418 protein-coding genes, 2 tRNA genes, 1 other RNA gene and 3 pseudogenes are annotated in these 450,075 nt (G+C 65.4%); 225 read left to right on the top strand and 199 right to left on the bottom strand.

Annotated elements, in window-relative coordinates; translation table 11 throughout:
• Positions 1-254: 254 nt before the first annotated feature.
• The 7 genes from glmS to GJV37_RS19635 form a co-directional block, all read right to left on the bottom strand.
• Positions 255-2,090 carry a glutamine--fructose-6-phosphate transaminase (isomerizing) gene (glmS, locus tag GJV37_RS19665; RefSeq protein ID WP_193452868.1) on the bottom strand — a complete coding sequence of 612 codons (1,836 nt, stop codon included), beginning with the start codon at positions 2,088-2,090 and terminating at the stop codon, positions 255-257.
• 12 nt (positions 2,091-2,102) lie between these two features.
• Positions 2,103-2,873: a DeoR/GlpR family DNA-binding transcription regulator gene (locus GJV37_RS19660; protein WP_024766810.1), complete on the bottom strand. Its 771-nt coding sequence runs from the start codon at positions 2,871-2,873 to the stop codon at positions 2,103-2,105.
• 180 nt (positions 2,874-3,053) lie between these two features.
• Entirely contained in the window at positions 3,054-5,054 is a 2,001-nt protein-coding gene (locus tag GJV37_RS19655) for a diguanylate cyclase (RefSeq protein ID WP_170858083.1), read from the bottom strand.
• Positions 5,051-5,923: an endonuclease/exonuclease/phosphatase family protein gene (locus GJV37_RS19650; RefSeq protein ID WP_038803481.1), complete on the bottom strand. Its 873-nt coding sequence runs from the start codon at positions 5,921-5,923 to the stop codon at positions 5,051-5,053. The genes GJV37_RS19655 and GJV37_RS19650 overlap by 4 nt, the downstream gene beginning before the upstream one ends.
• 12 nt (positions 5,924-5,935) lie before the next feature.
• Positions 5,936-6,577 (bottom strand): thiol:disulfide interchange protein DsbA/DsbL, encoded by a 642-nt coding sequence (locus GJV37_RS19645; RefSeq protein WP_024766808.1) that lies wholly within the window; start codon positions 6,575-6,577, stop codon positions 5,936-5,938.
• A 179-nt stretch (positions 6,578-6,756) separates the two neighbouring features.
• Positions 6,757-7,362, bottom strand: a complete 606-nt coding sequence (locus GJV37_RS19640; protein WP_017521245.1) for a c-type cytochrome — start codon at positions 7,360-7,362, stop codon at positions 6,757-6,759.
• Between the two features lie 47 nt (positions 7,363-7,409).
• Entirely contained in the window at positions 7,410-7,700 is a 291-nt protein-coding gene (locus GJV37_RS19635) for a c-type cytochrome (protein ID WP_170858082.1), read from the bottom strand.
• A 180-nt stretch (positions 7,701-7,880) separates the two neighbouring features.
• Here GJV37_RS19635 and yihA point away from each other — a divergent pair, with 180 nt between their 5' ends.
• Positions 7,881-8,543, top strand: coding sequence for a ribosome biogenesis GTP-binding protein YihA/YsxC (yihA, locus tag GJV37_RS19630; protein ID WP_037014250.1), 663 nt, complete (start codon positions 7,881-7,883; stop codon positions 8,541-8,543).
• A gap of 278 nt (positions 8,544-8,821) precedes the next feature.
• Here yihA and polA read toward each other — a convergent pair whose 3' ends face one another.
• Complete coding sequence (gene polA / locus GJV37_RS19625; RefSeq protein ID WP_170858081.1) at positions 8,822-11,572, bottom strand: DNA polymerase I; 2,751 nt, start codon at positions 11,570-11,572, stop codon at positions 8,822-8,824.
• A 74-nt stretch (positions 11,573-11,646) separates the two neighbouring features.
• On the opposite strand from polA, the gene GJV37_RS19620 reads away from it, so the two are divergent.
• Complete coding sequence (locus GJV37_RS19620) at positions 11,647-11,934, top strand: DUF2782 domain-containing protein (RefSeq protein WP_024766803.1); 288 nt, start codon at positions 11,647-11,649, stop codon at positions 11,932-11,934.
• Between the two features lie 34 nt (positions 11,935-11,968).
• A complete protein-coding gene (locus GJV37_RS19615) occupies positions 11,969-12,919 on the top strand; it encodes a homoserine kinase (RefSeq protein ID WP_170858080.1) in 951 nt (316 codons plus the stop codon).
• A gap of 283 nt (positions 12,920-13,202) precedes the next feature.
• On the opposite strand, the gene GJV37_RS19610 is transcribed toward GJV37_RS19615, so the two are convergent.
• The 8 genes from GJV37_RS19610 to GJV37_RS19575 all read right to left on the bottom strand — a co-directional run bounded on the left by GJV37_RS19610 (position 13,203) and on the right by GJV37_RS19575 (position 23,745).
• A complete protein-coding gene (locus GJV37_RS19610) occupies positions 13,203-13,889 on the bottom strand; it encodes a TSCPD domain-containing protein (protein ID WP_038803760.1) in 687 nt (228 codons plus the stop codon).
• Positions 13,890-13,906: 17 nt separating this feature from the next.
• Positions 13,907-16,054 (bottom strand): adenosylcobalamin-dependent ribonucleoside-diphosphate reductase, encoded by a 2,148-nt coding sequence (locus GJV37_RS19605; RefSeq protein WP_170858079.1) that lies wholly within the window; start codon positions 16,052-16,054, stop codon positions 13,907-13,909.
• Between the two features lie 458 nt (positions 16,055-16,512).
• Complete coding sequence (locus GJV37_RS19600) at positions 16,513-18,042, bottom strand: APC family permease (RefSeq protein WP_038803759.1); 1,530 nt, start codon at positions 18,040-18,042, stop codon at positions 16,513-16,515.
• Between the two features lie 107 nt (positions 18,043-18,149).
• Positions 18,150-19,166 (bottom strand): heme-dependent oxidative N-demethylase family protein, encoded by a 1,017-nt coding sequence (locus tag GJV37_RS19595; protein ID WP_024767255.1) that lies wholly within the window; start codon positions 19,164-19,166, stop codon positions 18,150-18,152.
• A gap of 14 nt (positions 19,167-19,180) precedes the next feature.
• Entirely contained in the window at positions 19,181-20,149 is a 969-nt protein-coding gene (locus GJV37_RS19590) for a PDR/VanB family oxidoreductase (RefSeq protein ID WP_170858077.1), read from the bottom strand.
• On the bottom strand, positions 20,146-20,745 hold the full coding sequence (locus tag GJV37_RS19585) for a dimethylamine monooxygenase subunit DmmA family protein (protein ID WP_024767257.1): 600 nt from the start codon (positions 20,743-20,745) through the stop codon (positions 20,146-20,148). The genes GJV37_RS19590 and GJV37_RS19585 overlap by 4 nt, the downstream gene beginning before the upstream one ends.
• A gap of 431 nt (positions 20,746-21,176) precedes the next feature.
• Positions 21,177-22,613, bottom strand: coding sequence for a sigma-54 interaction domain-containing protein (locus GJV37_RS19580; protein ID WP_054909494.1), 1,437 nt, complete (start codon positions 22,611-22,613; stop codon positions 21,177-21,179).
• Positions 22,614-22,623: 10 nt separating this feature from the next.
• Positions 22,624-23,745, bottom strand: coding sequence for a PAS domain-containing protein (locus GJV37_RS19575; RefSeq protein ID WP_024767258.1), 1,122 nt, complete (start codon positions 23,743-23,745; stop codon positions 22,624-22,626).
• Positions 23,746-24,101: 356 nt separating this feature from the next.
• Here GJV37_RS19575 and GJV37_RS19570 point away from each other — a divergent pair, with 356 nt between their 5' ends.
• Positions 24,102-24,464 carry a PilZ domain-containing protein gene (locus GJV37_RS19570; RefSeq protein ID WP_024767259.1) on the top strand — a complete coding sequence of 121 codons (363 nt, stop codon included), beginning with the start codon at positions 24,102-24,104 and terminating at the stop codon, positions 24,462-24,464.
• Between the two features lie 225 nt (positions 24,465-24,689).
• On the opposite strand, the gene GJV37_RS19565 is transcribed toward GJV37_RS19570, so the two are convergent.
• The 7 genes from GJV37_RS19565 to GJV37_RS19535 are packed head-to-tail and all read right to left on the bottom strand — an operon-like array spanning position 24,690 to position 30,989.
• On the bottom strand, positions 24,690-26,786 hold the full coding sequence (locus GJV37_RS19565; RefSeq protein ID WP_170858075.1) for a flagellar biosynthesis protein FlhA: 2,097 nt from the start codon (positions 26,784-26,786) through the stop codon (positions 24,690-24,692).
• Between the two features lie 2 nt (positions 26,787-26,788).
• A complete protein-coding gene (flhB, locus tag GJV37_RS19560) occupies positions 26,789-27,922 on the bottom strand; it encodes a flagellar biosynthesis protein FlhB (RefSeq protein ID WP_170858074.1) in 1,134 nt (377 codons plus the stop codon).
• A complete protein-coding gene (fliR, locus tag GJV37_RS19555; RefSeq protein ID WP_170858073.1) occupies positions 27,915-28,715 on the bottom strand; it encodes a flagellar biosynthetic protein FliR in 801 nt (266 codons plus the stop codon). Before fliR ends, flhB begins: the two co-directional genes overlap by 8 nt.
• Positions 28,716-28,719: 4 nt before the next feature.
• A complete protein-coding gene (locus GJV37_RS19550) occupies positions 28,720-28,992 on the bottom strand; it encodes a flagellar biosynthetic protein FliQ (RefSeq protein WP_045213351.1) in 273 nt (90 codons plus the stop codon).
• A 19-nt stretch (positions 28,993-29,011) separates the two neighbouring features.
• Positions 29,012-29,782, bottom strand: a complete 771-nt coding sequence (gene fliP, locus GJV37_RS19545) for a flagellar type III secretion system pore protein FliP (RefSeq protein ID WP_037018093.1) — start codon at positions 29,780-29,782, stop codon at positions 29,012-29,014.
• The gene (locus GJV37_RS19540; RefSeq protein WP_024767369.1) at positions 29,782-30,153 is read right to left on the bottom strand and encodes a FliM/FliN family flagellar motor switch protein; all 372 of its coding nucleotides are present in this window, start codon (positions 30,151-30,153) and stop codon (positions 29,782-29,784) included. Before GJV37_RS19540 ends, fliP begins: the two co-directional genes overlap by 1 nt.
• A complete protein-coding gene (locus GJV37_RS19535) occupies positions 30,150-30,989 on the bottom strand; it encodes a FliM/FliN family flagellar motor switch protein (protein ID WP_065086103.1) in 840 nt (279 codons plus the stop codon). The genes GJV37_RS19540 and GJV37_RS19535 overlap by 4 nt, the downstream gene beginning before the upstream one ends.
• A 472-nt stretch (positions 30,990-31,461) precedes the next feature.
• Between GJV37_RS19535 and GJV37_RS19530 the strand changes: the two genes are divergently transcribed.
• The 17 genes from GJV37_RS19530 (at position 31,462) to GJV37_RS19450 (ending at position 46,100) form a co-directional block, all read left to right on the top strand.
• On the top strand, positions 31,462-32,841 hold the full coding sequence (locus GJV37_RS19530; RefSeq protein ID WP_193452940.1) for a sigma-54 dependent transcriptional regulator: 1,380 nt from the start codon (positions 31,462-31,464) through the stop codon (positions 32,839-32,841).
• 25 nt (positions 32,842-32,866) lie between these two features.
• Complete coding sequence (gene fliE, locus GJV37_RS19525) at positions 32,867-33,214, top strand: flagellar hook-basal body complex protein FliE (protein ID WP_024766274.1); 348 nt, start codon at positions 32,867-32,869, stop codon at positions 33,212-33,214.
• A 9-nt stretch (positions 33,215-33,223) separates the two neighbouring features.
• Complete coding sequence (fliF, locus tag GJV37_RS19520) at positions 33,224-34,915, top strand: flagellar basal-body MS-ring/collar protein FliF (RefSeq protein ID WP_193452867.1); 1,692 nt, start codon at positions 33,224-33,226, stop codon at positions 34,913-34,915.
• Positions 34,893-35,933: a FliG C-terminal domain-containing protein gene (locus GJV37_RS19515; RefSeq protein WP_024766276.1), complete on the top strand. Its 1,041-nt coding sequence runs from the start codon at positions 34,893-34,895 to the stop codon at positions 35,931-35,933. Before fliF ends, GJV37_RS19515 begins: the two co-directional genes overlap by 23 nt.
• A gap of 6 nt (positions 35,934-35,939) precedes the next feature.
• Entirely contained in the window at positions 35,940-36,638 is a 699-nt protein-coding gene (fliH, locus tag GJV37_RS19510) for a flagellar assembly protein FliH (RefSeq protein ID WP_024766277.1), read from the top strand.
• A 1-nt stretch (position 36,639) separates the two neighbouring features.
• A complete protein-coding gene (gene fliI, locus GJV37_RS19505; RefSeq protein WP_037014115.1) occupies positions 36,640-37,971 on the top strand; it encodes a flagellar protein export ATPase FliI in 1,332 nt (443 codons plus the stop codon).
• A complete protein-coding gene (locus GJV37_RS19500) occupies positions 37,971-38,393 on the top strand; it encodes a flagellar FliJ family protein (RefSeq protein WP_054909504.1) in 423 nt (140 codons plus the stop codon). Before fliI ends, GJV37_RS19500 begins: the two co-directional genes overlap by 1 nt.
• A 139-nt stretch (positions 38,394-38,532) precedes the next feature.
• Positions 38,533-38,817: a flagellar biosynthesis anti-sigma factor FlgM gene (gene flgM / locus GJV37_RS19495; protein ID WP_024766280.1), complete on the top strand. Its 285-nt coding sequence runs from the start codon at positions 38,533-38,535 to the stop codon at positions 38,815-38,817.
• Positions 38,814-39,254: a flagellar protein FlgN gene (gene flgN, locus GJV37_RS19490; RefSeq protein ID WP_037014101.1), complete on the top strand. Its 441-nt coding sequence runs from the start codon at positions 38,814-38,816 to the stop codon at positions 39,252-39,254. Before flgM ends, flgN begins: the two co-directional genes overlap by 4 nt.
• A gap of 430 nt (positions 39,255-39,684) precedes the next feature.
• Positions 39,685-41,034 carry a flagellar filament capping protein FliD gene (gene fliD / locus GJV37_RS19485; RefSeq protein WP_193452866.1) on the top strand — a complete coding sequence of 450 codons (1,350 nt, stop codon included), beginning with the start codon at positions 39,685-39,687 and terminating at the stop codon, positions 41,032-41,034.
• A complete protein-coding gene (gene fliS, locus GJV37_RS19480) occupies positions 41,031-41,429 on the top strand; it encodes a flagellar export chaperone FliS (RefSeq protein ID WP_024766283.1) in 399 nt (132 codons plus the stop codon). Before fliD ends, fliS begins: the two co-directional genes overlap by 4 nt.
• Positions 41,413-41,730 (top strand): hypothetical protein, encoded by a 318-nt coding sequence (locus GJV37_RS19475; RefSeq protein ID WP_024766284.1) that lies wholly within the window; start codon positions 41,413-41,415, stop codon positions 41,728-41,730. The genes fliS and GJV37_RS19475 overlap by 17 nt, the downstream gene beginning before the upstream one ends.
• Before the next feature lie 3 nt (positions 41,731-41,733).
• On the top strand, positions 41,734-42,888 hold the full coding sequence (locus GJV37_RS19470) for a flagellar hook-length control protein FliK (protein ID WP_193452865.1): 1,155 nt from the start codon (positions 41,734-41,736) through the stop codon (positions 42,886-42,888).
• Between the two features lie 44 nt (positions 42,889-42,932).
• A complete protein-coding gene (locus GJV37_RS19465) occupies positions 42,933-43,418 on the top strand; it encodes a flagellar basal body-associated FliL family protein (protein WP_024766286.1) in 486 nt (161 codons plus the stop codon).
• A 6-nt stretch (positions 43,419-43,424) separates the two neighbouring features.
• Positions 43,425-44,186 (top strand): FliA/WhiG family RNA polymerase sigma factor, encoded by a 762-nt coding sequence (locus GJV37_RS19460; RefSeq protein WP_024766287.1) that lies wholly within the window; start codon positions 43,425-43,427, stop codon positions 44,184-44,186.
• Positions 44,187-44,199: 13 nt separating this feature from the next.
• A complete protein-coding gene (gene motA, locus GJV37_RS19455; protein ID WP_024766288.1) occupies positions 44,200-45,072 on the top strand; it encodes a flagellar motor stator protein MotA in 873 nt (290 codons plus the stop codon).
• Positions 45,069-46,100: an OmpA family protein gene (locus GJV37_RS19450; RefSeq protein WP_193452864.1), complete on the top strand. Its 1,032-nt coding sequence runs from the start codon at positions 45,069-45,071 to the stop codon at positions 46,098-46,100. Before motA ends, GJV37_RS19450 begins: the two co-directional genes overlap by 4 nt.
• A 5-nt stretch (positions 46,101-46,105) precedes the next feature.
• On the opposite strand, the gene GJV37_RS19445 is transcribed toward GJV37_RS19450, so the two are convergent.
• The 3 genes from GJV37_RS19445 to lafA all read right to left on the bottom strand — a co-directional run bounded on the left by GJV37_RS19445 (position 46,106) and on the right by lafA (position 48,595).
• On the bottom strand, positions 46,106-46,594 hold the full coding sequence (locus GJV37_RS19445) for a hypothetical protein (RefSeq protein ID WP_089285788.1): 489 nt from the start codon (positions 46,592-46,594) through the stop codon (positions 46,106-46,108).
• Positions 46,582-47,421, bottom strand: a complete 840-nt coding sequence (locus tag GJV37_RS19440; protein WP_246228385.1) for a winged helix-turn-helix domain-containing protein — start codon at positions 47,419-47,421, stop codon at positions 46,582-46,584. Before GJV37_RS19440 ends, GJV37_RS19445 begins: the two co-directional genes overlap by 13 nt.
• 289 nt (positions 47,422-47,710) lie before the next feature.
• Positions 47,711-48,595, bottom strand: coding sequence for a lateral flagellin LafA (lafA, locus tag GJV37_RS19435; protein WP_024766291.1), 885 nt, complete (start codon positions 48,593-48,595; stop codon positions 47,711-47,713).
• Between the two features lie 306 nt (positions 48,596-48,901).
• On the opposite strand from lafA, the gene GJV37_RS19430 reads away from it, so the two are divergent.
• The 6 genes from GJV37_RS19430 to GJV37_RS19405 all read left to right on the top strand — a co-directional run bounded on the left by GJV37_RS19430 (position 48,902) and on the right by GJV37_RS19405 (position 54,708).
• Positions 48,902-49,522: a CDP-alcohol phosphatidyltransferase family protein gene (locus GJV37_RS19430; protein WP_037017143.1), complete on the top strand. Its 621-nt coding sequence runs from the start codon at positions 48,902-48,904 to the stop codon at positions 49,520-49,522.
• A 65-nt stretch (positions 49,523-49,587) separates the two neighbouring features.
• Positions 49,588-51,345 (top strand): bifunctional alpha/beta hydrolase/class I SAM-dependent methyltransferase, encoded by a 1,758-nt coding sequence (locus GJV37_RS19425; RefSeq protein WP_193452862.1) that lies wholly within the window; start codon positions 49,588-49,590, stop codon positions 51,343-51,345.
• Positions 51,346-51,356: 11 nt separating this feature from the next.
• Positions 51,357-52,697: a phosphatase PAP2/dual specificity phosphatase family protein gene (locus tag GJV37_RS19420; RefSeq protein ID WP_193452939.1), complete on the top strand. Its 1,341-nt coding sequence runs from the start codon at positions 51,357-51,359 to the stop codon at positions 52,695-52,697.
• Positions 52,687-53,133 carry a hypothetical protein gene (locus GJV37_RS19415; protein WP_024766295.1) on the top strand — a complete coding sequence of 149 codons (447 nt, stop codon included), beginning with the start codon at positions 52,687-52,689 and terminating at the stop codon, positions 53,131-53,133. Before GJV37_RS19420 ends, GJV37_RS19415 begins: the two co-directional genes overlap by 11 nt.
• A gap of 14 nt (positions 53,134-53,147) precedes the next feature.
• On the top strand, positions 53,148-53,777 hold the full coding sequence (locus tag GJV37_RS19410; RefSeq protein ID WP_024766296.1) for a lysophospholipid acyltransferase family protein: 630 nt from the start codon (positions 53,148-53,150) through the stop codon (positions 53,775-53,777).
• 1 nt (position 53,778) lies between these two features.
• Positions 53,779-54,708 carry a phosphatidate cytidylyltransferase gene (locus tag GJV37_RS19405; protein WP_024766297.1) on the top strand — a complete coding sequence of 310 codons (930 nt, stop codon included), beginning with the start codon at positions 53,779-53,781 and terminating at the stop codon, positions 54,706-54,708.
• 162 nt (positions 54,709-54,870) lie between these two features.
• Here GJV37_RS19405 and flgA read toward each other — a convergent pair whose 3' ends face one another.
• Positions 54,871-55,692 (bottom strand): flagellar basal body P-ring formation chaperone FlgA, encoded by an 822-nt coding sequence (gene flgA / locus GJV37_RS19400; protein WP_193452861.1) that lies wholly within the window; start codon positions 55,690-55,692, stop codon positions 54,871-54,873.
• Positions 55,693-55,743: 51 nt separating this feature from the next.
• Here flgA and flgB point away from each other — a divergent pair, with 51 nt between their 5' ends.
• From flgB to GJV37_RS19340, 12 genes are all read left to right on the top strand, one after another.
• Complete coding sequence (gene flgB / locus GJV37_RS19395) at positions 55,744-56,109, top strand: flagellar basal body rod protein FlgB (RefSeq protein ID WP_170858062.1); 366 nt, start codon at positions 55,744-55,746, stop codon at positions 56,107-56,109.
• 4 nt (positions 56,110-56,113) lie between these two features.
• Positions 56,114-56,542 carry a flagellar basal body rod protein FlgC gene (gene flgC / locus GJV37_RS19390; protein ID WP_024766301.1) on the top strand — a complete coding sequence of 143 codons (429 nt, stop codon included), beginning with the start codon at positions 56,114-56,116 and terminating at the stop codon, positions 56,540-56,542.
• Positions 56,542-57,213, top strand: a complete 672-nt coding sequence (locus GJV37_RS19385) for a flagellar hook capping FlgD N-terminal domain-containing protein (RefSeq protein ID WP_024766302.1) — start codon at positions 56,542-56,544, stop codon at positions 57,211-57,213. Before flgC ends, GJV37_RS19385 begins: the two co-directional genes overlap by 1 nt.
• A gap of 35 nt (positions 57,214-57,248) precedes the next feature.
• Positions 57,249-58,436 (top strand): flagellar hook protein FlgE, encoded by a 1,188-nt coding sequence (flgE, locus tag GJV37_RS19380; RefSeq protein ID WP_065086308.1) that lies wholly within the window; start codon positions 57,249-57,251, stop codon positions 58,434-58,436.
• A 9-nt stretch (positions 58,437-58,445) separates the two neighbouring features.
• Positions 58,446-59,174, top strand: coding sequence for a flagellar basal body rod protein FlgF (locus GJV37_RS19375; RefSeq protein ID WP_193452860.1), 729 nt, complete (start codon positions 58,446-58,448; stop codon positions 59,172-59,174).
• 27 nt (positions 59,175-59,201) lie between these two features.
• Positions 59,202-59,987, top strand: coding sequence for a flagellar basal-body rod protein FlgG (gene flgG / locus GJV37_RS19370; protein ID WP_024766305.1), 786 nt, complete (start codon positions 59,202-59,204; stop codon positions 59,985-59,987).
• 2 nt (positions 59,988-59,989) lie between these two features.
• Complete coding sequence (gene flgH, locus GJV37_RS19365) at positions 59,990-60,652, top strand: flagellar basal body L-ring protein FlgH (protein ID WP_037016153.1); 663 nt, start codon at positions 59,990-59,992, stop codon at positions 60,650-60,652.
• Positions 60,653-60,691: 39 nt separating this feature from the next.
• Positions 60,692-61,771: a flagellar basal body P-ring protein FlgI gene (locus GJV37_RS19360; protein ID WP_141678554.1), complete on the top strand. Its 1,080-nt coding sequence runs from the start codon at positions 60,692-60,694 to the stop codon at positions 61,769-61,771.
• Complete coding sequence (locus GJV37_RS19355; protein WP_193452859.1) at positions 61,771-62,811, top strand: lytic transglycosylase domain-containing protein; 1,041 nt, start codon at positions 61,771-61,773, stop codon at positions 62,809-62,811. The genes GJV37_RS19360 and GJV37_RS19355 overlap by 1 nt, the downstream gene beginning before the upstream one ends.
• The gene (gene flgK, locus GJV37_RS19350; RefSeq protein ID WP_193452858.1) at positions 62,808-64,175 is read left to right on the top strand and encodes a flagellar hook-associated protein FlgK; all 1,368 of its coding nucleotides are present in this window, start codon (positions 62,808-62,810) and stop codon (positions 64,173-64,175) included. The genes GJV37_RS19355 and flgK overlap by 4 nt, the downstream gene beginning before the upstream one ends.
• 167 nt (positions 64,176-64,342) lie before the next feature.
• On the top strand, positions 64,343-65,257 hold the full coding sequence (gene flgL / locus GJV37_RS19345) for a flagellar hook-associated protein FlgL (RefSeq protein ID WP_193452857.1): 915 nt from the start codon (positions 64,343-64,345) through the stop codon (positions 65,255-65,257).
• A gap of 142 nt (positions 65,258-65,399) precedes the next feature.
• Positions 65,400-66,446: a hypothetical protein gene (locus GJV37_RS19340; protein WP_193452856.1), complete on the top strand. Its 1,047-nt coding sequence runs from the start codon at positions 65,400-65,402 to the stop codon at positions 66,444-66,446.
• Between the two features lie 266 nt (positions 66,447-66,712).
• Here GJV37_RS19340 and mdtI read toward each other — a convergent pair whose 3' ends face one another.
• Positions 66,713-67,042: a multidrug/spermidine efflux SMR transporter subunit MdtI gene (mdtI, locus tag GJV37_RS19335; RefSeq protein ID WP_169889144.1), complete on the bottom strand. Its 330-nt coding sequence runs from the start codon at positions 67,040-67,042 to the stop codon at positions 66,713-66,715.
• Positions 67,036-67,395, bottom strand: coding sequence for a multidrug/spermidine efflux SMR transporter subunit MdtJ (locus GJV37_RS19330; RefSeq protein WP_024766312.1), 360 nt, complete (start codon positions 67,393-67,395; stop codon positions 67,036-67,038). The genes mdtI and GJV37_RS19330 overlap by 7 nt, the downstream gene beginning before the upstream one ends.
• 472 nt (positions 67,396-67,867) lie before the next feature.
• Here GJV37_RS19330 and GJV37_RS19325 point away from each other — a divergent pair, with 472 nt between their 5' ends.
• Positions 67,868-69,505, top strand: coding sequence for a SulP family inorganic anion transporter (locus GJV37_RS19325; protein WP_169889142.1), 1,638 nt, complete (start codon positions 67,868-67,870; stop codon positions 69,503-69,505).
• 263 nt (positions 69,506-69,768) lie between these two features.
• Here GJV37_RS19325 and GJV37_RS19320 read toward each other — a convergent pair whose 3' ends face one another.
• From GJV37_RS19320 to GJV37_RS19290, 7 genes are all read right to left on the bottom strand, one after another.
• A complete protein-coding gene (locus GJV37_RS19320) occupies positions 69,769-70,563 on the bottom strand; it encodes an ABC transporter ATP-binding protein (protein WP_065086300.1) in 795 nt (264 codons plus the stop codon).
• 25 nt (positions 70,564-70,588) lie between these two features.
• The gene (locus GJV37_RS19315; RefSeq protein WP_037014639.1) at positions 70,589-71,350 is read right to left on the bottom strand and encodes an ABC transporter permease; all 762 of its coding nucleotides are present in this window, start codon (positions 71,348-71,350) and stop codon (positions 70,589-70,591) included.
• A complete protein-coding gene (locus GJV37_RS19310) occupies positions 71,347-72,108 on the bottom strand; it encodes an ABC transporter permease (protein WP_024766372.1) in 762 nt (253 codons plus the stop codon). Before GJV37_RS19310 ends, GJV37_RS19315 begins: the two co-directional genes overlap by 4 nt.
• On the bottom strand, positions 72,109-73,323 hold the full coding sequence (locus tag GJV37_RS19305) for an MFS transporter (protein ID WP_193452855.1): 1,215 nt from the start codon (positions 73,321-73,323) through the stop codon (positions 72,109-72,111).
• Complete coding sequence (locus GJV37_RS19300; protein WP_024766374.1) at positions 73,310-74,365, bottom strand: ABC transporter substrate-binding protein; 1,056 nt, start codon at positions 74,363-74,365, stop codon at positions 73,310-73,312. Before GJV37_RS19300 ends, GJV37_RS19305 begins: the two co-directional genes overlap by 14 nt.
• Positions 74,366-74,451: 86 nt before the next feature.
• A complete protein-coding gene (locus tag GJV37_RS19295; protein ID WP_193452854.1) occupies positions 74,452-75,507 on the bottom strand; it encodes an ABC transporter substrate-binding protein in 1,056 nt (351 codons plus the stop codon).
• Positions 75,508-75,524: 17 nt separating this feature from the next.
• Positions 75,525-76,679: an LLM class flavin-dependent oxidoreductase gene (locus GJV37_RS19290; protein ID WP_024766376.1), complete on the bottom strand. Its 1,155-nt coding sequence runs from the start codon at positions 76,677-76,679 to the stop codon at positions 75,525-75,527.
• A 339-nt stretch (positions 76,680-77,018) separates the two neighbouring features.
• Here GJV37_RS19290 and GJV37_RS19285 point away from each other — a divergent pair, with 339 nt between their 5' ends.
• On the top strand, positions 77,019-77,750 hold the full coding sequence (locus GJV37_RS19285) for a class II aldolase/adducin family protein (protein ID WP_065086296.1): 732 nt from the start codon (positions 77,019-77,021) through the stop codon (positions 77,748-77,750).
• A gap of 251 nt (positions 77,751-78,001) precedes the next feature.
• Here GJV37_RS19285 and GJV37_RS19280 read toward each other — a convergent pair whose 3' ends face one another.
• From GJV37_RS19280 to GJV37_RS19255, 6 genes are all read right to left on the bottom strand, one after another.
• Positions 78,002-79,192 (bottom strand): MFS transporter, encoded by a 1,191-nt coding sequence (locus tag GJV37_RS19280; protein WP_193452853.1) that lies wholly within the window; start codon positions 79,190-79,192, stop codon positions 78,002-78,004.
• A gap of 228 nt (positions 79,193-79,420) precedes the next feature.
• Positions 79,421-80,830 carry an aldehyde dehydrogenase family protein gene (locus GJV37_RS19275; protein ID WP_193452852.1) on the bottom strand — a complete coding sequence of 470 codons (1,410 nt, stop codon included), beginning with the start codon at positions 80,828-80,830 and terminating at the stop codon, positions 79,421-79,423.
• Between the two features lie 10 nt (positions 80,831-80,840).
• Positions 80,841-82,436 (bottom strand): GMC family oxidoreductase, encoded by a 1,596-nt coding sequence (locus GJV37_RS19270; protein WP_193452851.1) that lies wholly within the window; start codon positions 82,434-82,436, stop codon positions 80,841-80,843.
• Positions 82,437-82,482: 46 nt separating this feature from the next.
• Positions 82,483-84,645, bottom strand: coding sequence for a TonB-dependent receptor family protein (locus GJV37_RS19265; protein ID WP_246228402.1), 2,163 nt, complete (start codon positions 84,643-84,645; stop codon positions 82,483-82,485).
• Between the two features lie 359 nt (positions 84,646-85,004).
• Positions 85,005-86,078, bottom strand: a complete 1,074-nt coding sequence (locus GJV37_RS19260) for an ABC transporter substrate-binding protein (protein ID WP_193452849.1) — start codon at positions 86,076-86,078, stop codon at positions 85,005-85,007.
• Between the two features lie 14 nt (positions 86,079-86,092).
• Entirely contained in the window at positions 86,093-88,309 is a 2,217-nt protein-coding gene (locus tag GJV37_RS19255; RefSeq protein ID WP_024766383.1) for a TonB-dependent receptor, read from the bottom strand.
• Between the two features lie 354 nt (positions 88,310-88,663).
• On the opposite strand from GJV37_RS19255, the gene GJV37_RS19250 reads away from it, so the two are divergent.
• A complete protein-coding gene (locus tag GJV37_RS19250; protein WP_170858053.1) occupies positions 88,664-89,401 on the top strand; it encodes a metallophosphoesterase in 738 nt (245 codons plus the stop codon).
• 15 nt (positions 89,402-89,416) lie between these two features.
• Here the strand turns inward: GJV37_RS19250 and GJV37_RS19245 are convergent, their stop codons facing one another.
• Positions 89,417-89,851: a CBS domain-containing protein gene (locus tag GJV37_RS19245; RefSeq protein ID WP_024766385.1), complete on the bottom strand. Its 435-nt coding sequence runs from the start codon at positions 89,849-89,851 to the stop codon at positions 89,417-89,419.
• Between the two features lie 176 nt (positions 89,852-90,027).
• On the opposite strand from GJV37_RS19245, the gene GJV37_RS19240 reads away from it, so the two are divergent.
• Both GJV37_RS19240 and GJV37_RS19235 read left to right on the top strand, forming a co-directional pair.
• A complete protein-coding gene (locus GJV37_RS19240) occupies positions 90,028-90,210 on the top strand; it encodes a hypothetical protein (RefSeq protein ID WP_024766386.1) in 183 nt (60 codons plus the stop codon).
• Between the two features lie 77 nt (positions 90,211-90,287).
• Positions 90,288-91,001 (top strand): hypothetical protein, encoded by a 714-nt coding sequence (locus GJV37_RS19235; protein WP_169889132.1) that lies wholly within the window; start codon positions 90,288-90,290, stop codon positions 90,999-91,001.
• Positions 91,002-91,036: 35 nt separating this feature from the next.
• On the opposite strand, the gene GJV37_RS19230 is transcribed toward GJV37_RS19235, so the two are convergent.
• The 11 genes from GJV37_RS19230 to GJV37_RS19180 form a co-directional block, all read right to left on the bottom strand.
• Complete coding sequence (locus GJV37_RS19230; RefSeq protein WP_024766388.1) at positions 91,037-91,630, bottom strand: transglycosylase SLT domain-containing protein; 594 nt, start codon at positions 91,628-91,630, stop codon at positions 91,037-91,039.
• A 357-nt stretch (positions 91,631-91,987) separates the two neighbouring features.
• Positions 91,988-92,383, bottom strand: coding sequence for a hypothetical protein (locus GJV37_RS19225; protein WP_193452848.1), 396 nt, complete (start codon positions 92,381-92,383; stop codon positions 91,988-91,990).
• Between the two features lie 460 nt (positions 92,384-92,843).
• Complete coding sequence (locus GJV37_RS19220) at positions 92,844-93,116, bottom strand: hypothetical protein (RefSeq protein ID WP_193452847.1); 273 nt, start codon at positions 93,114-93,116, stop codon at positions 92,844-92,846.
• 53 nt (positions 93,117-93,169) lie between these two features.
• Entirely contained in the window at positions 93,170-94,003 is an 834-nt protein-coding gene (locus tag GJV37_RS19215) for a hypothetical protein (protein ID WP_193452846.1), read from the bottom strand.
• Positions 94,004-94,094: 91 nt separating this feature from the next.
• The gene (locus GJV37_RS19210; protein WP_193452845.1) at positions 94,095-96,968 is read right to left on the bottom strand and encodes a DUF927 domain-containing protein; all 2,874 of its coding nucleotides are present in this window, start codon (positions 96,966-96,968) and stop codon (positions 94,095-94,097) included.
• On the bottom strand, positions 96,965-97,237 hold the full coding sequence (locus GJV37_RS19205) for a DUF3077 domain-containing protein (RefSeq protein ID WP_052267956.1): 273 nt from the start codon (positions 97,235-97,237) through the stop codon (positions 96,965-96,967). The genes GJV37_RS19210 and GJV37_RS19205 overlap by 4 nt, the downstream gene beginning before the upstream one ends.
• Complete coding sequence (locus GJV37_RS19200) at positions 97,234-97,668, bottom strand: hypothetical protein (RefSeq protein WP_193452844.1); 435 nt, start codon at positions 97,666-97,668, stop codon at positions 97,234-97,236. Before GJV37_RS19200 ends, GJV37_RS19205 begins: the two co-directional genes overlap by 4 nt.
• Positions 97,665-97,829, bottom strand: a complete 165-nt coding sequence (locus GJV37_RS19195) for a hypothetical protein (RefSeq protein ID WP_193452843.1) — start codon at positions 97,827-97,829, stop codon at positions 97,665-97,667. The genes GJV37_RS19200 and GJV37_RS19195 overlap by 4 nt, the downstream gene beginning before the upstream one ends.
• A 396-nt stretch (positions 97,830-98,225) precedes the next feature.
• On the bottom strand, positions 98,226-98,564 hold the full coding sequence (locus GJV37_RS19190; RefSeq protein WP_193452842.1) for a hypothetical protein: 339 nt from the start codon (positions 98,562-98,564) through the stop codon (positions 98,226-98,228).
• Complete coding sequence (locus GJV37_RS19185) at positions 98,561-98,830, bottom strand: helix-turn-helix transcriptional regulator (protein WP_193452841.1); 270 nt, start codon at positions 98,828-98,830, stop codon at positions 98,561-98,563. Before GJV37_RS19185 ends, GJV37_RS19190 begins: the two co-directional genes overlap by 4 nt.
• A 10-nt stretch (positions 98,831-98,840) precedes the next feature.
• Entirely contained in the window at positions 98,841-99,074 is a 234-nt protein-coding gene (locus GJV37_RS19180; RefSeq protein WP_193452840.1) for a helix-turn-helix domain-containing protein, read from the bottom strand.
• A gap of 340 nt (positions 99,075-99,414) precedes the next feature.
• Between GJV37_RS19180 and avs3a the strand changes: the two genes are divergently transcribed.
• A complete protein-coding gene (gene avs3a / locus GJV37_RS19175) occupies positions 99,415-105,672 on the top strand; it encodes an AVAST type 3 anti-phage nuclease/ATPase Avs3a (RefSeq protein WP_193452839.1) in 6,258 nt (2,085 codons plus the stop codon).
• Positions 105,563-106,327, top strand: a complete 765-nt coding sequence (gene avs3b, locus GJV37_RS19170; RefSeq protein ID WP_343044071.1) for an AVAST type 3 anti-phage protein Avs3b — start codon at positions 105,563-105,565, stop codon at positions 106,325-106,327. Before avs3a ends, avs3b begins: the two co-directional genes overlap by 110 nt.
• Before the next feature lie 112 nt (positions 106,328-106,439).
• Here the strand turns inward: avs3b and GJV37_RS19165 are convergent, their stop codons facing one another.
• From GJV37_RS19165 to GJV37_RS19150, 4 genes are all read right to left on the bottom strand, one after another.
• A complete protein-coding gene (locus GJV37_RS19165) occupies positions 106,440-107,522 on the bottom strand; it encodes a hypothetical protein (protein WP_223121868.1) in 1,083 nt (360 codons plus the stop codon).
• 340 nt (positions 107,523-107,862) lie between these two features.
• Positions 107,863-108,618 (bottom strand): hypothetical protein, encoded by a 756-nt coding sequence (locus GJV37_RS19160; protein WP_193452836.1) that lies wholly within the window; start codon positions 108,616-108,618, stop codon positions 107,863-107,865.
• 281 nt (positions 108,619-108,899) lie between these two features.
• A complete protein-coding gene (locus GJV37_RS19155) occupies positions 108,900-110,135 on the bottom strand; it encodes a tyrosine-type recombinase/integrase (RefSeq protein WP_193452835.1) in 1,236 nt (411 codons plus the stop codon).
• 166 nt (positions 110,136-110,301) lie between these two features.
• Positions 110,302-110,378 (bottom strand) — tRNA-Arg (locus tag GJV37_RS19150).
• Between the two features lie 656 nt (positions 110,379-111,034).
• On the opposite strand from GJV37_RS19150, the gene gabD reads away from it, so the two are divergent.
• The 3 genes from gabD (at position 111,035) to GJV37_RS19135 (ending at position 115,416) form a co-directional block, all read left to right on the top strand.
• Positions 111,035-112,486 carry an NADP-dependent succinate-semialdehyde dehydrogenase gene (gabD, locus tag GJV37_RS19145; RefSeq protein ID WP_024766389.1) on the top strand — a complete coding sequence of 484 codons (1,452 nt, stop codon included), beginning with the start codon at positions 111,035-111,037 and terminating at the stop codon, positions 112,484-112,486.
• A 202-nt stretch (positions 112,487-112,688) separates the two neighbouring features.
• Positions 112,689-113,969 carry a 4-aminobutyrate--2-oxoglutarate transaminase gene (gabT, locus tag GJV37_RS19140; RefSeq protein WP_169889131.1) on the top strand — a complete coding sequence of 427 codons (1,281 nt, stop codon included), beginning with the start codon at positions 112,689-112,691 and terminating at the stop codon, positions 113,967-113,969.
• A gap of 250 nt (positions 113,970-114,219) precedes the next feature.
• Entirely contained in the window at positions 114,220-115,416 is a 1,197-nt protein-coding gene (locus tag GJV37_RS19135) for an HDOD domain-containing protein (protein ID WP_065086193.1), read from the top strand.
• A gap of 54 nt (positions 115,417-115,470) precedes the next feature.
• On the opposite strand, the gene argH is transcribed toward GJV37_RS19135, so the two are convergent.
• Positions 115,471-116,865: an argininosuccinate lyase gene (argH, locus tag GJV37_RS19130; RefSeq protein WP_037014656.1), complete on the bottom strand. Its 1,395-nt coding sequence runs from the start codon at positions 116,863-116,865 to the stop codon at positions 115,471-115,473.
• 233 nt (positions 116,866-117,098) lie between these two features.
• Between argH and GJV37_RS19125 the strand changes: the two genes are divergently transcribed.
• From GJV37_RS19125 to GJV37_RS19100, 6 genes are all read left to right on the top strand, one after another.
• Positions 117,099-118,169 (top strand): sensor histidine kinase, encoded by a 1,071-nt coding sequence (locus GJV37_RS19125; RefSeq protein WP_169889128.1) that lies wholly within the window; start codon positions 117,099-117,101, stop codon positions 118,167-118,169.
• Positions 118,170-118,173: 4 nt separating this feature from the next.
• The gene (gene algR, locus GJV37_RS19120) at positions 118,174-118,920 is read left to right on the top strand and encodes an alginate biosynthesis regulator AlgR (protein ID WP_024766394.1); all 747 of its coding nucleotides are present in this window, start codon (positions 118,174-118,176) and stop codon (positions 118,918-118,920) included.
• Between the two features lie 113 nt (positions 118,921-119,033).
• A complete protein-coding gene (gene hemC, locus GJV37_RS19115) occupies positions 119,034-119,972 on the top strand; it encodes a hydroxymethylbilane synthase (protein ID WP_084358393.1) in 939 nt (312 codons plus the stop codon).
• Complete coding sequence (locus GJV37_RS19110) at positions 119,969-120,727, top strand: uroporphyrinogen-III synthase (RefSeq protein WP_037014658.1); 759 nt, start codon at positions 119,969-119,971, stop codon at positions 120,725-120,727. The genes hemC and GJV37_RS19110 overlap by 4 nt, the downstream gene beginning before the upstream one ends.
• Positions 120,728-120,754: 27 nt before the next feature.
• Positions 120,755-121,867 (top strand): uroporphyrinogen-III C-methyltransferase, encoded by a 1,113-nt coding sequence (locus GJV37_RS19105; RefSeq protein WP_193452834.1) that lies wholly within the window; start codon positions 120,755-120,757, stop codon positions 121,865-121,867.
• The gene (locus tag GJV37_RS19100; protein ID WP_065086197.1) at positions 121,864-123,096 is read left to right on the top strand and encodes a heme biosynthesis HemY N-terminal domain-containing protein; all 1,233 of its coding nucleotides are present in this window, start codon (positions 121,864-121,866) and stop codon (positions 123,094-123,096) included. The genes GJV37_RS19105 and GJV37_RS19100 overlap by 4 nt, the downstream gene beginning before the upstream one ends.
• 48 nt (positions 123,097-123,144) lie before the next feature.
• Here GJV37_RS19100 and GJV37_RS19095 read toward each other — a convergent pair whose 3' ends face one another.
• Positions 123,145-124,230 carry a PQQ-dependent sugar dehydrogenase gene (locus GJV37_RS19095; protein ID WP_193452833.1) on the bottom strand — a complete coding sequence of 362 codons (1,086 nt, stop codon included), beginning with the start codon at positions 124,228-124,230 and terminating at the stop codon, positions 123,145-123,147.
• Between the two features lie 116 nt (positions 124,231-124,346).
• Here GJV37_RS19095 and GJV37_RS19090 point away from each other — a divergent pair, with 116 nt between their 5' ends.
• From GJV37_RS19090 to GJV37_RS19080, 3 genes are all read left to right on the top strand, one after another.
• Complete coding sequence (locus GJV37_RS19090) at positions 124,347-124,832, top strand: disulfide bond formation protein B (protein ID WP_065086199.1); 486 nt, start codon at positions 124,347-124,349, stop codon at positions 124,830-124,832.
• Between the two features lie 257 nt (positions 124,833-125,089).
• Entirely contained in the window at positions 125,090-125,557 is a 468-nt protein-coding gene (locus GJV37_RS19085; RefSeq protein WP_024766399.1) for an Rsd/AlgQ family anti-sigma factor, read from the top strand.
• A 678-nt stretch (positions 125,558-126,235) separates the two neighbouring features.
• A complete protein-coding gene (locus GJV37_RS19080) occupies positions 126,236-127,333 on the top strand; it encodes an AlgP family protein (protein ID WP_170858048.1) in 1,098 nt (365 codons plus the stop codon).
• A gap of 3 nt (positions 127,334-127,336) precedes the next feature.
• Here GJV37_RS19080 and GJV37_RS19075 read toward each other — a convergent pair whose 3' ends face one another.
• Positions 127,337-127,801, bottom strand: coding sequence for a TIGR02444 family protein (locus GJV37_RS19075; RefSeq protein ID WP_170858047.1), 465 nt, complete (start codon positions 127,799-127,801; stop codon positions 127,337-127,339).
• A gap of 47 nt (positions 127,802-127,848) precedes the next feature.
• Here GJV37_RS19075 and GJV37_RS19070 point away from each other — a divergent pair, with 47 nt between their 5' ends.
• From GJV37_RS19070 to GJV37_RS19045, 6 genes are all read left to right on the top strand, one after another.
• Positions 127,849-129,759 carry an ATP-binding cassette domain-containing protein gene (locus tag GJV37_RS19070; protein WP_024765770.1) on the top strand — a complete coding sequence of 637 codons (1,911 nt, stop codon included), beginning with the start codon at positions 127,849-127,851 and terminating at the stop codon, positions 129,757-129,759.
• Positions 129,759-130,322 carry a mechanosensitive ion channel family protein gene (locus tag GJV37_RS19065; RefSeq protein ID WP_024765769.1) on the top strand — a complete coding sequence of 188 codons (564 nt, stop codon included), beginning with the start codon at positions 129,759-129,761 and terminating at the stop codon, positions 130,320-130,322. Before GJV37_RS19070 ends, GJV37_RS19065 begins: the two co-directional genes overlap by 1 nt.
• 15 nt (positions 130,323-130,337) lie before the next feature.
• Complete coding sequence (locus GJV37_RS19060) at positions 130,338-131,096, top strand: TerC family protein (protein WP_170858046.1); 759 nt, start codon at positions 130,338-130,340, stop codon at positions 131,094-131,096.
• Between the two features lie 187 nt (positions 131,097-131,283).
• Positions 131,284-131,913: a LysE family transporter gene (locus tag GJV37_RS19055; RefSeq protein ID WP_024765767.1), complete on the top strand. Its 630-nt coding sequence runs from the start codon at positions 131,284-131,286 to the stop codon at positions 131,911-131,913.
• A gap of 139 nt (positions 131,914-132,052) precedes the next feature.
• Positions 132,053-133,957, top strand: coding sequence for a cytochrome c/FTR1 family iron permease (locus GJV37_RS19050; protein ID WP_024765766.1), 1,905 nt, complete (start codon positions 132,053-132,055; stop codon positions 133,955-133,957).
• A 74-nt stretch (positions 133,958-134,031) separates the two neighbouring features.
• A complete protein-coding gene (locus GJV37_RS19045) occupies positions 134,032-134,502 on the top strand; it encodes a YaiI/YqxD family protein (RefSeq protein ID WP_037013429.1) in 471 nt (156 codons plus the stop codon).
• Positions 134,503-134,582: 80 nt separating this feature from the next.
• Here GJV37_RS19045 and elbB read toward each other — a convergent pair whose 3' ends face one another.
• The gene (gene elbB / locus GJV37_RS19040) at positions 134,583-135,233 is read right to left on the bottom strand and encodes an isoprenoid biosynthesis glyoxalase ElbB (protein ID WP_024765765.1); all 651 of its coding nucleotides are present in this window, start codon (positions 135,231-135,233) and stop codon (positions 134,583-134,585) included.
• A gap of 127 nt (positions 135,234-135,360) precedes the next feature.
• On the opposite strand from elbB, the gene GJV37_RS19035 reads away from it, so the two are divergent.
• A complete protein-coding gene (locus GJV37_RS19035) occupies positions 135,361-136,599 on the top strand; it encodes a sterol desaturase family protein (protein WP_170858045.1) in 1,239 nt (412 codons plus the stop codon).
• On the opposite strand, the gene GJV37_RS19030 is transcribed toward GJV37_RS19035, so the two are convergent.
• Positions 136,600-137,160, bottom strand: a complete 561-nt coding sequence (locus GJV37_RS19030; RefSeq protein ID WP_024765764.1) for a DedA family protein — start codon at positions 137,158-137,160, stop codon at positions 136,600-136,602.
• A 233-nt stretch (positions 137,161-137,393) separates the two neighbouring features.
• Between GJV37_RS19030 and hemB the strand changes: the two genes are divergently transcribed.
• Both hemB and ppk1 read left to right on the top strand, forming a co-directional pair.
• Positions 137,394-138,413 (top strand): porphobilinogen synthase, encoded by a 1,020-nt coding sequence (gene hemB, locus GJV37_RS19025; RefSeq protein ID WP_065086205.1) that lies wholly within the window; start codon positions 137,394-137,396, stop codon positions 138,411-138,413.
• A 20-nt stretch (positions 138,414-138,433) separates the two neighbouring features.
• Positions 138,434-140,638 (top strand): polyphosphate kinase 1, encoded by a 2,205-nt coding sequence (ppk1, locus tag GJV37_RS19020; RefSeq protein WP_038803486.1) that lies wholly within the window; start codon positions 138,434-138,436, stop codon positions 140,636-140,638.
• A gap of 149 nt (positions 140,639-140,787) precedes the next feature.
• Here the strand turns inward: ppk1 and ppx are convergent, their stop codons facing one another.
• On the bottom strand, positions 140,788-142,290 hold the full coding sequence (ppx, locus tag GJV37_RS19015) for an exopolyphosphatase (protein WP_024765763.1): 1,503 nt from the start codon (positions 142,288-142,290) through the stop codon (positions 140,788-140,790).
• Between the two features lie 190 nt (positions 142,291-142,480).
• On the opposite strand from ppx, the gene trxA reads away from it, so the two are divergent.
• The 4 genes from trxA to GJV37_RS18995 all read left to right on the top strand — a co-directional run bounded on the left by trxA (position 142,481) and on the right by GJV37_RS18995 (position 146,916).
• Positions 142,481-142,807: a thioredoxin TrxA gene (trxA, locus tag GJV37_RS19010; protein WP_015475045.1), complete on the top strand. Its 327-nt coding sequence runs from the start codon at positions 142,481-142,483 to the stop codon at positions 142,805-142,807.
• Positions 142,808-143,045: 238 nt separating this feature from the next.
• The gene (gene rho, locus GJV37_RS19005; RefSeq protein ID WP_015475046.1) at positions 143,046-144,308 is read left to right on the top strand and encodes a transcription termination factor Rho; all 1,263 of its coding nucleotides are present in this window, start codon (positions 143,046-143,048) and stop codon (positions 144,306-144,308) included.
• A 105-nt stretch (positions 144,309-144,413) separates the two neighbouring features.
• The gene (ubiD, locus tag GJV37_RS19000) at positions 144,414-145,880 is read left to right on the top strand and encodes a 4-hydroxy-3-polyprenylbenzoate decarboxylase (protein WP_024765762.1); all 1,467 of its coding nucleotides are present in this window, start codon (positions 144,414-144,416) and stop codon (positions 145,878-145,880) included.
• A 67-nt stretch (positions 145,881-145,947) separates the two neighbouring features.
• Positions 145,948-146,916, top strand: coding sequence for a CDP-6-deoxy-delta-3,4-glucoseen reductase (locus GJV37_RS18995; protein ID WP_170858044.1), 969 nt, complete (start codon positions 145,948-145,950; stop codon positions 146,914-146,916).
• A gap of 141 nt (positions 146,917-147,057) precedes the next feature.
• Here the strand turns inward: GJV37_RS18995 and GJV37_RS18990 are convergent, their stop codons facing one another.
• The gene (locus GJV37_RS18990; RefSeq protein WP_084358386.1) at positions 147,058-147,978 is read right to left on the bottom strand and encodes a LysR substrate-binding domain-containing protein; all 921 of its coding nucleotides are present in this window, start codon (positions 147,976-147,978) and stop codon (positions 147,058-147,060) included.
• 249 nt (positions 147,979-148,227) lie between these two features.
• On the opposite strand from GJV37_RS18990, the gene GJV37_RS18985 reads away from it, so the two are divergent.
• The 7 genes from GJV37_RS18985 (at position 148,228) to GJV37_RS18955 (ending at position 156,795) form a co-directional block, all read left to right on the top strand.
• On the top strand, positions 148,228-149,346 hold the full coding sequence (locus tag GJV37_RS18985; protein ID WP_065086208.1) for an ABC transporter ATP-binding protein: 1,119 nt from the start codon (positions 148,228-148,230) through the stop codon (positions 149,344-149,346).
• 12 nt (positions 149,347-149,358) lie between these two features.
• On the top strand, positions 149,359-150,285 hold the full coding sequence (locus tag GJV37_RS18980; protein ID WP_024765758.1) for an ABC transporter permease: 927 nt from the start codon (positions 149,359-149,361) through the stop codon (positions 150,283-150,285).
• Positions 150,285-151,091: an ABC transporter permease gene (locus tag GJV37_RS18975; RefSeq protein ID WP_024765757.1), complete on the top strand. Its 807-nt coding sequence runs from the start codon at positions 150,285-150,287 to the stop codon at positions 151,089-151,091. Before GJV37_RS18980 ends, GJV37_RS18975 begins: the two co-directional genes overlap by 1 nt.
• A 164-nt stretch (positions 151,092-151,255) precedes the next feature.
• Complete coding sequence (locus GJV37_RS18970; protein WP_024765756.1) at positions 151,256-152,290, top strand: ABC transporter substrate-binding protein; 1,035 nt, start codon at positions 151,256-151,258, stop codon at positions 152,288-152,290.
• 167 nt (positions 152,291-152,457) lie between these two features.
• Positions 152,458-153,918 (top strand): amidase, encoded by a 1,461-nt coding sequence (locus tag GJV37_RS18965; protein WP_024765755.1) that lies wholly within the window; start codon positions 152,458-152,460, stop codon positions 153,916-153,918.
• Positions 153,919-153,942: 24 nt separating this feature from the next.
• Positions 153,943-155,262 carry a malonyl-CoA decarboxylase gene (locus GJV37_RS18960; protein ID WP_037013436.1) on the top strand — a complete coding sequence of 440 codons (1,320 nt, stop codon included), beginning with the start codon at positions 153,943-153,945 and terminating at the stop codon, positions 155,260-155,262.
• Between the two features lie 9 nt (positions 155,263-155,271).
• Complete coding sequence (locus tag GJV37_RS18955) at positions 155,272-156,795, top strand: malonate--CoA ligase (RefSeq protein WP_170858043.1); 1,524 nt, start codon at positions 155,272-155,274, stop codon at positions 156,793-156,795.
• A 124-nt stretch (positions 156,796-156,919) separates the two neighbouring features.
• Here GJV37_RS18955 and GJV37_RS18950 read toward each other — a convergent pair whose 3' ends face one another.
• Entirely contained in the window at positions 156,920-157,897 is a 978-nt protein-coding gene (locus tag GJV37_RS18950; protein WP_024765752.1) for an NADPH:quinone oxidoreductase family protein, read from the bottom strand.
• Positions 157,898-158,056: 159 nt separating this feature from the next.
• Here GJV37_RS18950 and GJV37_RS18945 point away from each other — a divergent pair, with 159 nt between their 5' ends.
• The 4 genes from GJV37_RS18945 (at position 158,057) to GJV37_RS18930 (ending at position 163,629) form a co-directional block, all read left to right on the top strand.
• Complete coding sequence (locus GJV37_RS18945) at positions 158,057-158,470, top strand: flagellar basal body-associated protein FliL (protein WP_037013440.1); 414 nt, start codon at positions 158,057-158,059, stop codon at positions 158,468-158,470.
• A 228-nt stretch (positions 158,471-158,698) separates the two neighbouring features.
• Positions 158,699-159,772 (top strand): HlyD family secretion protein, encoded by a 1,074-nt coding sequence (locus GJV37_RS18940; protein ID WP_193452832.1) that lies wholly within the window; start codon positions 158,699-158,701, stop codon positions 159,770-159,772.
• Positions 159,769-162,501: a ribosome-associated ATPase/putative transporter RbbA gene (gene rbbA, locus GJV37_RS18935; protein WP_193452831.1), complete on the top strand. Its 2,733-nt coding sequence runs from the start codon at positions 159,769-159,771 to the stop codon at positions 162,499-162,501. The genes GJV37_RS18940 and rbbA overlap by 4 nt, the downstream gene beginning before the upstream one ends.
• 3 nt (positions 162,502-162,504) lie before the next feature.
• Positions 162,505-163,629 (top strand): ABC transporter permease, encoded by a 1,125-nt coding sequence (locus tag GJV37_RS18930; RefSeq protein ID WP_193452830.1) that lies wholly within the window; start codon positions 162,505-162,507, stop codon positions 163,627-163,629.
• 83 nt (positions 163,630-163,712) lie between these two features.
• Here the strand turns inward: GJV37_RS18930 and GJV37_RS18925 are convergent, their stop codons facing one another.
• Positions 163,713-165,605, bottom strand: a complete 1,893-nt coding sequence (locus GJV37_RS18925; RefSeq protein WP_193452829.1) for a sensor domain-containing diguanylate cyclase — start codon at positions 165,603-165,605, stop codon at positions 163,713-163,715.
• A 44-nt stretch (positions 165,606-165,649) separates the two neighbouring features.
• Positions 165,650-166,111, bottom strand: a complete 462-nt coding sequence (locus GJV37_RS18920) for an EVE domain-containing protein (RefSeq protein ID WP_037013444.1) — start codon at positions 166,109-166,111, stop codon at positions 165,650-165,652.
• Between the two features lie 308 nt (positions 166,112-166,419).
• Here GJV37_RS18920 and GJV37_RS29680 point away from each other — a divergent pair, with 308 nt between their 5' ends.
• Positions 166,420-166,554 carry a hypothetical protein gene (locus tag GJV37_RS29680; protein ID WP_128082560.1) on the top strand — a complete coding sequence of 45 codons (135 nt, stop codon included), beginning with the start codon at positions 166,420-166,422 and terminating at the stop codon, positions 166,552-166,554.
• Between the two features lie 24 nt (positions 166,555-166,578).
• Here the strand turns inward: GJV37_RS29680 and GJV37_RS18915 are convergent, their stop codons facing one another.
• The 4 genes from GJV37_RS18915 to GJV37_RS18900 all read right to left on the bottom strand — a co-directional run bounded on the left by GJV37_RS18915 (position 166,579) and on the right by GJV37_RS18900 (position 167,964).
• Complete coding sequence (locus GJV37_RS18915; protein ID WP_193452828.1) at positions 166,579-167,208, bottom strand: 5-formyltetrahydrofolate cyclo-ligase; 630 nt, start codon at positions 167,206-167,208, stop codon at positions 166,579-166,581.
• Positions 167,209-167,217: 9 nt separating this feature from the next.
• Positions 167,218-167,396, bottom strand: a non-coding RNA gene (gene ssrS / locus GJV37_RS18910) — 6S RNA.
• A gap of 32 nt (positions 167,397-167,428) precedes the next feature.
• Complete coding sequence (locus GJV37_RS18905) at positions 167,429-167,758, bottom strand: cell division protein ZapA (protein ID WP_024765744.1); 330 nt, start codon at positions 167,756-167,758, stop codon at positions 167,429-167,431.
• Complete coding sequence (locus tag GJV37_RS18900) at positions 167,755-167,964, bottom strand: TIGR02449 family protein (RefSeq protein ID WP_017521390.1); 210 nt, start codon at positions 167,962-167,964, stop codon at positions 167,755-167,757. The genes GJV37_RS18905 and GJV37_RS18900 overlap by 4 nt, the downstream gene beginning before the upstream one ends.
• Before the next feature lie 182 nt (positions 167,965-168,146).
• Between GJV37_RS18900 and GJV37_RS18895 the strand changes: the two genes are divergently transcribed.
• From GJV37_RS18895 to GJV37_RS18870, 6 genes are all read left to right on the top strand, one after another.
• Positions 168,147-168,701, top strand: coding sequence for a UPF0149 family protein (locus tag GJV37_RS18895; RefSeq protein ID WP_024765743.1), 555 nt, complete (start codon positions 168,147-168,149; stop codon positions 168,699-168,701).
• Positions 168,702-168,709: 8 nt separating this feature from the next.
• Positions 168,710-170,044, top strand: coding sequence for a Xaa-Pro aminopeptidase (pepP, locus tag GJV37_RS18890; protein WP_170858040.1), 1,335 nt, complete (start codon positions 168,710-168,712; stop codon positions 170,042-170,044).
• 1 nt (position 170,045) lies between these two features.
• Positions 170,046-171,230, top strand: coding sequence for a 2-octaprenyl-6-methoxyphenyl hydroxylase (gene ubiH, locus GJV37_RS18885; protein ID WP_170858039.1), 1,185 nt, complete (start codon positions 170,046-170,048; stop codon positions 171,228-171,230).
• A 4-nt stretch (positions 171,231-171,234) separates the two neighbouring features.
• Positions 171,235-171,717 (top strand): DUF4442 domain-containing protein, encoded by a 483-nt coding sequence (locus GJV37_RS18880; RefSeq protein WP_170858038.1) that lies wholly within the window; start codon positions 171,235-171,237, stop codon positions 171,715-171,717.
• 50 nt (positions 171,718-171,767) lie between these two features.
• Positions 171,768-172,985 (top strand): 2-octaprenyl-3-methyl-6-methoxy-1,4-benzoquinol hydroxylase, encoded by a 1,218-nt coding sequence (locus GJV37_RS18875; protein ID WP_065086217.1) that lies wholly within the window; start codon positions 171,768-171,770, stop codon positions 172,983-172,985.
• A gap of 281 nt (positions 172,986-173,266) precedes the next feature.
• Entirely contained in the window at positions 173,267-174,268 is a 1,002-nt protein-coding gene (locus tag GJV37_RS18870) for an extracellular solute-binding protein (protein WP_024765739.1), read from the top strand.
• Between the two features lie 16 nt (positions 174,269-174,284).
• On the opposite strand, the gene GJV37_RS18865 is transcribed toward GJV37_RS18870, so the two are convergent.
• Positions 174,285-174,527 (bottom strand): hypothetical protein, encoded by a 243-nt coding sequence (locus GJV37_RS18865; protein ID WP_143514252.1) that lies wholly within the window; start codon positions 174,525-174,527, stop codon positions 174,285-174,287.
• A 272-nt stretch (positions 174,528-174,799) separates the two neighbouring features.
• Between GJV37_RS18865 and GJV37_RS18860 the strand changes: the two genes are divergently transcribed.
• The 4 genes from GJV37_RS18860 (at position 174,800) to gcvP (ending at position 181,008) form a co-directional block, all read left to right on the top strand.
• On the top strand, positions 174,800-176,419 hold the full coding sequence (locus GJV37_RS18860; RefSeq protein WP_170858037.1) for an ABC transporter permease: 1,620 nt from the start codon (positions 174,800-174,802) through the stop codon (positions 176,417-176,419).
• A gap of 112 nt (positions 176,420-176,531) precedes the next feature.
• Positions 176,532-177,614 (top strand): glycine cleavage system aminomethyltransferase GcvT, encoded by a 1,083-nt coding sequence (gcvT, locus tag GJV37_RS18855; RefSeq protein WP_170858036.1) that lies wholly within the window; start codon positions 176,532-176,534, stop codon positions 177,612-177,614.
• 52 nt (positions 177,615-177,666) lie between these two features.
• Positions 177,667-178,056, top strand: coding sequence for a glycine cleavage system protein GcvH (gene gcvH / locus GJV37_RS18850; RefSeq protein WP_170858035.1), 390 nt, complete (start codon positions 177,667-177,669; stop codon positions 178,054-178,056).
• 75 nt (positions 178,057-178,131) lie between these two features.
• Positions 178,132-181,008, top strand: coding sequence for an aminomethyl-transferring glycine dehydrogenase (gene gcvP, locus GJV37_RS18845; protein WP_193452827.1), 2,877 nt, complete (start codon positions 178,132-178,134; stop codon positions 181,006-181,008).
• Between the two features lie 97 nt (positions 181,009-181,105).
• On the opposite strand, the gene GJV37_RS18840 is transcribed toward gcvP, so the two are convergent.
• The 7 genes from GJV37_RS18840 to GJV37_RS18810 all read right to left on the bottom strand — a co-directional run bounded on the left by GJV37_RS18840 (position 181,106) and on the right by GJV37_RS18810 (position 188,138).
• Positions 181,106-181,327, bottom strand: a complete 222-nt coding sequence (locus GJV37_RS18840) for a hypothetical protein (RefSeq protein WP_024765734.1) — start codon at positions 181,325-181,327, stop codon at positions 181,106-181,108.
• 95 nt (positions 181,328-181,422) lie between these two features.
• Entirely contained in the window at positions 181,423-181,749 is a 327-nt protein-coding gene (locus GJV37_RS18835) for a DUF2388 domain-containing protein (RefSeq protein ID WP_024765733.1), read from the bottom strand.
• Positions 181,750-181,860: 111 nt separating this feature from the next.
• Positions 181,861-182,178 carry a DUF2388 domain-containing protein gene (locus GJV37_RS18830; protein ID WP_024765732.1) on the bottom strand — a complete coding sequence of 106 codons (318 nt, stop codon included), beginning with the start codon at positions 182,176-182,178 and terminating at the stop codon, positions 181,861-181,863.
• 74 nt (positions 182,179-182,252) lie between these two features.
• Positions 182,253-184,640 carry a tetratricopeptide repeat protein gene (locus GJV37_RS18825; RefSeq protein WP_193452826.1) on the bottom strand — a complete coding sequence of 796 codons (2,388 nt, stop codon included), beginning with the start codon at positions 184,638-184,640 and terminating at the stop codon, positions 182,253-182,255.
• 122 nt (positions 184,641-184,762) lie between these two features.
• Positions 184,763-186,043 carry a cytochrome c gene (locus GJV37_RS18820; protein WP_170858031.1) on the bottom strand — a complete coding sequence of 427 codons (1,281 nt, stop codon included), beginning with the start codon at positions 186,041-186,043 and terminating at the stop codon, positions 184,763-184,765.
• The gene (locus GJV37_RS18815) at positions 186,040-187,629 is read right to left on the bottom strand and encodes a GMC family oxidoreductase (protein ID WP_193452825.1); all 1,590 of its coding nucleotides are present in this window, start codon (positions 187,627-187,629) and stop codon (positions 186,040-186,042) included. Before GJV37_RS18815 ends, GJV37_RS18820 begins: the two co-directional genes overlap by 4 nt.
• A 2-nt stretch (positions 187,630-187,631) precedes the next feature.
• Complete coding sequence (locus tag GJV37_RS18810) at positions 187,632-188,138, bottom strand: sugar dehydrogenase complex small subunit (protein WP_037016395.1); 507 nt, start codon at positions 188,136-188,138, stop codon at positions 187,632-187,634.
• Between the two features lie 208 nt (positions 188,139-188,346).
• Here GJV37_RS18810 and GJV37_RS18805 point away from each other — a divergent pair, with 208 nt between their 5' ends.
• The 3 genes from GJV37_RS18805 to GJV37_RS18795 all read left to right on the top strand — a co-directional run bounded on the left by GJV37_RS18805 (position 188,347) and on the right by GJV37_RS18795 (position 191,049).
• Positions 188,347-189,141: a thymidylate synthase gene (locus GJV37_RS18805; RefSeq protein ID WP_169889085.1), complete on the top strand. Its 795-nt coding sequence runs from the start codon at positions 188,347-188,349 to the stop codon at positions 189,139-189,141.
• A gap of 308 nt (positions 189,142-189,449) precedes the next feature.
• The gene (locus tag GJV37_RS18800; RefSeq protein ID WP_193452824.1) at positions 189,450-190,607 is read left to right on the top strand and encodes an iron-containing alcohol dehydrogenase; all 1,158 of its coding nucleotides are present in this window, start codon (positions 189,450-189,452) and stop codon (positions 190,605-190,607) included.
• Positions 190,608-190,614: 7 nt separating this feature from the next.
• Positions 190,615-191,049: an acyl-CoA thioesterase gene (locus tag GJV37_RS18795; RefSeq protein ID WP_037016398.1), complete on the top strand. Its 435-nt coding sequence runs from the start codon at positions 190,615-190,617 to the stop codon at positions 191,047-191,049.
• Between the two features lie 97 nt (positions 191,050-191,146).
• Here the strand turns inward: GJV37_RS18795 and GJV37_RS18790 are convergent, their stop codons facing one another.
• Positions 191,147-191,512: a hypothetical protein gene (locus GJV37_RS18790; RefSeq protein ID WP_193452823.1), complete on the bottom strand. Its 366-nt coding sequence runs from the start codon at positions 191,510-191,512 to the stop codon at positions 191,147-191,149.
• A 275-nt stretch (positions 191,513-191,787) separates the two neighbouring features.
• Between GJV37_RS18790 and GJV37_RS18785 the strand changes: the two genes are divergently transcribed.
• A complete protein-coding gene (locus GJV37_RS18785) occupies positions 191,788-192,327 on the top strand; it encodes a DUF2087 domain-containing protein (protein ID WP_024767395.1) in 540 nt (179 codons plus the stop codon).
• 59 nt (positions 192,328-192,386) lie between these two features.
• On the opposite strand, the gene GJV37_RS18780 is transcribed toward GJV37_RS18785, so the two are convergent.
• From GJV37_RS18780 to GJV37_RS18760, 5 genes are all read right to left on the bottom strand, one after another.
• A complete protein-coding gene (locus GJV37_RS18780) occupies positions 192,387-192,827 on the bottom strand; it encodes a glycine zipper domain-containing protein (RefSeq protein WP_193452822.1) in 441 nt (146 codons plus the stop codon).
• 122 nt (positions 192,828-192,949) lie between these two features.
• Positions 192,950-193,456, bottom strand: a complete 507-nt coding sequence (locus GJV37_RS18775) for a hypothetical protein (protein ID WP_038803491.1) — start codon at positions 193,454-193,456, stop codon at positions 192,950-192,952.
• Positions 193,457-193,887: 431 nt separating this feature from the next.
• A complete protein-coding gene (locus GJV37_RS18770; RefSeq protein WP_193452821.1) occupies positions 193,888-196,209 on the bottom strand; it encodes an FdhF/YdeP family oxidoreductase in 2,322 nt (773 codons plus the stop codon).
• A gap of 14 nt (positions 196,210-196,223) precedes the next feature.
• Positions 196,224-197,060, bottom strand: coding sequence for a formate dehydrogenase accessory sulfurtransferase FdhD (gene fdhD, locus GJV37_RS18765; protein ID WP_170858026.1), 837 nt, complete (start codon positions 197,058-197,060; stop codon positions 196,224-196,226).
• A 93-nt stretch (positions 197,061-197,153) separates the two neighbouring features.
• On the bottom strand, positions 197,154-198,053 hold the full coding sequence (locus GJV37_RS18760; RefSeq protein ID WP_193452820.1) for a LysR family transcriptional regulator: 900 nt from the start codon (positions 198,051-198,053) through the stop codon (positions 197,154-197,156).
• A gap of 148 nt (positions 198,054-198,201) precedes the next feature.
• On the opposite strand from GJV37_RS18760, the gene lysM reads away from it, so the two are divergent.
• The gene (gene lysM, locus GJV37_RS18755) at positions 198,202-198,639 is read left to right on the top strand and encodes a peptidoglycan-binding protein LysM (RefSeq protein ID WP_037018714.1); all 438 of its coding nucleotides are present in this window, start codon (positions 198,202-198,204) and stop codon (positions 198,637-198,639) included.
• A 46-nt stretch (positions 198,640-198,685) separates the two neighbouring features.
• Here the strand turns inward: lysM and yrfG are convergent, their stop codons facing one another.
• Positions 198,686-199,348 carry a GMP/IMP nucleotidase gene (yrfG, locus tag GJV37_RS18750; protein ID WP_024767009.1) on the bottom strand — a complete coding sequence of 221 codons (663 nt, stop codon included), beginning with the start codon at positions 199,346-199,348 and terminating at the stop codon, positions 198,686-198,688.
• 126 nt (positions 199,349-199,474) lie between these two features.
• Here yrfG and nudE point away from each other — a divergent pair, with 126 nt between their 5' ends.
• The 6 genes from nudE to GJV37_RS18720 all read left to right on the top strand — a co-directional run bounded on the left by nudE (position 199,475) and on the right by GJV37_RS18720 (position 204,722).
• Positions 199,475-200,041: an ADP compounds hydrolase NudE gene (nudE, locus tag GJV37_RS18745; protein WP_037015903.1), complete on the top strand. Its 567-nt coding sequence runs from the start codon at positions 199,475-199,477 to the stop codon at positions 200,039-200,041.
• Positions 200,041-200,859 (top strand): 3'(2'),5'-bisphosphate nucleotidase CysQ, encoded by an 819-nt coding sequence (gene cysQ, locus GJV37_RS18740; protein ID WP_141678545.1) that lies wholly within the window; start codon positions 200,041-200,043, stop codon positions 200,857-200,859. The genes nudE and cysQ overlap by 1 nt, the downstream gene beginning before the upstream one ends.
• Before the next feature lie 33 nt (positions 200,860-200,892).
• Positions 200,893-201,705 carry a bifunctional DNA-formamidopyrimidine glycosylase/DNA-(apurinic or apyrimidinic site) lyase gene (gene mutM, locus GJV37_RS18735; RefSeq protein WP_054907793.1) on the top strand — a complete coding sequence of 271 codons (813 nt, stop codon included), beginning with the start codon at positions 200,893-200,895 and terminating at the stop codon, positions 201,703-201,705.
• Positions 201,706-201,800: 95 nt separating this feature from the next.
• The gene (locus GJV37_RS18730) at positions 201,801-202,379 is read left to right on the top strand and encodes a lysophospholipid acyltransferase family protein (RefSeq protein ID WP_170858025.1); all 579 of its coding nucleotides are present in this window, start codon (positions 201,801-201,803) and stop codon (positions 202,377-202,379) included.
• Positions 202,380-202,462: 83 nt separating this feature from the next.
• Positions 202,463-202,801 carry a multidrug transporter gene (locus tag GJV37_RS18725; RefSeq protein WP_170858024.1) on the top strand — a complete coding sequence of 113 codons (339 nt, stop codon included), beginning with the start codon at positions 202,463-202,465 and terminating at the stop codon, positions 202,799-202,801.
• 73 nt (positions 202,802-202,874) lie between these two features.
• Positions 202,875-204,722, top strand: coding sequence for a Na/Pi cotransporter family protein (locus tag GJV37_RS18720; RefSeq protein ID WP_037007758.1), 1,848 nt, complete (start codon positions 202,875-202,877; stop codon positions 204,720-204,722).
• Between the two features lie 11 nt (positions 204,723-204,733).
• Here GJV37_RS18720 and GJV37_RS18715 read toward each other — a convergent pair whose 3' ends face one another.
• The 6 genes from GJV37_RS18715 to GJV37_RS18690 all read right to left on the bottom strand — a co-directional run bounded on the left by GJV37_RS18715 (position 204,734) and on the right by GJV37_RS18690 (position 211,311).
• Positions 204,734-206,437, bottom strand: coding sequence for a gamma-glutamyltransferase family protein (locus GJV37_RS18715; protein ID WP_169889072.1), 1,704 nt, complete (start codon positions 206,435-206,437; stop codon positions 204,734-204,736).
• Between the two features lie 123 nt (positions 206,438-206,560).
• Positions 206,561-206,812, bottom strand: coding sequence for a YfhL family 4Fe-4S dicluster ferredoxin (locus tag GJV37_RS18710; protein WP_024767002.1), 252 nt, complete (start codon positions 206,810-206,812; stop codon positions 206,561-206,563).
• Between the two features lie 134 nt (positions 206,813-206,946).
• Positions 206,947-207,426: a pantetheine-phosphate adenylyltransferase gene (gene coaD / locus GJV37_RS18705; protein WP_024767001.1), complete on the bottom strand. Its 480-nt coding sequence runs from the start codon at positions 207,424-207,426 to the stop codon at positions 206,947-206,949.
• Positions 207,427-207,670: 244 nt separating this feature from the next.
• Positions 207,671-209,260: a GMC family oxidoreductase gene (locus GJV37_RS18700; protein WP_170858023.1), complete on the bottom strand. Its 1,590-nt coding sequence runs from the start codon at positions 209,258-209,260 to the stop codon at positions 207,671-207,673.
• Positions 209,261-209,299: 39 nt separating this feature from the next.
• Positions 209,300-209,845, bottom strand: a complete 546-nt coding sequence (locus tag GJV37_RS18695) for a hypothetical protein (protein WP_024766999.1) — start codon at positions 209,843-209,845, stop codon at positions 209,300-209,302.
• A 35-nt stretch (positions 209,846-209,880) separates the two neighbouring features.
• A complete protein-coding gene (locus GJV37_RS18690; RefSeq protein WP_170858022.1) occupies positions 209,881-211,311 on the bottom strand; it encodes a coniferyl aldehyde dehydrogenase in 1,431 nt (476 codons plus the stop codon).
• A 266-nt stretch (positions 211,312-211,577) separates the two neighbouring features.
• Here GJV37_RS18690 and GJV37_RS18685 point away from each other — a divergent pair, with 266 nt between their 5' ends.
• Positions 211,578-212,231: a TetR/AcrR family transcriptional regulator gene (locus GJV37_RS18685; RefSeq protein WP_024767431.1), complete on the top strand. Its 654-nt coding sequence runs from the start codon at positions 211,578-211,580 to the stop codon at positions 212,229-212,231.
• Between the two features lie 7 nt (positions 212,232-212,238).
• On the opposite strand, the gene GJV37_RS18680 is transcribed toward GJV37_RS18685, so the two are convergent.
• Together GJV37_RS18680 and GJV37_RS18675 are read right to left on the bottom strand one after the other, a co-directional pair.
• Entirely contained in the window at positions 212,239-212,655 is a 417-nt protein-coding gene (locus GJV37_RS18680) for a GNAT family N-acetyltransferase (protein WP_170858021.1), read from the bottom strand.
• 82 nt (positions 212,656-212,737) lie between these two features.
• Positions 212,738-213,733 (bottom strand): hydrolase, encoded by a 996-nt coding sequence (locus GJV37_RS18675; protein ID WP_170858244.1) that lies wholly within the window; start codon positions 213,731-213,733, stop codon positions 212,738-212,740.
• A gap of 107 nt (positions 213,734-213,840) precedes the next feature.
• Here GJV37_RS18675 and GJV37_RS18670 point away from each other — a divergent pair, with 107 nt between their 5' ends.
• Positions 213,841-214,194, top strand: coding sequence for a hypothetical protein (locus GJV37_RS18670; protein ID WP_024767428.1), 354 nt, complete (start codon positions 213,841-213,843; stop codon positions 214,192-214,194).
• Positions 214,195-214,199: 5 nt separating this feature from the next.
• Here the strand turns inward: GJV37_RS18670 and rsmD are convergent, their stop codons facing one another.
• Genes rsmD through GJV37_RS18655 form a run of 3 tightly spaced genes read right to left on the bottom strand, consistent with a single transcriptional unit; the run spans position 214,200 to position 217,688 of the window.
• Positions 214,200-214,808 carry a 16S rRNA (guanine(966)-N(2))-methyltransferase RsmD gene (gene rsmD / locus GJV37_RS18665; RefSeq protein ID WP_065086234.1) on the bottom strand — a complete coding sequence of 203 codons (609 nt, stop codon included), beginning with the start codon at positions 214,806-214,808 and terminating at the stop codon, positions 214,200-214,202.
• Positions 214,808-216,325, bottom strand: a complete 1,518-nt coding sequence (locus GJV37_RS18660) for a M16 family metallopeptidase (protein WP_170858020.1) — start codon at positions 216,323-216,325, stop codon at positions 214,808-214,810. The genes rsmD and GJV37_RS18660 overlap by 1 nt, the downstream gene beginning before the upstream one ends.
• Positions 216,318-217,688: a M16 family metallopeptidase gene (locus tag GJV37_RS18655; RefSeq protein ID WP_170858019.1), complete on the bottom strand. Its 1,371-nt coding sequence runs from the start codon at positions 217,686-217,688 to the stop codon at positions 216,318-216,320. Before GJV37_RS18655 ends, GJV37_RS18660 begins: the two co-directional genes overlap by 8 nt.
• Positions 217,689-217,879: 191 nt before the next feature.
• Between GJV37_RS18655 and ftsY the strand changes: the two genes are divergently transcribed.
• The 5 genes from ftsY to GJV37_RS18630 all read left to right on the top strand — a co-directional run bounded on the left by ftsY (position 217,880) and on the right by GJV37_RS18630 (position 222,664).
• On the top strand, positions 217,880-219,310 hold the full coding sequence (ftsY, locus tag GJV37_RS18650; RefSeq protein ID WP_170858018.1) for a signal recognition particle-docking protein FtsY: 1,431 nt from the start codon (positions 217,880-217,882) through the stop codon (positions 219,308-219,310).
• Positions 219,307-219,978, top strand: a complete 672-nt coding sequence (gene ftsE, locus GJV37_RS18645; protein ID WP_024766775.1) for a cell division ATP-binding protein FtsE — start codon at positions 219,307-219,309, stop codon at positions 219,976-219,978. The genes ftsY and ftsE overlap by 4 nt, the downstream gene beginning before the upstream one ends.
• Complete coding sequence (gene ftsX, locus GJV37_RS18640) at positions 219,978-220,988, top strand: permease-like cell division protein FtsX (protein ID WP_024766774.1); 1,011 nt, start codon at positions 219,978-219,980, stop codon at positions 220,986-220,988. The genes ftsE and ftsX overlap by 1 nt, the downstream gene beginning before the upstream one ends.
• Before the next feature lie 109 nt (positions 220,989-221,097).
• A complete protein-coding gene (gene rpoH / locus GJV37_RS18635) occupies positions 221,098-221,952 on the top strand; it encodes an RNA polymerase sigma factor RpoH (RefSeq protein ID WP_024766773.1) in 855 nt (284 codons plus the stop codon).
• Between the two features lie 94 nt (positions 221,953-222,046).
• Complete coding sequence (locus GJV37_RS18630; protein ID WP_170858017.1) at positions 222,047-222,664, top strand: hypothetical protein; 618 nt, start codon at positions 222,047-222,049, stop codon at positions 222,662-222,664.
• Here the strand turns inward: GJV37_RS18630 and mtgA are convergent.
• Positions 222,661-223,384, bottom strand: a pseudogene (mtgA, locus tag GJV37_RS18625) (monofunctional biosynthetic peptidoglycan transglycosylase). The gene GJV37_RS18630 and the pseudogene mtgA overlap by 4 nt on opposite strands.
• A gap of 32 nt (positions 223,385-223,416) precedes the next feature.
• Here mtgA and GJV37_RS18620 point away from each other — a divergent pair.
• From GJV37_RS18620 to GJV37_RS18600, 5 genes are all read left to right on the top strand, one after another.
• Complete coding sequence (locus tag GJV37_RS18620) at positions 223,417-223,785, top strand: DUF423 domain-containing protein (RefSeq protein WP_024766771.1); 369 nt, start codon at positions 223,417-223,419, stop codon at positions 223,783-223,785.
• A gap of 100 nt (positions 223,786-223,885) precedes the next feature.
• Complete coding sequence (gene thiS, locus GJV37_RS18615) at positions 223,886-224,086, top strand: sulfur carrier protein ThiS (RefSeq protein WP_024766770.1); 201 nt, start codon at positions 223,886-223,888, stop codon at positions 224,084-224,086.
• 60 nt (positions 224,087-224,146) lie between these two features.
• On the top strand, positions 224,147-224,953 hold the full coding sequence (locus GJV37_RS18610) for a thiazole synthase (RefSeq protein ID WP_065086238.1): 807 nt from the start codon (positions 224,147-224,149) through the stop codon (positions 224,951-224,953).
• 263 nt (positions 224,954-225,216) lie between these two features.
• Positions 225,217-225,888, top strand: coding sequence for a tRNA (guanosine(46)-N7)-methyltransferase TrmB (gene trmB / locus GJV37_RS18605; RefSeq protein ID WP_217284487.1), 672 nt, complete (start codon positions 225,217-225,219; stop codon positions 225,886-225,888).
• Positions 225,889-226,059: 171 nt separating this feature from the next.
• On the top strand, positions 226,060-227,406 hold the full coding sequence (locus GJV37_RS18600; RefSeq protein ID WP_193452819.1) for a DUF1329 domain-containing protein: 1,347 nt from the start codon (positions 226,060-226,062) through the stop codon (positions 227,404-227,406).
• 174 nt (positions 227,407-227,580) lie between these two features.
• Here GJV37_RS18600 and GJV37_RS18595 read toward each other — a convergent pair whose 3' ends face one another.
• The 13 genes from GJV37_RS18595 to GJV37_RS18535 all read right to left on the bottom strand — a co-directional run bounded on the left by GJV37_RS18595 (position 227,581) and on the right by GJV37_RS18535 (position 237,498).
• Entirely contained in the window at positions 227,581-227,835 is a 255-nt protein-coding gene (locus GJV37_RS18595; protein WP_017520105.1) for a hypothetical protein, read from the bottom strand.
• Positions 227,836-227,877: 42 nt separating this feature from the next.
• Positions 227,878-228,201, bottom strand: coding sequence for a DUF3392 domain-containing protein (locus GJV37_RS18590; RefSeq protein ID WP_017520106.1), 324 nt, complete (start codon positions 228,199-228,201; stop codon positions 227,878-227,880).
• An 84-nt stretch (positions 228,202-228,285) separates the two neighbouring features.
• A complete protein-coding gene (gene hemW / locus GJV37_RS18585; protein WP_193452818.1) occupies positions 228,286-229,440 on the bottom strand; it encodes a radical SAM family heme chaperone HemW in 1,155 nt (384 codons plus the stop codon).
• Positions 229,441-229,468: 28 nt separating this feature from the next.
• The gene (locus GJV37_RS18580) at positions 229,469-229,957 is read right to left on the bottom strand and encodes a DUF3916 domain-containing protein (protein WP_226045839.1); all 489 of its coding nucleotides are present in this window, start codon (positions 229,955-229,957) and stop codon (positions 229,469-229,471) included.
• A 54-nt stretch (positions 229,958-230,011) separates the two neighbouring features.
• Complete coding sequence (gene rdgB, locus GJV37_RS18575; RefSeq protein ID WP_037013514.1) at positions 230,012-230,605, bottom strand: RdgB/HAM1 family non-canonical purine NTP pyrophosphatase; 594 nt, start codon at positions 230,603-230,605, stop codon at positions 230,012-230,014.
• Entirely contained in the window at positions 230,602-231,024 is a 423-nt protein-coding gene (locus tag GJV37_RS18570; RefSeq protein WP_193452817.1) for a DUF4426 domain-containing protein, read from the bottom strand. Before GJV37_RS18570 ends, rdgB begins: the two co-directional genes overlap by 4 nt.
• Before the next feature lie 34 nt (positions 231,025-231,058).
• Positions 231,059-231,679: a methionine biosynthesis protein MetW gene (gene metW / locus GJV37_RS18565; protein ID WP_024766763.1), complete on the bottom strand. Its 621-nt coding sequence runs from the start codon at positions 231,677-231,679 to the stop codon at positions 231,059-231,061.
• A gap of 10 nt (positions 231,680-231,689) precedes the next feature.
• A complete protein-coding gene (metX, locus tag GJV37_RS18560) occupies positions 231,690-232,829 on the bottom strand; it encodes a homoserine O-succinyltransferase MetX (RefSeq protein ID WP_038803496.1) in 1,140 nt (379 codons plus the stop codon).
• 97 nt (positions 232,830-232,926) lie between these two features.
• Entirely contained in the window at positions 232,927-234,894 is a 1,968-nt protein-coding gene (locus GJV37_RS18555; RefSeq protein WP_170858012.1) for a dynamin-like GTPase family protein, read from the bottom strand.
• Between the two features lie 118 nt (positions 234,895-235,012).
• Complete coding sequence (locus GJV37_RS18550) at positions 235,013-235,303, bottom strand: DUF167 domain-containing protein (RefSeq protein ID WP_170858011.1); 291 nt, start codon at positions 235,301-235,303, stop codon at positions 235,013-235,015.
• Positions 235,304-235,353: 50 nt separating this feature from the next.
• Positions 235,354-235,947 (bottom strand): YggT family protein, encoded by a 594-nt coding sequence (locus GJV37_RS18545; RefSeq protein ID WP_024766761.1) that lies wholly within the window; start codon positions 235,945-235,947, stop codon positions 235,354-235,356.
• Between the two features lie 13 nt (positions 235,948-235,960).
• A complete protein-coding gene (gene proC, locus GJV37_RS18540) occupies positions 235,961-236,791 on the bottom strand; it encodes a pyrroline-5-carboxylate reductase (RefSeq protein WP_193452816.1) in 831 nt (276 codons plus the stop codon).
• Positions 236,792-236,808: 17 nt separating this feature from the next.
• Positions 236,809-237,498: a YggS family pyridoxal phosphate-dependent enzyme gene (locus tag GJV37_RS18535; RefSeq protein WP_170858009.1), complete on the bottom strand. Its 690-nt coding sequence runs from the start codon at positions 237,496-237,498 to the stop codon at positions 236,809-236,811.
• 73 nt (positions 237,499-237,571) lie between these two features.
• Here GJV37_RS18535 and pilT point away from each other — a divergent pair, with 73 nt between their 5' ends.
• From pilT to GJV37_RS18510, 5 genes are all read left to right on the top strand, one after another.
• On the top strand, positions 237,572-238,606 hold the full coding sequence (gene pilT, locus GJV37_RS18530; RefSeq protein ID WP_024766758.1) for a type IV pilus twitching motility protein PilT: 1,035 nt from the start codon (positions 237,572-237,574) through the stop codon (positions 238,604-238,606).
• 104 nt (positions 238,607-238,710) lie between these two features.
• On the top strand, positions 238,711-239,856 hold the full coding sequence (pilU, locus tag GJV37_RS18525; RefSeq protein WP_170858008.1) for a type IV pilus ATPase PilU: 1,146 nt from the start codon (positions 238,711-238,713) through the stop codon (positions 239,854-239,856).
• Between the two features lie 74 nt (positions 239,857-239,930).
• Entirely contained in the window at positions 239,931-240,335 is a 405-nt protein-coding gene (locus GJV37_RS18520) for an NINE protein (RefSeq protein ID WP_024766756.1), read from the top strand.
• Between the two features lie 224 nt (positions 240,336-240,559).
• Positions 240,560-241,933, top strand: coding sequence for a pyridoxal-phosphate dependent enzyme (locus tag GJV37_RS18515; RefSeq protein ID WP_170858007.1), 1,374 nt, complete (start codon positions 240,560-240,562; stop codon positions 241,931-241,933).
• Positions 241,930-243,099, top strand: a complete 1,170-nt coding sequence (locus tag GJV37_RS18510; RefSeq protein ID WP_170858006.1) for a trans-sulfuration enzyme family protein — start codon at positions 241,930-241,932, stop codon at positions 243,097-243,099. The genes GJV37_RS18515 and GJV37_RS18510 overlap by 4 nt, the downstream gene beginning before the upstream one ends.
• Before the next feature lie 236 nt (positions 243,100-243,335).
• Here the strand turns inward: GJV37_RS18510 and GJV37_RS18505 are convergent, their stop codons facing one another.
• The 7 genes from GJV37_RS18505 to gshB form a co-directional block, all read right to left on the bottom strand.
• Complete coding sequence (locus tag GJV37_RS18505) at positions 243,336-244,607, bottom strand: dihydroorotase (protein WP_024766242.1); 1,272 nt, start codon at positions 244,605-244,607, stop codon at positions 243,336-243,338.
• Positions 244,604-245,608: an aspartate carbamoyltransferase catalytic subunit gene (locus GJV37_RS18500; protein ID WP_037013504.1), complete on the bottom strand. Its 1,005-nt coding sequence runs from the start codon at positions 245,606-245,608 to the stop codon at positions 244,604-244,606. Before GJV37_RS18500 ends, GJV37_RS18505 begins: the two co-directional genes overlap by 4 nt.
• 45 nt (positions 245,609-245,653) lie before the next feature.
• Positions 245,654-246,166: a bifunctional pyr operon transcriptional regulator/uracil phosphoribosyltransferase PyrR gene (pyrR, locus tag GJV37_RS18495; protein ID WP_024766241.1), complete on the bottom strand. Its 513-nt coding sequence runs from the start codon at positions 246,164-246,166 to the stop codon at positions 245,654-245,656.
• A gap of 118 nt (positions 246,167-246,284) precedes the next feature.
• The gene (ruvX, locus tag GJV37_RS18490; protein WP_089285805.1) at positions 246,285-246,722 is read right to left on the bottom strand and encodes a Holliday junction resolvase RuvX; all 438 of its coding nucleotides are present in this window, start codon (positions 246,720-246,722) and stop codon (positions 246,285-246,287) included.
• Entirely contained in the window at positions 246,719-247,288 is a 570-nt protein-coding gene (locus GJV37_RS18485; RefSeq protein WP_024766240.1) for a YqgE/AlgH family protein, read from the bottom strand. The genes ruvX and GJV37_RS18485 overlap by 4 nt, the downstream gene beginning before the upstream one ends.
• Before the next feature lie 75 nt (positions 247,289-247,363).
• The gene (locus GJV37_RS18480; RefSeq protein WP_024766239.1) at positions 247,364-248,257 is read right to left on the bottom strand and encodes an energy transducer TonB; all 894 of its coding nucleotides are present in this window, start codon (positions 248,255-248,257) and stop codon (positions 247,364-247,366) included.
• 56 nt (positions 248,258-248,313) lie between these two features.
• Entirely contained in the window at positions 248,314-249,276 is a 963-nt protein-coding gene (gshB, locus tag GJV37_RS18475; protein WP_193452815.1) for a glutathione synthase, read from the bottom strand.
• Positions 249,277-249,558: 282 nt separating this feature from the next.
• Between gshB and pilG the strand changes: the two genes are divergently transcribed.
• The 10 genes from pilG to GJV37_RS18425 all read left to right on the top strand — a co-directional run bounded on the left by pilG (position 249,559) and on the right by GJV37_RS18425 (position 265,499).
• A complete protein-coding gene (gene pilG / locus GJV37_RS18470; RefSeq protein WP_015475142.1) occupies positions 249,559-249,966 on the top strand; it encodes a twitching motility response regulator PilG in 408 nt (135 codons plus the stop codon).
• Between the two features lie 46 nt (positions 249,967-250,012).
• Positions 250,013-250,378 carry a twitching motility response regulator PilH gene (pilH, locus tag GJV37_RS18465; RefSeq protein WP_024766237.1) on the top strand — a complete coding sequence of 122 codons (366 nt, stop codon included), beginning with the start codon at positions 250,013-250,015 and terminating at the stop codon, positions 250,376-250,378.
• Positions 250,379-250,432: 54 nt separating this feature from the next.
• Complete coding sequence (locus tag GJV37_RS18460; protein ID WP_017520132.1) at positions 250,433-250,969, top strand: chemotaxis protein CheW; 537 nt, start codon at positions 250,433-250,435, stop codon at positions 250,967-250,969.
• Positions 250,970-251,052: 83 nt separating this feature from the next.
• Positions 251,053-253,101, top strand: a complete 2,049-nt coding sequence (locus tag GJV37_RS18455; RefSeq protein ID WP_024766236.1) for a methyl-accepting chemotaxis protein — start codon at positions 251,053-251,055, stop codon at positions 253,099-253,101.
• Between the two features lie 62 nt (positions 253,102-253,163).
• Positions 253,164-254,027 (top strand): CheR family methyltransferase, encoded by an 864-nt coding sequence (locus GJV37_RS18450; protein WP_170858243.1) that lies wholly within the window; start codon positions 253,164-253,166, stop codon positions 254,025-254,027.
• A gap of 24 nt (positions 254,028-254,051) precedes the next feature.
• Positions 254,052-262,481: an Hpt domain-containing protein gene (locus GJV37_RS18445; protein ID WP_170858005.1), complete on the top strand. Its 8,430-nt coding sequence runs from the start codon at positions 254,052-254,054 to the stop codon at positions 262,479-262,481.
• Positions 262,474-263,508 (top strand): chemotaxis protein CheB, encoded by a 1,035-nt coding sequence (locus GJV37_RS18440; protein ID WP_054907836.1) that lies wholly within the window; start codon positions 262,474-262,476, stop codon positions 263,506-263,508. Before GJV37_RS18445 ends, GJV37_RS18440 begins: the two co-directional genes overlap by 8 nt.
• Before the next feature lie 11 nt (positions 263,509-263,519).
• The gene (locus GJV37_RS18435; RefSeq protein ID WP_024766232.1) at positions 263,520-264,005 is read left to right on the top strand and encodes a chemotaxis protein CheW; all 486 of its coding nucleotides are present in this window, start codon (positions 263,520-263,522) and stop codon (positions 264,003-264,005) included.
• A gap of 7 nt (positions 264,006-264,012) precedes the next feature.
• Entirely contained in the window at positions 264,013-264,813 is an 801-nt protein-coding gene (locus GJV37_RS18430) for an AraC family transcriptional regulator (protein WP_170858004.1), read from the top strand.
• A 74-nt stretch (positions 264,814-264,887) separates the two neighbouring features.
• Positions 264,888-265,499, top strand: coding sequence for a LysE family translocator (locus tag GJV37_RS18425; protein ID WP_024766230.1), 612 nt, complete (start codon positions 264,888-264,890; stop codon positions 265,497-265,499).
• Positions 265,500-265,662: 163 nt separating this feature from the next.
• On the opposite strand, the gene GJV37_RS18420 is transcribed toward GJV37_RS18425, so the two are convergent.
• Entirely contained in the window at positions 265,663-266,382 is a 720-nt protein-coding gene (locus GJV37_RS18420; protein WP_024766229.1) for a 16S rRNA (uracil(1498)-N(3))-methyltransferase, read from the bottom strand.
• Positions 266,383-266,461: 79 nt separating this feature from the next.
• On the bottom strand, positions 266,462-267,865 hold the full coding sequence (locus GJV37_RS18415) for an adenosylmethionine--8-amino-7-oxononanoate transaminase (RefSeq protein ID WP_170858003.1): 1,404 nt from the start codon (positions 267,863-267,865) through the stop codon (positions 266,462-266,464).
• 191 nt (positions 267,866-268,056) lie between these two features.
• Here GJV37_RS18415 and GJV37_RS18410 point away from each other — a divergent pair, with 191 nt between their 5' ends.
• From GJV37_RS18410 to GJV37_RS18400, 3 genes are all read left to right on the top strand, one after another.
• Positions 268,057-269,544, top strand: coding sequence for a flavin monoamine oxidase family protein (locus GJV37_RS18410; protein WP_024766227.1), 1,488 nt, complete (start codon positions 268,057-268,059; stop codon positions 269,542-269,544).
• 176 nt (positions 269,545-269,720) lie between these two features.
• Positions 269,721-270,275, top strand: coding sequence for a cytochrome b (locus GJV37_RS18405; protein WP_037013760.1), 555 nt, complete (start codon positions 269,721-269,723; stop codon positions 270,273-270,275).
• Between the two features lie 28 nt (positions 270,276-270,303).
• The gene (locus GJV37_RS18400) at positions 270,304-270,879 is read left to right on the top strand and encodes a YceI family protein (RefSeq protein ID WP_017520144.1); all 576 of its coding nucleotides are present in this window, start codon (positions 270,304-270,306) and stop codon (positions 270,877-270,879) included.
• A gap of 51 nt (positions 270,880-270,930) precedes the next feature.
• Here GJV37_RS18400 and GJV37_RS18395 read toward each other — a convergent pair whose 3' ends face one another.
• Positions 270,931-271,365 carry a MarR family winged helix-turn-helix transcriptional regulator gene (locus tag GJV37_RS18395; protein ID WP_037013774.1) on the bottom strand — a complete coding sequence of 145 codons (435 nt, stop codon included), beginning with the start codon at positions 271,363-271,365 and terminating at the stop codon, positions 270,931-270,933.
• Between the two features lie 270 nt (positions 271,366-271,635).
• Here GJV37_RS18395 and mexA point away from each other — a divergent pair, with 270 nt between their 5' ends.
• From mexA to GJV37_RS18380, 3 genes are read left to right on the top strand one after another with little or no spacing between them, the layout of a single operon-like run.
• Positions 271,636-272,793 (top strand): multidrug efflux RND transporter periplasmic adaptor subunit MexA, encoded by a 1,158-nt coding sequence (gene mexA / locus GJV37_RS18390; protein WP_193452814.1) that lies wholly within the window; start codon positions 271,636-271,638, stop codon positions 272,791-272,793.
• A 15-nt stretch (positions 272,794-272,808) separates the two neighbouring features.
• Entirely contained in the window at positions 272,809-275,952 is a 3,144-nt protein-coding gene (locus GJV37_RS18385) for an efflux RND transporter permease subunit (RefSeq protein ID WP_084358355.1), read from the top strand.
• A 1-nt stretch (position 275,953) separates the two neighbouring features.
• On the top strand, positions 275,954-277,423 hold the full coding sequence (locus GJV37_RS18380) for an AdeC/AdeK/OprM family multidrug efflux complex outer membrane factor (RefSeq protein WP_084358354.1): 1,470 nt from the start codon (positions 275,954-275,956) through the stop codon (positions 277,421-277,423).
• Between the two features lie 158 nt (positions 277,424-277,581).
• Here the strand turns inward: GJV37_RS18380 and GJV37_RS18375 are convergent, their stop codons facing one another.
• From GJV37_RS18375 to ubiE, 14 genes and pseudogenes are all read right to left on the bottom strand, one after another.
• Entirely contained in the window at positions 277,582-278,010 is a 429-nt protein-coding gene (locus GJV37_RS18375) for a UPF0158 family protein (protein WP_024766223.1), read from the bottom strand.
• Between the two features lie 94 nt (positions 278,011-278,104).
• Complete coding sequence (locus tag GJV37_RS29850) at positions 278,105-278,968, bottom strand: methyl-accepting chemotaxis protein (RefSeq protein ID WP_414602898.1); 864 nt, start codon at positions 278,966-278,968, stop codon at positions 278,105-278,107.
• A pseudogene (locus tag GJV37_RS29845) lies at positions 278,963-280,060 on the bottom strand (methyl-accepting chemotaxis protein); the annotation flags it as partial. The gene GJV37_RS29850 and the pseudogene GJV37_RS29845, both read right to left, overlap by 6 nt.
• A 464-nt stretch (positions 280,061-280,524) precedes the next feature.
• Positions 280,525-281,229 (bottom strand): methyl-accepting chemotaxis protein, encoded by a 705-nt coding sequence (locus GJV37_RS29840; RefSeq protein WP_414602897.1) that lies wholly within the window; start codon positions 281,227-281,229, stop codon positions 280,525-280,527.
• Positions 281,230-281,445: 216 nt separating this feature from the next.
• Positions 281,446-282,438, bottom strand: a pseudogene (locus GJV37_RS29835) (methyl-accepting chemotaxis protein); the annotation flags it as partial.
• Positions 282,439-282,624: 186 nt separating this feature from the next.
• A complete protein-coding gene (locus GJV37_RS18360) occupies positions 282,625-283,332 on the bottom strand; it encodes a 16S rRNA (uracil(1498)-N(3))-methyltransferase (RefSeq protein WP_169889965.1) in 708 nt (235 codons plus the stop codon).
• Positions 283,329-284,126: a twin-arginine translocase subunit TatC gene (tatC, locus tag GJV37_RS18355; protein ID WP_024766219.1), complete on the bottom strand. Its 798-nt coding sequence runs from the start codon at positions 284,124-284,126 to the stop codon at positions 283,329-283,331. The genes GJV37_RS18360 and tatC overlap by 4 nt, the downstream gene beginning before the upstream one ends.
• Positions 284,123-284,635 (bottom strand): Sec-independent protein translocase protein TatB, encoded by a 513-nt coding sequence (gene tatB, locus GJV37_RS18350; RefSeq protein WP_037018266.1) that lies wholly within the window; start codon positions 284,633-284,635, stop codon positions 284,123-284,125. Before tatB ends, tatC begins: the two co-directional genes overlap by 4 nt.
• 3 nt (positions 284,636-284,638) lie before the next feature.
• Entirely contained in the window at positions 284,639-284,887 is a 249-nt protein-coding gene (locus tag GJV37_RS18345) for a twin-arginine translocase TatA/TatE family subunit (RefSeq protein ID WP_024766217.1), read from the bottom strand.
• Positions 284,888-284,911: 24 nt separating this feature from the next.
• Complete coding sequence (locus GJV37_RS18340) at positions 284,912-285,250, bottom strand: phosphoribosyl-ATP diphosphatase (protein ID WP_065086256.1); 339 nt, start codon at positions 285,248-285,250, stop codon at positions 284,912-284,914.
• Entirely contained in the window at positions 285,240-285,653 is a 414-nt protein-coding gene (gene hisI, locus GJV37_RS18335) for a phosphoribosyl-AMP cyclohydrolase (protein ID WP_024766215.1), read from the bottom strand. Before hisI ends, GJV37_RS18340 begins: the two co-directional genes overlap by 11 nt.
• A gap of 83 nt (positions 285,654-285,736) precedes the next feature.
• Complete coding sequence (ubiB, locus tag GJV37_RS18330) at positions 285,737-287,347, bottom strand: ubiquinone biosynthesis regulatory protein kinase UbiB (protein WP_170857999.1); 1,611 nt, start codon at positions 287,345-287,347, stop codon at positions 285,737-285,739.
• Positions 287,344-287,970, bottom strand: coding sequence for a ubiquinone biosynthesis accessory factor UbiJ (locus GJV37_RS18325; RefSeq protein ID WP_240967190.1), 627 nt, complete (start codon positions 287,968-287,970; stop codon positions 287,344-287,346). The genes ubiB and GJV37_RS18325 overlap by 4 nt, the downstream gene beginning before the upstream one ends.
• Complete coding sequence (ubiE, locus tag GJV37_RS18320; RefSeq protein ID WP_170857997.1) at positions 287,967-288,749, bottom strand: bifunctional demethylmenaquinone methyltransferase/2-methoxy-6-polyprenyl-1,4-benzoquinol methylase UbiE; 783 nt, start codon at positions 288,747-288,749, stop codon at positions 287,967-287,969. The genes GJV37_RS18325 and ubiE overlap by 4 nt, the downstream gene beginning before the upstream one ends.
• Positions 288,750-288,899: 150 nt before the next feature.
• Here ubiE and GJV37_RS18315 point away from each other — a divergent pair, with 150 nt between their 5' ends.
• The 3 genes from GJV37_RS18315 to GJV37_RS18305 all read left to right on the top strand — a co-directional run bounded on the left by GJV37_RS18315 (position 288,900) and on the right by GJV37_RS18305 (position 290,680).
• Complete coding sequence (locus tag GJV37_RS18315; RefSeq protein WP_170857996.1) at positions 288,900-289,175, top strand: polyhydroxyalkanoic acid system family protein; 276 nt, start codon at positions 288,900-288,902, stop codon at positions 289,173-289,175.
• A gap of 169 nt (positions 289,176-289,344) precedes the next feature.
• Positions 289,345-289,755 carry a phasin family protein gene (locus GJV37_RS18310; protein WP_024767450.1) on the top strand — a complete coding sequence of 137 codons (411 nt, stop codon included), beginning with the start codon at positions 289,345-289,347 and terminating at the stop codon, positions 289,753-289,755.
• 10 nt (positions 289,756-289,765) lie between these two features.
• Positions 289,766-290,680: a phasin family protein gene (locus tag GJV37_RS18305; protein ID WP_170857995.1), complete on the top strand. Its 915-nt coding sequence runs from the start codon at positions 289,766-289,768 to the stop codon at positions 290,678-290,680.
• Positions 290,681-290,758: 78 nt separating this feature from the next.
• Here GJV37_RS18305 and GJV37_RS18300 read toward each other — a convergent pair whose 3' ends face one another.
• The 10 genes from GJV37_RS18300 to GJV37_RS18255 all read right to left on the bottom strand — a co-directional run bounded on the left by GJV37_RS18300 (position 290,759) and on the right by GJV37_RS18255 (position 304,301).
• Positions 290,759-291,373, bottom strand: a complete 615-nt coding sequence (locus GJV37_RS18300; protein WP_024766499.1) for a TetR/AcrR family transcriptional regulator — start codon at positions 291,371-291,373, stop codon at positions 290,759-290,761.
• Positions 291,374-291,552: 179 nt separating this feature from the next.
• Positions 291,553-293,235 carry a class II poly(R)-hydroxyalkanoic acid synthase gene (gene phaC / locus GJV37_RS18295; protein ID WP_084358349.1) on the bottom strand — a complete coding sequence of 561 codons (1,683 nt, stop codon included), beginning with the start codon at positions 293,233-293,235 and terminating at the stop codon, positions 291,553-291,555.
• A 331-nt stretch (positions 293,236-293,566) separates the two neighbouring features.
• Positions 293,567-294,571 carry a poly(3-hydroxyalkanoate) depolymerase gene (gene phaZ / locus GJV37_RS18290; protein ID WP_226045854.1) on the bottom strand — a complete coding sequence of 335 codons (1,005 nt, stop codon included), beginning with the start codon at positions 294,569-294,571 and terminating at the stop codon, positions 293,567-293,569.
• Complete coding sequence (gene phaC, locus GJV37_RS18285) at positions 294,568-296,247, bottom strand: class II poly(R)-hydroxyalkanoic acid synthase (RefSeq protein ID WP_065086261.1); 1,680 nt, start codon at positions 296,245-296,247, stop codon at positions 294,568-294,570. Before phaC (GJV37_RS18285) ends, phaZ begins: the two co-directional genes overlap by 4 nt.
• 513 nt (positions 296,248-296,760) lie before the next feature.
• Positions 296,761-297,132 (bottom strand): gamma-butyrobetaine hydroxylase family protein, encoded by a 372-nt coding sequence (locus GJV37_RS18280; RefSeq protein WP_024766503.1) that lies wholly within the window; start codon positions 297,130-297,132, stop codon positions 296,761-296,763.
• 93 nt (positions 297,133-297,225) lie between these two features.
• On the bottom strand, positions 297,226-298,566 hold the full coding sequence (gene hslU, locus GJV37_RS18275) for an ATP-dependent protease ATPase subunit HslU (protein WP_084358347.1): 1,341 nt from the start codon (positions 298,564-298,566) through the stop codon (positions 297,226-297,228).
• Positions 298,567-298,595: 29 nt separating this feature from the next.
• Positions 298,596-299,132 carry an ATP-dependent protease subunit HslV gene (gene hslV, locus GJV37_RS18270; protein WP_037013407.1) on the bottom strand — a complete coding sequence of 179 codons (537 nt, stop codon included), beginning with the start codon at positions 299,130-299,132 and terminating at the stop codon, positions 298,596-298,598.
• Between the two features lie 134 nt (positions 299,133-299,266).
• Positions 299,267-300,088, bottom strand: a complete 822-nt coding sequence (locus GJV37_RS18265; protein ID WP_170857993.1) for an SPOR domain-containing protein — start codon at positions 300,086-300,088, stop codon at positions 299,267-299,269.
• A gap of 6 nt (positions 300,089-300,094) precedes the next feature.
• Positions 300,095-301,834 (bottom strand): arginine--tRNA ligase, encoded by a 1,740-nt coding sequence (gene argS / locus GJV37_RS18260; protein WP_037013402.1) that lies wholly within the window; start codon positions 301,832-301,834, stop codon positions 300,095-300,097.
• Positions 301,835-302,039: 205 nt separating this feature from the next.
• Entirely contained in the window at positions 302,040-304,301 is a 2,262-nt protein-coding gene (locus tag GJV37_RS18255; RefSeq protein ID WP_170857991.1) for a primosomal protein N', read from the bottom strand.
• A gap of 175 nt (positions 304,302-304,476) precedes the next feature.
• On the opposite strand from GJV37_RS18255, the gene rpmE reads away from it, so the two are divergent.
• From rpmE to GJV37_RS18225, 6 genes are all read left to right on the top strand, one after another.
• Entirely contained in the window at positions 304,477-304,692 is a 216-nt protein-coding gene (rpmE, locus tag GJV37_RS18250; protein ID WP_024766509.1) for a 50S ribosomal protein L31, read from the top strand.
• A 24-nt stretch (positions 304,693-304,716) separates the two neighbouring features.
• The gene (locus GJV37_RS18245) at positions 304,717-305,520 is read left to right on the top strand and encodes a thermonuclease family protein (protein WP_170857990.1); all 804 of its coding nucleotides are present in this window, start codon (positions 304,717-304,719) and stop codon (positions 305,518-305,520) included.
• Complete coding sequence (locus tag GJV37_RS18240) at positions 305,517-306,968, top strand: M48 family metalloprotease (RefSeq protein ID WP_170857989.1); 1,452 nt, start codon at positions 305,517-305,519, stop codon at positions 306,966-306,968. The genes GJV37_RS18245 and GJV37_RS18240 overlap by 4 nt, the downstream gene beginning before the upstream one ends.
• Positions 306,969-307,071: 103 nt before the next feature.
• Positions 307,072-308,340, top strand: coding sequence for a malic enzyme-like NAD(P)-binding protein (locus GJV37_RS18235; RefSeq protein ID WP_024766512.1), 1,269 nt, complete (start codon positions 307,072-307,074; stop codon positions 308,338-308,340).
• 180 nt (positions 308,341-308,520) lie between these two features.
• On the top strand, positions 308,521-309,294 hold the full coding sequence (locus GJV37_RS18230; RefSeq protein ID WP_037007577.1) for a phosphatase PAP2 family protein: 774 nt from the start codon (positions 308,521-308,523) through the stop codon (positions 309,292-309,294).
• Between the two features lie 64 nt (positions 309,295-309,358).
• On the top strand, positions 309,359-310,093 hold the full coding sequence (locus tag GJV37_RS18225) for a substrate-binding periplasmic protein (protein WP_170857988.1): 735 nt from the start codon (positions 309,359-309,361) through the stop codon (positions 310,091-310,093).
• Between the two features lie 119 nt (positions 310,094-310,212).
• On the opposite strand, the gene yccS is transcribed toward GJV37_RS18225, so the two are convergent.
• Together yccS and dbpA are read right to left on the bottom strand one after the other, a co-directional pair.
• Complete coding sequence (gene yccS / locus GJV37_RS18220) at positions 310,213-312,408, bottom strand: YccS family putative transporter (protein ID WP_193452812.1); 2,196 nt, start codon at positions 312,406-312,408, stop codon at positions 310,213-310,215.
• A 203-nt stretch (positions 312,409-312,611) separates the two neighbouring features.
• Positions 312,612-313,988 (bottom strand): ATP-dependent RNA helicase DbpA, encoded by a 1,377-nt coding sequence (gene dbpA, locus GJV37_RS18215; protein ID WP_193452811.1) that lies wholly within the window; start codon positions 313,986-313,988, stop codon positions 312,612-312,614.
• 320 nt (positions 313,989-314,308) lie between these two features.
• On the opposite strand from dbpA, the gene GJV37_RS18210 reads away from it, so the two are divergent.
• Together GJV37_RS18210 and rloA3 are read left to right on the top strand one after the other, a co-directional pair.
• Positions 314,309-314,518, top strand: coding sequence for a cold-shock protein (locus GJV37_RS18210; RefSeq protein WP_017520182.1), 210 nt, complete (start codon positions 314,309-314,311; stop codon positions 314,516-314,518).
• Positions 314,519-314,630: 112 nt separating this feature from the next.
• Positions 314,631-315,140 carry a retropepsin-like aspartic peptidase RloA3 gene (rloA3, locus tag GJV37_RS18205; protein WP_170857986.1) on the top strand — a complete coding sequence of 170 codons (510 nt, stop codon included), beginning with the start codon at positions 314,631-314,633 and terminating at the stop codon, positions 315,138-315,140.
• Here the strand turns inward: rloA3 and mdtD are convergent, their stop codons facing one another.
• Complete coding sequence (mdtD, locus tag GJV37_RS18200; protein ID WP_024766518.1) at positions 315,141-316,577, bottom strand: multidrug transporter subunit MdtD; 1,437 nt, start codon at positions 316,575-316,577, stop codon at positions 315,141-315,143.
• A gap of 294 nt (positions 316,578-316,871) precedes the next feature.
• On the opposite strand from mdtD, the gene GJV37_RS18195 reads away from it, so the two are divergent.
• Both GJV37_RS18195 and GJV37_RS18190 read left to right on the top strand, forming a co-directional pair.
• Positions 316,872-317,414, top strand: coding sequence for a DUF2780 domain-containing protein (locus GJV37_RS18195; protein WP_024766519.1), 543 nt, complete (start codon positions 316,872-316,874; stop codon positions 317,412-317,414).
• A 97-nt stretch (positions 317,415-317,511) separates the two neighbouring features.
• Positions 317,512-318,066 (top strand): DUF2780 domain-containing protein, encoded by a 555-nt coding sequence (locus GJV37_RS18190; protein WP_054907974.1) that lies wholly within the window; start codon positions 317,512-317,514, stop codon positions 318,064-318,066.
• Between the two features lie 6 nt (positions 318,067-318,072).
• On the opposite strand, the gene GJV37_RS18185 is transcribed toward GJV37_RS18190, so the two are convergent.
• Positions 318,073-318,957, bottom strand: a complete 885-nt coding sequence (locus GJV37_RS18185; RefSeq protein ID WP_065086271.1) for an acyltransferase — start codon at positions 318,955-318,957, stop codon at positions 318,073-318,075.
• A 124-nt stretch (positions 318,958-319,081) separates the two neighbouring features.
• Here GJV37_RS18185 and GJV37_RS18180 point away from each other — a divergent pair, with 124 nt between their 5' ends.
• From GJV37_RS18180 to GJV37_RS18150, 7 genes are all read left to right on the top strand, one after another.
• On the top strand, positions 319,082-320,335 hold the full coding sequence (locus GJV37_RS18180) for a cyclic di-GMP phosphodiesterase (RefSeq protein ID WP_170857985.1): 1,254 nt from the start codon (positions 319,082-319,084) through the stop codon (positions 320,333-320,335).
• A 74-nt stretch (positions 320,336-320,409) separates the two neighbouring features.
• The gene (gene rloA2 / locus GJV37_RS18175) at positions 320,410-320,931 is read left to right on the top strand and encodes a retropepsin-like aspartic peptidase RloA2 (RefSeq protein ID WP_065086273.1); all 522 of its coding nucleotides are present in this window, start codon (positions 320,410-320,412) and stop codon (positions 320,929-320,931) included.
• Between the two features lie 65 nt (positions 320,932-320,996).
• Positions 320,997-321,686: a two-component system response regulator CreB gene (gene creB, locus GJV37_RS18170; RefSeq protein ID WP_170857984.1), complete on the top strand. Its 690-nt coding sequence runs from the start codon at positions 320,997-320,999 to the stop codon at positions 321,684-321,686.
• Positions 321,686-323,101, top strand: coding sequence for a two-component system sensor histidine kinase CreC (gene creC / locus GJV37_RS18165; RefSeq protein WP_065086274.1), 1,416 nt, complete (start codon positions 321,686-321,688; stop codon positions 323,099-323,101). Before creB ends, creC begins: the two co-directional genes overlap by 1 nt.
• Positions 323,102-323,289: 188 nt before the next feature.
• Positions 323,290-324,732: a cell envelope integrity protein CreD gene (gene creD, locus GJV37_RS18160; RefSeq protein ID WP_170857983.1), complete on the top strand. Its 1,443-nt coding sequence runs from the start codon at positions 323,290-323,292 to the stop codon at positions 324,730-324,732.
• Between the two features lie 11 nt (positions 324,733-324,743).
• Positions 324,744-325,052, top strand: coding sequence for a hypothetical protein (locus GJV37_RS18155; protein ID WP_024766526.1), 309 nt, complete (start codon positions 324,744-324,746; stop codon positions 325,050-325,052).
• A complete protein-coding gene (locus GJV37_RS18150) occupies positions 325,049-325,321 on the top strand; it encodes an ABC transporter substrate-binding protein (RefSeq protein WP_065084720.1) in 273 nt (90 codons plus the stop codon). The genes GJV37_RS18155 and GJV37_RS18150 overlap by 4 nt, the downstream gene beginning before the upstream one ends.
• 32 nt (positions 325,322-325,353) lie before the next feature.
• Here the strand turns inward: GJV37_RS18150 and GJV37_RS18145 are convergent, their stop codons facing one another.
• Both GJV37_RS18145 and GJV37_RS18140 read right to left on the bottom strand, forming a co-directional pair.
• Positions 325,354-325,977: a glutathione S-transferase gene (locus GJV37_RS18145; protein WP_065084721.1), complete on the bottom strand. Its 624-nt coding sequence runs from the start codon at positions 325,975-325,977 to the stop codon at positions 325,354-325,356.
• 19 nt (positions 325,978-325,996) lie between these two features.
• Entirely contained in the window at positions 325,997-326,947 is a 951-nt protein-coding gene (locus tag GJV37_RS18140) for a Vgb family protein (RefSeq protein WP_169889991.1), read from the bottom strand.
• 80 nt (positions 326,948-327,027) lie between these two features.
• Here GJV37_RS18140 and GJV37_RS18135 point away from each other — a divergent pair, with 80 nt between their 5' ends.
• Positions 327,028-327,885, top strand: a complete 858-nt coding sequence (locus GJV37_RS18135; RefSeq protein WP_024763648.1) for a protein phosphatase 2C domain-containing protein — start codon at positions 327,028-327,030, stop codon at positions 327,883-327,885.
• Positions 327,886-328,069: 184 nt separating this feature from the next.
• Here GJV37_RS18135 and GJV37_RS18130 read toward each other — a convergent pair whose 3' ends face one another.
• The 3 genes from GJV37_RS18130 to GJV37_RS18120 all read right to left on the bottom strand — a co-directional run bounded on the left by GJV37_RS18130 (position 328,070) and on the right by GJV37_RS18120 (position 332,132).
• A complete protein-coding gene (locus GJV37_RS18130) occupies positions 328,070-330,478 on the bottom strand; it encodes a TonB-dependent siderophore receptor (protein WP_170857982.1) in 2,409 nt (802 codons plus the stop codon).
• Positions 330,479-330,669: 191 nt separating this feature from the next.
• A complete protein-coding gene (locus tag GJV37_RS18125) occupies positions 330,670-331,632 on the bottom strand; it encodes a FecR domain-containing protein (protein ID WP_170857981.1) in 963 nt (320 codons plus the stop codon).
• Positions 331,629-332,132 carry an RNA polymerase sigma factor gene (locus GJV37_RS18120; RefSeq protein WP_376784844.1) on the bottom strand — a complete coding sequence of 168 codons (504 nt, stop codon included), beginning with the start codon at positions 332,130-332,132 and terminating at the stop codon, positions 331,629-331,631. Before GJV37_RS18120 ends, GJV37_RS18125 begins: the two co-directional genes overlap by 4 nt.
• Before the next feature lie 178 nt (positions 332,133-332,310).
• On the opposite strand from GJV37_RS18120, the gene GJV37_RS18115 reads away from it, so the two are divergent.
• Positions 332,311-333,063 (top strand): glutathione S-transferase family protein, encoded by a 753-nt coding sequence (locus GJV37_RS18115; protein ID WP_193452810.1) that lies wholly within the window; start codon positions 332,311-332,313, stop codon positions 333,061-333,063.
• On the opposite strand, the gene GJV37_RS18110 is transcribed toward GJV37_RS18115, so the two are convergent.
• A complete protein-coding gene (locus tag GJV37_RS18110; protein WP_193452809.1) occupies positions 333,064-333,939 on the bottom strand; it encodes a LysR family transcriptional regulator in 876 nt (291 codons plus the stop codon).
• Between the two features lie 97 nt (positions 333,940-334,036).
• Between GJV37_RS18110 and pcaD the strand changes: the two genes are divergently transcribed.
• Positions 334,037-334,834 (top strand): 3-oxoadipate enol-lactonase, encoded by a 798-nt coding sequence (gene pcaD, locus GJV37_RS18105; protein ID WP_193452808.1) that lies wholly within the window; start codon positions 334,037-334,039, stop codon positions 334,832-334,834.
• 45 nt (positions 334,835-334,879) lie between these two features.
• Here pcaD and GJV37_RS18100 read toward each other — a convergent pair whose 3' ends face one another.
• The gene (locus tag GJV37_RS18100; RefSeq protein ID WP_193452807.1) at positions 334,880-336,409 is read right to left on the bottom strand and encodes an NCS1 family nucleobase:cation symporter-1; all 1,530 of its coding nucleotides are present in this window, start codon (positions 336,407-336,409) and stop codon (positions 334,880-334,882) included.
• A 444-nt stretch (positions 336,410-336,853) separates the two neighbouring features.
• Complete coding sequence (locus tag GJV37_RS18095; RefSeq protein WP_037015769.1) at positions 336,854-339,031, bottom strand: malate synthase G; 2,178 nt, start codon at positions 339,029-339,031, stop codon at positions 336,854-336,856.
• 294 nt (positions 339,032-339,325) lie between these two features.
• On the opposite strand from GJV37_RS18095, the gene GJV37_RS18090 reads away from it, so the two are divergent.
• Positions 339,326-339,775, top strand: a complete 450-nt coding sequence (locus GJV37_RS18090) for a GNAT family N-acetyltransferase (protein ID WP_193452806.1) — start codon at positions 339,326-339,328, stop codon at positions 339,773-339,775.
• Between the two features lie 19 nt (positions 339,776-339,794).
• Positions 339,795-340,313 (top strand): glycine cleavage system transcriptional repressor, encoded by a 519-nt coding sequence (locus tag GJV37_RS18085; protein WP_193452805.1) that lies wholly within the window; start codon positions 339,795-339,797, stop codon positions 340,311-340,313.
• A gap of 647 nt (positions 340,314-340,960) precedes the next feature.
• Here the strand turns inward: GJV37_RS18085 and rarD are convergent.
• The 6 genes from rarD to GJV37_RS18055 form a co-directional block, all read right to left on the bottom strand.
• Entirely contained in the window at positions 340,961-341,848 is an 888-nt protein-coding gene (gene rarD, locus GJV37_RS18080) for an EamA family transporter RarD (RefSeq protein ID WP_037015766.1), read from the bottom strand.
• 234 nt (positions 341,849-342,082) lie between these two features.
• Positions 342,083-343,057 (bottom strand): serine/threonine protein kinase, encoded by a 975-nt coding sequence (locus tag GJV37_RS18075; protein WP_037015763.1) that lies wholly within the window; start codon positions 343,055-343,057, stop codon positions 342,083-342,085.
• Positions 343,058-343,125: 68 nt separating this feature from the next.
• Entirely contained in the window at positions 343,126-343,497 is a 372-nt protein-coding gene (locus GJV37_RS18070; protein ID WP_024763636.1) for a substrate-binding domain-containing protein, read from the bottom strand.
• Between the two features lie 120 nt (positions 343,498-343,617).
• Positions 343,618-344,382: a TOBE domain-containing protein gene (locus tag GJV37_RS18065; protein ID WP_038803504.1), complete on the bottom strand. Its 765-nt coding sequence runs from the start codon at positions 344,380-344,382 to the stop codon at positions 343,618-343,620.
• A gap of 93 nt (positions 344,383-344,475) precedes the next feature.
• Positions 344,476-345,198 carry a ComFC family protein gene (locus GJV37_RS18060; protein WP_170857976.1) on the bottom strand — a complete coding sequence of 241 codons (723 nt, stop codon included), beginning with the start codon at positions 345,196-345,198 and terminating at the stop codon, positions 344,476-344,478.
• Between the two features lie 24 nt (positions 345,199-345,222).
• Positions 345,223-345,516: a hypothetical protein gene (locus tag GJV37_RS18055; protein WP_024763634.1), complete on the bottom strand. Its 294-nt coding sequence runs from the start codon at positions 345,514-345,516 to the stop codon at positions 345,223-345,225.
• Between the two features lie 244 nt (positions 345,517-345,760).
• On the opposite strand from GJV37_RS18055, the gene bioB reads away from it, so the two are divergent.
• The 10 genes from bioB to GJV37_RS18005 all read left to right on the top strand — a co-directional run bounded on the left by bioB (position 345,761) and on the right by GJV37_RS18005 (position 358,275).
• Positions 345,761-346,819: a biotin synthase BioB gene (gene bioB / locus GJV37_RS18050; protein WP_054907998.1), complete on the top strand. Its 1,059-nt coding sequence runs from the start codon at positions 345,761-345,763 to the stop codon at positions 346,817-346,819.
• 84 nt (positions 346,820-346,903) lie between these two features.
• Complete coding sequence (gene bioF, locus GJV37_RS18045; RefSeq protein WP_170857975.1) at positions 346,904-348,109, top strand: 8-amino-7-oxononanoate synthase; 1,206 nt, start codon at positions 346,904-346,906, stop codon at positions 348,107-348,109.
• Positions 348,102-348,827 carry an alpha/beta fold hydrolase gene (locus tag GJV37_RS18040; protein ID WP_193452804.1) on the top strand — a complete coding sequence of 242 codons (726 nt, stop codon included), beginning with the start codon at positions 348,102-348,104 and terminating at the stop codon, positions 348,825-348,827. Before bioF ends, GJV37_RS18040 begins: the two co-directional genes overlap by 8 nt.
• Complete coding sequence (gene bioC, locus GJV37_RS18035) at positions 348,820-349,626, top strand: malonyl-ACP O-methyltransferase BioC (protein ID WP_084359368.1); 807 nt, start codon at positions 348,820-348,822, stop codon at positions 349,624-349,626. The genes GJV37_RS18040 and bioC overlap by 8 nt, the downstream gene beginning before the upstream one ends.
• Positions 349,627-349,738: 112 nt before the next feature.
• Positions 349,739-350,422 (top strand): dethiobiotin synthase, encoded by a 684-nt coding sequence (gene bioD / locus GJV37_RS18030; protein ID WP_084359370.1) that lies wholly within the window; start codon positions 349,739-349,741, stop codon positions 350,420-350,422.
• A gap of 73 nt (positions 350,423-350,495) precedes the next feature.
• A complete protein-coding gene (locus GJV37_RS18025) occupies positions 350,496-350,726 on the top strand; it encodes a hypothetical protein (protein ID WP_084359372.1) in 231 nt (76 codons plus the stop codon).
• Between the two features lie 310 nt (positions 350,727-351,036).
• Positions 351,037-352,842, top strand: coding sequence for a phenylacyl-CoA dehydrogenase (locus tag GJV37_RS18020; RefSeq protein ID WP_065085689.1), 1,806 nt, complete (start codon positions 351,037-351,039; stop codon positions 352,840-352,842).
• Positions 352,843-353,007: 165 nt separating this feature from the next.
• A complete protein-coding gene (locus tag GJV37_RS18015; RefSeq protein ID WP_170857972.1) occupies positions 353,008-354,288 on the top strand; it encodes a GGDEF domain-containing protein in 1,281 nt (426 codons plus the stop codon).
• A gap of 118 nt (positions 354,289-354,406) precedes the next feature.
• Positions 354,407-356,203, top strand: coding sequence for an acyl-CoA dehydrogenase C-terminal domain-containing protein (locus GJV37_RS18010; protein WP_170857971.1), 1,797 nt, complete (start codon positions 354,407-354,409; stop codon positions 356,201-356,203).
• A 293-nt stretch (positions 356,204-356,496) separates the two neighbouring features.
• Positions 356,497-358,275: an acyl-CoA dehydrogenase C-terminal domain-containing protein gene (locus tag GJV37_RS18005; RefSeq protein WP_084359380.1), complete on the top strand. Its 1,779-nt coding sequence runs from the start codon at positions 356,497-356,499 to the stop codon at positions 358,273-358,275.
• Positions 358,276-358,704: 429 nt separating this feature from the next.
• On the opposite strand, the gene GJV37_RS18000 is transcribed toward GJV37_RS18005, so the two are convergent.
• Positions 358,705-359,583 (bottom strand): LysR family transcriptional regulator, encoded by an 879-nt coding sequence (locus tag GJV37_RS18000; protein ID WP_024763624.1) that lies wholly within the window; start codon positions 359,581-359,583, stop codon positions 358,705-358,707.
• A gap of 100 nt (positions 359,584-359,683) precedes the next feature.
• On the opposite strand from GJV37_RS18000, the gene GJV37_RS17995 reads away from it, so the two are divergent.
• A complete protein-coding gene (locus GJV37_RS17995) occupies positions 359,684-360,391 on the top strand; it encodes an MOSC domain-containing protein (RefSeq protein WP_170857970.1) in 708 nt (235 codons plus the stop codon).
• 205 nt (positions 360,392-360,596) lie between these two features.
• Positions 360,597-362,570 carry a PhoX family protein gene (locus GJV37_RS17990; RefSeq protein WP_170857969.1) on the top strand — a complete coding sequence of 658 codons (1,974 nt, stop codon included), beginning with the start codon at positions 360,597-360,599 and terminating at the stop codon, positions 362,568-362,570.
• Positions 362,571-362,634: 64 nt separating this feature from the next.
• Here the strand turns inward: GJV37_RS17990 and fnr are convergent, their stop codons facing one another.
• Positions 362,635-363,336 carry a fumarate/nitrate reduction transcriptional regulator Fnr gene (fnr, locus tag GJV37_RS17985; RefSeq protein WP_089285795.1) on the bottom strand — a complete coding sequence of 234 codons (702 nt, stop codon included), beginning with the start codon at positions 363,334-363,336 and terminating at the stop codon, positions 362,635-362,637.
• A gap of 287 nt (positions 363,337-363,623) precedes the next feature.
• Here fnr and GJV37_RS17980 point away from each other — a divergent pair, with 287 nt between their 5' ends.
• From GJV37_RS17980 to GJV37_RS17960, 5 genes are all read left to right on the top strand, one after another.
• The gene (locus tag GJV37_RS17980; protein ID WP_170857968.1) at positions 363,624-364,382 is read left to right on the top strand and encodes a COG4705 family protein; all 759 of its coding nucleotides are present in this window, start codon (positions 363,624-363,626) and stop codon (positions 364,380-364,382) included.
• A gap of 107 nt (positions 364,383-364,489) precedes the next feature.
• Positions 364,490-365,779: an NAD(P)/FAD-dependent oxidoreductase gene (locus GJV37_RS17975; protein ID WP_170857967.1), complete on the top strand. Its 1,290-nt coding sequence runs from the start codon at positions 364,490-364,492 to the stop codon at positions 365,777-365,779.
• A 13-nt stretch (positions 365,780-365,792) separates the two neighbouring features.
• Positions 365,793-366,344: a helix-turn-helix domain-containing protein gene (locus GJV37_RS17970; protein WP_037010973.1), complete on the top strand. Its 552-nt coding sequence runs from the start codon at positions 365,793-365,795 to the stop codon at positions 366,342-366,344.
• Between the two features lie 176 nt (positions 366,345-366,520).
• Entirely contained in the window at positions 366,521-367,870 is a 1,350-nt protein-coding gene (locus GJV37_RS17965) for a glutamine synthetase family protein (RefSeq protein ID WP_037010975.1), read from the top strand.
• A gap of 337 nt (positions 367,871-368,207) precedes the next feature.
• Positions 368,208-368,366, top strand: a complete 159-nt coding sequence (locus tag GJV37_RS17960) for a YqaE/Pmp3 family membrane protein (RefSeq protein ID WP_003084988.1) — start codon at positions 368,208-368,210, stop codon at positions 368,364-368,366.
• Here the strand turns inward: GJV37_RS17960 and GJV37_RS17955 are convergent.
• From GJV37_RS17955 to rpsU, 8 genes are all read right to left on the bottom strand, one after another.
• On the bottom strand, positions 368,363-369,931 hold the full coding sequence (locus tag GJV37_RS17955; RefSeq protein ID WP_193452803.1) for a methyl-accepting chemotaxis protein: 1,569 nt from the start codon (positions 369,929-369,931) through the stop codon (positions 368,363-368,365). The two genes, GJV37_RS17960 and GJV37_RS17955, sit on opposite strands and share 4 nt — an antisense overlap.
• Positions 369,928-372,108: a putative bifunctional diguanylate cyclase/phosphodiesterase gene (locus GJV37_RS17950; RefSeq protein ID WP_170857965.1), complete on the bottom strand. Its 2,181-nt coding sequence runs from the start codon at positions 372,106-372,108 to the stop codon at positions 369,928-369,930. The genes GJV37_RS17955 and GJV37_RS17950 overlap by 4 nt, the downstream gene beginning before the upstream one ends.
• 165 nt (positions 372,109-372,273) lie before the next feature.
• Entirely contained in the window at positions 372,274-372,597 is a 324-nt protein-coding gene (locus GJV37_RS17945; RefSeq protein ID WP_024763617.1) for a hypothetical protein, read from the bottom strand.
• 192 nt (positions 372,598-372,789) lie between these two features.
• Positions 372,790-372,866 (bottom strand) — tRNA-Ile (locus tag GJV37_RS17940).
• A 16-nt stretch (positions 372,867-372,882) separates the two neighbouring features.
• Positions 372,883-376,617, bottom strand: a complete 3,735-nt coding sequence (locus tag GJV37_RS17935; protein WP_065085698.1) for a bifunctional diguanylate cyclase/phosphodiesterase — start codon at positions 376,615-376,617, stop codon at positions 372,883-372,885.
• A 105-nt stretch (positions 376,618-376,722) separates the two neighbouring features.
• On the bottom strand, positions 376,723-378,576 hold the full coding sequence (gene rpoD, locus GJV37_RS17930) for an RNA polymerase sigma factor RpoD (RefSeq protein ID WP_024763616.1): 1,854 nt from the start codon (positions 378,574-378,576) through the stop codon (positions 376,723-376,725).
• Positions 378,577-378,654: 78 nt separating this feature from the next.
• Positions 378,655-380,676 (bottom strand): DNA primase, encoded by a 2,022-nt coding sequence (gene dnaG, locus GJV37_RS17925; RefSeq protein ID WP_024763615.1) that lies wholly within the window; start codon positions 380,674-380,676, stop codon positions 378,655-378,657.
• Between the two features lie 200 nt (positions 380,677-380,876).
• Complete coding sequence (gene rpsU / locus GJV37_RS17920; protein WP_003085057.1) at positions 380,877-381,092, bottom strand: 30S ribosomal protein S21; 216 nt, start codon at positions 381,090-381,092, stop codon at positions 380,877-380,879.
• Between the two features lie 200 nt (positions 381,093-381,292).
• Between rpsU and tsaD the strand changes: the two genes are divergently transcribed.
• Complete coding sequence (tsaD, locus tag GJV37_RS17915; protein ID WP_024763614.1) at positions 381,293-382,318, top strand: tRNA (adenosine(37)-N6)-threonylcarbamoyltransferase complex transferase subunit TsaD; 1,026 nt, start codon at positions 381,293-381,295, stop codon at positions 382,316-382,318.
• A gap of 94 nt (positions 382,319-382,412) precedes the next feature.
• Here the strand turns inward: tsaD and plsY are convergent, their stop codons facing one another.
• Positions 382,413-382,982, bottom strand: a complete 570-nt coding sequence (gene plsY / locus GJV37_RS17910) for a glycerol-3-phosphate 1-O-acyltransferase PlsY (protein ID WP_024763613.1) — start codon at positions 382,980-382,982, stop codon at positions 382,413-382,415.
• A gap of 80 nt (positions 382,983-383,062) precedes the next feature.
• On the opposite strand from plsY, the gene folB reads away from it, so the two are divergent.
• Together folB and folK are read left to right on the top strand one after the other, a co-directional pair.
• Positions 383,063-383,416 (top strand): dihydroneopterin aldolase, encoded by a 354-nt coding sequence (gene folB, locus GJV37_RS17905; RefSeq protein WP_015475255.1) that lies wholly within the window; start codon positions 383,063-383,065, stop codon positions 383,414-383,416.
• Positions 383,407-383,943: a 2-amino-4-hydroxy-6-hydroxymethyldihydropteridine diphosphokinase gene (gene folK / locus GJV37_RS17900; protein ID WP_065085699.1), complete on the top strand. Its 537-nt coding sequence runs from the start codon at positions 383,407-383,409 to the stop codon at positions 383,941-383,943. The genes folB and folK overlap by 10 nt, the downstream gene beginning before the upstream one ends.
• A 116-nt stretch (positions 383,944-384,059) precedes the next feature.
• Here the strand turns inward: folK and GJV37_RS17895 are convergent, their stop codons facing one another.
• The 12 genes from GJV37_RS17895 to GJV37_RS17840 all read right to left on the bottom strand — a co-directional run bounded on the left by GJV37_RS17895 (position 384,060) and on the right by GJV37_RS17840 (position 398,831).
• Positions 384,060-385,289, bottom strand: coding sequence for a multifunctional CCA addition/repair protein (locus tag GJV37_RS17895; RefSeq protein ID WP_065085700.1), 1,230 nt, complete (start codon positions 385,287-385,289; stop codon positions 384,060-384,062).
• 167 nt (positions 385,290-385,456) lie between these two features.
• Entirely contained in the window at positions 385,457-385,966 is a 510-nt protein-coding gene (locus GJV37_RS17890) for a DUF4136 domain-containing protein (RefSeq protein WP_065085721.1), read from the bottom strand.
• A gap of 58 nt (positions 385,967-386,024) precedes the next feature.
• Positions 386,025-387,578, bottom strand: coding sequence for a SpoVR family protein (locus GJV37_RS17885; protein WP_024763609.1), 1,554 nt, complete (start codon positions 387,576-387,578; stop codon positions 386,025-386,027).
• On the bottom strand, positions 387,575-388,846 hold the full coding sequence (locus GJV37_RS17880; protein WP_024763608.1) for a YeaH/YhbH family protein: 1,272 nt from the start codon (positions 388,844-388,846) through the stop codon (positions 387,575-387,577). Before GJV37_RS17880 ends, GJV37_RS17885 begins: the two co-directional genes overlap by 4 nt.
• A gap of 102 nt (positions 388,847-388,948) precedes the next feature.
• Entirely contained in the window at positions 388,949-390,871 is a 1,923-nt protein-coding gene (locus GJV37_RS17875) for a PrkA family serine protein kinase (protein ID WP_038803509.1), read from the bottom strand.
• Positions 390,872-391,158: 287 nt separating this feature from the next.
• On the bottom strand, positions 391,159-391,488 hold the full coding sequence (glpE, locus tag GJV37_RS17870; protein ID WP_024763607.1) for a thiosulfate sulfurtransferase GlpE: 330 nt from the start codon (positions 391,486-391,488) through the stop codon (positions 391,159-391,161).
• 43 nt (positions 391,489-391,531) lie between these two features.
• Complete coding sequence (locus GJV37_RS17865; protein ID WP_170857964.1) at positions 391,532-392,356, bottom strand: symmetrical bis(5'-nucleosyl)-tetraphosphatase; 825 nt, start codon at positions 392,354-392,356, stop codon at positions 391,532-391,534.
• The gene (gene apaG / locus GJV37_RS17860) at positions 392,356-392,736 is read right to left on the bottom strand and encodes a Co2+/Mg2+ efflux protein ApaG (protein ID WP_169890086.1); all 381 of its coding nucleotides are present in this window, start codon (positions 392,734-392,736) and stop codon (positions 392,356-392,358) included. The genes GJV37_RS17865 and apaG overlap by 1 nt, the downstream gene beginning before the upstream one ends.
• On the bottom strand, positions 392,733-393,560 hold the full coding sequence (gene rsmA / locus GJV37_RS17855; RefSeq protein WP_170857963.1) for a 16S rRNA (adenine(1518)-N(6)/adenine(1519)-N(6))-dimethyltransferase RsmA: 828 nt from the start codon (positions 393,558-393,560) through the stop codon (positions 392,733-392,735). Before rsmA ends, apaG begins: the two co-directional genes overlap by 4 nt.
• A gap of 116 nt (positions 393,561-393,676) precedes the next feature.
• Entirely contained in the window at positions 393,677-394,678 is a 1,002-nt protein-coding gene (gene pdxA / locus GJV37_RS17850; protein WP_170857962.1) for a 4-hydroxythreonine-4-phosphate dehydrogenase PdxA, read from the bottom strand.
• 111 nt (positions 394,679-394,789) lie between these two features.
• Complete coding sequence (locus GJV37_RS17845; RefSeq protein WP_089285796.1) at positions 394,790-396,082, bottom strand: peptidylprolyl isomerase; 1,293 nt, start codon at positions 396,080-396,082, stop codon at positions 394,790-394,792.
• Complete coding sequence (locus GJV37_RS17840) at positions 396,063-398,831, bottom strand: LPS-assembly protein LptD (RefSeq protein WP_193452802.1); 2,769 nt, start codon at positions 398,829-398,831, stop codon at positions 396,063-396,065. Before GJV37_RS17840 ends, GJV37_RS17845 begins: the two co-directional genes overlap by 20 nt.
• A 129-nt stretch (positions 398,832-398,960) precedes the next feature.
• On the opposite strand from GJV37_RS17840, the gene GJV37_RS17835 reads away from it, so the two are divergent.
• Genes GJV37_RS17835 through GJV37_RS17825 form a run of 3 tightly spaced genes read left to right on the top strand, consistent with a single transcriptional unit; the run spans position 398,961 to position 401,420 of the window.
• Positions 398,961-399,983: an aminoglycoside phosphotransferase family protein gene (locus GJV37_RS17835; protein ID WP_193452801.1), complete on the top strand. Its 1,023-nt coding sequence runs from the start codon at positions 398,961-398,963 to the stop codon at positions 399,981-399,983.
• Positions 399,980-400,654: an N-acetylmuramate alpha-1-phosphate uridylyltransferase MurU gene (gene murU / locus GJV37_RS17830; protein ID WP_193452800.1), complete on the top strand. Its 675-nt coding sequence runs from the start codon at positions 399,980-399,982 to the stop codon at positions 400,652-400,654. The genes GJV37_RS17835 and murU overlap by 4 nt, the downstream gene beginning before the upstream one ends.
• 1 nt (position 400,655) lies before the next feature.
• Positions 400,656-401,420 (top strand): DnaJ domain-containing protein, encoded by a 765-nt coding sequence (locus GJV37_RS17825; RefSeq protein ID WP_037012847.1) that lies wholly within the window; start codon positions 400,656-400,658, stop codon positions 401,418-401,420.
• A 1-nt stretch (position 401,421) separates the two neighbouring features.
• On the opposite strand, the gene GJV37_RS17820 is transcribed toward GJV37_RS17825, so the two are convergent.
• Positions 401,422-402,474, bottom strand: a complete 1,053-nt coding sequence (locus GJV37_RS17820; RefSeq protein ID WP_193452799.1) for an alpha/beta hydrolase family protein — start codon at positions 402,472-402,474, stop codon at positions 401,422-401,424.
• A gap of 167 nt (positions 402,475-402,641) precedes the next feature.
• Here GJV37_RS17820 and GJV37_RS17815 point away from each other — a divergent pair, with 167 nt between their 5' ends.
• From GJV37_RS17815 to trpE, 10 genes are all read left to right on the top strand, one after another.
• Positions 402,642-405,053 carry a PAS domain-containing sensor histidine kinase gene (locus GJV37_RS17815; protein WP_193452798.1) on the top strand — a complete coding sequence of 804 codons (2,412 nt, stop codon included), beginning with the start codon at positions 402,642-402,644 and terminating at the stop codon, positions 405,051-405,053.
• Positions 405,054-405,122: 69 nt separating this feature from the next.
• Positions 405,123-405,752, top strand: a complete 630-nt coding sequence (locus GJV37_RS17810) for a response regulator (protein WP_024763597.1) — start codon at positions 405,123-405,125, stop codon at positions 405,750-405,752.
• Positions 405,753-405,916: 164 nt separating this feature from the next.
• A complete protein-coding gene (locus tag GJV37_RS17805; RefSeq protein WP_024763596.1) occupies positions 405,917-406,954 on the top strand; it encodes an ABC transporter substrate-binding protein in 1,038 nt (345 codons plus the stop codon).
• Between the two features lie 180 nt (positions 406,955-407,134).
• Positions 407,135-408,244 carry an ABC transporter ATP-binding protein gene (locus tag GJV37_RS17800; protein ID WP_024763595.1) on the top strand — a complete coding sequence of 370 codons (1,110 nt, stop codon included), beginning with the start codon at positions 407,135-407,137 and terminating at the stop codon, positions 408,242-408,244.
• Between the two features lie 68 nt (positions 408,245-408,312).
• Entirely contained in the window at positions 408,313-409,362 is a 1,050-nt protein-coding gene (locus tag GJV37_RS17795) for an ABC transporter substrate-binding protein (RefSeq protein WP_193452797.1), read from the top strand.
• 229 nt (positions 409,363-409,591) lie between these two features.
• On the top strand, positions 409,592-410,839 hold the full coding sequence (locus GJV37_RS17790; protein WP_024763593.1) for an ABC transporter permease: 1,248 nt from the start codon (positions 409,592-409,594) through the stop codon (positions 410,837-410,839).
• Positions 410,840-410,852: 13 nt separating this feature from the next.
• Entirely contained in the window at positions 410,853-411,680 is an 828-nt protein-coding gene (locus tag GJV37_RS17785) for an ABC transporter permease (RefSeq protein ID WP_024763592.1), read from the top strand.
• A 191-nt stretch (positions 411,681-411,871) separates the two neighbouring features.
• On the top strand, positions 411,872-412,546 hold the full coding sequence (rpe, locus tag GJV37_RS17780; RefSeq protein ID WP_038803512.1) for a ribulose-phosphate 3-epimerase: 675 nt from the start codon (positions 411,872-411,874) through the stop codon (positions 412,544-412,546).
• A complete protein-coding gene (locus GJV37_RS17775) occupies positions 412,546-413,364 on the top strand; it encodes a phosphoglycolate phosphatase (RefSeq protein ID WP_038803513.1) in 819 nt (272 codons plus the stop codon). Before rpe ends, GJV37_RS17775 begins: the two co-directional genes overlap by 1 nt.
• A 213-nt stretch (positions 413,365-413,577) precedes the next feature.
• Positions 413,578-415,071: an anthranilate synthase component I gene (gene trpE, locus GJV37_RS17770; RefSeq protein ID WP_038803514.1), complete on the top strand. Its 1,494-nt coding sequence runs from the start codon at positions 413,578-413,580 to the stop codon at positions 415,069-415,071.
• 173 nt (positions 415,072-415,244) lie between these two features.
• Here trpE and GJV37_RS17765 read toward each other — a convergent pair whose 3' ends face one another.
• Both GJV37_RS17765 and GJV37_RS17760 read right to left on the bottom strand, forming a co-directional pair.
• Positions 415,245-415,571, bottom strand: coding sequence for a pyocin activator PrtN family protein (locus tag GJV37_RS17765; RefSeq protein WP_170857959.1), 327 nt, complete (start codon positions 415,569-415,571; stop codon positions 415,245-415,247).
• Between the two features lie 121 nt (positions 415,572-415,692).
• The gene (locus GJV37_RS17760) at positions 415,693-416,463 is read right to left on the bottom strand and encodes an XRE family transcriptional regulator (protein ID WP_054908045.1); all 771 of its coding nucleotides are present in this window, start codon (positions 416,461-416,463) and stop codon (positions 415,693-415,695) included.
• 412 nt (positions 416,464-416,875) lie between these two features.
• Here GJV37_RS17760 and GJV37_RS17755 point away from each other — a divergent pair, with 412 nt between their 5' ends.
• The 24 genes from GJV37_RS17755 to trpC all read left to right on the top strand — a co-directional run bounded on the left by GJV37_RS17755 (position 416,876) and on the right by trpC (position 435,004).
• Positions 416,876-417,085: a TraR/DksA C4-type zinc finger protein gene (locus GJV37_RS17755; protein WP_024763589.1), complete on the top strand. Its 210-nt coding sequence runs from the start codon at positions 416,876-416,878 to the stop codon at positions 417,083-417,085.
• A 19-nt stretch (positions 417,086-417,104) separates the two neighbouring features.
• Positions 417,105-417,464, top strand: coding sequence for a PA0613 family protein (locus GJV37_RS17750; protein WP_024763588.1), 360 nt, complete (start codon positions 417,105-417,107; stop codon positions 417,462-417,464).
• Positions 417,465-417,545: 81 nt separating this feature from the next.
• On the top strand, positions 417,546-418,019 hold the full coding sequence (locus tag GJV37_RS17745; RefSeq protein WP_024763587.1) for a GNAT family N-acetyltransferase: 474 nt from the start codon (positions 417,546-417,548) through the stop codon (positions 418,017-418,019).
• Between the two features lie 315 nt (positions 418,020-418,334).
• Positions 418,335-418,679 carry a phage holin family protein gene (locus GJV37_RS17740; RefSeq protein WP_024763586.1) on the top strand — a complete coding sequence of 115 codons (345 nt, stop codon included), beginning with the start codon at positions 418,335-418,337 and terminating at the stop codon, positions 418,677-418,679.
• A 17-nt stretch (positions 418,680-418,696) separates the two neighbouring features.
• A complete protein-coding gene (locus GJV37_RS17735) occupies positions 418,697-419,227 on the top strand; it encodes a hypothetical protein (protein WP_024763585.1) in 531 nt (176 codons plus the stop codon).
• Positions 419,224-419,787, top strand: a complete 564-nt coding sequence (locus GJV37_RS17730) for a phage baseplate assembly protein V (RefSeq protein ID WP_024763584.1) — start codon at positions 419,224-419,226, stop codon at positions 419,785-419,787. Before GJV37_RS17735 ends, GJV37_RS17730 begins: the two co-directional genes overlap by 4 nt.
• A 109-nt stretch (positions 419,788-419,896) precedes the next feature.
• Complete coding sequence (locus GJV37_RS17725; RefSeq protein WP_024763583.1) at positions 419,897-420,223, top strand: GPW/gp25 family protein; 327 nt, start codon at positions 419,897-419,899, stop codon at positions 420,221-420,223.
• A complete protein-coding gene (locus GJV37_RS17720; protein ID WP_170857958.1) occupies positions 420,220-421,110 on the top strand; it encodes a baseplate assembly protein in 891 nt (296 codons plus the stop codon). Before GJV37_RS17725 ends, GJV37_RS17720 begins: the two co-directional genes overlap by 4 nt.
• Complete coding sequence (locus GJV37_RS17715) at positions 421,103-421,717, top strand: phage tail protein I (protein WP_170857957.1); 615 nt, start codon at positions 421,103-421,105, stop codon at positions 421,715-421,717. Before GJV37_RS17720 ends, GJV37_RS17715 begins: the two co-directional genes overlap by 8 nt.
• A complete protein-coding gene (locus GJV37_RS29560; RefSeq protein WP_246228381.1) occupies positions 421,708-424,050 on the top strand; it encodes a phage tail-collar fiber domain-containing protein in 2,343 nt (780 codons plus the stop codon). The genes GJV37_RS17715 and GJV37_RS29560 overlap by 10 nt, the downstream gene beginning before the upstream one ends.
• Positions 424,051-424,058: 8 nt before the next feature.
• The gene (locus GJV37_RS17705) at positions 424,059-424,580 is read left to right on the top strand and encodes a DUF4376 domain-containing protein (RefSeq protein WP_205896297.1); all 522 of its coding nucleotides are present in this window, start codon (positions 424,059-424,061) and stop codon (positions 424,578-424,580) included.
• 93 nt (positions 424,581-424,673) lie between these two features.
• Positions 424,674-425,834 carry a phage tail sheath subtilisin-like domain-containing protein gene (locus GJV37_RS17700; RefSeq protein ID WP_193452796.1) on the top strand — a complete coding sequence of 387 codons (1,161 nt, stop codon included), beginning with the start codon at positions 424,674-424,676 and terminating at the stop codon, positions 425,832-425,834.
• Between the two features lie 12 nt (positions 425,835-425,846).
• Complete coding sequence (locus GJV37_RS17695) at positions 425,847-426,350, top strand: phage major tail tube protein (protein WP_169890118.1); 504 nt, start codon at positions 425,847-425,849, stop codon at positions 426,348-426,350.
• A gap of 11 nt (positions 426,351-426,361) precedes the next feature.
• The gene (locus GJV37_RS17690) at positions 426,362-426,703 is read left to right on the top strand and encodes a phage tail assembly protein (RefSeq protein ID WP_024763577.1); all 342 of its coding nucleotides are present in this window, start codon (positions 426,362-426,364) and stop codon (positions 426,701-426,703) included.
• Between the two features lie 155 nt (positions 426,704-426,858).
• Complete coding sequence (locus GJV37_RS17685; protein WP_193452795.1) at positions 426,859-428,814, top strand: glycine zipper domain-containing protein; 1,956 nt, start codon at positions 426,859-426,861, stop codon at positions 428,812-428,814.
• 9 nt (positions 428,815-428,823) lie between these two features.
• Positions 428,824-429,729, top strand: coding sequence for a phage tail protein (locus GJV37_RS17680; protein ID WP_084359410.1), 906 nt, complete (start codon positions 428,824-428,826; stop codon positions 429,727-429,729).
• Positions 429,701-429,910, top strand: a complete 210-nt coding sequence (locus GJV37_RS17675) for a tail protein X (RefSeq protein ID WP_193452794.1) — start codon at positions 429,701-429,703, stop codon at positions 429,908-429,910. The genes GJV37_RS17680 and GJV37_RS17675 overlap by 29 nt, the downstream gene beginning before the upstream one ends.
• Before the next feature lie 64 nt (positions 429,911-429,974).
• Entirely contained in the window at positions 429,975-430,979 is a 1,005-nt protein-coding gene (locus tag GJV37_RS17670) for a phage late control D family protein (RefSeq protein ID WP_170857953.1), read from the top strand.
• A 1-nt stretch (position 430,980) separates the two neighbouring features.
• A complete protein-coding gene (locus GJV37_RS17665; protein ID WP_169890125.1) occupies positions 430,981-431,610 on the top strand; it encodes a glycoside hydrolase family 19 protein in 630 nt (209 codons plus the stop codon).
• Positions 431,607-431,963 (top strand): hypothetical protein, encoded by a 357-nt coding sequence (locus tag GJV37_RS17660; RefSeq protein ID WP_084359417.1) that lies wholly within the window; start codon positions 431,607-431,609, stop codon positions 431,961-431,963. Before GJV37_RS17665 ends, GJV37_RS17660 begins: the two co-directional genes overlap by 4 nt.
• Positions 431,960-432,211 (top strand): hypothetical protein, encoded by a 252-nt coding sequence (locus GJV37_RS17655; RefSeq protein WP_084359419.1) that lies wholly within the window; start codon positions 431,960-431,962, stop codon positions 432,209-432,211. Before GJV37_RS17660 ends, GJV37_RS17655 begins: the two co-directional genes overlap by 4 nt.
• 317 nt (positions 432,212-432,528) lie before the next feature.
• Positions 432,529-433,125 carry an aminodeoxychorismate/anthranilate synthase component II gene (locus GJV37_RS17650; protein WP_065085713.1) on the top strand — a complete coding sequence of 199 codons (597 nt, stop codon included), beginning with the start codon at positions 432,529-432,531 and terminating at the stop codon, positions 433,123-433,125.
• Positions 433,122-434,171, top strand: coding sequence for an anthranilate phosphoribosyltransferase (trpD, locus tag GJV37_RS17645; protein ID WP_054908057.1), 1,050 nt, complete (start codon positions 433,122-433,124; stop codon positions 434,169-434,171). Before GJV37_RS17650 ends, trpD begins: the two co-directional genes overlap by 4 nt.
• Positions 434,168-435,004, top strand: a complete 837-nt coding sequence (gene trpC / locus GJV37_RS17640; RefSeq protein WP_024763567.1) for an indole-3-glycerol phosphate synthase TrpC — start codon at positions 434,168-434,170, stop codon at positions 435,002-435,004. Before trpD ends, trpC begins: the two co-directional genes overlap by 4 nt.
• Positions 435,005-435,072: 68 nt before the next feature.
• Here trpC and crp read toward each other — a convergent pair whose 3' ends face one another.
• Positions 435,073-435,720 (bottom strand): cAMP-activated global transcriptional regulator CRP, encoded by a 648-nt coding sequence (crp, locus tag GJV37_RS17635; protein WP_024763566.1) that lies wholly within the window; start codon positions 435,718-435,720, stop codon positions 435,073-435,075.
• A gap of 374 nt (positions 435,721-436,094) precedes the next feature.
• Between crp and GJV37_RS17630 the strand changes: the two genes are divergently transcribed.
• Together GJV37_RS17630 and speD are read left to right on the top strand one after the other, a co-directional pair.
• Positions 436,095-436,517, top strand: coding sequence for an OsmC family protein (locus GJV37_RS17630; RefSeq protein ID WP_015475289.1), 423 nt, complete (start codon positions 436,095-436,097; stop codon positions 436,515-436,517).
• Positions 436,518-436,740: 223 nt separating this feature from the next.
• Complete coding sequence (speD, locus tag GJV37_RS17625) at positions 436,741-437,535, top strand: adenosylmethionine decarboxylase (RefSeq protein ID WP_024763565.1); 795 nt, start codon at positions 436,741-436,743, stop codon at positions 437,533-437,535.
• 178 nt (positions 437,536-437,713) lie between these two features.
• Here the strand turns inward: speD and coq7 are convergent, their stop codons facing one another.
• Together coq7 and GJV37_RS17615 are read right to left on the bottom strand one after the other, a co-directional pair.
• Positions 437,714-438,361: a 2-polyprenyl-3-methyl-6-methoxy-1,4-benzoquinone monooxygenase gene (coq7, locus tag GJV37_RS17620; protein ID WP_024763564.1), complete on the bottom strand. Its 648-nt coding sequence runs from the start codon at positions 438,359-438,361 to the stop codon at positions 437,714-437,716.
• Positions 438,362-438,463: 102 nt separating this feature from the next.
• Entirely contained in the window at positions 438,464-438,802 is a 339-nt protein-coding gene (locus tag GJV37_RS17615; RefSeq protein ID WP_024763563.1) for a histidine triad nucleotide-binding protein, read from the bottom strand.
• Positions 438,803-438,895: 93 nt separating this feature from the next.
• On the opposite strand from GJV37_RS17615, the gene GJV37_RS17610 reads away from it, so the two are divergent.
• Complete coding sequence (locus tag GJV37_RS17610; RefSeq protein ID WP_170857948.1) at positions 438,896-440,377, top strand: AAA family ATPase; 1,482 nt, start codon at positions 438,896-438,898, stop codon at positions 440,375-440,377.
• A 6-nt stretch (positions 440,378-440,383) separates the two neighbouring features.
• Here the strand turns inward: GJV37_RS17610 and GJV37_RS17605 are convergent, their stop codons facing one another.
• The 4 genes from GJV37_RS17605 to hemJ all read right to left on the bottom strand — a co-directional run bounded on the left by GJV37_RS17605 (position 440,384) and on the right by hemJ (position 443,844).
• On the bottom strand, positions 440,384-441,172 hold the full coding sequence (locus tag GJV37_RS17605; RefSeq protein WP_084359427.1) for an SDR family NAD(P)-dependent oxidoreductase: 789 nt from the start codon (positions 441,170-441,172) through the stop codon (positions 440,384-440,386).
• 55 nt (positions 441,173-441,227) lie between these two features.
• Positions 441,228-442,325: a DUF805 domain-containing protein gene (locus GJV37_RS17600; RefSeq protein ID WP_065085716.1), complete on the bottom strand. Its 1,098-nt coding sequence runs from the start codon at positions 442,323-442,325 to the stop codon at positions 441,228-441,230.
• Between the two features lie 105 nt (positions 442,326-442,430).
• The gene (locus GJV37_RS17595) at positions 442,431-443,399 is read right to left on the bottom strand and encodes an NAD(P)H-dependent flavin oxidoreductase (RefSeq protein ID WP_024763559.1); all 969 of its coding nucleotides are present in this window, start codon (positions 443,397-443,399) and stop codon (positions 442,431-442,433) included.
• Positions 443,400-443,418: 19 nt separating this feature from the next.
• Positions 443,419-443,844: a protoporphyrinogen oxidase HemJ gene (hemJ, locus tag GJV37_RS17590; RefSeq protein ID WP_065085717.1), complete on the bottom strand. Its 426-nt coding sequence runs from the start codon at positions 443,842-443,844 to the stop codon at positions 443,419-443,421.
• A 259-nt stretch (positions 443,845-444,103) separates the two neighbouring features.
• Between hemJ and argC the strand changes: the two genes are divergently transcribed.
• Positions 444,104-445,138, top strand: coding sequence for an N-acetyl-gamma-glutamyl-phosphate reductase (gene argC / locus GJV37_RS17585; RefSeq protein WP_045212607.1), 1,035 nt, complete (start codon positions 444,104-444,106; stop codon positions 445,136-445,138).
• 135 nt (positions 445,139-445,273) lie between these two features.
• A complete protein-coding gene (gene erpA / locus GJV37_RS17580; RefSeq protein WP_024763556.1) occupies positions 445,274-445,624 on the top strand; it encodes an iron-sulfur cluster insertion protein ErpA in 351 nt (116 codons plus the stop codon).
• Positions 445,625-445,680: 56 nt separating this feature from the next.
• Here the strand turns inward: erpA and GJV37_RS17575 are convergent, their stop codons facing one another.
• Positions 445,681-446,772, bottom strand: coding sequence for an anhydro-N-acetylmuramic acid kinase (locus tag GJV37_RS17575; protein WP_170857947.1), 1,092 nt, complete (start codon positions 446,770-446,772; stop codon positions 445,681-445,683).
• Between the two features lie 3 nt (positions 446,773-446,775).
• On the bottom strand, positions 446,776-448,221 hold the full coding sequence (locus GJV37_RS17570; protein ID WP_065085719.1) for a peptidoglycan DD-metalloendopeptidase family protein: 1,446 nt from the start codon (positions 448,219-448,221) through the stop codon (positions 446,776-446,778).
• Between the two features lie 182 nt (positions 448,222-448,403).
• Here GJV37_RS17570 and tyrS point away from each other — a divergent pair, with 182 nt between their 5' ends.
• Positions 448,404-449,603, top strand: coding sequence for a tyrosine--tRNA ligase (tyrS, locus tag GJV37_RS17565; RefSeq protein ID WP_024763553.1), 1,200 nt, complete (start codon positions 448,404-448,406; stop codon positions 449,601-449,603).
• Positions 449,604-450,075 lie beyond the last annotated feature (472 nt).

The raw sequence follows: 450,075 nt of genomic DNA, 5'->3' as shown, positions 1-450,075 counted from the left end.
CCGCTCCCCACCCTGCGGGAGACTTGTCAGGTACCCCTCGCAGGGCCGGAGCCCGACCTTGTCCACAAGACAAGGTCGATTTCCATTCCCCTCGTGTAGCGGCTCAAGCCGCCTGGCCTCGGTGCCCCGTCCACACCCCCGGACGTGCAGGCACCGGGGGAATGTTGATCTTCCCCCACACTCCCTTCTCGAATTCCAGCACCCTGAAACGAAAAAAGGCCCCCGAAGGGACCTTTCTCCTGGCGCCTGCGCGCTTATTCCACCGTCACGGATTTGGCCAGGTTGCGCGGCTGGTCGACGTCGGTGCCCTTGAGCACGGCGACGTAGTAGGACAGCAACTGTAGCGGCACTGTGTAGAGGATCGGTGCCAGGCAGTCGTGGATCGCCGGCATGCCCACCACGTGGGTACCCTCGCCGTCGCTGATGCCGCTGCCACCTTCGGCAAAGACCACCAGCTCACCGCCGCGGGCGCGCACTTCCTGCAGGTTGGATTTGAGCTTCTCCAGCAGCTCGTTGTTCGGCGCCACGGTCACCACCGGCATGTCGGCGTCCACCAGGGCCAGGGGGCCGTGCTTCAGCTCGCCGGCCGGGTAGGCCTCCGCGTGGATGTAGGAGATCTCCTTGAGCTTCAGCGCGCCTTCCATTGCCACCGGGTACTGGGCGCCACGACCGAGGAACAGCGTGTGGTGCTTCTCGGCGAACAGCTCACTGATCTTCTCCACCACCTTCTCCATGGACAGGGCTTCTTCCAGATGGGTCGGCAGGCGGCGCAGCTCGTTCACCAGCTCGGCCTCGACGCCGTCGTTCAGGCGCTTCTGCACCTGGCCGATGCCGAGGGTCAGCAGCAGCAGGGCGACCAGTTGGGTAGTGAAGGCCTTGGTGGAGGCGACGCCGATTTCCGGGCCAGCATTGGTCAGCAGGGTCATGTCCGACTCGCGCACCAGCGAGCTGGTGGCGACGTTGCAGATCGCCAGGCTTGCGAGGAAGCCCAGCTCCTTGGCATAGCGCAGCGCGGCCAGGGTATCGGCCGTTTCGCCGGACTGGGAGATGGTGACGAACAGGGAGTCCGGGTGCACCGCGACCTTGCGGTAGCGGAATTCGCTGGCCACTTCGACCTGGCAGGGAATGCCGGTCAGGCTTTCCAGCCAGTAACGGGCGACCATACCGGCGTGATAGCTGGTGCCGCAGGCGACGATCTGTACGGTGCGCACCTTGGCCAGCAGCTCGCGGGCCTGCGGGCCGAAGTTGTCCACCAGCACCTGCCCACTGCCCAGGCGGCCTTCCAGGGTGCGCTGCACCACGGCCGGCTGCTCGTGGATTTCCTTGAGCATGAAGTGGCGGTAGCCGCCCTTGTCGGCCGCCTCGGCGCCCTCGTGGTAGCGCACTTCCTCGCGCTGCACCGGGTTGCCGTTCACATCCCACAGCTGCAGGCCGTCGCGACGAATCTCGGCGATATCGCCCTCTTCCAGGTAGATGAAGCGGTCGGTCACCTGACGCAGCGCCAGCTGGTCGGAGGCGAGGAAGTTCTCGCCGTGGCCCAGGCCCACCACCAGCGGGCTGCCGCTGCGGGCGGCCAGGATGCGGTCCGGCTGTTTGCTGCTGATCACCGCCAGGCCGTAGGCGCCGTGCAGTTCCTTGACGACGGCCTTGAGCGCGACGGTCAGGTCACCCAGCTCGCCCAGGCGCAGGTGCAACAGGTGGGCGATGACCTCGGTGTCGGTCTGCGAGGTGAACTCGTAGCCACGCGCCTTGAGCATTTCGCGCAGGGGCTCGAAGTTCTCGATGATGCCGTTGTGCACCACGGCCACTTCACCACGGGAGAAGTGCGGGTGGGCGTTGGCCTCGGTCGGCGCGCCGTGGGTGGCCCAGCGAACGTGGGCGATCCCCAAACGACCGAGCAGCGGCTGCTCTTCGAGGGCCTGCTCAAGGCTGGAAACCTTGCCTGCGCGACGGCGGCGGTCCAGCGCACCGTCAGCCTGGATCACCGCCACGCCGGCGCTGTCGTAGCCACGGTATTCCAGGCGCTTGAGGCCTTCGACGAGGATCGGGGTGATATTGCGCTCGGCGATGGCGCCGACGATTCCACACATGGTTTGGTCTCCTTAGTCTTCGCAGCGCGCGCGGATCACTTTCACCCCGCGCGCCTGGATCAGTTCGAACGCTTCATCGCTCAGGCGTTCGTCGGTAATCAGGGTCTGGACGCTGCTCCAGGGCAGCTCCAGGTTGGGAATACGCCGGCCCAGCTTGTCGGCCTCGGCCATGACGATCACCTCGCGGGCGACCTCGGCCATGACCCGGCTCAGGCCCAGCAGTTCGTTGAAGGTCGTGGTGCCGCGCTCGATGTCCAGCCCGGTAGCGCCGATGAACAGCTGATCGAAATCGTAGGAGCGCAACACCTGTTCGGCCACCTGGCCCTGGAACGATTCGGAATGCGGGTCCCAGGTGCCGCCGGTCATCAGCAGCACCGGTTCGCGCTCCAGCTCGCGCAGGGCATTGGCCACGCTCAGGGAGTTGGTCATCACCACCAGGCCGGGCTTGCGGCCCAGTTCCGGGATCAGCGCGGCCGTCGTGCTGCCACTGTCGATGATGATCCGCGCGTGCTCGCGGATGCAGGCGGCTGCTGCCCGGCCGATGGCCTGCTTGTAGCGCGACAGCGGCTGGCTCGGCTCGGCGATCAGCTCATGGGGCATCGGCACCGCGCCGCCGTAGCGGCGCAGCAGCAGGCCGTTGCCTTCCAGGGCGGCCAGGTCCTTGCGGATGGTCACCTCGGAGGTGGCGAAGCGGCGCGCGAGGTCGTCCACGCTGACCTCGCCCTGGTCGGCGAGCAGCGCCAGGATGTCGTGGCGGCGTTGGGGGGTATTGCGTTTCGACATGAACGATTAAGTTTCGATTCGAAAGATAAGTGTGCGAATCAAAACCTATGTTGTTTCGTTCGTCAAGATTTTCTGGCACGAACGGAAGCGATCTTCTGTAGGAGCGAGCCCCGTTCGCGATACTCACCGGCGGTGCCGGGGTTCGCGAGCAAGCTCGCTCCTGCAGGAAACGCAGTGTGCTCAGTCGACTTCGAGACGGTTACGCCCGCCGCGCTTGGCACGGTACAGCGCCTGGTCGGCTCGCTCGAATACCGTTTCGGCGCGCTCGCCTTCGCGGAAGGCCGTGAGGCCCGCCGAGCAGGTGATGCTCAATCGTTCCCCCTTGAAGTGGAACGGGCAGGCTTCGATGGCGCCGCGCAGCACGTCGAGCAGTTGCTGTCCGCCTTCCAGCGGCGTGGCGGGCAGCAGCACGACGAACTCCTCGCCGCCGAAGCGGGCGATGAAGTCGGTCTTGCGCACGCGCTTGGCCAGTTCGTTGGCGATGATCTTCAGCACCTTGTCGCCGGCGAGGTGGCCGAAGTCGTCGTTGATCCGCTTGAAATGATCGACGTCCAGCACCGCCAGCAGCAGGTCGCCGCCGTAGCGCTGCCAGCGCGCCACTTCCAGGTCCAACCGCTCGGTGAGCGCGGCGCGGTTTGGCAGGCCGGTCAGGGCGTCGGTCATGGCCTTCTGGCGCTGGTCCTCGATGTTCGCCTGGAAGGTGCGGGCCTCCTCTTCCATGCTGGCGACACGGGTCACCAGTGACTGGATGCGCTCGCTTACTTCGCGCTCACGGACCTCGCGCTCCTCGCGGAAGCGGTCCATGGTGCCGACCAGGCCTTGCAGGCGTGACTCGACATGGCGCTTGAGACCCTCCAGGTCAGTGGCCTCCAGCACGCTTTCCTGCAGCCCGCTGACCTGCTCGCGCAGGCTATCGTCCAGATCGCGGGCGCTGGAGCTGGAGCCGCTGTGGTTCTCCTGGACGGCCTGCAGGCCGTCGAGGAAAGCCCCCAGGCGTTCGTTGAGCTGGTGCAGGTAGCCTTCGAACTCGTGCTGGCCGCTGTCGTTGAGCGAGAGTACGAGGACGCCCAGGTCATCCAGCACCGGCACCAGTTCGTACCAGTTGAGGCTGCCGTGGATCCGCGAACGCAGCGCCTCGGCCTGGACCTGCTGGGCGGCCGGCAGGTGCATCTCGTCCAGCAGGCGTAGCAGGCTCGCCTCGATATGCGGCGCCACCGCGCTGTAGCCGGGCTCCGGACGAGGCGGCAAGGCGTAGGGGTCATTGGCCTGGCGCGCGTCTTCGGGCGTGCCGAACAACCCCGGCGGTACCGGCAGGCTGTCGAGCAGGCTGGAATCATCGTGGCGGGCTGACTCTACTGCAGTCGGCCTGTCGATGACCTGCGCAGCGGCGGCAGGCTCCGATCGCACGACCGGCGAAGGCGCGGCGGCAGGTTCCGGCGTTACCACCCGGGGAGCCATTTCGACTTGCGCCACGACGTGCTCGGCCGCCGTTGCAACGACGGCCGCCTCGGCAGATGCAGGTGCAGGTGCAGGTGCAGCAGATGGAATTTCGTTGGCCGGTGGAAGATCCACCGCCGCTTCCGTCACCGGCGTTCTGTCTGCAGGGGTGGCTGGTGTGCTGGATGCCGAGTTCGGCTCCTCCACCTCATCGCCGTCACGGCTGCCGAACAGCCGCTGCAGGAAACCGGGGCGCTGCTCCCCGCCACCGTTGCCGAAATGATCCAGCACCTGCCGCTGCAGCCGGCTCAGCTCGCTGAGCAGCGCCGGCAACTCGCGGGAGGAGCTGCCACGGCTGGGAATGTCCTTGGACAGGCGCTTGAGCGGCTTGCGCACGTCACCCGGCATGTCCAGGGACAGCAGTTGCTGCGACAGCTGGCTGAGCGCAGCGACGTTCTGCTCGATGCGCTGCTGGCGGCGCTGCTCGGAGTCGAGCACGGCCTTTTCCAGCTGCGGGATCAGGCGCGACAGGCCGGCGTCCATGTCGTCGCGGCGCAGCACTTCGCGCAGCTCCTTCATGCAGGCGTCCACCGCCTTGTCGCTGCCTTCGGCCGCCAGGCTGCTGCGCACCAGGCCGCGACGCAGCAGGTCGAGGCGAGCATCCCAACGGCGCTCGAGCTTCTCCTGCTGTTCGAGGTTATCCAGGTATTTCTGTTTCCAGCGTTGGTCGTCGTCGCGACTCATTCAGGGGCCTCGCCGCGCAAGGCGAGCGACGAGGACGAACGCAGAGCATCCGGCAGGCGGATTTCCACGGCCACGGGCAGGTGGTCGGAAATCGGGTGCGGGAGGACACTGACGCGTTCCAGCGCCAGCTCGGAACTGAGCAGGATGTGGTCCAGGCAGCGCTGCGGACGCCAGCTGGGGAAGGTGGCCTCGACCTGCGGGGCGATGAGCTGGAGGTCGCGCAATGGCGAGCTTTCCAGCAGGTCGGTGGCATGGGTGTTCATGTCGCCCATCAGCACGTGGTGGCGATAGTCCTGCAGCAACTCGCGGATATAGGCGAGCTGGCGGGTGCGGGTCCGCGCGCCGAGAGCCAGGTGCATCATCACCACGGCCAGCGCGTCCTTGCCTTCGCCGAAACGCATGAGTATCGCGCCGCGGCCGGGCGGGCCGGGCAGCGGGTGGTCTTCCAGCGCAGTGGGCTGCAGGCGGCTGAGCAGGCCGTTGCTGTGCTGGGCGATGCGCCCGAGATTGCGGTTGAGCTGCTGGTACCAGTAGGGGAAGGCACCGAGCTGTGCCAGGTGCTCGACCTGGTTGATGTTGCCGGAACGGATGCTGCCGCCGTCGGCTTCCTGCAGGGCGACCACGTCGTAGTCGGAGAGCAGTTCGCCGATGCGCTGCAGGTTGGTAGCGCGACCGGCGGCCGGCAGCAGGTGCTGCCAGCCGCGGGTCAGGTAGTGACGGTACCTTTCGGTACTGATGCCGACCTGGATGTTGAAGCTGAGCAGGCGCAGCCGGCCGTCGTCGGGGAGGCCGGCGGAAGTCCCCTGGGCCGTATTCACCCGAGGGACGCAGGCTCCCGCGACACGCTCACGAGTCCGCCGGCGCAGCATCGTCATCGGCCCTTACTGAGCGGCCTTGGCGCTGGCGCGTTCCTTGGCGATCAGCTGGTCCGCCAGCTGCAGCGCCTCGTCCGGGCCACCGGCCGAGCCGATGTCGAAGCGGTATTTGCCATTGACCACCAGGGTCGGCACGCCGCTGATCTGATAGGCCATCGCCAGTTTCTTGGCTTTCTCGATCTGGCCCTTGATGGCGAACGAGTTGTAGGTGCTGAGGAACTTGTCCTTGTCCACGCCCTGCTCGGCGACGAAGTCAGCCATTTCTTCCGGAGTGGTCAGGGCCTTGGGATTGTTGTGCAGCTTCTCGAAGATGGCGTGGTGCACCTTCTTCTCCACACCCATGGATTCCAGGGTCAGGAACAGTTGGCCGTGGATGTTCCACAGGCCGCCGAACATGGCCGGGATACGCACGAAGTGAACGTCGGCCGGCAGCTTCTCGACCCACGGGTTGATGGTCGGTTCGAACGCATAGCAGTGCGGGCAGCCGTACCAGAACAGCTCCACCACCTCGATCTTGCCGGGCTGGGAGACCGGGACGGCCTGGTTCAGCTCGGTGTAGTTCTTGCCCGCTTCGAAGTCGGCGGCGTTCGCGTTGACGGCGAACAGGCCGGCGAAGGCAAGAGCGGCGGTGAAAATCAGGTTACGCATGGTTCACTCCTTGGCTGAGCGGAACCGCCGCGCTGCCGCGCGGCGGGGTGAAGCGGTTTGACCGGAAGGGCCAGACACGGTTCCAGCATTGTAGTGGCGGAGGATGCAAAAAAGGGTGGCCGAGGCCACCCTTTTTTTCGAAGCAGTTTTTCGATCCGGCGTTGAAGCCGGACGGCTGCTTAGTGCAGACCTTCGATGTAGCTGGAGATCGCAGCGATGTCCTTGTTGGACAGTTTGGCGGCGATGCTGCGCATGATCATGGCGTCGCCGTCGTTGGTGCGCTCGCCTTCGCGGAAGGCGGTCAGCTGCTTGGCGGTGTAGGCCGCGTGCTGGCCACCCAGGTGCGGGAAGCCGGCTTCGGCGTTGCCCTGGCCAGCCGGGTTGTGGCAACCGGTGCAGGCCGGCATGCCTTCGGCGAGCTTGCCGCCGCGGAACAGGGCTTCACCCTGGGCGACCAGCTTGGGATCGGCGGCGCCGACGCTGCCGTTCTGGCTGGAGAAGTAGGCGGCGATGTCGGCCAGGTCCTGATCGCTCAGGTTGGTCAGCAAGCCGGTCATTTCCAGCACGGTGCGCTTGCCGTCCTTGATGTCGTGCATCTGCTTGAGCAGGTAACGCTCACCCTGCCCGGCCAGTTTCGGGAAGTTGGGCGCCATGCTGTTGCCATCGGCGCCGTGGCAGGCACCACAGACAGCAGCTTTCGCCTGACCGGCCTTGGCATCGCCAGCGGCGTGCGCCACACCGACAAGACCCAGGGTCAACAGCAGACTCACGATCAATTTGTTCATCAGCTAATCCAATAACGGCTAAGGGTGAAAGAGTAAGGCCTGAGAAGTTACTTCGACATCCACTGGATAATTGTCTGGTAATCCTCGGCGCTGCAGTCGGTGCACAGGCCGCGAGGCGGCATCGCGTTGAAACCGTTGGTCACATGTTGCACCAGCGTGTCCATGCCCTTGTCCAGGCGCGGCTTCCAAGCGGTGGCGTCGCCCTTCTTCGGCGCCATTGGCAACTGACCATTGTGGCAGGCGCCACAGGCTCTGTTGAAAACGGCTTCCGGATCCTGGGCCGCCAGGGCGCTGGACGTCAGCGCTGCAACGATGGCTGCGAACAGCAGTTTCTTCATGATTATCCTCATCGCAGGGAACATCCGCGTTCTTGATTGCGCGGACTCCAACGTTCCCGTGTGGCTCGACCCTGGGGGATAAAGCGCACACAAAATCCGCGGCATTATATACTTCAGATGCCCAAACGGAAACGAAACCGCCCCCCGCGACACCGCGTCGCACCCGCCGCGAAGTTACCCATGTCCTCGAATAACGCTACGAAAAACCCGATTCTCGGCCTCTGCCAACAGGCCACTTTCCTCATTTCCGCCGCCAAGGTGAACCAGTGCCCGGAAGACTCCGGCCTGGAAGTCGCCTTCGCCGGCCGCTCCAACGCGGGCAAGTCCAGCGCGTTGAATGCGCTGACCCACGCGAACCTGGCGCGCACCTCCAAGACCCCCGGCCGCACCCAGTTGCTGAACTTCTTCCGCCTGGATGACCAGCGCCGCCTGGTCGACCTGCCCGGCTACGGCTACGCCAAGGTGCCGATTCCGCTGAAGCTGCACTGGCAGCAGCACCTGGAAGCTTATCTCTCCAGCCGCAATGCGCTAGCCGGCGTGGTGCTGATGATGGATATCCGTCATCCGCTGACCGATTTCGACCGCCTGATGCTCGACTGGGCCCAGGCCAGCCAGCTGCCGATCCACGTGCTGCTGACCAAGGCCGACAAGCTGGCCTACGGCGCGGCGAAGAACGCGTTGCTCAAGACCCGCAAGGAAATCCTCGACGGCTGGGGTGATGTCGCGACCCTGCAACTGTTCTCGGCGCCCAAGCGCCAGGGTGTGGAAGAGGCGCAATTGGTCCTGGCCGGCTGGCTGGGGCTGCTGGATGAGGGAGAAGAGGAGGCCGGCGAGCAGGCCTGAGGCCGAATCGCAGGCAAAAAAAACCCCGAGCTTCGTATGGGGAGGGGGAAGTTCGGGGTTTAAGTCCGGACCGCTAGGGCGGGGTCCAGTAATCTGCCAACACTAAACACTGCAAAGGAGCATCGAAGGGCTTCACCAGCCATTCACGAGTTCTGACTCAGCTCTTTGTGGGAAAGTTCAGCAGGTCACAAAAGATTTTTTCCGGCAGGCCCGAAAGCGCTCGGCAAATCGAGCCGGAAAGCCCGGCTGGCGTGCTTTCCGACCGCTCGTCCAGCCGATCAGTGGGCCTCGTCCCAGTTCGCTCCCACACCTGCTTCGACGACCAGCGGTACGTCCAGTTCCGCCGCACCACTCATAAGTGGCCGAATGCCATCTCGAACCTGGTCGACCAGGTCCTCGCGCACTTCCAGCACCAGTTCGTCGTGAACCTGAAGGATGACGCGGGCATCGATGGCGCTTTCCTGCAGCCAGTTATCCACAGCCACCATGGCGCGTTTCATGATGTCCGCCGCCGTGCCCTGCATCGGCGCGTTGATCGCGGTGCGCTCGGCGGCCTTGCGCATGGCGCCGTTCTTCGAGGCGATTTCCGGCAGGTACAGGCGACGGCCGAACAGGGTCTCGACGAAGCCCTGCTCGGCGGCCTGGGCGCGGGTACGCTCCATATAGGCCAGCACGCCCGGATAGCGAGCGAAATAGCGGTCGATGTAGGCCTGGGCTTCCTTGCGTTCGACGCCGATCTGCTTGGCCAGGCCGAAGGCGCTCATGCCGTAGATCAGGCCGAAGTTGATCGCCTTGGCGCTGCGGCGCTGGTCGGAGGTCACGTCATCCAGCGGCACGCCGAAGACTTCGGCGGCGGTGGCGCGGTGCACGTCGCGGTCGTGGCGGAAGGCGTCCAGCAGGCCCTCGTCCTTGGCCAGGTGGGCCATGATGCGCAGTTCGATCTGCGAATAGTCCGCCGCCAGCAGCTTGTAGCCCTGGGGCGCGACGAAGGCCTGGCGGATGCGCCGGCCCTCGGCGGTTCGAATCGGGATGTTCTGCAGGTTCGGGTCGCTGGAGGACAGCCGGCCGGTGGCCGCCACCGCCTGGTGGTAACTGGTGTGGATGCGCCCGGTGCGCGGGTTGATCTGGTCTGGCAGCTTGTCGGTATAGGTGCTCTTGAGCTTGCTCAGGGAGCGGTACTGCATGATCACCTTGGGCAGTTCGTAATCCTGCTCGGCCAGTTCCGCGAGGACGTTCTCGGCGGTGGACGGCTGGCCGGTGGCGGTCTTCGACAGAACCGGCAGGCCGAGCTTTTCATAAAGGATGGCGCCCAGCTGCTTGGGCGAGCCGAGGTTGAACTCTTCGCCTGCCAGGTCGAAGGACTGGCGCTGCAGCTCGACCATCTTCTCTCCCAGCTCGACGCTCTGCTTGCCCAGCAGGTTGGCATCGACCAGCGCGCCGTTGCGCTCGATACGCGCCAGCACCGGCACCAGCGGCATCTCGATCTCGGTCAGGACCTTGGCCAGCGAGGGGATGGCCTCCAGCTTCTGCCACAGGGTCTGGTGCAGGCGCAGGGTGACGTCGGCGTCTTCCGCGGCGTAGGGGCCGGCCTGTTCCAGGGCGATCTGGTCGAAGGTCAGCTGCTTGGCGCCCTTGCCGGCGATGTCCTCGAAGCGGATGGTGCTGTGGCCGAGGTACTTCAGCGCCAGGCTGTCCATATCGTGACGGGTCGCGGTGGAGTCCAGCACGTAGGATTCGAGCATGGTGTCGAAGGCGATGCCCTGCACGGCGATGGGCGTCGAGGCGTTGGCCAGGACGTTCATGTCGTACTTGGCGTGCTGGCCGACCTTGCGCTTCTTCGGATCCTCCAGCAGCGGCTTGAGCGCCTTGAGCACGTCATCGCGGTCCAGCTGGGCCGGCACCCCCATGTAGCTGTGCGCCAGCGGTACGTAGGCGGCTTCACCCTCCGTGACCGCGAAGGACACGCCCACCACCTGCGCCTGCTGCGGGTCGAGGCTGGTGGTCTCGGTGTCGAAGGCGATCAGGTCGGCAGCTTCCAGCTTCTTCAGCCAGGCATCGAACTGGCTCTGCTCCAGGACAGTCTCGTAACGCTTCTCCGCCGTCGCAGCCGGGGCCTCTTCCAGCGCCAGTTGCGGACTTCCGGCCTTGGCCGCCTGGCGCTGCAGGTCATCCAGCCCGGTCTTGAACTCCAGGGTACGGTACAGCTCGGTCAGCGCCTCACGGTCCGGCTCGCCGGGGTGAAGGGCATCGATCTCGATGTTCAGTTCGACATCGCACTTGATGGTCGCGAGCTTGTAGGACAGGTAGGCCATGTCCTTGTGCTCTTCGAGCTTGGCTGGCAGGCCCTTGGCGCCGCGGATCGGCAGCTCGGGCACCTTGTTCAGGCTGGCGTAGAGCACATCCAGGCCGCCACCCACGCCGGTGAGCAGGCCGAGGGCGGTCTTTTCGCCGACGCCGGGCACGCCGGGAATGTTGTCGACCTTGTCGCCCATCAGCGCCAGGTAATCGATGATCAGCTCAGGACCGACACCGAATTTCTCCTTCACGCCATCCACGTCGAGCACGCTACCGGTCATGGTGTTGACCAGCGTAATGTGCCCGTCGACCAGCTGCGCCATGTCCTTGTCGCCGGTGGAGATCACCACCGCCCGACCGCCAGCCGCGCTCTGCCGGGCGAGGGTGCCGATCACGTCATCCGCTTCCACGCCTTCCACGCAGAGCAGGGGCAGGCCGAGGGCGCGTACCGTGGCGTGCAACGGCTCCACCTGCACCCGCAGGTCGTCCGGCATCGACGGGCGGTTGGCCTTGTATTCGGCGAACATCTCGTCGCGGAAGGTTCCGCCCTTGGCATCGAAGACCACCGCGAAAGGGCTGTCCGGGTACTGCTTGCGCAGGCTCTTGAGCATGTTCAGCACGCCCTTCACCGCACCCGTGGGCATGCCGGTGGAGGTCATCAGCGGCGGCAGGGCATGGAAGGCGCGATACAGGTAGGACGAGCCGTCCACGAGGACGAGGGGTGCTTGGCTCATGAGGGGAATCAACCTTTTCAGAAGGGCTCGGGCTAAAATGTCCGTAGCCAATTCGACAAAGGGACAAGGTTATCATGCGTACGTTGAACCGCCTGTTGCTCGCCGCTCTACTGGGTCTTGGCGCGACTTCCGTCATGGCGGCGGACGATGCCCCGACGCCGGAACCGGATGTGACCATCCGCCAGGAGGGCGACAAGACCATCCAGGAATACCGCGTGAACGGCTTCCTCTACGCCATCAAGGTCGTGCCCAAGCACGGCAAGCCGTACTTCCTGGTACGCCAGGACGGCAGCGACGGCAACTTCATCCGCTCGGACCAGCCCGACAAGCTGATTCCGCAGTGGCAGATCTTCAGCTGGTAAACCCTCCCCACCACGACGCTCCAGAGGATTGAGCATGTCGGTATTCACGCCTCTGGAACGTCCGGTTCTCGAAGACTTCCTCGCTCCTTACGGCCTCGGCCGCCTGCGCGACTTTCGTGGAATCGCGGAAGGATCGGAGAACAGCAACTTCTTCGTCAGCCTGGAACAGGGCGAATTCGTCCTGACCCTGGTGGAGCGCGGCCCGGTGCAGGAGATGCCGTTCTTCATCGAACTGCTCGACGTGCTGCATGAAGCCGACCTGCCGGTGCCCTATGCACTGCGCACGAAGGACGGCGAAGCCCTGCGCCAGCTCGAAGGCAAACCGGCGCTGCTGCAACCGCGCCTGGCCGGCCGCCACGAACGCTCGCCGAACAACCATCACTGCCAGGAGGTCGGCGACTTGCTGGCCCGCCTGCACCTGGCAACCCGCGAGCGGATCATCGAGCGCCCCAGCGACCGTGGCCTGAGCTGGATGCTGCACGAGGGCGAGGCGATGCAGTCGCACCTTTGCGGCAGCGCCGCGACCCTGCTGGGCGATGCGCTGGAAGAGATTGCCCGCCTGCTCGCCGAACAACCGACGCTGCCGCGCGCCAACCTGCACGCCGACCTGTTCCGCGACAACGTGCTGTTCGATGGCCCGCACCTGGCGGGGGTGATTGACTTCTACAACGCCAGCTCCGGCTGGATGCTTTACGACCTGGCGATCACCGTGAACGACTGGTGTTCCAACGACGACGGCGCCCTTGACGGTCCGCGCGCTCGCGCGCTGCTGGCAGCCTACGCGGCGAAGCGGCCGTTCACTGCGCTGGAAGCCGAGTTGTGGCCGGAGATGCTGCGCGTGGCGTGTGTGCGCTTCTGGCTGTCGCGGCTGATTGCCGCCGAGGCATTCGCCGGGCAGGACGTGCTGATTCACGACCCGAGCGAGTTCGAGCGACGCCTGGTGCAACGGCAGAAGGTGGCTATTCATTTGCCATTTGCGCTGTAAACGCTCCGACGGCTCGCTCCTACAAAAGAACAACCCGGCGTGAATCGGGTGGCGTAAAGATCTAACTCGTAGCTGGCATCCCTGCCGTTGTTCCTCTGCTCAAGGTCAGCCCCGGCCCGGCCATTCATGGCCGGTCGTTCGCCGGGCGACGAGTGCGGGCGTCGTAAAGATCTAATTCGGAGCTGGCATCCTTGCCGTTGCTCCTCTGCTCGAGTTCAACCCCAGCCTGGCTATCCATGGCCAGGCGTTCGCCGGCGCGACGTATACGTCGCGTCGCTCCGTCTCACCCACACTTCGAATGCCCGCAGTTCAGGCAGGTGGCGCAGCCGTCCATCTGCACCACCGCCATGGTGTTGCACTTGCCGCAAAGCTGAGCGCCGGCGGGGAAGCCTTCGCCGGGTTCGGCCTTGTTAGTGCCTTGGGCGGCTTCGTAGGCGGCGCGCTTTTCGGCGAGGTACAGGCGCTGTTCCTCGTCCAGCTGCGGGCCTTCCATCAGGCCGATGGCAACCATGTGGCGCTCGATGACCGCGCCGATTTCGGCGACGATCGACGGCATATAGATGCCGCCGCGCTTCAGGTAGCCGCCGCGTGGGTCGAACACTGCTTTCATTTCTTCGACCAGGAAGGTGCAGTCGCCGCCCTTGCGGAACACCGCGGACATGATCCGGGTGAGCGCGACGATCCACTGGAAGTGGTCCATGTTCTTCGAGTTGATGAAGATCTCGAAGGGCCGGCGCTGCTCATACGGCGTATCCGGGTTGAGCACCACGTCGTTGATGGTCACGTACAGCGCGTGCTCGAACAGCGGTGACTTGATCTTGTAAGTGGCGCCCACCAGCAGCTCGGGGCGCTGCAGGGTTTCGTCCATCTTCACCACGGCGGCGGCCGCGGCGGCTTCCACACGGGCCTTTTCCTCGGCCACGTCCACCACCTGGAAGCCTTTGATCTTCTGGTTGATCTTGACGCTCATAGCATTCTCCAGGGGTATCAGTACTTGCCGTAATAGCCTTCTTTCAGGGCGTCGAAGAGGTTGGCGGCGGTATGGATCTCACCGTCGTACTCCACTTCCTCGTTGCCCTTGAGCTCCACCACGCTGCCATCTTCCAGCTCGAAGCGGTACACCGTCTTCTCCAGGTCCGACTCCTTGACCAGCACGCCCTGGAAGGCCGCCGGGTTGAAGCGGAAGGTGGTGCAGCCCTTCAGGCCCTGGCGCCAGGCATAGAGGTAGATGTCCTTGAAGTCTTCGAACGGATAGTCGGTGGGGACGTTGGCGGTCTTGGAGATCGACGAATCGATCCACTTCTGCGCGGCGGCCTGGATGTCCACGTGCTGCTGCGGGGTGATGTCGTCGGCGGTGATGAAGTAGTCCGGCAGGCGGTGCTTCTCCTCCTCCGCGCCCGGCACGGCGTGGTGGTCGATCTGGTCGCGGTAGGCCAGCAGCTCGTAGCTGAAGACCGAGATCTTCTCCTTGGTCTTGCGGCCCGGGCGGATCACATTGCGCGAGTAATGGTGCGCAAAGCTCGGCTCGATACCGTTGGAGGCATTGTTGGCGAGGCTCAGGCTGATGGTGCCGGTGGGCGCGATGGAGCTGTGGTGGGTGAAGCGCGCACCGTGCTGGGCCAGTTCCTCGATCAGCTGCGGCGCATGCTCGGCGACACGCTGCATGTAGCGCGAGTACTTGGCGTGGAGCACGCGTCCTGCGACCTTGTCGCCGACCTTGAAGCCATCGGCCTTCATTTCCGGCCGCTTGCGCAGCATCTCGGCGGTGACTTCGTATTCCTTGACCAGCGCCGGCGCCGGGCCTTTCTCGCGGGACAACTCCAGCGCCACTTCCCAGCCGACCAGGGCCATCTCGCGCGCCACTTCCTCGGTGAACACGCAGGCTTCCGGGCTGCCGTAGCGCAGCTTGAGCAGGGTCAGCGCCGAGCCCAGGCCGAGGAAGCCCATGCCGTGGCGACGCTTGCCGAGGATTTCCGCACGTTGCTGTTCCAACGGCAGGCCGTTGATCTCCACCACGTTGTCGAGCATGCGGGTGAAGACGCGGACCACTTCGCGGTAGCGCTCCCAGTCAAAGCGTGCGTTGCCGCCGAAGGCATCAACCACGAAGGTGGTCAGGTTCACCGAGCCCAGCAGGCAGGAGCCGTAGGGCGGCAGCGGCTGCTCGCCGCACGGATTGGTGGCGCGGATCGCCTCGCACCACCAATTGTTGTTCATCTCGTTGACCCGGTCGATGAGGATGAAGCCGGGCTCGGCGTAGTCGTAGGTGGACACCATGATCATGTCCCACAGGTGCCGCGCCTTGACCCGGCCGTAGACCTTGCACGCCACGCGGCCGTCGTCGCCGACCAGGTAGTTGTCGTGCACCGGCCAGTCGCGCCAGACGACTTCGTCCGGGTCCTTGAGGTCGACTTCGTCGCGCTCCTTCTCGTGGATCGGGAAGATCAGCGGCCAGTCCTCGTCGTTCTCCACCGCCGCCATGAAGCCGTCGGTGATCAGCAGGCTGAGGTTGAACTGGCGCAGGCGGCCGTCTTCACGCTTGGCGCGGATGAACTCGCGTACATCCGGATGGCTGACGTCGAAGGTGCCCATCTGCGCGCCGCGGCGGCCGCCGGCGGAGCTGACGGTGAAGCACATCTTGTCGTAGATATCCATGAAAGACAGTGGCCCGCTGGTGTGCGCGCCTGCACCGGAAACATAGGCGCCACGCGGGCGCAGGGTGCTGAATTCGTAGCCGATGCCGCAGCCGGCCTTCAGGGTCAGGCCGGCCTCGTGGACCTTCTCCAGGATGTCGTCCATGGAGTCGCGGATGATTCCGGACACGGTGCAGTTGATGGTCGAGGTGGCCGGCTTGTGTCCCTGGGCGCCGGCGTTGGAGATGATCCGCCCGGCAGGGATCGCGCCATTGCGCAATGCCCAGAGGAAGCGCTCGTACCAGTGCTCGCGCAGGGCCTTGTTCGCCTCGACGTCGGCCAGGGCGCGGGCGACCCGCTGCCAGGTCTCGTCGACGCTGCCGTCGATGGGTTTCCCGCTCTTGTGCTTGAGGCGGTACTTGCTGTCCCAGATGTCCTGCGAGGCAGGTTGCAGGGCGAGAACTCCTTGGTCGGCGCCACGGGGGCGCGCATCGGTCTTGGCCATCCGAGAAATAACCTCCTGTCGGTTGGGTGGCAGGCGCAAAGGAGCGCGAGTAGACCCAATATGTAGACACAGAAGACTGACCGGTATCAATATCTTGTGCCTGGCTCGCACCATTACACACGATAGACGGTTGATCGGAAGACGCTGAAAAAGATGCACGAAAGCGACGATTGGCGGGGCGTCGGCCGCAAATCACGTGGGGAAATTTCAGGCAGGATGGTGCGACGATCAGGCGCGGCGAAGACGCAGCACAGCATCATCGGTTCCGAGCTGGCCGGAGGAACAGCCCGGACGGAGTCCGCTCCTGCAAAAGTGTTTTACCTCGCCCATAAAAAAACGGACCGACCATCGCGGGGATGGTGGTCCGTTGCGCAAACGCGGGGGAGCGTCACCGGGGAAAGGGGGCGCTCCAGACGCAGCCCCTCAGGCGTATGGCCCGAATTGCGTCAACGTTGCGATCAAGCCGGTTCGGTCAGCGCGCCCGCAGCGCGCACGGATGGTTGGCGGCGGGAAATCCGGTGGGCGTCGCCCGCTGGCGCAGTGCCCTTGTCGTAGGGCTTGGCCAGCAGCATGTAGAGCAGGCCGGCGCCGAGCACGATCACCGTGGTGAGGATCATCGAGTAGTTCATGTACCAGGGCGCGTCCGGGGTGCGCGGCCAGACCATGTTGGTGATCGCCGCCACGCCATAGATCAGCGCAGCGACGTTCACCGGCACGCCCCACTTGCCCAGGGTGAACTGGCCACCCGGTGCCCAGCCCTTGGCGCGGGCGAGCAGCGCGGCGACGACGATCAGCTGGAACGCGATGTAGATGCCGATCGCGGCGAAGCCGACGATGGTGGCCACGGCGTCGGCCATGAACAGGCCCAGGCAGACGATTGCGGCCGGCATCACGCCCGCCACCATCAGCGCGACCGCCGGTACGTGGTTGCTGTTGAGCTTCGACAGGGCCTTGCTGCCGACGATCATCTCGTCGCGGGCATAGGCGAACAGCAGGCGGCTGGCGGCGGCCTGCAGGCTCAGCACGCAGGAGACGAACGACACCATCACCACCGCCATCACCAGCTTCGAACCCACCGGGCCGAAGGCGTTGGCGAGGATGGTGGTCACCGGATCGGTGTCTTCGCCGTTGATCACGCGCTGGATATCCGGCACCGAGAGGATCAGCGCCAGGCAGGCGAACATCGCCGCTGCACCACCGATATAGATGGTCATGCGCATGGTCTTGGGAATCATCCTGCCGGGGTTCGGGGTTTCCTCCGCGACGTCACCGCAGGCCTCGAAGCCGTAGTACTGGAACAGGCCCGCCAGCGACGCGGCGAGGAAGGCCGGCCAGTAGCTGCCGTCGACCTTGATGTCGAAGGTGTTGAACAGCACGCTGAAGTCGTTGTGGCGCTCGAAGATCAGCAGGTAGCCGCCCACCAGCAGCGCACCGCCCAGCTCGCAGATGAAGCCGAACATGGCGACGCGGGCGAGCAGCTTGGTGCCGGACAGGTTGAGCACGGTGGACAGGGCGATCAGGCCGAGGGCGATGCCGATGGCGGCGTTGCCGTGCATGTCGAAACCGAGCATGGCGGCCATGTACGGGCTGGCACCCACGGCGATGCCGGCAATGGAGGTACACAACGCCCAGGCATACACCCAGCCGACCATCCACGCCCAGCGCTTGCCCACCAGGCGACGGGCCCAGGGGTAGACGCCCCCGGAGATGGGGAATTGCGAGACCACTTCGCAGAACACCAGGCACACCAGCAACTGGCCCAGGCCGATCAGCAGGTAGGTCCAGAACATCGGCGGACCACCGGCGGCCAGGCACAGGCCGAACAGGGTGTAGACGCCCACCACGGGTGACAGATAGGTGAAGCCCAGGGAGAAGTTCTCCCACAGGCCCATGCTGCGTTCGAAGTTGGAGCTGTAGCCGAGGGCAGCGAGCTGCTCGGCGTCTTGATCGGTAACGCCAGCGGCACGCTTGGCAGGGGACCCACTCATCGTTGTTTCCTCTCAGGGGTTGATGGGCAGAAGGCAATCGGCCGGCGGGCCTCACGACGCCCGCCGGTTCCCTTTTCGGGGTTGTAGTTGTGTGTGCTGCGCGACCGTTATTGGCCGTCGTCGAACTGCGAGAGCCACTCCACCGCCTGCTGGTGGTAGCGGGTGAAGCCCTTGTAGTCGACCAGTTCCTGGTTGAGGGACTTGAGCACGCGGTGCATGCGCTTGGCCCACGCCGGGTTGGTGGCGATGTCTTCCAGGCTCAGCAGGTAGGTGCGGATCGGGAACACGATGGCATTGCTGCGCGGCAGACGGTGCAGCGGCTGCAGCTCGATGCGCAAGTAGACCTTTTTCCCGGCGTTCTCGGCGGTCACCGTGGTGCGGTCCGGCGCCCACTGGGGCAGGGACTCGGCGGACACGTCCAGGCGCGGGTTGACGGTCAGCGACCAGTTCAGGCGGCGCACCGGGTGGCCGTTGCGCAGACGCAGGAGGAACTTCAACGCGCGGTCGAGCATGCCGGTTTCCTTCACCAGCGGCACCGGGCCGTGGAACTCGTGCCAGGCCATGCCCAGGTTGAAGCGCAGCGAGTAGTCGGCGCGCTGGGTGGCGATGCCCGCGCCCCAGTACAGGGTGCCGTCGCGTTCTTCCTGCAATACCCAGTCGCCCTGGGCCTGGCGGGTGACGTACTCCATCGGCTCGTAGGGCAGGGTCGCCGGATCACCGAAGGTGAAGGTGTCGTCGATGTTCAGCAGCTTGTTGGTCCAGTGCCAGCGGGTGCCGTCCTTCTCCAGGGAGAAGTACTCCGGGTAGTCCTTGGCATAGGACTCCATGATCAGCTCGAGCAGGTCCCACTGCGCCTCCATCATGTGCGGCGCGGAGACGTAGTGCATGCCCGGGTCCTTCTCCAGGGTGATCGCACGGTCGCGGCACTCGCTGATGTAGTGCTCGTCGATGTCGAACACCGCGCGGAAGGCATCGTTGCCCACGCTGACGTGCGGCTCCAGGTTCATCGAGTACATGTACTCGTCGTCCGGGAAGGGCCAGGGCGCGCGGTCGATGCAGGCCTGGCTGTTGGCGTAGGTGTAATCGTCGCGGTAGGTTTCGTCGGGGCGGAATTGGATGGTCATGGTCGTTCTCCGGCTCAGCAGTCGATGACCAGCCGCGAGCACTTGGCACGCGACACGCAGGGCATGATTTTCTTGTTGGCGGCCTTGTCCTCGTCGGACAGCCAGTCGTCGGTGTGGAGGATTTCGCCCTCCAGTTCGAGGACGTTGGTCTCGCACATGCCGCAGGCGCCGCCGCGGCACAGGTACGGGATGTCGTGGCCGGCAGCCTCGGCGGCCTCCAGCAGGCTCTGGTCGGGCGACACGTCGATGGTCGCGCCGCTGCGCGCCAGGGTCACCTGGAACGCCTCGCCGACGCTGCCCTGTTCGAGGAAGCGCTCGAAGTGGATGTGGCTGTCGGTCCAGCCATGGGCGTGGGCGGCATCGATGGTTGCCTGGATCATGCCCTCGGGGCCGCAGACGTAGACGTCGCTGCCCAGTGGCCGGTCGGCCAGCACCGCCGAAATGTCCAGGCGCTCGCCTCGCTCGTCGCGGTACAGACGCACGGCGTCGCCGTATTCCTGCAGCAGTTCTTCACCCAGGCGCGCGTGGGCGTCGCCGCGCACCGCCAGGTGCACTTCGAAGGGCGTGCCGCGCAGGCGCAGCTCGGCCAGTTGCGAGCACACCGGGGTGATGCCCACGCCGCCGGCGATGAACAGGTGCAGGCGCGCGTGCTTGCTCAGCGGGAACAGGTTCACCGGGCGGAGGATTTCCAGCTCGTCGCCTTCCTTCACCACGTCGTGCATGTGCTTCGAGCCGCCACGGCCTTCTTCCACGCGGCGCACGGCGATCTGGTAGGCGCTGGCGTCGTAGGGCGAACTCATCAGCGAGTAGGCGTTGCGGTAGGTGCCGGCCGCGTGGGGCATCAGCACCACGACGTTGCTGCCGCCGGAGAATGGGGTCAGGTGCGCGCCGTCGGTGGAGGCCAGGGTGAAGCGCTTGATCTCCGGGGTCACCTGCTCGATACGGGTGACGCGGACATTCAGGGTTCCGTTGGACTGGCTCATGTGTCGAGCTCCTCGGCTTCCGGCAGTTCGCCGGGGACTTCGGCGTCAGCCTTCACGGCCTGGAAGGCGGCGAGGCGGCGGGAGTAGTGGTCGCGGACCACCAGGGTGCGGGCGCAATGCGGGCAGTCGAAGACGCGCTGGGTGACGTTCTCGGTGTAGCCGTCGCAATGCACGCACCAGACGCGACGGACGAAGGAGCCGGCGTGCTCGCGCAGCACTTCGTCCTTGTTCAGGTTGATCGCGTCGGCGGCCTGCATGGCGGTGCCGATGAAGCTCTCGGAGCCGGCCAGGTACAGGCGGGTGCCCATGCGCGACTGGCCCAGCAGGGCGTGCAGGTCATCGACCAGCGCGCGGTTGCTCGGGTAGATCGAAAGCTCGACGTCAGTGATGTCGCGCAGGGCGGCGAGGTGATCCTGGCCGGAGAAGGATTCGCTGGAATACAGCACGCGGATGGGCGCGGTGCGCGGCATTTCGGCGAGCAGACGGAGCATGGCGCTGCCGCCGCTGCCCTGGCCGGCGATGATGTGGTGGTTGCCGCCGGCGAGCGGGCGCAACTGGTCGTAGACCGGCCGGCTCTTGATACCTGTGATGAGCATTATTCTTGTGCCTCCAGAACTGCCGGCTCTCTCGGTCAGGAGCGCCAGCGCGATTCGAGGACCCGCGCACGGTCACGGGTCGGAGATACACAGAGCACAGGCTGTGCCAAATAGTTAAGTAATTGAAATTTAAAGGAAAAGTAAAAATACGAGATCAGAGGTGTAAGCAGAAATGACAACGGCTGTAGGCAGGGATGCAGCGGTGGATTGTCGCAGGGGCATTTGTGCTGGATGCGTAAAAGCCGCGTGACCGGGTAGTCCCGCGGATGCATGGATGGTGGGCTTTTGCAGGAGAGAAGGGAGCGCTTAGTCCTTGTTCGCGAACCTTGTCGTACCTCGGTGCCTGCGGCTGCCCTCACCCCAGCCCTCTCCCTCTGGGAGAGGGCTGGGGTGAGGGGCTTTGGGACAAGGCGCGCTATGTCAGGCGGCGCTCAGTCGTCCCGCTGCAACTTGCGGATCAGCGTGCCGACGTCGATGCCCAGGTGGATCGCCGCCTTGCGCTTGCTACCGCACAGGCGCACCGCGCGCAGGATGACCTGGCGTTCGTAGCGCTGCACCTGGGCCTTGAGCGGCTGGTCGTCGATGGCCGCAGCCGGTTCGTCGAGCGCGACGGGGCTGCCGGCCGGCGGTGCGCCGAGCAGCTCCGGCGGCAGGTGCAGTTCATCGGCGACATCGTCGGCCAGTACCGCCAGGCGTTCGAAGATGTTCACCAGCTCACGGATGTTGCCGGGGTAGTCATAGCCCAGCAGGCGTTCGCGGCATGCCGAGGACAACCGCAGCGGCGGCTGGCGGTCGCGGTTGATCCGCGCCAGGAGGATGTCCATCAGCACCGGCAGGTCGTCGCGGTGGGCGCGCAGCGGCGGGATTTCCACCGGCAGCACGGCCAGGCGGTAGTAGAGGTCGGCGCGGAATTCGCCGGCCGCGACCTGGGCGCGCAGGTCCTTGTTGGTGGCGGCGATCACCTGCACCTGGACCTGCTTCGACAGCGGTGAACCCACCGGCTGGATGGTGCCGTCTTCCAGGAACTTGAGCAGCTTGGCCTGTACCTGCAGCGGGATCTCGCCGATCTCGTCGAGGAACAGCGTGCCGCCCGAGGCGCTCTCGATATAGCCGCGCTTGCCCGACTGCAATGCGCCGGTGAAGGCGCCGCGCTCGTAGCCGAACATCTCCGACTCGAACAGCGTCTCGGGGATGCTCGCGCAGTTCACGTCGATGAAGGGCCGGTCGCCCCAGCCGGCGGCGCGGTGGATGTGCCGGGCGATGGCGGTCTTGCCGACGCCGGGCTCGCCGAGCAGCAGCAGGCGCGCGCGGCGGCGGAAGGCGCGAACGCCCATGTCGGCGATGGAGGAGAGCAGCGGCGACATGTGCAGCGCATTGTCCTGCGGGTCGCCCAGGCCCTGCAGGTCCGTGGTCGAGGCGCGCCCGGAGGGGCTGCGCAGGCTGCCGGCGGTGCCCGGCTCGTATTCGCGCTGGATCAGCAGGTTGTAGGGCTTCTCGTAGGCACCGGTGGGCACGGCCTGGGCGCGGGTGAGGAACACCCGGCCATCGCGGGAGCGGGTCAGTGCACTCTTGCCGCCACGGCGCAGAGCCTGCTGGAAATCGTCGAACTGCAGCGCCGAGCGCTGGAAGAAGTCCACGTCGGGCAGGCCCAGTACATCGACGCGGGTGACGCGGTTGACCCGCTCCGCCGCCAGGTTGATGAAGCGCACCCGCGAGTCGCCGTCGCAGACGATCAGCGCCTCGCTGAAGCTGTCGAGCAGGGCATGCAACGCCGGCGTCTCCAGCAGCGCGGAGAGCATCTCCCCGGACGCGCTGACCGAGGAGCGCATGCCCATCCGTAGCGGCGCGAAGAAGCCTTCTTCGCTCATGCTTCTTTGCTCATGGATGTAGCTCCGTCGCCTTGTTCGCCAAGCGCAGCACGAAGACGCGCCAGGCCACGCCCTCGCGGATGAGGATGCGCGAGCAGTGGCTGTTGAAGGACTGGTAGTTGCCGAACTGGTCCGGCAGGTCGAGCACCTGCCAGGTGCGTTCGGGCAGCGGCATGCGGTTCAGTGTCGAGGCCAGGCCGGCGGCGCGGGTGATGCCGAAGGTCTGCTCGAAGGCCGCGTTGCGCCATTGCGGCTGGGCCGCCTCGTCGATCACCAGCACCGCGTCGGGCACCGCGTCGAACACCCGGCGCAGTGCTTCGATACGCTGCTCGGCGTCGTGCTGCATGCGTAGCTCCTGGCTGACGTCGCGCAGGCTGCCCCACATGCGCAGCAGGCGGCCGTTGTGGATGCTGGCGCGCACGTCGTTCTCCACGTAGGCCGGCGAGCCGTCATGACGGCGGTCCACCGACAGCGCGCCATCGACGTGGAATTCCGCCTCGATCAGGCGCCGCACGAACTCCTCGTTGGCTGGGCTGCGCGGCCAGTACAGGCGCACCGGCTGTTCGCTGAAATCGACGTCGGCGGGCATCTCGTAGATGTTGGCCATGGCGCGGTTGCACATGCGCCAGTAGGAGCGGTTCTCGAACACCTGGCGGACGATCTCGTCGGGCGTCTCGCGCACGTCCACCGACTCGGCGAACTCGATGCACCAGTAGGCCACTCGCGCGCTGAAGAGCATCTGGCTCATCACTTCGTTGGCGCTCTGCAGCTCGCCCAGGCGACGACTGACCGGCCCCAGCGGCATCTTCACCAGGTGCAGGCGCGCCGGCTCGCCGTCGCGCCATTGCAGCACGCCGCTGGCGAGCACCGGCAGCAGGCCGCCGCTGTGGCGGATCAGGGTCAACTCGAGGTCCTGCACGCGCTCATCGGCCGGCGGGTTGGCAAACAGCTGCATCAGCGCGTTCAGCGAGTCGGCGGTGTAGATCAGTTCGGCACCCTGGCCGTCCAGCGAGCCAGGCGGGTACCCGAGCTGGTCGGTCTGCTCGGCGGAGACTTCGATGAAGCGTCCCTGGGACGTCAGGCTGTCGGACAGCAACAGGCCTCTGTCCAGCAGCAGTTTTAGCGGGTCAATTTCTCCCTCCAAGGCAGATCTCCAATGCAGATTCCCAACACGACGGTGCGGCCACTCGGCGGCCCGCAGGGAGAGCAAGGCATGTTGCATGCCAGCCTGAAACGCCCGTGCGCCGCGGGGGTGCTGAAGGGGTGTGTGCAAAATCGCAGCACTCCATGCAAGCGTGCAGCGCAGTTTGCAGAATATCCGTTGCATTGCTGCAGCGGCGCGCGCGGCGATGGAAGGCGAGTGGGATCTGCCGCAAATACTGGCCAGTTGATAGCTTTTGAGTTCGTTTGAGCAACTGGCGCTGCTAGGATGCGCGCGCGTTTTTCTTCCCCGTCCGTCCCAGAGCCCGATCCCTACAAGAGGCCAGCATGCGCAAGCACCGTCGATTGACCTTCCGCCACATCGGCCAGATCAACGTGACCAACCGCCTGAGCGGCGATGCCATGGGGACGGTACTCGATGTCTCGATGGGCGGGTTGCGGCTGGTGACGGAGGAACCGCTGGCGCCGGGCAGTTGCTACGACATGCGCCTGGAGATTCCGGTACGTGAGGATCACACCCGTTCGGTGGATATCACTGCGATCTGCCAGTGGTCGAAGAAGGATGCCAAGAACGCGCGCTTCGAGCAGGGGTTCAAGCTGGATCGGCCGAGTGCGGCGTTTACCGAGCTGGTGACGTCGATGTCGGTGAGCTTCAACCGCAGTCTGTTGGGGCGGGCGCGGTTATCGTGATGGATCTTCGGGAGGGGTAGTTCGGCGCTCGGGCGGGCCCTCACCCCAGCCCTCTCCCAGGGGAAGAGGGGGCCGATCGGTGTGTTGTGGCTATTCCGGAGTCAGTCGGCGAGCGTGGAAATATCAGCCCGCTGCAGACAGTCCCCTCTCCCATTGGGAGAGGGTTAGGGTGAGGGGGAGACCCCGCGGCGAACGCTCGAAAAGCACCCGCTCCGCCAGAGCCCATCACCCCAGCGTCCCCAGTATCTGCACCCCCACCCGCTCCGGAATCTCGTTCTGCGACAGCACATGCAGCCCCGGGCTGAACACCCGCGCATAACGCGCCAGCAGCGGCCGCAGTTGCGGCATCACGGTGAGGATCGGCGGGTGGCCTTCCTTGCGCAGTTTTTCCTTCACCACCGGCATGCTGTGCTGCAGCTGGTTGAGCAGGCTGGGTTCCACTGGAATGTTGTCCAGGCTCACCGGGCCGGCCTGCTGGGCGATGCTCAGGGCGCCGAGCAGGGTGTTTTCCAGGGCGTTCTCCAGGACGAACACGGTCAGCTCCGGGCGGTCGCCGGCGATCAACGAAACGATGCTGCGGCGCAGCGCGTAGCGTACGTCGGAGGCCAGCAGCACCGGGTCCTTGGTGGTCTCGCTGCCTTCGAGCAGGGCGCTGGCGATGGTGACGATGTCCTTGAGCGGCACTTCTTCCTGCAGCAGCTGGCGGAACACCCGGTGCTGCTGTGAATAAGTGAGCTGCGCCTTCAGCGATTCGGCGAGCTTGGGCGCCTGCAGGGTCAGGCGCTGCATCAGGTGTTCGACGTCGTCGTGCTTGAAGATGTCCGGCAGGTGCTCGCGCACCACCTTGTTCAGGTGCGTGGCGACCACGCTGGCGCAGTCGATCACCTGGTAGCCCAGGTTCAGCGCTCGGGATTTGTCGGCCGGGAGAATCCACACCACCTGCATGCGGTACGCCGGGTCGACGCCGAGGATGCCGTCGATCTCGCCGTACAGCTCCGGCGAGGGAATCGCCATCAGCCGGTCGGCGTGGATTTCCGCACCGTCGATGCGCTCGCCGTTGATGTGGATGGCGTACTGCGAGGCCTTCAGGCGCAGGCTGTCGCGAATCTGCACTTCCGGCAGGAGGAAGCCGAGGTTCTCCGAGAGCGTCTGGCGCACGCCGCGAATCCGCTGCGGCAGCGGCGCGCCGCTGGCCTCGTTGACCAGACTGACCAGCTTGTAGCCCAGCGAGATCGACAGCCGCTCCACCAGCGGAATGTCTTCCCAGGCCAGTTGCTGCGCCTTTTCCTGGTCCATCGCGTGCGTCAGCGCCTGGGTCTGCTCCAGCGTCTGCGCCTCGATGGGCGGGCCGGCCAGCGACAGCCGCCAGGCGATGAACGCCACCAGCGCGGCGAAGGCGAAGAAGGCGGTGTGCGGCATGCCCGGCACCAGGCCGAGCACCACGAGGATGCCGGCGACGGTGTACAGCAGCGATGGCGAGGCGAGCATCTGCCGGCGCACCAGGCTGGTGATTTCCGCGGACTCGTTGACCCGCGTGACGATGATCGCCGCGGCGGTGGACAGCAGCAGCGCCGGGATCTGCGCCACCAGGCCGTCGCCGATGGTCAGCAGGGCGTAGCGCTGGAAGGCCGCGCCGGCCGGCAGGTCGTAGACGAACACGCCGATGGCCAGGCCGCCGAACAGGTTGATCAGCAGGATCAGGATGCCGGCGATGGCGTCGCCACGGACGAACTTCGAGGCGCCGTCCATCGCGCCGTAGAAGTCGGCTTCCTTGGCCACTTCCGAGCGGCGGCGCTTGGCTTCGTTCTGGTCGATCAGGCCGGCGTTGAGGTCGGCGTCGATGGCCATCTGCTTGCCGGGCAGGGCGTCCAGGGTGAAGCGCGCGGTGACCTCGGAGATGCGCTCGCCGCCCTTGGTGATGACCATGAAGTTGATGATCATCAGGATCACGAAGACGATCAGGCCGACGATGAAGTTGCCGCCGATCACCACGTGGCCGAAGGCCTCGATCACCTTGCCCGCCGCGCCCGTGCCGGTGTGGCCGTCGAGCAGCACCACGCGGGTGGAGGCGACGTTGAGGGTCAGGCGCAGCAGCGTGGTGACCAGGATCACCGTGGGCAGCAGCGAGAAGTCCAGCGGGCTCTTCGACGACACGCTGACCAGCAGCACCAGGATGGCGACCACTATGTTGAAGGTGAACAGGGCGTCCAGCACCAGCGGCGGCAGCGGCAGGATGATCATCGAGAGGATCGACAGGATGATCAGCGGGATGCCGATGCGGCCGCTCTGGAAGGTCGGCAATAGTGACTGCAGTAGGCGCATGGTCAGACTCTGTTCAGCAGTTCTTCGGGAATGGGGACGTTCTGGATCAGCTCCGGGCGTTCACGGCGACCGGAGCGCCAGGCCTTGAGCTGGAGGATGTAGGTGAGTACGTGGGCGACGGCCTTGTACAGCTGCGCAGGAATCTGCTGGTTCACCTGGGTGGTGGCGTAGATCGCACGGGCCAGCGGCGGCAGTTCGAGCACTTCCAGGTCGTGGGCCTTGGCCATCTTGCGGATGTACAGCGCGGTCTCGTCGAGGCCCTTGGCGACCACGTAGGGCGCCTGGGCCTTCTTCGGGTCGTAGCGCAGCGCCACGGCGAAGTGCACCGGGTTGACGATCACCACGTCGGCGGTCTTGATCGTCTTGCTGATCTGCCGGTGCACCAGCTGGCGCTGCAACTGGCGGATGCGCGCCTTCACTTCCGGGCGGCCTTCCTGGTTCTTGTGCTCTTCCTTGCGCTCCTGCTTGGTCATGCGCAGCTTCTTCTTGAAGAAGAAGTACTGGATCGGGATGTCGATGACCGAGAACAGGATGAACACCACCAGCAGTGACAGCGTGATGTCGTAGAAGGTGCTGAAAGCCGTGGCAATGGCACCGCGTACATCGCCGCGTTGCAAGGCAAGCAGGCCGGGCAGGGCGCCGTGCAGCTGGTAGAGGGCGACGGCGATCAGCACGGCGATCTTCAGCAGCGACTTGGCCAGCTCGGTCCAGTTCTGCAGCGAGAAGATGCGTCCGAGACCGGTAATGGGATTGAGCTTGGACAGCTTGGGCATGAAGTTCTTGCTGGAGAAGATCCAGCCGCCGGGGATCATCGAGAACAGCACCACCAGCAGCGGTGTGACCAGCAGCGGCAGCAGCGTGGTGATGAACAGCACCAGGTGGTGGCCGAGCACCAGCGGCAGATCGTCGAGGCCGATCTCGCTGTTCCTCAGGTCGATGAAGGACAGCGCGAAGCCCTGCTTCAGGCCGTCGTAGAAATGCTCCACGCAGAACTTCAGGGCGATCAGCGTGGCCAGCAGCGAGAGCGTGGTGGAGAGGTCCTTGGAGCGGCTGACCTGGCCGTCCTCGCGACTCTTCCTGAGCTTCTGCTGGGAGGCCTCTTCGGTCTTTTCCTGGGCGCTGTGCTGCTCAGCCATGGCGCCCCTCGCGGAAGATCACGCCGATGGCGTCGAGCAGTTGGCGGGTGAGCTTCAGGTAGTTCTCGGGGATGTCCGGCAGGGTCAGCCAGATGCACGCAAGGCCCGCCAGGATCGCCATGGGAAAGCCCAGGGAGAACAGGTTCAGCGCCGGCGAGATGCGGTTGAGCAGGCCGAAGCAGAACTGCACCAGGGTCATGCAGAACACCACCGGCAGGGTGATCAGCACCGCGGCGGCGAACACCCAGGCCAGGCTGCCGGCCACCGACTCGAGCCCCAGGTAATGCAGGCCGCTGCCCACCGGCCAGTAGACGAAGCTCTGGTAGAGGATGCTCACCACCAGCAGGTGGCCGTCGATGGATAGGAACAGGAAGACCAGCAGGATGAAGTACAGCTGGTAGAGGATCGAGGACGACGACACGCCGTTCATGGGGTCGTTGTACACCGCCATGCTCAGGCCGAGCTGGGTGGAAATCACGTCGCCCACCAGGGTGAACACGGTGAACACCAGCATCAGCGAAAGCCCCAGCATCAGGCCGAAGGCGATCTGCTCCAGCGCTACCAGCAGGCCCTGGGCGGACAGCGGATCGATGGCCGGCGGGCGCGGCAGCGCGGCACCGAGGGCGACGGTCAGCGCCAGGCCGAGGAGAATGCGCAGGCGCATGGGGATCGCCTTGTGGCTGAAGATCGGCGCCAGGGCGAACACCGCCATGATCCGGCAGAAGGGCCACCACCAGGCCTGCAGGAGTTGCAGGGTGTCGAACGCCTGCAGGATGGATGCACCTTGCTGCATGGCATCAGCCGACCAGGCGGCCTGCCTGGTGGAACGACTCGATGAACAGTTCGGAGAGGGTGCGCAGGATCCAGTGCCCGGCGAACACCAGCATCCCCAGGGTGATCAGCAGGCGCGGCAGGAAGCTGAGCATCTGTTCGTTGATCTGCGTGGCGGCCTGGAAAATGCTGACCAGCAGACCGCCGATCAGGCTCGGCACGATCAGCACGCAGACGATCAGCGCGGTGATGTGCACGGCGTTGGAAACGATGTCGACGGCGCTTTCCGGGGTGAGCATGGCGTTCTCCGAAAGGCCGCTAGAACGGCTGCACGCTGCTGGTCAACGTGCCCATCATCAGGGCCCAGCCGTCCACCAGCACAAAGATCATCAGCTTGAACGGCAGCGAGATCATCATTGGCGAGAGCATCATCATGCCCATCGCCATCAGCACGCTGGCCACCACCAGGTCGATCACCAGGAACGGGATGAAGATCATGAAGCCCAGCTGGAACGCGGTCTTCAGCTCGCTGAGCACGAAGGACGGCAGCAGCAGGGAGAAGTCCAGGTCCTGCAGTTTCTCCGGCAGGGTTTCGCCGGCCAGCGAGACCATGGTTTCCAGCGAGGTGCGGTTGGTCTGCGCGAGCATGAAGCGGCTCAGCGTCTGCTTGGCGCGACCGAGGCCGTCTTCCAGGCTGATCTGGTCGGCCTCGAAGGGCTGGTAGGCATTGGCGTAGATGTCCTGCCACACCGGGCGCATCACCAGCAGCGTCATGATCAGCGCGATGCCCACCAGCACGTTGTTCGGCGGGCTCTGCTGCAGGCCGATGGCCTGGCGGAGGATCGCCAGCACGATGACGAAGCGGGTGAAGCAGGTCATCAGCATCAGCATCGCCGGGAGGAAGCCTAGCAGGGTCATGACGATGAGGATCTGCAGCTTGACGCTGAAGGCCTGGCCGTCCGCCGTGTCGTGCAGGTTGAACAGCGTGACCTCGCCGCCGGCTGCCTGCGCGTAGAGCGGGCAGAGTGCGGCGATGAGCAGGCCCAGCGTGGCCAGCGATCTGCCTGTCAGGGAGCGGCGCCGCATCATCAGGCAGTCAGGGCGTCGAGGCTGGCGCCGCACAGTTCGAGCACGCGCAGGCCGTAGTTGCCGTTCATCACCACCACTTCGGCCTTGGCGAACAGCGCGCCGTTGACCTTCACGTCCAGCGGCTCGCCGGCGAGCTTGTCGAGGATGATCACGCTGTTGGCGTCCACATCCATCAGCTCCTTCAGGGAAATCTCCACCGAGGCGACTTCCAGGGTGACGTTCACCGGAATCTTGCCGAAGAAGCTCAGGTCCTGTTGCGGCAGCGAAGCGCGCACGGGCTCGGCGGGAATGTCGGCGGCATCCTGGGTCAGGTCGAGGTCGCCATCGTTGATCAGCGACTCGAACTCGGAGTCGGAGAGAGAACCGGTCATGGGTTTTTCACGCTTTCCAGGGAGGAGAGGAAGAGGGTGCCGTCGTCTTCGAAGATGGCGCCGCGGAACAGCTTCTGCTGGTTCACGCGGACCTCGACGCGGTCCAGCGGGCGGATCGTCAGCACATCGCCAGGCTCCAGGCCGAGCACCTGCGAGAGCGGCATCCTGGCGGCGGCGACCACACAATCCAGGCGCAGCGGCAGGTGCTTGATGTGCTCGACCGGGTTGCCGGTCACTCGCGGCGGTGGCGGGCCGGCGAGGCGGCGGGTCAGTTCGTCCGCCAGCGGATTGTCCAGGTAGAGGTAGAGCGAGGAGCGTTCGCCAGTCAGGTGGCTGACGTAGCTGAACTCGGCCACGTACTCCCACTGCACCTCTTCGTAGGTGGGATCGATCTGCTGCAGGCGGCCCACCGACTCGCCCATCAGCAGGGCGCGGCCGAACAGGTCGACCACGTCCAGGCCGAGGCGGTCGAGCATGCGTTGCTCGGAGCTGCTGATCGGCGGCGTGTCGCGATTGGCGACCAGGGTGCCGCCGTAGTAACACTCGATGACTTCGGTCAGCAGGGCGCGGTCCATGGCGAAACCGAACTTGCCCAGGGGCGAATCGAAGAGGCATTCCAGTTCACGGGGAAGTTCCTCGTGAATGCGCAGGTTATCCAGTTCGAGATTGATTCGATAATGCCGCAGGAAATAGTCGCTGATGATCCGCGGATACTTTCCGGAGATCTCTTTGATGTACTGCGGAATCTTGTGATAATGCCGGCCGAGTTTCTGCGGTTTCAGTCGGATCAGACTGTCGGCGGGCACGCCATGGTGGACTTTTGATTTGCCAGTCATGCTCAGCGTCGTACTTCCAGGTTCGATCTGCCATCTGCCCAAGGACACGGGAAGTGTCGTGACCGCCGGGGTCGGCTGATCGTTGCTCGCGGCATGCTCTGTCTGCCAGGGCCTGAAATTGCTGCATCACAGGCTGCTGACGTGGCGCAATGATAGCGATCTGAGGTCGCCCGATTAAATCAATAGATATCAAATGCTGTTTTTGACGGAACTTTTTGTCTATTGATCTTAATTAATCGGCGGGGAGCTATGGCGTAGTGCTGGCACTTGTTAGTGTGGGTGGGTTAGTTACAGGTTGCAGTAACTTCATGTGTGACGAAGTTGTTGCAATGCCACCCGTGAGATAGCCATTTCGTTAAAAGGTTTCGCAGTCGCCGAGAATTTGATCGGCAGACGCTGGCGATTGACCAACGAAAGGTTTTTCGAACGCACTAGCGAATGGAAAGTTGCGGTGAACAGTGTAAGCCAGTCGATCGATCAATTATGTGAAACGCTGCTCGTAGAGCGGCCAGCGCAGAAAAAAGTTGCGATCATCGGGCCGTCCTCGGACGCCGCTCACGCCCTCCTTTTGCAGACGCTGCTGGCCGAAGGCTGCCGTGTCGAACGCTTCTCCGGCTTCGCCGAACTGGCCCGTGCGCGCAGCGACGCTGCGCTGCTGTTCATCCTCGCCGGTGCCTTCCCCGCTCCCGACCTCTATGCGCAGGTTGGCGCGCTGCTCAGCGATGGCCGCGAGCGCGACGTGGTGCCCATCGTCGGTTATGAAGAGCAGGACAAGGCCGCCACCCTGCTCGACCTCGGTTGCGTCGACTACCTGCTGTCACCCTTTGGCGCCGGCCAGCTGGCCGCGCTGCTGCGTCGCCAGGAAGCCTCCAGCGCCGCCCAGGAACTGTTCGTCTCGCGCTCCCAGGCCGGCCGCCGCCTGCTGGCGATGGCGCAACGCGTAGCGCAGACCCGCGCGCCGATCCTGATCACCGGCGAGACCGGCACCGGCAAGGAACTGCTGGCCCGCTACATACACGGCATCGCCAACCCGGCCGCGCCCTTCATCGCAGTTAACTGCGCGGCGATCCCCGAGGCGATGCTCGAATCCATCCTCTTCGGCCACGAACGCGGCGCCTTCACCGGCGCGGTGAATGCCCAGCCGGGCAAGTTCGAACTGGCCAACGGCGGCACCCTGCTGCTGGACGAGATCGGCGAACTGCCGCTGGCCCTGCAGGCCAAGCTGCTGCGCGTACTGCAGGAGCAGCGCGTGGAGCGCCTGGGCGGGCGCCGCGAGATCGAACTGGACGTGCGCATCATCGCCGCCACCAACCGCGACCTGCAGGCCGAGGTCAACGAAGGGCGCTTCCGCGCCGACCTGATGTTCCGCCTCGACGTGTTGCCCCTGCACATCTCGCCCCTGCGCGAGCGCAAGGAAGACGTGCTGCCGCTGGCGCGGCGCTTCATCCGCCAGTACGCCCCGCAGGACGCCGAGCACGACCTGCTCACCGAGTCCGCCAGCCGCGCGCTGTTGCAGCACGACTGGCCGGGCAACGTGCGCGAGCTGGAGAACACCCTGCAACGCGCCCTGGTGCTGCGCAACGGCCTGTTCATCCAGCCCCGCGACCTCGGCCTGGCCGCGCCGGAAGCGCCCATGGCCAGCGTTGCCGCGGTGATCCCGCTGGCGGCCGAGGGTGGCCGCGCCGCGCTGCGCGCCAGCGGCAAGCTCGCCGAGTACCAGCACGTGATCGACACCATCCGCCGTTTCGGCGGGCACAAGACCAAGGCCGCCGAGAGCCTGGGCATGACCACCCGCGCACTGCGCTACCGGCTCAACGCGATGCGTGAGCAGGGCGTGCAGGTGCACTTCTGATTTCGTCTTCCGGGGGAGACCTTCCATGAGTTCGATCATGCAGGTGCAGCAGGACATGCTGGACCGGATGAACCGCTACGCCGACCTGGCCAGCGGGCCAGCCGTGCGGCCCGCCGCGCAGTTCGCCACGCAACTCGACGAGAGTGCGCCGGTACAGGGCATCGGCGCCAGCTTCGAGCAGGCGCTGCGCTCGGTGGATGCCGAGCAGCACCAGTCCAGCGCCGCCATGGCTGCGGTGGACAGCGGCCGGAGCGACGACCTGGTCGGCGCCATGATCCAGAGCCAGAAGGCCAGCGTGTCGTTCTCCGCGCTGCTGCAGGTGCGCAACAAGCTCACCGGCGCCTTCGACGAAATCATCCGCATGCCGCTGTAAGGACTGACAGTGCTGCAGAAACTCAAAGGGCGCCTGCCGCTCGACAAACTCAAGCTCGACCCGCGCCTGGGGCTGCTCGGCATTGCCCTGGGCGCCGCGCTGCTGGCCGCCGCCGTGGTCTTCTACCTGTGGCGCGACCAGGGGGCTTATCGCCCGCTGTACGGCGCCGGCGAAGCCTACCCGGCCGCCGACGTGATGCAGGTGCTCGACGCCGAAGCCTTCGACTATCGCCTGCACCCGCAGAGCGGCCAGGTGCTGGTGCGCGAGGAAGACCTGGCCCGCGCGCGCATGCTGCTGGCGGCCAAGGGCGTGAAGGTATCGGTGCCGGCCGGCTACGAGCTGTTCGACAAGGACGAGCCGCTGGGCACCAGCCATTTCCTCCAGGATGTGCGCCTCAAGCGCAGCCTGGAAGGCGAGCTGGCGCGGACCATCATGGGCCTGAAGGGCATCGAGCAGGCGCGTGTGCATGTGGCCCGCGAGGACAGCAATTCCTTCGTCGTGGGCCGTCGCGATCCGGCCAAGGCCTCGGTGCTGCTGCAACTCGCGCCCGGCCAGCGGTTGAGCCCGGAGCAGGTCGGCGCCATCGTCAACCTGGTGGCCGGCAGCGTGCCGCAGCTCAAGCCCGAGGACGTCAGCGTGGTGGACCAGAACGGCGTGCTGCTGTCGCGCGGCATCAACGGTGCTGGCGGCCCGTCGCAGAACTGGCAGGCGGTGGACGAGTACCAGCGCAAGGCGGTGGGCAATGTCGAGGAAGTGCTGGCGCCGGTGCTGGGCCTGGGCAATTACCGCATCAGCGTTTCCGCCGACATCGACTTCAGCCAGAAGGAAGAAACCCTGCAGGCATACGGCGAGGCGCCGCGCCTGCGCAGTGAATCGCTGCGCAACGAGACCACCCTCGACCAGTTGGCCCTCGGCGTACCCGGCTCGCTGAGCAACCGTCCGCCGGAGCCGCCGCCGCAGGCGCAGCAGGGCCAGGCGCAGAACGCCAACGCCCCGGCCGGCAACGGCAAGGTCGCCGGCACCGACAACAAGGCCGCGACCTCGACCCGCAACGAGACCACCCGGCAGAACGATTTCGACCAGAGCGTCACCCACATCAAGTACCCGGCCTTTGCCCTGCGCCAGCAGAGCGTGGCGGTGGTGATCAACGCCAGCACGGCGCCCGAAGGCGGCTGGACCGACAAGGCCCGCGCCGACCTGGAGGCCATGGTGAAGAGCGCCGTGGGCTTCAACGCCCAGCGCGGCGACCTGATCACCGTCAGCGTGTTCCCGTTCGCCGCCACCGCGGTGGAAGAGTCCGCGGCGAGCTGGTGGGAAAGCAGCGCCCTGCAATCCCTGGTGCGTTACAGCGTGCTTGGCCTGATCGCGCTGCTGTTCCTGCTGTTCGGCGTGCGCCCGGCAGTGCGCAGCCTGACCCAGCGCGCGCAGCCGGCGGCTACCGCCGCGCTACCCGAAGGCGCCGGCGACTACCCGCTGGCCCTGGATGCCGAGCGCCGCCTGGCGCTTTCCAACGAAACCGTCGGCGGGCTCAACGTCCTCGGCGAGCTGAACCCGCTCTCGGAGATCCGCCTGCCGGCGCCGGGGTCGGGGCTGGAACACCAGATCGAGCATCTGCAGATGCTGGCGAAGAACGACCCGGAACGGGTCTCGGAAGTGATCAAGCACTGGATTGGCCGCAATGACCGACACGAGCCTGCCTGAAGAACCGAAAAAGCGCGGCCCGCAGATGCGCGCCGTGAGCTCGCTGGAACAGGCGGCGATCCTCATGCTGAGCATGGGTGACGAAGCCTCCGCGGGCATCCTGCGCAATTTCAGCCGCGAGGAGATTGTCAGCATCAGCCAGGCAATGGCGCGGCTGTCCAACGTCAAGCAGAACACCGTCTCCGACGTCATCGGGCGCTTCTTCGACGACTACAAGCTGCAGTCCAGCATCAAGGGCGCGTCGCGCTCCTACCTCGCCGGCATGCTCGGCAAGGCGCTGGGCAGCGACATCACGCGCAACCTGCTGGACAGCATCTACGGCGAGGAAATCCGCGCCAAGATGGCGCGCATGGAGTGGATCGACCCCAAGCAGTTCGCCGCGCTGATCGCCAAGGAACACGCGCAGATGCAGGCGGTGTTCCTCGCCTTCCTGCCGCCGGGCATGGCCACCGACGTGCTCGAAGCCATGCCGGCCGAGCGCCAGGACGAGCTGCTGTTCCGCATCGCCAACCTCAGCGAAGTGAACAGCGACGTCATCGCCGAGCTGGAGCAGCTGATCGACCGCAGCCTGCGCGTGCTCTCCACCCAGGGTTCGCAGGTGCGCGGGGTCAAGCAGGCGGCGGACATCATGAACCGCTTCAAGGGCGACCGGAACCAGATGTTCGAGCTGCTGCGCGCCCACAACGACAGCCTGGTCGGCAGGATCGAGGATGAGATGTACGACTTCTTCATCCTCTCCCGGCAGAACCAGGAAGTGCTGCAGACCCTGCTGGAAGTCATCCCGCTGGACGAGTGGGTGGTCGCGTTGAAAGGCGCCGAACCCGAGCTGGTGCGCGCCATCCAGGGCGCCATGCCGAAGCGCCAGATGCAGCAGATGGAATCGATCAACCGCCGCCAGGGCCCGGTGCCGCTGAGCCGCGTGGAGCAGGTGCGCAAGGAGATCATGGGCGTTGTGCGCGATCTCGCCGCCGAGGGCGACCTGCAGGTGCAGCTGTTCCGCGAGCAGACGGTGGAGTAACCGCGCATGGCGATCAAAGTCATCAAGGCCGACAGCCGCGCCTGGCGCCCGTACCGCTTCCCGCCGCGCTGCGCGACCGCCAGCGCCGACAACCACGGCTGGGACAGCGACCCGGCCGCGCGCCAGCGCGCCATCTCCGAAGGCTTCCAGGAAGGCCTGGAGAAGGGCTACCAGGACGGCGTCGGCGAAGGCCGCGAGGCAGGCCTGCGCGAAGGCTTCGAAGCCGGTCGCCAGGACGGCCTGCGCAAGGGCCGCGAGGAAGGTCGAGCCGCTGGCCGGCAAGTGTTCGACGAAGCCAGTGCGCCATTGCAGGCCGCCGTCGCGGCCTTCACCGACTATCACCAGGCCTTCCAGCACGCGCGGCAGAAAGAGCTGCTGGAGTTGGTGCAGAAAGTCGCCAGGCAGGTCATCCGCGTCGAACTCACGCTCAATCCCACGCAGTTGCTGACGCTGGCCGAGGAAGCCCTCGCCGCCATGCCGGGCGAGCAGGGCGAGGTGCAGATCCTGCTCAACCCGGAAGAGTGCGCGCGCATCCGCGAGCTGAACCCCGAGCGCGCCGCCAGGTGGCGCCTGGTGCCGGACGAGCGCCTGGCGCTGGGCGAGTGCCGTGTGGTCACCGCCCAGGCGGAAGCCGATATCGGTTGCCAGCAGCGCCTGGACAGCTGCATGGAAGCGCTGAGCGCGCACCTGCAGGACGAAGACTGACGTGGCCCTGGGCGACGGCTTCAAGCTGGAGGAAGCGCTGCGCTCGCTGGATTCGGTCCAGCTGGCGCGGGTCAGCGGTCGCCTGGTGCGGGTCTCCGGCCTGCTGCTGGAAAGCCTCGGCTGCCGGCGCATGACCGGCCAGCGCTGCTACGTGGAAGTCGCCGACGGCGAGCGCCTGGAGGCGCAGGTGGTCGGCTTCAACCGTGACATCACCTACCTCATGCCCTTCAAGAAGCCCGTCGGCCTGACCTCCGGCTCGCGGGTCTTCCCGGCGCCGGACGAAGCCGTGCTGCATATCGATCATTCCTGGCTGGGGCGCGTGGTCAACGGCCTTGGCGAGCCTCTGGACGGCCTCGGCAAGCTTGCTGGCCGACATCCCCTGCCCACCGAGCTGCCGCAGGTGAACCCGCTGCGCCGGCGCCCGGTGTCCGAGCCACTGGACGTTGGCGTGCGCGCCATCAACGGTCTGCTGACCCTGGGCAAGGGCCAGCGCGTCGGCCTGTTCGCCGGCAGCGGCGTGGGCAAGAGCGTGCTGCTGGGCATGATCACCCGGCAGACCAAGGCCGATGTGGTGGTCGTCGGGCTGATCGGCGAGCGCGGCCGCGAGGTGCAGGAGTTCATCCTGCACTCCCTCGGCCCGGAAGGCTTGCAGAAGGCCGTGGTGGTGGTGGCGCCGGCCAATGAATCGCCACTGATGCGCCTGAAGGCCACCGAGCTGTGCCACAGCATCGCCGCCTACTTCCGCGACCAGGGCAAGGACGTGCTGCTGCTGGTGGATTCGCTGACCCGCTACGCCATGGCCCAGCGCGAGATCGCCCTGGCCCTGGGCGAGCCGCCGGCGACCAAGGGCTACCCGCCGTCGGTGTTCGGCATGCTCCCGGAACTGGTGGAGAGCGCCGGCAACGGCGAAGGCGAGATGGGCAGCCTGAGCGCCATCTACACCGTGCTGGCGGAGGGCGACGACCACCAGGACCCGATCGTCGACTGCGCCCGCGCCATCCTCGACGGGCACATCGTGCTCTCGCGGCGCCTGGCGGATGTCGGGCATTACCCGGCCATCGACATCGGTGCCTCGGTCAGCCGCTGCATGAGCCAGGTGGCGGACCCGGTGCATCTCTCTGCAGCGCGCCAGTTCAAGGAATTCAGTGGCACCTATGAGCGCATCAAGGAGTTGATCCCGCTGGGCGGCTACACGCCAGGAATGGACGTGAAGACCGACCGCGCGGTTCAGCTGGCACCGATGCTGGAGCGCTACCTGAGGCAGGAAACGGCGGACGGCGCCGAGCTCGGCAACAGCGTCGCCACCCTGCAAAGCATCGTCGGTAGCCGCTGATGAAGGCGCAGATCGATATGCTCGGGCGCCTCGCCGACGTGCGCGGCGGCAAGGTCCGCGAGCTGCTGGGCCGGGTGAATTACCAGCAGACGCTGTGCCAGCGCTACCGCAACAACATCACCGGGCTCGACCGCCTGTGCGGCTTCAGTGTCGCCACCAGCACGCCGTTGCAGCGGCACAACCAGCAGCAGTACAAGGTGACGCTGCACAAGATGCTGCAGCTGCAGCGCCGCGAGCTGGAGGTCGCCGAGCAGGCCCTGGCGCGCATCCAGGCCGAGTTGCTGGCCGCGATGCGCAGCGAGAAGGTGCTGACCCAGGTGATCGAGGCCAAGGTCGGCCAGTGGCAGGCGCAGCTTGCGCAGCAGGAACAGAAAATCCAGGATGGCCTCGCCGCGCAGTCCTGGTGGCGTGCCAGGGCTTGAGTCTGGCCTGCGGACATGGCGCATAACCCGTTCCGCGTTATGCGCCGGCCGTTTGGCGAACTCTGAACGCGGCATTTAAGTTTTCCTTCGGGGCGGTCGCCCTCTGAGGGAAAGCCCCAGAAATACTCGGATACCGACCATGGAAATCACCCGGCAACTGACCAGCGTCGCGCTGGCCACCAGCGAGTCCGCCAAGAGCGCACGCAGCGAGCGCGCCGCTCCCGTGGCAGAGGCCGGCGCCAGCGCGCCGGTCAGCGATTCACTGCGCCTGGACGAGATGCAGGAAACCCTGCGCGCCATGCCTGACGTGGACCAGGACCGGGTTGCCGAAATCCGCCGCGCCCTGATGAATGGCGACCTGGCCAACGACACCCGCCTGCTCGCCACCAGCATTCTTTCCTACCATCGCGGCAGCGACGCATGACCCAGCGCGCGCGGTTGCTGCAGGTGATCGAGCAGGACATCCAGCAGGATGGCCGCGATTGCCTGGCGCTGCGCGAGCGCCTGCAGGAGCTGTATCGCCACCTGCTGGCGCGGGACAGTGCGCAGATCGAAGCGCTGAATCCCGATATCCAGGCGCTGCTCGATGCCGTCGCCGGCCGTGCGCAGCGCCGTAGCCGCGTGCTGCGCGCCTTCCAGCTGCCGATGGATGCTGAAGGCATGCGTACGCTGCTGTCCAGCTACCAGCCGCCGCGCCGCGAGGAGCTCCAGCAGGAGTGGCAGCAGCTGGGCCAGCTCACCGCCCAGTGCAAGCGCCTCAACGAGCGCAACGGCAAGCTGCTGGCGATGCACCACGACATTCTCAGCCAACTGATGGGCGATCCGCGCGAGCAGCCGGTGTATTCGCGGCAGTTGTACTGACCGAATTCGTAGGAGCGGACTCCTGTGCCTCTGTGCAGCGCACAAAGCCCCTCACCCTAGCCCTCTCCCGCAAGCGGGAGAGGGGACCGTACGGCATCAAGCGGAACTCCGTGCCTCTCGGCCACGCCGATCGGCTCCCTCTCCCTTCAGGGAGAGGGTGGGGGAGAGGGCAGCCCCCGCGCAGGATTCCCTCGAAAAACAACCTGCCGAAATGGCTTAACGAATCCCTCCCCACGGTCGCCCTTCCTCTGCATCAGGGCGCGCGCCCGGTAGGCGGAAATGCCGCTTCCCGCTGCGCGCCAAACCACGCCGGGCGGAAGTTCGCCTTCTCCCCGGAAAGCCTGCAAAGCCTTGAACGGCGGGCCTTACGGCATTGGCATCGTAATTGCTCCTGACCTTATGCAGAGGGGGCACAAAGAGGTGGATTCAGATGGCGACCATAGATTCCGATTACGTCAAAAGCATGGCTCAGCAGCTGGCCACGTACGAAGTGCAGAACGGCCTGAACAAGGCTGATCGCAACAAGTCGTCGTACCAGTCCCAGCTGACCGCGGTGACTTCCCTGGAGTCGGCGCTCAAGACCTTCTCCTCGGCAGTGAAGAGCCTGCAGGGCGTGACCGGCAGCAACACCAGCATGCTGGTCAACAGCGCCACCACCAGCAAGGACGGCTACCTGAGCGCCAAGGTGGACAAGAACGCCGTGCCCGGCAGCTACGACTTCTTCGTCGAGCAGCTCGCCACCAGCCACCAGCTGTCGTTCTCCGGCCTGCAGGCCGTCGACATCGATACCCAGGGCACCCTGACCCTCAGCCAGAACGGCAAGTCGTTCGACATCGACCTGAGCAAGATCGACACCGACGGCGACGGCGCCAACTCGCTGGACGAACTGGCCGCCGCAATCAACAAGGCCACCGACAATACCGGCGTCAAGGCCACCCTGGTGCGCAGCAACGGCCAGGTCTCGCTGGTGCTGGGCGCAGAGAAGTCCGGTGCGGCGAATGCCATCAGCCTGTCGCTGAGCGGCACCGACAGCGCCAACAGCGCTTTCGAGAACGCCATCGGTAACCCGCAGGAGCTGTCCAAGGCCCAGGACGCCCGCGTCCGCCTGGGTGGCGAGAACGGCATGCTGCTGACCAACGCCAGCAACACCTTCGACAACATCATCGATGGTGTCAGCGCAACCTTCACCCAGGCGCAGAAGTCCGGCGAACAGCCGATCCGCCTGACCGTCGCCCAGGACCAGAGCGAAACCAAGAAGAAGGTGCAGACCTTCATCGACGCCTTCAACGCCCTGGCCAGCACCATCGACAGCCTGACCGCCGCCGGCGACCAGAACGGCAACGCCCGCGGCGCCCTGGCCGGCGACTCCAGCGTGCGTGCCATCGAGAACGCGCTGAACCAGATGGTCCGTACCAGCTTCGGCGGCGCCAACCTGATCACCCTGGGCATCAGCGCCGACCGCAGCGGCAAGCTGACCCTCGACGCCACTCGTTTCGAGAAAGCCATCGCCAGCGAACCCGAGGCCCTGGACAAGCTGTTCATGGGCAAGGGCAACCTGCTCGACAGCCTGGACAAGGGTGTCGCCGTCTACACCAACAGCACCAATGGCGTCATGAAGAACCGCAAGGACGCCCTGAACAACAGCCTGCGCCGCGTCAACGATGACTACGACAACCTGCAGAAGCAGTACGACACCTACTACGCACGCTACCTCAAGCAATACACCTCGATGATGCAGACCATGCAGTCGATGGACCAGACCAGCGGGATGTTCGGATGACCGTCTACGGCATGAACGAAAGCTACGACAGCTACCGGATGATCGACCTGGAATCCAAGGCCGCCTCGTCCTCGCCCTACGAACTGGTGCTGGTGCTGTTCGACGGCCTGCTCGACGAACTGGCCCGCGCCCGCGGGCATATCGAGCACAAGCGCTACCAGCAGAAGGGCCGCTCCCTGGAGAAGTGCCTGAACATCCTCAACGGCCTCAACGGCGCACTCGACTACGAGAACGGCGGCGAGACCGTGCAGGGCCTGGCGCGCCTGTATGACTACTGCATCTACCGGCTCTCCGACGTCAGTGTGTCGCTGGAAGTCGCCGGGATCGATGAGGTCGTGCGCCTGCTGGGCATCCTGCGTGAAGGCTGGGAGGGCGTGAGTGCCGCCCGTGGATGATCGCCGGCGCCTGCTCGAGCTGTACGAACGGCTCGGCGCGGCGCTGCAGCGCAAGGACTGGAAAGCCATGGGGCAGGTCGACCTGGCGATCCGCGCGCAACTGGTGGCGATGTCATCGCAGACCGGGCTGGCCGCCGACGTGCTGCTGGCCAAGAAGCACCTGAAACGTCTGCACGAGCAGGCGTCGCAGGCCTGTGCCGAAGAGTGCGAGCGCCTGCGCCGCCTGCTGCTCTCGCACCTGGAATACGCCGAGGGTCGCTCGGCGTACATGCAGGTGGATACGTACCAGGAGGGTCGATAGACCGTGATCCAGTTGCCGACCCAAGCACTGCCGACCACCGACCGTGCTACACGCCCGGTGGCCGAGGCGCGTTCGCAGGACTCGCGCCGCGACGGCGCCGACACTGCTGCTGTGGCGGGATTCCGCGCGCAGCCGCCGGCGCAGTCGAACGCCGGCGAGCGAACCATCAGCGTGCAGTCGTTCCTCGCCCAGTTCGATACCGCGCAGGCCGAGGAGCCGGTGCAGCAAGCCGAGGCTGCGCTGCCGCCGGAGGCGTTGCCCGTCGATACCCGCGACGACGATACGCAGGGCCGGGCAAGCGAAGAAGCATCGCCCTCCGGCGCGGAAAAATGGCTCGCCGGCATGCTTGGCCAGGCTGGGCTGGTGGTGCAGGCGCGGGATAACCCGGCGGTCCGGACCCACGCCCAGGTGGCCGGTTTCGCCACCCAGGCGGTGGATGGCCAGGCGCAGCCGGCGCCCGCCGCAGTGAAGCCCGAAGACGTGCTGCTGCCGCCCGCCGACCTGCCCGAAGAGCCGGCCGTACCCACGCAGCCGGCACCGCGCGAGGCGACCCAGAGCCAGGCGCAGACGTTGCTGCAACAGCACCTGGCTGCTGCCGCACAGACCCCTGACTCCGCCGTACCGACGTTGCCCGCCGGCGCGCTCGACGCGCGTCTTCCGGTGACCGACAGCAGCACGCCCGCCTCGTCTACTGCACCGGCGTCGCCGCTGTTCGACAAGCCGCTGCACCTCAAGGGCAGCAACGAGGCCCACTGGGGCGAGCAGATGGTCAGCGCCCTGCGCGACAACGTCGAGCTGCAACTCGGCCAGCGCGTGCAGAACGCCACGATCCGCCTTGATCCGCCAGAGCTGGGCGCCATGGAAATCCTCGTGCGCCATGAGGCCGGGCAGCTCAACGTGCAGATTTCCGCGTCCAGCGGCGACGTCGTGCGCCTGCTGCAGAACACCAGTGAGCGCCTGCGCCAGGAACTGGTCGGGCAGAACTTCCTGCAGGTCAACGTGCAGGTTTCGTCCGATTCGCAGTCCGGCCAGCAGGGCCAGCAGAACCGCCAGCGCTTCGCCGAAGAACCGCTCACGGTCGCCGCCAACCCGCGTGATGCGCAGGTGGGCGAGCGCTCCGCGCCGCGTGGCGACAGCGACGTACTGATTACCGTGTAGGCCGCCCGCGGCCCGCACCCCTACAGGATTTTTCGAGAAACCCCATGTCCACGCCGCGTCTCGTTCTACTGATGCTCATCGTGAATATCGCCGTCGTGCTGGGCGGCGTGTTCGTCAATTACAAGATGATCAAGTCCGCCAGCCTCGCCCCGGCCGCCGCCGCTTCCGACAAGGAGGCAGCCAAGGAAGATGCAACGGAGGAGGAGCAGGAGAGCGCCGAATACCTCTTCGTGCCGGTGGAGAAGATCATCGTCAGCTCCCGCGGCGAAGACCGCGAGCACTACTTCGTGATCGACCTGGTGCTGCAGGCCAGGGCCGAGCAGGAGCGCAAGAAGCTGGAGAGCGTCGCGCCCATGGTGCGCAGCTCGGTGGTCGCCAACCTGACGCCGGAGAAGTTCGAAGTGCTGCGCGCCATGCCCATCGGCGAGGTGCAGACGCGCCTGGAGAAGGCGGTGATCGACGACTTCGCCGCGCGCAAGGTGGTGGTGCCCTTCGAGCACGTGCTGCTCAGCAAGATGATCGTCCAGTAGGCCGCCATGCACGCCCTTCGCGATCCTGCTCACGGCTATGCCAGTGGCGTCGGCGGCTACGACAGCCCCGAGGGCGGCCATGCGCGCCTGTCGCCGGCGGCCGAGCAGCGCTGGATGATGCAGTACCTGCCACTGGTGCGGCGCATCGTCAGCCAGCTGTCGCTGCAGGCCAACCAGGTGCTGGACCGCGAGGACATGGAGCAGATCGGCCTGATGGGCCTGCTCGAAGGCCTGCGTCGCTACGGCGAGCCGGACGAGCAGTTCGGCCGCTTCGCCGCGCTGCGCATCCGCGGCGCCATTCTCGACGAACTGCGCCGCCAGGACTGGCGCCCCCGGCAGGTGCGGCAGCAGGCGCACAAGGTGCGCGATGCGATCCGCGCGCTGGCGCGCCAACTCGGCCGCGTGCCGAGCGACGAGGAAGTGCTCGCCGCCACCGGCCTCGACGAGGCGGGCTACCAGGATTACCTGCGCGCCGAGTCCTCCGAGGCCATCGAGAGCTTCGACGCGTTGCTGCAGAGCGGCCACGACGGCGTGCAGGCCAGCGGCGATGCGCTGGAAGAGCGCGTGCTCAAGGAACGCCTGCTGGCCCAGGCGCTGGAGCGCCTGAATGAGCGCGAGCGGCTGATCCTCAATCTGTATTACCAGCACGAACTGAACCTCAAGGAAATCGCCCTGGTGCTGGAGCTGACCGATGCGCGCATCTGCCAGCTGATGAAGCAGGCGATCGGCAAGTGCAGCCGTTTCCTCAACACCCCCGACACTCCCTGAAGAATCCCAAACCATGCAGAAAATCATCGGCGCCCTGATCATCATCGCCTGCGTGCTCGGCGGCTACGCCATGGCCCACGGCGAATTGCGCGCGCTCTGGCAGCCGGCGGAGATGATCATCATCCTCGGCGCGGGCCTGGGCACCCTGGTCGTCGCCAACCCCCGCGAAGTGCTGCTGGAGATGTGCTCGCAGATCAAGGGCGTGTTCGTCTTCAAGCGCCGCGGCGAGGAATTCCAGCGCCAGCTGCTGATGCTGCTTTACGAGCTGCTGGAGATGGTCGACGTCGGCGGCCTGAAGGTGCTCGATGCGCACATCGAGGAGCCGGACCAGAGCGAGCTGTTCGCCCGCTACCCGCTGATCCTCCAGGAAAAGAACCTGATGGCGTTCATCGCCGACAACTTCCGCCTGATGGCCATGGGCAAGATCAGCGCCCACGAGCTGGAAGGTTTCCTCGAACAGGAACTGGACGCCATGGAGCACGCCCTGCTGCAGCCGTCCAAGTCGCTGCACAAGGTCGGCGAGGCGATGCCCGGCTTCGGCATTCTCGCGGCGATCCTGGGGATCATCATCACCATGGGCAACATCGGCGGCTCGGTGGCCGAGATCGGCGCCCACGTGGCCGCCGCTCTCGTGGGCACGTTCTTCGGCATCTTCGTCTGCTACTGCCTGATGGACCCGCTGTCCAACGCCATGGCGCAGCGGGTGAAGACCGAGCTCTCGGCGCTTGAATGCGTGCGCACCACCCTGGTCGCCCATGTCGCCGGCAAGCCCACGCTGCTGGCGGTGGACGCCGGCCGCAAGCTGATCGAGCAGGACGTCAAACCGGCCTTCAAGCAGCTGGAGACCTGGGTCACCCGCTTCGAGGAAGAGCGGGACGCAGCATGAAGAAACGTGCCGACAAGCACAGCGAAGTCATCATCAAGCGCCGCAGCAAGAAGGGCCACGATGACGAGCACGGCGGCGCCTGGAAGGTCGCCTTTGCCGACTTCACCCTGGCGATGATGGCGCTGTTCATGGTGCTGTGGATCGTTCACCCGCAGACCGAGCCGCAACCGGTGGCGGTGGGCGACCAGGATGCCAACCCGGTGGTGGATGGCGGCGCCGGCGTGTTCGATGGTGCCAGCCGCACGCCCGTCGAACTCGACGGCATGCCGCAACCGATCAAGACGCCGGAGAAACCGGCGCCGCAACTCGCCCTGGACGCCGGCAAGCAGGGCAAGGCCGGCGAGCAGGCGAAGGACGCCAGCACGCAGCAGGATGGCCGCCAGTACGACAGCAACGAGGACCTGCGCGAGCTGGCCGAGCTGATCCGCGAGGTGTCCGGCAAGGTCGATGCGCTGGCCAACATCGAGGTGACGGTGGTGCCGCAGGGGCTGCGCATCCTGATCAAGGACGACCAGCAGCGCTTCATGTTCGCCCGTGGCCAGGCGACCCTCGATCCGCATTTCCAGACGCTGCTCGGTGCGCTGTCCGGCGTGCTGTCCAAGGTGCAGAACAAGTTGATCCTCAGCGGCCACACCGATGCGGTGCAGTACCGCCGGCCCGATGGCTACAACAACTGGAACCTCTCCGGCGACCGCGCCTTGCGCGCGCGCAACGTGATGGTCGACAGCGGCCTGCCTGCCGCGCATGTGCTGCAGGTGGCGGCCCAGGCTGACGTCATGCCGCTACGCCCGGAGGACCCGGAGAGCGGCGCCAACCGGCGCATCGAGATCCTCCTGCTGACCCACAGGGCGGAGAGCCTCTACCGGGAAATCTTCGGCGAGAGTTACGCACAGGTGCATTACTCGGCCTCCGGCGCGAAGCTGGTCGAGCCGCAGCCAGCACAACCGGAGAAGATCGAGGCGCCGGCTTCTGCGGCCGTCGAGGCGTCGACACCCGCGGCAGCGGCCAAGCCGGCGTTGCAGTTGTGAGCGGGTCAGCGATCGCGGGGGTGACGCGGACAGAATACCTGGCGCGTTTCCACGCCGTAGAGGCATTCGCCCAGGGGTTCGAGGGTGATGCGTGCGCCGCGCTGGCGCCCGTAGAGCAGGTTGAAGATCAGTTCGCTGTCCAGGCCGCTGTCGGCCTGCAGGTTGCTGATGCTGTTCTCTTCCACCTGCAACTGGTAGCGCCCGCCCAGGTCGCTGCCGACGTTGCCCGAGACCTCGAGGATGTTGGCGTCCTGCTGGATCATCGAGTAGAAGCGCCCTTCGTGGAACATGGTGGTCTGGGCGATTTCCAGCACCTTGCCGCTGCCCAGCAGCACCTGCCCGGAGGACGCGTAGCGGCCGTCGATAGCCGAGGTGCTGCGCGCGTGCTTCCACAGCATGCCCAGCGCCAGCGCCAGGCAGGCGACGCCGAACAGCGAGATCACCAGGCAGCGGCGCGCCACGCCGGCCTGGCGGCGTAGGTTCAGTTCAGGCACTTGCGCAACTGCTCCTGGGGAATCCGGGCGACCTGGCTCTCGTGGATCAGCAACCAGTTGGAGTGGCCTTCGGGTTGCACGCAGACCAGTTCGTAGAAGCCCGAGGTCATGTGCAGCATGAGGCCGATGGGGCGGGTGGCGAGGTCGGCCAGTTGGTGCGCCAGCGGCCGGGTGTTGCGGATCAGGCGTTGCAGGTCCTGTTCGTTGTCTTCGACGTAGGTGATCTGCAGCGAGCCCAGGTTCTGTTCGGTGGTGAGGACCGGGCTGCGCAACTGGGTGTAGTAGAAGGCGCCGCAGAGGACCAGCAGGCCGAGGATGCAGAGGCTGGCCGCGGCGAATTTCAGGCGCCGTAGATTCGGCGCTCGCGGCGCGGCTGCGGGGCTCCTCAGCGGAATCACTTCCGGCGTGGCATCGACCACTTCTGCTTCCACTTCCGGCTCGCTCGCCTGGCCCACCAGATACTGCGGGTTGAACATGTAGCCGCGGCGCGGCAGCGTCTGGATGATCTGCCGCTGCTTCTCGTCCGCCAGCACCTGGCGCAGGGTGTAGATCTGCTGGTTGAGGCTGCCCTGGCCGACGACGCGGTCGGACCAGGCGTGGGTCAGCAGCTCGTCGCGTGCGACCACGTCTCCGGGGCTTTGCAACAGGCGTTCGAGTACCCGGCTGCCGGAGAAACCCAGGTCGATCCGCTCCACCTGGCCGTCACGGTCGAGGTCGAGTTGATAGAGCGCGGGATAGAACTGCGCGATGCAATCGGAACGGCCAGTCCGGAGCTTCAGGCAGGCGATCGGCCGTCCGTCCGGTAGCGGTGAAATGAGTGTGTTCATCGAGCCCTTGCCAGCCGCGCTCTTGACGGTCGCGGGGAAACTCCATTTGTCCATGGAGGCAGAGGCATTATTTTGACGTCAGAAAAATGTGGGTGCAAGTTCTGAATTTTGCACACTCGTGCTTGCAATTTTCACACGAGTCTCGAAACCGCTGGCGCAGGCGGGTTGCGCCGCGACCGCACGTCGTAACACCGCTTGTCAGCGTACCCGCAGACAGCAGAGCGCCCCGCCGAGGCGGGGCGCTGCAGAATCAGGGCGCGCGAGGCGGGGACCTCGCGCTGGCCGGGCCTTAGCCCAGCAGGCCCATGATCATGCTGGGCATCTGGCCAGCTTGCTTGAGCATGGAGATGCCGGACTGCATGAGCATGGAGTTCTTGCTCATGTTGGCGCTTTCGACGGCGAAGTCGGCGTCCATGATGCGGCCCTTGGACAGGTCGGTGTTGTCCTTCATGTTTGCCAGGTTATTGGAGGTGTGCTGCAGGCGGTTGATGTTTGCACCGAACTGCGCGCGCAGGGTGCCGATGGCGTCCAGGGCTTTGCCGGCGTTGTCGATGGCGGTGTTGGCGTCGGTGATGGTTTCCAGCTCGGTGCCGGCAGCCGGGGAGGCGCCGAACTGCTTGGTCAGTGCGGTGAAGGCATCGGTCACGCCCTTGAGCTGGGTGCTGACATCGACGTCCAGAGTCTCGGCCTTGTCGGCACCGATCTGGAAGGTTACGCCGCCTGCGGTGGAGCCGAACTTGCCGGCAGCCGCGTCGACGCTGAACAGGGCGTCACCGGCGAACTTGGTGTTGGCGATGATGTTGGTCAGCTCCTTGCCCAGTTCGTTGAACTCGGCGGACAGCGCCTTGCCGTCGTCGGTGGAGTTGGTGCCGTTCGCCGCCTGGGTAGCCAGGTCCTTCATACGCTGGGTGATGTCGGTCAGCTCGCTGAACGCGCCGTCGGCGGTCTGCATCAGGGAGATGGCGTCGCTGGTGTTGCGCATGGCCACGTCCATGCCGCGGGACTGGGCGTTCAGGCGGGTGGCGATCTGCAGGCCGGCGGCGTCGTCGGCAGCGGAGTTGATCCGCAGGCCGGTACCCAGGCGCTGCTGGTTGGTGGCCAGCAGGCTGTTGGTCTTGCCCAGGTTGGTCTGGGTGATCAGGGAGGAATAGTTGGTTTGAATCGACAAGGCCATGGTGGACTTCCTGTATGAGCTGAATGAAGCCGGCGTTGTGCCTGCTGAAGGGGTAAGGCGACAGCTCGCGGGGAAGGATTAAGGGTGTTGGAAAATTTTTTGGCGCGGGGATTCCGACGCTACCGGCAGTCACGCTGCCGACATCGTCGTACACGGTCATGTGTCCTTTTGCCAGGGATCGATCATCTATCTTGTTGAGACATGTCTGACAGCCCCGACGCCGAGGTGCAGCTAAGCTCCCCAGGTCCACAAGGCTGTGGATAGTTCGTGTGAACCGCTCAGTGCGAACCCCGAGAAAGGAACCTCATGATCTCCGTCTACCAGCTCAAGTCCCGTTTCCAGAACCTGCTTCGCCCCCAGGTCACCCGTCTCCACGAGCGCGGCGTCACCGCCAACCAGGTGACGCTGGCCGCCTGCGGCCTGTCGCTGCTGGTGGCGCTCAGCGTCGCGCTGCTCGCCAGCCACGCCTGGATATTCCTGCTGATCCCCCTGTGGATGTTCCTGCGCATGGCGCTCAACGCCATGGACGGCATGCTCGCCCGCGAATTCGGCCAGCAGTCGAAGCTGGGCGCCTACCTCAACGAACTGACCGACGTGATCGCCGACAGCGCGCTGTACCTGCCGTTCGCCCTGCTGCCGGGCGTGACCCCGGCGCTGGTGGTGCTGGTGGTGCTGCTGGCGATGATCAGCGAATACGCCGGGGTGCTGGGCGTGATGGTCGGCGCCTCGCGGCGTTATGACGGGCCGATGGGCAAGAGCGACCGCGCACTGTGCTTCGGCGTCTTCGGTGCAGGCGTGGCCAGTGGACTGCTGCCGCTGTCCTGGCTCGACCCGCTGCTGGTGCTGCTGGCGCTGCTGCTGGTGCTGACTATCGTCAACCGGGTGCGCCAGGGGCTGGCTGAACAGAAGGAACAACAGGCCGGCTGAACAAGGGCCTGCCGTGTCAGGAAGGGGACAGGACTGTCCCGCAAGCCATCGAAACAGAGGAAGTTATGCGCGAGTCTTCGAATCACCATTTCATCACCCACGACGGCGTCGAGCTGTTCTATCGCCACTGGCCGGCGGTGCCCGCCAACGATGAGCCGCGCCGCGCGGTCGTGCTGTTCCACCGGGGCCACGAACACTCCGGCCGCATCGGCCACCTGGCCGACGAGCTCGACCTGCCCGGCTTCGATGTTTTCGCCTGGGACGCCCGCGGCCATGGCCAGTCGCCCGGTGCGCGCGGCGACAGCCCGAGCTTCGGCACCAGCGTGCGCGACGTGCAGACCTTCGTCGAGCACATCGCCTCGACCTACGGCATCGCCATCAGCGATATGGCCGTGGTGGCGCAGAGTGTCGGCGCGGTGCTCGCGTCCACCTGGGTCCACGACTACGCCCCGCCGATCCGCAGCCTGGTGCTCGCTTCGCCGGCGTTCAAGGTCAAGCTCTACGTGCCCTTCGCCCGGCCGGGCCTGAAACTGGCTAGGGCGTGGCGCGGCAACTTCTTCGTCAACAGCTACGTGAAGGCGAAATTCCTCACCCACGATCCCGAGCGGATCGCCTCCTATGACAGCGACCCGCTGATCGCCAAGGCGATCTCGGTGAACGTGCTGCTGGGCCTCTACGAAGCGGCTGATCGGGTGGTCGCCGACGCCCAGGCGATCCAGGTGCCAACCCAGCTGCTGATCTCCGGTTCGGACTTCGTGGTGCACCGCAAGCCGCAGCAACGTTTCTTCGACAACCTCGGCACGGCGCGCAAGGAACTGCACATCCTGCCCGGCTTCTTCCATGACACCCTCGGCGAGCTGAACCGCGAGCAGGCGGTGACCCGTGCCCGGCGCTTCATTCTCGAATGCTTTGCCCGCGCGCCGGAGCGCCCGGACCTGCGCGACGCCGATCGCTTCGGCTACACCTGCGCCGAAGCAGAAGCCCTGGCGACCCCACTGCCCAGCTGGTCGATCCGCGACCTCTACTGGCGCGCGACCCGCGCCAACATGCGCCTCGGCCGGTTGCTGTCGGACGGCATCAACCTCGGTTTCCAGACCGGCTTCGATTCCGGCAGCACGCTGGATTACGTCTACCGCAACCAGCCCGCCGGCGCGGGGCCCGTGGGGCGGATGATCGACCGCACCTACCTGGAGTCCGCCGGCTGGCGCGGCATCCGCCAGCGCAAGGTGCACATCGAGGAACTGCTGCGCCTGGCCATGGCCAGCCTGCGCGAGCAGGGCCGCGAGGTGCGCATCCTCGATATCGCCGCGGGCCACGGACGCTACATTCTCGAAGCGCTGCAGGGCGTCGAGCCGCTGCCGGAAAGCGTGCTGCTGCGCGACTACAGCGAACTGAACGTGCGCGAAGGCTCTGCGCTGATCGAGCGCCTGGGGTTGAAGGAGCGTGCGCGCTTCGTCCAGGGCGATGCCTTCGATGGCGCTGACCTGGCCGCTGTAGAGCCGAAACCGAGCCTGGCGGTGGTGTCCGGTCTCTACGAGCTGTTCGCCGACAACGCCATGGTCAGCGGCTCGCTGGCCGGCCTTGGCGAAGCGGTGGAGGAGGGCGGTTACCTGATCTACACCGGCCAGCCCTGGCACCCGCAGCTGGAGCTGATCGCCCGCGCCCTGACCAGCCACCGCGCGGGGCAGGCGTGGGTGATGCGCCGCCGCACGCAACTGGAGATGGACCAACTGGTCGAGGCGGCGGGCTTCCGCAAGCTGGCCCAGCGCATCGACGAGGACGGCATCTTCACCGTGTCGCTGGCGCGCCGGGAGCTCCGTTGATGGGTGCAGCGATGCCGCCGCGCGACCCCGGCGTGTTTCGCCGGGCGGTGATCTGGCTGCTGTGCCTCGCGCCGTTCTTCTTCGCCAGCTACGGCTTCGCCAACTGGGTGACGGGGCAGCGCGAGACGGTCGGCGTGCTGGTGTTCGACTGGGAACGCGGCATGTCGCTGTGGCCATGGACGATCATTCCGTACTGGTCGATCGACCTGCTCTACGGCTTGTCCTTCCTGCTGCCACGCACCCGCCGCGAACTGGACAGCCACGGCTTGCGGCTGCTCACGGCGCAGGTGATCGCGGTCAGCTGTTTCCTGCTGTTCCCGCTGCGCTTCAGCTTCGAGCGCCCGGCGCTGGACGGCCTGTTCGGCTGGCTGTTCGATGTGCTGATGGGCTTCGACAAGCCGTTCAACCAGGCGCCCTCGCTGCATATCGCGTTGCTGGTGGTGCTCTGGGCGGCCTACGGGCGCTACGCCAGCGGAGTCTGGCGCTGGCTGCTGCATGGCTGGTTCGCGCTCATCGGGCTGTCGGTACTGACCACCTGGCAGCACCACTTCATCGATGTGCCGACGGGTGCCCTGGCCGGTTTCTTCTGCCTCTGGCTGTGGCCGCGGGAAGGGCGTTCGCCGCTGGCCGCCTGGACGCTGAGCAGCGATCCGCGACGACTTCGACTAGCCGTCTTCTACGCCATCGGCGCGGCGCTTGGCGGGATGCTGGCCCTGAGCGGAGGTGGCATCTGGCTCTGGTTGTGCTGGCCGGCGGTATCGCTGGCGCTGGTTGCGCTGTGCTACCTGGGCATCGGCGCGGAGGGCTACCAGAAGCGCGCGGAGGGCCGCCACTCGCTGGCTGTCTGTTGGCTGCTGGCGCCTTATCGGCTGGCCGCCTGGATCAATTCCCGCGCCTGGACACGCCAGCACCCGCAGCCCGATGAGGTACTGCCCGGGCTCTGGCTGGGCCGCCTGCCCGGCGCGGCGGAGCGCAAGGCGCGGCCCGAGCTGGGAGTGCTCGACCTGTGCGCGGAGCTTCCCTGCACTGCGCATGACGATCGTTACGCGAGCCTGCCGTTGCTCGACCTGATTGCGCCCAGCGTCGATCAGTGTCGACTGGGCGCCGCCTTGATCGACGAACTTCGCGCGCGTGGCCCGTTGCTGGTCTGCTGCGCCCTGGGTTATTCGCGCAGTGCGACGGTCCTGGCCGCGTGGCTGCTGTTATCCGGCCAGGCGGCCACGGTCGAGGACGCGGTGGCGCAGATTCGCCGCGCGCGTCCACGCATCGTGCTCAAGGCCGAACAACTGGCGGTGCTGGCGCAGGTCGCCGGTCAGCCGCAACTATCACGGGAGGTGAGTCATGTCGGTTGATCCGGGCCTGATCCTGGTGGCCAGCCTGCTGCGCCGCGGCAGCAGTCTCAATGGGTTGTCTTCGGCGCTGACGGTGCTCGCACTGGCGCTGGGCTTCTACGGCGCGCTGATGGCCAGCGCCACGCTGGCGTTCAGCCTGAGCATGGCGCTGCTGGTGCTGCTCGGCCTGGTGCAGAAGTTCTACGCCATGCGTGTGGCGCTGGACGCCGATCTGTTCGAGGCCATGGCCAACGCCGGAGAGGCGCTGCCGGAGAAAACCCGGCAACTGGACGACGCCCTGGCCACCCATGTCGGTGTGCCCGCGGAAATGTCCGGCCGCACCTGGAGCGAGCGCAGCCGTGGCGCACTGAAACTCCTGCGTCGGCAGGTGATGCTGTGTGCGGTGCAGTGGCTGGTTGCGCTGCTGTGCCTGATCGCCCTGACTTTCCAATCCTGAGGAACGCCCCCGCAATGCTGGAACGACTGTTCGCCTACGCCATCATCGCCGGTGCCCGCGCGGTGACCGGCCTGCGCAGCCTGTGGATCGGCACCACGCCGATCCCGGCGCAGCGCATCTACTACGCCAACCACAGCAGCCACGGCGACTTCGTGCTGCTCTGGGCCTCGCTGCCGCCCGAACTGCGCGCGCGTACGCGCCCGGTCGCCGGGATGGACTACTGGGGCAAGGGCGGCCTGCGTGGCTTCATCATCAACCGCGTGTTCCACGGCGTGCTGATCGACCGCACGCGCGGCGCAGAAGGCGGCAATCCGCTGGAGCCGGTGGAGCAGGCACTGGCCGACGGCGACTCGCTGATCCTCTTTCCCGAGGGCACGCGCAACCTCGACGAGGAGGTGCGCCTGTTGCCCTTCAAGAGCGGCATCTATCACCTGTCCAAGGCGCATCCGCAGGTCGAGCTGGTGCCGGTATGGCTGGACAACCTCAGCCGCGTGATGCCCAAGGGCCGCGCACTGCCGTTGCCGCTGCTGTGTACCCTGAGCTTCGGTGCGCCGCTGGCGGTGCAGGAGGGCGAGGCCAAGGACGCCTTCCTCGAACGCGCCCGCGAGGCGCTGCTGAAACTCGCCGCGCCGGAGGGTCGCTGAGATGAACCAGACCTGGCTGCTGTTCGCCGGTATCGGCGGCATCCTCGTTCTCGCCTCGCTGGTCGGCGCGGTGCTGCGCTGGCGCGCGCCGGCGGGACCGCACGCGGTGATCGACAACCTCAACGCGCGGATCAATGCCTGGTGGGTGATGGTCGCGGTGATCGGCTGCGCCTTCGCCCTCGGTTACTGGGCGGTGATCCTGCTGTTCTATGGCGTGTCGTTCTACGCCCTGCGCGAGTTCCTCACGCTGATGCCGACCCGGCGCAGCGACTACCCGGCGCTGGTCGCGGCCTTCTACTTCGTGCTGCCGATGCAGTACCTGCTGATCGGCATCCAGTGGTACGGACTGTTCTCCATCTTCATTCCGGTCTACGTGTTCCTGCTGCTGCCGATCCTCGCTTCGCTGGGCGGCGACTCCAAGCACTTCCTCGAACGCGCCTCGAAGGTGCAGTGGGCGCTGATGCTGGCGGTGTTCTGCATCTCCTACGTGCCGGCGCTGCTGACCCTGAACATCGAGGGTTACGAGGGCCGCAACCTGCTGCTGATCGCCTTCCTGGTGATCGTCGTGCAGTTGTCGGACGTGCTGCAGTACGTCTGCGGCAAGCTCTTCGGCAAGCGCAAGATCGCCCCCAACCTGTCGCCGTCCAAGACCCTGGAAGGCTTCGTCGGAGGCGTGGCGCTGGCCACGCTGATCGGTGGCGCGCTGTGGTGGATCACCCCGTTCGCCTTCTGGCAGGCGTTGCTGATCGCGCTGATGATCAACATCCTCGGCTTCTTCGGCGGGCTGGTGATGTCGGCGATCAAGCGCGACCGCGGGGTGAAGGACTGGGGGCACATGATCGAAGGCCACGGCGGCATGCTCGACCGCCTGGATTCGGTGTGCTTCGCCGCGCCGGTGTTCTTCCACTTCGTGCGGTATTGGTGGACCTGAGGCGGGTATTACCTTCGTAGGACCGTAGGACGCATAACCTGGAACAGGTTATCCGCCAGCGACTCTGCGGGGATAACGCTGGCGCGTTATGCGCCCTACGGTCTGCCGTGCGGTTAGCCACCGTCACGCAGGGCTCATCCAACGTAAAACGGTCCGCGGCACTCAGAAGATGCTACTCACCTCTCCCGAGGCCAGCACCTTCGCGTCGATGACCTTCTGGCTGCGCAGGTTCTTCACCCGGATCACTTCGTCCTGCTTGCCGTTGGCCAGCGCCTCGCCGGCGGCGCTGGCCTGGATGCCGTCCTGGCTGGCGACGATCTTCACCTGCTGGCCGCGGCGCACCAGCAGCGCGCCGTCGAGCAGCGCCGGGCTCAGCGGCTGCTCGGCGCGGATGCGCCGGCGAGCGGTCTTGCCGGCGACCTCATCGATGCGGGTGAAGTAGCCCCGCGCGCTCTTGCCGATCTCCAGCGGTGCCAGTTTCAGCTGCCCCCGCTCCAGCGTCTGGCCGCGCTCGATCTCGCCGCTGGCGACCACGGCCGGCAGGAACACCGCGGGCTGGCTGGTGAAGTAGAGCGGCCAGCCGGGCTGCCCCGCGCAATCGGCCTCCAGCCGGCGCCGGGCGGTGGCCGAGGCGGGTGCTTCGCTCTCGCGCAATTGCGGCTCGCTCGGGCAGGCCGGCAGCTTGGCCAGGCTGTTGGGCAGGTTGTTGGCGACCCTGAAGGTCATGCCGTTCCAGCCCTGTTTTTTCGCTTCGCTCTTCAGTTCGCTGGCGATCAGTCGCTGTGCGGCGGCGTCGAGTTGCGCGCGGGCATCCTGCGCTTGCGCAAGAGCGGGAAGGAGGACGAGGAAGCAGGCGGAAAGCGCTTTTCCGCATCCCCCGCTGTGGCGCGCGAAAAGCGGAAACGACGCGTTGCGCCCGCGTTTTTGGGTTTCAATAAACGCCTTGTAAATCAACGACATGAAGCGACCTTCAGGGGTCGGCATGCTTTGTGCTAAATGGCCACGCACGCCGAACGATGAGAATGGGTTGCGGGAATGAGTATACGGTTTGACGAGACCCTGGGTCTCCACGAGAGAGCCCTCTCGCTGCACATGCAGCGCAGCGAAATCCTGGCCTCCAACCTGGCCAACGAAGACACCCCTGGCTTCAAGGCGCGGGACATCGACTTCGCCGCCGAGATGCAGCGCCAGGACAATCCTTCGGCCCTGCTGGCCAGCGCCGGCCCGCAATCGTTGGAGCTGAAGTACCGCATTCCCAACCAGCCTTCTCAGGACGGCAACAGCGTCGAACTGGCCACCGAGCAGGCGGAGTTCTCGCGCAACGCGATGGATTTCCAGACCAGCCTGACCTTCCTGACCCTGAAATTCCGCGGTCTCAAACAGGCCATCGAGGGACGCTGACGCCATGGCATTCGATTCCATCTACCGCATCGCCGGCTCGTCGATGAACGCGCAGACCGTGCGCCTGAACACCGTGGCCAGCAACCTGGCCAACGCCGACTCCGCGGCCGCCAGGCCCGACGACGTGTACCAGGCGCGCAAGCCGATGTTCGCCGCCGTCTACGACAACGACCAGCTCACCCGCAGCGCCGGCATGGGCGGCGCCCACGTGCAGGTGCTCGACGTAGTCACCTCCGGCCGCGCCCCGCAGCGCCGCTACGAGCCGGGCAGCCCGCTGGCCGACGCCACCGGCTACGTCTACTACCCCGACGTCAACGAGATCGAAGAGATGACCGACATGATGTCCGCCACCCGCAGCTTCGAGACCGGTGTGGAAGTGCTCAACCGGGTGAAGAGCATGCAGTCCAGCCTGCTGAAACTGGGAGACGCCTGATGAGCACGGTGAACAACGACACCAGCGGTACCAGCACCAACGGCACGTCGTCCGGCACGCCCAAGCAGGCGGTGAATCTCGGCGAGATGGGCGACATGGAGAACAGCTTCATCACCCTGCTGGTCGCCCAGGTGCAGTACCAGGACCCGACCAAGCCGGTGGACAGCACCGAGTTCATCAACCAGTACTCGGCCATGGCGCAGGTGAAGAGCATGCAGAACATGACCACCCTGCAGCAGAACAACCTGGTGCTGATGGACAACCTGCAGACCCTCACCGCCGCCGGCCTGGTCGGCCAGGAAGTGAAGGTCAGCGCCGACAGCCTGCAACTGGACGGCGACAAGGTCAGCGGTCAGATCAACCTGGAACACGCCTCGGCCACCACCGTGCTGCAACTCACCGATGCCAACGGCGTGCGCACCGACATCACCCTCGGCCCGCAGGAGCCGGGCGCCGTGCCTTTCACCGTGGACCCCGAAGCGCTCGGCCTGAAGCCGGGCAAGTACAGCCTCGCAGTGAAGACTGAGAGCGGCGAGACGCCGGGCATCGAAGTGTCCGGGTTGGTCCATAACGTCCGCGTCAGCGCCGACGGCCCGGTCCTGGAAGTCGCGGGCGCCGGTTCCGTGCCCTTCTACAAGATCGTCGAATTCAGTCAGGGCCAGGCCGCCTGAGCGCCTGTTCCCCCCACTTAGGATGAGCTAACGCCATGAGCTTCAACATCGCCCTGACCGGCCTGAACGCGGTGACCCAGCAGCTGGACACCATCAGCAACAACATCGCCAACTCCGGCACCGTCGGCTTCAAGTCCTCGCGCACCGAGTTCGGCAGCGTCTACGCCGACACCAAGGGCATGGGCGTGGAAGTCACCGGCACCACCCAGAGCATCAGCCAGGGCGGCTCGCTGGTGTCGACCAACCGCAACCTCGACCTGGCCATCTCCGGCGGCGGCTTCTTCGTCGTCAAGAGCGGCAACGGCGACACCCAGTACACCCGCGCCGGGGTGTTCAGCCAGGACAATGCCAACTACCTGATCAACGCCACCGGCCAGCGCCTGCAGGGCTACCCGACCGACGCGGCCGGCAACCTGCTGGTGGGCACCGTGTCCGACCTGCAGGTGAAGACCGCCAACCTGCCGGCCAAGGCCACCGACAAGCTGGAGTTCGTCGCCAACCTCGACTCCAACGAGAAGGTGCCGACCGTCGCGCCGTTCGACCCGCAGAACGTGGCGACCTACAACTCCACCTACACCAGCAAGATCTACGACTCGCAGGGCAAGGAACACACCCTGACCCAGTACTTCGTGCTGACCGGCAGCAACACCTGGGACGCGCACTACGCAGTGGATGGCAATGCCGTCGGCGCCACCCAGTCGCTGACCTTCGCCCCGGACGGCTCGCTGTCCGCGCCGATCGCCGCGGTGCCGGTGAGCTTCAACCTGCCGGGCGTCAACCCGATGAACATCGCCCTCGACTACACCGGCACCAGCCAGTACGGCTCGGACTTCGTCGTCACCACCAACCGCACCACCGGCTACGCGGCCGGCGAGCAGACCGGCATCGCGGTGGAGAACGACGGCAAGGTCTACGTCAACTACAGCAACGGCCAGCGCATGCTGCAGGGCCAGGTCGCGTTGGCCAACTTCGTCAACAGCGGCGGCCTGCAGAACCAGAGCGGCACCGCCTGGACCGAGACCTCCGCCTCCGGCGCCCCGCTGATCGGCGTGCCCGGCATCGGCCAGTTCGGCTCGCTCTCGGCCGGCAACCTGGAAGGCTCCAACGTCGACATCACCCAGCAACTGGTGGGCCTGATGGAAGGCCAGCGCAACTACCAGGCGAACACCAAGGTGATGACCACCGACAAGGAACTCACCCAAGTGCTGTTCTCGGCCATCTAAGGAAATCCCATGGATCGTCTCGGCTACACCGCGATGACGGCGGCCAGCCGCAGCATGTCTGCGCTGGACATCCGCGCCAACAACCTGGCCAACGTCAACACCCCCGGCTTTCGCGCCGACCTGGAGCACGCCACCGCCGTGGACGTGAGCGGCGCCGGCTACGACAGCCGCCACCTGGCGCGCATCGAGAGCAGCGGCGTCGACATGAGCGCCGGGACCCTGATGGCCACCGGGCGCGACCTCGACGTCGCCATCCAGGGCCAGGGCCTGCTCGCCGTGCAGAGCGGCAACGGCGAGGCGTACACGCGCCAGGGCAACCTGGAGATCGACGCCGACCGCCAGCTGATGATCAACGGCCGCGCCGTGCTCGGCGAGGGCGGCCCGATCACCCTGCCGGAGTACGACGCCATCGCCATCGGCAGCGACGGCACCATCTCGGTGATGCCGCGCGGCGATTTCATGATGACCGACGTCGAGCGCCTCAAATTGGTGGACGCACCGGCCGCGTCGCTGGTGAAGAACGCCCAGGGCCTGCTGGTCAGCAAGGACGGCCAGAACGTCGCCGCCAGCGACGACGTGCGCCTGGTCTCCGGGCACCTGGAGCAGAGCAACGTCTCGGCCATCGACCAACTGGTGGGCACCATGAGCCTGAACCGGCGGTTCGAGACCCAGGTGAAGATGATGAAGGCCGCCTCGGATCTCGCCGAGGCCGGCGACCGCATGATCCGTGGCGGCTAACGCGCGGCGCGCAGACAGGAGCACAACATGAGTTCGGCACTTTGGGTCAGCAAGACCGGCCTGGCGGCACAGGACACCGCGATGTCCACCGTGGCCAACAACCTGGCCAACGTCAACACCGTCGGCTTCAAGAGCGACCGCGCGGTGTTCGAGGACCTGTTCTACCAGGTGCAGCTGCAACCCGGCGCCCAGGCTGACCAGGTCAACACCGTGCCGTCCGGCATCCAGCTGGGCAGCGGCGTGCGCGTCGTCGGCACGCAGAAGGTGTTCACCGAAGGCAGCATGCAGACCACCGGGCAACCGATGGACCTGGCCATCGTCGGCAGCGGCTTCTTCCAGGTCGAGGCGCCCAACGGCGACACCTACTACACCGAGAACGGCCAGCTGCAGCTGAACAACGAAGGCATGGTGGTCAACGCCCAGGGCCTGCCGCTGACGCCGAACATCGAAGTGCCGGCCGGCGCCAGCCGCTTCACCGTCGGCAGCGACGGCATCGTCACCGCCATTCTTCCCGGCGAGACGCTGCCTACCGAGCTGGGCCAGATCACCCTCGTCAGCTTCACCAACCCGGCCGGTCTGGAAGCCCTCGGTGGCAACCTCTACAAGGAAACCGCCGCCAGCGGCGAGCCGCAGGAAGGCACGCCGGGCGAGGAGGGGCTGGGCACGCTCAAGCAGGGCGTACTGGAAGGCTCCAACGTGCAGGTGGTGGAAGCGATGGTGAACATGATCGCCATCCAGCGCGCCTACGAGGCCAACGCCAAGGTGCTCGACGCCGCGTCGGGCATGCAGCAGTTCCTCAACCAGACGGTCTGACCATGACGCGCCTTGCCCTGCTGCTCGCCCTGGCGCTGCTCGCCGGCTGCCAGAGCTTCAACGAGATGCTGCCGGACGAGGATTCCTCGCTCTACCAGCCGCCGGAGCTGGACTACAGCCTGCCGCCCACCACCAGCGGCGGGCTGTTCCGCTCCGGCTACGGCGGCTCGCTGCTGCGCGACAAGCGCGCCATCGGCGTCGGCGACATCGTCACCGTGGTACTCAGCGAGTCCACCCAGTCGAGCAAGAGCGCGGGCACCAGCTTCGGCAAGAAATCCAGCCTGGACGTGCCGGTGCCGACCATCCTGACCAAGGAGTACGGCGGCCTGGAAACCTCCGCCACGGCCAACCGCGATTTCAATGGCTCGGCGAAAAGCTCGCAGCAGAACACCCTCACCGGCTCCATCGCGGTGACCGTGCACAAGGTGCTGCCCGGCGGCGTGCTGCTGGTGAAGGGCGAGAAATCGCTGCGCCTGAACCAGGGCGACGAGTTCATCCGCCTCACCGGCCTGGTGCGCCTGGACGACATCAACCGCGCCAACCAGGTGTCTTCGCAGAACGTCGCCAACGCCAAGATTTCCTACGCCGGGCGCGGCGTGCTCAACGACAGCAACTCGGCCGGCTGGCTGACACGCTTCTTCACCCATCCGCTGTTCCCGATGTAAGCAGGCGAGCACTCCATGCGTAGAAATCTTTCCCGCCTGATGGCGCTGCTCTGCCTGTTCTGGCAGGCCGAGGCGCTGGCCATCCCGCTGCTCGACCTGGTCGACATCGAGGGCGTGCGCGAGAACCAGCTGATCGGCTACGGCCTGGTGGTTGGCCTGGACGGCACCGGCGACAAGAACCAGGTGAAGTTCACCAACCAGTCGGTGGCCAACATGCTCAAGCAGTTCGGCGTGAACCTGCCGCCGAACGTCGACCCGAAACTGAAGAACGTCGCCGCCGTGAGCGTCACCGCCAGCGTGCCGCCGTCCTACAGCGCCGGGCAGACCATCGACGTCACCGTGTCCTCGCTGGGCGACGCCAAGAGCCTGCGCGGCGGCCTGCTGCTGATGACGCCGCTGCAGGGTGTCGATGGCGAAGTCTATGCGCTGGCCCAGGGCAATCTCGTGGTTGGCGGTCTGCACGCGCAGGGGCAGAGCGGCTCCAGCGTGTCGATCAACAGCGCCAACAGCGGCCTGATCCCCAACGGCGCGACCATCGAGCGGATGATTCCCAGCGACTTCACCCAGCGCCCGGACGTGATGCTCAGCGTGCGCAAGCCCAGTTTCCAGACCGCCACCCAGGTGATGAACGCGGTGAACGAGCGCTTCGGTTCCGGCACCGCCACTGCGCTGGACGGCACCAGGGTGTCGGTGCGCGCGCCGGTCAGCAGCGCCCAGCGCACCAGCTTCATGGCCATGCTCGAAGGCATGGAGGTGCAGGAAGGCCGCACCCGGCCCAAGGTCGTCTTCAACAGCCGCACCGGCACCGTGGTGGTGGGCCAGGGCGTGCGCGTGAAGGCCGCCGCCGTGGCCCATGGCACGCTCACCGTGACCATCAGCGAGAACCCCCAGGTCAGCCAGCCGGGGCCCTTCTCCAACGGCACCACGGCGGTCACGCCGCAGTCGGACGTGTCGGTCAGCCAGGACAAGAAGCCGATGTTCAAGTGGCCTGAAGGCACCAGCCTGGAAAGCATCATCAACACGGTGAACAGCCTGGGCGCGACGCCGGACGACGTGATGAGCATCCTCCAGGCGCTGGAGCAGGCCGGCGCCCTGAACGCCGAGCTGGTGGTCATCTGATGAGCATCACCTCGCTCAACCGTCCCATCGTGCCGACCGGCCAGCCCGGCGAGTCGCCCGAGGCGATCCGCCGCGAGCAGCTGCAGGCCGCCTCCGAGCAGTTCGAGGCGATGTTCCTGCAACAGATCCTCAAGCAGATGCGCAAGGCTGGCGACGTGCTCTCCGCCGGCAGCCCGCTGCGCAGCCGCGACCTCGATACGATGCGCGATTTCTACGACGAGGCGCTGGCCGAGCACCTGGCCTCGCGCAAGCAGACCGGCATCGCCGACCTGCTGGTGCGCCAGCTTTCCGCCGAGCCGACCGAGAGCGCCGAGCCCGTCGCGCTTGCCGATGGCGGCGAGGCGCTGCGCCGGCCTTCGGTGTCCAGCCGCAACCCGCTGGTGGATACCTGGCAGCGCGGGGTGGACCGTCTCGCCCACGCCTGGCAGCAGGGCAGCGCCGGTTTCCGCACGCTGGTGGACAGCGTGATCGGCCAGGAGTCCGGCGGCGACGCTGCCGCCGTCTCGCCCAAGGGCGCGCGCGGCCTGATGCAGCTGATGCCCGACACCGCCCGCGAAGTCGCCGGCGAACTCGGCCTGCCCTACGACGAGCAGCGCCTGACCAGCGACCCCGCCTACAACAAGGCGCTGGGCAGCGCCTACCTGGGCAAGATGCTCGACCGCTACGACGGCCAGCACGTGCTCGCCCTGGCCGCCTACAACGCCGGCCCCGGCAAGGTGGACGAGTGGCTGAAGAGCAACGGCGACCCGCGCAGCGGGCAGATCGGCATGGCCGACTGGGTGCGCAGCATTCCCTACGACGAAACCCGCGACTACACCCTCGGCGTACTCCGCCGTGTGCGTGAGGCCCAGGCGCCGGCGCGTATCCCCGGCAGCGGCCTGTCGCCGGAGAGCGGCCTGAAGCACGCGCCGCAGGAAGGATTTAAGCGCCACGCCGATTCCGTCGCCTATCAGGGGCAACAGCCTGAATTTGTTTCCCGACCGGCCTCGGCAGCGTTCGCCCAGCCGATCCGCATCGAGTCGAAGGAGAGTGCGTCTTGAGTATGTTGAGCCAGATCGGCTACAGCGGCCTGCGTGCGGCGCAGATTGCCCTGGCCACCTCCGGGCAGAACGTGGCCAACGCCAACACCCCCGGCTTCAGCCGGCTGAGCCCGATCCTTGCCTCGCTGGCCGGTGAAGGCGGCCTGAACGTCGGCGGCGGCGTGGTGGTGACCAGCATCCGCCGCATGGCCAACGACTTCCAGAACCAGCAGCTGTGGCGCGCCACCACCGAGCAGAGCTACTACGACAGCGGCCAGCAGTACCTGTCCGCGCTGGAAGGACTGATGGGCGGCGAGGGTTCGAGCATCAGCGTCGGCCTCGACAACTTCTTCGCGGCGCTCAGCGAGGCCACCGCCACGCCCGGCTCGGTTGCCCTGCGCCAGCAGATCATCAACGAGACCAAGAACCTCGCCCAGCGCTTCAACGGCCTGTCCGGCAACATCGACAGCCAGCTGCGCGCCCTGCAGGAACAGCGCGGCGCCATGGTCGGGGAGATCAACGGGCTGACCGCCAACCTGGCGGCGCTGAACAAGCAGATCGTCGAGGTCGGCTCCTCCGGCGGCGACACCACCGCGCTGCGCGACCACCGCGAGAGCCTCGTGGCGGATCTGTCCAAGTACGCCTCGATCCGCGTCAACGAAGTGGCCGACGGCTCGCTCACCGTGTCGCTCGCCAATGGCCAGCCACTGGTGGCCGGCAACTCCGCCGGCCAGCTGGCGATCAGCCGCACCGCCAGCGGCGAGCAGGAAATCGCCCTGACCTTCGCCGGCACCAGTTTCCCGCTGGCCCAGGACGGCATGGGCGGCTCACTCGGCGCCTTGTACGACACCGAGTACGACTCGCTGCGCCCGAACCAGACCGCCCTGCACGAGATGGCCGGCCAGTTCGCGCAGATGGTGAACGACACCCTGGCGGGCGGCTTCGACCTCGACGGCAACCCCGGCCAGGCGCTGCTGACCTACAACGCCGGCAGCACCACGGCGATGCTCTCGCTCAACGATCTCAAGCCCGAGCAGCTGGCGCTGTCCGACACCGCTGGCGAGTCCGGCAACAACGTCAACCTGCTCAAGCTGCTCGACCTCAAGGGCCAGAGCATCACCCTCTCCGGCAGCCAGGTGACGCTCAACGATGCCTTCGCCGGGCTGCTCGGCAAGGTCGCCAGCGCCAGCCGGCAGAACCAGGCCGACCAGAAGACCGCCACCACCGTGGCGGCCCAGGCGCAAGCCAGCCGCGATAGCGTCAGCGCGGTCAGCCTGGATGAAGAGGCGGTCAACCTGATCACCTACCAGCAGGCCTACCAGGCCAACATGAAAGTCATCAGCACCGCCAAGGAGCTGTTCGACTCGATGCTCGCGGCCTTCTAAGACCTTTTTACGATCTCGCGAGCTAGAGCAGAACAAGGCAAAAACAGGCTAAAAAAGCGGAGTTTACGCGGTGTAAATGAGCATTTTTTAGCCTGTTGTTAACGCAGTTATGTCGACGCGCAGCAGGTCGTAAACAGGTCTTAAGGGCCTTTGTGAAGGAAAGCAGTATGCGCATTACCAACGCACAGATCACCGCGCTGATGGGCGGCTCGATGAACAGCAACTCGGCGGCCCTGGGCAAGCTGATGCAGCAGATGTCCAGCGGCCAGCGCATCCTCCAGCCGTCCGACGACCCCATCGCCAGCGTGCGCATGCTGCGCATCCAGCGCGAGGAGGCGAGCCTGGCGCAGTACCGCACCAACATCGGCAACGTCTCGGGCAACCTGTCGACCCAGGAAACCAATCTGCAGGCCACCTCCGACGCGATGCTCAACGTGCGCGACCTGCTGCTCTGGGCGGCCAACGGTTCCAACACCGGCGGCGACCTCAACGCCATGGCCGGCGAGCTGGAGAATATCGAGAAGACCATCGTCAGCTTCGTCAACGTGCGCGACGAAGAGGGCCGCTACCTGTTCTCCGGCACGCTCAGCGACACCGCCGCCGCGACCTACGAACCGCTGACCGATACCTATGTCGCCACCGGCAACGACAAGTCGCGCCAGGCGGCCGTGGCCAACGGTGTACAGGTGGAAGAGAACGTCACCGCGCTGGGCGTGTTCGGCAGCAACATGGACTTCCTCAACCAGCTGCACGCCACGGTGAAGATGCTCAAGGACCCGGCGCTGGATGTCACCGACCCGGCGGTGCACGTGCAGATCACCGCGACCATCGACAGCCTCGACAGCGCCCACGACGGCGTGCTCGGCGCCATCACCGAGCTGGGCGGCCGGCAGAACACCCTGACCATGCTCAACTCGAGCAACGAGGAAGTCTCGCTGGTGAACCAGAAGATCAACGGCGAACTGTCGCAGCTGGACTATGCCGGCGCGAGCATCGACCTGAACACCTACCAGCTGGCCCTGCAGGCGACACAGAAGACCTACCTGAAGCTCAACGACCTGTCGCTGTTCAGCCGCCTGTAGTTTTCTTCGTAGGGGAGCCGGGCCGCACCGCAAGGAGGTCTGGACGCCAATCGGCGGCGCAGCGTCCGGTTCCCCTACTTTTTATCCCGCTTCCGCCCGGCCCACAGTGCCGGGCGGAAGCACATCCGGTGCAGAGGTCACCATGAAGGTCATCAAGCAACTGCCGGCCGCGGCCGTCTTCGATCCCAGCGCCCGCCGCGACGTCATCCTGCCCTCCACGGGGGAGCGGCAGAACGCCCTGCGCAAAGGCGAGGAAAAAGGCGAGAACGCCGCGCAGATGGCGCGCGGCGCGCAGAAGAGCGGCAGCTTCAACCTGCAGCTCAACCAGCAGTTGTCGTCCATGCAGTCCGCCGACAGCTACCTGGGCGACCTGCAGGACCGCCTCGGCGGCCTCAAGCTCAACCTCAGCCGCGAACTCAGCGCGCCGCAATCCCAGGACCGCGAAGGCGTGCGCCAGGCTACCCGGCAGGTCAACGAGCTGCTGGAGCAGCGCGCCCAGCGCTCGGACGGCAGCCTCGACGCCAACTTCCGCCTGCGCCTCAACGAACCGGTGCGCAGCCGTTTCAGCCTGGAGGGGCTGGAATCGGTGGATGCGATCCAGCGTTCCGGCAAGGAAACCCTGCTGTTCAGTGCTGGCCGCCAACTCGCCGAACCGGCGGCGGTGGTCCTGGACGATGGCATGAGCACGGAACAGGTGCTGCGCCGCTTCAACGCGACACTCGGCCAGGCCGGCATCCGCGCCGAACTCGATAGCGACGGCGCGCTGAAATTCTCCGCGCCCGAGGCCGACTGGCAACAGCTCAAGGGCCAGTTGGCGGTGCAGGGCGAGGGCAAGCTGTTCGCCAAGGGCAAGAACACCCGGCTGAAAAGCCAGGAAGAAGGGCTGCTGGCATTTCCCACCGAGATCAGGACCGATGCCTTCCGTGAGCAGCGCCAGTTGCTCGATTCGGTGGTTTCGGCGCTGGATCGTATCGGCGGCCTGCGCGATCAGTTGCGCCACCGCCAGGACGACATCCGCGACTTCCTCGACCGCCATGCCAGCGAGGATGAGCGCGAATGGGCGCACACCTTCGCCGCTTCCATGCTCGACCGCATGGGGCGTAGCGCTACGCATTACAGCGCGGTGGCGCAGACAGTGGTGGCTCAGGCGAATCTCAGTCGCTTCGCGGTGGTGAGCCTGCTGGCGTGATTCGCGTGGGTCTTTCGTAGGGCGGATAACGCGCCATCGTTATCCGCCGCGAACATGCCGGCGGATAACCTGTTCCAGGTTATGCGCCCTGCGATCCTGATACGCCGGCGCAAGGGCTGTTCGCGCGCAAGCTCGCTCCTACAAGGGGCATCCACTCCGTCAGGATTTCTTTAGGAGCGAGCTTGCTCGCGAACCGCACGGCACCTTCCTCAAGACAACAAAAAAGGCGGAGCCCAGCTCCGCCTTTTTCATTTCACATTCGATGATCACGCCAGCTTCAGCAAGCCCATGCCCAGCACCAGCATCGCCAGGCCGACCCAGCCGCGCCAGACCAGGCGCTGGCCGAACAGGGCCCAACCCATGGCGACGGTGGCGAGAATGCCGAAGCCGCCCCAGATGGCATAGGCCACCGACAGTTCGATGCCGCGTACCGCCTGCGCCAGCGCGGTGAACGCGCCCAGTACGCAGAGGATCGAGGCCGCGCCGATCACGCGCTTGCGGAAGCCGTCGGAGTACTTCAGCAGCAGGTTGGCAATCACTTCCAGGACGATGGCCAGGCCCAGCCAGGCCATCGGAATCAGGTCATGGTTCAGCATGTCACCACCTCCAGGTTCTTCTCACGCGGGGTGGTGCGGGTGCCGGATTTCACCAGCAGGATACCGGCGATCATCACGGCCAGGCCCAGGGCCTTGTCCAGGCTCAGGTGCTCGCCGAGGAAGAAGGCGCTGACCAGGGTGATCAGTACGATGCCGATGCCTTCCCACAGGGCGTAGGCCACGCCGACCGGCACATGCTTGATGGCCAGCGACAGGAAGTAGTACGACAGGCCGATCATCACGTACATCAGCAGCAGACCCGCGACCGGGTACAGCGCATGGGTGAATTTCATCGAGGTGGTGCCAACGACTTCAAAGCCGATGGCGGCAAACAGATAGATCCAGGAACGCATGGTGGAGCCCTCCCACGGGCAGCCGCGCGCAGTCTCGCTAAGAGCATCCTTGCGGCGGTTTCGGTTCGGGTTTCGTGGCGCCGACTCGGGCGGCAATCACCTATGAGTGTTTGCCGCGCTTGGCACCACCAACAGGTAGCAGCCGAAGGGAGGAGCTAGAGGTCGCCGGTCCAGTGGCGCTCGCGCGACACCAGGCGGGAAGTGGGGAGAGGTAGAGCCTTGATGTTCAACATAATGAACATATTGTGCCAAATTTCAGGTCGCCTGGCAAATCGACGGCCTCTATTCCGCGGTGAAACGCCCATGTTCCGGCATTTCAAAAGCCTGTTGGAAGCAGCGCGCCGTCAGGCTTGTGCAATATTTTGTTCACCTTGTTTTGCCTGCGACAGCGCGCCACAGTCATGACCTGCGCCAGGCCGTTTTCCGCTCCGGCCTGTTAGCATCCAGCATCGATATTCCGTCGGAGACTGTGATGATCGCCCTGCGAGAAGCCTGGAAGGCCGGACTCTTCGGCCGTGAGCATTGGACGCGCAACCTGGTGGCGGGCGTCATCGTCGGGGTGGTCGCCCTGCCGCTGGCCATGGCCTTCGCTATCGCCAGCGGGGTGAAGCCGGAGCAAGGTATCTACACGGCGATCTTCGCCGGCGCCCTGGTCTCGCTGCTGGGCGGCAGCCGGGTGCAGATCGCCGGGCCGACCGGCGCCTTCATCGTCATCCTCGCCGGGGTCACCGCCAAGTACGGCGTCGACGGCCTGCAGATCGCGACGCTGATGGCCGGCGCGATCCTCGTGCTGCTGGGCGTCAGTCGCCTGGGCAGCATCATCCGCTTCATCCCCGCGCCGGTGATCGTCGGCTTCACCGCCGGTATCGGCGTGATCATCTGGGTCGGCCAGTGGAAGGATTTCTTCGGCTTGCCTGCGGTGACCGGCGAACACTTCCACCAGAAGCTCTGGCACCTGATCCAGGCCCTGCCGCAACTGCACATCGCGACGACCCTGTTGGCGCTGCTGAGCCTGGCTCTGGTGCTGTTCACCCCGCGCATCGCCGCGTTGCGCCGGGTGCCCGGCCCGCTGGTGGCGATGGTGGTGGTGACGGCGATCCAGTCGCTGTTCCATTTCGACGGCGTGGCCACCATCGGCAGCGCCTTCGGTGGCATTCCCCAGGGCCTGCCCAGCTTCAGCCTGCCGGAAGTGACGCTGCCGCGCGTGCTCGAGCTGATCGGCCCGGCTTTCGCCATCGCCATGCTCGGCGCCATCGAATCGTTGCTCTCGGCGGTGGTTGCCGACGGCATGGCCGGCACCCGCCACGACTCCAACCAGGAGCTGATCGGCCAGGGCATCGCCAACCTGGTTACCCCGCTGTTCGGCGGCATCGCTGCCACCGGCGCCATCGCGCGCACCGCGACCAACATCCGCAACGGCGGCAACAGCCCGCTGGCCGGGATCACCCATGCGGCCACGCTGGTGCTGATCCTGCTGTTCCTCGCGCCGCTGGCCTCGAATATCCCGCTCTGCGCGCTGGCGGCGATCCTCTTCGTGGTGGCCTGGAACATGAGCGAGGCACGGCATTTCCTGTTCATGCTCAAGCGCGCGCCGCGCGCGGACGTGGCCATCCTGCTGGTGACCTTCCTGCTCACGGTGTTCAGCGACCTGGTGATCGCGGTGAACATCGGCGTGATCCTCGCCATGCTGCATTTCCTGCGGCGCATGGCGTCCTCGGTGGAAGTCCACGCCGACGACGGCCCCGAGCTGGACGTGGAGCTGCGCGGCCGTGGCCTTGGCGACCTGCCGCCGGGGGTGCTGGTGTACAGCATCGAGGGGCCGCTGTTCTTCGGCGCGGCGGAGACCTTCGAGCGCGCGCTGGCCAAGACCCATACCGACCCGAAGGTGCTGATCATCCGCCTGCGCCATGTGCCGTTCATGGACATCACCGGCCTGCAGACCCTGCAGGAAGTGATCGAGCAGCTGCAGCGCCGTGGTATCGAAGTGCGGCTGTGCGAAGCCAATGCGCGGGTGCTGGGCAAGCTGCGCAAGGCCGGGGTGCTGGAGGAGATTGGCACCGGGTATCACCCGGATTTCCCGGCGGCGTTGGCGGTGGGTGTGGATCAGTAACGGGAGGATTGGGTGCGTTGGTTTGGCACCCTCTCCCCAGCCCTCTCCCTGAAGGGAGAGGGAGCAGATCGGCGTTACCGGCGTGCTCGGAGTTTCGCTTGAAGCCGAACAGTCCCCTCTCCCTTCGGAGCGGGGCGCGCAGCCAGGGTTAGGGAGAGGGCAAGCCATCGCTGCGAGCTGACAGATCGCGTAGGAGCGGACTCCGTCCGCGAATCCGGCGCGATGCGGACCGATCGCGGACGGAGTCCGCTCCTACCCAACGATCAGCCCTGCATCAGCTCCGCCAACAGTTCCTCCTTGAGCTTCGTCAGCACCGGCTCCCCTCGCTCGCGCGGATGCGGCAGGTCGACCCGCACCTCATGGCGAATCCGCCCCGGCCGCGCGTCCATCACTACCACCCGGTCGCCCAGGTACAGCGCTTCCTCCACATCATGAGTAACCATGATCATGGTGCTGCGCTGCTGCACCCAGATGCGTTGCAGTTCGTGTTGCAGGCGCACGCGGGTGAGGGCGTCGAGGGCGCCGAAGGGTTCGTCGAGCAGCAGCACCTTGGGTTGGGTGATCAGCGCGCGGGCGATGGCCGCGCGTTGCGCCATGCCGCCGGAAAGCTGGTGCGGATAGGCCTGCTCGAAGCCGGTCAGGCCGACCAGCTCCAGGTGCTCGGCGACCCGCTCGCGCTTTTCGGCGCGGCCGAGCTTCTGGTTCTTCAGCGCCAGGGCGACGTTGTCTTCCACGGTCTTCCAGGGGAACAGCCGGTGGTCCTGGAACACGATGCCGCGCTCCAGGCTGGTGCCGGCAACGGCCTTCCCGTCGAGCAGGATGCGCCCGCTGTAGTCGTTCTCCAGCCCGACGATCAGCCGCAGCAGCGAGGATTTGCCGCAGCCGCTGGCGCCGACGATGCTGACGAACTCGCCGGGGCGCACGGTGAGGTCGATGTTCTCCAGCACCGGCAGGCTGCGGCCATCGATGGAATAGGCCTTGCTCAGGCCCTGGATGGCCAGCGCGCCCGATTGCGCCTGCTGGGCAGGAAGGATGGCGGGGTCAAGGATCGCGTTCATGATCGAGGCACTCATGGCAATAGGGTCAGCGCAGGTTGCGCCAGCGCAGCAGGTGGCGGCTGAGGCGGGCGAACAGCTGGTTCATGGCGTAGCCGAGCAGGCCGATGCTGAGCACGCCGATCACCACGATCTCCATGCGCGAGCCGGTCTCGGCGTTCATCATCAGGTTGCCCAGGCCCATGCCGGTGGAGAGGAACAGCTCGCAACCCACCGAGCTGACCCAGGCGAAGGCCAGCGCGTGCAGTACGCCGTTGCTCAGGCTGGGCAGCGCGCCGGGCAGCAGCACTTCGCGGAACTGCTGCCAGGGGCCGAAGGCATACAGTCGGCCGACCTCGCGGTAGCGCTTTTCCACGTCGCGGAAGCCCTCGAAGGCGTTCAGCGTCATCGGGTAGAACGCGGCGAGGCTGACGATCAGCACCTTGGACGGCTCGCCACTGCCGAACCACAGGGCGATCAGCGGGATCAGGCCGAGGATCGGCACCTGGCGGATCGTGTGGTACAGCGGTGCGAACAGCCGCTCCACGGGGCGCGACAAGGCCATCCCGGCGCCCAGTGCGAACCCGGCGAGCGCGCCGATCAGCAGGCCGAGGCAGGTGCGTTGCAGGCTGGCGGCGACACTCAGCCACAGCTCGCCGGTGCGGATCAGCTCGGCAAAACCGGCGCCGATGCGCTCCAGCGGCACGAAGGCATAGGCGGCGCTGGCGCCCTGTTGCGATTGCCAGTGCCAGGCGGCGATCAGCAGCGCCGGCAGCACCAGGCCACGCAGTGATTTGAGCGTGCGGGTCATGGCGTCGGTCTCCAGCGCAGCAGGTGCCTCTCCAGCAGGCGGAAGGCGAAATCGAGCATGAAGCCGATGGCGCCGGTGACGATCACCCCGACCATCACGATGTCGATGCGCAGCATCTGCCGGCTCAGCTCGATCATCTGCCCCAGGCCGCTGTCGGCGGCGAGCAGCTCGGCGGCCACCAGTACCATCCAGGCGCGGCTCAGGCTGATGCGCAGGCCGGTGACGATGGGTGGCGCGGCGGCGGGGAAGGCGACGTCGCGCAGCAGGCTCCACAGCGGCAGGCGGTACACGCTGGCGACCTCGAAGTAGCCGCGCGGGATGCCCTTCACCCCCTCGCTGGCGGCCAGCGCCACGGGGAAGAAGGCGGCCTTGGTGACGATCAGGATCTTGAAGGTTTCTTCCACGCCGAAGAACAGGATGAACATCGGGATCAGCGCGATCGACGGCACCTGGCGCAGCGTGTGGAACAACGGTGCGCAGTAGGCTTCAACGGTTTTCGACAGCGCCATGGCGGTGCCGAAGACCAGGCCGCCCAGCGCGCCGATGGTGAAGCCGATGGCCAGGCGCGACAGGCTGTTGACCACGTGCTCGCGCAGCTCGCCGCTGGCCAGCAGGTCCTTGAAGCTGGCCCAGACTTCCGCCGGCGGCACCAGCAGTTGCGGGGGGAACCAGCCCGCGCGCGCGGCCATGAACCAGGCGAGCAGCAGGAGCAGCGGCGAGACAAACCAGCTCAGGCGATCCAGGGTACGCGTGGCCATTCAGCCCTCCTGCCCGAGCAGCGGCTCGGTGGTTTGCCGGCGCAGCTTGCGTTGCCAGCAGAACAGCGCAGCCAGCAGCACCAGGGGAATCCAGCAGAGGAACAGGTTGCCCAGCCCGACGAAGTGGCTGATCGCCCCGCCCAGCAGCGCGCCGGAAAAGCTGCCGGACATCGAGGCGAGGTTGAACAGGCCGGAAATCTTGCTCTTGTCCATGGCGTGCTCGCCCAACTGGGCCATGTTCACCAGGTGGATGAGCGCCGCCGCGGCGCTGAGCAGCACGCCGCCCAGGGCCAGCAGCCAATAGTTGTGCGCGCTGCCGAGCAGCAGCAGGGCGAGCAGTGCCGCACTGAGGCTGCCGATGTAGGCAAGGCGCCGGCCGCTGCGCTCGATCAGGTAGCCGAAGCCGAACAGGCCGAGCACCGAGGCCAGGCCCTGGATCATCACCAGGCTCACGGCCTGGCCTTGCGAGAGACCAGCGACGTCCATCGCCAGCAGCAGGATGAAGGTGCCGAACAGCGCGCTGGTGGCGGCGCTGAGCAGTTCGATCAGGCAGCTCTCGGCGATCTCGACATTGGCCAGCATGGCGCCGACCTGTTGCAGCAAGCCGCCGGTGGCGGCCGCGACGGGCACGTCTTCGCTGGGGGCTTCGCCTTCCCAGAAGCCGAGGCTGTAGAAGGCCATCAGGCCGAAGCACAGGCCGATGGCGGCGAAGCCCCAGCTGAAGCTCGTCGAGCCGCTCAGCCAGTTGCCCAGCAGCGGGCCGAGCAGGCCCATGCCCAGGGTCAGCGAACCGCGGTACCAGCCGGCCTTGTCGTTGCCGATGCGCTTGAGCTGGCGCAGGAAGGCACTGTTCATGGCGACGATGCGGAACGGGATGCACAGGCCGATCAGCAGGCGCGCGAAGGCCAGCCACAGCCAGCCGCCGAACAGCGGAATGGCCAGGTTCAGCAGCATCGGCCCGAGGCTGGCGAGGAAGTACACCCGGCGCGCACCGAAGCGTGCGATGACGAAGCCGGCCGGCAGGGTGAGGATCACCATGCCGAGGGCTTCCATCGCCGAGATGATGCCGATCTGCATGGCGTTGGCGCCGATGCTGATGGCGTAGAGCGTGGTGACGATCTTCGCCATGCCGATGGTCGCGCCGCTGAAGGCCGCCAGCAGCATGAAGTTGAGCAGGAAGGCCCCGGGTTTCCCATGCGGGTCAGATGGCGACATCGATCTTCCCCAGCAGGGCTTCCAGCGGGCGCGGGTCGATCCAGTCGTCCACGGAGAAGTCGCGGGCGATGAAATCCCAGCGTTGCAGGAAGCCGGTGAGATCGCGCAGCGAGTTGATCGAGCGCTCGGCGAGGTTGGTCTGCAGGCGCAGGTGGGCGTCCTCGCCATAGGCGCTGGCCACCCAGAATTCGCTGGTGTTCAGCTCGCGAGCGAGGAAGCGGCGGGTCTCCTCCGGGTGCGCCCAGGCCCATTGTTCGGCGCGCAGGATGGTGTCGAGCACCCGCACGGCGGCGTCGAAATGCTCGTCCAGCAACCGTTGGTCGACGGTCAGGGTGCGTGGCGTGCCGATGTTCGAGCGTACCAGCGGCTCGGGGTGCGAGCCGACATCCAGCACCACGTGCAGGCCGAACTCATGGGCCAGCTGCAGGCCATGCGCACCCTTGAGGAAGATGGCATCGATGTCGCCGCGCAGCAGGCCGATCAGCTCGTTGTTGCGCTGCACCACACGGTTGCCCTTGAGCGCCACCTGGGCGCCGAACACATGGCGCACCGGGTCGTCGCTGTAGGTGCCGCCGTAGGGGTAGTCCACCAGCTCGACGTCGCGCACTTCCAGGCCTTCCAGACGCAGGGCGTTTTCCAGGCCGCGCAGGGACTGGGCACGGGTGAAGTCGATCTGCACGTTGGCCCACTTCGGCAGGCCGAAGCGCCGGTGGCGCAGGTCGCGGATGCTGCGCACGCCGCTGTCCGGCGCGCTGACGATGAGCTGCACCTCGTCGCTCCACGACAGCCCGATCACCCGCGTGCTCGCGCCGCTGGCGCGAGCCCAGATGGCCGGGATGTTGCCGCCCTGGCGTACCGAGTAGGGCAGGTGGTGATCGAAATGCGCCTCGCGCACCTCACGCTCGGAGGATTCGCGCAGCGACTGGATGCGTGTGCCGAACGGGCGGAAGGCCTGGGCCAGACGCCCGGATTCGACGGCGATGCCGAGCCCCGTGGGAACGGGGCTGTGGGTGTACCAGAGGGTTTCCAGCGGTGTGCTCATGGGTGTCCGTCGGGGTAAGAAAGCCCCCGCGCCGTCGCGCGGGGGCCCAGGTCGAGAAACAGAGGGAGTCGCCCTCGTGACGTTGATCAGCCGGTCTTCTGTGCCAGGCGACTGCGCAGGGCTTCGAGCGGGCGAGGGTCGATCCACGCGCGCACGTCGACGCTTGCCGGGATGAAGTTCCAGCGTTGCAGGAAGTCGGTGAAGTCCTGCAGGGCGAGGATCGAGCCTTCGTCCAGGTTGGTGCGCAGGCGCAGGTGGGCGTCCTCGCCGTAGGCGGTGGCGACCCAGAATTCGCTGCTGTTGGTTTCTCGCGCCAGGTAGCGGCGGGTGTCATCCGGGTGCTGGTGGGCCCAGTCCTCGGCGCGCAGCACCGAGGCGAGGATCGCGGTGGCGGCGTCGGGGTGTTGCTCCAGCAGGTTGAGGTCGACGCTCAGGGTGCGCGGCGTGCCGTTGTTGGAGCGGATCAGCGGCTCCGGATGCGCGCCGGTGTCGATCACCGTGTGCAGGCCGAACTGCTGTGCCAGCTGCACGGCATGGGCGCCCTTGAGGAAGATCGCGTCGACTTCGCCACGCAGCAGGCCGACCAGTTCCGGGTTCTGGCTGCGCCGACGGCTGCCGCCATGGCCGGTGATGCCGACGATGTTGCTCGGCGCCTCGTCGCTGAAGGTGCCCTTCAGGCCGAAGTCCACCAGCTCCAGGTCACGCACTTCCAGGCCTTCCAGGCGCAAGGCGTTTTCCAGGCCGCGGATCGCCTGGGCGCGGGTGAAGTCGATCTGCGCGCCGCTCCAGTCGGGCAGGCCGAAGCGCCGGCCCTTGAGGTCGCGCACGGTACGGATGCCGCTCTCGGCGGTGGTCAGGATCAGCTGCGCTTCATCGGCCCAGGACAGGCCGATCACTCGGGTCTCGCGGCCGCTGGCGCGGGCCCAGATGGCCGGGATGTTGCCGCCATGGCGTACCGAGTTCTGCAGCGTGTGGTCGAAGTGCGACTCTCGCACTGCCTGGTCGGCGGACTCGCGCAGCGACTTGATCTGCGTGCCCTGCTCGGCAAGGGCTTCTTCCAGCCAGCCTTTCTGCACGGCGATGCCAAGGCCGGTGGGCACCGGGCAACGGGTGTACCAGAGGGTATCGAGGGGACGGGACATGTGCAGCTCCTTGTGGGTCAGGCGCGGGCCTTGAGTTCGTGGACGTCGGCCCGTTTGCCCTGCACCAGCGGCAGCACTTCCTGGCCGATGCGCAGGGCTTCTTCGAGGTGCGGATTGCCGGCGAGGATGAAGGTGGAGAAACCGGCGTCGCGGTATTCGGCGAGACGCTCGGCGACGTTCTCGTGGCTGCCCACCAGGCCGATGGTCGGCCCCGGCTTGGCCTTGCCGAAGCCGGCCCAGAGGTTGGGGCCCAGGATCAGGTCGTCGAAGCGCTCGACGTTCTGGTGGTAGGCGGTCTGCCGCGCGGCGCCGACGGAATCCGAGCCGGTGGCGAAGTTCTTGATGAAGGCGCTGGTGCGCGCGTCGATGCGCTCGTACTGGCGGCGCAGCTCGCTCCAGGCGGCCTCTTCGGTTTCGCGGGCGAACAGGTCGATGCGGATGCCGAAGCGGATTTCGCGGCCCTGCTTGTCGGCCAGCTCGCGCACGCGCTCCAGGTGCGGCTTGAGCTTGTCGATGGGTTCGGCCCAGTTCAGGTAGACGTCGGCGTGCTTCGCCGCGACGTCCAGTGCCGGGTCGGAGAAACCGGAGAAGTACACGCCCGGTTTGCGCACGTTGCGCAGCGCGATGGGCAGTGATCCGTTCTCCAGCTGGTAGATATCGCCCTGGTAGGAGAACTGCTCGTTCTTCCACAGGCCGTCGATGATGTCGAGGAACTCGCCGGTGCGCTGGTAGCGCTTGTCGTGCTCGAGGAAGTCGCCATTGGCGCGCTGGCTGGCGGGGTTGCCGCCGGTGATGATGTTCCACTCCAGGCGGTCGCGGGACAGGTGCTGGAGGATCGCGGCCTGCTGCGCAGCGTAGGCCGGCAAGGTCCAGGCGGCCTGGAAGGCAATGAGGAACTTGATCCGGCGGGTCTCGCGGGCCAGCGCGGCGGCAGCGATCCACGGCTCCGGTCCGGTGGGCAACAGCGCCCCTTCGAAGCCGGCGATCTCGGCGGCCTTGGCGACCTGGGCGATGTAGTCGATGTAGGTGAAACCGTCCGGTTCGCCGTTGGGCAGGCGGCCCGGGGCGATGTTGCCGGGGCGATCGATGTGGCTGCCGCGGTTGTTCTTGTCCGAGGCGAGATAGGGACCGTCGCTGCCCAGCGGCAGTCGCCAGAAGAATTCGGTGCTCATGGCCTTGCTCCTTTACGTTGCGGGGGCAGCGTCGTGCTGCTCGTGCAAGGTCTTCAGCAAGGGCTGTGCCCAAAGGCTGCAGGCCAGGCAGGGCGAGGCTTTCAGGGTGGTGTGCTGCTACGGCAGCAGGGCGTTTGTCTGTACAGCAGCAGTGGGTCAGCAGGGGATGCTGGGGGGGCAGCAATTTCGCCCGCTCAGCCGTGGCTAGTGTGCTGGTGTGATCGAATTTATTTCTTAACTACCTGATTAATATTGATATTTTTAAGTGGCACAAGTCCTGCTCAGTCTCTGCAACACCGCCACGCGGTTCATCCATCCCCGACTGCCAGGAGGCATTCCATGTCCACTCTCGATCCGCAACTCGCCAGCCAGCTCGAACAGGTCCGCCGCGACTTCGCCAAGGCCTTCCGCGTGCTCAAGGAGAGCCGCACCCTCACCGCCACCAACACCTACCAGGCCTATGTGCGCGTGCCGGACAGCGATCAGGTGATCGCCGTCCACGCGCCGACCCCCTGGGCCGACGACCAGGAAATCCGCGCGGTGGTTGCGACCTATGACGGCGAAGTGATCCTCGACGAAAGCATCCCCGGCGCGACTCCGCTCAGTGGCCGTGGTGCTGGTGGCAACGGCAAACGCTATGCGGCGATCTTTCAGGCACGCCCGGAAATCAATGTGGTGATCCACGTCCACACGCCGTACCTCGGCGGCTGGGCCAGCGCCCATCGCGTGCTGCCGATCCGCTACGCCGCTTCCCAGCGTGTGACCCTGGCCCGCGAGCTGCCGATCTACATCGACCGCCGCCAGCCCGAACCACTGTTCATCCTCGACCGTATCGCCGAGAACCCGCACACCCCGGCCATCCTCGAAGCCAACGGCGGCGCGACCTTCTGGAGCGACGACCTGATCAAGGCGTCCAAGCTGATCCTGCTGATCGAGGAAGGCGCCTACTTCCAGGGCCTCGCCGAAGGCCTCGGCGGCTCCCAGGAATTCGGCCCCGGCGTGCTGGAGCAGCAATGGAAAATGACCGGCCTCTGGGAGCAGCGCCAGAAGCTGCTGGGCGCGGCGGCCTGAGTATTCGCCTGAACTGAAAAAGCCCTCTTGCGAGGGCTTTTCTTTTGGCCTGGATTCTTCCGGGTGCTGCGCGCATTGCGCGTCTTTTGTAGGAGCGAGCTCACATTCGCGGCTTTCCGGCGCGCCTTTGTAGGATGGCGTGGAGCGAAGCGATACCCATCGCGTTCGCCCGACCATGGCTGGTGGGTATCGCAAGCTCCACCCATCCTACGGAAAGCGCGAGAGGAAGCGTCCTGTCGATGTCGATTCGGTCAGGCGGCTACCGGCGGTTCCGCAGGGCGCCAACGCAGCCCCAGCGGGAGCAGGAACAGCGGCAGCAGGCTGGCGACGATCAGGACGGCGAAGAACGGCAGGCGCGAGGGCAGGCTGAACAGCGGGAACAGCAGCACCGGGCCGAGGAACATCGACAGGTACAGCGCCTGCTCGGCCACGCCGCCGGCTCCCATCACGTCGCCGCCACGGCTCATGCGCGGGATGCTGGTGAACACCCAGGCGACGACGAAGCTGCCAACGAAGCCCTGGACGATCTTCGCCACGATGGCGGTGGATGCCGCGATGCCGGGGATGAACACCAGCACCTCCAGGACCACCCCGATCAACGCGCCGCCGACCACGGCCAGCGGGCCGAAGAAGCGCAGGTTGAGCACGAAGCCGGCGAGCAGCCCGGCCAGCACGCTGGAGAGGATGCCGATGGTGGAGATCACGCCGATGGTCGACGGCGCAACGCCCAGGCTGTGGATGAAATAGTCGGGGGTGATGGTCACCAGGCCCAGCGCCACGGTCAGCGGTGCGCCCACGGCCAGCGCAAGGCGCAGCACGGACGGGTCGGCGTAGAGGCGGAAGGTCTGGCGCAGGGAGTGGCGCTCGCTGCGGGTCGCCAGGTTCACCGATGGCAGCAGCGGCGTCGCCAGCAGCAGGACCAGCAACACCAGCGCGTGGCCGCTGAAGGCGTTGCGCCATTCGCCATGCTGGCCGCCGACATAGGGTGCCACGGCGAAGATGGCGATGGCGCCGCCCAGGGGCGAGGCTACCGACCAGAACGCCAGCGCGGTGGTGCGGCGATGGCCTTCGGTGGTGTGCACCAGCAGGGCGAGTGCGGCGAGCACCACGCTGATGTAGCCGGCGCCTTCGATGACACGCAGGGTGATCAGCGTGGTGAAATCTTCAGTGCGGCTCGCCAGGTAGCTGCACGCCGCCGCCAGCAACAGGCCGAAGACGATGGCACGGCGTTCGCCGACCCGCGCCACGATCCAGTTGACCAGCGGCGAGGCGAGGGCGGCGACCACCGCCACCGCCGACACGACCCAGCTGGCCCGCGAGGGGCTGATCGAGAAGGCGTTGGCGATGTCGGCGACCAGCAGGATGGTCTTGCCGTGGCACGCCGCGATGATCACGGCGAAGGCCAGGGTGAGCAGGATCGAGGGCCAGCTTCCGGCACGCATCGGGGAATCCTCTTTGAGAGTTGGGTTGGAATGGCTGTCTGTTTTCCGGTAAAGCCTGTGCCGGCGCTTTCCCCCTCACCCCAGCCCTCTCCCTCAAGGAGAGGGGGCAGTCCGCGCCGGCTGATGCGGTGGTTCCATCCGGCGCCGAACGGTGCCCTTTCCCGCTTGAGGAGCGGGGCGCGTAGCCAGGGGCAGGGTGAGGAGGCTTTGATCTGGATAAGCCGCGCCTCAGCGCCGCGAAACGTTGAGCACCTGCAGCTCGCTGAAGGCCTCGTAACCGCGTTGCCCGCCTTCGTAGCCGAGCCCGCTCCACTTGTGCCCGCCCTTGGGCGCGCCGGGCTGGATGTGGCCGTGCTGGTTGACCCAGGCCAGGCCCGCCTCCAGCCGCCCAGCGATGGCTTCGCCGCGCGCCAGGTCGCGGGTCCACACCGAGGCGCCGAGCCCGTAGCGGCTGGCGTTGGCCTGGGTAATGGCGTCCTCTTCGTTGCGGAAGGAGATCACCGGCAACACCGGGCCGAACTGTTCCTCGTCCACCAGCGCGACGCCGGCCGCCACGCCGCTGACCAGGGTCGGCGGGTAGAAGTAGCCGGGACCGTCGGGCCGCGTGCCGCCGCTGCGGATGCGCGCTCCGTGAGCCTTGGCGTCTTCCATCAGGGCGATGACCCGTTCCAGTTGCTGTGCGTTGGTCAGCGGCCCCAGTTCCGTCTGCGGGTCGAGCCCATGACCGAGGCGGGTGCGCTGGGCGCGCTCGGCGAGTTTCGCCAGTAGGGGCTCGAAGAGGCTGTCATGCACGTACAGGCGCTTGATCGCAAAGCACACCTGGCCGCTGTTCCAGAAGGCGCCCCAGAACAGCGGTTCGACGATGGCGTCGAGGTCGGCGTCTTCCAGTACCAGCGCGGCGTCGTTGCCGCCCAGTTCCAGGGTAAGACGCTTGAGGTCGTCCCCCGCGCCGGCATACAGGCGCTTTCCGGTGGCGACGCTGCCGGTGAAGGTCACGTGGCGCACTCGCGGATGACGTACCAGGTGTTCGCCAACCTCGCCCGCACCGGCAACCACGTTGAACACGCCAGCGGGGAACACATCGCCCAGCAGTCGCGCCAGCAGCAGGGTAGACAGCGGCGTGTGCTCCGAGGGCTTGGCCACCACGGTGTTGCCGGCGTGCAGGGCAGGCGCGATCTTCAATACCAGCAGGATCAGCGGGACGTTCCACGGGGTGATCGCGGCGACCACCCCCAGCGGTTTGCGGGTGATGCGCACCAGGCGCTCGCCGTCGTCGCGCAACTGGGTGTCGGCGGGTAGCTCCAGCTGCGCGTGGTGCTCGAAAGTGGCGGCGACGCCAGCCACTTCCTCCAGGGTCGAGCGCAGTGGGCGACCCTGTTCGCGGGTGATCAGCTCGGCCAGCGCCTGGGCATTCTCGCGTACTCGTTCGGCGGCTCGGGCCAGGCTCTGGCGGCGGACGTCGAGATCGGTGGCCCAGGCCGGGAAGGCGCGGTGTGCGGCATCCACCGCCGCGTCGACCTGCTCCAGGCTGGCGCGGGCGGCTTCGCCAACGATTTCTTCGCTGGCCGGGTCGATCACCCGGTCGTAGTGCTCGGCCGCCTGCAGGCGACCATCGATCAGCAGTTCATAGCGTGACATGGCGAGTTCCTCAGGCACCGCCCAGGATGGCGTCGGCGATTTTCTCGGCGAGCATCAGGGTCGGCAGGTTGGTGTTGGCGGTGGGGATCACCGGGATGATCGAGGCGTCGGCGACACGCAGGCCTTGCACGCCATGGACGCGACCGGCGCTGTCGACCACGGCCTGCGGGTCATCGGCGGTGCCGATGCGGCAGGTACCGCTGGGGTGCCAGACGCCGCCTATGTGCTGCCGCAGGTAGGCTTCCAGCGCCGTGTCGTCGGCCAGCAGGGTTTCCAGCTTCGGCCCGCCCGGTTGCGGCACGGCGAAGGGGGTAAGCGCCAATTGCAGTTCGTAGCGCGCCAGGACCGGGTGCTTGAACAGGCGCTGGATGGTGCGCAGCGCCACACGTGCGCGTTGCAGATCGCGAGGGTCGGAGAGCAGGTTGAAATCGACGTGCGGCGGGCTTGCCGGGTCGCGATCGCGCAAGGTCAGGCGGCCACTGGAGCTGGGTTTGTTGATCCAGAACAGCGCGTGGGCCACGCCGCGCTCGGCGTCCGCGCCGATGGCCAGGTAGAGGTCCGAGGGCGTGTCCGGATCGACGCCCGAGGACACCCGGATACCCAGTTGATGCGAGGTGCCGGGCCGTGCCAGCACGGCGTCCGAGCGGGCGGCATCGCCCAGGGTGGCGAGGGTGCCCAGCGAGCTGTGCTCCCACAGGTTGCCGCCGACGCCGGGGCGGTCGGCGATCACCTCGATGCCCAGCTCCTGCAACTGGCTGGCCGGGCCGATGCCGCTACGCAGCAGGAAGGCCGGCGATTGCAGCGCTCCGGCGGCGAGGATGACTTCGCCAGCCCCCACGGTGACGTGCTCACCGTTACGTTGCAGTTCGACGCCGGTGATGCGCGTGCCCTCGCGTTGCAGGCCGAGTACCTGGCTGTCGGTCCACAGCGTCAGGTTGGGCCGTGCGCGCACTGCTTCATCGAGGTAGCCGCGGGCGGCGGACACGCGCTGGCCATGCTCCAGGTTTACCGCGGGGGCGAAGTAGCCGTCGTCGAACACGCCGTTCTGGTCGCCGATGTCGCGCAGGCCTTCGGCTTGCAGCGCCGAGACCACGGAGCGGGTGAAGGGCGTCCAGTCGCGGGTGGAGACGCGGCTGATCGGGATCGGCCCGTCATGCCCGTGCAGCGGGCCGGCGTAGTCGGTGTCGCGTTCGAGCTTGCGGAAGTACGGCAGCACGTCGTCCCAGCCCCAGCCTTCGGCACCCAGCGCTGCCCACTGGTCGTAGTCGCGCGGCAGACCGCGGTTGGCCACCAGCACGTTGACGCTGGAGCCGCCGCCGAGCACGCGGGCCTGCTCGAGATAGCGCTCGGGGCGCTCGATGCCTTCGGGCTGCGCACCGTGGCGGACGCTCAGGTCCGGCCAGAAATAGCGATCGCGCAGTTCCAGGCGCAGGCGGAAGGGGTTGTGGCCGTCGAGGATTTCCGCCGGCGTGGCGTGGGGTGGGGTGTCCGGGCCGGCTTCGATGAGCAGGACGTGGCGTTGCGGGTCGGCGCTGAGGCGGCTGGCAAGCACGCTGCCGGCGCTGCCGCCGCCGACGATGATGTGGTCGTAGCGAGGAGTGGTCATGTCGCCTCCCGGCCCGGCGCTCCCGCACCGGGCGCGTGCAGGGTGATCAGAAGCCGACGGAGATGCCGGCGACCAGAGCGCGCGGTGCGCCCTTGTAGTACTTCGGCGCGCCGTAGAAGTCGCCGTCGGCCGGGTCGGCGGAGACCGTCCCCGAGTTCACGCCCGACAGGTAGTGCTTGTCGAAGACGTTGTTGAGGTTGAGCGTCAGGGTGGTTTCCTTCAGCGCGCTGCCCAGGTCCTTGAGGCGGTAGCCCAGGTTGGCGTCGAACACGGTGTAGCCGCCGATCTTCTCGTTGTTCGCCAGGTCGCCGTAGAAGCTGCCGGTGTGGCGGCCAAGGAAGTTGGCGTAGAAGGTCTGGTTGTCGTAGCCGATGCCGGCGCTGAACAGGTTGCGCGGGGTGTCGTAGAGCTGGTTGCCCTGGGTGTCGAGGCTGGCGCCGCCGGCGCTGTAGTCGTCGTCCTGGGTGGAACGCAGGTAGGTCCAGGAGGCGAAGTAGTTGAAGTTCGCCGGCAGCAGGCCGTTGAGCGACAGCTCCAGGCCCTTGGTGGTGACGTCGCCGGCGTTGAAGTAGGAGGTGACGCCGGAGACTTCCTCGAACGCCGCCTGGCGATCCTTGAACTTGTCGTAGAACAGTGCGGCGCTGAGCAGTACGTCGTCGGTGCTGTAGCGCCAGCCGATCTCCTGGTTCCAGGTGACTTCCGGTTTCTGCTTGTCGCCGCCATTGGCCTGGCCGTAGACCGAGGCGACCGCCGGAGTGCGCATGTTCGAGGTGGTGTTGTAGTAGAGCTGCTGCTGCGGGTCGAGCTGGTAGCTCAGGCTCAGGCTGGGCAGGAAGCGGTTGTAGTCGGCGCTGTCGTTGAAGCCGCTTAGGCGATCGTCGCCCTTGTTCTGCGTGTGCTGCCAGGCCAGGCCGCCGGTGAGGACGAGCTGCGAGGTGATGTCCCAGGTGTCCTGCACCCAGAGCTTCTGCGTGGTGATCTCGTTGCGCTGGTCGGTGAAGTAGATGGCATTGCCATTGCCGTCACGCAGCTTGTGGCTGCCGTCGATGCCGGCGGGTTTACCGTTACCCTTGATCTCGACCACCGGGAACTGGTTGCGCGCGTGGGTGTAGTCGGTCCACAGGCCCAGTTGCAGGGTGTGATCGTCGTTGACCAGGAAGTCCAGGGTGTTGGTGGAGCCGATGCGGTACTGCGTCGGGTAGACGCTCAGCGCGCCGGTCACCAGGGGATCGATGCGGTCGCCGTCGCCGTTGAGATCGGCGTTGACCTTGTTCTCATTGACCGGCACCACAGCCACGGCGGCGGTGCCGTCGGTGACGCGGACGAAGTACGGGTCGACCTTCAGCTGGACCTTGTCGGAGAGGTTGAACAGGCCATTGAGCGCATACGTCTGGATCTTGAAGTCCGCGCGCGAGGCCGCCGCGCTCTGGCCCGGCACGGTGACGTCGGGCACGCCGTTGGTGCCGTTGCCCTTGGTGGGGTAGATGTCGCGCGGGTAGCCCTGGTCGTACTTGTTGGCGCGGTACTCGGCGAGCGTCGGGTGGTTGTAGCTGTTGGTGCGCATCAGGAAGCTGGAGAAGATGCCGTTGATGCGGTTGCCGTCCCACTCGTACTGCAGGTTGCCTTCGTAACGGTTGGAGGACAGCTCGCCGCCGCTGTTGTCCCACAGGTCGGCGGTGGTGCGCGAGGCCGAGAGCCAGGCGGAGAAGCCGTTCACCTCGCCGGTATTGACCCGCGCGAAGGTGCGGAACAGGCTGTCGCTGCCGACGTTCTGCTTCACCAGCAAACCGCTTTCCCTGGTCGGCGCGACGGACTTGATCAGCACGCTGCCGCCACTGGCGGTAAGGGTCGGGGCGTTGATCGAGGAGGAGCCGTAAAGCACCGACACCGACTCGTAGTTTTCCGGGTCGCCCATGAAATCGGCGTGGGGCGTGAGGAACTGCGGGTCGTTGAGCGGGATGCCGTCGCGGACGAAACCGATCTGGTCCTGGGAGAAGCCGCGGATGTTCAATCCGCCTTCGGTGATGCCGCTGTTGTCACCGCCGCTGACGTGCACGCCGGGCAGGTATTTGAGGGCGCCGGTGACGGCGCTGTCGAGGCCGACGAACTTTTCCAGCTGGGATTTGGTGAGGGTGCCCTTGGAGACTGGGGCGACTTCCTTGCGGGCATCGCCGACCTGGGTTTCCTGGCTTTGTCCCTGGACGGTCACGGTACTCAATGTGACGTCTTCCGGGGATTTCGAGTTATCGGAAAGTGCAACTTCCGCGTTTAATAAAAGAGCGCTGGATAATGTTATGGCCAGCGGTTTGAAACGTAACTCTCTTGCATGTTTCATGGCGGTCGCTCGGGGATTTAAATACGTTGTGAGCAATCTTGAGCAAGCTCTGTGCCATGCGTTTTAGAGGGGTTAAAGCCAGTTTCTGGGTGTTTTTCTGCTGTTGCTGCAGCAACTGCGTATAACGTGGTGCTGGAGCAACTACTTGTTATGAACAGTTGTTCCTGGAAGTTTTCGAAAAACAATAAGGCCCCGATAACGGGGCCTTATTGTTTGGAGTGGCTTCAGGAATATCAGGGCTGGCTGGCGACGGTTTTTGCCTGGTCTTTCCAGAATCCCTCGAGCTGCTGATTCTTCAAACCCTGCTCGACGAACTTCGGTTCCAGCAGGTCATCCACCTTCACCTCGTTGCGGATCAGTTTTGCCTTGAGGCTATAGGCGATGCCGTCGGTGTAATGCTGGCGCAAGGCGTCGTCGTACAGTGGCGAGAAATGCGCGGGCCAGGGTTCGCCGGAGACCTCGCGCTGCAGCACGCTCAGCGGCACGCCGGAGCGCGACTGCGCTTCCTGGTAGGCCGCCTGGTTGGCGTCCTGGGAGACCCACCAGGCAGCTTTCAGGTAGGCGTCCACCACCAGTTGGGTGAGGTCGGGATGATCCTTGACGAAGTCCCGTGCGCCCCAGACTTCGGCGCGCATCTTCCAGTCGGCCGGGGCCTCCTTGCTCGACCAGATGATGTGGCCGACCTGCTTGTCTTCCAGCAGGAAGGCATCGCTGAGGGTGAAGAAGGCATCCACCCGCCCGGCGCTCAGCGCGGCGGCGCCAGCCTGCGGGTTGAGGTTGAAGATGCGGAAGTCCTCGAAGCCCAGGTGGTTGGCCTCCAGCAGCTTGGCGAACGACAGCTCCCACGGCCGGCCCCGGTGCAGGGCGATGCGCTTGCCTTTGAGGTCGGCGATGGATTTCGCGGTGGAGCCCGGCGGCACCACGAGGTAGACGTTGTTGCCGATGCCGCCGGGGACGATCAGTTGGGTTCGTACGCCCGAGGCGTTGGCGATGATCGACGGCAGGTCGCCATAGAAGGCGAAGTCGATGCGCTTGTTGGCAAACTCTTCGTTGACGAAGGTACCCACCGAGCCGGTGGTCGCGGGCACCCACTCGAGCTTGATGTTGCGCTGGGCCAGTTGCTGTTCCAGCCACTTGTCGCGGTCGATGACGGCGGCCGGGCCGTTGAAGGTGATTTGCCCGGCGTTGGCGTAGGCCACGGTGGCGATGCGCAGGGTAGTGGGCTGCTCGACGGCCAGGGCGTAGCCTGCGAGCAGCACGGTGGCGGCCGGCAGCAGCCGGCGCAGCGCGCGATGCAGAAGGTTCATGGTCTTGTCCTCACTCAGAAGTCGGTGGTGACCGAGACGCCAAAGGTGCGCGGATCACCGAACATGACTGCGGCGGTCTGGTAGCCGGTGGGCAGGGTGTGGTTGCGGTACTCCTTGTCGGTGAGGTTGTTCACGTAGGCGGTGACGCGGGTGGTCTCGCCTGGCAGTTCGTAGGTCACCCGCGCGTTGCCCAGGGTGTAGCCACCGGTGCGCATGTTCTGGCTCTGGTCGTTGGTGAAGAAGTACTGGCGGCTGCGGGTGTTCCAGTCGGTGCCCAGTACCACCGCGCCGCCGACGTTGAGCGGGATGCGGTAGTCGGCGCCGATGACTGCAGAAACGTTCGGTGCGCGGACGAAGTGGTTGCCGGAGTAATCGTTCGGGCCGGAGGTGTAGTCGGTGAACTCGGTGTGCAGCAGGCCCAGGCCGAAGTTGACGTGCAGGTTCTGCACCGGGATGGCTTCGAGCTCGAACTCGGCGCCGTAGGCCTCGCCCTGGGCGCCGTTGGCCAGGCGCGAGACGGTCTGGTTGTTCACCGCGGTGACGATGTTGAGCTGGATGTCCTTGTAGTCGTAGTAGAAGACGCTGGCGTTGGCGTTCAGGCGGCCGTCGAACCATTCCGACTTCAAGCCCAGCTCGTAGGAGGTGAGGTATTCCGGATCGACCTTGGCCACGGTGGCCTGGCTGGTGACGCCAGCGTTGTAGCCGCCGGAACGGAAGCCACGGGCATAGCGGAAGTAGGCGCGGGCGTTGTCGGAGATCCGGTATTCCGGCGTCAGGTCCCAGCTGTAGTCGCTCCAGGTGTTGCTCTCGTCCTGGGTGGCGTTGACGATCAGCGGCGAGTCGACGTTGCCCGGCTGCCACCAGTGGCCATCGCCGAAGCTCGCCGCGCCGCGGTTGACCAGGCGCTCGAGGTCGATGTCCTTGGTTTCACGGGTCCAGCGCAGGCCGGCGGTGAGGCTGAAGTCGTCGGTGAAGTTGTAGGTGGTGCTGCCGAAGATGGCGTAGCTCTCGGTCTTCTGGTCGTAGCTGACGTTGTTGTAGTAACTGGGCACGTAGACGTTGGGCAGCGCCGCGTTGGCGTTCTTCGACTCCAGGTCCTCGTTGAAGTAGTGGAAGCCCAGCACCCAGTTCAGCCGGTCGCTGCGCGGCGAGGCCAGGCGCAGTTCCTGCGACCATTGCTGGCTGTCGGCATAGCTGTAGCTGCGCTGCAGTTCCAGCGGGGTGTTGTCGCTGTCGGTCCAGCCGTCGCGGGTGAAGTGTTCGAAGGCGGTGATGGAGGTCAGCTCCAGCTCGCCCAGCTGCCAGACGAGATTGAGGTTGCTGCCGGCCTGGTCGATTTCGGCCTGGTACTTGGCGTTGAAGTTGGCCTTGCCCAGTTTCGGGTCGATGGAGTAGCCGAACTGGTTGGTGCCGTCCGGACGGGTGCCGTAGCTCACGGTGTTGTAGCTGGCGGTGTCGTGGTAGTGGCGGGCGTGGACGTTGAGGTTGGCGTCGAGGTTGTCATTGACCCGCGCGGCCAGTTGCAGGCGCACGGCGTCGTCTTCCAGCGCACCCTGGTCGTTGCCGTCGTTCTTGTTCTCGGTGTAGCCGTCGCGGCCCTGGTGATGGAAGGACACACGGCCGGCCAGCTTGTCGTCCACCAGCGCATCGCTCACCGCACCTTCGACGATGCGGTTGGCGTAATTGCCCATGTCGACCTTGAAGTAGCCCTCGGGGCTGAAGGTCGGCTTGCGCGAGATGAAGTTGATCGCGCCGCCGGTGGTGTTCTTGCCCCACAGCGTGCCCTGCGGGCCGCGCAGCACTTCCACGCGTTCCTGGTCGAACAGCGGGAAACCGGTGGCGCTGATGTTGGCGATGTAGACGTCGTCGACGTAGATGCCGATCGGACTCACCGTGTTAGCGCCCTGGTCGCCGGTGCCCAGGCCGCGAATCCACCAGCGCGGGCGGCCGTGGCCGTCGGTGGTGCCGGCGGAGGCGTTGGGGGTATAGCGGGTGACTTCGTTGGCCGATTGCAGGGACGAATCGCGGATCTTTTCGCCGCTCAGCACGGTGATCGGCGCCGGCACTTCCTGTACCGACTCCTCGCGTTTCTGTGCAGTCACCACCACCTTGCCGAGGGTCGTTGCGGCGCCGCTGTCTTCTTTGTTCTGCGTATCGCCGTCGGCAGCCTGCACGGTGATGCTGGCGAGGCTCGCCAGGATGGCGAGGGAAAGGGTATTGCGTTTGAACATGGTGTCCCCAGGAGGGCGGCGAAAGGACGGCTGGCTCTGTGGTGCTCGGTCGTCGCCGCAAGGCATGAAGCTGTTATTGCGTTGCTCTTGTGCTGGCTCACGCGTGATGAAGGCCGGAAGGCTGCTGGGGACATCGCAACATCCGTACCGCTTTCTGATTGAATATTAAGGTACTGATATATAAGTATTTTTATAGATCGTTGCGGCGGCTGTGCTGCTGTGGCAGCAGTGCATGCTGGGCCGCCGCTGCCTGGGCAACAGCGAGTCAGCAGGCGCTTGAGGCTTTCGTCGAACGATATCGGGAACGCCATTTGCAGCTGATAAGCTGGTCTCTCGAAAGCCCTGGAGTTGGTAATGAACACGCATTTGCCGGAGCAGCCTCTGCAACGCTTCCCGCGTAACCAGCTGGGGCGCGATTTCGTGGTGGGGGATGTGCACGGCCATTTCGAACTGCTGCAGCGTTTGCTCGACCGGGTCGGATTCGATTCATCCGCCGACCGCCTGTTTGCCGCCGGCGACCTGGTGGACCGCGGTCCCTATTCGCCGCAGGTGCTCGACTGGCTGGCCAAGCCCTGGTTCGCCTCGGTACGCGGCAACCACGAACAACTGGTGATCGACGTGGTGCTGGCTGGCGAGGACCGCGACCTGCATTTCCGTAACGGTGGCGCCTGGCTGTACAAGCTCACGCCGGTGACCCGCGAGCGCATCGCCCGGCGTCTGTTGCAATTGCCACTGGTGATCGAGGTCGAGCTGGACGAAGGCCAGCGTATCGGCATCGTCCACGCGGAGGCGCCGGTTTCGCCGGCCTTCCCGGATTGGAGCAGCGGCGTTGCCGCGCTGGCCGGCGAACTGGGCGACAGCGCCCGGCGCAACGCCGTTGGCCTGGCAATGTGGGCGCGTACGCGGATCGAGAAAGAGGACGCGACTGCCATCGCCGGGCTGGAGCGCCTGTACGTCGGCCATACCGCGCAAAGTGCCGTGCGCTCGCTGGGCAACACCCACTACATCGACACGGGCAGCGGCTATACCGACGGGTGCCTGAGCATCGTCGACATGCGCAGTGGTGACGTGGAAACGGCGGCCGCACGCTGAGCGACCGCCGGGCGATCACTCGCCGCGGATGTACTGTTCCAGTTGCTGGATCAGCTCGGCCTGTTCCGCGATGGCGGCCTTCACCAGGTCGCCGATGGACAGCAGCCCGAGCAGTTCGCCGTTCTCGACCACCGGCAGGTGGCGCAGGTGGCGCTCGGTCATGATGCCCATGCACTTGTCGACGTTCAGGTGGGTGTCCACGGTGATCACCGGCGCGGTCATTACTGCGCTGATCGGCGTGTCTTCCGAGTTGCGCCCCTTGAGTGCCAGGCGGCGGGCGTAGTCGCGCTCGCTGAAGAAGCCGACCAGCTGGTTGGCCTCCACCACCGGCAGGCCGCCGAGGTTCTTCTCCGCCATCAGGCGCAACGCGTCGACCACCATCGCGTCCGGGGCGATGGTGTAAACCTGCTGGTCCGCCTTGGCGTTCAACAGCTGAGCCACAGTCTTCATTCCTACCCCCTGTTCGTCGTTCACGGCGCGATGCCCGTGGTTCATAGAGAATCGTGGACGAATCGCGATCCGGCAAGGCCGCAAAGCGGCGTCCGCCGTCACGACAGCGTCATCCGCCCGCGACGCGACTTATACTGTGATTCCCTTCCCCGTTTCCCCCCCACGAAAGACCGGCCATGACTGACGACGATCTCGACCTCCACGAGCCCGAACACGACCATCTTCTGGACCTCGACGACGACCTCGACGGCCTGCTGGAGGAGGACGCGGCGTTCTTCGAGGATCAGCCCGACGATCATGAGGACGGCGACGAGGAAGCGGACGAGTATCAGTCGGGCCTGGATGACGAGGACTGGTAGAGGACCGACCTCCGGACGATATCCGGGCGTCATGATTGGCTGGCAGAATGCCGGCCAGACAATAAAGAGAAAGCACCATGCGCTACGTCACGCTCGCCCTGGCCGTCTCCCTGCTCTGCGGATGTTCCTCGGACGTCCGCCGGGATGACCGCACCGCGCCCATCTCCCTCTATCGAGACACCCGCCATGTGATGGTGGTGAATTTCCAGCCCGACGCCACGGTAGCGGCCAACCCGCGCTGGGGAGCGCTGAAAGCCAGTTGGCGCGAGGCGCTGCGTGACGAGGCGGATTCGGCGGACTACCAGCTCACCGAGCAGGATGGCGAACCGCGCGCCACCGATACCCTGTCCACCCTGGTGGTGATCGAAGTGGGCGCCGGTCATAGCGCGAACAACCGCACGAGCAGCGACGGTGAGGAGTGGATCACCTCCACCGTGCGTTATCACGATGGCCTGACCGGCCAGTTGCTCGCCTCGCGGCGCTACGAAAGCAAAGCCGATGGTGATCTGTTCCGTTCCATGAGTTCGTCCGAAGTCGGCGCCGTGTCCGAGCAGATAGTCGAAGAGATCACCGGAGCCCTGCTGGTCGCCCGCCCGTCGCGCAGCCTGCCTGCCCGCACGCCGGCGCAGCCGCCGGAGGCCGTGCCGCAGCCGGTTTCGCCCACCGCGGCGGAAACGGTCGCCCATGTCTCCCAGCCATTGACCAAGGAGCAGCGCCTGATGGAGCTGCAGCGGCGCAACCTGCCATACGAGGAATACCGCGACGAATATCAGCGGATCATGGGGCGCTGAGCGCCCCTGCACCGTCGCGCGAACATTCGGGGTTGCTAGAACCAGCCGCTGTTCGACAGTTCCTGTTCACAGCTCTTGTACTGGGCGCCGTATAGCGAGGCGCGAGCCTGGACCTTCTGTGACGTCGCCTTCAGCCAGGGCTTCGCGTCATAGCTGCGCTGGCGATAGCCGCCCCAGCCCTCGTGGTAGTTCAGGTACTGGGCATAGGCGTCCCACTTGGAGACCCGGTTCACGCTGTAGGTCTTGTTCATGTACCAGCCCATGAAGTCCAGCGCATCGGCGAAGTCGTCGCGGTCGGCGCCCCAGCCTCCCGCTTCCTTCTTGTAGTCAGCCCAGGTCTCGTCCTTGGCCTGGGCGTAGCCGTAGGCGGAACTGACCCGGCCCCAGGGAATGAAGCCGAGGAAGTAATAGCGCGGTGGCAGGGCGTCGTGCCTGAAGGAAGACTCCTGGTACATCATCGCCATCGGCACCTGGATCGTCCCGCCCCAGCGCTTCTGCACCTTCAGCGCCGCTTCGTGCCATTTCGGCTTTTCGCGAAAGATCTCGCAGAGGTTCTCGGGGTGCGCCGGAGGTTGGGTGGCGCACCCGGAAAGGGCCAGGAGGAGGGCTGGCAGCAGAAGCCGGAGCATGGGGCGGTTTGTCCTTTTCGCGCGCGATGGCGCAAGGCTTATACAACCTTGGGTGGTGAAGAGGAATCGTCGGGCGCCGAGGATAACCCTCGCCTCCGGGCCTGCCGGGATGCCCGGTTCGCACAGTGGGGCGCCGGCAAGCGGCGCAGGGCTTTACAGGCAGAAACGAAAAAGCCCGCTAAGAGCGGGCCTTTCAGGCGGTTTCGCAGATTGCCGGAGGCAACTCGAAACAAGGCAGATGGCGCCCAGGCGAGCCTCTAACCTGTTTTGTATGTGTATGATAAATAATGATTTTTCGATCATTATTTTCTTGGGTGTACATGCAGGTGTACACAGTGCTGGCTACTGCTCAATGAATCAACTGTCCTTCAGACCCTCTGTGCCAGTCTGCATACTGCGCAGCAACGCATCGCTTTTGGCAGTCCAGATCTTTGGAGCGGCATACCCCACGACGAATGACAGCGCCCAAACTTTCGCGAATGTCGCAGCTGTCTCATGAAGGGTGCCTACGAAGTAAAGACCAAACACGAATCCAAGAATTGCACCGAGCAAGAAGCGCATGGTCAGCCACGCTCCGCGAGCTCTCCGGAGCTCCTCCGACGCGAAATAGGTAATACCTTCCTGTCTAGGGGGGCCGTTAGGGTTAATTGTGGCCACTATCGCTTGAGCCAGGCTGCCGAAAAAACCGCCGATAGTGCAGGCAACCAACAACGCGAAGTCGTAGCCGGTGAAGCCTATAACGTTGAGGTCCATTCTCATCTAATCCTTATGGCCGCTATCGCCGCTAGGCTAGCTGATGTCAGCCATCCAGCGTGAGGCTAAGGGCATCGGTTGCCAAACCGATGGACCCAGTTAACCAGTTAACTAACTATCAGAGCCTACCACTAGCGCTAGGACGGGGTTCGAATCACCCTTATGGCCTCCGTCATGTCAGGGGCCCCCGGCTATCATCGCCAAGGCCACGGGGGGAGCACCTTCTCGCTGATGGCACACATGCACCAGGGGGCGGGGGTGAAGTTGGGTTCTTCGTTTTTCCCGGTGTAATTTGTGTAGTTCGTGTAATCGATCCTCTGCGCGCCTAGTGCCGCAAGGGTTTCGCCTGACTACACACTAGATAAAGCTCGCTTACACAAGCGGTAATTAGATCCGAATGTGTAGCCAACTGAAATAAGAATGCCGCTGGCGGGGATACGCCAGCGGCAAAGCAAACGAGTTACTCCGACCAGGCTTTGTATTTGTCAGCAAGCTCCAACTTGGCCACTTCCTCCATCGCCCACCCCTCAAAGATTTCCATCTGCTGGGAGTCTACTGGTCGGTCGGTTAACTGATTAACCACCTGGTACACCCGGCCGGCGTAGTGGGCCGCCAGCACTCGACAGGCCCACTCCGCGCGCTCCTTGATGGAGAAGGGGCGCACTACCCCATGGTCTTCACTCAGGGCCGTCATACACACTGCAGCCCAGACAACCGCATGGCCGTTCTGCATGGCGAATCCATTGCGTAGGCGCTTCGCTATTCCGGCCCGGTAATCACCGGCCACTATGCGGCGCCCCTAGCAGTCCGCAGCAGACTCTCGAAGTCAACCTGTCCGGCGCCAGGTGCGAAGCGAGGGATTTTTACTTGGGTCAGGGGATGGCGAGTATCCAGCTCTGCGAGCTTGACGCCGACCCTGGCGAGTTCGTCCGCAAGCCTATCCCACTCAGCCCCATGCTTTGCTCGCTGCCCCGCCTTGACCCTCGCTCGCGCCCCTGCGAGGTCTTGCTCTGCCTGCTCAGATTCCTGACGGAGCGCCTCACCCTCTGCCACCAGGGCCGCCAGTAGGCTGACATTGTTTGCGGCGGCTTGGCTGGCATGTTGGCCGGCTTCCCGGGCGCCTTGCATTGCCGATTGCGCTGCCGCCGCAGCCTGGGTGTCTCCATCGGCAGTGGCCCTGGCGAGAGCTTGCACAGCGTTTTGCAGCCCTTGACTTGCCGTATCCTCGGCGGTCTGTTGCTCCTGCTCGATTTGTTCTACGTGCTTCCGCACACGATGGCTGCTGTCGCTCAGTCGGCTGCACTTCTGTTCACATTCCACAACCAGCTTCTGCGCGGCGGCAATCTCTGCATCAGCGTTGACAACCCGGTCCGCGTGAGCGAGCCATTGGTCCAGCCATTCGAGTCGTCGCTCAAGCATCGCAAGCTCGGATGCGGCCTCCATGCGAGCGGCCTCTGCCACTCGCTTCTCGACAGTGGAGACAACATTACCGAGATGGTTGTGTGTGATTGGTGCATCTTTTTCGGCCCGCTCCAGCCCGGGCAGTTGCTCGCGCAGTTTCTCCATTCGGGTCACTACGCTAGCTCTTTCTGCCTGACGATCTTTCATCTGTTGTTTCATGTGGTGTACTCCTAAATGTATGGATTCGAACGGTTTGCGGGCTGGCCAGGCCCGATAGGCGCCGGCACCCCCAGCCGCTATGCGGCTCTCCTTAGGCCGCAGCGGTGAAGAGCGCGGCGTTGTCCACCACATAGGCCCGAGTGCTACCCATCCCAGGGAGCGTTACGACCTGCGCGGCGCGCGAATCCATTCCCTGCAGAAGGATTCCCTTGGCCTGGAGCACCCGATTGACGGTGCGGAGGTTCATCCCCTTGAACACTTCGTCCTTCCACGCGATTGCCAGGAAGTAGTAAGTAACCCGGGTGTACTCACCGCCCGCTTCGCCATGTGTAACGGTCCGTCGAAACCCGAGCCGGTCAGCCGTGCGAGGCGCGTGGTCATCTACTTTGGCCGCGAAACCCTCCCAGCGTGTGAACCGGCTTTCACCGAAGCGCTCCACCATCAGCCGGAGGCGCTCAACGATTGCCGCACCCTCTAGGTTTCCAGCGCCGCCGCGTTCATCCATCCAGGCGGATAGGCAGGCTCTGGCCGCTGTGGTGGCGGTTCCTGGGGGCCAGCCCGTTACGTCCATCGCAGTGGCCAGTTCGCCGGCTGCGGCGGCCAGGGCGAAGCGCGCAGCAGCGCGTTGTGCCTGACCGCTGGCCTCGCTGGGGAGGGCATCGCTTACGAACCTATCCACCGTGCTGCGCACTACCGCGATGTAGCCACGGAGTTTCCCTGGCTCACACAGGGCCTGCAGGAAGGCCAGGGCAGGGGTTCCGTAGTACTTCCCCACCCTTGCCTTGAGGGCATCGGACAGCGCGGCCGCATCCTCGAAACCGTGGAGAACCTCGAACAAGCCCAGGCCTTTGCCTGCATCCGCAGGGATGGCGAGCATCCGCACTTCCATTCCTGCCTTGAGTTCCTTGTGTGCCTCCGCCATGTGCTGCGCGAGCGTCTTCTCACCCGTGGAGAGAAAGAGCAGGCGCCATTCCTGCACCTGCTTTCCCGCTTGGCCGCGATCATTGGCCCGCGCCTTGCCAGTGCCATTGCCGAGCATGTACACCGTTTCGCCAATGATTCGCCCATCGCACATGCCGATTTCATCAAGCACCAGCAGCCCGTCCGAGTGAGCAGCTGCGATGGACTCCAGCGCGTTGTCCGTGGATCGCCAGGACCGGACCAAGCGCGGCCCCCCGTACACTGAGGCGGCCACTTGCAGGTGTGTGGTTTTGCCCCCGGAGCTATCGCCGTAGAGGTGGAACCCTCCCGACTCCGCGCCCAACAACTGGAGCAGGGGCCCCGCGAAAGCTACGCACACGACAAACGCCAGTCGGTTGTTGTCCACGCACAGAGCGCCTATCTGGCGCTGCCATTGCTCCAAGGTACCGGCTTGGCCGATGGGTGGTAGCTGCGCCCCTGCTTCGTAGAAGTGCAGGTGCTCACCGCTCTGGCCAATCTGCCGATCCGGCAGCAGAAAGGCATCGCCATGCCAGCCCAGGCGTGTCACCAGGCGCGCCCGCTCCTGACTCTCATACCCTTGCAGGTAGCCTTGCAGGTCGTTGCGAGCATTACGTGCCGTGCGGACCGGAGCGAGCCGTAGACCCATATCTACCAGTGGTCCGAGCACCTCCTTTCCGAAGTCGCCTGCCATCGCCCGAGCAGGGATATTCAGCCGCTTGCGGTCGCCGTCCGGGTCATCGAACTCAACCAGTAGACCCCAGCTCTGGCCCTTGTCGTCCCGCGTTCTGGCCATGATTTCCAGGCGGGAGCACACGGGCCGCGCCTCCCCATCCTCGCCCATGTAGAACACTCCGTCCGCAGTCACTCGGAATCCGGCCGGAGCCGGGGCCGACTTTTCTGCTGGCGGGCTCTTGGGCTTGCTCACCTTCGCTTGAGTAGCTGCGGCGGGTGCTGCCGTAGCGGGCGTGAAGAGTTCGCCCGTGCTCTCCAGGGCGGCCAGGTGCGCGGCTGTCCAGCCCTTGGCAATGGCGTCCGCAGCGTCGTCACCCTCCGCCCACTCACCGCCCTGGGTGAAGGTCGCCACCCCGGCATCGAGGCGGGGGCGCTGGCTGAGCGCCGCCATCGCAACAGTCCGCACGGAGGCGGCGCCGAGCTGCCGCAGGTGCTCGGCCAGGGCCTTCATGCAGCTGAGGCCCGGAGTGTCGTTGTCGGGCCAGCACAGCACATGGCGCCCAGCCAGCGGCGAGAAGTCGGCCTTCTTCCACGAGTTTGTCCCGTTCGGCCAGCAGGTGGAGACGTAGCCGGGCAACAGCACAGCGGCGGCGTCCGCCGCTTTCTCGCCCTCGCAGAGCACAACCGGGGCATCTGTGCGACCGGCCAATTGCTCCAGGTGCAGCAGCGGGCGTGGTTCGCCCAGGCCTTGCCAGCGCCATTGGCGGGCGCCACCTTGGTCCGTACACCAGGTCAACGGGGCAAAGACTTTGCGGCGCGCCCCGCCCTCGTCCGGCGCCAGGTCGAAGCGGTAGAGCACCATCAAGGGCTGACCCTGCTGGTCTTTGTAGACCCACACCGCGGATGGCGTACCGTGTTGCCTGTGCTTGGTGGGCACCTTCTGCATTGCGTCGGCGGGCACCGGCTGGACAGGAGTCCACTCCGGTGGCTTGGCTCTGGCGGGCTCGGCCGGCGCCGCCCCACTACTGGCAGTGATGCTCAGGAAATCAGCCAGCTTGTTGCACGCATCCACCTGGCTGCAGCCTTCCACGTACTGCACCAAGTCAATCAGGTCGCCGCCCTTGTCGCCCGTGGCGAAATCGGCCCAGGTGCCTTTTACAAGATTCACCTTGAGCGATCCGGCGTGCTTGTCCGTACGGGTCGGGTTGGGGGCGGTGTACTCCTTGTTGCCGTCGACGCGCTTGCCACCCGGAAGCCAGCGAGCGAGAACTCGCTCGATTGCCTGCAGGGCAGCGCGCTTAACCTCGGCGAAGGTCGGGTGCCTGGGCTTTTCGTTGCGAGGCTTCGTCATTGGCTTTGCCCCGCTTTGAGCAACCCTTCGGTAGCGGAGTCAACCAGGGCCTTGGCCATGTCCGCCAGATAGTGGGCCGCATACGCCTCCGACGTATCCCCCCCTTCTTCGCCGATAGTTCCGCTCAGGCCGCTGATTGTGGCCAGGAAGCAGGAGGCCAGCTCCAGGGCTGCGACGGCCGAGAGCCCTGGATTGACCGAGAACATCGGCGCCCCGTCGGTGGAGAAGCAGCCAACTCGCTTGGTGATGGCTCGATTGCGGAGGCTCATTGCGCACCCCCTTGGGAGTGGGCGAGCGACACGGCGTCCTTTGCATCACACAATGCTTCGTGGATATGAGCGATGGACCTTTGCTGCACGCCCGGTGCCACACCGTTCACGGGGGCGCTCATCAATAGACACACCAGCACCTGCGCCCGCTCCAGAGCCAGGGTGGCGTCGTCGTAAGCGTCACCACCCGAGCGGCCACCAGTTGCCGAAACGGTTGGGGATTTCAGCCGCGATCCGAAGTCCTCAACGGCTACATCCAGAACGTTGTCCCACTCATCTGCCATGCCCTTTCCGATCAGCGCCAGGGCGGCGGCATCATCGCAGCCCAGCTTACTGATGGCTGCGAACAGGTCACGGAGCCGACCCATGACACACCGCGCGGCGCAGAGCTGATCGGTGGCATCGCGCATATCTTGGAGGGTGATGCTCATTGCGCACCCCCGACTATCTCCAGGCTGCGGGCCTGGGCCATGTGGTGGTTGTAGCGAGCGAGGCGGGTAGTCAGGCTGGAGTTTGCGCGGAGGGCAGCCAAGGCCATTGCCTTGTGTGCGGCGGCGCGTGCGGACGGATTGAGGGCGTGCGAGTGCTTCATGGGTGGAACTCCATTTTTCAACGATGGAGCTGCCACGAATCGCCGCGACGCGATGGGAGGTGGCAGCCGTGCGCAGGTTCGCGGACCGGGGAAAATGGAGAACCCGGCACACCCGAAGGTGTCCCACGCACGGCCACCACCATAGAGCGGCATTGCAGGCACAAAAAAAGCGCCAGCAATGGTCTTTGGGGCGCTTGTGCGCCATTTTCAAATTCGGGCCGCGACGCCCGGCCACGGGATTTACCGTGACGGCCGCAGCGTAGCGCGCCGGCCGGCGCGGTGCAAGCAGTCCGGCTTGCGGGTAATTGGAGTGGGGCATAGACTGGCCTCTCAGTTCGTTGGTCGCGGGCTGAACGAGTTCGAACGCCTCCGGTTGCAGCCGGGGGCGTTTTCGTTTCAGTGCAAGGTGTCGGGGCGATGGAGTTGCAACCAGGCGAGGTGCTGGCCACGCCTGGAGTTGTCGTGCATCTGCTGTAGGGCGGCCGGATTGGCCAGCAGGTTGGGGACAAGTTGCACCGCGTCCCGGACAACTACGTCCGCTGGCGGCTCAACCGCGAGCAGCACCCACTCCGAGGTGGGCCAGAGCAGAAGCAGAACGTGGGCCCCTTCGGCGATAGCACGATCACGGAGCGCCCGGAGCTGCTTGCGTCCTTGCACCGCAGGGGACGGCAGGAGTGCGGCGGCATCGTCGTCCATCGCATCGAGGGCGTTGTGCGGCAGGAATATCGGCGTCATGCGGCATTCCTCCCGCGAGCTGCGATTCGTGCGCGCACCCAGTCTTGAACTTCGCTCAATACCCAGGCCACAGGGGCGCCTCGGGCGTTGCTGTCGCTGAGTTTCACTGGCAGCGGGAAACCGCTTTCCTTCTGCTGCATCAGCTTGTAGATGGTCGGCCGCGCCAAGCCGACGATGGCGACCACCTGGGCGATACGAATGAGCGTCGCCGTAGGATCGGTCGGCAACTGGCCGAGGGTAGGGGATTGCTGTTTCTTCTGGCTCATTGGCACCCCCTCACTGACCGCTGGCCAAGATGCGGCGGCTTTCGAGCCAGGCCGCAACGTCTTGACGGCGGTAGCGCACCCGGGTGCCGACCTTCACGTAGGGCAGGGGGTTGCGGCGGGAGCTGCGCCAAGCGGCGAGCGTGCGGTGGGAGAGGCCGAGTGCCGCCGCCACCTGATCGGGAGTGAGAAGGTCTGTGGGGCTGAGTGGAAGCTCCCCTGCGGAGTGTTGTGCTTGCGTAGTCATATAGCGTTACCCGTGGTCGTGGATGGACACGGCGCTAACGCTATGGCACGGCTCGATGGCCGCCGATCTTCGCTTTACTTTTTCATTTAGTTAACAGGCGGGTTAACTGCTCACGCACTTCCATTCGACTGGTCCAATCGTTTTTGGATCTAGCGCATCACTTTGGGATTGCCCTATGTTGTTGAGCTACCCTCGCAGTGAGTTGACAAACATGGCGCGCACTTTATGAGACTCAGATCCCTACGTGAGATCACTTGTTGCTGTGGTGTGGCGCACTAAATCTAGACGGGCTCGTCATTAAGACGAGGTAGGCAGTACATGCGACTTGGTATCACGGAAGATGGATATTTTTGACGTTGGCCCCAGCCGAGATGGCGACCAGTTTCATTACTCACGCGCCTCCCGCCTTTGCCTGGAGCTTCTTGAAGCCGGCTCTGACCTCATGGTCGTGTCTGTTGAAGGCATTTCCAGGAAAGACTCCGTTAGTGATGGCATCGAGTCCGTTGATCTCGCACTCTACTATGGCAGCACCAGCCTGCCGACGGCGCGACTCGTACGATATCGCCAGCTCAAACATTCGACGCTCCACGCCAACAGGGAATGGACTGCGAGTGGTCTACGCAAAACACTCAAGGACTTTGCGCTCCGCTTTACGGCGTTAGTGGGCCAATTCGGTGTAGAGGATGTTTGCGCGCGCTTTGCATTTGAGTTCGAAACCAACCGTCCCCTCTCGCCCCGCGTAGAGCAAGCGCTGTCGGATCTAAAACAGGGCAAGCAAGGGCGCGAAGCGCGCTACATCAGTCGCGTGACGGGATTAGCGGCTGCCGACCTCCAGGCGTTTGCCTCTCTTTTTCGGCCGTTCACACGTGTAGAGGGGTTTCTTGAGCAACGCGCGTTACTCAACCGTGACCTGCGGGCCTACCTACCGGACAATGACAAGGATGCTGCGCTTGCGCTGCGCGAGCTTGTGGCGCGCAAAGCTACGAGTGAATTCAAGACTAATCGCGAGATCCGGCGTGAAGACGTCCTAGATACGATCGGCGTCCGTCTGGATGACCTGTTCCCTGCGGCAAATGTTCTGGAGTCGCCTTCCGTCGTTGTGCCGCGCTCCCAACTGCCAAATCTGCTCAAGGTAATCACCGAATCTTCGACTGCAGTAATCGTGTCTGCGGATGGCGGCTATGGTAAATCCATCGTTGCGACCCAGATCGGCCCGGCCCTGCCTGGCAGTGCAACGTTCGTATACGACTGCTTTGGCAACGGCGGGTACCGAAGCATTACAGGCCTGCGACATCGCGCCAAGGACGGATTAGTCCAACTGGCTAACGAGATGGCTGCCCAGGGCCTGTGCCATCCGCTGATCCCTACGCCTAAAGCCGACGCCGCCGCATATGTCCATGCTTTCCTCGCCCGTGTGGAGCAAGCCAGCGCCGCCATACGCGGCCGCGGCGCCGATGCATACCTCGTACTGGTAGTGGACGCAGCAGACAACGCGGAGATGGCGGCCAAAGAATTTCACGACCCGCCCAGCTTCCCACGTTTGCTGCTAGCCGAATCCTTTCCCGACAATGTTCGCCTAGTGCTTACTGCGCGTCCTCATCGCGTCGACATGCTCCATCCGTCACCGGAAGTGGTCCGCTTTGATCTTGATGGATTCACCGAGACAGAGACCGGGGATCTACTGAAGTCCCGTTTTCCGAAAGCGGGGCACGTAGACATCCTGGAATTTCAACGCCTGACCTCGCGTAATCCGCGCGTGCAGCGCGCCGCTCTGGATCTAGATCCGTCAGCGACACTGGCAACCGTCCTGCGCAGCCTCGGTCCGTCGCCTCGCACGGTTGACGACACCATTGGCGATCTATTGGAGCAGGCTGTACGGCAAGTCCGGCATGTGGCGGCGACGGTCGAACGACCCCAGATCGACAGTATCTGTGCAGCGCTTGCCACGTTACGCCCGTTTGTGCCGATTAGGATCATCGCGCTGACAGCAGGCGTCGACGATGGTTTAGTCCGAAGCTTTATCCACGACCTTGGCCGGCCGTTGCTCCTTCGGGACGACTCCGTCCAATTCAGGGACGAGCCCACGGAGACTTGGTTTCAGAAACATTTCAGACCCGAACAGGAAGAGCTTGAAGTATTTGTCCGCCGCTTGAAGCCACTTGCACGGTCGAGCAGCTACGCCGCGGCAGCGCTACCCGCGCTGATGCTAAGCACTGATCGCTTGGATGAGCTGGTTCAACTTGCGCTGGATGACGAGGCATTACCCGAAAACGACGAGATAGCTCGGCGCGACGTCGAGCTACAGCGGCTGGAGTTTGCGACGCGAGCTGCACTTCGGGCCCGCCGGTATGTGGATGGCGCCAAGCTTGCCTTGAAGGCAGGCGGGCGCGTGGCTGCCGATGATCGGCAACAGACGCTACTGAGCAGTAATGTGGATCTCGCTTCACGGTTTCTGAGCGCAGATCAGCTTCTGGAGCAGGTTTCTAGACGTCAGATTGTCGGCGGTAACTGGACTGGCTCAGAACATGCGTATGAGGCGGCGCTGCTTTCGGGACGGGAAGGATTGGAGGGCGAAGCTCGCTCCCGGTTGCGTATTGCCTATGACTGGCTAAATCATTGGGTGCGCAACCGGCAGGAGGGAGATCGCCGAGCCTCGGTTCAAGACAAGGATATTGTCGAGCTACAGTGGGCGGAGCTGAATGTCCATGGTCCGACCTCCTGTGCCGCCCAGCTGAGGCGATGGAGCCCGCGAGAGCTCTCTTATCGTGTTGGGAGAACGCTTGCAAAGCGCCTGGTCGACGCTGCACGGTGGGCGGATGCCGACGCCCTGGCTATGGCGGCGGGCAACGACATCGGACTGGTTCTCGCAGTCGCTGATGAACTTCGGTCGGTAGAGCGACATGTACCTAAGGCCGCCGCCATACGAACCATGCGCTTGCTCCTGCATCCGCGAGTGAAACTCAAGGCTCCGAGCGACTGGCGAGGTGAGGGCACGCGAATTGGGGTGGTCGTGTCAATGATTGACACGGCGCGGCACTACCGCCTGGCGTCCAAGCGAGCACTAGCTGGCCTCTTACGTCGCTACCTGCCTAAAGTCGCTCCCCCAACTCTAGACTCTGAACATCTTAGCGAAGATCGATTTGCATACTTGCGGGCGTATGCACTGCTGGCAGCGCTTCTGGGCAAGCCTCTAACGCTCGAATTTATCTATGGCGCAAAGCGAAGCCCCCGCAGGAAACCGAGGGGCGAGAATCGGTTCGGCGGTCGGGGGTTTGCGATCCTCAAAGCGTTGCTGCCGTGGCATGAGTTAAGCGTGAATGTCCGCTCCGGATCGATGTCCAGGGATGACTTCGAGGGTGCATTAGCTGCAGCGCTGGAGAATTGGACGCGCAATCGGCGAGACGTTTATCAGGACTGGTCTGCAACGGCAGATGGGGTTGCTCGGCTATGGTCCGAATGCATCGTGTTGTTGGGCGGGGATGAAGCGCATTGGGCTCGGCTGACGCAGTGGCAGGATGACCTGCGGATTCCCTTGTTCATTCCTAGCATGGCGGACATCGCGCGCCGAGCGGCACTGACGGAGGCCCCACCACATGTCGTCCTTTTCTTTGCTCACAAGGCTCGCACCCGGATAGGAGAGGAAGCCGAGCTCGCTGAATCCATGGCCGACAGTTTCGTCCTCCTTGCTCGATCGGTATTGGGGGCCAGCGAGGATGAAGCACTGCAGTACTTCAATGAGGCGGTTCGCGTCGCCAGTAAGATCGGGCAAGAAAACCTCGAGCGATGGCATGCCCTGTTGCACCTAAGCGATGTCTGTGGCGTGGACAGGGCCGACAGCCCGCAACTCGCCTACCGATTCGCGCGTGCGGCTGAGCTGACACGATCTTATGTCGATCGCGACAAACACTTCGATTGGGAGCATACAGTCGAGGCTGTCGCCACTCTGTCGCCGAGCTTATCGCCGGCGATAATGAGTCGGTGGCGAGATCGTCGATTCGGCGAGCCTGAGCGCTTTTTCCCCAAGCTCGTCGATTTCCTTTGCAAACGAGGCGACCTTGATGCCCGGGATGCTGCAGCACTAGTCTGCTTTGATGGTTACTGGGAATGGCCGGACCTGATTGCGGCCGCGCTTGATGCGTCCGATAGCGGGGCTGAGAAGGACAGGGTGCTGCTGCACACTTACCGGTACCTCCGGTTTTCCGGGATGTCCAGACGGTCTCTGAAAGAGGTCGCCGATGTGGTCCAGGAGAGGGGGCTAAACGCTCAGTCTTTTCGAGAGCTAGAAGAGCGAGCCAGTCAGCCTGAATCAGAGGTTGCCTCGCGCAAAGTGTCGCTAAGGAGTGGGCACGACTCGAGCCCGGATTGGGCCGCGGTGTTCGCAGGTATCGACATCTGCAGCGTGGCAGGCCTTCTTGAGTGCCAAGAACGAATGCCGGATGGTCGCTTCGGGCGATGGCGGGAGAAGTGGATCGGCGAAGCTGTGGTTCGAGTTCCCGCTGGGAAAGAACGCGCTTTCGTCGAGAGCCTTCACGCAATCGACGACTGGAGTCCCTATGCCGTCCGAGGGTTTCTGGAGCAGATCCCACCAAGCTGGGCTGGTCGACTGGCGGCGCGGCAATCTTTGGCATGGTTCGTTCGTCGCATGGCCCGCGACCATGCGACGTCACTCAGCATCAATCGTCACTATCAGCATTTGTCCTACGACCTGGTCTTTGAGAAGTCGGGTGTGACGCGCCAAGAATTACTGCGGTGCGCGCTGGAGGCGATTGCCGAGACGAGTCTGCCGAGCAGTTCCCACGACTTGTTCCAACTGGTCGCTGTTCTTGCTCAATTCCTGGGCCCCGAGGAAGCGCGATTAGTGTTGGACTATGGCCTGGAGCAGCTGGAGGCGGCGCTCGGCGGCGAGCAGGGGGGAGAACCCTGGAGCCCGCGCTTGGCGCGTGCCAACGGCTGTCGCGAGAGTATCGCAGGCTACATATGGGCCGCTCTCGGAGCTGTTGATTCGCGATGCCGATGGCAGGCGGCCCATGCGGTCCGGGCACTCTGCCAGTTGGGGCGCGATGCCATGCTGTCAGACATCCTCGCGCTCGCTAGCGGTGGCGATTCGTCAGCCTTTACCGACGCTAGCTTCCACTTCTATCGAATGCACGCGATACAGTGGTTGTTGATTGCGCTTGATCGCGCCTCGCGTGAAAGCGCGGATGCGGTATCAAGCCACGCCCCCTGGTTGAAGTCATTGGCATCGCGTCAGAACTGTCATGTGATCTTCCGCGCTATTGCGGCCCGCGCTTTATTGGCCTTGGCCGACAGGGGACAAGTGGAAATAGACCCGGCAGCAAGGGGTGAATTAATCCAGATCAATGCGTCCAGGCTACCAACGCAGCTATCCGCCTACCATGCCCGACCGCACCGCGATCTGCCTGGTTCGGGCGACTCGAGCGATTTCGCCTTCGATTACGACTTTTCCAGCACTTGGATCAAATCACTGGCGCGGTGTTTTGGAATATCCCCAGGGGAGATCGAGGCACTCGCGTGCCGGGTTATCCGTGAGGACTGGGGGCTTCAGGAGAATGGTCATTATGATCGCGATGCTCGTGCTCAGGCCGGCCAATTCAAGGAGTATGTAGGGCGCCGTGGCAGCAAACTGGGCGGCCAAGACACCCTCTCGATCTATCTTTCCTACCATGCAGTGATGGAGGCCGCGGGGCGTCTACTTGAAACTCATCCGCTCTATAAGGACCCCGACAGTTCCTGGGAAACTTTTTCCCATTGGCTCGAGCGCACTGCCGCGCTCGACTCGAAAGGCGACTGGATTGCAGACCACAGGCAAATGCCGCCGTTGGATGTCGTCAAGTTTCCAAAAATACGGAAAAAGGAATCTTGGCCTGTTCCGATCGCAGAAAAGTACGCATTTTCACGTCTCGGGGTTCGCTTAGGCGCGATAGTAGTGGCGGGTCGATGGACGCAATTCAAGGGGCGCAATAGCGAAACCTTCCGAGTGACGAGTGCGCTTGTATCGCGGGCCCGCGCCGGCGCGCTGTCTCGAGCCTTGGCTACGACTCGAAATCCCTACGACTATGCACTGCCCGAATTCCAAGACTCACACGAAATCCATCACGGCGACTTCCTTTTAGAAGGCTGGGTGCAGGAGTGTGGTTCGGAGTCCGGTGCTTATTCTGATGATCCATGGACTGGAGGATTGGCCGGACGTTTTCCGGATATCGCCGAGCCATTGGCGGCTGAACTGGGAGTTACCCGGAATGACGCCTCCGATAAGTGGTACCAGGATGACGGAGCTTGCGTAGCTTGGGTCGAGCGGTGGAGCGAAGAAGTCGACGAGGACCGGGGGAGAGCGCCAAGCGGAGAACGTTTAGTAGTCGACAAGAAGTTCCTTCAGAGGATGCTCGGTCGACTGGAGCGAACATTGATCCTTGAAGTGACTTGTCGTCGCGACGTGGTGCTATCCAACTACGAAAGCAGGAGTGAAAATGCCGAAGAAGAGCGATCCACGCACATCGTTACGATCGAAAAAGCAGGCCCCCCCCGCCTTGTCAGCCGCAATGTGCGCACTCGGAGAAAAGCTCGTCGCCGAACTTAAGCTAGTTGAGTCGACAGATACGCTTGCACGGTGGATGGCGCATTACGTTGCGGAGCTGATGATGAGCGCCGAGCACGCTCCTCTGCATAAGCGTGATGAGGCGCAGCATGTATGCGCGCGCGCAATCCTAGAGCTATGGGCACAGGCACAAGCTTTCCCTGCTAAGAGAACGGCTTTCGAGTCCATTGATCGGATAATCGAGACCATGGACTCTCTTCATCCTGAGGGTGGACCGTATTACCGCAACAATCTCTGGCGCGCCCTCGATGCACGTGCCAAAGACGGAGACAGTGAAGTTGAAGAGCTTCTGGCTACCGCCCTAGGTATCGATGGCATGGCTCGCAATCTCATTCACCACGTCCTCGCACATGCTGCCCGCGCTGCGGGCCGAGACAGCGCTGAATGGCTAGAACTGGCTCAGAACCTAGACGAAGAGGACCCCCTCACTGCGCTACGGATCAGGATAGCGAGGGCGGGGGTAGCCGAGACAGAGCTCAATAATCATCGTATCGATCAGCTAGAAAAGCGCATCACGCAGCTCAAGCATTTTTCCGCTGCGACTCAAGCGCTTCAGATGAGTCTTGATGAGTCATTGGCGGCCGCGAAAGCCCAAGTCCACGCGCTTGGTGATGAGAGCAAGAGACCTAGCATTTAATTTGCGCCCGTCTGCGGAAGGATTGGCTTTGACTGTTCATATCGTCGGTGTCGGCGGCTTCTCAAGATGAGAAGTCTCTGCCGTCCATAGCGTCCTCGTATGTAGCGCAGAGTTACGTCGGCTCGGAGAGCTGGATGTCGTTGAGCATGTTCGCAAGCTTTTCGAATGCATTTCGGAGTGCAAATAGCAGTGCGTCGTACATCGCATATAGGTCGGCTCCGTCTGACAGCTTTAAACGTTGCTTCACGAAACGCAACTTCTGCTCCTTGCCCTCATGCGATGTCAAGTGTGAGTAGGCAACACGGAGATCGTAGAGAACAAATAGCGGACTCATTGTCTCGGCTATGTCCTCTCCGGAGGTCGCGGTCTCTAGTAGTTTCTGCAATCGCTTTAGGCTGCCAAGCTTCGATGCATCCTGCCCAAGTGTGCTCAGTATCTTCTCAAGTGCTTTGTTGTCGAACGACTCAAGGTAAACTTTATTCAGAGCATCCGCCACATTCCGACGTTCGACCTCCGTATCTACGACAGGTCGCCGAATGGAAATTGCCAGATCTAGGACCTCTTTTTCCAAATGGGCAAGCTTCTGCCCAAAACGACTAAAGCAGGCCTCTAAAAGCCTAGAGCGCTGCTCAAAAAGTTGATCCTCTAGGGTTCGATCGGTGAATTTGCATTCGATTTGACCGTCGTAGAATTCAGAGCCGATGGAATGGTCTGATTGTACGTTTTCTGAGCGTAGATAGAACTGCTCGCTCTCCGGCAACTGTGCGATGTCCCCCAACCACATGACTAAGCGGCCGTGGCGATTTATCCCAAAGGGGATACGAAAGTCATCGCCCTGCCAGATTGATCCGTATGTGCTTGAGGCAAATGTCACTCGATACGAAGGATGTACGTCATATTTCAATAGGACCTCCTTTTTGAAGAATACAGGGGTTAGAAATCCTTCATCGAATTCGCGCCACAAGCCGGGTATATAAATATAGTCGTCACTGTCGTATTGGAAAGGAACTTTCGTAAATCCATAATTCTTGTTGGTCTTTTGACGTTTAACTTTGACGCAATTAGAACTTTTCTCAATAGCTTGCTTGTGCAGGTCGATCAGCGCGAATCTAGATCTGCTTGGTAAGTAAAGAGATCCGCACTCAGGACATTTAAGCATGGGGAGGCCGCTTACAGAGAAGCGAACGCCGGACACGTCCTCGTTGAAGTCCTCGAAAGTAAGGTCCAAATGAGCCGAGCAAGCACCGCAATAAATTTGCTGTAAATGTCCAGGTGGGGGGAAGAGATCAACTATATTCATAGTTTTACTATCACCAAGCATATAAATTAAGGAGCGAAAAGCGTAGTCCCGGGAGTGCCGGCTAGGCTCGGCATCAGAGCGAGCCTGTCGTCTTGAGGGGTTGGCTCAGATCATTATCTACTGACTATCTCTGCCAACCATGTTGGCCTTGTGCAATAGGGTCGTCGGCCGAATTAAAGAACACTACCGGTCAGGTCGAATACAAAAGGGCGCCAATGCAAGGCTCCCCCCCGCGTCAGTCGTTGAGTCCAAGGCCTAGCCGACAAAGTATTGCCCCCATCGCAGGCTTCGAAATGGCCTGGCCGGTTTCACGTTTCTGCCATGCCCGAAGTTTGCTGTTTAGATTGTGCAGACGAGTTCCTGAGCGGATCAGCTCCAGGGCCTTTGCCCGGATCGCTGCATCTCTAGGGCCACTGCCGTCCCGTCCGCGGCGGGCGAATCCTCCCCGAATGCCATCTGCTTTAGCCGTGGCTTGCTTCGCTCCATCACGCGCGCTTTCTCCCAACTCCTCGCAAGCCTGCAAGGCATTTTCCGGAACATCCAAGGAAACTGCCGCTGCCGGAAGGCATTCAGCAATGGTCTCTAGGTGCAGGCTGAACATCTCTAGGGACGATAGTTCGTCCTCTTGATCGACCTCCAGAACGGAAGCTAGAGCGCCCAAGGCCCGCAAACCGCAACCCAGCGCGAAGGCCATGATGGTCTCCATATCTGTAGCAGACGGGACTTTGCTGAACTGCCTGAGCTTGTTAGGCAGGACTCGCTCAGAGTAGCCATCGATCAACTGGAAGATAGCGTCGTTGTGGTCATAGGCAGCGCTCGCCAGTGCCGGGCCAGCCTCGCCCGATAGCCAGGGGCGAATCGAACCGAGCAGGGCCAGCACGGCGTCCACCTGATCTGCGTAACGAGGGAAGCGGGGCAGCGACTCTAGTCTGGCCCTGATGACTTCAATCGGCGTCCCGATAGGATTGATCGACTGGGTATCCAGCAGCATTCCATTTTCCATAGTTGCCCCTTGCCCCTGGATTGGCCCGGCGTAGATCGCGGGCAATTGCGCGGAATTCAGCTGTATAGAGCGGCCAACAGGGAGGGGCGAGCGCTTTCGGCTCATCTCATGAGTCACTACACAAACTGGCGAAAAACACCTTTGTGTTATGGCTCTTTCCATTTGTGTGGCCTTCCTGCAGGCCTAGTGGCACTAGGTCGGGCAAGGGCTCAATTACACAAGTTACTCAAATTACACCGGCTTCTTTAGGGTATCGAATATGCCATGCCCTAGCCGGCTATGCCGAAATTGCCCTGCACCACGTTATCCCGCTCTAGTTCATCCAGGTGGTCGGCGTACCACTGCATCATGGTCCTGCGCTGCTCAATGTAGATTGCCTTGTTGTAGACGCCGGCTACCCCGTCCTCGACGTGAGATAGCTGAGCCTCCACATGTTCCTTGGCGAATCCACGTTCTCGGAGTGTGGTTGCGGCGATGTGCCGGAATCCGTGGCCAGTTTGTCTGCCTTCATACCCCATGCGCCGAAGCGCCATATTGAACGCCATGTTACTGCGGGGCTTGGTGCGGTCGTTGCGTCCCGGGAAGAGCAGAGGGTAAGCGCCTGTCATGACCTGGAGTTGTTCCAGGGCGGCGAGGGCCTGGCGTGACAGCGGAACAGTATGAGGCCGGCGCTTCTTCATGCGATCTGCAGGGATATGCCAGAGGCCAGAATCTATGTCGAACTCTTCCCAGCGGGCTTCGCGCAGTTCGCTGGGGCGTACTCCGGTGAGCATTAGTAGGCGCAGGCCAAGCCGAACATCGTGGGCATGCGGGTAGGCAGCGACGGCCCGCAGGAGGGAGGGAAGTTCCTGGGCGCTGACGTGGGCGTAGTTCTCTGCAGGCTTGCTCTGCAGGAAGCGGCTCAGGCCGTCCAACGGGTTGTGGACGGCGCGACCGGTGACGCGGGCCAGATCATAGATTTCCTTACAGGATCGGCGTACCCGCCCCATCTGCTCGATGATGCCCTTCTGCTCCATGCCCTTGAAGAACTCCATCCACTCGATGGGCAGTATCTCGGTATACAGACGCTTGCCAAAAACAGGAAAGGCATGCAGCTCCAAGGCTCCGACGGTGCGTTTGGCGGTGTTCTCCGCCCAGCCAGGTAGACGGATCGCGATCCACTCCCGGGCCAGTGCTTCGAAGGTGCTGTTGGCTGCCTTCAGCTCAGAAACCTTGCGGGCGTGCTTGGTAGCGAGGGGGCTTTTCCCGTCCGCAGCATCAGCGCGCAGTTCTGTAGCCTTCTGCCTCGCAACCGATCCGCTGACTTCGGGATAGCTGCCCAGGCCGAGCCAGGACCATTTCCCGTCCGGTTTCTTGTAACGGAAGTTCCAGGACTTCTGCCCGTTGGGTTTTACTCGGAAGTACAGGCCGTTGCCGTCCAGCTCCCTGTAAGGGGTGCTCTCAGATTCCAGGCTGGCCAGGGTTGTGTCTGCTAGGGGGCGCCGCTTGATCTCGCTCCGTTTCATCCTTGTACACCGCTGGTTCGAATTTTCTTCAGGTGTACACGCTGGTGTACACGGCGGTCAAGGCTGGAGGGAGATAAGAAGAGACAGGTAGAAACAAGAAAGCCCGCACAGGGCGGGCTTTTCAGGGTGTTTCATAGACTGTCGGAGACAGCGCGAAACAGGTAGATGGCGCACCAGGCGGGATTCGAACCCACGACCCCTGCCTTCGGAGGGCAGTACTCTATCCAGCTGAGCTACTGGTGCGTATGCCGCGGCTGGCGCGGCAGGCGGCAATCATACGCATCTCCTTCGCGGGCGTCCAATGCGGGTACGCTCGTTCATGATATCGAACGAAAACAGCCGCTTGTCGGTAGAGGTACCTCGAAAACCCGCTTCAATCTGATACCTTCGTTGGTTTTGTCGAACGAGCTATTGCCCTTTGCAGTCGGGGGCCCTAGGATTCGTTTGAGATTTCAAACGCCTCCCCATCACAACAACAGGAGACCGGAGCATTGGCATCGCACCAGCCGGCCATCAGCCTGCGGGATGACAGTCTTCCGTTGCACCCACCGCATGTCCCTTGTGGCAGGTCTCCGTGCGGCTTCCGTCGATCAGCGTACCGGAAGGTTGTAGGGCAGTCGTACTCCTGGGCCGAGCCTGGGAACCTGTGCGTGAACGAGTTCAACCAGACCGGGCAATGACCCCGGCCTGCGTTTTTTCGTGTCCGCATGCCGAGCGAACTAAGAGCCGTTCGCCTGGCGTCGCCCCGTTCGCAGGGCGACATTCGCATCTGGCGGCGATAATGCTCGGCCGGGGCGAATGAACGGCAGAGACTGCGGTCTCTCCTATCCAGACAACAAGGCAGGCGGGACTCCAGGTAGACCCGCCGTCCACAGGCTTTCCTCGAAAGGAGACAGGTCATGCAACTCAATGATCCCAAGCTGTTCCGCCAACAGGCTTACATTGACGGTTCCTGGGTCGATGCCGACAACGGCAAGACCATCAGCGTGAACAACCCGGCCACCAACGAGATCATCGGCACCGTGCCGAAGATGGGTGCCGACGAAACCCGTCGCGCCATCGAAGCCGCCGACAAGGCCCTGCCGGCCTGGCGTGCGCTGACCGCCAAGGAGCGCGCCAACAAGCTGCGCAAGTGGTTCGACCTGATGATCGCCAACCAGGACGACCTGGCTCGCCTGATGACCATCGAGCAGGGCAAGCCGCTGGCTGAAGCCAAGGGCGAAATCGCCTACGCCGCCTCCTTCCTCGAGTGGTTCGGCGAAGAAGCCAAGCGCATCTACGGCGACACCATTCCGGGTCACCAGCCCGACAAGCGCATCATCGTGATCAAGCAGCCGATCGGTGTGACCGCGGCCATCACCCCGTGGAACTTCCCGTCGGCGATGATCACCCGTAAAGCCGGCCCGGCCCTGGCCGCTGGCTGCACCATGGTGCTCAAGCCTGCTTCGCAGACTCCGTACTCCGCCCTGGCCCTGGCCGAGCTGGCCGAGCGCGCCGGCATTCCAAAAGGCGTGTTCAGCGTGGTTACCGGCAGCGCCGGCGAAGTCGGCGGCGAGCTGACCAGCAACCCGATCGTGCGCAAGCTGACCTTCACCGGTTCCACCGAGATCGGCCGCCAGCTGATGGCCGAATGCGCCAAGGACATCAAGAAAGTGTCCCTGGAACTGGGCGGCAACGCTCCGTTCATCGTGTTCGACGATGCCGACCTGGACGCCGCCGTCGAAGGCGCGCTGATCTCCAAGTACCGCAACAACGGCCAGACCTGCGTCTGTGCCAACCGCCTGTACGTACAGGACGGCGTGTACGACGCCTTCGTCGAGAAGCTGAAGGTCGCCGTGGCCAAGCTGAACATCGGCAACGGCCTGGAGCAGGGCGTCACCACCGGCCCGCTGATTGATTCCAAGGCTGTTGCCAAGGTCGAAGAGCACATTGCCGACGCCGTTTCCAAGGGCGCCAAAGTCCTCACTGGCGGCAAGCCGCACAGCCTGGGCGGCACCTTCTTCGAGCCGACCATCCTGGTCGACGTACCGAAGTCCGCTCTGGTCTCCAAGGACGAAACCTTCGGCCCGCTGGCGCCGGTGTTCCGCTTCAAGGACGAGGCAGAAGTCATCGCCATGTCCAACGACACCGAGTTCGGCCTGGCTTCGTACTTCTACGCCCGCGACCTGGCCCGCGTATTCCGCGTTGCCGAGCAGCTGGAATACGGCATGGTGGGTATCAACACCGGCCTCATCTCCAACGAAGTGGCGCCGTTCGGCGGCATCAAGGCATCCGGCCTGGGCCGCGAAGGTTCGAAGTACGGCATCGAGGACTACCTCGAAGTCAAATACCTCTGCCTCGGCGGTATCTGAACCGTTTTTTCCGTGGGCGCGAGGTGGCAGGCAAGAGCTGACAGCCACCTTCGCGTCGGCGTTTTCCGGTGGTAGCACCGGACAACCCGTCTGGCGGGCCGCAAGTTCCACGACAGTCGATCATCGTATGCTGTCGCGTGAGGCTTCTCCCCCGCTTTCATCCTTTGATCCGGTCGCCCGATGAGCGGCCACTGAGGAAGCTATGAGCAAAACCAACGAATCCCTGCTGCAACGTCGTCAGGCCGCCGTACCGCGCGGTGTAGGCCAGATCCACCCGGTCGTCGCCGAGCGCGCCGAGAACTCCACCGTGTGGGACGTCGAAGGTCGTGAATACATCGACTTCGCCGGCGGCATTGCCGTACTGAACACCGGTCACCTGCACCCGAAAGTGATCGCTGCCGTTCAGGAGCAACTGACCAAGCTGTCCCACACCTGCTTCCAGGTGCTGGCGTACGAGCCCTACATCGAGCTGGCCGAAGAAATCGCCAAGCGCGTTCCGGGCAACTTCCCGAAGAAGACCCTGCTGGTCACCTCCGGCTCCGAAGCCGTTGAGAACGCCGTCAAGATCGCCCGTGCCGCCACCGGCCGCGCTGGCGTGATCGCCTTCACCGGTGCCTACCACGGCCGTACCATGATGACCCTGGGCCTGACCGGCAAGGTCGTTCCGTACTCCGCGGGCATGGGCCTGATGCCGGGCGGCATCTTCCGCGCCCTGGCTCCGTGCGAACTGCACGGCGTGAGCGAAGACGAGTCGATCGCCAGCATCGAGCGCATCTTCAAGAACGACGCTCAGCCGCGCGACATCGCTGCCATCATCATCGAGCCGGTTCAGGGCGAGGGTGGCTTCTACGTCAACTCCAAGGCCTTCATGCAGCGCCTGCGCGCCCTGTGCGACGAGCACGGCATCCTGCTGATCGCTGACGAAGTGCAGACCGGCGCTGGCCGTACCGGCACCTTCTTCGCCACCGAGCAACTGGGCATCGTCCCGGACCTGACCACCTTCGCCAAATCCGTTGGCGGCGGCTTCCCGATCTCCGGCGTTGCTGGCAAGGCCGAGATCATGGACGCCATCGCTCCGGGCGGCCTGGGCGGCACCTACGCCGGTAGCCCGATCGCTTGCGCCGCGGCCCTGGCCGTGCTGAAAGTGTTCGACGAAGAGAAGCTGCTGGACCGTTCGCAAGCCGTTGGCGAGCGCCTGAAGACTGGCCTGCGCGACATCCAGGCCAAGCACAAGGTGATCGGCGACGTTCGTGGCCTGGGTTCGATGATCGCCATCGAACTGTTCGAAGGCGGCGATCACAACAAGCCGGCCGCTGAACTGGTCAGCAAGATCGTGGTTCGTGCCCGTGAGAAAGGTCTGATCCTGCTCTCCTGCGGTACCTACTACAACGTGATCCGCTTCCTGATGCCCGTCACCATCCCGGACGCGCAGCTGGACAAAGGCCTGGCCATCCTGGCCGAGTGCTTCGAAGAACTGGCCTGAGCTTCATCGCCCTAGCCGTTCAGGAGAAAGGCCCGCGCAAGCGGGCCTTTCTTTTTGTGCGCTTTTTTTTGTGAGAATTGTCCTCCGAAGTTGATGGCGCGCATGGGAAGCCTGAGGGCTTTGGACTACGCTGCGCAGTATCCGTAGGCCGCTGGCCGGCGGCATCCGAAGGACCGGGCACTCGGCAGGGAAGGCTCTGGATCGGTTGTTTCCGCCCGCGAAGGCATTCGTCCCGAACGAGGTGTGATCCATGAGCGTTTCTCCCGGCGTGCTGGTGGCTGCCAGCGATCCCTGGAGCCGCGAGCTGCTCGGCCAGCTGGTGCTGAGCGTGCGCTGCGATGCGAACGTCGAATTCTGCGAAGACGGTGACACGGCCATCGAGGCCTGTCGCCGCCATCCCTTCGCCTTGATCCTGGCCGAGCGCGAGCTGCCCGGCAGCGACGGGCTGGAGCTGCTGCGTCATGTGCGCTTGCGCCGCCGCGGGCCGGTTGCCCAGCCTTTCATCCTGATCAGCTCCAAGGCCGATGCCGCCAGTGTGCGTGCTGCCTTGCCGTTGGCGCCTACGGCCTACCTGGTCAAACCTTTCAACGCCGAGAACCTGCGCGAGCGGCTGCGCTCGCTGCTGCTGGCGCCGGGCGAGAATGTCGTCTGCGAGCTGCCCACGCTGGAGCAGAGCCTGTCGCTGGGGCGCTTCCTGCAAACCGAACGCGACGCCACCGAGGGCGCTCCGCTGATGGGCGAGGTCGGTGCAGCGGTGAATCGCTGCATGGAAGCCAGTGACATCAACCTGGAAATGCTCGAACAGGAGTTCGGCCATGATCCGCAGATCACCGCGTGCCTGATCTCTGCCGCCAACAGCGCTGCACGGCATGTCGGCATGCCCTGCCAGACGCTGATGCAGGCACTGTCGCGCCTGGGTGTGGCGCAGGCGTTGAACCTGATGCTGGCGGTCGCGTTGCAGCGCGCCGCGACACTGGCCGACCCGTTGCTGAAAGAGCGCGCCGAGCGCTTCTGGGAGCTGTCGCGGCACACTGCCGATGGCGCCTTCGCCCTGGCCGAGTCCCTGGGGGCCGATGCCGACCGCTGCTTCACCGCCGGGCTGTTGCATTGCCTGGGGGACCTCGCGCTGCTGCGCAGCCTGCAGGATTGGCACAGCGCCGGTGGCGCGCTGAGCGAGGCGGAGGTGGAGAAGTCTCTGAAGGAGCACGGCGCGAGCTTTGGCTCCGCCCTGCGCACCCGCTGGCGCCTGCCATTGGAACTGCGCAACCTGATCGCCGCGGCCTACGCCATCGACAACGGCGTGTTCAGCCGCGAGGCGCTGATCGTCAACCTGGCTTCCAGCGCAGCGCGCTTGCCAGAGGATGAATTGCCGACGCTGACCGAACACAAGGCGGCGCGGATGTTGCGGCTGACGCCGGCGCAGCTGGGCTTTCTAGGCAGAAGCTGAAACGAAAAAGGCCGCGTCGATTGGCGCGGCCTTTGCTTCTGGCGAGTAGCGCGATCAGCGCGAAGCCAGCAGTTCCTTGCCGCGCACGACAGCGGCGCGGACCTGGTTCGGCGCGGTGCCGCCAATGTGATCGCGGGCATTCACCGAACCTTCCAGGGTCAGCACGGCGAACACGTCGTCGTCGATCTGGTCACTGAACTGGCGCAGCTCGTCCAGGCTCATCTCGGCGAGGTCCTTGCCGCTGTCCACGCCGTATTTCACGGCGTGGCCGACGATCTCGTGGCAGTCACGGAACGGCAGGCCGCGGCGTACCAGGTAGTCGGCGAGGTCGGTGGCGGTGGAGAAGCCACGGCGGGCCGCTTCACGCATGATCTCGCGCTTGGGCTTGATCGCCGGAACCATGTCGGCGAAGGCGCGCAGGCTGTCGCGCAGAGTGTCGGCAGCGTCGAACAGCGGCTCCTTGTCTTCCTGGTTGTCCTTGTTGTACGCCAGCGGCTGGCCCTTCATCAGGGTCAGCAGGCCGGCAAGGTGGCCGAACACGCGGCCGGATTTGCCGCGCACCAGCTCCGGTACGTCCGGGTTCTTCTTCTGCGGCATGATCGAGGAGCCGGTGCAGAAGCGGTCGGGCAGGTCGATGAACTGGAACTGGGCACTGGTCCAGAGCACCAGTTCTTCGGAGAAGCGCGACAGGTGCATCATCGCCACAGCAGCGGCGGCGCAGAACTCGATGGCGAAGTCACGGTCGGACACGCCGTCCAGCGAGTTGCCGGAGATCGCTTCGAATCCCAGCAGTTCGCAGGTGATGGTCCGGTCGATCGGGTAGGTGGTGCCGGCCAGCGCGGCGCTGCCCAGGGGCATGCGGTTGGCGCGCTTGCGGCAGTCCACCAGGCGCTCGTAGTCGCGGCTGAGCATTTCGAACCAGGCCAGCAGGTGGTGGCCAAAGGTCACCGGCTGCGCGGTCTGCAGGTGGGTGAAGCCGGGCATGATGGTGTCCGCTTCGGCGTCTGCAAGGCCCAGCAGGCCCTGCTGCAGGCGGGTGATTTCGGCGAGGATCAGGTCGATCTCGTCGCGCAGCCACAGGCGGATGTCGGTGGCCACCTGGTCGTTGCGCGAACGGCCGGTGTGCAGTTTCTTGCCGGTGATGCCGATGCGGTCGGTCAGGCGCGCTTCGATGTTCATGTGCACGTCTTCCAGGTCGACGCGCCAGTCGAAGGTGCCGGCCTCGATTTCGCTCTGGATCTGCTTGAGGCCATCGATGATGGTGTCGCGCTCGGCGTCGGTCAGCACGCCGACCTTGGCGAGCATGGTGGCGTGGGCCATGGAGCCCATGATGTCGTGGCGGTAGAGGCGCTTGTCGAAGTCGACGGAAGCGGTGAAGCGGGCGACAAAGGCATCGACGGGTTCGCTGAAGCGGCCGCCCCAGGACTGGTTGGTCTTCTCTACGCTCATGAATCTCTCTCGCTGAAACGGGCAGGCGCGGCGCGCGGCCTGCATGAAGGGCAAAGTGCGACGATAATAGCAGGCTGAGGGACAAAACCGGCGGCGCTTTGGCGGGTTGCGGCAGGCTAGCGGCGGCGAATCGCCGCGGGGTCGGTCGCCGATCCTTGCGCTGGCCGACAATTCCAGGCTTTTGGTCGCATGCGGTGCTTGCCGCCGTGCAGGCGCTTACGGAAACTGCGTCGATGCCCAGACTGACGAAGACCGGCGACCAGCCGGCGCCCAACGAAGACTTCTTCATCCCCGAACTCTGTCAGCCCGAAGCGCTGTTCAGCCTCGTGCTGCTCGCCGAGCTGCTGGTACTCGTGCTGGTGCTCGCCGAGCCGATGACCCCCAGCTTCAACTGGGCGCGCCTGGCGCTGTCCTCGCTGTTCGTGCAGTGGATCGTGCTGCTCTCGGCCGGCCTGCTGTGCCAGTTGCGCCCGTTGATGGCGCGCTGGCCGGCGTGGTTCTCCGGGTTGCTCAGCTGCGCCCTGGTGGTCCTGCTGACGCTGGGCTGCACGGCGGTGGCGGATTATTTCTCCCTCGGCGGACCCATGTCGCGCACCGGCGAAGTCAACCTCTACCTGCGCCACGCGTTGATTGCGCTCATCATGTCCACGCTCTTGCTACGCTACTTTTATCTCCAGAGCCAGTGGCGGCGGCAGGAACAGGCCGAACTGCGGGCGCGGATCGAGTCGCTGCAGGCGCGCATCCGTCCGCACTTCCTGTTCAACAGCCTGAACAGCATCGCCAGCCTGATCGAGATCGATCCGGGCAAGGCCGAGCTGGCGGTGCTGAATCTTTCGGATCTTTTTCGCGCCAGCCTGGCCAAACCTGGAACATTAATTTCATGGGGAGAGGAACTTGAGCTGGCCAGACGCTATCTTTCCATTGAGCAGTTCCGTCTTGGCGACCGGCTGCAAATGGACTGGCAGGTGAGCGGTGTGCCCGACGGCGTGCCGATTCCCCAGCTGACGCTGCAGCCATTGCTCGAGAACTCATTGATTTATGGCATCCAGCCGCGCATCGAAGGCGGGCTGGTGAAAGTTGAGGCGGACTACCGTGACGGTGTGTTCCAGCTCTGCGTGAGCAACCCGTACGACGAATCGACCGAGACGCTGCCCACGAAGGGGACCAAGCAGGCCCTGCAAAATATTGCAGCGCGACTTGCGGCACTTTTCGGGCCAAAAGCTAGTCTCAGCGTCGAGCGCCGTGACGGACGGCACTTCACCTGTCTACGCTATCCATGTGCGCGTCTCATGCAGGAAGCCTGATCTTATGAATGTCCTGATCGTCGATGACGAACCCCTGGCGCGAGAGCGCCTGGCCCGGCTGGTGGGGCAACTGGACGGCTATCGTGTCCTCGAGCCCTCCGCCAGCAACGGTGAAGAAGCGCTGACGCTGATCGACAGCCTGAAGCCGGATATTGTCCTGCTGGATATCCGCATGCCCGGCCTGGACGGGCTTCAGGTCGCCGCCAAGCTGTGCGAGCGCGAAGCCCCGCCGGCGGTGATCTTCTGCACCGCCCATGATGAATTCGCCTTGGAGGCGTTCCAGGTCAGTGCGGTCGGCTACCTGGTCAAGCCGGTCCGCAGCGAGGACCTGGCCGAGGCCCTGAAGAAGGCCTCGCGGCCCAATCGCGTGCAATTGGCGGCGCTGACCAAGCCCCCGGCGGCCGGCGGCCCCGGCCCGCGCAGCCATATCAGCGCGCGGACCCGCAAGGGCATCGAGCTGATTCCGCTGGAAGACGTGATCTTCTTCATTGCCGACCACAAGTACGTGACCCTGCGCCACGCTGGCGGCGAAGTGCTGCTGGACGAGCCGCTGAAAGCCTTGGAAGACGAGTTCGGTGATCGCTTCGTGCGCATCCACCGCAACGCGCTGGTTTCCCGCGAACGTATCGAGCGCCTGCAGCGCACCCCGCTGGGGCACTTCCAGCTGTACCTGAAAGGACTCAACGGCGATGCGCTGACTGTCAGCCGCCGTCATGTCGCCGGTGTCCGGCGGCTCATGCACAACCTGTAGCGACACAGTGCCGCAGCGCCTGAAGCCCGGGGGGCGGCCCCCGGGCTTTTCGTTTGCGTGAGCTGTTATCATGCGGGCACTTTCTTGCACGCTTCCTTTGCCTGGAAATGCCCATGTCTCGCGAAATCCGTATCGCCACGCGCCAGAGCGCCCTGGCACTCTGGCAGGCCGAATACGTCAAGGCCCGCCTGGAGCAGGCCCACCCCGGCCTGACCGTGACCCTCCTGCCGATGACCAGCCGCGGCGACAAGCTGCTGGATGCGCCACTGGCGAAAATCGGTGGCAAGGGCCTGTTCGTCAAGGAGCTGGAAACCGCCCTGCTGGAGAACGACGCGGACATCGCCGTGCACTCCATGAAGGACGTGCCGATGGATTTCCCCGAAGGCCTGGGCCTGTACTGCATCTGCGAACGTGAAGACCCGCGCGACGCCTTCGTCTCCAACACCTATGCCAGCCTCGACGACCTGCCCGCCGGCAGCGTGGTCGGCACCTCCAGCCTGCGCCGCCAGGCCCAACTGCTGGCCAGCCGCCCGGACCTGCAGATCCGCTTCCTGCGCGGCAACGTCAATACCCGACTGGCCAAGCTCGATGCCGGCGAATACGACGCCATCATCCTTGCCGCCGCCGGTCTGATCCGCCTCGGTTTCGAAGACCGCATCCGCTCCTCCATCAGCGTCGAAGCCAGCCTGCCGGCCGGCGGCCAGGGTGCGGTGGGCATCGAGTGCCGCGCTGCCGACGCGGAAATACACGCCCTGCTGCAGCCGCTGCATCACCGCGAGACGGCCTTGCGCGTCACTGCCGAGCGCGCGCTGAACAAGCGCCTGAACGGTGGTTGCCAGGTGCCTATCGCCTGCTACGCCATCCTCGAAGGCGAGCAACTGTGGCTGCGCGGCCTGGTCGGCCAGCCCGACGGCAGCCAGTTGCTGCGCGCCGAAGCTCGCGCCCCGCTGGCCGAAGCCGAAACCCTCGGCGTGAAGGTCGCGGAAGACCTGCTGGGCCAGGGCGCCGAGGAAATCCTCACCGCAGTCTACGGCGAGGCCGGTCACCCGTGAGCCGCTGGCGGCTGCTGCTGACCCGTCCCGAAGAGGACTGCGCGGCACTCGCCGCGACCCTCGCCGAGTACGGTATCCACGGCGACTGCCTGCCCTTGCTGACGATCACGCCTCGCGAAGAGACACCCGCCGAACGCAGCCTGATCCTTGACCTGGACCGCTACTGCGCGGTTATCGTGGTCAGCAAGCCCGCGGCGCGCCTGGGCCTGGAGCGGCTCGACCGCTACTGGCCGCAACCGCCGCTGACCCAGCGCTGGTTTACCGTGGGCGCGGCCACGGCGGCTATCCTGGAAGACTACGGTCTGGATGTGGTCTGCCCGCAGGGCGGTGACGACAGTGAAGCCCTGCTGGCCCTGCCAGCGTTCGAGCAGGCCCTGCAGGTGCATGATCCGAAGGTATTGATCATGCGCGGCGAGAGTGGCCGAGAATTTCTTGCCGAGCGCCTGCGCGGCCAAGGCGTGGCGGTGGACTATCTGGAACTCTACCGGCGCGAAATGCCGTGCTACCCCGAAGGCGAATTGCTGCGGCGAATTCAGCGGGAGCGTTTGAATGCCATCGCGGTCAGTAGTGGGCAGGGGCTGGAACATCTGCAGCTGCTCGCCGCACAGGATTGGCCGCAGGTGAGTGCGATGCCGTTGTTCGTGCCCAGCCCGCGTGTGGCTGAGCAGGCGCGGGAGATGGGGGCGCAGCGAGTGATCGATTGTCGGGGCGCCAGCGCTGTGGCACTGATGGAGGCGCTGAGAAGCGCCGAATAGAATAATTTCTGAGCGAAGGATGGATCTGTGAGCGAAGCCGTCACTCCCCAAGAGACTTCACCAACATCGCCCAGTCCGGCCCCCGCGCCGGCCCCGCGCAAGGGTGGCACGGGTATCGCGCTGCTGGCCCTGCTGGTCGGCGCCGCTGGCCTCGTCGCAGGCGGCTGGGGCATCTGGCAGGTCCAGCAGCTCAAAGGCGCCGAGCAGCAGCGCGCTGCGCAACTGGAAGATGCCCGCGCCCAGGCGCAGGGTGTGCAGAGTGCCAACGCGGACTTGAGCAAGCGCCTGGACACCCTGCCCAACGCCGATGAGCTGGAAGCCCGTCGCCGCCTGGTGGTGGAGCTGCAGGGCGACCAGCAGCAGTTGGCCAAGCAGGTCAAGCAGGTGCTGGGGCAAAGCCGCCAGCAGTGGCGACTGGCCGAATCGGAGCACCTGTTGCGTCTGGCCGCGCTGCGCCTCTCCGCGCTGCAGGACATCGACAGCGCGACCGAACTGGTCCAGGGCGCGGACGACATTCTTCGCGTGAACAATGATCCGGGGGCCTTCGCCGCTCGTGCGCAACTGGCCAAGAGCCTCGAATCGCTGCGCGCCCTGCCGCGCCCGGATCGCACCGGGCTGTTCCTGCAACTGGGCGCGCTGCGTGACCAGGCTGCCCAGCTGCAACCACTGAACCCGGCGTTCAAGCCCTCCGAGGGCGGCACCGGCCCGAGCACCGCCTGGGGTGATGGCAGCAGCACCTGGGACCAGTGGTGGGAACGCATCTCTCGCTATGTGCGCATCGATTTCAACGCCGGCCAGGACATCCGCCCGCTGCTCTCCGGCCAGCAACTGGACCGTGTGCGCCTGGCTCTGAGCCTCGCCCTGGAACAGGCGCAGTGGGCCGCTTTGAATGGCAAGCAGGACGTCTACGAGCAGGCACTGAAGCAGGCCAAGCAGATCGTCGGCGACTTCTTCAACGCGGACCTCGCCGACAGCCGTGCGCTGATTGCGCGCCTGGATGAGCTCAGCGGCCAGGCCGTCACCGTGCAGACGCCGGACCTCGGCCCGGCCCTGAGTTCGCTGCAGGCCTACCTGTCGCGCCGCGAAAGCGCGGTGCAGCAGCAGGAGGCGGTGGCGCCGGACGCGGGGACCCAGCCATGAGCCGCGTCTATGTCCTGATCCTCGCTGTGGTCCTGGCGGCCACCTTGGTCGGGTTGGCTATCGCCGAGCAGTCGGGTTACGTGCTGATCGCCTACAAGAGCTTCCGCTACGAATCCAGCCTGTGGACCTTCCTCGCGCTGCTGGTGGTGCTCTGGGTGATCTATCTCGCCGTGCGCCTGGTACTGCGCTTGCTGGGCGTGTCCGGGCGGGTGGTGAATCCCTGGTCGCGCTTCAATCGCCGCCGCCGCTCGCAGCTGGCCGAGGAGCATGGCCAGCGTGATCTCGCTGAAGGCCACTGGGCGCAGGCGCTGCGTCACCTGCGTCGTGCCGCGGAGCTGAGCGATCGCCCACTGCCGCATTACCTGGGCGCCGCCCGCGCGGCCAACGAGCTGGGCAAGACCGAAGAATGCGACGAATTGCTGGACCGCGCGCAGGAGCGCGAGCCCGGCACCGAGCTCGCCGTGGGCTTGACCCGCGCGCAGCTGCTGATCAACCGGGGCGATTTCGCCCGCGCCCGCGTGGTGCTGGACAAGCTGCACCAGGATCACCCGCGTCACCCGACTGTGCTGCGCCTGCTCCAGCAGTTGTACGTCAGCCTCCACGAGTGGCAGGCGCTGTGCGTGTTGCTGCCCGAGCTGCGCAAGGAGCGCGTGCTGCAGAACGCCGAGTTGGCCGATCTGGAGCGCCGTACCTGGATGGCCGCGCTGGGGGAGGCGGGCGAGCAGGGCGTTGGCCAGGGCGAAGGCAGCCTGCAGCCGCTGACCCAGCGCTGGCAGAACGTGCCGACCAACCTTCGTGCGCAACCGCCACTGGTGGCCGCATACGCCGATCAGTTGCTGCGCCTGGGGGCGCCGGAAGAGGCCGAGGAAGTACTGCGCAAGGCGCTCAAGGAGGGCTACGACAGCCGTCTGGTGCACCTCTATGGCCGTGCCCGTGGCCGTGATGGTGCCCACCAGCTGAAGACCGCCGAAGGCTGGCTGAAGCAGCACGGCGACGATCCGGAGCTGCTGCTCACCCTTGGTCGCCTCTGCCTGCAGAACAAACTGTGGGGCAAGGCGCGCGAATACCTGGAAGCCAGCCTGGACCGCCAGCGCAGCGCGGAAACCTGCGCCGAACTGGCGCGCCTGTTGGCGCAGCTTGGTGAAGTAGAGCGCAGCAACCAGCTGTTCCAGGAAGGCCTGGGTTTGCTGGCCCCGCCGACTTCGTCGGCGCTGGCGGTGCGTGCCTGATCCCGCCGCCTGCGGTGAAAACGGCGCCCGAGGGCGCCGTTTTCGTTTTCAGGGGTTGCCGTAGCGAATGCGGTATATCGCGCCATTCTGATCGTCGCTGACCAGCAGCGAGCCGTCCGGCGCTACCAAGACGTCCGCCGGCCGCCCGTGCACCTCGCCGTCCTTGTCGAGCCATCCTTCGGCGAAGACGCCCTGGCGCTTCAGCGTGCCGTCTTCGTTGAGTTCGACCCGCGCCACGCGGTAGCCGATCTTCTGCGTGCGGTTCCACGAGCCGTGTTCGGCGATGAACAGGTTGTTGCGGTACTCGGCCGGGAACTGTTCGCCGGTGTAGAAACGCAGCCCCAGCGCGGCCACGTGCGGGCCGAGTCTGGCCACTGGCGGGGTGAAGGCGGAGCAGGGTTTCCTGCCTTCCTCCGGGTCGGCGATGTCGCCCTGGTGACAGTCGGGATAGCCGAAATCCTCGCCCATCGTGCTGACCTTGTTCAACTCGTCGTCGGGCTTGTCATCGCCCAGCAGGTCGCGCCCATTGTCGGTGAACCACAGCTGCTTCGTCTGCGGGTGCCAGGTGAAACCGACGGTGTTGCGAATGCCGTAGGCGACCACCTCCCGCGCGCTGCCATCGGCGTTCATGCGTTGCAGGTTGGCGTACTGCTCGCGATCCGGGCGGCAGATGTTGCACGGCGCACCGACCGGCACATAGAGCTTGTCGTCCGGGCCGAAGGCGATGAACTTCCAGCCGTGCGCAGTCTCTTTCGGAAACTGTGCGCGCAGCTCCTCAGCCTTTGGGGGAGCATCGAGATGTGCCTCGATATCGCGCAGCACGACGATGCGGCTGAGCGAGGACACGTACAGGTCGCCCTTATGGAAGGTCACGCCTACGGGCATCTGCAGGCCATCGGCGAGCACCTTCACCTGGCCGTCGGGCTTCACCGCGTAGATCCTGTCGGAGGAGCGACTGCCCACGAACAGCGTGCCCTTGTCGCCCCAGGCCATGGCGCGCGCGCCGGGAACCTGGTCGGTCAGCAGGCTGATATGGAAGCCCTCAGGCAAGCGGATGTGGCTGAGGTCTGTGGCGGCGATGGCTGGAACTGTTGTCAGGGAAAGCAGCGAGCAAAGCAGGAAATGACGACGCATGGCATGGATTCCCGGATGAGTGCCACGGCCAGTCTAGACACTTGCCTTGAACTGATCGCGGTGTTTCCTCTACCGTAGCGGCCTTTCCTGCAACAGCGCTTTTCAGCGGAGCCGCCATGAATCTGGCCAGCCCTCGGTCCCTGTTCTTCCTCGCTTTCCTCGCTTGCGTCGCCATGCTCGGCACGGGCTTCTACCTGCAATACATGATCGGGCTGGAGCCCTGCCCGCTGTGCATTCTGCAGCGCATCTTCTTTGCCGGCTGCGGGTTGTTCTCGCTGATCGCCGCGCTGCATGGCCGTGCTCCGCGGCTGTACTCGGTGCTGATCCTGCTCTGCGCCCTGGGTGGCGCCGGCACCGCAGGCCGTCAGGTCTGGCTGCAGACTCTGCCGCCGGACCAGTTGCCGTCCTGCCTGCCGCCGCTGGAATACATGATGGAGAGCATGCCCTACGCCGACATCATCTGGACCATGTTCCACGGTTCGGCCGACTGCGCCGAAGTCTCCTGGACCCTGCTCGGCATGAGCATCCCGGAGTGGAGCCTGCTGGCCTTCATCGGCTTCGCCCTGTTCGCCATCGTGCAGTTCTTCCGCCGCCGCGGCTGAGCGTCGCATCTCAAATCGCCATGGCCTGCGCCGCATCGGCGCAGGCCAGAGGCGTCGGGGCCTGTCGATTAAACGCTCGTATGAATTTTCCCGTTACCGGTGTCTTGAAGGCGATAACGGGGGGGCATACTCTGGATTTCCACTCCGTCGGAAAGCCGCCGCCGAACAAGCTTCACACATCGCGGATGTCGAGATTCGACAGAATATTGTCCCGGGGCGGACCTTGCCGGGACGGCGAAAAGGGAAGTGAGGACAACATGCTCGAGAGCTGCCGTAATGCCCAGGAACGTTGGGGAGGCGTACACCAGCTGATCGACCGCTGGTTGCGGGATCGACATGAGTTGGTCCGGGCATTCGATTCCCTGGACGGTGTCCAGGCGCCGAAGACCAACGCCGAGAATCTCCAGAACTTCTGTCAGCTCCTGCTCGACTACGTGTCGGCGGGCCACTTCGAAGTCTACGAACAGCTGATGAACGAGGCGCAGGCCTTCGGCGATACGCGGGGCCTGGAACTGGCCAAGCAGATCTACCCGCGCCTGGAAACCATCACCGCCAACGCGCTGAACTTCAATGATCGTTGCGACAATGGCGACTGCCGCGAAGGCACCTGTCTGACCAGCGAACTGAAGAGTCTGCGCCAGCAACTGCACGAACGCTTCGAACTGGAAGACTGCCTGATCGAAGTACTGCACAACGCCCACGAGCAGAAAGCCGTCCTGGCCTGAGCGAAGGGAAGTCCGACAACGGCGCGAGTGCTTCAGGCACTGGCGCCGTTTTCGTTTGGGTGATGGGCTCGCGCGGCTCCGGGCAATCGCGAACGGAGCTGCTTCCATGCGGTGCTTGTCTCTCCTGCAAGGGCGGTTTCTGCCAGCGATGTTCTCGAGCTTCAGGCTGTGATTCGGAGTGCGCGCACCTCAACGAAAACTCCTGCCGTCCGGCGGCTCCCGAAGAGGGTGATGCATGGTTTTTTTGGGGTGAAGTCGACGCTCGCGCTGGCTGGTTTCCGCCGGCGTACAAGGAGGGAGCGAACACCGATTCGCTGCTTCACGCGCGATCATCTGGCGCTGCATCGTGGCAGGTGATGCGACTTTTCGAGCGAGCCTGGCTGTCTTCTGCGTGGTAGCGTGGGAGCCTCTGCAATGGGCTTTTGCAGCGTGTGCAGAAAATATTTTTTCTGCACTCAAGCTCAAGCGCCATGCGGCTTTGCGCGCAGCGAAGCACGCACTCCAGGGAACCAAGTGTAAGTTGCAGCGTCACTGGGTGAGTGAGAAAACGCGCCTTCGCGCACTGCTGAAAACCTCTGAAGCCGATGCCCGCTGCGGCCTGCAGCACAATCGGGACATTGGCGAGAGGCCATCAGCGGGGCTAGTATGGGCGCAACCACGTCCGCCAGGAGGCACGTCATGTCGGCCAACAAGAAACCCGTCACCACTCCGTTGCATCTGCTGCACCAGTTGTCCAACAGTCTGATCGAACACCTCGAAGGTGCCTGCAAGCAGGCGCTGGTCGATTCCGAAAAGCTGCTCGCCAAGCTCGAGAAACAACGCGGCAAGGCACAGGAGAAGCTGCACAAGGCTCGCGCCAAACTGCAGGACGCGACCAAGGCCGGCAAGGCGAAGGCGCAGGCGAAAGCCAAGTCGACCATCGCCGATATCGATGGCGCCCTGGATGTCCTGAAGACCCGTCAGACCGAAACCCGTGCCTACATCGCCAATCTCAAGCGTGATGTGCAGGAGAGCCTGAAGCTCGCCCAGGGCGTGACCAAGGTGAAGGAAGCTGCTGGCAAGTCCCTCGCTACCCGCAAGCCGGTCGCTGCCGCTGCCAAGCCGGTTGCCAAGGCCGCCGCAAGACCAGCCGCTAAAACCGCTGCCAAGCCCGCCGCCAAGCCTGCCGTGAAAGCTGCTGCGAAACCTGCTGCCAAGGTTGCCGCTGCCAAGCCTGTTGCTGCCAAAGCCGCTGCCAAGCCTGCTGCGAAACCCGCCGCCAAGCCTGCCGCTAAAACCGCTGCCAAACCGGCTGCGAAAACTGCCGCTGCAAAACCCGCTGCTGCCAAGCCGGCTGCCAAAGCTGCCGCGAAGCCAGCCGCCAAGCCTGCTGCGAAAGCTGTCGCCAAGCCGGCAGCCAAACCCGCTGCTAAACCTGCCGCTGCGGCGAAGCCTGCAGCCAAACCCGCCGCGAAACCGGCCGCCAAGCCCGCTGCGAAAGCCGCTGCCAAACCAGCCGCAAAGCCCGCCGCGAAAGCCGCTGCCAAGCCTGCCGCCGCTGCCAAGCCCGCCGCGAAATCGGCTGCCAAACCCGCGGTGAAGGCCGCTGCCAAGCCTGCCGCAAAACCGGCCGCCAAGCCTGCTGCGCCCAAGCCCGCCACCGCTGCCAAACCGGCCGCTCCGGCTGCTCCGAGCGCACCGGCTGCCCAGCCGAGCACTCCGGCCGCTGCTCCGGTTTCCAGCGCTACTGCGGCGCCGGCGACTCCGGCCAGCAGCACCTCCTCCAGCGCTTCCTGAGGCTCAGGAGAGGCTCGCCGCGATGCGCAGGGTTTCCTGCGCATCGCGGCGCAAGCCGCCCGCTTCACCGACCGCAGCTTCCAGCCAGTACACCAGTTCCTGCGCTTCACCTCGTGGCCAACCCCTTGCCACCGCCTCCAGTCTTCCCAGCAGCACCTTTTCCGCTTCCAGTTCGACCTGCTTGATCCGCTCCCGCAGCGGCGCCAGCCCAGCATCCTGCTTCGCCGGATCGCGCCAGCGCTGACGCAGCGAACGCAGCGGCACTATCACTTCCTCGCGCCACTCCCGCGCAGCACATTCCAGCGCGCTCATCCGCGATGGCGAGAAGGTCACGCCAGTGCTTCCCAGCCAGGCCGAAGCGAGCAGCAGGCAGACATCCGCACCGCCTTCCTGCAGGGCCAGGCAAGCCGGCTCAACCCCAGGGCAGGCGTAGAGTTTCAGCGCATACGACCAGACATCATCAGACATAGAGCACCCACAGCGATTGCCAGGCGAAGCTGATAAACTCCGCCGCCATGATTCGACTACAAAATCTTACGCTACAGCGTGGCCCCCAGCGCTTGCTGGAAGGTGCCGAACTCACCCTGCACGCCGGACAGAAAGTCGGCCTGATCGGCGCCAACGGCGCCGGCAAGTCGAGCCTGTTCGCCCTGCTGCGCGGCCAGCTCGGCCAGGACGCCGGCGACTGCTACCTGCCTGCGGACTGGCGCATCGCGCATATGCGCCAGGAGGTCGATACCCTCGACCGCCTCGCCGTCGACTACGTGCTCGACGGCGACGTGCACCTGCGCAAGATCCAGGCGGATCTGGCCGCGGCGGAAGACGCCCACGACGGTACTGCCCTGGCGCGCCTGCACAGCGAACTGGACAGCGCTGACGGATACACCGCAGACGCCCGCGCGCGCAAGCTGCTGGCCGGCCTGGGCTTCACGCCCGAGCAGATGGACCGCCGCGTCGGCGACTTCTCCGGTGGCTGGCGGATGCGCCTGAACCTGGCGCAGGCGCTGATGTGCCCGTCCGAACTGCTGCTGCTCGACGAACCGACCAACCACCTGGACCTCGACGCCATCCTCTGGCTGGAAGAGTGGCTCAAGGGCTATCCGGGCACGTTGCTGCTGATCTCCCACGACCGCGATTTCCTCGATGCCGTGGTGGACAACATCGCCCACCTCGAACAGCGCAAGCTGACCCTTTACCGCGGCGGCTACTCGGCCTTCGAGCGTACCCGCGCCGAACGCCTTGCCCAGCAGCAACAGGCGTATGAGAAGCAGCAGGCGCAGCGCGCGCACATGGAAAAGTACATTGCCCGCTTCCGCGCCCAGGCCACCAAGGCTCGCCAGGCGCAGAGCCGGATCAAGGCGCTGGAACGCCTGGAAGAGCTGGCGCCGGCCCACGTCGATTCGCCGTTCGACTTCGCCTTCCGCGAGTCCGACAAGATCTCCAGCCCGCTGCTCAACCTCTCCGAGGCCCGCCTGGGCTACGGCGACAAGACCGTGCTGGAGAAGGTCAAGCTGCAACTGGTGCCCGGCGCGCGCATCGGCCTGCTCGGCCCCAACGGCGCTGGCAAGTCCACGCTGATCAAGACCCTCTCCGGCGACCTGTCGCTGCTGTCCGGCGAGCTCGCCCGTGGCGAGAACCTCGCCATCGGCTACTTCGCCCAGCATCAGCTCGACTCGCTGGACCCCAAGGCCAGCCCGCTGCTGCACCTGGCGCGCATCGCGCCGGCCGAGCGTGAGCAGACCCTGCGCGACTTCCTCGGTGGCTTCGATTTCCGCGGCGAGCGTTGCGACGAACCGGTGCTGAACTTCTCCGGTGGCGAGAAGGCGCGCCTGGCGCTGGCGCTGATCGCCTGGCAGAAGCCCAACCTGCTGCTGCTCGATGAACCGACCAACCACCTCGACCTGGAAATGCGCCTGGCGCTGACCCTGGCGCTGCAGGAGTTCTCCGGCGCCGTGGTGGTGGTGTCGCACGATCGTCACCTGCTCAAGAGCACCACCGATGAGTTCCTGCTGGTGGCCGACGGGCGCATCCGCGAGTTCGATGGCGACCTCGACGATTACGCGCGCTGGCTGGTGGACTTCCGCGCCCGCCAGACGCCGTCCTCACCCGCGGCTCCCGCCGGCGACAAGACCGACAAGCGCGCTCAGCGCCAGGCGGCCGCTGCGCTGCGCCAGCAACTCGCCCCGCACAAGCGCGAAGCCGACAAGCTGGAAAAAGAGCTGGGCAAGGTCCACGAGCAGCTCGCCGAACTGGAGGAGCGCCTGGGCGACAGCGCCCTCTACGAAGCTGCGCGCAAGGACGAACTGCGTGACCTGCTGGCCCGCCAGGCAACTCTAAAGACCCGCGAAAGCGAGCTGGAAGAATCCTGGCTGATGGCCCTGGAAACCCTCGAAGAACTGCAGCGCCAGCTCGAGGCCAGTGAGTGATGGGTGACGTGAACCTGCTGGTGGCGTGGAGCGAACCACTGCTGCGTGGCGGGCAGATCATCCTCATCCTGCTGCTGGCCTGGGTGGTGCAGCGCATCGTGACGCGCGCCATCAGCCGCCTCGGCGAGCGCTATCCGATGCCGCCGGAACTGCTGCTGCCCCTGCGCGGCGGCCTGCGCTGGCTGATCATGGGCTCGGCGGTAATGCTGGTGCTGGAGCGCCTGGGTGTGTCTGCGGACGTGCTGTGGGCTGCGCTGACCGGCTTTGCGGCCGTCGCCGCCGTGGCCTTCTTCGCCATCTGGAGCGTGCTCTCCAACCTGTTCTGCGCCCTGATGATCTTCACCATGGGGCCCTTCCGCCTGGGCGACCGCGTGGAAGTCATCGAGTCCGCCGACAAGCCCGGTGTGAAAGGCCGGGTGGTGGCAATCAACCTGCTCTACACCACGCTGGAAGAAGTTGCCGAGGACGGCGTGCCCGGCGCACTGCTGCAAGTACCGAACAATCTGTTCTTCCAGAAGGCCATTCGCCGTTGGCGCGGGCCGAACTTTCCCACCACCCCCTGACGGACGTCTCCCACTATGGAATGGCTCACAAGCCCTGAGATCTGGGTTGCCTTTCTGACCCTGACTGCCCTGGAAATCGTACTGGGCATCGATAACATCATCTTCATCTCGATCCTGGTCGGCCGCCTGCCGCCCGAGCAGCAACCCAAGGCGCGCTTCTTTGGCCTGGCCCTGGCGATGGGCACGCGGATCCTGCTGCTGCTCTCGATCACCTGGGTGATGCGCCTCACCGCGGACCTGTTCACCGTGTTCGACCACGGCATTTCCGGGCGCGACCTGATCCTGTTCTTCGGCGGCCTGTTCCTGTTGTTCAAGAGCACCATGGAAATCTTCCACAGCCTCGAAGGCGCGGAGGAGGGCGGCCAGCAGGGCGGCAAGTCCCGCGGCTTCATGGGCATCATCATCCAGATCGCGATCATCGACATCGTCTTCTCCCTGGACTCGGTGATCACCGCCGTGGGTCTGGTGCAGCACGTGCCGGTGATGGTTGCGGCCATCGTCATCTCGGTGGGTGTGATGATGCTGTCGGCCGGCACCATCAGTGCCTTCATCGAGAAGCACCCGTCGCTGAAGATGCTGGCGCTGTCGTTCCTCATCGTGGTCGGCACCGTGCTGATCGCCGAAGCCTTCGAGATCCACGTGCCCAAGGGCTATGTGTACTTCGCCATGGCCTTCTCGCTGGCGGTGGAGGCGATCAACATCCGCCTGCGCGGCGCCCTGGCGCGCAAGCGTGGCGAGGAGCCGGTGAAGCTGCGCAGGGACATCCCGAGCTGATCGCTCGATTCGGATGAAGAAAGCCCGGCCTCGTGCCGGGCTTTTTTCTGGCTCTTTGCCGGAGCCAGCTCGCATCTTCAGGGCTCCCTCGACCTTCGTCGGCAACGCTGGGCGGCGCAGCCTGACTGAGGCACACTGGGCCTCCGTAACAAGTTATTGCGCCTGCCTGGGCGCCGTGAGGTCCGCAATGCTCGCCAGTACCTGGTTCGCCTTCTTCATCGCCTGCTGGGTGATCAGCCTGTCGCCCGGCGCTGGGGCCATCGCCTCGATGTCCTGTGGGCTGCAATACGGCTTCTGGCGCGGCTACTGGAATGCCCTGGGCCTGCAGATCGGCCTCGCCCTGCAGATCGCCATCGTCGCCGCAGGCGTCGGCGCGCTGCTCTCGGCTTCGGCGGTGGCCTTCAGCGCGATCAAGTGGTTCGGTGTGGTCTACCTGGTCTATCTCGCCTATCGCCAGTGGACCGCTGCCCCGCAGGTGATGGCGGCGAGCGGCGAGCGCCCTATCGGCCGGCCGCTGACCCTGGTGCTACGCGGCTTTCTGGTCAACGCCAGCAACCCCAAGGCGGTGATCTTCATGCTCGCGGTACTGCCGCAGTTCGTCGACCCGCACCAGCCGATGGCGATCCAGTACGTGATCATGGGGGCGACCATGATCACCGTGGACCTGATCGTCATGGCCGGCTACACCGGCCTGGCCGCCCGTGTGTTGCGCGCCCTGCGTTCGCAGCGTCAGCAGAAGATCATGAATCGAACTTTCGCGACTCTGTTCGTGGGCGCCGCCGCGCTGCTCGCCACGGTCCGCCGCGCCCCGGTCTGAGGGCGTTTGCGCGGATTTCGACGGCGTCCCGAAGTGGCCGTGGGGCCACTGTGGATGTAACTGTGCGAGACATTGTCCTTGCATAGACGGAAACCTGAGGTGACAATTTAATCTCTTTCATTCTCATTTAACTTCCCGTATGCGCCCCTCCAAACTTTTCGTCTGGCTATTGCCGCTGGCCGGCATCTTCAGCCTTGGAGCTCAAGCCGACACGGTTGTCGACCCTGCTCAAGCCCTTCACCTGCTCAGCTACCTCGCCGCTGACTACCCCGCCACCGTGACCGACGGCAAGGTGATCAACGACAGCGAATACAAGGAGCAGCTCGAGTTCGTCGGCAATCTCCACTCGCTGATCCTGACCCTGCCGGCGCGCCCCGAGCGTGCGGACCTGGAAAAAGACGCCGCCAGCCTCAAGCAGGCCATCGAGCAGCGCCAGCCGGGCAGGCAGGTGGCCCAGCAGGCTCGCCACCTGGAGGTGCGTGTCGCCGATATCTACCAGGTGGTGCAGACTCCCGCGATCACCCCGGATCCGGCCCGTGGCGCCGAGGTCTACGCTCAGCAGTGCTCGATCTGCCACGGTGACGCCGGCAAGGGTGACGGACCTGCAGGCATCGGCCTGGAGCCGCCGCCGGCCAACCTGACCGACCGCGCGCGCCTTGACCAGCTCAGCCTTTACGACCTGCGCAATGTCATTGGCCTGGGCGTTGCCGGCACCGACATGCCGGCCTTCGCCGACCAGCTCGACGAGCGTCAGCGCTGGGACCTTGCCTCCTATGTGGCCAGCCTCAGTGCCGGTCAGGCCAAGCCCGACCCGGCCCACGCCTACCCGCTGGCAACCCTGTCGACCCAGACGCCTGCCGATGTCGCCGAACATGACGGCGAAGCTGCGGCCGAGAGCTTCCGTGCCCTGCGTGCGCACCCGCCGCTGGAGCATCGTGGCCCGGCGCAGCAGATCGACTACACCACCGCGACCCTGGACAAGAGCTTCGCTGTGTACCGCTCCGGCGATCACGACCAGGCTTACGACCTGTCCGTCGCCGCGTACCTGGAGGGCTTCGAGCTGGTGGAGTCCTCGCTGGACAACGTCGACGCCGATTTGCGCAAGGCGACCGAGAAGCAGCTGATGGCCTACCGTCAGGCCCTGCGTGACGGCTTGCCGGAAACCGCAGTTGCCCAGCAGCTGGAACTGGCCAAGGCCAAGCTGGCGGACGCCGCCAAGGCCCTGAGCGGCGACTCGCTGAGCTTCTCCATCAGCTTCATCTCCGCCCTGCTGATCCTTCTGCGCGAAGGCGTGGAGGCGATCCTTGTGCTGGCGGCCATCCTCGCCTTCCTGCGCAATACCGGGCAGGAGAAGGCTGTGCGTGGCGTGCACATCGGCTGGGGCCTGGCCTTCGTCGCCGGCTTCGCCACCTGGGCGGTGGCGGCCTACGTCATCGACATCGGCGGCGCCCAGCGCGAGCTGATGGAGGGCTTTACCTCGCTGTTCGCCTGCGTGATGGTCCTCTGGCTCGGCGTGTGGATGCACGACCGCCGCCACGCCGCCGCCTGGCAGGACTACATCCGCAGCAGCCTGGTGGGTGGCGGGGGCCGCTTCGGCTTCGCCGTGCTGGCCTTCTTCTCGGTCTACCGCGAACTGTTCGAAGTCATCCTGTTCTACGAGACGCTCTGGCTGCAGGCAGGTCCTGCCGGCCACAACGCGGTGATCGCCGGTGCGGGCACCGCGGTGGTGATCCTGATCGCCATTGCCTTCGTGATCCTGCGTGGCTCGGCGAAGCTGCCGCTGAAGCTGTTCTTCACCGTCAACGCCGCGCTGCTCTGCGCCCTGTCGGTGGTCTTCGCCGGCCACGGCGTGGTCGCCCTGCAGGAAGCCGGCGTGATCGGCACCCGCCCGGTGCCCTTCTTCGACTTCGACTGGCTCGGCATCAAGGCCGACGCCTACTCGCTGTCGGCCCAGGCCGTGGCGCTGCTGGCGGTGGCCGTGCTCTACGGACGCAGCTACTTCTCCGAACGGCGCAAGGCCGCTGCGGTCGCCGCGTCGTCCTGAGGCAATAGCCAAGCGATACACGACGGCCAGTGCGATACTGGCCGTCGTGCTTTTCGAAGGAAGGTTTTCCCCCGATGCGTATCTGGATCGATGCCGACGCCTGCCCGCGCGCGGCCAAGGAGCTGGTGGCGAAGTTCGCCTTGAAGCGCAAGCTGGATGTGGTGATGGTCGCCGGCCAGCCCGTGGCCAAGCCGCCATTCGCCTGCGTCAGCCTGATTGTCGTGCCCAGCGGGATGGACGCCGCCGACGATTACCTGGTGGAACAGGCCGAGCCGGGCGACCTGGTGATCTGCAGCGACGTGCCGCTGGCTGACCGGCTGGTGAAGAAGGGCGTCGATGCGCTGGACCCGCGCGGCCGCGAATTCGACGAGAAGAACATGGGCGAGCGCCTGGCGGTGCGCAACCTGTTCACCGACCTGCGCGAGCAGGGGCAGGTCGGAGGAGGGCAAGCACCCTACGGCGACAAGGATCGCCAGGCCTTCGCCAACAGCCTGGATCGGCTGCTGACGCGGCTGATGCGCGAGGAGCAGAGCCGCAAGGCCTGACACGAAAACGCCCGGCACTGCCGGGCGTTTTCGTTTTCACCGAGGATGGGCAGGGCGTAGGGAACTCTATGTCTACAGGTTCACGCCAGCTCCAGCACCCGATCGACCGCCTTGTTGATGCCGCTGGCGGCTTCGGCGATGGATTGCGCGAGCATGTAGGCAGGAGTGGTGACCAGCTTGTGGTCCTTGTCCTCGACTATGTCTTCCACGGCGCAGTCGATGTGCTTGGCACCCATGCTGGTCAGTGCCTGGGCCGTACCCTCGTCGGTACCGATGGTACATTCCACGCCTTCGCCATAGATACGCGCGGCCAGGGCCGGGGCGATGCAGAGCAGGCCGACCGGCTTCTTCGCCGCGGCGAAGGCCTTGGCCAGGGCCAGCACGTCCGGCTGCACTTCGCACTGGTCGCCCTTGAAGGCGAAGTCGCTGAGGTTCTTCGCCGCGCCGAAGCCGCCGGGCACGATCAGCGCGTCGAAGTCCTCGACCTTGGCTTCACGCACATCCTTCACCTCGCCGCGGGCGATCCGTGCGGACTCCACCAGCACATTGCGGCTCTCGGCCATTTCCTCTCCGGTGAGGTGGTTCAGCACATGGTGCTGGGCGATGTTCGGGGCGAAGCACTGCACCTTGGCGCCGCGCTGGGAGAGGCGCAGCAGGGTGATCACGCTTTCATGGATTTCCGCGCCGTCGTAGACGCCACAACCGGAAAGGATAACGGCAACTTTCTTCATGGACTGCTCCTGTTCGAGGGGGTCGGGGCTGTCGCGATATGCCGCCCGGACTGTCGCCGACGGCCGTGGCCGGCGGCGGGCAAGGGACTAGGATCCTTCCTCATAAGCATAACGATTCGGTCGTGCCATGAACTACATCCTCTTCGCCGTGCCCTTCTTTTTCCTGCTGATTGCGATCGAACTGCTCGCCGACCGCTGGCGCGGCCTGCGCACCTATCGCCTGAGCGACGCGCTGAACAGCCTCAGCGCGGGGGTCCTGTCGACCACCAGCGGCCTGCTGACCAAGGGGCTGGCGTTGGTGACCTACACCATCGCCTGGCAGCACCTCGCGCTGTTCGAGCTGTCGGCTAAGAGCCTGTGGGTCTGGGCGTTCGCCTTCGTCTTCTACGACTTCTGCTACTACTGGAACCACCGCCTCGGCCATGAGCGCAACGTGCTCTGGGCCGCGCATTCGGTGCACCACCAGAGCGAGGATTACAACCTCTCCACCGCGCTGCGGCAGACCAGCACCGGCTTCATCTTCGGCTGGATCTTCTACCTGCCAATGGCCATCGCCGGGGTGCCGCCGCTGGTGTTCCTCACTGTCGGCGCACTGAACCTGCTCTATCAGTTCTGGGTTCATACCCGGCACATTCCCAAGCTGGGCTGGTTCGAATGGATATTCATCACTCCCTCCAACCATCGCGTGCACCACGCGCAGAACCCTGTCTATATGGATCGCAACTACGGGGGCGTGTTCATTCTCTGGGACCGCCTGTTCGGCACCTTCCAGGAAGAGCTGGACGAAGAGCCGGTGGTGTTCGGCGTGACCGTCCCCCTGGCCAGCTGGAACCCGCTGTGGGCCAACCTGCAGGTCTATGCGCACCTGTGGAACGATGCGCGCCGTGCCGGCAGCCTGTGGGACAAGCTGCGCATCTGGTTCATGCGCACCGGCTGGCGCCCCGCGGACGTCGCCCAGCGCTATCCCATGGCCAAGCCTGACCTGGCGGCCTTCCGCAAGTTCGAGGTGCCGCTGACGCGCGGCCGGCAGTGGTACGCCGGTCTGCAGTTCGCCATCTACGTGGTAATCGGCACCTGGTTGCTGGGCGTCGGGGAGGGCTGGCAAGTGCTGCCGCTGGTGATTGGCTGGGCCTGGATGGCTTTCGGTCTCTACGCCATCGGATGCTGGCTGGAGAACCGCGCCTGGGCGCTGCGCCTGGAACTGCTGCGATTGGCGCTGAACGTACCGGCAGTGGCGGCGCTGGTACTGTGGGGAGGCATTGGGTTGCCGCAGTGGGCGCCCTGGGCGCTGGCGGTCTACTCGCTGCTCAGCCTGATCGGGCTGCTCGGCCTGCGGCGCGCCGAGCGCCTGCCGCAGGCGGCCTGATCAGTCCGCCTTGGAAGCCTTGAAGCGGCGGCGCAGCCAGAACAGCAGGCCGATCACTACCAGGCCGCCGAGAACCATCAGTTCGTACTTCTTGATGTTGCCCAACACGCCTTCGAGCACGCTGCCGAAGTAGAAGGCAGCGCTGCCCAGCACGGTGGCCCAGACGATGGCGCCGATGCCGTTGAGCAGCAGGTAGCGCGCCGGCGGGTAGCCGGATAGGCCGATGGCCACCGGCATCACGGTGCGCAGACCGTAGACGAAGCGGAAGCTCAGCACCCACAGGTCGGGATGCTTGCGTACGTGCTCCAGCGCCTTGTCGCCCATCTTCTGCCAGCTTGGTTTGCGCGCCAGCAGCTTGCGACCGTGGCGACGACCGAGGAAATACCAGAGCTGGTCGCCCGCGTAACTGCCGAAGAACGCCACCGCTATCACGTACTCCAGCTGCATGTAGCCGCGGAATGCCAGGAAGCCGGCCAGGACCAGAATGGTCTCACCCTCGAAGAACGTGCCGAGAAACAGCGCGAAGTAGCCGAAATCCTGCAGGAATTGTTGGAGCATTATCGAGGCAACGCAGCGAAATGAACGCGAAGCCTAACCCGGTTGTCGCCCGCAGGGAAGGTATCCCGGTCCGCACAACTGACTTGGAACAAGTCTGTGCCGGTGCAGAGCGGCGGCATGCCGCTGCGGCAGGATGCCGCGACCAAGGGTCACTGTTACCGGTTGTTACCAATCGGTCATAATTCAGGGCTATAACTGTCAGACTGTGCCTGCTGCATCAGGCCCTGGAGTACGCCGTGAGCTTCATTCCCGCCGATCGTGCCTTCCCCTTCACTCGTCTGCGTCGCAATCGTCGTGACGATTTTTCCCGCCGTCTGGTGCGCGAAAACGTCCTGACCACCAACGACCTGATCCTTCCGGTGTTCGTCCTCGACGGCAAGAACCAACGGGAAGCGGTACCTTCGATGCCGGGTGTGGAGCGCATGTCCATCGACCTGCTGCTCAAGGAAGCCGAAGAGCTGGTAGAGCTGGGCATCCCGGCCCTGGCGTTGTTCCCGGTGACCCCGCTGGAGAAGAAATCCCTCGACGGCGCCGAGGCCTTCAACCCCGATGGCATCGCCCAGCGCGCCACGCGCGCCCTGCGCGAGCGCTTCCCCGAGCTGGGCATCATCACCGACGTGGCGCTGGACCCGTTCACCAGCCACGGCCAGGACGGCATCCTTGACGAAGACGGCTACGTCCTGAACGACATTTCCGTTGATGTGCTGGTCAAGCAGGCGCTTTCCCACGCCGAGGCCGGCGCCCAGGTCGTGGCTCCGTCGGACATGATGGACGGCCGCATCGGCGCCATCCGCGAGGCCCTGGAGTCCACCGGCCACATCAACACCCGCATCATGGCCTACTCGGCCAAGTACGCCAGCGCCTACTACGGCCCGTTCCGCGATGCCGTCGGCTCCGCCGCCAACCTGGGCAAGGGCAACAAGGCCACCTACCAGATGGACCCGGCCAACAGCGACGAAGCGCTGCACGAGATCTACGCTGACCTCGCCGAAGGCGCCGACATGATCATGGTCAAGCCGGGCATGCCCTATCTCGACATCGTTCGCCGCGCCAAGGACGAATTCCGCGCGCCGACCTTTGTCTATCAGGTCAGTGGCGAATACGCGATGCACATGGCCGCGATCAACAACGGCTGGCTCAGCGAGGCGGTGATCCTCGAATCGCTGCTGGCCTTCAAACGCGCGGGCGCAGATGGCATCCTGACCTACTTCGCCAAGCGCGCGGCACAACAATTGAAAATGAAAAGCGGGGGCTGACCCCGTCGATGAGACGAGCGATGAATACCGAAGGCATTAGCGAAACCGAAGTTATCGAAGCTGACACCACTGCTGAAGTCACCGAAGTCGTCGTAACGGAGGCGGTGGAGGCGCCGGCATCGCCCGTCGAACCGGCGGTGCCGGCGATCAACGTGGACGACAGTGCCCTCTACATTCATCGCGAGCTCTCGCAGCTGCAGTTCAATATCCGCGTGCTGGAACAGGCGCTGGATGAGTCCTACCCGCTGCTGGAACGCCTGAAGTTCCTGCTGATCTTCTCCAGCAACCTCGACGAATTCTTCGAGATCCGCGTCGCCGGCCTGAAGAAGCAGATCACCTTCGCCCGCGAACAAGCCGGCGCCGACGGCCTGCTGCCGCACCAGGCGCTGGCGCGCATCAGCGAACAGGTGCACGAGCAGGTTGCCCGCCAGTACAGCATCCTCAACGACATCCTGTTGCCGGAACTGGCCAAGCACGACATCCGCTTCATCCGCCGCCGCTACTGGACGCCGAAGATCAAGGCCTGGGTCCGTCGCTTCTTCCGTGACGAGATAGCGCCCATCGTCACCCCGATCGGCCTCGACCCGACCCACCCGTTCCCGCTGCTGGTGAACAAGAGCCTGAACTTCATGGTCGAGCTCGAAGGCCTGGACGCCTTCGGTCGCGACTCGGGCCTGGCAATCATTCCTGCGCCGCGCTCGCTGCCGCGGATCATCCGCCTGCCGGAAGAGGTCGCAGGGCCGGGTGACAACTACGTGTTCCTGTCGTCGATGATCCACGCCCACGCCGACGACCTGTTCCACGGCATGAAGGTGAAGGGCTGCTACCAGTTCCGCCTGACCCGTAACGCCGACCTCTCGGTGGACGCCGAGGATGTCGAGGACCTGGCCCGCGCGCTGCGCGGCGAGCTGTTCTCGCGCCGCTACGGCGACGCCGTGCGCCTGGAGGTGGTGGATACCTGCCCGGTGCCCCTGTCCAATTACCTGCTCAAGCAGTTCGGCCTGTCCGAGACCGAGCTGTACCGCGTCAGCGGGCCGGTCAACCTGACGCGCCTGTTCAGCGTCACCGGCCTGGCCAGCCACCCGGAGCTGCAGTCGCCGCCGTTCACCCCGACTATCCCCAAGCTGCTGCAGAAGAAGGAAAACCTGTTCAACGTCCTGGGCAAGCTCGACGTGCTGCTGATGCACCCGTTCGAGTCCTTCACCCCGGTGGTCGACCTGCTGCGCCAGGCTGCCAAGGACCCCAGCGTGCTGGCGATCAAGCAGACGCTGTACCGCTCCGGTGCCAACTCCGAGATCGTCGACGCGCTGGTGGAAGCCGCGCGCAACGGCAAGGAGGTGACCGTGGTGATCGAGTTGCGGGCGCGCTTCGATGAGGAGTCCAACCTGCAACTGGCCAGCCGGCTGCAGCAGGCCGGTGCGGTAGTGATCTACGGTGTGGTCGGTTTCAAGACCCACGCCAAGATGATGCTGATCCTGCGTCGCGAGGACGGCGAGCTGCGCCGCTACGCGCACCTGGGCACCGGCAACTACCACGCCGGCAACGCCCGCCTGTACACCGACTACAGCCTGCTGACCGCCGACGTGGCGCTCTGCGAGGACCTGCACAAGCTGTTCAACCAGCTGATCGGCATGGGCAAGACCCTGCGCATGAAGAAGCTCCTGCACGCGCCCTTCACCCTGAAGAAGAACCTGCTGGAGATGATCAACCGCGAGGCCGCCCAGGCTGCCGAGGGCAAGCCGGCGCACATCATGGCCAAGGTCAACTCGCTGACCGACGCCAAGGTCATCCGTGCGCTGTACAAGGCCAGCCAGGCCGGCGTGAAGATCGACCTGGTAGTGCGCGGCATGTGCTGTCTGCGTCCGGGCGTGCCGGGGGTGTCGCACAACATCCAGGTGCGCTCGATCATCGGCCGCTTCCTGGAACACAGCCGGATCTACTACTTCCTCAACGGCGGCGAGGAGAAGCTCTATCTCTCCAGCGCCGACTGGATGGAGCGTAACCTCGACATGCGCGTGGAGACCTGCTTCCCGGTGGAAGGCAAGAAACTCGTGCTGCGGGTGAAGAAGGAGCTGGAATCCTACCTGAGCGACAACACCCAGGCCTGGGTGCTGCAGTCCGACGGCAGCTACGTGCGGCAGAGCCCCAGCGGTAACCAGAACGCCCGCAACGCCCAGGCGACGCTGCTGGAGCGCCTGTGCACGCCGGTGATCAGCGTTCGCTGATCTCTCCAGTGATATCGAAAGCCCTGCTTCGGCAGGGCTTTTTCTTGGGCTTTTCATAGGAGCAGGCTCGCTCCTGAAGGTCAGGGTGACGCTGGAAATGAAAAGGCCCCGGCGTTTGCGCGCCGGGGCCTTTGCCTGTGGCGGGGCACTCAGCTCACGCTGAGTGAATAACCCACGCGCTTGAGCCATTCGGCTTCCTGCTCGAAGTCCGCCTGGGTCAGCGGGTTGGCCGCCAGCCAGCCGTCCGGGAAGCGGATGTCCAGCGACTTGCCGGACGCCTTCAGGGCCACCGCCGGCATTTCCTGGGTGCCACGAATGTGGTGGAAGAGGATGGCGAAGCGCAGCACGATGCACAGGCGGATCAGCTTGTCGCCCTCGTCGCCCAGCTCGTTGAACTTGTCCACCGGGATGTTGCGGCGGTGGCCGCGCACCAGCAGCGCCAGGGTCAGCTGGTCCAAGCGCGAGAAGCCGGCCAGGTCCGAGTGCTCCAGCAGGTAGGCGCCGTGCTTGTGGTAGTGGTAGTGGGCGATGTCCAGGCCCAGCTCGTGCACGCGCGCCGCCCACATCAGCAGTTCGCGGTGGCCTTCGTCGTTCAGGTTCCAGGCCTTGGCCACCTGGTCCAGCGATTCCAGCGCCTTGGCTTCGACGCGAGCGGCCTGTTCCGGATCGACGTGGTAGCGTTCCATGAGGGCGCCGATGGTGCGTTCGCGGACGTCCTCGTGGTGGTGGCGGCCCAGCAGGTCATAGAGCACGCCCTCGCGCAGGGCGCCTTCGGAATGGGTCATGCGCGTCAGCTCGAGGGCGTCGAACAGCGCCTCGAGGATCGCCATGCCGGCCGGGAAGATCGGCCGGCGGTCCGGCTTGATGCCGTCGATGTCGAGCTTCTCGACCTCGCCCAGCTTGAACATCTTGCGCTTGAGCCAGGCCAGGCCTTCGGGGTTGATCTCGCCGTTGCCGTGGCCGCCGGCCTGGATCGCCAGGCAGATGGCGCGGATGGTGCCGGAGGCGCCGACCGCCTCGTCCCATCCCAGGCGGCGCAGGCTGTTCTCGATGCTCATCAGCTCCAGGCGCGCCGAAGTATAGGCCTGGGCATAGCGCGCCGGGGTGATCTTTCCGTCCTTGAAATAGCGCTGGGTGAAGCTCACGCAGCCCATCTGCAGGCTTTCGCGCAATTGCGATTCGAACTGCTGGCCAATGATGAATTCGGTGCTGCCGCCACCGATATCGACCACCAGGCGCTTGCCGGGGTTGTCCTGCAACGTGTGCGAGACGCCCAGGTAGATGAGGCGTGCCTCTTCGCGGCCGGAGATGACTTCCACCGGGTGGCCGAGGATCTGATCAGCAACGCGGATGAACTCGGCGCGGTTGCGCGCTTCGCGCAGGGCGTTGGTGCCCACGACGCGCACCGAGCCTGGCGGCATGCCGTTGATGAACTGCGCGAACTGCTTCAGGCAGTCGTAGCCGCGCTGCATGGAGTCGGCGGTGAGCAGGCGGTCATCGCCTATGCCGGCGGCCAACTGGACCTTCTCGCCTAGGCGCTCAAGAATGCGGATCTCGCCGTGATCGGCCTTCGCCAGGACCATGTGGAAACTGTTCGAGCCAAGGTCAATGGCCGCGATCATCGGGAAGGTCTTGGCAGGGGTATGGGGCATGGGGTGAGGTCCGGGTAAATACGGAAGACATCCTGCCATTTTAGGCGGGGAGTGCCAATGAAGGGGTTGTCACCGATCAGAAGTCGCCGCGACAGCGATAGATACACTCAATCGGCTGCGCCTTTCGGTGCGGGCCGAGGCGGGATATGATGGCGGACACTTTTTCGCATCCGATTGACGGAGAGAATACATGAGCGAACATATCGTCAATGTTACCGATGCCAGCTTCGAGCAGGACGTACTGAAGTCCGACGGTCCCGTGCTGGTCGACTACTGGGCCGAATGGTGCGGCCCGTGCAAGATGATTGCTCCGGTACTCGACGAGATCGCCAAGGACTATCAGGGCAAGCTGAAAGTCTGCAAGCTGAACATCGACGAGAACCAGGACACCCCGCCGAAGTATGGCGTGCGTGGCATCCCGACCCTGATGCTGTTCAAGGGTGGCAACGTTGAAGCCACCAAGGTCGGCGCGCTGTCCAAGTCGCAGCTGGCGGCCTTCCTCGACAGCAACATCTAAGGTCGAGAATGTGTGAAAAGCCCTGCCATCGAGCAGGGCTTTTTTCTTTTTGCCCCTAGACGCTCTGAAACTCGGGTGTTAAATTCGGGCCACAACGAGTTTTTCGTTGTCCCCTGCAAGCCGTCGCCGACGCACTTCCTATTCGAATTCCAAGCGATCCTGTCCGTCATCTACGGCGCGGCTCTTCAAGCATCACGCTTGTTCCCTTTTCCCCTTTCAGCGTATTTACGTCCCTTCTATGAATCTGACCGAACTCAAGCAAAAGCCGATTGCCGAATTGCTGGAAATGTCCGATGCCATGGGCCTGGAAAACATGGCTCGTTCGCGCAAGCAGGACATCATCTTCGCGCTGCTGAAGAAGCACGCGAAAAGCGGCGAGGAAATCTCCGGTGACGGCGTGCTGGAGATTCTCCAGGATGGCTTCGGCTTCCTGCGCTCCGCCGATTCCTCGTACCTGGCCGGCCCGGACGACATCTACGTCTCGCCCAGCCAGATCCGTCGCTTCAACCTGCGCACGGGCGACACCATCATCGGCAAGATTCGTCCGCCGAAGGAAGGCGAGCGTTACTTCGCCCTGCTGAAAGTCGACTCGATCAACTTCGATCGTCCGGAGAACGCGAAGAACAAGATTCTCTTCGAGAACCTGACGCCGCTGTTCCCGACCAAGCGCCTGACCATGGAAGCCGGCAACGGCTCCACCGAGGATCTCACCGGCCGTGTGATCGACCTCTGCTCGCCGATCGGCAAGGGCCAGCGCGGCCTGATCGTCGCCCCGCCGAAAGCGGGCAAGACCATCATGCTGCAGAACATCGCCTCGAACATCACCCGCAACAACCCCGAGTGCCACCTGATCGTCCTGCTGATCGACGAGCGCCCGGAAGAAGTGACCGAGATGCAGCGCACCGTGCGCGGCGAAGTGGTCGCCTCCACCTTCGACGAACCGCCGACCCGCCACGTTCAGGTCGCCGAGATGGTGATCGAGAAGGCCAAGCGCCTGGTCGAGCACAAGAAGGACGTGATCATCCTGCTAGACTCCATCACCCGTCTGGCCCGCGCCTACAACACCGTGATCCCCAGCTCCGGCAAGGTGCTCACCGGTGGTGTCGACGCCCACGCCCTGGAAAAGCCCAAGCGCTTCTTCGGCGCCGCGCGCAACATCGAGGAAGGCGGTTCGCTGACCATCCTCGCCACCGCGCTGATCGAAACCGGCTCGAAGATGGACGAAGTGATCTACGAGGAATTCAAGGGGACCGGTAACTCGGAACTCATCCTCGACCGTCGCATCTCGGAAAAGCGCGTGTTCCCGGCAATCAACATCAATCGCTCCGGCACCCGTCGCGAAGAGCTGCTCACCGGTGAGGAAGAGCTGCAGCGCATGTGGATCCTGCGCAAGATCCTCCACCCGATGGACGAGATCGCCGCCGTGGAATTCCTGCTGGACAAGCTGCGCCAGACGAAGACCAACGACGAGTTCTTCGATTCGATGAAGCGCAGCAAGTAAGCGCCTCTCGAACCACGCAAGGCCGGGGAAACCCGGCCTTCGTGTTTCTGCAAGGCGCTGATAGGCGGTAGACTGTCGCATCATCCTGCCGCCATCGAGACCCTCATGCAGTATCGCGACCTGCGCGAGTTCATCGCTGCCCTGGAGCAGCGCGGACAGCTCAAGCGCATCCAGGCGCCGGTATCCCCGGTGCTGGAAATGACCGAGGTGTGCGACCGCACCCTGCGCGCCAAGGGCCCGGCCCTGCTGTTCGAAAAGCCCACCGGCTATGACATCCCCGTACTCGGCAACCTGTTCGGCACGCCCGAGCGCGTCGCCTTAGGGATGGGCGCCGAGGACGTCTCCGAACTGCGCGAGATCGGCAAGCTGCTGGCCTTCCTCAAGGAGCCCGAGCCGCCCAAGGGGCTGAAGGACGCCTGGTCCAAGCTGCCGATCTTCAAGAAGGTCATCAACATGGCGCCCAAGGTCCTCAAGGACGCGCCGTGCCAGGAAGTGATCGAAGAGGGCGACGACGTCGACCTGTCGAAACTGCCGGTGCAAACGTGCTGGCCCGGCGACGTGGCGCCGCTGATCACCTGGGGCCTGACCGTCACCCGCGGGCCGAACAAGGAGCGGCAGAACCTGGGCATCTACCGCCAGCAGGTGATCGGCCGCAACAAGGTCATCATGCGCTGGCTCAGCCACCGTGGCGGCGCACTGGACTTCCGCGAGTGGTGCCAGAAGCATCCCGGCCAGCCCTATCCGGTGGCCGTGGCCCTGGGCGCGGACCCGGCGACCATCCTCGGCGCCGTGACGCCGGTGCCGGATAACCTCTCCGAATATGCTTTCGCCGGCCTGTTGCGCGGGCACAAGACCGAGCTGGTCAAGTGCATCGGCAACGACCTGCAGGTGCCGGCCAGCGCCGAGATCGTCCTCGAAGGGGTGATCCATCCCGGCGAGATGGCCGATGAAGGCCCCTACGGCGACCACACCGGCTACTACAACGAAGTGGACCGCTTCCCGGTGTTCACCGTCGAGCGCATCACCCGCCGGCAGAAACCGATCTACCACAGCACCTACACTGGCCGCCCGCCGGACGAGCCGGCGATCCTCGGTGTGGCGCTGAACGAAGTCTTCGTGCCGATCCTGCAGAAGCAGTTCCCCGAGATCACCGACTTCTACCTGCCGCCCGAAGGCTGCTCCTACCGCATGGCGGTGGTGACCATGAAGAAGCAATACCCCGGCCACGCCAAGCGCGTGATGCTGGGTGTCTGGTCGTTCCTGCGACAGTTCATGTACACCAAGTTCGTTATCGTCACCGACGACGACATCAACGCCCGCGACTGGAACGACGTGATCTGGGCCATCACCACGCGCATGGATCCCAAGCGCGACACGGTGATGATCGACAACACGCCGATCGACTACCTGGACTTCGCTTCGCCGATCTCGGGTCTCGGCTCGAAGATGGGCCTGGACGCCACCCACAAGTGGCCGGGCGAGACCAGTCGCGAGTGGGGTCGGGTGATCGAGAAGGACCCGGCGGTGACCCGCCGCGTCGACGAAATCTGGGCGAGCCTGGGCATCGACTGACGGGCCGTCGAACACCAAGGGCGGCCATGCGCCAGAGGCCGTCCGCCTAGAAGAACGAGAACAGCGCTTGAAAGTGACCTTGCAACCCTCCGGTGCTCAGCTCGAGCTGAAACCCGGGGAACGTATCCTCGACGGTGCGCGGCGCCAGGGCTACGACTGCCCGCAGAGCTGCCGCAACGGCAACTGCCATATCTGCGCGGCGCTGCTGGTGGAAGGCCGTGTATGCCAGGATGGCGAGGTGCGCGACCACGGCGAACTCTTCACCTGCCTGGCCGAACCGCTGGAAGATTGCGTGCTGCACTGGGATGGCGTGCTGGCGCCTGGCGAGCTGCCGGTGCGCAAACTCTCCTGCCAGGTGACGCTCTGCGAGCCAGTGGGCGGTGATGTTTGGCGTGTGCGCCTGCGCGCCCCGGCCGGCAAGCCGCCGCGCTACCACGCTGGGCAGTACCTGCTGATCGAGCGCGACGGCAGCGACCCGGCGGCTTTCTCGCTGGCCTCCGCGCCGCAGGAAGGGCGTGACCTGGAACTGCACATCCTGGCCCGCGAGAACAGCGCCATCGACCTGCTGACCCAGTTGCAGCGCGACCGCTTCGCCCGCGTGCAGATGCCCTTCGGCGACGCGCACCTCGCCGACCTGCCGGACGGCCCGCTGGTGCTGATCGCCGCCGGCACCGGCATGGCGCAGATGCACAGCCTGATCGAGTTCTGCCGCGCCGCCGGCTTTGCCCATCCGGTGCACCTGTACTGGGGCGTGCGCCGCCCGGAAGACTTCTACGAGCTGCCGCACTGGGAGCAGTGGAAAAGCGTGCCCAACCTGCACCTGCACAAGATCGTCAGCGACCTTTGTGGTTGGCAGGGGCGCTGCGGCCTGTTGCACGAAGCGGTGTGCGAGGACTTCGCCGAGCTGGCCGGCCTGCGCGTCTACGCCAGCGGCTCGCCGGCGATGGTCTATGGCACGTTGGATGCGCTGGTGGCGGCGGGCATGGACCCGCATCAAATGCGCGCCGACGTCTTCGCCTACGCCCCGCGGGGCTGATTCGACCGCCTGGCGCCGTTGGAGCGCCTCGCCGTACTAAGTCGCACTGTCTGCGGCGCTCCGCCTAGCCATGCAGCCGACTCAGCCCCGCGGCCCCGGTGGAATACTCCCCTGCAGTTTCGTGGCGAGTTGTGTGTCCGGCTATTCAGTCGAATCAGTCATGTGGGCCGCGGGTGGCGAGAACTCTTCTTGCAGCGCCGCACGAATCCAGTCCTCGAACCAGGCGACGTCGGCGCTTACCGCGCCGGTGGGCAGCAGCAACTGGTAGCTTTCCAGCGGCACTTCCTCGGGCAGCGGCCGCACCAGTGTGCCGGCGGCCAACTGGTGCTTTACCAGTACCAGGTTGGCCAGGGCGATACCGTGGCCGGCCTCGGCCATGGACAGCGCGTGGTCGTTGCTGACGTAAAGCACGTCGGAGTTCACCCGCAGGTCGAGGCCGATGGTGGACAACCAGAGGTTCCACCATTCGCCGTCGTCGACATGGATCAGCTTGTGCTGCGCCAGCTCGTGCACGCTGCTCAGCGGGCCGTGTTCCTCGAGATAGGCAGGCGAACACACCGGGAACACCGCCGGCCGCACCAGCGTGCTGTGGCACTGCGGATAGACGCCGGGAAGCCCGTAGACAATCCCCAGATCGGCGCTTTTACCGTCCACTTCGCTGAAAGTCGGGTTCGGCTCCACCGCCACCTTCAGACCGGGGCGCTGCTGCCGCAGGGTCTCCAGGCGAGGCATCAGCCAGCGCTTGGCGAAGGCCGGCACCACAAGGATCTTCAGCCAGCGCGCGGTGCCGCCGGGGGCCAGTTCATGGCCGGCATCGGCGATCTGCTGCAGGGCTGTGGATATCTTTGCGTAGTAGCGTTGCCCGGCGGACGTCAGGCTGACTCCGCGCGGGGTGCGCTCGAACAACTGCACGCCCAGCCAATCCTCCAGCAGCTTGACGTGTCGGCCGATGGCCGGCTGTGTCACATGCAGGTCTTTCGAGGCGGCGACGTAGCTGCCCAGGCGTGCGGCGGCCTCGAAGGCGCGGACGGCATTGAGCGGCGGAAGACGCTGGATGGACATGGCTGGACCTCGAAGGCGGGCTGAGCTGTTAAATTTCAGCTGTTAAATTATTTAATATCGAATGTAAGAAAATTGAGCTTTTCGCTCAACCACCTTTCTTCGAATATCCGCTCCAGCAGCATCACCACAATATCGAGCCGAACCCACGGCCAGCGCTGCATCCAGCGTTTACTCCAGCCCTGCCAGAACAACTACAAGATCCCCCGAACGCCAGCGTGCGGCGGACGGGAAGGATGCGGAGGTTTCACCATGAATGCCCTGCACAGCCTGCAGACGGCGGCGGTTTCGATCCGCTCCGTGCGCAAGGTCTACGGCGATCCGGCCAGCGGTCCCGTCGCGCTCAAATGCGTCGACCTGGACATCCGCGACAACGAATTCTTCACCCTGCTCGGCCCTTCGGGCTGCGGCAAGACCACCCTGCTGCGGATGATCGCCGGCTTCGAATTCCCCACCGCCGGGGAAATCCAGCTGTACGGCGAGAACATCGCCGACCGCCCGCCGTTCGAGCGCCCGGTCAACACCGTCTTCCAGCACTACGCACTGTTCCCGCACATGACCATCGCCGAGAACCTCGCCTTCGGCCTGGAATCCCACCCGATGGGCCAGCGCATGAGCAAGGTGCAGGTCGCCGAGCGTGTCCGCGAGATGCTCGCCCTGGTGCAGATGGAACGCTTCGCCCAGCGCAAGCCGACCCAGCTTTCCGGCGGCCAGCAGCAACGCGTCGCCCTGGCCCGCGCTTTGGCACCGCATCCCAAGGTGCTGCTGCTCGACGAGCCGCTTTCCGCCCTCGACCTCAAGCTGCGCCAGGCCATGCGTGAAGAGCTCAAGGCGATCCAGGCCAAGACTGGCATCACCTTCATCTTCGTCACCCACGACCAGGAAGAAGCGCTGACCATGTCCGACCGCATCGCCGTGCTCTCCGAGGGCGAAGTGCAGCAGGTCGGCCGCCCGGACGACATCTACGAGCATCCGCGCAACCGCTTCGTCGCCGATTTCATCGGCGAGACCAACTTCCTCCCGGCCCGCGTCGAGAACTTCGACGGCGACCGCGCTTACTACCGCATCGGCGGTGAGCAGTTGATCGAGGCCGGCTCCCGCGAGGGCCTGAAGGTCGGCGCCGAGGTCACCCTGTCGATCCGCCCCGAGCGCCTGCAACTGGTGGCCGAGGACACGTCGTCCGCCGCGCCCTGCACCGTCGTCCAGCAGATCTACCTGGGCACCGACCTGCAGTACCAGGTCGAGCTCAAGGACGGCAGCAAGCTGACCGTCCGTGCGCCCAACAGCGCCGGCCAGCGTCAGCGCCTGGTGGCTGGGCAGCGTGCCGGCCTGCTGTTCGAAAAAGGCAGTGCCAGCGTCCTGATGGACTGAGCGGAGGTGAGCATGAACCGGTTATCCGCAACCTGCGGCAATGCGCTGGAGCGGCGCCAGGCGCTGCGCAGCTTCCTTGGCGTGTCGCCCGCGCTGGTGTCCATCGGCCTGTTCCTGATCGTGCCGATCTTCATCGTCGTCGGTTACTCGCTGATGCAGGCCAACCCCTACGGTGGGGTGAACCCGCACTTCAGCGTCGACGCCTACGTCTCGCTGCTGTTCGAGCGCCAGCTCGACGACAGCCTGGCCTTCGCCGACTCGTACATGGTGATCGCCCTGCGTTCCATCGGTATCGCCGCGGCGACCACTGTCATCACCCTGCTGGTCGGCTTCCCGGTGGCGGTGTGGCTGGCCATGCAGCCGGCGCACCGTCGCGGCCTGCTGATCTTCCTGATCACTGTGCCGTTCTGGGCCAACCTGCTGATCCGCACCTACGCCTGGATCCTGCTGCTGCGCGGCACCGGCGTGGTCAACGGCACGCTGATGAGCCTGGGGGTGATCAACCAGCCGCTGAACCTGCTCTACACCGACGGCGCCGTGCTGCTGGGCCTGGTCTACACCTACGCGCCCTTCGTCGTGCTGCCGATCTACGCCACCCTCGAGAAGATGGACATGCGCCTGCTCGAAGCGGCCCAGGACCTTTACGCCGGGCGTATCCGCACCCTGCGCAAGGTGGTCCTGCCGATCGCTCGGCCGGGGATTCTCGCCGGCGCCATCCTCACCTTCGTGCCCTGCCTGGGCGCAATGATCGCCCCCGAGCTGCTCGGCGGCGGCACCAAGATGATGCTCGGCAACCTGATCTTCCGGCAGTTCAGCGACTCGCGGAACTGGCCCTTCGGCGCGGCGCTGTCGCTGGTGCTGATGGCCGCGGTGATGCTGGTGCTGATGTTCTACGCGATGCGCGCCGAGCGCCTGCGTATCGCTCGGGGAGGTGAATGATGCTCTCGCTGCTGACCAAGCGCCGTCTGGGCGTACAGGACTTCCGTGGCTTCGGCGTCCTGAGTTTCCTGTTCTATCTCTACCTCTACGCGCCCATCGTGGTGCTGGTGGTGCTGTCGTTCAACGCCAACCAGTCCGCCACCGTGTGGACCGGCTTCAGCCTCGACTGGTACCGCGCCGCGTTCGCCAACCAGGCGCTGCGCCAGGCCGCCGGCAACAGCCTGCTGATCGCCGTGTGCGCCAGCGTGATCGCCACGGCGATCGCCACGCTGGCTGCGCTGGGCACCTCGCGCGGGGCCAAGTTCAAGGGCCTGCGCCTGTCCATGGGAGCGATCATGCTGCCGCTGGTGCTGCCCGAGATCGTGGTCGGCGTCGCCACCCTGGCGCTGTTCTCCACCCTCGGCCTGTCGCTGGGCTACGGCAACCTGATCATCGCCCACACGGTGTTCTGCATCCCGTTCGCCTACTTGCCGATCCGTGCCCGCCTCAACGACATGGACCTGTCCCTGGAGCAGGCCGCCGCCGATCTCTACGCCGGGCCCTGGCGGACCTTCCGCAAGGTCACCTTGCCGCTGCTGATGCCGGGGATCTTCTCCGGGGTGATGCTGGCCTTCATCGTCTCGCTGGATAACTTCGTGATCTCGATGATGGTCTCCCAGGCCGGCACCACCACCTTGCCGATCTTCATCTTCGGCCTGCTGCGCATGGGCGTGACGCCCGATGTGAACGCGGTGTCGACCCTGATCCTCGGCGTTTCCGTGCTGTTCGTAACCCTGTCCTTCCTGCTTGGCAAGAAGAAAGCCTGAGAGCCCGCCCAATGCCTGTCCGAGCTTGCCCATGCGTCGTTGGAAACAGCCTCGAAATGCTCATTTACAGCCGTAAACTGCGCTTTCTCACCTGTTCCCGCCTCGTCTGGGCATCGCTCGACCAGCCCTTGAACGGACTCTCCGCCCACATACCGGAGTAGAAGATGAGCAAACTGATCGCTGCTGTAGGGGCCACGCTGACGCTGGCCATGGCCGTCCACGCACAAGCCGCCGAGCAACTGAACGTGGTGAGCTGGAGTGGCTATTTTACCCCGCAGATCCTGGAGAAGTTCGAGAAGGAAACCGGCATCAAGGTGACCGTGGATTCCTACGACTCCAACGAAACCCTGCTGGCCAAGCTCAAACAGGGCGGCGCCGGCTACGACGTGGCGATTCCCTCCCACGCCTTCGTACCGATCCTGATCCAGGAAAAACTGCTGGAGCGCTTCGACCCGGCCGGCCAGCCGTACTACGCCAACGTCGAGGACAACCTGAAGAAGCCCGCCTGGGACCCGGAAGGCGCCTACGCCGTGCCCTTCATCTGGGGCACCACCAGCGTGGTGCTGGACAGCGCGAAATACAGCGGCCCAGCCGACAGCTACTCGGTGCTGTTCACCCCGCCGAAGGAGCTGCAGGGCAAGATCAACATGTTCGACTCGGCCAGCGAAGTCATCGATACCGCCAGCCTCTACCTGGGCATCCCGCTGTGCAGCGAGGACCCCAAGCAGATGCAGCAGGTGCTGACCCTGCTGAAGACCCAGAAGCCCTTCGTGAAGACCTACAGCTCCAAGGCCGGCTCGATCCGCGAGAACCTGGCCTCGGGCGAAGTCGACATGTCGATGTTCTGGGGCGGCTCGTCGATGCGTGCGCGTGAGATGAAATCCAGCCTGAAGTACCTCTACCCGAAAGAGGGCGTGATGGCCTGGGTGGACAACCTGGTGATCCCGGCCGGCGCAAAGCACCCGGAGAACGCGAAGAAATTCATCGCTTTCCTCAGCCAGCCGGAAAACTCGGCGATGACCCAGAACTTCCTCAAGCACCAGAGCCCGATCAAGGGCGTGGAACCCTTCCTCGATGCCAGCCTCAAGGATGCGCCGGAACTGCACATCCCCGAGGGCACCAAGGTGGTGTTCAGCAAGACCTGCGGCGAAGGCGCGATCCGCCTGGCCGACCGCATCTGGACCAACCTGATGCGCTGATCCCGCCAGACGGGAATACGGCACAGCGATGCACGCGTGCGCCAGCTCGGCGCAGCGGCATCGCTCGGCCTGAAGAACGCAACAAGCCTCGCCTGCCGGCGGGGTTGCTGAACCCGACATAGGCTTCCCATCTACCGGAAGCTCCCGATGAAAGAAGGCCGCGCTCCATGAGCCAGTACAAGCACAACAACGAACTCGTCCAGCTCCAGGCCCATGAACTGGCCCAGCGCATCCGCCTGCGCCAGGTGTCCTGCCGCGAGGTCATGCAGGCGCACCTGGCGCAGATCGAGCGCTATAACCCGGCGGTCAACGCCATCGTCAGCCTGCAGCCCGAAGAGCAGCTGCTCGCCGAAGCCGACCAGCGCGACGCCGAGCTAGCCCGCGGCGAATACCGTGGCTGGATGCATGGCCTGCCCCATGCGGTGAAGGACCTCTCGCTGACCCAGGGCATCCGCACCACCCTCGGCTCGCCGCTGTTCCGCGACTACGTGCCCGAGCGCGACGGCATCATGGTCGAGCGCATCCGCGCGGCCGGCGCCGTGCTGATTGGCAAGACCAACACCCCGGAATTCGGCCTCGGCTCGCACAGCTACAACCCGATCTTCGGCGCGACCGGCTGCGCCTACGCGCCCGACCGCACCGCCGGCGGCAGCAGCGGTGGCGCGGCGGCCGCGCTGGCGCTACAGATGGTCCCGGTGGCCGATGGCAGCGACATGATGGGTTCGCTGCGCAACCCGGCGGCGTTCAACAACATCGTCGGCTTCCGTCCGTCCCAGGGCCGCGTGCCCTTCGACGACAGCGCCGACCTGTTCATCGACCAGCTCGGCTACGAAGGCCCGATGGGCCGCAGCGTGCGTGACGTGGCGCTGCTGCTGTCGGTGCAGGCCGGCGGCGATGCCCGTGCCCCGCTGTCCATTGCCGAGAGTGGCGAGCAGTTCGCCGGCAGGCTGGAGCGCGACTTCAAGGGTGCGCGCCTGGGCTGGCTGGGCGATCTGGGCGGCCACCTGCCGATGGAGCGGGGTGTGCTGGAGCTGTGTCGCAAATCCTTCGCCGACTTCGAAGCCATTGGCTGCCACATCGAAGACACTGCCATGGGCTTCTCCGCCGAGCGTCTTTGGGACACCTGGCGCACCCTGCGTCACTGGATGGTCGCCGGCTCCCTCGGTGCGGCCTATACCGATCCTGCCAAGCGCGAACTGCTCAAGCCCGAGGCCATCTGGGAAGTGGAGAACGGCCTGAAGCTGTCCGCCATGGACGTGTTCCGCGCCTCCGCCGCGCGCAGCGACTGGTACCGCGCCATCAGCCAGCTGTTCGAGCGCTACGACTACCTGCTGCTGCCCAGCGCGCAACTGTTCCCGTTCGACAAGAGCTGGGACTGGCCGAAGGAAGTCGCCGGCAAGGCCATGGACACCTACCACCGCTGGATGGAGGTGGTGATTCCGGCCACCCTGTCCGGATGCCCGGTGGCCAACGTGCCGGTAGGCTTCAATGAACTGGGCTTGCCCATGGGCATCCAGATCATCGGCAAGCACCAGGCCGATATGGCCGTGCTGCAACTGGCCCACGCCTACGAGCAGGCTTCGCGCTGGTACCAGCGCTGCCCGCCGCCGATGCTGAAAGGCGACTGATTTATCCACAAGCGAGGGGGACGCATGAACATCAGCTTCTTCCAGGAACTGCTGCAGAGCATCAGCGAGCGCGGCCGGCAATTGCTGGAGTCGCGCGAGCCGGCGCCGGGCAATGCCCAGGCGCTGGCGCAGGCCTGCCGCAAACTGATCTCCGGCCACGGCGAGGCTTCTGGCGTGGCGCTGGCGCGGCAGGTGCTGTGCGCCTACCGCGACTGTCCGGAGGAGCAGCAGAAGGCTTTCTTCGACACGCTGCTCATGGACTTCGCGCCGCCTCATGACACGCTGGCCGAAGCCTGCCAGCGCTATCTCGACGATCCTTCGTCGGCCAACACCACCCAGCTGTTCGAGGCCAGCGAACCACCGCGCCAGGAACTGTTCCGCCGCCTCAACCAGGCGCCGGGCGGCACCGCCGAGCTGATCGCCATGCGCCGCCGGTTGCTGGGGGAACTCAAGGGTAAACCCGAGTTGGCGGCCGTGGACCACGACCTGCAACACCTGCTGGCGTCCTGGTTCAACCGCGGCTTCCTGGTGCTGCGGCGCATCGACTGGTCGACCCCGGCGTCGATCCTGGAAAAGATCATCAAGTACGAGGCCGTCCACGCCATCAAGGACTGGGACGACCTGCGCAGCCGCCTGCAGCCGGCCGACCGCCGCTGCTTCGCCTTCTTCCACCCGGCGCTGGCGGAAGAACCGCTGATCTTCGTCGAGGTGGCGCTGACCCGCGCGATGCCGGGCGCGATTGCAGACATTCTCGAGCCGGCGACAGACGTTCAGCCGGCAGAGGAACCCGATACGGCGGTGTTCTATTCCATCAGCAACTGCCAGGACGGCCTGCGCGGCATTTCCTTCGGCAACTTCCTGATCAAACAGGTGGTGGAGGAGCTGGCGCGGGAGATTCCCGGCCTGCGCCAGTACGTCACCCTGTCGCCGGTACCCGGCTTCCGTCGCTGGCTCGACGGCCTGGGCGACGACCCGCAACTGGGCGCGGCCGCCGCCGACCTGCTCAAGGCGCTCAAGCCCGACGCGCCGCCACCGCCGCGCACCGAGCAGCCGCTGCTGGCGCTGGCCGCCGAATATTTCCTGCACGCCAAGAATGGCGCCGGGCTGCCGCTGGACCCGGTGGCGCGCTTCCACCTCGGCAACGGTGCCCGCCTGGAGCGTCTGAACTGGCGTGGCGACCTCTCCGCCAGCGGCCTGCGCCAGGCAGCCGGGCTGATGGTCAATTACCGCTACGAACTGCGCCAGATCGAAAAGAACCACGAAGCCTACGCCAACCAGGGCGCGGTCGCGGCCTCACCCGAGGTGCGCAAGCTCGCGACGCTGTCGGCGAAAACAAAACGCTAGGACCTCACCATGAACCAGAGTCTTTTCGCCGAAGTCGGCAAACACCTGCCCAGCGACCTGTCCAAGCCGTTCATCCGCACCCCATTGGGTGGCGGCTACAGCTATGCCGACATGCTGCGCAGCACTTCGCAGTTCGCCCATGCGCTGGTGGAACTCGGCGTTCAGCCGGGCGACCGCGTGGCCGTGCAGGTCGACAAGAGCCCCGAGACGGTGATGCTCTACCTCGCCGTACTGCGCGTCGGCGCGGTCTACCTGCCGCTCAACAGCGGCTACACCGGCGACGAGCTGCGCTACTTCCTCGACGACGCCGAGCCTTCGCTGTTCGTCTGCGCGCCGGCCTTTGAAGCCCAGGCCCGTGAACTGGCCGAAGCCAGCGGTGTGGCTCGTGTGGCGACCCTGGGCGACCAGGTCGACGGCTCGCTGATGGACGCCGTGCGTGGCAGGCCGGGGCGCTTCGTTGACGTGCCGCGCGCCTCCAGCGACCTCGCCGCGATCCTCTATACCTCCGGCACCACCGGGCGTTCCAAGGGGGCGATGATCAGCCACGGCAACCTCGTCTCCAACGCCCGCGCACTGGTGGATGCCTGGCAGATTACCGGCGAGGACTGGCTGCTCCATGCCCTGCCGATCTTCCATATCCACGGCCTCTTTGTGGCGTGCAACAGCCTGCTGATGGCGGGCGGTTCGATGCTCTTCCTCAGCAAGTTCGACGCCGCGCAGATGCTCCGCCTGCTGCCCCAGGTGAACCTGCTGATGGGGGTGCCGACTTTCTACACCCGCCTGCTCGACCAGCCCGGCCTGACCCGCGAGGCGGTGGCGCACATGCGCCTGTTCATTTCCGGCTCCGCGCCGCTCACCGCCGAGACCCACAAGGCGTTCTCCGAGCGCACCGGCATGGCGATCCTCGAGCGCTACGGCATGACCGAGACGGGCATGAACACCTCCAACCCGCTGGATGGCGAGCGCATCGCCGGCACCGTCGGCTTCCCGCTGCCGGGCGTCGAGCTGCGCATCACCGATCCTTCGCAGTCCGAGCCGACCCCGCTGCCCCAGGGTGAACCGGGGATGATCGAGGTGCGTGGGCCTAACGTGTTCCAGGGCTACTGGCGCATGCCGGCGAAGACCGCCGAGGAGCTGCGCGCAGACGGCTACTTCATGACCGGCGATATCGGTTTCATCGACGACAAGGGCTACGTGCAGATCGTCGGCCGCAACAAGGACATGATCATCAGCGGCGGCTTCAACGTTTATCCCAAGGAGCTGGAGGAAATCCTCGACACCCTGCCGGGCGTGGTCGAGTCGGCGGTGATCGGCGTGCCGCACCCGGACTTCGGCGAGGGCGTCACCGCCGTACTGGTGGCCACCCAGGGCCAGGCGCCGAGCGAGGCCCAGGTACTCGCCGCGCTGGATGGCAAGCTGGCGCGCTTCAAGCAGCCCAAGCGGGTGATGGTGGTCGATGCGCTGCCGCGCAATGTGATGGGCAAGGTGCAGAAGAACGTACTGCGCGAGCAGTTCAAGGCGCTGTATTCCTGAACCCGGAGTCTCCCTGTAGGAGCGTGCCATGCGCGCGATCGCGGGCGCAGCCCGCTCCTACAGGTTTTGCTCCGACGTGAAAAAGCCCCGCTGATGCGGGGCTTTTTCATGTCGCGGGCAGCGATCAGCGAACGGTCACCACCACCTTGCCCACGGCCTTGCGCTGGCCCAGGTGATTGATGGCATCGGCAGCCTTGTCCAGCGGGTAGGTCTGCGACACCAGCGGCTTGATCCTGCCTTCGGCGAACCAGGCGAACAGCTGCTGGAAGTTCGCCGCGTTGTCCTGCGGCTGGCGCTGGGCGAAGGAGCCCCAGAACACGCCGACCAGGGACGCGCCTTTGAGCAGGGTAAGGTTGGCCGGCAGCGACGGAATGGTGCCGCTGGCGAAGCCGACCACCAGCATGCGGCCGTTCCAGGCGATGGAGCGGAAGGCTTCCTCGAACAGGTCGCCGCCGACCGGGTCGTAGATCACGTCCACGCCCTGGCCGCCGGTGATTTCCTTGAGCTTGTCCTTCAGGCCGCCTTCGCTGTAGTTGATCAGCACGTCGGCACCGGCGGCCTTGGCCACTTCCAGCTTGGCTTCGCTGCTGGCGGCGGCGATCACCTTGGCGCCCATCGCCTTGCCGATTTCCACGGCAGCCAGGCCCACGCCACCGGAGGCGCCGAGCACCAGCAGGGTCTCGCCCGGCTGCAGGTTGGCGCGTTGCTTGAGTGCGTGCATGGAGGTGCCGTAGGTCATGCCGAAGGCAGCGGCGCTGGCGAAGTCCATGCCGTCGGGGATCGGCATCACGCTGTAGCCGGGCACCGCGACTTCCTCGGCAAAGCTGCCCCAGCCGGTCAGCGCCATCACGCGGTCGCCGGGCTTCACATGGGTGACTTTCTCGCCGACCGCGCCGACTACGCCGGCAGCCTCGCCACCCGGGGAGAACGGGAAGGGCGGTTTGAACTGGTATTTGCCCTCGATGATCAGCGTATCGGGGAAGTTAACCCCGGCGGCATGCACCTGCAGCAGGACTTCGTTCTTCTTCGGCTCGGGGCTGGCGATGTCTTCCAGCACCAGGGTTTCGGCGGGGCCGAAGGCTTTGCACAGCACGGCTTTCATTCGAAGTACTCCGTTGGCGGGTTCTTGTTTCCGAGTGGGGCAGTGTAGGAGTGCAGTGGCAGGGGGCAAATCACCATGGTCTGGGCTTATGCCCCGATATAGCTTGGGCGGCGGCGCGACTGTGGCTATCCTTTGCCCATCGAATCCGGAGACATCGCCTTGAGAGCTTTCCTCGCCCTGTTGCTGGTCCTTTCCTTCAGCCCCTTCGTCATCGCCTCCGAGTCCGAAGAGGCCAAGCCGGAAGACGCCAACAAGCCGGTCTTCGTCGACCTGACGCCGGCCCTGGTGGGTAACTACGGCAGCGGCCCGCGGCTGAAGTACTTCAAGGCCGACATCGCCCTGAAGGTCATCGGCAAGGAAGCGTCGGAGAAGGTCGAGCACCACGAGCCGCTGATCCGCAACCAACTGGTGATGCTGTTTGCCCAGCAAACGGATGAATCCCTCGGCAGCGTCGACGGCAAGGAAAAACTGCGTCAGGAAGCGTTGAAACAGGTGCAGACCGTGCTGCAGCAGGAAGAGGGCAAGCCACTGGTCGACGACCTGCTGTTCAACAATCTGATCGTCCAGCCCTGAGCGCTTCCAGGGGCGTCTGCATGAGCGCAACTCATCTGCGCACCGCAGGCGCTTCCGCTTTCCGGCTGCGGCCACTCGCCGCAATGCCGGTCTGAAAGTCCCGCCGTGCAAGGCGCATAGGAAATTTCCTCTGCGTGCCTGACCTGAATCAAACCCCATTTGCCGCCGGTCGCCGAACATCCCCTCATGATTCGCTCGAATTCGAGCGCCTGGACAAGGGGAAATCGGATGACAGGAAACGCAAAAAGCTGGCGCACCCGCGGTCTCGCGGTGCTGGTGGCGGCCGTGCTCGCCGCGCTGGCCTGGCAGACGTTCAAGCCGACCGGGCTGGGCCAAGGTTTTGCCAGCGGCAACGGGCGCATCGAGGCCACCGAGGTGGACGTCGCGACCAAGCTCGCCGGGCGGGTGGCGGAAATCCTCGTGGACGAAGGCGACTTCGTGAAGACCGGTCAGGTCGTCGCGCGCATGGATACCCAGGTGCTCAAGGCTCAGCTGGCACAAGCCGAGGCCGAGGTGCGGCGGGCGCAGAACGCCAAGCTCACCGCCGAGTCCCTGGTGGCCCAGCGGCACAGCGAGAAGGCCACCGCCGAAGCCATGGTCGCCCAGCGCCAGGCCGAGCTCACCGCTGCGCAGAAGCGCTTCACCCGCACCGAGCAGCTGGTCAAGCGCAACGCCCTGCCGCAACAGCAACTCGACGATGACCGCGCTGCCCTGCAGAGCTCCCAGGCGGCGCTGGCCGCTTCGCGCTCCCAGGTCATCTCGGCTCAGGCCAGCATCGCTGCTGCCAGCTCCCAGGTAATCGAGGCGCAGTCGGCCATCGAGGCCGCCACTGCGAGCACCGTGCGCCTGCAGGCCGACATCGACGACAGCGACCTCAAGGCCCCGCGCAACGGCCGCGTGCAGTACCGCGTGGCGCAGCCGGGCGAGGTCCTGCCGGCCGGCGGCAAGCTGCTCAACATGGTCGACCTGGCCGATGTCTACATGACCTTCTTCCTGCCGTCCGGCCAGGCCGGCAAGGTCGAGCTGGGACAGGAAGTGCACCTGGTGATCGATGCGGTGCCGGAGTACGTGATCCCGGCCAAGGTGTCCTACGTCGCCAGCGTCGCGCAGTTCACGCCCAAGACCGTGGAGACTGCCAACGAGCGCGAGAAGCTGATGTTCCGCGTCAAGGCGCGCCTCGATCCGGGCCTGCTGGAGAAGTACATCACCTACGTGAAGACCGGCGTGCCGGGCATGGCCTATATGCGCCTCGACCCGCAGGTGGAATGGCCGGCTGACCTGCAGATCAAGGTCCCGCAATGAGCGGCGCCGGCTGCGTGGCGCATCTCACCGGCGTCTCGCTGCGCTACGGCGAGACCCGCGCGGTGGACGACGTCAGCCTGGCAATCCCGGCCAACCGCATGGTCGGCCTGATCGGCCCGGATGGCGTCGGCAAGTCCAGCCTGCTGGCGCTGCTGGCCGGCGCGCGGAAGATGCAGGACGGCGAGATCCAGGTGCTCGGCGGCGACATGCGCGATGTGCGCCATCGCCGCGCCGTGTGCCCGCGCATCGCCTACATGCCGCAAGGCCTGGGCAAGAACCTCTACCCGACGCTCTCGGTGTTCGAGAACGTCGATTTCTTCGGTCGCCTGTTCGGCCACGACAAGGCCGAGCGCGAGCGGCGCATCGCCGATCTGTTGCAGAGCACCGGGCTGGCGCCTTTCGCCGAGCGGCCGGCGGGCAAGCTGTCCGGTGGCATGAAGCAGAAGCTCGGGCTGTGCTGCGCGCTGATCCATGACCCCGACCTGCTGATCCTCGACGAACCCACCACCGGTGTCGACCCGCTGTCGCGCAACCAGTTCTGGGAATTGATCGGGCGTATCCGCGCCGGTCGCGAAGGCATGAGCGTGCTGGTGGCCACCGCCTACATGGAGGAGGCCGAGCGCTTCGACTGGCTGGTGGCGATGGACGAGGGCAAGGTGCTCGCCACCGGGACGCCCGCCGAATTGCGCGAGCAGACATCGACGCAGAACCTCGAGGAGGCGTTCATTGCGCTGCTGCCCGAGAGCAAGCGAGCCGGCCACCACAAGCTGGTGATTCCCCCGCGTCCGCAGAATGACGGTGCAGCGCAGATCGCCATCGAAGCCGAGGGGCTGACCTGTCGCTTCGGCGATTTCGTCGCGGTGGACCATGTGAGCTTCCGCATCGAGCGCGGGGAAATCTTCGGCTTCCTCGGTTCCAACGGCTGTGGCAAGTCCACCACCATGAAGATGCTTACCGGCCTGTTGCCGGCCAGCGAAGGCACCTGCGCGCTGTTCGGCCAGCCGGTCAACGCCAACGATATGGAGACTCGCCGCCGTGTGGGCTACATGTCCCAGGCGTTCTCGCTGTACGCCGAGCTGACGGTGCTGCAGAACCTCGAACTGCACGCGAAACTCTTCCACCTTCCGGCCGACGAGATCGGTCCGCGCGTCGAGGAAATGCTCCAGCGCTTCGACCTCGGCAAGGTCCGCAACGAACTGCCCGACAGCCTGCCGCTGGGCATCCGCCAGCGCCTGTCGCTGGCCGTGGCGGTGATCCACAAGCCGGAAATCCTGATCCTCGACGAGCCCACCTCGGGTGTCGACCCGGTGGCCCGCGACGGCTTCTGGGAGCTGATGGTGGAGCTGTCGCGCAACGATGGCGTGACCATCTTCATTTCCACCCACTTCATGAACGAGGCCGAGCGCTGCGACCGCATCTCGCTGATGCACGCCGGCAAGGTGCTCGACAGCGACACCCCGCAGGGATTGATCGACAAGCGCGGCCTGCCCACGTTGGAGGCTACCTTCATCGCTTATCTGGAAGAAGCCGCCGGCAGCGCGCCAGTGCCGGAAACGGCACCTGCTTCAGAGCCGACCACTGAATCCACGCGCTACAAGGGTAGCGATCGGTTCAGTTGGCTGCGCCTGTTCAGCTATGCGCGGCGCGAGGCCATGGAGCTGCGCCGTGACCCGATCCGCCTGACCCTGGCGCTGGTCGGCACGGCGCTGCTGATGTTCATCATCGGCTATGGCATCAACATGGACGTCGAGGACCTGACCTACGCCGTGCTCGACCGCGACCAGACCACCACCAGCCAGGCCTACGCGCTGAACATCGCCGGCTCGCGCTACTTCATCGAGAAGCAGGCGATCCAGGACCCGGACGACCTGGAGCGGCGCTTGCGCAGCGGCGACATCAGCCTGGCGGTGGAGATCCCGCCGAACTTCGGCCGCGACCTCAAGCGTGGCGCCGACCCGGCCATCGGCGTGTGGATCGACGGTGCCATGCCGACCCGCGCCAACACTGTGCTCGGCTACGTGCAGGGGCTGCATGCCAGTTACCTCGCCGACAGGCAAAAAGGCAACGCTGCTTCTACCGGTGCGGCGGCCAGCACCGAGGTGCGCTACCGCTACAACCCGGACGTGGAGAGCCTGAAAGCCATGGTGCCGGCGGTGATCCCGCTGCTGCTGATCATGATCCCGGCGATGCTCACCGCCCTGGGCGTGGTGCGCGAGAAGGAGCTGGGCTCGATCACCAACCTCTACGTCACGCCGGTCACGCGGCTGGAGTTCCTGCTGGGCAAGCAGCTGCCCTACATCGGCATGGGCATGATCAACTTCGTGCTGATGCTGGCGATGGCCGTGCTGCTGTTCCAGGTGCCGCTCAAGGGCAGCTTCCTCGCACTGCTGGTCGGCGCGTTCCTCTACGTGGTGACCAGCACGGGGCTGGGGCTGCTGCTTTCGACCTTCATGAAGAGTCAGATCGCCGCGGTATTCGGTACGGCCATCGCCACCATGATCCCGGCGATCCAGTTCTCCGGGCTGATCCACCCGGTGTCGTCGCTGGAAGGCGCGGCGGCCTTCGTTGGCCAGCTCTACCCGACCTCGCACTTCCTCGTCATCAGCCGGGGGGCCTTCTCCAAGGCACTGGGCTTCCCCGATCTGTGGGTCTACTACCTGCCGCTGGCAGCGATGATCGTGGTGCTGACGCTACTCAGCGTGGCCTGCCTGAAGAAGCAGGAGGACTGAGCCATGAAGAAGCTGTCGAACATCTTCAATCTCGGTATCAAGGAATTCCGCAGCCTGGGCCGCGACTACGCGATGCTGATCCTGATCGCCTGGGCCTTCACCCTGGGCGTCTACAGCTCCGCGACCGGCGTACCGGAAACCTTGCACCACGCGCCCATCGCCATCGTCGACGAGGACCAGTCGCAGCTCTCCTCGCGCATCGTCAACGCCTTCCAGCCGCCCTATTTCCGTGTCCCGCAAATGATTGGCCACGCGGAGATGGACCGGGGCATGGACGTCGGCCTGTACACCTTCACCCTGGACATCCCGCCGGACTTCCAGCGTGACGTGCTGGCCGGGCGGCAGCCGGCGATCCAGGTCAACGTCGATGCGACGCAGACCGGCCAGGCCTTCTCCGGCGCCGGCTACATCCAGAACATCGTCGGTACCGAGGTGCGCGAATTCGTCAGCCGCTACCGCGCCGAGGCGGCGATGCCGGCGGAGCTGGCGGTGCGCATGGAGTTCAACCCGAACCTGACCCAGGCCTGGTTTGGCGCGGTGATGGAGGTGATCAACCAGATCACCATGCTGTCGATCATCCTCACCGGCGCGGCATTGATCCGCGAGCGCGAGCACGGCACGGTGGAGCACCTGCTGGTCATGCCGCTGACCGCCTTCGAGATCATGATGGCCAAGGTCTGGTCCATGGGCACCGTGGTGCTGGTGGCGGCGGCGATTTCGCTGCAACTGGTGGTGCGCGGGTGGCTGGATGTGCCGATCAGCGGTTCGGTGGGGTTGTTCCTGCTGGGCGCGGCGCTGCACCTGTTCGCCACCACGTCCATGGGCATCTTCCTCGGCACCGTGGCTCGCTCGATGCCGCAGCTGGGGCTGCTGGTGATCCTCACCCTGATGCCGTTGCAGATCCTCTCCGGCGGCACCACGCCACGCGAGAGCATGCCGGAGCTGGTGCAAACCATCATGCTGGCGGCGCCGACCACGCACTTCGTCAGTCTGGCCCAGGCGATTCTTTATCGTGGGGCCGACCTGTCCATCGTCTGGCCACAGCTGCTGGCCATCGTCGGTATCGGCGCGGCGTTCTTCGCGGGCGCCTTGTGGCGCTTCCGCCGGACCATCGGGCAGATGGCCTGACGGAGTCACAGAGCCGGCTTTCTCTGTAGCGGCTGGTCTCCCTCAGGGAGAGGCAGCCGTACGCTACGGCTGATGCAAAGGGGTCATCCTGCGCCGAACGGTCCCCTCTCCCTGAGCGAGAGGGGCAGGGCGAGGGGCTCTTCCAGCGGCCAAACGCACGTCTGATTCCGCCCCTTGTGCTTGGCCGCATACAACGCCTGGTCGGCCTGCGCGATCAACTGGTCCGGCTCGGTGTCCTGCCCCGGCGTGGCGATGGCCAGGCCGATACTCATCGTCAGTCGCCCCAGCTCTGCGGCGGGGTGTGCGATGCCCATCTCGGCGACCCGCCGATGAATGCGCGCAGCGACGTGGCTGGCGCCTTCCAGGCCGGTGTCGGTAAGAATGATGACGAACTCCTCGCCGCCGTAACGGCAGGCCACGTCGCCCTCGCGCTGCAAACATTCCTGCAGGCAACTGGCGAGGCGCCGCAATGCGTCGTCGCCGGCCAGGTGGCCGAGGCAGTCGTTGAAGCGCTTGAAGTGGTCAACGTCGAGCATCAGCACCGCCAGCGGCGCATCGGCCCGGCGCAGGCGGCGCCATTCGCTCTGCAACTGACGGTCGAAGTAGCGGCGGTTGTACAACCCGGTCAGCCCGTCCTGCTGCGACAGCTTCTGCAACTGTGCCTCGAGCTGCAGGCGCTCGCTGTTATCGCGAGCCACGGCGATCAGGTAGTCGCGGTCGCCCTGGTGGATCAGCTGGGTATTGATCTCCGCCGGCTGCAGGCTGCCGTCGCGGCGCTGCATCTCGCGCTGGAAGATCATCGACAGATTCAGTCGGTGTGCCTGCTGTACCAGCTGGATCCAGGCGTCGAAACCGGGGATCAGCCGTTCGGGGTCATCGCGCAGCAGGTGGCGGAACTCATCGGCGCTGTAGCCCAGAGCATTGTAGGTAGCGCGGTTCATGTGCAGCAGCTCGCGGTGCTGCAGATCGAAGATGAATAACGCGTCGCGACTGGAGTCGGTGAGGTCCAGCGCCAGCTGCAGGCGTTCGCGGCTCTCGTGCAGGGTGGCCTCGACGGACTGGCGCTGTTCCGCCTCCTGGTTGAGCAGCTGGTTGCTGGCGCTCAGGGCGGTGGCGCGGCGGGCGTTCTCTCGTGCGAGGAACAGCGCTGCCACCAGCAGGAGGCTGATCGCGACGCCGCCGCCAAAAACCACCAGCGGCAACGGCGAGGACAGTGACCTGACCAGTTGCGCCGTCGGGCTGAGTTCCAGTTCGAAGCTGCGGTTGTTGAGCAGGCGCAGCGGTACGCGCAGGGTCTGCTCGGCATCGCTGTCGGGCTGCTCGCGCACGTAGAGCGGGCGGCCATGCTCCAGCAGACGGACGGAAAAAAGCTGGTTGTCGAGTTGTTGCAGCAGGTTGTCCATGAGGTTGCCGACGCGAAATACACCCTGCATGAACCCGTCGAATTGCAGCTCATTGTCCGCGCCACGGATGAATACCGGCGTATACAGTACGAAGCCGCGGCCGCCCTGGAGCAGCTCCACGCTGTCGCTCAGGCGCGGCTTGCCGCTGTTGCGGGCAGCGATGGCGGTGTCGTAGTTGGGGTGACGGTCGGTGAGGTGGAAGCCCAGCGCCGCCTCGTTGCCTTGCAAGGGTTCCAGCCAGCGGATGCGCAGGTCCGGCCCTGACCACTGGATCGACTGGTAGCCCGGGAAGCTGCGCACGTAGAAGCGTGCATCCAACTCCCATTCGGCACGGGGCATGCGGCCGTGGTGGGTCCACAGTTGGGCAAGCAGGTCCAGGCCTTGGACCTGCTCGTGAAGGTTGGCTTCCAGCTGGTGCGCCAGGCTGCGCCCCTGGTAGACCAGGCGCTCCTGCACGCGTTGGCGTTCGCTGCTCGCCAACTCCTTGCCCAGCCAGGCGCTGGCGAGCAGGAGCACGCAGAGCAGACCGCCAAGCCCGAGATAGGTAGCGAGAGAGGACTGAAGGCGGCGCATACGGCGAATTCCGGGGGCTTCAGTAACCTAATAGCACAATGCCTCTACTTGCGCGCCAGGCCGACGACGATCGCCCACTGTTCGGCGGTGACCGGCATCACCGACAGGCGGCTGCCCTTCTGCACCAGGGGCATTTCTTCCAGTCCCGCCTGGGCTTTCAGGGTGCCCAGTGGCAAGACCGACGCGAAGGCCTCGACAAAGCCTACGTCGCGAGCTGTCCACGGATTCTTCTGCTCGCTGGCCTTGGGGTCGTGGTAGTGGCTTTTCGGGTCCAGTGCGGTCGGGTCCGGGTAGGCCTCGCCTTGAATCTCAGCAATGCCGGCAATGCCCGGCTCCGGGCAACTGGAGTGGTAGAAGAAGAACAGATCGCCCGGCTGCATGCTGCGCATGAAGTTGCGTGCCTGGTAGTTGCGCACGCCGTCCCAGCGCGCGGACTTCAGGCGCTGGAGGTCGTGGATCGAAAGTTCGTCGGGCTCGGATTTCATCAGCCAGTAAGCGCGTGCCATCCGCGAGGGTCTCCTTGTGCGTGGCGGGTCGTGATCGCTTTTTATTAAAGATAGGTGTTTCCCTGCGACAAGCTGCCGGCTCGCCGGAAACAAAATGTAGGAAGAATATGTAGGAATATCGGCATGAACATTGCCTGAAAGTGCCGGGAGTTTCGGGGGTGGCCGATCCTCCGACGACCGGTTGGCGCCAGAATTGCGAGACGCCCTGCATTGTCGGAAAATGCCGCCGTTTTTAGCTTGGCCTGCCGGACGGACCAAAAACCACCGCCGGCTGTCATGAACAATTGCCTGGAAGGGGGAGGCAATCGATGAAGCGCAAGCCTGATCTTTTGTGGGTGTTGGTAATACTTTTCGGTCTGGGTGTCGTCACGACCGGTTACACCCAGAGCCTGTGGGAACAACGCCAGGGCAACGCCCCGGTGCAGGTCACCCAGCAGCCCTGATTCGCCGGGGCGCTATCGAGACGGCTATCGCAAGGACCGCGATGCCGTAGCGAGACGGCCATACCAGCCGCCATCCGTCACAATGCCCATCAGCGGCACATCCCAGCTCGCCAGCTCCAGCTTATCGACCTTCTGGCATTCATGCGCCAGGCCCAAAAGCGTCGGTTTCTGCCAATTTTTGCGCATTCCCAGGTAGGCCAGGGTCCGGTCGTAGAACCCCTTGCCCATGCCCAGCCGGCCGCCCTGGGGATCGAAGCCCACCAGTGGCAGCAACAGCAGGTCCAGCGCCCAGGCCGGGCGTTGGCGCCGACGGTCGGCCTGCGGTTCGGCGATGTCGAAGCGATTGCGTACCCAGCGCTCACCAATGCCGACCTGCTGGAAGGTCATGTGCGTGCGTGGCCAGTCCGAGAGCACTGGCAGGTAGGTCGCCTTGCCACGCTGCTGCGCAGCCTTCATCAGGGGACGCGGGTCGATCTCGCCGTCAGCCGGCAGATACAACGCAATGTGCTTGGCCCGGCGAAACAGCGGATGTTGCGCAAGCTGGCGGTACAGGGCCTGGGCGGCGACGCGTTGCTGGAGGGGCGTGAGTGCGCGTCTGACCTGGCGCAGCTGGCGGCGCAGGGCAGGGCGGGAAAGACCATCAGAATGGATCATGGAAGGGTAAAGCTCCCCGGACATGCCGCTGTCGGGTTAGCCCTTGAACCCGAGAGTTCAAGGTGGTGGTTGCAGTAGGCTTTAAGGCTTTCCGTCGTGCGGACATGCACACCAGCCCAACTGGCAACCCCCGTTGTTGCAATTATCGGCTCAGGGACATCACCGACTGGCCAACACACCAGGGAGCGAGACGGATTATACCCCAAGGAAATTTCCGGGGTCAGACTTCACCCTGCTCTTTATCGGTGGTAAGGGGTTCGGTCGTCAGTGCACGATCCACGCGTTCGAGCAGTTCACGCACGCGCTCGCGGGTGGAACCGCTGTCCTGCTCGACGCGCTCCTGCTTGTGCAGCAGGTCGTGGGTGATGTTCAGGGCGGCCATCACCGCGACGCGGTCGGCACCGATCACCTTGCCGCTGGAGCGGATCTCGCGCATCTTGCTGTCCAGATAGCGCGCGGCGCTTTCCAGGTTGACGCGCTCGTCCGGAGGGCAGGCGATGCAGTACTCCTTGTCGAGGATTTGGACGTTCAGGGTATTCGACTGGCTCATGAGTCCTGCTCCAGGGCTTTAAGACGCAAAATCATCGCTTCGACCTTCTGCCGAGCCAAATCGTTCTTCTCGATCAGATGGGCGCGTTCTTCCCGCCAGCTTTTCTCGTTCGCCCGCAGCAGCCGGTTCTCGGCCTTGAGCTGTTCCAGGCGCTGGAGCAGCAGGTCGAACTTGGCGATCAGCGCGTGCAGGTCGGCGTCTTCCATGGGCTCTCGCTTGGGAGTTGCTTAAGTAATCGAGAACTATATAGGACTGCCGTGGGGGTGGGTCAACGCACGGCGGCCCGACGAGTCGTCACATGGTCTTGCGGTGTGCGCCGGTGCTAGGATAACGGACCCTATTCTATGCGCGGCGCCTGATGGCGCCTAGCCGTCACCCGGGTTCGATCATGTCCACTTCCAGCTCCGCCTACACCGCTTTCGCCGCCCTGCTTGCCGAGGCTGCCCTGCCCATTTCCCCTGCCGAACTGCACGGCCACCTGCTCGGTCGCGTCTGCGCCGGCAGTGGCTTCGACCAGGCAGAATGGCTGCAGGCCGCCAGCGACCTGCTCGGCGGCGAGCCGGGCGAACGCCTGAGCGCGGCCCTCGGCGGCCTGCTGGGCATGGTCCAGCAGGACTTCAGCCAGGGCGAGATGGCCGTGGTGCTGATGCTGCCCAACGACGACGCGCCGCTGGCCGAGCGCGCCGTGGCCCTGGGCCAGTGGTGCCAGGGCTTCCTCGCCGGCTTCGGCCTGGCGCTGCGTGCCCCCAGCCTGTCGGACGAAGCCGACGAAGTGCTGCAGGACATCGCCGCCATCGCCCAGGTCGGCGGCCAGCTGGAAGAATCCGAAGATGGCGAGGCCGACTACATGGAAGTGCAGGAATACCTGCGCGTGGCCCCGCTGCTGCTGTTCTCCGAATTCGGCAAGGTGCCGGCACCGGCCGAGAAACCCTCCCTGCATTGAGGTCGCGCATGATCCGTATCGCCAAGTCGGAATACGCCCGTCGTCGCAAGGCGCTGATGGCGCAGATGGAACCCAACAGCATCGCCATTCTCCCGGCGGCGCCGATGTACATCCGCAATCGCGACGTCGAGCACGTCTACCGACAGGACAGCGACTTCCAGTACCTCACCGGCTTCCCCGAGCCGGAAGCGGTGCTGGCGCTGATTCCCGGTCGCGAGCACGGCGAGTACGTGCTGTTCTGCCGCGAGCGCGATCCGGAGCGTGAACTCTGGGATGGCCTGCGCGCCGGCCAGGACGGTGCCATCGGCACCTTCGGCGCCGACGATGCCTTCCCCATCGGCGATATCGACGACATCCTGCCGGGCCTGATCGAAGGCCGCGACCGCGTGTATTACGCGCTGGGCGCCAACCAGGAGTTCGACCGTCGTCTGATGGACTGGATCAACGTGATCCGCTCCAAGGCGCGCCAGGGTGCGCAGCCGCCGAACGAGTTCGTCGCCCTCGACCACCTGCTGCACGACCAGCGCCTGTACAAGAGCGCCGGTGAGGTGAAGGTGATGCGCTACGCCGCGGAAGTCTCCGCCGGCGCCCATATCCGCGCCATGCAGGCCTGCCGTCCGGGACTTTACGAGTACCACCTGGAAGCCGAGCTGGAATACGCCTTCCGCCTGGGCGGCGCGAAGATGCCGGCCTACGGCTCCATCGTCGCCGCCGGCCGCAACGCCTGCATCCTGCATTACCGGGAGAACGACGCACAGATCAAGGATGGCGACCTGATCCTGATCGACGCCGGGTGCGAGATCGACTGCTACGCCAGCGACATCACCCGCACCTTCCCCGCCAGCGGCGTGTTCAGTCCCGAACAGAAGGCCATCTATCAGCTGGTGCTGGACGCGAACATGGCCGCGTTCGACTACATCGCCCCCGGCCGCCACTGGAACGAAGCCCACGAGGCCACCGTGCGGGTCATCACCGCCGGACTGGTGGAACTGGGCCTGCTCAAGGGCGACGTCGACGAACTGATCGAGCGCGAAGCCTACAAGGTCTTCTACATGCACCGTGCCGGCCACTGGCTGGGCATGGACGTGCACGACGTCGGCGAATACCGCGTCGGCGGCGAATGGCGCGTGCTCGAACCGGGCATGGCGATGACCGTCGAACCGGGTATCTACATCGCCCCGGACAACACCGACGTACCGAAGAAGTGGCGCGGCATCGGCGTGCGCATCGAGGACGACGTGGTGGTGACCAAGACCGGCTGCGAAGTGCTGACCAACGGCGTGCCGAAAACCGTTGCCGAGATCGAAGCGCTGATGGCCGAAGCCAAGGCCCAGGCCGCCTGACATGCAACGTACGCAACTGGCCATCATCGGTGGCGGACTCGTCGGCGCGAGCCTCGCGCTGATTCTCCAGGCCGGCGCCCGCGCGCGCGGCTGGCAGATCGTGCTGGTCGAGCCCTTCGCCCCTGGCGACGCCTACCAGCCGAGCTATGACGCGCGCTCCTCGGCGCTGTCCTTCGGCAGCCGGCAGATCTACGAGCGCCTGGGGCTCTGGCAGCAGATCGCTCAGCGTGCCGAGCCCATCACCCAGATCCATGTGTCCGACCGCGGCCGCTTCGGCGCCGCGCGCCTGACCGCGGTGGAAGAGGGCGTTCCGGCGCTGGGCTACGTGGTCGAGAACGCCTGGCTCGGCCAATGCCTGTGGCATGCGCTGGACCCGGAAGTGGTGAGCTGGCGCTGCCCGGCCGAAGTACGCCGGATGGACGCCCTGGGCGATGGCTACCGCCTGACCCTGGACGACGACTCGCAGCTGGATTGCGACCTCGCCGTGCTGGCCGATGGCGGCCGCTCCGGCCTGCGCGAGCAACTGGGCATCAACGTGCGTTCCTCGTCCTATGGGCAGACCGCGCTGATCGCCAACGTCAGCCCGTCCGAGGCCCATCGCGGCCAAGCCTTCGAACGCTTCACCGAAAACGGCCCGCTGGCCCTGCTGCCGCTGCCGGAAAACCGCTGCGCGCTGGTCTGGACCCGCAATGGCCGTGACGCCGAGCGCCTGCGCGAGCTACCCGACGCGGCCTTTCTCGCCGAATTGCAGGACGCCTTCGGCTACCGCCTGGGCACCCTGCACCAGGTTGGCGTGCGCCATGGCTACCCGCTGAGCCTGACCGAGGCCGACGAACAGATTCGCCCGCACCTCGTGGTGCTGGGCAACGCTGCCCACAGCCTGCATCCCATTGCCGGGCAGGGTTTCAACCTGTCGCTGCGCGATGCCAAGGCACTGGGCGACCGCCTGCTGCAGGAAGACGCTGCGCCGGGCGATTTCTCCGTACTGCAGCGTTACCTGGACGGCCAGCGTCTCGACCAGCAGATGACCGTCGGCTTCTCCGACCGCGTCACCCGCCTGTTCTCCAACGACCAGCCGTTGCTGGCCACCGGCCGCAACATCGGCCTGCTCGGCCTTGACCTGCTGCCGCCGGCCAAACGCTGGTTCGCCCGCCAGGCCATGGGCCTGGGCGCCCGGCCGGTCTGATTCGATGGATTCTCGCAAAAGCGCCCGCCGCGCCCGTCTGCTGCGTTTCGGCCTGAATCTCTACCCGCCCTATCTCGGCGCTGGCGTGCGGGTGCGCCATATCAGCGCGGACTTTCGCGAGGTGCGGGTGAAGATGGGCCTGAACCTGTTCAATCGCAATTACGTTGGAACCCAGTTCGGCGGCAGCCTGTACAGCATGACTGACCCCTTCTTCATGCTGATGCTGATGGAGAACCTGGGGCGCGAGTACATCGTCTGGGACAAGGCTGCCAACATCGAATTCGTCAGCCCCGGCAAGGGGCCGGTGTACGCCGAGTTCCGCATCGACCAGAACCTGCTCGACGAAATCCGCGCGCAGACCGCTGGGGGTGAGAAGTACCTGCCGCGCCTGCATGCTGAAGTGCGTGACGGCGAAGGCACCCTGGTGGCGCGGGTGCAGAAGACCCTCTACGTCCGGCTCAAGCCGCGCGCGCGGCAGGCCGCTTGAATTTCGATGCCCGTGCCCTTGCTGCGCGGGCCGCTGAAGAAGGAACGCACATGCACGCGGATCTGGTAATCGTCGGGGCGGGAATGGTCGGCAGTGCGCTGGCCCTGGCCCTGGAAGGCAGTGGGCTGGATATCCTGCTGCTGGACGGCTCGCCGCTGAGCGTCGCGCCGTTCGACCGCGAAGCGCCCTTCGAGCCGCGCGTCAGTGCGCTGTCCGAGGCCAGCCGGCGGATTCTCCAGCGCCTGCACGCCTGGGACGGCATCGCCGCGCGCCGCGCCGAACCTTACCGCGAGATGCAGGTGTGGGACGGCTCCGGCACCGGGCAGATCCACTTCAGCGCCGCCAGCGTACATGCCGAGATGCTTGGCCATATCGTCGAGAACCGCGTGGTGCAGGACGCCCTGCTGGAGCGCCTGCACGAGTCCGCACTCGGCTTGCTGCCTAACGCGCGCCTGGAGCAATTGCGCCATTCCGGCGACGACTGGCTGCTGACCCTCGCCGATGGCCGCGAGATCCGCACGCCGCTGGTGGTCGCCGCCGACGGCGCGAATTCCGCCGTGCGCCGCCTGGCCGGCTGCGCCACCCGCGAGTGGGATTACCTGCATCACGCCATCGTTACCAGCGTACGTTGCGAGAAGCCGCACGAGGCCACCGCCTGGCAGCGCTTCACCGACGACGGCCCGCTGGCCTTCCTGCCGCTGGCGAAGGAGGGCGACGCGCACTGGTGTTCGATTGTCTGGTCGACTACCCCCGAGCAAGCCGAGAAGCTCATGGCGCTGGACGACGACGGCTTCTGCAAGGCGCTCGGGCTCGCCTTCGAGCACCGCCTGGGCGCCATCGAACACGCCGATCGCCGGCTGTGCATCCCGCTGCGCCAGCGCCACGCGAAACGCTATGTGGAGCCGGGGCTGGCGCTGATCGGCGATGCCGCGCACACCATCCACCCGCTCGCCGGGCAGGGCGTGAACCTGGGCTTCCTGGATGCCGCGGTGCTCGCCGAGGTGATCGAGCATGCCCACGCCCGTGGCGAGAACATCGCCGAGGAACGCGTGCTGAGCCGCTTCGAACGTCGTCGCATGCCGCACAACCTGGCCATGATGGCGGCGATGGAAGGCTTCCAGCGCCTGTTCCAGGCCGACCCGCTGGCGGTACGCTGGCTGCGCAACGCCGGGTTGCGGCTGGTGGACAAGCACCATGAGGCGAAAGGTGTGTTTGTGCGGCAGGCGCTGGGGCTGTCGGGGGATTTGCCGGGCTTGGCGCGGGTTTAATCACGGCGACCTGCGGTCCCCCTCTCCCGGAGGGAGAGGGGACTGATCGGCGTGCGCTGATCGTTCAGAGATCGCCGGCTGACTCCGTGATATTCAGATACGCCGAACGGCTCCCTCTCCCTTTGGGAGAGGGCTGGGGTGAGGGGCTCTTGCCTTGCGCCCCGATCGCCCCGCGACCCCAAACCACACCCTCCCGAAACACCCCGACACAAACGCGCCCCTCAGTAGCAAATGAGGTTCCTTATCATTTGCGGGATTTCTTCTCCGCAAAGGACACGCTCATGCTCGCGCGCAAAGGTCTTATCGCCACCCTCCTGCTGGCTGCCCTCGGTAGCACCGCCCAGGCCGCCGACGAAGTGGTGGTCTATTCCTCGCGCATCGACGAGCTGATCAAACCGGTGTTCGACGCCTATACCGAAAAGACCGGGGTGAAGATCAAGTTCATCACCGACAAGGAAGCGCCACTGATGGCGCGGATCAAGGCCGAAGGCGCCAACACCCCGGCCGACCTGCTGCTCACCGTGGATGCCGGCAACCTCTGGCAGGCCGAGAAGATGGGCATCCTGCAGCCCTTCGATTCGCCGACCCTGGACGCGAACATCCCGCCGCAGTACCGCTCCGGCACCGACAGCTGGACCGGCCTGTCGCTGCGCGCACGGACCATCGCCTATTCGACCCAGCGGGTGAAGCCCGAGGAACTGTCGACCTATGAGGAACTGGCTGATGCGAAATGGGAAGGCCGCCTGTGCCTGCGGACCGCGAAGAAGGTCTACAACCAGTCGCTGACCGCCACCCTGATCGAGACCCATGGCGCCGAGAAGACTGAGGAAATCCTCAAGGGCTGGGTGAACAACCTGGCTACCGATGTGTTCTCCGACGATAACGCGCTGCTGCAGGCCATCGCCGCTGGCCAGTGCGACGTCGGCATCGTCAACACCTACTACTACGGGCGCATGCACAAGGACAACCCGCAGCTGCCGGTGAAGCTGTTCTGGCCGAACCAGGGTGACCGGGGCGTGCACGTCAACCTGTCGGGCATCGGCCTGACCAAGTACGCGCCGCACCCGGAAGAAGCCAAGAAGCTGGTGGAATGGATGACCGGCGCGGAAGCCCAGTCGCTGTTCGCCGGCATCAACCAGGAGTTCCCGGCCAACCCGAAGGTCGCGCCGTCGCAGGAAGTGGCCGCCTGGGGTGAGTTCAAGGCCGACAGCATTCCGGTGGAGATCGCCGGCAAGCGCCAGGCCGAAGCGATCAAGCTGATGGACCGCGCCGGCTGGAACTGATGGAAGCGCTGGCGCCTTACTGGCTGTCGGCGTCGCCCTTGTGATCCACTGAAAGCGCCTTGCCGTTCTCCGCCAGCAGGCAGATGAACTGGCCGTCCGACTGGTCGCCGCGGCGCAGTTGGGCGGTCAGGCGCTTGCTGGCGTGCTGCCCGTCCACCTCGCCGTCGTAGGCCTCTTCGCGGATCGACGAGGGCTCCACCCAGGTCTGCTGCCAGCGCTCCTGTACTTGCGGATTCTCGGCCAGGAGCGTCATTGCCATTTGCAGGCAGGCCTCCATGGGAGTGGGCTCGTCGGCCTGAACGGCGCCGCACAGTGTCAGAAGCAGCAGTCCGCAGAGAGAGCGAGGGGAGGACATGGGCTTTTTCCTTGGCAGGTTGGAATGGCAAAGTGGCGGATTCGACCGCACTAGCTTGAGCTTTATCCCTGTCGCATGAGGATCAGGCGAATTCGATACCAATGAGGGAAGTTTCCGTCAGTTCTTCGGTGACATTTCCTGCGAACACCGGCTGATCTCCTGGAATAACGCAACGCATGCGCACCCACCGCTGGACCTCCATCACCTTTGTCGTCGCCGCCCTGGTTTTGCTGCCCATCAGCGTCCTGCTGCTGAGCTGGGCGGAAATCGACCGCGAAATCTGGTCGCACCTGTGGGAAACCCAGATGACGCGCCTGCTGGGCAATACCCTGGTGCTGGTGGCCGGTGTAGGCGTGGGCGTGACCGTGCTCGGCGTCAGCCTTGCCTGGCTCACCAGTCTCTGCGAATTCCCCGGCCGACGCTGGCTGGACTGGGCGCTGATGCTGCCCTTCGCGGTGCCGGCCTATGTGCTGGCGTTCGTCTTCGTCGGCCTGCTGGATTTCTCCGGCCCCGTGCAGACGCTGCTGCGCGAGTGGTTCGGCAGCGGCCTGCGGCTGCCGCGCGTGCGCTCCACCGGCGGCGTGATCACCGTGCTGGTGTTGGTCTTCTACCCCTACGTCTATCTGCTCGCGCGCACCGCCTTCCTCGCCCAGGGGCGCGGCCTGACGGAGGCGGCGCGGGTGCTTGGCCTGTCGCCCCTGGCCGCCTTCTGGCGCGTCGCCCTGCCCATGGCGCGGCCGGCCATCGGCGCCGGGCTGGCGCTGGCGATCATGGAAACCCTGGCGGATTTCGGTACCGTGTCGGTGTTCAACTTCGACACCTTCACCACCGCCGTCTACAAGACCTGGTACGGCTTCTACAGCCTCTCCAGCGCCACCCAGCTGGCCAGCCTGCTGTTGCTGTTCGTGATGCTGGTGCTGCTGGGCGAGCGCTACAGCCGCGGCCGCAGCGGTGTGCCCAACGAGCGCCCGCGTGGTGCGGCGCTGTATCGGCTGCGTGGCTGGAAGGCCCTCGCCGCCAGCGCCTGGTGCCTGCTGGTATTCGCCTGCGCCTTCGTCATCCCGGTGCTGCAACTGGTGGTGTGGGTCTGGCAGAAAGGGCGTTTCGACCTCGACGAGCGCTACTGGGGGTTGATCCTCCACAGCCTGTACCTGGGTGGTTTCGCTGCACTGATCACGGTGGCCGTCGCGCTGTTGCTGGCCTTCGCCCGGCGGCTGTCGCCAACGCCCGCGGTGCGCTCGGCAATCGGCATCTCCAATCTGGGCTATGCGCTGCCCGGCTCGGTGCTGGCGGTGGCGATCATGCTGGCGTTCAGCTGGCTGGATAACCATGCGGTAATTCCGCTGTCCAGCGCCCTGGGCGGCGCCGGCAAGCCCTTGCTGTTGGGCAGCCTCGGGGCGCTGCTGGTCGCCTACCTGATCCGTTTCATGGCCGTGGCCTACAGCCCGCTGGAAGGTGCGCTGGCGCGAATTCGACCGTCATTGCCGGAAGCCTCCCGCAGCCTGGGCGTCGGCGGAACGGGGTTGTTCTTCCGCGTCTATCTGCCGCTACTGGTGCCGGGAGCTTTGAGCGCCGCGCTGCTGGTGTTCGTCGACGTGCTCAAGGAAATGCCCGCGACCCTGCTGATGCGTCCGTTCGGCTGGGACACCCTGGCCGTGCGCGTCTTCGAGATGACCAGCGAAGGCGAGTGGGCGCGCGCTGCGCTGCCGGCGCTGACGCTGGTGCTGGTGGGACTGTTCCCGGTGATCGGGCTGATCCGTCGCTCGGCGCGACCGACCGGTTCTGTGCGGCCCTGAGAATCGGCCGTCGGACAAGCTGTCCAGAGTCCGGTCATGCGACTACAATGCGCGCGTTTCGTGCGGGCCGTACTCGCGCTCCGCACCCGCCTCGCCCGGAAGGAGAACACCCATGGGACAGCGCACGCCGCTCTATGATTTGCACGTCGCCCTCGGCGCCAAGATCGTCGATTTCGGCGGTTGGGACATGCCGTTGCACTACGGTTCGCAAGTCGAAGAGCACCACCAGGTACGTCGCGATTGCGGCGTGTTCGACGTTTCCCACATGACCGTGGTCGACGTCACCGGTCCGCAGGCCAAGGAATACCTGCAGCGACTCCTGGCCAACGATGTCGAACGACTGCAGGTTCCGGGCAAGGCGCTGTACAGCGGCATGCTCAACGAGCGTGGCGGCGTGGTCGACGACCTGATCGTCTACCTCGGCGTGTACGGCTACCGCGTGGTGGTCAACGCCTCGACCCGCGACAAGGACATGGCCTGGATGCAGGCGCATACCGAGGGCTTCGACGTCACCCTGACCGAACGTCCCGATCTCGCGATGCTGGCCGTCCAGGGCCCCAACGCCCGCGAGAAGACTGCCGAGCTGGTCACTCCCGCCCGCGCCGCGCTGATCCGCGAGCTCAAGCCCTTCCAGGGCAAGGCCGACGGTGACTGGTTCATCGCCCGCACCGGCTACACCGGCGAGGACGGCCTGGAAATCATGCTGCCGGCCCTTGAAGCGCCGGGCTTCCTGAATGACCTGGTCGGTGCCGGTATTTCCCCGGCGGGCCTGGGCGCGCGCGATACCCTGCGCCTGGAAGCCGGGATGAACCTCTACGGCCAGGACATGGACGAAGACGTCACCCCGCTGGCCGCCAACATGGGCTGGACCATCGCCTGGGAACCCGCTGGCCGCGACTTCATCGGCCGCAAGGCCCTGGAAGTGCAGAAAGCCGCCGGCGATGCGCCCAAGCTGGTCGGCCTGGTGCTGGAAGAGCGCGGCGTGCTGCGCGCCCACCAGGTGGTCCGCGTCGCCGGCGTCGGCGAAGGCGAGATCACCAGCGGCAGCTTCTCCCCGACGCTCGGCAAATCCATCGCCCTGGCCCGTGTGCCGGCGGCCACCGGCGATCGCGCCGAGGTGGAGATCCGTGGTAAGTGGTACCCGGTTCGCGTCGTTCAGCCGAATTTCGTGCGTCATGGCAAAGCCCTGATCTAAATTGCATAGGGCGGCATTGCCGCCCGTCGCCCAGTCCTCGAGGAACAACAAGATGAGCAATATCCCCGCCGACCTGCGTTACGCCGCCAGCCACGAGTGGGCGCGCCTGGAAGCCGACGGTACCGTCACCGTGGGCATCTCCGACCACGCCCAGGAAGCCCTGGGCGACGTGGTCTTCGTCGAACTGCCGGAAGTGGGCAAGACCCTCGCCGCCGGCCAGGAATCCGGTGTGGTCGAGTCGGTGAAGGCCGCCTCGGACATCTACGCCCCGGTAAGCGGTGAAGTCATCGCCGTCAACGACGTGCTGGCCGACACCCCCGAAGAAGTGAACAACGATCCGTACGGTTCCTGGTTCTTCAAGCTCAAGCCGAGCAACCCGGGCGAGCTGGACAAGCTGCTCGACGCCGCCGGCTACCGCGCTGCCAGCGACGCCGACGCGTAAGACACTGCTGTACACACAGGCCTCGATTCGTCGGGGCCTGTTCTTTTCAGGGAACGCCCTTTCGAGACCGTGGCCATGTCGAACACCCCTTCGCTTTCCCAGCTGCACCAGCCTGATGCCTTCCTCGCCCGCCACCTGGGCCCCGATGCCGCCGAGCAGCAAGCCATGCTCGACACCCTGGGCCTGAACAACCGCGACGACCTGATCGTGCAGACGGTCCCGCCGGCCATCCGCCTGAACCGGCCGCTGGACCTGCCGACCGCCCTCGACGAGCAGGGTGCACTGGCCAAGCTGAAGGGCTACGCGCTGAAGAACGAGCTGTGGACCAGCCTGATCGGCACCGGCTACTACGGCACCCTGACGCCGACCGTGATCCTGCGCAACGTGCTGGAGAACCCGGGCTGGTACACCGCCTACACCCCGTACCAGCCGGAGATCGCCCAGGGCCGTCTCGAATCCCTGCTGAACTTCCAGCAGATGACCATCGACCTCACCGGCCTCGATCTCGCCAGCGCCTCGCTGCTGGACGAAGCCACCGCCGCCGCCGAGGCCATGGCGCTGGCCAAGCGCGTGGCCAAGGCGAAGAGCAACCTGTTCTTCGTCGACAGCCACTGCCACCCGCAGACCATCTCCGTGGTGCAGACCCGCGCCGAAGCCTTCGGCTTCGACGTGGTGGTCGACGAGGTGGACAACCTCGGTCAGCACCCGGTGTTCGGCGCGCTGCTGCAGTACCCGGATACCCGTGGCGAGGTGCGTGACCTGCGCCCGCTGATCGACGCGCTGCACGCCCAGCAGGCGATCGCCTGCGTCGCCAGCGACCTGCTCGCGCTGCTGCTGCTCACCCCGCCGGGCGAGCTGGGTGCCGACGTGGTCCTGGGCAGCGCCCAGCGCTTCGGCGTGCCGATGGGCTACGGCGGCCCGCACGCAGCCTTCTTCGCCTGCCGCGACGAGTACAAGCGCGCCATGCCGGGCCGGATCATCGGCGTGTCCAAGGACGCCCGTGGCAACACCGCGCTGCGCATGGCGTTGCAGACCCGCGAACAGCACATCCGCCGCGAGAAGGCCAACTCCAACGTCTGCACCTCGCAGGTGCTGTTGGCCAACATCGCCAGCCTGTACGCCGTGTACCACGGCCCGCAGGGCCTCAAGCGCATCGCCCAGCGCGTGCACCGCCTGACTTCCGTGCTGGCCGCCGGCCTCGCTGCCAAGGGCCTGAAGCCGGTCAATCAGCACTTCTTCGATACCCTGACCTTCGATGTCGGCGCGCAGCAGCAGGCCATCGTCGAGCGCGCCCGCGCCGCCCGCGTGAACCTGCGGATCGTCGGCGAGGACCGCCTGGGCGTGAGCCTGGACGAAACCACCAGCGCCGAGACCCTCGCCAGCCTGTTCGATATCTTCCTGGGTGCCGGCCATGGCCTGGATGTGGCGCAGCTCGACGCCGGCCAGGTCGCTGACGGCATTCCCGCCGCGCTGCAACGCAGCAGCGACTACCTGACCCACCCCGTCTTCAACCGCCACCACAGCGAAACCGAGATGCTGCGCTACCTGCGCCAGCTCGAGGGCAAGGACCTGGCGCTGAACCAGGCGATGATCCCGCTGGGCTCCTGCACCATGAAGCTCAACGCCACCAGCGAGATGATCCCGATCACCTGGCCGGAATTCGCCACGCTGCACCCCTTCGTGCCACGCGAGCAAGCCGAGGGCTACCGCCTGATGATCGAGGAGCTGGAAAGCTGGCTCTGCGCGATCACCGGCTTCGACGCCATCTGCATGCAGCCCAACTCCGGCGCCCAGGGCGAGTACGCCGGCCTGCTGGCGATCCGCAAGTACCATGAAAGCCGTGGCGATGCGCACCGCAATATCTGCCTGATCCCGTCCTCGGCCCACGGCACCAACCCGGCCTCGGCGATCATGGCGAGCATGCGCGTGGTCATCGTCGAGTGCGACAAGGGCGGCAACGTCGACATGGAGGACCTCAAGCGCAAGGCGGCCGAAGCCGGCGAGCAGCTGTCCTGCCTGATGATCACCTACCCGTCCACCCACGGGGTGTACGAGGAAGGCATCCGCGAAATCTGCGAGGTCATCCACGGCCACGGCGGCCAGGTCTACATGGACGGCGCCAACCTCAACGCCCAGGTCGGCCTGGCGCGTCCGGCGGACATCGGTGCCGACGTGTCGCACATGAACCTGCACAAGACCTTCTGCATTCCCCACGGTGGTGGCGGCCCGGGCATGGGCCCGATCGGCGTGAAGAAGCACCTCGCGCCCTTTGTCGCCAACCACCCGGTGATCCGCATCGAAGGCCCGAACCCGCTCAACGGCGCGGTCAGCGCCGCGCCCTGGGGCAGCGCCAGCATCCTGCCGATCAGCTGGATGTACATCGCCATGATGGGCCCGCAACTGGCCGACGCCACCGAGGTGGCGATCCTCAACGCCAACTACCTGGCCCAGCAGCTCGATGGCGCCTTCCCGGTGCTCTACCGTGGCCGCAACGAGCGCGTTGCCCACGAGTGCATCCTCGACCTGCGTCCGCTCAAGGCGCAGACCGGGATCAGCGAGGAGGACGTGGCCAAGCGCCTGATGGACTACGGCTTCCACGCCCCGACCATGTCCTTCCCGGTGCCGGGCACGCTGATGATCGAGCCTACCGAGAGCGAGTCCAAGCACGAGCTGGACCGCTTCATCGAGGCAATGCTGTCGATCCGCGCGGAGATCGCCAAGGTCGAGACCGGCGAATGGCCGGCCGAAGCCAACCCGCTCAAGGGCGCGCCGCACACCCTGGCGGATGTGACCGGGCTGTGGGATCGCCCCTACCAGATCGCCGAAGCGGTGACCCCCACCGAGCACACCCGTGCCTTCAAGTACTGGCCGGCAGTGAACCGCGTGGACAACGTCTACGGCGACCGCAACCTGTTCTGCGCCTGCGTGCCGGTGGACGATTACCGCGAATGAGCGGTGCGTTGAATTGAAAAAGCCGCCTTCGGGCGGCTTTCTTGTTTTTCGTACGGGTTCGTTCCGGCGTGGGAGCGAACCGGGCCGGCAGAGGGCCTCAGGGCTTCAGCTGCAACCGGCCGATCAGGCGGATCAGCAGCGCAAACAGCACGATCATCAGCACATTGCTGAGCATGCCGATCAGGTTGTAGACGGCGGACGGCAGCAGCGAATAGATCTCCAGGCCGACCACGCTGAGCAGGCGGCTGAGCAGCCAGAAGCCTTCACTGACGATCAGCAGGATCAGGGTGATCTTCAGCGGCTGGATGGGATCGTTCATGGGACACTCCGTGTCGGAATTGGAGTGTCAGTAGAACACAGCCGCGCCCCGCCGGCTTGGCCCGCGGCGAGCGCCACGGGCCGCGCCGGTGGGTATCACTGGGCGGGTGCGTCATCTCGGCGGACGAGGATGGCGTTGGCCAGTTCCATGTCGCTGCGGTCCTGAAGCGCGGCGTCGTCGCTGCGCAGGCGGGTGAGGGCCGCCTCCAGGTACGGGCCGCGGATCGCACCATCACTGGCGACGAACGCGCTCGCATCGTCCTGGGCGGCGACGATCAGCTTGTCGTGCTTGAAGGTCAGGTAGGTCGACGCGGTTGTGGCGCCGGATGAGATGACGTCGCGCCAGAAGTCGCCGTCGGCCATGGCCGAGGCAACGGGCAGGGCGAGCAGGGCAAAGGCAGTGGCCAGTTTCGCGGTACGCATCGGTTCCACCTCCGGAAGGTCCGTGTACAGGTGAGAGGCGCAGCGGCTGGTGGGAGTTCCAAGATTATCCGCGCGAGGTGCGCGAGCGGTTGCCCGCGCGCCTCGCGTGGGTCAGCGCTGGGCGGCCAGGATTGCCGAGGCCAGCTCCGCGTCGCTGGCTTGCGCCAGGGCCGGGTCGGCACTGCGCATCTGCTGCAGCGTGGCTTCCAGGTAGGGGCCGCGGATGGCGCCATCGGTGGCGATGAAGCTGGCGGCGTCGTCCTGGGCCGGGCCGATCAGCTTGTGATCGTCACGGCTGGTCAGGTAGCTCGAGGCGGTGGTGGCGCCGGAGGTGAGGACGCCGCGCCAGAAGCTGCGGTCCTCGGCCATGGCCGAGGCGAGGGGGAGAAGGGTAAGGGCTACGACGACAGGGGCGAAACGGCGACGCATGGTGTCTCCTTGGATGATTGCGCGCCAATCAGAGCCTTGGAAGTTTCAGCGGTTCCGGCCTGTCGTCGGAATTTTCACTCTCGTTTTAGCGCCGGATCGTCCGGATTCTGCTGCTCCAGTTCCGCGGTGAACTGCTGCACCTTCTGGAATTGCCCGGTTTCGCGCAGGTAGTCGATCAGCGCCAGGCGCGCCGTCCGGTTGGCAGGGTGGCGCTGCAGCAGTTGTTCCAGCTCGTGGCAGGCGCCGTCGCTGTCGCCGGTGTCATGCAGGGCGATGGCCAGGACGAAGCGGAACTGGTCGTCGTCCGGGCTCAGGCGCACCGCTTCGCGCAGTTCCTTGAGCGCCTGCGTACGTTGCCCCTGGCGCACCAGGCCGAGGCCATTGACGTGGTGCAGCAGGCCGGAAGCGGGGAACAGGCGCAAGCCTTCATCCAGCGCTTGCCTGGCTTCGGCTGCCCGGCCATTGCCCTCCAGCCACTGGATCAGCGTGACCCGCGCGGGCAGGAAGTCGGGGTTGCGCTGAATGGCGGCGCGCAGCGCCGGCTCCACCTGATCGCCCCGATCGGTCTGCTGGTAGAGCATGGCGAGGTTGAGATTGGCCTCGGCACGCTCGGCGAGGTCGTGCTGGACCTGTTCGTACTCTTCGAGACCCTTGCCCAGGGCCGCTCCGATGCTGGCGCGAACCGGTGGCGGGAGCTGGGCCAGTTGCCAGGCCGCGGCGATGCGTACGGCGCGGATCGGGTCATTGAGCAACGGCGCCAGCAGCATGGCCTGCTGTGGGGCGCCCGCGAGGGCCGGCAGAGCCTCGATGGCGGCGTTGCGTACCAGCGGGTAGGCGTCCTTCAGGCCCAGGGCCACCAGCTCCAGCGAACGCTGGCTGGGGTAGCTGGGCAGTTCGGCAAGCAGGGTCGCCCGGCGGATCGCCGGCAGGTCGGTCGTCGCCAGCAGCAGGTGCAGCGCGCGGGAGGCGCCGGGCTTGCCGTTGCGCGCCTTCCACAGGGTGTCGTCATAGCGCGGCGCTGGGTTGCTGGAGGCATTGGGTTTGGCCGGCAGCTCGCTGGAGAACCACTCGCGGAACTTCGCGCCGAGCTGCTTGCTGGGCATGTCGCGGTGGCAGGCCTGGCAGGCATCCGGCGCGCCGATGCGACGGGCATGGGCGGGGTCCGGCAGGGTGAAACCATGGTCGTGGCGGTAGTCATTGACCATGTAGTAACGCCCCGGCATGTGGCAGGCGGTGCATTGCGCGCCCGGTGTACCGGGTTGGTGATGTGTGTGCTCGGGCGAGTCGTAGTTCTTCGCCTGCAGGCCCTTGCCGTCGATCTGCGGACGCACCGGCTTGCCCGCCGTGTTGTGGCATTGCAGGCAGACGCCATTGCCCGGTGCCTTCAGCTCGCCGCTGTGGGGGTTGTGGCAATCGGTGCACTGGACCCCTTTGGCGAACATCTTGCTCTGGGTGAAGGAACCCCATTCGAAGACTTCGTCCTTGATCTTGCCGTCGATCTCGTACAGCTCGCGGGTCAGCGTGCTGGGCAGGTAGTCGTCCATGAAGCGATGCTTGTTCTGGAAGCCGTCGGCCAGCGGTGCGCGACGCGCGTGGCAGCGTGCGCAGGTCTCGACGATGGTCGCCTGGCTGGCGTTCTGCAGCGGCACTTCGAACCCCTTGTCCGCGCTGCGGTCGGGCTTGCGCGCCCATTCAAGGTGCCGGGATGCCGGGCCATGGCAGGCCTGGCAGCCGACGCCGAGGCTGTTCCAGTGGCTGGCGAAGCTGTCGGTGGTGGCGGTGTAATTGCGCTTGAAACCGGTGGTATGGCATTCGATGCACATGAAGTTGGCGTTCTGCGCCGGGCGGGTCCAGTGCAGCTCGTCCTTGTGGTCGATACCCTGGCCGGGCATCAGCTGGAACCACTGGTGCTTGCGGCTATCCCAGGCCACGCCGAGGGCTTGCAGGCGACCGCCCGGATACTCGAGGAGATACTGCTGCAGCGGTTCGAAGCCGAAGGTGTAGGCCACCTTGAAGTCCGCCGGCTTGCCGTCGGCGCCGGGAGTATTGACCCAGTACTCGCCTTCCCTGCGGAAAAAGCGAGTGGTCTCGGTCTCGCCCTTGAAGGTGACGTTGGCGAAGTCCCCCAGCACATTGCCCTCGGCAGCTGGCTTCATCGCCTGCTGGTGGTGGGAACCCTGCCAGCTCTTGAACTGTGCCTGGTGGCAGCCCTGGCATTGCACTTCGTCGACCATTGTCGTGGTGGGTGCCGGTGGAACTGCCAATGGCGCGGGAGTCGATGCCGGGGCTTTGGCGGGCGCACTGGCAGACACCGGCAGCGCCGGGTTGCTGTTCTGCACCCACCACCACAGACCGAGGGTGGCAACCAGCAGCAGGCCGGCACAGGCGGCCAGCAGCCATCCACGATAGGGTTTGCGCGGCGGGCTCTCCGGGCGTGGAGCAGGCTTCTTCGGCTTGGGCATTCGACTTCCATTGTTCTGCAGGACAACTCCACGAATCGGCGCAGCTTCGACGAGGGGCTGCCGGCCTGTCAACGCTAATCAGGCCGGCCCGTGATCCCTTCTGTGCAGGGCGCCAGCCCCGCTCAAGGCTGGCGGATTTCGGCGACCCGCGCGCTGTCGATCTTTACCTCCGGATTGCCGAACTGTGCCGTGAGATAGTTCACCAGCGTGGCGATCTGTTCGTCATTGAGCGTGCCGGCGAAGCCCGGCATGAACATCTCCTCGTCGCCTACCTTGCGGTGCACGCCGCCCAGTACCACCTGCACCAGGTTGTCCGGCTGCAGGGCGCCCACGGCGCTGTTCTTCAGCAGCATCGGGTAGTAGCCGTCCTTCACCCCTTCGCCGCTCCAGGAGTGGCAGCTGGCGCAATTGCCCAGGTACAGGCGCGCACCATCGTCATGCTTTTGTGCGGCGAAGTCCTGGCCGCGCAAGGTGACCACATCGTCCGCCGGCTCGCCCCAGGCAAAGCGTGCCTTGCGTTCGCCATCGCTGACCTCCGGCACGCTGCGCAGGTAGCTGGCGATGGCCAGCAGGTCGGCGTCGGTCATGTACTGGAAACTGTGCTGCACCGCCTCGGCCATGGGTCCGGCCGCCTGCGCCTTGCCCGGTACGCGGCCGGTCTTCAGGTACTGGGCGATCTCCGCGTCGCTCCAGCCGCCGATGCCGCTGTGGGTGTCGGGGGTGATGTTGAAGGCATACCAGCCACCCAGCGCGGCGCCGGAGAGGAAGCCGGTAGTGCGTTCGTCCACGGCCTTCTCCTGGAAGGCCATGCCGCGCGGCGTGTGGCAGGTGCCGCAATGCGCCAGGCCCTGGACCAGGTAGCCGCCGCGGTTCCAGGCCGGGCTCTGCTTCGGGTTGGGCTGGTAGACCGAATCCTGGTGAAACAGCAGGTTCCAGATCGCCAGCGGCCAGCGCATGTTCAGCGGCCAGGCGATATCGGAATCCTGGTTGGGCTGCGCGACGGCCTGCACGCCGCCTTCGAGGAACCAGGCGTAGAGCGCCTTCATATCCTCGTCGGTGATCTTCGCGTAGGCGGTGTAGGGCATTGCCGGGTAGAGGCGGGTGCCGCCCTTGGCCACGCCGTCGCGCAGGGCGCGGGCGAAGTCGTCGTAGCTGTAGCTGCCGATGCCGGTCTTCGGGTCGGGGGTGATATTGGTGGAATACACCGCGCCCAGCGGCGTGGCCAGTGGCAGGCCGCCGGCGAAGGGCTTGCCGCCCGGCGCGGTGTGGCAGGCTGCGCAGTCGCCGGCGCGGGCCAGGTATTCGCCGCGCTGCAGCAGCTCCTGCGGGGCGGGATCGAGGGCCTTGGCGGCGTGCGAGGCCAGGGGAGCGGCGAGCAGGGCAAGCAGGATCAGACGCTTCATGCCTTGGCCTCCCGCTTCAGCTGTTCGGCCAGGCGCAGGGCCAGGGCGGCGATGGTCAGGGTGCAGTTCACCGAGCCGACGGTGGGCATCACGCCACTGCTGGCGATGAACAGGTTGGGATGATCGTGGCAGCGGCAGTGGGCATCCACCACCGAATCCTTCGGGTCGTCACCCATCAGCACGGTGCCGGTGATGTGGTTGTTGTTGGCGAAGCTGTCGTCGAACTTCACCTCCTCGCCACCCAGCAGCTTGGCAGCGTGGGCGTAGACCTCGCGGGTGTGCACCGCGCTCTTGCGCACGTACTCGTCCATGGCATAGGTGAATTCGGGCTTGGGGATGCCGGCGGCGTCGCGCTCGGTGGCGCTGGGGACGATGCGGTTCTCCGGGTGCGGGAGGATTTCGTGGAAGCTGTCGAAGCGCACGAAGCGCGCGGCGCGGTCGCGGATCTTCGCTTCCAGGTCGTGGCCCAGCAGCAGCGGCCCGTGGCGGATCAGTTCGGCGGCCACCTGGTCGGTGCGCGAGAGGTTGGACAGGTGGATCTTCTTCGACGCGTACTCGCTGCGGAACGCGCCGTCGCGGAAGCCCACCATGGAGGTCATTTCCTGCGGCCCGCGGCCCGGCCAGAGTTTCTCATCGGCATAGAACTGCACGGCGGTGCCGGGATGGTCCATCAGGTTGCGGCCGACCATGTCGGAGCTGTTGCCGACGTCGGACATCAGCATCAGCTTGGGCGTCTCGATGCCATTGGCAGCGAGGATGAAAGTGTCGCCCTCGACGCGCACCTCGTTGCCTTGCGGGTCCCTGTACAGCGCCGCGACTATCTTGCCGCCGTCGCCCTTTTCCAGCTTGAACACCACGGCGTTCTCGATCAGCCGGGCGCCGGCGGCCTCGGCCTTCTCGACGTGGACGATGCCGTTATACATCGCGCCGATGGGGCAGATGGGCATGCAGTTGTTGTTGCCGCAGCAGGTCGGCCGGCCATCGTAGGGCCGGCTGTTGCGCGCCACCGGCTCGGTGACCACGCGGTAGCCGTTGGCGTTGAGCAGGGTCTTGATGCGCTGCTCGTTCCACGACAACGGCAACGGCGGCATCGGGTAGGGCTGGCTGCGCGGCGAATCGAGCTCTTCGTCACCCGGTCCCCAGACGCCCAGTTCCTCTTCGGCGCGCTGGTACCAGGGCTCCAGTTCGGCGTACTCGATGGGCCAGTCGCGGCCCACGCCGTAGAGGCTGAGCAGCTTGAAATCATTGGGCAGGAAGCGCCAGGCCGACGCCGCCCAGTGCCAGGTGGTCCCGCCCACGGCGCGAATGTACTGCACGTCGTAGGGGTGTTCGCCTTTCTGGATCAGGTAATGGTTGTCCGGCTTGAACTGCGGATGCGGCGCGTACGGGCTGGACGGGTAGGGCGCCTGGTTGTCGGACTTGTCCGCCTGGTTGCGGAAGCGCTCGACGATCTCCCAGCGCCCCATGCGCGGGCCGGCTTCGAGGATCAGCACATCCTTGCCGGCCAGCGCCAGCTGATGGGCGACCAGCGCGCCGGCGACGCCGGAGCCGACCACCACGAAATCGGCGCGTTGCGTAGCGGCCATGCTCAGGCCCCCCGCTCGGTCGGTTGCGCCGCCCAGAAGCCGGGCTTGTTCGGGCAATAGCTGCGGATCACCAGCACGTCGTCCACGGCGCGGAACATCAGCGCCTGTTCGTAGGTGACCACCGTGGCGCTGGTGTCATCGCCGATCTGGCCCAGGTACCAGCCGCCGAGAATCTGCCGGGCCAGCCACTGCTGGCGCTCGGTCCAGGTGGCCGGCGCGTCGCCCAGGCGATCCAGCAGTTCCGCGAGACTCTGCCGCAGCGCCGTGTCGCGCTGGGCCAGGACGCCGAACAGGCGTTCGCCGATGCGCGGGTCGAGGTTGCTGCGGCCGGTCAGGCGCTGGGACAGGGTCATGAACTCGTCCAGCTCCGTCGCTGCCTGGGGCGTCAGCGCGGCCCAGGTGCGTGCGGCCGGGCTGAGCAGTACACCGCCCAGAGCGGCACTGGCGCACGCCACTGCCAGCAGGCGACGGCGCGAAAAAGGAAAGGCGGGCAGCTGTGCCTCGGACATGTCGACCTCTCTTGCAACAGACGAACGGTTGGGGAGCGCGGTCTGGCGCCGCTTGAATCGGGTGTTGGTCGGCCAGGGTGGCGAGACCGGGCCCAGGCCCTTAGTATTGCCGCTTGTTCAGATTCTGCCGGGCGAATCGTTCTGCCGGCGGCCCACCCCGGAGCCGCGCCGCAGAGCCGCACCGACCGGCTTTTGGGTGACCTTCGCGATGAAACAGTACCTCGACCTCATGCGCCACGTGCGCGAACACGGCACCTTCAAGAGCGACCGCACCGGCACCGGCACCTACAGTGTGTTCGGCCACCAGATGCGCTTCGACCTCGCCGAAGGCTTCCCGCTGGTGACCACCAAGAAGTGCCACCTCAAATCGATCGTCCATGAACTGCTGTGGTTCCTCAAAGGTTCGACCAACATCGCCTACCTGAAGGAAAACGGCGTCTCGATCTGGGACGAATGGGCCGACGAGAACGGCGACCTCGGCCCGGTCTACGGCTACCAGTGGCGCTCCTGGCCGGCCCCGGACGGCCGCCATATCGACCAGATCGCCAACCTGATGGAGATGCTGAAGAAGAACCCGGACTCGCGCCGGCTGATCGTCTCCGCGTGGAACCCCGCGCTGATCGACGAAATGGCCCTGCCGCCGTGCCACGCGCTGTTCCAGTTCTATGTCGCCGACGGCAAGCTCAGCTGCCAGCTGTACCAGCGCTCGGCCGACATCTTCCTCGGCGTGCCCTTCAACATCGCCAGCTACGCGCTGCTGACCCTGATGGTCGCGCAGGTCGCGGGCCTGCAGCCGGGCGAGTTCATCTGGACCGGCGGCGACTGCCACCTGTACGCCAACCACCTGGAGCAGACCGACCTGCAGTTGACCCGCCAGCCGCTGCCGCTGCCCACCATGAAGATCAACCCCGAGGTGAAGGACCTGTTCGACTTCCGCTTCGAGGACTTCGAACTGGTTGGCTACCAAGCCCACCCGCACATCAAGGCGCCGGTCGCTGTCTGACCTGCCCTCGATGAAGAAGAGGCCGGCGCAATGCCGGCCTTTTTCGTTTCTGCGAGGCTGATCCCGTGGGAGCGGGCTCCGTCCGCGATGTGCTACCGGCCTGCTCGGAGCCACCGGAAATCGATCGCGGATGAATTTACTCCCATGTTCCCTGCGCGCCGTGGCTTCCCATTCATCTGGTGAATGATCGTTTCGCCTGGCGGTACAGGGTTTCAGGGTTATGTGTTGCGTTGCTATGCTCCCCGGGCTGGCCACTGAGCGGTGGCCTACGGATTTTCCGCACTACAACGACAAGACCGGGGAGCGTCATGCAGCCTTTCAGCTTCGCCACCACCGCGCAGATCCTCTGCGAGAGTGGCTCCGCCACCCGCCTGGGTGAACTCTGCCGCGAGCGCGGCGCCCAGCGCGTGCTCATCGTCACCGATCCCGGCATCACCCGCCTGAACATGCTCGACGGCGTGCTGCCCGGCTTCGCCAAGGCTGGCGTGGCGGTGGACGTCTTCGATCAGGTGGTGGCCGACCCGCCGGAAAGCGTCGTGCTGGCAGCCGCCGAGCAGGCTCGCAAGATGGCTGCGCAACTGGTGGTCGGCTATGGCGGCGGCAGCTCGATGGACGTCGCCAAGCTGGTGGCGCTGCTGGCGCATCCGTCGGCATCCCAGGGTCTGAAGGACATCTTCGGCGTTGGCAACGCTCGCGGCCCACGCCTGCCGCTGATCCAGGTGCCGACCACCGCGGGTACCGGTTCGGAAGTGACACCCATCGCCATCGTCACCACCGGCGAGACCACCAAGATGGGCGTGGTCAGCCCGCACCTGCTGCCGGACCTGGCCGTGCTCGACGCCGACCTCACCCTCGGCCTGCCGCCGGCGGTCACCGCCGCCACCGGCATCGACGCCATGGTGCACGCCATCGAGGCCTACACCAGCAAGCTGAAGAAGAACCCGCTGTCCGACCTGCTGGCGCGCGAAGCGCTGCGCCTGCTGGCGCTGAACCTCGACGAAGCCGTGCACAACGGCGGCAACCGCGAGGCGCGCCAGGCCATGCTGCTGGGCGCCTGCCTGGCCGGCCAGGCCTTCGCCAACGCCCCGGTGGCCGCCGTGCACGCGCTGGCCTATCCGCTGGGCGGGCACTTCCACATTCCCCACGGCCTGAGCAATGCGCTGGTGCTGCCCGAGGTGATCCGCTTCAATGCGCCCAATGCCGCACCGCTCTACGCCGAGCTCGCGCCCCTGCTGCTGGGCGAGCGCCTGCGCAGCGATGCCGACCGCACCGAGCAGTTCATCGCCGAGCTGGCCGACCTCAGCCCGCGCAGCGGCCTGCCGTCGCGCCTGCGCGATGCCGGCGTACCGGAGGCCAGCCTGCCGCGCCTGGCCGCCGATGCGATGTTGCAGCAGCGCCTGCTGGTGAATAATCCCCGCGAAGTCAGCGAGAGCGACGCGCTGGCCATCTACCGAGCCGCCTTCTGAGAACCCGATGAGCGAACAGCACCCCAGCCGCACCGACTACGCGCACTTCCAGCCGATCACCACCCGCTGGCACGACAACGATATCTACGGCCACGTGAACAACGTGACCTACTACGGCTTCTTCGACACAGCGGTGAACACCTACCTGATCGAGCGCGGTGGCCTGGATATCCACGGCGGCGAGGTGGTGGGCTTCGTGGTCAGCTCCAGCTGTGATTATTTCGCGCCGGTGGCCTTCCCCGAGCGCATCGAGGTCGGCCTGCGGGTCGGCAAGCTGGGCAACAGCTCGGTGCAGTACGAACTGGCGATCTTCCGCGAGGGCGAGGACCTGGCCTGCGCGGCGGGCAAGTTCGTGCATGTGTTCGTCGACCGCGCGAGCAACCGGCCGGTATCGATTCCTCCTGCGTTGCGGGAGGCGATGGAGGTGCTGGTACGCGTTTGACGGGCTCTTTGCGGGAGCGAGCCTGCTCGCGAACACGTCGCGCATCGGCGATGCCAGCAATTCCGTTCGCAAGCAAGCTCGCTCCTGCGACGATTACCTACCACCCCATCGGATAATGCTCGATCCGGCACGGCCGGCTGTTGCCGTCGCCCTTGCAGATGCCGTCCAGGTACTGGTAGCGCATCCACACCCGCTGTCCTGGCGCTGGCCAGTGCTTACGCGGGATCATGCTTTGCCAGTCGGCGCTTTCCGGCTCGAAGGCGATCAGCGCGCCCCGATTCGGGCAATCCGCGCCGGCGGCCCGTGGCTTGACCGACTCCACGCGGCCTTCCAGGCCCCGCACGGGCAGTTTGAGCGCCCCGATGATCTCCACTTCCATCTGGCAGACCTGCCAGTCCCCGGCGTACGCGGTCTGCACGGCGCCAAGCGACAGCAGCAGACCGGCAGCAGCAAGCGCTTTCACGAATGACTCCTTGTGGCCAGTGATCCCTTCCCGACAAGCCTATACGAGGCTGGCCGGATGACATGGGGCTTGTCCCGGGTGGCGCGCCCGGCCTATGCTGGCCGCCGGTCGGCAGTTCACCCAGGCGTCGCCGCCTCCGTATGGAGAGCGCTAAACCTGCCACGCGGTTCCCCGCACCTTTGACGATCCGACACACTTTCCCAGTGCCGCATCGGAAGCCGGCGACCCCCGATCACCTCCTGCACGAGGTCTTGGCACGCAACGAGGATTGCACTGTGTCCAGGCAACGCTTGCCCTACCACGCCCCCGATATGTCGGTGCTGGCGAAATTCCTGACGCGACAATTGGACGAATCGCCCGAACGTCCCGGTCATGTGGAGATGCTCAACCTGCTGGCCCGCGCGGTTGGCTTCCGCAACTACCAGGCGCTGCGCGCCAGCCACCAGGCTGAGGCGCGCTTGGCCCGCGAAATAGAGCCCGAAGCCGTGGTGGATTTTCGCCGCGTCGAGCAGTGGCGGCGCTACTTCGATGAGGCCGGCTGCCTGCAGCGCTGGCCGAAGAAACACAGCCACCGTGAGGCCTGCCTCTGGGTGCTGTGGTCGCGCTTGCCGGCGCGGCAAACGTGGAGTGAAAAGGACATCAACGGCCGCCTGCGTGCTCAGGAACGCCTGGGTGACCACCTGCTGCTTCGGCGCGCCCTGGTCGATGGCGGATGGCTGCAGCGCACCGACGATGGCGGTGAATACCGTCGCGTTGAGCGCCGACCGCCAGCTGAGCTGAGTGCGCTGTTGTCCTGCTTGCCCGCCTGCGCCTAATCGGTCGGTCATGAACAAAAAAGCCCGCCAATCGGCGGGCTTTTTCACACGGGCATCGGTCAGTCGTCGTGATGCTTGTGTTTGTGCTTGTAGTGGCCTTTGCCCTTGTGGCGGTCGCTCTTGTGACCACTGCTGTGGTGGTCATCGTTGTCGTCGGCCAGGTGGTTGCCCAGCGCGCCGCCCGCCGCGCCGCCCAGGCCCGCGCCAATGGCGCCACCGGTGGAGCCACCGACCCTGTTGCCGATGACCGAGCCGCCTGCCGCACCCAGGCCGCCGCCAATGGCTGCCTCGGTCTTGTTGCCATTCTTGGCACCCATCGCGCCGCCAGCTGCACCGCCTACGCCAGCACCGATGGCCGCGCCGGTGGAGCCACCCAGGGCGCCGCCCACCACGTTGCCCAGTGCGCCCCCGACACCGCCGCCAATGGCGGATTTGGTGTCGTCGGCGACGGCGTGGCTGGCCAGCAGGGCCAGTGCCAGAACAGAAAGAGTCTTACGCATGTTGCGAACCTGAAAGTAGAAAAGGAATGGGGAAATTGTCCCGCATAGAAAACAGCCGGGCAATGAGGCCCGGCTGTCAGTCGTCGTTTCCGTGGACTGATCGCGGTTAGCTATGCCGCGGATCAATCCCAGTCGCGATGGTGCTTGTGTTTGTGCTTGTACCAGCCGCGGTGACGACCGTTATCGTGCCAGTGGCGGTCGTAGCGACGATCGTCATAGCGCGCATGGCGGTAGCCGCGGCGACCATCGTAGTCGTCGTCATCGTCGCGGTTGCTGTCGGCGTAGTGGTTACCCAGTGCGCCACCGGCGCCACCACCCAGGGCCGCGCCGATCAGGCCGCCCGTGGTGCCGCCCATCTTGTTGCCCAGCACCTGGCCGCCCGCGGCGCCCAGGCCACCGCCGATGGCGGCTTCTGTCTTGTTGCCATGGCGTGCGCCCATGGCGCCGCCTGCTGCACCGCCAAGGCCACCACCAATGGCGGCGCCGGTGCTGCCGCCGACCGCCTGGCCGACCGCAGTGCCCAATACCCCGCCCAGGGCGCCACCGACGCCGGCACGTGTGTCGCCGTCCGCGAAGGCGGTGCCACCAACCAGCGCAAGAGACAACAGGAGCATCGAGGAGTACTTCATAGAGAGGATCTCTCTGTGGGGATGTTGGGGGTGATCCTCGGTTTGGGCGAAGGCTCTGGCAAGGGGGTTCCGACGAGTAACACGACTTTCATCAAATAATGCAAGTATTTGATTTTAGGTCAGAACTTTTTCGATTTTGGGCGGTCTGAGCGTTATTCCAGGGTTTCGCTTTTGATGTGTCTTTATCACAGAATGCCATTGAAATGATGGCTTTTCACGGAAAGCGTCCTTTTCCCTCCGAGTTTACCCTTCGGCCTTTTCCTACTTGATGCGCGTCTAGCGGATTTTTCGCAAGACGAGGCAAGGGTGCGTCCGAGAAAAGCTTCGCGAGCAAGCTCGCTCCTACTAAAGAGCAGCGGCTTTTCTGTAGGAGCTGGCTTGTTCGCGAACGGCGGTTGGATGGCGCTCCGGTGGGAGCGCCGTGAAGGGCATCACGCGATGCGCTGGCTCGGTCGCGCTTTCTCGAAGCGGATGGCGACGAACTTGGAGGTTGGCGTGTGGCTGCCGACACCGTGGCTGTCCAGCGGCACCAGCGGGTTGGTCTCCGGGTAGTACGCCGCCGCCTGGCCGGAGGGAATGTCGTAGGCCAGCAGGGTGAAGCCGCTGACGCGGCGGTCCACGCCATCGGACCAGAGTGACACCATGTCCACTTTCTCGCCCGGCTCGAAGCCCAGGCGGCGGATGTCTGCCTCGTTGGCGAACACTACCTCGCGATGGCCGCGCACGCCGCGGTAGCGGTCGTCCAGGCCATAGATGGTGGTGTTGTACTGGTCGTGGGAGCGCAGCGTCTGCAGGATCAGGTGGGGCTCCTGGCCGGTCTCGCGGATCTTCGTGTGGACCAGGTCCGCTGGCAGCGGGTGGTGGTGGAAGTTGGCCTTGCCGCTGGCGGTGTTCCAGCGCCGCGAGCCCGCCGAGTTGCCCAGGTGGAAGCCGCCGGGGTTGGCCACGCGGCGATTGAAGTCGTTGAAGCCGGGGATGGTGTCGGCGATCAGGTCGCGGATGCGGTCGTAGTTGGCGATCATCGCGTCCCAGTCCACCGGGTGGTTGCCCAGGGTGTCCTTGGCGATGCCGGCGATGATGGCCGGCTCCGAGCGCATCTCTTTTGACGACGGCTCCAGCTGCCCGAAGGATGCGTGGATCATGCTGAAGGAGTCTTCCACGGTCACTGCCTGCGGGCCTTCAGCCTGACGGTCGATGTCGGTGCGCCCCAGGCACGGCAGGATCAGCGCGTCGCCGCCCACGGTGAGGTGGCTGCGGTTGAGCTTGGTGCTGATCTGCACGGTCAGCGCGCAATTGCGCAAGGATTGATGAGTGCGCGGGCTGTCCGGGGTCGCCTGGGCGAAGTTGCCGCCCAGGCCGATGAAGACCCTGGCCCGCCCGTCGAGCATGGCGTTGATAGCCTCGACGGTGTTGTGGCCGTTCGCACGCGGCACCTTGAACTGGAAGCGCCGTTCGATGGCATCGAGCAGAGCGGCAGGCGGTCGGTCGTTGATGCCCATGGTGCGGTCGCCCTGCACATTGCTGTGGCCGCGTACCGGGCACAGGCCGGCGCCTGGGCGGCCGACATTGCCGCGCAACAGTTGCAGGCTGACCAGTTCCTGGATGGTGGGCACCGAGTGATGGTGCTGGGTGATGCCCATGGCCCAGCAGACGATCACTCGCTCGGCGCGGCGGTACATGATCGCCGCCTGCTCGATTTCATCGAGGCTCAGCCCCGACTGCTGGACGATGTGCTCCCAACTGGTGTCGTCCACCACGGCCAGGTAGGCATCGACGCCCTGGGTATGCTCGGCGATGAAGGCGTGGTCGAACACTGCCGGCTCGCCCTTGGCCTGGGCTTCGCGTTCCCATTGCAGGAGGAACTTGGCGATGCCGCGCACGGCGGCCATGTCGCCACCCAGTGCCGGGCGGAAGAAGGCCGTGTTCAGCGGCTCGGAGCCATTGGTGAGCATTTCCAGCGCGTGCTGCGGGTGCTGGAAGCGCTCCAGGCCGCGCTCCTTGAGCGGGTTGAAGGCGACCACCTGGGCGCCGCGCTTCACCGCCTCGCGCAGCGGTTCGAGCATGCGCGGGTGGTTGGTGCCGGGGTTCTGGCCGAAGACGAAGATCGCATCGGCGTGCTCGAAGTCATCGAAGGTCACGGTGCCCTTGCCGATGCCGACGCTCTGGCCCAGGGCTACGCCGCTGGCCTCGTGGCACATGTTCGAGCAGTCGGGGAAGTTGTTGGTGCCGAAGGCGCGGACGAACAGCTGGTAGAGGAAGGCCGCCTCGTTGCTGGCCCGACCGGAGGTGTAGAACTCGGCCTGGTCGGGGCTTTCCAGCGCATTCAGGTGCCGGGCGATCAGGGCGAAGGCGTCGTCCCAGGCGATTGGCTGGTAGCGGTCGGTGGTGGGGTCGTAGCGCATCGGCTCGGTCAGGCGGCCCTGGTATTCGAGCCAGTAGTCGCTCTGCTCGCGCAGCGAAGTAACGCTGTGACGGGCGAAGAAGGCTGGGTCCACGCGGCGCTTGGTGGCCTCCCAGTTCACTGCCTTGGCGCCGTTCTCGCAGAACTTCACCCGCCCGTCTTCGGGGGAGTCGCCCCAGGCGCAGCCAGGGCAGTCGAAGCCACCGTTCTGGTTGGTCTTGAGCAGGGCGCGCAGGTTCTTGAACGGCTGTTTGCTGTCCAGCCAGAAGCGCGTGACGCTGATCAGCGCGCCCCAGCCGGCGGCGGCGCCCTTGTAGGGTTGGTAGCGGGGATTTTCTTGCTGCAGGCTCATGGAATCTCTTTCGTTCAGGCGGCTGGTGGCGCCGGGCTGTAGACCCGGGGCGGGCTGCGATGGGGCAGGTGGATCAGGTTCAGGTTGTGCTCGCGGGCCCACTGCACGGTGAGCGAGGTGGGAGCGGACAGGCTGACCAGGGTGGGGAGCCCGGCGCGCACGGCCTTGTGGATAAGTTCCAGGCTGCAGCGGCTGGTCACCACGGCGAAGCCGCCGGCCAGCTCCAGGCGCTGGCGCTTGAGCGCGCCGACCAGTTTGTCGAGGGCGTTGTGGCGGCCGATATCCTCGCGGCACAGGCGAATCTCGCCGGCGGCATCGACGAACAGCGCCGCATGCAGAGCGCCGCTGCGCCTGCCGATCTCCTGCACGGCATTGACCCGCTCGCGCAGGTGGTCGAAATGGACGGCGGGTGGCAGGGGAGCGCGCGGCAATACCGGCAGGCCGGGCAGCGCCTGGTCCAGGGCCTCGACGCCGCACAGGCCGCAGCCGGTGTTGCCGGCCAGTTGCCGGCGCTGGTCCTTGAGGGCCCAGAAGGCGCGATTGCTGACCTGCACCTCGGCGGTAATGGCCTCGCCATGTGCCGTCAGGCTCACGTCATAGATGTCGTCGATGGACTCGATGAGGCCGGCACCGAGGCTGAAACCGTGGACGAAGTCTTCCAGGTCGTTCGGCGAGACCATCATCACGGCCTGGCTGAGGCCGTTGTAGGCAATGGCCAGGGCGGTTTCCCCGGCCAATGCGGCGCGGCCGCCGGCTCCTTGCGGGGTGAGTTCGACGTAGCTGTAGCCGTCGGCAGGCACGGCGGCATCCCGGACCGCGGCGCTGGCCGGGCGGGTGATCAGGCAAGGCATGGGCTGAGCCCTGTGGTTCTAGTAATGCAACCAGCCTATGCCGATGCCGGGGCAGCGTCTAATGGCTGCTGTCGATGTTGTGATAGATGCGGTTTATCGGTCGGGCGAGTCGCTGCCCAGCAGGACCGTCGCTTCGCGGAAGCAGGCTTCGGCCAGCGCGGAGCGTGGTTCGCTGCGGCGCAGGATCAGCCCGAGTGGCGACAGGGTGCGCGCGTCGTCGATCGGGGTCAGCACGAAGTGCTCACCCTGGGCGTCCAGCCCGCTGCCCAGCGGCATGATCGCGCAGCACAGCCCGCGCTCGACGGCTTGCACCAACTGATGCACGGCGTCGGTTTCCAGGCGTGCCCGAGGCGCCAGGCCGCGGCTGCGGAAGCCGTGGTCGATGGACTGGCGGAAGTGCATGCCGGACGAGAGCAGGCCCAGCGGCAGCTCCGCCAGTGCGTCCCAGCTCAGGCTCGGACCGTCGATCTGGAAGTGCCGGCGGTCGTGCAGCAGGCCCATGCGGGTAGCGGCCAGTTCGAGGCTTTCGAAATGTTCGCGGTCGAGGCGGTCGAGGTACGACAGGCCAAGGTCCAGCTGGTTGCGGCCGAGGCCTTCGAGGATGTTCTCCGAACTCAGGGCGAACAGCTGGAAGCGCAGTTCCGGGTGGCGCTGGGCGAACAGCTCGATCAGCTGCATGGGGTCGAAGCCTGCCAGCGGCACCACGCCCAGGCGCAGGGTGCCGACCAGTTGGCCGCGGCAGGCCGCCGCTTCTGCGTAGAGCCCGTCATGCGCAGCCAGCAGGCTCCGGGCCCAGGCGAGTACGCGCTCGCCGGCCTCGGTGAAACCCTCGAAGCGCTGCCCACGGCGCACCAGTTCAAGGCCCAGTTCCTCCTCCAGGCTGCGTACCCGCATCGAGAGCGTTGGCTGAGTGACGTGGCAGCGTGCCGCCGCCTGGCCGAAGTGCCGCGTCTCGTCCAGTGCGCAGAGGAATTTCAGCTGCTTGATGTCCATCGGCGGGAAGGCTCCGGGGCGTTCTGTCGGGTTAAGGCGGGATTAGGAGTATTCCGTCAGGCACTGCGGAAGTCGGCGACTAGACTCCAGGGGCGCGCGGTCTGCCCAATGCCGGCCGCCTGTCACTGTAACCGTAGGGAGGTTGGAAATGGGCATTTTTGCGTTCGTGAAGGAAGCCGGCGAAAAGCTGTGGGAAAGCATCGTGGGCCAGGAGGCGCAGGCCGCCGAATCGCTCAAGGACCACATCGCCAAGGTGGGCCTGGGCAACCCGAACATCCAGGTCAGCGTCGAGGGCGACAAGGTGATCGCCACCGGTGAAGTGGCCAGCCAGGAAGAGAAGGAGAAGATCCTGCTGGCGCTGGGCAACGTCGCGGGCGTGTCGGGTGTGGAAGACCACATCACCGTCGCTACGCCGGCTGCCGAGGCGCGTTTCGTCACCGTGAAGAAGGGCGATACGCTCAGCGCCATCGCCAAGGCGGAGTACGGCAACGCCAACCTCTACAACAAGATTTTCGAGGCGAACAAGCCGATGCTCAGTCATCCGGACAAGATCTATCCCGGCCAGGTGCTGCGGATTCCGGAGTGATGTCCCCGAGCCCGGCCCAGTGCCGGGCTCGTTGTTTCTGCGCCCCTCACAAGCCTTCGAGCAGTGCCCGGTAGTCTTCCTGGGCAGCGAATTCCTCGGTGTCCTTCGGCCCCTGGCGGCTGTCGGGCTGGCGTACTGCAAGCAGATGGCCGATGCCGAAGGTCCGCGCCGCGCGCAGGATCGGCAGGCTGTCGTCGATGAAAAGGCTGCGCGCCGGGTCGAAGTCGACGTCCGCACGCAGTGCCTGCCAGAACTGCTGGTCTTCCTTGGGGAAGCCGTAGTCATGGGAGCTGATCAACCGATCGAGCCAGGGCGCCAGCTCCACTCGTTGCATCTTCAGCGACAGCGAATCGCGGTGCGCATTGGTGATCAGCACCGCGCGCCTGCCGTGCTCGCGCAGTTGCGCAAGGAAGAAATCGGCGTCCGGACGCAGTGCGATCAGGTGGGCGACCTCGCGCTTGAGGTCCATGATCGACAGCTTGAGCTCGCGGCTCCAGAAGTCCAGGCAATACCAGTTGAGCAGCCCGGCGTTGTCACGGAACAGCGGCAGCAGTTCGGCATCGGCCTGGGCGCGGCTGATGCCGTGGTGCTCGGCGTACCGTTGCGGCAGGTGTTCGAGCCAGAAGTGGTTGTCGAAATGCAGATCGAGCAGGGTGCCGTCCATGTCGAGCAGGACGGTATCGATCCGGTTCCAGGGCAGGCGTGGCATGCTGGGCTTTCGCAAAAGGGTGTCGCAATTGCGCCGCCGATGGACGGAATCGGCGCGATATCTGACACGGAGAATCGGAAAAGGCGGGTTATCATAGCCGACCCGGCCACCCCCAGGAGTCGCCCCATGCGTCAGAAACCCACGGTCCTCGCTCGAGAGATCGTTGCCAGAAGCCGGCTTTTCGCCGTCGAGGAGCTGCAGTTGCGCTTCTCCAATGGCGTCGAACGGACCTACGAGCGCCTGGTTGGCAAGGGGCAGGGCTACGGTGCTGTGATGGTGATCGCCATGCTCGACGGCGAGCACGCCGTGCTGGTGGAGGAGTACTGCGCCGGGGTCGACGAATACCAGCTTTCGTTGCCCAAGGGCCTGGTGGAGCCGGGTGAGGACATCCTCGACGCCGCCAACCGCGAGCTGAAGGAAGAAGCCGGTTACGGCGCCCGTCAGCTGGAATACATCACCGAGCTTTCCCTGTCGCCCGGCTACATGAGTCAGCGCATCCAGGTGGTGCTCGCCCGTGACCTCTACGAAGAATCGCTGCCCGGCGACGAACCCGAGCCCATGGGCGTGGACAGGATCAGCCTGCGCGAGCTCTCCAGCCTCGCGCAGAATGCCCAGTTCAGTGAAGGGCGTGCCCTGGCCGCGCTCTACCTGGTGCGCGACCTGCTGACCCAACGAGGGGAGTTCCAGCCGTGATGAATGCCTTCCTGCCTGCCGTGATCGACCTGGTGCACAAGGCGGGCGATGTGATCCTGCCGTTCTGGCAGGGCGACCTGGATGTCCAGAGCAAGTCCGACGAATCGCCGGTGACCGCCGCCGACCTGGCCGCCCACCGCCTGCTGGCCGACGGCCTGCGCGCGCTGGCGCCGGATGTGCCGGTGTTGTCCGAGGAGGATTGCGACATTCCCCTGGAGCAACGGGCCCAGTGGAGCCGCTGGTGGCTGGTGGACCCGCTGGACGGCACCAAGGAGTTCATTTCCGGCAGTGACGAATTCACCGTCAACGTCGCGCTCATCGAGCACGGGCGCGTGATCTTCGGCGTAGTCGGTATCCCCGCCAGCGGCCGCTGCTACTACGGTGGTACCGGCCTTGGCGCCTGGCGCGAAGAGCGTGGCGGCGAGCCCGAGGCCATCGAGGTACGCAGCAGCCCGGAAGATGTCTTTACCGTGGTGGCCAGCAAGCGCCATTCCAGCCCGCAGCAGGAAAGCCTGCTGTCCGGCCTCGCGCAGCGCTTTGGCGACCTGAACCTGGCCAACATCGGCAGTTCGCTGAAGTTCTGCCTGCTCGCCGAAGGCTCGGCGGACTGCTACCCGCGCCTGGCGCCAACCAGCCAGTGGGACACGGCAGCCGCCCAGGGTGTGCTGGAAGGCGCCGGCGGCGAGGTGCTGGATACCAAGGGCGAGCCTTTTACCTACGAGGCGCGGGAAGGTTTTCTCAACGAGTCCTTCCTGGCGCTGCCCAAGGCGGCCGAATGGCGCGACGATCTGATCCAGCTGGCCCGCGCGCTGGACTGAACCTACAGAAAAGCTCCTACGCAGTAGTGATCCATGCCCGAATTACCTGAAGTCGAAACCACCCGCCGGGGCATAGCGCCCCATCTCGAAGGCCAGCGCGTCAGCCGCGTGGTCGTCCGTGAGCGTCGTTTGCGCTGGCCGATTCCCGAGGACCTCGACGTACGTCTGTCCGGGCAGCGCATCGTGCAGGTGGAGCGGCGTGCCAAGTACCTCTTGCTCAATGCCGAAGTGGGCACGCTGATCAGCCACCTGGGTATGTCCGGCAGCCTGCGCCTGGTGGAGTGCGGCACGCCGGCAGCGCGCCACGAGCATGTGGATATCGAGCTGGAATCAGGCATGGCGCTGCGCTACACCGACCCGCGCCGCTTCGGTGCGCTGCTCTGGAGTCTGACGCCGCTGGAACATGAACTGCTGCGCCACCTGGGCCCGGAGCCGCTGACCGACGCCTTCGAAGGCGAGCGACTGTTCCAGCTGTCGCGCAACCGCAGCATGGCGGTGAAGCCCTTCATCATGGACAACGCTGTGGTGGTCGGGGTGGGCAACATCTACGCCACCGAGGCGCTGTTCGCCGCCGGCATCGACCCGCGCCGCGAGGCGGGGACCATCTCGCGGGCGCGCTACGTGAAGCTTGCCCAGGAGATCAAGCGAATCCTTGCCATTGCCATCGAGCGCGGCGGTACCACGCTGCGCGATTTCGTCGGCGGCGACGGCCAGCCCGGCTACTTCCAGCAGGAACTCTTCGCCTACGGGCGCGGTGGCGAACCCTGCAAGGTCTGCGGCTCGACCCTGCGCGAAGTGCGCCTCGGCCAGCGCGCCAGCGTCTACTGTCCGCGCTGCCAACGCTGAGGCCGCGGGGCTGCCGTTAAGCTGCCGCCCCGATCTGCCACTCCACCTTCTGCCATAACAACAATGGCCCCCGACGAAGGGGCTACAGGTGATTCATGTCCGGTAACTATCTGCCCCGCAACCCATTCGCCGAGGCACTCGGCCACAGTATGCTGCGCGTGGCCGGCTGGCGTATCGAAGGCGCGTTGCCGCCACTCGACAAGTTCGTGGTGATCGGCGCGCACCACACCTCCAACTGGGATTTCGTGTTGTTTCTCGCGGTCAAGTTCGTGCTGCGGCTGAACGCCCGCTGGTTCGGTAAGCACACCCTCTTCCGCGCGCCCTTCGGCGCACTGATGCGCCGCTGGGGCGGCATCCCGATCCAGCGCCATCTCAAGCTGAACACGGTGGACCAGGCAATCCAGGCCTTCCGCGACAACCGCGAGATGATGCTGATCCTCTCCCCGGAGGGTACGCGGCGGAAGGTCGAGCGCTGGAAAATGGGCTTCTACCACATCGCTCGCGGGGCGGACGTGCCCATTGTGCTGGCGGCGCTGGACTATCCCGGACGACGCATCGTCATCGGCGAGCCGTTCTGGCCCACGGGCGACGAGTCTGTCGACTTGCGCCGGATGCTGGCGTTCTACCGGCCGTTCGTGCCGAAAAAGCCTGAATACGCATTCTTCGGTGATTGAAGGCTGTCACGCGACAAGTCATGGAGCGCTGTTATAGTTATGGCAGTCTGCCTGCCCAACTACACAAAAAAGGACTTCCCTCCATGACTCTGTTCCGCACCGCCGCCACTGCAATGGCCCTGGTCTGTGCATTTTCGGTGTTGCCGGCTGTTGCTCAGGAAGAAGTGAGCAATGTCAGCGGCGATCCGACGTACGTCGTCGATGCTCCGCCGTTCTACTCGATGATGGGTGACCTGCTGATCGCTCGTCCGCTGCTGATCGCCGCCACCGTGGTGGGCACCGCTGCTTTCGTGGTGACCCTGCCATTCAGCGCGGCCGGCGGCAATATCAAGGAAGCTGGCCAGGCGCTGGTCGTCGATCCGGGCAAGGCCGCCTTCGTGCGCTGCCTGGGCTGCACCACCAGCGGCTACAAGAAAGACTGATCCGTCGTCCCGTTCCGGGGCGGCTTGGCCGCCTCGCCGGCCCGGCTTGCCGGGTGAGTCCTGTGGGTAGACCATGAACCTGAGCGGCCTGAAGAAGCACCTGCGTCCGCTGCTTCTGCTGCTGGTCGCTATAGTCCTGGGCTACACCTTCTGGTCCAGTGCCGGCCTGCTGCAGTTGGGAGCGGGCCTGGCGCTGTTCCTGTTCGGCATGCAGTGCCTGGAAGAAGGGCTGCGCGATCTTGCCGGCAGCCAACTCGAACGCTGGCTGGAAAAGAGCACCGCGACGCGTGGCAAGAGCCTGCTGTTCGGCCTCTTCGGCACCTTCCTGCTGCAATCCTCGACGTTGGTTTCGCTGCTCACCATCGCCTTCATCAGCACCGGGCTGATCCAGCTGGCGGGGGGAATCGCGATCCTGTTCGGCGCCAACCTGGGCGCCACCAGCGGTATCTGGCTGCTGGCACTGGCCGGGCAGAATCTCAGCCTGAGTCCGCTGGCGCTGCCATTGCTGGTGTTCGGCATCCTGCTGGGTTTCAACGGCGCCAAGAGCAAGGCCGCCGGGCGCATCCTGCTGGGGATCGCCTTCATCTTCCTGGGCATCGACCAGATCAAGGAAGGCTTCCAGAGCTTCGGCGATGCCATGGACATGAGCGAGCTGCGTGCCGAAGGCATGCTCGGCGCACTGCTGTTCGTGACCTTCGGCCTGCTCATCACCGTGGTCCTGCAATCCAGCCACGCCACGCTGATGCTGACCCTGGCAGCCCTGGCCGGCGGGCAACTGGAGCTGGGCCAGAGCCTGGCCATCGCCATCGGCTCGAACGTCGGCAGCAGCGTCACCACGGCCTTCGTCGGCTCCCTGGGCGGCAATCGCAGCGGGCAGCGGCTGGCGCTGGCCCATGTACTGTTCAATGTCGTGACCGGGGTGCTGGCCTTCCTGCTGTTGTCGCCCTTGACCTGGCTGGTGCACTGGCTGGTGACGCCGCTGGGCCTGGCGGACAACCCGATGATCCAGCTGGCGCTGTTCCATACGCTGTTCAACGGCATGGGCGTGGCGTTGTTCTGGCCGTTGCAGGGCGCGTTGGCCAATGCCCTGGTGCGCTGGTTGCCGGAAGTGGAGGAGCCGGCCGTGCTGATCACCGACATGGCGCCGGCCATGCCGAGCATCGAGCGCACCCATGCGCGCTACCTCAACGAGCGCGCGCTGGATTCCGCCGATGCCGCTGCCAGCGCGGTACTCCAGGAACTCCGACATCTCGGCCGGTTGAGTATCGAGGTGATCTGCCACGCGCTCTACCTGCCGGTGGACATGCTCAGCCAGCCGCGCATCGACGAGAACGAGCTGCGCGCGGCGCCCGACCGCCATGCGCTGGGCGCGGAAGTGCTCTACCAGCGCCATATCAAGGGAGTTTATGGCGATCTGCTGAGCTTCATGGGGCGCCTCGAAGTCCCTCTGGACGAGGAACACCAGCGCTTCTGGCTGTCCTGCCAGGTGGTGGCGCTACAGCTGGTGGATGCCGTGAAGGACGCCAAGCATCTGCAGAAGAACCTGGGGCAGGCTCTGCAGGGCGAGCCTTCGGTGCTGCGCGATACCTATGTCGAGCTGCGCCGGCATCTGATCGCGATGCTGCGGGAAGTACGTGCGCTGGGTTCGCTGATTGGCGGCGATCTACCGCAAGAGGCGCTGGCGGCACGCCTGCAGCTGCTCGACGAAAGCGCCGCCGAATTCGACGGTGCCTTCCGCCAGCGTCTGTTCGCTGCGGTGCGCCGGCACGAGCTGGATGGCCTGCAGATGAGCTCGCTGATGAACGACCTGGGCTACGTCAGCCGCATCATCCAGAGCCTGCGCAATGTGCTGCAACTGGGCACCGAGCATGGCCTGTTCGAGCCGGGCGAGGACGAAGCGCCCGGCCTCATCCTGCCCTGAGGAATTCCTGGTCAGCGCAGCGGTGCCGCCAGTTCGGTGGCCAGGCCGATGCCGCGCGGATCGCTGGCGGACTGCACCTCGCCGGACTTCTTGTTCCACAGCAGGACCTGCTGGTTGCCATAGGCGCGACCCACATCCTTGAGCGTGTAGCCACGGCGCTGCAGGTCGGCCGCTTCGGCAGCGCTGAAGGCGCGTGGTTCGTGCTCGATCACGTCCGGTAGGAACTGGTGGTGGTAGCGCGGCGAAGAGACCCAGCGCGGCACCGGCTTGCCGTCCAGGTAATCGAGCATCGCCAGCAACACCATGCTGGGAATCCGGCTGCCGCCGGGCGTGCCGAAGGCGGCCAGCTCGGTGGGGCTTTCGATGAAGCTCGGGCTCATGCTCGACAGCGGGCGCTTGCCGGCGGCCACCGCGTTGGCCTGGCTGCCGGCCAGCTGGTAGGCGTTGGCGCCGCTGACGTCGGTGGCGAAGTCGTCCATCTCGTCATTGAGCAGCACGCCGGTGCCGGGCACGGTGAAGGCTGCGCCGAAGGGCAGGTTGACCGACAGCGTGGCAGCAACGGCGTTGCCGTCGGCGTCCATTACCACGAAGTGGGTGGTGTGATCGCCCTCGCGCCAGGCGGGCGCGGGTGGCAGCGAAGAGCTGGGCGTGGCGCGTTGCGGATCGATGCCGGCGGCCAGGCGCTTCAGGTAATCCGGTGCGAGCAGTTGGTTGACCGGGTTGGCGACGCGGTCCGGGTCGCCCAGCAGGCCACGGTCGCGGTAGGCGCGGCGCAGGGCTTCGACGACGTAGTGGACGCGCTGCACGGGTTCGGCCTTCTGCCAGGGCAGCTGCTGCAGCATGCCCAGGCTCTGCGCGAGGGCGACGCCACCGGCGGAGGGCGGCGGGGCGCTGATCAGTTCCTTGCCGTCGGCCAGCGGGTAGCGCAGCGCCTGGCGCTCGACGGTGCGGTAGCTGGCGAGGTCCTCCAGGCTCCACACGCCACCGGCGGCGCGCACGCCTTCCACCAGCTTCTGCGCGGTCTCGCCTTCGTAGAAGCCGATGCGACCATAGCGCGCGAGTTTCTCCAGGGTGTTGGCCAGTTGCGGCTGGCGCATCAGGCTGTATTCCTCGGGCAGGTTGCCCTGGTCGAGGAAGATGCGCGCCGTCTCACGGTCCTGGCGCATCGCGTCGAGACGCCAGGAGGCGCGGTCGATGTAGACACGGTCGATGGACACGCCATCGGTGGCCAGGCGGATCGCCGGCACCAGGTTGTTCGCCAGGGTCTTGCGGCCGTAGCGGCTGGTGATGTCCGCCAGGGCGGCGGGCAGGCCGGGGATGCCGGCGGCCAGAGGGCCGTTGAGCGACAGCTGCGGATCGACCTTGCCGTTGCGCTCGTACATCCGCGCGTGAGCGGCCAGTGGCGCGCGCTCGCGGGCGTCGATGAAATGGTAGGTCGGCGGGCTGCCGGCCTTGCGCAGCAGGAAGAAACCGCCGCCGCCCAGGCCTGAGCCGTAGGGTTCGGCCACCGCCAGCGCGGCGGCGATGGCCACGGCGGCGTCGAAGGCGTTGCCGCCGTCGGCGAGTGTTTCAAGGCCCGCGACAGTGGCGGACGGATGCGCCGTGGCGACGCTGGCCTGGGCCGGGTGTTCCGCGGCGTGCAGCGCGAAGCTGAGCAGCAGCAGGCTGCAGAAGCCGAGCAGGGAGGCGCGGGAGCGGGAGTTCAACGAGGACATGGCATCTCACGAACCGCCGGCATTGCCGGCTGGAAAACCAAATGGGGCGAAGGTGGAGGATAGACAATCCACGGCGCCGCAGGTTTGTGAGAACTCAATGAAAAAGTGTCGAATCGCGCGAAGTCAGGCCTTGCCGGTGAGCTTCTTGTACTTCTCCATCAGCTCTTCCTTGCTCTCGACATGGGTTTCGTCGAGGGGAATGCAGTCGACCGGGCAGACCTGCTGGCACTGCGGCTCGTCATAGTGGCCGACGCATTCGGTGCACAGGTTCGGGTCGATGACGTAGATCTCCTCGCCCTGGGAGATCGCGGCATTGGGGCACTCGGGTTCGCAGACGTCGCAGTTGATGCAATCGTCAGTGATTTTCAGGGACATCGATACAACTCCAACCAGGGCGGCTGCCATGGCGATCGGTAGCAACAAGGATGAAATTGTGCCGTATCGGCGCGCGCAGTGCACGCAGTCAGGGAGTCTACTGACGGAAACCGCCATCCTTGGCGGCGTGCGGATCAGCGCTTGAAGCGCTCGGCCAGGGCGCTGGCCACCGCGGGATGGACGAATTTGGTGATGTCGCCGCCCAGGGCCGCGATCTCGCGCACCAGGGTGGAGGAGATGAAGGAGTACTTCTCCGACGGCGTGAGGAACATGCTTTCCAGGTCGGGTGCGAGCTGGCGGTTCATGTTGGCCAGCTGGAACTCGTACTCGAAATCCGACACCGCGCGCAGGCCGCGCAGCAGGATGTTCGCATTCTGCTCCTTGGCGAAATGCGCGAGCAGCGTGGAGAAGCCGACGACTTCTACATTGGGCAGGTGCGAGGTGACCTGGCGGGCCAGCTCGACGCGCTGTTCCAGCGGGAACAGGGGATTCTTCTTGGGGCTGGCGGCGACGGCAATGATCACCTGGTCGAACAGTCGCGAGGCGCGTTCGACCAGATCGGCATGGCCTTTGGTGATGGGGTCGAAGGTACCCGGGTACAACACTCGATTCATCGCGGCGTCCTGGTCGGCTCTTGTTGGCAGGCGGGTGCAATAGCGGGCGGATGGTAACGCAGCATGTCCGTGGGGCCAAGCGACCTTGGTAGTGCTTCCGTGAGCGGACTACCTGAGATTGGCGGCGAGAGACCCATGAGTCACGCACAAGCCCCGTGCCAGAGCCCGTGCGCGGATTTTTGCGCGGCAAGCCAGGTAGGAGCGAGCTAGCTCGCTCCTACGAAGAGCAATTGCGCAGGGAGCGTCAACCCAGCCGCTTGGCCAGGGCGTCGGCCAGTTGCGCGGTGAGGCCGTAGACCGAGAGCTGCGGGTTGGCGCCGATGCTGGTGGGGAACAGCGAGCCATCGTGGATCGACAGGTTCTCCAGCTGGTGGTGGCGGCCGAGGCTGTCGCACACCGACTGCTTCGGGTCCTCGCCCATGGCGCAGCCGCCCATCACGTGGGCACTGCCCAGGCGGGTGCGGTACAGCTCCAGGCTCAGGCTGTCGATCAGCTCGTGTGCTTCCCTGGCAGTCTTCACGTAGCCGGCGTCGGCGTGCAGCGGCAGCACGGCCTTGGCGCCGGCGGCAAACTGGATGTCGGCCATGGTGTGGAAGGCGCGGCGGATACCGTCCCAGGTGTAATCGGTCATCTGGTAGTCGAGCACCGGGGTATCGTCACCGCGCAGGCTGACGGAGCCCACTGCGCTGTCCGGATGGAAGCCGTCGCGCATCAGCGCGAGGATCACGTTGGTGTGCGGCAACTGCTCCATGCGCAGCGCATTGTCTTCGCCGAAGCGGCCGAGCAGGGTGGCGCTGAGCGCCGGTTGCAGCGGCGGTACTTCCAGCTTGTAGGACATGCGTCCGGTGGCGCCGTCGTCCCATTGGAAGTGGTCGGAATAGATCGACTGCGGTGCGCCGTAGAACGGGTTGATCACTTCGTCGAACAGGGCGGCGCTGAAGTTCACCGTGTGCAGGAAGGTGCGCTGGCCGACGCGGCCGTTCGGGTCCGGCGCCTTGGAGCGCAGGAGGATCGCCGGGGTATTGATGCCGCCGCCGGAGAGCACGTAGTGACGCGCCTTGATGGTGATCTTGCGGCCGGTGGGGGCGACGCAGCGCTCGTCCATGGCCGAGCATTCCAGGCCGCTGACCTTGTTGCCGTCGAGCAGCAGGCGGTCGGCGCGGGCGAGGAACAGCAGTTCGCCGCCTTTCTCCAGGGTGGCCGGAATGGTGGTGACCAGCATCGATTGCTTGGCATTGGTCGGGCAGCCCATGCCGCAGTAGCCGATGTTCCAGCAGCCACGGACGTTGCGCGGGATGACCTTCCAGTGCAGGCCGAGCTTCTCGCAGCCGTTGCGGATCACGTCGTTGTTGGCGTTGGGCGGCATGATCCAGGGCGCGACGCCCAGGCGCTGTTCCATCTTCTCGAACCAGGGCGCCATTTCGGCGACGCTGTGGCCCTTCACGCCGTGTTCCTTGGCCCAGTGTTCCAGGGTCGGCTCGGGGGTGCGGAAGCTGGAGGTCCAGTTGACCAGGGTGGTGCCGCCCACGGCGCGGCCCTGGAGAATGGTGATGGCGCCGTCCTTGCTCATCCGGCCGATGCCTTCCTGGTACAGGTTCGGGTAGGCGTCAGCTTCCTGCATCTTGAAGTCGCTGCTGGTCTTGAGCGGGCCTTCTTCCACCAGCAGCACCTTGTAGCCGGCGGCGCTGAGGGTTTCGGCAGTGGTGCCGCCGCCGGCGCCGGTGCCGACGATCACCACGTCGGCCTCCAGGGTCAGGTCCTTGTCCAGGCGCGAGCCGTTGTGGACTTTCCAGCCGCGGGCCAGGCCCTCGGCGAACAGATCGGGTACGGGCATCGGAAATCTCTCAGGCGAATTCTTGTTGTTCTGGCGAAATCAGATTTTCGGCGGGCCGGGATAGCCGCAGTGGCCCCAGGATTCCGGGCGGCTGTACCAGGCCATCATCACCAGTTGCAGTAGCGAGCTGTGGCCCATCTTCAGCAGGGAGATGAAGCTGTTCTGCCAGCGGTTCAGGAAGTTCTGCACATCCTGCGCGCTGGCGTTGTCCCAGCTGCCCCAGATGCCGGTGAGCGGCCCGCGGGTGATCGGCAGGGCGAGCACGTCGAACAGTTGCACGGTGAGCTTGAGCATTTCCGGGGAGAGGTGGTTCAGGCTGTTGTCCAGGCTCTGGAGGGTGCCTTTGACCGCCTCGGCCATGCGCTCGGCGGGCACGGCGCCGGCCAGCATCACCGGGATCAGCGCGCGCAGGAACGGCAGGTCGGAATCGCGCAGCACGGCAAAGCCATTGGCCGGAGTGCTGGCGGAGCAGCCGCTGAGGCTGGCGGTAACGCCCGCCGTGGCGAGGAAGGCCCCGCCCAGCAGGCCGATCTTGAGCACGCCGCGCCGGGAGAGTCCCGGCGCGCTCAGGGAGGTGTCTGTCATTCTTGTTTTTTCACCTGTGTCTTGGAGGGTGCCGGTCAGCGAATGAACAGCTTGTAGACCAGCTTCTGCAGCGATTTACCGTAGGGTGGGTAGATCACCCGCGCAGCGTTGAAGCGTGGCTTGCTGAATACGCCCTTGGCCTTGGAGAAGGTCAGGAAGCCTTCGTGGCCATGGTAGTGGCCCATGCCGGAGGGGCCGACGCCGCCGAAGGGCATGTCGTCCTGGGCGACGTGCAGCAGGGTATCGTTGAGGCACACGCCGCCGGAGTGGGTCTGCGCCAGTACGTGGTCCTGCTCGCGCTTGTCATAGCCGAAGAAATACAGGGCCAGCGGGCGATCGCGCTCGTTGACGTAGCTGAGCGCCTGGTCGAGGGTCTGGTAGGGGATCACCGGCAGCAGCGGGCCGAAGATCTCTTCCTGCATGATCTTCATCTCGTCGGTCACGTTCAGCACCAGCGCCTGCGGCAGGCGGCGGCCCTGGGCCTGCGGGAACAACGGGATGACGGTGGCGCCGCGGGCCTGGGCGTCGGCGAGGTAGCCGTTCAGGCGCGAAAGCTGGCGCTCGTTGATGATCGCGGTGTAGTCCGGGTTGTTTTCCAGTGTCGGGAAGAAGCCCTGGACCACCTGGCGGTAGCTCTCGACGAACTCGTCGATGCGGTTCTGCGGCACCAGCACGTAGTCCGGTGCCACGCAGGTCTGCCCGGCGTTGAGCGACTTGCCGAAGGCGATGCGCTCGGCGGCGTCCTTCATCGGCACGCTGGCCGAGACGATGGCCGGCGACTTGCCGCCCAGTTCCAGGGTCACCGGGGTGAGATTCTCGGCGGCGGCGCGCATCACGTGCTTGCCGACGCTGGTGGCACCGGTGAACAGCAGGTGGTCGAAAGGCAGCTTGGAGAAGGCGACGCCGACATCCACTTCGCCCTGCACCACGGCGACCAGGTCCTCGGGGAAGACCTTGGCCAGCAGATCCTTCAGCACGCGGGCGGATTCCGGGGTGGATTCGCTCATCTTGATCATCACCCGGTTGCCGGCGGCCAGCGCCCCGGTCAGCGGGCCGATGGCGAGGAACAGCGGGTAGTTCCACGGCACGATCACGCCCACTACGCCCAGCGGCTGGTAGATGACCTTGGCCGAGGCCGGCATGAACTGCATGCCCACGCTGCGGCGCGAGGGCTTCATCCACTTCCTCACGCGTTTGGTGGCGTAGTGCACGCCGTGCAGGCTGGGCAGCACTTCGGCAAGCAGGGTTTCGTCGGCGGAACGGTTGCTGAAGTCGGCGTTGATGGCGTCGATGATCGCCTTCTGCTCGGTCACCAGCAGGTTGGCGAGGCTCTTCAGCCACTGGATGCGCTGGCCGGCGTCCGGCATCGGGTTCGCGCGATAGGCCTGGCGCTGGCGTTCGAGAAGGGTTTCCAGCTGGCTGATCTGCTGCTGGGTCTGCTGCAGGTAGGCGATATCGGCAACCATGACGGGCTCCTGGGCGGAAGCGGGTGGGCAAGCTCTCCGGGGATTCACACAGGAATCTCGGATGCTTCGCGTTTTTATACTGTCGCTGGTTTTTTAGAGCAATTGCTCTAGAGTGTCAATCAGCATGCCGTTTTCGCGCCATCAGACCCAGCCAACGAAAAGTTGGGCGGGTCGCCTTGGGTGTTACGCGGTAGCAATCGGTGTACCTTTGGCGTCCACCGCACCGGGCAAAACGACCCTGCAATCCGCTTCGATGAGTTTCGCGAATGGCACCACGCATCAATACCCGTGACCGCATCGCCCAGGCCAGCCTGGAGCTGTTCAACGCCCAGGGCGAGCGCAGCGTCACCACCAACCACATCGCCGCGCACCTGGGCATCTCGCCGGGCAACCTTTACTACCACTACCGCAACAAGCAGGTGATCATCGCCCAGCTGTTCGCCGAGTACGAACGCCACGTCGACCAGTTCCTGCATCTGCCCGAGGGCCGCGCACTGACGGTGGAGGACAAGACCTTCTACCTCGAGGCGCTGCTCGCCGCGATGTGGCACTACCGCTTCCTGCACCGCGACCTGGAGCACCTGCTGGACTCCGACCCGGAACTGGCCGCCGCCTACCGCACCTTTGCCCGCCGCGCCATGGACAACGCCAAGGCGATCTACCGAGGCTTCGTCGACGCCGGCATCCTGCAGATGGACGAACCGCAGCTCGAAGCGCTGACCCTGAACGCCTGGATCATCCTCACCTCCTGGGTGCGCTACCTGTGCACCACCCGCGAGGTGGCCAGCGACCTCAGCGAAGCGCTGATGCGTCGCGGCATCTACCAGGTGCTGGCGCTGGAAAGCGGCCACATCTCGCCGGCGTTCCGCGAGGCGGTGGCGGCGGTGTTCGACCGGTTGTACGTGCCGCTGGAAGACTGAGCTTCGTTCAGGCGTCGATCTTGCGCGGCCCCGGTACCCGAGGTCGGCGCAGGGCGATGCCATGGCGCAGGAAGAACTCTTCCACACCCTCGGTGGCGTCCGTGTAGAGCGTGCGGTTCGGGTGGTCGGCGAGGAAGCGCGCCATCAGCGCCAGGCCTATCCCGCGCGACTGGAAGCCTGGCAGCACGGCGATCTCCGCCAGCCAGGTGGTCTGCGCCGTCTCGCTTTCCGCACGCAGCAGACCGAGGACCTGGTCGCCGTCCAGGGCCAGCAGGAAGTAGCTGGAGAATTCATAGAGATCGCGCAGTTCCGCGGTGCTGCCGGGGGAGCCCCAGCCCACGGCGCGGTACAGCGAGGCAATACCGGCGCACTGGGCGTCGCTCAGTGCCGGGTTGCGCAGGATCGTCAGCGGCGTGTCGTGCATGGCGGCGCTCCTTTCTGGCGTTTCCTTCCTGGTGCAATTTCAGTCTGCCTCATTCCCGTTCTGCTGGGCTGATCCAGCGCAGTCAGTCTTCGCGTCGTTCGCGCAGCCACTGCGGGATGCGGCGCTCCAGGTAATAGTCCGGGCGCGCGGGGGAGCCGCCGATGAAGCCGACGTGGCCGCCGTGGGCCAGCAGCTCCAGTTGCGTCGACGCGGAAAGCTCGTCCAGCTGCGGCACGCTGTCGGCATGGATGAACGGGTCGTCGCTGGACTGGATGACCAGCGTCGGCACCCGGATGCCGCCCAGGTAATAGCGGCTGGAGGCGCGCCGGTAGTAATCGTGTACATCGGCGAAACCGTGCAGCGGCGCGGTCACCCGGTCGTCGAAGTCCCAGAAGGTGCGCATGCCGTCCAGCGGGCCGAGGCGCTCGAGCGCAGCGAGGTTTTCCGCGTGGCCGCCGGCGGCGAAGGCCTGGCGCTTGGTCTGCACGTAGGCCACCAGTTCGCGCATGAAGTGCGCCTGGTAGACCTTGGAGAAGCCGATGCCGATTCGATCCGCACACTGGTCGAGGCGGAACGGCACCGACACTGCGACCGCGCCTTTCAGCGGGCAGCTATCCGAGGATTCGCCCAGGTACTTGAGCAGCACATTGCCGCCCAGCGAGTAACCCACCGCATAGAGCGGCGCCATCGGCCGCTTGGCACGAACATGGGCGACTACCGAGGCGAGATCCTCGCTGACGCCGGAGTGATAACCACGCGGCAACAGGTTCGATTCCCCCGAGCAGCCGCGCCAGTTCAGCGCCACGCTGGCCCAGCCCTGCGCGGCGAGTTGCTGCTGCAGGCCGAGGATGTAATGCGAGGACGACGAGCCGGTCAGCCCATGCAGCGCCAGCACCAGCGGCGCATCCGCCTCGTGCGGGCCGTGCCAGTCGAGGTCGATGAAGTCGCCGTCTTCCAGCCACAGGCGCTCGCGGGTGCGCTGGAGGCTGGGCAACTGGCGCAGGAGCGAGCCATACAGGGTCTGCAGGTGCGGGCCGGGTAGCCACCAGGCGGGTTTGAACGGGGAGAGTATGGTCATCATTGAGCAATGGGGGCGGACAAGCTGCGATAGTAACGCCAAGTCAGCCCCGCGATGGATGTCTTGCACTCCCTCGGCGCGGCGCACCCATGAAAAGGAGGGGAGGCATGTGGAAGAAAATCGCGGCGCTGAGCCTGGCGTTTTGGCTGGTGGCCTGTGGCGAGCCGGTGCCTCAGGATCACAAGTCGTACGTCGGGGATTGGCGCTCGGCCCAAATGAGCCTGCTCATCACGGCGGATGGGCGTGTTGCCTACAAGCGCCTTTCGGGTGGCGGCTCGCGCTCCATCGAGGCGCCGATCAAGAGCTATGACGCCGATGGGTTCACCGTGGGTGTCGGGTTCCTCGATACCCATTTCAAGGTGTCGAAGCCGCCTTATCGGGATGGCAGCCAGTGGAAAATGGTGGTGGATGGCGTGGAGCTGACCCGCGTCAGCTCCGTCGACATCGGCAAATCCATCTGACTGGTTCAGTCCTCCCGTTGCCACAGCGCGTAATGCACCGAGCCGGCTGTCTTTTCCCGATGCAGCCGCCAGTTGCCCGGCAGGCCGAGGCTGGAGGGCACGGCTTCGCTTTCGGTGTAGATCCACGCGTCCTTGGCCAGCCAGCCGCGCTCTTCCAGCAGGCGGCAGGTGTTCTGCAGCAGGTCCTGGTGGAAGGGCGGATCGAGGAAGACCAGGTCGAAGGCTTGCGAAGCCGGGGCGTCGAGGTAGCGCAGCGAGTCGGTCATCAACAGTTGGCCGTTGCCGCACTTGAGCGTGTCGAGCGTGCTGCGCAGCGCGGCCACGGCGTCGCCGTTGGTATCCAGCGCAAGGCCTGCGCTGGCGCCGCGCGATAGCGCTTCGAGGAACAGCGCACCGCTGCCGGCGAAGGGGTCGAGCACACGGGCGCCGGGGACATAGGCGGCGAGCCAGTTGAACAGCGTCTCGCGCACCCGGTCCGGCGTCGGGCGCAGGCCCGGGCCGTCGGGGAAGGCGAAGCGCCGGCTGCGCCATTCGCCGCCGATGATGCGCAGCTGGCCCTGGCCGCCGTGAGGCTTCTGTGCGGCGCGCGGGGCGCCGCCGGGTCGTTTGCTCATCAGTGCTCCGGTACGCCGGCAGGTTGCGCGGCGGGCTTGTCGGTGGGCGGCGGCAGCGGTTGCTGCGGCACGGTGGGGCCGGCGGTGACGATGACGAAGGCGTCCGGGTCGAGGTGACGGCGCATCGCTTCCTTCACCTGTTCCACGCTCAGGCCCTGGACCTGGCTGAGGAAGGTTTCCAGGTAATCCAGCGGCAGGTTGTAGAAGCCGATGGCGCCCAGTTGGCCGACGATGTCGGCGTTGCTCGCGGTGGACAGCGGGAAGCTGCCGGCCAGCTCGCGCTTGGCGTCGTCCAGTTCCTTCTGCGTCGGGCCCTTGTCGAGGTAGTCGCGGACGATGTCCTGCACCAGCTTGAGGGTGCCTTCGCTCATTTCGGCGCGGGTCTGCAGGCCGATGGTGAACGGCCCGCGCGACTGCATGCCGGTGAAGCCGGAGTACACGCCGTAGGTCAGGCCGCGCTTCTCGCGCACCTGGTCCATCAGTCGCGTGCCGAAGCCGCCGCCACCGAGGATCTGGTTGCCCAGGTAGAGCGCGGCGTAGTCCGGATCGTTACGGGTGATGCCCAGCTGCGCCAGCATCAGCTGGGTCTGCTTGGAGGGGAACTCGATGTGGGTGACGCCGGCCTTGGGCGTCTGCGGCTCGCCCGGCGCGGGCAGGGCGGGACCCTTGGGCAGCGACTTGGAGACGCTGCCGGCGATGGCTTCGGCCTGCTCGCGGGTCAGGTCGCCGACCAGCGCAATGACCACGTTGCCGGCGGCGTAGGCCTTCTGGTGGAAGGCGCGCAGCTGGGCGACGCTGATCTTGGGCACCGACTTTTCGTTGCCGTCGCTGGAGTGGGCGTACGGATGATCGCCATAGAGCCGCTTGAACAGTTCCAGGCCCGCCAGCTTGCCGGGGTTCTGTTTCTGGTATTCGAAGCCGGCCATGACCTGGTTCTTGATGCGCGCCAGGGCGTCTTCGGGGAAGGTCGGTTGGCCGATCACCTGGTCGAACAGTGCCAGCGCTGCGTCGCGCTTGGCCGGCTCGCTCAGGCTGCGCAGGCTGGCCACCGCCATGTCGCGGTAGGAGCCGTTGCCGAAGTTGGCGCCCAGGTCGTCGAACCCGGCGGCAATCGCGCTGGTGTCCTTGCCGGGCACGCCTTCGTTGAGCATGGCGTTGGTCAGCATGGCCAGGCCGTAGGTGCCGCCGTCCTGGCTGCTGCCGGCGGCGAAGGTCAGGCGCAGGTCGAACATCGGCAGTTCATGGGCTTCGACGAAGAGCACGCGGGCGCCTTCGGCGGTCTGCCATTGCTGGATGTTCAGCTTGCGGTGGCTGGGCGCCTTGCCGGCGGCTTCGGCCAGCGATTGCAGGCCGGTGGGCGCGGCGTTTTCGGCGGCAGCTGGTTGTGCAGGGGCGGGCGCCGGCGCGGCCGCTTCGGGCTCGGCGGCGGGACGGGAAACGAACAGCACCAGTCCGGCGATCAGCGCGATGACGATCAGCCCGACCAGGCCGTAGCGCAGGCCATTGCGTTCACTCATGGCGCGGCTCCTTGTCGGTGGCGACTTCCGGCAGGACCTGGGCGAGGGTCAGGCGGGAGCGGGTGAAGTAGGTGCGGGCGGCTTTCTGGATGTCGTCGGCGGTGACGGCCTGGATGGCTTCCAGGTCCTTGTCCGCCAGTTGCCAGCCGAGGCCGACGCTTTCCAGTTCGCCGATGGTGCTGGCCTGCCCGGCGATGGAGTCGCGCTCGTAGACCAGCCCGGCGATGACCTGGGCGCGGACGCGCTCCAGTTCTTCCTTGCTCGGCGGGTTCTGCTTGAGGTCTTCCAGCTGATTCCACAGCGCGGCTTCGACCTGGTCGAGGGTCTTGCCGGTCTGCACATTGGGCGTCGCGGAAAGGAAGAACAGACCGTCGCCGCGGGAGAAGGCGTCGTAGGAGGCCGAGGCGCCGGCGACGATTTCCTCGCCGCGCTCCAGGCGCGAAGCCAGGCGGGCGCTGTAGCCGCCGTCGAGGATCGCCGAGATCAGGCGCAGGGCGTTGATCTGCCGGGAGTCGTCACTGCTGCCCAGGGTCGGCACGTTGAAGCCCATGATCAGGCTGGGCAGCTGGGTGCGCACATGCAGCTTCAGGCGGCGCTCGCCCGGCTCGGCCAGCTCCAGCGGCTTGCGCGCGGCGGGCAGGTCGCGTTTCGGAATCTCGCCGAAGTACTTCTGCGCAAGCGCTTTGACTTCATCGCCGGTCACGTCGCCGACCACCACCAGGGTGGCGTTGTTCGGCGCGTACCAGGCCTGGTACCAGTGGCGCAGGTCGTCGATGGTCATGCGCTGCAGGTCGGCCATCCAGCCGATGGTCGGCGTGCGGTAGCCGCTGGCGGGATAGGCGGCGGCCTTGAAGCGCTCGAAGGCCAGCGCGCTGGGCTTGTCCTCGGTGCGCAGGCGGCGTTCTTCCTTGATCACCTCGATCTCGCTCTTGAACTGGTCGGCCGGCAGGGCGAGGTGCGCCATGCGGTCGGCCTCCAGTTCCAGCGCTACCGGCAGGCGGTCGCGGGCCAGCACCTGGTAATAAGCGGTGTAGTCGTCGGTGGTGAAGGCGTTCTCTTCCGCTCCGAGGTCGCGCAGCACCAGCGAGGCCTGGCCGGGGCCGAGCTTGCGGCTGCCCTTGAACATCATGTGCTCCAGGGCGTGGGAGAGGCCGGTGAGGCCGGGCGTCTCGTAGCTGGAACCGACCTTGTACCAGAGTTGGGAGACCACCACGGGCGCACGGTGGTCCTCGCGGACGACGACCTTCAGGCCGTTGTCCAGGGTGTATTCGTGGGTGGGCTGTGGTTCGGCAGCAACGGCCATCAGCGGCAGCAACAGGGAACCGAGCAGCAGGCCGGCGTGGCGGCGTGCAAGGGTTTTCATCGTGGACTGAACCTTTCGGGCTGTCCGCGGGGTCTATGCAGGCTGGCGGCCAGCCTCTTAACCCCGGCGGGCGAGGAGATGCTAGGATACCCATCCGTTTTCCGGGCGGCCACGTTCAGGGCTTCGCAAAGCTGTTTCGAGGCCTTTTGCTGCCTGTCTTTCGTGGCGTCCCCTAGAGATTCGATCCCTACATGTTTGGTTCCAACGACGACAAGAAGGCCCCGCCAGCCGGGGAGAAGAAGGGTCTGTTCGGCTGGCTGCGCAAGAAGCCGCAGGCCGCGGAGCAACCTGCCGCCGAAACCGAGCAGCCGGTAGAACAACCGGTTGTCGCCGAGCCTGCTCCTGCCGCCGAACAAGCGCCCGCCGCCCAGGCCGAGCCGCTTGCGCCGAGCGTCGAGCCGACCCCCGAGCCGGTACTCGACGTGGTGCCGGCCAGCGTTCCGGTGGAGCCACTGGTCCAGCCTGTGCCGCCAGCCGAGCCGCCGGTGATTGCCGAGGCGCCGCAGCCGGCCGTGCAGCCGGTCGAGCCAGAACCGGCTCCGCAGCTGGTCGAGCCTGCGCCCGCCGCCGCTCCCGCCGAACCGCAGCCGGTCGCCGAAGCGCCCCTCGTGGTTGCCCAGCCGGAACCCGAACCTGCCACGCAGCCCGAACCCGAGCCGCAAGCCAGGCCTGCCGCTGCCGAAACTTCCAAGCTTGGCTTCTTTGCCCGCCTCAAACAGGGCCTGTCGAAGACCAGCGCCAGCCTCGGCGAGGGCATGGCCAGCCTGTTCCTGGGCAAGAAGGCCATCGACGACGACCTGCTGGACGAAATCGAAACCCGCCTGCTGACCGCCGACGTCGGCGTCGAGGCCACCACTGCCATCGTGCAGAACCTGACCAAGCGCGTCGCGCGCAAGGAACTGGCCGACAGCGAGGCGCTGTACAAGGCCCTGCAGGAAGAGCTGGCCACCCTGCTGCGCCCGGTCGAGCAGCCGCTGACCATCAAGGCGGACAAGCAGCCCTACGTGATCCTGGTCGTAGGCGTCAATGGCGTGGGCAAGACCACCACCATCGGCAAGCTGGCCAAGAAGCTGCAACTGGATGGCAAGAAAGTCATGCTCGCCGCCGGCGACACCTTCCGCGCCGCCGCCGTCGAGCAGCTGCAGGTCTGGGGCGAACGCAACAACATCGCGGTGATCGCCCAGCACACCGGCGCGGACTCCGCCTCGGTAATCTTCGATGCCGTGCAGGCCGCCAAGGCCCGTGGCGTGGACGTGCTGATCGCCGACACCGCCGGCCGCCTGCACACCAAGGACAACCTGATGGAAGAGCTGAAGAAGGTGCGCCGCGTGATCGGCAAGCTGGACCAGACGGCTCCCCACGAAGTCCTGCTGGTGCTGGATGCCGGCACCGGGCAGAACGCCATCAACCAGGCCAAGCAGTTCAACAACGCCGTTGAGCTGACCGGCCTGGCCCTGACCAAACTGGACGGCACCGCCAAGGGCGGGGTGATCTTCGCCCTGGCCAAGCAGTTCGAGCTGCCGATCCGCTACATCGGTGTCGGCGAAGGGATCGACGATCTTCGAACCTTCGAAGCCGATGCTTTCGTCCGTGCACTCTTCGAGACCCGGGAAATCGCATGATCCGTTTCGAGCAGGTTGGCAAGCGCTACCCCAACGGCCATGTCGGCCTGCACGAGATTTCGTTCCGCGTGCCGCGCGGCGAGATCATGTTCGTCACCGGCCACTCCGGCGCCGGCAAGAGCACCCTGCTGCGCCTGATCCTGGCGATGGAACGGCCCACCTCGGGCAAGCTGCTGCTCGGCGGGCAGGACGTCTCGCGCATCTCCACCGCGCAGATTCCCTTCCTGCGCCGGCAGATCGGCGTGGTGTTCCAGAACCATCAGTTGCTGGACGACCGCAGCGTGTTCGAGAACGTCGCCCTGCCGATGCAGATCCTTGGCCTGCCCAAGGCGGAGATCGCCTACCGCGTCGAAGCGGCGCTGGACCGGGTGAATCTGAAGGAGAAGGCCGAGGACCGTCCGTCCGACCTCTCCACCGGCCAACAGCAGCGCGTCGGCATCGCCCGCGCCGTGGTGCACCGCCCGGCGCTGCTGCTCGCGGATGAGCCGACCGGTAACCTCGACCCGCGCCTGGCCTCGGAAATCATGTCCGTGTTCGAAGATATCAACCGCCTGGGCACCACCGTGCTGATCGCCAGCCACGACCTGGCGCTGATCGCGCGCATGCGCCACCGGATGATCACCCTGCAGCGCGGCCGCATCATCGCCGACCGTGAGGAGAACGCCTGATGAGCGCCAATGACCTGCCCCGCGGCGACGAAGAAGGCACCCCGACGCGCAACACGCGCGAGCGCCCGGACGACAACGAGCACCAGGACCACAGCGCCTCCCTCTCGGCCTACGCGGAAAACCACCGCGCCAGCCTGATGGACAGCTTGCACCGCCTGGTCAGCCACCCCTTCGGCAGCTTCTTCACCTGCCTGGTGATGGGCATTACCCTGAGCCTGCCCATGGGCCTGTCGCTGCTGCTCAACAACGTCGAGCGCCTCGGCGGCTCCTGGCAGCGCGCCGCACAGATATCCCTGTTCCTCGACCTGAAGGCCAGCGAGGCCCAGGGTCAGGACCTACGCGAGCAGATCGAGAAGATGCCCGATGTGATCGAGGCACAGCTGATCAGCCGTGACGATGCGCTGAAAGAGCTGCAGGAGCAGTCCGGGCTTGGCGAGGCGCTCAAGGAGCTGCCGGACAACCCGCTGCCGGCGGTCATCTCGGTGACGCCCAAGCAGATCGACAAGGCCCAGCTGGATGCCTTGCGTCAACGGTTGTCGGAGTTGCCCGGTGTACAACAGGCGCAGTTGGACCTGGTCTGGGTCGAGCGGCTGTCGGCGATCCTCAAGCTGGGTGATCGCTTCGTCTTCGGCCTGACCATCCTGCTGGTGCTGACGCTGTTGCTGGTGATCGGCAACACCATCCGCCTGCACATCGAAAATCGCCGTAACGAAATCGAAGTCATCAAGCTGGTCGGCGGGACGGACGGCTATGTGCGCCGCCCCTTCCTTTATATGGGCGCGCTGTATGGCCTGGGCGCGGGCATCCTGTCCTGGGCCCTGCTGGCCTTCGGGCTGGACTGGCTGAACAGCTCGGTGGTCAACCTGGCCGGGCTGTACGGCAGCGATTTCGGCCTGGCCGGCGTTCCGGTCGACGATGGCCTGTCGCTGACCGTGGGCGCGGTGCTGCTGGGCTGGATCGGCGCCTGGCTGGCCGTGGCGCGCCACCTGCGCGAACTGGCGCCGCGCTGAAACCCCTGATTTTGCTGGGGTAAAGCGGGTGTAAAGGAACTTTTACACCCGCTTGCAGTCAGATTTCGCAGTGCTACACTGCGCGAGTTTCGTGAATCGGAGGATTCGCATGACCACTTCTCTGCAACCTGTCTATGCCCTGGCTCCCGGTGCGAACCTGGAAGCCTACGTGCACTCGGTGAACAGCATTCCGCTGCTGACGCCGGAGCAGGAGCGCGAACTGGCCGAACGCCTCTTCTACCAGCAAGATCTGGAAGCGGCACGGCAAATGGTTCTGGCGCACCTGCGCTTTGTTGTGCACATCGCCCGGAGTTATTCCGGGTACGGCCTGGCCCAGGCCGATCTGATCCAGGAAGGCAACGTCGGCCTGATGAAGGCCGTGAAGCGCTTCAACCCGGAAATGGGTGTGCGCCTGGTGTCGTTCGCCGTGCACTGGATCAAGGCGGAAATCCACGAGTTCATCCTGCGCAACTGGCGGATCGTGAAAGTCGCGACCACCAAGGCGCAGCGCAAGCTGTTCTTCAACCTGCGCAGCCAGAAGAAGAAACTGGCCTGGCTGAGCAATGACGAAGTGCACCGCGTCGCGGAAACCCTCGGTGTCGAGGCCCGCGAAGTCCGCGAGATGGAAAGCCGTCTCACCGGGCAGGACATGGCCTTCGACCCGGCGGCGGACGCCGACGACGAGAGTGCCTACCAGTCCCCGGCGCATTATCTGGAAGACCATCGCTACGATCCGGCACGCCAGCTGGAAGAAGCGGACTGGAGCGACAGCTCCACCGCCAGCCTGCACGAGGCGCTGGAAGGCCTGGACGAGCGCAGCCGCGACATTCTCTACCAGCGCTGGCTGGCCGAGGAGAAGGCGACGCTGCACGACCTGGCGGCCAAGTACAACGTGTCCGCCGAGCGGATTCGTCAGTTGGAAAAAAACGCGATGAACAAACTCAAGGGCCGCATCGAAGCCTGACCGGCTTCGATGCGCTCCCGTTGAGACCGAGAACCGCACCCTGGTGCGGTTTTTTTCTGTCCGGTCATTCTCTGTCCAGAGTCTGGAGAGTCCCATGCCGCGCCTGCGTCCCGTCCACGGGATGTTTTTCCTGGTCATCGCCCTGCTGGCTTTCGGCCTGGGCACCTGGGCCGCCCGCACGTCGGCACCGCCCAAGCCGCCGCAGTGGTTCAATGACTGGAAGGAAAAAGTCTTCGAGCCGCTGGCTGAAGACCACCTGAGCCTGAGTGATCTGCAGGGCCTGCAGCCCGGCGAGCTGTGGCTGACTGCCAGCCAGGACGGCCCGCAACTGCATTACCGTGGCCGCCTGGTGACGGACGAAGGGCCCTGGCATGTCGAGGCGGAGCTGGCGTTGAGCGAGGCCGAGCATGCCAGCCTGGCCAAGGCCACCGGCATGCAGCCGACCAGCAAGGATCAGCCGCTGAGCGCCGAGCTGATGAGTCAGCTGGGCAACAAGCCGGTCTCCGAACTGGCGCTGGCGCCCCAGGAAGACCTGGCAGTCGGGCGCCTGGCGGTGAGCCTGGGCGACCCGCGCCTGCGCCTGCAGGTGGAGGGTGGCGAGGCCTGGGTCTATCCGGAGAAGGGCATGACGCTGCTGCATCGCGATGGCACGCTGCAATGGATCCGCGTGGTCCCGCGCAACACCCTCAAGGTGTCGGATACGGCGCCTTAAAGGCGCCCGAGATACTCGCTACCGCCCAACTGCCACATCTGCTGGCGAATCCACGAGGCGCGCTGGCGCACGTAGGGGCCGGGCTTGCCGGCGCTCCACTTGCGCGGGTTGGGCAGCACGGCAGCCAGCAGGCTGGCCTGCTGTTGCGACAGGCGCTTGGCCTCCACGCCGAAGTGGTGCTGGGCGGCGGCCTGGGCGCCGAACACGCCGGCATCCCATTCCACGCTGTTGAGGTAGACCTCGAGAATCCGCTGCTTGGACCAGAAGGTCTCGATCAGCAGGGTGAACCAGGCCTCGAAGCCCTTGCGCACCCAGCTGCGGCCGGTCCAGAGGAAGACGTTCTTCGCCACCTGCTGGCTGATGGTGCTGCCGCCGCGGACCTTGCCGCCCTGCTCGTTGTGCGCCAGCGCCTTCTGGATCGCCGGCAGGTCGAAGCCGTGGTGCTCGGCGAACTTCTGGTCCTCGCCGGCGATCACCGCGAGCTTGAGGCTGTCGGGCAGTTCGTCCCAGGAGCGCCAGCTGCGTTGCAGGTCGATGGGCTTGCCGTTGAACCAGGACTCGACCTTGCGCTCGACCATCACCATGGTCCCCGGCGGCGGCACCCAGCGCAGGACGATGACCAGCGCCACGCTGATGGCGACGAACCAGAGCGCGATCTTTGACAGGCGGCGGAGGGCGTTGCGCATGCGGAGGCTTTGCCTGGGCGGATGAGCGGGCCATTATAGCGATACTCACCTGTCTGGAGCTGTCCCATGCTGCGTACTTTCCTGATGCTCGCCGCGTTCTTCGGTTTCACCGGGGTCGCCCTTGGCGCCTTCGCCGCCCACGGCCTGAAGAACAAGCTTACGCCCGAGTACCTGGCGGTGTTCCAGACCGGCGTGCACTACCAGATGCTGCACGCCCTGGCGCTGTTCGGCGTGGCGCTGCTCACCGCGCACATCGGCGGCACCCTCATCAGCCTTGCCGGCTGGGCATTCACCGTCGGCATCCTGCTGTTCTCCGGGAGCCTCTACCTGTTGACCCTGGCGGGCCTGAGCGTGGGCATCATTACGCCGATCGGCGGACTGTTCTTCCTCATCGGCTGGGCGCTGCTGCTGGTGGCGGCCTTCCAGCTGGGTTGACCCGGATGTCAGAAAAGCCCGAGTGCGACGCCCGGATACCTTGGTCATCCGCCGCGATCGGGCTAGAATGCGACCCCCTCCAGCAACGACCGTCCCGCCCATGCGTATTCAGTTGAATGGCGAACCCTTCGAGCTGCCCGCCGGCCAGACCGTCGCCAACCTGCTCGAGCGTCTCGACCTCACCGGCAAGCGTGTCGCGGTCGAGCTCAACCAGGACATCGTGCCGCGCAGCCAGCACGCCGCCACCGCCCTGAGCGAAGGCGACCAGGTGGAAGTGGTGCATGCCATCGGCGGCGGCTAGAGCCCGTCGCTACATCTTTCAGGCCCCGCAAAGCTTTCACATTTCCTGAGGAGTGATCCGATGAGCCAAGCTTCCTCCAACCTGCCGGTCGACAAGCCCTTCACCCTGGCTGGCCGTACCTACCATTCGCGCCTGCTGGTCGGCACCGGCAAGTACAAGGACCTCGAAGAGACCCGCGTGGCCATCGAGGCCTCGGGCGCCGAGATCGTCACCGTAGCGGTGCGCCGTACCAATATCGGCCAGAACCCGGGCGAGCCCAACCTGCTGGACGTGATCCCGCCGGATCGCTACACCATCCTGCCGAACACCGCCGGCTGCTACGACGCCGTCGAGGCCGTGCGCACCTGCCGCCTGGCCCGTGAGCTGCTGGATGGCCACAGCCTGGTCAAGCTGGAAGTCCTGGCCGACCAGAAGACCCTCTTCCCCAACGTCGTCGAAACCCTCAAGGCCGCCGAGGTGCTGGTCAAGGACGGCTTCGACGTCATGGTGTACACCAGCGACGACCCGATCATCGCCCGCCAGCTGGCCGAGATCGGCTGCATCGCGGTGATGCCGCTGGCCGGCCTGATCGGCTCGGGCCTGGGCATCTGCAACCCGTACAACCTGCGCATCATCCTCGAAGAAGCCACCGTTCCGGTGCTGGTGGATGCCGGCGTGGGCACTGCGTCGGATGCCACCATCGCCATGGAGCTGGGCTGCGAGGCCGTGCTGATGAACACCGCCATCGCCCACGCGCAGAACCCGGTAATGATGGCCGAGGCCATGAAGCACGCCATCGTCGCCGGCCGCCTGGCCTACCTGGCCGGCCGCATGCCGCGCAAGCTGTATGCGAGCGCGTCGTCGCCGATGACGGGCCTGATCAACTAACGATCTGCTGCGCGTCGGCGGAACGTCGTTGAAAAGTGGTTCGGGATGCTCATTTACTGCGTGTAAACTCCGCTCCCGCCCCACTTTTCGCCTAGTTCCGCTCTAGCTCGCGAGATCGTTGGCAGGCATTTAATAGACACCGACGCGCGGGCCGGTTTGCCAGAAGCAACCGGCCCGCGTGTGCATTTACCCGCAAGGTCCGAGTCATGAGTGACATTCCCGAAAATCAGCCCGAGAACCAGCCCGACGTCGACAACCGTCCGATGCGCGCCATCAAGAGCTTCGTGATGCGTGCCGGTCGCATGACCGAGGGCCAGCAGCGTGGCCTCGACCAGGGCTGGCCGAAGTTCGGCCTGGAGCTGGCCGACGGTGCGCGGGACTTCGATGAAGTGTTCGGGCGCCAGGCGCCGCGCACCTTCGAGATCGGCTTCGGCATGGGCCACGCTACCCTGGAGATGGCCGCTGCCGCGCCGGAGCAGGATTTCATCGGCGTGGAAGTGCACCGGCCGGGCGTTGGTGCGCTGCTCAACGGCATGCTGACCCAGGACCTGACCAATATCCGCGTCTACAGCTGCGACGCCATCGAGGTGCTGCGCGACTGCGTTGCCGATGCCAGCCTCGATCGCCTGCTGCTGTTCTTCCCGGACCCGTGGCACAAGTCGCGCCACCACAAGCGTCGCATCGTGCAGCCGGCCTGGGCTGAGCTGGTGCGGCAGAAGCTGAAGGTCGGCGGCGTGCTGCACATGGCCACCGACTGGGAACAATACGCCGAGCACATGCTGGAAGTGATGAATGCCGCACCCGGCTACCGCAACCTTTCGGCCGATAATACCTACGTGCCGCGCCCGGAAGAGCGCCCGGTCACCAAGTTCGAACGTCGCGGGGAGCGACTCGGCCATGGCGTCTGGGACCTGAAGTTCGAGCGCGTCGACTGATCCGCCCGAAAAGGCCTGCCCAGCAGGCCTTTTTCACGCGAAAAGCACCTTCGAGACCGGGACCACCCGGCAGGCCGAAAAAGGCCATCCTCACCTCCTGAATAAAAAGCGGCATCCGCCGCGGACGAAAATAAGAGTGACGGACAGGAGTCCGTCGCAAAGGAGTCTGCTGTGTTGAAGAAACTTGCTGTACTGCTGATGGCAGGGGCGTGGGCCCTGCCGGCGCAGGCGAAAGTCGATGCCACCGAGGCCGCTCGACTGGGCCGCGACCTGACGCCGATGGGCGCGGAAATGGCCGGCAACGCCAGTGGCACCATCCCCGCCTGGACCGGCGGCATCACCACCGCGCCGGCGGGATACCAGCCCGGCGGCCATCACCTCGATCCGTACGCTGGCGACGCCGTGCAGTACAAGATCGACAGCAAGAACCTGGCGCAGTACCAGGCGCTGCTCACGCCCGGCACCCAGGCGCTGCTGCAGGAGAACCCGGACTACTATCTGCGGGTCTTCCCCAGCCGCCGCAGCGCATCCTTGCCCCAGCGCATCTATGACGCCACCTGCTTCAACGCCGAGAACGCCGAGCTGATCGCCGACGGCAACGGTGTGCAGGGCGCCGCCGCCGGTGTGCCATTCCCGATGCCGAAGACCGGCCTGGAAGCGATCTGGAACCACATCATGCGCTACCGCGGCGAGCAGATTCACATGGTGACCAATCAGGCCGCCGTGCTCGCCAGCGGCAGCTACAACCTGCTCAAGCTCGACCGCTACGTGTACTTCAACTACGGCCGCGAGGGCATGACCCCGCAGGACCTGAACAACACGCTGTTCTACTACAAGTACAACATCGTCGCCCCGGCCAAGCTGGCGGGTTCCGCGCTGGTGGTTCAGGAGACCATCGACCAGGTGCTGTCGATCCGCAAGGCCTGGCGCTTCAACAGCGGCGAGCGCCGCGTGCGCCGCCTGCCGAGCCTGGCCTACGACACCCTGCAGCCGGACACCAACGGCCTGGCTACAGCCGACACCGTGGACGTCTACAACGGCGCGCCTGACCACTACGAGTGGCAACTGCTGGGCAAGCGCGAGATGCTGGTGCCATACAACAGCTATGCCGTGCACCAGAAGGGCATTCCCTACGCCGACATCCTCAAGACCAAGACCCTCAACCCCGAGCTGCTGCGCTACGAGCCGCACCGCGTCTGGGTGGTCGAGGCGACCCTGCGCAAGGGTATGGGCCATCCGTTCGCCAAGCGCCGCTTCTACCTGGATGAGGACAGCTGGCAGATCCTCGCCTCGGACATCTACAACGCCGACGGCAAGCTGATCCGCGCCCAGGAAGTGCACCCGATCAACTACTACGACGTGCCCATGGTGCTCAGCACCCTGGAGGCGCTGTACGACTTCGAAGGCAAGCGCTATTTCGTCGACGGCCTGGACAACAACGAGCCGATGTACGACTTCAAGGTCCCGCTCGGGCCGCGCGACTTCACCCCGCAGGCGTTGCGCCGCGAGGGTAACTGAGTCCAGCAGAGGCCGTCGCGAGGCGGCCTTTGTCTATCCAGGCAAACGGATCTGCAGGAGCGAGCTTGCTCGCGAGCCGCCACGGCGCCGGTGCGCCAGGACAGAGCGTTCGCGAGCAAGGGCTAGGCGCCCACCTCGGTTCTGCAAAAGCCTCCACCGACACCGGGGTGTGCGTTACTCGATCAGCTCGGCACCCAGCACCGTGGTCTCCGGCATGCGCATGGGCGCCGGGCTGATCTGCAGGTACTTGATGCTGGTGCGCGGGATGATCAGCAGGTCGCCGTCCACCTCGATGCTGATGACCGGCGACTCCATCTGCTTGCGGATGCCGCGCGCCACTTCGGCGGGGTCGTCACTCTGTTGCGGGAAGCGCAGCGCCAGACGCTGGCCATCGGAGAAGTGCAGGTAGAGATGCTTGATCGGCTTCATGTGTCCTCCGGCAGTGGTGGCCAACCGCCGGAGGCCCGCAGGTCAACTGCGGTCGGCGATCATGCCAATCACGAAGAACACTAGCAGCAGCACGGGCGCCAGGGTGTAGTTGTTGAAATAACCCAGACCCTTGGCCAGCCACGGGGTGACGAAGACCATCGCCAGGCCGTAGCCCACGGCGCAGATCAGCACGAACAGCAGGGTGCGGAAGACGAAGTTCAGGCTGCCGATGCGCTGCTGTACCCAGGCGTTGATCGCCGGGCCGAACAGCACCAGCACGGTGGCCATGATCGCCAGGGCGATGTCGGACAGGTGGCCGCGGCACCAGCGGGAGACGTTGGCAATCAGGTCGAGCGCGAAGTCCATTGGGGCTCCTTGGGATTCAGAGTCGCCGGGGAGTGTACACGCCGGGCGACGATGAAGTCGCCCGGCGCTGCTCGCGCCAGAGGCTCAGGGCAGGAAGCGCTGCAGCAGGTCGTTGAGGAACAGCTGGCCACGTTCGGTGGGGGCCAGCCGGTTCGGATCGTCCAGCAATAGGCCGTCCTTGCGCGCCTGCCGGCAGGCTTCCTCGATGGCGGCCAGCGGCAGGCCAGTGCGCTCGGCGAAGGTTGCCGCCGGTACACCTTCGGTCAGGCGCAGGGCGTTCATCATGAACTCGAAGGGCAGGTCATCCGCTTCCAGGTCGCGTTCGCCGGCCTGGAAGGGCTTCTCCGGATTCAGGTAGTCCTTCGGCAGGCGGGTCTTCCAGGTGCGCAGGATGCGCCCTGCCGGGGTGCTCAGCTTGGCGTGGGCGCCGGCGCCGATGCCGAGGAAATCGCCGAAGGTCCAGTAGTTCAGGTTGTGCCGCGCGCGCTTGCCGTCACGGGCATAGGCGGAGGTTTCGTACTGCAGGTAGCCCGCCTGGGCGAGCAGCGCCTGGCCGGCCTCCTGGATTTCCCACAGCTGGTCGTCCTCGGGCAGCTCCGGCGGCTGGCTCCAGAACACCGTGTTCGGCTCCATGGTCAGCTGGTACCAGGACAGGTGCGTCGGCGCGAGGGCAATGGCCTGCTGCAGGTCGCTCAGCGCGTCGGCGACGCTCTGCTCCGGCAGGCCGTGCATCAGGTCCAGATTGAAGTTGTCGAAGCCGGCGCGGCGGGCCATCTCGGCCGCGCGCACGGCTTCGTCGCCGTCATGGATGCGACCCAGCGCCTTGAGCTTTTCGGCCTGGAAGCTCTGGATGCCGATGGACAGCCGATTGATCCCCAGCTGGCGGTAGTCGGCGAACTTGGCCTGCTCGAAGGTGCCCGGGTTGGCTTCCAGGGTGATCTCGATATCGCTTTCGAAACCGACCTGCCTTTCCAGCCCTTCGAGGATGCGGCCCAGCGCCTTGGCGGAAAACAGGCTGGGCGTGCCGCCGCCGAAGAAGATCGAGGTCAACTTGCGGCCGTGGACGTATCCGCGGTCGGCGACCAGGTCAGCCAGCAGCGCCTCGACGTAGGCGTCTTCCGGTAGCTCCGGCCCGGCGGCATGGGAGTTGAAGTCGCAATAGGGGCATTTGCGCACGCACCAGGGGATGTGGACGTACGCGGACAGCACGGGAAGTTGAAAGACTGAATCGTTGGGCACGGTGAATGGCTTGAATCTTTGGGGGAGACTATCGTGGCATGACTTCGCCAAAGTACCAGCGCTGGCAGATGAAGCGTCCATCGGGCTGGTCGGGATCTGCGTAGTCAATGTAAACGCCGAGTTCGGAACTTCCTGATACCAACTGGAGCTTCCACTCTTCGGCGAGGCTGGAGGTCAAGTGGCGGCATGTGCTATCTGGACCGTCGCTTTCTCGCGTATGGCTGAGGAAATAACCTTCCTCCTTGTAGATGCAAACTTCGCTGGTGAAAAAGTCCGGAATGCAAATGACGGCAGTGACTCGCCAATCCTTTGCGAGCTCGGGCTTGCTGTGTATCAGATGTTGGCAGGCGTCGATCAGGGCTTGCGCACACTGAGCCTGAATTTCCGGCGTTGTATAGCGACCCTGCACAAGGCTGCATGCAACTGGAATCTTCCAGTTCCAATAACGCTCGGAGGGCGGTATGTCTGCCGGGAAATGGCCTTGGAAGCTATCGGACCACTTTTTAAGGGCGCGCAAGCGGCGCGTCACTCCGCGAAGTTTTTTCTCGCTGAAGATTAGGCGCCTCCCCAACTAGAGTCCCAGCCGTTGCTTCAGCAAGGCCATGGCGCGGGCGCGGTGGCTGAGCTGGTTCTTCTGCTCGGGCGGCAGTTCGGCGCTGGAGCAGTTGGCTTCCGGCACCCAGAACAGCGGGTCGTAGCCGAAGCCGTGCTCGCCGCGGGCTTCGCGCAGGATGCTGCCGTGCCAGAGGCCCTCGCAGAGGATCGGCAGCGGGTCGTCAGCGTGGCGGACCAGGGCCAGCACGCTGACGAACTGGGCGCCACGCGCCTCGTCCGGCACGTCCTTCATGGCATCGAGCAGCTTGGCGTTGTTCGCCGCGTCACCCTTGCCGTCGGCGTAGCGCGCGGAATAGATGCCCGGCGCGCCGCCGAGGAAGTCCACCGCCAGGCCGGAGTCGTCGGCCAGCGCCGGCAGGCCGGAGATGCGCGCGGCATTGCGGGCCTTGAGGATGGCGTTCTCGACGAAGGACAGGCCGGTCTCTTCCGGCTCCACGTCGCTGAACTCGCCGATGGAACGCACCTTCACGTGGGCTCCGAGCATGGCCTGGAGTTCCTTGAGCTTGCCGGCGTTGTGACTGGCCAGCACCAGTTGTTCGAGCTTGATCATTCGTCGGGGAAGATTTCCTGCATGAAGTCGAAGCTTTGCGGCGCTTCGCTTCCGGACTGGACCTGGATGGAGAAGGTCAGGGTCTCGCGGCCCTCGATGGGGAACTGTGCCAGGTTGTACACGGCGCCTTCCTCGACCACGCGCTTGAAGGTCAGGGGAATGGTCTGGCCCATCAGGTTCTTGGCGGAGCCGGCGACGGTGGCGTTGGCCGCTTTGCCGCTGGCGTCCAGCGGCACGATGTTGATCACGCCCTGGGCCTTGCTGCGCACCACGCCCACGGCTTGCGCGACGTTGGGCTGGAGGAAGCTGGAGTTGAACACGCTGTAGTGCACCTGCAGGTCACCCAGGCGCTTCATCTGTTCGGCGAAGGCGGGGACGGCGAGGACCAGGCAGGCGAGGAAGGTAAGCAGGCGGCGCATGATGTTTCTCCCGGGCTCTATCAGATAGCCGCGATCAGACGGCGATGCGGTGATCTTGCACGCCAGCGCCGCTGATCCGGTAGATGCCGATCTCACCCAACAGATTAGGCCAGATTCGCGAGGCCCAGCCATGCTGGTGCTCGTGGTCCACCGCCAGACGGTCCAGCACCCTTGCGTGTTGCTCGTGGCAGAGCGCCTCGAAATCGCGGAAGGTGCAGAAGTGGATGTTCGGCGTGTTGTACCAAGTGTACGGAAGGAAGTCCGACACCGGCATGCGGCCATTGCGCGCGAGGTACCAGCGGCAGCGCCAGTGGCCGAAGTTGGGGAAGGTGATGATGCAGGTTCTGCCCACGCGCAGCATCTCCGCCAGCACCTTGTCCGGGTAGCGCAGGGCCTGCAGCGACTGGGTCATCACGACCACGTCGAAACTGTTGCTGGCAAAGTTGCCCAGGCCCTTGTCGAGGTCCTGTTCGATGACGTTGACGCCGCGTTCGATGCATTTGGCGATCTTGTCGGGGTCGATCTCCAGGCCGTAGCCGCCCACCTGCTTGTGGTCGCGCAGCCAGGCGAGCAGCTCGCCGTCGCCGCAGCCCAGGTCGAGCACGCGGCTGCCGGCGGGGATCCAGTCTTGGATGATTTCCAGGTCGGCGCGCATGGGTGTCCTTTTATACGCTGATGCGGTGCATGTAACCGCTGAAAGCTTGCAGGTAGCGCGGAATCGGCATCAGGAAGGCGTCATGGCCTTGCGGGGCGTCGATTTCCAGGTAGCTGACGTTCTTCTTCGCCGCCAGCAGGGCGTCGACGATCTCCCGCGAACGCGCCGGGGAGAAGCGCCAGTCGGTGGTGAAGGACATCAGGCAGAAGTCCGCTTTCACCCCGGCGAGGGTACGCGCCAGGTCGTCGCCGTAGGCGGCGGCCGGGTCGAAGTAGTCCAGCGCCTTGGTCATCAGCAGGTAGGTATTGGCGTCGAAGCGGGTGGAGAACTCCTCGCCCTGGTAGCGCAGGTAGCTTTCCACCTGGAACTCGACGCTGTGCAGGTCGTAGTTGAGCTTCTCCGACTTCATGTCGCGGCCGAACTTGGCGCCCATGGCGTCATCGGAGAGGTAGGTGATGTGGCCGACCATCCGCGCCAGGCGCAGGCCGCGCTTGGGTATCACGTCGTGTTCCTGGAAGTGGCCGCCGAAGAACTCCGGGTCCGAGAGGATCGCCTGGCGCGCCACTTCGTTGAAGGCGATGTTCTGCGCCGACAGCTTCGGCGCACTGGCGATGCACAGGCAATGGCGCACGCGCTCGGGATAGCTGATGGTCCACTGCAGCGCCTGCATGCCGCCCAGGCTTCCGCCGACGATGGCGGCCCAGCTCTGGATGCCGAGGCGATCGGCCAGTCGGGCCTGGCTGTGCACCCAGTCTTCCACGGTGACGACCGGGAAGTCCGCGCCGTAGGTCCTGCCGGTGGCGGGGTTGAGGCTGGTTGGCCCGGTGGAGCCGTTGCAGCCGCCCAGATTGTTCAGCGCGACGACGAAGAACTTGCGGGTGTCGATGGGCTTGCCCGGGCCGATGCAGCTGTCCCACCAGCCTGGCTTGCGCTCGTCCTCGCTGTGGTAGCCGGCGGCGTGGTGATGGCCGGAGAGCGCGTGGCAGATCAGCACGGCGTTGCTCGCCGTGGCGTTCAGCTCGCCGTAGGTCTCGATCACCAGTTGGTATTCGGGCAGCGTCTTGCCGCAGGCCAGGGGCAGCGGTTCATTGAACTGCAGTGTCTGGGGGGTGACCAGACCGACGGAATCTTCGGGGAAGACTGTTGGCATCGACCCAGCTCATGCATAAAAAGGACGGCCAGTCTAAAGAGCACCGCACCCTGCGGCAAGCGCCGGGAGCGGGCATCGCGCGGGTGTGGCGCGGGTTTCAGGCGCGCTGGGAGGTGGGCAGGGTGACGACCTTGGCCTGGCGCTGCAGCGGAGCCGGGCGGCGCAGCTGGCGAAGAATGTCGGTGGCCTCGACCAGTTGCTGCTCCAACTCCTCGGTATAGCGCCCCAGCAGCAGCGAGCGCTGACGCGCCTGCTGGGTTTCCTGGGCCAGGGCCTTGAGGCGCAGCATGTGGGTTTCCAGCATCTGCTTGTGTTCCAGGCTGTACTGCATCAGCGGCATCAGGGCGTCGGCGGCCCATTGCTCGGCCTCTTCGCGCAGGCGCTGGTGCAGGCCGATGACTTCCTGGGCGACGGTGGCGAAGAAGCGGCGGGTCAGCAGGCGCTGCTCGGTGAGCAGGGTCTTGAGGTGCAGGCGGAAGCGGTCGGCTTTCTCCTGCAGCTTGGCGAGATCGCGCAGGTAGCGCTGGACGCGGAGTTGCGGGGCATCCAGGGCGTTGAGCGGGTTTTCCTGGTTATGCCGCTGGTAGATGGCCGCGACCATGCGGTTGGCCGTCTCCGCCTCGTGCATCAGGCCGACCAGGTCGGTCTCCACGGTGCGGAAGAACTGCAGGATGGCCTGGTGGATGCCGACCGTGGTCCAGCTGCCGCGCAGCTTCTCGTGGACCTTCTTCAGATGCTGCTCGAGCCTTTCCGGACGCACCGCGTCGCGCAGCTGTTCGCCCTGGTGGCGCAGCAGCCGCTGGTTGGTCTTCAGGCTGAGCAGGCGCTTGTGGTGCAGGTTGTGGTCGTCCTTGGTCCGCGCAGTCAGCTCGAACAGCAGCTGGCCGCTGTCCTGTTGCTGGTCGTTGAGCAGCGCCTGCTGCTCCTTCACCTTGTCCAGGCGCACGCGCAGGCTGTGCTGGCTGTTGTTGACCAGCGCCAGCACCTGGCCGACCACGGCGTCCTCCAGCAGGCGCTCCTTCTGCGCGACGATGCGCTCGCAGAGCAGCTCCTCCAGGGATTCCATCTGGCTGCGCACGAGCAAGTCGCGGTCGCCGCGCACCTTGGCCAGCAGCGCCTGCTTGGCCGATAGCGGCAGCACGTCTTCGCGGGCGATGCCCAGCTGTCGCGCGGTGGTGTCCTGGATATGGTGGATGGCGTTCTGCACGAAGACTTCGCCGGCCAGGTCGTCCCAGAGCACGTCGATCTTGTTCAGCACCGCGTAGAGGCTGGTGTGGCCGTCCTCGCCGAGCTGGCGCACGTGGTCCCGCCAGATGGCCATGTCGGAGGCGGTCACGCCGGTATCGGCCGCCAGCAGGAAGAGGATCGATTGCGCGCTGGGCAGCATCGACAGGGTCAGTTCCGGCTCGCTGCCCAGGGCGTTCAGGCCGGGCGTGTCGAGAATGCGCAGGCCCTGGCGCAGCAGCGGGTGGTCGAAGTTGACCAGCGCATGGCGCCACGCCGGCACCAGGACGATGCCGGGTTTGTCCGTGGCTTCGAGCATGTCCGGGTGGAAGCCCAGCTGGATCGCCTGCTCCACCGGCAGCGGCTTGGTCTTGGCGACCTGGGCGAAGGCCTCGGCCATGTTCGCCGGGTCCGAGGTATCCAGCGGGATGTTCACCCAGTGCCGCGGGATACGCTTGAACTGCGCGACGCTGGCATCGGCGACGCGGGTCTCGATGGGCAGCAGGCGGATGTAGGGGCGCTCCGAGCGCGGGTCGAAGAACAGCTCGGTCGGGCACATGGTGGTGCGGCCGGCCTGGGATGGCAGCATGCGGCGGCCGAATCCGGCGAAGAACAGGCTGTTGATCAGCTCGGTCTTGCCGCGCGAGTACTCGCCGACGAAGGCCAGGGTGATGTGGTCGACGCGCAGCAGGCGCAGGGTGCGTTCGAGGCGGTTCTCGATTTCCGGGGTATTCAGCCGGGCGCGCTCCAGCCAGCTGCGATAGCGGGTGATCTCACGGACCAGCTCGCGCTTCCAGGTGACATAGGCATCGATCTGCTGACTGAGACGTTCCATGCTCATCCGGGCGTTCCTTGGGCTGGCGCGTCCTGCGCGGGGAATGGATGGCGTGGATTATGCGACGGAGTGTAGGAATAGCAATTGGCCTACAGCACATTCCTACACGTAAGGTCGGCCAAGGTTACCGAGCGGCTATCCCGAGTTCTGCCGGAAATTTCGTCGGGCGGGGAATACGCACGCGCTTCTGGCGATTCAGTTCGCCGCTTTCCAGCTTCACCGCGCTTTTCGGCACGCCGAAGGCCTTGCCGAGGAATGCCAGCAGATGGGCATTGGCCTTGCCTTCCACCGGCGGCGCGGTCAGGCGGATCTTCAGGCGTTCGCCGTGCAGCCCGGCGAACTCGTCGCGGCTCGCCTTGGGTTGCAGGTGGCAGTCGAGGATCAGGTCCTCGCCGTCCCAGAGATAGAAGCTCATTCGTCTTGCGGACTGTCGGAGCTCGCCGCGCGGGCGAGCTCCCTGGTCAGTTACATGAAGGGGCTGAGGATCTGCGGCATCCCGGTCATCGCGGCCAGGTTGCCGATCACCAGCATGTCGATCAGCTTCAGCGCGATGAAGGCGAAGATCGGCGAGATATCCAGGCCGCCGAGGTTCGGCAGGAGCTTGCGGAAGGGCGCCAGGAACGGTTCGCAGATCTGGTTCACCAGCTGGGCGCCGGGGTTGTAGCTGCCCGGGGCGACCCAGGAGAGAATCACGCTGATGATCAGGGCAAAGAAGAAGATCTTCAGGAACAGCGAGGTCACCGCGATGATCGACCACACCAGCAGCTGCAGGATGTAGCCGCCGACGCCATAGCCCATCAGGGTCAGGGTGATGACCATCAGCAGCAGCTGGACCAGGATGGCCAGTACCAGCGAGGCGAAGTCGATACCGCCGAAGCCGGGGATGACGCGGCGCAGCGGGTTCAGCAGCGGCTTGGTGGCGCGCACGATGAACTGGCTGAGCGGGTTGTAGAAGTCGGCGCGGACCAGTTGCAGGATGAAGCGCAGCAGGACGATCAGCAGGTACAGGCTGCCCAGCGTCTGGATGACGTAAATGGCAGCGGTGGAAATTCCGGTCATTGAGGGCTCCTCGTCATTGACCCAGTTGTTCGGCCAGCTCGGCGGAACGGTGGTCGGCAGCGCCTACCGCCTTCTCCACCAGCGCCTCGAAACCGTTGGCCTGGAAAGTGGTGATGGCCGCTTCGGTGGTGCCCTTGGGCGAGGTCACGCGGCGGCGCAGTTCGGCGGGATCGACATCGCTGGTGGTGGCCATCTGCGCGGCGCCCAGGGCGGTCTGGCGGGCCAGCTGGCCGGCGACTTCGCGGGACAGGCCGAGCTTCTCGCCGGCGGCGGTCATGGCTTCCATCAGCAGGAAGAAGTAGGCCGGGCCGCTGCCGGAGACGGCGGTGACCGCGTCGATCTGCCGCTCCTCGTCCAGCCACAGGGCGATGCCCACGGCGCTCAGCAGTTGCTGCGCCTGCTCGCGCTGGGTGGCACTGACGCTCGAATTGGGGTACAGGCCGCTGGCGCCCAGGCCGACCAGGGCCGGGGTGTTGGGCATGCAGCGGACGATGGCGCGCGGCTGGTCGCTCACGGCGCCCAGCCAGCGTTCGAGGCTGGCGCAGGGGATGCCGGCGGCGATGGAGACGATCAGTGCGCTATCGGACAGGGACGGCGCCAGCGCCAGGCAGACGTCCTTCATGACCTGCGGCTTGACCGCCAGGACCACCACGTCGGCGCCAGCCACGGCGCTGGCGTTGTCGCCGACCACGTCGATGCCGTGCTCGGCAGCGATCTTCGCGCGCTGCTCGGCACCCGGGTCGCTGGCGCGGATGCGGCTGGCTTCGACGCCCTTGGCGCGCAGGCCGCCGATGAGACTGGCGGCCATGTTGCCGGCGCCGATGAAGGCAATGCGGGTGCTCATTACGTCTCTTCCTTTATTCAGTGCGAGGCGCCGTAGTCGCGGGCGCCGAACAGGGCGGTACCGATCCGTACCCAGGTGGCGCCTTCGCCGATGGCGGCTTCGAGGTCGTGGCTCATGCCCATGGACAGGGTGTCCAGGCCGAGGTTCAGGGCGTGCATCAGCTCGCGCAGGCGGGCAAATGCAGCGTGCTGCGCGGCAACGTCTTCGGTTGGCTCAGGTATGGCCATCAGACCGCGCAGTTTCAAGTGGGGCAGTTGCGAAATTGCCTGGGCAAGGGCAGGCAGTTCTTCGGGGGAACAGCCGGATTTGCTGTCTTCGCCGCTGACATTCACCTGCAGCAGCACGTTCAGCGGCGGCAGGTTCGTCGGGCGCTGTTCGGAAAGGCGCTGGGCGATCTTCAGGCGGTCCACCGAATGCACCCAGTGGAAGTGCTCGGCGATGGGCCGGGTCTTGTTCGACTGGATAGGGCCGATGAAGTGCCAGGTCAGCGGCAGGTCGGCCAGCTCGGCCTGCTTGAGCAGTGCTTCCTGCAGGTAGTTTTCGCCGAAATCGGCCAGGCCTTCGGCATACGCTTCGCGGATGGCGGCGGCGGGTTTGGTCTTGCTCACGGCGAGCAACTGCACCGAGCCAGGCGTGCGATTTTTCGCTTGTTCCGCCTCACGGATTCGTACGCGAACCTTTGCAATATTCTCTGCTATCGTGGACATTACCGTCGCTTTTCCGCCCGGCTGCTGCGAGTTCTGCGGCATTCTACCTGCTTGCTCTTGATTGGGGAGTCCCATGGATATTACCGAGCTGCTCGCCTTCAGCGCCAAGCAGGGCGCTTCGGACCTGCACCTCTCGGCCGGCCTGCCGCCGATGATCCGCGTCGACGGCGATGTGCGCCGCATCAACCTGCCGCCGCTCGAGCACAAGCAGGTTCACGCGCTGATCTACGACATCATGAACGACAAGCAGCGTAAGGATTACGAAGAGTTCCTGGAAACCGACTTTTCCTTCGAAGTGCCGGGCGTGGCCCGCTTCCGGGTCAACGCCTTCAACCAGAACCGCGGCGCCGGCGCCGTGTTCCGGACCATTCCCTCCAAGGTACTCACGATGGAGGACCTGGGAATGGGAGAAGTGTTCAAACGTGTTTCAGACGTGCCGCGCGGCCTGGTGCTGGTCACCGGGCCGACCGGTTCGGGCAAGTCCACCTCGCTGGCGGCGATGCTCGACTACCTGAACAACACCAAGTACAGCCACATTCTCACTGTCGAAGACCCGATCGAATTCGTCCACGAGTCGAAGAAGTGCCTGGTCAACCAGCGTGAGGTGCACCGCGACACCCTGGGCTTCAACGAGGCACTGCGCTCGGCCCTGCGTGAGGACCCGGACATCATCCTGGTCGGCGAGATGCGTGACCTGGAGACCATCCGCCTGGCGCTGACCGCGGCGGAAACCGGCCACCTGGTCTTCGGCACCCTGCACACCACCTCCGCGGCCAAGACCATCGACCGTATCGTCGACGTGTTCCCCGCCGAGGAGAAGTCCATGGTCCGCTCCATGCTCTCCGAGTCCCTGCAGGCGGTGATCTCCCAGACCCTGCTGAAGAAGATCGGTGGCGGCCGTGTCGCGGCCCACGAGATCATGATCGGCACCCCGGCGATCCGTAACCTGATCCGTGAGGACAAGGTCGCGCAGATGTACTCCGCCATCCAGACCGGCGGCGCGCTCGGCATGCAGACCCTGGACATGTGCCTGAAAGGCCTGGTCGCCAAGGGCCTGGTCACCCGCGATTCGGCGAAAGAAAAAGCCAAGATCCCGGAAAACTTCTAATCCCACCGGGCCGTTCCCGGCCCGGCGCACGGAGCGCGCCACACGCACCCGCTTCGTGATCCGACAGCCCCGTCGTAGTCAGCGTGAACCTGGCGAGAAAGATCATGGAATTCGAGAAGCTGTTGCGCCTGATGGTGGAAAAGGGGGCCTCCGACCTGTTCATCACAGCGGGCGTACCACCGTCGATGAAGGTCAACGGCAAGGTGTTGCCGGTGACCAAGACCGCGCTGTCGCCGGAGCAGACCCGCGAAACCGTGCTGTCGGTGATGAACGAGCAGCAGCGTCGCGACTTCGCCGAGAACCACGAGTGCAACTTCGCCATCAGCGCCCGCGGCGTCGGCCGTTTCCGCGTCAGCGCCTTCTACCAGCGCAACCTGGTGGGCATGGTGCTGCGTCGCATCGAGACCAACATCCCGACCATCGATGACCTGAAACTGCCGGAAATCCTCAAGAAGCTGGCGATGACCAAGCGCGGCCTGGTGATCTTCGTCGGCGCCACCGGTACCGGCAAGTCGACCTCGCTGGCGGCCATGATCGGCTACCGCAACAAGAACTCCACCGGCCACATCATCTCCATCGAAGATCCCATCGAGTACATCCACCAGCACCAGGGCTGCATCGTCACCCAGCGCGAAGTGGGCCTGGATACCGATACCTTCGAAGTCGCCCTGAAGAACACCCTGCGCCAGGCGCCGGACGTGATCATGATCGGCGAGGTGCGCTCGCGCGAGACCATGGACCACGCCGTGGCCTTCGCCGAAACCGGCCACCTGTGCCTGGCGACCCTGCACGCCAACAACGCCAACCAGGCGCTGGAGCGGATCATCCATTTCTTCCCCGCAGACCGTCACGGCCAGGTGTGGATGGACCTGTCGCTCAACCTCAAGGCCATCGTCGCCCAGCAGCTGGTACCGACCCCGGACGGCAAGGGCCGCCGCGCGGTGATCGAGGTGCTGCTGAACACCCCGCTGGCCGCCGACCTGATCCGCAAGGGCGAAGTCCACGAGCTCAAGCCGCTGATGAAGCGCTCCACCGAGCAGGGCATGCAGACCTTCGATCAGGCGCTGTACCAGCTCTACATCCAGGGCGAGATCACCTACGAAGATGCGCTGGCCTATGCCGACTCGGCGAACGACCTGCGCCTGATGATCAAGCTGGGTTCGGAAACCGACGCCGACCACTTGACCACCATGACCCAGGGCCTGACCCTGGAGATGAGCGACGACGATCCCAATCGCCGCTTCCGCTGACCTGAAGAGCCCGCCTAGTGCGGGCTTTTCGTTTATTCTGGCTGTCACGCAACGCAACGCAACGGGAGAAAGGCATGTCCGCCAACCCTGATACTCACAGCAAGGTCATCGGCTACCTGCTGTGGATTTTCGGCTTCACCGGCTCGCACCGCTTCTACTATGGCCGGCCGATTACCGGCACCATCTGGTTCTTCACCCTCGGCCTGTTCTTCATCGGCTGGATCATCGACCTGTTCCTCATCCCCTCCATGGATGATGCGGCGGACCAGCGCTACCGCGCTGGCGGCATCGACTACAACGTCGCCTGGATCCTGCTGACCTTCCTCGGCGTGTTCGGCGTGCACCGCATGTACATGGGCAAGTGGATCACCGGGATCATCTACCTGTTCACCGGTGGCCTGTTCCTGGTCGGCGTGCTGTACGACTTCTGGACGCTGAACAGCCAGATTTCCGAGCGCAACGGGCCGCAGCGCATCTGATCCTTCTTTTATGTAGGAGCGAGCTTGCCCGCGAACCGCCCCAGCCTCGGCGCTCGGGATGTTCGCGAGCAAGGACTGGGCGTTCCCCCCCGCTCCTACGAAAAGCCAATGCCGCTCTCTTTCGTCGCGCCGCCTGGCGCGAGCTTTGCCATCCGCCTAAGGTCAGGAGGACAGTAGCAGGCGCTGCCGGGCGATCCCCGTGGCGCCCAGAAGGAGTGGCTGCCATGAGCAACGAATCCCGCCCCGCCGTACTCGATCTGATCGGCAATACCCCCATGGTCCGCGTCACGCGCTTCGATACCGGACCCTGCACCCTGTTCCTCAAGCTCGAATCGCAGAATCCCGGCGGCTCCATCAAGGACCGCATCGGCGTCGCCATGATCGAGGCCGCCGAACGCGATGGCCGGCTCAAGCCCGGTGGCGTGATAGTCGAAGCCACCGCCGGCAACACCGGTCTGGGCCTGGCACTGGTGGGCCGCGCCAAGGGCTACCGGGTAGTGCTGGTGGTGCCGGACAAGATGTCCACCGAGAAGGTCCTGCACCTGCGCGCCATGGGCGCCGAGGTGCACATCACTCGCTCCGACGTCGGCAAGGGCCACCCCGAGTACTACCAGGACGTTGCCGCGCGCCTGGCGAAAGACCTGCCGAACGCCTTCTTCGCCGACCAGTTCAACAACCCCGCCAACCCGCTGGCCCACGAGACCGGCACCGGCCCTGAAATATGGGCACAGACCGGCCATGACCTCGACGCTGTGGTGGTCGGCGTCGGCTCCGCCGGCACCCTGACCGGCCTCACGCGCTTCTTCCAGAAGGTCCAGCCGGAACTGGAAATGGTCCTGGCCGACCCGGTGGGCTCGATCATGGCCGAGTACTCGCGCTCCGGGGCCATCGGCACGCCCGGTTCCTGGGCGGTGGAAGGCATAGGCGAAGACTTCGTGCCCTCGATCGCCGACCTCTCCAGCGTGCGCCACGCCTACTCCATCAGCGACGAGGAAAGCTTCAGCACCGCCCGCGAGCTGCTGCGCAATGAGGGTATTGCCGCCGGTTCGTCCACCGGCACCCTGCTGGCCGCCGCGCTGCGCTTCTGCCGCGAGCAGAAGGAATCCAAGCGCGTGGTCAGCCTGGTCTGCGACACCGGCACGCGTTACCTGTCGAAGGTCTACAACGACCAGTGGATGACCGACCAGGGCCTGTTGCAGCGCAAGCGCTACGGCGACCTGCGCGACATCGTCGCGCGGCGCTTCGAGGAGGGCAGGGTGGTCGCCGTCGGCCCGGGCGACACCCTGCTTACCGCCTTCCAGCGCATGCGCTTGGCGGATATCTCACAGCTCCCCGTGCTCGACGGCCAGCGGCTGGTCGGTGTCATCGACGAGTCCGACATCCTGCTGGGTGTGCATGACGACCCGGCGCATTTCCGCAGCGATGTCGCCAGCGCCATGAGCACCGCCCCGGAAACCCTCGCGCCCGGCGCCAGCCTCAAGGAACTCGAAGCCGTGCTGGCACGCGGGCTGGTGGCGATCATCGCCGACGCCTCGGGTTTCCACGGCCTGATCACCCGATTCGACCTGCTCAACCATCTACGGAGGACCCTCGCATGAGCCAGCACGACGACCGCCTCGGTTTCGCCACCCGCGTGATCCACGCCGGGCAGGAGCCGGACCCTTCCACCGGGGCGATCATGCCGCCGATCTACGCCAACTCCACCTACCGCCAGGACAGCCCCGGCGTGCACAAGGGCCTGGACTACGGCCGCTCGCACAACCCCACGCGCTGGGCGCTGGAGCGCTGCGTGGCGGACCTGGAAGGGGGCAGCAAGGCGTTCGCCTTCGCCTCGGGTCTGGCGGCCATCTCGGCGGTGCTGGAGTTGCTCGACGCCGGCTCGCACATCGTCTCCGGCAACGACCTCTACGGCGGCACCTTCCGCCTGTTCGAGCGGGTACGGCGGCGCAGCGCCGGGCACGATTTCCACTTCGCCGACCTGTCCCAGCCCGGCGCGCTGGAAGCGGCGCTGACGGACAAGACGCGCATGGTCTGGGTGGAAACCCCGAGCAACCCGCTGCTGCGCCTGACCGACCTGGCCGCCATCGCCCGCACCTGCCGCGAGCGCGGCATCCTCTGCGTGGCCGACAACACCTTTGCCAGCCCGTGGATCCAGCGGCCGCTGGAGCTGGGCTTTGACATCGTGGTGCACTCCACCACCAAGTACCTCAATGGCCATTCGGACGTCATCGGCGGCATCGCCATCGTCGGCGACAACCCCGACCTAGCCGAGCGGGTGGGCTTTTTGCAGAACTCGGTGGGCGCCATCGCCGGGCCGTTCGACGCCTTCCTCACCCTGCGCGGGGTGAAGACCCTGGCCCTGCGCATGGAGCGGCACTGCGCCAATGCACTCGACCTGGCGAGGTGGCTGGAACAGCAGCCCCAGGTGAAGCGCGTCTACTACCCCGGCCTGCCGTCGCATCCGCAGCACGAGCTGGCGCGCACGCAGATGAAGGGCTTTGGCGGGATGATCTCGCTGGACCTGGACACCGACCTGGCCGGTTCACGGCGCTTCCTGGAGAACGTCCAGCTGTTCGCCCTGGCAGAAAGCCTGGGCGGCGTGGAAAGCCTGATCGAGCACCCGGCGATCATGACCCACGCCAGCATCCCGGCGGAGAACCGTGCGGCGCTGGGGATCGGGGACTCGCTGATCCGGCTATCGGTGGGTGTGGAAGACGTGGAAGACCTGCGTACTGACCTCGCCAAGGCGCTGGCAATGATCTAATCCTTTCTGAGATATCCGGCTGCCTGTGAATCCCTATCCGCGCCGAACTGTCCCCTCTCCCTTCAGGGGGAGGGCTAGGGAGGGGGCCCAGGTCAGCGATTGGGCTGTATGGCAGTTCTACCCTTTCCCCAACCCTCTCCCTGAAGGGAGAGGGAGCTGCTTCTCTGCTCATGGCGGACTGTTGCATCATGAAAAAGCCCGCCAATCGGCGGGCTTTTTCATGATGCGGTGAGGCGTCAGACCGCGTGGACGATATGCCCGTCCACTAGGGTGCAGCGCACCACGCCCGGCAGGCAGTGGCCGAGGAACGGGCAGTTCTGGCCACGGGAGTGCCAGGTCTCGCCCGCCAGGGTCTGGCCGTCGGCTTCGAACAGCACCACGTCGGCGGCCGCGCCGATCGCCAGCTTGCCGGCCGGCAGGCGCAGGGCGGCAGCCGGGCCGGACGACAGACGTGCGAGCAGGGTCGGCAGGTCGAGCAGGCCGTCCTGCACCAGGGTCATCGCCAGCGGCAGTAGCAGTTCGACGCTGCTGATGCCCGGATCGGTGGCGGCGAACGGGGCGTTCTTCGCGTCTGCCTCGTGGGGCTGGTGGTGGCTGGCGATGGCCTGGATCACGCCGCTCTTCACCGCTTCGCGCAGGGCTTCGCGGTCCTTCTGCGAGCGCAGCGGCGGCTGCACGTGGTAGAGGCTGGAGAAGTCCGCCAGTGCTTCGTCGGTCAGGATCAACTGGTACAGCGCTACGTCGGCGGTCACCGGCAGGCCGCGGGCCTGGGCCTGGGCGATCAGCTCGACGCCGCGGGCGCTGGTCAGCTGGCTGAAGTGCGCACGCACGCCGGACTGTTCGACCAGCAGCAGGTTGCGCGCCAGGGCCACGGTCTCGGCGGTTTCCGGGATGCCGGCCAGGCCGCGGAAGCTGGCGGTCGGGCCTTCGTGGGCGAGGCCGCCTTCGGCCAGGTCGTGGTCCTGGGAGGTGAAGATCACGGTGAGGTCGAAGGTCGCCGCGTACTCCAGCGAGCGCAGCAGTACGCGGTTGCTCGCCATCGGCGCCAGGCCGTTGGTGAAGGCCACGCAGCCGGCATCGCGCAGCGCGACCAGTTCGGACAACTGCTCGCCGGCGAGGCCTTTAGTCAGTGCGCCGATGGGGAAGACCTTGGCGTTGCCGGCTTCGCGGGCGCGGTCGAGGATCAGCTCGGCGACGGCGGAAGTGTCCAGCACCGGCTTGGTCTGCGGCGGGAAGCACAGGCTGGTGACGCCCCCGGCGGCGGCGGCGCGGGTTTCGCTTTCGATGCTGCCCTTGCGGCTGTAGCCCGGCTCGCGCAGGGCGACGCTCAGGTCTACCAGGCCGGGCGCGGCGATCAGGCCGGCGGCGTCGATTTCCTGGGCGGCGTGGAAGCCTTCGGGGGCGTCGCCGATGGCGATGATGCGGCCGGCCTCGATGTGCAGGTCGCAGACCTTGTCCAGGCCGCTGGCCGGGTCGATCAGGTGGGCGCCACGAATACTGACGGTCATTGCGCGTCCTCCTGTTCCAGCTGGCGTTGGGCGTTCTGGCCGCTCATGGCCATGGACAGCACGGCCATGCGGATGGCGATGCCGTAGGTGACCTGGTTGAGGATCACCGACTGTTCACCGTCGGCCACGGCGGAGTCGATCTCCACGCCGCGGTTGATCGGGCCGGGGTGCATGACGATGGCATCGGGCTTGGCCAGCTTCAGGCGCTTCTGGGTCAGGCCGTAGAGTTTGAAGAACTCGCCTTCGCTGGGCAGCAGGCCGCCGGCCATGCGCTCGCGCTGCAGGCGCAGCATGATCACCACGTCGACGTCCTTCAGGCCTTCGTCGGCGTTGGTGAAGACCTTCACCCCGTACTGCTCTTCCAGGCCCACCGGCAGCAGGGTGCGCGGGGCGATCACACGGATGTCCGGGCAGCCGAGGGTCTTCAGCGCCAGCATGTCGGAGCGCGCCACCCGCGAGTGCAGGATGTCACCGACGATGGCCACCGAGAGGTTCTCGAAGTCTCCCTTGTGGCGGCGGATGGTGAGCATGTCGAGCATGCCCTGGGTCGGGTGGCCGTGGCGGCCGTCGCCACCGTTGATCACGGCGACGTTGGGGCTGACGTGCTCGGCGATGAAATGCGCGGCGCCCGAGTCGCTGTGGCGCACGACGAACATGTCGGCGGCCATGGCCTCGAGGTTGCGCAGGGTGTCGGTGAGCGTCTCGCCCTTGCTGGTCGATGAGGTCGACACGTTCAGCGAGATGACGTCGGCGGACAGGCGCTGGGCGGCCAGTTCGAAGGTGGTGCGGGTGCGCGTGGAATTCTCGAAGAACACGTTGCACACGGTCTTGCCGCGCAGCAGCGGGACCTTCTTCACTGCACGGGCGCCGACTTCGAGGAAGGAGTCGGCGGTATCGAGGATTTCAGTCAGCAGTTCGCGGGACAACCCGTCGAGCGAGAGGAAGTGGCGCAGCTGGCCCAGGTCGTTGAGCTGCAGCGGGCGCTTGGCGTCGGTCGGCATGTGGCAGGCCCTGAAAGTTGGGGGTGGAGGTCCGGGCGCGCGGGGTTACAGCGCGGGGCTGAGAAGCGTGCGCTCGAGGACGAGTGGTGCGGGACCGCGCAATTTTACCCGCTCGTTGGGTGCCAATGACAGGGTTTCGCCGACGACATCCGGGCGAATCGGCAGTTCGCGCTTGTTCAGGTCCACCAGGCTGACCAGGGTCACGCTGGCCGGGCGGCCATAGTCGAACAGCTCGTTCAGCGCGGCACGGATGGTCCGGCCGCTCATCAGCACGTCGTCCACCAGGATCAGGTGCTGGCCGTCGATCTCGAAGGGCAGTTCCGACGGACGGACCTGCGGGTGCAGGCCGCTGCGGGTGAAGTCGTCGCGGTAGAAGGAGACGTCGAGGATGCCGAGGATCTCGTCGCTGCCCAGTGCCTTGAGCAGTTCCTGGGCGACCCAGATGCCGCCGGTGTGGATGCCGACGAAGCGTGGCGAGTCGATGCCGCGCTGCGCGAGGTAGTTGCGCAGGTCGGTGGCCATGCGGGGGATGAGTTCGGCGGGGCTTGGCAGGGTCATGACGTCTCCGGTTCGGTTGGCGAGGCCACCCGGCACGGGCGGCCATCGGGGCGGACCGTTCCGGGAAGGAGTGGTCCGGCAAGCTTAGCGGCTTTGGCCCAAGGGGCTCTGCCGCAGGTCAAGCAGGGGTGTTCTCCGCCAGCCAGCCCTCCAGCAGCAGGGCGGCGGCCAGGGCGTCCACCGGGCGCTCGCGGTAGCCGCCCGTCTGGCCCTGGGCCAGGCGTTCGCCCTTGGCGGCGTAAGTGGTCAGGCGTTCGTCATGGGTGTGCACCGGCAGGTTGTAGCGGCCGTTCAGGCGGCGGGCGAACTTTTCGGCGCGTTCGCTCATCTCGCTGGGGGTGCCATCCATGTTCAGCGGCAGGCCGACGACGATGGCGTCGGGTTGCCATTCCTTGATCAGGGCTTCCACGCGGTTCCAGTCCGGCACGCCGTTCTGTGCCTTGAGCACGCAGAGCTCGCGGGCCTGGCCGGTGATGGCCTGGCCGACGGCGACGCCGATCTGCTTGGTGCCGTAGTCGAAGCCCAGGAGCAGGCGCAGGGGTTTGCTGCTCATCAGGCGTGCCCGGCCTGGGCGGTGAGCAGGCTGAGGTTGATCCCCAGGCGCTCGGCGGCCGCCGACAGGCGCTGTTCGGCCGGCACCTCGAAGAGCACCGCAGGGTCGGCCGGGCAGGTCAGCCAGGCGTTGTCGGCCAGTTCGGCTTCCAGCTGGCCGGCTTCCCAGCCCGCGTAACCAAGGGTGATCAGGTGCTGGGCCGGGCCGCTGCCGTCGGCGATGGCGAACAGTACGTCCTGGGAAGTGGACAGCGACAGCTCGCCCAGTTCCAGGGTGGCCTGGTAGCTGCGTCCGGCGGGGTGCAGGACGAAGCCGCGGTCGGTCTGCACCGGCCCGCCGCTGTAGATGGTCATGCCTTGGCAGCGTACCGGCGGCAATTCGTCCGGGCGCAGCTGTTCGAGCACATCGGCGAGGTTCAGGCCGCTGGGGCGATTGATGACCAGGCCCATGGCGCCCTGCTCGTTGTGTTCCACGAGGTAGGTGACCGTCTGGGCGAAGTTGGAGTCCGCCATGTGCGGCATGGCGATGAGGAAATGGTGCTTGAGGTAGCTGGCGGCTGTGCTTTTCATGCCGGCTAGTTTCAGGCCTGGGGGCCAAAGGGACAAGACTTGAAAGCGCCGGCAGAGGTCGGCGGGGGCGTCGGATCAGTTGCTGGACAGGCGATCGCCGCGCTCGAAGCGCCAGGTACGGATGATTTCCAGGCGGTCGATGTCGTTCAGGTCGCCGGAGAAGGGCGCGAAGGGGGCGGCCAGGCGCACGATGCGCTGGGCGGCCTGGTCCAGGGTGGGCTGGCCGGAGGACTCGAGCACCTGGACTTCATACAGGGAGCCGTCGCGGTTGATCGACACCAGCAGGCGCAGGCTGCCGTAGATGCGCTGGCGGCGGGCTTCGTCCGGGTAGTTGAGGTTGCCGATGCGCTCGATCTTCTTGCGCCATTCCTCTTTATACCAGGCGCCCTTGTCGCGCATGGTCGAGGCGGCGCTCAGGCGGTGGATGCGCGGGCGCTTGGCGTAGGCCTGCTGCTCGCGGGCAAGGTCGGCTTCGAGGCTGGAGATTTCCGCCGAGAGCTGGCTGGAGTCGAACTGCGGCGCCGGCTTGGCGACGGTCTCGGCCTTGGGCGTCTGCTGTTTGGTCTGCACCTTGTCCGGGCGCGGGGTGCGGGTGGCGACGGCGGCCTTGGGCGCTTCCGGGCTTTTGGCCTGGCGCGGAGTGGCCGGCGGGGCGACCTTCTTGACTTCGGTGTCCTGGAACGGCGCCTGCTCGGTGGTCTTGGGGACCGCCTTGTGTTCCAGGGTACCGCTGCCCTGCTGGTTCATCTGGGCAAGGTAGTCGGCTTTCTCCGGCGCCTTGTCGCTCTTGAAGCTGGCCAGGGTGATTTCCAGCGTCTTGCTCAGCTGGCTGGGCATGGGCATGGTGAAGCCCACGCCCAGCAGCACGGCCACGTGCAGGATGGCCGCAACGAACAGGGTGAAACCCAGCCGGTCCGCCGGACGGACGCCGGAGGACACGGGGAAGTCTTGGTGGGTTGCAGCGTTCATTGCGGGTCGCGTAGGCCAGGGTGGGGCGGAAGTCTGCCGACGAGGCTTATAAAAGTCTATGACGCACTGCGCGCCTTGAGCTTTTCGTCGATGACTGCCATCAGTCTCTCACCGATGCGCGTGTCGTAGGCCGCATCGATCTCGCGGATGCAGGTCGGGCTGGTGACGTTGATCTCGGTGAGGTTCTCGCCGATGACGTCCAAGCCGACGAACAGCAGGCCGCGTTTGCGCAGCTCCGGGCCGACCTGGGCGGCGATCCAGCGGTCGCGCTCGGTCAGCGGCTGGGCCACGCCACGGCCACCGGCGGCGAGGTTGCCGCGGGTCTCGCCCTGCGCCGGGATGCGCGCCAGGCAGTACTCCACCGGCTCGCCGTCGATCATCAGGATGCGCTTGTCGCCATCCTTGATGGCCGGCAAATAGCGTTGCGCCATGACCTGCTCCTGGCCGTGACGAGTCAGGGTCTCGAGGATCACCGAGAGGTTCGGGTCGCCTTCGCGGTGGCGGAAGATCATCGATCCACCCATGCCATCCAGGGGTTTGAGAATGATGTCACGATGCTCCGCCGCGAACTCGCGCAGAATATCGGACCGGCGGCTCACCACTGTTGGTGGCGCGCACTGCGGGAAGAGCGTGGCAAAGTACTTCTCGTTGCAATCACGCAGGCTCTGCGGCTTGTTGACGATGAGCGTGCCGGCGGCTTCGGCCTGTTCCAGCAGGTAGGTGGAGTAGACGAACTCGTTGTCGAAGGGCGGGTCCTTGCGCATCAGGGTCACGTCCAGTTCCGACAGCGGCTGGTCGACTTCCTCTTCCAGTTCGAACCAGTGGGCCGGATCGTAGAACACCTTGAGCGGGCGCATGCGACCGCGGGCGACGTTCTCTTTCTGGTAAAGATCCTGCTGTTCCATATAGAACAGTTGCCAACCACGGGCCTGGGCTGCCAGCAGCATGGCCAGCGAGCTGTCCTTCTTGAAACTGATCTGCGCGATGGGGTCCATCACGATCCCGAGGCGTACGCTCATGGGATGTCCTCCTGGGGGAGTCTGTTGGGCTTGGGGCTGCGACGCAGAGCCGCGCCGAAAAGGCTGAAAATGGACGCTCAGGGTGGCGCTGGATGTGCGCTCGGTCAAGGAAAAAGCCTGCGTGTTCCGGGTCTTATGGCCTGAATTTGCTGGGCGTGGTAAAGATTCTGACGATTGTGGTAAAAGGTTCCCACGATTGGGTCGCAGCCCGACGGTGGCAGGGCGCTTGCGCACTGAAATAAAAAGCGGAAAAACGACTCACCGAAGATGGTAAGGGCGAACATGGAACAGCATTCCGACGGTTTGAAAGTAATGGTGATCGACGATTCCAAGACGATTCGTCGCACGGCTGAAACCCTGCTGAAGAAGGTTGGCTGCGATGTCATTACAGCCATCGACGGCTTCGACGCGCTGGCCAAGATCGCCGATACCCATCCCAGCATCATCTTCGTCGACATCATGATGCCGCGCCTGGATGGCTATCAGACCTGCGCCCTGATCAAGAACAATAGTGCCTTCAAATCCACGCCGGTGATCATGCTGTCCTCCAAGGACGGCCTGTTCGACAAGGCCAAGGGTCGCATCGTCGGTTCCGATCAGTACCTCACCAAGCCCTTCAGCAAGGAAGAACTGCTCGGCGCGATCAAGACCCATGTGCCCGACTTCACCCCGGTGGAGCACGCTTCCTGAAGTCCGGCGCGAGCGCCGGTGACGCCTATTCCGTATGGGGACCACAATGGCTCGAATTCTGATTGTTGATGACTCGCCGACCGAGATGTACAAGCTGACCGCGATGCTGGAAAAGCACTCGCACCAGGTACTCAAGGCCGAAAACGGCGCCGACGGCGTGGCCCTGGCTCGCCAGGAAAAGCCGGACGTCGTCCTGATGGACATCGTCATGCCCGGCCTGAACGGCTTCCAGGCGACCCGTCAGCTGTCCAAGGACCCGGAAACCAGCGCCATTCCGGTGATCATCGTCACCACCAAGGACCAGGAAACCGACAAGGTCTGGGGCAAGCGCCAGGGCGCTCGCGACTACCTGACCAAGCCGGTGGACGAAGAAACACTGCTCAAGACCATCAATTCGGTGCTGGCCGGCTGATACAGCCGTACCTGCACGTACCGAACATAATTATTAGAGAAGGCCAGGGCCGGCATGGCGGAAGTCCAGAGTCCTTTCGAGGTTCTCGTCCAGATCGATCAGCGCTGTCGGCAGCTGGCTGCGGGCCTGCCCGCCCAGCGCGAGGTGGTGCAGAGCTGGAACGGCATCGGCTTTCGCATGGCTGGGCGCCTGTTCGTAGCGCCCATGGGGGAGGTCGGCGAGGTTCTTCACGAGCCGCGCTACACACTGCTGCCCGGTGTCCGTGACTGGGTGAAGGGGGTCGCCAACGTGCGCGGCCGCCTGCTGCCGATCATGGACCTGTGCGGCTTCCTCGGCGCGGAGCTGTCGCCTCTGCGCAAGCAGCGGCGCGTGCTCGTCGTGGAACACCAGGAAGTCTTCGCCGGCCTCATCGTCGATGAGGTGTTCGGCATGCAGCACTTCCCGGTGGATACCTTCTCCGAGCAGTTGCCGCCCCTCGAAGCGGTCCTGCAGCCCTTTATCCATGGCGTCTTCCATCGGGAGCAACCCTGGCTCGTGTTCAGCCCGCATGCGCTGGCTCAGCACCCGGGGTTCCTGGATGTCGCCAGCTAGAGTTTGACCGGTTGGGCCGGCATTGCCGGCCCTTGTTGTGACATGGAAACCGTAATCGTGGTGGGTCCAGGCGGGGGCCGAATATGAAAAATATAAAGGCAGGCAGTCTTTTCTCGGGGGCACGTAGCAGCTCGCTGATCCTCGGACTCTTCGTGGTCCTGATCGTGGCGATCGTCTTGCTGTTCGCCAACTTCGCTTACCTGAACAAGCAGGCGGACCACGACAAGCAGTACATCGGTCATGCCGGCGAACTGCGCGTGCTGTCCCAGCGTATCGCCAAGAACGCCACGGAAGCCGCGGCGGGCAAGGGCGAGGCGTTCAAGCTGCTCAAGGAAGCGCGCAACGACTTCGAGAAGCGCTGGAACATCCTTTCCAAGGGTGACGAAAGCACCGGCCTGCCGCCGAGCCCGGATTCGGTACAACCGCAGATGGCGGATGTGCAGAAGGACTGGGACACCCTGCGCAAGAACACCGACTCCATCCTCGCCAGCGAACAGACCGTACTGTCCCTGCACCAGGTGGCCGCGACCCTCGCCGAAACCATCCCGCAGCTGCAGGTGGAGTACGAAGAGGTCGTCGACATCCTGCTGGAGAACGGCGCCCCGGCCGACCAGGTCGCGGTAGCCCAGCGCCAGTCGCTGCTGGCCGAACGTATCCTCGGCTCGGTGAACAAGGTGCTCGCCGGTGACGAGAACTCCGTGCAGGCCGCCGACAGCTTCGGCCGTGACGCCAGCCTCTTCGGTCGCGTACTCAAGGGCATGAAGGAAGGCAACGCGGCGATGAGCATCTCCAAGGTGACCAACGCCGAGGCCGTTGACCGCCTCAACGAGATTGCCGAGCTGTTCGAATTCGTTTCCGGCTCGGTGGACGAGATCCTCGAGACCTCCCCGGAACTGTTCCAGGTCCGTGAGGCCGCCAACACCATCTTCGGCGGGTCGCAGACCCTGCTCGACAAGGCCTCCAACCTCGCCAACGGCTTCGAGAACCTGGCCGAAGGCCGTGTGTTCAACCAGGTCGCCAGCGTGGCGCTGGGCATCCTCGCCCTCGGCGCGATCATCCTCATCGGCCTGGTGATGGTGCGTGAAACCAACCGCCGACTGGCCGAGACCGCCGAGAAGAACGAACGTAACCAGGCGGCGATTCTGCGACTGCTCGACGAAATCGCCGACCTCGCCGACGGTGACCTGACGGTGGCGGCGACCGTGACCGAGGACTTCACCGGTGCGATCGCGGACTCCATCAACTACTCCATCGACCAGCTCCGCGAGCTGGTGGAAACCATCAACCTGACAGCCGTGCAGGTGGCCGCCGCCGCCCAGGAAACCCAGGCCACCGCCATGCACCTGGCCGAGGCTTCCGAGCACCAGGCCCAGGAAATCGCCGGCGCCTCCGCCGCGATCAACGAAATGGCCGTGTCCATTGACCAGGTATCGGCGAACGCCTCCGAGTCCTCGGCGGTAGCGGAACGTTCCGTAGCCATCGCCAACAAGGGCAACGAAGTGGTGCACAACACCATCACCGGCATGGACAACATCCGTGAGCAGATCCAGGACACCTCGAAGCGGATCAAGCGCCTGGGTGAATCGTCCCAGGAGATCGGTGACATCGTAAGCCTGATCAACGACATTGCCGACCAGACCAACATCCTCGCACTGAACGCCGCGATCCAGGCGTCCATGGCGGGCGACGCGGGCCGCGGCTTCGCCGTGGTAGCGGACGAAGTACAGCGACTGGCGGAACGTTCCTCCGCGGCGACCAAGCAGATCGAAGCGCTGGTGAAGACCATTCAGACCGACACCAACGAAGCGGTGATCTCGATGGAACAGACCACCTCCGAGGTGGTACGCGGTGCCCGCCTGGCGCAGGACGCGGGTGTGTCGCTGGAAGAGATCGAGAAGGTATCCAAGACCCTGGCAGCGTTGATCCAGAACATTTCCAACGCCGCCCGCCAGCAGGCCTCCTCCGCCGGCCACATTTCCAACACCATGAACGTGATCCAGGAGATCACCTCGCAGACCTCCGCCGGTACCACCGCCACCGCGCGCAGCATTGGCAACCTGGCCAAGATGGCCGGCGAGATGCGTCACTCCGTATCCGGCTTCAAACTGCCGGACATCGCCGAACAGGCCTGAGCAGAGGAGGTGCGCTGCTCTTCACCGGGTAGCGCATGACAGTCTTGAGCGAGGGGCGCGACATGCAGGCAAGTGGCGTCTGGTCGTTGCAGCCGTTGGCCGACATGTCGGCCGCGGACTTCCGCGATTGGCAGGCACTGTTGGAAGACCGGACCGGTGTCGTCGTCAACGAACAACGCCGCGCCTTCCTGCAGACCAGCCTGGGCGCGCGGATGCGCGAACTGGGCATCGCCGACTACGGCACCTACTACCGACAGGTCACCGATGGCCCGCGCGGCGCCGTCGAGTGGTCGAACCTGCTGGACCGCCTCACCGTTCAGGAAACCCGTTTCTTTCGTCACAAGGCTTCATTCGAAGTGCTGGAAGGCTTCCTCCGTCAGCGCCTCGAACAGGTCGGCCCGAACCGGCCGCTGGCCTTGTGGAGCGTCGGCTGTTCCAGCGGCGAGGAGCCGTATTCCCTCGCCATGGTGGCCGCCAAGGTACTCGAAGATGCAGGTCTGGCGCCGCTGTTCGGCGTGACCGGCACCGACATCAGCCTCAATGCCCTGACCCGGGCGCGCGAGGCGCGCTACGCGGCACGCAAGCTGGAGGACATCGACCCGGAACTGGCCACGCGCTACTTCAGCGCGCAGGATGACGGTCGATACGCAGTGATACCCGATCTCGCCGAGCGCGTCTGTTGCGCCCGGCTGAATGTGCTGGAACTGGCCAAGGCGCCAATGTCCGGCATGGACGTGATTTTTTGCCAGAACCTGCTGATCTATTTCCGCCGCTGGCGGCGGCGGGACATCCTCAATCGCCTGGCCGAGCGGCTGGCGCCTGGGGGACTGCTGGTGATCGGAGTGGGTGAGGTGGCCGATTGGCACCACCCGCTGCTCGAACCGGTCGCCGATGAGCGCGTTCTGGCCTTTACCCGGAAGGGATGACACAGACACATGAGTGGAGTGGCTATGGGTGATCGGCACGATTATGTCGCCCTGGAATGGGTAAAAGGCGAGATTGCCGAAACGCTCAAGCAGGCGCGGCAAGCCCTCGAATCCTACGTCGAGAACCCCCAGGACCCGACGCGGATGGGCTTTTGCCTGGCCTACATCCACCAGGTGCGTGGCACCCTGCAGATGGTGGAGTTCTACGGCGCGGCCCTGCTCGCCGAGGAAATGGAGTACCTGACCCAGGCGCTGATCGACGGCAAGGTCTCCAGCCAGAGCGAAGCGCTGGAAGTGCTGATGCAGGCCATCCTGCAGCTGCCGGCGTACCTGGAGCGCATCCAGAGCGCCCGCCGCGACCTGCCGCTGGTCGTGCTGCCGTTGCTCAACGACCTGCGCACCGCTCGCGGCGAAAAGCTGCTGTCGGAAACCAGCCTGTTCTCCCCCGACCTTTCCCAGTCCTCGCCGGTGCTGCCGGTGGACGCCCTGGCGCGCCTGCGCACCGCCGAACTGCCGGCGCTGCTGCGCAAGCTGCGGCAGATGCTGCAGGTCGCCCTGGTCGGCGTCATCCGCAACCAGGACCTGCCGACCAACCTGGGCTACCTGGCGCGCGTGTTCGCCCGCCTGGAATCGCTGTGCAAGGACGCCCCGCTGGGCCGCCTGTGGGTGATCGCCTCGGCGATGATCGAAGGCCTGGCCAACGGCAGCATCGCCAACGGCACCTCGGTACGTAACCTGCTGCGCCAGGTCGACCGCGAATTCAAGCGCCTGGTCGACCAGGGCGCCGACGCCATGAACCAGGCGGCGCCGGAAGAACTGATCAAGAACCTGCTGTTCTACGTCGCCAAGGCCTCCGACCAGTCGCCGCGCGTGCGTGCGGTGAAGGACGAGTACCGCCTCGACGACGCCCTGCCGGGTGCCGCCCTGGTGGACGAGGAGCGTGCCCGTCTCGCCGGCCCTGACCGCGACGCCATGCGCTCGGTGGTTGGCGCTCTGTGCGAGGAGCTGGTGCGGGTCAAGGACAGCCTCGACCTCTTCGTGCGCAGCGACCGCAGCGGCGTGAACGAACTGGGTAGCCTGCTGGCGCCACTCAAGCAGATCGCCGACACCCTCGCCGTGCTGGGCTTCGGCCAGCCGCGCAAGGTCATCCTCGACCAGATCGAGGTGGTCAGCGCGCTCGCCCACGGCCAGCGCCAGCCCAACGACGCCACCCTGATGGATGTCGCCGGTGCGCTGCTGTATGTCGAAGCGACCCTGGCCGGCATGGTCGGCCCGAGCGAAGAGCCGGGCAGCGAAGAAAACGTCCTGCCGACCACCGATGTCGAGCAGATCCACCAGGTGGTGATCAAGGAAGCGCGCAATGGCCTGGAGCTGGCCAAGGACGCGATCATCGAGTTCATCGCCTCGCAATGGAACCACGAGCACCTGGCCCGCGTGCCGGAGCTGCTGACCCAGGTTCGCGGCGGACTGGCGATGATCTCCCAGGAACGCGCGGCGAAACTGCTGGAAAACTGCAATCGCTACATCCAGGAACAACTGCTGGTGCGCCAGGCCGTGCCGGACTGGCACAGCCTCGACACCCTGGCCGACGCCATCACCAGCGTCGAGTACTACTTAGAGCGCCTGTCGGAAGACCACAACACCCAGGGCGACATGATCCTCGACGTCGCCGAGGAGAGCCTGGACAGCCTGGGCTACTCGCTCAAGCCGCGCCCGTCTATCCTCGATGTCGAGCCGAGCGCCCACGTTCCTGCGCCCCTGGACAACCCGCTCGACGAGATCGACGTACTGGCCGCACAGCCGCTGGCCGAGCCGAGCGAAGCGGTCCCGGTGGAAGACGTCCCCGAGTTGGCCGCGCCGGTGGAAATCGCCGACAGCTTCGAGCCCGCGAGCCTCGATATCACCCCGACCGAAGAGCTGGCGTTCGAACAGCCTGCCGAGCTTGCCCCGACAGAAGAGCTGGCTCCGGTGGACGAACCGGTCCTGGACCTTGCCGACCTCGATACGCCCCAACCTGTTGCGGACAGTGAAGAGAGCTTCACCTTCGAATCGCTGGAGCCCGTTGTCGAGCCTGTCGCCGGGGAGCAACCCGCACTGCCGGCCGACTTCGACCTCCCGACCGAACTCGACGCCCAGCCTGCTGGCGAAGCCGAAGCGAGCTTCACCTTCGAACCCCTGGAGCTGGACTCCGGCCTGCCCGCTGCCGAGCCCAGCGCCGAACCGGGCGCCTGGACTCTCGACGAGGCCACGCCGCTGGCTGCCTCGGCTGAACTGCCCGGTGCGACCCTGGAGCCGGAAAGCCTCAGCTGGGATATCGAACTGGAGCCGGCCGCACCGATCACCGACACCACCCTGGCCGATGAAGGCTGGTCGCTGGACGACAGCCACAGGGCCGACAGCATCGAGTTCACTCTCGAAACGCTGGAAGAGGCGCCCGCGCAACCGCTGGCCGATGAGCTGAGCTGGAGCCTGGACGATGCCCTCCCGCTGGCCGAGACGCCGCGATTCGACGAGCCCGCGCAGGCGGAGCCGGCAACGACCGAACAATCCTGGGAATCGCCGGACCTGTCCGGCACCCCAAGCGAAGCCCCGGCCACTCCGGAACTGCTCGACGACTTCGCCAGCCTGCCGACGCTGGAGGCCACTCCGGCCCCGGTGGAGGAGCTGACCTGGGACATGCAGTCGCTGACCCCGGCCGGCGACAAGCCCGCCGAGGAAGACTGGTTCAGCATCGACCTGAGCCAGCCGACTGCCGAGTCGCCCGCACCGTCGCTGGAGCTGGACGAAAGCTTCGCCAGCCTGGAAACGGTCGAACCCGCACCGCTGGCAGCCCTGGACGACCTGAGCTTCGCCGCCCAGCCTGCCAGCGATGAACCGTCCAGCGCCGAAACCTCGCTGGTCAGCGATGACAACTGGACCCTGGGTGAGCTGAGCGAACCGACCGCGCTGGACGCTGGCGTCGACTTCAGCGTCGACGCGCCACTTGAGCTGGAAGCGCTGGAACCGCTGGTCGAGCCCCAGGCGCCCGCCGTCCAGGCCGAAGCCTGGAGCGACGAGAACATCGCCGAGCTGGACCTGCCGGAAGTCGAGCTGCCCAGCCCGCCGGCCGAGCCCGAAGTCGTCGCCGAGGCACCGGCCAAGCCGCTGTCCCTGGCCGAAGTCATGGCCGCCCCGGTATCGGCGATCAACCCGCCGGCCCAGGACGTACCGCCCAGCCTGCTGCCGCCTCCCGCCGATGAAGAACCCATCGACGAAGAGCTGCGCGAAGTCTTCATCGAAGAAGCCGGCGAAGTACTGGAAACCATCGGCGAGCACCTGCCGACCTGGCTGGCCAACACCGACGACCGCGACTCGCTGACCGAGATTCGCCGTGCCTTCCATACCCTCAAGGGCAGTGGCCGAATGGTCCGCGCGCTGGTGATCGGCGAGCTGGCCTGGTCCATAGAGAACCTGCTCAACCGCGTGCTCGACCGCAGCATTGCCGCCTCGCCTGCCGTGCTGCAGGTGGTCCAGGATGTGGTCGCGCTGATGCCTGAACTGGTCGAGGAGTACGCTGCCAGCGCCCAGCGCCAGCGCGACGACGTCGACCGCCTGGCCGCTACCGCCCATGCCCTGGCCAAGGGGCAGCCGGTGCCGCCGCCCGGTGGCGGGCTGCCGGAGTCGGCGCCGCAGGTCGAGGACATCACCCCCGAGCTGGCAGAGGTCGAGGAGATCGCTGCCCAGGCTGCCAACGAAGGGCTCGACGAGAGCCTCGATCCGCAGTTGCTGGAGATCTTCCGCAACGAAGCCGAAGCCCACCTGGAAACCCTGGTCGGCTTCCTCGCCGATTGCGCGCAGCAGCTGCCGCAACCGGTGACCGACGACCTGCAACGCGCCCTGCACACCCTCAAGGGCAGCGCGCACATGGCCGGCATCCTGCCGATCGCCGAAATCGCCACGCCGCTGGAGCGGCTGGTGAAGGAATTCAAGACCAACCTGCTGCAGGTCGATCTGCGCGAGGCGGAACTGCTGCACGCCGCCGAAGGTCTGTTCCGCGTCGGCCTCGACCAGCTCGTCGAAGGTCGCCCGCTGGCGCCCATCGAAGGCAGCCCGGAACTCCTGGCGCGCATCGCGCAGGTTCACCAGGAGCGCCTGGAGGCTGCCGAGGCCAAGCGCCGCGGTGAAAGCGGCGAGGGCAGCGGCAACGATCCGCAGTTGATCGGCATGTTCCTCGCCGAGGGCATGGACATCCTGCTCGACGCCGAGGATCTGCTGCGCCGCTGGCGCGAGCACCCGCAGGAGCGCCACGAACTGGGCGCCCTCTACGACGAGCTGGAAACCCTCAGCCGTGGTGCGCAGATGGCCGAGCTGCCGCAGATGGCGGAACTCGCCGATGCGCTGCTGGCAGTCTATGGCGCCGTGCGCCAGGGTCGCCTGGAAACCGGCGACGCCTTCTTCTCCGCCGCCGAAACCGCCCACGAGGCGCTGATCGGCATGATGGACCAGGTGGCGGCAGCGCTGCAGGTCAGTGCCCGCCCGGAACAGGTCGAAGCGCTGCACCGCCTGCTGGATGCACCGGTGCCCGCCGTCCAGGACGAGCCATCGGAAGAGGCCCCGGATGTCGAGTTCGTCGACCTGGAAAGCCTGACCGCCGATGACTTCCCCGCCGAAGACGAGGAATTCCTCCTCGACAGCCGCCCGGTGGACGACGACAACCTGCCCGACGGCCTGAGCTGGTCGCCGCGCAGCGATAACGACGGTGCCCCGCGTGGTGCCGCCGACGACGATGACGATGACGTCATCACCGCCGAAACCCCGCACGCCCAGCCCGCCCCGCAGCAACCGCCGCGTGCGCTGGACGAGGAAATGGTGGCGATCTTCCTCGAAGAGGCGGTCGACATCCTCGACAACGCCGGCCAGGCGCTGGACCAATGGCTGGCTTCGCCCGAGGGCCTCGCTGCGCTTTCGACCCTGCAACGCGACCTGCACACCCTCAAGGGCGGTGCGCGCATGGCGGAAATCCGCGAGATAGGCGATCTGTCCCACGAACTCGAATCACTCTACGAAGGCCTGCTGGACCACCGCTTCCAGCACAGCCAGCCGTTGGGCGACCTGCTGCGCACCTGCCACGACCGCCTGGCGACCCAGCTCGATCAGCTGCAGGCCGGCCAGGCGCTGACCGATCCGGCCGACCTGGTGCAGACCATCCGCACCTTCCGCCAGAATCCGGCCGCCGGGCTGGACGCACCGCAGGCGCTGGCTGCGCAGCCGCAGCTGGACGCTGCGGCGAATGAGAGCGAGGCCGAGGAGCTACTGGAAACTACTGCCCCGAACGATGCCGATATCGAGCTGGAACTGCCCGCCGAGGCCGAGCCGTTGGCCGCTAGCGCCGAGGAGCTCCAAGGGACCGATCTCGAAAGCACCGAACTTGAGAGCATCGATCTCGAAGGCACCGGGCTGCAATCCGAAGCCGAGCCGGAATCGGCCGCTGCGCCCGAAGAGATCGACCTGCAGAGCTTCCTCGAAGAGGCCGAAGCCGAGCCCGCCGAGGAGCCGGCTGCCATCGAGCCTGTCACCGCCGCCGCGGCGCCTGCCCCCGAGGCGACAGGCGTGCAGGACAGCGAGTACGAGCTTGACCCGGACCGCGACCAGGAACTGGTGGAAATCTTCCTCGAGGAAGGCTTCGACATCCTCGAAAGCTCCTCCGGCGCACTGACGCGCTGGATGGCCAACCCCGACAACAGCGTCGAGCTGGAAGCGCTGCAACGCGACCTGCACACCCTCAAGGGCGGCGCGCGGATGGCCGAGATTCGCCCCATCGGCGACCTCGCCCACGAACTGGAATTCCTCTACGAGGGCCTCTGCGGCGGGCGCCTGCGCGCCAGCCCGACGCTCTTCGAATTGCTGCAGCGTTGCCACGACCGTCTCTCCGAAATGCTCGAGGCCGTCCAACAGCACCGCCGGGTGCCGGGAGGTGAATCGCTGATTGACGCGATCCACCGATTTCGTGCCAACCCCGAAGAGCAGCTGAGCATCCCCAGCAGCGTCAGCCTGCACGCGATCAGCTCCCAGCCCGCCGCGCCCGAAGGCCCGGAAGCCGACATCCTGGATATCTTCCTGGAAGAGGCCGACGACCTGCTCGAAGGCATGGAGCAGGCACTGGGGCGCTGGGACGCCGAGCGCGAGAACGGCGCGCTGGATGAGCTGCTGCGCATTCTGCATACCCTCAAGGGTGGTGCGCGCCTGGCCGGCCAGACCAGCCTCGGCGACCTGGCCCACGACCTCGAACAGCACCTGGGCGAAGCCCAGCAGCAGGGCGCGCCCTGGCCGGAAAGCCTGTTGCTGGACGTGCAGTCCGGCTTCGAAGGCCTGCAGGCCGAGGTCGACCAGTTGCGCCTGCACCTGGGTGAAGTCTCGAGCGCCGAAAGCCAGTTCGAGGAAGCCATCGATGAAGAACCGGTCGCCGAACAGCCGGCTCCGGTGAATCTGCCGGTGCTGCCGGAAGCCATCATGGCCGCTGCCGTACCGCAGCGCCTCGATGCGCCGGTGGTGCTGCCCTTCGTTCGCCGTGCCCAGGAAGCCGCCCAGGAAGCCGCTGCGCGCCGTGCGCCGCAGGAACTGGTGAAGGTACCCGCGCAACTGCTCGAAGGGCTGGTCAACCTCGCCGGTGAGACCTCCATCTTCCGCGGCCGCGTCGAGCAGCAGGTGAGCGACGTCGGTTCGACCCTGGGCGAGATGGACGCGACCATCGAGCGGGTCCGCGACCAGTTGCGGCGTCTGGATACCGAAACCCAGGCGCAGATCCTCTCGCGCCACCAGGCCGACGCCGAGCGCGCCGGCTACGAAGATTTCGACCCGCTGGAAATGGACCGCTACTCGCAGCTGCAGCAGCTCTCCCGCGCGTTGTTCGAGTCCGCTTCCGACCTGTTCGACCTCAAGGAAACCCTGGCCGCGAAGAACCGCGACGCCGAGACCCTGCTGCTGCAACAGGCGCGGGTCAACACGGAGTTGCAGGAAGGCCTGATGCGCACCCGCATGGTGCCGTTCGACCGCCTGGTGCCGCGCCTGCGGCGGATCGTCCGCCAGGTGGCGAGCGAGCTGGGCAAGCAGGTCGAGTTCGTGGTCAGCAACGCCGAAGGCGAGATGGACCGCAGCGTGCTCGAACGCATCGTCGCACCGCTGGAGCACATGCTGCGCAACGCGGTCGACCACGGCATCGAGTCCGGCGAGGCGCGCCGCATCGCCGGCAAGCCGGAGCAGGGCACCATCCGCCTGACCCTGGGCCGCGAGGGTGGCGACATCCTCCTGACCCTCGCCGACGATGGCGCCGGCATCCGCCTGGAAGCGGTGCGCCGCAAGGCCATCGAGCGCGGCCTGATGACCGATGACAGCGAGCTGAACGACCACGAGGTGCTGCAGTTCATCCTCGAGGCCGGCTTCAGCACCGCCGAGAAGGTCACGCAGATTTCCGGCCGCGGCGTGGGCATGGACGTGGTGAACTCCGAGGTGAAGCAACTCGGCGGCTCCATGAGCATCCAGTCCAGCGTTGGCGAGGGGACGAAGTTCGACATCCGCCTGCCGTTCACCGTGTCGGTGAACCGCGCGCTGATGGTGCTTTCCGGCGAGGACCTCTACGCCCTGCCGCTGAACACCATCGAAGGCATCGTGCGGGTCTCCCCGTACGAGCTGGAGGCACTCTACGAACAGGCCGCCGCCGACGAGTCCGGCGCCGCGCCGAGCTTCGAATACGCCGGCCAGAGCTATGAACTGAAATACCTCGGCGACCTGCTCAACAACGGCCAGCATCCCAAGCTGGTCGGTCAGTCGCTGCCGCTGCCGGTGATCCTGGTGCGCTCGGCGGACCACGCCGTGGCAGTGCAGGTGGACGCCCTGGCCGGCTCGCGCGAGATCGTGGTGAAGAGCCTCGGTGCGCAGTTCGCCGGCGTCAGCGGCATCTCCGGTGCGACCATCCTCGGTGACGGTCGCGTGGTGGTGATTCTCGACCTGCTGGCGACCATCCGCGTGCTCCACGCCCAGCTCATCCAGCACGCGCCGCGCCGCCAGCTGGCAGGCCCGAGCGTGGCGGAAATCGAGCACCAGCGCCCGACCCTGGTCATGGTGGTGGACGACTCGGTCACCGTGCGCAAGGTCACCAGCCGCCTGCTGGAACGCAATGGCATGAACGTGCTCACCGCCAAGGACGGGGTGGACGCCATCGCCCAGCTGCAGGACCACAAGCCCGACATCATGCTGCTGGACATCGAGATGCCGCGCATGGACGGCTTCGAGGTGGCCACCCTGGTGCGCCACGATGAACAGCTGAAGGACTTGCCGATCATCATGATTACCTCCCGTACCGGCGAGAAGCACCGCGACCGTGCCCTGGCCATCGGCGTCAACCAGTACCTGGGCAAGCCGTACCAGGAGTCCGAGCTGCTGGAGAATATCCACAAGCTGGTGAAGGCCCATGTCTGAGCAGAGCACGCCGCGCATTGCGGTGATCGCCGATACCTCCCTGCAGCGCCACGTGCTGGCACAGGCGTTGGCCGGCCACGGTTACCAGGTGGTGCTCAACGCCGATCCGGCGCGCCTTGAGAGCGACCAGCTGGACGCCTGCGAGACCGACCTGTGGCTGGTGGACCTGGCGCAGCAGGAAGACTCGCCGCTGGTGGACAACCTGCTGGAGCAGTCGCGCGTACCCGTGCTGTTCGGCGAAGGCCACGCGCCGGAGCGGCATTCCGAACATTACCCGCGCTGGGAACGCCGGCTGGTGTCCAAGTTGCGCAAGCTGGTGGGTGACCCCAGCGCCGGCGTGGGCCGCAGCCTCGCGGCGCTGCTCGACGAAGCGCAGCGGCCCACCCGCGTGACGCTGCCCGATGACCTCGCCGCCTCACCGCTCAAGGCCGGTGAACCCGCCGCGCAGGTCTGGCTGCTCGCCGCCTCGCTGGGCGGCCCGGCGGCGGTGAAGACCTTCCTCGACGCGCTGCCCGGCGGCCTGCCGGTGGGCTTCCTGTATGCCCAGCACATCGATGCCTCGTTCGAGGCGAACCTGCCCCAAGCCGTCGGTCGCCACAGTCAGTGGCACGTCAACAGCGTGCGCGACGGCGATCCGGTGCGCTGCGGCGAAGTGGTGGTGGTGCCGATTTCCCGCGAGCTGGGCTTCGACGATTCGGCGCGCATGCACGTGCAGGACCGCAGCTGGCCGGAACCCTACAGCCCGTCCATCGACCAGATGATGCTCAATCTCGCGCAGCAATACGGTGAGCGCTGCGGCGTGATCGTGTTCAGCGGCATGTGCAGCGACGGCAGCGCCGCCGCGGCCTACGTGCGCCGCCAGGGCGCGCCGATCTGGACCCAGCGCGCCGACAGCTGCGCCTGCTCCAGCATGCCCGACAGCCTGCGCGAAGGCGGCTACAGCACCCTCTCCGGCGACCCGCGCGAACTCGCGGCGGCGCTGGTCAATCACCTCGCCGAGCAATGCGTCGGCGCAGTCACGCAGTGAGATAAGGCCCGATGAGTGATCTCCCCGTCGCCAATGCCGGCGTTGCCAATGCCGCCCCCAGCAGCCTGACCGGCCTGCTGGTGCCGCTGGCCGACCGCAACCTGCTGCTGCCCAACGTGGCCGTGGCCGAGCTGATCACCTACCGCGCCCCGCACCCGGTGGACGGCCTGCCGTCCTGGTACCTGGGCCAGGTGGCCTGGCGCGACCTGCGTCTGCCGCTGCTGTCCTTCGAGGCGGCCTCCGACGGTCAGGCCGAAGTCGGTTCCGGCGCGCGGGTGATCGTGGTCAACGCCCTGGGCGGCCGAGCCAATGTGAAGTTCTTCGCGCTGCTGGTGCAGGGCATCCCGCGTTCGCTGAAGGTCGGCAGCGACCTCAAGCGTCTCGACGTGCCGCTGGCTCCGCTGGAGCTGGACGCCGTAGACCTGGGCGATGCCCAGGCGCGCATCCCCGACCTGGTCGCGCTGGAGCAGAAGCTGGCCGACTCCGGCCTGATCTGAGCCGGCCATGAGCGGTGGCCTGCGCCTTGCCCAGCTGGGGGATCAACCCGGCTTCGAGGTCGCCGGCGCCACCCTTGGCGGTCACCGTTTCGAGCGCCACAGCCACGACGAATTCGTCATCAGCGCCAACCTGCGCGGCGAGGAAAGCGTCTGGCTGGATGGCCGAACCTTCGACGCCGGCCCCGGTTGCGTGACCTGCTACAACCCCGGACAGATCCAGGGCGGCGGCGTTGCCGAAGACCAGCCCTGGCAATTCGTCAGCCTCTATGTGGCCCCCGACCAGCTGGCGGCGATGCTCGGCCTGCAGCGCCTGGAGTTCGAACGCCCCACCGGGCGCCTGCCGGCCCTTGCCGGCGCCATGGCCGATGCGGTGGCGCGTGCGCTGGGCGACGACACCTTCGTTCGCCAGCGCGGCGAGGAACGCCTGACGCTGCTGCTCGCCGAGATCGCCCGTGCCATGGGCGTGCGCCTGCCGCAGCCTGCTGTCGAGAGCGGTGGGCGGATCGCGGACCTGCAGGGCTGGCTGGCGGCCGACCTGGCGCGGCAACCCAGCCTCGACGAGATGGCGACCTACCTCGGCCTGTCGCGTTTCCACCTGCTGCGCAGCTTCCAGAAGCAGGTGGGCCTGAGCCCCCGGCAGTGGGCAATGCAACTGCGCACTCGCCGGGCCCAGGCATTGTTGCGTGCTGGCCTGCCGGCCACCGAAGTGGCCCACGAGCTGGGCTTTGCCGACCAGAGCCACCTGAACCGGCATTTTCGCGCGGCCTACGGTGTGTCGCCGGGCAGCTTCCAGCGCGCCCTGCGCTGAGCAATCCGGTTCAAGTGCGAGGGCCGGTGCCCAGGCAAACTTGCCTCAACGTCACCCTGTTCGAGAGCTGATCCATGACCCTGTTCTTCGCCGCGTTGCTGTTCGGCATCGTCTTCTGCCTGTCTCCCGGCGCCGTGCTCGCCGAAACCCTGCGCCGTGGCCTGAAGGGCGGCTTTCGGCCTGCACTGCTGGTGCAGTTCGGCTCGCTGATCGGTGATGCGGTGTGGGCGCTGATCGGCCTGACCGGGCTGGCGCTGTTGTTCGGCCATGAAACCTTGCGCCTGCCGCTGACCCTGGCCAGCGCCGCGTACCTGGCCTGGCTGGGTGTGCAGAGCCTGCGCGATGCACGCGAGGTCGGCGTGGTGGAAGAGGGCGATACCGGCGAGCACAACGCCGGGGCTTTCGCGTCCGGGGCCATGCTGTCGCTGTCCAACCCGAAGAACATCGTCTACTGGGGCGCCCTCGGCGGCGCCATGGCCGGATTGGTCGATGGCGTGCCGTCTCTGGCGGATTCGCTGGTGTTCTTCGCCGGCTTCATGACTGCCTCGGTGCTCTGCTGCTTCCTCTGCGCCGGCCTGGTCGACTGGTTGCGGCGCAACGCCTCGCCGCGCTGGCACCGGGTGAGCCATGCGCTTTGTGGTGTGGTGTTGCTGGTGCTGGCGGGATTGGCGTTGCGGGGAATCTGAGTCGCCGGGCGCCCCGGGGCTCTTCGCGAGCAAGCTCGCTCCTGCGAAGAGCACACCCTGCTTACCGGCACCTGTAGCAGCGAGCTTGCTCGCGAACCCGCATGGCATCGGAGTTGCCGGCTTACCCTCTCTCTTCGAGAGCGGGCCGGCGCGAAGCCTCGACCTAGAAGTCGCCCCACAGCTGCTGCGCCACGCTCAGCGCCACCACGGGCGCCGTCTCGGTCCGCAGCACGCGCGGCCCCAGTCGCGCGGCATGGAATCCAGCTGATTTCGCCTGTTCCACCTCCGCATCGCTCAACCCACCTTCTGGGCCGATCAGGAAGGCCAGGCTCGACGGCCGGTCATGGCTGGTCAGCGGTTCGGCCACCGGGTGCAGCACCAGCTTGAGCTGCGCTTCGCAGCTCTCCAGCCATTCGGCGAGGGTGACCGGTGCATTGAGCACCGGCAGCACCGAGCGGCCGCACTGCTCGCTGGCGCTGATCGCCACCTGGCGCCAGTGGGCCATGCGCTTGTCAGCGCGTTCGTCCTTCAGGCGCACTTCGCAGCGCTCGCTGACGATCGGGGTGATCTCACTGGCGCCCAGTTCGGTGGCCTTCTGGATCGCCCAGTCCATGCGCTCGCCACGGGACAGGCCCTGGCCGAGGTGCACACGTAGCGGCGACTCGGCCTGGCCGGCGAAGGCTTCGCGCAGCTCCACGCGGACGTTCTTCTTGCCCACTTCGATCAACTCGCCCAGGTATTCCTGGCCGGAGCCGTCGAACAGCTGCACGGCATCGCCGACACTGTGGCGCAGCACGCGACCGATGTAATGGGCCTGGGCTTCGGGCAGCTCGTGCTGGCCGAGGGAGAGTGGGGCGTCGATGAAGAAGCGGGAGAGGCGCATTTTTCAGGGCTACAGGCGGCAGGCTAAAGGCGGACTAGTGTATCGCCTGCAGTCTGTCGCCTGAAGTCTGCCGCCGCTTTCAGCCCGGATCGCGATGCTCGGGGAATCGTTCGCTGACCGCCACGCTGACGCTGTCGCGGGTGGCGATGTCGATGCCTTCGCTGGCGACCTCGGCGAGGAAGTCGATCTGCTCGGGGGTGATGATGTACGGCGGCAGGAAGTACACCACGCTGCCCAGCGGGCGCAGCAGCGCGCCGCGTTCCAGGCCGTGCTGGAAGACTTTCAAGCCGCGCCGCTCCTGCCAGGGGTAGGCGGTTTTCGTCGCCTTGTCCTGAACCATCTCGATGGCGAGGATCATGCCGGTCTGGCGGATTTCCGCGACGTGCGGGTGGTCGGCCAGGTGCGCGGTGGCGCTGACCATCTTCGCCGCCAGGGCCTTGTTGGCTTCGATGACGTTGTCCTGCTCGAAGATGTCCAGGGTCGCCAGGGCGGCGGCGCAGGCCAGCGGGTTGCCGGTGTAGGTATGCGAATGGAGGAAGGCGCGCAGGGTGGTGTAGTCGTCGTAGAACGCCTGATAGACCTTGTCGGTGGTCAGCACCGCGCTCATTGCCAGATAACCGCCGGTCAGCGCCTTGGAGAGGACGAGGAAGTCCGGGGTGATACCAGCCTGTTCGCAGGCGAACATGGTGCCGGTGCGGCCGAAGCCGACGGCGATTTCATCGTGGATCAGGTGCACGCCGTAGCGGTCGCAGGCCTCGCGCAGCAGCTTGAGGTAGACCGGATGGTACATGCGCATGCCGCCGGCGCCCTGCACCAGCGGCTCGACGATCACCGCCGCGACTTCCTTGTGGTGTTGCTCCAGCGCCTGCTCCATCGCGGCAAACATCGTCCGCGAGTGCTCTTCCCAGCTCACGCCCTCGGGGCGCAGGTAGCAGTCGGGAGTCGGCACCTTGATGGTGTCCATCAGCAGCGACTTGTAGGTCTCGGTGAACAGCGCCACGTCGCCTACCGACATCGCCGCCACCGTTTCGCCGTGGTAGCTGTTGGTCAGGGTGATGAAGCGCTTTTTCTCCGGCTGGCCGAGGTTCTGCCAGTAGTGGTAGCTCATTTTCAGCGCCACTTCGATGCCGGCCGAGCCGCTGTCGGCGTAGAACACGCGGGAAAGTCCGGATGGCGCCAGGCGCAGCAGGCGCTCGGACAGCTCGATCACCGGTTGGTGGCTGAAACCGGCGAGAATCACGTGTTCCAGTTGGTCGACCTGGTCCTTGATGCGCTGGTTGATGCGCGGGTTGGCGTGGCCGAAGACGTTGACCCACCAGGAGCTGACGGCGTCGAGGTAGCGCTTGCCTTCGAAGTCCTCCAGCCAGATGCCTTCGCCGCGGCGGATCGGGATGACCGGCAGGCGCTCGTGGTCTTTCATCTGGGTGCAGGGGTGCCACAGCACCTCGAGATCGCGCTGCATCCACTCGGCATTCAGGCCCATGGCCGGCTCCTTAAATTGATGGCTCTTCTGACGGTCGGCTCGCTCTGGTCGGCAAGCCTATTCAATGCTCCTGAGATGAACAAGGACACGTCCTACGACACATGTTGTAGGCAGCCGACCAAGACAGCTATTCGGCTTTCGGGCGCTGACGTATGCTTCGCGCCTTTGCACCAATTCGGGGAAGTCTGGCGATGAAAATGGGATGGCTGCGCGCTGCCGCGCTGCTCGCTCTGGGCGTGTTCAGCGTAGTGGCGCTGGGCAAGGACAAACAACCGACCGCCATCGTGGTCGGCGGCGGACTCGCCGGCCTCTCCGCGGCCTACGAGCTGCAGCAGGCGGGCTGGCAGGTGACCCTGCTGGAAGCCAAGCCGCAGGTGGGTGGCCGCTCGGGCCTGGCCACCAGCGAGTGGATCGGCAACAAGAAGGCCCAGCCGACCCTCAACGGCTACCTGGACACCCTGAAAGTGAACTCGGTGCCGGCGCCGGAATTCGTCCGTACCCCGAGCTACCTGATCGACGGCCTCTACTACAGCAGCGCCGACCTGAAGACCAAGATGCCGGCCGTCGCCGCGGACCTCGAGCGCTTCGAGAAGTCGCTGAACGATCTGTCCGCCTCGATCGACGACCCGCTCAACCCGCTGGCGAACAAGACCCTGTTCGCCCTCGACCAGCTCACCGCCGCACGCTGGCTGGACAAGCTGAACCTGTCGCCGACCGCGCGCCTGCTGGTCAACCAGCGCATCCGTTCGCATTACGACGAACCGTCGCGCCTGTCGCTGCTCTACCTCGCCCAGCAGGGCCGTGTGTACCGCGGCGTCGACGACCGTGATCTGCGCGCGGCACGCCTGCCCGGCGGCAGCCAGGTGCTGGCCCAGGCCTTCGTCAAGCAGATCAAGACCATCAAGACCAACGCCAAGGTCACCGCGATCAGCCAGGACAAGGACGGCGTGACCGTCAAGGTCGGCCCCACCGGCTACAGCGCCGACTACCTGGTACTGGCCGTACCGCTGCGCGCCCTGGGCAATATCACCCTGACCCCGGGCCTGAACGAGAAGCAGCTGGCGGCGCTCAAGGGCACCAACTACGGCTGGCGCGACCAGATCCTGATGAAGTTCAAGCGCCCGGTGTGGGACGACAAGTCGCGCCTGTCCGGCGAGATCTACAGCGACCAGGGCCTGGGCATGATCTGGGTCGAGCCCGCGACCAAGGGCGGCGCCAACGTGCTGATCAACCTGTCCGGCGACAATGCCCGCGTGATGCAGGCCTTCGGTGACCGCCAGCTGTCGGAGCAGGTGCTGATCCGCATGAACAAGTACTACCCGAAGATGCGCGGCGCGTACGACGGCTATGAAATGCGCCGCTACAGCACCGACGTCGGAACCGGCGGCTCCTACCTGGCCTATGGTCCGGGCCAGATCAGCCGCTTCTGGCGCGTCTGGGAAACCCCGGTTTCCCGCGTCGCCTTCGCCGGCGAGCACACCGACGCGCTCTATCCGGGCACCATCGAAGGCGCCCTGCGCAGCGGCAAGCGCGCCGCCAGCCAGGTCCGCGACCTGTACGCCGGCAAGACTCCGGTGCTCGAAGGTGCGGCGCTGGTTGCCGACAACAAGCCGGCGGCCAGCGACAAACCGGCCGAGAAGGGCGAGAAGAAGGGCATCATGTCCTGGCTGCCGTTCTGATCCAGCGCGCTCCATCCACAATGCCGGCGAAAGCCGGCATTGTCGTTTCTGGCTCTGGCACGGCCGTTTCAGGAGATGACCTATCTTGTCAGTCGATGTTTCAAAGCAGATTTTTCTGCTTTTCTTCGATGGATTAGCCGCTAGTCTTGAATTCCCGTTTTCAAGGATGTGTATCGATGCAATGGCGTAATTCCCCCGCACGCTACGGACTGGTCAGCCTGTTCCTGCACTGGGGCAGCGCGCTGGTGGTCTTCGGCCTGTTCGGCCTGGGCCTGTGGATGCGTGAGCTGGACTACTACGACACCTGGTACCACCGCGCCCCGGAAATCCACAAAAGCATCGGCATCCTGCTGGCCATCGCACTGATCGTGCGCGTGCTCTGGCGCTTCATCAGCCCGTCGCCGCCGACCCCGGCCAACCACGGCAATCTCACCCGCCTGGCCACCAAGCTCGGCCACCTGGCGCTCTACGCGCTGCTGTTCGCCGTGATCATCGCCGGCTACCTGATCTCCACCGCCGAAGGCAAACCCATCAGCGTGTTCGGCTGGTTCGACGTGCCCGCCACCCTGAGCGGCATCACCGACCAGGCCGACATCGCCGGTGCGATCCACCTGTACCTGGCCTGGGCCCTGGTCGTCCTGGCCGTGCTGCACGCCCTGGCGGCGTTCAAACACCATTTCCTCGACCGCGATGCCACGCTGGTGCGCATGCTCGGTCGTGCCGCGAAATAACACCTCACCTCAAAGGGAGATTGCTTCAATGCTGAAGAAGACGTTCGCCGCGCTGGCGCTGGGTACCGCACTGTTCTCCGCTGGCCAGGCCATGGCCGCGGACTACAAGATCGACAAGGAAGGCCAGCATGCCTTCATCGAATTCCGCATCAAGCACCTGGGTTACAGCTGGCTGTACGGCCGCTTCGACGATTTCGACGGTGCCTTCACCTTCGACGAGAAGAACCCGTCCGCCGACAAGGTCAAGGTGACCATCAACACCAACAGCGTGAACTCCAACCACGCCGAGCGTGACAAGCACCTGCGCAGCCCGGACTTCCTCAACGTCTCGAAGAACCCGACTGCAACCTTCGAATCCACCGCCGTGAAGGCTGATGGCAAGAATGCCGAGATCACCGGCAACTTGACCCTCAATGGCGTGACCAAGCCGGTCACCATCAAGGCTGAACTGATCGGCCAGGGCGATGATCCGTGGGGCGGCTACCGCGCCGGCTTCCTCGGCACCACCACCCTCAAGCTGAAGGACTTCAATATCCAGCGCGACCTCGGCCCGGCTTCCCAGGAAGTCGAGCTGACCCTGTCGGTCGAAGGGGTGCGTCAGTAAGACGCAGGACTGCGAAAACGCCGGCGAATGCCGGCGTTTTCGTTTGTGGCCCTAGTCTCCCCGGCCTTGCAGGCATTGCCGCAGCAGCTGGGTGAGGGTGCGCTGTTCTTCGTCGTCCAGCGGCGCGAACAGACTGTCATGGGTTCGTGCGAGGATGGCCTGGGTGCGCTCGTCGATGCGGCTCCCGGCCTCGGTGAGGAACAGCTGGAAGCTGCGCTGATCGTCCGGGTTGCGCTCGCGGCGAACCAGGCCGAGCGTCTCCATTTCACGGATCTTGCGGGTCACCAGCGCCTTGTCGCGGCACATCTTGCGCCCCAGGCTCTGCAGGCTCTGGCCCGCATCGGCGCCGATCAGCTCGAGCAGGCGGATGTCCGGCGGGGTGAGGTCGATGCCCTCGGCGCACAGTTCGTCCTGGAGGCTCTCACGCAAATGATCGAGCACCTTCATCAGGGTCTGTGGCAGGTCGGGATTCAGGGTATGGGTCATCGGCTCGGTCACGGTAAACCTTGTGTAAATCAGGTTGATCAGCTCAACCATTTTTTCGTATTTTAGTTGATGTTATCAACTTTGTTCGTCGCCGCGACTGCCTTGCGGGAAACCTACTGCGATATCGGCCTTTGGCTAAAACGTTTCAGTAGTTTTCCCTCAGGGCTTTCGGACGTTTACAAACACAGCTGAATGTAAGTATTTTTGCCAGCTTTTCCGGACCGGCAAGCCCACAGCCAAACCGGATGCTTTGCTCACGAGGACAACGATATGCAACGAAAGCCAGCCATGCGCGCCCTGGTCCCGGCCCTGCTCGTCGCCATGGCCACTCTTGCCGGCTGCGACAAAGCCCAGGCCCCGCAGGAGAAGCAGATCCCCGAAGTCGGTGTGGTAACCCTGCAGCCGCAGGAAGTGACCCTGAGCACCGAACTGCCGGGTCGCACCACTGCGTATCGCATCGCCGAAGTTCGCCCGCAGGTGAACGGCATCATCCTCAAGCGCCTGTTCAAGGAAGGCAGCGACGTCAAGGAGGGCCAGCAGCTGTACCAGATCGACCCGGCCACCTATGACGCGACCCTGCAGAGCGCCCAGGCCAACCTGGTGTCCACCCAGCAGCAGGCCGAGCGCTACAAGGAACTGGTGAAAGACGAGGCGGTGAGCAAGCAGCAATACGCCGACGCCCAGGCCGCCTATCTGCAGGCCAAGGCCGCCGTCGACACCGCCAAGATCAACGTGCGCTACACCAAGGTGTATTCGCCGATTTCCGGCCGCATCGGCCGCTCCAGCGTGACCGAGGGCGCCCTGGTGCAGAACGGTCAGGCCACCGCGCTGGCTACCGTGCAGCAACTGGACCCGATCTACGTCGACGTCACGCAGTCTTCCACCGCGCTGATCCGCCTGCGCCGCGAGATGGCCGCCGGGCAACTGGAGAAGGCCGGCGACAATGCCGCCAAGGTCAAGCTGTACCTGGAAGACGGCTCCGAATACCCCATCGAGGGCAAGCTGGAGTTCTCCGAGGTTTCGGTCGACCAGGGCACCGGCTCGGTGACCGTGCGCGCCATCTTCCCCAACCCGAAGAAGGAACTGCTGCCGGGCATGTTCGTCCATGCGCAGCTGGAGGAGGGCATCAAGAAGCAGGCCATCCTCGCGCCGCAGCAGGGCGTCACCCGTGACTTCCGTGGCATGGCGACTGCCCTGGTGCTCAATGGCGAAGACAAGGTCGAGCTGCGCACCATCAAGGCCGAGCGCACCGTTGGCGCCTACTGGCTGGTCAGCGATGGCCTCAAGCCCGGCGACCGCCTGATCACCGAAGGCCTGCAGTACGTCCAGCCGGGCGCCCAGGCCAAGGCCGTACCCGCGAAGAACGTGGCGCCCACCGCTGGTGCCGCCGACAAGCCCGCCGCCGCTGAACCGGCCAAGCAGGGTTAATCAAGGGGATTCGTCATGTCGAAGTTTTTCATTGACCGGCCCATTTTCGCCTGGGTAATCGCCCTGGTGATCATGCTGGCGGGCGGTCTGTCGATCCTCAAGTTGCCGGTGAACCAGTACCCGGCTATCGCGCCGCCGGCCATCGCCATCCAGGTGAGCTACCCGGGCGCTTCCGCCGAGACGGTGCAGGACACCGTGGTGCAGGTGATCGAGCAGCAGATGAACGGTCTCGACCATCTGCGCTACATCTCCTCGGAGTCCAACTCCGACGGCAGCATGACCATCACCGTGACCTTCGACCAGGGCACCAGCCCTGACATCGCCCAGGTCCAGGTGCAGAACAAGTTGCAGCTGGCCACCCCGCTCCTGCCGCAGGAAGTACAGCAGCAGGGCATCCGCGTGACCAAGGCGGTGAAGAACTTCCTGATGGTGGTCGGCGTCGTCTCCGAAGACGGCAGCATGACCAAGGAAGACCTGTCGAACTACATCGTCTCCAACATCCAGGACCCGCTGTCGCGGACTGCCGGTGTGGGCGACTTCCAGGTGTTCGGTTCGCAGTACGCCATGCGTATCTGGCTGGACCCGGCGAAGCTCAACAGCTTCCAGATGACTCCGGGCGACGTGAAGACGGCGATCCAGGCGCAGAACGTGCAGATTTCCTCCGGCCAGCTGGGCGGCCTGCCTGCGGTCAAGGGCCAGCAGCTCAACGCCACGATCATCGGCAAGACCCGCCTGCAGAGCGCCGAGCAGTTCAAGGAAATCCTCCTCAAGGTCAACGCCGACGGTTCCCAGGTTCGCCTGAAGGACGTTGCCGACGTGGCCCTGGGCGGCCAGGACTACAGCATCAACGCCCAGTTCAACGGCAAGCCGGCCTCCGGTATCGCGATCAAGCTGGCCACCGGCGCCAACGCGCTGGACACCGCCAAGTCGATCCGCGCCACCCTGGCCACGCTGGAGCCGTTCTTCCCGCAGGGCATGAAGATCGTCTACCCCTACGACACCACCCCGGTGGTCTCCGCCTCCATCCATGAGGTGGTGAAGACCCTGGGCGAAGCGATCCTGCTGGTGTTCCTGGTGATGTACCTGTTCCTGCAGAACTTCCGCGCCACGCTGATCCCGACGATCGCCGTGCCGGTGGTCCTGCTGGGCACCTTCGGCGTACTTGCCGCCTTCGGCTTCTCGATCAACACCCTGACCATGTTCGGCATGGTGCTGGCGATCGGCCTGTTGGTGGACGACGCCATCGTGGTGGTGGAAAACGTCGAGCGGGTGATGGCCGAGGAAGGTCTGTCGCCCCGCGAGGCGGCGCGCAAGTCCATGGGCCAGATCCAGGGCGCGCTGGTCGGTATCGCCATGGTGCTGTCGGCGGTATTCCTGCCGATGGCCTTCTTCGGCGGCTCCACCGGGGTGATCTACCGGCAGTTCTCCATCACCATCGTCTCGGCCATGGCCCTGTCGGTGATCGTGGCGCTGATCCTCACCCCGGCGCTCTGCGCCACCATGCTCAAGCCCATCGAGAAGGGCGACCATGGCGAGCACAAGCGCGGCTTCTTCGGCTGGTTCAACCGCAAGTTCCTCGCCACCACCCATGGCTACGAGCGCGGCGTCACCTCGATCCTCAATCACCGCATGCCGTACCTGCTGATGTACGTGCTGATCCTCGGCGGCATGGTCTACCTGTTCACCCGCATTCCCACGGCGTTCCTCCCCGACGAGGACCAGGGCGTGCTGTTCGCCCAGGTGCAGACCCCGGCCGGTTCGTCCGCCGAGCGCACCCAGGTGGTGGTGGACTCGATGCGCGAGTACCTGCTGGAGAAGGAAAGCAGCTCGGTGGCCTCGGTGTTCACCGTGACCGGCTTCAACTTCGCCGGCCGTGGCCAGAGCTCGGGCATGGCGTTCATCATGCTCAAGCCCTGGGAAGAGCGTCCGGGCGCGGAGAACAGCGTGTTCGCGCTGGCCCAGCGTGCGCAGATGCACTTCTTCAGCTTCAAGGATGCGATGGTGTTCGCCTTCGCCCCGCCGGCGGTACTCGAACTGGGTAACGCCGTGGGCTTCGACATCTTCCTCCAGGACCAGGCTGGCGTCGGCCATGAAGTGCTGATGCAGGCGCGCAACCAGTTCCTCGGCATGGCCTCGCAGAACCCTGCTCTGCAGCGCGTGCGCCCCAACGGCCTGAACGACGAGCCGCAGTACAAGCTGCTGATCGACGACGAGAAGGCCAGTGCGCTGGGCGTCTCGTTGGCGGACATCAACACCACCGTGTCGATTGCCTGGGGCTCGAACTACGTCAACGACTTCATCGACCGCGGTCGGGTGAAGAAGGTCTACCTGCAAGGCCGCCCGAATTCGCGGATGAGCCCGGAAGACCTGGACAAGTGGTACGTGCGCAACAGCTCCGGGGAGATGGTGCCGTTCAGCGCCTTCGCCACCGGCGAATGGAGCTATGGCTCGCCGAAACTGGCGCGCTACAACGGCGTCCCGGCCATGGAAGTCCTCGGTGAGCCGGCCCCGGGCCGCTCCACTGGTGAGGCGATGGCCGCGGTCGAGGAGATGGTCAAGCAGTTGCCCAAGGGCGTCGGCTACTCCTGGACCGGTCTGTCCTACGAGGAACGCCTGTCCGGCTCGCAGGCTCCGGCGCTCTATGCCCTGTCGCTGATCGTGGTGTTCCTCTGCCTGGCGGCACTGTATGAAAGCTGGTCGATCCCGTTCTCGGTGATGCTGGTGGTGCCGCTGGGCGTCATCGGTGCGCTGCTGGCGACGTCCATGCGCGGCCTGTCCAACGACGTGTTCTTCCAGGTGGGCCTGTTGACGACCATCGGCCTGTCGGCAAAGAACGCGATCCTCATCGTGGAATTCGCCAAGGAGCTGCACGAGCGCGAGGGCAAGCCCATTGTCGCGGCTGCCATCGAGGCGTGCCGGATGCGTCTGCGCCCGATCGTCATGACCTCCCTGGCGTTCGTCCTCGGCGTGTTGCCGCTGGCGATTTCCACCGGTGCAGGCTCCGGCAGCCAGCACGCGATCGGTACCGGCGTGATCGGCGGCATGATCACCGCGACCATCCTCGCGATCTTCTGGGTACCGCTGTTCTATGTGGTGGTCAGTACCCTGTTCAAGGACAAGCTGTCCAAGGAACAGGAAGCCATTGAGAAGGGGCATTGATATGAGAAAGTCCTTACTGTTGCCCTCTTTGCATTTGGCGATAGCGGCCGGTGTGTTGTCCGGCTGCTCGCTGATCCCCGATTACGAGCGCCCCGAGGCGCCCGTGGCCGCGGCTTACCCGCAGGGCGATGCCTACGATGCGGCGCAACCGGCCAACGCCGGCGCCGACATCGGCTGGCGCGAGTTCTTCAAGGACCCGCAACTGCAGCGACTGGTCGAAGTGTCGCTGGAAAACAACCGCGACCTGCGCGTTGCCGCGCTGAACATCGAAGCTTACCGGGCGCAGTACCGCATCCAGCGGGCCGACCTGTTCCCGGCGGTGGATGCCAGCTTCGACGGCTCGCGCCAGCGCCTGCCGGCGGACCTGTCGCAGACCGGCAGTTCGATGATCAGCAGCCAGTACGGTGCGACCCTGGGCATCACGTCGTGGGAAATCGACCTGTTCGGCCGCCTGCGCGCCCTGCGTGATCAGGCGCTGGAGCAGTACTTCGCCACCGAAGAGGCGCGTCGCAGCACCCAGACCAGCCTGGTGGCCAACGTCGCCAACGCCTACCTGACGCTGCGCGCCGACCAGGCCCAGTTGCAGCTGACCCGCGACACCCTCGGCACTTACCAGAAGAGCTACGACCTGACCAAGCGCAGCTACGACGTCGGTGTCGCCTCGGCGCTGGACCTGCGCCAGGCGCAGACCTCGGTGGAAAGCGCACGGGCGACTCTGGCGCAATACACCCGCCTGGTGGCGCAGGACCAGAATGCCCTGGTGCTGCTGCTCGGTTCCGGCCTGCCGGCGGACCTGCCGCAAGGCCGTGGCCTGGGTGACGAACTGCTGGCCACCGTGCCGGCGGGCCTGCCCTCCGACCTGCTGCAGCGCCGCCCGGACATCCTCCAGGCGGAGCACCAGCTCAAGGCGGCCAACGCCAACATCGGCGCGGCGCGCGCGGCGTTCTTCCCGAACGTCAGCCTGACCGCCAACGCCGGCACCATCAGCCCGGACCTCGGTGGCCTTTTCGACGGCGGTTCCGGCACCTGGCTGTTCAAGCCGTCGATCAGCCTGCCGATCTTCAACGCCGGCAGCCTGCGCGCGAGCCTGGACCTGGCCAAGGTGCAGAAGGACATCAACGTCGCGCAGTACGAGAAAGCCATTCAGACTGCGTTCTCCGAGGTGGCGGATGGTCTTGCCGCCCGTGGCACCTTCAACGAGCAACTGCAGGCGCAGCGCGCGCTGGTGGACGCCAGCAGCGAGTACTACCGCCTGGCCGACAAGCGCTACCGCACCGGTGTGGACAACTACCTCACCCTGCTCGATGCGCAACGCTCGCTGTTCAGTGCCCAGCAACAGCTGATCTCCGACCGCCTCAACCAGCTGACCAGCGAGGTCAACCTGTACAAGGCCCTCGGCGGCGGCTGGCAGGCCACGGCAGCTCAGGCCAAGCCGATCTCCAGCGAGGCCCCCGAAGGCCGGTTGTTCTGATCGAGAACAGAAACGCCGCCCCTTGGGGCGGCGTTTCTGTTTGGGCGGCGGGGCATGGTCCGCTGCGTGGGTGTGGCCGATCACGGACGAAGCCCGCTCCTAGTCAACCGGCCAAAGGTTGCTTGCCATGGGAGCGAGCTTGCTCGCGAACCCGCGGGCTACAGCATCGCGCCTTGAGCGGCCGGCTGGATCTGGTTGTCTGCCAGCCAATCCAGCGCGCACTCGCGCAGTCGCTCACCCTGGTAGACATACCAGGCCTGCAGCAGCTCGGGATAACCCATCAGCACATGGCGGAAAGCCTTGAACGGCTTGCGCCCCTCGATGGCGTTGGCCAGGGCGGAATAGGCGTGCGGCTGTGGCACTTCGCGGAGGAACTCGCGCATCAGCTCCAGCGACTGGCCGCTGCTCAGCGGTTCGATGGGCAGCAGGCGTTCCGGCTCGCGGTGCAGCAATTCGGCCAGTTCGGGATCGGGGTCTTCTTCGGGAATCAGCAGCACCTGGCCGCTGAACAGATCGAGGTAGTGATCGATACCCTGGGTGTCGAGCGCGAAGGCGAGTTCGTCGAGGTCGATGGTCAGCGGGCGCATGGTCACTCTCCCTATATGGCGAGTGACCGATCCTACGCCATGCGCATGACAATTGTCCCGCTGGCCGGTGCGGACGCACCGGCCAGTCGAGGCCTCACAGGCGGAAGCGCCCTACCTGCAGCTGCAGCTCGTTGCCCAGGCGCGCCAATTCGGTGCTGGAACTGGCAGTCTGTTCGCTGGCGGCAGCCGACTGGTCGGCGATCTCGCGCACCTGCACCACGCTGCGGTTGATCTCCTCGGCGACGCTGCTCTGCTCCTCGGCGGCGGAGGCGATCTGCAGGTTCATGCCCTGGATGTCGGCCACGGTGCGGGCGATCACCCCCAACGCCTCGCCGGCGCGGCGGGTCAGCTCCACCGAACTGCCGGTCAGGCGGCGGCTGTCGTCCATGCGCGTCACCGCTTCCTGGGCGCCGCGTTGCAGGCCGGCGATCAGGCCCTCGATCTCGGCGGTGGAGGACTGGGTACGCTGGGCCAGGCCGCGTACCTCGTCGGCGACCACGGCAAACCCGCGCCCGGCCTCGCCGGCACGGGCGGCCTCGATGGCGGCGTTGAGCGCCAGCAGGTTGGTCTGCTCGGCGACCGACTTGATCACATCCAGCACGCTGCCGATCTTTTCACTTTCCTTGCGCAGCAGCTCCATGGCCTCGGCGGAGCGATCCACTTCGATGGCCAGGCGGTCGATCTGGTTCACCGCATCCCGTACCACCTGGTCGCCCTGGCGCGCCTGCTGGTCGGCCTGTTGTGCGGCGGCGGAGGCCTGCTCGGCGTTGCGCGCGACTTCCTGCACGGTAGCGGCCATTTCATGGATGGCGCTGGCGACCTGCTCGGTTTCCACGCGCTGGCTGTTCACCCCGGCGCGGGTCTGCTCGGTGACGGCGGAGAGTTCGTCAGCGGCGGTGGCCAGTTGGCTGACGCTGCCGCCGATGTGGCCGAGCAGCTGCGACAGGCTTTCGCGCATGCGCATCATCACGCGCTGCAATTGGCCCAGCTCGTCGCTGCGCTGCAGGTTGAGGTCACGGGAAAGGCCCTGGGACAGGTCGCCCTGGGCAATGCGCCCGGCCAGCTCCAGCGCCTCATGCAGCGGGCGGACGATCTGGCGGTTGATGGCCCAGCCCGACAGCATGCCGAAGGCGAGCGCCAGGAGGGCGATGAGAATCTGCCGGGTCCTGGCGGCGGCGGTCTCGGCGTCGTTGCGCGCGAGGGTGTCGTCGTAAAGGTGGGTGGCGGCTGCAAGCAGCGCTTCGCTGGCGCCGTTCAGGCCCTTGCGTGCCTGCAGCGTGGCGTTGACGCCGTCGCGGAACTGTTCGATGCCGCTGCGGTAGTTCTGCAGGTCTTTCAGGGCCGTACTCAGACCTTCGGCGGCGATGGCTGGTAACTGGTTCTGCAGCGCGGAGCCGCTGTCGCGCAGCTTGTCGAAGGCGGCGAAGGCGGCGAAGGCGGCCTGTTCGGCATTGGCAGACTGCTCGAAGACGTAGCCGCGCACCTGGTAGCGCACCACCAGCAGTTGCTGGTGCAGTTGGCCGACGGCCTGGGCGCTGTGCAGCAACTGGCTATCGCCGGGTTGCTCGGCGAGCAGGTCGAAGAGCTGCTTGTCCAGTGCCTCGAAGGCCTGCAGGGCCCCCTGCGCGCTGCCCACCAGGGTGCTGCGGGCCTGGGTGCGCTGGTCCACGGCGCGGGACAGGGCGCTGAAAGCCTCGCGGTATTCGCTCACCGCCTGGCGTGCGGCGCTCAATTGTCTGGCATCGATATCGCTGCCTTTCAGGCGCCGCTCGATCAGCTCCAGCATCTTCGTGCTGTGCTGCTCGACGCGCTCGGCCTGGCTGCGATCGCCGCCCAGTTCGAACTGCAGGCGGGCGAGGTTGGCCTGCTGGCTGAGGTCGTTGAGTTCGGTAATGGTCGCCATCTGCTCGCCGCGCCCGGCCTGGTTGTCCAGGCTGTGCAGGCCGCTGAGCAGCACCAGCAGGGTGAGGAAGAGGAGAATGCCGAAGCCCACCACCAGCTTCAGGCTGACGTTCAGGCGTCCCAGCTGTACCACTAGCCAATCGTACATGTCGAACACTCCAGGCAGGCGTCGCCACGGGATCGACGGCCCGTGGCAGGCAACAACAAAAGATCGGAGGCGAGGTGGAATTGTCGGGACGCATCTTCGTGCGTCAGAGGCTATCGGCGGGAGCTGCAGAAACTGAAGGCGCGAATTCGCCGCGGGGTTTCTCGCGTGGCGCGAGAGCTCTTGTAGGGGCGAGCTTGCTCGCGAACTGATCCCGCAGCGGGGTTTATTCGCGAGCAAGCTCGCTCCTATAGTTGGAATCCGTGCATGGGAATGCCCTCACCCTAACCCTCTCCCAAAGGGAGAGGGGACCGTACGGTGAAGGGTGAAACCGTTGCATCAGCCGGCACGGATGGCTCCCTCTCCCTCTGGGAGAGGGCTGGGGTGAGGGGGAAGTACCAGTGCCGATGTCCGGTCTGGAGAAACAAAAAGGCCCGCATTGCGCGGGCCTTTTCATCACGGAAGGATCAGACGCGGAAGCGGCTGACCAGCACTTGCAGCTCGTTGCCCAGCCGCGCCAGCTCGACGCTGGAGGCGGCGGTTTCCTCGCTGGCGGCGGCGGTCTGCTCGGAGATGTCGCGCACGTTCATCACGCTGCGGTTGATCTCCTCGGCCACCGCACTCTGTTGCTCGGAAGCGGCGGCGATCTGCTGGTTCATCGACTGGATGGTCGACACGGTGCGGGTGATGGCGCCCAGGCGCTCGCCGGCGCGGCGGGTCAGGTCGACGGTGCTGACGGTCAGGTCGCGGCTGGTCTCCATCATCTGCACGGCCTGTTGGGTGCCGCTCTGCAGGCCGGCGATCAACTCTTCGATCTCCTCGGTGGAGGATTGGGTACGCTGCGCCAGGCCGCGCACCTCGTCGGCCACCACGGCGAAACCACGCCCGGCGTCGCCAGCACGGGCGGCTTCGATGGCGGCGTTGAGCGCCAGCAGGTTGGTCTGCTCGGCCACGGCCTTGATCACATCCAGCACGCTGCCGATCTTCTCGCTTTCGCGCTTGACCTTGAGTACCGAATCGTTGGTGCGGTCGACTTCGCTGGCCAGGCGGTCCATCTGGCCCACCGCTTCCTTGACAGCGCCTTCGCCTTCGCGGGCTTCACGGTCGGCGGTGGCGGCCGCTTCGGAAGCCTCCTCGGCGTTGCGCGCGACCTCCTGCACGGTGGCGGCCATTTCGTTCATGGCGGTGGCGACCTGGTCGGTCTCGGTCTTCTGGTTGTTCACCCCGGCGCTGGTCTGCTCGGTCACCGCGGACAGCTCCTCGGCGGCGCTGGCGATCTGCGTCACGCCATCGTGGATGCGGCCGATCAGCTCGCGCAGGGACAGGTTCATGCGCTGCATGCTCTTCTGCAACTGCCCCAGCTCGTCGTGGCGGTTGGTGGGGATATCGCGGGAGAGGTCGCCGTCGGCGATGCGCTCGGCGTGGCCCAGCACGTCGCGCAGCGGATTGACGATCTGCCCGGTGATGATCCAGGCGGCGATGCTGCCCAGCACCAGGGCGACCAGCGTGGCCAGACCCAGCAGAGTCTTGGCAGTGGCAACGCCAGCGTCGCGTTTGGCGGTCTGGGTGGTGGTCAGCTCGTTGCTCAGCTTCTCGATCTGCTGGCCACTGTCGCGCATGCGGTCACGGGCAGCCTGGCTGTCGTTGACTTCGTTGCGGTAGTTGGTCAGCGCGTTGCGGTAAGTCTCCAGCGCATCGAGGGTGGCGCGGAACTCGTCGTTCAGCTCGGCCGGCGAAGTGCTCATGTCGCTCTTCACGCCGTCGATCAGCTTCTGCAGCCCGGAGAAGGCGGGCTGCTCCAGGTTCTGCGCGTCGGTACTGGTGTAGGCCATGACCTGCAGGCGCGCCTGCATGACGGCGCGGCCAATGCCGGCGAGGTCTTGCAGGTGCTGCAGGCTCTCGGCGCTGCCGCCAGTGACCAGCTTCTGCTCGGCCTTCTGCAGGCCTTCGCTGACGGCACCAGCGGATCTGACCAGCACCTGCTTGGCGGCGTCGCGCTCCTCGAAGGACTTCAGCAGCTGGGCGTAGAGCTTGCGGTACTCCATGCTCAGTTCATGCTGCTGGTCGATGACGCGACGGTCCTCGGCCTCGGTGAACTTATCGCTCAGCGAACGATGGCGCTGGTCCAGCTTGTCCAGCGTATCGAGCACCGCCTTGGCGTCTTCCGGGGCACGAGTGGACTGGAATTTCAGACGGGCGATGCGCAGGTCCTTGGCGATGGCCACCAGCTCGGAAATCTCGCCGAGTTTGTCGCCGCGGTTGATCACATTGCTCAAGTTGATCCAGCCAGTGAGGGCGATCAGCAGGGTGAGCAGCAGCACCAGGCCGAAGCCCGATGCCAGTTTGAGTTTGACACTGAGGTTGTTGAACCAGCGAAACATGAAGGCGGCGCTCCAGGGGTTGTACGAGGCCGGTACGCATGGCTGAGCGGGAAATGCGCAGAGTGGGGGACGACCGGTAGCCCAGATATCGGCTCGATTGCCTGGAACTGAAGTGTTTCGAGTTACTTTTCTGACTGGTGGTTCACGCTGGAGGCCGCGTGGTTACTGGCCTGTAGCCATTTCAAGTTAGAACAGGCGTGCCAGAAGTGCGGTCACGGCAGTCTCGACGCGCAGGATGCGCTCGCCCAGTTGCACGGGGTTCAGACCGGCCTCGCGCAGCTTCTCCACCTCATAGGGAATCCAGCCGCCTTCCGGGCCGATGGCCAGGGTCACCGGTTCGCTCAGCGCCCGCGGGCATTCCGGCCACGGGCCCGGGTGGCCGATCAGGCCGAGGCTGCCGGCAGCGAGGGCGGGCAGGCGATCCTCGACGAAGGGCTTGAAGCGCTTCTCGATGATCACTTCGGGCAGCACGGTGTCGCGTGCCTGTTCGAGGCCGAGGATCAGTTGCTCCCGCACTGCTGCGGGTTCGAGGAAGGGCGTCTGCCAGAAGCTCTTTTCCACCCGGTAGCTGTTGAGCAGCACCAGGCGCGGCACGCCCATGGCGGCGACGGTCTGCAGCACACGGCGGAGCATCTTCGGGCGGGGCAGAGCGAGCAGCAGGGTGAGCGGCAGTTTGGACGGCGGAGCCTGATCGAAGCTGACCTGCAACTCCGCTTCGTTGGCTTCCAGGCGCAGCAGGCGACCTTCGCCCATCAGGCCACCGAGGCGGCCGACGCGCAGGCGGTCGCCGCTTTCGGCGCGGTGGACTTCCTGCAGGTGGGTCAGGCGGCGGTCGCGCAGGATCACGCGATCCGCCGCGACGAAGTCGGCATCGTCGAGCAGCAGCAGATTCACTGGCGGGTGGCCGGCGGCTGGTCGCCCTTGGATTCGTCTTCCTCGGTTTCCGGTCCGCGCTTGCGGATCAGGTGGCTGAACAGCACGCCGGCCTCGAACAGCATCCACATCGGCACCGCCAGCAGGGTTTGCGATAGCGGGTCCGGCGGAGTGAGGATCATGCCGACGACGAAACAGCCGATGATCACGTAGGGGCGGATCTTCTTCAGGTAGGCCACGTCGACTACGCCGATCCACACCAGCAGCACGGTGGCGACAGGAATCTCGAAGGCCACGCCGAAGGCGAAGAGCAGGGTGAGGAAATCCAGGTAGCTGTTGATGTCGGTCATCGGCGTCACGCCTTCCGGGGCCTGGCCGAGGAAGAAGTGGAACATCAACGGGAACACCAGGAAGTAGGCGAAGGCCATGCCGGCGTAGAACAGCACGATGCTGGAGGCCAGCAGCGGCAAGGCGACGCGCTTCTCGTGCTTGTACAGGCCGGGCGCGATGAAGCCCCAGACCTGGCCTAGGATCACCGGCATGGCGATCAGTACGGCGACGATCATGGTCAGCTTCAGCGGTGCGAGGAAGGCCGACGCCGGGTCGATGGCGATCATGGTCGCGCCTTCGGGCAGGAAGCGCCGCAGCGGCTCGGAGGCCAGCGCATAGATCTTCTGCGAGAAGTACAGCAGGCCGATGAAGATCACGAAGATCGCCACCACGCAGCGCAACAGGCGCGTACGCAGTTCGGTCAGGTGCGAGACCAGGGGCATTTCCTGGTCTTGTTCGGGCTGGTCGGGTTTTTCGGCGCTCATGGGGTACGCGGCGTCTCGGAAGAAGCGGGCGGCTGGCTTGCGGCAGTCGGTTGGCTCGGCTGGTCGGCTTGCGTTGCCTGCGGCGCAGCAGGCGCCGGCTGCGTAGCGGCAGGCGGGGCAATACCCGCGCCCGGCAGGCTGTTCAGCCGGCTATTGGGCGCGATGGTCGGCGCCGCGGGCGGTTCAGCGGGCGCGTCCTGGCCTTCGGGCTGGGCCGGCTGCTGCGGATTGAAGGCTTCCCGGGCCTGGTCTTGCAGGTCGGTCAGCGGCGCCATCAGCTTCTTGGCTTCCTGTTCCATCTGCAGGATGTGCTCGTTGTGCAGCTGGCGACGGATTTCATCCGCGCCCAGCTCGCGCTCCACTTCCGTCTTGATGGCGTTGAAGCTGCGCTTGAGCCGGCCGATCCACAGGCCGGCCGTGCGCGCGGCGCCCGGCAGGCGGTCGGGGCCGAGCACCAGCAGGGCGACGAGCCCTACCAGCAGCAGTTCGCTGAAGCTGATACCGAACATGAATCAGTCCTTGCGCGCCGGCTCTTCGACCTTGTGCGCCTGGGCGTCGATGGTGTGCGGCTGGTTCAGCGGCGGAGTGCCGGCAGCGGCGTTCGGGTCCTTCTTCTCGTCTTCCTCGGTGTTCATCGCCTTCTTGAAGCCCTTGATGGCTTCGCCGACGTCCGAGCCGAGGTTCTTCAGGCGCTTGGTGCCGAAGACCAGGACCACGACGATCAGGATGACGACCCAGTGTTTCCAGTCAAAGATGCCCATCTTGTTCTCCTCGAGTTGTTCGTATCAGGCCGACGGTTGGCGCGCGGCTTTTTCGTCATGCCCGGAAAGACCGAAGCGGCGGTCCAGCTCGTCCAGTACTGCCTGCGGGTGCTGGCCAAGGGCGGCGAGCATCACCAGGGAGTGGAACCAGAGGTCGGCCGTTTCGTAGATCAGGTCCGTGCAGTCACCGCTGGTGGCGGCGTCCTTGGCGGCGAGAATGGTTTCCACCGACTCTTCGCCCACCTTCTCCAGGATCTTGTTCAGGCCCTTGTGATACAGGCTGGCCACGTAGGAGCTGTCCGGTGCGGCATTCTTGCGCGCTTCGAGGACTTCCGCCAGACGGGCGAGGGTATCAGTGCTCATGGGGTTTTCCTGTACCTACGTGGGAGTAGATGGCATCCGGGTCCTTGAGGACCGGGTCGACGGTCTGCCAGGCGCCGTTCTCGAACACCCGGTAGAAGCAGCTCTCGCGGCCGGTGTGGCAGGCGATGCCGCCCAGTTGCTCGACCATCAGGATCACCACATCGGCGTCGCAGTCCAGGCGCAGCTCGTGCAGTTTCTGCACGTGCCCGGAGTCCTCGCCCTTGCGCCAGAGCTTGCCGCGCGAGCGCGACCAGTAGATGGCGCGGTTCTCGGCGGCGGTGAGGGCCAGGGCCTCACGATTCATCCAGGCCATCATCAGCACGCGGCCGGTGCGATGGTCCTGGGCGATCGCCGGCACCAGTCCATCGGCATTCCACTTGATTTCGTCCAGCCAGTCTTTCATCTCGGGTTCCGTACAGCGGGCACGCTCTGTGCCCGGAGCCACTGTATACAACGCTTAAGTGTGCCAGTCAGTGGGGCGACTGGCTATCGGCGCAGAATCAGATACAGACCGCCGGCCAGCATCGCCCAGGCTGGCCAGGCGGCGAGGCTGTGGGTGGCGAGGCCGGTTTCGGCGGCGCCGGCGACCAGCACCGCGCCGATCAGCCGCGCCGGCCAGGCGGCCGCGCCGGGGCCGCGGGTTTCGACGACCAGGCGCTTGTCCGGGGCGGGATCGTGGGACAGCCGCTCCAGCGTCTCGCGGGTCATCTGCGCCAGGTGCGGCAACTGCTCGATATGTTGCTGGGCGTTGCGCAGCAGGGTGCCGGGGCTCATGCGCTCGCGCATCCAGCGTTCCAGGTAGGGCTGCGCGGTGGTCCACAGGTCCAGCTCCGGGTAGAGCTGGCGGCCCAGGCCTTCGATGTTCAGCAGGGTCTTCTGCAGCAGTACCAGCTGCGGCTGCACTTCCATGTTGAAGCGCCGCGCGGTCTGGAACAGGCGCAGCAGCACCTGGCCGAAGGAGATGTCCTTGAGCGGCTTCTCGAAGATCGGCTCGCACACGGTGCGGATCGCCGCCTCGAAATCGTTGACTTTGGTTTCCGCCGGCACCCAGCCCGAGTCGATGTGCAACTGGGCGACCTTGCGGTAGTCGCGCTTGAAGAAGGCGATCAGGTTGCGCGCCAGGTAGTCCTGATCCTCGTCGGTGAGGCTGCCGACGATACCGCAGTCCACCGCAATGTACTGCGGGCTCCAGGGCGTGCGGGTGCTGACGAAGATGTTGCCGGGGTGCATGTCGGCGTGGAAGAAGCTGTCGCGGAACACCTGGGTGAAGAAGATCTCCACACCGCGCTCTGCCAGCGCCTTGAAGTCGGTGCGCTGGTCGCGCAGGGTTTCCAGGTCGGTCACCGGAATGCCGTAGATGCGCTCCATCACCAGCACCTTGGGGCGGCACCAGTCCCAGTAGACCTGGGGCACGTAGAGCAGCGGCGAACCTTCGAAGTTGCGCCGCAGCTGCGAGGAGTTGGCCGCTTCACGCAGCAGGTCCAACTCGTCGTAGATGGTCTTCTCGTAGTCGCTGACCACTTCGGCCGGGTGCAGGCGGCGGGCGTCGGCGGAGATGCGCTCGGCGGTGCGGGCGAGGATGTGCAGCCAGGCGATGTCGGAGCGAATTACCGGCTCGAGGTTCGGGCGGATGACCTTCACCACCACGTCCTCGCCGCTCTTCAGCTGCGCGGTGTGCACCTGCGCCACCGAGGCGGAGGCCAGCGGTTCGCGCTCGAAGCGGGAGAACACCTGCTCGATCTTCGCGCCGAGCTGCTGTTCGATGAGTGCCACTGCCTGTTCCGGCGGGAAGGGCGGCACCTTGTCCTGCAGGAAGGCCAGCTCCAGGGCGATGTCGTCGGGCAACAGGTCGCGGCGGGTAGAGAGTATCTGGCCGAACTTGATGAAGATCGGCCCGAGGTCTTCCAGCGCCAGCCGGATGCGTGCGCCACGGCTGAGCTCCAGCGGTTTGCGCGGCAGCCAGCGCCAGGGCAGCAAACCGCCCAGCAGGCGCAGCCACCACGGCAGGAAGGGCAGTTCGAGGACCATGTCGTCCAGGCGGTAGCGGATGGCTACGCGCTGGATGCGCAGCAGGCGGCGGAAGGCGAGCAGCTTCATGCGTCGGGTTTGATCTTCTGGGTCAGGCGGGTGATCCGCGCGTCGAGGCGGTCGAGGGACATCTTCAACTGGTCCAGCTCGGCGAAGCGTGCTTCGGCTTCGTGCTGGCCGACCAGGCTGCGGCTCTCCTCGGCGAGGTAGTCGGCGAGGCTCAGGCGCAGGCTTTCCAGGCTGTCGCCGGCCCAGGCCATGCCGCCGCGCAGGCGCGCGCCGAGCAGGTGCGCGGGCACCGGGCCGAGCCAGCGGGAGACTTCATACTCACAGTCCAGCTCCAGGCTCTGGAGGATATCGGCCAGCTCCAGCAGCATCGCGCTGTCGCCGCCCATGGCCACTTCTGGGCTGTGCAGGACACGGGTCTTGTCCTTGGCCAGCGCCAGTTGCAGCAGGCTGCCGGCCGGCGCGACGAGGGTGCAGTCGGCCTGCGCCTCGTGGTGCGCGGCGAGGTGCAGGCCGTCGGCGTCGGGCAGGATGAACAGCCTGAGCGCGGGCGCCTGGCAGTCCACTTCCAGCACCTTGCCGGCGAGCCGGCCAAGGCGCTTCAGCGCCACGCCATCGAGCCGCAGCACGCGGTTGACGGTGGCTTCGGCGCTGGCCAGGGCGGCCTGCAGGAGCAGGGTCATCAGGGCTTGATGCCGCGGTGCAGGGCGACCACGCCGCCGGTCATGTTGTGGTAGGTGACGCGGTCGAAACCGGCCTCCACCATCATCGACTTCAGCGTTTCCTGGTCGGGGTGCATGCGGATCGATTCGGCCAGGTAGCGATAGCTCTCTGAGTCGTTGGTCACCAGCTTGCCCATCAGCGGCAGCAGGGTGAAGGAGTAGGCGTCGTAGGCCTTGGACAGCAGGCTGCTGGTGGGCTTGGAGAACTCCAGCACGAGCAGGCGGCCGCCGGGCTTGAGCACCCGCAGCATGGAACGGATGGCTTCGTCCTTGTGGGTGACGTTGCGCAGACCGAAAGCGATGGTCACCGCGTCGAAGTAGTTGTCGGGGAACGGCAGCTTCTCGGCGTCGGCCTGGACGAAGTTGACGTTGCCGGCGACACCGCTGTCGAGCAGCTTGTCGCGGCCGACCTTGAGCATCGAGGCGTTGATGTCGGCCAGCACCACTTCGCCGGTCGGGCCGACCAGGCGGGAGAACTGGCGGGTCAGGTCGCCGGTGCCGCCGGCGATGTCCAGCACCCGGTTGCCGGCGCGCACGCCGGACAGCTCGATGGTGAAGCGCTTCCACAGACGGTGGATGCCGCCGGACATCAGGTCGTTCATCAGGTCGTACTTGGCGGCGACCGAGTGGAATACCTCGGCGACCTTCTCGGCCTTCTCGCTCTCGCGCACGGTCTTGTAGCCGAAGTGCGTGGTGGGATCGGCGCTGTCCTGGCCGGCTTGGGGCTTGCGCGGTTCGCTCATGGCATTTCTACCCTGGAAGTCAGTGGCGGGCATTCTAACAGGATGCGGAGAAAACGCCGCCCCGCTCGCCGCCGCAAGAGGGGTGCCGGGGTGCGGCGATACGGCGCGGCGCGTATCATCTGGAAAGTCAGTCACTCGCGGAGTTCCAGCATGTCCCGTATCCACGTCGAACGTTCCCACTCCCTCGGCCTCGAAACCGCCCGCGCCAAGGCGGAGAAGCTCGCCGACAAGCTCGGCCGCGAGCACGGCGTGAGCAGCGAGTGGCAGGGCGACACCCTGCTGTTCAAGCGCAGTGGCGTGGACGGGCGCATCGAAGTGGGCGCGGACAAGGTCGCGGTCGACGTGAAGCTGGGCCTGATGCTCTCGGCCATGGGCGGCCTGCTCAAGGGCGAGATCGAGCGCGCGCTGGACAAGGCGCTGGCCTGATACCTTGCGGCCCCGCTCCCTGCGGGGCCAGGCCGCTTTCGGGCGGTGCCGGCTTTCCTACAAAGCCTGGTATGTGTTTTCTAATTTTCCCCGATACCTTGGCCCACAGTCCCGCCTTTCGCGGGCAACTGTTCGACATCATCGAATCAGAACCCTGTGAGGTGCCACCATGGCCAAGGCTGTCAGCAAGAAGAAAGTCGTAGAACTCGAATCCTCCCTCTACTCCGATGCCAAGCACTACGCGCGGCAGATCTGGCTCGCGGGCCTGGGCACCTACGCCAAGGTGGGCCAGGAAGGCAGCGAGTACTTCAAGGAACTGGTCAAGTCGGGCGAGTCCGTGGAGAAGAAAGGCCGTGACCTGGTGAACACCCAGATCGACGCCGCCAACGACAGCGTCAAGGGTCGCCTGCACAGCGTCAAAGCCAAGCTCAACTTCGACAGGATCGAGGAAGCGTTCGATGCGCGTGTCGCCTCCGCCCTCAATCGAATCGGAATTCCCTCCAGGCGTGATGTGGAGGCGCTCTCTGCTAAGCTGGATGAGCTGAGCGCAGTGCTCGAGCGTGTCGCGAGAACCCAATAAGGAGAGCAGGATGGCTGGCAAAAAAACTACCGATAAAAAAGAGTCCAGTTGGATCGGCGAGATCGAGAAATACTCGCGGCAGATCTGGCTGGCTGGCTTGGGGGCCTACTCGAAGGTCAGCAAGGACGGCAGCAAGGTGTTCGAGACCCTGGTCAAGGACGGCGAGAAGGCTGAGAAACTGGCCAAGACCGAAGTCGAGGGTGCGGTGAAGACTTCCACCCGTTCCGCGAAGGCGCGCGTCGATGCCGTCAAGGGCGCCGCGATCGGCAAGTGGGGCGAGCTGGAAGAGGCCTTCGACAAGCGCCTGAACAGCGCGATTTCGCGCCTGGGCGTACCGAGCAGCCGTGAAGTGAAGGACCTGCACAGCAAGGTCGACAGCCTCACCAAGCAGATCGAGAAACTCACCGGCGTCAGCGTCAAGACCGCCAAACCGGCCGCCAAGGCCGCCGCCAAACCCGCAGCGAAAGCAGCCGCGAAACCCGCTGTGAAGACCGCAGCGTCCAAGCCGGCGGCCAAGACCGCTGCGAAGCCTGCTGCCAAACCGGCTGCCAAGCCCGCCGCGAAAACCGCTGCGAAGCCGGCTGCCAAGGCTGCTGCGAAACCGGCTGCCAAGGCCGCGGCCAAGCCTGCTGCCAAACCGGCCGCCAAGCCCGCTGCTGCGAAAGCCGCTGCGAAGCCGGCAGCCAAGCCTGCGGCGAAACCGGCTGCTGCCGCCAAGCCTGCCGCTGCGAAACCTGCAGCCAAGCCGGCCGCGGCGAAGAAGCCCGCCGTGAAGAAACCCGCTGCACCCAAGGCCGCCGCCAAGCCGGCTGCTCCGAAGCCGGCAACCGCTCCGGCCGCCACCCCGGCACCGTCGGCCCCTGCCGCCGCGCCGGCCGTGACGCCGTCCGCTGCCGCTCCGGCAACGCCGTCGTCCCAGGCCTGACCGGTCTGCTGCAACACCCACGCCCGGCCTCGTGCCGGGCGTTTTCATTCTCCCAAGGGAAAAGCTTGCGGGGAAAAGTCAGGGGGCGAGGTAGCGCTTGGCGAGGCGCTCGGCGATCAGCTGCGAGTCGGGGCGCAGGTGCGGCGCCACCAGCATCATCACCTGGAACACCACGTGGCGGACATCGCCCTCGTGGCCGAGGATGCGCTGGTAATCCAGCGAGAACAGCAGGGTCAGGGTGATCTGCTCGACCAGTTGGCCGAGGGCCTCTGTATCGCTGAGCAGTTCGTCCTGCGCCTTGAGTTGCGCCAGCAGGGTGGCCAGCGTGCGCTTGAGCTGGTTGAGCCAAGCGCGCATGCCGCGGGCCAGTTTGGGCAGCTTTCCGGAGAGGTTGGAGAGGTCCTGGAAGAGGAAGCGGTAGTGCGCCAGGCGCTCGACGATCAGGTGCAGGAACAGCCAGTAGTCTTCGGCGCCCAACCGCACGTCCTCGGGCGGGTCGAGCAGTGGCGCGAGTTCGTCCTGGAAGCGCTCGAACAACGCCAGCACCAGCGGCTCCTTGCCGTGGAAGTGGTAATAGAGATTGCCCGGGCTGATGCCCAGTTCGGTGGCGATCTCCAGGGTTGAAACGTTGGGCTCGCCCTGCTCGTTGAACAGCTGCAGGGCGCATTCGAGAATCCGGTCGCGCGTTTTCATCCGTGTTCTTGTTCCAGCCGCGGTGGAGCCGACGATAGCCGTGGGGAGGGTGGCTGCCAATGGCTGCGCGGCAAACTTCTGCACGGAGTGTTCTTTGCGCTGCGTCCCCCCATCCTGCAAGAGCCTTTACGGTGCCAGCTGTGGAGGTGGGGCGGGCAACCCGTATCGGGTTGCCGCGCTCAGCGTACGTGCACGTACGTTCCCGGCGCGGCCTCTTTCGGTGGATGCTCGGCGTTGCCCAGCTCGAAGCTCACCGGGCGTCGCTCGCCCGAGCGCTGCTGGATCCACTCCAGCCACAGCGGCCACCAGCTGCCTTCCTGGCGCTTGGTGTCGTAGTACCAGGCGCGCGGGTCGGAGCTGATCTTGCCGTTCTCGAAATAGCAGGCCTTGGGGTTGCCCGGCGGGTTGAGGATGCTCTGGATGTGCCCGCTGTTGGACAGCACGAAACGGCTGTCGCCGCCCAGCAGTTGAGCCGAGCGATACACCGCGTCCCACGGGGTGATGTGGTCGGTGATGCCGGCGACGTGGAAGTTGTCCACGGCCACCTTCTTCAGGTCGATGGCGCTGCCGTTGACCTCCATGGCGCCGGGGCGGGCCAGCGGGTTGTGCTTGAAGAAGTCGAGGAAGTCGCCGTGCAGCGCGGCGGGCAGGCGGGTGTTGTCGTTGTTCCAGTAGAGGATGTCGAAGGCAGGCGGCTGCTTGCCCAGCAGGTAGTTGTTGACCCAGTAGTTCCAGATCAGGTCGTTGGGGCGCATCCAGGCGAACACCTTGGCCATGTCACGGCCGTCGAGAACGCCGTGCTGGTAGGAACGGCGCTTGCTGCTCTCCAGGGTCTGCTCGTCGGCGAACAGCGCGGCGGGAGTTTCCACCTGGCTGTCCAGCAGGCTGACCAGGTAGGTCGCGCTGGCGATCTTGCGCAGTTGCCGGCGCGCCTGCAGGTGGCCCTGCAGGGCTGCGATGGTCAGGCCGCCGGAGCAGGCGCCCATCAGGTTGACGCTGCGGCTGCCGCTGATGGAGCGGCACGCCTCGATGGCTTCATCCAGCGCCGTGACGTAGGTCGACAGCCCCCATTCGCGATGACGCGCGTCGGGGTTGCGCCAGCTGACCATGAATACCTGCAGGTTATTCTTCAGGGCGTACTGGACGAAGCTCTTCTCCGGCGACAGGTCGAAGATGTAGAACTTGTTGATCTGCGGCGGCACGATCAGCAGCGGCTTGGCATGCAGGTGTTCGCCCATCGGCTTGTACTGGATCAGCTCCAGTACCTCATTGCGGAACACCACGGCACCGTGCGTGGTGGCCAGGTTCTGGCCGATCTCGAAGGCGCTGCGGTTGACCTGGCTGGGCATGCCGCCGTTGTGCATCAGGTCGTCGAGCAGATGCTGCACGCCCTTGAGGACGCTCTGTCCGCCGGTATTGAACAGCTCTTTCACCGCCAGGGGGTTGAGCAGCGTGTTGGACGGCGAGGCGGCGTCGGAGAGGATCGACAGCAGGAACCGCGCGCGGGCGCGGTCGTCGGGCTTCAGATCGCTCTCGTCGACCCACGCCAGCAGCTGCTTCTGCCAGGCCAGGTAGGCCTGCACGGTACGCCGGTACAGCGGGTTCAGCCGCCAGGACGGGTCCTGGAAGCGCGCGTCCTGCGGGTTGGGTTGCAGCGGCGAGTCGCCGATCAGCACCTTGCCCACCTGCTTGCCGAACGCCGCCAGGTGCTTCGCCGAATGCATCGGCTGGCGCACGCCCTGCAGCGCCAGCATGCGCAGGGTGGACAGCATGTCCTTGCCGCGCAGGCCGACTATCGCACTCTGCGCATTCATGTATTGGGTGGGAACGGGGACGCTACCAGGCTCAGCTTTCTCTCGCATGAACAGCACTCCGTAAAGGGTCCGACCTGCCAAAGGCGAAGCAAGGGCTGTACCGGACTCGCGAGGAGCCCGTTCCAGACGCTTGTCGCCGGTTCGAGGGATGTGCACGGGTATCGACGCGAGAGGAAACTGCCCGAAAACAGGGCAGCGGATCAGCAGCCGGGTTGCCCTGCGGACACCGGTGAGGGTGGCCGCAGCGCTGTCCCGATTCAGGCGCTACGTGTCGATACCCGTGAACACGCCTGTTTGTTGTTCGGCTCTTTAAAAAAAGTGCCTGCGCAGCGATCGGTCAAGGCAGGATGACCTCGAACTGTGACGAAGCCGTGATCCGTCAGCTGGCCTTGGGAGTGAATGGCCGGGGGTGGATGACAGCGCGCTGCCGTTCCTCCTGGAGGAACTTCATGATGATCGGCGCCACGGTTTCGGCACGGGTCACCAGGAACAGGTGGCCGTCGTCGATCACGTGGAGCTCGGCGTTGGGGATGCGCCAGGCCAGCATGCGCATGTTGATCAGCGGGATGATCGGGTCGTCGTCGCCGGCGAGGATCAGCGTCGGCTGACGGATCTTGTGCAGCCAGTGGATGCTGGTCCAGCCGAGGCCGGCGAACAGCTGCCAGTAGTAGCCCATCTTGCCGGACGAGCGGACCTTGCTGGCGAAGGCCATGGCCAGCTTGGGATCGCGGCGGAAGGCGCCGCCGTAGATGTCCGGCGCGATGTGCACACCGTAGGACGGCTGGATGTAGCGCCGCGGGCTGGCCATGCGCCAGAGCACCTTGGGCTTGCCCGGCACCATCACCGCGCCAGCGGCAGTGGCGGCGAGGATCAGCTTCTTGCAGCGCTCGGGATAGTCATGGGCGAACTGCTGCGCCAGGGCGCCGCCCCAGGACACGCCGATGGCGGTCACCTGGCCGTAGTCCAGGTAATCGAGCATCCGCGCGGCCAGCTTGGCCAGGCCGGGGAAGCGGTACGGCGTGCTGGGTGTGGACGAGCCGCCGACGCCGGGAACGTCGAAGGCGATCACCTCCAGGTCCGGGTCGAGCGCGGCGACGAAGGGGAACACCAGTTCGAGGTTGGCGCCGATGCCGTTGAAGATCAGCAGCGGCGTCATGTGCTTCTTGCCCGGGCGCACGGCGGTGCGGATGGTCTGCCCGTCGAGTTCGATGGTGCGGAACTCGAAGGGCTGCGCCGCCGGCGCCTTGCTCGGCAGGATCTCCTCGCCGCTGCGTTTGCTGCGTGCGCGCCGGCTCGTCGGCGCGGCCACTTCCACGGCCGTCGACGATTCTGGGGAGTTGGCGTCGTCCACGGCGCCGGCTTGCGGGAGGAGTTCTGTTTTCATCGTTCGTGTACGTAGGTTCCGGGGGAGGCTTCGCCAGCCGGGTGGGCCTTGTTGCCCAGGACGGTCGGTGCCTTTTTCAGCTTGCCTGCGCGCTCGGCCAGCCATTGTTGCCAGTGCAGCCACCAGGAGTCGGCGTGCTTGCTGGAGTTTTCCTGCCAGGTCTTGGAGTCGACGGAGAGGTCGGGGCCGGTCATGAAGCGTGCCTTGGGGTTGCCCGGCGGGTTGAGGATGCTCTGGATGTGCCCGCTGTTGGACAGGATGAACTCGCACTTGCCGCCCAGCAGGCGGGCGGAGCGGTAGCAGGCTTCCCACGGCGTGATGTGGTCGGACAGGCCGGCCACGCAGTAGAAATCGCAGGTGACCTGCTTGAGGTCGATCGGCGTGCCGGAGACTTCCAGCGCGCCGGGGCGGGTCAGCGGGTTGGTCTTGAACATCTCCACCAGCTCGCCGTGCAGCGCGGCCGGCAGGCGCGTGGTGTCGTTGTTCCAGAACAGGATGTCGAAGGCCGGCGGCTCGTTGCCCAGCAGGTAGTTGTTGACCCAGTAGTTCCAGATCAGGTCGTTGGGACGCATCCAGGCGAACACCTTGGCCATGTCCTTGCCTTCCAGCACGCCGGACTGGTACGAGCGGCGCTTGGCGGCTTCCAGGGTCTTCTCGTCGGCGAACAGGGCGACTTGGGTGTCCAGTTCGAAGTCGAGCACGCTGACCATCTGGGTAAAGGCGTGCACCTTGTTCTCGCCCAGCGCCGCGTAGTGGCCCAGCAGGGTGACGGTGGTGATGCCGCCGGAGCAGGCCCCGAGCATGTTCAGGTCCTTGCTGCCGGTGATCTTCAGGACCACGTCGATGGCTTCCTTGAGCGCCTCGATGTAGGTGGTCAGGCCCCACTCGCGCTGCGCCTTGGTCGGGTTGCGCCAGCTGACGATGAAGGTCTGGATCTGGTTGCGCAGGCTGAAGCGCGCCAGGCTCTTCTCCGGCGACAGGTCGAAGACGTAGAACTTGTTGATCTGCGGCGGCACTACCAGCAGGGGGCGCTCGTGCACGCTCTCGGTGATCGGCTTGTACTGGATCAGCTCCAGCACGTCGTTGCGGAACACCACGGCGCCTTCGGTCACGGCCAGGTTCTTGCCGACCTCGAAGGCGTCCATGTTCACCTGGCTGGGCATGCCGCCATTGTTCACCAGGTCCTTGGCCAGGTGGGTGAGACCGTCGAGCAGGCTCTTGCCGCCGGTCTCGAAGAAGCGTTTGACCGCTGCCGGGTTGGACAGCGTGTTGGTCGGTGCCATGGCCTCGGTCATCAGGTTGATGACGAACTGGCCGCGGCTGATGTCCTGGGGCGACAGGTCGCTCTCGCCCATCCAGGTATGCAGCTCCTTGCGCCAGGCCAGGTAGGTCTGCAGGTAGCGGCGGTAGAGCGGGTTCTGGCTCCAGGCCGGGTCGTTGAAACGGCGGTCGTCGTCCGACGGCTTCAGTTCGGATTTGCCGAGCAGCACGTTCTTCAGTTCGAGACCGAAGTGGGTCACGTGCTTGGCGCTGTGGAAGGGCTGCTTGATCGCTTGCAGCAGCACCATGCGGGCAGAGGTGAGCAGATCCTTGCCGCGAATCCCGATCACCGGGTTCAGGGCAAGTGTGTTTTCCGCGGCTTGCTGGGGTAGATCGCTGTTGTTCTTCTGGGTCATCGGCGACGCTCCATTGTCCTGAGACGCATACTGGCGGGGCTCACCTTCGTGACATGAGGCCAGGTACTGCTCGGGGTTGCGGAACGTGGAGACAGCTCCACGCGATTCATCTACTTGGCGGCATCACTGGAACTTCAGGTGACCACGCTCTGTGCACTGTAACTCCGTACATTGCACTGCCTTGGTTACCCGAGTTTCCTTCGCCGCGCAAGCTGGTGCAGCGTGGGCCTTCTCTTGGAAGTATGTCGGGAAAAGTTAGAAAACGCGCCCTAGAGCGGGGGATCTCGCCAACTCCCTGACAGCGGCCACGCGAACAGCAGTCTGCCGGAGGAATGTTGCAAATGGCGTGCCCTGGGCGATTGCCCGACGAAGGTTGGTGCCAAGGGTGGAGCGGGAACGGGGCGAACGACCTGTAGGAGCGAGCTTGCTAGCGAACCGATTCCGCAGCGGGGCTATTCGCGAACGAGGACTGGGCGTTCCCCTTCCTGCAGAAAAGCAGTGGCGCGGGGAGGCTCAGAGCATCAGCTTGACCACGGACTCCGACGGGTCTCGCGACTTGCCGGCTTTCTCCAGCTGCGCCAGGTAGTCGGCCCACATCTCGTCGTGGCGCACGCACAGCTCATAGAGGTAGTCCCAGGTGAACAGTCCGCTGTCGTGGCCGTCGTCGAAAGTCAGCTTGAGCGCGTACTGACCGGCCGGCTCCAGGTTGCTCAGGCCGACATTCAGCTTGCCCACCTGCAGCACCGGGTTGCCGTGGCCCTGGACTTCCGCCGATGGCGAATGCACGCGCAGGAACTCGGCGGGCAGATCGTAGGACTGGTCGCCATAGGTCAGCGAAAGCTTCTTCGAGGCCTTGTGCAGCTTGATGGCGGAAGGAATGCGCATGGACGGCTCCTGAACGGCGATCCCGGCATTGTAGCGCCGGCTGAAAATAAACGGGGCGCCCTGAGGCGCCCCGTTGCTGTGGCATCGATCCGCTTACAGGATGTAGCGCGACAGGTCCTCGTCCTGGGCCAGTTCACCCAGGTGGCCGTTGACGTAGGCCGCGTCGATCACGATGGCCTTGTCGCTGTGTTCGCTGGCGAGGTCGGCGGCGTCGAAGGACACCTCTTCGAGCAGGCGCTCGAGCAGGGTGTGCAGGCGCCGGGCACCGATATTCTCGGTCTTCTCGTTGACCTGGAAGGCGATCTCCGCGAGGCGTTTGATGCCGTCGGCGGCGAACTCGATGTCCAGCCCTTCGGTCTTCAGCAGCGCGGTGTACTGCTCGGTCAGCGACGCATGCGGCTCGCTGAGGATACGCTCGAAGTCGCTCGGGCTCAGGGCTTTGAGCTCGACGCGGATCGGCAGGCGGCCCTGCAGTTCCGGCACCAGGTCGCTAGGCTTGGACAGGTGGAAGGCGCCCGAGGCGATGAACAGGATGTGGTCGGTCTTCACCATGCCCAGCTTGGTGTTCACGGTGCAACCCTCGATCAGCGGCAGCAGGTCACGCTGCACGCCCTCGCGGGAGACGTCGGCGCCGCCGACATTGCCGCGCTTGGCGATCTTGTCGATCTCGTCGATGAAGACGATGCCGTTCTGCTCCACCGCTTCCAGGGCGCGGGCCTTGAGGTCTTCTTCATTGACCAGGCGCTGCGCTTCCTCGTCGCGGATCAGCTTCATGGCCTCGGCGACCTTCAGCTTGCGGCTCTTGCGCTTGCCCTTGCCCATGTTGGAGAACAGGCTCTGCAGCTGGTTGGTCATCTCCTCCATGCCGGGCGGGGCCATGATTTCCACGCCCGAAGGAATGTCGGCGACCTCGATGTCGATTTCCTTGTCGTCCAGCTGGCCTTCGCGCAGGCGCTTGCGGAACAGCTGGCGGGTGTTGGAGTCCTCGCGGGCCGGCTCGTCACCGAAACCGGCGGTACGCGCCGGCGGCAGCAGGGCGTCGAGGATGCGCTCTTCGGCGGCGTCTTCGGCGCGGTACTTGACCTTCTGCACTTCCTGCTCGCGGAGCATCTTGATCGCGGCATCGGCGAGGTCGCGGATGATCGACTCGACGTCACGGCCGACGTAGCCGACCTCGGTGAACTTGGTCGCTTCCACCTTGATGAACGGCGCGTTGGCCAGCTTGGCCAGGCGACGGGCGATCTCGGTCTTGCCGACGCCGGTCGGGCCGATCATCAGGATGTTCTTCGGCGTCACCTCGGCGCGCAGTTCGGTCGGCAGCTGCATGCGCCGCCAGCGGTTGCGCAGGGCGATGGCGACGGCGCGCTTGGCGTCGTCCTGGCCGATGATGTGGCGGTTGAGTTCGTGGACGATCTCGCGGGGAGTCATGGACATTTGACGGGTTACTCCGGAGCGACAACGCCTCAGAGGGCGCTGTCGAGCTCCTCGATGGTCAGGTTCTGGTTGGTGAACACGCAGATCGAGCCGGCGATGTTCAGCGCGGTCTCGGCGATTTCGCGGGCGCTCATCTCGTCGTTGGCTTTCTGCAGCAGCGCCATGGCGGCCGCCTGGGCGAAGCCACCGCCCGAACCCATGGCGATCAGGCCGTGCTCGGGTTCGACCACGTCGCCGTTGCCGGTGATGATCAGCGAGGCATCCTTGTTGGCCACCGCCAGCATGGCCTCCAGGCGGCTCAGGGAACGGTCGGTACGCCAGTCCTTGGCCAGCTCGACGGCAGCGCGCACCAGGTGGCCCTGGTGTTTTTCCAGCTGTTGCTCGAAGCGTTCGAAGAGGGTGAAGGCATCGGCGGTGGCGCCGGCGAAGCCGGCCAGTACTTCACCGTGGTACAGGCGGCGGACTTTCTTCGCGTTGCCTTTCATCACGGTGTTGCCCAGGGAAACCTGGCCGTCGCCGCCCATGACGACTTTGCCATTGCGGCGGACAGATACGATGGTGGTCAAGGGTCTTACTCCACACTAGCGGGGCGATGTGCCCGAATGCAGAGTCAGATGGGGACTCGGTCGGCGGGGTTCAAGTCCTGCACCGGACGAGCAGTGCGCATTTCACGCGCCACTCGTCGGTGCGGGCCTTGGAATCAGCGGGTCTGGCGCTGCTGTAACAGCAGGTTGCTGAAGCCGTTGCCGGCCAGTTGCTTCTGCGCGGCGGAGGCCTTGGCGCGGTCGCCGTAGGGGCCGACCATGACGCGGTACCAGGTTTCGTCGCGCACCGTGCCGGACTCCACGCGGGCGTTCTGGCCCATCATGATGATCTGCGCGCGCAGGTGGTCGGCGTCGGTCTGCTTACGGAACGAGCCGGCCTGCAGGTAGTACTGCGTGGCCGCTACGGCCGGCGGCGGTGTCGGCTTGGCTGGCGTGGTATCGCTGGCCGGAGCCTGCGGCAGCGCCTGCTTCTGCGCCGTCGCGACCTGGGTTGCTGGCGGCGTGGCGGGCGTTGCCGGCTTGACCACTGCGGGCGGTGGCGGAGTCTGGCCGCTCAGGGCGGTCAGGGCGCGCTGGGTGTCGATCTTCTCGGCTTCTTCCTTGGTGGCGACCACGGTCGGCGGCGTCTGCGGTTTTGCAGGCTGGGTGGGCGGCGGCACGGCCTCCGGCGGCACGGCGACTTCCGAGCCCGGCAGCAGGGTGTAGAAGTCGTACTTGGGCCTCACCCCGGTGGGCGCGGCCGGCTGTTGCGGCTGCACGGTGCCGGAGGGCTTGTTGGAACCGACCACGGACTTGGGCGCCTCCGCCTTCTCGCGTTTGACGTCGTTGCGACCCGGCTCCAGCTTCATCAGGAACATGATGAAGCCGCCGATGGCCAGGCCGGCGACCAGCCAGACCCAGCCGGGGACCGAAGTCTTCTTGGCCGGGGCCTGGTAGCGGCTGGCGCCGCGCTTGGGAGCGGGTTTCTTCTTCGCCATGGGTGCTTACATGCGCTCCAGGGTTTCCAGGCCCAGCAGTTCCAGGCCCTGCTTGAGGGTACGGCCGGTCAGCGCGGCGAGGCGCAGGCGGCTTTCCTGTTGCGCCGGGTCTTCGGCAGTGAGGATCGGGCAGTGCTCGTAGAAGCTGGAGAACAGGCCGGCCAGCTCGTACAGGTAGGCGCAGAGGATGTGCGGGACACCCTTGATCGCCACGTTGTTGAGCAGGTCGGTGAATTGCGCCAGCTGAGCGGCCAGGGCGATTTCCTGCGGTTGCTGCAGGACGATCTTGCCGCCGACTTCGTCATAACCCTTGCCCAGCTTGCGGAAGATGCTCGCCACGCGGGTGTACGCATACAGCAGGTACGGCGCGGTGTTGCCTTCGAAGCTCAGCATCAGGTCGAAGTTGAAGCTGTAGTCGCTGGTGCGGTGCTTGGACAGGTCGGCGTATTTCACCGCGCCGATGCCAACGGCGTGGGCGATCTGGCGCAGGTCCTGCTCGCTGAAGTCGGGGTTCTTGGCCTTCACCAGGGTGTAGGCGCGCTCCTCGGCTTCGATCAGCAGGTCGATCAGCTTCACGGTGCCGCCGTCGCGGGTCTTGAACGGCTTGCCGTCGGCGCCGTTCATGGTGCCGAAACCCATGTGCTCCAGGTCCATGCTGGCCGGGACGAAGCCGGCGCGGCGGGCGACTTCGAACACCTGCTGGAAGTGCAGGGCCTGGCGCTGGTCGACGAAGTACAGCACGCGGTCGGCGTGCAGCACCTTGTGGCGGTAGCGCATGGCGGCGAGGTCGGTGGTGGCATAGAGGTAGCCGCCGCCGGCCTTCTGCACGATCACCGGCAGCGGCTCGCCTTCGGCGTTCTTGAACTCGTCGAGGAACACGCACAGGGCGCCGTCGCTCTCGACCAGCAGGCCCTTGGCGGTCAGGTCGGCGACCACTTGCGCGAGGTCGTCGTTGTAGGCGCTCTCGCCCTTCACGTCGGCCATGGTCAGCTTCACGCCCAGCAGGTCGTAGACCTTCTGGCAGTGCGACAGGGAAATGTCGTTGAAGCGGGTCCACAGGGCCATGCACTTGGGATCGTTGGCCTGCAGTTTCACCACCAGCTCGCGGGCGCGGTTGGCGAACTCGGGGGACTCGTCGAAGCGTTGCTTGGCCGCGCGGTAGAAGACCTCCAGGTCGTGCAGTTCGGCCTGGGCGTCCACCGGTTGTTCTTCCAGGTAGGCCAGCAGCATGCCGAACTGGGTGCCCCAGTCGCCCACGTGGTTCTGGCGGATCACGGTGTCGCCGAGGAACTCCAGCACGCGGCTGACGCCGTCGCCGATGATGGTCGAGCGCAGGTGGCCGACGTGCATTTCCTTCGCCAGGTTCGGCGAGGACAGGTCCACCACCACGCGCTGCGCGGGGCCGGCCTTGCGCACACCGATGCGTTCGTCGGCCAGGGCCTTGTCGAGGCTGGCGGCGAGCCAGGCCTGGTCCTGGAAGAAGTTCAGGAAGCCGGGGCCGGCGATCTCGACCTTGGCCACTTCCGGGCTCTGCGGCAGCGCCTCGACCAGCTTGGTGGCCAGGTCGCGCGGCTTCATGCCGGCGGGCTTGGCCAGCATCATGGCGATGTTGCTGGCGAAGTCACCGTGGGTTCGGTCCTTGGTGTTCTCCACCTGGATGTCGGGCGTCAGGCCGGCCGGCAGGGTGCCGTCTTCGGTGAGGCTGACAAGGGCTTGCTGGATCAGGTGGCGAATCGTGTCTTTCATGGTTTTCTCCGTGCTCGCGTGCATCCGGCGCGCGCGACCGGTTATCGGGCTCAGAACCGCGCATTATCCGTGGCTGGGCATGGCTTGCCAACCGCGGAGCGCTCCGAGTTCAGTCTCGCCGCTGTGCCATCCGTCGCGGCTGATGGAAGTCAATGTAGGACGGTTCCGGCACGGCGGACGGGTTCTTGGGAATAAAAGAGGGCCGTCAGAACAGATCGATCGGGTCGACATCCAGCGACCAGCGTACCTGGCGCCCGCTGGGCATGCCCTCTAGCGTCTGCAGCCAGGGGGTGAGAAGACGGTGCAGCGGTGCGCGGGCCGTGCTCATCAGCAGCAACTGCGCGCGATAGCGACCGGCGCGACGCTCCATGGGCGCCGGCACCGGGCCGAGGAGTTCCACGTCGTGGCCCAGGGTGGCCTGCAGACGCTCGGCCTCGGCGCAGGCCTCGTCGAGGAAACCTTCGGCCTGCCCTGGCTTGTGCGCCTCGGCGCGTAGCAGCGCCAGGTGCGAGAAGGGCGGCAGGCCGGCGGAGCGGCGCTCGGTGAGGGCCTGCTCGGCGAAGGCGAAGTAACCCTGCTCGGTGAGTTGTACCAGCAGCGGGTGGTCGGCCAGATGGGTCTGGATCAGCACGCGGCCCGGCTCCTCGGCGCGCCCGGCGCGGCCGGCGACCTGGACGATCTGCTGGGCCATGCGCTCGCTGGCGCGGAAGTCGGCGGAGAACAGCCCGCCATCGGCATCGAGGATCGCCACCAGGGTGACCCGCGGGAAGTGGTGCCCCTTGGCGAGCATCTGCGTGCCGACCAGGATGCACGGCTCGCCCTTGTTGATGGTGGCGAACAGGTCGCGCATGGCGTGCTTGCGCGAGGTGCTGTCGCGGTCGATGCGCAGCACCGGGTAGTCCGGGAATAGAATGCGCAGGCGCTCTTCGGCGCGCTCGGTGCCGGCGCCGACCGGGCGCAGGTCCACGGTGCCGCATTTCGGGCAGTTGCGCGGCGGTCGCTCGCGGTGGTCGCAGTGGTGGCAGCGCAGTTCGCCACTGCCCTGGTGCACGGTCATCCGCGCATCGCAGCGCGGGCACTGGCTGATCCAGCCGCAGTCGTGGCACAGCAGGGTTGGGGCGAAGCCGCGGCGGTTCAAGTAGACCAGCACCTGCTGGCCGGCCGCCAGGGTTTCCTTGATCGAGCGCTGCAACGGCATGGAGATGCCGGAATCCAGCGGCAGGCTCTTCACGTCCAGGCGGTGGAACTTCGGCTGGTGCGCGCCGCCGGCCCGCTGGGTCAGGCGTAGCAGGCCGTAGCGGCCGCTCTGGGCGTTGTGCAGGCTTTCCAGCGCCGGCGTGGCGGAGCCCAGCAGGATCGGCACGTTCTCCAGTCGCGCGCGCACCATGGCGAGGTCGCGGGCGTGGTAGCGCAGGCCTTCCTGCTGTTTATAGGAAGCGTCGTGTTCCTCGTCGATGATGATCAGCCCCGGATTCTTCAGCGGGGTGAACAGTGCCGAGCGGGTGCCGATGATGATGTCCGCCTCGCCGTCGCGAGCCGCCAGCCAGGCGTCCAGCCGCTCCCGGTCGGTCAGCGCCGAATGCAGCAGGGCGATTCGCGCGTTGAAGCGGCGCTCGAAGCGGCTCAGGGTCTGCGGGCCGAGGTTGATCTCGGGGATCAGCACCAGTGCCTGTTTGCCGGCCTCCAGGGTTTCGCGGATCAGTTGCAGGTAGACCTCGGTCTTGCCGCTGCCGGTGACGCCTGCCAGGAGGAAGCTGTGGAAGCTGCCGAAGCCGGCGCGCACGGCTTCGAAGGCGGCACGTTGCTCGGCGTTGAGCGGCAGTTCCGCCTGCGCCAGCCACGGGCCATGGTGCGGTGGCACGCTGTGCTCGCGCACTTCCAGGGTGACCAGACCTTTTTCCTGCAGCAGGTCGAGGCTGTCCTTGTTGATCTGCAACTGGCTGAGCAGGTCGTGGGCGACACCATGGGGGTGCTGCTTGAGGATCTTCAGCGTCTCGCGCTGGCGCGGCGCGCGGGCCAGGCGCGGGTCTTCCTCGCGGGCACCGGGTTCGGCGTGCCAGAAGCGCTGCTGGCGCGCCTCGGCCGGGTCGCCCTGGCGCAGCAGGTTGGGCAGTGCCCAGGAGAAGGTGTCGCCCAGGCTGTGCTGGTAGTACTGCGCCGTCCAGCGGCACAACTCCAGCAGGTGCGCCGGCATCGGCGGCTCGCGGTCGAGCACCGCCAGGGCCGGGCGCAGCTTGTCCGCCGGCACGTCGGAGGTTTCCACCTGCTCCACCAGCACACCGACCATCTCCCGCCGGCCGAACGGCACGCGCAGGCGCACGCCCGGCTGCAGGCGCGTCACGTCGACCCCGCGCGGAGGCAGGTAGTCGAACAGGCGGCGCAGCGGCGAGGGCAGGGCGAGACGCAGGATGGCGGGTGTGGGCACGCGACGGATTCCGGGGCGGCTGGGAGCGCTGGATGGTAGCATGGGCAATGCGACGGTCGGTCATGCCTGATCTTGCGTTGAAAGCGTTCTCTGGTATGATCCACGCCCTTAATTTCCGTGCGGTGCCCGGTAAAAGATCCCGCCTGCGGTCCTTGATGACCGTGGCTCGGCTTCTGCCAGAGACTGGGTGGCGGCACACCACTGAGAGGAAGAGACCATGAAACCGGAAATCCATCCCGCGTACGAAGACATCGAAGCCACCTGCAGCTGCGGCAACGTGATCAAAACTCGTTCGACCCTGTGCAAAGGCATCCACCTGGACGTCTGCTCCGAATGCCACCCGTTCTACACTGGCAAGCAGAAAGTCCTGGACACCGGCGGCCGTATCGATCGCTTCAACCAGCGCTTCGCCATGTTCGGCGGCAAGAAGTAAGATCGATTTCCGGAAAGAACCTTCATGGTTTTTTACGGCATCTCGAAAAAGGCGTCCCTCGTGGGCGCCTTTTTTATGGCTGTCCTTTTTTCCCTGGACGCCAGCGCCGTCGCCTGCCCGAAGCCTTCGTCAGCGGAAACGGTACGCGTGGCACGGGTGGTGGACGGTGACACGCTGAAGCTGGCCGACGGCCGCAGCGTCCGCCTGATCGGCGTGAACGCCCCGGAACTGGCCCACCACGGCCGCTCCGAAGAACCCTTTGCCGTTGCCGCCCAGCGTCGCCTGCAGGAGCTGGTGGCGGCCAATGACGGCGAGGTCGGCCTGGTTCCCGGCCAGCAGGGCAAGGACAAGTACGGCCGCACGCTGGCCCACGCCTATGACGCCCGCGGCAACAACCTCGAATCCCGCCTGCTCGCCGAAGGCCTGGGCTACCTTGTAGCTATCGCCCCCAATACGGATCTCACCGCCTGCCAGCGCGCCGCCGAGCGCGAGGCGCGCAGCGCCCAGCGGGGGTTGTGGAGAAAATCTCCGGTGCAGGTGGCGGAACAGCTTCACGAAAGCGGCTTTGCGGTGGTGCGTGGACGGGTGGAACAGGTACAACGCAATCGCGGTGGTCTGTGGATCGATCTCGACGGCCCGTTGGTGCTACGCATTGAGCCCCGACTCCTGAGCCAGTTCGACGATGCAACCCTGCGTGAGCTGAAGGGTCGACAAATAGAAGCGCGCGGCTGGGTCATCGACCGTGCCGAGCGCGGTGGAGTAAAAACCGGACAGGCGCGCTGGATGCTGCCTGTAACCGACCCGGCGATGATGGAGGTATTGCCATGAGCGTGCGCTCGTTCGGAATCCTGGTGTTGCTGGCGCTGCTGAGCGTCCTCGGCGGTTGCGCCACCAACCCGGCCACCGGCAAGTCTGACTTCGTGATGATGAGCGAGCAGAGCGAGCTGGAGATGGGCCAGAAGTACAGCCAGGAAATCGCCAAGCAGTACCCGCGCTATGAGGATGCCAAGCTGCAGGCCTACGTCCAGCAGGTTGGCGAGCGGGTCGCCCGCGCCGGCGACCGGCCGCAGCTGCAGTATCACTTCACGGTCATCGACACCCCCGACATCAACGCCTTCGCCCTGCCCGGCGGCTACATCTATATCCACCGCGGGCTGATGGCATATCTGGGCTCGGAGGCGGAGCTGGCCGCCGTGCTCGGCCACGAGGTCGGCCACGTGACTGCGCGGCATAGCGTCAAGCAGCAGAGCCAGTCGAGCGCCTGGAGCATCCTCGGCCAGGCCGTGGCCCTTGGCACCGGTGTCGGCGCTGCCGCCGACCTCACCAACGTGCTCGGCACCGCCTTCGTGCGCGGCTATGGCCGCGACATGGAGCTGGAGGCCGACGGCCTGGGCGCCAAGTACCTGGCCCGCGCCGGCTACGACCCGACCGCCATGATCCAGGTGGTGCGGGTGCTGAAGAACCAGGAAGACTTCGCCCGCGATGAGGCGGCGCGCAAGGGCCAGGCGGCCCAGCCGGTCGGCTACCACGGGCTGTTCGACACCCACCCGGACAACGATGAGCGCCTCAAGCAGGTCCTCGGCCCGGCCCAGGCCCTGGCCGGCAGTGGCCAGCGCGAAGTCGCTGCCGAGCGCTACCTGAAAGCCATCGACGGCATGCCCTTCGGCGATTCCGCCGCCAGCGGCGTGCGCCGCGGGCAGAGCTTCTACCACTCGGAACTGGACTTCACCCTGACCTACCCGGCCGGCTGGGGCATCCTCAACCAGCCGACCGCGCTGGTGGGCTACACCGCCGACCAGCAGGCCTACATCGGCATGAAGCTGGTACCGCGCGATGGCCAGCTGACTCCGGCGGAATACCTGCGCAAGGGGGCTGGCGGGCGGTTATCGAACGAAGAAAGCTTCCAGCAGAACGGCCTCGACGTTGCCACTGGCGTGGTTCCCGGCAATCCGGCCCGTCGCGCGGCCGTGGTCTACCAGAAGGACCACGCCTACCTGTTCATCGGTGTGGTCAAAGGTCGCGCCTCGCTGGAGAGCGAGGACGACCACTTCATGCAGGTCATCCGCAGCTTCCGACCCATGCGTGCCGACGAGCAGAAACTCGCGCAACCGCGCCGGATCGCCGTCGTTCAGGTCAAATCCGGGCAGACTGTCGAGCAGTTCGCGAAGGCAGAAACCGGTCCGGAATCTGACTCGATAAATAGTATACGTTTATTGAATGACTTGTATCCAACTGGTCAGCCAAAACCGGGCGACTGGCTGAAAGTCGTACGCTAGAGGTCTTGACAGCTGGGGCCTGGGCTACCTTGGCAGGTGCGGCCTTTCTGCGTATGCTCGGTCCCCCGTCTGTCCAACAAGCAACAAAAGCGGAAGTGCCCAAATGTCTGATCTCAAGACCGCTGCCCTCGAATATCACGCCCAACCCCGCCCCGGAAAACTGAGCGTCGAGCTGACCAAGCCGACCGTGACCGCCCGCGACCTGTCGCTGGCGTACAGCCCGGGTGTCGCCGAGCCGGTCCGCGAAATCGCGCGTGACCCCGAGCTTGCCTTCAAGTACACCGGCAAGGGCAACCTGGTCGCGGTCATTTCCGACGGCACCGCCATCCTCGGCCTGGGCAACCTCGGCCCGCTGGCCTCCAAGCCGGTCATGGAAGGCAAGGGCGTCCTGTTCAAGCGCTTCGCCGGTGTCGACGTATTCGACATCGAAGTCGACGCCGAGAGCCCGCAGGCCTTCATCGATACCGTCAAGCGCATCTCCATCACCTTCGGCGGCATCAACCTGGAAGACATCAAGGCACCCGAGTGCTTCGAGATCGAGCGCGCCCTGATCGAACAGTGCGACATCCCGGTGTTCCACGATGACCAGCACGGTACCGCCATCGTGACCGCCGCCGGCATGCTCAACGCCCTGGAAATCGCCGGCAAGAAGCTGGAAACCGCGAAGATCGTCTGCCTCGGCGCCGGCGCTGCCGCCATCTCCTGCATGAAGCTGCTGGTGAGCATGGGCGCCAAGGTCGAGAACATCTACATGATCGACCGCCAGGGCGTGATCCACGCCGGCCGTAACGACCTGAACCAGTACAAGGCGGTGTTCGCCACCGAGACCGACAAACGCACCCTGTCCGACGCCCTGGAAGGCGCCGACGTGTTCGTTGGCCTGTCCGGCGCCAACCTGCTCAGCGCCGAAGACCTCCAGCGCATGGCGCCGAACCCGATCGTCTTCGCCTGCTCGAACCCGGACCCGGAGATCAAACCGGAACTGGCCCACGCCACCCGCAACGACGTGATCATGGCCACCGGCCGTTCGGACTATCCGAACCAGGTCAACAACGTGCTCGGCTTCCCCTTCATCTTCCGCGGTGCCCTGGACGTGCGCGCCACTCGCATCAACGAAGAAATGAAGATCGCTGCTGCCCTGGCCCTGCGTGACCTGGCCAAGCTGCCGGTACCCAAGGACGTGTGCGACGCCTACGGCGTGACCGCCCTGGAATTCGGCCGCGAGTACATCATTCCGAAGCCGATGGACAAGCGCCTGATCACCATCGTTTCCGATGCCGTGGCCAAGGCCGCCATCGAGACCGGCGTGGCGACCCTGCCGTATCCGAAGCACTACCCGCTGCAGTCGGTGGAAGACGTCTTCAAAGGCTGATTCCGTCTGACCTGGAGAACCCCGCCTCGGCGGGGTTTTTCTTTTTCCGATGAGTGAAACGAAGAGTTACCCATTAATGACTGAAGGCAGGGGCCTTCAGGATCATCCCGACTATCCTTCCCTGCTCATGCATTGACGCGTCCGCTGCCCTGGAGCGGGCCGGGCGCATGGGGGAACATCATGAATCGGACTTTGCTGGCAGTCGCCACCCTGGCGGCCAGCGCCGCGCTCATCGGTTGCGCAGGGGCACCGCAGATGAGCTGGGACCGGGTGGGGGATTCGGCGCAGCGTGCAGTCACCAGCGCCGACGTCTGGGCGCCGGTGGCTGGCGCGGCGGTGATCGCCGCAGGCAATTGGGACCACAAGTGGCAGAAATCGGCGAGCAACCACGACTGGTTCTTCGGCGGCGACGCCAACCAGGCCGCCGACCGCATGCTCAACCTCGCCACCGGCCTGAGCGTCGTCACTGCTTTGGTGGCGTCGCCCAAGGACGTGAGCACCGAGGAGAAATGGAGCTGGCGCGGGCGCAACCTGACCTTGCTGGCGGCGGACCGCTATGCGGTGACCGGTTTCGTCGAGGAGGCCAAGGAATGGTCCGGGCGCGAGCGGCCGGACGGAATCCCCGACGACTCCTTCCCGTCCAAGCACACCGCCGTGACGGCCGTGCACAACAGCTTCACCCGCCGCAACCTGGACTACATCGACATGAATCCGACCTGGCGCTACACCGCCAAGGCCGGGCTCTACACCCTCGACGGGCTGACCGCGCTGTCGCGTGTGGAGGGAGACAAGCATTACCCCACCGACGTTCTGGTCGGGATGGCGGTGGGCAACTTCTTCGCCAACTTCACCTACAACCTGTTCCTCGAAGGGCCGGAAAGTCAGCGCTACAACGTGGCGGTGGTGCCGGAAACCGGCGGTGGCATGAGCCTGCGCGCGGCGATGCTGTTCTGAAGTTGGCGCGCCGCGCTGGGCAGCGTCTAGTCTTGCCAGGGCTTCTCCCTGGACGACGTCCCCGATGCCGCTGCGCCTGTTGCTGACCCTGCTGTTCCTGTGCGTTTCCTGCGCGGCGCAAGCCGGCGAAGTGCTGCGCATCGCAGCGGATCGCTGGCCGCCCTATGCGGACCGCCAGTTGCCCGGCAATGGCGTGGCGGTGCATCTGGTACAGGCGGCGCTCAAGCGCGCCGGCTATGCCAGCGAATACATCGAGGTGCCCTGGCCGCGCGTGTTGCACGGTGTGGCGAACGGCGAGTACGACCTGGTGGCGGACGCCTGGTATACGCCGGAGCGGGAGTCCTTCGGCGTGTATTCCGAGCCCTACCTGGTCAACCGCGTGCGCCTGATCAAGCGCCAGGGTTCGCCGATTGCCTATGGCAAGCTGGCCGATCTGTATCCGTACCGCATCGCCATGGTGCGTGGCTACGCGTACTCCGAGGCCTTCGACAACGACCCGAAACTGCAGCGGGTGCCGGTGTTCAGCTTCGTCAACGCGGCGCTGATGCTGCAGGCCGGGCGGGTGGACCTGACGCTGGAAGACGAGATCACCGCGCGCGTGCATTTCAACGGCGACCTCGCCGAACTCAAGGGGCAGCTGGAGTTCCTCCCGGTGCCACTGGCCGAGAACGGCCTGCACATTCTTGTCGGCCGGCATAACCCGCACCATGCCGAGATAATCGCGGCCTTCAACAAGGCGATCCTCGAGATGCGTGCGGATGGCAGCTACGACCAACTGATGCGCGAGTACGGTCTCTGACAGGGCTTGGGGCTCTCTATAGGAGCGAGCTTGCTCACGAGCCCCGTTTCACGCCTGACCATCCGGTGCAATGCGTTCGCGAGCAAGAACTGGGCCTCCCCCTCGCTCCTACAAAAGCGTCAGGCGGCTTCGGTCTGCTCCGCGCCGATGTCTTTCTTCAGCAGGTGCGCCGCCAGAGTGCGCAATGGCGTGAGCTGTCGGCAGATGAGCGCCAGCTGGGTCTGCACCAGGCGGTGGGCGTCATCCTGTTCATCGGGCAGCTCTTCCAGGCGCTTGGCCAGCGTGTCTTCCTCGTCGCTGTAGATGGCCACCGGGCGCCGCTCGTTGAGGCGCGCGGCGATGTCGTCGAGGCTGGCGGTGAGGCGCTCGGCGGCCTCGGCGATGAGGTCGTCGTTGACGTCCGGCGGCAGCTGGTTGCGGTGCGCGCCGAGGGCGGAAAGGTAGCTGAGCAGGGTGTGGGACAGCACCAGGAAGCGGAAGCCGATCTCCGCGTCCTTCCGGAAGTGGCCGGGCTCGAGCAGCATGTTCGACAGTGTGGTGGAGAGCGTCGCGTCGGCGTTGTGCGCGTTGCGCCGGGCAGTACGGTAGGCGAGGTCGTCGCGCTTGCCGTTGGCGTACTGCTGCATGATTTCCCGCAGGTAGCGGCTGTTGCACGCCAGGGTGCCGCCGACCAGCCGGTGCAGGCTGCGCCCGTGCCAGTCGGGCAGCACCAGGAACACCGCGATGCCGGCGATCAGCGCGCCGAGCAGGGTATCGAACAGGCGCGGCAGGATCAGCCCGTAGCCGTCGCCCACCTGGTTGAAGCAGAACAGCACCAGCAGGGTGATCGCCGCCGTCGCCAGGGTGTAGCGGGTACTTCGCGTGGCGAAGAAGGCGACCCCGGCCACTACCGCCAGCAGCGACTGGATCAGTGGGTTGGGGAACAGGTCGATCAGCGCCCAGCCGGCGACCAGGCCGACCAGCGTGCCGAGTATCCGCTGCACCAGGCGGATGCGCGTGGCGCCGTAGTTCGGCTGGCAGACGAACACCGTGGTGAGCATGATCCAGTAACCCTGGGTCGGGTGGATCAGGTGCAGCACGCCGTAGCCGGCAGCCAGCGCCAGTGACAGGCGCAGGGCGTGGCGGAACAGCAGCGAGGTCGGCGAAATCTGCAGGCGGATGCGCTCCAGGGCATCCTTGAACGAGCGCGGCGAGCGGTCCAGCAGGGTGCTGTCCTGTTCGTCGTCCAGCGCATCGGGATTGCTCGCGCCGCTGAGCTTGCGGTCCAGCGTGGTGAGGTTGGCCGCCAGGGCGCCGAGGGAGCGCAGCAGGCCGCGCCAGGCCGGGTTACCCTGCTGGCGCAGGTGTTCCAGCGAGGCGTTGAGGTCGGCCAGGGCCAGTTCGCTGTCGTTGTAGTCGAACGGCTGGCGCAGCTGGATCGCCTTCGCCAGTGCCTTGCACGCCTTGCCCTGCTGGTTGAGCAGACGCTGGCAGCGGAACAGCACATCGCTATGGAAGAACGCCTCGGCCAACTGGTTGTACGGATAGTGCGAGGAACTGGCGCGCTCGTGGACGTCCTGTGCGATGAAATAGAGTTTCAGGTAGCGGCTGATCTTCGGGCTCGGCCTGCCGTGGGAGAGGCGTGCCAGGATGGTTTCCTTGGCCTGGTTCAGCGCCACCACCACGCGGCCGTTCTGCCGCGCCAGGGCCAGGCGCTGGGCCTCGACATCCAGGTGGCGCAGCGGCTCCAGCAGGGTCGACTTGATCTTCAGGTACTCGCCCAGTTCGAGGAACAGCTTCGCCAGGCTCTGTTGCACCGGCTGATTGGCGAACAGTGCGTTCCACAGTACCGAGAGCAGCCCGTACCAGCCGGCGCCGGCCACCAGCAGCAGGGGCTCGCGCCAGAAGTCGGCGGGCGTGCCGCCGCGCTGGTCGACGCCGATCATGGTGTAGATCGACAGGATCAGGGTCGCCAAGGCGATGGCCGCGTAGCGCTCGCCCAGGGCTCCGAGCAGCGTCATCGCGAAGGTCGAGAGCGCCAGCCCGGCGACAAAAAGGGGCGGGTAGGGGAACAGCAGTTCCACCGCCAGCGAGGCGATGCTGAAACAGGCCAGCGTCACCAGCAGCGCCTGCAGGCGGCCGAGCCAGTGATCGTCGGTTTCCGCCAGGGCGCTGGCGATGACCCCGAGGAACAGCGGGATCACCAGCTCCGGTCGGCCCTGCAGCCAGCACGTGAGCATGACTCCGCTGAGGGCAACGAATACCCGCAGGCTGTAGGCGAACTTGTCCAGCGCCCAGAGGCGCTGCAGAGACTGGAGCAGTGGAGAGGAGAACATGCGCGTGCGGACTTCCGAATGTCTGCTGCTCAGACTAGCGGAACGTCTGCCGCGCTGCTATCGCGAGCGCGACACGCTGCTGCGCCTGCTTACCAACCGTGGCGCGATGCTCTTTGCAGGAGCGAGCTTGCTCGCGAACAATGGTTTGCCGGCGATACCGTACGGTTCGCGAGCAAGCTCGCTCCTACAGAAAGCAGGCAGAGCTAGAGAATCCGCGCCTTGAACGAACGGCCCTTGATCTTGCCTTCGTTGAAGTGCTTCAGCGCCTGCCTGGCGACGTCACGTTCCACGGCGACGAACGCCTGGAAGTCGAAGATGGCGATCTTGCCGACCTGCGTGCCCTTGAGTCCCGCGTCGCCGGTCAGCCCGCCGAGGATATCGCCGGGGCGCAGCTTGTCCTTGCGCCCGCCGGCGATGCCCAGGGTGGTCATAGGCGGCAGCAGCGGGGCGTCGTTGGCCTTGAGGAAGTCGATGCGCTCCCAGTTCAGCGGCGCACCCTGCAGGTCTTCGATGGCCTGGGCGCGGCTGGCTTCGGCCGGCGTCACCAGCGACAGCGCCAGGCCCTTCTCGCCGGCGCGGCCGCTGCGCCCGATGCGGTGCACATGGACCTGCGCATCGCGCGACAGCTCGACGTTGATCACCGCTTCCAGCGCGGCGATGTCCAGCCCGCGGGCGGCCACGTCGGTGGCCACCAGCACGCTGCAGCTGCGGTTGGCGAACATGGTCAGCACCTGGTCGCGCTCGCGCTGCTCGAGGTCACCGTGCAGGGCCAGGGCGGAGATCTTGCGGGCGTTGAGCTGCTCCACCACTTCCATGCACTGCTGGCGGGTATGGCAGAAGGCGACGCAGGATTGCGGGCGGAAATGCTGGAGCAGGCGCACGACGGCATCGAGGCGCTGCTTGGGATCGATCTCGTAGAAGTGCTGTTCGATCTGGCTGTCGTCGTGCAGTGCTTCCACTTCCACGCGCTCGGGGTTCTTCAGGAACTTCGCCGCCAGTTGGCCGATGCCGTCGGGGTAGGTAGCGGAGAACAGCAGGGTCTGCCGGCGCGCCGGAGCCTGGCCGATGATGTCGGCGATGCTGTCGTAGAAGCCCATGTCGAGCATGCGGTCAGCTTCGTCCAGTACCAGGGTGTTCAGGCCGTCGAGCTTGAGGGTGCCGCGGCGCAGGTGTTCCTGAATGCGCCCCGGCGTACCGACCACCACGTGGGCGCCGTGCTCCAGCGAACCGATCTGCGGGCCGAAGGGCGTACCGCCGCAGAGGGTCAGCACCTTGATGTTGTCGGCGGCGCGGGCGAGGCGGCGGATCTCCTTGGCGACCTGGTCGGCCAGCTCGCGAGTCGGGCACAGCACCAGTGCCTGGCAGCCGAAATAACGCGGATTCAGCGGGCTGAGCAGACCGATGCCGAAGGCGGCGGTCTTGCCGCTACCGGTCTTGGCCTGGGCGATCAGATCGCGGCCCTTGAGGATCGCCGGCAGGGCGGCGGCCTGGATCGGCGTCATCTCGCGGTAACCGAGAGAATCGAGGTTGGCCAGCAGGTCGGCCGACAGCGCGAGGGTGGAAAATGCAGAGGTGGTCACGAAGGGAGCCCGGGTGAATCCATATGGCCGCGCAGTGTAGCAGGAGAGCCCCTCAAAAGGGCTGAGAAGCCTGTATGGCAAGGGTTTGAGGCCACTCGTCAGAATTTCTCCAAGTAGCGATGAACGGTTTTTTCAAGAGATTCGCTTTCCGCAGATTTTTATCGTAGAGTTTCCGGACTGTGTTTGCATGGGTCGCCGTCGATCGTGACCTGATGCGGTCGGTTATTCCACCCCGTCCTGCTCGACTCCTTGTAACTCCTTGCAACTCAGTTCCTGGCCATTCGTGGCTAATTTCAAAAATACGTTCCAAGGAGAACACCATGTCGAATCGTCAGAACGGCACCGTCAAGTGGTTCAACGAGACCAAAGGCTACGGCTTCATTACCCCGGAAAGCGGCCCGGACGTGTTCGTACACTTCCGCGCTATCGAAGGTAACGGCTTCAAGACTCTGGCCGAAGGCCAGAAGGTCAGCTTCGAAGTCGTGCAGGGCCAGAAAGGCATGCAGGCCGAGCGCGTGCAGGTGATCTAAGATCCCCTGGCGTCAGCCGAAAAAGAACCCCGGGTGGAAACATCCGGGGTTTTTTATTGCCTATGTCCTTGTCGCCTATAGTGCTGCCATCGATTTTCCGGAGCTGCCATCCATGCCATCGCCCGCCTTCCGCCTGCTGCTCGCCGGCCTGCTCGTTTCGGGCGGCGCCCTTGCCGCCGACGCGCCCGCCCAGCCCACCTGGGGGTGGGTGGAGACGCTCATGCTGATGCCCGAACAGGCCCCCCTCAAGGCGAAGCTGGATACCGGCGCGCAGACCTCGGTGATGGACGCGCGCAACATCACGCGCATCAAGAAGAACGACGAGCGCTGGGTACAGTACGACGTGATGCTGACTGACCCGGCGACCGGCAAGGAAGAGCGCCTGCCTTTCGAGCGGCGTGTCGAGCGCGTGCTCAAGTTCAAGACCGCCAGCGGCGTCGAGCGCGCTCCGGTGGTGCTGATGGACGTTTGCCTGGGCGGCAAGGTCTACCGTGAGCAGTTCACCCTGCGCGACCGCCAGACCCTGGATTACCCGGTGCTGCTGGGGCGTCGCACCCTGGAACACCTGGGGCCGGTGGACGTCTCGAAGACGCAAACCGCCGCGCCGACCTGCAAGCCCTGATCAATGCTCGTCGACACCATGCTCGGGTTCGACCCGGCGTGGTGTGGTGCGGCCGTCTTCGGCGTTGAGCTGGAAGAAGATTGCGGCCGCCAGCATCGAGAGGATGCCAACGCTGAAGTAGGTCGCGTGGAAGGCCGACAGCACATCGCCCTGCACGCTTTCCTGATCGCCCGTGAACCCGCCCAGCAGCGCTGCCGCACAGGCGATGCCCATGCCGATGGATAGCTGCATGACCACCGAGAGCAGGCTGTTGCCGGCGCTGGCGTTGTCGTCGCGCAGATCGATCAGGGTCAGGGTGTTCATCGCAGTGAACTGCAGCGAGTTGATCCCGCCCAGCACTGCCAACTGCACCAGCAGCAGGGCGTAAGGGGTGTCCTGGTCGACCAGGCCGAGGCTGGCGATCATCGCGCCCAGCAGCAACGTGTTGCTGACCAGCAATTTGCGATAGCCGAACAGGTCCAGCAGCGGTCGCGCCAGCGACTTGATGACCATGGCCGCCAGGGCCATCGGGATCATGGTCATGCCCGCGCGCGATGGCGAGAAGCCCAGGCCGATCTGCAGCAGCAGCGGGGTGAGGAAGGGCAGGGAGCCGCTGCCCAGGCGCGCGAACAGGTTGCCCAGTACGCCCACGGCGAAGGTGCGTGTGGCGAACAGCGACGGTGGGAACAGCGGTGCTTCGATGCGCAGCGCACGCAGCCAGTAAGCCGCCAGCAGTACCAGCCCGCCCACCAGCAACAGGACCACGCGCACGTGGGGCATGTGCAGTTCGCCCAGGCCTTCGAGAGCGATGGTGATCAGCACCATGGCGCCACCGAACAGCAGGAAACCGATCGAGTCGAAACGCGTCGCACGAACACCGTGCAGGTCGGGCATCAGGCGCAGGGCGACGATGAAGCCCACCAGCCCGACCGGCAGGTTGATCAGGAAGATCCAGTGCCAGCTGGCGTACTCCACCAGCCAGCCACCCAGCGTGGGGCCGGCCAGCGGCCCGAGCAGGCCGGGAATGGTGACGAAGCTGAGGATGCGCACCAGCTCCGTGCGCGGGTACACGCGCAGGATCACCAGGCGCCCTACCGGCATCATCAGCGCGCCGCCGATACCCTGCACCACGCGGGCGCCGACCAGGGTGCCGAGGCTGGGCGAGAGCGCGCAGAGCAGCGAGCCGAAGCTGAACAGGAAGATCGCGAAGAGGAACACCCGACGGGTGCCGAAACGGTCGGAGATCCAGCCGGAAGAGGGGATCAGCAGCGCCACGGTGAGCAGGTAGGCGATCACCACGCCCTGCATGCGCAGCGGGTCCTCGTCCAGCGAGCGGGCCATGCTCGGCAGCGCGGTGTTGAGGATGGTGCCGTCCAGGGCCTGCATGAAGAAGGCGATGGCCACCAGCCAGGGCAGCAGGCGAGCCACGCGGGGCGTGAGAATGAAGGGGTCGCTCATGGTCGGTCCGTCAGGCGGGAATGGCTCTAGCTTAGGGAATCTTTGGCGGTCGCGGGGGAAATTGCCGCGAGCTGGGTACAACCATGTTCGCGCGGATCGCTCCGCAGTGATTGTACGAATGGCCGCCCGTGGACATCGGTGAACAGCGAAAAAGTTCCCGGCCACAGCTCTGCAATCGCAGCGGTCGGCGAAGTTGTGAGCGAGCCGTGCCATTGCCCGATCGCGCTGGCCGGGGTGGAACAACGGCCGCGGCGCCCGGTCGATATGGCGTCCGGTATTCCCTTGGAGTCAGCAATGTCCGTCAAACCCCGCGTTACCCTCGCACTGGCCGCCCTGCTGGCGGCTTCCTCGGCATTTGCCTTCAACCTGGGCGATGCCGCCAAGGCGGTATCCGGCGCGACCGGCGCCGATACCTCGCGAGTCGCCTCCACCCCGCAGACCAGCGGCCTGCTCAACGCCCTGACCGGCCAGCTCGGCGTCAGCGACGAACAGGCCCTCGGCGGTACCGGCGCCCTGCTGGGCCTGGCGAAGAACAAGCTCAGCACCGCCGACTATTCGCAGCTGGCGAAGACCGTCCCCGGCCTCGACAAACTCACCGGCAGCAACGCCCTGGGTGGCCTGGGCGGGCAGCTCGGCAATCTTGGCGGCGGCGCTTCCAGCGGCCTGCTGGGCAACGTCAGCAGCATGGGCGACGTGAGCAAGGCCTTCGGTGCGCTGGGCATGGACCAGGACATGACTGGCAAATTCTCCAGCGTGCTGCTGGATTACCTCGGCAAGCAGGGCGCCAACAGCAACCTGCTCGGCACCCTGGGCAGTCTCTGGGGCACCGGCGCCTGATATCCGCCGGCCGGCGCGGAACCGCCGCGCCGGGCACCGGTCCTATCGACGATCCGGCCCCGATCTGGGGTCGGACAGTCGTTCTCCGGAGCCGTCGATGCCCACCCGTTCCGCCGTCTTCCTGGCCGCCGCCTGGCTGGTCGCGTCCCCTGTGTTCGCCGCTACCTTCACCGACACCAGCGAGCCCGCCGCTGAAACCCAGGGCGTGCCGCCGGCCGCCAATGCACTGCTGGGCAACCTCACCCGGCAACTGGGCGTCAGCGAGCAGCAGGCCATTGGTGGCACGGGTGCCCTGCTGGGGCTGGCGATGAACAGCCTGAAGGAAACCGACACGGCGCAATTGCAGAAATCCCTGCCGAATCTCGACCAGCTCGCCGGCAACAGTTCGCTGGGCGACCTGGGTGGGGCGCTGGGTGGTTTCGGCGGGTTGGGCAACGCCGCGGCGCTGCTGGGTGGAATCAACAACCTGCAGGACGTCGACCAGATATTCGGCGTGCTGGGCATGGACCAGTCGATGATCGGCCGCTTTGCCGGGGTGATCCTCGACTACTTCACCGAACAGGGCCTCAGCAGCCAACTGCTCGGTACACTCGGCGGACTCTGGGGCACCCCGCTGACGCCGGCGGCGCCGGTCGCCGGGCGGGGTGCGTAGGGAGCCTCAGAACTCCTGGCGCAACTGCTCGATGCGCTGGTCCTTCTGTTCCCACAACTGCGACACCCAGTTCTGCACGTACTGGCGGAATTGCGCATCGTTCTCGTAATCGCCCTGCCATAGCGCGGGGTCGATCTCGCGTGCCTGGATGTCGACGATGACACGCGGCACGCGGCCGCATAGCAGATCCCAGAAGCCCGGTCGCGGGCCCTTCGGGTAGACCAGGGTGACGTCCAGCAGGGTATCGAGCTGCTCGCCCAGGGCCGCCAGCACGAAGGCCACGCCGCCGGCTTTGGGCTTCAGCAGGTTCTGGTAGGGCGATTGTTGCTGGGCCTGCTTGGCCGGGGTGAAGCGCGTGCCTTCGAGGTAGTTCACCACGGTCACCGGCATGCGCTTGAACTTCTCGCAGGCGGCCTTGGTGATCTCGAGGTCCTTGCCCTTGAGCTCCGGGTGCTTTTCCAGGAAGGCCTTGCTGTAGCGCTTCATGAAGGGATAGTCGAGCGCCCAGAAGGCCAGGCCGAGGAAGGGCACCCAGATCAGCTCCTTCTTGAGGAAGAACTTGAAGTAGGGCGTCTTGCGGTTGAAGGCCTGCACCAGCGCCGGGATGTCGACCCAGGACTGGTGGTTGCTGATCACCAGGTAGGACGTGTCGCCGCGCAACTGGGCGGAGCCACGGATGTCCCACACGGTCGGGGTCAGCAGGGCGAAGATGGCCTTGTCGATCTCCGCCCAGGTCTCGGCGATCCACATCACCCCGCGCGAGCAGGCATCCTTCGCTGCTTGTCCGGGAACGATGAGCTTGAGCAGGGCGATCAGCAGCATCGGGCCGATCAGGATCAGGGTGTTGAGCAGCAACAGGAGGCTGGCGAAGACGCCGGTCAGTGCCTGCATGGGGTCCTTTCCTTTTGCGACGGTGGCTGGAGCATGATACGCAGCCGACGTAGGGTTCCCAAGCGCCCCTCCCGCTGCAGTGGCCGGAAGACTATGCTCTGGGGGTCATACTCCGAGGCCTGCCATGTCCGACTCGCCGTACCTGCGCATTCCCGTCGAAGCCGTCACTTTAGGGATGTATGTGCACGAGCTGTGCGGATCGTGGGTGAACCATCCGTTCTGGCGCGCGCGCTTCCTGCTGGAAGATCCCGAAGATTTGCGACGCCTGAAGCACAGTGCGGTGCGCGAGGTGCTGATCGACCCCCGCCGCGGTTGTCTGCCGGTGTCACCGACATCTGCGCAGACTGGCGCGGCAGCCGCCGAGCAGACGCGGGAAGCGGCCGCGCCCCTCGCCCCGCCGATTGCCCGGCGCAGCCTGGAGGACGAGCTGCAAGTCGCCCGCCAACTGTGCATCCGCTCCAAGGAAATGGTCCTGGCCATGTTCCAGGATGCCCGCATGGGGCGCGTGGTCGATGCCGAGGGCGCGCACCAGTTGGTGGGTGACATCGCCGCTTCCATGCAACGACATCCCGACGCAGTCATCAGCCTTGCACGGCTGAAGACCGCCGACGAGTACACCTACCTGCATTCGGTCGCCGTTTGTGCCTTGATGATCGCCCTGGCGCGGGAGCTCGGCCTGGATGAAAACCTGGTGCGTGAAGCCGGCCTTGCCGGGCTGCTCCACGACATCGGCAAGATGACGGTGCCGATGGCGGTGCTGAACAAGCCGGGTCGCCTCGACGAGAGCGAGTTCGCCAGTGTGCGCGAGCACCCCTGGCGCGGTGGCGAGATTCTCCGCGAGGGCCGCCATGTCAGCGCGCTGGTGCTGGATGTGTGCCTGCACCACCACGAGAAACTCGACGGCACCGGCTACCCGCACCGCCTCGCCGGCGAGCAGGTCAGCCTGTTCGCGCGCATGGGCGCGGTCTGCGACATTTACGATGCGATCACCTCCGACCGCCCCTACAAGGCCGGCTGGGACCCGGCCGAATCACTGCAACGCATGTCGCAATGGTGCGGTGGGCACCTCGACCAGCAGGTATTCCGCGCCTTCGTCCGGTGCCTGGGCATCTACCCCATCGGCGCGCTGGTGCGCCTGGAAAGCGAGCGCCTGGCAGTGGTGGTGGAACAGGGCGCGGAACTGCTGCTGCCGGTGGTCAAGGTCTTCTATTCGACGCGCACCCGTGCGGCGATTCCCTTCGAGGTGCTCGACCTGTCGCGGTGCAAGGGCCGCGAGCGCATTGTCAGCCGCGAGTCGCCGGACAAATGGGGCTTCCGCAACCTGGAGGCGCTGTGGAGTGGGCTGGACCGCCGGCGCGGCTCGTTGTTCGACGCGTGAAGCGGGTGTGCTGGCGAACCTATGGCGGGCGTGATAGTCCTATGCGCTACACCCGCCCAACCCGGAGTTCCCGCGTGAAACGCGCCCTCGCCCTGCTATCCCTTTTTGCCTTGCCCGGCCTCGCCCTGGCCGCCGAGACCAAACTCTACGGCCGCTACGAGTGGGTCAGCCTGCCTGAGCTCGATCAGACCCTGCAGGCCAAGATGGACACCGGCGCCTACACCTCCTCGCTGTCGGCCAAGGATATCCAGATCTTCCAGCGCGACGGCGAGGACTGGGTGCGCTTCAAACTGGCCACCAAGGATGGCGGCGACTCGGTGTACGAACACAAGCTGGCGCGCATCTCCAAGATCAAGAACCGCTCGGACGGCGCCGGCGAGGATGAAGAGGAAGAGTCCGGCCCCGGCCTCAGCCAGCGCCCGGTGATCGAACTGCCGGTGTGCCTGGGCGGCGACCAGCGCACCATCGAGGTCAACCTCACCGACCGCAGCCACTTCAACTACCCCTTCCTGATGGGCGCCAAGGGCCTGCGCAAGTTCCACGTCGCGGTGGACGCGGGCGAGCGCTTCGTCGCCGGCAAGCCGGACTGCTCCTGATCCTCGATTGACGCGGCGCGGGGCTTGGTGGACCCTTCCGGGACCTTCCCGGGAATCGGAATCCCATGCCCCACATCCTCATCGTCGAAGATGAAGCCGCCATCGCCGACACGCTGCTCTATGCCCTGCAGGCCGAAGGTTTCGAAACGACCTGGCTGAACCTCGCCGGCCCCGCCCTCGAGCGCCTGCAGCGCGAGGGCTTCGACCTGGTCATCCTCGACGTCGGGCTGCCGGATATCAGCGGCTTCGAAGCCTGCAAGCAACTGCGTCGCTTCTCCGAGGTGCCGGTGATCTTCCTCACCGCGCGCAACGCCGAGATCGACCGTGTGGTCGGCCTGGAAATCGGTGCCGACGACTACGTCGTCAAACCCTTCAGCCCGCGCGAAGTCGCCGCGCGGGTGAAGGCCATCCTCAAGCGCACCGCACCGCGTGAAGCGCCTGCCCCCGCGGTGATCGGCAACGGCCCGTTCGAGGTGGACGAGGAGCGTTTCCAGATCCGCTACCGCGGCCAGCCGCTGAGCCTGACCCGCCACGAATTCCGCCTGCTGCAGACGCTGCTGGCGCGCCCCGAGCGGGTGTTCAGCCGCGAGCAGTTGCTCGATGCCCTGGGCGTCGCTGCCGACGCCGGCTACGAGCGCAATGTGGACAGCCACATCAAGAGCCTGCGCGCCAAGCTGCGCCAGGTCGCCCCCGCCGCCGAACCGATCCAGACCCACCGCGGCCTGGGCTACAGCTACGCGCCGGACAAGAGCTGATGCGCCTGTCGCTGCGGATCTTCCTGGTCTACTTCTTCTTCGTCGGGCTGACCGGCTGGTTCGTATTGCGCACGGTGATGGACGAGATCCGCCCCGGCGTGCGCCAGTCCAGCGAAGAGACCCTGGTGGATACCGCCAACCTGCTGGCCGAGATTCTGCAGGCCGACGTGAAGCGCGGCACCCTCGACCAGAGCCGCCTGCCCGAGATGCTTCGCGCCTATGGCGCGCGCAGCCCGCAGGCGGACATCTGGGGCGTGAACAAGACCGCGGTGAACCACCGCATCTACGTGACCGACGCGCGCGGCATCGTCCTGCTGGATTCCCTCGGCCAGGCCGTGGGCCAGGACTACTCGCGCTGGAACGACGTCTACCTGACCCTGCGCGGCCAGTACGGCGCGCGTTCCAGCCGCGAGTCGGCGGACGACCCGGAATCCTCGGTGATGTATGTCGCCGCGCCGATCCGCGATGGCGAGAAGATCATCGGCGTGGTTTCGGTCTCCAAACCCAACCGCACGTTGCAGCCCTATATCGACCGTTCGCAACGGCGCCTCGCGTGGCTCGGTGCGGGGCTGATCGTGCTCGGCCTGCTGGTCGGCGCGGGGCTGTCCTGGTGGCTGAGCCGCTCGCTGGATCGCCTGACCCGCTACGCCCAGGCGGTCAGCGAAGGGCGCCGCGCGGAACTGCCGCGCTATCGCGGGGGCGAGATGGCGCAGCTGGCCGGCGCCGTGGAGCGCATGCGTGTGCAACTGGAGGGCAAGGATTACGTCGAGCGCTACGTGCACACCCTGACCCACGAACTGAAGAGCCCGCTGGCGGCGATCCGTGGCGCCGCAGAGTTGCTCGAAGGCGAGATGCCCGCCGAGCAGCGTGCGCGCTTCGTCGGCAACATCGCGGGAGAAAGCGAGCGCCTGCAGCAGCTGATCGAACGCTTGCTGAATCTGGCCCAGGTGGAGCAGCGCCAGGGACTGGAGGAGCGCGTGCCGGTGGCCTTGCATGAACTGGCCAGCGAGCTGGTCGATGAGCGCATGGCGCGGGTGCAGGGCGTGCAGCTGGAGAACGCCATCGCGCCGCAGGCGACGGTACACGGCGAGCGCTTCCTGCTGCGCCAGGCGCTGGGCAACCTGCTGGACAACGCACTGGATTTCACACCGCCGGGTGGTGTCATTCGTTTCGATGCGCAGCCCGATGGCGAGGGCTGGCGCGTCGAACTGTTCAACCAGGGCGAAGCCATTCCGGAGTTCGCCCTGCCGCGCCTGACCGAGCGTTTCTACTCCCTGCCGCGCCCGGCGAGTGGCCGCAAGAGCACCGGGCTGGGGCTCAACTTCGTCGCGGAAGTGGCGACCTTGCATGGCGGTGAGTTGAGCGTGGAGAACGTCGACGGCGGCGTCCGCGCGACTCTGTTCCTGCCCTTGTAGGACTGAGGGGGACGCCCAGTCCTGGCTCGCGAACATGCTCCGCTGTGGGGGGCAGGTTCGCGAGCAAGCTCGCTCCTACGAAAAGCCATAGCCACACAATCCCCACAGACTCTCCACATTCCGCCCCGAGCGCCACCACGCGCGAACCCCACGCTCACTCCGTCGTCCACTCACGGAGAAAGTCTTCGATGAACCGCCAACTCGGCATCAAGCTCGGCGCCATCGCGCTGTTGATCGTCCTCCTGCTGATACCCCTGCTGATGATCGACGGTCTGGTCGACGAGCGTCAGAACTACCGCGACGAGGTCCTGCAGGACATCGCCCGCAGCGCCAGCTACAGCCAGCAGCTCACCGGCCCGCTGGTGGTCGTGCCCTACACCCGCACCATTCGCGCCTGGCGCCTGGACAAGGCCAGCCAGCAGCGCGTATTGCAGGAGCGCGAGGTGCGCGGGCGGCTGTACTTCCTGCCGGAAGTCTTCAGTCTCGATGGGCAGATGCGCACCGAACTGCGCCATCGCGGCATCTACGAGGCGCGCCTGTTCCATGCCGACAGCCAGGTCAGCGGCAGCTTCGTCCTGCCGGCCAACTACGGCATCAGCAGCGACCTGGGCAGTTACCGTTTCGACGACCCGTTGCTGGCGGTGGGCATCAGCGATGTGCGCGGCATCGAGAACGCGCCGAAGCTGAAGGTCGGCGACGAGCTGCGCGACTTCCAGCCCGGCACCCAGAGCCAGTTCCTCGGCAACGGCGTGCATGCCGTGCTGCCGTTCAAGGCCAGCGACCGCGAGCAGCGCTTCGACTATTCCTTCGAGCTGTCGCTGCTGGGCAGCAGCCGCCTGGACATCACCCCGGTGGGCCGCGACAGCCAGGTCAAGCTGGTCTCGGACTGGCCGCATCCCAGCTTCGGCGGTGAGTTCCTGCCCACCGAGCGCAGCGTCAGCAACCAGGGTTTCAGCGCACGCTGGCGCACCAGTTTCTTCGCCACCAACCTGGAGGATCAACTGCGTGCATGCACCGCGCCGGCCCAGGTCGACGTGGCTCGGGCGGTCGGTGCGGACGATCCGGATATCTCCCGCGCCAGCACCGCCGAGTGCAGCCAGTTCGGTGAGCATCGCTTCGGCGTGGCGCTGGTGGACCCGGTGGACCAGTACCTGAAGACCGACCGCGCGGTGAAGTACGCGCTGCTGTTCATCGTCCTCACCTTCGCCGGCTTCTTCCTCTTCGAAGTACTCAAGCGCCTGTCGGTGCACCCGATCCAGTACGCGCTGGTGGGCATGGCGCTGGCGCTGTTCTACCTGCTCCTGCTGTCGCTCTCCGAGCATCTCGGCTTCGAGCTGGCCTACCTGTTGTCCGCTGGCGCCTGTGTCGGGCTGATCGGTTTCTACCTCTGCCACGTGTTGCACAGCCTGTGGCGCGGCGCCGGTTTCAGCCTGGGGCTCGCCGGGCTCTACGGGATGCTCTACGCGCTGCTCAGCGCCGAAGACTACGCCTTGCTGATGGGCTCGCTGCTGCTGTTCGGTGTGCTCGGTGGCGTGATGGTGCTGACTCGCCGGCTGGACTGGTATGGCATCGGCAAGCCCCGTGGCGATGACCTGGAATTTTCCCTGGACGATGTGCGCGTACAGCGCTGAGGAGAGTCGTGATGACCAACGTGATGCGCTTTTCCCTGTGCCTGTTCGCCGGCCTGCTGATCAGTGGTCTGTGCCTGCCAGTGCTGATGCTCATCGGCCGCTTCGACTGGATCGCCCTGCTGGTGGCCAGCGGCAAACCGCTGGCCCACATCGCCCTGCTGCTGCCGGGCGATTGGTGGGAGTTGCTCACCGGCGTCGAGGATGCGGCGAACAATCCCCATGTGCGCTCCTTCCTGGAGATGTGTGTGGGAGTCGCCCAGCTCGGCCTGCTGCTGGCGCTGCCGATCTATCGCTTCGGCCGCCAGGAGCAGCCGTCATGAGTGCGTGGACCGGGCTGCGCGAGGAGCACGAGGTGGGGCGACGGCTGGCGCGGCGTATCGCCGGGTTGTTCGAGCAGGGGATGGGGCGGAGGGCGATGCGTGATGAGCGTTTTCAGCGGCGGGTGGTGCGGCACAGCCAGCCGATGATGAAGGCCTGGCGCAGCCGGCTTCCCCTCACCCCAACCCTCTCCCGAGGGGAGAGGGGGCTGGGCGGTGCGGGCTGGCAGGTCTGGAGCATGCCGGCCCGCTCTCTGAGCTGCGTACCCTAGGATGGGTGGCGTGCAGCGATACTCATCGTCAGTCAGGCTGGCACGGTCGCCTGCATCGACGGCCGCTGGCTGACCTCGGCGAACCACTTCGCCAATTGCGGATAGTCCGCGCGCCAGTCCCAGTGCGGCTGGCGGAAGTCCAGGTAGCCCAGCGCGCAGGCGACGCCGATCGCGGCAATGTCGAAGCGCTCGGCCAGCTCGGGGTGGGCCGGGCCGTCGAAATAGGCGAGGGTGCGGACGATCTTCAGCTGTTGGTTGTCGAGCCATTTGTCCCAGTGTTTCTCCTGGGGGCGCATGGCGGTTTCGTAGCGAATCAGCACGGCGGCATCCAGTACCGCGTCGGCCAATGAGGCGAGGGTCAGGCGGCGCCAGCGTGCCGCGCCGTCGCGGGGAATCAGCGGCTCGCCGGCGTGTTGCTGGTCGAGGTATTCGAGGATCACCCGGCTGTCATGCAGGGTCTGGCCGTCGGCCAGGCGCAGGGCGGGAATCTTCCCGGCGGGATTGTCCTGCAGCACGCCGGCGTCCGGCGCGATGGGTGTGTGGACGGCGGCGTACAGCTCCACGGAGTCGGCCTGGCCGGTCTCGTGCAGCAGGACCATGACCTTGCGCACGAAGGGCGAAGCGGCGGCGTGGAACAGGACGGGACGGGTACTCATCAACGACTCCTCGGTGGGTTCAATCTTGCAGGACGACCAGGCGATCGGTGCCGGATTCGGCGCCCCACACCTCGCCGGGCCGGCCGAGCAGCTGGCGCACGTTGGCGTGTTCGTGGTCGCTCGGGTAGGCCGTGAATTTCTCGCTCTGCGGATCGAAGCGCAGCAGGGCATTGGCGGCGAAATCGCTCAGCCAGACCTGGTCCATGGCATCGACGTAGACCGCATAGGGCTGCGGATGATCGCCCGGCAGCTTCCAGGTTTTCCACTGGTTGTCGCTGGGGTCGAAGCGCGCCAGGCTTCCGGCGCTCCACTGGCTGATCCACAGCCGCCCCACGGAGTCGGCCCACAGGCGACGCGGGCCGCTGTCGTTGCCGGGGGCGTCGAAGGTGGTGGCGTTATCGGCGATATCGTCGACCTGGCCGATGTAGTTGCCCGCGAGGGACGCGTACCAGACGCCTCCATCCGGAGTCACGGCGATGCCGTAGGGGCCCTTGCCGCGCGGCGCCGGCCAGACCTTCAGGTCGCGGCTGTCCGGGTCGAGCCGACCATAGAAGCCATTCTGCCCGGTGAACCACAGCACGCCGTCGTCATCGAATACCGCAGTGTTGAGATTGGCGTTGGCCGCTTCCCTGGGCAACGGGATGACTTCCACGCCCAGACGCTGCGCGTCCACGTGGACGATGGCGTTGAGGCCACTGTCGGTGATCCAGGCGTCGCCGTTGGCGTCGGCGATCACGCCGTGGGGGCTGGAGCCCTTGCCGAGGCTGATCTGCTCGCTCTGCCCGGTCTGCGGATCGAGCCGGCCGAGCACGCCGAGCTTCTGCGCGGTGTACCAGACCTTGCCGTCCTCGGTGGGCGCCACGTCGTGCGGGCCGGAACCCTTGGGCAGGTCGAAGTACTTCACTTGCGTGGCGTGGGCGCCGTTGGCCAGCAACAGGCCGGCGAGAATCAGCGGCAGAACGCGAAGCATGGGGCTCTCCTTGGCAGAGTCCGGATGGTGATGAGACTGTACGCCGGTCAGTGTGGCCGACGAAACGAAGGAGAGCGGTTGTGACGACGATTTCCGTATTGGGGGCGGCGTGCCGCCAGGGCTCGCCGGTGAACGACGATGCCATCGGCTACACCGCGCAGGCGGCCTGGGTGCTGGATGGCGCGACCAGCCTCGGGCAGGGGCTGGTCGGCGGCGAGAGCGACGCGCGCTGGCTGGCGCAGAGCGCCAATGCTCATCTTCAGCGCCTGCTGGAGGAGCAGCCGTACAGGCCGACTCAAGACCTGCTGGCACAATTGCAGGCGGGCATCGCTGCGGATTTCCAGCGCGATTCCGGCGTGGCCGTGAGCCTTGATCTGAACCTGCCCACCGCTTGCCTGAGCCTGCTGCGGGTGCTGGGCGATGGCTCGCTGGAGCTGCTCAACCTCTGCGACACCTGCATTCACCTGGCCTGGGATGATGGCCACGTCGAGAGTTTCGGCGACACGCCGCTGGAAGAGATCGACCGCCAGTCGGTGCAGCGCCTGCTGGCGCTGCGCGAGGCAAATCCGGATTGGTCCCACGCACAGTTGTGGCAGGCCAGCCGCGAGTGGGTGCGGCGCAACCGGGCGCTGGCGAACACTCCGCAGGGGTATTGGTGCCTCGATCCGAGCGAGCGCTGGATTGCGCATGTGCAGCGCCGGGTGCTCGATCCTTCAGGATTGAAGGCGTTCATGCTGGTGACCGATGGATTCGACCGGTTGCTGGATTTCCGTCGCTACGACCTGGATTCGCTGTTCGCGGCGCTGCCTGAACGAGGCGTCGAAGCGCTGATCGACGAATTGCGCGCGCTGGAAAGCGCCGATGGCCAGGCGTTGGACTATCCACGCCTGAAGATCCACGACGATGCGAGTGTGGTGTGGGGAGTTGTGCGCGGCTGAGGCCCCGACAATTCCGAGGATGGCATTGCGGAGAAAGCAAAAAGCCCCGCTCTTTCGGAGCGGGGCTTTCAGTGCGCAGGATCCTACGGCGAGTAACCTGGAACAGGTTATCCGCCGGCTTTTGCCCGGCGCATAACGCTTGCGCGTTATGCGCCCTACGAGTGCCCGCGGCTTCGTGGAGGCGTCAGAACTTGTAGTTGACGCTGGCCACCACGTTGCGACGGTCGCCGTAGTAGCAGTAGAAGCCGTCGCAGGTGGAGATGTATTCCTTGTCGAATACGTTGTTGGCATTCAGCGCGACGTTCAGGCCGTTGAGGCTGTTGTCCAGGCGGCCGAGGTCGTAGTGCACCGCGGCGTCGTAGACGGTGTAGGAGCCGGTGTCGCCGTCCGACTTGTCGCGCACGTAGCCCATGCTGCCGATGGCGATGTTGTGGGTCTCGCCGACGTAGCGGGTGCCGAAGCCCAGGCCGAAGCCGTCGAGCAGGCCGTCATGCCAGGTGTAGTCGGCCCACAGCGAGGCCTGGTTTTCCGGGGTGAGCGGCAGCGGGCGGTTCTTGTCCAGCGGGTTGGCGACCTTGGTCATCTTGCTGTTGGCGTAGGTGTAGGCGGCGGTCACCTTGAGGTTCTCGGTGACGTTGCCTACGGCCTCCAGCTCGAAGCCACGCACCTGCGCCTCGCCCACCGGGCGGCTGATGAAGTCGCTGCCGGTGAGGACGATGTTCTTGCGGGTCAGGTCGTAGACGGCCGCGCTGAGCATCAGGTCGGTGCCCACCGGCTGGTACTTCACGCCCAGCTCGTACTGCTTGCCGGTGCTCGGCTCGAAGGCCGCGCCAGCGGCGCCGCCCGCTTCGGTCTGGAACGACTCGGCATAGGACACGTAGGGCGCCACGCCATTCTCGAACAGGTAGCTGAGCGCCGCGTTGCCGCTGAACTGGCTGTCGCGACGGGTATCGGTGGCGCCGCCGGCGTTGTAGAACTTCGAGCCGGTGTGGGCCCAGTCCTGACGACCACCGAGGGTCAGGCGCCAGTTGTCGAGGGCGATCTGGTCCTGCGCGTAGAGGCCGGTGTCGCGCATCTTCTGGTTGTAATCGTTGTACGCGGTGAAGGCGACGTTGCTGAAGTCCTGGCCATAGATCGGCTTGCTGATGTTGCTGGTCGGCGCCGCGCCATACAGCCATTTGTAGTTGGTGTTGGCACGCTGGTGATCCAGGCCCAGCAGCAGGGTGTGCGTGAGCGGGCCGGTGGAGAAGTCCGCCTGCAGGTTGTTGTCGATGGCGAACTGGCTGATGTCTTCATCCACCACGTTGGCGCCACGGGCCAGGGTGCCGTCGTCGCTGACCGAGGTTGCGCTGCCGCCAGCGGTGATGCCCTGGAACGACAGGTCGCTCTTGGTGTAGCGCAGGTTCTGGCGGAACTGCCAGACGTCGTTGATGCGGTGCTCGAAGGCGTAACCCAAGGCGTAATAGGTCTTGTCGTAGAACTCCCAGTCCGGATCGCCGAGGTTCTCGTGGTACTTCACCTCGCCCGCCGGGGTGGACAGCTTGGTGCCCTGCAGCGGCAGGAACTGGCTGGTGATGCCGGTATCGTCGCGGTTGAACTGCGAGAGGAAGGTCAGCTTGGTGTCTTCGTCGAAGTTCCAGGTCAGGCTCGGCGCGATGTTGTAGCGCTTGTTGTCGACGTGGTCGACCTGGGTGTTGCTGTCGCGCACGACACCGCTGACGCGGTACAGCAGGTTGCCGGCGTCGTCGACCTTGCCGGTGCTGTCGAAGGAAATCTGCTTGTGCTCGTAGCTGCCGACCTGCAGCTGCACTTCATGGCTGCTTTCAGCTTCCGGACGGCGGCTGGTCATGTCCAGCAGGCCGCCGGGCGGGGTCTGGCCGTACAGCGAGGAGGCCGGGCCGCGCAGCAGGGCGACACGTTCCAGGTCCCAGGTTTCCAGCTTGGGCATCACGTAGGAGCCCTTGGGCAGCGGCAGGCCGTCGAGGAACTGGGTCGGCTCGAAGCCGCGTACCTTCAGCCATTCGGCGCGGGTGTCGTTGCCGTAGCTGCTGGCGATCACGCCGGGCATGTAGCGCACCGCGTCATCCAGGCTCTGCACGTTGCGGTCCTGCATCTGCTCGCGGGTGGCGACGGAGATGGAGCGCGGGGCTTCCAGCAGCGGGGTGTCGGTCTTGGTGCCGGCGCGGGTGCGGGTGGCCAGGTAGCCCACGGCCGGGCCGTCCGGGTCTTCCTGGGTGCCGCTGACGGTGGTGGCGGACATCGACAGGGTGTCGCTCGGCGCCGGGCGCAGGCTGTAGCTGCCCGATTCGCTTTCCACCAGCTCCAGGCCGGTGCCCTGCAGCGCCTGGCGCAGTGCGCTGGCGGCATCGAAGCGGCCCTGCACGGCATGCGCGCTGCGGCCCTGGGCCAGCGCCGGGTCGAGGCTCAGGCTCAGGCCGCCTTCTGCGGCGATGCGGTTGAGGGTGCTGGCCAGCGGGCCGGCGGGCAGTTGGTAATCACGCACGGCGTCGGCAGCGAGGGCCGAGGAGGTAGCCAGCAGAATGGCGGTGGCCAGCAGGCAGGGGCGAAGCGAAAGCTCGAACGGGCGGCGCATTGAAAACGACTCCTGAATGAAAACGTTTCTCGATGCCTCCTTGCCGGACGAGAATCAAAAAGTGATAGGGCTGGGTGAAAATATTTTTCCGGATGGCTTTTCGCAGGAGCGAGCTTGCTCGCGAACCCCTTGATGCCGTGGTAACCGGGGGGAATCCGTTCGCGAGCAAACCCGCTCCTGCACAAGAACCTTCAGCCGCGCGGTACCACGCGCGACCACCAGGGGCCGTGCTTCTCGATACGCACCGGCAGCGTCGGCTCCAGCGAGCCGAGCGCCAGGTCGATGTTCTTCAGCGGGAAGCTGCCGGTGATGCGCAGGTCCGCCAGCGCCGGGTCCACCGCCAGGTAGCCGGGGCTGTAGCGAGCCAGTTGGTCGATCAGCTCGCCCAGGCGCACGTTGTCCACCACCAGCATGCCGTGGGTCCAGGCATCGGCGGTGGCGCTGTTGGCCTCCACGCTGCCGAAGCCATCGGCGCGCAAGCGCACCTGCTGGCCCTGGTTGATCACGCGCTCGTCCGGCAGTTGTTCGGGGCGCGCGGCCACGGCGGATTGCAGGACGCTGAGCAAGGTGCTGTCGCCTTCGTCGCGCTCCACCAGGAAGCGCGTGCCGAGGGCACGCAGGCGGCCCTCGTCGGTTTCGACGATGAAGGGGCGGCTGTCGCCGTGGGCGGTCTCTACCAGGATCTCGCCGCTGAGCAGCACGATGCGGCGCTGCTGGGCGTCGAAGCGCACGTCGACGGCGGTGCGGCTGTTGAGCTTGAGCAGGGTGTTGTCTGGCAGGCGCAGTTCGCGCTGCTCGCCGGTGGCGGTTACCAGGTCGGAGAAGACGTAGCGTACCGGCGTATAGCGATTGCCGACGCCCAGCGCGAGCGCGCCGACCAGCAGCAGCGACAGCCCGGTGCCGGCCAGCCGGCGGGCCTTGCGCCGCGACTCGCCGGGCGAGCGCAGCAAGGCATTGCGTGCGGCCTTGGGGGCGGCGCCGGCAAGGCTGCGGTCGAGCATGCCCAACTGGCTCCAGGCGCGGGCATGTTCGCTGTGGGCGGAGTGCCAGCGAGCGAAGGCGGCCTCATCGTCCGGGCGCGATTCACCGGAGCCCAGGCGCAGCTGCCAGCTGATCGCCTCGTCCAGCACCTGCAGGGAAACCGGTCCCTTCACGTCGGCTCGCCGTACAGGGCGATGTAGCACTGGCGCAGGCCCTGGGCGATGTACTGGCGTACCCGCGGCACGGAAACGCCCAACTGCTCGGCGATCTCGGCGTGGCCCAGGCCATCCAGGCGGTTGAGCAGGAAGGCGCTGCGCGCGCGGGTGGACAGCTTGCCCAGCAGACGGTCGATCTCGCGCAGGTCGGCGAGGATCAGGCAGTGTTCCTCGGCCGAGGGCTGCACGGCTTCTGGCAGGAACTTCAGCTCTTCGAGGTAGGCCTGTTCCAGCGCCACGCGGCGCCAGTGATCCACCAGCAGGCCCTTGGCGACGGTGACCAGGAAGGCGCGCGGTTCGCGCAGGGAAGGCAGCTCGCGACGGCCGAGCACGCGGACGAAGGTGTCCTGGCTCAGGTCTTCGGCGCGCTGCGGACAGCCCAGGCTGCGGTTCAGCCAGGCAGTCAGCCAGTCGCGGTGAGCGCGATACAAGGCGCCAACGAGTTCGCCGCTACCCATCTGGATGGCCGACAAGCTACTCCCCCAATGATCCCGAATGGGATCAAGTTCAAAAACGATAACTATTCGCAAATGATCGCAAAGTGCAGTCACGCGCGCAATTGGCGCCCGTCGGCTTTTGTCTGCCGTTCGCGGCACCATCTACAATCGGGCGCCCATTCCTATAAGAAAAACAGCCATGTCCGACCCCGTACTCATCATCGGCTCCTACCTGTCCCCCTATGTGCGCAAAGCGCTGGTCCTGCTGGAGATGAAGGGCGTGGACTACCGCATCGATTCCGTCGTGCCCTTTTACGGCAACGCCGAGTTCGAGCGCCTCAGCCCGCTGCGCCAGGTGCCGGTGCTGGTGGATGGCGAGCTGGTGCTCAACGACTCCTCGGTGATCTGCCAGTACCTCGAAGAACGTTATCCACAGCCCGCGCTGTACCCGGCGGATATCGCCGATCGCGCCCGCGCGCGCTGGATCGAGGAGTTCGCCGACAGCCGAATGGGCCAGGTGGTGATCTGGCAGCTGTTCGACCAACTGGTGATCGGCCGTGGCGTCTGGGGCCGCGAACCGGACGCGGCGGTGCTGGAAAAGACCTATCAGCAGGATCTGCCGTCGATCTTCGACTACCTGGAAGCACAGTTGCCGGCGACCGGCTGGCTGTTCGGCGAGCTGTCCATCGCTGACATCAGCGTTGCCTGCTTCATGCGCAACGCGCAGTTCGCTCGCTATCAGCTCGACGCCCAGTGCTGGCCCAAACTGGCGGCCATGCTGGAAGCGGCTTTCGCCCTGCCGGTATTCGAAAAGCTCCATCCGTTCGAGCGCGCCATCGCCCGCACGCCGATCCTGCAACAGCGCGAGGCACTGATCGCAGCGGGCGCGCCGATCAGCGAGGTCAGCCACCTGCGCGAGCAGCCAGTGCGCGGGCCGATGAGTCGTAGCTGATCAGCTCGCCTGCAGGAAGCTCCAGAGCCGTTGCGCGACCGGGCCGTGGGCACGGTCGCGGCGGCGCGCGGCGACCAGTTCCTCGCGGCGGCCGGGCAACTGTGCTCCGCTGAGATCGCACAGGCGACCGTCGGCGAGCTCCTCTTCTATCAGGTGACGCGGCAGGTGCCCCCAGGCCAGGCCGTAAAGCACCAGCTCTTTCTTCATCGCCTGGTCCGGCACGCTGCATTGCGGCGCGCCATCCAGTGTAAAGAACTCCACTGGTGGCGAGTGCCGGGCGCTGTCGCGCATGACGCACTGGGTGAGCGGGCGCAGGTGTTCCGGGCCGGGGCTGGCCATTTCCGGCAGGAGCGCCGGGGCGATGACCGGAATGAAATCCACGGCGCCCAGGTCCAGCCATTCCAGGCGCGGATCGGCCTTGTCGACGCGGTGCAGGATCAGGTCCGCCTCATCATCCAGTAGCCGCTCCAGCGGGCCGCTGACGCTTTCGAAGTACAGCTGCAGGCGCGTCTGCGGTTCACCGGCGAAGAAACGCGCCAATCGCTCCAGCAGGGCAGGGCGCGGGCAGAAGTCGCCGAGCACCACGCGCAGTTCGCTTTCCTCTCCGGCGGCCAGGTGCGTGGCGTGGTCGCGCAGGCTGCCCAGCTCGCGCAGCAAGCCTTGGGCGCGGCGATGGAAGGATTGGCCGGAGACGGTCAGGGTGACGCGGTAGCCGCTGCGATCCAGCAGCACTAGACCGAGCTGCCGCTCCAGCCGGGCGACGGCGGCGAACACCGCCGGGTGCGAGCGGTGCAGGTGCTGTGCCGCCGCCTGGAAGCCGCCCGCCGTGGCTACGGCATCGAAGCATTGCAGGTCGTGCAGGGTGAAATCGTGCATGTCAGCTTTCCTGACAGTCTTGGTCAGCTCTTTGTAATTTCTTCGGAATGCCGCGGCAACTACCTTCGTCTGCACTTTTACCGACGGAGACGCTCCCATGAGTCCGCTGCATTACCTGACGACCCGCGACAACGCGCGTATCGCCTACCGCCTGGATGGCGCCGACGGCCTGCCGCTGCTGGTTCTGTCCAACTCCATCGGCACCGACCTGCACATGTGGGACGGCCAGATTGCCGCGCTGAGCGAGCACTTCCGCGTGCTGCGTTACGACGCTCGCGGCCATGGCGCTTCCAGCGTGCCGCCGGGGCCGTACTCGCTGGCGCGGCTGGGCGAAGACGTCATCGAATTGCTGGATGCACTGGGCGTGCAACGTGCGCATTTTCTCGGCTTGTCGCTCGGTGGCTTCGTCGGGCAATGGCTGGCGCTGAATGCGCCGCAGCGTATCGAGCGACTGCTGCTGGCGAATACCTCTGCCTGGCTGGGACCGCGGGACCAGTGGGATGCGCGCATTGCCGAAGTGTTGGAGGCGAACGATATGCGGGGCACCGCCGCGACCTTCCTCGGCAACTGGTTCCCGGCGACCTGGCTGGCGCAAGAGCGCCCGGAGGTGGAACCGTTCCGCGCGACGCTGCTGGCGACCAACCGACACGGGCTGGCCGGTTCCTTCGCCGCCGTGCAGGAAACCGATCTGCGCACCGCCTTGCGGGACGTCCGCCTGCCCACACTGGTGATCGCTGGCCAGTTCGACACCGTCACCGCCGCCAGCCACAGCGAGCTGATCGCCGAAGCGATCCCCGGCGCTCGTCTGCTCAGGCTGCCGGCCGTGCATTTGTCGAACGTCGAGTTTCCCCGCGAGTTCGAAGGCGCGGTGTTGGACTTCCTGCAGGCTCGCTGAATGAACAAGGCCGCCCGGAGGCGGCCTTGTCGTTTATCCACAACCTCAATGATGGGCAGCGTCCACTGCGATGGATTCGCCGCAGACGTCCACATGGCTGCGCTTGCGATCGGCGAGGGCGAAGTGGATCAGCGCGCCGAGCCCGGCGCCGAAGAACCAGGAGAAATGCGACAGCGTTTCGAACGCCGGCACCAGCGCGAGGACGATGGCGATCAGCGCGGCGGGGACGAAGGCCGCCACTGCGCGCAGGTTGACCCCGCCGCTGAAGTGATAGGCCGCCTCGCGGCTTTCGCTGTAGAGCTCCGGCAGGTTGACCCGGCCACGGCGCACCAGGTAGTAGTCGGTGACCATGATCCCGTACAGCGGGCCGAGCAAAGCGCCCAGGCCGCCGAGGAAATACACGATCACTGCCGGGCTGTTGTACAGGTGCCACGGCAGGATCAGTACGGCGATGGTGGCGCTGAGCAGGCCGGCGCGGCGGAAGTTCAGCAGGTTCGGCGCGAGATTGGTCAGCACGTACGCGGGGGCGACGAAGTTGGCCATGATGTTCACCGCCACGGTGACGATCAGGAAGGCCAGGCAGGCCAGCACGAGGCCGAAGGTGTTGGGGATGGCGGCGACGATCTCGGTGGGGTTCTGCACCAGCTTGCCGTCGATGCTGAACTGCGCGCCGGCCAGCACCACGGCGATCAGCGCGAAGCCCAGCATGTTCACCGGCAGGCCCCAGAAGTTGCCGACGCTGATGGTGCGGCGGTCCGGGCAATTGCGGGTGAAGTCGCAGAAGTTGAGGATCATGGTGCCGTACAGCGAGACCCACAGTGCGGCGGCGCCCAACACCTTCAGCCACATGGTCGAGCCGGTCGGCGGATTGCCGCTGGACCAGGCAATCGATAGCCCGGCGCGCCAGTACATCCAGCCGGCGAGGCTGGCGAAGGCGACGAGGATGATCGGGCCGGCGAAGGATTCGTAGCGGCGCACCATCTCCATGCCGTAGGCGAAGATCACCAGTTGCACGCACCAGATGCCGAGGAAGGTGATCCAGCCGAGGCTCGACAGGCCGAGGATCGAGTCCTGGTCGTAGGCCGCAAGACTCGGTGCAATGGCGGTGAGCAGCACCCGTAGCACGACCGAGGCGAGGTAGGTCTGGATGCCGAACCAGGCGATGGCAATCACTGCGCGGATCAGTGCCGGCACCTGGGCGCCGTGGATGCCGAAACTGATGCGGCACATCACCGGGTAGGGCAGGCCAGTCTTCTGGCCCATGTAGCCGGAGAGGTTCATCAGCCCGTAGATCACCAGCGCGCCGAGGGCGAAGGCAGCGAGGATCTGCGCGCCGCTCATGCCCAGCGCGAACAGGCCGATGGCGAACGAGTAGTTGGCGATGTTGTGCACATCGTTGGTCCACAGCGCGAACAGGCTGTAGCGCCCCCAGCTGCGGCCGGTGGTCTTGGTCGGTGCCAGGTCGGCGCTGTACAGGCGCGGGCTCAGGGTTGGCGCGGCCGGCCGGGCGGCGGCCGCGCTATCGACAGATTGGAGGGGGGTAACGCCGGACAGGTGGGTAGGACTGCGGGTCATGGGCTACTCGGCTTTGTATGCACGGCTTTTTATGGTTTGTGTGCAAAAGCCAATTCCGTGCCAGCCCCGTCCTCCCTGCCATTCCGGTGGGTTTTCCACTTCCTTTCGAAGCGAGCAGAGCCCCCGTTTGGTGCGGCTTTGCCAGGTATCCAGGGGGAAGGAAATAATTTTTCCATAGCAATCATTGACTTGAGAGTCAGCTCTTGCCTGTGTGGAAAACAAGTGGTTTGTGGCTTTTGTACACAATAATTGTGCACAGACGTTACTTATGGGCTCCAAAGTGGCCCTGGGACAGTCGCGGACAGAGTCCGCTCCTGCACGGAAGCTATCCGTGTGCGTAGGAGCGGGTGCTGTCTGCGATCGGGTAGGAGCGGCGCCAATCCCAACCGATAGCCATAAAAAAACCGCCCCGGAGGGCGGTTCTTTCAACGCTAGGCGAAGCGCTTACAGACCGTTCTTCGCTTTGAATTCACGACGACGGCGATGCAGGACCGGCTCGGTGTAGCCGTTGGGCTGCTGGGTGCCTTCGATGACCAGTTCCAGTGCGGCCTGGAAGGCCACGTTGTCGTCGAAGTTCGGCGCCATCGGGCGGTACTGGGCGTCACCGGCGTTCTGGCGATCCACTACCGAGGCCATGCGCTTGAGGCTTTCCAGCACCTGCTCTTCGGTCACTACGCCGTGGCGCAGCCAGTTGGCCAGCAACTGGCTGGAGATGCGCAGGGTGGCGCGATCTTCCATCAGGCCGACGTCATTGATGTCCGGCACTTTGGAGCAGCCAACGCCCTGGTCGATCCAGCGCACTACATAGCCGAGGATGCCCTGGGAGTTGTTGTCCAGCTCGTTCTTGATCTCTTCCGCGCTCCAGTTGGTGTTCGGGGCGAGCGGAATGGTCAGGATGTCGTCCACCGAAGCCGGTGCGCGCTTGGCCAGCTCGGCCTGACGGGCGAACACGTCGACCTTGTGGTAGTGCAGCGCGTGCAGGGTGGCGGCGGTCGGCGACGGAACCCAGGCGGTGTTGGCGCCAGCCAGCGGGTGAGCGATCTTCTGCTCGAGCATGGCGGCCATCAGGTCGGGCATGGCCCACATGCCCTTGCCGATCTGGGCCTTGCCCTGCAGGCCGGTAGCCAGGCCGACGTCGACGTTGTTGTTCTCGTAGGAGCCGATCCACTTTTCGGTCTTCATGGCGCCCTTGCGCACCATGGCGCCGGCTTCCATGGAGGTGTGGATCTCGTCACCGGTGCGGTCGAGGAAGCCGGTGTTGATGAACACCACGCGCTCGGCGGCGGCCTTGATGCAGGCCTTGAGGTTGACGGTGGTGCGGCGCTCTTCGTCCATGATGCCGACTTTCAGCGTGTTGCGCGGCAGGCCCAGCAGGTCCTCGACGCGGCTGAAGATCTCGGCGGCGAAGGCGACTTCTTCCGGGCCATGCATCTTCGGCTTGACGATGTAGACGCTGCCGGTGCGGCTGTTCTTGCGGGTGGCGCTGCCGTTCAGGTTGTGAATGGCGATCAGGCTGGTGAACAGGCCGTCCTGGATGCCTTCGGGCACTTCGTTGCCCTGGGCGTCGAGGATCGCCGGGTTGGTCATCAGGTGGCCAACGTTACGCACGAACAGCAGGGAGCGGCCATGCAGGCTCAGCTCGGAACCATCGGCCTTGGTGTAGACGCGGTCCGGGTTCATGGTGCGGGTGAAGGTGCTGCCGCCCTTGGAGACCTGCTCGGCGAGGTCGCCTTTCATCAGGCCCAGCCAGTTGCGGTAGACCACGACCTTGTCGTCGGCATCGACGGCGGCCACGGAGTCTTCGCAGTCCATGATGGTGGTCAGCGCGGACTCCATCAGGACGTCCTTCACGCCAGCGGCATCGGTCTGGCCGATCGGGCTGGTCGGGTCGATCTGGATTTCGAAGTGCAGGCCGTTGTGCTTGAGCAGCACGGCTTTCGGCTTGGCGGCTTCGCCCTGGAAGGCGAGGAACTGAGCGGCGTTCTTCAGGCCGGTCTCGCTGCCATTCTTCAGGGTCACGGCCAGTGCGCCGTTCTTCACGACATAGGCGGTGGCGTCGACGTGGGAGCCGGATTCCAGCGCGGCGGCTTCGTCGAGGAAGGCGCGGGCGAAGGCGATGACCTTGTCACCACGGACCTTGTTGTAGCCCTTGCCCTTCTCGGCGCCGTTCTCTTCGCTGATTGCGTCGGTGCCGTAGAGTGCATCGTACAGCGAGCCCCAGCGAGCGTTCGCGGCGTTTAGGGCGAAGCGCGCGTTCATCACCGGCACGACCAGCTGCGGGCCGGCCATGCGGGCGATTTCTTCGTCGACGTTCTGGGTGCTGGCCTGGAAGTCGGCCGGCTCGGGCAGCAGGTAACCGATTTCCTGCAGGAAGGCCTTGTAGGCGGCCGCGTCATGCGGCTGGCCGGCGCGGGCCTGGTGCCAGCCATCGACCTTCGCCTGGATCTCGTCGCGCTTGGCGAGCAGAGCCTTGTTCTTGGGGGCCAGGTCGTTGATTACGGTTTCGACACCTGCCCAGAACTTGCCGGCGTCGATGCCGGTGCCGGGAATGGCTTCGTTGTTTACGAAGTCGAACAGGACTTTGGCGACCTGCAGGCCACCGACTTGAACGCGTTCAGTCATTGCTTGCCTCACTCTGCTCAGGACCAGCTCTGGACACAGGCAAAACGCCTTGTAGTCCGAGCCGCGGAATACTACATGATGCCGTGGGAAAAATCAGTGGGCTAGCGTCGCGGTTAGACCAAAGTACGCATATCAGTCACGTAGCAGGTCATATGTTCGCAAAAATCTTCTGGATTGTTCCAGATAAATCTTAAAACTGTACACGCATAACATCTTCGGGTACCTGTGGCAGCCCGTCGCAGCCGGCTAACCTCGCCGAGCCTATACTGCTTTTTCCCTTCTGGAGAATCCCGCATGTCCGTGACGCTTGCCACCCCCTCCGATCTGGATGACCTGGTTCTGCTGTTTTCCGGCTACCTCGATTTCTACGAGGTGCCTGCGCCCCACGCAAAGATTCGCGAGTTTCTCGAGGCGCGCATCGGCAGCGGGCAGTCCACGGTCTTCATCGCGCGCAGCATCGATGGGCTGGCGGTCGGCTTCGTGCAGCTGTACCCCTTCTTCGCTTCCCTGGCGTTGCACGCATCCTGGCTGGTCAGCGACCTCTACGTGCTGCCTGCCGCGCGTCGCGACGGTTATGGCGAAGCGCTGATGAACGCCGCCCGTGCCCACGGCGAGAGCACCGGTGCCTGCGGCCTGATGTTGGAGACGGCGAAGACCAACCACGCGGGCCAGTCGTTGTATGAGCGCCTGGGCTACAAGCGGGACGACAAGTTCTACACCTATTGGCTGGACCTCACGGCCTAGCCCTTCGCGGAGACTGCTCATGGACCACCTCGTATTGACCGTCATCGCCCAGGACCAGCCCGGCCTGGTGGAGCGCGTGGCCAAATGCATCGCTGCCCACGGCGGCAACTGGCTGGAAAGCCGCATGTCGCGCATGGCTGGGCAGTTCGCCGGAATCCTTCGCGTGGCGGTGCCCGCCGAGGGTTATGACGAGCTGGTCGAAGGCCTGCAGGAGCTCAGCGAGCACGGTATCCGCGTGCTGCTGGCGGAGAGCGGTATCGAGCCAGCCTGCAACTGGAAACCGATCCACCTCGACCTGGTGGGCAATGACCGCCCCGGCATCGTCCGCGACATCACCCAGTTGCTGGCCGAACACGGCGTGAACCTGGAGAGCCTGACCACGCAGGTGCTACCGGCGCCCATGAGCAGCGAACCGCTGTTTCACGCCGAGGCCTTGCTGGCCGTGCCGCTGACCTTGCCGCTGGAAACCCTGCAAGGAAAGCTGGAAGAACTGGCGGACGACCTGATGGTGGAGCTGAATTTCCACAGCGGGGAGTAACAGCTCTGCTCCGATCCTCCGTCTTGTGGAAAAACCTGTGGGCTCTCTGTTGATGAATTGACAGAAGGCCCATTTTATCTGGGCCTGGCGCCAATCTGTTTATCCACTTCCTGCCTTGAAGCTGTGCACAGATCGCGGGGATTGCGCCGTGGGCATTCTGTTGATAACTGTCTGCGGTGCACTGTTTTCGGGGGGGTGATGGTGCTGCCTGCTTCTTGTACAGCAGCGTCTCAGGGAAAGCAGCGCTTCGAACCTTCCAGACACTGTGCACAAATCCACTGGAAGAGTCTGTGGAGAAGCCGTTCATGGAACGCTGCAGATAGCGCCGCTTCTGACGTCCAGAGAGTTGTCCACTTTCTGATCGGGCGGCGTTCGCTCATCCACACGAAGCGGGGATCAGCCTGTGGAAAAGCCGCTGGAATGTTCTTGCAGGCCAGACGACGCGGGGATTCTAGGGGTTTGATCAGATATTGATCGGTCGGCATTCTGCTGCCGCGGAAATAGGCAGTGAGAGGAGCGGGCCGGGGAAGGTTGTGGAAGAAACGAGCGTTATCCCCGCAATCGCGGGATAGAGCTGTGGACAATCTGCGGGTGACTTCCTGCAAGCCACAGCTGGTGTGGCTTGCAGGCGGTGGATCAATTAATGATCAGTCACCGCGGGAGAGGCGATACCAGATGTCCACGCTGTACACGACCAGCCCCGCCCAGATGCAGCACAAGGAAATCAGGCGCGTCGTGTCCAGGTGCTCGCCGAACAGCAGGATCGCCTGCAGCAGCACCAGGGTCGGCGCCAGGTACTGCAGGAAGCCAAGGGTGGCGTAGGGCAGGTGGCGTGCGGCGGCGTTGAAGCACACCAGCGGCACCAGGGTGATCGGGCCGGCGGCGGCGAGCCAGAAGGCGTCCTTGGTGGTCCAGAAATCGAGATGCGCGCTGGGGCCATCGGCGAACAGCACGAGGTAGCCGATCGCCAGCGGCAGCAGGATCCAGGTCTCCACCACCAGCCCCGGCAGCGCGGCCACCGGCGCCTGCTTGCGGATCAGCCCGTAGAAGCCGAAGGTCAGCGCCAGCGCGAGTGATACCCAGGGCAGGCTGCCCAGCTGCCACAGCTGTTGGGCCACACCCAGCGCGGCGAGGCCGACCGCGACCCACTGCAGCGGGCGCAGGCGTTCGCGCAGGATAACCAGGCCCAGCAGTACGTTGATCAGCGGGTTGATGTAGTAACCCAGGCTGGCCTCGATCATGTGGCCGTTGTTCACCGCCCAGACGTAGACCAGCCAGTTGCTGGCGATGAGCAGCCCGCTGGCGGTGAGCACGGCGATGCGCTTGGGATTCTCGCGCAGTTCGCGCCACCAGCCGGGATGCTTCCACACCAGCAGGAGTAGCGCGCCGAACACCGCCGACCAGATGGCGCGATGGGTAATGATCTCCAGGGCGGGAATGCGTTCGAGCAGCTTGAAGTAGATCGGGAAGAGCCCCCAGATGACATAGGCAGTCAAGCCCAGGGCGTAGCCCCGGCGGGGATTGGCGGTGGCCATGGAACATCCTTGGTTAGGCAGCTAATGAGTGGCTGCACAATTCTAGGGCGTGCCACGGGGCTTGTCTGTGCCGCTGTGGTGGAAGTGGCGAGGGCGCCGATGATTGTGCGTAACGTTGGTTTTACGGGGAGGATGTGTGAAGGGAAGCCATCGCGGACGGAGTCCGCTCATACGAAGCCTGACGCCGCGTAGCAGGGGACTCTGTGCGCGATCCGGCCGCCGGGCCGGTAAGAGTCAGAACAACCGCAACGGTTCCTCATCCAGCGCCGCCAATTGCTCGCGCAGCACCAGTACCTGCTCGCCCCAGTAACGCTCGCTGCCGAACCAGGGGAAGCTCGGCGGGAACGCCGGGTCGTCCCAGCGGCGCGCCAGCCACGCGCTGTAGTGCATCAGGCGCAGGGAGCGCAGGCCTTCGATCAGCGGCAGTTCGCGCGGGTCGAAATCGTGGAATTCCTGGTAGCCGTCGACCAGTTCGGAAAGTTGCCCCAGGCGCTCGTGGCGCTCGCCGGCGAGCATCATCCACAGGTCCTGCACGGCCGGGCCCATGCGGCAGTCGTCGAGGTCGACGACGTGGAAGGTGTCGTCGCGGCACAGCAGGTTGCCGGGGTGGCAATCCCCATGCATGCGGATGGGGGTGTATTTCACGCGGGCGTACAGGTCATCGACTTTTTTCAGCAGGTCGCGGGCCACGGATTCATAGGCCGGCAGCAGGCTTTTCGGGATGAAGTTGCCGTCCAGCAGGGTGGCCAGGGACTCGTGCCCGAAGTTCCGCGGCGTCAGTGCCTCGCGGTGCTCGAAGGGGCGATTGGCACCTACGGCGTGCAGGCGACCGAGCAGTTGGCCGAGGCGATAGAGCTGATCGAGGTTGCCCGGCTCCGGCGCGCGGCCGCCACGGCGGGGGAAAAGGGTGAAGCGGAAGCCGGCGTGCTCGAAAAGGGTCTGCCCTTCATGCACCAGCGGCGCCACTACCGGGACTTCGCACTCGGCCAGTTCGGCGGAGAAGGTGTGCTCCTCGAGGATCGCTTCGCTGGTCCAGCGCCCGGGGCGGTAGAACTTGGCGATCAGCGGCTCGCTGTCCTCGATGCCCACCTGGTAGACGCGGTTCTCGTAGCTGTTGAGCGCAAGAACACGGGCATCGCTGAGAAAACCGATGCTTTCCACTGCATCCAGTACCAGATCGGGCGTGAGGTCGGAAAAAGGATGAGACATGGCGACGATCCGGCAGTGGTAAAGCTGCCTAGTGTACCCAGTCCACCGTCAATGGGTGGGAAGTCGCCTCAGTGGTCGGCGCAGTGCTTGCTCAGGTAGTCGACGAAGTCCGTAGCCAGTGCACGGCGCTCGCCTTTCACCAGGGTGAGTTTCTGCATCGAACGGGCTTTGCACGTGACTGCTTGGGACTGCTTGGCCGTGTTGTGCAGCGGCGTCAGCAGCAGGTCGTAGGGCGTGCCCTGGCGGGCCTGTTCGGCGAGTTCATCCTCGTTGCCGCCGATCAGCAGGACCTTGTTGCGGGTTTGGATCTGGTACTGGTCCACCAGCGGCTCCAGTATCGGCATCAGCTCGGTACTGGCGCCAACACGCAGCACGTCGGGGCCGGCGTGGCTGGCAAAGGGCAGGAACAGGAGGGCGAGAAGCAGTAACGGGCGGCGCATGGTGGGAGCTCCGGGTGGCCGGGGTCCCGCCCGGCATGAGCGGGACTCTGGCTGCTATTGGAGCGCGGCGCGTCGTCGCGGGGGTTGATATGAGGCAGGGAATCTCATGTGCCTGGGAGGCTACAGCGGTGTGCCGAGGATCACCTGGGCCGGGGAGAACTGTGCGCGCACCGGCGAGCCAACTTTCAGGCCGAGGATCTCGATGCGCTCCGGGTCGGTCAGGGCGCAGAGCATCTGCCCGCTGGGCAACTGGATGCGCACTTCGCTGGGCCCGTCGTCGGCTTCGCGGATGTCGTCGATGTGCCCTGCCAGGGCGTTCAGCCCTTCCGGGCAAGGGATGTGCGGGAGGTCGACATAGAGCCAGCCGGCCTTCATCAGGGCGACCACCGGAATGCCGTCGGCCAGTTCCAGCTTCTCGGTGCTTTCGCGGGTGACCCGCGCCTGAATGCGCGAGCCGCCGGGCAGCTCGATGCTGATCAGGTCATTCAGCCCGGACGCCTCCACCGCGCAAACGTGCCCGTGCAACTGGTTGCGCGCGCTGGTGCGCATCATCAGGCGGCCGATCAGTTCCAGGTCGGCCTGGTGTTCGACGTGCTCGACGATGTGTTCGCGCAGCGCTTCCAGGCGCTGGTAGAGCGCCAGCAGGCGCTCGCCTTCGACCGTCAGGCGTGCACCGCCGCCGCCCTTGCCGCCGACGCTGCGTTCCACCAGCGGGCGGTCGGAGAGGTTGTTCAGTTCGTCGATGGCGTCCCAGGCGGTCTTGTAGCTCATCCCGGCGGCCTTGGCGGCGTGGGTGATCGAACCGAGCTGGGCGATCTGCGCCAGCAGGGCGATGCGCTGCGGGCGACGGGTAACGTGTTGGGTCAACAGGCTGAGGGTGGTCATGGTTCCGCGGGTACTTATTGGTATGCAGGGAGGCTCCGTTGCTGGCGGGCAAAACGCAAGGGGCAGCTGCCAGGAATGTGGCTGAACGGTCGTCTATTCAGGGGCCGGCGTGCGCGCCAGGCAGTAGACATCCACCCGCCTGGCTCCCGCGCGACGCAGCAGGTGGGCGATGCGTTCGGCGGTGGCGCCGGTGGTCAGCACGTCATCCACCAGCGCCAGGTGCAGGCCATCGACCATGGCTCCGTCGGCCAGGACGAAGGCATTGCGCAGGTTGCGCTTGCGGGTGGCGGCATCGAGGCCTTGCTGTGCCGGGGTGTCCTGCGCGCGCAGCACCAGGCGGTTATCCACCGGCACGCCGAGCGGCCCGGCGATCCAGTCGGCCAGCAGGGCGGCCTGGTTGAAGCCGCGCTGGCGCTCACGCCGACGGGAGAGGGGAACGGGGATCAGCCGCTCCGGTCGCGCCAGCCCCTCGTCGAAGACGTGCAGCAGATGGCGCGCCAGTAGCTGGCCGAGCAGTCGACCCAGCGGGGCGTTGGCCTGGTGCTTGAAGCGGGTAATCAGCGCATCGACGGGGAAGCCGTAGCGCAACGGCGTTTCCACTTTCTGGAAAGCGGGTGCTCGACGCAGGCATTGGCCGCAGGCGAGATCGAGGGTCGGCAGGGGCAGCGCGCAGATCACGCAGTGGCCGGCGAGCCAGGGCAGGTCGTCGTCACAACCGGCGCACAGCGGCAGCACCGCCTGTTCCGCCGTTCCAGCGCAAAGCAGGCATTGCACGCGTGGGCGCCACCAGACGGGGCGCCAGTGAAACAATCGCATTCCGCCCTCCGCAGGGCGGCGCCGTCAGTGGATCAGCCAGCTCAGGACCACCAGGCCCAGCACCGTCCAGATCAGCCCGCCGAAGATCGAGCGCCGCAGGAAGGCGCGGATGCCACTGTAGAGCAGCAGCAGGCCGATAAAGAGCAGGACGAAGCTGAAGATCGAGACGTCGATTCCCACAGCGCGTGCCAGGCCGTGGAAGAAGTCGTCCATGGCGCGCCAGAGGCCGCCGAGTACGCCCGACAGCAGATCGACGATGAAGCGGATGGCCTTGCCGGCCATCTGGCCAAGGCCGTCGAAGAATCCTTCTGTTCCCATCTGGGTAATGACTCCTGAGTGTGCTGTCTGGTTGGAGCGGCAAATGGCCGGATCGGTTCAGAAGCAGCAGCCACCGGCTGATTGCTTATGATCAATAAGTGATCACTTGTCGACCTGTGTCGTGAGAGTGGTTGACAGCGTCACAGCTCCACATATGATGCCTTGAGCCTGATTTCCCCGGTGGTGCGCCGCCGGGGCACCTTAGACAAGAGGCGCGCCCCCCAAGCGTCGAAGGACTTTGCCGATGAGTGCCACCGCAGCCCAAGTAACCCGCCACGACTGGACCCTTGCCGAAGTCCGCGCCCTGTTCGAACAGCCGTTCAACGACCTGCTGTTCCAGGCACAGACCATGCACCGCGCGCATTTCGATCCGAATCGCGTGCAAGTTTCCACGCTGCTGTCGATCAAGACCGGTGCCTGCCCGGAGGACTGCAAGTATTGCCCGCAGTCCGGCCACTACAACACCGGCCTGGACAAGGAAAAGCTGATGGAAGTGCAGAAGGTGCTGCAGGCCGCTGCCGAGGCCAAGGCCATCGGCTCGACCCGCTTCTGCATGGGCGCCGCCTGGAAGCACCCGTCCGCCAAGGACATGCCCTACGTGCTGGAAATGGTGAAGGGCGTGAAAAAGCTCGGCCTGGAAACCTGCATGACCCTGGGCAAGCTGACCCAGGAACAGACCCAGTCCCTGGCCGAAGCGGGCCTGGACTACTACAACCACAACCTCGATACCTCGCCGGAGTTCTACGGCAACATCATCACTACCCGCACCTACAGCGAGCGCCTGCAAACCCTGGCGTACGTACGTGAGGCGGGGATGAAGATCTGCTCCGGCGGCATCCTCGGCATGGGCGAGTCGGTGGACGACCGCGCCGGCCTGCTGATCCAGCTGGCCAACCTGCCCGAGCACCCGGAATCGGTGCCGATCAACATGCTGGTGAAGGTCAAGGGCACCCCGCTGGCCGAGGAGAAGGACGTCGATCCGTTCGACTTCATCCGCACCCTGGCAGTCGCCCGGATCATGATGCCGAAATCCCACGTGCGCCTGTCCGCCGGCCGCGAGCAGATGAACGAGCAGATGCAGGCCCTGGCGTTCATGGCCGGCGCCAACTCGATCTTCTACGGCGAGAAGTTGCTGACCACCACCAACCCGCAGGCCGAGAAGGACATGCAGCTGTTCGCGCGACTGGGCATCAAGCCCGAGGAGCGCGAGGAGCACGCCGACGAGGTGCACCAGGCTGCCATCGAGCAGGCGCTGGTGGAACAACGCGACTCCCAGCTGTTCTATAACGCGGCTTCGGCCTGACCTGCTTTTCGTAGGAGCGAGCAAGCTCGCTCCTACGGGCTCGGCCTTCAGCCGGAAGCCTGAATTGCAGCTAAGGGGTTGCGTATGCCTTTCGATCTCGCCGCCCGCCTGGCCCAGCGCCATGCGGAGGACCTCTACCGCCGCCGCCCGCTGCTGGAATCGCCGCAGGGCCCGGAGGTGGTCATTGACGGTCAGCCGATGCTGGCCTTCTGTTCCAACGATTACCTGGGGCTGGCCAATCACCCCGAGGTGATTGCCGCGCTGCGCGCCGGCGCCGAACGCTGGGGCGTTGGTGGTGGCGCCTCGCACCTGGTCAACGGTCACTGCGGCCCGCACCACGAACTGGAGCTGGCACTCGCCGAGTTCACCGGTCGCCCGCGCGCGCTGCTGTTTTCTACCGGCTACATGGCCAACCTGGGCACCGTCACCGCGCTCGTCGGCAAGGGCGACAGCGTGCTGGAGGACCGCCTCAACCACGCCTCGCTGCTGGATGCCGGATTGCTTTCCGGTGCGCGCTTTTCGCGCTATCTGCACAACGATGCCGCCAGCTTCGCCTCGCGCCTGGAGAAGGCCGAAGGCAACACGCTGGTCGTTACCGACGGCGTGTTCAGCATGGACGGCGACCTGGCCGACCTGCCCAGCCTTTGCGCGACGGCTCGCCAGCAGAATGCCTGGGTGATGGTCGACGACGCCCACGGCTTCGGCCCGCTGGGCGCGACGGGCGGCGGTATCGTCGAACACTTCGGCTTGAGCATGGAGGACGTGCCTGTACTGGTCGGCACCCTCGGCAAGGCCTTCGGCACCGCCGGCGCCTTCGTCGCCGGTAGCGAGGAACTGATCGAGACGCTGATCCAGTTCGCCCGCCCCTACATCTACACCACCAGCCAGCCGCCCGCCGTGGCCTGCGCCACGCTGAAAAGCCTGGAACTGCTGCGCGCCGAGAGCTGGCGCCGTGATCACCTGAATGCGCTGATCGCGCGTTTCCGCACTGGCGCCACGGCCATCGGCCTGCGCCTGATGGACAGCCCGACGCCGATCCAGCCGATTCTCATCGGCGGCAGCGCCCAGGCCATGGCGTTGTCCGCGGAGTTGCGCCAGCGCGGCATTCTGGTCGGGGCGATCCGCCCGCCTACCGTACCCGCCGGCACCGCGCGCCTGCGCGTGACCCTGTCCGCCTCGCACACCGAGGCACAGGTCGACCGCCTGCTGGTGGCGCTGGCCGAAAGCTGGCAGCGCGTGTCGTCTAGCCTTCTGGCAGAGATCGATGCCGAGGAGGGCGATGATGCGTGACCAACTGATCCTGCTGCCGGGCTGGGGCCTGGGCGGCGCGCCGCTGGAACCGTTGCGCGATGCGCTGCGGGAGCAGGCGCCACATTTGAACGTACAGATCGAGCCGCTGCCCGACGACGCCGACCCGAACGTGTGGCTCGACGAGCTGGACGATAACGTCGCCCACGACGCCTGGATCGCCGGCTGGTCGCTGGGCGGCATGCTCGGCGCCGAACTGGCTGCGCGCCGGGGCGAGTCCTGCCGCGGCCTGATCACGCTGGCCAGCAACCTCTGCTTCCGCCGCCGCGAGGACTGGCCGGAGGCGATGGCCAATGAGGTGTTCGAGGACTTCTTCGAAGCCTTCCTGCTGGAGCCGCACCTGGTGCGCAAGCGCTTCACGATGCTGGTCAGCCAGGGAGCCCGCGACGCTCGCACCCTCGCTCGCCAGCTGCAGGTGGCGCTGCCGCAGATGAATGTCGAAGGGCTCACCGCCGGCCTGCAACTGCTGGGGCAACTGGATACCCGCGCCGCATTGGGCCGCTATCCCGGACCGCAGTTGCACCTGTTCGCTGCCAACGATGCGCTGGTCCCGGCGAGCGCCGCGGATGCCTTGCTGGAATGGCTGCCGGATGTCGAGGTCAACCTGCTGCCCGGAACCAGCCACGGGCTGCCACTGGAGCAGCCGGACGAAGTGGCCGGCGCCATCCTGCGTTTCATCCACGAGGGCGACGATGCCTGATTGCAGTAGTACCGGCTTGCCCGACAAACGCCAGGTGGCCGCTTCCTTCTCCCGCGCCGCATCGACCTACGACGCGGTAGCCGAACTGCAGCGTGCCGTCGGCAACCGTCTGCTGGAGTCTTTGCCAGCCGAGGGCGTGCCGCAGCGCTGGATCGACCTGGGGAGCGGTACCGGTTATTTCACCCGCGCCCTGGCGGCGCGTTATCCACAGGCGCAGGGGCTGTCCGTCGACATCGCCGAGGGCATGCTGCGCCACGCCCGCGAGCAGGGCGGCGCGCACCACTTTGTCGGCGGAGACGCCGAGTGCCTGCCGCTGCGCGACGGCGCGGCTGATCTGCTGTTCTCCAGCCTGGCCCTGCAGTGGTGCGCCGATCTTCCGGCGGTGCTCGCAGAAGCGCGCCGAGTGCTGCGCCCCGGTGGCGTGCTGGCCTTCAGCAGCCTGTGCATCGGCACCCTGGGCGAGTTGCGGCAGAGCTGGGAGGCGGTGGACGGTTTCGTCCACGTGAACCGCTTCCGCGCCTTCGAGCAGTATCAACGGCTTTGCGCCGATAGCGGCCTGGATCTGCTGGAGCTGCGTACCGAGGATCGCGTCCTGCATTTCCCCGACCTGCGCAGCCTGACCCATGAGCTCAAGGCACTCGGCGCGCACAACCTCAATCCCGGCCGGCCCGACGGCCTCACCGGGCGCGAGCGGGTGCGCGCGCTGATCGCCGCCTACGAGCGCTTCCGCCAGACCGAGGGGCTGCCGGCGACCTATCGGGTGGTCTACGCCGTCCTGCGCAAACCTTCTTCCCTGTAGGAGCGAGGGGGACGCCAACGTTATTGCTCGCGAACCCGCCCAGCTCGAGTGCTGCCGGTGAATCCCGTTCGCGAGCACGTTCGCTCCTACATCAAAGAGCCAAGAGGAACCCATGTCCCACGCCTACTTCGTCACCGGCACCGACACCGAGATCGGCAAGACCACCATCGCTGCCGGCCTGCTCCATGCGGCGCGGCAGGCGGGCTTGTCCACCGCGGCTGCCAAGCCCGTGGCCTCCGGCTGCGAGCGCAGCCCCGAGGGCCTGCGCAACTCCGACGCGCTGGCGCTGCTGGGCGAGTGCAGCGTGCCGCTGGCCTACGAGCAGGTGAACCCCTTCGCCTTCGAGCCGGCCATTGCGCCGCACCTTGCCGCCCGCGAGCAGGGCGTGAAGCTGACGGTCGAAGCGCTCAAGGGCCCGGTGCGTTCGGTGCTGGAAATGGGCGCCGACTTCACCCTGGTGGAAGGCGCCGGTGGCTGGCGCGTGCCGTTGGCGGGGGAAGAGAGCCTGTCGGACCTCGCCGTCGCCCTCGGGCTGCCGGTAATCCTGGTGGTCGGGGTGCGCCTGGGCTGCATCAACCACGCCGTGCTCAGCGCCGAGGCCATCCAGCGCGATGGCCTGTTGCTGGCCGGCTGGGTGGCGAACATCGTCGACGCGCAGACCTCCCGTCTGGAAGAGAACCTCGCGACCCTCGCCGAGCGACTGCCCGCACCCTGCCTCGGGCGCGTGCCGCGCCTGGCCTCGGCGACTCCGGCGGCGGTGTCTGCGCATCTGGACCTGGGCATCCTGGATTTGTAACCGAGCCTTGGCCTGAGCCGGCGTGTCTGCTTGAATGGTGGCCACTTGCTGCTTTTGTTGTGGAGGCGTGACGATGGAAATTTCCGGTAATGCTTTCTCTGCGGGCCTGTATGGCGTGCAGAACGGCCAGCGCCGCGTCGACCGCGCCAGTACCGACATCGCCACTGCCGGCACCGCGCCCAGCGAAGTGCTCAACGACCGCCTGGTGGACCTGCGCCGCGGCGAGCACGAAGTGAAGGCCAACGCCAAGGTCATTCAGGCAGCCGACGAAACGCTCGGCACCTTGATCGATATCCGCGTCTGATCGCGCCTCTTCCCACTCCCTGATTTCACTGTAGCGGCCGGCTGTCCTCGAGACACGCCGGCCGCTCTGCCATGGGCTTTAATTATCCGCAGGACGTCGCTGCGAATGCGTCGCTCGGACAGCGCCGCAGGCGTGACCGGATGGTCGGTTTGCATGCTTGACAAGGGTATGGCGTAAACGTATGTTTCAAACGCCTGTTTGACTGTCCGGATGCGTGCGCGCACCGACTGGGCGGCCGGGAATGCTCCCGCACTGCGACCGCAGCAACCGGTCGCCCATTAACCAGAACCCTTCGTAGAGGTTTACCGCTATGCCTGATTACAAGGCCCCCTTGCGTGATATCCGTTTCGTTCGCGACGAGCTGCTGGGCTACGAAGCGCACTACCAGAACCTGCCGGGCGCCGAAGACGCCACCCCGGACATGGTGAATGCCATCCTCGAAGAGGGTGCGAAGTTCTGCGAACAGGTAATCGCTCCGCTGAACCGCACTGGCGACCTGGAAGGCTGCAAATGGAGCCCGGAAGGCGTCAAGACCCCGACCGGTTTCAAAGAGGCCTACCAGCAGTTCGTCGAAGGCGGCTGGCCGAGCCTGGCCCATGACGTCGAGCACGGCGGTCAGGGCCTGCCCGAATCCCTTGGCCTTGCGATCAGCGAAATGGTCGGCCAGGCCAACTGGTCCTGGGGCATGTACCCGGGCCTGTCCCACGGCGCCATGAACACCCTGCACGCCCACGGTACCTCCGAGCAGCAGCAAACCTACCTGACCAAGCTGGTGTCCGGCGAGTGGACCGGCACCATGTGCCTGACCGAGCCGCATTGCGGCACCGACCTGGGCATGCTGCGCACCAAGGCCGAGCCGCAGGCTGATGGCACCTATAAGATCACCGGCACCAAGATCTTCATCTCCGCCGGCGAACACGACATGGCCGATAACATCGTCCACATCGTACTGGCCCGCCTGCCCGACGCCCCGCAGGGCACCAAGGGCATCTCGCTGTTCATCGTGCCGAAGTTCCTGCCCAACGCCGAAGGTAACGTGGGCGAGCGCAACGCCGTTTCCTGTGGCTCGATCGAACACAAGATGGGGATCCACGGCAACGCCACCTGCGTGATGAACTTCGACGCCGCCACCGGCTTCCTGATCGGCCCGCCGAACAAGGGCCTGAACTGCATGTTCACCTTCATGAATACCGCTCGCCTGGGCACCGCGCTGCAAGGCCTGGCCCACGCCGAAATCGGTTTCCAGGGCGGCATCGCTTACGCTCGCGAACGTCTGCAGATGCGTTCGCTGACTGGCCCGAAAGCCCCGGAGAAGCCCGCTGACCCGATCATCGTGCACCCGGACGTACGTCGCATGCTGCTGACCGCCAAGGCATTCGCCGAAGGCAACCGCGCCATGCTGTACTTCGCCGCCAAGCAGGTCGACATCGTCCAGCGCAGCCAGGACGAAGAAGAGAAGAAAGCCGCTGATTCGATGCTGGCCTTCCTCACCCCGATCGCCAAGGCGTTCATGACCGAAGTGGGCTTCGAAGCCGCCAACCACGGCGTGCAGATCTATGGCGGCCACGGCTTCATCGCCGAGCACGGCATGGAACAGAACGTCCGCGACAGCCGCATCTCCATGCTGTACGAAGGCACTACCGGCGTTCAGGCGCTGGACCTGCTGGGCCGCAAGATCCTCATGACCCAGGGCGAAGCGCTCAAGGGCTTCACCAAGATCGTGCACAAGTTCTGCCAGGCCAACGAAGCCAACGAAGCGGTCAAAGAGTTCGTTGCACCGCTGGCGGCGCTGAACAAGGAGTGGGGCGACCTGACCATGAAGGTCGGCATGGCCGCCATGAAGGACCGCGAGGAAGTCGGCGCCGCATCGGTCGACTACCTGATGTTCTCCGGCTACGCGTGCCTGGCCTACTTCTGGGCCGACATGGCTCGCCTGGCGGCCGAGAAGCTGGCTGCCGGTACCAGCGAAGAGGCCTTCTACCAGGCCAAGCTGAAGACCGCGCGCTTCTACTTCCAGCGCATCCTGCCGCGCACCCGCGCGCACGTCGGCGCCATGCTGTCGGGTGCCAACAACCTGATGGACCTGGCCGAGGAAGATTTCGCCCTCGGTTACTGATCAGGGGAGGGTGGCCCGCCGCCCGTCTGCTGAACAGGAAGGAGCCCGCCGCAAGGCGGGCTTTTTCGTATCCGATGCCACACAAATGTCCGCAGAAAATGCCATCATTACGCCACTTGCCGATCGACTGACGGCGAGCCCGGCACCCACCTTGCGGAACCCCTTGTGCGACCCACGGCCCCCTACCGGCTCAGCCACTTCCTCACGCCTTTGCTGCTGATCCCGGCCGGCATCGCCGCCGGCTCCTTGGCCGAACTGTCCGATTTCTTCACCTCACTGTTCAACGTCCTGCCGACCCTGCTGCTGTTGCTCGGTGGCGCGCTATGCCTGGTCTACAACCGCCAGCGCCAACTGTTCATGCTGTCCTGCGTTTACATCGCCTACTTCCTGCTCGATACCCAGGTCGATTACTTCCAGGCCCACCGCGTGGTGATGCCGGAGGCGGCATTGGTCTTCCACCTGTGCTGCGTGCTGTTGCCGCTGCTGTTTGGAATGTATGGCATCTGGCAGGAGCGTATGCACCTGCTGCAGGACCTTCTGGCCCGCAGCGCCGCGCTGATTGCCGTAGCCGGAGTCGCGACGGCCCTGGCCAGGCGTTTCCCGCAGGGCCTGGCGGAACTGCTCAGCACCACCTACTGGCCGGCCTTGCACGGCCAATGGATGAACCTGGCGCAGTTGTCCTACTTCGGCTTCCTCATGGCTTTCGTCGCCCTGGTCGCCGCCTACGTGCGCCAGCCGCGGCCGCTGCACGCGGCGCAACTGGTTGGCTTGCTTGGCCTGTTATGGATGCTGCCCAAGGTATTCATCCTGCCCCATGCGCTCACCGTGATGACCAGCCTGGTCATGCTCACCCTCGCTGGCGCGGTGGCGCACGAGGCTTACCAGATGGCCTTCCGCGACGAGCTCACCGGCCTGCCTGGCCGTCGCGCGCTGAACGAGCGCTTCCAGCGCCTGGGCCAGCAGTACGTGCTGGCGATGATCGACGTCGACCACTTCAAGAAATTCAACGACAGCCACGGCCACGACGTCGGCGACCAGGTGCTGCGCATGGTTGCCAGCCAGCTGCGTCGCACGGGCGGCGGCGGCAAGGCGTATCGTTATGGCGGCGAGGAATTCACGCTGGTGTTCGCCGGCAAGACGGTGGAACAGTGCCTGCCGTACCTCGACGGCGTTCGCCAGGCCATCGAGAGCTACGCGATGCACCTGCGCGACCGCGGCAACCGTCCCAAGGACGATCGACAGGGCCGCAACAGACGTGCGGGCAAGGAAGCGCAAAGCGTCTCGGTGACCATCAGCGTCGGCGTCGCCGAGCGCGATGGCGAGCGGCGCAGCCCGGAAGAGGTCATCAAGGGTGCCGACGAGGCGTTGTATGCGGCCAAGAGCGGTGGGCGCAATCGCGTGGCTGTGCACGGGCAATCCCGTCGTGGCGCGGTGCGCACCGGTTGACCCGGCCGGGTTATGACTGCGCATTCAGCGCGTGCAGCGTGATTGTCCGGGCGGTCACGGGCCGTTAGGTTCGAGGTTTCCGCGCCGCTTCGGCGCACGAACCGAACGGAGATTCGCGATGCCCGAGTACAAGGCCCCCCTGCGCGACGTGCGCTTCCTCACCGACGAAGTCTTCGACTTCACCGGCCGCTACGAAGCCCTCGGCGCCACCGACGCCACCCCGGACATGTTCGCCGCCATCCTCGAGGAAGGCGCGAAGTTCTGCGAACAGGTCATCGCCCCGCTGAACCGCTCCGGCGACGAGGAAGGCTGCCATTTCGACAACGGCGTGGTGACCACGCCCAAGGGCTTCAAGGAAGCCTTCGCGCAGTACGTCGAGGCTGGCTGGAACGGCGTTTCCAGCGACCCCGAATACGGTGGCCAGGGCCTGCCGCCGTCGCTTGGCCTGCTGGTCAGCGAGATGATCGGCGCCTCCAACTGCTCCTGGGGCATGTACCCCGGCCTGACCAAGGGCGCCATGGCCGCCATCCACGCCCACGGCAGCGAGGAGCAGAAGAACACCTACCTGCCGCGCATGACCAGCGCGGTGTGGACCGGCACCATGTGCCTGACCGAACCGCATTGCGGCACCGACCTGGGCATCATCAAGACACGCGCCGTGCCGAATGCCGACGGCAGCTACGCGATCACCGGCACCAAGATCTTCATCTCCGCCGGCGAGCACGATCTCTCCGAGAACATCATCCACTTGGTGCTGGCCAAGCTTCCGGATGCGCCGGCCGGTACCAAGGGCATCTCGCTGTTCATCGTGCCCAAGTTCAACCTGGACGCGAATGGTGACGCCGGCGAGCGCAACGCCGTGGCCTGCGGCTCCATCGAGCACAAGATGGGCATCAAGGCTTCCGCCACCTGCGTGATGAACTTCGACGGCGCCAAGGGCTTCCTGATCGGCGAGGCCAACAAGGGCCTGGCCTGCATGTTCACCATGATGAACCACGCACGCCTGGGCACCGGCATGCAGGGCCTCTGCCTCGGCGAAACCAGCTACCAGGGCGCCGTGCGCTACGCCCAGGACCGCCTGCAGATGCGTTCGCTGACCGGCCCGAAGGCGCCGGAGAAGCCCGCCGACCCGATCATCGTCCACCCGGACGTACGCCGCATGCTGCTGACCATGAAGGCGTTCAACGAGGGCAACCGCGCTCTGGCCTACTTCACCGCGCAACTGCTGGACATCGAGCACCTGTCCCAGGACGCTGAGGAGCGCGAGCGCGCCGGCAACCTGCTGGCCTTCCTTACCCCGATCTGCAAGGCCTTCATGACCGAGACCGGCCTGGAAGTCACCAACCATGGCATGCAGGTGTTCGGCGGTCACGGCTTCATCCGCGAATGGGGCATGGAGCAGTTGGTGCGCGACTGCCGCATCGCGCCGATCTATGAGGGCACCAACGGCATCCAGGCGCTGGACCTGCTGGGCCGCAAGGTCCTCGGTAGCCAGGGCAAGCTGCTGATGGGCTTCACCAAGCTGGTGCACCAGCTCTGCCAGCAGCACGCCGAGCACCCGCAGCTCAAGGCCCAGGTCGCCCAGTTGGCGGCGCTGAACAAGCAGTGGGGCGAACTGACCCAGAAACTCGGCCTGGCCGCCATGAGGAACCCGGACGAAGTCGGTGCCGCCTCGGTGGATTACCTGATGTACTCCGGCTACATCACCCTCGGCTACTTCTGGCTGCGCATGGCGCTGGTCGCCCAGCAGAAGCTGGAAGAGGGCGCCGGCGAGAAGGCCTTCTACGAAACCAAGCTGGCTACCGCCGAGTTCTACTTCAGCCGTCTGCTGCCCCGCGCGCTGTCCCACGTGGCGGCGGCGGAGGCTGGCTCCGAGGTACTGATGCGCCTGTCGGCCGAGCAGTTCGCGCTGTAAACCCGGCTGGCCGCATAGGGCGCATAAAACGGAACGCTTTATCCGCCGACCCAAGCGGCGGATAACATGCGCCCTGTAGGCTGGAAGTCTTATGCCAGACAAGAAGGCCCGCCCTGCGCGGGCCTTCCGCCTATCGCTACAAAATATGACCAAACTATTGTTGTGCGGTCATATCATGACGCTTAATCTCTGAAAAGTTGTTGGAGTAAACTCCGGCGGCGTACCTTCGTGTACCTCCTATTCTGATACCGCTGGCTGCCTGATCAGCCGTCGTTTTCGTTCGAGGATCCATCATGGCTGACTACAAAGCTCCCCTGCGCGACATGCAATTCGTCCTCAATGAAGTCTTCGAGGTTGCCAAGCTCTGGGGCGAACTGCCCGTCCTGGCCGAGACCGTCGATGCCGAGACCGCCTCGGCGATCCTCGAAGAGGCCGGTAAAGTCACCGGCGGCGTGATCGCCCCGCTGAACCGCAGCGGCGACGAAGAAGGCTGCAGCTGGAGCGCCGAGGGTGTGAAGACCCCGGCCGGCTTCCCCGAGGCCTACCGCACCTATGCCGAAGGCGGCTGGGTGGGCGTGGGCGGCGCGCCGGAATTCGGCGGCATGGGCATGCCCAAGGTGATCGGCGCCCAGGTCGAGGAAATGGTCAACTCGGCCAACCTGTCCTTCGGCCTGTACCCGATGCTGACCGCCGGCGCCTGCCTGTCGCTGCTCAACCACGCCAGCGAAGAACTCAAGGCCAAGTACCTGCCGAACATGTACGCCGGCACCTGGGCCGGCTCCATGTGCCTGACCGAGCCGCACGCCGGCACCGACCTGGGCATGATCCGTACCAAGGCCGAACCGCAGGCCGACGGCAGCTTCAAGATTTCCGGCACCAAGATCTTCATCACCGGCGGCGAGCATGACCTGACCGAGAACATCATCCACCTGGTGCTGGCCAAGCTTCCCGATGCACCGGCCGGTTCCAAGGGCATCTCGCTGTTCCTGGTGCCGAAGGTGATGGTCAACGCAGACGGCTCCCTGGCCGAGCGCAATGCGGTGTCCTGTGGCTCCATCGAACACAAGATGGGCATCAAGGGCTCCGCCACCTGCGTGATGAACTTCGACGGCGCCACCGGCTGGATCGTCGATGCCCCGAACAAGGGCCTGGCCGCCATGTTCACCATGATGAACTACGAGCGCCTGGGCGTTGGCATCCAGGGCCTGGCCACTGGCGAGCGCTCCTACCAGAGCGCCGTGGAATACGCCCGCGAGCGTATCCAGAGCCGCGCGCCGACCGGCCCCGTGGCCAAGGACAAGGCCGCCGACCCGATCATCGTCCACCCGGACGTGCGTCGCATGCTGCTGACCATGAAAGCGCTGAACGAGGGCGGCCGTGCCTTCTCCAGCTACGTTGCCATGCAGCTGGATACCGCCAAGTACAGCGAAGAGCCGACCACCCGCAAGCGCGCCGAGGAACTGGTCGCACTGCTGACTCCGGTGGCCAAGGCCTTCCTCACCGACATGGGTCTGGAAACCACCATCCATGGCCAGCAGATCTTCGGCGGCCACGGCTTCATCCGTGAGTGGGGCCAGGAACAGTTGGTGCGCGATTGCCGCATCACCCAGATCTACGAAGGCACCAACGGCATCCAGGCGCTGGACCTGATGGGCCGCAAGATCGTCGGCAGCGGCGGCGCCTACGCCAAGCTGTTCACCGACGAGATTCGTGCCTTCACCGCCTCGGCTTCCGCTGAGCTGGCTGAGTTCACCGGTCCGCTGAACGCTGCCGTGCAGAACCTCGACGAGCTGACCGCCTGGGTCCTGGACCGTGCCAAGGGCAATCCGAACGAGATCGGCGCCGCCTCGGTCGAGTACCTGCACGCCTTCGGCTACACCGCCTACGCCTATATGTGGGCGCTGATGGCGCGCGCTGCGCTGGGCAAGGAAGGCCAGGACGAGTTCTATGCCAGCAAGCTCGGCACAGCGCGCTTCTACTTCGCCCGCCTGCTGCCGCGCATCCACTCCCTGAGCGCCTCGGTGAAGGCTGGCAGCGAGTCGCTGTACCTGCTGGACGCCGCGCAGTTCTAAGCGATCGCGTGTGAAAAAGCCCCGCCTCGGCGGGGCTTTTTCATTGTGATATTTCTTTTGAGAAGAAGGGTATTTCGAATCTTTGTAAGCCATGGCTTACAAACAGCGGTGGTGATCGGCGTCTTTCTGACAACGGCCTACAGCGGTAACCTTTCTCTCAGTCAGGACATTGCGCAGGAAGCGCCAACGACAATACGGAAACAAGGGAATCCACCAAGGACGGTGGCTAGCACGGACGTCAGGATATCGGTCTGCAAAACCCCGCCTCGAAAGAGGCGGGGTTTTTTCTTGCTCGCGATTTCGCGAGTGCGTCGCTCCGCGATGGGGTTACTTGTGGGAGCGAGCTTGCCCGCGAACAAATCCCCTAGCGGGGCCGGGTTCGCGAGCAAGAACCAGGTGTCCCCTCGACCCTGCGAAAAGCGGTTGTCATCAGACCGCGCCGTCGAGCAACGAGCGCAACAGCTCCACCGTTGGCTGCTGCCGCTGGGCATCGCGATAGACCAGCCCCACGCTCAGCGGAATGCGCGGTTCGCTCAGGGGTTTCCAGAGCAAGTCCTTGTGCGCATGCATCTGCCGCGCGCGGCCCGGCAGCACAGTGGCGAAGCGGCTCTGCGGCAGGCTGTCGAGGATGCCGCCCATATGATTGAGCTCCGCCTGCACCCGCGGCCGCCGGCCAATGGCCGCCAGTTGCTCCTGCCAGATCTGCCGGGCGCGGAATTCTTCGCCGAGCAGCAGCATCGGCAATTCAGCGGCCTGAGCCAGCGACACCTTCTTGAAGTCCTTCAGCGGGTGGTCCGCCGGAATCACCAGCTGCAATTCGTCCGGGTACAGTTCCACGCCGTGCAGCGCCGGTTGGCGCGGCGGCAGGAAGCCGATGCCGATATCCAGCTGACCGATCAACAGTCGACGCTCGATCTCCACGCCGGAGAGCTCGTAGATACGCACCTGCACGTGAGGCTGCGCCGCATGCAGGCGTTCCACCAGATGCGGAACCAGGCTCGCGTTGACCGTCTGCAGCACACCAATGGCCAAACTGCGTGCGCTCTGCCCGCGGAAGCCGCGCAGCGCCTCGCGGGCCCGCTCCAGGCCTTCGAGCAGCGGCACAGCGTGGTTGTACAGCGTGTGCGCGGCGGCGGTCGGCAGCAGGCGCTTGCCGCTGCGCTGGAACAGCGCCACGTCGAGGTTCTGCTCCAGCTGGCGAATCTGTTGCGACAGCGCCGGCTGGGAAATCGCCAGGCGTTCGGCGGCGCGCCCGACATGGCCTTCCTCGTAAAGCGCGACGAAATAGCGGAGCTGGCGGAAATCCATAAGGTCTTCTTATCAACGAAACTGGAAAATCGAAATGGAGTGTCACCCATCCAGGCCACTACTCTAGCGCTTGTCCGCTGTCTCAGATGGGTAGACAAAGGTGGAAAACATCGTCATCCAGGGCGTTTTCATAGGCAAAGTCGAAGAAAGCTGGGGAGGTCTACTCAGCGATATCGACAAGCTGGAAACGCATCAGGAAGTCTGGCTCGGCGCCGAAGGGCTGCCGGGCGACGCACGGGCCGACCTGCGCCGCGACGGTGGCCTGGACCGCGCCCTGCACCACTACCCGGCCGAGCACTACCGCCACTGGCGCAAGCAGCACCCGCAGACGCGCTGGCGACAGCCGGCTTTCGGCGAGAACCTGTCGACCTTCGGGCTCAATGAACAGGAGGTCTGCATTGGCGACCTGTTTCGCTGGGGCGAGGCGCTGATCGAAGTGAGCCAGCCGCGCTCGCCCAGCTACCGTCTTGCGCGGCGTTGGAATCTCCCTGGTCTGCCGCTGGAAGTGCAGGAGCAGGGGCGTTGCGGCTGGTTCTACCGGGTGCGCCGTTCCGGCATGGTCGCACCCGACGCACCGCTGGAACTGGTGCAGCGACACTACCCGCAGCTCAGCGTAGCGAGCCTGCTGGATTGGTACTTCGGCCACCCGCTGGACCGTACCGGCCTGCGCCTGATGATGGCCTGCGATGCTTTATCCCTGCGCTGGCGCAAGACCGCCGCGCAACGCCTCACCAGTGGCGTGCTGGAAGACTGGACGGCCCGCCTGGCGGGCCCCGAATGTTCGGAGCAGGGCGGCCTGCAAGCCTGAGCCGCGCTGTTTCGCAAATGCCCTCGCGCCCGCCCCCGGACGTCGTCTTGGTCCTGCGGGGCGGCTTTTATTCCCGCCGCCGAGCCTGTCACAGGGCTCGGCGGCGTTGTCATGTCGTCGTAACACCGCATTCCTAACCTTCCGCCGATAGCTTCTACTGACAACCCGAGCCGTCAGAAAGACGGCCGCGCGGAAGGAACCTCTGATGAGCGAGCATTTCCAGGATTTCCACGACCGGCTGGCCGCCTTCGACGACCAGGCGATCAACCCTTCCGGCAACGTGCCGATGAGCGAGCTCATCGACGCCTCGCGCCGCCGCCTGCTGAAGAACAGCCTGGTGCTGGGCGCCGTCGGTTTCCTCGGCGGCGGCCTGTTCCCCGGCCGTTCACTATTCGCCGCCGATGCGCCGGTACCGACCACGCTGCTGGGCTTCAGGGGTGTGGCGGTGCAGCAGGACTCGAAGTTCGATCGCGTGATAGTCGCCGAGGGCTACAGCGCGCGGCCGTTCTTCTCCTGGGGCGACGCCGTGGTGAGCGGCTCGCCGGTCTGGAAAGGCGACGCCAGCGAGGATTGGAAGGCCCAGGAACTGCAGGCCGGCGACAACCATGACGGCATGCACTACTTCCCCTTCCCGGATGCGCCGGACAGCCGCGGCCTGCTGGTGGTCAACCACGAGTACATCAACCCGACGCTGCACCCCAAGGGCCAGACTTTCGAGGACCGCCCCGATGGCACCCGTGGCCGTCCGGAAGGCGAGGTGCGCAAGGAAATCGCCGCCCACGGCCTGAGCGTGATCGAAGTGAAGAAGGACGCCAGCGGCCAGTGGCAGCGCGTCGAAGGCTCCAGCTACAACCGCCGCATCACTGGCAGCTCGCCGCTGGACCTGTCCGGCCCGCTGGCCGGCCACGACCTGCTGCGCACCGCCAGCGATCCGGAGGCGAAACAGGTACTCGGCACCCTGAACAACTGCTCCATGGGCGTCACGCCGTGGGGCACCTACCTGGCGTGCGAGGAAAACTGGCACCAGTATTTCGTCAACCGCGACAAGGCCGACTATGCCAATCGCGTCTCGCACAAGCGCTATGGGCTGTCCAACGGCCAGTTCAGCAACTACTACGCCTGGGAGGCGGTTGATCAGCGCTTCGACGCCACGCCCAAAGCCGACCAGCCCTACGGCGGCCATGTCAACGAACCGAACCGCTTCGGCTGGGTAGTGGAGATCGATCCGTTCGACCCGACCTCGACGCCGAAGAAGCGCACCGCCGTGGGCCGCTTCTGCCGCGAGTGCTCGACCCTTTCGCTGGGTGCCGACAACCGCATGGCCTTCTACTACGGCGACGACACCAAGGGCGAGTACATCTACAAGTTCGTCCCGGCGGGCCAGTATGAGCCGAACAACCGTGCGGCAAACGTCGACCTGCTGGACGAAGGCACCCTCTACGTCGCGCGCTTCAACGCCGATGGCAGCGGCCAGTGGCTGCCGCTGGTGCATGGGCAGAATGGCCTCACCGCCGAGAACGGTTTCGCCAGCCAGGCCCAGGTACTGGTCAATGCCCGTGCCGCCGCCGACCTGCTGGGCGCCACGCCGATGGATCGTCCCGAGTGGGTCGCGGTGCAGCAGACCACCCGTGAGGTCTACGTCAGCCTCACCAACAACGATGCGCGCGGCAAGAAGCAGGCGGTGGACGCCGCCAACCCGCGCAAGGACAACCTGCACGGGCAGATCCTGCGCTGGAACGAAGCCGGCGGTGACCCAACCGCCAGTACCTTCGAGTGGGAAATCTTCCTGCTGGCTGGCGAGCACAAGGGCTCCACTGCGCCGGAGAACCTGATCGGCACCATCAACGGCGATATTTTTTCCTCGCCGGATGGACTGTATTTCGACACCACCGGCCGCCTGTGGATCGAGACCGACTACGACGATGCCGAGGCGCCGATGCAGGCGATGGGTTGCAACCAGCTGCTCTGCGCCGACCCACACAGCCGCGAGGTGCGCCGCTTCCTGGTCGGCCCGCGTGGCTGCGAGCTGACGGGGATTACCCAGAGCCCTGATGGCAGGACGATGTGGGTGAACATTCAGCACCCGTCCCTCAGCTTCCCGGCCAGCGACGGCCAGAGCATTCCGCGTTCGACGACGATGGTGATCACCAAGGACGATGGGGGTGTGATCGGGACTTGATGGGCAGAGTGGCGAGGGGGAGGGGCTTTAGGGAAACTTGCCGCTCGGGCGGTCCGCTGGAACCTTAAAGCTCGACCTCCCCCCCGGCCAATGCGCACAACTCGGTGAAATCGACGATCTCCGTCTCCCGCCCGTCCACCCGTACCAGCCCGTGCTTCTGCAGGCGGGTAAAGCTGCGCGACACCGTTTCCACCGCCAGCCCCAGGTAGTCACCGATCTCGTTGCGCGACATGCTCAGGCGGAAGCGCGTGGCAGAGAAACCACGCTCGCGGAAATGCGCGGAGATGTTCAGCAGGAAAGCAGCGATGCGCGAGTCCGAGTTCAGCCGCGAGAGCAGCAGCTTCATCTGCTGATCCTCACGGATCTTGCGGCTCATCATCAGCATGATCTGGTGCGACAGGCCGGGAATCTGCAGCGACAGCTCCTCCAGCTGGTTGAATGGAATCTCGCTGCACAGCGTGCTTTCCAGTGCCTGCGCCGACACCGGATAGCTGCCTTCGCCCATGCCGGAGAAACCGAAGATCTCGGTGGCGAAATAGAACCCGGTGATCTTCTCCAGCCCCTGCTCGTTGGTGGTGAAGGTCTTGATCGAACCGGAACGCACCAGGAACACGCTGTGGAAGGGATCGCCCTGGCGGAACACGAAGTCGCCCTTATGCAGCAGGTGCCCCGGCTTGATGATCGCCTCCAGCTCCTCGACCTTCTCGTCGCTAAGAGTGGGCGGCGCCAGCCGGCAGTTCTTGCAGTACGGTTGCGGTTTGATCATCTGATTCATCCATATCCCCATGCGCCGGCCAATCGCGCGCAATTCAGCGTTCCTCGGGCGTATCGCCCCCTCATGGAACCATAGCAACTGACAGCCATCTGTCATCCGTCGGATCACTAGTCGGGAAGCAGGCCAATGGATTTTTCATACCCGCTTGACCCTTTCTTCACTGCGCCGACTTCAGTCTCCACGCCCATGCACCGGGGTCATTGGGGGAGACCACAGGAACTCCGGGGTGCCGTGACGCGACCCGCGCGTCGATCCCGCTCATTTTCCGGAGATATGTCGTGAATAAACTGCCACAGATCACCCTGGCCTTCTGGGTGATGAAAATCTGCGCCACCACCCTGGGGGAAACCGCCGGCGACCTGTTGTCGATGACCCTGAACGTCGGCTATGCGATCAGCTCGCTGATCCTCATCAGCGTCTTCCTCGTCACCCTGGTCGGCCAGCTCGCCAGCAAGCGCTACGTGCCCTGGCTGTACTGGCTGGTGATCCTCTCCACCAGCACCGCCGGCACCACCATGTCCGACTTCATGGACCGCACCCTGGGCCTGGGCTACGCCAGCGGCTCGGCGATCCTGGTCAGCATCCTGGTGGCGATCTTCGCGGCCTGGCGCTTCAGCGGTACCTCGCTGTCGGTGGACAACATCCGCAGCTTCAAGGGCGAGATGTTCTACTGGGTTGCCATCCTCTTCTCCAACACCCTGGGCACCGCGCTGGGCGACTTCCTCGCCGACGACTCCGGCCTGGGCTTCGCCGGCGGCGCGCTGCTGATCGGCAGCCTGATCGCCGTGGTCGTGCTGCTGCATTACTTCACCAAGCTTTCCTCGGTGCTGCTGTTCTGGGTGGCCTTCGTGCTGACCCGGCCGTTCGGCGCGACCCTGGGCGACGTGCTGACCAAGTCCCACGAGAAGGGTGGGCTGGACTTCGGCACCATCGGCTCCTCGGCCATCCTCGCCGGTATCCTGGTGGCGCTGGTGGTCATGGTCTGCATGCGGCAGAAGCGCGAAGGGCAGGACAGCGCAGCAGTGCTGTCTTCCTGACGAGTTGAAGCGGAGTCCGCCGGACGAAAAGACCGGCGGACTAGCCTTGTGAAATTTGTTCTGTTATTTTTCATGAAAAATAAACAGAACAATTTCACGAGGTCGCGATGTTCCTGCGCTCCGCCGAGCCGGTCGGCACCTACTACGCCGGTACCAACCCCGAGCTGATCCAGCCGCGCGATGTGCTGCGCGAGCCGCTGGAATGCGAAGTCCTGGTGATCGGTGCCGGGTTCAGTGGCCTGCACACGGCGCTGCAACTGGTGGAAGGCGGCCGTCAGGTCTGCATGATCGAAGCCAGCCGCATTGCCTGGGCTGCCTCCGGACGCAACGGCGGGCAAGCATTGCCGGGCTGGTCCAGCGACCTCGGTCCCATCGAGGACGACCTCGGCCATGAAGGCGCGCTGCGCCTGTGGCAGGGCATGTTGTGGGCCGCCCACGAACTGCGCGACCTGCCGCAACGCCACGGCTTCGACTGCGATTACCGCATCGGCCACCTGTGGACCGCCGTGCTGCAACGCCGCGTTGGCTCGCTCTACGACTGGCAGGCCGAAGCCAATCGTCGCTGGGGCTACGAAGGCCTGCAATTCATCCCCCGTGAAGACCTGCCGCAGTGGATCGCCAGCGACCGCTACCAGGCCGGCCTGTACGATCCCAACTCTGCGCACCTGAATCCGCTCAAGCTGGCCTACGGCCTTGCCGGGGCCATCGAGCGTGCTGGCGGCCGCATCTTCGAGCAGACCCGCGCGCTGAGCTTCCGCGAGAGCGGCAACGGCTACGAGGTGACAACCGAGCATGGCAGCGTGCGCTGCGCCTCCCTGGTGCTGGCCTGCAACGCCTATATCGACGGGCTGGACCGCGACGTCTCCGAGCGCATCCTGCCGGTGGGCACCTACCAGGTCGCCACCGCGCCGCTGGGCGAGGAGCTGGCTCGTTCACTGCTGCCGAAGAACTGCTGCGTCACCGACAACCAGTTCGTCCTCGACTACTTCCGCCTGACCCCCGATCATCGCCTGCTGTTCGGCGGCGGCTGCACCTACCTGGGCGGCATGCCTTCGGACATCCGCGCCGCTACGCGCCCCTATGTCGAGCGGGTATTCCCGCAGCTCAAGGGCGTGGAACTGGAGTACGCCTGGGGCGGGCACATCGACTGCAGCATGCGGCGCACCCCGGACATCGGCCGGTGTGGCGATCTCTACTGGCTGCAGGGCTATTCCGGCCACGGCGTACTGCCCAGCCTGGCCGCTGCCCATGCAGTGAGCGAGGCGATGCAGGGGCGCAGTGACGAGCTTGACCTCTATCAACGCATCCGCAATCCCGGGTTCCCCGGCGGCCAGCGCTTCGCCGCGCCACTGGAAGCCGTCGGCAAGGCCTGGTATCGATTGCGGGACTTTGTCTAATTCGGAACCTGCCATGACCCAGACGGCCACCAACGAACACCTTGCCACGCTGATCCGCGACCTGCGCAAGCACAAGAACCTCACCCTGGGTGAGCTGGCCGAACAGATCGGCCGCTCGGTGGGTTTCCTGTCCCAGGTCGAGCGCGGCCTGTCGCAACCCACCGTGGCCGACCTCACCGCCATCAGCGAAGCCCTGGGCGTACCGACTACCTACTTCTACGCCGGCGACACCCGCCGCGAGCGCGACTGGGTCACCCGGCCGAACGATCGCCGCACCCTGTACTACGCCGGCGGCGTCACCGACATCCTCGCCTCGCCGAACATGTCCGGCGGCTTCTCCATGCTCGACAGCATCCTCGCCCCCGGCGCCACCAGCGGCGAAGGCCACCTGGACGACAGCTCGGAGCAGGGCGGCTTCGTCCTCGAAGGCGAGCTGACCATCTGGTACGAGGACGACACCGTCACCCTCTATCCCAACGACAGTTTCCAGCTGCCGCCGCACAGCCAGTTCCGCTATGGCAACCTCACCGATAAACCTACAAGGGTGCTGTGGATCTTCACGTGAATTTCGACCGGTACCTGCTGCGCTCGCCCAGGCGGCGTTGGAAGTCGGCTCGGATTGCTCATTTAGCGGCCTAAACTCCGCATCCGAGCCGACTTCCGCCTTGCCTGGCCTTCGCTCGCGACGGTCCCACCTCGAAATTGATCTTGGCACCCGAGAACAAAAAGGCCCTGAGAAAAATGAACCGCCCGATGCATCCCGACCTGCTCAGCGAAGTCCGCGCCTTCCGCCAGCAATACCCGGACATCCGCTACGTCGACCTGATCTGCCTGGACATTCCCGGCCACTTCTACGGCAAGCGCTACCCAGTGGACATGCTCGAGAAAGTCGCCGCCGGCAGCCCGCTGAAACTGCCGCAGAACTGCGTGCTGCTCGGCGTACAGGGCGGCCTGCACCCCATCGGCGACTACTGCTTCAACGACGGCGACCCGGACGCGCCGCGCCGCCTGATCCCCGGTTCGCTCAAGCCGGTGCGCTGGGAGAACCAGCCGCTGGGGCAGATGCTGATCAGTTCCGACGGCACCGAGGCGCCCATCGAATTCGAACCGCGCGAAGTGCTCGCCCGCGTCATGCAGCGCCTGGAGTCCAAGGGCATCCGCCCGGTGGTGGCCTTCGAGCTGGAGTTCTACCTGTTCGACAAGAAGCTCGACAACGGCCTGCCGCAATACCCACGCGACCCGCTGTGCGACGACGAGGACGACCAGCCGAACATGCACATCGAACGCCTGTCGCGCTTCTCCGATGTGCTCCACGAGATCGTCGAAGCCTCCCGCGAGCAGGGCGTGGACGCCAACGTGATCACCGCCGAGATCGGCCCCGGCCAGTTCGAGATCAACTTCGCCCACTGCGACGACGGCCTGCACGCCGCCGACCAGGCCGCGCTGTTCACCCGCGCCACCCGAGGCGTGGCGCTCAAGCACGGCTACCGCGCCAGCTTCATGAGCAAGCCCTACCTGCACGCGCCGGGCAGCGGCATGCACGTGCACGTCAGCCTGTACGACCGCGACGGCAACAACCTGCTCGACCGCGACAACCAGCAGGCCCTGCGCCACGCCGTGGCCGGCTGCCTGGAGTTGCTGCCGCACTGCATGCCGATCTTCGCCGCCAACCACAACGCCTACCGCCGCTATGGCTCCCGCGTGAACGCCGCGAGCAAGGCCAGCTGGGGCTTCGAGGATCGCGATGCGTGCATCCGTATCCCCGAATCCGATGGCAGGAACCTGCGCATCGAACACCGTCTGGCCGGCGCCGACGCCAACCCTTACCTGGTGCTCGCGGCGATCCTCACCGGCATGGAGCACGGCCTGGAAGCCCGCCAGGAACCTATCCCGCCGCTCAACGAAGACCGCTCCAGCGGCATCGACTTCCCCCGCGACATGCTCGGCGCCGTCGCCGAGATGGAAGACCATCCGGTGGTGAAGGATGGCCTGGGCAGCGAGTTCGTCTTCGTCTACTGCGAGAACAAGCGCCACGACCACCTGGACTTCATGAACGAAGTCAGCGCGCGGGAGTACCGCTGGTTCCTGTAACCCCGGATGAACCCTGTAGGAGCGCCCCATGGACGCGATCGCGGGCATGGCCCGCTCCTACGCGAAAGTTCTGCGCTCGGGTCGGCCCTCACCCTAACCCTCTCCCAGGGGGAGAGGGGACAGTTCGGTGCAGGATGAAGCCATGGTGTCAGCCGGCACAATCTGCTCCCTCTCCCTCTGGGAGAGGGCAGGGGTGAGGGGAATTCCGTGGCACAGAGTGACCGATGAAGACAGTTGCTCCTACAGGTCAGCATCATAGCCAGCAAGATTCTCTGAACCCGCTTCGCTTTCCTGCGGTCAGTTCCATGCACAAGGCAATCTCACAAGGAGCCATCGCATGGACCTCATCCGCATTCTGATCGCCATCCTTCTGCCGCCGCTGGGCGTGTTCCTCCAGGTCGGTTTCGGCGGCGCGTTCTGGCTCAATATCCTGCTGACGCTGCTCGGCTACATCCCCGGTATCGTCCACGCCGTGTACATCATCGCCAAGCGCTAACCCGCCCGGCTGCCCTCCCAGAAATGCTCCGCCAGTATCCGCAACTCCGCCGACAGTTCCGCCATGCGCGCGGCGCTGCGCTGGCAGGTGCCGACCTTTTGCGCATTGCTGTCGGCTGAGCTGCGAATGGCGTGCAGGCTGCGCTGCACGTCTTCGCTGGCGACGCCCTGTTCCTCGATGGCCTCGGCGATTTCCAGGCTCATGCGCTGGATCGCCGAGACCTGCTCGCTGATCTGTTCCAGCGTGCCCGCCGCATGCCCGGCCTGCTCCAGGCTGGCGACCGCCCGCTCGCAGCAATGCCATAGCGCGCGCACCGAATCCTCGGCGCCCTGCTGGAGATTACCGACCAGCGACTGGATGTCCCGCGCGGAATTCTCCGTGCGCGAAGCCAGCGCCCGCACCTCATCGGCGACCACCGCGAAACCACGCCCGCTTTCCCCGGCGCGTGCCGCTTCGATGGCGGCGTTCAACGCCAGCAGGTTGGTCTGCCCGGCGACATCGCGGATTACTTCGAGCATCCGCGAGATAGCCTCGCTGTGCTCCTTCTGCTGTTCGACCGCGACGCTCGCGGCGCGCACGCCGGCTTCCAGCGCGGCGAGTTGCCCGCGCGTGCCGTGCACATCCTGATGCCCGGACTGGGTGATGCGCTCGCTGCACTGCGCCGCCACCGCGCTGTGCTGCGCGTGGCGGGCGACTTCCTGGACGCTCTGCGCGAGCTGCTGCATGGCGCTGGCCACCTGTTCGGTCTCGCGCTGCTGCAGCTGCGAAGCGGCGCTGCCGCCGGCCATGGCGTCGGCCAGTGCCGCGGAATGCTCGGCCAACTGATGCGAGGCGTCCGCCATGCGCCCGACCACCGCGGCGGTTTCCGCCTCCAGCATGCGGAAGGCGAACTCCAGCTCGCCGAATTCGTCGTTCCGGCCCGTATACAGCTGCTGGCTGAGCGGGTTGTCAGCGATCTTCCGCGCTCGCCCGAGCAGCGCACCCAGCGGTTGCAGGCGTAGCACCAGCCAGGCGCCCGAGGCGCCCAGCGCCAGCAGGAATGCCAGCACCGTCAGCTTGGGCAGCAGCAGCGCCAGCAGGGCACCGCCGGCCTGCGCCAGCACCAGTCCGATCAGCAGTTGCAACGGCAGTGGCAGGCGCGGGCGGGCCAACTTCGCTCCCCCGCGCATCCGCGCGTAAAGGCGCTCCGCCGCATCGACCTGCTCGGCGCCGGGACGGGTGCGCACCGACTGGTACTCCACGACTTTTCCGCCATGGCGAATCGGTGTGACGAAGGCGCTGACCCAGTAGTGGTCGCCGTTCTTGCAGCGGTTCTTCACCAGGCCCATCCAGCTGCGCCCGGCCTGCAGCGTCTGCCAGAGGTGGGCGAAGGCGGCGGGCGGCATGTCCGGGTGACGCACGCGGTTGTGGTTGAAACCCACCAGCTCCTCGGCCTGGAAACCGCTGACCTGGATGAAGTCCGGGTTCACATGGGTGACCGCGCCCTTGAGGTCGGTGGTGGAGAGAATGTTGGCGTTGACCGGCACATCCACCCGGCGCCCGGTGATCGGCAGGTTCTGCTTCATCGCTGGTGCTCCACGCGGGTCTGGAAGAGTTGTTCCGGCGCCAGCGGCTTGCTGAACAGGAAGCCCTGGGCGTGGCGGCAGCCTTCGGCGCGCAGGAAGTCGAGGTGTTCCTGGCGTTCGACGCCCTCGGCCACCACTTCCAGGCCCAGGCTGTGGCCCAGGCCGATGATGGCGCGGCAGATGGCGCTGAGTTCCGGGTCGTCCGGCACGCGGGTGATGAAGCTGCGGTCGACCTTGAGGATGTGCAGCGGGTAGCGCTTGAGATACCCCAGCGAGGAGTAGCCGGTGCCGAAGTCGTCCAGCGCCAGGCGCACACCCTCGGCGGCCAGTTCGCGGAGGCAGGCGAGGGTTTCCGCGCCGTCCTGCATCAGCAGGCTTTCAGTGATCTCCAGTACCAGGCTGCGCGGCGACAGGCCGCTCTCCGCCAGAATCTGCTGTACCCGCGCGGCGAAGCCCGGTTGCTGCAGCTGCCGGCTCGACAGGTTGACCGAACAGTAGAGGTCGCGGTACCCCTGGCTCTGCCAGAGCGCCGTCTGCCGGCAGGCCTGGCGCAGTACCCAGTCGCCGACCGGGACGATCTCGCCGGATTCCTCCAGCGCCGGGATGAAGTCCAGCGGCGAGACGGATTGGCCGTCGTGCCTCCAGCGCAGCAGCACCTCCACCGCCTCCCAGTGTGGCGAATCGCTGTCCAGGCGGACGATGGGCTGGTAGTGCAGGCTGAACTCCTCGCGCCGCAGCGCCTGCGCCAGCGCGCTTTCCAGATCGAGCCGGCGCTGCGCCTCGGCTTGCAGCTCGAGGCTGAAGCGCGCGTACTGCGCCTTGCCGGCTTCCTTGGCGCGATACAGGGCCAGGTCGGCGGCCTGCAGGGTGTCGATGGCCTGGCCGTCGGTCATCAAGCCGGTGATGCCGATGCTGGCGCTGACCACCAGCGTGCGGCCGTCCACGTGCAGCGGCTGGCGCAGGCAATCGAGCATGCGCTGTGCGACCTGCTCGGCATCGCAGAGGCTGGCGAGGTCATCCAGCAATACGACGAACTCGTCGCCGCCGAAGCGCGCCAGGTGATCGCCCGGTCGCAGGCAGCGCAGCAGTCGCTGCGAGACTTCCACCAGCACACGGTCGCCAACGGCGTGGCCGAGGCTGTCGTTGATCAGCTTGAAGCGGTCCAGGTCGATGAACAGCAGGCCGGACTCGCGCGCGCCGGGGCGGCGCTGGCGCATCAGGGCCTGCTGCAGCAGCTCGTCCAGGCGCAGGCGATTGCCCAGGCCGGTGAGCGGGTCGTGCCGCGCCGCGTGGCTGAGCTGGTGTTCGCTGGCCTTGTGTTGGCTGATGTCGGTTTGCGAGCCGGCCATGCGCCCATCGGTGACCACACCACGCGCCAGCACCCAGAGGTAATTGCCGTCACGTTGGCGGATACGGTACTCGTGGCTGAGCAGCGCGCTGCTGCCGCGCAGGTGCGCATCGATGGCCTTGCGCAGACCGGGCAGGTCGTCCGGATGCACGCGGGCGAACCAGCTGGTGCTGCCTTCGCCGAGGTTATCGCGGGTCAGGCCGAGCATGCGCGCCCAGCGCTCGGAGACGTAGAGGCGGTCGTTGCCCAGGTCCCAGTCCCAGATGCCGTCGTTGGCACCGCGCAGGGCGCGGGCGAAGCGCGCCTCGCTGTCCTCCAGCGCCTGGCGCTGGGCGGCGCCGTAGGTGTCGATAGCCAGCGACATGTCGAAGAACACCCGCTTGAGCAGGCTGGCGTAGGTCTTGGCTTCCGGGGCGTCGCCCATAAGGTCGGCGAGCATCTGGTCCAGGTACAGGCGATAGGCGCCCAGATACCACTTCAGCTCGACGCCGACCTGCTGGTGCACCAGCCCGATGCGCAGGCGGTCACGCACGTAGTCGGCGTCCTGCGGGGCGTCCCACAGCTGGCGGTAGTATTCGAACTGGCTGCATTTCAGCCGCGCCAGTGTCGCGGGTTCCGAGAGGATCGCCCCCAGCGGCGGATAATGGCGCAGGTGATCGTAGAGCTGCTCGATGAAGCGCTGGTGGCAGCCCTCCAGTTCGGCGGCGCGGCCATGCAGATGGCGCCCATCCTCCTCTTGCCACTCCAGGTAACTCAGGCGCTGATCGACTTCCATCGTCGACAGGCCGATGCGCTCGAGCACGCTATCGAGCTTCGGTCCCAGGCCCATGTTCGGCTCCTTGCGGGTCTGCTGTTTTTGTCGGGCATGAAAAAAGCGCCGGCTCGTCGTCTCGTCGAAATCGACGGCGACCAACTCGGCGCTTTGTCTTGCAGGCCCACAAGTCCTGCCCGGCAAAGCCAGCTTCCGCAACGGCGGAACGCGGGTGGGAGTCTTTTACACCAGCGGGCGCGGCCCCGACAACTCCTGCAGTGCGCCGCTCAGGCGCTGGCGCAGTTCGCCCAGTTCGCGGGAGCGGAAGGCATGGCGGGTTCGCTCCAGCACACCGATGGCGTCGGCCAGCAGCGCGAGCATCCGCGCCGAATCGCTCAAGGGCGCGTCCTTGAACCATCGGCACAGCGGCGCCTGCTCGCAATTGCGTGGTCCTTCCATCACCGCGCAGGGCAGCTCGTAGGCCGCCAGCAGCGCACGAACCTGGCGCGCCAACGCCGGATCCTGGGAAGTGACCAGCAACTGGACCGGATACCGGTGGAGAGTCATGACGGATTCGCTCATATCAGGGAGATGCCAATTTAATGGCTAATGGCTATCTGATATTGACGCCTGTCATGTTGGCGGAGCGCCTGCGTCAGATGGTCGACGGCAGGTGTGAAGTGGCTCTCGGTCGGCTGTTGGAAAATTGACTGGTAGAAATGCAAAAGCCGCGCATTCGCGCGGCTTTTGCTGAAAAGGTGGTGGGCCCACACGGACTTGAACCGTGGACCAAAGGATTATGAGTCCTCTGCTCTAACCAACTGAGCTATAGGCCCCCAGAAGGCGGGCGGATTATACCGGCGCGTTATGCGTCGCGCCAATCGGATGCAGCGGAACCAGGAAGCGGTTGGCAAAGGCGTCGGCCGGCAACGGGGCGCTCAGGGCGTAGCCCTGGATCTGGTCGCAACCTTCGGCTTCGAGGAAGCGTTCCTGGGCTTCGTGTTCCACGCCTTCGGCGATCACGGTGAGGTTCATGCTGCGGCCCAGGGCGATGATGGCACGGGCAATGGCGGCGTCGTGGGGGTCGTCCGGCAGGCCGTGGACGAAGGACTGGTCGATCTTCAGCGTATCCAGCGGCAGTTGCTTCAGGTAGCTGAGGGAGGAGTAGCCGGTACCGAAGTCGTCGATGGCCAGTTGTACGCCCAGGTGCTTGAGGCTGTGCAGGATCGACAGAGCTTCCTCGGTCTGGTGCATCAGGAAGCTTTCGGTGATCTCCAGCTGCAGGCGCGAGGGCTGCAGGTTGTAGTGCGCCAGTAGTTCACGGATGCGTTCGACCAGGTTGGTCTGGCGCAGCTGGGCGCCAGCGAGGTTGACCGAGAGCGGGCCGAACGCGGCATGGCTGTCCTGCCAGCGGCTCATCTGCCGACAGGCTTGGCGCAGGACCCAGTCACCCAATGGCAGGATCAGGCCATTTTCCTCAGCCAGGGGGATGAAGCGATCGGGCGAAATGGTGCCGAATTGAGGATGCTTCCAGCGGATCAGGGCTTCGGCACCGACCAACTGGCCGGTGCTGAGGGAGAGCTTGGGCTGGTAGTAAAGCTGCAGCTGGTCGCTTTCCAGCGCGCGGCGCAATTCATGTTCCAAGGCCATGCGCTCGGTGGCCTGGAAGGTCAGTTCGCGGGTGTAGAACTCTACGCGGTTGCGGCCCTGGGCCTTGGCCCGGTACATGGCGGCGTCGGCATTCTTCACCAGGGTGGCGACATCCGAGCCATCGCTGGGGTAGAGGCAGATGCCGATGCTGGCGCTGACGAAGAACTCCTGTTCGCCGGCGATGAACGGCATTTCGAAGCAGAGCAGCAGCTTGTTGGCGACGTGTTCGGCGTCCAGTGCGTGGTGCAGGCCGGGCAGCAGGATGATGAATTCATCGCCGCCCTGGCGCGCCACCGTGTCGACGTCGCGCAGCTGCTCGCGCAGGCGGGTGGCAATGGACTTGAGCAGCAGGTCGCCGACCGGGTGGCCGAGGCTGTCGTTGATGTGCTTGAAACGGTCGAGGTCGAGAAACAGCACGGCGCCCTGATGATCGTCTTCCTGGGCTTCCTTGAGAGAGGCGTTCAGGCGGCTTTCGAACAGCAGGCGGTTGGGCAGGCCGGTGAGCGGATCGTGGTGGGCCTGGTAGTCCAGCCGTGCCTGGGCGTACTTGAGGGTGGAGATGTCGGCGAACACGCCGACATAGTGCGACAACTCGCCGTCGGCATTGCGCACGGCGCTGACCGTAAGCCACTCCGGGTAGAGCTCCTGGTTCTTCCGGCGGTTCCAGATTTCGCCCTGCCAGTGGCCCTCGGCGTTGAGCTGGTGCCAGAGGGCGACGTAGAAGCTGCTGTCGTGCTGGCCGGAAGCGAGCAGGCGCGGTGAGTTGCCGAGGGCTTCCTGTTCGCTGTAGCCGGTGATCTCGGTGAAGGCGCGGTTGACGGCGACTATCTGCTGGCGCGCGTCGGTGATCATCACGCCTTCGGCGGTGCTTTCGAACACCGTGGCGGCCAGCTGCAGCTTTTCCTGCATCTGCTGGCGCTCGGTGATGTCGCGCGCGATGGTCAGCATGCAGTCGTCGCTGCCGATGGTGATGCGGTGGGCGGACAGTTCGCACAGGCGCAGGCTGCCGTCGCGAGTGCGAATTTGCGCGGTGAAGTCCGGGGCGCTGGCGGCGCTGTCGAGGATGCCCAGCAGTTTGCTGCGGTCGGCCGGGTTGGCCCACAGGCGCAGGTCGAGGGTGGAGCGCTCGGCGGCTTCCTCGCGGCTGTAGCCGGTGATGCGGGTAAAGCCCTGGTTCACTTCCACCAGCCGGCCGTCGCTGATACGCGAGATGAGCATGCCGTCGGGCGAGGCGTGGAAGGCTTTGGCGAATTTCTCCTCGGAGACGCGCAGTTGCTCCTGGGTTTCCTTGACCTGGGAGATGTTGCGCACCACGACGACCAGCGCCGGCGTGTCGTCGAGGATGATGTGCTGCGCTGACAGCAGGGCGGTGAAGTGGCTGCCGTCGCGGCGATTGAGCGGGATCTCGACGTTGTTCAGCGGTTCGCCCTGCAGGCGCTGCAGCATGGCCGGGCCCATGCCGGGCGCGCCCCAGATTCCCAGGTCGGTCGAGGTCTTGCCCAGGGCTTCGCTGGCGGGGATGCCGATCTGTTGTTCGAAGGTGCTGTTCACCGCCAGCAATACGCCGTCTATTCGGCGGGCGAGGACGATGATGTCGGGGCAGTGATGGAAGACCGAGGCGAACTTCTGCTCGGACAGACGCAGGGCCTGTTCGGTGTGCTTGGCTTCGGTGATGTCGATCATCAGCCCGCGCAGGATCAGGTCGTCGCCATGCTGGATCAGCGTGACGATGTCGCGGATCCAGACGATTCGCCCATCGGCGGCGAGCATGCGGTAATCGAAGCTGTGATTGCGCCCGGCATGGCTCTCGCTCATGCAGAAGTGGATCGCGTGCTCGGCGTCTTCCGGATGCAGGGTGCGCTGCCAGAAGCCGGGTTCCAGCCAGTCGCTCAGCGGGTAACCGAGCAGCCGCTGGGCGTGGGGCGAGACGTAGGTGAAGCGGTTCTCCGCCAGGCGCATTTCCCAGGCGATGGCGGTGAGGCTTTCCACCAGGCCGCGGTAGTGCTGTTCGCTGTCGCGCAGGGCCTGCTCGAGTTTCTCCCGGCGCTGCATCTCGCCGCGCAGGCGCCGGTTCATGGTGAACAGGACCAGCAGGGTGAGGGTGGTCAGGAACGCGATGGGCACGACCACGCGGAATACATCGGGCCACACGCTGCGGTGGTCCACCAGGCCGCCGACCCAGGGGGCCTGCAGTGCGTCGATCTGCTCCACGGTCAGGTCCGCCAGCACCTTGTCGAGAATGCCGGCGAAAATCGCCTGGTCCTTCGGCACGCCCATGGCCAGTTGGTAACGGTAGGGAGTCTCGCCGCTGATCTGCAGGCCCTCGAGCTTGAGCTGGCGAAGGTTCCAGACACTGGAGGCGAGGTCGCCGACGAACGCGTCCACCTGGCCGACCGCCAGCGCCTGCAGTCCGGCCGCGACACTGGGCAGCGGTTGCAGGTTGAGGTCGGGGTGCCTGGCGACCAGCAGTTCATGCGGAGCGTAGTGGGCGACCACGCCGACCTTGAGGCCGTAGAGCTCCTTAACGCTGGCTGGCGCGGGGCCGTTCTTGCGGGCCAGGATGATGATCGGGAAGTCGAGGTAGGGGCGGGTGAAGGTCAGGTACTCGAGGCGTTCCGGCGTGGCCATGATGCCGGGGAGCAGGTCGAGATGGCTGTCCCGCGCCTGTTGCAGGACTTCGCTCCAGCTTGCCGGTTCGACCGGTTGTAGCTCGACCTTGAGCTTGTCGCTGATGACTTTGACGTAGCTGGCAGCCAGGCCCTGGTAGACGCCGTCGCTGTCACGGAACTCGAAGGGGGGCCAGGAGGCGTCCACACCCAGGCGTAGGGTGGGGTGTGCCTGCAGCCATTGCTGTTCGTCGGGCGTGAGGCTCAGGGCGAATGCCTGTCCCGCCCAGAATGCGAGGCACCACAGTAGAACTGCCTGCAGACGCGGCATGAAGGGCCTCATTCCAGGGGGGACTACGCCGAAGTGTAGACGTGGCACTTTGCCCAGTGGAAGACCCAAAGAAAAACCCCCGGTTTTCGGCCGGGGGTTTGTTCATCACTCGTCGAGGAAAGAGCGCAGATGCTCGCTTCGCGACGGGTGGCGCAGCTTGCGCAACGCCTTGGCTTCGATCTGGCGGATACGCTCACGGGTCACATCGAACTGCTTGCCGACTTCCTCGAGGGTGTGGTCGGTATTCATGTCGATGCCGAAGCGCATGCGCAGGACCTTGGCTTCGCGAGCGGTGAGGCCGGCGAGGACTTCGCGGGTGGCTTCCTTGAGGCTCTCGCTGGTCGCCACTTCGATCGGCGACTGCATGGTGGAGTCCTCGATGAAGTCGCCCAGGTGCGAATCTTCGTCGTCACCGATCGGCGTTTCCATGGAGATCGGTTCCTTGGCGATCTTCAGGACCTTGCGGATCTTGTCTTCCGGCATGTCCATGCGTTCGCCCAGCTCTTCCGGGGTCGGTTCGCGACCCATCTCCTGCAGCATCTGGCGGGAAATACGGTTGAGCTTGTTGATCGTCTCGATCATGTGCACCGGAATACGGATGGTGCGGGCCTGGTCGGCGATCGAGCGGGTGATCGCCTGGCGGATCCACCAGGTGGCATAGGTCGAGAACTTGTAGCCGCGACGGTATTCGAACTTGTCCACCGCCTTCATCAGGCCGATGTTGCCTTCCTGGATCAGGTCGAGGAACTGCAGGCCGCGGTTGGTGTACTTCTTGGCGATGGAGATCACCAGACGCAGGTTCGCCTCGACCATCTCCTTCTTCGCACGACGGGCTTTCGCCTCGCCGATGGACATGGAGCGGTTGACGTCCTTGATCTCGGCAACGGTCAGCTGCGAGCTGGTTTCCAGGTCGACCAGCTTCTGCTGGTTGCGCAGGATGTCGTCACGCAGACGCTCGATGGCCTCGGCGTACTTGGGCTTGCCCTTGAGTATGGAGTCGACCCAGGCGGTGTCGGTTTCGTGGCCGGGGAACTGGCGCAGGAAGTCGGCACGCGGCATACGGGCATCACGCACGCACAGCTGCATGATGGCGCGTTCCTGGCGGCGCACGCTGTCCAGCGCATCGCGGACCTTGGCGACCAGCACGTCGAACTGCTTGGGCACCAGCTTGATCGGCATGAACAGCTCGGCCAGGGCGACCAGTTCTTCGGTGGCCTGCTTGCTGCCACGACCGTGCTTCTTCAGGGCCTTCTTGGCCTTTTCCAGTTGCTCGGAAACGGCGCCGAAACGACGAGCGGCTTCTTCCGGATCCGGACCGCCATCGCCTTCTTCTTCCTCGCTGTCGCCGTCGGACTCTTCGTCCTCTTCGTCCTTGTCCTTATCCTTGGCTTCGGCGTCGTCCTTCAGGCCGACCGGCTCGACTTCCTCGGCCGGCAGGGTGCCGTCATCCGGGTCGATGTAGCCGCTGAGAACGTCCGACAGGCGGCCGCCTTCGGCAACGATGCGGTTGTACTCTTCGAGAATGCCGTCCACCGCGCCCGGGAACTGGGCGATGGCGCTCATGACCTCGCGGATGCCTTCCTCGATGCGTTTGGCGATTTCGATCTCGCCTTCGCGGGTCAGCAGTTCCACGGTACCCATTTCACGCATGTACATGCGCACCGGGTCGGTCGTGCGGCCAACGTCGCTCTCTACCGCGGCAAGGGCGGCAGCAGCTTCTTCGGCGGCAGCTTCATCGGTATCGGTTTCCGCCAGCAACAGGGCATCCGCATCCGGGGCTGTCTCGAATACGTTGATCCCCATGTCGTTGATCATGCGGATGATGTCTTCTACCTGTTCCGGATCAGAGATATCCTCCGGCAGGTGGTCGTTGACCTCCGCGTAAGTCAGGTAACCCTGCTCACGACCACGGGTGATCAACTCTTTGAGACGAGATTGCTGTTGCGCTTTTCCGGACATAACACCCTATCCACTGAAGGTCTTGGCGGGCTGAAATAAGCCGAGGATTATACCAGATTCGAGGCTTCAGGCGCCAGTTCAGCTCTGGCTGCCTGTTGAAGAGGGGGTGCTGTAGTGCTCCCGCAGTAACGCTTTCTCTTCGTCGGTCAGTTCACTGGGGTTCTTTCGCAGCACGCTGTGCAAGCGGGCTTCACGGCTGCTGAGCAGCTGGTTGTGTGCAAGTGTAGTAATGGTGTCGACGAACTGCTTTTCAAGATTGCCGTCGTCGATCAGCCATTCTTTCCCCGCCAGCACCTGTAGCAGGCGCCCTTGGGGCGTTCCGTGCCAGCGCGCGATGAGGTGCATCGAGCTCTGTTTCGGATTCTTCTGCAACGCTTCGACCAGTGCGGCGAGCAGTTGCGAATAGGTCTGTCCCTCGTTGGAGAAGTGGCTCGCATCCTCGACGCTCTGCGCCAGTTGGGGATGGTGCAGCAGGGTGCGCAGCGCGGTCAGGGTCGGCGATTCGACGCTGATCTCGGTGCGCGGCTGGCGTGGCGTGAAGTCGCCTTTCCGGCCTTTGCCATCCCATTTGCGATCGCCCTTCCAGGGCTTCTTGGCCTTGGCTCCGCCGTTGCCGGGGGAAAATTCCATCGGCGCTTCGAAGTAACTCGAAGCGTCCTGGTAATGACCGTCGCCGTGGCCGGCGAACTGGCCCATGTCGTAGTCGGCGTACTCGTGGGCGTGTTGCTCCGAGCCAGGTGCCTGCGCTGTTGCAGGGGGGGGATTCGGTTTTGCCTGGCCGGTGAGGCCCGGGCGCGGCGCGCTGATCTGGCTGAGCGCTTCGGCGGACAGGCCGGTGATCTCGCCCAGGCGCTGGCGCATCAGCAAGCGCAGCGTGTTGCCGGGGATCTTCTCCAACAGCGGTCCGGCCAGGGTCGCCAGGTGCGCCTTGCCTTCCAGCGTGCTGGGGTCGGCTTCCTCGGTCAGTTGCTGGAAGAAGTAGTCCGCCAGCGGCTGGGCCTGGTGGGCGAGGCGGGCGCGGAAGGCATCCGGGCCTTCGGCGCGCACCAGGCTGTCCGGGTCTTCACCTTCGGGCAGGAACAGAAAGCGCACCTTGCGCCCATCCTGCAGGTTGCTCAGCGCCGACTCCAGTGCGCGCCAGGCGGCATTACGGCCGGCCTGGTCGCCGTCGAAGCAGAAGAGGATGTTCGGCACGATGCGGAACAGCCGCTTGATGTGTTCTTCGCTGGTGGCCGTGCCCAGGGTGGCGACCGCGTTGCGGATGCCCTGCTGCGCCAGTGCGATGACGTCCATGTAGCCTTCGACCACCATGATCTCGTCGAGATCCCGGTTGTTCTTCCGCGCCTCGAACAGGCCGTAGAGCTCCTGTCCTTTATGGAAGACCGGGGTTTCCGGCGAGTTCAGGTATTTCGGCTTGTCGTCGCCCAATACGCGGCCGCCGAAGGCGATCACCCGGCCGCGGCTGTCGCGGATGGGGAAGATCACCCGGTCGCGGAAGCGGTCGTAGCGCTTGCCGCTGTCGGGGTTTTCCACCAGCAGGCCGGCGTCGAGCATGGCCTTGAGCTGCAGGTTGTCGCCGCCCAGGTTCTTCAGCAGGTTGTCCCAGCCCGGCGGGGCGAAGCCCAGGCCGAAGTCGCGGGCGATTTCGCCGGTCAGGCCGCGGCCCTTGAGGTATTCCACGGCGGCCTTGCGGGCCGGGTGGCTCTTGAGTGCCTGGCGGTAGAACTCGGCGGCGCCGGCCAGCAGCGGGTACAGCGGCGAGTCGACCGGTTGGCGGGGCTTGTTGCCGCGCCGACCTTCCTCGCGGGGGATGTCCATCCCGGCGCGCTTGGCCAGGTCCTCGACCGCCTGGACGAAGTCCAGCTGGTCGTGGTCCATGATGAAGCCGAGCGCGTTGCCGCCGGCGCCGCAGCCGAAGCAGTAGTAGAACTGCTTGTCCGGGCTGACGGTGAAGGAGGGTGTCTTCTCCTTGTGGAACGGGCAGCAGGCGCTGTAGTTCTTGCCGGTCTTCTTCAGCTGGATGCGCGAACTCACCACATCGAGAATATCGGTGCGGTTGAGCAGGTCATCGATGAAGGATTGTGGAATCAGGCCGGCCATAGACTCATCGGGACGCAGGGTGGACCCAAGCATAGCGCGGGGCGATGACGCCGCGAGCGGGGCTTGAGACTAAGCATGGGGCTTGAAAAGCAAAAACTCCGAAGTCCGCGAATGCGAATCGGAGTCGGGTGCCTTGTTTCAGGCACTCGCCCGGCGAGTGGGCCGGGCGATGCGGAAAGCGTGCGACGAAGCGCTGTAACTCAGTACAGGCGCTCGCGGCGGCGCTGTTCGCGCTGCACTTTCTTGGCGTGACGCTTAACAGCGGCAGCGGCCTTGCGCTTACGCTCGGCGGTCGGCTTTTCGTAGAACTCGCGGCTACGGACTTCAGCCAGTACGCCTGCTTTTTCGCAGGAGCGCTTGAAACGACGCAGAGCTACGTCGAAGGGTTCGTTCTCTTTAACTTTGACGGCGGGCATCCAGGTCGTACCTTCAATGATTACCGGAGGATTTATCGCGCTCCTGACGGTTGTTCGGAGTCGGCGGTTTTCAAGGGTTGCGGATATTAAACGTTCGGAAGGAGGAATGCAAAGCCTCCGATCGAAAAGCACTGGTCCGAAGCCCAGCCGGCGATTATGATGCGCGGCTTCAATTTTGCCCAGAGTAAAGGCTCAAGCCCATGCTAGTGCTGGGGTTGGAAACCTCCTGCGACGAGACCGGCGTCGCCCTGTACGACAGTGAAAAAGGCCTGCTGGCCGACGCGCTGTTCAGCCAGATCGATCTGCACCGCGTATACGGCGGCGTGGTTCCCGAGCTGGCCTCCCGTGATCACGTCAAGCGCATGCTGCCGCTGATTCGCCAGGTGCTGGACGAGTCCGGCCGCACCGCCGAAGACATCGACGCCATCGCCTACACCGCCGGCCCCGGCCTGGTGGGCGCGCTGCTGGTCGGCGCATCCTGCGCCCAGGCCATGGCGTTCGCCTGGGGCATACCGGCCGTCGGCGTGCACCATATGGAGGGCCATCTGCTGGCTCCCATGCTGGAAGAGCAGCCGCCGAAGTTTCCGTTCGTCGCCTTGCTGGTGTCCGGCGGCCATACGCAACTGGTTCGAGTGGATGGCATTGGTCGTTACCAGGTACTGGGCGAGTCGGTGGACGACGCTGCCGGCGAGGCTTTCGACAAGACCGCCAAGCTGCTCGGTCTGGCCTATCCCGGTGGCCCGGAGATCGCTCGCCTGGCTGAGCGCGGCACCGCGGGTCGCTTCGTCTTTCCGCGGCCGATGACCGATCGTCCGGGGCTGGATTTCAGCTTCAGCGGCCTCAAGACTTTCGCGCTGAACACCTGGCAGCGCTGCGTGGCCGAGGGTGACGACAGCGAGCAGACCCGCAGCGATATCGCCCTGGCGTTCCAGACTGCCGTGGTCGAGACCCTGACCATCAAGTGCAAGCGCGCGCTCAAGCAGACTCACCTCAAGAGCCTGGTGATCGCCGGTGGCGTCAGTGCCAACCAGGCCTTGCGTCAGCATCTGGAAAAGATGCTCGGCGAAATGAAGGGCCAGGTGTTCTACGCCCGCCCGCGCTTCTGCACCGATAACGGCGCGATGATCGCCTATGCTGGCTGCCAGCGTTTGGTGGCGGGGCAGCAGGACGGCCCGTCGATCGGCGTCCATGCGCGTTGGCCAATGGAGTCGCTGCCAGCGATCTGAATAATGAAGCTGCAAACGACGCGGCGCATGCTCTGAGCGGCATGGGCCGTTTTTTCGCTTGCAGCGTGGTACGCGGGTCGGGAAGCTCGCGGCTCTAGAAGTGACGCTCGCGTCCGGCGATGAGATCGCGCAGATTGCTGCGGTGACGCCAGACGATCAGACCGGTGAGCACGGTCATCGGCAGCAGCGCCGACGGCTCCTGCCAGGCCAGCAGCGGCAGGGTCAGCGGCGTGGCGACCAGGGATGCGAGCGAGCTGGTGCGCGACAGTTTGAAAGTCACCAGCCAGGCGACTGCCGCGAGCAGCGCGGCTGGAGGGTAAAGCGCCAGCAGCATGCCGGCGGCGGTGGCAACGCCCTTGCCGCCACGGAAGTTGAAGTACAGCGGGTAGAGGTGGCCGATTACCGCTGCCAGCCCGACCCAGGCCTGCTGCATGTCGGACAGGCCGAGCAGGCGGGCGATGAGTACGGGCAGCAGCCCCTTGGCGAGATCGCCGAGCAGGGTGAGGATGGCGATCTTCTTGCCGGCCAGGCGCAGCATGTTGGTGGCGCCGGGATTGCCCGAGCCGCTGGCGCGCGGGTCGGCAGTGCCGAACAGGCGACTGAGGAGTACCGCGAAGGACAGTGATCCGAGCAGGTAGGCGAGGATCGCCAAGAACCAGAACATGGTTTCCACCGGAGACGAGGTCGTTTCCGATTCTAACGGGGCGTCGGCCGCTTGTCGTGTCGCCTTGGAGCATGCAGTCAGTGGACAGAGTTTTCATCGAGGGGCTGGAAGTGGACACCGTGATCGGCGTCTACGACTGGGAACGGGGTATCCGGCAGTGCCTGCGCCTGGACCTGACGCTGGGCTGGGACAACCGCCCGGCGGCGGCCGACGACGATATCGCCAAGGCCCTGGACTACGCCGTGCTCTCCGAGCGGGTCATGGCCTTCGCCCGTGACGCGCATTTTCAACTGGTGGAGACCTTCGCCGAACGCCTCGCCGAGTTGCTGATGGCCGAGTTCGGTATCCAGTGGCTGCGCCTGAAGGTCACCAAGCCCGGTGCCGTTGCGGCCGCCATCGGCGTAGGTGTGGAGATCGAACGCGGATGCCGCTGACGACGGTGTACCTCGGGCTGGGCAGCAACTTCGACCGGGAGCAACACCTGCTCGCGGGGCTGGAGGCGTTGGACGAGTTCCTCGAGGATATCCGCTGTTCGCCGGTGTTCGAGAGCGAGCCGGTGGGTATTCGCAGCGGCCCCTTCTACAACTTCGTGATCGTGGCGCGCACCGACCTGCCGCTGGCGGAGTTGAGCCTGCGGCTCAAGCACATCGAGGCGGACAACGGCCGCTATGCGCCGGAGCGCAAGGGCCTGCCGCTGGATATCGACGTGTTGCTGTACGGCGACCTGCATGGCGAGTTCGATGGCCTGACGCTGCCGCGCGCAGAAGTGCTGAAGAACGCCTTCGTGCTCTGGCCGCTGGCGTTGCTGGCTCCCGAGGTGAAGCATCCGGGGGCTCAACGTTCGTTCGCCGAGCTCTGGTCGGACGCGCAGATCGCCCAAAAGCTCTGGCCGGTGCCCTTCCAGTGGCGGGGCGCTGAGCTGACGCCGGCGGCGCTGATCGGGGCGCACTCGGCGCCCTGATGGCTTTTCTGTAGGAACGCGTTTGCTCGCGAGCGATGTATCCGGCGGCACCAGCGCTGGGGGGCGCGAGCAAGAACTAGCCGTCCCACTCGTTCCTACAAGGCACCCCCCTGGTATCACTCGGTGTAACTTTCCTTGTAGGCCTTCAGGGCATTCAGACGCTCACGCTTGAGCGCTTCGCCCAGCTCCGCCCCCTTGTATCCCTTCTCCAGCAGCGGCTGCACAGCGACCGCGCGTGCGGCTTGCGCTGCGCCGCGCAAGTATTCCGCCTGCGGGTAGTCGCGATCTTCCAGCCCATGGCGACCGCGGGCGTCCATCTCGCTGGCGGCGAGAAACTCCTCGAAGCGTTGCGGGCGGCGATACACATCGAAGGACTGCAGCAATTCCAGAACGGTGGTCGGCCGCAGCTCCAGCGCACGGTGGCAGTGGGTGTGGTACTCGCCGACCAGTCGCGCCAGCTCCTGACAATCCCGGGGCACCTTGAAGCGCGCATTGAGCGCGTCGATCAACGGCAGGCCCAGGTGTTCGTGGGCGTGGTGTTTGGGCCAGTCTTCCTTGCGGGTTTCGCCCTTGCCGACGTCGTGGACCAGGCAGGCCCAGCGCACACTCAGCGGCTGGTCGTATTGGGCGCACTCGCGCAATACGGCCAGCACGTGTTCGCCGGTATCCACTTCCGGGTGGTGCTGCGGCGGTTGCGGCACGCCGAACAGGGCGTCCACTTCCGGCATCAGCACGGCGAGGGCGCCGCAGTCGCGCAGGACCTGGATGAACACGTCCGGGCGCGATTCCATCAGGGCACGGGAGATTTCCTTCCAGCTGCGTTCTGCAGTCAGTGCTTCCAGTTCGCCGGATTCCGACAGTTCACGCATCAGTGCCAGGGTTTCCGGCGCCACGCTGAAACCCAGGGGGGCGTAGCGCGCGGCAAAGCGGGCGACGCGCAGCACGCGCAGCGGGTCTTCGGCGAAGGCCGGGGAAACGTGGCGAAGCAGGCGGGCTTCGAGGTCCTCCTGGCCGTGGTACGGGTCGATGACCTTGCCGTCATTGTCCTCGGCCATAGCGTTGATGGTCAGGTCGCGGCGGATCAGGTCGTCTTCGAGGGTGACGTCGGGGCTGGCGTAGAAGGTGAAGCCACCGTAGCCGCGCCCGCTTTTGCGTTCGGTGCGGGCGAGGGCATATTCCTCGCCGGTTTTCGGGTGGAGGAACACCGGGAAGTCGGCGCCCACCGGCCGATAGCCCTGGGCGAGCATCTCGTCGGCGCTGGCGCCGACCACTACCCAGTCGGTGTCGCTGAAGGGGATGCCGAGCAGGCGATCGCGCACGGCGCCGCCCACCTTGTAGATCTGCATGAAGCTGTCTCCTGTTCTGGGGGATAGCTTCGGGGTTTGCGGCGGGTGGGGCAAGCTCGGTGGCTTCTGGGGATTGAGGCGGTTCGCCAGCAAGCTCGCTCCGACAGGTTGCGCACGCCCCGGCTCTTGTAGGAGCGAGCTTGCTCGCGAAAGGGGGCGACGCGCACCTAGGGCGTGGCGGCGGGAATCTGTTGAACGAGGGCGCCGATGGCGTCCTGCAGGAGTGTTGCGCTGGCGTGGGCGGGACTGAGGCCGGTTCTGACGGTGCCTTCCCACAGGGTCTGCTCCTGCGCATCGGTCAGACGCAGGCGCAGGGTACCGGTCTCGTCGCGCAGGCGATGGATGGCGAGATAGGGGCCCAACGGATTGGGCGGCGGGGTATCGACCTTGAATTCCAGCGGCGCATCCTGCAGCGCCAGCCAGTAGTAGACGCGGATCTGCGGGCCCGCGCTCTCGCGGTAGCCGCGCTCGATCAGGCCCTGGCGCACTTGCGCATTGATCAGGGGGTAGCGACTGCGGTAGGGCAGGGCGTCGACGGCGTTTTCCGGTGGCATCAGCTGGAAGTCGCGCAGCCCGGCCAGGCGCGCATCGGCGGGATGCGCGACCTGGGCGTGGGGGACGGGGTTGCTGCAGGTCGCGACAGCGAGGCAGAGCAGGAGAATGGCGAACAGGCGCATGGCGGTCTCCAGCGGGGTTGCCGCCATGCTTGTCACGCCTGCTGCTCCGGTCAACCGATCAAATGGGTGGGATGATCAGGTCGAGCCGGGGGTAACCCTCCTCGCTGTCGCGTTCACCCTTTGGGGGCATGTGGAAGGTGTTGACGATGTTCTCGCCCTGCAGGGTTTCCAGATGGATATCGAAGCCCCAAAGGCGGTGCAGGTGCTTGAGCACGTCGTCGGTGGATTCGCCCAGCGGTTTGCGGTCGTGCTGCTGGTGGCGCAGGGTCAGCGAGCGGTCACCGCGGCGGTCGACATCCCAGATCTGGATGTTCGGTTCACGATTGCCGAGGTTGTACTGCGCAGCCAGGGTTTCGCGGATCTTGCGATAGCCGTCGTCGTCGTGGATGGCGTCGACCAGCATGTCGTCCTTCTGGTCGTCGTCGAGGATGCTGAACAGCTTGAACTCGCGAATGACCTTGGGCGAGAGGAACTGCAGGACGAAGCTCTCGTCCTTGAAGCTCTTCATGGCGAACTTGATGGTGGCCAGCCAGTCGCTGCCGGCGATGTCCGGGAACCAGCGCTTGTCTTCCTCGGTGGGGTGTTCGCAGATGCGACGGATGTCGCGGTACATGGCGAAGCCCAGCGCGTAGGGGTTGATGCCGCTGTAGTAGGGGCTGTCGAAGCCCGGCTGGTAGACCACGCTGGTGTGGTACTGGAGGAACTCCATCATGAAGCCGTCGCTGACCAGGCCTTCATCGTAGAGGTCGTTGATCAGGGTGTAGTGCCAGAAGGTCGCCCAGCCTTCGTTCATCACCTGGGTCTGGCGCTGCGGGTAGAAGTACTGCGCCACCTTGCGCACGATGCGAACGATTTCGCGCTGCCAGGGCTCCAGCAGCGGGGCGTTCTTCTCGATGAAGTAGAGGATGTTTTCCTGCGGCTCGCTGGGGTAGCGGGCCAGCCCCTGTTCCTTGTCCTTGCCGGTGGCCTTGGGGATGGTCCGCCAGAGGTCGTTGACCTGGCGCTGGATCTGCTCCTCGCGCTCCTTCTGGCGCTGCTTCTCTTCCTCGGCGGAGATCGGGTAGGGCCGCTTGTAGCGGTCTACGCCGTAGTTCATCAGGGCGTGGCAGGAGTCCAGCAGGTCTTCCACGGCGTCGATGCCGTAACGCTCCTCGCACTTGTTGATGTAGGACTTGGCGAACACCAGGTAGTCGATGATCGAGGTGGCGTCGGTCCAGGTGCGGAACAGGTAGTTGCCCTTGAAGAAGCTGTTGTGCCCGTAGCAGGCGTGGGCGATCACCAGCGCCTGCATGCACTGGGTATTTTCCTCCATCAGGTAGGCGATGCACGGGTCGGAGTTGATCACGATCTCGTAGGCCAGGCCCATCTGACCGCGCTTGTAGTTCTTTTCCGTGCTGAGGAAGTGCTTGCCGTAGGACCAATGGTTGTAACCGATGGGCATGCCGACGGAGGCGTAGGCATCCATCATCTGCTCGGCGGTGATGACCTCGATCTGGTTGGGGTAGGTGTCCAGCGCATAACGCTCGGCGAGACGACTGATCTCGCGGTCGTACTGCTGGATCAGCTCGAAGGTCCACTCCGAGCCGGTGGCGATCGGCTGGCGCTTGCTCATGCGACGAGCCTCCTCTGGAACAACTCGCGGAACACCGGGTAGATGTCCGAGGCGGAGACGATCTGCTGCTGGGCGAAGCTGTCTTCGAAGGTGTCGCGGATCTTCTCGTACTCGAACCACAGCGCCTGGTGCTCGCGCGGGGTGATCTCGACGTAGGTGTAGTACTGGACGAACGGCATGATCTGCTTCATCAGAATGTCGCGGCAGACCGGCGAGTCGTCGTTCCAGTTATCGCCGTCCGAGGCCTGGGCGGCGTAGATGTTCCATTCGTTGGTGGGATAGCGCTCGGCCATCACTTCCTGCATCAGCTTGAGCGCGCTGGAAACGATGGTGCCGCCAGTCTCGCGGGAATAGAAGAACTCTTCCTCGTCCACCTCGCGGGCGCTGGTGTGGTGGCGGATGAACACCACTTCGATCTTCTCGTAGTTCCGCTTGAGGAACAGGTAGAGAAGGATAAAGAAACGCTTGGCAATGTCCTTGGTGGCCTGGGTCATGGAGCCCGAGACGTCCATCAGACAGAACATCACGGCCTTGGAGGTCGGGTTGGGCTGCTTCACCAGCAGGTTGTACTTGAGGTCGAAGGTATCCAGGAACGGCACCTTGTCGATGCGTGCGCGCATACCGGCGATCTTCTGCTCCAGTTCCTGGATGTCGCCAAGATTGTCCGGTTCCTCGCGCTTGAGCCGGTCCAGTTCGGCCAGCGCCGCGCGGAGCTTGCCGCGGGTGGAGCCGGAGAGGGCGATACGCCGGGCGTGCGCCGAGCGCAGGGTGCGCACGATGTTGATCCGCGAGGGATTGCCCTCATTGCTGATGCCGGCGCGCACGGTCTTGAAGGTGTCGCTGCCAGTGAGGTGGCGCTTGACCAGATTGGGCAGCTCCAGGTCCTCGAACATGAAGTCGAGAAATTCCTCCTGGGTGATCTGGAAGACGAAGTCGTCCATCCCATCGCCCTGGTTGCTCGCCTTGCCGGCACCACGGCCACCGCCGCCCCCCTGGGGACGCGGGATGTGCTCACCGGTGGTGAATTCCTTGTTGCCGGGATGGACGACGGTCTGTTTGCCGCCGCGCCCGTGGTGCAGGACAGGTTCGTCGATATCGCGGCCGGGAATACTGATCTGCTCGCCATGTTCCATATCGGTGATGGAGCGGCGGCTGACGGCTTCTTCTACCGCCTTCTTGATGTGCTCACGGTAACGCCGCAAAAAGCGCTGGCGGTTCACCGTGCTCTTGTTCTTGCCGTTCAGACGCCGGTCGATGACGTAGCTCATGAATGCTCCTCAGGGCCTGCTGCGAGGCGGCGTGGAGCCGCTCCGGACAGGTCCGAATGCGACGGCGACCGGCGCGGCGGAAACCGCCGCGCCGATGGCAGACTACTGCGACTTGCGAACCCGCAGATACCATTCCGACAGCAGGCGCACCTGCTTCTCGGTGTAGCCGCGCTCGACCATGCGTTTGACGAAGTCGTTGTGCTTCTGCTGATCCTCCTTGCTCGCCTTGGCGTTGAAGCTGATGACCGGCAGCAGGTCCTCGGTGTTGGAGAACATTTTCTTCTCGATCACCACGCGCAGCTTCTCGTACGACAGCCAGCTGGGGTTCTTGCCGTTGTTGCCGGCGCGGGCGCGCAGGACGAAGTTGACGATCTCGTTGCGGAAGTCCTTCGGATTGCTGATGCCGGCCGGCTTCTCGATCTTCTCCAGTTCCTCGTTGAGGGCGGCGCGGTTGAGGATCTCGCCGGTTTCCGGGTCGCGGTATTCCTGGTCTTGGATCCAGAAGTCGGCGTACAGCACGTAGCGGTCGAAGATGTTCTGACCGTACTCGCTGTAGGACTCCAGGTACGCGGTCTGGATTTCCTTGCCGATGAACTCGACGTAGCGCGGCGCCAGGTATTCCTTGAGGAAGCGCAGGTAGCGTTCGCGGGTTTCCGGCGGGAACTGCTCCTGCTCGATCTGCTGTTCCAGCACGTAGAGCAGGTGCACCGGGTTGGCGGCCACTTCATGCGGGTCGAAGTTGAACACCTTGGACAGGATCTTGAAGGCGAAACGGGTGGAAAGCCCGGCCATGCCTTCGTCGACGCCCGCCGTGTCGCGGTATTCCTGGATGGACTTGGCCTTGGGGTCGGTGTCCTTGAGGTTCTCGCCGTCGTAGACGCGCATCTTCGAGTAGATGTTGGAGTTTTCCGGCTCTTTCAGGCGCGACAGCACGGAGAACTGCGAAAGCATCTTCAGGGTGTCCGGCGCGCAGTGGGCGTGCGCCAGGGAGCTGTTGATCAGCAGCTTGTCGTAGATCTTGATCTCGTCGGAGACGCGCAGGCAGTACGGCACCTTGACGATGTAGATGCGGTCGATGAAGGCTTCGTTGTTCTTGTTGTTGCGGAAGCTGTGCCACTCCGATTCGTTGGAGTGGGCGAGGATGATGCCGCTGTAGGGCAGGGAACCGAGGCCTTCGGTGCTGTTGTAGTTGCCTTCCTGGGTCGCAGTGAGCAAGGGGTGCAGGACCTTGATCGGCGCCTTGAACATCTCGACGAATTCCATCAGGCCCTGGTTGGCCCGGCACAGCGCGCCCGAGTAGCTGTAGGCGTCGGCGTCGTTCTGCGGGAATTCTTCCAGCTTGCGGATATCCACCTTGCCGACCAGCGCGGAGATGTCCTGGTTGTTCTCATCCCCAGGTTCGGTCTTGGCGATGGCGATCTGGTTGAGGATCGAAGGGTGCAGCTTGACCACGCGGAACTGGCTGATGTCGCCGCCGAATTCGTTGAGGCGCTTGGTCGCCCACGGCGACATCACCGAGCGCAGGTAGCGACGCGGGATGCCGTAGTCTTCCTCGAGGATGGCGCCATCTTCGTCGGGATTGAACAGCCCCAGGGGCGACTCGAACACCGGCGAGCCCTTGATCGCATAGAAGGGCACGTGCTCCATCAGTTGCTTGAGCTTTTCGGCGAGGGAGGATTTACCGCCGCCGACTGGGCCCAGGAGATAGAGGATCTGTTTCTTCTCTTCCAGGCCTTGGGCGGCGTGGCGGAAGAAGGAGACGATCTGGTCGATGCACTCTTCCATGCCATGGAAGTCGGCAAAGGCCGGATAACGGCGGATCACCTTGTTGGAGAAGATTCGCGACAGGCGGGAATCGACGGATGTGTCGAGTAGTTCAGGCTCGCCGATGGCCATCAGCATCCGCTCGGCGGCGGTGGCATAGGCGATCTTGTCCTGCTTGCAGATGTCCAGGTACTCCTGGAGGGAGTACTCCTCTTGACGGGTCGCTTCGAAGCGTTCCTGGAAGTGACTGAAAATGCTCATGACGTCTCCTCGCTCGATGCATGGAGCCGGCGCCGGATCGGTCTGTGCGGGTGCGGTCGGGCTGCCAGTGGTACCGGCGAGAATCCCCCAGAACTCCAACGGAACCTGGCGACTGCCCTGATCCGCCCCAATGGTCACTGCCGATTAACCGGAAGCCGGTGTGCCGGCTCTCCCTTTTTTGGATGGCCTGAGGGAAAGGATAGTTCGTTCTTAGATGTGTAAAGGACGAAAGCGCGAGAAGTTACAGATTTTTTGAAGGGGCTAATCCGCCTCTTTCGTAGGGGCTTTCAGTCGGAGCCGCCTGCGCTGGTATCCGCGGGATAGACGCTGCGCCACAGCTCGAAGCCACCGTCGAGGCTGTAGACCTCGGAGAAGCCCTGCTGGACGAAATAGGCCGCCGCGCTCTGGCTGGAATTGCCGTGATAGCAGACCACGACCAGCGGTGCGTCCATGTCGGCCTCGCGGATGAAGTCGGCTACCGAGTAGTTGTCGATGTGCCGCGAACCGCTGATATGGCCCATCGCATAGCTCTGCGGGTCGCGAATGTCGACGACCTGGGCGCCGTTTTCGCGCAGCTGCTGGGCCAGGTCGGGGGCGATGCGCTTGAAGTCGCTCATGGGTAGTACCTCGCAAGGCGCGGAGCCTGTGGCCCCGCTGCAATCATTCTGGTTTATCGGCGCAACTGCACTGGATGCGCTCGAAGGTATCGACGTTCATCAGCGTCATGCTGCCGCCCCACACACAGCCGGTGTCCAGGGCAAACAGGCCGGGGACGTCGCACTGGCCTTCCAGCGCGGCCCAGTGGCCGAAGATGATCCTGCGCCCGGCGGCCTTGCGCTCGGCATAGCTGAACCAGGGCGCGTAGCCGGGCGGCGCGGTGTCCAGGCCTTCCTTGGACTTCAGGTCGAGCTTGCCGTCCGGGGTGCAGAAGCGCATGCGCGTGAAATAGTTGGTGATCACCCGCAGTCGCGCTATGCCGTTGAGCTTCTTGTCCCACTTGGCCGGCTCGTTGCCGTACATGCCATCGAGGAACATCGGCAGCTGAGTGTCGTCGCGCAGCGCGCCTTCGACTTCGGCGGCGCGCTGCAGGGCCTTGTCGATGTCCCACTGCGGCGGGATGCCGGCGTGTACGAGGGTGATGTCGCGAACGGCGTCGTGATGGACCAACGGCATCTGCCGCAGCCATTCGATCAGTTGTGCGCAATCCGGCGCCTCGACGATCTCGCGCAGGGTGTCGTTCTTCTTCAGGCGCTCGGCGTTGTAGGCCACGGCGATCAGGTGCAGGTCATGGTTGCCCAGCACGCAGACCAGCGATTCGCGCATGCCATGGAGGAAGCGCAGGGTTTCCAGCGACGCCGGACCGCGGTTGACCAGATCGCCCACCAGCCAGAGCTTGTCCTGGGCCGGGTCGAACTTCACCTGCTCCAGCAGGCACTTGAGCGGCTCCAGGCAGCCTTGCAGGTCGCCTACGGCGTAGGTGGCCATCAGTGCAGCGCCCCAGGGACGGCGAGGCGGAACGCCGGGATCTCGGCATCGAAGTGGTGGCCGTCGGTGGCGACCATCTGGTAGCTGCCGTGCATGCTGCCGACCTTGGTCGCCATCACGGTGCCGCTGGTGTAGGTGTGGCTGGCCCCCGGCTCGATCAGCGGCTTTTCGCCAACGACGCCGGCGCCGCGGACTTCCTGCACGTGGCCATCGCCGTCCGTGATGACCCAGTGGCGGGTCAGCAGCTTGGCGGCCAGCTCGCCGTGGTTGTGGATGGTCACGGTATAGGCGAACACGTAGCGCTGCTGCTCCGGCTGCGATTGCTCGGGCAGGTGGCGGGTGGTGACGCTGACGCTGACCTGGTAGCGGGGATCGCTCATGCGCTCGGTCCTTGCTCGGCTTCCGGGTTGGTTTCGCTGTAACGGTTAGCCAGGCTGACGAAGTCGGCGACGCTCAGTTGCTCCGGACGCAGGGTCGGGTCGACGCCGGCGGCTTCGATGTCCTCGACGCTCATCAGCGTACGCAGGGTGTTGCGCAGGGTCTTGCGGCGCTGGTTGAAGGCTTCGCGGACGATGCGTTCCAGCACGCGGTGATCCTTGGCCGGATGGGGCGGTTCAGCGTAGGGCACCAGCCGGACGATGGCCGACTCGACCTTGGGCGGCGGGTTGAACGCGCCGGGGCCGACGGTGAACAGGTAATCCACCCGGCAGAAGTACTGCACCATGATCGACAGGCGGCCCCAGTCGCCGTTGCCCGGCTCGGCGGCCAGGCGCTCCACCACTTCCTTCTGCAGCATGAAGTGCATGTCCTGGATCAGCGAGGCATGGTCCAGGAGATGGAAGATCAATGGGGTGGAGATGTTGTAGGGCAGGTTGCCGACCACGCGCAACTTGTCCTCGGGGGAGGCGATCAGGCTGGCGAAGTCGAACTTCATCGCATCGCCCTGGTGCAGGCTGAAGTTGGGCTTCAGACCGAAGCGCCATTTCAGGTGCGGGATCAGGTCCAGGTCCAGCTCGATCACGTCGAGCTTCGCGCCGCTGTCCACCAGGCCTTCGGTCAGGGCGCCCTGGCCTGGGCCGATTTCCAGCAGGTGCTGGCCTTCCTTGGCGGCGATGGCGCGGAGGATCTTGTGGATCACCCCGGCGTCGTGCAGGAAGTTCTGCCCAAAGCGTTTACGGGCGCGGTGCTGGAAGAGTTCGGACATCGAAGGCTCCGGAGAGCAGCCGGACGCCTGAGGCGGCCAGCTGGAGGCGGAAAAACCATCAGTTTACCAGTCCGCGACGGCCAGCACGAAACGCTGGCCGAACGGAATGCTGGTGATCAGCCTTTCGCGGCGCCGGCTTCGGCCATCTGGTAGGCGGTTTCCAGGGCAACCTGCAGGCTGCCGCTGTCGATCCGACCGGTGCCGGCAAGGTCCAGTGCGGTGCCGTGGTCCACTGAGGTGCGGATGATGGGCAGGCCCAGCGTGACGTTCACTGCCGCGCCGAACCCCTTGTACTTGAGCACCGGCAGGCCCTGGTCGTGGTACATCGCCAGCACGGCGTCGCAGTGTTCCAGGTGCTTGGGGGTGAACAGGGTGTCGGCCGGCAGCGGGCCGATCAGCTGCATGCCCTCGGTGCGCAGGCGCTCCAGCGTTGGCTCGATCACGTCGATTTCCTCATGGCCGAGGTGGCCGCCTTCGCCTGCGTGGGGGTTCAGGCCGCAGACCAGGATGCGCGGGTTGGCCAGACCGAACTTGTCGCGCAGGTCGGCATGCAGGATGCGGGTGACGCGCTCCAGGCGATCCGGGGTGATGGCATCGGCGATCTGTCGCAGCGGCAGGTGGGTGGTCACCAGGGCAACGCGCAGGCCGCGGGTGGCGAGCATCATCACTACCTGGGCGGTGTGGGTGAGATCGGCGAGGAACTCGGTATGGCCGGAGAAGGCGATGCCGGCTTCGTTGATGACGCCCTTGTGCACGGGGGCGGTGATCATCCCGGCGAAATGCCCGTCCAGGCAGCCCTGGCCGGCGCGGGTGAGGGTTTCCAGCACATAGGCGGCGTTGGCCTGGTTCAGCTTGCCCGGTTCGACCGGCGCTGCCAGCGGGGTGTCCCAGACATAAAGGCTGCCGGCCGGAGCAGCGACATCGGGCCAGTGGTCGGGGCCGACTTCCTGCAGGTCGATGTTCAGCCCCAGCAGCGCGGCACGCTCTGCCAGCAGTTCACGGCTGGCGACGGCAACCAGCGGATGCGGTTGAGTTTCGCGGGCCAGCAGCAGGCAGAGGTCGGGACCGATGCCGGCGGGCTCGCCGGGAGTGAGGGCGAAAAGGTGGGAAGTGCTCATGGATGACTCTCGAATCAGGATTTACCGCGGATGTTCCTACTCTACGACGAAGCTTCCTGCAGGCAAAAAGAAACCCGGCCATGGCCGGGTTTCTTCGTAGCGACGCGCTGCTTACTGCTTGATCTCGACGTAGGCTTCGTCGCGGATCTGGCGCAGCCAGGCCTGCAGTTCCTCGTCGTACTTGCGTGCGCGCAGGGTCTGGGCGGCTTGTTGCTCGCGGAACTTGTCGCTGCTGTCGGTAGCGCGGCGGCCGAGGACTTCCAGCACGTGCCAGCCGAACGGCGAGCGGAACGGCTTGGTGACCTGGCCTTGCGGCGCATTGTTCATCACGTCGCGGAATTCCGGTACCAGGGATTCCGGGTCGACCCAGTTGAGGTCGCCGCCGTTGAGCTTGGAGCCCGGGTCCTCGGAGAATTTCTTCGCCAGGTCGCTGAAGCTCTCGCCGGCCTGGATGCGCTCGTAGAGCTTCTCGGCCAGACGCTGGGTTTCTTCTTCGCTGCGAATCTCGCTGGGCTTGAGCAGGATATGGCGGACGTGGACTTCGTCACGCAGCATCTTGCTGCCACCGCGCTTCTCTTCCAGCTTGATGATGATGAAACCGCCCGGGGTGCGGACCGGCTCGGTCACGTCGCCCACGGCCAAGGTGCCAACCATGCTGTCGAACGGCGAGGGCAGCTGGGCGGCCTTGCGCCAACCGATCTCGCCGCCTTCCAGGGCGTTGTCGCCGGCCGAGCGGGAGACCGCCAGTTGGCCGAAGTCCGCGCCCTGCTTGAGCTGCTGGTACATCTCCTGGGCCTGGCGAGCTGCAGCCTGCACGGTTTCCGGCGAAGCGCTGTCGGGTACCGGGATCAGGATATTGGCCAGGCGGTATTCTTCCGAGAGCTGGATCTTGCCCAGGTCGGAGGCCAGGAAGTTCTGAACTTCCTGCTCGCTGACCTGGATGCGCTCGGCCACACGGCGCTGGCGCACACGGCTGATGATCATCTCGCGACGCACCTGCTCGCGGGCCTCGTCGTAGGACAGGCCGTCGTGGGCGAGGGCGGCACGGAACTGGTCCAGGCTCATGTTGTTGCGCTGGGCAATGGTGCCCATGGCCTGGTTCAGCTCTTCATCGGTAATGCGCACGCCGGAGCGGTCACCGATCTGCAGCTGGATGTTCTCGATGATCAGACGCTCGAGCACCTGCTGGGTCAGCACGTGCTCGGGCGGCAGCGGCGCGCCGCGTTTCTGGATGGTTGCACGGACTTCGCGCAGGCGCTGGTCCAGCTGGCTCTGCATCACCACGTCGTTGTCGACGATGGCGACCACACGGTCCAGCGGAACCACTTCGGCATGCACGACGGAACTTGCCAACAGCGCGCCCAGCATCAGCGGGCGCAGGGCCTTACATAGCATTGTCTTCACGTTGACGATAACCCTGGATACCTTGGTCGAGGAAGCCTTCCACCTGGTTGCCAACCACGCCGCCAAGGCCTTTCAAGATGATTTGAAGGAATACGCCGTGGTCGGCTTTGGACGTCGAGGTGATGTACTCGTCGTCGTCGTAGTCGACCCAGTAGCGGTTGATCAGGCGCAGTTTCCAGCAGCAGCTGTCGTACTCGAAGCCACCGAAGGCTTCCAGCGTGCGGCTCTTGTTGTAGTCGAACTGCCAGCGGCCGATGGCGGCCCATTGTGGCAGTACCGGCCAGATGAACGAGAAATCGTGTTGTTCGATCTTGTACTCGTCACTGCCGTATTCGAACTGGCCGGTGTTCGGGTTGAAGCGCTTGCTGTCGGCGCGATAACGGTAGCCGGCGTTCAGCACCTTGCGAGGATCGGCTTCAGGCTGATAGTGGAACATCAGGTTGCCGTTGTCGGTGTGGTGCGTATTCGGGTTCCAGTTGAAGTCCGAGCTGGCGAACCAGTCATGGTTGAAGCGATAGATGCCGGTGAGTGCGTAGGGCGAGCGCCAGGTATCGGCGTCCGGGTTCTTCGCACCGCTGGCGCGCAGATCGTCTTCAGTCAGGCCGGGTAACTGAACACGGCGATCGCTGAAGTAGTAGATCTGGCCGGCAGCGACATAGGCGCGCTCGAAGCCATCGTCCTCGATGAAGCGCGAGCCCAGGCCGAGGGAGAGCTGGTTGGCATCGCCAATGCGGTCGCGGCCGGTGAAGCGATTTTCACGCCACAGCGAGTCGTAGCTGAAGGTGAACTCGCCGGTGTCGAAGGTCGGCAGGTTGTCCTGGTCCTTGTACGGCACGTACAGGTACATTGCGCGCGGTTCCAGGGTCTGGCGGAACTTGGTGCCGCCAAAGGTGGTGTCGCGATCGAAGTAAAGGCCGCTGTCGAGCTTGGCCAGGCCGAGGGAGCGGTCCGGGCTGCTGTCGTAGTCGAGGTAGGACGGCAGGGTAGCCTTGCCTTTGCTGTCCAGGTCCAGGTCGTACTTGGTGTACATGGCCTTGACCGTCGGAGTCAGGAAGCCCCAGCTGCGGTTCATCGGCAGGCTGATGCCCGGCTCGGCATGGAAGCGGTCACCGGTGGCTCGAGCCAGGCCCTGGATATTGGTATCAGGGCGGGCGTAGAGATTCGGGTCGTCTTCGTTCCGGCGGTAGAAGCCTTCATCCAGGTCGCGATCGAAGCGCACGGCCTCGGTGCTGTAGGTGAAGTTCAGACCACCCGGATTGAACGGCAGCTTGCCGTCCAGGGTGAGTTGCGGCAGGCGATCGTACGGGGTGACGTCGGTCACGGTCGCCAACTGGTAGGACTGCGCGTTCAGTTTGGCGGTGTAGCTGTCGCCGCGGTAGGTCAGGATGCCCTGCTGGTTGACGTAGGTCGGCGAACCGATACCCAGCGAGGTATCCAGATCCTGGAAGTAGTAGGGGTCGCTGATGCGGGTGTAGTCGACCTGCGCCATCAGACGCGAATCCAGGCCGCTGACGTTCTTCCAGCCGTACAGCCAACGGGTGTCGGTATACTGCGGGAAGTCCTTGCGGTCGTCGTTCTTATCGTTCAGATAAGCGGCGTTGACCTGGCCTTCGCTGCTGTGGGTCAGGTAGCGGAACTCGCCTTCCATCAGCAGGCCGCGCTTGACCATGTAGTGCGGGTACAACGTGGCGTCGTAGTTGGGCGCCAGGTTGAAGTAGTACGGCGTGGTCAGGGTGAAACCGGTGTCGGTCGAGCTGGCGAAGGAAGGCGCCAGGAAGCCGGACTGACGACGGTTGTCGATCGGGAAATAGATGTACGGGGTGTAGAAGACCGGAATGTCCTTCACCCGCAGGGTCGCGTTGGTCGCGGTGCCGAAACCGGTGGCCGGGTTCAGCTTGATGTTGTTGCCCTTCATGACCCAGGCGTTGCTGCCCGGCTCGCAACGGGTGTAGGTGCCGTCCTTGAGCTGGATGATCGCGTCTTCCTGGCGCTTGGCGTACAGCGCGCTGCCGCGGATCTGCGCCTGGTGCATGACGTATTCGGCGTTGTCGATCTTCGCCGCGCCGTTGTCCAGTTGCAGCTCGGCGTGGTCGCCGACGATCAGCGCACCGTTGTCGCGCAGCTTGACGTTGCCGACCAGCTCGCCGCGGTTCTCGGCCTGGTGCAGGTTGGCCTCGTCAGCCTCGACCTGCATGCTGCCCTGGCGCAGGACCACGTTACCCGCGAGGGTGGCGATCTGCTTTTCCTGCTCGTAGCGGGAAACCTTTGCCGAAACGTAGGTCGGGGCCTCGTCGTTCGGCGTCTTGTCGTTCATGCCTGGACGTACCGGCTCGACGTAGGCGCCGCTGCAGTACGGGCCCATTTCGGCCTGTTGGGCAGCGGTGAGCTTGTCGCGGGGGATCCAGTCGAGGTGGCTGTAGTCGCTGCTGCGCGACTTCAGGCCGCGGCCGCCGGACTCGGTGACCAGTTGTTTCGGCTCTTCGCCAGCGGCGCTGCTCGGGCTGCCCGAGGACTTCGAGCTGCTCGCGGCCGTGCCGCCAGCGCTGACGGAGGTGGCCCCATGCTGTGGGCGCGGTACTGTGCTGGCGCTGTTCTGCGAGGAGCAGTCCCAGGCGCCGGATGCGGAGGGCTGGCAGGCGAACTGCTCGCCGGGCGCCGCGGTCACAGTGGCGAGCGGTTGGATAGCCAGCAGGCCACCGGTCACCAGTAAGGGGAATTTTCTACGGAACACGGGGAAATTCACTGCCATCTTGTTAATCCGGGCTTCCTGCGAGCCTTCAGCCCAAAACGGGCCGCACGCCTATCGATGGGCTCAAAAAGATGCTGGATAATAAAGCATGACCCGCGCAACGGCTAGCGCCGTGGAGAACCCCGAAAAATGACCGAGGATGCTCGTTACCAGCAGATGATCCGCTGGTTGGACTTGAGTTTGCCCGCAGTGTTCAACGTACAAGGCTGGGGACAGGTGCCCGAGGCCAGCCTCACTGCGGCCAGCAGCGACGCCAGTTTCCGCCGTTATTTCCGCTGGCAGGGCGCCGGCCGCAGCCTGATCGTGATGGACGCGCCACCGCCCCAGGAAGACTGCCGGCCCTTCATCAAGGTCGCCGGCCTGCTGGCCGAGGCCGGCGTGCACGTTCCGAAGATTCTGGCCGAGGATGTCGAGCAGGGATTCCTGCTGCTCAATGATCTCGGGCGTCAGACTTACCTGGATGTGCTCACTGCGCAGAATGCCGAGGAACTGTTCGAGAACGCCCTGGATGCCCTGGTGGCCTTCCAGCAGGTCGATGTCGCCCAGCGCCTGTCGGCCTACGACGAAGCCCTGTTGCGCCGCGAGCTGCAGTTGTTCCCCGACTGGTACCTGCAGCGCCATCTGGGCGTGACCCTGGAGGGCGAGCAACTCGCTCGCTGGGAGCGCACCTGCGACCTGCTGGTCCGCAGCGCCCTGGCGCAGCCGCACGTGCTGGTGCACCGCGACTACATGCCGCGCAACCTGATGCTCAGCGAGCCGAACCCCGGCATCCTCGATTTCCAGGATGCGGTCTACGGTCCGGTGACCTACGACGTGACCTGCCTTTATAAGGACGCCTTCCTCAGTTGGCCGGAACCGCGCGTCCACGACGGCCTCTCGCGCTACTGGCGCAAGGCCCAGGCAGCCGGTATTCCGCTGCCGGAGAACTTCGAGACCTTCTTCCGCGCCAGCGACCTGATGGGTGCCCAGCGTCATCTGAAGGTGATCGGCATTTTCGCGCGTATCTGCCATCGCGATGGCAAGCCTCGCTACCTGGGCGATGTGCCACGCTTCTTCCGCTACCTGGAAAGCGTCATCGCGCGCCGGCCGGAGTTGGGCGACCTCGCCGCGCTGCTGGCCAGCCTGCCCGAAGACGAGACCCACCCCGCATGAAGGCCATGATCCTCGCCGCGGGCAAGGGCGAGCGCCTGCGCCCGCTGACACTGCACACGCCCAAGCCGCTGGTGCGCGCTGGCAGCGTGCCGCTGATCGAGTACCAGTTGCGGGCGTTGCGCCAGGCCGGCTTCGATCAGCTGGTGATCAACCACGCCTGGCTCGGCCAGCAGATCGAAGACCACCTGGGTGATGGCGCGCCCTTTGGCCTGAGCATCCGCTACTCGTCCGAAGGCGAGCCGCTGGAAACTGGCGGCGGCATCTTCAAGGCGCTGCCGCTGCTGGGCGACGACGCCTTCGTCATCGCCAACGGTGACATCTGGACCGACTTCGATTACGCAAGCCTGCACGGTGCGCTGGCCGAGGGCGACCTGGCGCACCTGGTGCTGGTGGACAATCCCGGCCACCACGCTCGGGGTGATTTCTGCCTGCGTGACGGTCGCGTCAGTGACTACCGCGAAGGCCAGCCGAGCCTGACCTACAGCGGCATCGCCATTCTACGTCCGCAGCTGTTCGACGGCTGCCAGCCCGGCGCGTTCAAGCTGGCGCCGCTGCTGCGCCAGGCGATGGAAGCAGGGCGCGTGAGCGGCGTGCACCATCGTGGCCGCTGGATCGATGTCGGCACCCACGAGCGCCTGGCAGAAGTCGAACGCCAGTTGGCGGAGCGCTGAGGTGTTCTGGCCGGGGACCCTGGTGGGCGTCATCGCCGGATGGGCATTGGCGAGCATTCCGGGCGCCATGCTCGGTGCGTTGCTGGGCCAGGTGCTCGACCGGCGCCTGAAGCAGCGCACCTGGCGGGGGCTGCTGGAGCAGTTGCGCGGTGGTCCTCGGGTCGGTGACCAGGAGTTGCTCTTCCTGCTGCTCGGCCGTCTGGCCAAGAGCCGCGGTCGCGTGGTCGATGCGCACATCCAGCAGGCGCGTTCTGAAATGCAGCGTCTGCAACTGGATGACAAGGCCCGTCGCCAGGCCATCGATGCCTTCGGTCGCGGCAAGCTGGGGGGTGACTTGCTCGACGTCGGCTTGCGCCAGCGGCAGGGTCAGGAGGCCACTGCCGAAGGGCTGATACAGGCGTGTTGGCGCATGGTCTGGGCGGGCGGCGCGCCGAACGCTGCGCAGAAGAACCTGCTGCTGCAGTGGGGCGATTCACTGGGGCTTTCTCGCTCCAGGGTATTGGCGATGTCGTCCGGTGCCGAGCCGCCCAAGCCGCCGGCTACTCCGCGCGAATCCTATACCGGAGCGCTGCGACTGCTGGGCGTGACGGCAGAGAGCGAGCCGGAGGAGATCAAGCGCGCCTACCGCAAGCTGATCAGCCAGAACCACCCGGACAAGCTCGAAGGCATGGGTGCCAGCCCCGAGCGGATTGCTGCGGCGACCAACAGGACCCGCGAGATCCAGGCGGCCTACCTGCTGGTGCGCCAGCGTCGCGGCTTCCGCTGACTCAGGGCTGCTCGATGGGCTCCAGGTGCATCGACAGCCAGCCGCGGATGCGCCGGTAAAGTTGCTCCTGCTCGGTGCCCAGGTCGGCTGGCAGGGCGTTCATGCCGATCTGCACATAGTTGGGGGCTTTCTGCCGCTTGCTCGCTTGCAGGCGCAGCTTGGCTGCCGCTACATCGGTTGCCTTGTCCTTGTAGTAGAAATCGCCGGTGGCGAGGTTCAGCAAGGGGACGGTCTCGTCCAGCGAAGGTTTGAAGTCGCGCGGCATCTCCGGCGCCACCAGCAGCAGGTTCTTGATGTCCGCCGGTGCGCGCTCGCCCAGGTAGCGAGTGGCCCAATAGGCGCCCGTACCGTGACCAAGCAGGACGATGGTCCTGGGTTTGTGCTGCTGCGCCAGCTCGACCGCTGCCTGGACGCGGGACAGCACCCGTTCGGCGTGGGCCTTGCGCAGTTCCACCGGGTCGGTGGGCGGTGGCGGGGCTTCCGGGCTGGCCTGGGCGGGTTCTGCACTGCCGGTCTCGGCGGTGCTTTCCGGAGTAGGCGTCGCGCTGCCTTGGCTACCTTTCACTTCCGGCTTGCTGGCGCTGTCGGCGGCGGAGGCGTCGGTATCGGCGCTGGCCTTGTCGGGCGATTCCTTCGGGCGTGGAATTGGCGCGGTGCTCTGCGGGTCGGGCAGCGTGATGGCCAGAGTCTGCCAGCCGGCATCGGGCAGCTTGCGCCGTAACGGACTGATCGCTACCGGCCAGTCGGCACTTTCGCCATCGCCGGGGATGAGGATCACAGCGCCTTGCGCGTCGGCGGTATTGGCGGGAAGCCAGAGGGCAAGGAAGGTTTCGTCACCGGCCTTGAGTTCCTGCCGCTCACTTTCTGGGAGTTGGCGCACCAGACCGTTGGCTTCATCCTGGCTGCGCTCGTTCACTGCCTGGCGCACCACCGGTGCCGTGGCCGGTTTTTCGTCGGTGGCTTGCTTGGCATCTTCGGCCCGACTGATGCCCAGCGGCGACAGGCCGAGGGTCAGGCAAAGGGCGAGAAGCGTCGGTCGAGACAAATGCGGCATCGGTGATATCCCTGTCTGGCGGGCAGCACGCGGCGGGGCGCGAGTGCGGCCAGCCTAGCGGCTTGTATTAGCTTTGTCAGGCGCAGGCGTGCCGGGTTCAACCGGGGTTGCGGTAAGGTATGCCGGCCCTTTGCTTTGACCCGAGTGAAATCCATGGTGTTGTCGGCATGAGTCGTGTGTTCTGGAAAGCCTGCCTGGCGTGGTTCCTGTGCCTACCGCTGCTGGCCATGGCGGAAACCGCCGTGCCGCCACTGGCGCTGGACGAAGCGCAGCGCGCCTGGCTTGCCGAGCATCCGCAACTGCGCGTGGGCGCCGTACTGGAGGCGCCCTATGTGCAACAGGATCGCCGGCTGCAGCAGCTCTCCGGGGCCAACGTGGAATTGCTGGAATGGCTGGCCAAGGCCATGGGGGTCAGCCTCGAGTGGCACACCTACCCGGACCAGGCCGCGTTGGAGCGAGCCGTGCACAGCGGCGAAATCGACCTGGCGCCCGGCGTCAGCCAGACGCCCTCGACCCTTCGCGACTGGCTGTTCTCCGATCCCTATCTGCGCGTACCGCGGCTGGTGGTGGGCGACCGCCGCAGCGGTACGTCCGTGGAGCTGGACAACCTGCGCGAGGGCGAATCGGTCTCTGTGCGGGGGCCCGGCCCGGTGGTGGATTACCTGCGCAGTACCTATTCGGGCTTGACCCTGCAGATCGTCGACAGCGACCGCGAAGTGCTGCGCAAGGTGCTGGGCCGCGAGGCCAATTACGCGGTGATCGATGAGGCGCAGCTGGCGCGGCTGACCCGCGAAACCGAATTCACCGGCCTCTGGGTGGTGGCCGACATCGGCTATCCGCAATTGCTGCGCGTGGCGACGCGGCGCGGCTTGCCGGAATTGGCCGGGATCATCGACGCGGCCCTGCGCGCGGTGCCGGCCAAGGACCTCGACCAGCTCCACGAACGCTGGCTGCAACCGACCTACCCGCGTCTGGGCTCCTCGCCCGGCTTCTGGCAGAACCTCTGCATCCTGCTCGGCCTGCTGCTTTTGTTCGCCGTTGCTGCGCTGCTCTGGCTGCGTCGGCAGCACCGTGCATTGGAGTCGCGCCTGCTGGCGGCACGCCGCGACATCGAACTGCGCCAGGCCGCCGAGCAGGCATTGCGCCTGACCCAGTTCGCCATCGACAGCAGCACCGTCGGCATCCTCTGGGTCAACTGGGACAGCCATGTGCGCTACGCCAACCGCGCCGCCGAGGAGCTGCTCGGTTATGCCGCGGGCGCCGTGGTGGATCGGCCGCTGGCAGACTTCGAGCCGACGCTGAACATGGACCGCTGGCTCAACCTCTGGCGCCGTGCGCGCAACGCCGACGAAGCTCCGCTGAGCTTCGAAACCCGCTGCCTGCGCGCCGACGGCCAATGGCTGCCGGCCGACGTCTCGCTGAGCTTCCTGCGCTTCGGTGATTCGGAGTACCTGCTGGTCTTCCTCAGCGACGTCACCGAACGCCGCCGCGCCCGCGCCGCGCTGGAAGAGAGCGAGGCCCGCCTGCAGGGCATCGCCGCCAACGTGCCGGGGCTGGTGTTCCGCCTGGAGCCCAATGCGCCGGACGATGACTCCGATTTCGCCTACATCAGCTTCATCACTGGCGGCAGCGAAACCTCGCTGGGTTACTCGCCCGGTTACCTGCGCGAAAGCGGCCTGGGCATCATGGGCCTGGTGCACCCGTCCGAGCGCGAGGGCTATCTCGCCAGCCAGCTCGAGGCAGTAGAGGGCCGGCGCAACTGGCTGTGGCAGGGCCGCATCCTCACCCGCAGCAACGAGCCACGTTGGGTCGACATCAAGGCGACGGTGCGGACCCTGGACGACGGTCGTTCGGCCTGGGACGGCGTGGTCTGGGACATCACCGAGCATAAGCAGATCGAACTCGAACTGCAGGATTCCCGCGCGCAACTGCGCGAGCTCTCGGCGCATCTGGAGAGCGTGCGGGAGGAGGAGAAAGCACGCATCGCCCGCGAGGTGCACGATGAACTGGGCCAGGTGCTTACCGTGCTGAAGCTGGAAACCTCGATGTGCGAACTGGCCTATGGCGAACTGGACGCGGGCCTGCGCGAGCGCCTGGATAACATGAAGCGTCTTATCGCCCAGTTGTTCCAGCTGGTGCGCGATGTGGCCACTGCGCTGCGCCCGCCGATCCTCGATGCCGGCATCGGTTCGGCGGTGGAGTGGCAGGCGCGCCGCTTCGAATCGCGCACGCAGATTCCCTGCCTGGTGGAGGTGCCGGAGAACCCGCCGGAGCTGTCGGACGCCAAGGCCATCGGACTGTTCCGCATCCTCCAGGAGGCGCTGACCAATGTGATGCGCCATGCTCAGGCGCATACTGTGGAACTGCAGCTGAGCGTCGAGGGCAGCGAGCTGTGCCTGCGTATCGCCGATGACGGCGTGGGCTTCGATCCGCAGGCCACGCGCCAGGGTGTTTCCTTCGGCTTGGTGGGTATGCGCGAGCGGGTGCTGATGTTCGGCGGCACCCTGCAGATCGACAGCCAGCCTGGGGAGGGCACCACGCTGTGGATCCGGGTGCCGCTGCGCTCCCGAAGCGCCTAACCGGGCGACAACGGCATCGGCATCGATAACGACAATGACAATGACAAGTGCGAAGCGGGAGGAAGGGCAGTGATTCGAGTGCTGGTGGCGGAAGACCATACGATCGTGCGCGAGGGCATCAAGCAACTGATCGGCATGGCCAAGGACCTGCAGGTGGTCGGCGAGGCCACCAATGGCGAGCAACTGCTCGAGAACCTGCGCCAGACCCCCTGCGAAGTGGTCCTGCTGGATATCTCGATGCCCGGCGTCAACGGCCTTGAGGCCATCCCGCGTATCCGCGCGCTGAACAATCCGCCGGCGATCCTGATGTTGTCGATGCACGACGAGGTGCAGATGGTCGCCCGCGCGCTGAAGGTCGGCGCCGCTGGCTACGCCACCAAGGACAGCGACCCGGCGCTGCTGCTCACGGCGATCCGCAAGGTCGCCAGCGGTGGCCGCTACATCGACCCGGACCTCGCCGACCGCATGGTCTTCGAAGTCGGCCTCACCGATTCGCGGCCACCCCATGCGCTGCTTTCCGAGCGCGAGTTCTCGGTGTTCGAGCGCCTGGTGCACGGCGAGGGCGTCAACGAGATCGCCCAGCAACTGGCGGTCAGCAGCAAGACCATCAGTACCCACAAGGCGCGGCTGATGCAGAAACTCAATGCCAACTCGGTGGCCGATCTGGTGCGCTACGCCATGGAGCACAAGCTCGTCTGACCGACCCGTGCCGCCGGTTTGATCTGCGGCAGATGGCTCGCTGAATTTTCCCTTCACTCTGTGCGACGTGTCCGATTTCTGTAACAAACCGTCTATCTAGCGGGCGTGAGGCAGGGAATGATTGCCCGCTTCATGCGGTACGTCGTGATAACAAGGAGAAGAAGATGTTGCGAGCGGTAAGGGGAGGGCTGCTGTTCGGCCTGCTGGGGAGCGCTGCGATGCCGGCGCTGGCGGACTACGTTACGGTGATTTCCTTCGGTGGCGCGAACAAGGAAGCCCAGGAGGCGGCCTTCTACAAACCGTTCAAGGAAGTGACCGGCAACGCCGTCGTCCACGGCTCCTACAACGGCGACCTGGCCAAGCTCAAGCGCATGGTGGAAATCAGCCACGTGTCCTGGGACGTGGTGGAAGTCGAGGCCCCCGAACTCGCGCGCGGCTGCGAGGAAGGGCTGTTCATGAAGCTTGACCCCAAGACCCTGGGCAACACCGCCGATTTCGTTCCCGGCGCAGTGCAGCCGTGCGGCGTCGGCATCTTCGTCTGGACCACGCTGCTGGCCTACAACCAGAACAAGCTGCAGGGCACGCCCAGCAGTTGGGCGGATTTCTGGGACACGAAGAAATTCCCCGGCAAGCGCGGCCTGCGCTGGGGCGCGAAGTACAGCCTGGAATTCGCCCTGATGGCCGATGGTGTCGCGCCCAGGGACGTCTACAAGGTGCTCGCCAACAATGACGGCGTCGACCGCGCCTTCCGCAAGCTCGACGAACTGAAGCCGAACATCAACTGGTGGAAATCCGGGCAGGACCCGGTCCGTGATCTCGCCGACGGCACCGTGGTGATGAGCTCCGCCTACAACGGCCGGATCGCCGCCGCGCAGGGCGAGCAGAAGGGCTTCCGCATGGTCTGGGCCGGCGGTATCTACGACTTCGATTTCTGGGCGCTGCCCTCGGGTGTGTTCAAGAAGGAACTGGCCGAGCAATTCGTCAACTTCGCCGGCCAGCCGCAACAGCAGAAGGCCTTCGCCGAAAACATTTCCTACGGCCCGACCAACCGCAAGGCGGTGGAGCTGCTGGCGCCGGACGTGGCTGCCAACCTGCCGACCGCGCCGCAGAACATCGCCAATGCCGTCGGCATGGACGTGGCGTTCTGGGCCGAGCACGGCGATGCGCTGGAGAAGCGCTTTCAGGCCTGGGCCAAGCGCTGAGCCGCGGACTGCCGACCAATAGCTGGTCGGCAGTCGGTTTCCCTGATTTTTGTAGGGCGATCCCTACAAAGCATCCTCTCTAAGCCTTATAGCAATCTCTCATACCGCCCGATTTGCGCGCGGGTCCAGCTTCTCTAGGCTTGAGATCAACGGCATTTACAAAAAAACAAAGGTGCGGTGATGGCCGAGAATCAGGCAAACGATGTGCTGGTGAGTTTCCGTGGCGTGCAGAAGAGCTACGACGGCGAATCCCTCATCGTGAAGGACCTCAATCTGGACATTCGCAAAGGCGAATTCCTGACACTGCTGGGGCCGTCCGGTTCCGGCAAGACCACCAGCCTGATGATGCTGGCCGGTTTCGAAACTCCTACCGCCGGTGAAATCCAGCTCGCCGGCCGCGCCATCAACAACGTCCCCCCGCACAAGCGCGACATCGGCATGGTGTTCCAGAACTATGCGCTGTTCCCGCACATGACGGTGGCCGAGAACCTGGCCTTCCCGCTCTCCGTGCGCGGCATGAGCAAGACCGATGTCAGCGAGCGCGTGAAGCGTGCGCTGTCGATGGTCCAGCTCGACACCTTCGCCGGCCGTTATCCCGCCCAGCTTTCCGGTGGCCAGCAGCAACGTGTGGCCCTGGCCCGCGCGCTGGTCTTCGAGCCGCAACTGGTGCTGATGGACGAACCCCTGGGTGCGCTGGATAAACAGCTGCGTGAACACATGCAGATGGAGATCAAGCACATCCACCAGCGCCTGGGCGTGACCGTGGTCTACGTGACCCACGACCAGGGCGAAGCCCTGACCATGTCCGACCGCGTGGCCGTGTTCCACCAGGGCGAGATCCAGCAGATCGCCCCGCCGGCTGAGCTCTACGAGCACCCGCGCAACTCCTTCGTCGCCAACTTCATTGGCGAGAACAACCGCATAGCCGGCCAGCTCCAGGCCCGCGATGGCGACCGCTGCACCGTTGGCCTGGCCCGTGGCGAGAAGGTCGAGGCGCTGGCCGTCAACGTCGGCAATGTCGGCGACACCGTCAGCCTGTCGATCCGCCCAGAGCGCGTGCGCCTCAACGGCCACAGTGAAAACTGCGTGAACCGCTTCTCCGGCCGTGTCGCCGAATTCATCTACCTGGGCGACCACGTGCGCATTCGCCTGGAGGTCTGCGGCCGTACCGATTTCTTCGTCAAACAGCCGATCGCCGAGCTCGATCCCGCGCTCAGTGTTGGCGACGTGGTTCCGCTGGGCTGGGAAGTCGAGCACGTCCGCGCGCTCGACCCTCTGTCCGCGGCGTAACGAAAGCGGACCGGCCACTCCCGGACGCATCCAAGAAAAACAAACTGCACACTGTGGAGACAACAATAATGTCGAAGTCCTTGAAAGCATCGGGGCTCAAACTCGCAGCGCTGACTCTGGGCGTGGCCTTTGCGGCCCAGTCCATGGCCGCCACCGACCTGACCGTGGTGTCCTTCGGCGGTGCCAACAAGAACGCCCAGGTGAAGGCGTTCTACGAGCCCTACGAAAAATCCACCGGCAACAAGATCGTCGCCGGCGAATACAACGGCGAGATGGCCAAGGTGAAGGCCATGGTCGACACCAACAGCGTCTCCTGGGACCTGGTGGAAGTCGAATCGCCGGAACTGGCCCGCGGCTGTGACGAAGGCCTGTTCGAAGAAATCGACCCGGCCATCCTCGGCAAGGCCGAAGACTATGTGCCGGGCGCCGTCAGCAACTGCGGCGTCGGCTTCTTCGTGTGGTCTACCGTACTGGCCTACAACGCCGACAAACTGAAGAGCGCGCCGACCAGTTGGGCCGATTTCTGGGACACCCAGAAATTCCCGGGCAAGCGCGGCCTGCGCAAGGGCGCCAAGTACACCCTGGAATTCGCCCTGATGGCCGACGGTGTCGCGCCCAAGGACGTCTACAAGGTGCTGGCCACCAAAGAAGGCCAGGACCGCGCCTTCAAGAAACTCGACCAGATCAAGCCGAACATCCAGTGGTGGGAAGCCGGCGCCCAGCCGCCGCAGTACCTCGCCTCCGGTGACGTGGTCATGAGCTCTGCCTACAACGGCCGCATCGCCGCCGTGCAGAAAGAGAGCAACCTGAAGATCGTCTGGAACGGCGGCATCTACGACTTCGACGCCTGGGCCATCCCCAAAGGCGCCAAGAATAAGGACGAGAGCCTGAAGTTCATCGCCTTCTCGGTCCAGCCCGAGCAGCAGAAGACCTACTCCGAGAACATCGCCTACGGCCCGGTCAACAAGAACGCCGTACCGCTGCTGAGTAAGGACCTGCTGAAAGACATGCCGACCACCCCGGAAAACATGCAGGGCCAGGTGGGCATGGACGTGACCTTCTGGGCTGACTACGGCGAGCAGCTGGAGCAGCGCTTCAACGCCTGGGCTGCCAAGTAAGAGTCGCCGGCAAAACTGTTCTGGCGTTGTTGCCTGGCCGGGTACTGTCTGCAGCCAGGCGCCTAGCCAGAACCGCTTCGCTCAGTTTTGTCGACGACTCGCGTAACGTCCTAACCGTCGCGGCTGCCCGAGCCGCGACGGACCGGAGCCGCCGTTCCCCCTCGCGGCGGCTCCTCCTGACACCACACCTTGGCCGCTCCTAAGGCGGCCTGTTTTACCGGAGTTCGCTATGGCCACCGCTGTGTCTCTGAACGAGGTCGCCGGCCCCACCCTCAAGCAGCGCCTGGCGCGCGCGGAGCGGATGAACCGTCTGAAGTCCCAGGCGCTGGTGCTGCCCCTGCTGGTCTTCCTGCTGCTGACCTTCCTGGTGCCCATTGCGGCGCTGCTCTACAAGAGCGTGAACAACCCCGAGGTCGTCGGCGCGATGCCGCTGACGGTCAATGCCATCGCTGAATGGGACGGCAAATCGCTGCCCTCGGACGCGGTGTACAAGGCGCTGAGCGAAGACCTGGTCGCTGCGCGCAAGAACCAGACCATCGGTGACCTGTCCAAGCGCCTGAACATGGAGCTGGCCGGTTACCGCAGCCTGCTGTCCAAGACTGCCCGCGCGCTGCCGTTCAAGGAGCAGCCGGCGTCGTACAAGGACGCCATGGAAGCCCTCGACGAGCGCTGGGGCGACCCGGCCTACTGGCAGGCGATCCGCCGCAACGCCAGCTCCGTCACGCCCTATTACCTGCTGGCGGCGCTCGATCACCGCATCGACGACCTGGGCGAGATCGCCCGCGCCACGCCTGACCAGTCGATCTACCTGGACATCTTCGCCCGCACCTTCTGGATGGGCGCGGTGATCACCCTGATCTGCCTGGCGCTGGCCTACCCGTTGGCCTACCTGCTGGCGATCCTGCCGACGCGCAAGTCCAACCTGCTGATGATCATGGTGCTGCTGCCGTTCTGGACCTCGATCCTGGTGCGCGTCGCTGCGTGGATCGTGCTGCTGCAGTCGGGCGGCCTGATCAACGGCGCGCTGCTGAAGATGGGCCTGATTGACCAGCCGCTGCAGCTGGTGTTCAACCGCACCGGCGTGTACATCTCCATGGTGCACATCATGCTGCCGTTCATGATCCTGCCGATCTACAGCGTGATGAAGGGCATTTCCCCCAGCTACATGCGCGCCGCGATTTCCCTGGGCTGCCACCCGTTCGCCAGCTTCTGGAAGGTCTACTTCCCGCAGACCGTGGCCGGTGTCGGCGCCGGTTGCCTGCTGGTGTTCATCCTGTCGATCGGCTACTACATCACCCCGGCGCTGCTGGGCAGCCCGAACGACCAGATGGTCAGCTACTTCGTCGCCTTCTACACCAACACCACCATCAACTGGGGCATGGCCACGGCCCTGGGCGGCCTGCTGCTGTTCGCCACCCTGGTGCTCTATGTGATCTATGGCTGGCTGGTGGGCGCGAGCCGCCTGCGCCTGGGCTGATGAGGAGAAGAAGATGCTGAGCCCCTACATGTCCCCGATCGAGCGCGTGTGGTTCTACACCCTGCGCATCCTCTGCGGCCTGATCCTGCTGTTCCTGGTGCTGCCGGTACTGGTCATCGTGCCGCTGTCGTTCAACTCCGGCACCTTCCTGGTCTACCCGCTGCAGGGCTTCTCCCTGCGCTGGTACGCCGACTTCTTCAACTCTGCCGAGTGGATGCGCGCGCTGACCAACAGCATCATCGTCGCTCCGGCGGCCACCGTGCTGGCGATGGTCTTCGGCACCCTGGCGTCGATTGGCCTGACCCGCGGCGACTTCCGCGGCAAGGCGCTGATCATGAGCCTGGTGATCTCGCCGATGGTCGTGCCGGTGGTGATCATCGGCGTGGCCAGCTACCTGTTCTTCGCGCCGCTGGGCCTGGGCAACAGCTATATCTCGCTGATCATCGTCCACGCGGTGCTCGGTGTGCCCTTCGTCATCATCACCGTGTCGGCGACCCTGCAGGGCTTCAACTACAACCTGGTGCGCGCCGCCGCCAGCCTGGGCGCGCCGCCGGTGCTGACCTTCTTCAAGGTCACCCTGCCGCTGATCGCTCCCGGCGTGATTTCCGGTGCGCTGTTCGCCTTCGCCACGTCCTTCGATGAAGTCGTGGTGACCCTGTTCCTTGCCGGCCCCGAGCAGGCCACCCTGCCGCGTCAGATGTTCAGCGGCATCCGCGAGAACCTCAGCCCGACCATCGCCGCCGCGGCGACCCTGCTGATCGGTTTCTCCGTCCTGCTCCTGCTGACCCTCGAGTGGCTGCGCGGCCGCAGCGAGAAACTGCGAACCGCCCCGACTTCCTGAGTTCACAGTGTTTCGCGGACGTTCCCGTCGCCGTGCTCACCCGCGGCGGCGGGACCGGTCCGCGATTTTTTTTGCCTGAATTTCCGCCTGGGCTTGCCCCGCTCGGCATCGACTATCGGCCCAGTCCCCTTCCAGCCGTCCGAGCGGCTACAATGCGCGCCATCCGTGATTTCCGCCCACAGAGGTGCGCCATGCAACCCTACGCCATCGCTCCGTCGATCCTGTCCGCCGATTTCGCCCGTCTGGGCGAGGACGTCGACAAGGTGCTCGCCGCCGGCGCCGACATCGTCCACTTCGATGTGATGGACAACCACTACGTGCCGAACCTGACCATCGGCCCGATGGTCTGTACGGCCCTGCGCAAGTACGGCGTCACCGCGCCCATCGACGTGCACCTGATGGTTTCCCCGGTGGATCGCATCATCGGCGACTTCATCGAAGCCGGCGCCACCTACATCACCTTCCACCCCGAAGCCACCCAGCACATCGACCGCTCCCTGCAACTGATCAAGGACGGCGGCTGCAAGGCCGGGCTGGTATTCAACCCGGCCACCCCGCTGGACGCGCTGAAGTACGTGATGGACAAGATCGACATGGTCCTGCTGATGAGCGTGAACCCCGGCTTCGGCGGGCAGAAGTTCATCCCCGGCACCCTCGACAAGCTGCGTGAAGCCCGCGCGCTGATCGACGCTTCCGGACGCGATATCCGCCTGGAAATCGACGGCGGGGTGAACGTGAAGAACATCCGCGAGATCGCCGCTGCTGGCGCCGACACCTTCGTCGCCGGTTCCGCCATCTTCAACGCACCGGACTACGCCGAGGTCATTCGCGCCATGCATGCCGAGCTGGCGCAGGCGCGCCAGTGATGAGCGCTGCACAACTGCCGTTCGCCGGGCTGCCGCGTCTGGTGATGTTCGACCTGGACGGCACCCTGGTGGACTCGGTCCCCGACCTCGCCGCGGCGGTGGACAAGATGCTGCTGGCGCTCGGGCGCCAGCCGGCCGGCCTGGACGCCGTGCGTCACTGGGTCGGCAACGGCGCGCGCGTACTGGTGCGCCGCGCCCTGGCGGGCGACATCGAACATGAAAGTGTCAGCGAGGAAGACACCGAGCGCGCGCTGGAACTCTTCATGGATGCCTACGCCGACAGCCACGCGTTGACCGTGGTCTACCCCGGCGTCATCGAGACGCTGAAGTGGCTGAAGAAGCGCGGCGTCGAGCTGGCGCTGATCACCAACAAGCCCGAGCGCTTCGTCGGCCCACTGCTGGACGAGATGAAGCTGGGCAAGTTCTTCCGCTGGATCATCGGCGGCGACACCCTGCCGCAGCAGAAGCCCGACCCGGCCGCGCTGCTGTTCGTAATGAAGATGGCCGGTGTATCGGCAGAGCAGGCGCTGTTCGTCGGCGACTCGCGCAACGACATCCTTGCGGCCAAGGCCGCCGGCGTGCGCAGCGTTGGCCTGAGCTACGGCTACAACCACGGCCGCCCCATTGCCGAAGAAACCCCGACGCTGGTGCTCGACGACCTGCGCCATCTGCTGCCTTGCTTCGACTCGGGCAAAGCGATAGTGTTGCCCGACTCCGCTTCAAAACCCGCTCAGCGAGACAGCACCGTGGAAACGGCTCCCCACACACTCTGGATGAAAGTCATCAAGGCCCTGGCCCGCTGGCGCTGGCGCGCCTGACATCCTTTGGCCGGTACGACCGGCGTGTGTGCACCCAAGTCCGTTTCCCCCTCAGAGCCCGTTTACTATCTGCTGCGCGTCGGCGGCACTGCGTTGAAATCGCTTTCGAGATGCTCATTTACTGCGTGTAAACTCCGCTCTCTCAAGCGATTTCGCCTTGTTCCGCTCCAGCTCGCGAGATCCTAAACAGGCTCTTATTCCACGAGGCTGATCATGACCCGCGAAGAATTCCAGCGCCTGGCCGCCGAAGGCTACAACCGCATTCCTCTGACCTGCGAAACCCTTGCCGACTTCGACACACCGCTGTCGATCTACCTCAAGCTCGCCGACGGTCCGAACACCTACCTGCTCGAATCCGTGCAGGGCGGCGAGAAGTGGGGTCGCTACTCGATCATCGGCCTGCCCAGCCGCACCGTGCTGCGCGTCTACGGCCACCAGGCGAGCATCAAGGTCGACGGCGTCGAGACCGAGAGCTTCGAATGTGCCGACCCGCTGGCCTTCGTCGAAGCGTTCAAGGATCGCTACCGCGTGCCGACCATCGCCGGCCTGCCGCGCTTCAACGGCGGCCTGGTGGGTTACTTCGGCTATGACTGCGTGCGCTATGTCGAGCAGCGCCTGGCGCAGTGCCCGAACCCCGATCCGCTGAACAACCCCGACATCCTGCTGATGGTTTCTGATGCCGTGGTGGTGTTCGACAACCTCGCCGGCAAGATGCACGCGATCGTCCTTGCCGATCCGGCCCAGGCCGATGCCTACGACAAGGGCCTGGCGCAACTGGACGAGCTGCTGGAGCGCCTGCGCCAGCCGATCACTCCGCGCCGCGGCCTGGACTTCAGCGCGGTCAACGCGCCGGAGCCGCAGTTCCGCGCCAGCTTCACCCGCGAGGATTACGAGCGGGCGGTGGATACCGTGAAGGAATACATCCTCGCCGGTGACTGCATGCAGGTCGTACCGTCGCAGCGCATGTCCATCGACTTCAGCGCTGCGCCCATCGACCTGTACCGCGCGCTGCGCTGCTTCAACCCGACGCCGTACATGTACTTCTTCAACTTCGGCGACTTCCATGTCGTCGGCAGCTCGCCGGAAGTCTTGGTGCGCGTCGAAGATGGCGAAGTCACCGTGCGCCCGATCGCCGGCACCCGCCCGCGTGGCGCGACCGAAGAGGCCGACCGCGCGCTGGAAGAAGACCTGCTGTCCGACGCCAAGGAAATCGCCGAGCACCTGATGCTCATCGACCTGGGCCGCAACGACGTCGGTCGCGTGTCGCAGACCGGCAGCGTGAAGGTCACCGAGCAGATGGTGATCGAGCGCTACTCCAACGTCATGCACATCGTGTCCAACGTCAACGGCCAGCTCAAGCCGGAGCTCTCGGCAATGGACGCCCTGCGCGCCATCCTGCCGGCCGGCACCCTGTCCGGCGCACCGAAGATCCGCGCGATGGAAATCATCGATGAGCTGGAACCGGTCAAGCGTGGTGTCTACGGTGGTGCCGTGGGCTATCTCGCATGGAACGGCAACATGGATACCGCCATCGCCATTCGCACCGCGGTGATCAAGAACGGCGAACTCCACGTGCAGGCCGGCGGCGGTATCGTCGCCGACTCGGTGCCGGCGGCAGAGTGGGAAGAAACCATCAACAAGCGCCGCGCCATGTTCCGCGCCGTCGCGCTGGCCGAGCACACTGCCAAGGCGCATGGTCGCGATTGAGTTGCTGATTGACTGAAAAAGCCCCGCTTCGGCGGGGCTTTTACTTTTGTAATCGCCGCTTGCCTAAGTGACTTACTGTCGACTCCAGACTGCCACTCTCCCTTGAGGAGAGGGCTGATCCCCGCGCCGAAGCGCCCTAATGGCACAGCACATGATGTATCGCACGCTGGGACTTAACCTGCCTGCCGCGCCTCCACCACCTGCAAGCCCGCCTTGCGCTGGGCCAACGCGGCATCGGCCTTCTGCGAGCGCTCTTCCACATAAGCCGCCAGATGATCCACCGCGACGTACTGCATCGCCTTGTGGCTGTCATCCAGCGTGGTCACCGGCAGGGCGATGCGCCCGCAGGACAGTGCCTTGCTGAAATTCTCCCGGTTCAGGTTGCGGAACCAGCGCTCGCGCACCTGCTCCAGCGGCACCAGGACGTCCCCGAAGATCTGATAGACCAGGCTCACCGTCTCCGGGCGCGGGGCGGGGCGAATATCGGCGGTCGACTGCATGGGACTCTCCTGTTCCGATGGTGGTGGCGACAGGAGAAAATATAGCAAAGGTTGTATTTCTTTTCAATCGCCGTGCAGAGGAAACCCCGCCGAAGCGGGGTCTTCCTCATGTGAAACCGGCTCAGCGAACCAGGGTCGGTGCGCGGCGATGGCGCACCGTGGACCACCAGAAGACCCAGCCGATCATGCGGATCTGCCCGCTGTCGAACTGCTCCGCCGGGTACTCCTCGTCAGGGTATTCATCGCGGTTGAAGCTGCGCAGGCGGATGCCGCCGCCAGGCAGGCGATAGACGAACTTCACCCGCAGCATACCCTCGTGTTCCAGGGCGTAGATCTCACCGTCGGTGATATGCGTGGTGGCCGTGTCGATGCCGATGGTGGAGCCATCCATGATCAGCGGCTCCATGCTGTTGCCGGTGAGCTGGGCGCAGATCGCCGCCGCCGGGTCGACCCCCGCAGCGCGCAAGGTGGCGTACGAGAAACGCAGCTTGCGCCCCTCTATCTCGCGCACCGCGGTGCGGCCGGCGCCAGCCGCCAGTTCCACTTCCTTGTACAGGCGTAGTTCCACTTCGTCCTCGTCCAGCGGTGTGTCGCTATCCCATGGGTGCAGCGGTTCCAGCCGCAGCGGGCTGCCATCGGCCGGACGCACTACCGGCGCGCTGGTGGTGGCCGCCGGCGAGCCTTCTCCGGTCGCCAGCCAGGTCGGCGAGACGCCCAGGGCGCTGGCGATCTCGATCAGCTTGCGCGTGCTCTGCGCCTTGCCCGAGGTCAGCTTGTGGATGGTGTTCTGCGAAACCCCGGCGGCTTCGGCCAGGGTTTCCTGTTTCAGGTTACGCGAGGCCATCGCCTGTTTGAGGCGGTCTGCCAGCGTCGATGAGGGTGAGTTTTCCATGGGGGCACTCTACCTCCTGGGTTGTAGGCTGTAAATAGCTTTGGTGTTGACTAAATATAGCTATAGTTGTAATCATAAAGCCAGCAGCCGACCGAAGCGATGAATACCGGTTCGGCTGAAGGGAGGCGAACGGCTTCCCCTCTCCGCGGCAAGGACGCCGCGGGTTGCCTGCGAAGCGCGATGCGCCGGGCAGGCTGGAGGGCTCGGGCAGGCCAGGGAGGTGCTGCCCGCGCACCGGCAAGGGACGCCGCCACCATGGTCAGGCGTCCGCGACGAACAGATCGCGACTGACCACCACAGGCCGACCGAAGGCTCGGCGACCACGGAGGGCAGGTCGCCAGGAGGACCTTCATGAATCAACACCTGCAACACGCCAGGCATTGCGTACCCGCCGTCGATACGGAGGTGCGTCGTGGCTGATATCGCTGACTACGCCAACGATCTGGTGCTCGACCGGATCGAAGACCTGCTGCACAGCCGCCGTTCCCGCCTGGCGGTCAGCTCCGCCGAGTATTGCGAAGACTGCGGCGACGATATTCCCCCCGCACGTCGACTGGCCGCGCCGGGCTGTACGCGCTGCATCGACTGCCAGGCAATGGACGAACTGGAGCGGCGGCACTGAGCCGCCAGGGAGCAATGCCGTGATCAAGCCAATCGATGAAATGCTCAAGCTCTGGGCCGAGGAAATGCACAATCCGGGTAGCGCCGGCGGTGGTTACGCGGGGGGCAACCTGCTGGCGATGATGATTGCCAACAGGGGCGAAATGATCCGCGGTACCCGGGGCAGCAAGGTGATCCTCGATCGCGTCGCCGAACTGGACCTGATCATCAACCAGTTGCCGGACGAGCAGAAGGACGTCGTCACCGAGCACTACCTCAACCGCGACAGCGAAGCCGCACAGAAGTACCGGCACTGCCGCTGCAGCCGCAACACCTTCTACCTGCGCCTGCATGTGGCGCACCAGAGCATCCAGTCGCGGCTGATGCGCCGCGCTGCCTGAATCCTTCCTGCCCTTCCGAAGCCCGGCCCTGCGCCGGGCTTCGTGCTTTTCCTGGGGTGCCTTGAGCTATGCTCGCGCCCCATGAAAACGCCTATTCTTCTCCGCCGCGCTGAACCGTCCGACACCGATGCCATCCTGCGCATCCTCGGCGAAACCTATGAAGCCACCTGGAAGCCCGCGCTCAGTGCCCAAGCCATCGCGCGCTTCGAGTCTTCCGCACATACCGTCGCCTATGTGCGCGAGCGCCTGCCGCATTTCCAGGTCGCCTGCATCGATGGCGAGATCGTCGGCCTGCTCGATTGGCGCGACGACTTCATCGATGCCCTGCACGTCTCACCCGGCCAGCAGCGCCGCGGCATTGGTGCTGTGTTGCTGGATCACGCGGAGCGGAATATCCGCGCAGCAGGTTTCGCCCGGGCCCGGCTGGAGACCGACACCTTCAACCAGCAGGCGCGCGCTTTCTATGGCAAGCAGGGCTATGCGGAGGTCGATTTCTACCCGGATGAGGAGTGGCACAGCGGCTTTACCACCGTGCTGATGAGCAAGGTGCTCTGAAATTTCAGACGCTGGATTTCGGCGTTTCGGCAGCACATTACGGTGTGTCATCTGCGTATTGCAGCGCATTCCCTAAGAAGCCTTGTTCCGGCGGGAATCGGGGGGTAAAAAGTAGTCATTCTTGTAAAGGTGCGTCCCCAGGGAGCACAACGCGAAACCCCGAAAAGCCCGGTCTCAGCGCCGGGCTTTTTCATGCCCGCGTTTTTTGAACCGCCGATTCGGCGGGCGGCCGGCGAGCTTGCCGGCAGTGATCCCCGGCCGGCTGATAGCCGCCGGTTTCGCCCGTTCGCGGGCGTCTTTATCCAAGGTGAGCCAATGGGCAACGAACCTCAGACCCTGGCCGACGTGCCTTTGTGGGGGCTGATCCTGCTTGCGGTTGCGGGCGGCATCAGCGGTGAAATGTGGCGCGCCGACAAGGCGGGCCTGGGCGGCTGGCGATTGCTGCGACGCCTGGCGCTGCGTTCCGGCGCTTCCATCGTCTGCGGCATGGCGGTGATGTTCCTGGCCATGGCCTGCGGCGCCTCGCTGACCCTCGCTGCGGCCATCGGCAGCCTGACCGCGGCGGCCGGTGCGGAGATCGCCGTCGGCCTTTATGAACGCTGGGCGGCGAAGCGCCTGGGCGTCTGCGAACTGCCGCCGAGCGAACGCGGACAAGAGTGATGCTTCAAGGAGACGACATGTCCGAACAACCTTTGACCCTCGCCCTGCTGCTCGACACGGTGGAGCAGGCGCTATCCACGCGATTGACCGAGATCGGCGCCTTTCTGCGTGGCCCACTCAAGCAAGCGCCGGCGACACTTCCTGCGCTGGCGCTGGAGTACGCCGGCCTGCTGCCCGGCCGTGATCCCGGCAATGGGCAGACCGCACTGGTCTGCCGACTCCAGGCGCGCATTCTGGTAGCAAGGGATGACGCGCAAGCCGAGGCCTTTGCACTGCGCAACGTCGCCGCGCTGGCCATGCTATTGCGCGCCCAGAACTGGGGGCTGGAACTGGAGCCGGTCAGCTTCATCCAGGCCCAGCCGGACAGCGAAAGTCCTGCGCTGGCGACGTGCCGGGCGTGGCTGGTCGAGTGGCAGCAACCGGTATTGCTCGGTGAAACGGAATGGCCGTGGGAAGACCAGCCGCCGGGCAGCCTGGTGCTGGGGTTCGATCCCGAGACCGGTCCCGGACATGAGGACGACTACTTCGATCCTGGAGCGCTGCAATGAACCAGGACTACGTGAGCGCCGAGCACGACCGCATGCTGGCTGCGCTGGTCATGCCATGCGAGGTGGTAGCGGTGGACCTGGCGGCGGCGCGGGTACGCGTTCGGTCCGGCGAGTGGACCAGCGCCTGGGTGCGCTGGCACGCACAGGCCGCTGGTGCCGCTCGGCACTGGCGCGCACCGAGCCTGGGCGAGCAGGGCGTATTGCTGAGCCCGTCAGGCATGGCCGCGATGGGCACCTTCGTGCCCGGCTTGTTCGGGGCGGCAGCGGCTGCACCGAACAATCGCGGCGAGGTGGAGAGCTGGCATTTCCCCGATGGCGCGGTGCTGAGCTACGACTGGCAGGCGCATCGCTACGACCTGCAACTGCCTGCCGGCAGTGCAACGGTGAAGGTCGGTGGCACCCAGGTGGTGATCGATCCGGGTGCGGTGACCGTCTCTGCCGCGAGCATCCAGCTGACCGGGCCGGTGAACATCAAGGGCGCGCTGACGGTGAACGGCAATATCAGCAGCACCGGCTCGATCATGGACACCGCCGGCAACAGCAATCACCACACCCACTGACGACAGTCGATTATCAACCCAGGCCCGCCACGTGCGGGCCTTTGCATTTCTGGAGACCTGCCATGGGCAAAGATTCCTGTGCGCACCCTGAGTGGCGGAGGGCGCGGCCATGATCGGCATGGATCGGCGCAACGGTCAGCCGCTCAGTGGGCTGGCACACCTGAAACAATCCATCGAGGACATCCTCGGTACGCCGCTGGGCAGTCGACGCATGCGCCCCGAGTACGGCAGTCGCCTGCGGCGCATGGTCGACCTGCCGGTGACCGAGGGCTGGAAGGGCGCGGTGCAGGCGGAAGTGGCCCGCGCCATCGGCCGCTGGGAGCCGCGCCTGCGCCTGAGTTCCGTGCAGGTGACGGCGGTGATGGGCGGACGCGTTTCGCTGCGCTTGCGCGGCATCTATCTGGGTGACGAAGTCGGTCTGGAGGTGGCGGCATGAGCCTCATCGACCTGTCCCAGTTGCCCGCCCCGGAAGTGGTGGAAAACCTCGACTACGAGAGCCTCTACGACGAGCTGCTGGCGGATTTCCGCGGTGCCATGGGTGAGGCCTGGAGCGCCGCGCTGGAGTCCGATCCGGTGGTCAAGCTGCTGGAGTTGGCGGCCTACCGGGAGCTGCTGCTGCGCGCCCGGATCAACGACGCCGCCCGTGCCGTGATGCTCGGCTACGCGACCCAGGGCGACCTCGATCAACTGGCCGCCGGTTACAACGTCAAGCGCCTGGTGATCCAGCAGGCGGACGCCACCACCTCGCCGCCGACGCCGGCCGTGCTGGAGGGCGACGACTCGCTGCGCAATCGCACCCAGTTGGCCTTCGATCAGCTTTCGGTGGCCGGCCCGCGCAACGCCTATGTGGCCTTCGCGCTCGGCGCCGACGGGCGCATCGCCGACGTCTCGGCGGTCAGCCCGCAGCCGTGCGAAGCACTGGTCAGCGTGCTGTCCTCCGAGGGCAACGGCGCTGCCTCGGAAGAGCTGCTCCAGGCGGTGCGCACGGCTCTGAACGATGAGGATGTGCGCCCGGTAGGCGACCGCCTCACGGTGCAGTCCGCCGCCATCGTGCCTTACCAGGTCGATGCCGTGCTCTACATCTACCCGGGGCCGGAGGCCGAGTTGATCCAGCAGGCTGCCGAGGCTTCGTTGCAGAGCTACATCGCTACCCAGCGCCGCATCGGCCGGGATATCCGTCGTAGCGCGCTGTTTGCCGCCCTGCATGTGGAAGGCGTGCAGCGTGTCGAGCTGGCGAAGCCGGTAGCCGACGTGGTGCTCGACTCCACCCAGGCGGCCTATTGCAGCGGCTACCAGATCCGCGTCGGTGGCTCCGATGAGTAGCCGCCTGCTGCCGATCAACTCGACGCCGCTGGAGCGTGCGCTGGCCGATGTGCAGGTCGGTGACCTGCCGGTGCCCCTGCGCGAGCTGATGGACCCGCAACGCTGCCCGGTCGCGCTGCTGCCGTATCTCGCCTGGGCCTGGTCGGTAGACCGCTGGGACCCGACCTGGAACGAGGCAGTAAAGCGCAAGGCGGTGGCCGCTGCGTACCGCATCCATCAGCACAAGGGAACCATCGCCGCGCTCCGGCGGGTGATCGAGCCGCTGGGTTACCTGATCGAGATCATCGAGTGGTGGCAGGGCTCGCCCATGGGCGAGCCGGGCACCTTCCGCCTGCGCATCGGCGTACTCGACAGCGGTATCAGCGAAGAGATGTACCAGGAGGTGGAGCGTCTGATCGAGGACGCCAAGCCGCTCACGCGGCACCTCATCGGGCTGGATATCAGCCTGGAATCCCAGGGGCGGATCACCGTCGGCTCCGGGCAATACGACGGTGACATCGTCACCGTCTACCCCTACCTCCCGGATGTGATCGAAGCGATCGGCAGCCACGGCTTGCCGGGCCGGGAGCACACCATCGATAGCTTGAGTGTCTACCCATGGCAGTAACCTACTACGCACTACTCACCACGATCGGTGCCGGCAAGCTGGCGAATGCCACTGCGCTGGGCACCTCCCTGAAAATCACCCAGCTCGCCGTCGGCGACGGCGGCGGCAACGTACCGACGCCCGATGCCAGCCGCATGAATCTGGTCAACGAAGTCCGTCGTGCGCCGCTGAACCGGCTGAGTGTCGACCCGGCGAACAGCTCGCAGATCATCGCCGAACAGGTCATCCCCGAGGACGTGGGTGGCTGGTGGATCCGCGAGATGGGCCTGTACGACGAAGTCGGCGCGCTGATCGCCTACGCCAACTGCGCGCCCTCCTATAAACCGCAACTGGCCGAAGGCAGCGGCCGCACCCAGACCGTGCGCATCGTACTGATCGTCAGCAACGCCGCGTCGGTGGAGTTGAAGATCGATCCGAGTGTGGTGTTGGCAACTCGAGAGTACGTCGATAGCGCCATCGTCAGCGCGATGAATCGTCAGGACATCAAAAAATCGGTTCGGGTGGCCACCACTGCCAGCATCACGCTCAGCAACACCCAGACCGTTGACGGGGTGGCCCTGGCCATCGGTGACCGAGTCCTGGTGAAGAACCAGACCAACGGCAGCCAGAACGGTATTTACACCGTCGCCACTGGCGCCTGGATTCGAGCCGACGATGCCGACGAAAGCGCCGAAGTCACACCTGGGCTCACTGTGCCTGTAGAGAGTGGCACGCAGAACGCGGACACCATCTGGCTGCTGATCACCGACGCTCCTATTGTTCTTGGCACTACGGCGCTGACCTTCCAGAACATCACCAACGGCCTCGCTCGCCTGCAGTCGCCAGCCTTTACCGGCTCGCCCACTGCGCCCACGCCCGCCGCTGCGTCGAGCGACGCGAGCATTGCAACCACGGCATTTGTTCGTACCGCTATGGCTTTGTTCGGCATCGGCAATACTTCGGTTGCGCCGTCTCTCGCCGACTTCAACGACGAAAGCCAGGGAGCGGGTTTTTACTACACCGGCTCTGCAACGCTGAACCCGCCACCGGGTACTTCGGGACAAGGCTTCGTTCTGTACAAGGTCTATGGCACTGGTGCGTTCCAGCTATTCAGCCAGTATGGTCACGCCAACCTCATGTACCGCAGCAAATCCGGCACTGCATGGACCAACTGGCGTCAAGTGGGACGAGAGGCTCTTCGGCTTGTTGGTTTGGGTGATGTTGACGTCAATGTCATTAATGACATCGATGATGCCACTGTGGGTAGTGGCATGTACTACACCAGTTCGACAGACCCTAACCGCCCGCTGGGCACCAACGGAATAGTTCTGCACAAGATCACTGGCAGCGCGGGCTTCCAACTGTTCCAGCCAGGTGGCCTTGACCGCCTGGTGTACCGCCGACGTGCTGGTGGTGTTTGGCAGGGCTGGCGTGACATTGACTCCAATGTCTTTGGCATCGGCAGCACGACGTTCCAGCCCCATTGGCCTAATGCCAGCCTTGATGACTGTACGGGCGTGCTGACCGGTATTTACCGCACCATTTCCACTACGACGGCCGGGTTGCCCGCAGGCGTAAACACGGCGTCCGTCGTGAAGTTCTGGATCCGCGACGCTCTGTCTGCTGGCGTCTATCAGGTTGTGCAAGAACTGATCAACACCACCACTGGAAAGCGATTTACCCGCGTTGCTCCCAGTAATGGCACTGCAGTTGCCCCCAATTGGAGTGCGTGGCGGGAAGAGGCGTACACCGACAGCCCGGCATTCACCGGGGTGCCAACTGCGCCGACGGCAGCAGCAGGTGCGGATTCCACGCAATTGGCTACGACTGCATTTGTCCAGTCTGCAGTCTCCGCGGTAACGGGGGCTGCACCCGCGACACTGAATACCCTGGCCAAGCTTGCAACGGCTCTGAACAACGACCCGGCGCTAGCCGCGACAATCAACAGTGCGTTGGCACTCAAGGCGCCCCTGGCAAGCCCGGCGTTGACTGGGGCCCCTACGGTACCGACTGCGGCTGCCGGCGCAAACTCGGCGCAGATTGCCAACACTGCGTTTGTCCAGAATGCCCTGGCGTTTGCTTCGGGCAAGAGCGTCTATGGCGGTTACCAAGCGCTTCCTGGAGGGACGATGCTCCAGTACGGTGCGTTTCTGATCTCGGAGAATGGGAAGTTCACCGGCAGTTTCCCGATTGCGTTCCCGACGGCCTGCGTTGCCTTGGTGGTTTCGAGCCCCGGCTACAACTACATCCTCAATGGTGAGGGGATCAGCAGGACGCAATACACCATCGAGGGCTACACGTTGGCGGGAGCCATCGCTAACGTTGGCTTCCGTTGGATTGCCATTGGCTATTGAGGTGATTCATGACGATCTTTTACTCGCCCCAAACGCGGGGCTTTTATGTTGATAGCGTCCACGGCGAGTCGATTCCGGATGACCGGATCGAAGTATCCGAAGACAAGCACTGGGAATTGTTGGCCGGCCAGCAGGAAGGCAACTCCATCGTCGTTGTCGATGGCACACCTGTTCTGCAAAAACTGGACGTTGAGAGAACAACCGAGGAGTGGGAGCGGAGCATTGCTCATCGACGCTATTCCGAGGAAATTTCTGGCATCGAGGTTGCGGGTGCGCGATTCGAAACTACCCGAGACAGCCAAAGCCTCATCGGCAGCGCAGTAGTACATGCGATGGATAATCCCAATTACACCTGTCTTTGGAAAACGGACGATGGATTCAAGGAGATGAGCGGTGCTGAATTGCGTTCGGTACTGAGCGAGGTCCGAGCCCACGTTCAGGCGTGCTTCGATCGCGAAGCCGTTCTACTCGATCACCTGAAGGCTGGCACCTTGACTGTGTCCATGCTCGATGAGGGCTGGCCTGCCTGACTCGACCACTGTAACTCCGCCCGCCACACGCTGTGGCCTGGGCAAACCACCCAACCGCCTCCCGGCGGTTTTTTTATGTCTGGAGAAAACCCTATGAGCTTCTTTCACGGCGTCACCGTGACCAATGTCGACGTCGGTGCGCGCACCATTGCGCTGCCGTCGTCCTCGATCATCGGCCTGGTGGATACCTTCACCCCCGATAGCAAGCTGACTGCCCAGGCGGACATGCCCGTGCTGCTCACCAACCTGCGTGAAGCGGCCGCCGCGTTCGGCACCGCGTCGGCGATCTACAAGTCCTGCACCGCCATCTTCACCCAGTCCGCCGCGGTGGTCGTGGCGGTGGGCGTGGCGAAAGTCGAGGATGCCGCGCAGCTGACTTCCGCGATCATCGGCAGCGTCACCGAAGCCGGCCAGCGTACCGGCCTGCAGGCGCTGCTCGATGGCAAGTCGCGCTTCAACGCCCAGCCGCGCCTGCTGATCGCGCCAAAACATTCCGCCACCCAGGCGGTCGGCACCGCCATGGGCGCGCTGGCCGAGAAGCTGCGCGCCATCGCCATCGTCGACGGCCCCAACACCACCGACGAGGCGGCGATCGCCTACGCCGGCGAGTTCGGCAGCAAGCGCATCTACCTGGTCGATCCGGGCGTGCAGTACTGGGACACCGCCAGCAGCGCCACCGTTGACGCACCGGCATCCGCCAACGCCGCCGCGCTGTTCGCCTGGACCGACAGCCAGTACGGCTTCTGGTCCTCGCCGTCGAACAAGGAACTGCTCGGCATCACCGGCACCGGCCGCCCCATCGAGTTCCTCGACGGCGACGAGACCTGCCGCGCCAACCTGCTCAACAACGCCAACATCACCACCATCATCCGCGACGACGGCTACCGCCTGTGGGGCAACCGCACCCTCTCCAGCGACGCCAAGTGGGCCTTCGTGACCCGCGTGCGGACCATGGACATGGTGATGGACGCGATCCTCGCCGGGCACAAGTGGGCGGTCGACCGCGGCATCACCAAGACCTACGTGAAGGACGTCACCGAGGGCCTGCAGGCCTTCATGCGCGACCTGAAGAACCAGGGCGCGGTGATCGACTTCGAGGTCTATGCCGACCCGGAACTCAACACCGCCAGCCAACTGGCCCAGGGCAAGGTGTACTGGAACATCCGCTTCACCGATGTACCGCCTGCCGAGAACCCCAACTTCCGCGTCGAAGTGACCGATCAGTGGCTCACCGAAGTCCTGGACGCGGCTTAAGGAGAACCCCAGATGATTCCGCAGATCCTGACCAATACCAACCTCTTCGTCGACGGCGTCAGCTTTGCCGGTGACGTGCCCTCCCTGACCCTGCCGACCCTCAAGGTGAAGACCCAGGAGTACCGTGCCGGTGGCATGGACGCTCCGGTCCTGCTCGACGTCGGCCTGGAGGCCATGGAGGCGAAGTTCACCACCAACGGCGCGCGCCGCGAGGCCATGAAGTTTTTCGGCCTGAGCGACCAGGGAGCATTCAACGGCACCTTCCGCGGCTCCTTCAAGACCCAGAAGGGCGGCAACGTTCCAGTGGTCGCCACCGTCCGTGGCCTGCTCAAGGAGATCAACCCGGGCGACTGGAAAGCCGGCGACCTGGCCGCCTGTACCTACAGCGTGGCGGTCACCTACTACAAGCTGGAAGTCGAGGGTCGCGAGATGTTCGAGATCGACCCGGCCAACTCGGTGCGCAAGATCGACGGCGTCGACCAGCTCGCCGCCATGCGTAACGACCTGGGCGTCTGAGGAGAGCCGTGATGCAAGACTCTGTCAAACAGCCCGCGTGGCTGAGCCTTTCCGAGGACGCGGCGGTGGTGAAGCTGTCCCGTCCGACCTCCTGCAACGGCGTCGATGTGGACGTCCTCACCCTGCGTGCGCCGACCGTGCGTGACATCCGCCTGGCCAGCAAGGTGGCCAGTGATGACGAGGAGCGCGAGCTGCAACTGTTCGCCTCGCTGGTGCAGGTCAGCCGTCAGGACCTGGAGGGGCTCAAGCTCAGCGATTACCAGCGCCTGCAACACGCCTACTTTCGCCTGGTGCGAGAGGACGACGATGAGCTTCGCGCTGATGCGCCAGCTGGCGCGGCGACTGGCGACTGAGTCGGGCTTCACGGCCGGCGAACTGGAGTGCATGACCCTCAGCGACCTGCGTTGGTGGCTGGGGGACGAGGCGGGCTAGTTCGCCCTCGCGGAGCGTCGGGTGACCGGCGCTCCCTTGTCGTTGAAGTGGCGAATGTCGTCAGAGGGCGAGTGAAATGGAAATGAGTGAAAAGCCGGACGTGCTGGTGGCGGCTGTCGTCGGTCTGGGCAGCACGCTCGGCCGGGTGATAACGGACTCCGCCGTGCGCCTGGGAACCCTCGTTGGAAAACTGGATGCAAGTCTGCCCATGCGCACGCTGGTGGATGGCATCGATGCCGTTCTGGACAATCAGGATATCCGCCATCGCGCCAGTGAGCGCAACGCGGGGGAAACCAGGCTGGCGCTGCGACGGATCATCGATCTGCTGGGGCTGCGGCCGGCAGAGGTTCGCTTGCCGAAAATCACCGTCGGTGTAGCGCCAGCGGCGAGCGCACCGGCGAACGATTGGCAGCGAATGGAAACGGCGACAAAGTCGTTGTCCGAGCTGAACTCTGTCGGTGATGTCGCGCGATCTTCCCTGAGCGCGAGCCTCGCGTTTCGTGGGCGTCTGATGCAGGTTCGCGAAGCGGCAGGGCAACCCTACGACCCGGTCGCCGAGGCGGCATTGGGCAAGCGCGTTGTGATGGCGGCGGATGCTGCTGCGATGCCCCGCGAAAAGGTGCTGGACCTGGCGCAGGCGATGGCCGAGAGCGAGGTGCCGCTCCGCGATATGGACACGATGTTGCCGGTGGCGGCCAGGTTCGCCCAGGGGCAGGGCGTGTCGATGCAAACGACGGCACAGCTGATCAGCGCCCTGCAGCAGAAGGGGGGCATCAACAATGCCGCCGATCTGGAGCGTGCGTTGAGTGCAGTGGCGTGGCGTGGTCAGAAGGAAGCGCCGTCGGTCGAGCTGTTCAGCCGCGATCTGCTTGGCAGACTGGCCTCGTTGCGGCCAGGAGACTCGCAGAAGACTGAGGCCTTGTTGCAGACCAGGCAGTCCCTGGCTGCTGCCCCGGCCGACCTGTTGCAGCAGGGCGTCAAGCAACATCAGGAATCTCCGCTGGGGCAGTTGGAGGCCAGCGAGCAGAAGATTTCCGGCGCCATGCTGGGAATGGGTGATGCCATGCTCAGCCATCAGGGCGCCCTGGAGTTTGTCGGCGGTGGTCTGCTGGCGCTGAAGTCCCTGATCGATGCAAAGAAATTCGTCGAGGACGCCAATGATGCAATGCCCTGGAACTGGGGCAAGCGCGAGGTCCAGGATGTCTTCGTCACCAACTGGCCGGCCTGCGTGTGCGACGGTCTCCTCGAGGGCAGGCCGAAAGGCAAGGGCAAAGGCAAGGGCGGCGGAAAATCGAAAACCGGCGGCTCGGGCAGGGCGGCGCGTGGCGGTATCTTCCAGCGCGCACGGTCCACCCTGGGACGCGCCGCGGGAGCCGCCTCCGGATGGCTCGGCCGGGCGGCACAAACCGTGCGCTCTTCGCGTGTCGGCCGCGCCGCTGGTGGCATCCTGCGTCGTGGCGCAGGCCTGGCACGCCGCGTGGGTGCTTCCGGCATCGGAAGGGCGGCGGGCGGATTGGTACGGAAAGCTGGAGCGGGCTTGCGACGTTTCGGGCCGGTCAATGCCGCGTTGGCGATCGCCGATGTTGCCTCGGTCTATGCCAGTGACCAGTCGCCTGCGCAGAAGGCCGTCGGCTACGGCAAGGCCGGAGGCTCGGCCATTGGTGCGGCAGCAGGTGCTGCGCTAGGCACGCTGATTCCGATTCCCGTCGTGGGGACGCTGGTGGGCGGCGCCATCGGCGCGACCGTCGGCGAATGGATAGGTGGCAGGGTCGGCGCGCTGTTCGGTCCGTCGGACGAAGCAGCGAAATCGCAGTCTGCCGCGCCGGCCCCGGCAGCTCCGGTCGCCGCAGCTATGGCCGCCAACGCTCCAGCCAGCTGGACCTTTTCGCCGCAGGTGAGCATCAACGTGGCGGGCAACATCGTCAATCCGCAGCAACTGCTGGATGAGCTGGTCCCGGCAATGCGCCGGCTGATCGCCGAGGCTCAGCAGGAAAGGCAGCGCAACGCGCTGTTCGACACCGTCGTCATGTAGGGAGGCCCCATGACCTATCTGGAACAGTTCAATACCGGCCTCGGGATGATTGCGGGCGCTGCCACGGCCGCCCGGCGCGACCTGGAGCAGGTCGCCGCACCGGTGGACAAGGCAATGCTGCACATTCGCAGCGGCGTCGCAGCGCTCGAAGGCCTGCCCGGCGTCACGCCCGAGGCGGCCGCCAAGCTCAAGCGCGTCACCGATGGCATCGTTCGTGCCCAGGGCAAGTTGCAGGACGGGGTGAAGAAAGCCCAGGCCGAGCAGGAAAAGCTGCAGAAGAACCTCGACAAGGCCAGGCAAGTGGCGGCCGAGGTCAACGAGCACGTGGAGAAGCTGGGAGAAGAGATCAGCAATGCCGGCCAGGCGGTGAACAAGGTGCTGGGCAAGATCGATCCGCGCCTGAAGGACATCCTGCCAAGCTCGGTGCTGGCACCCAGGCTCGACCCTTCCGCGCAGATGTGCAAGGTGCCGCAGCACCTGTTGATCATGACCCCGTTGAAGTCGACCGAGCAGACTTACTACTTCAACGTCGACACCACCGGCTTCCAGCGGCTGACCCGCACCAGCAGCTATGCCTGGAAGGACCAGGCACGGCTTGGCCGGCGCAGCGCGCAGCAGAGCGTCGGCCTGGGCCCGGAAACGCTCACGCTCAATGGCGTGGTCATGCCGCTGTTCATCCGTGCCGGCGACACCTCGCAGCGCGTCGGCTGGAACCAGCCGCGGATGCTGCGCGACATCGCCGCGCTGAGCGAGCCGGTCCATCTCGGTACCGGCCGCGGCGATGACCTGGGCAACTGGTGCCTGACCAAGATCACCGAGACGCAGGAGGCCTTGTTCGCCAATGGCGTGCCGCGTCAGCAAACCCTCGACCTGGAGTTCACCCGCTATGGCGACGACGATAGTCAGAAGCGTTGACGGCGACCTGCTGGACCACCTTTGCTACCAGCGCTACGGGCATCTCAATGGCTGCGTGGAAGCCGTGCTGGATGCCAATCCCGGACTGGCCGACGAAGCTCAACCGTTACGGGGCGGCGTGATCATCCGCCTGCCGGAACTGCTCGTGCCGGCAGACCAGAGCGTGCGCTTGTGGGAGTGACCACCGGCATTCGCTTCAGTAACCAGGCCCCGCTCAGGCGGGGCCATTTCATTCAGGGTGGCTTATGAAACCTGCCTTCCGCATCAGCGCCGACGGCGCGGACATTACTGCGCTGATCAGCGACCGGTTGATCGAGCTGCAACTGACCGACAAGCCTGGCCTGGAGTCCGACACCTTCCAGATCACCATCGATGACCGCGATGGCGCCGTCACGCTGCCCCGGCGCGGCGCGGCGCTGGAGGTCTTCCTCGGCTACGACGGCGCGCCGCTTACGCGCATGGGCCGCTATGTGGTGGATACGCTGACCTACAGCGGCATGCCGGACAACCTGGTGATCAAGGGCAAGAGCGGGGATATGCGCGGCCAGGGCAAGGCCGCTCGCAGCGGCAGTTGGGAAGGTATGAGCCTGGCGAACGTGGTGGCGGATATCGCGGCGCGCAATGGCTGGCGCGCGGCGTGCAATGTCGAGACAGTGATCGCGCGCATCGACCAGATTCGAGAGTCGGACTTCAACTTCATCACCCGGCTGGCCCGGCAGTACGACTGCACCGCTAAGCTGGCCAACAACTGCCTGCTGGTGCAGCCGCGCCAGTCTGGCCGCAGCGCCAGTGGGCAGGCGCTGGAGATACCGGTGCTGGGACGCGGGGACGTGGGTTCGTTCCGCTTTACCCTGGATGACCGCAAGGTCGTGGCAGCGGTGAAGGTGCCCTATCGCGGCGCCGACGGCGTGCAGAAGCAGGTTCGTGTGACCAACCCGGACGCACCCTCACAAATCGCCGCGGAGCATTGCGACCGCCACCCGCAGCCGGACGAGGCAGCGGCCCGGCGCGTCGCTGCGGCACGGTTGGCCGAGTTCAATCGCAACAGCGCTGAAGTGCAGCTGGACTTGCCCGGCCGCGCCGATCTGTTCGCCGAACTGACCATTGTTCTGCAGGGCTTCAAGGCTGGGCTCGACGGCCGCTACCTGATCGACTCGGTCACCCAGCATTATTCCACGGGTGGCTGGACCACCACGGTGCAGTGCAACGGCGGGGCGCAGGGGAAGGGCAAGGCTGGGGAGGGCGGCTGAAATGCAAATCGACGAACGCCAGCTGCTGCTGATTCTGCCCAACGCCCGCCCTGTCGCGGGCGTTTTTCTTCCGGCACTCGACGCCGCCATGGGGGATTTCGGAATCGACACGCCGCCGCGTGTTGCTGCCTTCATCGCCCAGGTCGGCCATGAAAGTGCCCATCTGACCCGCTGCGTGGAAAGCCTGACTTACAGCGCCCAGCGTCTGGCCGCCGTCTGGCCCCGGCGCTTCCGCAGCGCCGAGGGCTCGCCCACGGCGCTGGCGCGAGAGGTGGCGTACCAGCCGGAGCGCATTGCCAACCTCGTCTACGCCGGGCGCAACGGAAACGGTGACGAAGCCTCTGGCGACGGCTGGCGTTTTCGTGGACGCGGCCTGCTGCAGGTGACGGGACGGAGCAACTACCGCTCGGTTGGCGAAGGGCTCGCACAGCCCTTTGTCGCCCGCCCGCAACTGCTGGCGGAGCCACGCTGGGCGTGTCGATCCGCCGCCTGGTGGTGGCAGCGCAACGGACTTGGCGAGCTGGCGGACGCCGGGCGCTTCGAGGACATTACCCGGCGCATCAATGGCGGGCTCAATGGCCTGGAGGAGCGCTTGCTGCTCTGGCGGCGTGCGCAGGAGGTGCTGGGATGAGCCGTTTCTGGCTGGCGCTGGGGATGGCCGGCTTCCTGCTGGGTGGCCTGTTCGGCGGTTGGCTGGCGTCGCGCTTCTATGGCGGGCAGTTGCAGGGCCTGCAGCTCGAGCAGGCGCGCTGCAGCGAAGCCGGCAAGGCGCTGGAATCCCGGCTGGTGCTGCAGAACGAGCAGCTCGACGTGTTGGCTGAAAGCTCCCGCCAGCGTGCGGAGGCCGCCGAGCGAGCCCTGGCCCAGGCCCGTGACCTGGCGCAAAGCCATGAAGATGCCGCAAACCGACTGTTGCTGGAGCGCAGCGAGGGCGAAGAGTGCGCGGTGGTTCGTCAACTGATCGACCGGGAACTGCTGCCATGAAAGTGCTCATGCTGATCTTCCCGCTGTTGATCGCCGGTTGCGCCGCGACTTCACCCAAGCCCGTGGAAATCCGTATTCCCATCCCGGTGCCGTGCCAGACACCGGCCATCGAAGCTCCCCAATTCGCCACCACCGCCCTGCGCCCGGCGGACGACCTGCAAACCAAGGTTCGTGCGCTGCTGGCCGAACGTCAGCAACACCTGGCCTACGAAACCCGCCTGCGTGCTGCCCTCCAGGCGTGCCAGTGAAACGTCCTACCTTCGTCGGCAGGGGCGCCGCGCGTATTGCGCTGGCGCCCGGCCTTGGGCTACTGTTCGGCCATCGCTAGGCGAGACCGCAACCGTGATCCACCGCACCCGCATCATCACCTCCCTCCTCAAGGCATTCGCCCGTTGGCGCTGGCGCGCCTGATTCCTTCTTTCCCGGCATAGCGCCGGTCTCTTCTTACGCGTCCATTTCTCCCATCCGCTGGCATAATTGCCAGATTCGCGCAGCCTACGAGGCCGCAACGGGTGTCGACGATGGCGCGATCCGAAAGCAGTGCAATCATGAGGTTCGAGCAGACATGCTGCTGATGATCGATAACTACGATTCCTTCACCTACAACCTGGTGCAGTACTTCGCCGAGTTGAAGGCCGACATCCACGTCATTCGCAACGATGAGTTGAGCGTCGACCAGATCGCCGCGCTCAATCCCGAGCGCATCGTCCTGTCCCCCGGTCCGTGCACCCCGAACGAAGCGGGTGTTTCCCTGGAAGTGATCGAACGCTTCGCCGGCAAGCTGCCACTGCTGGGCGTGTGCCTGGGCCACCAGTCCATCGGCCAGGCCTTCGGTGGTGACGTGGTGCGGGCGCGCCAGGTCATGCACGGCAAGGTCAGTCCTGTGTTCCACAAGGACCAGGGTGTATTCGCCGGCCTGAACAATCCGCTGACCCAGACCCGCTATCACTCCCTGGTGGTCAAGCGCGAGACGCTGCCCGACTGCCTGGAGATCACCGCCTGGACGGCGCTGGATGACGGCTCGGTCGACGAGATCATGGGCCTGCGCCACAAGACGCTGAACGTCGAGGGCGTGCAGTTCCACCCCGAGTCGATCCTCTCCGAACAGGGCCACGAGATGCTGGCCAACTTCCTCAAGCAGACCGGCGGGGTGCGCGCATGAATATCAAGGAAGCCCTCAACCGCGTGGTCAACCAGCTGGACCTGTCCACCGAGGAAATGCAGGACGTCATGCGCGAGATCATGACCGGGCAGTGCACCGACGCGCAGATCGGCGCGTTCCTCATGGGCATGCGCATGAAGAGCGAGACCATCGACGAGATCGTCGGTGCCGTCGCGGTGATGCGCGAGCTGGCCGACCAGGTCGAACTGGACAGCCTCAAGCACGTGGTGGATGTGGTCGGCACCGGCGGTGACGGCGCGAACATCTTCAACGTGTCCTCGGCGGCGGCCTTCGTCGTCGCCGCGGCGGGCGGCAAAGTCGCCAAGCACGGCAACCGTGCGGTCTCCGGCAAGAGCGGCAGCGCCGACCTGCTGGAAGCGGCCGGCATCTACCTGGACCTCAAGCCCGTCCAGGTGAAGCGCTGCATCGAGACCGTCGGCGTTGGCTTCATGTTCGCCCAGGTCCACCACAAGGCCATGAAGCATGCTGCTGGCCCGCGCCGCGAGCTGGGCCTGCGTACCCTGTTCAACATGCTCGGCCCGCTGACCAACCCGGCCGGTGTGAAACACCAGGTGGTCGGCGTGTTCAGCCAGGCGCTGTGCCGTCCGTTGGCCGAGGTGCTCAAGCGCCTGGGCAGCGAGCACATCCTGGTGGTGCATTCGCGCGATGGCCTGGACGAGTTCAGCCTCGCCGCACCGACCCATGTGGCCGAACTGAAGGACGGCGTGGTCACCGAGTACGAAGTGCAGCCGGAAGACTTCGGCATCAAGAGCCAGAGCCTGATCGGCCTGACCGTGGACAGCCCGCAGCAGTCGCTGGAGCTGATCCGTGATGCCCTTGGCCGGCGCAAGACCGAGGCCGGGCAGAAGGCCGCCGAGCTGATCGTGCTCAACGCCGGCGCCGCGCTCTATGCGGCGGACCTGGCCACCAGCCTGCACGAAGGCATGCAATTGGCCCACGACGCCCTGCACACGGGGCTGGCGCGGGAGAAGATGGAAGAGCTGGCGGCCTTCACCGCCGTTTACCGAGAGGAGAACGCACAGTGAGTGTGCCGACGGTTCTGCAGAAGATCCTGGCCCGCAAGGCCGAAGAAGTCGCCGACCGCCGCAGTCGTGTGAGCATCGCCGAGCTGGAGCAACTGGCGCGTGCCGCGGATGCCCCGCGTGGTTTCGCCAATGCCCTGCTGGAGCGTGCCAAGCGCCGTGAGCCGGCGGTGATCGCCGAGGTGAAGAAGGCTTCCCCGAGCAAGGGTATCCTGCGCGAGAACTTCGACCCCGCCGACATTGCCCGCAGTTACGAGGAGGGCGGCGCCGCCTGCCTCTCCGTGCTGACCGACATCGATTTCTTCCTCGGCAGCGACGCCTACCTCAAGGAAGCCCGCGCGGCCTGCACGCTGCCGGTGATCCGCAAGGACTTCCTGATCGACCCGTATCAGGTGGTGGAAGCCCGCGCCATCGGCGCCGACTGCATCCTGCTGATCGTCTCGGCGCTGGATGACGTGCGCATGGCCGAGCTGGCTTCGGTGGCCAAGGACGTCGGCCTCGACGTGCTGGTGGAAGTGCACGACGCCCCGGAACTGGAGCGCGCGCTGAAGACCCTGGACACTCCGTTGGTCGGCATCAACAACCGCAACCTGCACACATTCGAAGTCAGCCTGGAGACCACTCTGGACCTGCTGCCGGAAATCCCGCGCGAGCGCATGGTGATCACCGAAAGCGGCATCCTCAACCGCGCCGATGTGGAGCTGATGGAAGTCAGCGACGTGTTCGGCTTCCTGGTCGGCGAAGCCTTCATGCGTGCCGACGAGCCGGGCACCGAGCTCAAGCGCCTGTTCTTCCCCGAGCGCAGCAAGGTCAAGCTGGGCGCCGATCCGGACTGACAGCTCCTATAGAGTCAGGACAACAAAAAAGCCGGCGATTGCCGGCTTTTTTGCGTTCTGGGGATGCTTCAGCGGGTGCCGAAGACCACCATGGTCTTGCCTTTCACATGCACCAGGCCCTGTTCCTCCAGGCTCTTGAGCACGCGGCCGACCATCTCGCGGGAGCAGCCGACGATGCGGCCGATCTCCTGGCGGGTGATCTTGATCTGCATGCCGTCCGGGTGGGTCATGGCGTCGGGCTGCTGGCACAGGTCCAGCAGGGTGCGGGCGACGCGGCCGGTGACATCGAGGAAGGCCAGGTCGCCGACCTTGCGCGTGGTCTTGCGCAGGCGATCGGCCATCTGGCTGCCCAGGGTGAAGAGAATCTCCGGATCCTGCTGGCTCAGTTCGCGGAATTTCGCGTAGCTGATCTCGGCGACTTCGCATTCGGTCTTGGCGCGGATCCAGGCGCTACGCTCCTGGCCGGTGCTGCCTTCCTTCTCGAAGAGCCCCATCTCCCCGAAGAAATCGCCGGTGTTGAGGTACCCGATGATCATCTCGCGGCCATCGTCGTCCTCGATCAGGACAGTGACCGACCCTTTGATGATGAAGAACAGGCTCTCGCAGCGGTCCCCGGCGTAGATGATGGTGCTCTTGGCGGTGAAGCGGCGGCGATGACAATGCGCGAGCAACTTGTCGAGGTTCTTGATTTTGGGTGTGAGGGTAATAGCTACCATGCCCGAGTCCCGGAAAGAATAAAGAGTGGCCTTTGCACAACAGGCGCTAATGATTTTTTATGACCAGCTGTAGTGCCGTGCGTCCCTGGCTCGATCCCCCTCGATCCGCAGGGCGGCAGATTGCCTTGCTGAGCATTCTTGCGCGTACGTAAATCCGCAAGAGCTTAACAGACGACGTGTTACCAACAATCGGAAAGCTGGAACATTCGTGCGGGCAATTTCCTAGAGTGTGCCAGTAAACCGGCGCCAGCTTAAGTGATAAATGCATACTCGCCGTGTGGAAATGAGACCTGGGTAACAGCCGCAGGCCCCGGTGGGCGTGCTAGAGGGCTGTGTTAAGCTAACGCCCCTTTTTTCCGGCGGAGTTCTTTGCAATGAAAGCGCGAATCCAGTGGGCGGGCGAGGCCATGTTCCTCGGTGAATCCGGCAGCGGCCACGTGGTGGTAATGGACGGCCCGCCGGACGCCGGCGGCCGCAACCTGGGTGTGCGTCCGATGGAAATGCTGCTGCTCGGCCTCGGTGGCTGCACCAACTTCGATGTGGTCAGCATCCTGAAGAAAGGCCGTCAGCCGGTGGAGAGCTGTGAGGCCTTCCTCGAAGCCGAGCGCGCCGACGAAGACCCGAAGGTGTTCACCAAGATCCACGTGCATTTCGTGGTCAAGGGCCGTGGTCTGAAGGAAGCGCAGGTCAAGCGTGCGGTCGAACTGTCGGCCGAGAAATACTGCTCCGCCTCGATCATGCTCGGCCGCGCCGGCGTGGAGATCACCCACGATTACGAGATCGTGGAACTGGGCTGACAGCTTCCTTCATCCTTTCATCATCAAGGGTGCGCAAAATCTGGCAGAGGTCGCCTGACCTCTGCATAATGCGCCACCTTTTTTCAGGGCCTTCCGCCCGAAACCAGAAACCACAATCGCCATCGCGAAGAGGTGTAAACCGTCCTACGCAGGTGCGCCGTACGCATCTGACGGGCATGCTCAACCACGCGGCAGAGCCGCATTTGATGAGAGTTCTCCCACGGTGAAAAGCAAACTCAAGCTCCACGGGTTCAACAACCTGACGAAGACCTTGAGCTTCAACATCTATGACATCTGCTACGCCGAGACGCCTGAAGACCAGCAGGCCTACGTGCAGTACATCGACGAAGAGTACGATGCCGAGCGTCTCACGCAGATCCTCACCGATGTTGTCGACATCATTGGCGCAAACATCCTGAACATCGCCCGTCAGGATTACGATCCGCAAGGCGCCAGCGTAACCATCCTGATCTCCGAGCAGCCGGTCACCCCGACCGACAGCCAGATCGAGGAATCCCCGGGGCCGCTACCGGAAACCATCCTGGCGCACCTCGACAAGAGCCATATCACCGTGCACACCTATCCGGAGATTCATCCGGTGGAAGGCATCGCGACCTTCCGTGTGGATATCGATGTGTCGACCTGCGGCGTCATCTCGCCGCTCAAGGCGCTCAACTACCTCATCCACCAGTTCGACTCGGACATCGTCACCGTGGATTACCGCGTGCGCGGTTTCACCCGTGACGTGGAAGGCCGGAAGCACTTCATCGACCACGAGATCAACTCGATCCAGAACTACCTCTCCGACGACACGTACGAGGCCTATCAGATGACCGACGTGAACGTGTACCAGGAGAACCTGTTCCACACCAAGATGCTGCTCAAGGAGTTCGACCTGGACAACTACCTGTTCGGTGATGCCACGAGCAATCTCTCGCCCGAGCAGCGCAAGCAGGTGGAAGAGCGTGTCCGGCACGAGATGCTGGAGATCTTCTACGCGCGCAACATGCCGCGCTGACCGAGCTACTGCGCTGGGAGATACGGCATCGAAAGGCCGGGCTGAAATGCTCATTTGCTCAAGCAGACTCCGCTTTCATCCCGATTTTCCGCCTTGTCTCCCCTGCGCTCGTAACGCTCGATAGTAGAAACGAAAAAGGGGCGCCCACTGGGCGCCCCTTTTTTCGTTGCCGGCCGGATCAGATCCGGTAGGTGGACTTGGTCATCACCTTGGACAACAGCGTCATGCCGAACTTCACCGGCGCCGGGAAGCGCAGGCCGCCAGCCTCGATGGCGCTGGTGGCGTGGTGCTCCTCGTCCTCGCGCATCTGCTCGAGGATGGCGCGGGACTTCTGGTCCTCGGCGGGGATTTCCGCCAGGTGTTCGTCCAGATGCTTGCACACCTGGTCTTCGGTGGCGGCGACGAAGCCCAGGCTGACGCGGTCGCTGATCAGCCCGGCGGCGGCGCCGACGCCGAAGGACAGCCCGTAGAAGAGCGGGTTGAGCACACTCGGACGACTGCCCAGTTCACGGATGCGCTGCTCACACCAGGCAAGATGGTCGACCTCTTCGTCGGCCGCTTCCTCCATGGCCTTGCGTACCTTCGGCAGCTTGGCGGTCAGCGCCTGGCCCTGGTACAGCGCCTGGGCGCAGACTTCGCCGGTGTGGTTGATGCGCATCAGACCGGCCACGTGGCGGGCATCAGTCTCGCTGAGCTCGGCGTCGGGCTGGACGATGGCAGGGGACGGGCGCCCCGGATGACCGCTGAACGGCAGCAGGGTGCGCAGTGCAGCATCGGCCTGCAGCAGGAAGCGGTCGGCGGGAGAGTAGTGACGGTCGGCGGACATGGCGCACCTCCGAGTAGGAACATTCGCCCGGCAGTTTACCGGATGGCGGATGACAGGTCTTGCCGAGGTGCGCGCAGCTTCCTTTTATCGACGGGGCGCCGATCAACCCGGCGGCCAGTGCATCTGGCGCTGACCCAGCACATGCATGTGGATGTGGTGCACGGTCTGGCCGCCCAGGTCGTTGCAGTTCATCACCACGCGGAAGCCCTCGTCGCAACCCTGCTCCTTTGCCAGCCGCTGGGCGGTGAAAAGGATGTGCCCGGCCAACGGCTTGTCTGCCTCGGTCAGGTCATTGAGGGTGGAGACGTGCTTTTTCGGGATCACCAGGAAATGCACGGGCGCCTGCGGGCCGATGTCGTGGAAGGCGATGACCTGGTCATCCTCATAGAGCTTGCGCGCGGGAATTTCCCCGGCGACGATCTTGCAGAACAGACAGTCCACGAAATGCACCTCCAGTCATATGGGCAGGAGCAGCAGTTTAGCGGCCGTCGACCGCCGCGCCCAGTTCCGGGCCGGCCAGCGCAAGGAGCGAGCGTGCAGAACGATATCCATGACCTGGGCCTGGTGCTCGACTCCAGGGTCAAACTGATCGTGATCGAATCCTGGGACGAGCCCAGGGTCCTGGAAACCCTGACCGGCCTGGCGGTACGGCGCGGGCTCAACTTGCAATTCTGGTCGGCGACCGAAGGCTTGCAGCGCCTGGGGTTCGGCGGCGAGCCCTTGGGCGAGGACGACAGCCGTGAGGCGGAGAATGCCCTGCGGCTGATCAAGGCCGATCCGCAGCCGAACCTCTATGTGCTCTGCGATCTGCATCCCTATCTGGCGGACAACCCGCGTGCCGTGCGCCTGCTCAAGGAGATCGCCATGGCCGAGGGGAATTTCCGCCCCACGGTGGTGCTGGTTTCCCATGCACTGAAGCTGCCCGCCGAGGTTCAGCGCTTCGCGGCGCGCTTTGCCCTATCGTTGCCGTCCGAGGATGAACTGGTGGGGCTGGTCCGCGAGGAAGCGACCCGCTGGAGCGAGCGTAACCGGGGCGCGCGCGTACGTACGGACAACCGCACGCTGCGCCAGGTGGTGAAGAACCTTCGCGGACTCACTCACGGTGAGGCGCGGCTGCTGGCGCGCAGCGTGATCTGCAATGACGGGGCGATCACCCAGGAAGACCTGCCGGAGCTCAACCGCACCAAGTTCGAGCTGCTCAACCTCGATGGCGTGCTCAGCTTCGAGCACGATACTGCGCGTTTCGCTGAAGTGGGCGGGCTGGCCAGCCTCAAGCGCTGGCTGGGCGAGCGGCAGAGCGCGTTCACCGAGGCCAAGGACAAGGACCTGCCCAAGGGCGTGCTGCTGGTGGGGGTGCAGGGTGGCGGCAAGAGCCTGGCGGCCAAGGCAATCGCCGGCCTTTGGGGCCTGCCACTGCTGCGCCTGGACTTCGGCAGCCTCTACAACAAGTACTTCGGTGAGACCGAGCGTAACCTGCGCGAGGCGTTGCGCCTCGCGGACAGCATGGCGCCCTGCGTGCTCTGGGCGGACGAAATCGAAAAAGGCGTGGCTACCGGAGATCAGGATAATGGCGTCAGCCAGCGCGTTCTGGCCACGCTGTTGACCTGGATGGCCGAGCGCAAGGCGCCGGTATTCATGGTCGCCACCGCCAACGCCATCGAGCGCCTGCCGCCGGAACTGGTGCGCAAGGGGCGCTTCGACGAGCTGTTCTTCGTCGACCTGCCGGACGACGAGGTACGCCAGGATATCTTCCGCATCCATCTGCAGCGTCGTGAATTGGACGCCGCCCAGTTCGAACTGGGCGAGCTGGCCGCTGCCACCGAGGGATTCTCCGGTGCGGAGATCGAGCAGGCAGTCGTCGGCGCGTTCTATGCCGCGCAGGCTCGGCAGAAGTCCGTGGACCAGGCGTTGCTGCTGGAGGAAATCCGCCGCACAGCGCCGCTGTCGGTGGTGATGGCCGAGGAGTTGGCAGCCCTGCGCGCGTGGGCCGATGGCCGCACGGTGCGCGCGGACTGAACCTGGCTAGCCGGCCAGGGCCAGGCGATTGACTCGGCCGGCCAGCTTGCGCAGGGCCCAGCGCGGTAGCAGGCGCACCGCGCAGGCGAAGAGTCGGTTGCGCCAGCCGGGGATGATGATCGCCGGTGCGCGGCGCAGTGCCTTCACCGCGAGGAAGGCGACTTCCTCGGGCGACATGATCCGCTTGCCATTGTCGAGCTTGCCCAGGCGCATGTCGGCGTTGCGGTAGAACGCCGTGCGGGTTGGGCCTGGGCAGAGCACGGAAACCTTGATGCCACGGCTTTTGAGCTCCTCGCGCAATCCCTCGGAGAAGTGCAGCACGAACGCCTTGCTGGCGTAGTAGCTGCTCATCCAGGGGCCGGGCAGGAGGCTCGCCATGGAGGCGACGTTGAGAATCCGCCCGCCGCCGCTGCGCTCCATCATCGCTCCGATGCCGTGGCACAGGCGCGCCAGAGCCAGCACATTGAGCTCCAGCAGTTCCTGCTCGCGGGACCAGTCCTGGTCGATGAAGGTGCCGGAGGTGCCGACACCGGCGTTGTTCACCAGCAGTTCGATCTGCCGCCCGCTCTGTTCCAACTCGTGGAGCAGTCCGGATATCTGCAGCGGTTCGGAGAGGTCGCAGACGCGGAATAGCACCTCCACCCCGAAACGCTGGGACAGTTCGCAGGCGATGCTGTCCAGCGCGTCGCGCTTGCGCGCCACCAGGATCAGCGCCTGGCCGCGACGTGCGAGGGCTTCGGCCAGGGCCAGGCCGATACCGCTGGAGGCGCCGGTGATGAGGGCAAAACGAGGCATTCAGGAGTCTCTGTGGCGGGGTGGCGTTCGACCACGCCCGCCACGGGTTGTTGCATTACTGATCCGAGTCGCCGCCTTCGGTGTCGCCACTGCTGAAGTCGCCGTCGGAGGGCTCCGCGGTGGCTGCCGGGTCGGCAGCTGCGTCGCCCTGCTGGGACTGCGCCTGCGCAGCCTGGGCGCGCTCGATGTAGCTTTGGTAGGCCGGGATCGCGATGGCGGCGAGGATACCGCCAAACACCGGGAACAGCAGCCAGGAGAAGGCCAGGACCTTGACGCCGGTGCTGTTGGGCGGCGGCGGCGGACCGAAGCGGTTGGCGGACTGCTCGCCGGGCATGAACAGCAGCAGCAGGCTGAGGACCACGTTGACGAAAGGCACCAGCAGCGCGAGCCAGAGCCAGCCGGACCAGCCCAAGTCATGCAGGCGCTGCACGCCGATCGGCACGCTGAAGACCATGGCGGCAATGACCACCGCGGCAATGGCGGCTACGCCCAGGGGCAGCGAAACGGCCATCAGCAGGCTGGCGACCAGGTAGGCGCCGAAAACGATGAAGGACAGTGCCGCTGACCAGCCAAGGTAGCGCACGCGGCCGATTCGGCCGGACAGGCTACGGACTTTCAGCTCGCCGAATTCTGGCAGGTCGTCGCCAACCTGTGCCTGGGGCGGCGCATAGGGCGATGTTGCGGTGTTCGGAGTGGGGGGCGCCGCGGTGGGGGCCGGGTTGGCTGCGAGCTCAGCCTGGCGCGCCAGGTATTTCTCGATGACGATGCCGCAGGCACTGCACTCGATGGCGCTGGCTTGCTCATGCCCGCACTTGGGGCAGGTCATCCGCTCGTTGCTGGCCGCTTCACCGGCCGCGCGGGCGGCCAGGGTCGCTTCGCTGGGGTGGTCATCGGTTTCCACCAGGCTGAGGCCCGCGACGCCTTCGGCTTCCTTGCGGGCGTTGGCACCAGCGCCATGGAGCGCGCGCAAGTACTTGTCGGCCTCGTCGCCGGACAGGTCGCGCTTGAGCACGACCGGCTGGCCGCTGAACAGCGCTTCGATCTTCGCGGCATCGCTCTTGAACAGGCGGGCGAGGTTTTCCTTGGCGGTCTCCAGTGGCGTCTGGGGCATCAGCGCGCCGTCGAACACGATCTTGAAGCGGGATTGGTCCATAGGGGCATCCTTGTCTTCTGGCTATGTTGGAATCGCTACAGCGTAATCGGGCCGCCGAAGGCCAACAAGCGGCCTCGGCGGATATCTCGTGAGCGGTGCCGCAGCTCAGACCAGCAGTTGGTTGGACAGGCCGGCGCTGCGGGTCAGGGCCTGGCGGTATTCATGGTCCAGGCGCGCGATCAGCTCGCCCACGGCCGGCAGGTCGCGGATATCGCCGACGCCCTGGCCGGCGGACCACACGGTCTTCCAGGCCTTGGCCTCGTCGCTCACCGGCTTGAGTTTCTCGCCGTAGTTGAGCGCGCCCTTGTCATTCAACCGCTGCATGTCGAAGCCGGCAGCCTCCAGACTCTGGCGCATGAAGCTGGCCGGTACGCCGGAAACGGCAGGGGTGTGGATGATATCGGCGGCGCGGGCGTCGAGCAGCATGTGCTTGTAGGCCTCCGAGGCCGCGCTTTCGCGGGTGGCGATGAAGCGGGTGCCGAGGTAGGCGAGGTCGGCGCCCAGCACCTGGGCGGCAAGGATCTCGTGGCCATGGTTGATGCAGCCGGCCAGCAGCAGGGTCTTGTCGAAGAATTGGCGGATCTCCGCGACCAGCGCGAAGGGGCTCCAGGTACCGGCATGGCCGCCGGCACCGGCGGCCACCGCGATCAAGCCGTCGACCCCAGCTTCCGCCGCCTTCTCGGCGTGGCGACGGGTGGTGACGTCATGGAACACCAGGCCGCCATAGCTGTGCACGGCGTCGACCACCTCGCGCACCGCGCCCAGGCTGGTGATCACGATGGGCACCTTGTGCTCGACGCACAGTTTCAGGTCGGCCTGCAGCCGCGGATTGGTGTTGTGGACGATCAGGTTGACCGCATAGGGCGCTGCCTGCGGGTCGGCTGCCAGCCCGGCTTCGATCTCTTCCAGCCAGGCCTTGAAACCGCTGCTCTCGCGCTGGTTCAGTGCGGGGAAACTGCCGACGATGCCGCTCTTGCAGCACGCCAGCACCAGTTGCGGGGTGGAGACCAGGAACATCGGTGCCGCCACCAGGGGAATGCGCAGGCGGCGGTCGAGCAGGGCGGGCAGGGACATGACAGTCTCCTTGTCGGGGTCAGAAGGGTTTGACGACCACCAGGATCACGATGGCGATCAGGAACAGTACCGGCACTTCGTTGAACCAGCGGTAGAACACATGGCTGCGCCCGTTCTCGCCGCGCGCGAAGCGCTTGAGCATGGCGCCGCAGGCGTGGTGGTAGCCGATCAGCAGTACCACCAGCGTGAGCTTGGCGTGCATCCAGCCCTGGGTCAGCCAGGCGGGGTTGAGATAGAGCATCCAGGCACCGAGGACGATGGTGAGGATCATCGACGGGCCCATGATGCCGCGGTACAGCTTGCGCTCCATGACGCAGAAGCGTTCGCGGCTGGCGGCGTCCTCGCTCATGGCGTGGTAGACGAACAGGCGCGGGAGATAGAAGAGGCCGGCGAACCAGCAGACTACGGCAATGATGTGAAAGGCTTTCAACCACAGGTAAAGCATCGGGACGTCCTCGGATCACGGTTGAGCCGATAGTAGTGGCGCCGTGCAATGCCGTCATCCCTGTGGCGCCTGCAGTGTGGGAAAGTTCGTTCGACTGCGGTAATCGGTATCGCCAGGCGCCGATCAGGCCCCTGATCGGAAAGCGGAAACTCTTGCGCCGCGTACCCTCAATTCAGGCGGATTCGCTCTGTTCAGCGGGGGCGGTGGCTCATATCATGACTGCCCCTGAATTTGGCCCCATAGGTGGAGTGACAGGCAGATGATCAAGGTCGGTATCGTAGGCGGTACGGGTTATACGGGCGTGGAACTGCTGCGCCTGCTGGCACAGCATCCCCAGGCGCGCGTCGAGGTGATCACCTCGCGCTCCGAGGAGGGCGTGAAAGTCGCCGACATGTACCCGAACCTGCGAGGCCACTACGACGGCCTGGCCTTCAGCGTGCCGGACGTGAAACGTCTGGGCGAGTGCGACGTGGTGTTCTTCGCTACTCCCCATGGCGTGGCCCACGCGCTGGCCGGCGAACTGCTGGCCACCGGTACCCGGGTGATCGACCTGTCCGCGGACTTCCGCCTGCAGGACGCCGAGGAGTGGGCCAAGTGGTACGGCCAGCCGCACGGCGCGCCGGAGCTGCTGCCCGAGGCCGTCTACGGCTTGCCGGAAGTGAATCGTGAGGCCATCAAGTCCGCACGCCTGATCGCCGTTCCCGGCTGCTACCCGACTGCCACTCAACTCGGCTTCATTCCGCTGCTGGAGAACGGCCTGGCCGACGCCAGCCAGCTGATCGCCGACTGCAAGTCCGGTGTCAGCGGCGCCGGTCGTGGCGCCAAGGTCGGCTCGCTGTTCTGCGAGGCCGGCGAAAGCATGATGGCGTACTCGGTGAAAGGTCACCGGCACTTGCCGGAAATCAGCCAGGGCCTGCGTCGCGCGGCCAAGGGCGATGTCGGCCTGACCTTCGTGCCGCACCTGACCCCGATGATCCGCGGCATCCATGCGACGCTTTACGCACGCGTCGCTGACCGTGGTGTCGATCTGCAGAAGCTCTATGAAGAGCGTTACGCCAATGAGCCGTTCGTCGACGTGATGCCCGCCGGCAGCCATCCGGAAACCCGCAGCGTGCGTGGCGCCAACGTCTGCCGCATCGCGGTGCACCGTCCCCAGGGCGGCGACCTGGTGGTGATCCTGTCGGTCATCGACAACCTGGTGAAGGGCGCGTCCGGCCAGGCGATCCAGAACATGAACATCCTCTTCGGTCTGGACGAGCACCTGGGCCTGTCCAACGTCGCGCTGCTGCCGTAAGGAAAGATTGCCCTGGAAGGCGGTCGATTGATCTGGACCAATGGATGAGTCGGATTAGTTGACCGTTTTTCTGGGGTAAGCGGATAATAGTCCGCAATGTTGTAACGTACGGCTTCGGCCGGGAGAGTTGTCACCATGACCATCGAAACCTTCACCCCCACTCCGCTGATGTTCTCGCAAGGCGCTGCGAACAAGGTGAAGAACCTGATCGACGAAGAAGGCAATCCGCGCCTCAAGCTGCGGGTTTTCGTCACGGGCGGTGGCTGTTCGGGCTTCCAGTACGGGTTCACCTTCGATGAAGACACCGCGGAGGACGACACCATCGTCGAGCGCGACGGCGTCAACCTCGTGGTCGATCCGATGAGCTTCCAGTATCTCGCCGGTGCGGAAGTGGACTACCAGGAAGGTCTCGAAGGTTCGCGGTTCGTCATCAAGAACCCGAACGCAGCGACCACCTGCGGCTGCGGTCAGTCCTTCTCGATCTGATGCCGTAAAAGCGAAAACGCCGCGCCGATGCGCGGCGTTTTTGTTTGTGGATGGGTTCAGGCGGGGTAGAGCGCGCCGAGGATTCGAGGACCTTGTGCGGCCGTGACTTCCGGGCAGTTGCCAGGCTCACGCTCCAGGAAGCGGTGGGCCAGCCAGGCGAACGCCATGGCCTCCATCCACTCTGGCGGCACGCCGCGGTCGATGCTGCTGATCACGCTGGCGCCGGGCATATGGGCGGCCAGACGCTGCATCAACGTGACGTTGAAGGCGCCCCCGCCGCAAACCACTACTTCCTCGCAGCCGGGCTGCGCTTCCAGCAGCGCTGCGGCGATGCTTTGCGCGGTCAGCTCCAGCAGGGTCGCCTGTACATCTTCGTCCTTGACCGGGTCGTGCTTGGCCAGGACCGCGTTCAGCCAATTCAGGTTGAAGCGTTCGCGTCCGGTGCTCTTCGGGCCTTTCGCGGCAAAGAACTCATCGGACAGCATCTTCTGCAGTAGCGCCTGATCGATGCTGCCGCTGGCAGCCCAGGCGCCGTCACGGTCATAGGCTTCGCCGCGCTGCTCCTGAATCCAGGCATCCAGCAGCACGTTGCCGGGGCCGCAGTCGAATCCGCGAACCGGTTCGCCGGGGCTCAGCAGCGAAACGTTGCTGAAGCCGCCCACGTTGAGGATGGCGCACTCGCGGCCATCGCTGCCGAACAGCGCGCGGTGGAAAGCGGGCACCAGCGGTGCGCCCTGGCCGCCGGCGGCGACGTCACGACGACGGAAGTCGGCCACCACATCGATGCCGCTCAGCTCGGCGAGCAGCGCCGGGTTGCCGATCTGCACGGTGAAGCCCTGGTGCGGTTCATGGCGAATGGTCTGGCCGTGGCTGCCAATCGCGCGAACGGCGCTTGCGGCCAGATTCTCGCGAGCCAAGAGGTCGTTGATGCCTTGTGCGGCGAGACGCACCCAGCGGTTTTCCGCGAGAGCGCTGCGGGCGATTTCGTCAGGGCCGGGAGAGCAGAGTGCCAGGAGATCGGCACGCAGCGCCGCAGGCATGGGAAGGTAGTGGGAGGCGAGCAGAGTGGTCTGCTCGCCTTGCTCGATCAGGGCGATGTCCAGTCCATCGAGACTGGTCCCGGACATTACCCCCAGATAGAGCGGCATCGATCAGCGCTTGTTCAGGGCCAGGAAGGTTGCCTTCTCCTGGTCCATGCGCGCGATCAGCGGTTGCGCCTGAGCCATGAAGCGCTTGCGCTCCGGACCGGTCAGTGGGTCGGCGGTCGGCAGCTTGGCACTCAGCGGATCGACGTGCTGGCCGTTGACCTGGAACTCGTAATGCAGGTGCGGGCCGGTGGCCAGCCCGGTCATGCCGACGTAACCGATAATCTGGCCCTGCTTCACTGCCACGCCGGAGCGGATGCCCTTGGCGAAGCGGCTCATGTGGCCGTAAACGGTGCGATAGCGCTGGCCGTGCTGGATCACCACGGCGTTGCCGTAGCCACCCTTGCGGCCGGCTTCGAGGATCTTGCCGTCGCCGGTCGCCTTGATCGGGGTGCCGATCGGCGCTGCGTAGTCCACGCCCTTGTGTGCTCGAATCTTGTTCAGGATGGGATGGAAGCGCCCAATAGAGAAGCGCGAACTGATACGGGCGAAGTCCACCGGGGTGCGGATGAACGCCTTGCGCATGCTGCTGCCATCCGCGCGCAGGTAGCTGGTGTTGCCCTGCTTGTTGGTGTAGCGCACCGCGGTGTATTCCTTGCCGCGGTTGACGAAGCGCACCGCGAGGATACTGCCGGTGCCGACCTGCTTGCCCTTCACCTGCTGGGATTCGTAGATCACGTCGAACTCGTCACCCTGGCGAATATCCTGGGCGAAGTCGATGTCGTAGCCCAGGACGTTGGCCATCGACATGATCAGGTCGTGAGACAGCCCGGCGTTGCGGCCTGCGACGAACAGCGAGCTGTCGATGCGGCCGTGGGCATAGTTGGCGTGGACTGAAGGTTTGACCAGGTCGCGCTTGAAGTCATAGCCCTTGGCAGATTTCGCCAGGCTGATGGTCTCCAGATCGCTGCGCTTGACCTTGAGGCCCTGCAACTCGCCCTTGGAATCGATAAGGAAGTCCACGTCCTGGCCGACATCAAGACGGGTGAACTGCTTGGCGTCCTTGTTGGCGGCAAGCATGTCGTGCACGGCGTTCGCCGGCAGGCCGGCCTTCGCGAACACGTTGGAAAGAGTGTCGCCCTTGCCCACGGTCACGCTTTTCCACGCAGGTTCTGCGGAAGCGGAGGGGGAGGGTTGCTGGTTCGAATCGGCGAGATCGTTCTTCTTTTCTGCGTCTTTTCCGGCGCTGTTCTGGTTGTCGGGCTGCCCTTCTATCTGCGCGAAAGGGGAGGAGCTGCCGTCTTCCGTGACCGGAGCGGGTCGAAGGTCGTCTTTTTCCTGGAGAATCTGCTCGGTGCCGTTTTCCAGCTCGAGATTGAGCGTGGTCTTCTTCGCCTCGACCTCGGCCGAGGGGAACACCAGCAGAGCCAGGCTGAGGAGCGCTGCTACACCGCTTGCGGCCAGCAGATGGCTCTTCGGGTAGTACGGCGCTTTCTGATCGGATTGCGTCATGGCGTGAGTGGTGTTTTTGGAATGTGAAATAACTGCCTAAAATATAACCAAATTCCCTCTGAAGCAACCCTGATGTCGGGCTTCTGACGTCCTGTCCTCTGGCGCTGGGCAAAACTTGTTTTTAGTGCCTGTTCTTGTATCGTTGGTTCCCTTTCGCAATTCGCAACGTACAGGAAACTGCAATGAAGTCGGTCGAAGAGCAGCTGGCGCTGATCAAGCGCGGAGCAGACGAAATTCTCGTGGAGGCCGAGCTGATCGAAAAGCTCAAGCGCGGCCAGCCCCTGCGTATCAAGGCCGGCTTCGACCCGACCGCTCCTGACCTGCACCTGGGGCATACCGTCCTTATTAATAAGCTGCGCCAATTCCAGGAGCTGGGCCATCAGGTGATCTTCCTGATCGGCGACTTCACTGGGATGATCGGTGACCCGAGCGGTAAGAGTGTTACCCGTCCACCCCTCACTCGCGAGCAGGTTCTCGACAACGCCGAGACGTACAAAGCCCAGGTCTTCAAGATTCTCGACCCCGCGAAGACCGAGGTGGCGTTCAATTCCACCTGGATGGACCAGCTTTCCCCCGCTGATTTCATTCGTCTGGCTTCCCAGTACACCGTTGCTCGTATGCTGGAACGCGATGATTTTAGCAAACGCTATGCCAGCAACCAGTCCATCGCCATTCACGAGTTCCTTTACCCGCTGGTTCAGGGCTATGACTCGGTAGCGCTGCGGGCGGACGTCGAGCTCGGCGGCACCGATCAGAAATTCAACCTGCTGATGGGGCGCGAGCTCCAGCGTGCCTATGAGCAGGAGCCGCAGTGCATCCTGACCATGCCGCTGCTTGAAGGTCTGGATGGCGTGAAGAAGATGTCCAAGTCCCTGGGCAACTACATCGGTATCCAGGAAGCGCCGGGCGTCATGTACAGCAAGCTGGTCTCCATTCCCGACACCTTGATGTGGCGTTACTTCGAGCTGCTCAGCTTCCGCTCCATGGAGGAGATCGATGGTTTCCGCAAGGATGTAGAGGCTGGCGCCAACCCGCGTGACATCAAGATCAAGCTGGCCGAAGAGATCGTCGCTCGCTTCCATGGCGAAGAAGCTGCTGCTTCGGCGCACAAGTCCGCTGGTAACCGTCTTAAGGAAGGCGAGCTGCCGGAAGATCTGCCGGAAGTGGAAGTGGCGGCGGCAGAGGACCTGCCCATCGGTGCCGTCCTTAATAAGGCAGGGCTGGTGAAGAACTCTGCCGTCGCTCGCGACCTGCTGTCTTCTGGTGGCGTGCGTGTGGATGGCGACGTGGTGGATCGCAGCTTTGTCTTCAAGGTCGGCGCTACTCACGTGCTGCAGGCCGGCAAGAAGGCCTTCGCTCGTGTTTCCCTGGTCGCTGAGTGAAGAAAGTTTAAATTAGTCGTTGACGGCCAATTTAAACTCCCTATAATGCGCACCACTCCCAGCGACGAAGCGCTGAAAGAACTTGAAAATCAAGTACTTACAGAGATTAGAGGTTGGGAGTGGTGATCAGGTAGGTGATTCACTTGCCGCTCTTCATTAGCTGCTCCGGCAGCGAGCTGAAAAGAAGGTCGCCGAGGTGCTTGACAGTGAGTTTGATCGCTGTAGAATGCGCCTCCCGCTGATGAGAGGTTTGACTTCTCGGAAGCCCAAGCGATTGAGTAGAAAAGAAATTTTCGAAAAATAAAGCTTGACGAAAGATGAGGTTAGCGTAGAATGCGCGCCTCGGTTGAGACGAAAGCCTTAACCAACTGCTCTTTAACAAGTTGAATCAGGCAATTCGTGTGGGTGCTTGTGATGTAAGACTGATGATCGACTGATTATCAGCAACGCAAGTAACACTCGTGAATTCGAG

This window comes from Pseudomonas nitroreducens (genome assembly GCF_010994165.1).
Classification (GTDB): Bacteria; Pseudomonadota; Gammaproteobacteria; order Pseudomonadales; family Pseudomonadaceae; genus Pseudomonas; species Pseudomonas nitroreducens.
The sequence above is the reverse complement of the archived record's forward strand: the minus strand, read 5'-3'. Positions and strand labels throughout refer to the sequence as shown.

Excerpts from the sequence above, each read along its gene's own strand:
- GJV37_RS19375 (WP_193452860.1), top strand. The coding sequence starts at position 58,446 with ATGGATCGTCTCGGCTACACCGCGATGACGGCGGCCAGCCGCAGCATG.
- GJV37_RS18515 (WP_170858007.1), top strand. The coding sequence starts at position 240,560 with ATGAGCAACGAATCCCGCCCCGCCGTACTCGATCTGATCGGCAATACC.
- GJV37_RS19070 (WP_024765770.1), top strand. The coding sequence starts at position 127,849 with ATGATTCGACTACAAAATCTTACGCTACAGCGTGGCCCCCAGCGCTTG.
- trmB (WP_217284487.1), top strand. The coding sequence starts at position 225,217 with ATGCGCGCCATCAAGAGCTTCGTGATGCGTGCCGGTCGCATGACCGAG.
- GJV37_RS19230 (WP_024766388.1), bottom strand. The coding sequence starts at position 91,630 with ATGCTCCGGCTTCTGCTGCCAGCCCTCCTCCTGGCCCTTTCCGGGTGC.
- hemC (WP_084358393.1), top strand. The coding sequence starts at position 119,034 with ATGTCTCGCGAAATCCGTATCGCCACGCGCCAGAGCGCCCTGGCACTC.
- GJV37_RS19300 (WP_024766374.1), bottom strand. The coding sequence starts at position 74,365 with ATGAGCACACCGCTGGAAACCCTCTGGTACACCCACAGCCCCGTTCCC.
- GJV37_RS19225 (WP_193452848.1), bottom strand. The coding sequence starts at position 92,383 with ATGGACCTCAACGTTATAGGCTTCACCGGCTACGACTTCGCGTTGTTG.
- GJV37_RS18310 (WP_024767450.1), top strand. The coding sequence starts at position 289,345 with ATGGCCAAGGCTGTCAGCAAGAAGAAAGTCGTAGAACTCGAATCCTCC.
- GJV37_RS19460 (WP_024766287.1), top strand. The coding sequence starts at position 43,425 with ATGCACGCCCTTCGCGATCCTGCTCACGGCTATGCCAGTGGCGTCGGC.
- GJV37_RS18725 (WP_170858024.1), top strand. The coding sequence starts at position 202,463 with ATGACTCTGTTCCGCACCGCCGCCACTGCAATGGCCCTGGTCTGTGCA.
- pcaD (WP_193452808.1), top strand. The coding sequence starts at position 334,037 with ATGAGTCCGCTGCATTACCTGACGACCCGCGACAACGCGCGTATCGCC.
- pyrR (WP_024766241.1), bottom strand. The coding sequence starts at position 246,166 with ATGACCCTGCCAAGCCCCGCCGAACTCATCCCCCGCATGGCCACCGAC.
- GJV37_RS19075 (WP_170858047.1), bottom strand. The coding sequence starts at position 127,801 with ATGTCTGATGATGTCTGGTCGTATGCGCTGAAACTCTACGCCTGCCCT.
- bioB (WP_054907998.1), top strand. The coding sequence starts at position 345,761 with ATGAGTGCCACCGCAGCCCAAGTAACCCGCCACGACTGGACCCTTGCC.
- fliR (WP_170858073.1), bottom strand. The coding sequence starts at position 28,715 with ATGCAGCAAGGTGCATCCATCCTGCAGGCGTTCGACACCCTGCAACTC.
- GJV37_RS29840 (WP_414602897.1), bottom strand. The coding sequence starts at position 281,229 with ATGGCCGCCACCGTGCAGGAGGTCGCGCGCAACGCCGAGGAGGCTTCC.
- GJV37_RS19200 (WP_193452844.1), bottom strand. The coding sequence starts at position 97,668 with ATGAGCATCACCCTCCAAGATATGCGCGATGCCACCGATCAGCTCTGC.
- GJV37_RS18780 (WP_193452822.1), bottom strand. The coding sequence starts at position 192,827 with ATGCGTAAGACTCTTTCTGTTCTGGCACTGGCCCTGCTGGCCAGCCAC.
- GJV37_RS18085 (WP_193452805.1), top strand. The coding sequence starts at position 339,795 with ATGGACCACCTCGTATTGACCGTCATCGCCCAGGACCAGCCCGGCCTG.
- GJV37_RS17835 (WP_193452801.1), top strand. The coding sequence starts at position 398,961 with ATGACCGAGGATGCTCGTTACCAGCAGATGATCCGCTGGTTGGACTTG.
- GJV37_RS19415 (WP_024766295.1), top strand. The coding sequence starts at position 52,687 with ATGTCGGTTGATCCGGGCCTGATCCTGGTGGCCAGCCTGCTGCGCCGC.
- GJV37_RS18655 (WP_170858019.1), bottom strand. The coding sequence starts at position 217,688 with ATGAAAACCCTTGCACGCCGCCACGCCGGCCTGCTGCTCGGTTCCCTG.
- GJV37_RS19405 (WP_024766297.1), top strand. The coding sequence starts at position 53,779 with ATGAACCAGACCTGGCTGCTGTTCGCCGGTATCGGCGGCATCCTCGTT.
- GJV37_RS18235 (WP_024766512.1), top strand. The coding sequence starts at position 307,072 with ATGTCTGATCTCAAGACCGCTGCCCTCGAATATCACGCCCAACCCCGC.
- GJV37_RS17840 (WP_193452802.1), bottom strand. The coding sequence starts at position 398,831 with ATGGCAGTGAATTTCCCCGTGTTCCGTAGAAAATTCCCCTTACTGGTG.
- GJV37_RS18775 (WP_038803491.1), bottom strand. The coding sequence starts at position 193,456 with ATGAAGTACTCCTCGATGCTCCTGTTGTCTCTTGCGCTGGTTGGTGGC.
- GJV37_RS18345 (WP_024766217.1), bottom strand. The coding sequence starts at position 284,887 with ATGGGCATCTTTGACTGGAAACACTGGGTCGTCATCCTGATCGTCGTG.
- GJV37_RS18770 (WP_193452821.1), bottom strand. The coding sequence starts at position 196,209 with ATGAGCCTGCAGCAAGAAAATCCCCGCTACCAACCCTACAAGGGCGCC.
- GJV37_RS18500 (WP_037013504.1), bottom strand. The coding sequence starts at position 245,608 with ATGCCGACCGACGCCAAGCGCCCGCTGCAGCTCAACGACCTGGGCCAG.
- GJV37_RS18245 (WP_170857990.1), top strand. The coding sequence starts at position 304,717 with ATGGTTTTTTACGGCATCTCGAAAAAGGCGTCCCTCGTGGGCGCCTTT.
- GJV37_RS17745 (WP_024763587.1), top strand. The coding sequence starts at position 417,546 with ATGAAAACGCCTATTCTTCTCCGCCGCGCTGAACCGTCCGACACCGAT.
- GJV37_RS19160 (WP_193452836.1), bottom strand. The coding sequence starts at position 108,618 with ATGCTGCTGGATACCCAGTCGATCAATCCTATCGGGACGCCGATTGAA.
- GJV37_RS18060 (WP_170857976.1), bottom strand. The coding sequence starts at position 345,198 with ATGCGATTGTTTCACTGGCGCCCCGTCTGGTGGCGCCCACGCGTGCAA.
- GJV37_RS17595 (WP_024763559.1), bottom strand. The coding sequence starts at position 443,399 with ATGTCCCTGCCCGCCCTGCTCGACCGCCGCCTGCGCATTCCCCTGGTG.
- GJV37_RS18590 (WP_017520106.1), bottom strand. The coding sequence starts at position 228,201 with ATGGACTTCGCGCTCGACCTGATTGCCAACGTCTCCCGCTGGTGCCGC.
- GJV37_RS19305 (WP_193452855.1), bottom strand. The coding sequence starts at position 73,323 with ATGTCGCCATCTGACCCGCATGGGAAACCCGGGGCCTTCCTGCTCAAC.
- GJV37_RS18730 (WP_170858025.1), top strand. The coding sequence starts at position 201,801 with ATGTCCGGTAACTATCTGCCCCGCAACCCATTCGCCGAGGCACTCGGC.
- GJV37_RS19330 (WP_024766312.1), bottom strand. The coding sequence starts at position 67,395 with ATGCGTTCCTGGATCTATCTGTTTGCCGCCATCGGCTTTGAAGTCGTT.
- GJV37_RS19180 (WP_193452840.1), bottom strand. The coding sequence starts at position 99,074 with ATGACTACGCAAGCACAACACTCCGCAGGGGAGCTTCCACTCAGCCCC.
- bioD (WP_084359370.1), top strand. The coding sequence starts at position 349,739 with ATGTCCCACGCCTACTTCGTCACCGGCACCGACACCGAGATCGGCAAG.
- GJV37_RS19420 (WP_193452939.1), top strand. The coding sequence starts at position 51,357 with ATGCCGCCGCGCGACCCCGGCGTGTTTCGCCGGGCGGTGATCTGGCTG.
- GJV37_RS18120 (WP_376784844.1), bottom strand. The coding sequence starts at position 332,132 with ATGGGTAGCGGCGAACTCGTTGGCGCCTTGTATCGCGCTCACCGCGAC.
- GJV37_RS18195 (WP_024766519.1), top strand. The coding sequence starts at position 316,872 with ATGTCCGTCAAACCCCGCGTTACCCTCGCACTGGCCGCCCTGCTGGCG.
- GJV37_RS18415 (WP_170858003.1), bottom strand. The coding sequence starts at position 267,865 with ATGGGCCTGAATGCCGAGTGGATGCAGCGCGATCTCGAGGTGCTGTGG.
- GJV37_RS19320 (WP_065086300.1), bottom strand. The coding sequence starts at position 70,563 with ATGAACGCGATCCTTGACCCCGCCATCCTTCCTGCCCAGCAGGCGCAA.
- GJV37_RS19245 (WP_024766385.1), bottom strand. The coding sequence starts at position 89,851 with ATGAAGACTGTGGCTCAGCTGTTGAACGCCAAGGCGGACCAGCAGGTT.
- GJV37_RS17740 (WP_024763586.1), top strand. The coding sequence starts at position 418,335 with ATGGGCAACGAACCTCAGACCCTGGCCGACGTGCCTTTGTGGGGGCTG.
- GJV37_RS18805 (WP_169889085.1), top strand. The coding sequence starts at position 188,347 with ATGAAACAGTACCTCGACCTCATGCGCCACGTGCGCGAACACGGCACC.
- GJV37_RS18005 (WP_084359380.1), top strand. The coding sequence starts at position 356,497 with ATGGCTGACTACAAAGCTCCCCTGCGCGACATGCAATTCGTCCTCAAT.
- pdxA (WP_170857962.1), bottom strand. The coding sequence starts at position 394,678 with ATGAGCACTTCCCACCTTTTCGCCCTCACTCCCGGCGAGCCCGCCGGC.
- GJV37_RS17575 (WP_170857947.1), bottom strand. The coding sequence starts at position 446,772 with ATGCCGCTCTATCTGGGGGTAATGTCCGGGACCAGTCTCGATGGACTG.
- GJV37_RS18955 (WP_170858043.1), top strand. The coding sequence starts at position 155,272 with ATGAACCAGAGTCTTTTCGCCGAAGTCGGCAAACACCTGCCCAGCGAC.
- ppx (WP_024765763.1), bottom strand. The coding sequence starts at position 142,290 with ATGCCCCATACCCCTGCCAAGACCTTCCCGATGATCGCGGCCATTGAC.
- GJV37_RS17720 (WP_170857958.1), top strand. The coding sequence starts at position 420,220 with ATGAGCCTCATCGACCTGTCCCAGTTGCCCGCCCCGGAAGTGGTGGAA.
- GJV37_RS19190 (WP_193452842.1), bottom strand. The coding sequence starts at position 98,564 with ATGACGCCGATATTCCTGCCGCACAACGCCCTCGATGCGATGGACGAC.
- GJV37_RS17865 (WP_170857964.1), bottom strand. The coding sequence starts at position 392,356 with ATGGCCACCTACGCCGTAGGCGACCTGCAAGGCTGCCTGGAGCCGCTC.
- GJV37_RS18835 (WP_024765733.1), bottom strand. The coding sequence starts at position 181,749 with ATGCGTACCGCGAAACTGGCCACTGCCTTTGCCCTGCTCGCCCTGCCC.
- yrfG (WP_024767009.1), bottom strand. The coding sequence starts at position 199,348 with ATGCCACGCCTGCCCTGGAACCGGATCGATACCGTCCTGCTCGACATG.
- GJV37_RS19080 (WP_170858048.1), top strand. The coding sequence starts at position 126,236 with ATGTCGGCCAACAAGAAACCCGTCACCACTCCGTTGCATCTGCTGCAC.
- GJV37_RS17805 (WP_024763596.1), top strand. The coding sequence starts at position 405,917 with ATGTTGCGAGCGGTAAGGGGAGGGCTGCTGTTCGGCCTGCTGGGGAGC.
- GJV37_RS17705 (WP_205896297.1), top strand. The coding sequence starts at position 424,059 with ATGACGATCTTTTACTCGCCCCAAACGCGGGGCTTTTATGTTGATAGC.
- GJV37_RS17890 (WP_065085721.1), bottom strand. The coding sequence starts at position 385,966 with ATGCGCCTGTTCGCCATTCTCCTGCTCTGCCTCGCTGTCGCGACCTGC.
- GJV37_RS19125 (WP_169889128.1), top strand. The coding sequence starts at position 117,099 with ATGCCCAGACTGACGAAGACCGGCGACCAGCCGGCGCCCAACGAAGAC.
- GJV37_RS17945 (WP_024763617.1), bottom strand. The coding sequence starts at position 372,597 with ATGACTCTCCACCGGTATCCGGTCCAGTTGCTGGTCACTTCCCAGGAT.
- GJV37_RS17650 (WP_065085713.1), top strand. The coding sequence starts at position 432,529 with ATGCTGCTGATGATCGATAACTACGATTCCTTCACCTACAACCTGGTG.
- GJV37_RS19650 (WP_038803481.1), bottom strand. The coding sequence starts at position 5,923 with ATGCTGCGCCGGCGGACTCGTGAGCGTGTCGCGGGAGCCTGCGTCCCT.
- GJV37_RS18720 (WP_037007758.1), top strand. The coding sequence starts at position 202,875 with ATGAACCTGAGCGGCCTGAAGAAGCACCTGCGTCCGCTGCTTCTGCTG.
- flhB (WP_170858074.1), bottom strand. The coding sequence starts at position 27,922 with ATGGCTGAGCAGCACAGCGCCCAGGAAAAGACCGAAGAGGCCTCCCAG.
- GJV37_RS18675 (WP_170858244.1), bottom strand. The coding sequence starts at position 213,733 with ATGACCATACTCTCCCCGTTCAAACCCGCCTGGTGGCTACCCGGCCCG.
- GJV37_RS19425 (WP_193452862.1), top strand. The coding sequence starts at position 49,588 with ATGCGCGAGTCTTCGAATCACCATTTCATCACCCACGACGGCGTCGAG.
- lysM (WP_037018714.1), top strand. The coding sequence starts at position 198,202 with ATGGGCATTTTTGCGTTCGTGAAGGAAGCCGGCGAAAAGCTGTGGGAA.
- ftsY (WP_170858018.1), top strand. The coding sequence starts at position 217,880 with ATGTTTGGTTCCAACGACGACAAGAAGGCCCCGCCAGCCGGGGAGAAG.
- GJV37_RS18630 (WP_170858017.1), top strand. The coding sequence starts at position 222,047 with ATGCCGCGCCTGCGTCCCGTCCACGGGATGTTTTTCCTGGTCATCGCC.
- GJV37_RS17765 (WP_170857959.1), bottom strand. The coding sequence starts at position 415,571 with ATGCAGTCGACCGCCGATATTCGCCCCGCCCCGCGCCCGGAGACGGTG.
- GJV37_RS17880 (WP_024763608.1), bottom strand. The coding sequence starts at position 388,846 with ATGAGCTACGTCATCGACCGGCGTCTGAACGGCAAGAACAAGAGCACG.
- phaZ (WP_226045854.1), bottom strand. The coding sequence starts at position 294,571 with ATGAAAACAGAACTCCTCCCGCAAGCCGGCGCCGTGGACGACGCCAAC.
- GJV37_RS18240 (WP_170857989.1), top strand. The coding sequence starts at position 305,517 with ATGAGCGTGCGCTCGTTCGGAATCCTGGTGTTGCTGGCGCTGCTGAGC.
- trpD (WP_054908057.1), top strand. The coding sequence starts at position 433,122 with ATGAATATCAAGGAAGCCCTCAACCGCGTGGTCAACCAGCTGGACCTG.
- GJV37_RS18810 (WP_037016395.1), bottom strand. The coding sequence starts at position 188,138 with ATGTCCGAGGCACAGCTGCCCGCCTTTCCTTTTTCGCGCCGTCGCCTG.
- GJV37_RS19620 (WP_024766803.1), top strand. The coding sequence starts at position 11,647 with ATGCGTACGTTGAACCGCCTGTTGCTCGCCGCTCTACTGGGTCTTGGC.
- fliP (WP_037018093.1), bottom strand. The coding sequence starts at position 29,782 with ATGATGCGGCGCCGCTCCCTGACAGGCAGATCGCTGGCCACGCTGGGC.
- GJV37_RS17670 (WP_170857953.1), top strand. The coding sequence starts at position 429,975 with ATGAAACCTGCCTTCCGCATCAGCGCCGACGGCGCGGACATTACTGCG.
- rsmD (WP_065086234.1), bottom strand. The coding sequence starts at position 214,808 with ATGAGCAAACGACCCGGCGGCGCCCCGCGCGCCGCACAGAAGCCTCAC.
- GJV37_RS18115 (WP_193452810.1), top strand. The coding sequence starts at position 332,311 with ATGTCCGACCCCGTACTCATCATCGGCTCCTACCTGTCCCCCTATGTG.
- GJV37_RS19385 (WP_024766302.1), top strand. The coding sequence starts at position 56,542 with ATGAGCACGGTGAACAACGACACCAGCGGTACCAGCACCAACGGCACG.
- GJV37_RS17690 (WP_024763577.1), top strand. The coding sequence starts at position 426,362 with ATGCAAGACTCTGTCAAACAGCCCGCGTGGCTGAGCCTTTCCGAGGAC.
- GJV37_RS18595 (WP_017520105.1), bottom strand. The coding sequence starts at position 227,835 with ATGAAGCCGATCAAGCATCTCTACCTGCACTTCTCCGATGGCCAGCGT.
- nudE (WP_037015903.1), top strand. The coding sequence starts at position 199,475 with ATGCGTCAGAAACCCACGGTCCTCGCTCGAGAGATCGTTGCCAGAAGC.
- GJV37_RS18230 (WP_037007577.1), top strand. The coding sequence starts at position 308,521 with ATGAATCGGACTTTGCTGGCAGTCGCCACCCTGGCGGCCAGCGCCGCG.
- GJV37_RS17660 (WP_084359417.1), top strand. The coding sequence starts at position 431,607 with ATGAGCCGTTTCTGGCTGGCGCTGGGGATGGCCGGCTTCCTGCTGGGT.
- GJV37_RS17685 (WP_193452795.1), top strand. The coding sequence starts at position 426,859 with ATGGAAATGAGTGAAAAGCCGGACGTGCTGGTGGCGGCTGTCGTCGGT.
- GJV37_RS18090 (WP_193452806.1), top strand. The coding sequence starts at position 339,326 with ATGTCCGTGACGCTTGCCACCCCCTCCGATCTGGATGACCTGGTTCTG.
- GJV37_RS18510 (WP_170858006.1), top strand. The coding sequence starts at position 241,930 with ATGAGCCAGCACGACGACCGCCTCGGTTTCGCCACCCGCGTGATCCAC.
- GJV37_RS18100 (WP_193452807.1), bottom strand. The coding sequence starts at position 336,409 with ATGACCCGCAGTCCTACCCACCTGTCCGGCGTTACCCCCCTCCAATCT.
- GJV37_RS18920 (WP_037013444.1), bottom strand. The coding sequence starts at position 166,111 with ATGGCACGCGCTTACTGGCTGATGAAATCCGAGCCCGACGAACTTTCG.
- GJV37_RS19065 (WP_024765769.1), top strand. The coding sequence starts at position 129,759 with ATGGGTGACGTGAACCTGCTGGTGGCGTGGAGCGAACCACTGCTGCGT.
- GJV37_RS19205 (WP_052267956.1), bottom strand. The coding sequence starts at position 97,237 with ATGAGCCTCCGCAATCGAGCCATCACCAAGCGAGTTGGCTGCTTCTCC.
- GJV37_RS18760 (WP_193452820.1), bottom strand. The coding sequence starts at position 198,053 with ATGGACATCAAGCAGCTGAAATTCCTCTGCGCACTGGACGAGACGCGG.
- GJV37_RS18340 (WP_065086256.1), bottom strand. The coding sequence starts at position 285,250 with ATGAGCACTGATACCCTCGCCCGTCTGGCGGAAGTCCTCGAAGCGCGC.
- GJV37_RS18715 (WP_169889072.1), bottom strand. The coding sequence starts at position 206,437 with ATGTCCTCGTTGAACTCCCGCTCCCGCGCCTCCCTGCTCGGCTTCTGC.
- GJV37_RS19290 (WP_024766376.1), bottom strand. The coding sequence starts at position 76,679 with ATGAGCACCGAATTCTTCTGGCGACTGCCGCTGGGCAGCGACGGTCCC.
- glpE (WP_024763607.1), bottom strand. The coding sequence starts at position 391,488 with ATGAGCGACTTCAAGCGCATCGCCCCCGACCTGGCCCAGCAGCTGCGC.
- GJV37_RS17630 (WP_015475289.1), top strand. The coding sequence starts at position 436,095 with ATGAAAGCGCGAATCCAGTGGGCGGGCGAGGCCATGTTCCTCGGTGAA.
- GJV37_RS18280 (WP_024766503.1), bottom strand. The coding sequence starts at position 297,132 with ATGCGCATTCCTTCCGCCATCAAGCTGCACAAGGCCTCGAAGAAGCTT.
- GJV37_RS19090 (WP_065086199.1), top strand. The coding sequence starts at position 124,347 with ATGAATCTGGCCAGCCCTCGGTCCCTGTTCTTCCTCGCTTTCCTCGCT.
- rsmA (WP_170857963.1), bottom strand. The coding sequence starts at position 393,560 with ATGTCCGAACTCTTCCAGCACCGCGCCCGTAAACGCTTTGGGCAGAAC.
- GJV37_RS17680 (WP_084359410.1), top strand. The coding sequence starts at position 428,824 with ATGACCTATCTGGAACAGTTCAATACCGGCCTCGGGATGATTGCGGGC.
- cysQ (WP_141678545.1), top strand. The coding sequence starts at position 200,041 with ATGAATGCCTTCCTGCCTGCCGTGATCGACCTGGTGCACAAGGCGGGC.
- GJV37_RS18670 (WP_024767428.1), top strand. The coding sequence starts at position 213,841 with ATGTGGAAGAAAATCGCGGCGCTGAGCCTGGCGTTTTGGCTGGTGGCC.
- pilG (WP_015475142.1), top strand. The coding sequence starts at position 249,559 with ATGGAACAGCATTCCGACGGTTTGAAAGTAATGGTGATCGACGATTCC.
- GJV37_RS18815 (WP_193452825.1), bottom strand. The coding sequence starts at position 187,629 with ATGGCCGCTACGCAACGCGCCGATTTCGTGGTGGTCGGCTCCGGCGTC.
- GJV37_RS18685 (WP_024767431.1), top strand. The coding sequence starts at position 211,578 with ATGGCACCACGCATCAATACCCGTGACCGCATCGCCCAGGCCAGCCTG.
- GJV37_RS19100 (WP_065086197.1), top strand. The coding sequence starts at position 121,864 with ATGAGCCGCGTCTATGTCCTGATCCTCGCTGTGGTCCTGGCGGCCACC.
- GJV37_RS17760 (WP_054908045.1), bottom strand. The coding sequence starts at position 416,463 with ATGGAAAACTCACCCTCATCGACGCTGGCAGACCGCCTCAAACAGGCG.
- GJV37_RS18900 (WP_017521390.1), bottom strand. The coding sequence starts at position 167,964 with ATGGAAGACGCCGACCTGCACGCGCTGATCGCCAAGTTCGACCTGCTG.
- pilU (WP_170858008.1), top strand. The coding sequence starts at position 238,711 with ATGGAATTCGAGAAGCTGTTGCGCCTGATGGTGGAAAAGGGGGCCTCC.
- rho (WP_015475046.1), top strand. The coding sequence starts at position 143,046 with ATGAATCTGACCGAACTCAAGCAAAAGCCGATTGCCGAATTGCTGGAA.
- GJV37_RS17970 (WP_037010973.1), top strand. The coding sequence starts at position 365,793 with ATGACCCAGACGGCCACCAACGAACACCTTGCCACGCTGATCCGCGAC.
- GJV37_RS18610 (WP_065086238.1), top strand. The coding sequence starts at position 224,147 with ATGAGCCAAGCTTCCTCCAACCTGCCGGTCGACAAGCCCTTCACCCTG.
- ppk1 (WP_038803486.1), top strand. The coding sequence starts at position 138,434 with ATGAATACCGAAGGCATTAGCGAAACCGAAGTTATCGAAGCTGACACC.
- phaC (WP_084358349.1), bottom strand. The coding sequence starts at position 293,235 with ATGCGAGAGAAAGCTGAGCCTGGTAGCGTCCCCGTTCCCACCCAATAC.
- GJV37_RS18710 (WP_024767002.1), bottom strand. The coding sequence starts at position 206,812 with ATGTCCCTGAAAATCACTGACGATTGCATCAACTGCGACGTCTGCGAA.
- GJV37_RS19645 (WP_024766808.1), bottom strand. The coding sequence starts at position 6,577 with ATGCGTAACCTGATTTTCACCGCCGCTCTTGCCTTCGCCGGCCTGTTC.
- GJV37_RS18930 (WP_193452830.1), top strand. The coding sequence starts at position 162,505 with ATGAAGAAGCTGTCGAACATCTTCAATCTCGGTATCAAGGAATTCCGC.
- GJV37_RS19220 (WP_193452847.1), bottom strand. The coding sequence starts at position 93,116 with ATGCAGAACGGCCATGCGGTTGTCTGGGCTGCAGTGTGTATGACGGCC.
- GJV37_RS17800 (WP_024763595.1), top strand. The coding sequence starts at position 407,135 with ATGGCCGAGAATCAGGCAAACGATGTGCTGGTGAGTTTCCGTGGCGTG.
- pilT (WP_024766758.1), top strand. The coding sequence starts at position 237,572 with ATGGATATTACCGAGCTGCTCGCCTTCAGCGCCAAGCAGGGCGCTTCG.
- GJV37_RS19240 (WP_024766386.1), top strand. The coding sequence starts at position 90,028 with ATGACTGACGACGATCTCGACCTCCACGAGCCCGAACACGACCATCTT.
- trpE (WP_038803514.1), top strand. The coding sequence starts at position 413,578 with ATGACCCGCGAAGAATTCCAGCGCCTGGCCGCCGAAGGCTACAACCGC.
- GJV37_RS19585 (WP_024767257.1), bottom strand. The coding sequence starts at position 20,745 with ATGCTCATCACAGGTATCAAGAGCCGGCCGGTCTACGACCAGTTGCGC.
- GJV37_RS19270 (WP_193452851.1), bottom strand. The coding sequence starts at position 82,436 with ATGACCACTCCTCGCTACGACCACATCATCGTCGGCGGCGGCAGCGCC.
- GJV37_RS17730 (WP_024763584.1), top strand. The coding sequence starts at position 419,224 with ATGAACCAGGACTACGTGAGCGCCGAGCACGACCGCATGCTGGCTGCG.
- GJV37_RS19275 (WP_193452852.1), bottom strand. The coding sequence starts at position 80,830 with ATGTCACGCTATGAACTGCTGATCGATGGTCGCCTGCAGGCGGCCGAG.
- GJV37_RS18970 (WP_024765756.1), top strand. The coding sequence starts at position 151,256 with ATGAGCAAACTGATCGCTGCTGTAGGGGCCACGCTGACGCTGGCCATG.
- GJV37_RS18225 (WP_170857988.1), top strand. The coding sequence starts at position 309,359 with ATGCCGCTGCGCCTGTTGCTGACCCTGCTGTTCCTGTGCGTTTCCTGC.
- trxA (WP_015475045.1), top strand. The coding sequence starts at position 142,481 with ATGAGCGAACATATCGTCAATGTTACCGATGCCAGCTTCGAGCAGGAC.
- fliD (WP_193452866.1), top strand. The coding sequence starts at position 39,685 with ATGGCGACCATAGATTCCGATTACGTCAAAAGCATGGCTCAGCAGCTG.
- GJV37_RS19250 (WP_170858053.1), top strand. The coding sequence starts at position 88,664 with ATGAACACGCATTTGCCGGAGCAGCCTCTGCAACGCTTCCCGCGTAAC.
- GJV37_RS17665 (WP_169890125.1), top strand. The coding sequence starts at position 430,981 with ATGCAAATCGACGAACGCCAGCTGCTGCTGATTCTGCCCAACGCCCGC.
- erpA (WP_024763556.1), top strand. The coding sequence starts at position 445,274 with ATGACCATCGAAACCTTCACCCCCACTCCGCTGATGTTCTCGCAAGGC.
- flgN (WP_037014101.1), top strand. The coding sequence starts at position 38,814 with ATGACCCAGCGCGCGCGGTTGCTGCAGGTGATCGAGCAGGACATCCAG.
- flgM (WP_024766280.1), top strand. The coding sequence starts at position 38,533 with ATGGAAATCACCCGGCAACTGACCAGCGTCGCGCTGGCCACCAGCGAG.
- mdtI (WP_169889144.1), bottom strand. The coding sequence starts at position 67,042 with ATGCTGAACCATGACCTGATTCCGATGGCCTGGCTGGGCCTGGCCATC.
- GJV37_RS18305 (WP_170857995.1), top strand. The coding sequence starts at position 289,766 with ATGGCTGGCAAAAAAACTACCGATAAAAAAGAGTCCAGTTGGATCGGC.
- GJV37_RS18870 (WP_024765739.1), top strand. The coding sequence starts at position 173,267 with ATGCTCGCGCGCAAAGGTCTTATCGCCACCCTCCTGCTGGCTGCCCTC.
- GJV37_RS18440 (WP_054907836.1), top strand. The coding sequence starts at position 262,474 with ATGTCTGAGCAGAGCACGCCGCGCATTGCGGTGATCGCCGATACCTCC.
- GJV37_RS19135 (WP_065086193.1), top strand. The coding sequence starts at position 114,220 with ATGAGCGTTTCTCCCGGCGTGCTGGTGGCTGCCAGCGATCCCTGGAGC.
- GJV37_RS19500 (WP_054909504.1), top strand. The coding sequence starts at position 37,971 with ATGAAGGCGCAGATCGATATGCTCGGGCGCCTCGCCGACGTGCGCGGC.
- GJV37_RS18520 (WP_024766756.1), top strand. The coding sequence starts at position 239,931 with ATGTCCGCCAACCCTGATACTCACAGCAAGGTCATCGGCTACCTGCTG.
- lafA (WP_024766291.1), bottom strand. The coding sequence starts at position 48,595 with ATGGCCTTGTCGATTCAAACCAACTATTCCTCCCTGATCACCCAGACC.
- tatB (WP_037018266.1), bottom strand. The coding sequence starts at position 284,635 with ATGTTCGGTATCAGCTTCAGCGAACTGCTGCTGGTAGGGCTCGTCGCC.
- GJV37_RS18795 (WP_037016398.1), top strand. The coding sequence starts at position 190,615 with ATGAGCGAACAGCACCCCAGCCGCACCGACTACGCGCACTTCCAGCCG.
- GJV37_RS18570 (WP_193452817.1), bottom strand. The coding sequence starts at position 231,024 with ATGCGCCGCCTGCTTACCTTCCTCGCCTGCCTGGTCCTCGCCGTCCCC.
- pilH (WP_024766237.1), top strand. The coding sequence starts at position 250,013 with ATGGCTCGAATTCTGATTGTTGATGACTCGCCGACCGAGATGTACAAG.
- GJV37_RS17785 (WP_024763592.1), top strand. The coding sequence starts at position 410,853 with ATGCTGAGCCCCTACATGTCCCCGATCGAGCGCGTGTGGTTCTACACC.
- tatC (WP_024766219.1), bottom strand. The coding sequence starts at position 284,126 with ATGAGCGCCGAAAAACCCGACCAGCCCGAACAAGACCAGGAAATGCCC.
- GJV37_RS19535 (WP_065086103.1), bottom strand. The coding sequence starts at position 30,989 with ATGACTGGCAAATCAAAAGTCCACCATGGCGTGCCCGCCGACAGTCTG.
- fliS (WP_024766283.1), top strand. The coding sequence starts at position 41,031 with ATGACCGTCTACGGCATGAACGAAAGCTACGACAGCTACCGGATGATC.
- GJV37_RS18860 (WP_170858037.1), top strand. The coding sequence starts at position 174,800 with ATGCGCACCCACCGCTGGACCTCCATCACCTTTGTCGTCGCCGCCCTG.
- ubiD (WP_024765762.1), top strand. The coding sequence starts at position 144,414 with ATGCAGTATCGCGACCTGCGCGAGTTCATCGCTGCCCTGGAGCAGCGC.
- GJV37_RS18545 (WP_024766761.1), bottom strand. The coding sequence starts at position 235,947 with ATGACCGGAATTTCCACCGCTGCCATTTACGTCATCCAGACGCTGGGC.
- GJV37_RS19050 (WP_024765766.1), top strand. The coding sequence starts at position 132,053 with ATGCGCCCCTCCAAACTTTTCGTCTGGCTATTGCCGCTGGCCGGCATC.
- mexA (WP_193452814.1), top strand. The coding sequence starts at position 271,636 with ATGCAACGAAAGCCAGCCATGCGCGCCCTGGTCCCGGCCCTGCTCGTC.
- rarD (WP_037015766.1), bottom strand. The coding sequence starts at position 341,848 with ATGGCCACCGCCAATCCCCGCCGGGGCTACGCCCTGGGCTTGACTGCC.
- GJV37_RS19215 (WP_193452846.1), bottom strand. The coding sequence starts at position 94,003 with ATGAAACAACAGATGAAAGATCGTCAGGCAGAAAGAGCTAGCGTAGTG.
- GJV37_RS19195 (WP_193452843.1), bottom strand. The coding sequence starts at position 97,829 with ATGAAGCACTCGCACGCCCTCAATCCGTCCGCACGCGCCGCCGCACAC.
- mutM (WP_054907793.1), top strand. The coding sequence starts at position 200,893 with ATGCCCGAATTACCTGAAGTCGAAACCACCCGCCGGGGCATAGCGCCC.
- GJV37_RS17605 (WP_084359427.1), bottom strand. The coding sequence starts at position 441,172 with ATGCCTCGTTTTGCCCTCATCACCGGCGCCTCCAGCGGTATCGGCCTG.
- GJV37_RS18385 (WP_084358355.1), top strand. The coding sequence starts at position 272,809 with ATGTCGAAGTTTTTCATTGACCGGCCCATTTTCGCCTGGGTAATCGCC.
- GJV37_RS29560 (WP_246228381.1), top strand. The coding sequence starts at position 421,708 with ATGGCAGTAACCTACTACGCACTACTCACCACGATCGGTGCCGGCAAG.
- GJV37_RS19515 (WP_024766276.1), top strand. The coding sequence starts at position 34,893 with ATGACCGACACGAGCCTGCCTGAAGAACCGAAAAAGCGCGGCCCGCAG.
- GJV37_RS19430 (WP_037017143.1), top strand. The coding sequence starts at position 48,902 with ATGATCTCCGTCTACCAGCTCAAGTCCCGTTTCCAGAACCTGCTTCGC.
- GJV37_RS17675 (WP_193452794.1), top strand. The coding sequence starts at position 429,701 with ATGGCGACGACGATAGTCAGAAGCGTTGACGGCGACCTGCTGGACCAC.
- GJV37_RS18410 (WP_024766227.1), top strand. The coding sequence starts at position 268,057 with ATGAAAATGGGATGGCTGCGCGCTGCCGCGCTGCTCGCTCTGGGCGTG.
- GJV37_RS18985 (WP_065086208.1), top strand. The coding sequence starts at position 148,228 with ATGAATGCCCTGCACAGCCTGCAGACGGCGGCGGTTTCGATCCGCTCC.
- GJV37_RS18065 (WP_038803504.1), bottom strand. The coding sequence starts at position 344,382 with ATGACCACCCTCAGCCTGTTGACCCAACACGTTACCCGTCGCCCGCAG.
- dnaG (WP_024763615.1), bottom strand. The coding sequence starts at position 380,676 with ATGGCCGGCCTGATTCCACAATCCTTCATCGATGACCTGCTCAACCGC.
- creC (WP_065086274.1), top strand. The coding sequence starts at position 321,686 with ATGCGCCTGTCGCTGCGGATCTTCCTGGTCTACTTCTTCTTCGTCGGG.
- GJV37_RS18185 (WP_065086271.1), bottom strand. The coding sequence starts at position 318,957 with ATGCAGGCACTGACCGGCGTCTTCGCCAGCCTCCTGTTGCTGCTCAAC.
- rpoH (WP_024766773.1), top strand. The coding sequence starts at position 221,098 with ATGACCACTTCTCTGCAACCTGTCTATGCCCTGGCTCCCGGTGCGAAC.
- GJV37_RS18950 (WP_024765752.1), bottom strand. The coding sequence starts at position 157,897 with ATGAAAGCCGTGCTGTGCAAAGCCTTCGGCCCCGCCGAAACCCTGGTG.
- GJV37_RS18830 (WP_024765732.1), bottom strand. The coding sequence starts at position 182,178 with ATGCGTCGCCGTTTCGCCCCTGTCGTCGTAGCCCTTACCCTTCTCCCC.
- GJV37_RS17955 (WP_193452803.1), bottom strand. The coding sequence starts at position 369,931 with ATGAAGCAGAACCTGCCGATCACCGGGCGCCGGGTGGATGTGCCGGTC.
- GJV37_RS18700 (WP_170858023.1), bottom strand. The coding sequence starts at position 209,260 with ATGCCCGTACCCGATCTGTTCGCCGAGGGCCTGGCCCGCGGCTGGAAA.
- GJV37_RS18975 (WP_024765757.1), top strand. The coding sequence starts at position 150,285 with ATGCTCTCGCTGCTGACCAAGCGCCGTCTGGGCGTACAGGACTTCCGT.
- fliH (WP_024766277.1), top strand. The coding sequence starts at position 35,940 with ATGGCGATCAAAGTCATCAAGGCCGACAGCCGCGCCTGGCGCCCGTAC.
- GJV37_RS19640 (WP_017521245.1), bottom strand. The coding sequence starts at position 7,362 with ATGAACAAATTGATCGTGAGTCTGCTGTTGACCCTGGGTCTTGTCGGT.
- GJV37_RS18535 (WP_170858009.1), bottom strand. The coding sequence starts at position 237,498 with ATGTCCACGATAGCAGAGAATATTGCAAAGGTTCGCGTACGAATCCGT.
- folK (WP_065085699.1), top strand. The coding sequence starts at position 383,407 with ATGCCGCTGACGACGGTGTACCTCGGGCTGGGCAGCAACTTCGACCGG.
- GJV37_RS18445 (WP_170858005.1), top strand. The coding sequence starts at position 254,052 with ATGGGTGATCGGCACGATTATGTCGCCCTGGAATGGGTAAAAGGCGAG.
- GJV37_RS17960 (WP_003084988.1), top strand. The coding sequence starts at position 368,208 with ATGGACCTCATCCGCATTCTGATCGCCATCCTTCTGCCGCCGCTGGGC.
- rpmE (WP_024766509.1), top strand. The coding sequence starts at position 304,477 with ATGAAACCGGAAATCCATCCCGCGTACGAAGACATCGAAGCCACCTGC.
- argC (WP_045212607.1), top strand. The coding sequence starts at position 444,104 with ATGATCAAGGTCGGTATCGTAGGCGGTACGGGTTATACGGGCGTGGAA.
- ftsX (WP_024766774.1), top strand. The coding sequence starts at position 219,978 with ATGAGCGCCAATGACCTGCCCCGCGGCGACGAAGAAGGCACCCCGACG.
- GJV37_RS19550 (WP_045213351.1), bottom strand. The coding sequence starts at position 28,992 with ATGCTCACCCCGGAAAGCGCCGTCGACATCGTTTCCAACGCCGTGCAC.
- GJV37_RS19440 (WP_246228385.1), bottom strand. The coding sequence starts at position 47,421 with ATGAACACACTCATTTCACCGCTACCGGACGGACGGCCGATCGCCTGC.
- GJV37_RS18800 (WP_193452824.1), top strand. The coding sequence starts at position 189,450 with ATGCAGCCTTTCAGCTTCGCCACCACCGCGCAGATCCTCTGCGAGAGT.
- GJV37_RS18820 (WP_170858031.1), bottom strand. The coding sequence starts at position 186,043 with ATGAAGCGTCTGATCCTGCTTGCCCTGCTCGCCGCTCCCCTGGCCTCG.
- thiS (WP_024766770.1), top strand. The coding sequence starts at position 223,886 with ATGCGTATTCAGTTGAATGGCGAACCCTTCGAGCTGCCCGCCGGCCAG.
- metW (WP_024766763.1), bottom strand. The coding sequence starts at position 231,679 with ATGCGCGCCGACCTGGAAATCATCCAAGACTGGATCCCCGCCGGCAGC.
- GJV37_RS19570 (WP_024767259.1), top strand. The coding sequence starts at position 24,102 with ATGCGCAAGCACCGTCGATTGACCTTCCGCCACATCGGCCAGATCAAC.
- GJV37_RS17700 (WP_193452796.1), top strand. The coding sequence starts at position 424,674 with ATGAGCTTCTTTCACGGCGTCACCGTGACCAATGTCGACGTCGGTGCG.
- GJV37_RS18300 (WP_024766499.1), bottom strand. The coding sequence starts at position 291,373 with ATGAAAACGCGCGACCGGATTCTCGAATGCGCCCTGCAGCTGTTCAAC.
- proC (WP_193452816.1), bottom strand. The coding sequence starts at position 236,791 with ATGAGCACCCGCATTGCCTTCATCGGCGCCGGCAACATGGCCGCCAGT.
- GJV37_RS19635 (WP_170858082.1), bottom strand. The coding sequence starts at position 7,700 with ATGAAGAAACTGCTGTTCGCAGCCATCGTTGCAGCGCTGACGTCCAGC.
- GJV37_RS19605 (WP_170858079.1), bottom strand. The coding sequence starts at position 16,054 with ATGGCCAAGACCGATGCGCGCCCCCGTGGCGCCGACCAAGGAGTTCTC.
- creB (WP_170857984.1), top strand. The coding sequence starts at position 320,997 with ATGCCCCACATCCTCATCGTCGAAGATGAAGCCGCCATCGCCGACACG.
- GJV37_RS18880 (WP_170858038.1), top strand. The coding sequence starts at position 171,235 with ATGGATTCTCGCAAAAGCGCCCGCCGCGCCCGTCTGCTGCGTTTCGGC.
- GJV37_RS18840 (WP_024765734.1), bottom strand. The coding sequence starts at position 181,327 with ATGAACGATCCCATCCAGCCGCTGAAGATCACCCTGATCCTGCTGATC.
- coq7 (WP_024763564.1), bottom strand. The coding sequence starts at position 438,361 with ATGTCCGCCGACCGTCACTACTCTCCCGCCGACCGCTTCCTGCTGCAG.
- murU (WP_193452800.1), top strand. The coding sequence starts at position 399,980 with ATGAAGGCCATGATCCTCGCCGCGGGCAAGGGCGAGCGCCTGCGCCCG.
- GJV37_RS19035 (WP_170858045.1), top strand. The coding sequence starts at position 135,361 with ATGAACTACATCCTCTTCGCCGTGCCCTTCTTTTTCCTGCTGATTGCG.
- GJV37_RS19235 (WP_169889132.1), top strand. The coding sequence starts at position 90,288 with ATGCGCTACGTCACGCTCGCCCTGGCCGTCTCCCTGCTCTGCGGATGT.
- GJV37_RS18020 (WP_065085689.1), top strand. The coding sequence starts at position 351,037 with ATGCCTGATTACAAGGCCCCCTTGCGTGATATCCGTTTCGTTCGCGAC.
- GJV37_RS18255 (WP_170857991.1), bottom strand. The coding sequence starts at position 304,301 with ATGCTACCATCCAGCGCTCCCAGCCGCCCCGGAATCCGTCGCGTGCCC.
- GJV37_RS18875 (WP_065086217.1), top strand. The coding sequence starts at position 171,768 with ATGCACGCGGATCTGGTAATCGTCGGGGCGGGAATGGTCGGCAGTGCG.
- GJV37_RS19340 (WP_193452856.1), top strand. The coding sequence starts at position 65,400 with ATGAAGGTCATCAAGCAACTGCCGGCCGCGGCCGTCTTCGATCCCAGC.
- hslU (WP_084358347.1), bottom strand. The coding sequence starts at position 298,566 with ATGTCCATGACTCCCCGCGAGATCGTCCACGAACTCAACCGCCACATC.
- GJV37_RS18420 (WP_024766229.1), bottom strand. The coding sequence starts at position 266,382 with ATGCGCCTCTCCCGCTTCTTCATCGACGCCCCACTCTCCCTCGGCCAG.
- GJV37_RS17990 (WP_170857969.1), top strand. The coding sequence starts at position 360,597 with ATGAGCGAGCATTTCCAGGATTTCCACGACCGGCTGGCCGCCTTCGAC.
- GJV37_RS18010 (WP_170857971.1), top strand. The coding sequence starts at position 354,407 with ATGCCCGAGTACAAGGCCCCCCTGCGCGACGTGCGCTTCCTCACCGAC.
- gshB (WP_193452815.1), bottom strand. The coding sequence starts at position 249,276 with ATGAGCGTACGCCTCGGGATCGTGATGGACCCCATCGCGCAGATCAGT.
- GJV37_RS19315 (WP_037014639.1), bottom strand. The coding sequence starts at position 71,350 with ATGACCCGCACGCTCAAATCACTGCGTGGCCTGGTGCTGCCGGCGCTG.
- GJV37_RS17600 (WP_065085716.1), bottom strand. The coding sequence starts at position 442,325 with ATGGACCAATCCCGCTTCAAGATCGTGTTCGACGGCGCGCTGATGCCC.
- GJV37_RS18315 (WP_170857996.1), top strand. The coding sequence starts at position 288,900 with ATGTCCCGTATCCACGTCGAACGTTCCCACTCCCTCGGCCTCGAAACC.
- GJV37_RS19595 (WP_024767255.1), bottom strand. The coding sequence starts at position 19,166 with ATGACCATCCAATTCCGCCCCGACGAAACCTACCGCGACGATTACACC.
- GJV37_RS19155 (WP_193452835.1), bottom strand. The coding sequence starts at position 110,135 with ATGAAACGGAGCGAGATCAAGCGGCGCCCCCTAGCAGACACAACCCTG.
- tsaD (WP_024763614.1), top strand. The coding sequence starts at position 381,293 with ATGCTAGTGCTGGGGTTGGAAACCTCCTGCGACGAGACCGGCGTCGCC.
- gabD (WP_024766389.1), top strand. The coding sequence starts at position 111,035 with ATGCAACTCAATGATCCCAAGCTGTTCCGCCAACAGGCTTACATTGAC.
- GJV37_RS18130 (WP_170857982.1), bottom strand. The coding sequence starts at position 330,478 with ATGCGCCGCCCGTTCGAGCTTTCGCTTCGCCCCTGCCTGCTGGCCACC.
- GJV37_RS19355 (WP_193452859.1), top strand. The coding sequence starts at position 61,771 with ATGAGCATCACCTCGCTCAACCGTCCCATCGTGCCGACCGGCCAGCCC.
- GJV37_RS18915 (WP_193452828.1), bottom strand. The coding sequence starts at position 167,208 with ATGATCCATTCTGATGGTCTTTCCCGCCCTGCCCTGCGCCGCCAGCTG.
- coaD (WP_024767001.1), bottom strand. The coding sequence starts at position 207,426 with ATGAATCGAGTGTTGTACCCGGGTACCTTCGACCCCATCACCAAAGGC.
- ubiE (WP_170857997.1), bottom strand. The coding sequence starts at position 288,749 with ATGAGCGAACCGCGCAAGCCCCAAGCCGGCCAGGACAGCGCCGATCCC.
- gcvT (WP_170858036.1), top strand. The coding sequence starts at position 176,532 with ATGGGACAGCGCACGCCGCTCTATGATTTGCACGTCGCCCTCGGCGCC.
- GJV37_RS18070 (WP_024763636.1), bottom strand. The coding sequence starts at position 343,497 with ATGCGCCGCCCGTTACTGCTTCTCGCCCTCCTGTTCCTGCCCTTTGCC.
- GJV37_RS19655 (WP_170858083.1), bottom strand. The coding sequence starts at position 5,054 with ATGAGTCGCGACGACGACCAACGCTGGAAACAGAAATACCTGGATAAC.
- GJV37_RS19450 (WP_193452864.1), top strand. The coding sequence starts at position 45,069 with ATGAAGAAACGTGCCGACAAGCACAGCGAAGTCATCATCAAGCGCCGC.
- GJV37_RS18150 (WP_065084720.1), top strand. The coding sequence starts at position 325,049 with ATGAGTGCGTGGACCGGGCTGCGCGAGGAGCACGAGGTGGGGCGACGG.
- GJV37_RS19185 (WP_193452841.1), bottom strand. The coding sequence starts at position 98,830 with ATGAGCCAGAAGAAACAGCAATCCCCTACCCTCGGCCAGTTGCCGACC.
- GJV37_RS18550 (WP_170858011.1), bottom strand. The coding sequence starts at position 235,303 with ATGAGCTTCTATCTCTGGGACGGCGAGGACCTGATCCTCGACTGCCAC.
- bioC (WP_084359368.1), top strand. The coding sequence starts at position 348,820 with ATGCCTGATTGCAGTAGTACCGGCTTGCCCGACAAACGCCAGGTGGCC.
- rpsU (WP_003085057.1), bottom strand. The coding sequence starts at position 381,092 with ATGCCCGCCGTCAAAGTTAAAGAGAACGAACCCTTCGACGTAGCTCTG.
- GJV37_RS17875 (WP_038803509.1), bottom strand. The coding sequence starts at position 390,871 with ATGAGCATTTTCAGTCACTTCCAGGAACGCTTCGAAGCGACCCGTCAA.
- GJV37_RS18435 (WP_024766232.1), top strand. The coding sequence starts at position 263,520 with ATGAGTGATCTCCCCGTCGCCAATGCCGGCGTTGCCAATGCCGCCCCC.
- GJV37_RS19410 (WP_024766296.1), top strand. The coding sequence starts at position 53,148 with ATGCTGGAACGACTGTTCGCCTACGCCATCATCGCCGGTGCCCGCGCG.
- crp (WP_024763566.1), bottom strand. The coding sequence starts at position 435,720 with ATGGTAGCTATTACCCTCACACCCAAAATCAAGAACCTCGACAAGTTG.
- argS (WP_037013402.1), bottom strand. The coding sequence starts at position 301,834 with ATGAAAGACACGATTCGCCACCTGATCCAGCAAGCCCTTGTCAGCCTC.
- GJV37_RS17775 (WP_038803513.1), top strand. The coding sequence starts at position 412,546 with ATGAGCGCTGCACAACTGCCGTTCGCCGGGCTGCCGCGTCTGGTGATG.
- GJV37_RS18210 (WP_017520182.1), top strand. The coding sequence starts at position 314,309 with ATGTCGAATCGTCAGAACGGCACCGTCAAGTGGTTCAACGAGACCAAA.
- GJV37_RS19060 (WP_170858046.1), top strand. The coding sequence starts at position 130,338 with ATGGAATGGCTCACAAGCCCTGAGATCTGGGTTGCCTTTCTGACCCTG.
- GJV37_RS18925 (WP_193452829.1), bottom strand. The coding sequence starts at position 165,605 with ATGCGCCGCCTTCAGTCCTCTCTCGCTACCTATCTCGGGCTTGGCGGT.
- tyrS (WP_024763553.1), top strand. The coding sequence starts at position 448,404 with ATGAAGTCGGTCGAAGAGCAGCTGGCGCTGATCAAGCGCGGAGCAGAC.
- GJV37_RS18430 (WP_170858004.1), top strand. The coding sequence starts at position 264,013 with ATGAGCGGTGGCCTGCGCCTTGCCCAGCTGGGGGATCAACCCGGCTTC.
- GJV37_RS18265 (WP_170857993.1), bottom strand. The coding sequence starts at position 300,088 with ATGGCGAAGAAGAAACCCGCTCCCAAGCGCGGCGCCAGCCGCTACCAG.
- phaC (WP_065086261.1), bottom strand. The coding sequence starts at position 296,247 with ATGACCCAGAAGAACAACAGCGATCTACCCCAGCAAGCCGCGGAAAAC.
- GJV37_RS19255 (WP_024766383.1), bottom strand. The coding sequence starts at position 88,309 with ATGTTCAAACGCAATACCCTTTCCCTCGCCATCCTGGCGAGCCTCGCC.
- yihA (WP_037014250.1), top strand. The coding sequence starts at position 7,881 with ATGTCCTCGAATAACGCTACGAAAAACCCGATTCTCGGCCTCTGCCAA.
- GJV37_RS18405 (WP_037013760.1), top strand. The coding sequence starts at position 269,721 with ATGCAATGGCGTAATTCCCCCGCACGCTACGGACTGGTCAGCCTGTTC.
- GJV37_RS18895 (WP_024765743.1), top strand. The coding sequence starts at position 168,147 with ATGTCCACTTCCAGCTCCGCCTACACCGCTTTCGCCGCCCTGCTTGCC.
- GJV37_RS18140 (WP_169889991.1), bottom strand. The coding sequence starts at position 326,947 with ATGCTTCGCGTTCTGCCGCTGATTCTCGCCGGCCTGTTGCTGGCCAAC.
- GJV37_RS18025 (WP_084359372.1), top strand. The coding sequence starts at position 350,496 with ATGGAAATTTCCGGTAATGCTTTCTCTGCGGGCCTGTATGGCGTGCAG.
- GJV37_RS17725 (WP_024763583.1), top strand. The coding sequence starts at position 419,897 with ATGATCGGCATGGATCGGCGCAACGGTCAGCCGCTCAGTGGGCTGGCA.
- GJV37_RS18000 (WP_024763624.1), bottom strand. The coding sequence starts at position 359,583 with ATGGATTTCCGCCAGCTCCGCTATTTCGTCGCGCTTTACGAGGAAGGC.
- GJV37_RS18680 (WP_170858021.1), bottom strand. The coding sequence starts at position 212,655 with ATGCACGACACGCCGCTGACGATCCTGCGCAACCCGGCACTGAGCGAC.
- metX (WP_038803496.1), bottom strand. The coding sequence starts at position 232,829 with ATGCCAACAGTCTTCCCCGAAGATTCCGTCGGTCTGGTCACCCCCCAG.
- GJV37_RS18395 (WP_037013774.1), bottom strand. The coding sequence starts at position 271,365 with ATGACCCATACCCTGAATCCCGACCTGCCACAGACCCTGATGAAGGTG.
- GJV37_RS19540 (WP_024767369.1), bottom strand. The coding sequence starts at position 30,153 with ATGACCGGTTCTCTCTCCGACTCCGAGTTCGAGTCGCTGATCAACGAT.
- GJV37_RS19615 (WP_170858080.1), top strand. The coding sequence starts at position 11,969 with ATGTCGGTATTCACGCCTCTGGAACGTCCGGTTCTCGAAGACTTCCTC.
- GJV37_RS18190 (WP_054907974.1), top strand. The coding sequence starts at position 317,512 with ATGCCCACCCGTTCCGCCGTCTTCCTGGCCGCCGCCTGGCTGGTCGCG.
- glmS (WP_193452868.1), bottom strand. The coding sequence starts at position 2,090 with ATGTGTGGAATCGTCGGCGCCATCGCCGAGCGCAATATCACCCCGATC.
- GJV37_RS19295 (WP_193452854.1), bottom strand. The coding sequence starts at position 75,507 with ATGTCCCGTCCCCTCGATACCCTCTGGTACACCCGTTGCCCGGTGCCC.
- flgA (WP_193452861.1), bottom strand. The coding sequence starts at position 55,692 with ATGCCGACCCCTGAAGGTCGCTTCATGTCGTTGATTTACAAGGCGTTT.
- GJV37_RS29850 (WP_414602898.1), bottom strand. The coding sequence starts at position 278,968 with ATGCGCGAAAGCCTGTCGCAGCTGCTCGGCCACATCGGCGGCAGCGTC.
- GJV37_RS18905 (WP_024765744.1), bottom strand. The coding sequence starts at position 167,758 with ATGAGCCAGTCGAATACCCTGAACGTCCAAATCCTCGACAAGGAGTAC.
- bioF (WP_170857975.1), top strand. The coding sequence starts at position 346,904 with ATGCCTTTCGATCTCGCCGCCCGCCTGGCCCAGCGCCATGCGGAGGAC.
- flgG (WP_024766305.1), top strand. The coding sequence starts at position 59,202 with ATGAGTTCGGCACTTTGGGTCAGCAAGACCGGCCTGGCGGCACAGGAC.
- GJV37_RS18620 (WP_024766771.1), top strand. The coding sequence starts at position 223,417 with ATGCTGCGTACTTTCCTGATGCTCGCCGCGTTCTTCGGTTTCACCGGG.
- rpe (WP_038803512.1), top strand. The coding sequence starts at position 411,872 with ATGCAACCCTACGCCATCGCTCCGTCGATCCTGTCCGCCGATTTCGCC.
- argH (WP_037014656.1), bottom strand. The coding sequence starts at position 116,865 with ATGAGCGTAGAGAAGACCAACCAGTCCTGGGGCGGCCGCTTCAGCGAA.
- GJV37_RS19360 (WP_141678554.1), top strand. The coding sequence starts at position 60,692 with ATGGCGCTGCTCTGCCTGTTCTGGCAGGCCGAGGCGCTGGCCATCCCG.
- ubiB (WP_170857999.1), bottom strand. The coding sequence starts at position 287,347 with ATGAAGCTGCTCGCCTTCCGCCGCCTGCTGCGCATCCAGCGCGTAGCC.
- GJV37_RS17695 (WP_169890118.1), top strand. The coding sequence starts at position 425,847 with ATGATTCCGCAGATCCTGACCAATACCAACCTCTTCGTCGACGGCGTC.
- motA (WP_024766288.1), top strand. The coding sequence starts at position 44,200 with ATGCAGAAAATCATCGGCGCCCTGATCATCATCGCCTGCGTGCTCGGC.
- rdgB (WP_037013514.1), bottom strand. The coding sequence starts at position 230,605 with ATGATCAAGCTCGAACAACTGGTGCTGGCCAGTCACAACGCCGGCAAG.
- rloA3 (WP_170857986.1), top strand. The coding sequence starts at position 314,631 with ATGCCATCGCCCGCCTTCCGCCTGCTGCTCGCCGGCCTGCTCGTTTCG.
- hemJ (WP_065085717.1), bottom strand. The coding sequence starts at position 443,844 with ATGCTTTACCTGTGGTTGAAAGCCTTTCACATCATTGCCGTAGTCTGC.
- GJV37_RS18940 (WP_193452832.1), top strand. The coding sequence starts at position 158,699 with ATGACAGGAAACGCAAAAAGCTGGCGCACCCGCGGTCTCGCGGTGCTG.
- fliE (WP_024766274.1), top strand. The coding sequence starts at position 32,867 with ATGAGTTCGATCATGCAGGTGCAGCAGGACATGCTGGACCGGATGAAC.
- ftsE (WP_024766775.1), top strand. The coding sequence starts at position 219,307 with ATGATCCGTTTCGAGCAGGTTGGCAAGCGCTACCCCAACGGCCATGTC.
- mdtD (WP_024766518.1), bottom strand. The coding sequence starts at position 316,577 with ATGAGCGACCCCTTCATTCTCACGCCCCGCGTGGCTCGCCTGCTGCCC.
- GJV37_RS19285 (WP_065086296.1), top strand. The coding sequence starts at position 77,019 with ATGTCCACTCTCGATCCGCAACTCGCCAGCCAGCTCGAACAGGTCCGC.
- GJV37_RS18040 (WP_193452804.1), top strand. The coding sequence starts at position 348,102 with ATGCGTGACCAACTGATCCTGCTGCCGGGCTGGGGCCTGGGCGGCGCG.
- GJV37_RS18180 (WP_170857985.1), top strand. The coding sequence starts at position 319,082 with ATGTCCGACTCGCCGTACCTGCGCATTCCCGTCGAAGCCGTCACTTTA.
- gabT (WP_169889131.1), top strand. The coding sequence starts at position 112,689 with ATGAGCAAAACCAACGAATCCCTGCTGCAACGTCGTCAGGCCGCCGTA.
- GJV37_RS17950 (WP_170857965.1), bottom strand. The coding sequence starts at position 372,108 with ATGGGCCTGGGACCGAAGCTCGATAGCGTGCTCGAGCGCATCGGCCTG.
- GJV37_RS19095 (WP_193452833.1), bottom strand. The coding sequence starts at position 124,230 with ATGCGTCGTCATTTCCTGCTTTGCTCGCTGCTTTCCCTGACAACAGTT.
- flgH (WP_037016153.1), top strand. The coding sequence starts at position 59,990 with ATGACGCGCCTTGCCCTGCTGCTCGCCCTGGCGCTGCTCGCCGGCTGC.
- GJV37_RS18965 (WP_024765755.1), top strand. The coding sequence starts at position 152,458 with ATGAGCCAGTACAAGCACAACAACGAACTCGTCCAGCTCCAGGCCCAT.
- pepP (WP_170858040.1), top strand. The coding sequence starts at position 168,710 with ATGATCCGTATCGCCAAGTCGGAATACGCCCGTCGTCGCAAGGCGCTG.
- GJV37_RS18110 (WP_193452809.1), bottom strand. The coding sequence starts at position 333,939 with ATGCACGATTTCACCCTGCACGACCTGCAATGCTTCGATGCCGTAGCC.
- GJV37_RS18380 (WP_084358354.1), top strand. The coding sequence starts at position 275,954 with ATGAGAAAGTCCTTACTGTTGCCCTCTTTGCATTTGGCGATAGCGGCC.
- GJV37_RS18455 (WP_024766236.1), top strand. The coding sequence starts at position 251,053 with ATGAAAAATATAAAGGCAGGCAGTCTTTTCTCGGGGGCACGTAGCAGC.
- GJV37_RS18690 (WP_170858022.1), bottom strand. The coding sequence starts at position 211,311 with ATGGTTGCCGATATCGCCTACCTGCAGCAGACCCAGCAGCAGATCAGC.
- GJV37_RS18055 (WP_024763634.1), bottom strand. The coding sequence starts at position 345,516 with ATGGGAACAGAAGGATTCTTCGACGGCCTTGGCCAGATGGCCGGCAAG.
- GJV37_RS18460 (WP_017520132.1), top strand. The coding sequence starts at position 250,433 with ATGGCGGAAGTCCAGAGTCCTTTCGAGGTTCTCGTCCAGATCGATCAG.
- GJV37_RS17935 (WP_065085698.1), bottom strand. The coding sequence starts at position 376,617 with ATGCCGCGTCTGCAGGCAGTTCTACTGTGGTGCCTCGCATTCTGGGCG.
- GJV37_RS17895 (WP_065085700.1), bottom strand. The coding sequence starts at position 385,289 with ATGCAGATCTACAAGGTGGGCGGCGCCGTGCGCGATCGCCTGCTCGGC.
- GJV37_RS18155 (WP_024766526.1), top strand. The coding sequence starts at position 324,744 with ATGACCAACGTGATGCGCTTTTCCCTGTGCCTGTTCGCCGGCCTGCTG.
- gcvH (WP_170858035.1), top strand. The coding sequence starts at position 177,667 with ATGAGCAATATCCCCGCCGACCTGCGTTACGCCGCCAGCCACGAGTGG.
- flgB (WP_170858062.1), top strand. The coding sequence starts at position 55,744 with ATGAGTATACGGTTTGACGAGACCCTGGGTCTCCACGAGAGAGCCCTC.
- GJV37_RS17815 (WP_193452798.1), top strand. The coding sequence starts at position 402,642 with ATGAGTCGTGTGTTCTGGAAAGCCTGCCTGGCGTGGTTCCTGTGCCTA.
- fnr (WP_089285795.1), bottom strand. The coding sequence starts at position 363,336 with ATGATCAAACCGCAACCGTACTGCAAGAACTGCCGGCTGGCGCCGCCC.
- GJV37_RS18990 (WP_084358386.1), bottom strand. The coding sequence starts at position 147,978 with ATGTCCATCCAGCGTCTTCCGCCGCTCAATGCCGTCCGCGCCTTCGAG.
- creD (WP_170857983.1), top strand. The coding sequence starts at position 323,290 with ATGAACCGCCAACTCGGCATCAAGCTCGGCGCCATCGCGCTGTTGATC.
- GJV37_RS17975 (WP_170857967.1), top strand. The coding sequence starts at position 364,490 with ATGTTCCTGCGCTCCGCCGAGCCGGTCGGCACCTACTACGCCGGTACC.
- GJV37_RS19325 (WP_169889142.1), top strand. The coding sequence starts at position 67,868 with ATGATCGCCCTGCGAGAAGCCTGGAAGGCCGGACTCTTCGGCCGTGAG.
- elbB (WP_024765765.1), bottom strand. The coding sequence starts at position 135,233 with ATGAAGAAAGTTGCCGTTATCCTTTCCGGTTGTGGCGTCTACGACGGC.
- apaG (WP_169890086.1), bottom strand. The coding sequence starts at position 392,736 with ATGAGCGATCCCCGCTACCAGGTCAGCGTCAGCGTCACCACCCGCCAC.
- GJV37_RS17965 (WP_037010975.1), top strand. The coding sequence starts at position 366,521 with ATGAACCGCCCGATGCATCCCGACCTGCTCAGCGAAGTCCGCGCCTTC.
- avs3a (WP_193452839.1), top strand. The coding sequence starts at position 99,415 with ATGGATATTTTTGACGTTGGCCCCAGCCGAGATGGCGACCAGTTTCAT.
- GJV37_RS19590 (WP_170858077.1), bottom strand. The coding sequence starts at position 20,149 with ATGAGCCAGTCCAACGGAACCCTGAATGTCCGCGTCACCCGTATCGAG.
- GJV37_RS18980 (WP_024765758.1), top strand. The coding sequence starts at position 149,359 with ATGAACCGGTTATCCGCAACCTGCGGCAATGCGCTGGAGCGGCGCCAG.
- GJV37_RS18145 (WP_065084721.1), bottom strand. The coding sequence starts at position 325,977 with ATGAGTACCCGTCCCGTCCTGTTCCACGCCGCCGCTTCGCCCTTCGTG.
- GJV37_RS18480 (WP_024766239.1), bottom strand. The coding sequence starts at position 248,257 with ATGAACGCTGCAACCCACCAAGACTTCCCCGTGTCCTCCGGCGTCCGT.
- rpoD (WP_024763616.1), bottom strand. The coding sequence starts at position 378,576 with ATGTCCGGAAAAGCGCAACAGCAATCTCGTCTCAAAGAGTTGATCACC.
- ubiH (WP_170858039.1), top strand. The coding sequence starts at position 170,046 with ATGCAACGTACGCAACTGGCCATCATCGGTGGCGGACTCGTCGGCGCG.
- flgC (WP_024766301.1), top strand. The coding sequence starts at position 56,114 with ATGGCATTCGATTCCATCTACCGCATCGCCGGCTCGTCGATGAACGCG.
- avs3b (WP_343044071.1), top strand. The coding sequence starts at position 105,563 with ATGCCGAAGAAGAGCGATCCACGCACATCGTTACGATCGAAAAAGCAG.
- GJV37_RS18450 (WP_170858243.1), top strand. The coding sequence starts at position 253,164 with ATGCAGGCAAGTGGCGTCTGGTCGTTGCAGCCGTTGGCCGACATGTCG.
- hisI (WP_024766215.1), bottom strand. The coding sequence starts at position 285,653 with ATGAAAGACTGGCTGGACGAAATCAAGTGGAATGCCGATGGACTGGTG.
- GJV37_RS18375 (WP_024766223.1), bottom strand. The coding sequence starts at position 278,010 with ATGCGCCCGCTGACCATCGACCTCGACGAACTCGCCTTCGCGCTCGAC.
- GJV37_RS19085 (WP_024766399.1), top strand. The coding sequence starts at position 125,090 with ATGCTCGAGAGCTGCCGTAATGCCCAGGAACGTTGGGGAGGCGTACAC.
- flgE (WP_065086308.1), top strand. The coding sequence starts at position 57,249 with ATGAGCTTCAACATCGCCCTGACCGGCCTGAACGCGGTGACCCAGCAG.
- GJV37_RS19280 (WP_193452853.1), bottom strand. The coding sequence starts at position 79,192 with ATGCGTGCCGGAAGCTGGCCCTCGATCCTGCTCACCCTGGCCTTCGCC.
- flgL (WP_193452857.1), top strand. The coding sequence starts at position 64,343 with ATGCGCATTACCAACGCACAGATCACCGCGCTGATGGGCGGCTCGATG.
- GJV37_RS19260 (WP_193452849.1), bottom strand. The coding sequence starts at position 86,078 with ATGAACCTTCTGCATCGCGCGCTGCGCCGGCTGCTGCCGGCCGCCACC.
- GJV37_RS19610 (WP_038803760.1), bottom strand. The coding sequence starts at position 13,889 with ATGAGCGTCAAGATCAACCAGAAGATCAAAGGCTTCCAGGTGGTGGAC.
- GJV37_RS19055 (WP_024765767.1), top strand. The coding sequence starts at position 131,284 with ATGCTCGCCAGTACCTGGTTCGCCTTCTTCATCGCCTGCTGGGTGATC.
- GJV37_RS19565 (WP_170858075.1), bottom strand. The coding sequence starts at position 26,786 with ATGCGCCTACTGCAGTCACTATTGCCGACCTTCCAGAGCGGCCGCATC.
- algR (WP_024766394.1), top strand. The coding sequence starts at position 118,174 with ATGAATGTCCTGATCGTCGATGACGAACCCCTGGCGCGAGAGCGCCTG.
- GJV37_RS18075 (WP_037015763.1), bottom strand. The coding sequence starts at position 343,057 with ATGTCTCATCCTTTTTCCGACCTCACGCCCGATCTGGTACTGGATGCA.
- GJV37_RS18695 (WP_024766999.1), bottom strand. The coding sequence starts at position 209,845 with ATGACAGACACCTCCCTGAGCGCGCCGGGACTCTCCCGGCGCGGCGTG.
- GJV37_RS18095 (WP_037015769.1), bottom strand. The coding sequence starts at position 339,031 with ATGACTGAACGCGTTCAAGTCGGTGGCCTGCAGGTCGCCAAAGTCCTG.
- GJV37_RS17820 (WP_193452799.1), bottom strand. The coding sequence starts at position 402,474 with ATGCCGCATTTGTCTCGACCGACGCTTCTCGCCCTTTGCCTGACCCTC.
- plsY (WP_024763613.1), bottom strand. The coding sequence starts at position 382,982 with ATGTTCTGGTTCTTGGCGATCCTCGCCTACCTGCTCGGATCACTGTCC.
- GJV37_RS17715 (WP_170857957.1), top strand. The coding sequence starts at position 421,103 with ATGAGTAGCCGCCTGCTGCCGATCAACTCGACGCCGCTGGAGCGTGCG.
- GJV37_RS17790 (WP_024763593.1), top strand. The coding sequence starts at position 409,592 with ATGGCCACCGCTGTGTCTCTGAACGAGGTCGCCGGCCCCACCCTCAAG.
- GJV37_RS18505 (WP_024766242.1), bottom strand. The coding sequence starts at position 244,607 with ATGACCGTCAGTATTCGTGGCGCCCACCTGATCGACCCGGCCAGCGGC.
- GJV37_RS19580 (WP_054909494.1), bottom strand. The coding sequence starts at position 22,613 with ATGAGCGAAGAAGGCTTCTTCGCGCCGCTACGGATGGGCATGCGCTCC.
- rbbA (WP_193452831.1), top strand. The coding sequence starts at position 159,769 with ATGAGCGGCGCCGGCTGCGTGGCGCATCTCACCGGCGTCTCGCTGCGC.
- GJV37_RS18400 (WP_017520144.1), top strand. The coding sequence starts at position 270,304 with ATGCTGAAGAAGACGTTCGCCGCGCTGGCGCTGGGTACCGCACTGTTC.
- GJV37_RS19660 (WP_024766810.1), bottom strand. The coding sequence starts at position 2,873 with ATGTCGAAACGCAATACCCCCCAACGCCGCCACGACATCCTGGCGCTG.
- GJV37_RS18425 (WP_024766230.1), top strand. The coding sequence starts at position 264,888 with ATGACCCTGTTCTTCGCCGCGTTGCTGTTCGGCATCGTCTTCTGCCTG.
- yccS (WP_193452812.1), bottom strand. The coding sequence starts at position 312,408 with ATGTTCTCCTCTCCACTGCTCCAGTCTCTGCAGCGCCTCTGGGCGCTG.
- GJV37_RS17885 (WP_024763609.1), bottom strand. The coding sequence starts at position 387,578 with ATGAGCAAGCGCCAGCCGATCGCCACCGGCTCGGAGTGGACCTTCGAG.
- gcvP (WP_193452827.1), top strand. The coding sequence starts at position 178,132 with ATGTCGAACACCCCTTCGCTTTCCCAGCTGCACCAGCCTGATGCCTTC.
- GJV37_RS18555 (WP_170858012.1), bottom strand. The coding sequence starts at position 234,894 with ATGAGCATGGAACGTCTCAGTCAGCAGATCGATGCCTATGTCACCTGG.
- fdhD (WP_170858026.1), bottom strand. The coding sequence starts at position 197,060 with ATGCCTTGCCTGATCACCCGCCCGGCCAGCGCCGCGGTCCGGGATGCC.
- GJV37_RS17655 (WP_084359419.1), top strand. The coding sequence starts at position 431,960 with ATGAAAGTGCTCATGCTGATCTTCCCGCTGTTGATCGCCGGTTGCGCC.
- GJV37_RS17735 (WP_024763585.1), top strand. The coding sequence starts at position 418,697 with ATGTCCGAACAACCTTTGACCCTCGCCCTGCTGCTCGACACGGTGGAG.
- GJV37_RS19465 (WP_024766286.1), top strand. The coding sequence starts at position 42,933 with ATGTCCACGCCGCGTCTCGTTCTACTGATGCTCATCGTGAATATCGCC.
- GJV37_RS19210 (WP_193452845.1), bottom strand. The coding sequence starts at position 96,968 with ATGACGAAGCCTCGCAACGAAAAGCCCAGGCACCCGACCTTCGCCGAG.
- GJV37_RS17795 (WP_193452797.1), top strand. The coding sequence starts at position 408,313 with ATGTCGAAGTCCTTGAAAGCATCGGGGCTCAAACTCGCAGCGCTGACT.
- GJV37_RS17570 (WP_065085719.1), bottom strand. The coding sequence starts at position 448,221 with ATGACGCAATCCGATCAGAAAGCGCCGTACTACCCGAAGAGCCATCTG.
- GJV37_RS19045 (WP_037013429.1), top strand. The coding sequence starts at position 134,032 with ATGCGTATCTGGATCGATGCCGACGCCTGCCCGCGCGCGGCCAAGGAG.
- GJV37_RS19310 (WP_024766372.1), bottom strand. The coding sequence starts at position 72,108 with ATGGCCACGCGTACCCTGGATCGCCTGAGCTGGTTTGTCTCGCCGCTG.
- GJV37_RS18960 (WP_037013436.1), top strand. The coding sequence starts at position 153,943 with ATGAACATCAGCTTCTTCCAGGAACTGCTGCAGAGCATCAGCGAGCGC.
- GJV37_RS19600 (WP_038803759.1), bottom strand. The coding sequence starts at position 18,042 with ATGAGTGGGTCCCCTGCCAAGCGTGCCGCTGGCGTTACCGATCAAGAC.
- GJV37_RS18865 (WP_143514252.1), bottom strand. The coding sequence starts at position 174,527 with ATGGCAATGACGCTCCTGGCCGAGAATCCGCAAGTACAGGAGCGCTGG.
- GJV37_RS18660 (WP_170858020.1), bottom strand. The coding sequence starts at position 216,325 with ATGAGTGAACGCAATGGCCTGCGCTACGGCCTGGTCGGGCTGATCGTC.
- polA (WP_170858081.1), bottom strand. The coding sequence starts at position 11,572 with ATGAGCCAAGCACCCCTCGTCCTCGTGGACGGCTCGTCCTACCTGTAT.
- GJV37_RS18485 (WP_024766240.1), bottom strand. The coding sequence starts at position 247,288 with ATGAAAAGCACAGCCGCCAGCTACCTCAAGCACCATTTCCTCATCGCC.
- GJV37_RS29680 (WP_128082560.1), top strand. The coding sequence starts at position 166,420 with ATGAAGCGCAAGCCTGATCTTTTGTGGGTGTTGGTAATACTTTTCGGT.
- GJV37_RS18825 (WP_193452826.1), bottom strand. The coding sequence starts at position 184,640 with ATGCCCAAGCCGAAGAAGCCTGCTCCACGCCCGGAGAGCCCGCCGCGC.